We start from the raw sequence: 395,127 nt of genomic DNA, 5'->3' as shown, positions 1-395,127 counted from the left end.
GTGAATTCGACCTGCTGGCCTTCGTCCAGAGTTTTATAATCGTTGCTCTGGATTGCAGAGAAATGTACGAATACATCTTTGCTGCCATCCTGAGGAGAGATAAAACCGAAACCTTTACCAGCGTCAAACCATTTTACTAAACCAGTCATTTTATTAGACATCGATATTTCCTTAATTTATGAGCCACTACGTGGCGAAGATGGCCTGTCTTTCAGAAGGTAACTTACCAGGCTTTTAGGAGGAGACTCACAAAGAAGGGGTATCTTGAGATATCGCTTGCACTGAGGACTGCTTTACTAAAACTGCTTTGATAAGGTCTGTGTTCCAAACCGATGACGCTATTAAGCCACGCTTTACCTATTTTAGCAAACATTGTTTTAATTTATTTTTAACATCCAGACGTCCGGAGCCCTTATAGTGTTCGGTCTCATTTAATCCTGTCCGTTATTATTGCTTTCATTAACTGCTTATTTAACGCACAACAAATGAAGCAGCATAAAAAATAAACATTTATTGATTAAGCCGTAATAAAACGCAAAAAACCCGCACAAGGCGGGTTTTATTAATTATCAATTTCAGGCTTATCTGCTCAGGCTGTTGCCGTCGTAGCGATTATAAGCATCATTGATAATCAGGGCTTACATAGGGACTACGTTTGCCGCTGAAGGACCTTTAGCGCCGTTTTCAATTGTGAATTCGACCTGCTGGCCTTCGTCCAGAGTTTTATAATCGTTGCTCTGGATTGCAGAGAAATGTACGAATACATCTTTGCTGCCGTCCTGAGGAGAGATAAAACCGAAACCTTTACCAGCGTCAAACCATTTTACTAAACCAGTCATTTTATTAGACATCGATATTTCCTTAATTTATGAGCCACTACGTGGCGAAGATGGCCTGTCTTTCAGAAGGTAACTTACCAGGCTTTTAGGAGGAGACTCACAAAGAAGGGGTATCTTGAGATATCGCTTACACTGAGGACTGCTTTACTAAAACTGCTTTGATAAGGTCTGTGTTCCAAACCGATGACGCTATTAAGCCAGACCTTATCGACTATAGCAAACATTATTTTAATTTACTTTTAACATCCAGACGTCCGGACCGCCTTTATTGATTTTCTTAGCCTTTTGAAATTTTCAGTCAGGCAGAATGATAATCTTCATTGAACGATCAGAGTAAAAGGCCTTGCTGACAATCAATGTTGAAAAATGATACGAGTAATAGTGTGAATAACGCGCAGCGATAAAATGTATCGCTGCGCCCTCTTCTCTTTATATCAGGCCAGTTGTGTCTGCTGACGGGCAGCATGTCTCGCTGTCATGACAAACACCATAAGACCGGCAACACCCAGCGCAACGCCCACCCAGGCGGTAGAGATCCAGCCGTAGCCCAGCGACACCGTCAGACCACCGAGATACGCGCCCATAGCATTAGCAATGTTCAGCGCCGAGTGATTCATTGCGGCAGCCAGGGTTTGCGAGTCATTGGCGACATCCATCAGGCGAATCTGCAGCGACGGCAGCAACACCGAACAGGTGCCGATCAGGAAGGTCGCCAGCAGTCCGGTCGCCACATGCTGAACCAGCACCGGGAAGGCCAGCATTACCAGCACGTTCCATAACAGCGTCCAGCCAATAATATTCAGTACCGAACCATCCGCCAGACGGCCGCCGACCAGATTACCGATGATCATCCCCAGACCGAATGCCACCATCGCCCAGGGTATTAACGAGGGTGAGATGCCGGCAATATTAATTAGTGTCGGTGCGATATAACTAAAGATCGCGAACATTCCGCCAAAGCCTACCGCGCCCACCAGCAGGGTCAGCAGCACCTGTGGGTTTTTCAGCGCGCCCAGTTCCCTAAGCGGATGCGCATCTGCATCGCCTGCGACATAAGGAACATAACGACCAATCAGCAGGCAGGTCAGCAGACCAATCGCGCCCACAAAGGTGAACACCACATGCCAGCTGAAAAGTTGTCCTATCCAGGAGCCCAGCGGTACGCCGATCAGGGTCGCTACCGTCAGTCCCAGCATCAGGGACGCCAGCGCGCGGCCACGTCGCGCAATGGGTACCAGCGATGCCGCCACCAGCGAAGCCACACCGAAGTAGGCGCCGTGCGGCAAGCCTGTGAGGAAACGCGCAACAAGCAGACCGTGATAACTATCAGCCATCGCGCTGGCGACATTACCGATGCTGAACAGCGCCATCAGGATCAGCAGCAGTGATTTACGCGCCATCCGCGCCGCCAGTACCGCAATAAACGGTGCACCTACCACCACGCCCAGCGCGTAACTGGCAATGGCGTTACCTGCCTGCGGCTCAGTGATTGCCAGAGAGCGTGAAACATCCGGCAGCAGGCCCATCATGATGAACTCACCCGTCCCGATGCCAAAGCCGCCCAGCGCAAGGGCCAGTAATGCCCAGCGGACAAAACCGGCATCGTCGGTTTTATGATTTTTTCTTAACAAAATTGATTCCCAATGGCCTGAACTGAAAAAAACGGAAGTGAGCCGGAGGGAGAAAGCAGAACATGTTCCCGTCCGGATAGAGCGGTCAGACTATAAAAAGGAAGAACGTGCTTAGCAACCCATTTTGTGATCTGGATCACTAAAAGCATTCAGTGGCGTGCAATGCCTGCTTTGCAGATTGGAACCAGACCGCCGGGAACACGTTCATGATTCGAAGGTCATTCAGGCCTGGAGAGCCCATAATTGCTTTACGGGCCAGTCATTGCGTGCCTGTATTCACCCGCCGGCCAATGTCTTTCAGCTGGGAGTATTTCTCCAGCAGCTGTGGACCATCATCCAGGCTCATGGCAAACATCCACATATAGGTCATCACCGAATAGATGTGACCCGCATCAGTGCCGCCACGGCTGGACATCACTGCAATGGTGGCAGCAAACAGCAGCGCCGCCACGCTGCCAATCGCCAGATAACCGTACGCTTCCCTGTCGGAGAGGCGGATGCGCAGGCTGGCCAGCACGCCATAGTGACGGCCAAGTGACGCGGCGTTCGCATTGCTGACAAAGCTCACCTCTTTCTCCAGCCGGTTATTCAGACGACCAAACAACGCGTCGTTTTTACGGGTAAACCCCGGCAGAAAACAGGCAAAGAACAGCAGGATCGCCAGACAGCCTGCGCCGGTCCAGAACTCGATAGCCAGCAGCATCACGGCGGCACCGGTCATCGACGCCAGCGAGGTTATCAGCACTGGAAGATGTTTCTCAAAAAAGTCGACAAATTCACGTGACAACGCCACCCGCGCGGCAATCGTTGAAGCGCTCTGGTTTTCGCTGCGCTGCGCCACGATCACCGGCACGGCCAGTTCAGCGTAGATGCGGGCAAAGGTGCGGGTATCCACACTGCGTCTTGCTGCGCCAATGGCCCACATAGTAAAGACCATCGCGGCATAGAGCACTGCATGCCAGGTCCTGCCGGAGATAATCGCATTGATCGCGAAGCCTGCCAGCAGCGGATAGAGGAGATACATGACATTCTCCGCCACCACCAGTAGCAGCGTGAGGAACAGCTTGCGGCTATGGCGACGGCCGAGCATTTTTAATGTCAGAATAGCGCTGCGGGGAGCCGCAACAGGAAGGATAGTTTTTGAGGAATGCATAGTTTCTGTTTCTGATATAATTATTATTGAGCGGTCGCTCAAGTACAAAAAGCAGTCTATTTGAGCAACCGCTCAAAGTCAATGTAGCCATTATCGGGAGAATAATGAAAGAGTCAGCTGAAGCATTGAGAACCAGGATACTGGATGCGGCGATAGTCCTGTTTATTGAAAAAGGGATTGAAAAAGTGACCACCCGGGAACTCACCGAATCAGTGGGTATCTCACGCAGTCATATCTACCACTATTTCAGTAACTGGCAGACACTCTGCCTGGCGGCGCTGGAGCGCTTCATGCAGGTGGATTTTGAAACGTTTGCTGACTCCCTGAAAATGCTCACACCCCGCCAGCGGCTGGCAACGCTTATCGAAAGCCATTTGCCGAGCGCACCGGATGCAACCTGGCAACTCTATGCGTCGTTCTGGCAGACGGCTGCACATAACGAAGCCTATGCGGCGCTGGCCGATGAGATGACGGATGCCTGGCAGGGTTTGATGGAAGCGATTATTCGTGACGGCGTCACGGATGGGACATTGCAGTGCAGTAACGTGCCCCGTACCGCCAGACAGATCAGCGCCATGCTCAACGGCTATGCCGACCTGCTGACCATCAATCCTTCTGAAAAAAAAGCACGCGAAGCACTGGCAGACTTAAATCAATTTATTGATGCTGTCCTGTCATAAACCCGATTAACCGGTTTATTAGCGAGACGGCACCGACCAGATATTAATTAAATGTTAATAAAAGGTTTATTATTTTAATTAGTCGGCGGTTTATTGCTGCTATAAATGCAGCTTCCGCAGTCAAACCGACTTATACCTTTTCTGTCTGATAAGGCCTCTTTTTGATAGCGTTTTTACCCGGAAACAGCTGTTTACACAGATTATTATCATTGACTTAGCGCAACCGGAGTCAGGTAAGCTGGTGTTTTTACGCCAGTTATTGGAAAGCAGCTAACGAAGCGGCAAGAATAGATGCGCTCAGAACCCCACCAAATTATTGATTCCTATAGTAAAGAATCCGATATCTGATGATGAAATTAAACATTGAGTCGGACCTTAAAAACACCTATATTGGCCGCGCTTTTACATAGCCACCCATTTTAATTCATTTATTCAACTGTGACGCTACGCCCGTCCCGGTTGTAGGAGAGATATGATGACGGATAAAGTCCGTATTGATAGTTTGAATGCACAGAACGCAAACGCTACCAACGAAACGTATTTAGCCCGTCAGGCTGAATTTGAATCAAACGTTCGCAGTTATCCTCGTAAATTGCCATTCGCAATTGCGAAAGCTCAGGGTGTCTGGATTACAGATGTCGAGAATAATCAGTATCTCGACTGTCTTGCAGGTGCAGGAACGCTGGCGCTGGGACATAACCATCCCGATGTTTTGCAGAGCATTCAACATGTCATTACCAGCGGCTTGCCGTTACATACTCTTGATTTAACTACGCCTTTAAAAGATGAGTTCTCTGAGTACCTGCTCTCCTTATTACCGGGCCAGGGCAAAGAGTACTGCCTGCAGTTTACTGGCCCGTCCGGCGCAGATGCCGTTGAAGCGGCGCTGAAACTGGCGAAAAAGCACACCGGTCGTTCCGGCATTATCAGCTTCTCCGGTGCCTATCACGGTATGACCCACGGCGCGCTGTCGGTCACCGGCAACCTGTCTCCGAAAGAAGCCGTTGATGGCATGATGCCGGAAGTGCAGTTCATGCCTTATCCGCACCTTTACCGCTGCCCGCTGGGCATTGGTGGTGAAGCGGGCGTAAAAGCACTGACTTACTACTTCGAAAACCTGATTAATGACGTTGAGAGTGGCGTTCGCAAACCCGCTGCCGTCATTCTGGAAGCGGTTCAGGGTGAAGGCGGTGTTAACCCGGCGCCAGCGGAATGGCTGCAGCGTATCCGCAAAGTCACCAAAGAGCATGGCATTCTGCTGATCATTGACGAAGTCCAGGCGGGTATTGCCCGTACCGGTAAATTCTTCGCCTTTGAACACGCGGGTATTGAGCCAGACATCATTGTGATGTCCAAAGCGGTCGGTGGTGGTCTGCCACTGGCGGTACTCGGCATTAAGAAAGAGTTCGATGCCTGGTCACCAGGTCACCACACCGGCACCTTCCGTGGTAACCAGCTGGCAATGGCCACCGGCCTGACGACCCTGAAACTGCTGAAAGATAATAACATCGCTGACAAAGTCGCGGCACAGGGCGAATGGCTGAAAGGCAAACTGGGCGAGCTGCAGCAGCGCTATCCGGTCATCGGCAATGTGCGCGGTCTGGGTCTGATGATCGGTATTGAGCTGGTGAAACCCGATGAGCCTGCTGACCACATGGGCAGCTTCCCGGCAGACGGCGAGCTTTCTGCGCTGGTTCAGAAGAAATGCTTCGAGAACGGCCTGATTCTGGAGCGTGGCGGACGTCACGGCAGCGTATTACGTCTGCTGCCTTCCCTGCTGATCACGGATGCAGAACTTGACGTGTTCATGGATAAATTTGAAAACGCCCTGCTGTCAGCTGGCGTGAAACCAGTTTGAGTGGAGTGAATGCAATGTCCCGGTTAAACCCGATTCTGGCGGCCTCAGTACAGAGTACTGAGGCCTACCAGCAGGCGATTGCCCAGAGTAGCGCGGCTGTCGTTAAGTGGCTGGAACAACCTGAGATGTATCAGGGAAAAACCGTCGCAGAGCTGCGCGAGCGCATCACGCTGGACTTCAATCCTCAGGGCCTGGGCAACCAGGCCGCGATTGAACGCGCCATTGAGTACTTCCTCAAAGATAGCCTGTCGGTGCATCACCCGCAGTGTGTGGCGCACCTGCACTGTCCGAGCCTGGTTATCAGCCAGGCGGCGGAAGTGCTGATCAACGCCACCAACCAGAGCATGGATTCATGGGATCAGGCACCGTCTGCCACCCTGATTGAAATGAAGCTGATTGAGTGGCTGCGCACCCAGGTGGGTTATCAGCCTGGCGACGCGGGTGTCTTCACCAGCGGCGGTACACAGAGCAATCTGATGGGGCTGATGCTGGCACGTGATGCCTGGTTTGCCCGCCAGGGACATTCGGTACAGCAGGATGGCTTAACCGGCGACCTGAAGAAGATTAAAGTCTTCTGCTCAGAAAACGCACACTTCTCCGTACAGAAGAACATGGCGCTGCTGGGTCTGGGTTATCAGTCCGTCACGCAGGTAAAATGTGACCGCTTTGCCCGCATGGACATGGATGACCTGCGCCACAAGCTGGCCGCATCCAAAGCCAACGGCGAAAACATTCTGGCGATCGTTGCCACAGCCGGCACCACCGATGCGGGTGCGATCGATCCGCTGCGTGAGATCGCGGCGCTGGCGGCGGAAGAGAACATCTGGGTGCACGTCGATGCGGCCTGGGGTGGCGCACTGCTGCTCTCAGAAAAATATCGCGATTATCTGGATGGCATTGAGCTGGTCGACTCCATCACCCTGGACTTCCACAAGCAGTTCTTCCAGACCATCAGTTGTGGCGCTTTCCTGCTGAAGGAAGCACGTCATTATGAGCTGATGCGCTACCAGGCGGCCTACCTGAACTCTGAGTTCGATGAAGCGCAGGGCGTGCCGAATCTGGTGTCCAAATCGCTGCAGACCACCCGCCGTTTTGATGCACTGAAACTGTGGATGGGCTTGGAAGCGCTGGGTCAGAAGCAGTATGCCGAAATCATCGATCACGGTGTGACGCTGGCGCAGCAGGTTGCTCAGTACGTTGATGAACAACCTGCGCTGGAGCTGGTGATGAAACCGCAACTGGCCAGCGTGCTGTTCCGCTATCGTCCGGCGCATCTGGCGCACTTCAGCAGTGCGGATATCGCCCTGTTGAACCAGCGTATCGGTGATGCTCTGCTGGAGTCAGGCCGCGCTAACGTCGGCGTGACCGAGCACGATGGCGTGACCTGCCTGAAAATGACGCTGCTGAACCCGACAGTGACGCTGGATGATATCAAAGTGTTGCTGACACTGGTGAAAACCACGGCACAAAAGCTGGTGTAATTTCCCCGCAACCCGCAGTCCGTCGCATAAAACAAAACCAGCCGCCAGGCTGGTTTTTTCGTTCAGGCAGCTCTGTTTTCCAGTCCCAGCTTTTCAGCCAGCCGATGCACGGCAGAAGCCAAAAGGTACTCCTCTGCGATCTCCGAAGATTCCGACCAATGCTGGCTCAGAAACCAGGCCACGACTTCGCTTTCCTCTTGTGACAATTCCATATCGTCTCCCGTTAGAATCAGGAAAGTATGGTTGGCGATATATATCGGGACATCAAGCGCGTATTGCCGGATGAGCGACAGAATCGGGTCCCATTTGACCCAACTGATGCAGACCTGGACGATTGCCAGATGCCCTGCCCCTGGTCTGTCTCAGCGCGCGGGTGGCTCATCCAGCATCCGCAGATGGTCATCTTTATTGAGCGTCATCAGAGCCACAATACTTACCAGTGCTGTCGCCATCACATACCAGGCGGGAATATCGGGGTTACCCGTCTCCTTAATCAGTCCGGTGATGATTAATCCTGCGCAGCCGGAAAACACCGCATTGGAGAGTGAATAGGCCAGCCCAAGCCCGGTATAGCGCACCCGCGTCGGAAACATTTCGGACAGCATCGCGGGTCCTGGCCCGGCGAGCAATCCGACTACCCCGCCCGCGATAAACACCACCAGCGCTTTTAGCAGCAATCCGGCGCTCTCTGACTGCAACACGTTTAACAGCGGCAGAGAAAGTACCAGCAGCAGTACCGCCGCCGAGACCATGACTGCCCGTCGCCCAATCCTGTCGCTCAGCATTCCGGCCGGAATAATCGTGGCGGCAAAGCCGAGGTTGGATATCACCGCAATCAGCAGCGCCTGGTTAAAGCCAGTATGCAGCGATGCCTGCAGATAAGTCGGCATGATCACCAGCCAGGTATAGCCCGCCGCCGACCACACCATCAGCCGGCAGATACCCAGCAGAATCGTTTTCAGTGTGTCACCCAGGCTGGCGTCGATTTTTGCTACAGGTTGCGCCTGCTGCTGAATAAATGCCGGCGTCTCCTCCATCTGTACCCGCAGCCAGAGCGCCAGAACGCCCAGTGGCAGCGCGACAAAGAACGGAATGCGCCAGCCCCAGCTCAGCATCTGCTCCGGCGTCAGGAGCACCGAGAGCAGCGCGACAATGCCCGCACCTGCCAGCAAACCCAGCGCCACGGTAAAGGATTGCCATGCGCCATACAGACCCCGCTTACCGCGCGGCGCAAACTCGGTCATCAGTGAAACCGCACCGCCATACTCGCCACCCGCGAATAGCCCCTGCAGGATGCGCAGACCGGTCACGATCAGCGGCGCCAGAATGCCCAACCGGGCGTAGGTGGGAACCAGACCAATAGCCGCCGTCGCCAGCGTCATCATGATCAACACAAAGATCAGCACAGGTTTGCGCCCGATGCGGTCGCCCATACGGCCAAAGATGATCGCACCCAGCGGACGGAAGAAAAAAGCGATGGCGAATGAGGCATAGGTCAGCAGCAGCCCGGTCAGCGCGGATTCCCCTTCCAGCCGGAAGAAGTTCTGCGCAATAACGGTAGCCAGAAAGCCATAAAGCGCGAACTCATACCATTCAATGAAATTTCCTACCGAACCGGCAAGCAGCGCACGTTTACGGCTGGCAGAGCTGAGCAGATTTCCAACGGGTCCGGACATGAGCGACGTTCCTTTCTAGAGCATCATCAGTTGCTTATGATTAGCACAATCACTGCATGCCTGCGCGCTCTTCTGCCCGTCACGTTAACCCGAACACATAAAAGCAGCGATGATGCGCCGCGGGTGAGCTTTTTCACCTTCAGTCCTTGCACAACCGCTTTACGATTGTCAGGATGTGCGGCATTGACTGAATCAGGCGGATAGACGATGAACGCACACACCTCAAAAGATCCTCTGCATGGCGTAACGCTGGAGATGCAGATTAACAGTTTAGTCGCGCAGTATGGCTGGGAGGAGCTGGGAAAACGGATCAACATTAACTGCTTTAAAAGCGATCCCAGCGTTAAATCGAGCCTGAAGTTTTTACGTCGTACCCCCTGGGCGCGGGCTGAAGTCGAAGCGCTTTATCTCGACTCGTTAAGTGCGCAACCGGCAGCGCGTGAAGAACCGTCAGACGCGGATCAGGCCCCTGCTGAAGATCCCTGGGGCAACTGGCGCGACAAAACGCCGGAGTAATACCGATCAGGCGGCAATAAAAAAGCCCGCACAGGTTAACCTGTGCGGGCTTTTTTTACGTCAGGTCGCTGTTACAGCGCCATATCGTGTTTCGCTGAAGGCGCAGCCTTCTCAGGCTGTGCGGCCGGCGCATCTGTGGTTTTGCCTTCCATGTTGATCACGGGCGGCGTGGTCAGTTGCAGAGTCTGAGCGGTCTCATTCCAGACCTGCTGCAGCAACGGCACGTTGTCATTCAGTTTCTGACCGTAACCTGGGATCATCTTGTGGATCTTCGCCTGCCATTCCGGTGACTTGAACTCTTCCGGGAACAGTTTCTGCATCACGCTCAGGGAGATAGGCGCTGCGGTTGAGGCACCAGGAGATGCACCCAACAGTGCCGCCACGGTTTTCTGCTGATCGGTCACAATTTCTGTACCCAGTTTCAGCACGCCACCTTTATCAGCATCTTTCTTGATGATCTGCACACGCTGACCGGCCTGAATCAGTTTCCAGTCCTCTTTCTTCGCGTCCGGATAGTATTCCTGCAGTGCTTTAAAGCGATCTTCATCACTCAGCATGACCTGTCCGATCAGGTATTTCACCAGGTCGAAGTTATCCATACCCACATCGGTCATCGGCACGATGTTATGAGTCGTGGTGGTGCTCAGCAGATCAAACAGCGAACCGTTTTTCAGGAACTTGGTGGAGAAGGTCGCAAACGGTCCAAACAGCACGACGCGTTTGCCGTCCAGATAACGGGTATCCAGATGCGGAACCGACATCGGCGGTGCACCGGTTGACGCCTGACCATAGACTTTCGCCAGGTGACGATCGGCAATCGCCTTGTTTTCAGTCACCAGGAATGATCCGCCTACCGGGAAGCCCGCATAGTTATCCGCTTCCGGGATACCGGTCTTCTGCAGTAATTTCAGCGCACCACCACCCGCACCGATAAAGACATATTTCGCGTCAACAGCACGTTCGTTGCCGTTTTTAGCGTCTTTAATGGTGACGTGCCAGGAGTTGTCGCCGTTACGTTTGAAGTCGGTAACTTCAGAAGAGGTTTCAAGACGGAAGTTATCGTTCTTTTTCAGGCTGCCGATCAACTGACGGGTAATTTCACCATAGTTAACATCGGTGCCAACTGGCGTCCAGGTTGCGGCCACTTTCTGCTGTGGATCGCGACCTTCCATGACCAGTGGTGCCCACTGCTCGATCTGCTTGTGATCGGTAGAGAACTTCATGCCCTGGAACAGCGCTGTTTTCTGCAACGCCGCATAGCGTTTGGTCAGGAAGTCGACGTTGTCGCCCCAGACGAAGCTCATGTGTGGCGTTGAGTTAATGAAAGAGCGCGGATCGTGCATTACGCCCTCTTTAACCTGTGAGCTCCAGAACTGGCGAGAAATCATGAACGCTTCGTTAATTTCCAGCGCCTTAGAGACGTCGATAGAACCGTCTTTACGCTCAGGCGTATAGTTCAGTTCCATGTTGGCAGAGTGACCTGTACCGGCATTGTTCCAGCCGTTAGAGGATTCCAGTGCCACACCATCCAGCTTCTCAACCATGATCTGTTTCCAGCCAGGCTGCAGCTCTTCCAGCATGGTGCCCATTGAGGCGCTCATAATGCCGCCACCAATTAACAGGACGTCAGTTTTTTCTGGTGAGGTTTCAGCGTGAAGGGCTGAAGAAACTAACAAGGCCGCGAGGGAAAGAGTGGGAATAACTTTCTTTGAATTCATCATTTTAATCTACAGCTCAGACGGTACTGGTTAAAAAAAGTCCTCAAAGTTTAAAATAATGTTATTTGTGAGTTAATGTGAAAATAGTTATAAAATTAAAAATAGCAATTTAGCCTTATTTTAATTACAAAAGGCTTACTGAATTGCTCACATATTTTAACCACACATTAAGGGTGTCCTTTGAATTATACAATCCCCTAACACAAATATTGTTTGAGTGCGACTGCCCACGCGCAGGCCGCTAAAACTGTACTGATGCGGTGAGTTAGCGTATGTTTCCTGGCGATCTCCCATCCGTGCTGGACATTCATGAAAAGCCAAACACAGAATCGATATGCCGTGCCGAAACGACCAATGAAACTCAGTACTCTGACCACCCTGATGATGACCGCCGTTATCATCACGGTATTGGTCGCTGTCCATCTGCTCTATTTCGTTCAGATTGATAACTTTGCTCAGTCGCATCTCAAAGACAAGGCGATGGCAGTGGCTCGCACGCTGGCAGACACGCCTGAAGTTCAGCGTGGTTTGTTGTTGCCGGACGGCAGCAGCCAGATTCAGCCGCTGGCTGAAGCGGCCCGCAAGCGTAACGGTCTCCTGTTCGTGGTGGTCACGGATATGCAGGGTATTCGCTTTTCACATCCCAATGCGGCGGTGATTGGCAAACACTTTGTCGGCAATGATATCTATCCCACGCTGGACGGACGGGAAAATGTCGCCGTCAATCATGGCGTACTGGTGGAGGCACTGCGGGTATTTACGCCCGTTTATAACGCACAGCATCAGCAGATTGGTGTCGTGGCGATCGGCATCGCGCTGAATGATGTCGCGGCGCAAATTGCCAAAAGCCGCTGGAATATCGTCTGGACCGTCCTGTTTGGCGGTCTGGCAGGCCTGCTGGGTATGCTTATTCTGGTCAGGCGACTAAAAACTATCTTACTGGGGCTGGAGCCGCACGAAATTTCCAGCCTGTTTGAGCAGCGTCAGGCCATTCTGAATTCCATTAAAGAGGGTGTGATTGCAGTAGACGATCAGTCGCGCGTCAGCCTGATCAACCACGCGGCTCAGCAGTTGTTACATGAGACGACCCGCAAGATGCCGTCAAGCGGCGATTTGATTGCAGAAGAGAGTGTGATGCATCGTCATCAGCAGGATGCACTGCATGCAGGTAAAGCCTGGTACGACCAGGAGTTGACGCTGGGTAACCGGATCCTGATCAGCAACACCGTGCCTGTTCGCAGTCGCGACCGCATAATTGGCGCGGTGACCACCTTCAGGGATAAGACGGAGATCAGCCAGCTGATGCAGCGGCTGGACGGCATGGTAAACTATGTGGATGCATTACGTGAACGGTCCCATGAGTTCATGAACAAGCTGCATGTGATTCTGGGCCTGCTGCACATGAAAAATTATGCGCAGATGGAAGAGTACATCCTGAAAACGGCTAACGCCTATCAGACTGAAATCGGTTCACTGCTGCAAAAGATTAAGTCGCCGATCATTGCCGGCTTCCTGCTCAGTAAAATCAACCGGGTGACCGATGAAGGTCATCAGCTGATTATTGATGAAGCGAGTTTTCTGCCTGACTGCGGCAGCGAGGAGCAGAACGCGGTTCTGATTACCGTACTGGGCAATTTAATTGAAAACTCGCTCGAGGCGCTGGACCCGGAAACTGAAGGGGAAATTCACCTCATGCTGCACTATCAGAACGGCTGGCTGGCCTGCGAAGTGAGTGATGATGGGCCGGGCATTGACGGCAACCAGCTCAGCACCATTTTTGAGCGCGGTGTTTCATCAAAAGGCGACGATCGTGGTGTCGGATTATTTCTGGTGAAGCAGCAGACCGAAAGCCTGGGCGGCAACGTCAGTGTCGAATCGGAACCGGGTGTATTTACCCAATTCTTGGTACAACTTCCGTGGGAGAGAGGAATGATTACCCAATGATCAATGTGTTAGTTGTCGACGATGATGCGATGGTAGCCGAACTTAATCGCTGCTATATCGGGCAGATCCCAGGCTTCATGTGCTGCGGCACCGCCTCAACCTTACAGCAGGCAAAAGAGCGGCTGGCCCAGGAGGAGCCACAGGTTGATTTAATTCTGCTGGATATTTATATGCAGCAGGAAAACGGGCTCGACCTGCTCCCGGAACTGCGCAGTGCCGGACGTCCGGTCGATGTGATTATCATCTCGTCAGCCGCCGATGCCGCCACCATCAAAACCTCGCTCAACTATGGCGTAGTGGATTATCTGATCAAGCCGTTTCAGTTTGCCCGCTTTGAAGAGGCGCTGACCGGCTGGCGACAGAAAAAATCACTGATGGATAACCACCAGTTCTATCAGCAGTCAGACGTTGATCAGCTGTTGCATGGAAATCCGCCAGGCGCCAGCGAGCAGAAACGCCTGCCGAAAGGATTAACGCCGCAGACGCTGCGCACCCTCTGTCTGTGGATCGATTCGCATCCTGGCACCGAGTTCTCTACCGATGAGCTGGCAACGGAAGTGAATATCTCTCGCGTCTCCTGCCGCAAATACCTGATTTGGCTGGCGCAGATTAATATTCTGTTCACCAGTATTCACTATGGTGTCACGGGCCGTCCGGTTTACCGCTACCGCCTGCAGCCGGAGTATCACACCTTACTCAAACAGTACTGTCAGTGAACCAGCCGGTACCCGGGGTCCAGTAACTGAAACGAAAAGTGACGTTGTGACGAGCAGATGACCTGCCTGTCACGGGTCACAAAGATCGCTTCAATGCCCGGTTTATCTGCCAGGCAAACAATGCCCTTTTCGACACCTAAGCCATAGAGCAGTGTCGTGTAGATGTCACCATCCAGTGATCGATCAGAGATCACTGTGACGCTCATCAGGTCGGTATCCAGCGGATATCCGCTGTGCGGATTGAGGATGTGGTGATAACAGATGCCATCCAGCTCGAAATAGCGCTCATAGACACCCGACGTCACCACCGAGCGGTTGTTCACGCCAATCACGCCAATCAACTCATCGGCCTCACCAAAAGGTTTTTTCAGGCCAATTGCCCAGCCCGCCTCTTCGGGCGGCGCGCCCACCGTCTGCACGTTCCCGCCCAGATTAATCAGCGCATTGCTAACCTGCTGCTGGCGCAAAAACGCCTGTACTACGTCGGCGATATAGCCCTTGGCGATGGCACCCAGATCAATCTCCATTCCCGGCCGGGCCAGCATGACGCTGCGACTTGCGGCATCTAGGATGACGTCATGGGGATTCGTCAGCGCCATGCGCATCTTAAGGTCGGTTTCTGACGGGACGCTGTGTCCCTGAAAACCGATTTTCCAGCACTTCACCAGCGGCCCGATAGCAAGATTAAACAGGCTGTCCGGCAGCAGGCTGACGGCATGTGCGCAGGCGATCAAATCAAAGACTGGCTGGCTGACGACCACAGGATGCTGACCGGCCGCGTCATTAACGGCCATCACTTCAGACGCCGCACGATTTACCGTGAAAAGGTTCTCCTGCTGTTTGATCAGACGGAAAACCTGAGCGGCCAGCGTCTGGTTGTCTTCGAAGAGCTTCAGCAGAATGGGCGAACCCATTAAAACAGCGGAGTAAGCATAGACACGCGCATCAGTTAACATAGGCGACTCTGCTTTGAATAGGAAAAAACCGGCACCCGCGGGTGCGGATGCCGGAGACTGCCGTTAACGTCGGGCGTAAGCGGCGGCGTTACCACCCGCCAGAATACCGAAGATGATGATATCTGCCACGGCGTTACCGCCGATACGGTTCGCGCCGTGGATGCCGCCAACCACTTCACCGCATGCCCAGGCACCGTTGATCACCTGCTTCTGGCTGTCCAGCACCGCTGTAGTGGTGTCGATAGTGACGCCACCCATAGTGTGGTGAACACCCGGAGCAACACGAATCGCGTAGAACGGCGCTTCACTCAGCGGATGGCGCAAAGCGGTCTGACGACCGAAATCTTCATCCTTCTGCATGATGACGAAGTTGTTGTAACGGGCCAGCGTTGCTTCCAGCGTGTGATGCTCACTCATGTTGAGTTTCACCGCCAGTTCTGCCACGGTTGGCGCGCTGATCACAAAACCTTTCGCGATATATTCGTCAGCCGCTTTGTTGTTCATACGCACCTGCTCATCAAACACAATCCAGGCACTCTTTTCTGGCAGCGCGATGATTTGTGCGGAAACTTTGTCGCGGGTTTCCATTTCGTTGTAGAAACGTTCGCCCGCCTGGCTGACCAGGATGGCGCCGCCGCCGCGAATGGATTCGGAGACCAGATAAGAGGTGGTCTGCTCAACCGTTGGGTGAATCTGGATTTCGCCCATATCCACGGTGCCGGCACCAATTTTTTCCAGCATCGCAATACCGCTGCCGGTGGCGCCTTTGTGGTTGGTCGTCACGAAGCCATCAAGTTCAGGACGGTATTTCACCACCAGCTCACGGTTAGCACTGAATCCTCCGGTCGCCACAATCACGCTTTTGGCGTTCAGAATACGGCTGTCGTTGTACTCATCGACCACTTTCACGCCCGCGACTGCGCCATTTTCGTAGAGAATCTCGGCGACGGAGGTTTCCAGCAGGACTTCGATGTTGCGGCTGTTGATATTTTTTACCAGGCCGCTAATCAGGAACCCACCCACCGCTGAGCGGTCAGCCGGACGGTGCGTACGGTCGATGCTCATCCCGCCGGTAATAGTGATGTCGTTAAGCTCAATGCCTTTATCCGCCAGCCACTCAATTGCTTCAGGTGCCAGGTCAACAAACTCACGCAACAGCACCGGATTGTTTTTGAACTGACCGCCTTTCAGCGTCTCTTCATAGAACAACTCTTTGCTGTCTTCAATGCCTTTGAGTTTCTGGAAGCGGGTTTCAGCGGCGTTCATGCCTACTGACGCTTTAATCGTGTTGCCGCCAATGGTCGGCATCTTCTCGATGATCACCACGCGCGCGCCTTCATCGTGCGCCTGAATCGCCGCCGCCAGACCGGCACCGCCGCTACCCACAATCACCACATCGTAATTCTGTGGTGCGTTAGGGTTACCGCCTTCCTCGATCACGTGTTGCTTGCTGGAGGTGGTCATCGCGCGTGAAACCGCTTTTTTAAGCGCCTCACTCTGAGTGGTTGCACCGGTAATCGCATCAACGTGTGGGCTGTTCGCCACCAGAATGCGGCTACGCAGGCTTTCAAAGGTGGTGGTGAAGTCCACATCCAGCGTGTCATCCGGCACCAGCGAGATGTCGGTGATACGGTCGGTATCCAGCGTGACGTTGATTTTCAGCTTCAGCGCTTCGGCTTCAACTTTTTCCTGATAGACGCCCGCTTTGTATTTACGGCCTGATTCGCTGGTGTCGCGGATCATCGCATCGACCAGCGAGAAGCGCCACAGCGGTTCAGGGATCTGAAGCTCTTCGCGTTTGTTGCTGTCGATGTAGAGCTCAAGGTGTTCATTGTTGATGATGCGATCGGTCCAGTTCGGATAGGCGATACAGGCTTTACCAATCGCCACCAGATCGTAGCCCTTCTCCAGCGCCAGCTCCGCATCCGCTTTGTTCACCACGCCGCCGACACCAATCACCGGCACTTTTGCCAGCTCAGGTGAACGCATCGCAATGAATTTCTCAATCAGCGGCGTCGGGTCCTGAGTATCGACAATCGACGGACGCAGCAGCTGGCCGACAGAGAAGTGAACGTAATCGAGTCCACGCGCGGCCAGTTTTTCCAGCAGATAAAGCGTGTCATCAAAACGGATGCCGGGGACTTCGATCTCTTCCGGCGAGAAGCGATAGCCGATAATGAACGAGTTATGAGCGAAGCGCTCCGCCATCTTATGGGTGATTTCCAGCACTTCAAGCGGGAAACGCGCGCGGTTATCGCGGCTGCCGCCCCACTTGTCATCGCGCTGGTTAGAGTTGGGTGAATAGAACTGCTGAATCAGGTAAGTGTTGGCACCATGAATTTCGACACCGTCGAAACCGGCCTTGATGGCGCGGTTCACTGCGTCACCAAATTTGGTGATCATGGTATCAACCTCTTCAGCGCTCAGCGCGAGAGGCTGCGTTGCCCCTTCACGAGGCGCCGCGATGGCGCTGGGCGCAACCGGTGTTTTTCCGCCAATCAGTTCTGGCTCAACCATACGGCCGCCGTGATAGATCTGCAGAATGGCGGTTGAGCCTTCAGATTTAATTGCGTCCGCAATACGTTTGAGTCCGGGAATTTTATTGTCGCTGTCGATAGCAATGGCACCCGGAAATGCCGGGCCACGGTTATCAATAAAACAGCACTCTACAATCACCGTACCGATGCTGCCCGCGCGGGCGCGATAGTACTCGACCAGCTCGCTGGTGACCGTGCCGTCGTAAAAACCGGTACAGGTGGTCATCGGAGCCATGACCAGCCGGTTTTTTAAAACAGCGCCATTGGGCAGGGTAAGTGGATTTAGAATGGGAGTGAGAGATTTCATTGCGATAAACTCCAAAATTTATAAAGTCTGGAAATTTTTAGCGGACGCAAATTATCGCTTAATTAAGTGGTCCGATGTCATAACGTTAATATACTCTTTTCTTTGCTTTCTTAAGCGATAACTTTACTTTTATAACTTTTAAACGATTTTTATTTTTTATTTGCCGGGAGAGTAAAACGAAGTTATATTAATTGTTAACTATCAGTTACCAAAAATCAACCATTCATTTACACAACAAACAAGTCAATTAAAATCATAGCGTTATGGAAAAAACGCTTGCTTTACAGAGTCATTTTGTTGTTGATCAGCTTCACAGAGTCGTCAAATCCCTGACGCAGTAAAAATAAATTAATAATAAATGTTAAAAAACGGGAATAATGAATTAATTTCTTTGATCTGGATCAAAATTCTTATTTCTGGAAATCGCATTATATTTACATGGATTTAAAAGCGCTGCTCATTATCACAGCAGCAGATTAAAAAAATCAGTGCATCGCGGTTTATTCACACTATTAAGAATATAAAAGAAAGTCATCAGTGAAGGTCCGGGGCGCAAATCGCATTCTTATTAACTTGCAGATAAAAAACTATGAAAACACTCTCAGCTGTTACTGAACCCCCAAAAGCCGATCCTGTGGCGGCGGGTAAAAAGAAAGCTATCATGCTGGCGCTGCCGGTAATCGTTGCCGTACTGCTGTTGCTTGTTCCCACCCCAGCCGGACTCGAACCCTACGCCTGGCACTTTTTCGCCATTTTCGTGGGCGTGATTGTCGGGTTGATTTTTGAGCCTCTGCCAGGTGCCGTGATCGGTCTGACTGGCGTGGTGGTCATCGCGCTGTTCAGCCAGTTTCTGCTCTTCAGCCCGGCTGAACTGGCTAACCCGAAATTTAAAGTCGCCAGTGAGTCCTTTAAGTGGGCGGTCAGCGGTTTTGGCAACTCTACAGTCTGGCTCATCTTCGGTGCCTTTATGTTCGCCGCAGGTTATGACAAAACGCAGTTCGGGCGTCGCCTTGCGCTGATTCTGGTGAAATATCTGGGTCGCCGGAGCCTGACGCTGGGTTATGCCATCACCTTTGCTGACCTGTTACTGGCACCCTTTACCCCGTCAAACACCGCGCGCAGTGGCGGCACGATTTACCCGATTATTGCTAACCTGCCGCCGCTGTATGGTTCTAAGCCTAATGACCCGAGCGCCCGTAAAATCGGCTCTTACCTGATGTGGGTCGCGATTACCGCAGCCTGTATCACCAGCTCAATGTTCCTCTCTGCACTGGCTCCTAACCTGCTGGCGCTGGCGCTGGTGAAAAGCATCATCGGTTTTGATATTTCATGGGGCATGTGGTTCCTGGCCTTCCTGCCACTGGGCTTGCTGCTGATTCTGACCATGCCGCTGCTGGCTTACTGGTTCTACCCACCTGAAGTCAAAATCAACGATGAAGTACCAAAATGGGCTATCGCTGAACTGGAAAAACTGGGCCGACTGACCCGCAACGAAATCCTGCTGCTCGTGTTTGTGGTCTGTGCCCTGCTGATGTGGATTTTCGCCACCTCGTGGATTGAGCCTGCGATGGCGGCGTTACTGGTTGTCGTGCTGATGCTGTGGACCGACGTCCTGAACTGGAACGACATCACCAGTAATAAACCGGCCTGGAACACCTTTGCCTGGTTCGCGACCCTGGTTGCGCTGGCGGATGGCCTGGCCCGTGTCGGTTTCATCACCTGGTTAGGTAAAGAGGGTGGCATGCTACTGCAGGGTTATGACCCGCAGGTTTCAGCCGTGGTGCTGTTGATCGCCTTCTTCCTGCTGCACTACCTCTTTGCCAGCACCACCGCGCACACTACCGCGCTGTTACCGGCCATGCTGACCATCGCAGCATCAATCCCAGGCATCAATATGCCCGTCTTCTGCCTGATGCTGTGTACCTCTCTGGGTGTGATGGGCATCATCACGCCATACGGCACTGGCCCAAGTCCGATTTACTACGGTAGCGGCTATCTGCCTACCAAAGATTACTGGCGTCTGGGTACTATCTTCGGTGCCATCTTCTTAGGTTCGATGATGCTGATTGCTTATCCGTGGATGGTGTGGATGTTCTGACGGATACAACATGCAGATCAACGCGTTATAAGATACCATTCCAGCACTTCCTCACCGCACCCACGGTGAGGAAGCATAATAAACGATTAATTCGCCTATGATGTTGTGCCCCGCAGCCTGCACGCGGAGGTTCAGCCGGTCATTAAGTGAGAAAAAATGTCGAACAAACCTTTTGTCTATCAGAACCCTTTTCCGCTGTCCCACGAAGATACTGAATACTATTTGCTGAGTCGCGAGCATGTCTCCGTCGCCGAGTTTGAGGGTCAGGAGATCCTGAAAGTTGACCCGCAGGCACTGACGCTGCTGAGTCAGCAGGCCTTCCACGACGCTTCTTTCATGCTGCGTCCGGCCCACCAGCAGCAGGTTGCCTCCATCCTTGATGACCCGGATGCCAGCGACAATGACAAATATGTGGCTCTGCAGTTTTTAAGAAACTCTGAAATTGCTGCCAAAGGCGTGCTGCCTACCTGTCAGGATACCGGCACCGCGATCATCATGGGCAAAAAGGGCCAGCGCGTCTGGACCGGCGGTGGCGATGAAGCCGCGCTGTCACTGGGTATCTACAACACTTATATTGAAGATAACCTGCGCTATTCCCAGAATGCCGCGCTGGATATGTATAAAGAGGTGAATACCGGCACTAACCTTCCTGCGCAGATCGACCTCTACAGCGTAGATGGCGATGAGTACAAGTTTCTCTGTATCGCTAAAGGCGGCGGCTCCGCCAACAAAACTTATCTCTATCAGGAAACCAAAGCGCTGCTGAGCCCAGGCAAACTGAAAAATTACCTGGTGGACAAAATGCGTACCCTCGGCACCGCTGCCTGCCCGCCATACCATATCGCGTTTGTTATCGGCGGCACCTCGGCAGAGAGCACACTGAAAACCGTGAAGCTCGCCTCAACGCACTACTACGATGGCTTACCGACCGAGGGCAACGAGCATGGTCAGGCATTTCGTGATGTGCAGCTCGAGCAGGAACTGCTGAAAGCAGCGCAGGACCTTGGCCTTGGCGCGCAGTTTGGTGGCAAGTACTTCGCCCACGACATCCGCGTGGTGCGTCTGCCGCGTCACGGCGCGTCCTGCCCGATCGGCATGGGCGTTTCCTGCTCGGCTGACCGCAATATCAAAGCGAAGATTAACCGCGAAGGTATCTGGATTGAGAAGCTGGAATCAAATCCAGGCCGTCTGATTCCGGAAGCGCTGCGTCAGCAGGGCGAAGGTGAAGTGTTGCAGGTGAATCTTAACCGTCCAATGGAAGAGATTCTGGCCCAGCTCTCCGCGTATCCGGTTTCTACCCGCCTTTCACTGACCGGCACCATTATCGTGGCGCGTGATATCGCACATGCCAAACTCAAAGAGCGCATCGATAATGGCGAAGGATTGCCGCAGTACATCAAAGATCACCCGGTCTATTACGCTGGTCCGGCTAAAACGCCTGAAGGTTATGCGTCCGGTTCACTCGGCCCGACGACAGCCGGACGCATGGATTCCTATGTGGACTTGCTGCAAGCCCACGGCGGCAGCAAAATCATGCTGGCAAAAGGTAACCGCAGTCAGCAGGTGACGGATGCCTGCCATAAACATGGCGGCTTTTACCTGGGCAGCATCGGTGGTCCGGCCGCGGTGCTGGCGCAGCAGAGCATCAAGAGTCTGGAATGCGTGGAGTATCCTGAGCTGGGAATGGAAGCGATCTGGAAAATCGAGGTGGAGAATTTCCCTGCCTTTATCCTGGTCGATGATAAAGGTAATGACTTCTTCCAGCACATTGAGCGTGCGCACTGCGCTAAATGCGTGAAGTAATACCTGCGTCAGCTAAGCAAAAAGCCCACTGATTCGGGGCTTTTTTGTTGATTAAAGTAAGGGCTATTGGCTGTCAGAGAGTCTGCGCAGGGAGCACGGTCAGAGGAGGAAAGCATCCCTTACCAGGGACGGTGCGGACCGAGGGTGTCATGGATGACGGCTTTTGCGTCTTTCCAAACTGACCGCGTTCCCTGAGCAGGCTCGATCCAGCAACAACCCTACCTTTCTATACCCGCTGCAACCGCTGCAACGCCACATCAATCTGCACATCACCCTGGGTGAGTTCGATTATCTGATATTTAATCGCCGGATTCTCAATCAACCCGACCAGCGTCGCCGCCACATCTTCACGCGGGATTTCCCCATACGGAATAGCGAGATCAGCATGCACCCGCCCTGTCCCGGCTTCATCGGTCAGCGTACCCGGCCGCAGGATCACCCACTCCAGCTTGCTCGCCACCAGCACGGCATCCGCCAGACGTTTCACCCGCATGTAATTCTCAAAACCCTCTGATGGCGTTTTACCACGGCCTGCATCCGGAAACGCCGAGACCAGCAGGAAGCGCGAGACACCCGCCTGCTCTGCTGCAGCTACCGCCAGCTTCAACCCTTCACCGTCAATGGCATTGGTTAACTCGATCCCGGCTCCGCCCGCACCCGCGGTGAAAACAACCACTTCGTGACCCGTCATTAAACCGGACAGTGCCGTCACGCTGAGTTGCTGAATATCACCCGCAACAGGCTTCGCGCCTGCGGCCTGAAGAGTCTCAGCCTGTTCCGGTTTACGATGCAGCGCCGTGACCGCATGATTTCTGCTGCTCAGCTGACGCGTCAGCTTTTGACCAACCTTGCCCGCCGCCCCGATAATGAAACATGTTGTCATCGATCTGCTCCTCCATTCACTGATTCAGTGCCTGAGTATAGTCTCTGCCAGAAACGAAACAGGCGCCTGATGCGGCGCCTGCTGGGTTATTCCGGAATCACTTTTTCCGCTTTCAGCTTATCAAACAGCTGAGTAAAGGAGTCGAGCGTGCTGCGATAGCCGGTAAAGCCCGCTTTGCGGCTCTTACTCATATCAGTAAAAGCTTCCATCGGACGGCCCAGGTCTGCATCGGTGTGCCACCATGAAGCCAGCTTAGTCACATCTGCCTCACGCAACTGATTCTGCTCTGCAATCGCCTGCCATGCACTGGCGGCTTCCTGCATACGATTTTCCAGCGGCATCATCTGCGCCGGGTACTCCGCAGCTTCAATACCGAAATAGTCTGCCAGTTTTGGCCACATCCAGTTCCAGCGGAAAACGTCACCGTTTACGGCATTGAAATCCTCATTTGCGCCATTTGGTGAAGTGGCAGCCCAGTGCAGCTGCTCAGCCAGCAGGCCCGCATCGGTCATATCCACAATGCCGTTCCACTGCTCAGGCGAGCCTGGGAAGATAAAGGGCCAGCCCTTCTCTTTGCACAGCGTCGCGTAAACCGCCAGCGTCTGCCCCATATTCATCGCGTTACCTACGGCATGACCGATGATGGTATGCGGACGGTGAACACTCCAGCGATAGTCATACTTCTCAGCGCCCGCGAACACTTCATCTTCCTGCGCGTAATAGAAGTTATCGACTGGCTGACGACCCTGCTCTTCGCGGAACGGCGTCACCGGCACCGCCCCTTTGCCGTAAGCTTCAAACGGACCCAGATAATGCTTTAGACCGGTAACCAGTGCCACGTGTGAACCCTTCAGGCGATCGCCGAGTGCTTCAATCACATTGCGCACCATGCCGCCATTAACGCGGATGTTCTCTTTCTCATTTTCCTGACGCGCCCAGACGCTGAAGAAAAGCGCATCCGGTTTTACCTCTTTCAGTGCGTCACGAACGGCGTCAGCGTCGGTCAGATCGGCTGTCAGACTGGCTGCGCCTTCAGGAACCGCACCGCGTCCGCGTGAAAGACCGGTGACCTGCCAGCCTTCTGTTTGTAATTTCTCTGCCAGTGCGCGACCAATAACACCGCTGATGCCAACAATCAAAGCGTGCTTTTTCATTTGATTTCTCCTCGTTTTGCGTAATTCTAAGCCTAATAGAGAATTCAGTTCTTATCTCTGGCATTTATTCACAGCATTCTTAACCTGAGTTCATCAATCAATGCACGATCATCGCCTCAAAGATATTCTGCCGTTTGTTGCCAGCGTCGAGTGCGGCAGCTTTACCGCCGCGGCTGAGCGGCTGCATGTGACCGGTTCGGCAGTCAGTAAAAGCGTCAGCCGCCTGGAGACGCGACTGGGCTCGCGGCTGCTGGAACGCACCACGCGAAGCCTGCACCTCACCGACGCGGGCAGCGCCTATTATCAGACCTGCCTGCGCATCCTGGAGGATCTGGCCGAAGCCGAGGCAGTGCTGGCGGCGCAGCGCATCATTCCGTCCGGTCGTCTGCGTCTGGCGGTGCCCACGACCTATGGCCGTCTCAACGTCATGCCGCTCTTGATGCCATTTTGCCAGCAGCACCCGGAACTGGCGCTGAGCCTGAGTTTGTCCGATCGCTTTGTGGACCTGTTTGAGGAAGGCGTGGATGTGGCAGTACGGATCGGCGGTGCGCCTGACCTCCCTGCGTCCCTGGGATGGCGCAATATGGGCCGCGAGCAGATGCAGTTCTGTGCCTCTCCTGCTTATCTGGACCGTGAAGGTCGTCCGGAGAATGAGGCGGCGCTGCTGAATCATCCCGCCATCCTTTATGAGCGCGTGGATGGCTCGACCAAACCCTGGCTGTTCACCACTGAAGATGGTCAGCCACACTGGCGCGAGGTGCCGTTCAGGCTGGCAGTGGGCGACGTTGATGCGCAACTGCAGGCGGTCATCGCCGGACTGGGTGTGGCCCAGATGCCTTCATGGCTGATTCAGCGCGCCGTAGCAGCCGGCGAACTGGAGATTATCCTGCCGCAGTTACAACCTGACGGGCTGACGCTAAGCGTGGTATGGCCACGGCGTAAACAGTTTCTGCCAAAAGTAGACGCGCTGTTATCCGCATTAAATGCACTCACCATCCGCTAACCTCAACATTCCCCCTTCTTCTGGTCAGGATATTTCATCCTGACCCTGATTCATTACACTCTGCTTTCCCGAAATTATTCCCATTTCGCCCTGACAAAAACATCGCTTTTTTATTAACGTGAACAATAACCCTCTTTAATCTAACGATTTTTATTACGCCCTGATGGAATCCAATCAAAATAAAAAAGGCGCAAGGGTTGAGCTCACATAATGAAAACTAAGTTTCAAATATAATTTAACCCGAAATAAAAATATCAGTAGGGTGATGGCTTCTTCATGTTCTGACGTTTTGTCTTTGCCGTAATGACCAGGAGTATTCATGGAAAAAGAACTTTATATTTCGTCGAACCCGGCCTCCGGTCCCAATAGCGCCACCCGCACCGAGCCTTTTGTGAAGATTATTGCGTTGGTTGCCACTTTAGGTGGGTTGCTATTTGGTTATGACACCGGTGTGGTCTCGGGTGCGCTGCTATTTATGCGTAGCGATCTGCATCTCACACCGTTTACAACGGGACTGGTGACCAGCTCCCTGCTGTTTGGCGCGGCCTTCGGCGCACTGGCGGCCGGCCATCTGGCAGATGGCCTGGGCAGACGACGCATTATCATCGCACTGGCGCTGATTTTTGCTCTGGGTGCGGTGGGATCAGCCCTGGCACCGGACGTCACCTGGATGATCGCCTCGCGTCTGTTCCTGGGGTTTGCCGTGGGCGGCGCGGCAGCCACCGTGCCGGTCTACATCGCGGAAATCGCACCCGCTAACAAACGCGGCCAGCTGGTTACCCTGCAGGAGCTGATGATCGTCAGCGGTCAGTTGCTGGCTTACATCTCAAACGCCACATTTAACGACATCTGGGGCGGTGAAAACACCTGGCGCTGGATGCTGGCGTTATCGATTGTGCCCGCCGTTCTGCTCTGGATCGGCATGATATTTATGCCAGAAACCCCACGCTGGCACGTAATGAAAGGCCGCAGTCAGGCCGCCCGTGAGGTGCTGGAAAAAACCCGCGCCGCTGAAGATGTTGAGTGGGAACTGGAGGAGATTGAGGAAACCATCGAAGAGAACCGCCAGCGTGGCAAAGGCCGCCTGCGCGATCTTGCGACGCCCTGGCTGATGAAAATTTTCCTGCTGGGCGTGGGCATCGCCGCCATTCAGCAGCTGACCGGCGTCAATACCATCATGTACTACGCGCCGACCATGCTGACCGCTGCCGGACTGAGCAATGATGCGGCGCTGTTTGCCACCATCGCCAATGGCGTGATTTCGGTGGTGATGACGCTGGTCGGTATCTGGTTAATCGGCAAAGTGGGCCGTCGCCCGCTGGTGTTAATTGGCCAGATGGGCTGCACCTGCTGCCTTTTCTTTATCGGGCTGGTCTGCTGGCTGATGCCGGAATACCTCAATGGCACCGTCAATCTGCTGCGGGCGTATCTGGTGCTGGCGGGCATGCTGATGTTTCTGTGCTTTCAGCAGGGCGCGTTATCACCGGTGACCTGGTTACTGCTGTCAGAAATTTTCCCCGCTAGGATGCGCGGCATCTGTATGGGCGGCGCGGTCTTCTCACTGTGGATCGCTAATTTTGCCATCTCTATGGCCTTCCCGCTGTTATTAGCCGCGTTTGGTCTGGCTGGTGCCTTCTTCATATTCGCGGCCATCGGCATCGGCGGTTCTGTTTTTGTTGTGAAGTTTATTCCCGAAACCCGGGGAAGAAGTCTTGAGCAGGTCGAGCACTATTTCTATGCGCTTTATAACGGCAAAAAATAGTGCCTGCTGCGCAGTAAAAAATAACGGCCCGCGTCATGACGCTGACGACCCGATTGCTATTAACACCGACACCCTACGTTCAAGGAAATTGTTATGAGCCTGAATATTCCCAACGCGCGCTTTTGCATCAACCGTAAAATAGCGCCCAGCCTCACCCTTCCGCAATTTTTTAACCTCGTCAGCCAGCTGGGTATTCATAATGTCGAGCTGCGTAATGATATGCCCAGCGGACGCGTTACCGACGATCTCAGCGGTGACGACGTCAGGGCCCTGGCGCGTGAGTCAGGTATTCGTATTGTCACTATCAATGCGCTCTATCCGTTTAACCAGCTGAATGAAGAGGTACTACAGCGCGCCCACCAGTTATTAAGCGATGCGCAGGCAGTTGGCGCGGAATCGCTGGTGCTCTGTCCGCTCAATGACGGTACGCCCATCAGCGCAGCCGATACCGTCGCTGCACTGAAAACCCTGGCACCGCTGTTCGCCGACGCAGGTATTCAGGGACTGGTCGAGCCGCTGGGCTTTCCTCAGAGCTCACTACGTTCGGCAACTCAGGCGCAGACACTGATTCATGAAGCAGGCGTGCCGTTCAGATTACTGATTGATACCTTCCATCATCATCTGTTTGAGGATGCGGAACAGACTTTTGACCAGGAGATCGATATCGGTCAGATCGGGCTGGTGCACCTCTCCGGCGTCACTGACCCACGCCCGGTCAGCCAGCTCACCGACGAAGAGCGCATCATGCTCAGCGCGGACGACCGCCTGCAAAGTAAGCAACAGGTTGAGCGGCTGGAGAAGATGGGCTACAGCGGCCTTTACGCTTTTGAACCTTTCTCGTCGGTAATGAACAGCTGGCAGGAAGCGGACATCACCCGCGAAATACGCGACAGCATTCGTTTGTTAAATCACTCAGCTTAAGGGAATCATCATGACAATTAACATTGGTGTTATCGGCACCGGCGCAATCGGCCGCGAACATATCCGTCGTTGCAGCACAGTGTTACAGAATGCGCGCGTGGTGGCGCTCAACGACATCAACCGCGACAACTGCCAGCAGATTGTGAATGAGCTGACGCCGGAAGCACGCATTTATGACAATGCGTTGGATCTCATTAACGATCGGCTGGTGAATGCGGTGCTGGTCGCCTCCTGGGGTCCGACACATGAAGCCTTTGTGCTGGCCTGTATCGAAGCGGGCAAAGCGGTGTTCTGCGAAAAACCGCTGGCGGTCACCGCTCAGGGCTGTATGAATATTGTTGAAGCGGAGATTCAGGCGGGACGGCAGCTGGTGCAGGTCGGCTTTATGCGCCCTTATGATAGCGGCTACCGTGCGCTAAAAGCGGTCATCGACAGCGGTGAGATTGGTGAACCGCTGATGCTGCATTGCGCACACCGTAATCCGGAAGTGGGTGACAGTTACACCACCGACATGGCAATCACCGATACGCTTATCCACGAACTCGATGTGCTGCGCTGGCTGCTGAATGATGACTACGCCAGCGTACAGGTGATCTTCCCACGCAAAACCCGCAAGGCATCGTCACATCTGCGCGATCCACAAATCGTGCTGCTGGAGACAGCCAAAGGCGCGCGTATTGATGTCGAAATCTTTGTGAACTGTGAATATGGCTACGACATTCAGTGTGAAGTGGTGGGTGAACGCGGCGTTGCCCGCCTGCCGGAGCCCGTTTCTGTGCAGACACGCAGCGCGGCAAAACTCTCGACTACCATTTTGACCGACTGGAAAAAACGCTTTATCGATGCCTATGACGTGGAGCTACAGGCGTTTATCAACAACGTCATCAGCGGTGAGATGACGGGGCCCTCGGCGTGGGATGGTTACGCGGCGGCAGTCGCGGCCGATGCCTGTGTCGCGGCACAAACCTCTGGCGAGATTGTGCCGGTTAAGATGTCGGTTAAACCGGCGTTTTATCGCTGATAAAAACAACGCATGGCGGAGTCCGCCGTGCGTTCATCTTTTCCCATGGTCAGCGCATGGTCACGCGCAGGTAAATCCGACGACAAAGCAGGTGTTGGCCGCTGGTTTATCATGGTGCTGTGATCACAATGGCCACGCGGCGGTTTTGCGCACGCCCTTGCGCGCTGTTGTTGCTGGTAACCGGAGCACTCATCCCCAATCCACGCGTAACAATATTTCCACGGGGTATCGACGCACCTTCCGCCCACTGTGCCGCTACGGCATTCGCTCTTTTCAACGACAGCTGCTGGTTATAATCGGGTTTGCCATAATTGTCAGTGTGCCCATCGATGCGCACATGCTCAATACCGGTCGATGCCAGGTTTTTCGCCATCCCCTGAATATTACTTTTGCTTGAGGGAGTCAGTTCTGATTCGTTAACACCAAACAGGATTTTATCGGATAATCCCAACCCCCAGCCTTCACTATTTCGGGTAAATCCAGCACTTTTCATCGCGGCGATTTGTGCCTCACTAAAATGCTCTTTAGACTGACAACCCACCAAAGCCAGAGTCAGGAGCATCAGGGAAATATTCTTTTTCATATTCACGTCTCGTTCACGCCTTCATTAAACTTTATTTTTTCGCTTATTCTTATACATATTCATATCAGCACGTTCGAGGATCGATTCAACCGTATCACCCTGTTGTGACCACGCATATCCGATGGTCATTGAGGTTTTTATCGGCATACCTTCTGCAATACTGATTTCTTCGCTGATCGCAGCATGAATGTTCTGCATGAGTTGCTGCAATTGCTCATCACGGGTCCGGCTGCTCACCAGCATGGCAAATTCATCTCCGCCTAATCTGGCAACCAGATCCTGTTCAGATGCCTGTGATAAAAGGCGCGATCCTATCGCTTTCAATACCTCATCCCCGGCGGCATGTCCCCAGTTATCATTAATGCTCTTAAAACGATCGCCATCGAGAAATAACAGCGCAAAGCGCTCATTGGCAGATTGCAGAGCGAGGAGTTGTGTCAGTCGGGCGGAAAATGCAGTGCGGTTGGCAAGGCCGGTCAGCGGGTCTTCCAGCGCTTTAGCAGCCAGCGAGCGATTATCACGCATAAGCGAAGCCTTCAGCGATTGCATTTCCTTAAGCAGTGAATTCAGATCGTCTGAAAAGAGCTGAAACTCTTTAATTGGGCCACCCTGGATTCGCAGTGAAAAATCACCAGAATGAATCACATAGTGAATTGAGCTGGTAATGGTGCGCAGTGTTGCAACCATACCCCGATGCAGAAATTCACTCAGCAGAAGCGAGATAACCAGCACACAAAGCATGCCGCTGCTAAGAATCATAAATGAGTAACGAAGGAAGTTTAACGCGCCGGTCACCGTGCCTTCCAGCGTCAACGTCCCGACGACAGCATCAGCATGAATGATATTGACGTTAAGAGGTTTGATATAAATCCACTCGCGCAGTAAGCGTGAATACCAACCCGACGGTTCCTGTTGTGCATTCCACTGAACCAGAACAATGTGATCACGGGTAACCAGCTTCGCGGAAGCGAACATGCCTTCATTGCCAAGCCGTTCGATTTTATTACGTGCGTCGTAGCTGTCGGCAAAAACGGTAGCCGCAGTTAGCGTAGTACTTAGCGTCGAACCGATTAATTCGAGATTTCGTTTCTCATATTTTTTAATAAACAGCAGCGACGTTGATGAGAGCAATAACCAGCACAGCAGGAGTATCACTGCAGCGTTGATGGTGCTTATCTTCCGCAGTTTATTGCGGATGGACGATTTATCATGTCTTAATTTATCAAATTTCATCTTATTCGCCTCCCTCGCGGGAGAGCAAAAGCACATCAGGACTCACCCTGACACCGCTTCTGGCAAGGGAATCGAGGTTAACGGAAAAATGCGTATGATTAGGCTGAAAAATCATGCAAAACGCGGCACCCACCGTACACTCCGCATTATTCTCCGCGAGGCTAAGAACGGCCCTTCCCGTAAAATGCTGCAGAGAGTCAACCTGCTGCTGGGGCGTCTGATCGCCGAAATAAACAGCATCGCATCGGTGCATACTGAAGTCGTTAACAGAAGCAAGATACACAACAGTAAATGTCGCGGTTGAAGACGCAGGATTTTCCGGTAAAGAGAGATGTCGCGCTGAAGATAAAACACATAATTCTGGTCGTTTCACACCCGGCCAGTGGGTGAAACTGATAATACCACTGACAATGCGATTAGCTTTGCCATCCTGTATTTCGGCCCAGGCTAAATGAGGAATGACGATGAGCAGAAGAAACGTCAGGGCGATTGTGCAGATGTGTCGTAGCAGAAGCAGTAAAGCGACATGGTGATGGGTTTGATATTTATCTATCATACTGCGTTCCAGTAATACTACACACGGCAGGAAACCTGAATAAACGTCGAAATGTTAGCACAGCAGCAGTTACAAATGTTAACAAACTTCAATCACTATAATTTATAGCGGCCCTGATATTTATCTCAGCTTACACGCTCATTTGCGATTTTATCATCAGATTAAGCAAACCATCAGAAAAAGCGCAGCGTGACCTGCACGATTAAGCTTTTCCTTTGCCTCGTCTCTTCGTATCTGGCGTAAATATCGCGCATGTAATCAGTCAAAATAGGGTTTTAAAATGTCTTCTGTCCAGTGCATAAAAGCCCTGATACGCCGCGACAGATTGCGGCGGTGCGCGACCACAAATACGCGCTAAGCGGCTCGGGACGCAGATCGGGAAGCACTTCAACCAGTTCACCACAGCACACTCCCGCTCTGCTTTACTCTTCCAGACCTTGTCAGGCGTCTTTAACCGGCGTCGGTTTCCTGTGCGGGTTTTACATCAGAACAGCCTTCTGCCTGGGCAATTTTCAACAATCGATGAATAATCGCCCGCTATTCTCAGACATAGCCCATCATTTTTAACAGCGCCTGCACCTGATCCATTGCCTCGCTGCGATGAGAGACGCCCAGTTTTTGGTAGAGATTACGGATATGCGTTTTGATGGTGGTGGATGCCACCGCCAGTTCCCCGGCGATTTGATCGTTGCTGTATCCTGAATAGATCAGGCCCAGCACCTGCCACTCACGCTGCGTCAGTGGACTGGTACGGATCAGTTCCGGCACGTCAGGATGGTTGAGCAACCGGCTGACAAAACCTTCATCGAAATGGGCAAACTTATGTCGATGATATTTATTAATTTCAAGCAGGATGCGGCGGGCGCGGTGACTGTCCAGCTCATTCAGGGTATTTAGCTGAATCAGCTGCCGCAGTTGTTGCGCCATCATCTCGCCTTCAATGACAAAATGGCTGATAAATCCGGTGCTGCGTGCCAGTTTCAGCGCCTCAATCAGCACACGCTGCGCCTCCGCTTTGCGGTCAGTCTGCCAGTAGATCTGATTCAACAGCAGCAGATTACGGTTTAAATCGCTCATCAGGCGCAGGGCACGGGCGTTCTCATTCAGTTCCTCAAGCACCACTTCTGCCTGGCTGACATCACCCAGCAGGATCTGTGCACGGGCAATGTTACGCCACTGTCCCTGCAGGAAATGATTGTTAGCGAAAGCGGGTTTGGGTGTCTGCCGCATCCAGTCGCGTGCGTTCTGGCTGTCGCCGGTCATCTGCCAGTAGATCACCCGAACCTTATCGGCATTGGCGATCCAGTCACTGTGCCAGTTGCCGTTGTTCAGCAGGTTTTCCAGACGGTTCAGGTAGCTGCGGGCGTTATCAATGTTGCCGCGCGCCAGTGAGCACTGTACCAGCAGTCCCAGACACTGAATCTGCTGTTGCGGCTGGTAACCGTTCAGCACGTTGATCCCTTCGCGCGCCGCCTGCTCTGCCTCTTCCAGTCGGCCCCAGGCCCATAACAGCTGAGCGCGAATGCGCAGCAGAAACTCATGCAGCGGGAACTGCGCCAGATGCTGCTCTTCCACCAGCACAAAGGCGCGGCTCTGGATCTCATAGGCGGCCTGCAAAAAGCCCTGAGCAAACAGAATCTCGCTCTGTTGAATCATGCTCCAGAGCGCGTAGTGCCAAACCTCATCGCGACGTGCCATCTGTTCGGTCTGACGCATCAGCTTGAGTGAATCATCTAACTCACCTTTGCAGTGCATCACTTCGCCATGTACTGAGGTCGCCACAATACGGCTGTAGTGACGGCTGGCTGGCAGGGTGTCGAGCGCCACTTTCGCCAGCCGCTCCGCTTCGTCGGTATTGCCATCGTTGATCGCCACCTGGGCGCGCAACGCATTAAATTCACCGCGCAGAGCGGCATCAATCTCGCAGCGGCTGGCCTGTTCAAAACGTGCCAGCAGACTATCGACTTCAGAAAAGCGATGCTGGGTCTGCATCAGCCACGCCTGCAGCAGCACCAGCATAGGATTCTCCAGCATCATCTCCCACGGCAGCGCTTTCAGGGAGTTCTCCAGTAACGGCAGTTCGCTCTGATTAAACAGCGTCCAGGCGTGCTTCAGCAGCACATCCCGCAGCATGCTCGCGTCACCGGAGGCGAGCGAGTGGTGAATCGCCTCGCCAGGAAACCCCTGCGCCATCCAGCTTTCAGCCGCAGCCCGATGCAGCGCAGGCAGCTCTGCGGCCAGCTCCCACTGACAGCGCTGACGCAGAAAGTTCCCAAACAGCGGATGGTAGCTGAACCAGCAGCCGGAATCGTCCATGCGCTGCAGAAATAACCCCTGACGTTCAATCTCCTCCAGCCGCATCTGGCCGTTATCTTCGTGGGTTACGCAGGCTATCAGCTCATCGTTCATTGAACGCAGCAGCGCAGTTTTGAGTAAGAAATGGCGGGTGGAGAGATCGACATTATCCAGTACCTCTTCCACCAGGTAGTCAGAGAGATGGCTGGCATTAATACCAGAAAGCCGCCGGGCTGAATGCTGCGCAGAGCTGGCACCCTGTCGTGCCGACAGCACGATCAGTTGCAGTGCCGTCGCCCAGCCTGCGACATCATCACAAAGGCGGCTGCTCTCGTCGCTTTCCAGCGGCGCCGACAGACGGCAGTCAAAGAACTGGCGCGCTTCCTGATGTGTAAATGCGAGCTGCTGGCTGCCCAGTTCAATCAGTTGCTCACGCACCCGCAGGTTAGCGATACCCAGCTGCGGCAGGTTACGCGACATCAGAATAAGCGTCAGATTCTCCGGCTGATGACGCAGGAAAAAGCGCATCGCGTCATGAATGACCGGATTGGTGATGAGATGGTAGTCATCAACAATCAGCCACAACGGCTGCTGCCACTCCACCAGTTCGATAAAAAGCTGAGAAAACAGTGCATTGAGATTCACATATTGCCGCTTCTGCGCCAGCAGCTCAGTGCGGGGACAGCCGCCATGTGTGGCCTGTTGCAGTGCAGCTATCAGGTAATCGACAAAGCGTTCCGCCTGATTGTCGCCCTCGTCCAGAGATACCCAGCCCAGATCGCGCTTTCCCGCCGCCCACTGAGATACCAGTGTGGTTTTGCCGTAACCTGCCGGACTGGTGACCAGTACCAGCCGATAGTTACCGACAGCGGTGAGCTTTTGCAGCAATCTTTCACGGATGACGGTGCCTTCAAGACGGACCGGGCGGCTGAGTTTGGCGGGTATTAACATGGGCGCGCGTTTCTCCATTCGTCGAGCGCATCATTATTTTACGCTTCGTAATTATTCCTTACACAGGTTCAGCATTTCGTCTGATGAATGCAAGCAAACCCATTAACTAAACTTTACAAAAGCGTGCGCAATCACACTCCTGCGTCGATTTAGGAATAGCCTCATTCTCTCCACCCTCCCTATCCTCCTGCCCTAATCCTTTTCGGGAGGATGAGTGATGATTTCCGCCCGGGCACACTGTGACCACATTGACCCACTTTCTTTTTTTCAGGACATCAATCATGACACAGCCCGATTTTAACCCGACTCAGTTTACTGCTGCCCTGACCCGTCAGTGGCAGCGTTTTGGCCTGCACGACGCGCAGGAGATGAACCCGTCGCAGTGGTGGCAGGCCCTCAGCGGTGCACTGGCCGATATGCTGGCGGCGCAGCCAGGTCGCCCGGCTACAACTGAACTGCGCCATGTTAACTATCTGTCGATGGAGTTTTTGATAGGTCGCCTGACCGGCAACAATCTGCTGAATCTGGGCTGGTATGACGCGGTGAATAATGCGCTGGCCGCCTGGAATGTCTCACTCACCGACGTGCTGGAAAACGAAACCGATCCGGCGCTGGGCAATGGCGGTCTGGGTCGCCTGGCGGCCTGTTTTCTGGATTCTATGGCAAATGTGGGTCAGCCTGCCACGGGCTATGGTCTGAACTATCAATATGGTCTTTTCCGCCAGCGTTTCGAACAGGGCGCGCAGATTGAAGGGCCGGATGACTGGCAGCGCGATCGCTATCCGTGGTTTAACCATAACGCTGCGCTGAACGTGCGCGTCGGTCTGGGCGGTAAAGTGATCACTGTCGAAGGTGAGCCGCAGTGGCAACCGGCAGTTGAACTGGTCGGGGAAGCCTGGGATCTACCGGTAGTAGGTTATGAGAATGGCATCAGCCAGCCACTGCGTTTATGGCAGGCGAAACATGTTCAGCCGTTCAACCTCAGCCGCTTTAACGACGGCGATTTTTTGCGTGCGGAGCAACAGGGCATTGATGCAGAAAAACTCACCAAAGTGCTCTATCCCAATGACAATCATCAGAACGGTAAAAAACTGCGTCTGATGCAGCAATATTTCCAGTGCGCCTGTGCGCTGGCTGACATTCTGCGTCGTCACCATCTGGCCGGACGCAACATCGAAACCCTGGCTGACCATGAAGTGATCCAGCTTAACGACACCCATCCGACGCTGGCGATCCCGGAGCTGATGCGTCTGCTGCTGGATGAGCATCAGCTTAGCTGGGATCGCGCCTGGCAGATCACCCAACACACCTTTGCCTACACCAACCATACGCTGATGCCGGAAGCGCTGGAATGCTGGGATGTGCGACTGGTGCGCAGCCTGCTACCGCGCCATATGATGATCATTAATACCCTGAACGCGCAGCTGAAAACGGCAGTCACCGCACGCTGGCCGGATGATGACGCAAAGTGGGCAAAACTGGCACTGGTGCACAATAACCAGCTCCGCATGGCCAACCTTTGCGTCACCAGCGGCTTCGCGGTCAATGGTGTGGCGGCACTGCACTCAAAACTGGTAGTGCAGGATCTCTTCCCGGAATATCACCAGATGTGGCCGGAAAAATTCCATAACGTGACCAATGGCATTACACCGCGCCGCTGGATTAATCAGTGCAACCCGGCGCTGAGTGCGTTGATTAGCCGAACGCTGCAAAAGCCCTGGTTGAACGATCTTGATGCCCTGCAGGGACTGGAAGCTTTTGCGGATGACGCCACGTTCCGCGCGGAATATCGCGCCATCAAACAGCAGAATAAGCAGGCACTGGTCGGGTGGATCAAAAACCGGACGGGTATTGAGATCAACCCCACCGCGCTGTTTGATGTACAGATTAAGCGCCTGCATGAGTACAAACGTCAGCATCTGAGCCTGCTGCACATCATTGCACTGTGGCAGACGCTGGTCACCGATCCGCAGGCGAACCGTGCACCGCGCGTGGTGCTGTTTGGTGCCAAAGCCGCGCCGGGCTATGCGCTGGCGAAAAACATCATCTACGCCATCAACAAAGTGGCCGAAGTGATCAATCAGGATCCGCGCATCGGCGACCGCCTGAAGGTGGTGTTTATTCCCGATTACAACGTCTCCGTCGCCGAGCGCCTGATTCCGGCCGCCGACCTTTCTGAACAAATTTCTACTGCCGGTAAAGAGGCCTCCGGCACCGGCAACATGAAGCTGGCGCTTAACGGTGCGCTGACCATCGGCACAATGGATGGGGCCAACGTCGAGATCGCCGAACAGGTCGGCAGCGAAAATATCTTTATATTCGGGCATACCGTGGAACAGGTGGTGGCGTTAAAAACGGGCGGCTATGCCCCGGATCAGTGGCGCACAAAAGATCCACAGCTCAATCAGGTGTTACAAGCGCTTGAAGATGGCACCTTCAGCCAGGGCGACCTCCACGCTTTTGACGCGATGCTGCACAGTCTCGGCCCGGAAGGCGGCGATCCTTATCTTGTTCTGGCTGACTTCCAGCCCTACCTGGACGCGCAGGCGCAGGTTGAACGGCTGTGGAGCGATCAGGAGGCCTGGACGCGTGCCACCATCCTGAATACTGCCCGCTGTGGCATGTTCAGTTCCGATCGCGCAATCCGCGATTATCAGCAACGCATCTGGCAAGCGAAACGCTAAGGAACGCCATGAAAACAGATCCGGTTATGGATGATTTTTCCCTGGCGGGCATCGCTGCTGAGTATATCAATGCGCACGGCAAGCCACAGGCGATCCCGACCCTGACCCGCCAGCGTTTGCTGGCGGTGATGCAGCCTCCGCATCCGCTGAGCACGCCGCTGCCACCCGTGGTGATTTTCCGCAGCGGCGATCTGCTGAGCCTGTCGCCACAGCTGAGTGACGATGCACACTGGCATCTCACCCACGAGTCGGGTGAGATGAGCTCGGGTCGCTGCCAGCCCGCGCAGCCACTGCATCTGCCGCCGCTGCCCGAAGGCTATCATCAGCTGACGCTGCAACAGGGCACGCAGCAGTGGTCGTGCCGGGTGATTATCGCCCCGGCCCGCTGTTATGAACCGCCAGCACTGTTGAAGGGTGAATCATTGTGGGGCGCCTGCGTGCAGCTCTACACCCTGCGTTCTGCGCAGAACTGGGGCATTGGCGACTTTGGCGACCTGCGCCGGATGCTGCCAGACGTTGCGGCACGCGGCGGCGCGTTTATCGGCCTTAACCCTATCCATGCGCTGTTTCCCTCCAGCCCGGAAAACGCCAGCCCTTACAGCCCCTCGTCCCGGCGCTGGCTCAATGTGCTTTACATCGATGTGAACGCGGTCACTGACTTCCAGTTGAGCGCGGTCGCGCAAACCTGGTGGCAACTGCCCGAAACGCAGCAGACGCTGGCGCAGGCTCGCGCAACTGAATGGGTCGATTATGCTGCGGTAGCCCGGCTGAAAATTCAGGCGCTGAGCCTGGCGTGGCCGCAGTTTATCCAGCGTGATGCCGCTGATCCTGAGGTGCAGGCGTTTAATGCGTTTATCCAGGAAGGTGGCGAAAGCCTGCAGCATCAGGCGCTGTTTGATGCGCTGCATGCCGACCAGATGGCGCAGGATAGCGGGCGCTGGGGCTGGCCGGTCTGGCCGGAGGCGCTACAGCATCCTGGCAGCCCTGCGGTGCAGACATTTTTGAAACAGCATGAGGATCAGGTGCGTTTCTGGCTGTGGCTGCAGTGGCTGGCCGCGCAGCAGTTTGAAAACTGCTGGAACAGCTGCCAGCAGCAGCAGATGCCCATCGGACTGTACCGCGATCTGGCGGTGGGCGTCGCGCAGGGTGGCGCAGAGACCTGGAGTGAGCGGGATCTTTACTGCATGGAGGCCAGCATCGGTGCACCGCCTGATATTCTCGGCCCACGCGGTCAGGATTGGGGGTTGCCGCCCATGGATCCGCAGGTGATGCATCAGCGTGCCTGGGAGCCGTGGATTGCCCTGCTGCGCGCCAATATGCGCCACTGCGGCGCACTGCGTATTGATCATGTGATGGCGCTAATGCGGCTGTGGTGGATTCCCGCTGGCGAAGGCGCGAGGCACGGGGCGTATGTGCACTACCCGATTGACGATCTGATGGCGATTCTGGCGCTGGAAAGCCAGCGTCATCGCTGCATGGTGATTGGCGAAGACCTGGGCACCGTTCCGGAAGCGATTGTCGATAAGCTGCGGGATGGCGGGGTTTACTCCTACAAGGTGCTCTGGTTTGAACAGACCTCAGAAGCCGGTTTTAGACCGCCCGCCAGTTGGCCACGGCAGGCGATGGCCGTTGCCACCACACACGATCTCCCGACACTGCGCGGCTGGTGGCAAAGTGACGATCTGACTACCGGCGCGCAACTCGGTCTTTATCCGGACAAAGTGGTGCTGGCCGGGTTGTATCAGGATCGACTTCGGGCAAAGCAGGCGCTGCTGAACAGTTTGCATCGGGTCGGCGCGCTGCCGAAACGTGCCGGACGCGATGCACGCCGCACCGGCATGAGCAAAGCATTAAACCGGGCGATGCAGCGCTATCTGGCCGACAGTCACAGCGCCCTGCTGGGACTGCAACCGGAGGACTGGCTGGATATGGCCGCGCCGGTGAACATCCCTGGTACCAGCGACGAATATCCGAACTGGCGACGCAAGCTGAGCGTGCCGCTGGAGACGCTATTCAGTAATTCGGAGACCGAAAGGTTGTTGCGCGATTTGACGGCGCGACGGAAGCGGTCAGTGCGTGGTTGAAGATTAACGCGTGACTCAGACGCGTGTCTGACGCCGCCTGATTTACATAATTTTCAGTTATTACAGCGTGCGGGCCGCCAACGGCTCGCACGCTGCTATTTTACTCAGCGCCTTTCATCAGAGATGAATTACCCCTGAGCAAGGCGTCTGAAAACACAAACAGGATCGTGGTCAGGATTTATGACACTTACGAGTTTGTATTATCCCAATCCTGAGATTGCTTTAACAGCAATGCCCAGTCGTCTGGTGGGTAGCCGTTATGCAACATTCCTGAAAATACTTTATAAGCGTCACGTTTACTGCCATAGGCACGTTTGGTCTCGGCGTCATTCATCCATGCAAGGATAATGGTTTTATGTTGTTCGCTGAATCTAAAGAACAAACGATACTGCATTAAAAACTTCGCACGGAACCAATGCTTATTTTGTTCTCCCAGCGTATCGCCCTGGCGAAACATTGCATGATGTGGATCGGCGCAAATCTCACTATTGATAACTTTAAACACCGCGGCTAAAAGCTTAGTCGTCGCTTTTCGCTGGTAACTTTCAGGATATTTAGCCCTGAGTGACTCCACTTCATTGGTCAGCGCAATCAGCTGTGATTCAAAACAGGGATGAACATAAACGTGCCATCCATTCATAACCGTGCCATCTTCCATACCTGATTACTCATCGTCCATGAGTGGAGCATCCAAATCAACGTCCATACCTTCGGTCAACGAAGTAATGCGAGTTAATAATCCTCGATCCAGCGTTTTGATATTTGAAGGCGTGTTGCACATATCAGCAGCAAGAAAACTCAGAAAGCTCGCCATCACCGGATCATCATCAGTCACCGTTTCCTGACGGGTAATAAGGACTTTGCCGCCAGGCAGAACAGCGTATTCGATATTCTCACCAGGTTGCAGATTCATCGCATCACGAACTGCGGCAGGGATAGTGGTCTGGCTGCGGGCTGTCAGTTTTGATGTAGCGCGCAGAGAGATGTTGGTATGAGTCAGCGTTCCCATTTCAGATTCTCATCAGGAAAAACAAGATAACGCAACAGTAATGCAAGTGCATTGGCAATGCAAATGCATTGATCGCGACAACCACGACTGTTTTGTTACTCAGTCACCATTAAAAGTTTCTGATTACTCTTTTCCGTATCGCCTGAAAAGTGACACCCTGTTTTACTTCCTGCCAGATATCACACTCTTCGCGGCTGATATGCACAGGAGCAGAAATACTCCGACGGGTGATAACCCCAGGTTCACCCGCCATCACGATACCCATGATTTCAGAAAGATATTTCGGGCCTGAGTTGCCATGTAACTTCGCCTGAAATGGCCAGAAAATTCATCCCTGAAACAGCTCAGGAAGCCTATATTCATCGAACGCTATTGCCCACAGCCTGACTTACGCAATGCGTAAAGCCACACAAAAAAAACTGCAATCAGGATCTCCACAACAAAAAAAGGTGCGCCGCAGCGCACCAGATGGGACAACATCAATAGCGTCGGGGCAGCTTCACCCCTTGCCTTTAACACTACTGATAAAGGTCTGCCGTGCAGAGGTGGAACCTAGCCGCTCGGCTTCATCCAGCAGTTTCAGCGCCTTGTCGATATTGCCGCTGTTCACCGCCTGGGTGATCTTCTGGTTAAAGTAACTCTCGGTGTCGCTCATGATCGGTTCCGCACGGACTTTTGGCGCGGGCGCTGCAGCCGGTGCAGGCGCTGGTGCTGCGCTGTACGCTGCCGCAGGTGCAGTATTGCCGACGGTGACGGCACTCGCGCCGGATGAACCAAACAGCGGTCCGACAAGAATCGAGGAGCCGGAACTGGTCTGCATCTTCAGCTTGATCGTGCCTTCGCGGCTGTGGCTGGCGACCGGATCGGGAATATCCGGCACGGCATGGCCAGTGCCCTCTGCGTAGGCCTTGGCTGGATCGAGCAGCGTGGTGGTCTGGGTCAGATCGCTGTCGGTGGTAAACACCAGCAGGTAGATTTTTTGCTGACCCAGCGCCGGGGTCAATTTCATCACCCCTTCCAGCCGATCTGCCGCCATTACGCCCGGCTTCTGATAAGTGAAATAGCGGCTGGGGAACCAGGCCGCAGGACGCAGGTTTTCATCCAGCACCAGCACGTTCGGTGCGAAAACCCGACCGTTTGCCACTTCACTGCTCAGCGTCAGCGTCAGTTCGCCGATATTTGCCGGCAGACTGTAAGCCGCGACCGGCCCGGCAATGTGAGGTGCATTCAGCGTCTGTCCACTGTTGGCGAGTTTTGTAGTCTGCGTCTGAGAGGCCGCCAGCGGCTGCCAGCTCAGGCGTTGCAATGTTTCAGGTGCCACGACGGGTGCAGAAGAGAGATCCTGCGGCACCAGATTGACCTCCGCCAGGGCGGGAAGCGCATGTCCTGTCAGTAACGCCGCACTCAGGCAGAGTGCAGCCAGCTTTTTCATTTTCATTATGCGTACCTTATTGCAGGTCGCGGCGTGAACCAGGCAATGGCACACCGCGACCAAAGTGATCCATCAGGCGCAGGGGCGCGCCCGTCAGAACAGGGATTGGTTTACCACCAGATTTCCATCTGCGCGCCGAAGGTCACTTCGTCATCTTTACCACGGCTGTTGGTCAGGATGCCGTTGCCGGTAGAGTCCGCAGAGGCGAAGGAGGTGAGATCGCCCGAGGCATCTTTGTTGTAGCCCCACTTCTCATCCCATTTGGCGTAGGTTGCGAACAGACGCAGCGCCGGACGTGACCAGATGCTGTCACCGGCCTGCCACTGCTGTGCCAGTGTCACTTTGTACTGGCCGTTGCGCTCATTAGCCTGCTGCGATTTTACGTTGTCATAGCCCAGTTCCAGCAATGTGCTCATGATCGGCGTCCATTTGTACATCGGGCGCACACCTACGGTGTACCAGTCGGTACCCCGGTTATTGTCCAGATCGATGTTCTGGTACATAGCGACATACATCAGGTCCCAGCGTTCTGCCAGCGAAATGGCACCGTGGTCAAGCACGCGGTACATCTTGCCGTTGTTATTGAGGTTGGTGCCCTGCGGCACGCCTTTGCCCTGCGAAGTCATCGCATCTGTTGCGTATTGCAGCACAAACTTGTTGTAACCTTTCAGCATGCTCTGGGTATGTTCAGCCGTGAACATCCAGCCATCTTTCGATGCGCCATCTTCGATGCGGTAGCCGTCACGGGCATTGGCACGACCATAATCGACCCCCAGTTCCAGCACGCCGTTCGGGTTGGTTTCCAGTCCGGCCAGACGCACATCAAACACATCGTTGGCGGTGCTGGTCGCGAAGTCACGGATACGGTCGCTGGAGAAGGTGTACGAGCCGCCCGCTTCAGACGAACGGGTTGCGGCGAAAGAGAGTTTACCGAAGCCGAGATCCACATCTTCCAGACCGGCGCCCGGACCCGAGATATCCCAGTAGTAGAAGTCGATCATGTGGACGTCATGACGCTGATAGAAACGCTTACCGGCCCAGATGGTCGACCCTGGCAGCGAATCAATCAGGTTTTTACCTTTGACGTTAGCCTCACGGAAAGCAGGTGATGTCGCTTCCCAGTCATTCTGCTGCGCCACGGAGTAAGCCACGTTGGTGTCGAAATAGAAGCTCTTGTCGCCCTCTTTCCACACTTCCTGGCCTAATTTCAGTTCAGCGTAGGTTTCACATTCATTGCCCAGACGGTACTTACTTTGGGCGCCAGTGGCCTGGAAACATTGCTGTTCGCCACCGCTACCCGTCCAGCCAATGCCGGAACGGGCGTAACCGGTAAAATCAACCGCCATCGTTGGGGCGGAGAGGGTGCCCACCGCGACGGCAACGGCAATGGGAAGTTTGCGCAGAGTTAACATTTTCTATCTCCTGAGGTCATTGCTTTTATTGTTTTTGGCAGGGCTATACACCCGGCTCCTGATAAAGCCTGCGGCACGCGCTCCCGTCCTCACGGAACAGGTGACAACGCTCGGGCGGCAGGCCAATACCGAGGATGGCGCCCTCTTTCACCAGCACGACGTCCTCCTGGCGGTAGACCAGGTTTTGACGGATAGCGGGAATCTCGATGTGGATCTGTGTTTCATGCCCCAGCTGTTCCACCACCTGCACTTCCCCTTCCAGGGTAACGTCGGCGATATCGCTGGAGAGCAGATGTTCCGGGCGAATACCCAGTGACATATTGCTGCCAACCTGCACGCCGGCACTGTCAACCGGCAGCCAGACCAGTTGCTGATTCGGCAGTCGTACCTGAACCTGATCGATGGCGGTGGCGGTCACTTTGACCGGCAGGAAGTTCATTTTGGGTGAGCCGATAAATCCGGCGACAAAGCGGTTAGCGGGATAGTGGTAAAGCTCAAGCGGTTTGCCGACCTGCGCAATGCGCCCGGCATCGAGCACCACGATCTTGTCAGCCAGCGTCATCGCTTCGATCTGATCGTGGGTCACATAAATCATGGTGCGTTTCAGGCGCTTATGCAGACGGGAGATCTCAATGCGCATCTGGACGCGCAGCGCGGCGTCCAGGTTTGACAGCGGTTCATCCAGCAGGAAGACGCGGGGTTCGGCCACCAGCGTACGGCCAATTGCCACGCGCTGACGCTGCCCACCGGAAAGGGCCTTAGGGCGGCGATCAAGCAGATGCGCCAGCTGAAGGATCTCTGCCACCTGATTGACGCGCTGATGGATCTCCGCTTTTTTCACTCCGGCCAGCTTCAGGCCAAAAGACATATTTTCCGCCACGGAGAGGTGTGGATAGAGCGCATAGGATTGAAACACCATGCCAATGCCGCGCTCAGCAGGTGGCACTTCATTCATTCGCTGGTCGCCGATTAACAGCTCGCCGCTGGTGATGGTTTCCAGACCGGCAATCATGCGCAGCAGTGTCGATTTTCCACAGCCTGATGGGCCGACGAATACAACAAATTCCCCTTCACGAATAGTGAGATCGATATCTTTCGACACCACAGTTTCGCCCCAGGCTTTCGTGACATTGCGTAACACAACGCTCGCCATGATCCCTTCCCTCTTAGCTGCATAATCGTGTCTGCTCAGCGGCAGACGGGTTCCGGGGCTCACTATGCGAGAGGAAACAATCGGTAACATCCTCCGCCGTAACGCAAACTGCTGGGGGAGGAGTCGGGAGGAGGAGAAACACGGGCTGACGCGTCAGCCCGCGCCTTGCCACGCTTTTTTGTGATCGCTAACGCAGACCCGAAGATTGTTTTGCCGCTTAAGCACCCGCTTAAGGCGCTTTTTGCCAGTGGGATCACAGAGGCAGGCTGAGGGGCGTAGAGCGGAGGAGGATGAGATGCCGGTGTGGATACGCACAATGATGCCGACAGAGCATTCACCACTTCCGCTAACAGGATGGATTTATGACGACGAAAACCGGAGCACGCATTCTGGCCCTTTCTGCCCTCTCTGCTGTGCTCTTTTCAGCAAGCGCGATGGCAAAAATTGAGGAAGGTAAACTGGTCATCTGGATTAACGGTGACAAGGGCTACAACGGCCTTGCCGACGTGGGTAAGAAATTTGAGCAGGAGACCGGCATTAAAGTCACGGTCGAACATCCTGACAAAATGGAAGAGAAGTATCCGCAGGTCGCGGCGACCGGCGATGGCCCGGACATTATCTTCTGGGCACATGACCGCTTTGGCGGCTACGCACAGTCGGGCCTGCTGGCGGAGGTGACGCCGGACGCCAGCTTCCGCGAGAAAATCTTCCCGTTCACGTGGGACGCGGTACGCTTCGACGGTAAGCTGATTGGCTATCCGATTTCGGTTGAGTCGCTGTCACTGATTTACAACAAAAAACTGCTACCGAACCCGCCGAAAACCTGGGAAGAGATTGCCGGACTCGACAAGCAACTGCGCGCCAAAGGCAAAAGCGCCATCATGTTTAACCTGCAGGAACCCTACTTCACCTGGCCACTGCTGGCCGCAGGCGGGGCTTACGCCTTTAAGCTCACCGATGGACATTATGACGTGAAGGATGTTGGCGTCGATAACGCCGGGGCGAAAGCGGGCATGCAGTTCCTGGTCGATCAGGTTAAAGCCAAAACCCTGAATGCCGACACCGATTACTCCATTGCTGAGGCTGCCTTTAACAAAGGCGAAACCGCCATGACCATTAATGGTCCGTGGGCGTGGGGCAACCTCGACAAGAGCGGCATCGACTACGGCGTCACTGAACTGCCAACGCTGAACGGCAAACCATCGAAAGCCTTTGTCGGCGTGCTGAGCGCCGGGATCAACGCCGCCAGTCCTAACAAAGAGCTGGCGAAAGAGTTCCTGGAGAACTATCTGCTGACCGATTCCGGACTGGAAACGGTTAACAAAGACAAGCCGCTGGGTGCCGTGGCGTTGAAATCTTACCAGCAGACGCTGGAAAAAGATCCGCGTATCGCCGCCACCATGAGCAACGCTAAACAGGGCGACATCATGCCAAACATCCCGCAGATGGCGGCCTTCTGGTACGCGATGCGCACCGCCACGCTGAATGCGCTGGGCGGTCGTCAGAGTGTTGACGCCGCGCTTAAAGATGCCCAGGCCCGCCTGAAGAAGTAATAATCCCATGCCGGGGTTATCCCCGGCTTGAGTGACCGTTAAGGAAAACCGCATCATGTCAGGAAAACCGAAAACGCACAGTCTGTTGCTGAAAGGCGTTCTCATCGGAATCGGCTGTCTGCTGGTCGGCTATCTGCTGATACTGATGTACGCGCAGGGTGAATATCTGTTTGCGTTGCTGACGCTGATCCTCAGTGCAACCGGGCTGTGGATTTTTGCTAATCGTCGCGCCTATGCGTGGCGTTATGTCTATCCCGGCGTGGCAGGAATGTCGCTGTTTGTGTTGTTCCCCCTCGCCTGCACCATCGCTATCGCTTTTACCAACTACAGTAGCACTAACCAGCTCACCTTTGAGCGGGCGCAACAGGTACTCCTTGGCCGTACTTTCCAGTCGGGCGAGGCAGTCAGTTTTTCTCTGTTCCCGGCAGGCGATCGCTGGCAACTGGTACTGAACGATGGCAAAGCAGACTTCGTCTCTCCGCCTTTTCAGTTTGGCGCTGAACAGACTCTGAAAATGATGCCTGCCACGCCACCCGCTGGCGAACGGGCGACGTTCAGGGTTATCACGACTAACCGCCAGGCACTGAGCCAGATCCGCGCTGAGTTGCCGGATGGGCGTCAGTTGCGCATGAGTTCGCTCCGCCAGTTCTCCGGCACCCAGCCGCTCTATCGGGTTGGCGCAAAAGATGAACTGATCAACCAGCAGAGCGGCACGCATTACCGCGCCAATCCGCAGACCGGCTTCTATCAGGCCGTGAACGCGGACAATAAGTGGGGCAACGAAACCTTAAGCCCCGGATTTACCGTGAATACCGGCTGGAAGAACTTCGTGCGGGTGTTTACTGATGAAGGGATTCAGAAGCCGTTCCTGGCGATATTTGGCTGGACGCTGCTTTTCTCGCTCATCACGGTGGTGCTGACCGTAGCCGTCGGGATGGTGCTGGCCTGTCTGGTGCAGTGGGAAGCGTTACGCGGCAAAGCGATCTATCGGGTGATGCTGATCCTGCCCTATGCGGTACCGGCGTTTATCTCGATTTTGATTTTCAAAGGACTGTTTAACCAGAGCTTTGGGGAGATCAACGTGATGCTCAGCGCGCTATTTGGCGTGAAGCCTGCGTGGTTCAGCGATCCCACGCTGGCACGCACCATGCTGATTATCGTCAACACCTGGCTGGGCTATCCCTACATGATGATCCTCTGCATGGGACTGCTGAAAGCGATTCCCGATGATCTCTATGAAGCCTCGGCGATGGACGGAGCAGGACCGCTGCAGAACTTCTTCCTGATTACGCTGCCGCTGTTGCTGAAGCCGTTGATGCCGCTGATGATTGCCAGCTTTGCCTTCAATTTTAATAACTTTGTGCTGGTACAGTTACTGACCAACGGCGGACCGGATCGTCTTGGCACGACCACGCCAGCCGGTTATACCGATTTGCTGGTGAACTACACCTGGCGCATCGCCTTTGAGGGCGGGGGCGGGCAGGACTTTGGTCTGGCGGCTGCCATCGCCACGCTGATCTTCCTGCTGGTGGGTGCGCTGGCAGTGATTAACCTGAAAGCCTCGCGGATGAAGTTCGACTAAGGAGTTGTTATGGCTATGGTACAACCCAAATCACAACGGCTGCGTCTGTTCACCACGCATCTGCTGCTGCTGGTATTTATTGCGGCGATACTCTTCCCGCTGCTCATGGTTATCGCAATTTCACTGCGATCCGGTAACTTCGCCACCGGCAGCCTAATCCCGGAACAGATCTCCTGGGAGCACTGGCGGCTGGCGCTGGGTTTCAGCGTTGAACATGCGGATGGAAGCGTGACACCGCCGCCCTTTCCGGTGCTGTTATGGTTATGGAACTCGATCAAGATTGCTGCAATCAGCGCGCTAGGCATCGTGGCACTTTCGACCACCTGCGCCTATGCGTTTGCGCGTATGCGCTTTGCCGGTCGTGCCAGCCTGCTGAAAGGGATGCTGATATTCCAGATGTTCCCGGCGGTTCTGTCACTGGTGGCGCTCTATGCGCTTTTTGATCGGCTCGGTCAGTATCTGCCGTTTATCGGGCTGAATACCCATGGTGGCGTAATCTTCGCCTATATGGGCGGCATCGCGCTGCATGTCTGGACGATTAAAGGGTATTTCGAAACCATCGACGGATCACTGGAAGAGGCCGCCGCGCTGGATGGCGCAACACCATGGCAGGCGTTCCGGCTGGTGCTGCTGCCGCTGTCAGTGCCGATTCTGGCGGTGGTGTTTATTCTGGCGTTTATCGCAGCGGTCACTGAAGTGCCGGTTGCTTCGCTGCTGCTGCGCGACGTCAACAGCTACACCCTTGCGGTCGGGATGCAACAGTATCTCAATCCGCAGAACTATTTGTGGGGAGACTTTGCCGCCGCGGCGGTGCTCTCCGCGATTCCGATCACCCTGGTGTTCCTGCTGGCGCAGCGCTGGCTGGTAAGCGGTTTAACCGCAGGCGGGGTGAAAGGCTAAACGATCATCATTGTACGTTGCCACTGCTTACACAACGCCTGTTGTGGTTGAATGATTCGGCGGCCTGCGGGCCGCCTTTTTTATCCTACGCTGACTCCGATGCACGGCTGCCAGTTACCAGCGCGACGACCATGGCCGTTATTGCCTGCTCGCCTTCCGGCTTAGCGACATCGCCACGTGTCACGGCGGCGGCGATAGCATCCGCGCCCCCCAGCAAGCCCCACATTCCTGCTTCTGGTATCCCGCTGCTGCCAGCGAAGGGCGCAAACCAGCGCTGACAGCGGGCGATAAAATCGAGCTGATAGTGGCGTTTGACGGCGGCCAGTTCCGGTGAGGTGCTGAGTGCTGACAGCAACTCTGGAATCTCACGTCCTTCAGTCATCACACAATCCACATAACAGGCGGCCAGCACTTCCGCTTTTTTCTGCATCACCATCGGCGCAGCATTCATCGCCGCGTCCATTCGCTCGGTCTGGCGACGATCAAAATCGTCATACAACGCTGCCAGCAATCCATGACGGGTGGTGAAATGATCGTAAACCACCGGTTTACTGACGCCCGCCGCTTCGCCGACCCGTGCCAGCGTCAGCGCTTCGCTGCCTTCGGTTTGCAAAATCTGCCACGCGACATCCGACAACTGCCTGCGTCGGGCCTCACGTGACAGTCGTTTCCGCGGTACTTTCTCAACGGTCATGTTTTTCCTGGTGGGGGAACAGACGCTGGCCCAACGCCTGCGCCAGCTGATAGTGTGACTCAGGATAACCCTCATCGCCGCTTAGCAACAGTTCACTGGTCACCACCGGCGCGCCACAGTAGTCAAAAATGCCGTGATCAATCTGATTTCGCATGCTGCCGAAATAGCCGCGCCGCAGAAAAGTTCGCGTATCCGCGCCCCCGATTGCAATCAGATGCACAGGAAGATGATTGAGGCGCTTCACTATCCGACCCTCCTGTTCATCAAAGGCCCATCCGGCAATGAAAACCCGATCTATCCAGCCTTTGAGCTGGGCAGGAAATGACCACCAGTAAACTGGATAGACCAGCACCAGCGCATCAGCGCGATTTAACCGCTGCTGTTCAGCCAGCACATCCGGCGATGCCTCCGCCTGGCCGTTGAAATGCCGGTGGTCGGTGAGCGTGAAACGCGGATCAAATCTTTCAGCTGCCAGATCGGCTTTTTCAGCCGTGTGCTGGCCGGTCGAGATAATGCCCTGCGCCAGCTGGTCCGCCACGCGGTGGGTATGCGCATCCTGATTGGGATGAGAAGTCACTATTAATGCATGCATCGTCGTCACCTTACCTGTTCAGCCATTAAGCTACTAAAGGTAAGTTACTATTGGTAGGTTATCAAGCGTCGCTGTTAACTCTTTTTGCAGACCGCATCTCAGGTTAAACGCACCTGATGCCGGAAGGGTCCGCACAACATGGTCTGAACACAGGCGGAATAAAAATGCTTCCTTCCTGTTCACCGTTAAAAACAATCTGCAGAGCTCTGTGCCAGCGTCAGATATAAAACCTACCGACGATAAGCCAGTGAGCGCACCAGCCGGTCGCCGAGTTTCTGAATCAGCATTACCAGCGCCAGCAGCACCACAATGGTGGCCGCCATGATCTGGTTGTCGAAGCGCTGATAACCGTAACGAATCGCCAGATCACCCAGTCCGCCGCCACCGACCACGCCCGCCATCGCCGAGAAGCCAATGAGCATCACAATCGTCAGGGTAACGCCCGCCACCAGTGCGGGTAGCGCTTCCGGCAGCAGCACACGGCTGACGATATGCCACAGCGTGCCGCCCATTGATACCACCGCTTCAATGCGACCGCGATCAACCTCATCCAGCGCGTTCTCCACAATACGGGCAAAGAAAGGAAACGCGCCCAGCGTAATCGGCACAATGGCGGCAGTGCTGCCCAGCGTGGTGCCGACCAGCAGACGGGTAAAGGGGATCAGCGCAATCAGCAGCACCACAAACGGCAACGCGCGTCCGGTATTGACCAGCGTATTCAGCAGCAGTGAAATCCCACGATTGGGCAGAATGCCTTTTGGCCGGGTCAGAAACAGCATCACACCCACCGGCAGCCCTATCGCGACCGTGAAAAGTGCCGCCAGCAGCACCATGTACAGTGTTTCGCCAGTGGCATTCAGCAGCAGTTCCTGAAACCGCTCACTACTCATGCTACGCATCGGGTTAATGCCTCATGCTGATATTTTTTGATAAACGCCCGGTCTGCTTCGCCATCCCTCAGCAGCATTTTGCGCAGGCGTCCCTCTTCACGTCCCATGATCTGGCTCAGGCTGCCGCTTTCAACCAGCTGGCCATTCTCCAGCAGTGCCGCGCCGTCACAAATCCGCTTCACCACCGCCATTTCATGGGTGATCAACACAATGGTGATGTTGAGCTGCTGCTGAATGTCGGCAAGCAAATCGAGAATCGAGGTGGTAGTTTCGGGATCCAGCGCGCTGGTGGCCTCATCACACAGCAGATAACGGGGTCGGGCGGCCAGCGCACGGGCGATGCCGACACGCTGTTTCTGCCCACCTGAGAGTTGTGACGGCCAGGCTTTGCCAGACGATTCCAGCCCCACCAGCTTCAGCAACGAGGCCACACGCTGGCGCCGCTCCGCCGCTCGCAACCCGGCAATCTCCAGCGCCAGATCGACGTTGTCCTGTACATTGCGCGAATGCAGCAGATTGAAGTGCTGGAAGATCATCCCCATCTGCTGTCGCTGCTGACGCAGTTGCGCCAGGCACATCGCGGCGAGATCCTGTCCGTCAATCTCAATCTGACCGCTGGAAGGGCTTTCCAGCCGGTTCAGGCAGCGTAGCAGCGTGCTTTTACCCGCCCCGCTTCGTCCGAGGATGCCAAAGATGGTGCCCTCTTCGATGGTGAGTGAGATGTCGTCCAGAGCTGGCGCAGGTGCGCCAGCGTAATGTTTACTGAGATGGCTGATTTTAATCATGCTGCTCGTCCGCAACCGGAATCACAGAGCCCTGATAATTTTTACGGATAAATTCCGCCACCTGCGGCGAGCGCAGATCTTTTGCCAGCTGTAACACGCGCGGATCTTTAGCCCGTTCAGGCGTGGTCACCAGCAGGTTGGCGTAAGGGTTATGGGCCGCGGACTCCAGACCCAGCGCATCTTTCGCGGGCGTCAGCCCGGCTTCCAGCGCGTAGTTGCCATTAATCACGGCGGCATCCACATCATCCAGCGAGCGCGGCAGCTGTGGCGACTCAATCTCAACGATTTTAATATTCTTCGGGTTTTCACTGATATCTTTCGGCGTCACCAGCGTCGAACCCGCCTCGCCCTTCGCGCTTAGCTTGATCACGCCTTTGTCCTGCAACAGCCACAGTGCACGGCTCAGGTTGGTGCTGTTATTCGGCACAGCAATGCTGGCACCCTCTGGCAGCGCCGCCAGTGATTTCACCTTGCGCGAGTAAATTCCCAGCGGCTCAATATGCACGCTGGCAACGACGGCAAAGGTTTTACCCAGCGCTTTCTCCTGATCTTTCAGATAAGGCAGATGCTGGAAGTAGTTGGCATCCACATCTCCGGCGGCCAGCAGTTCATTGGCATTCACGCCGCCGCTCAGCTCGACAATTTTGATATCCAGTTTAGGATCCAGAGTTTTGACATACTCCAGGATTTCCGCGTGCGGCAGGGGATCAGCCGCCACGCGCAGCGGTGCAGCCTGTAAGCTTTGAGCAATCAGCAGTGAAAGACCGGCCAGGGCCAGAAAGCGCTTTTTAATCATCATTTATCTCTTATCGTTATCAGTGAGTGTTATGTTCGGGATAGAAACGCCGCGCGACGTCCGGATGCGAACGCAGCCGGCCCTTGAGGTAGTTCCAGCCCACTTCGCGCAGCAGTGGGTTAAGCGGATCGCTGCCCGGTCCCTGCGCCAGCCGAGCCAGCTGAGGAGGCAGTTGATAGACTGGCACCACCGCATCCAGCTGGGCACCCAGGAAGAAGGCGATGGATAAGCGCTCGCTGCTTTGAGGTGGCGAGACCACGCGATGCACCGTCGCGCGCAGGTAGCCGTTGGTCGCCAGCTCCAGCAGTTCGCCAATGTTCACCACAAAGGTACCCGGCAGCGGCGACGCATCGATCCAGTTGTCCGGTGTCACTTCAACCTGCAGGCCCGGCTGGTCATCCTGCAACAGCATGGTCAGGAAGCCGGAATCTTTATGCGCGCCAACACCCTGGCGTGATTCGCCCTCGGTGCGGCCCGGGTAACGAATCAGTTTGATATGTTCGTTGGGATAGTCGCCGTAGAGGTTGTCGAAAGCGTTGCGCGGCAGATTAAGTGCCTGGGCAAAGGCGCGCAGTAACGCCAGCGCTACCTCTGTCATCTGCTGCTGCCAACGGGTGACCACGGTTTGCAGTTCAGGTAAGCCTTCAGGCCACTGATTCGGCCCCTGCATCCGTTGCCAGGTGGGGGAATCGGCAGTAACGGGCAGCGCTTCCCGTTCCGCACCAATATCGAACTGCTCACGATAGTCGGGCTGGCTGCGGGTTATTTCCACGCCCGCCAGGTTATAACCACGAAAATGAGGCGAGTTAGCCATCGCTACTGCGGATTTTTCCGCCTGTGGCAGGGCAAAAAATTTCCGCGCGACGTCCTGAACCTCATCTGATAATTCACGGTCGATGCCGTGATTGATTAAATAGAAGAAACCGACATCACGCGCGGCCTGGCTTAACTTTTCCAGCACCTGTTGCTGCTGCTGTTGATTACCTGACAATAATGCGAAATCGATGACCGGCAATTCTGCTGTTGTTAACGCGCTCATGAGAGAGACTCTGTTGGCATGGAATAGCCTTACACTGCCATTCCCTTTATGCGTTAACTACCAACTAATCCTGCTATGGATATGCGGTGGATGGAAATATACCACCACCCCTTAGCCATCCCTGCCGAAGATTACTCTGCACGCGAGATCCTCTTTTTCGGCAGTCATTGTGGCGAAAACAGCCATAAACAGATCCACACATAAAAAGAGCTATTAACAGGCAATATTTCCAAATATTTATGGCCGTAAGCACTCAGGAGTCAGAGCGCCGTGCTGAATTATCTTTCAAAGTTAGTTTTTTCGGCTGAAAACTTGCAAAACCTTACAATCGTGGTCTATGGTTAACCGGCTGCGGCTTTTGCCGCTTCACTTAAAATTTTTCGGCTTCTTATAGCTTTCATTTCCACGGTTTCTTCTGAACATTGTTTGCGGCTGCGAAAGCTATAAGACTCCTTCATTGATGCACCTGAGGAGAATATGGACACCAGAAACTCATCGTCTGAACACCCAAAGAAACATTTCTGGAACAGGAAGCCTAAAGAGCTGACTGTCGACGACATTACCGTGATCGATAACGACATGCTGAAGCGTGCGGTTGGCGCAGCGGCATTAGGTAATGCGATGGAATGGTTCGACTTCGGGGTATACAGCTATCTCGCCGTGATCATCGGCAAAGTCTTTTTCCCTGATGCCAACAACGCGGTTCAGTTGATTGCCACCTTTGGTACGTTCGCAGCGGCCTTCCTGGTGCGTCCGATTGGTGGCCTGGTATTCGGGCCGCTGGGTGACCGTATCGGCCGACAGAAAGTACTGGCGATGACAATGATCATGATGTCGATCGGGACATTCTGTATTGGTCTGATCCCGGCATACTCTTCAATCGGCATCATGGCACCCATTCTGCTGCTGGTGGCCCGCCTGATTCAGGGCTTCTCGACCGGGGGTGAATATGGCGGTGCCGCGACCTTTATCGCCGAGTACTCCACCGATAAACGCCGTGGCTTTATGGGCAGCTTCCTGGAATTCGGGACCATTGGCGGCTATCTGATGGGTGCCAGCCTGGTGACGGTCATGACGACCGTGATGTCCAATGAGGCCATGATGTCCTGGGGCTGGCGCGTGCCGTTCTTTATCGCCGCGCCGCTGGGCCTGTTTGGTCTCTATGTGCGACTGAAGCTGGAAGAGACGCCAGCATTCCAGCAGCATATGGAAAAACAGGAAGCGCTGGAGCAGAGCAAACCGCGTCTGACACTGATGCAGATGCTGAGCAAATACCGTGCGCCGATGATGAAGTGTATTGGTCTGGTGCTGCTGTTTAACGTTTCTAACTATATGCTGACGTCGTACATGCCGAGCTACCTGACCGGGATACTGGGTCTGCCAGAGTTAAGTGGCCTGCTTCTGGTGATGGTGGCGATGTTTGTGATGATGCCGCTGACGCTGCTTTGGGGTCGCTGGACTGACCGTATTGGTCGTCGTCCGGTAATTGCCTTTGGTGCGGTGGGCCTGATTCTCCTCGCTATCCCGAGCTTTATGCTGATCGGGTCCGGGAATATGTGGGCGGTATTTGGCGGACTCATGATTCTGGGTGTGTTGCATACCTGCTTCAGCGGCACCATGCCTTCGACGCTGCCAGCCCTGTTCACCACCGATATCCGTTACAGTGCGCTGGCCATTGGCTTTAACCTGTCAGTTTCCCTGTTTGGTGGTACCACACCGCTGATTACCGCATGGCTGGTGGATACCACTAAAAACACGATGATGCCGGCCTACTACATGATGGGCGCGGGTATCATTGGCCTGCTGACTATTCTGACCGTTCGCGAGACGGCCCGTCAGCCGCTGACCGGTTCTTCCCCTGCGGTGGCGACTAAGGCAGAAGCACATCGATTAATCGACAAGCTGCGCAAACGAAATAAACCCGCCGCGACAGCGGGTAAATAAGTGTTCTGACACCCTGCTCTGCAGGGTGTTTTTTTATCTGCGACCGGACGCTCCGCCCACCTTATTTAACCGCCCTTACGCGTGCCACAAGCGTTTCTTTATTCCGGGTGCAGATTATTCATTACTGAAGCGGCCCACTGTGCTGGCCGCCCCCAGCGCATGGCCTTTCAGTTGCGTGACCAGTTCTGCCTGGGTTAATCCCGCCTTCAACTGACCTGCCGGTAAATCGGTGGCGATCAGCACAAAGTTATAGTGATGCAGACCACTGCCTGCTGGCGGGCAAGGCCCGTAATAATGCAGCGTGCCTGGCGTATTTTTTCCACCGGTATAATCCTTGCCCTTTGTCAGCGCCCCCTGCGCAAAAGACGTGCGGCTGGCAGGAATGTTATAGGCCACCATGTGCGTGACCCCCAGCCCTTTGGCCCCGACCGGATCGGTCATCAGCAGCGCAAAACTGCGGGTTCCCGCAGGCGCAGCAGACCAGTTGAGTTGAGGAGAAATATTCTCACCGGTACAGGAAGGATTACTTTTATTGGCACCGGCAAACTTTTTATCCAGTAGCGCATTATCGCTGAAGTCCTCAGATTGCAGCGTAAACACCGACGCCGCCAGCGTGGTCATGGGCAACACGGCAAGCACCGTTGCGCAGAGTAATTTTTTCACCAGCCACTCCTTATCGAATTAACCCGAAAATTTTCCAGACGCATTACATCACTGCCTGCTTACTATAACGGCTTTCGCACAATTGACCCGGCAGCCTGCCTGTTTCGTGGCAGCGGAACGGCAAATCTATGATCTCCGTCGCGCAGACGCCGGCAGCTGACGCGTTGCCCTGTCACCCATTACCCGATATAAGTTAACGTCTGCGGCTGAAATATCGCCTGAATCCCTATGACTGTCACCAATAAGTGGACACTATGCAGATTGAAGACCTCCGGATTTATGTCGCCGTGATGCATGCTGGCAACTTTACTGCAGCGGCTGAGCAATTGATGTTATCGAAACAGTATGTCAGCCGCCGTATGGCTGCGCTGGAGGCGTCATTAGGGGTTCGCCTGCTGATCCGCAATACGCGCAAACTGTCAGTAACGGATGCGGGGCTGCTGTTTGCGCAGCATGCTCAGCGTATCCTGGATGAGATTCAGGAAGCAGAACTGGCAGTGTCTGAGCAGCAGCAGGCGCTGCGTGGCACCTTCCGCATTAATATGCCGATGTCCTTTGGTATGAGCCACCTGTCGCCGCTGATCGCCGAGTTCCTCAGCCACCACCCGGCATTGCAGTTTCAGATTGAGCTGGCGGATCGCTATGCGGATGTCATTGGCGAAGGCGTGGACATGGCGATACGCATCGGCACCCTGGCGGACTCAACGCTGATTGCCCGTCCGCTCGGCGAGCTGAAGCGGGTTATCTGCTGCAGCCCCCGCTATCTGGAACGTGCAGGCACACCGCAGCAGCCAGAAGCCCTGCTGCAACACGCCTGTCTGCGCTACGGACGTGAAGGTCAGAATGGCTGGGAATTGCAGGTGAATGGTAAACCGAAGTGGCTGGCGGTGCAGGGGCCGATGATGAGTAACAATGGTGAGGTCCTGCGTGATGCCGCACTGGCAGGCTTAGGACTGGTATTGTTACCCGCCTTTATCGTTGAGACTGCCCTGCAACGCGGTGAACTGGTGACCGTGCTGGACGACTATCTGCCGTCCCCGCTCTCCCTGAATGCGGTTTACCCGCAGCACCGTCAGCGCAGCGAAGTAAACCGCCAGTTACTGGCCTTTCTTCAGAGGCGTTTAGCGTCGTCACAGCACTAAAGTTTTTTTAATGCCGCAAAGACTCTGGCGACCGCGACGGCACCCGGATCAGACACGCCGTTGAGGTTAGCACTGTTAAGATAAGATGATCGGCCCGCTTTTGCTTTCCCCATGCTGGCGGTTGCATCACTGCCCTGCTGTGCCGCATCAGCAGCCTCTGCCAGCGATTTACCCGCCACCAGTGCCTCGATAGCCGGTTGCAGCGCATCAATCAGCGTGCGATCCCCGGGTCGTGCCCCGCCATACTGTTTCATCTTGTCCAGACCCTGCAGCAAGGCTGCGGGCAGTGCACCACCTTCCGCCAGCTGCTGCGCGGCAGCGGTGAAAAAGATCGCCATCAGCACGCCGCTGGAGCCACCCATCACCGTCGCCAGTCGTTCACCCGTCACCGCGAGCAGATCCGGTAAGGCATTTAACGGCAGCTTGTTATCCGCACATTCACGCTGGATCTGACGCGCACCTGCAGCAAAGGTCGAGCCGGTATCGCCATCGCCCACCTGGGCATCCAGTTTATTCAGCTCGCTTTCGCTGGCGATCAGGGTTGAACAGATGCTGTCAACGAAAGCCGCCACCGTCGGGTTATCAGAGGGTTGGGCCGTCTGTGCTGTTGCCTCTCTGGGGGCAATAACAGGCTGCAGAGGCGCAATTTTAACAGCCGGAACCCAGCCGCTGACCTCTACCGGCGCGCAGATTGCCTCCTCGAACAGCGGTGTCAACGTCATGGAGGTGACGGAAAAGCCTTTCATGTCCAGCGCGGTCATCAGCGGAGCCGGGCCAATCAGATAATCACTGCCCCGGCTGAGCGGCGACTCAATCAGGTCCCGCGTTACCAGACTCATCTCCAGCGCGGACATGCCACCAAGATTATTGACTAACAGCGCGCGTGGCTGATCGTTGTCCGGCACCACTTTCTCCAGCAGATGCTGCACAATCTGCTGACTGTTTTGCGTCTGCATTACGTCAACACCCGGTTCGCCGTGAATCCCCAGCCCCATTTCAACGCTGCCGTCTGGCACCCGCTGGCCGGTCTGCTCATCCGGCAGATGGCAGCTTGAGAGCGCAACGCCCATAGTGGCGATAGCACGACTGGCTGCCTCTGCTGCCTCGGTCACCGCCGCCAAGTCATCCCCCCTTTCTGCGACGAAGCCCGCCACTTTATGCACCAGCAACGTGCCCGCTACGCCGCGTGGCTGAGGGTTATCGGGCAACGCAACATCATCACCGACAATCACCATAGTGACGCTGAATCCCGCTTTACGCGCTTTTTCTGCTGCCAGACCGAAGTTGAGTCGATCCCCGGTGTAGTTTTTCACAATCAGCAGACATCCTGCCTCACCGGTAATATTGATGATGGCGTTGTAAACCGCGTCCACGCTGGGAGAAGCAAACACATCGCCACAGACGGCCGCCGTCAGCATCCCTTTGCCGATAAAACCGACATGCGCCGGTTCATGGCCTGAACCGCCACCGGAAATCAGCGCGACCTGCTGTTTTTGCCAGTCATTACGCATCACGATGCGAATGCGCGGATCGACCTGCAACCGGACCAGATTGCGCCACGGGCTGGCGTAAATCATGCCATCTAACGCGCTGTCGACGAGATCATCCTTTTTATTCATTACGAATCGGGTCATGTATTCTTTCCTCATAGGCATGCGGGTTTGCTGATGAAGCAGTGTTACATACCACTGACGACTGTGAGAAATCCATCAACAGGTCTATAGCCTGATTTCAGACATACCGCACGAAAACCAGCGGGCACAGGCGCAGCGATTTTTACTAATTGATTGATTTTTATCAAATGTCTTTACCTGAAAGTGAGAGAGTCTGCGCAGAACATCCACCGGAGATCACGGATGTTAAAAATTCATTTGTTAACAGAGGATGTTTTAATGACCCAACGTATAATTCTCAATGAAACCGCCTGGTTTGGTGCTGGTGCTTTGCGCCATTTGCCGGAAGAGGTACAACGTCGCGGGATGCGAAAAGCACTGATCGTTACTGACAAAGCGCTGGTCGCGGCGGGTGCGCTGAAACGGGTGACTGATCTGCTGGCGCACCATCAGCTTGACTGGGCGGTGTATGATGAGGTGGTGCCGAATCCTACCATTCGGGTTGTGCAGAAGGGTGTTGCGGTGTTCAGAGAGTCAGGTGCCGACTACCTGATAGCCATCGGTGGCGGCTCACCACAGGATACCAGCAAGGCGATCGGCATTATTATTAATAACCCTGAGTTTGAAGATGTCCGCAGTCTGGAAGGCGCCAGCCCCACCCGCCATCCGTGTGTGCCAATCATCGCCATCCCGACCACGGCAGGCACAGCCGCAGAAGTGACGATTAATTACGTCATTACTGATGAAGAGAAGCGCCGTAAGTTTGTCTGTGTCGATCCTCATGACATTCCGAAAGTGGCGATCATTGATGCGGAGATGATGGCGAGCATGCCAGCTTCGCTGAAGGCTGCGACGGGTATTGATGCCTTAACCCATGCCATTGAAGGCTACATCACACGCGGCGCCTGGCCCCTGACCGATATGCTGCACCTCAAAGCCATTGAGATTATCAGCCAGTCACTGCGCAAATCGGTGGCAGGAAATATTGAGGCGGTTGAGCAGATGGCGCTGGGACAATATGTGGCCGGTATGGGTTTCTCCAATGTCGGCCTTGGTCTGGTGCATGGCATGGCACACCCGCTTGGCGCGTTTTATAACGTCCCGCACGGTGTAGCGAACGCTATTCTGCTGCCGCAGGTGATGGCGTGGAATGCCTCCTGCACAGGCGAAAAATATCGCGATGTTGCCCGCGCAATGGGTGTAAAACAGGTCGAGTCATTATCGCTGGATCAGGCGCGGGAAGCGGCGGTCGCCGCGGTTCGTCAGCTCTGTCGCGATGTGGGTATTCCCCGCTCGCTGCGTGAAGTGGGCTTAAAAGAAGTGGATATCCCAGCACTGGCACAGGCGGCGCTGGATGATGTCTGCACTGGCGGCAACCCACGGACTCCGGACCTGGAGGAAGTGATGGCGTTATATCACCAGAGTTAAGTCACACCCCTTGGCGCTGTAATATATTGCCCGCACTCGCTGGCGGGCTTTTTACATCCTGCAAACGAATAACAGAGAAGTATTCGCCAGCGGTTGTAGGAATGCATTTGCGGCGGCAGCAAAGGTTTTAGCGGCATTTTTCGGCCGGGTTTCAGCCTGAAATCGCCTGATGTGATAGTGCAGTTCAGAGTCCGAATTGCGCGCTTAATCCATGATTTCTTTAGATCCTAAACCGCGCACCTCTTGATCTGGATCACAAAAATCCGCATCATGCGCAGCGAAAACCTTAATGACGCTGCGGAGATTACGATGACACTGTACCAGGGAATGCTCATTTTCTATGCTGTTGTTGCACTGGTCGCTACGCTGATCACGTTCTTCATCGCAAAAGATAAGCTGAGTATCAAACTGCTGAGCGCCTTTTTAGTCGGTGCGACCTGGCCGATGAGTTTTCCTGTCGCCCTGATGTTTGCGCTGTTTTAATTGACAGAATCTGCTTAGCGACCACACTCAGGTAAGACGTCCCTGACCTGCAAACCGGCGATCACCGACGTAACTTTGTTCGTGACGGTTAATAAGGAGCGGCTATGCGCGTTGTCAGTGTGATGATTCTGGTTTCACTTCTTAGTGCATGTAGCGCCAGCGCCCCATGGCACGCTGAAAAACAGGTTCCCGCAGCCGAAACCCGTCAGCAGACCTGCCAGCCCGGCACCAATCCCAGCCAGAATGACTGCGGTCACTTCCCTGAACCTGAATTTCACTGATCGGTAAAACGGCCAACAGTGCTGCGAGATCGCATTTGCGCTATCTCATAGCATTACAAGGCTTTACACGCCGCTAACCGGTCAGTAGAGTAGCGCCCAGACATCAATTCTGATGCGTAAGCGTTAACGTCAAGCAACGCCCCCGCAGCACTGCTGCCTGTGATGATCCCTGCCATGATGCCTGTACAACACGCCGCTAAATCTCCTACTGCGTTTTCAAGCGCTACGTTTTTTTTGTTCGTCCTGCTGCTTACTGCCGCGAACCTTCGCGCACCTATTACTGTCGCTGGCCCGGTATTGCAGGATATTCGTCAGACGTTTGGACTCACTGCCGGTGAAGCGGGCCTGTTTAATTTTATTCCACTTATTCTCTTTGCCCTGCTCGCCCCACCCGCCGCCTGGCTGGGAAATCAGCTTGGGCTGGAGCGGAGTTTGTGGGGTGCGCTGTGTCTGATCACGGCCGGTTCACTATTGCGCTGGCACCCCGCCGAAGCAGCACTGTGGGGGGGAACGCTGCTGCTTAGCGCAGGCATTGCCGCCGCCAACGTCTTGTTGCCACCACTGATTAAACGCGATTTCACCGCCCACACCGCTAAATATATTGGTCTCTATGCTGCAACGATGTCGATCACTGCCAGCCTGGCTTCAGGCATTGCCGTGCCGCTGAGCCAGCTTTCATCGGCCGGCTGGCGACTCTCGCTGGTCGTCTGGGCACTGCCCGGGCTGGTGGCGCTGATTGTCTGGCTGCCGCTGTTGCGTCAGCGGCAGTCAACAGTCGCGGCAACCGATGCGCCCGTCGCGTATCGTCATCCCTGGAAATCAGCCGGGGGCTGGCAGATCGCGCTGTTTATGGCGCTGCAGTCGCTGGCATTTTATACCCTGATCGACTGGTTTGCTGTCTTTGCTCAGGACAATGGCTTCAGTCAGAACCGTGCGGGCTGGCTGCTATTCTGGTATCAGGCGATTGCGATCATTGCCAATCTGGGCTGTATGGTGGTTCTGAAGCGGGTTAAAGACGCCCGGCTCACTGCATTTATTGCCTCATCGGGTATTTTCCTTGGCATGCTGGGTTTGCTGCTTAATCCGCATTGGGCCGCCATCTGGCTGACACTGGCTGGACTGGGCGCGGGCGCATCGCTGGTGCTTTGCCTCTCGCTGTTTAATCTGCGAGCCACTCATCACCGCCAGGCCTCGCAACTGTCGGGCATGGCGCAGTGTGTGGGTTATGCACTGGCGGCATTTGGCCCTTTGTTTTTCGGCGTGCTCCATGAGCAGAGCGGTAACTGGACGCTGCCTTTCGGTGTACTGGCCCTGCTGAGCCTGCTACAGATGCTGCTGGCTCCGCTGGCAGCGCAGTCAAAACCTATTAGCTGAGATTGCGGCGAGCCGCTATCAATTAATGATTCGCTGGTCGCGGATGCGGACAGCAAGAATCGACGGGAGAAGGTAAGTGTCTGAACTGAATAATGCTCTGCTGCAGGCGATCCTGGACCAGGTACGTCCACTGGTGCATCAGGGAAAAGTGGCTGACTATATCCCTGCGCTGGCCGATGTGGCCGCCGATAATCTGGCGATTGCGGTTTGCCTGCGTGACGGCACCCTCTTTCAGGCAGGTGATGCTGAGACGCGCTTTTCGATTCAGTCGATCTCAAAGGCGCTCTCACTCACTGTGGCACTGACGCGCTATGACGACAGCGAAATCTGGCAGCGGGTCGGCAAAGAGCCCTCAGGTCAGCCTTTTAATTCGCTGGTGCAGCTTGAGCTGGAACAGGGTAAGCCGCGTAATCCTTTCATCAATGCCGGTGCACTGGTGATTTGCGATCTGCTGGAAACCCGTCTGACCGCACCACGGCAGCGAATGCTGGAAATTGTGCGTCAGCTCAGTCAGCAGCCCGATATTAATTATGATCGCCATGTTGCCCGTTCTGAATTTGAACACTCGGCCCGTAATGCAGCCATCGCCTGGTTAATGAAGTCGTTTGGTAATTTTGATAATGATGTCACCAGCGTGATGCAGACCTATTTCCACTATTGCTCACTTTCAATGAACTGCATTGAGCTGGCCCGCACCTTTATCTACCTGGCGAATCAGGGAAAAACGCTGGATGGCAGTCAGATGATCACGCCACGTCAGGCCCGACAGATAAACGCACTGATGATCACCAGCGGAATGTACGATGGCGCAGGCGAGTTCGCATGGCGCGTCGGAATGCCAGCTAAGTCAGGTGTGGGGGGTGGAATTATTGCTATCATTCCCGGCGAGATGAGCATCGCCGTCTGGTCACCTGGGCTGGACAGCGCGGGTAATTCACTCGCGGGAACCGCTGTGCTGGAATTGCTGACTGATAAGCTGGGACGTTCGATATTTTGATGCTGAGCGTGAATATTTAGCTCGCCGTCATAAAACACGGCGTAATTTCAGGATGTTGGGAAAGCCGTCTGATTTGAAGGGTGCCGCGCACTGGCGATGTGAGGCACCAGTAATTATCAGAGTGCAAAAAATATCTTAGTGTGAAATTTGTGTCAGATCGTCTTCATTCAGACCGGTCATCTGCATAACCGTGTTGCGATCCATACCATTCATCAGCAGGTTACGCGCAATTCTCAGGCTCGCGCCACGAACACCTTCTTTTCGTCCCTGTTCGATGCCCTGTTCAATACCCTGTTCGATCCCTTTCTCAAGACCTATCTGCTCAAGCTGTTGTGCAATAGTCATAAGTGCGTTCTCGTGTTGGGGCACACGCCGTGCCAGCTCCCGTACAAAGGCTTTGGCGTCTGATGTTTCGCCCGCCTGTACCATGTAGTGTACCAGCGATATCACCTGTGATGAAGAGTGATCGCCTGCCATCAAAATGGATACCAGCCTGTCCATCAGATCTGTCAGATCTCGCTGCCGGATGTGCTTTTGCAACAGGGTCAGAGCCGCCATGTTGCGGTGTTGCATGATCTCATCGTCAGGAATCACCGTGACATCGATCAGCGGAAAACTGTGGCTGTAAAGCCTGTCCGCCAGCACCGGGTCATCAAACTCATCCAGCCACCGGGTCGAATAGGGATAGGGCGTGCGTCTGCCGGTGTAAAACAGGATGGGTATCACCAGCGGCAATGTCTTATGCCCGGCTTCCAGATGGCGCTGCATAGCTGCCACTGCATAGCGCATCAGCCGAAATGCCATGTGTTTGTCAGGTGCTGACTGATGCTCAATAAGTACATGGATATATCCATCGCCAGCGGTTGTTTTAAGACTGTAAAGCACGTCGCTGAAGTACTGCCGAAGGTCATCCTCCACAAACGACCCCGACTCCAGCTTCAGGGTGCTGAGATCACAGCGTATGCGCAGCTCCGGCGGCAGGTGCAGCGCCATAAAATCCCGGGCAATATCCGGCTGAGTCAGAAATTGCCGGAATGTCGCATCATGAGGTGTGGGCGTGCTGTTCTTATTTTTCACTGGCCAGAATCCTTTCTGTTCCTGAAGCGCTTACAACGGCTGAGTCAGCCAGTAAAAGGCGCTAATTCCTGTCACGCACGAACGTTTAGTCACTGATGGAGATAACGAAACTAATAGCCTGATTAATAACCACTGTAAAACGTGTCACCTGAATTCTACGAGGTTGCTCTGAATATCAACGCATGTCAGAGATTAAAACTATTTCCGCAAGGCCCGACTCACCACATTAACCGGCTCGCCCTGCATAAAGGCCCCGATATTGGCCATCACGCCCGTCACCAGATTCTCCACACCGCTGCGACTCGCCCAGGCAATGTGCGGCGTCAGCAGCAGAGTTGGCAGATCCGCCAGCAGCGGATTGTCGGGCGCGGGCGGCTCGCTGCTCAGCACATCCAGCGCCGCGCCCCCAATGACACCCTGTTTTAACGCCTTAGCGAGGTCGGCTTCGTTAATCAGTCCGCCGCGCGCGGTATTGATTAGCAGCGTATGCGGTTTCATTTTCTCCAGCGCCTGACGATCGATCATCTGACGAGTGCTGTCACTCAACGGGCAGTGAAGCGAAATAATATCGCTTGTCGCGAGCATCTGTTCGAAGCTGACATAACCCTCACGCACCCTGTCACTGCCTTTACGCTCGGCGTACTGCACCTGCATACCCAGCGCCTTAGCCAGCCTGCCGACTGCCTGGCCAATGTCGCCCTTGCCCACGATACCCAGCATTGCGCCGCCAATATCCCCTATCGGCTGACGATGCAGACAGAAGTGCTGAGCCTGCGGCCAGTCGATGCGGGTATTGCTGGCGTAAGCCATCATCTGACGGCGCAGGGCAAAAATCGCGGCGATAACCGCCTCTGAAACGCTTTGGGTGGAGTAACCAGGAACATTACTGACCACAATGCCGCGTGTACGACAGGCATCGAGATCAATACAGTCATATCCGGTCGCCGCGACACAAATAAAGCGCAGATCGGGTAAGAGTTTTAAGGTGTCGGCACGCAACGGCACTTTATTGGTGATCGCGACTGTGGCGCCCGTAAGCGCCGACACGATTTCACTGACCGAAGTCTGTGCACGAATTTCCCAGTCAGCATTCTGCTTTCCGGTCGGCAGTGAAACAGGCAGCGTGTCGCCATCCAGCATGACAATTTTCATTCTTAGTCCTTTATGGGTTCGGTTTAACTGCAGCCGAAACATTAATGTTATTTGTATGTGTTCTGGTGGTAACAACTACGTTAAATGATGCTGAAATTAAAGTGAATATGTTCAAAGAGTGCGAATTTTCTCGCTACAGAAGCCACTTTATTTAACCCTTTTATCCCCTTCGCGTTACACTGCCGCCCTGAATTCTGACCCCAAATGCCTGTTAAAATCATGCAGAGATCTGACATCCGACAGCGACTCACAGCCGGTATTGCGATACTGGCCGTGCTGCTGTTGTTTGTTGCCCCGATGATCTCTAAAAATCTGGCTGAACATCGCGCCATGATGCAGGATGCCTCTGCCATGAGCGCAGAGATGCCCATGATGGATCATCACAGCGAGATGGCGATGGCGGATCACGGGATGATGATGGGTTCGGGCTTTGCCTGTGGTTACTGCGATTTGCTGGTTCATGTGCCGCTGATGCTATGGGTCTTTATCCCGTTCATCTGGTGGATGTGCCTGATAAGCCGCGCCCCGCCTCCTTCTGCCATTAATCCGCCGCAATGGCGACGATTACTGCGCCTTCACCGACCGCGTGCGCCACCCTGTTTTGCGTCACACCGACTGCTAACTGATTCGATTGCGTGACAACGTCACCAGATCGCCTTTGTCTTTTGAAAAGTGTGGAATGCTATGTCCTCTAATCGGGAAATGTCCCCTGCACCACGTGGCACTGTTTTTAACCTGTTTCGCCGCCTGCATTTTTATATTGGCCTGTTTATTGCGCCGTTTATTTTCGTCGCCGCTCTCACCGGTACGCTCTACGTTCTTACGCCGCAGCTGGAACAGGCGATTTACCACGATGCCCTGACCACTGACGCGCAGGGTGTCGCACAACCGCTGTCAGCTCAGATTGCCGCTGCCCGTGCCCGTGCCGGTGAGTCCGCGCGCATTTACGCCGTGCGTCCCGCACCAGGCCCGCTGGATACAACCCGGGTGCAGTTTGCTGAGCCTCAGTTGGGTCCATCTGAGTCGCGCTCGCTGTTTATCGATCCCTACACCCTGCAGGTGAAAGGCGATATGACGGTGTATGGCACCAGCGGTGTGTTGCCGCTGCGAATGTGGCTGGATCAGCTGCATCGCGGCCTGTTGCTGGGAGATTTTGGTCGCAATTACAGTGAACTGGCGGCTTCGTGGCTGTGGGTCGCCGCGCTGGGTGGACTCGTTTTATGGGCCGGCACGCGGCCACCACGACACCGTAAAAAAGCGCTGAGTGGCTTTGCAGCAACGCGTCACTGGCACGTCACGCTGGGTCTGATTCTGGCCATCGGCCTGGTGTTCTTTTCAGTCACGGGGCTGACCTGGTCACAGTGGGCGGGCAACAACATTGATAAGATGCGCAGCGACTTCGGCTGGACAACGCCGCAGGTTAACACCGCGCTGAATGGTAACGTTCCTGCCGAAGCCGCCGATCCCCATGCTGACCATCGCGGTGCGATGGAAGGAATGACGATGTCCGGGATGACCATGCCAGCGAAAACCGCGCCGCCGGTGATCCTGAATCAGCCGAATGCCAGCTGGGATCAGGCCCTGGCGGCTGCACGTCAGGCCGGACTTCACGCCACGAAACTGGAACTGCGCCAGCCTAAGAACGCTGAACAGGCATGGACAGTGTCAGAGATTGATCGCAGCTGGCCGAGCCAGGTCGATGCAGTTTCCATCAATCCGGTTAATTTCAGCGTGGTCGATCGCGTTGAGTTCGCCAGCTTCCCGCTGGTGGCGAAACTGACCCGCTGGGGCGTGGATGCCCATATGGGCGTGCTGTTTGGCCTGCCCAACCAGCTGATTCTGGCGCTGTTTGGCTTTGGTCTCTGCACAATGATTGTGCTGGGCTACCGCATGTGGTGGATACGTCGCCCGGCTGTTCCTCAGCTCAGCCCATCGCAGACGCTGTTGTCCGCCTGGCTATCACTGCCGCGCTACGCACAGGGTACCAGTCTGATTGTCATGCTGGCCCTGGGCTATGCCCTGCCCGTTATGGGTGTCAGCCTGATAGTGCTGATTCTGCTGGATATTCAGCGCTGGCGCAGTGCGCAGCGAGCCGCTATCGTTCAGGTGGAAATCGCCCCGGATAAGCAGTCGCCGCTGGCTATCGTTCAGTCGCGCTTCGCCGGTAAACGTAAAGAGATGCGTTATTTTCTGCGCAGCGTCACGGTGCTGGCGCTGATTGTCATCTCGGTAATGGCAAATGCGATGATTGGTGGCGTGATTGATCAGTATCAGATCCCTTTCAGCCACTGGTCACTGACTATGTATATCACTCAGGCGATGATGATCCTGCTCTACTCCACCGTCTTTACCGGGCTGTTGTCGATTCCACTCTGGTATTTCTTTCTGGGTGAAAGTGACGAACAGGGCAAGTAGGCTGCCAGCACGGCAAATTGTCTATTATTCAAAATAACTGACGAAGCCGGGCAAGTCCCCCGGCTTCTCATTTTACGTCTGAGGTCTATGATCGTTGTTATTGGTCACTTTATTTAAGAGCTAATCATGAACATTGTGCGAGCAAATCCTGAGCAACTTTTTGAGTACGGTCCTTTCACCGTTCGTCGCCAGCGGCCCGGCGCTGCCCTGAGCCCGCTGATCAGTGTTGACCTGATGTCGTTAAAACTGGATGCCCGGATTCCGATGCAGCAGCATCAGAATGAAGAAGTGTTCACTTACCTTTGGCGCGGTTCGATGCAACATCAGGACAGCAACGGCGAGCGCACACAGCTCTCTGCAAAGAAAGTGATGGTGGTCAATGCGGGTGAAGGTGTTCAGTACGAAGAGTCGGTGCCGCTGTATGAAGCGGAGCTGTTGCAGGCCGTGATTCGGCCTTCACAGCCGGGCGGGGAAGCGATGACTCAGGTGCTGGAACGCGATCAGGGCATTATGACCAACGGCTGGACCGAACTGGCCGGGCCAGAAACGTCTGACGCGCCACTGGAACTGCGCCAGGAGGTCTATATCTACGACACGCTGCTGGCGCGCAACCATACGCTCAATGTGCCTTCAATGCCGGGATTTGTCGCTTATCTCACCGTGCTTGAAGGCATTATCCGCGTGGGCGATCACCGTCTGGGTCGTGGAGACGCAGTCAGCGGGCTGGATGACACCATTGAAATCGTGGGCGACCGTGAGGCTAATCTGGTCTGTTTCCTGGTGAAGCCCGATAATTTTGCATAAGAAAGCGCGGGACTATCCCCGCGCTGATTAAAGCGTTTTACGTTGCTGCCTCGCCTGAACCCGTTTATAGGCATGATCAAACTGACAGACATCGTCGCGCAGCCAGTGACGCTGCGTCAGCGGGGCATCATCCAGCGCCTGTGGCAGCGGCACGCCTCCCAGCGATCCCCGACAGCAAAAGGCGCGCGCCAGCGTTGGGGTTGCGATGCCAATATAACGGGCAAATTCAGGTAGCGTCATCAGTGTTGTACTCATTTCACACCTCCAGTAATCAGATCTTCCCCGCTATTTTGACTCCAGTTATTAAATGCCTTTATTGATCTGAAACATAGATGTGATACTAATCTTCTGCCTGCTGATGAGATAGCTGGCCTACGTAAACCAAAAAGAAGTGAGGACCCTGTGCGCCATTATGGATTGATGATAGCCCTTCTTTTTTCGGGTTTCGCCACTGCCCACACCCTGAAAACGGGTTTTCCTGTCCCCACCGTCTATGTCGCCGACAAAGGCGAAATGGTGCTGAAACAGGGCGACATTCATTATCAGCGCTGGAATAGTCAGACTCTGACCGGAAAAGTGCGTCTTGTGATTCATGTGGCGGGTCGTCTCTCTGCGAAAGATCAGAGCGAGCCTTTAATCAATGCCATTCAGCAGGCCCGACTGCCGCGAGACCGTTTCCAGACCACCACCATCGTCAATACTGACGATGCTCTGCCCGGCAGTGCCATTTTTGTAGTGCGCAGCATTGCGTCCAGTAAAAAGGCTGACCCATGGCAGCAATTCATTATCGACAGCAGTGGCGTTACCGCTCACAGCTGGCATCTTCTGCCGGAAAACGCGTCAGTGGTCGTCATTGATCCGAAGGGAATTGTGCGTTTCGCCAAAGATGGCGCATTATCTGACGAGGATGTCGCCAGCGTGATAAAAACGCTGCGCGCATTACTGGGTTGATTCAGGCAGAATGCCCCGTTAATTATCGACGTTAAACACGGAATGCTGCTGAATTTACCGACATTTTTATCTCTGTGAACTACGCTTAGTTGTAATGGAATTACCCGCCGTTCTTTGAAAACCTGCCCACTATGCAAGGGCAGTCGGGGACGATTATTGAAGATGGCATCGAAGAATTTCGACCTGCTGTGACTTCCTCTGTAGATAAGGACAGCCATGATGACGGTCTGTGCAGAACAACACGTCAATTTCAACCGCAGTGAGGCTGCGAGCCTGTTGAACGAGATTGAGCAACGGCTCGACCAGCTTTTACCGGTTGAAAGTGAACGTGACCTGGTCGGCGCTGCAATGCGCGACGGTGCGCTGGCACCGGGAAAGCGTATTCGTCCGCTGCTGCTGCTGCTGGCCGCGCGCGATCTCGGTTGCGACGTCACGCCCGCCGGTTTGCTTGATCTCGCCTGTGCAGTGGAGATGGTCCATGCCGCCTCCCTGATTCTGGATGACATGCCCTGCATGGATGATGCGCAGTTGCGTCGTGGACGGCCGACCATTCACTGTCAGTATGGCGAACATGTGGCGATTCTGGCCGCGGTTGCACTGCTGAGTAAGGCATTTGGCGTGGTCGCCATGGCAGAAGGCTTAACAGCGGCCGCCAGAGCAGACGCCGTCGCGGAGTTATCCCATGCGGTCGGTATGCAGGGACTGGTGCAGGGTCAATTCAAAGATCTCTCAGAGGGTGACAAACCACGCAGTGCTGATGCCATTCTGATGACCAATCACTATAAAACCAGCACGCTGTTCTGCGCCTCAATGCAGATGGCCTCCATTGTGGCAGAAGCATCTGCAGAGACCCGCGAAGAGCTGCACCGTTTTTCACTGAATCTCGGTCAGGCTTTCCAGTTGCTGGACGATCTTACCGACGGCATGGCCGATACCGGCAAAGATACCCATCAGGATGAGGGTAAATCGACGCTGGTGAATCTGCTTGGGCCTCAGGCAGTGGAAACGCGACTGCGAGACCATCTGCGTTGCGCCAGCGAGCATCTGCTCTCGGCCTGTCAGGACGGTTATTCCACACATCATTTTGTTCAGGCCTGGTTTGAGAAAAAACTCGCTGCCGTCAGTTAAGGATGCTGCATGAGCCACTACGCGGTCATCGCACCGCCCTTTTATAGCCATGTGCAGGCGCTTCAGCATCTTAGCCAGGCTTTAATCGCGCGCGGACACCAGATTACCTTTATCCAGCAGACGGACGTCAGCGCGCTTCTCACTGACCGGCGAATTGGCTTTTTCCCGCTGGGCTTAGCCTCGCATCCCGCGGGCAGTCTGGCGCATACCCTGCAGCTGGCGGCGCATCCTCTTGGCCCGTCGATGCTGAAACTGATCAATGAGATGGCGCGCAGCACCGATATGCTCTGTCGCGAATTGCCGGTGGTGCTGAACACGCTGGCGATCGATGGCGTCATCGTCGATCAGATGGAACCTGCCGGTGCATTAGCAGCAGAGTTTCTGAATCTGCCTTTCGTTTCGGTTGCCTGTGCGCTGCCGCTAAACCGTGAGGCAGATTTTCCGCTGGCCGTGATGCCATTTGACTATGCAGGGACAGATCAGGCGCGCGAACGCTATCGCACCAGTGAAAAAATCTACGACTGGCTGATGCGGCGTCACGATCGGGTGATCGCCCGCAATGCTCATGCAATGGGATTAGCATCGCGCGAAAAACTGCATCACTGTTTTTCACCGCTGGCACAGATCAGCCAGCTTATCCCGGCACTCGATTTTCCCCGCCAGACCCTGCCCGACCATTTCCACGCGGTTGGACCTCTGCGCGCTGCGGAATCGTCATCGGCTGCGTCGAAGACACGCTATTTCACGCAGGACGACAAACCGAAGGTTTTTGCTTCACTCGGCACCCTGCAGGGTCATCGCTACGGCCTGTTTAAAACCATCGTCCGTGCCTGTCAGGAGATTGACGCGCAGTTATTGCTGGCGCATTGCGGTCGCCTGTCACCGTTTCAGGCGGAGAAACTCGCGCAGGCCAGCCATGTTCAGGTGGTCGATTTTGCCGATCAGGCAGCGGCTCTGGCGCAGGCCGATCTGGCCATCACCCACGGCGGGATGAACACGGTGCTGGATGCAGTTAACCACCTGACGCCGCTTCTGGCGATCCCCCTGGCCTTTGATCAGCCAGGCGTTGCGGCCAGAGTGGTCTGGCACGGTATCGGACGTCGCGCATCACGCTTTACCACCAGCCACTCAATGGCCCGCCAGCTCCAGACCTTGCTGGCAGATGAGAGTTACGTTGAGCAGATGAAAACGCTGCGCACCGCCCTTCGTCAGGCGGGCGGGACAACACTGGCAGCGGACATTGTCGAACAGGCGATGCTGACCCGTAAACCGGTGCTTAAGAGGAGAGATTATGCCGCGGTATGATCTTATTCTGGTGGGTGCGGGACTGGCAAACGGCCTGATTGCTTTGCGCCTGCATCAGCAGCGGCCGTCCCTGCGCATTCTCTTAATTGATGCCGAAAGTGAGCCAGGCGCGCATCACACCTGGTCATTTCATGCGGAAGATCTGACTGAAACACAGCATCACTGGATTGCGCCACTGGTCGTTCATCACTGGCCCGGTTATGAAGTGCGCTTTCCTCAACGACATCGTTCCCTGAACAGTGGCTATTTTTGCGTGACCGCAGAGCGTTTTGCGCAGGTCATTCGTGACAGATTTGCGTCGGAACTGCTGCTGAACACCAGAGTGGCGAACATCGCTTCACGCTCGGTCACGCTGGAGGATGGCCGCGTACTGGACACTGACGCGGTGATCGATGGTCGTGGCTATCAGTCCGATACCGCGTTGCGTATGGGCTTCCAGTCGTTCGTGGGGCAGGAGTGGCAGCTCAGTGAACCACACGGACTGACTGAACCGATCATCATGGATGCGACGGTGGATCAGCAGGCAGGCTATCGTTTTGTCTACAGCCTGCCGTTTTCTGCCGATACACTGCTGATTGAAGATACCCATTATATTGATCACGCCACGCTGGAAGGCGATCGCGCCCGTCAGAATATCCGTGACTATGCCGCGCAGCAGGGCTGGAAACTGAACCAGCTACTGCGAGAAGAGCAAGGCGCGTTACCGATTACACTGACCGGCGACGTGGCTGCCTTCTGGCAGAAACGCGATTTACCCTGCAGTGGTCTGCGTGCCGGGTTATTTCATCCTACCACTGGCTACTCTCTGCCACTGGCGGTTTCACTGGCTGACCGGCTGGCTCAGATGCAGACGTTTACCTCTGAAACCCTGCACGCCACCATTGCGCATTTCGCCAGTCAGGCCTGGCAGCAGCAGCGCTTCTTCCGCATGCTAAACCGGATGCTGTTTCTCGCGGGTCCGGCTGACCGGCGCTGGCAGGTTATGCAACGTTTTTATGGACTTCCCGAAGATCTGATCGCCCGTTTTTATGCGGGAAAACTCACTTTGTCTGATCGGCTGCGTATCCTAAGCGGCAAGCCACCGGTTCCCGTACTGGCGGCATTACAGGCTATTATGACTCCTCACCGTCAACAGGCGATGCAATGAATAGAACGACAGTAATTGGCGCAGGCTTTGGTGGTCTGGCTCTGGCCATTCGCCTTCAGGCGTCCGGTATTCCCACCCGACTGCTGGAACAGCGTGACAAGCCTGGCGGCCGGGCTTATGTCTATGAGGATCAGGGCTACACCTTTGATGCCGGTCCAACGGTAATCACCGATCCGAGCGCCATTGAAGAGCTGTTCACGCTGGCGGGCAAAAGGCTCTCTGACTATGTCGAGCTGATGCCAGTCAAGCCGTTTTATCGCCTCTGCTGGGAGTCTGGCAAGGTATTCAGTTATGACAACGATCAGCCAGCGCTGGAAGCACAGATTGCCGCGTTTAACCCGCGTGATGTTGAAGGCTACCGGCGCTTTCTTGACTATTCCCGTGCGGTGTTTGCAGAAGGCTATCTGAAACTCGGCACTGTGCCGTTTCTCTCTTTCCGCGACATGTTGCGTGCTGCACCTCAGCTGGCAAAATTACAGGCGTGGCGCAGTGTTTACAGCAAAGTGGCAAGCTACATTGAAGATGAACATCTTCGTCAGGCATTCTCTTTTCACTCGCTACTGGTGGGCGGAAATCCCTTTGCCACGTCGTCAATTTACACCCTGATTCATGCACTGGAACGTGAATGGGGCGTCTGGTTCCCACGCGGCGGCACTGGCGCGCTGGTTCAGGGCATGGTGAAGCTGTTTGAGGATCTGGGTGGGGAAGTAGAGCTGAATGCCAGCGTTGCCCGTCTGGAGACGCTGGAAAATAAAATTACCGCCGTGCATCTGGATGACGGGCGGGTATTCCCGACCCGTGCGGTCGCCTCTAACGCGGATGTGGTTCACACGTATAGCGAATTACTGAGCCAGCATCCGGCATCGGTGGCGCAGGGGAAAACCCTGCAGAATAAGCGCATGAGTAACTCGCTGTTTGTCATCTATTTTGGCCTGAATCATCATCATGATCAGCTGGCGCACCATACCGTTTGCTTTGGTCCGCGCTACCGCGAATTAATTGATGAGATCTTCAACAAAGACGCGCTGGCAGAGGACTTCTCACTCTATCTGCATGCGCCCTGCGTGACCGATCCGTCACTGGCACCTGAAGGCTGCGGCAGCTATTACGTGCTGGCGCCCGTGCCGCATCTCGGCACCGCCGATATCGACTGGAGTGTTGAGGGTCCGCGCCTGCGCGATCGTATCTTCGACTATCTGGAGCAGCACTATATGCCGGGCCTGCGCAGTCAGCTCGTGACGCACCGCATCTTCACGCCGTTTGATTTTCGCGATGAGTTGAATGCCTATCAGGGCTCGGCGTTCTCGGTGGAGCCGATCCTGACGCAGAGCGCCTGGTTCCGGCCGCACAACCGCGATAAGACGATCAAAAATCTCTATCTGGTCGGTGCAGGCACCCATCCGGGCGCGGGTATTCCGGGCGTCATTGGTTCGGCCAAAGCCACTGCAGGATTAATGCTGGAGGATTTGGCTTGAACAGTCCGTCACTGCTCGACCATGCCGTAGAAACCATGGAAGTGGGTTCAAAAAGCTTCGCCACGGCATCGAAGCTTTTTGATGCCAAAACACGACGCAGTGTGCTGATGCTCTACGCCTGGTGTCGGCACTGTGACGACGTGATTGACGATCAGGTGCTGGGCTTCAGTAACAATACGCCGTCGCTGCAATCTGCGGAACAGCGCCTGGCACAGCTGGAGATGAAAACGCGTCAGGCCTATGCCGGATCACAGATGCATGAACCTGCCTTTGCGGCCTTTCAGGAGGTGGCGATGGCGCATGACATTCTGCCTGCTTATGCCTTTGATCATCTTGCAGGTTTTGCGATGGATGTTCGCGAGACACGCTATCAGACGCTGGATGATACGCTGCGCTACTGTTATCACGTCGCGGGCGTGGTGGGTCTGATGATGGCGCAGATTATGGGCGTGCGAGACAATGCCACGCTGGATCGTGCCTGTGATCTCGGGCTGGCATTTCAGCTGACCAATATTGCGCGCGATATCGTTGAAGATGCTGAAGCGGGACGCTGCTATTTGCCCGCCGAGTGGCTGACTGAAGCGGGTCTGACACGAGAGACGCTGGCTGACCCGCATAATCGCCAGGCACTGAGTCGCGTTGCCCGTCGGCTGGTAGAGACGGCCGAGCCCTATTACCAGTCGTCGTTAGCCGGACTGCCCGGTTTGCCGCTGCGCTCAGCGTGGGCGATTGCCACCGCGAAACAGGTGTATCGTAAAATCGGGATGAAAGTGGTTCAGGCGGGTCCACAGGCGTGGGATCAACGCCAGTCCACCAGCACACCCGAGAAACTGGCTATGCTGGTGGCGGCATCAGGTCAGGCGGTTACTTCCCGGATGGCGCGTCCTGCTCCACGTCCCGCTTACCTCTGGCAGCGCCCCGTTTGACACCGTGACGTTCCCGCAGCGTCGCCTGCAGTTTTGACAACGGCGGCGCATAGAGGAAACCAAACGAGACGCAGTCCTCTTTGCCACGTACAGCATGATGCATGCGGTGCGCCATATAAAGTCTGCGCAGATAACCCCGGCGCGGAACATAGCGGAACGGCCAGCGTTGATGAACCAGGCCATCATGCACAATAAAATAGAGCAAACCGTAAAGCGTCATCCCCGCACCAATCCACTGCAACGGCCAGACACCTGTGCTGCCCAGATAAATGAGCAAAATCGACAGGCAGGCGAATACCACTGCATAAAGGTCGTTAACCTCAAACCAGCCTTTATGGGGTTCATGATGTGACAAATGCCAGCCCCAACCCCAGCCATGCATAATATATTTGTGCGCCAGTGCAGCCGTTATCTCCATACCGATAACGGTGACCAGAACAATCAGGGCATTCCAAATCCACAACATAGTTTCTCCCGAGCATGCATCCTGCAAAGTGGCGCAGAGGTTCAATTTTAACAGAAGTTGGGGAAAACCGCGTTCAGGAGATAAACAGAGGATAACGGGAACGGGGCGGGCACCTTCGTGCGTGAAATATCTTTCAGGTTAAATCGTGATCCATTGGTGTGCGAAACGCGTGACGTGCAGCAACCATTAACTGACTGGCGGTTACCGTGGCGGGCAATCGCATTAAAATTTTACTCGCCTGCCAGTAACATAAGACCATGATCTCATCCTCCTCTTTTTCTGCCAGTTCATGCAATCGGGCGCGGAGTGACAACACATTAATACTCTGCTGCTCGTCCAGCATGTCTGAGATCGTCTGGTTAATGACGCGATGCAGAGTTTTCCAGGTGAGATCGGTATGCAAAATTAACCTCTTTTAACGCTTATCGGCTCGGGGCAGGCGATCAGCAGGAAAGTCGCAGAGATGGCTTCATCATGCAGATAGCAAACTCTGCGGGTAACTATAGCGCTCTTCAGTTCAGCTGACGATAAAGAGTCAGATAATGAGAATGCTAATGCCTTTAATTCTAGCGATCAATGGACCTGCCTGTCTCCTGTTACGCGCCAGTCAGTGATTGATTGCTGATTTTTGTAACAATTGCGGCTGATTCTCAACTGGCTGAAATAAAGAGGATTTGCCAGAGTAAATTTCTTACCTTCCTGTTTATCTTTTAGGAGTGACCGATGTATCAGCATGCTGATGTCCTGGTGTGGGGCCATGGCCCCGAAGTGTTTGAAGTTTTCCTGGAACCTACCTGTCCTTTTTCGGTGCGTGCATTCAATAAATTAGACGCATTACTGGCGCACGCAGGTGAAGATAAAATCACCGTGAAGATCCGGCTGCAATCTCAGCCATGGCATCTTTATTCCGGGCTGATTGTCCGCTATATCCTTGCCGCCGCCTGCGAAAGTAAAGACGCAGCGAAGAAGGTGATGCAGGCGGTGGCCGATCATCGTGAAGAGTTCGAATTCACCGACCACTGCACCGGCCCGAATCGCGATACCACGCCAAATCAGATTCTGGACCGTCTTAAAGCGTACAGTGGCGTAGATGCCAGCGCCGCGTTTGATCAGCCTGACCTGCAGAACGCGATTAAATGGCACTGCAAGTATGCTCGTCAGAATGGTATCCACGTTTCCCCGACCTTTATGGTCAATGGTCTGGTACAACCTGAAATCAGCAGTGGTGACGACATCGAACATTGGTCGAGCTTTCTGATGCGTTAGTTTTACGTGCGCGGCCGCCGTTGCCGCGCCAGGCTTTAAACCACCGCTAAGAGAGCCAGTACGCCATCTCTTTCAATGTCCTGATAATTATGCCTGTTTTCCCGTAAGCAGGCCGGGTAAGCTGTACGGCTATTAGCAGCGTTTGAGCCGTTGCTACATCCTCTAAACGGCGCCGCTGGCCTGCAGTTATGCTGGTCAGGCGCTTATTTCACTAAGGATTTGCAGATGACAATGACGCTTGAACAGATACAGGACAAATATCCGGGTGCATTTACAGATGCATTTGGTGATTCTCCGGAATTAGCCAGCGAGCTTGCAACGCTGATTATTGCCGGAAAGAAGGTGGCTACCTGCGGTTCATTGCGGAGCTGGCAGGAGCAGGATGCCTTGCCTCAGCCGGGCGGTTACAGCATTGTTCTGAACGGCGAAAAGCAGCCGGTGTGTGTTATCCGCACCACCGGACTGTTCCTGACGCGCTTTGACCGCGTGACGCCAGAGATGGCGATGCTGGAGGGTGAAGGCGATCTCAGCCTCGACTACTGGCGACAGGAACATCAGCGCTATTTCGAACGTGAAGGCTATTTCCACAGCGAAATGGAGCTGATCTTCGAGACGTTCCAGCTGGTCGAGGTGATTTAAACCCGCCTCCTACAGCGTATTCGCTGCCATCAGCGCCAGCCGCGTAACGCCCCGCGCGGCAAGGTTATCCGCCGCCTGGGCGGCGCGCATGCCACTGGCGCACACCAGCACCACGCGCTGATCGGATGGCGGCTGCCAGGCTGCTATCTGCTGCGGCAGAATCCGTAACACCCTATCAGCCACACTTTCAGACGCCTCCTCCAGACTACGCAACTCCACAACGCAGTCATCATCCCTGAGCATCAGACGATCGATAAAAGGCGTGCCAGGCGTGTCCGGCTCAGGTGCATCATCGAAGCGAAACTGCCTGATGTGCCAGTCCACAAAGTCACACTGGATCATGCAGCCAAGCGGCGATGGCATCAGCCTGAGTAATACACTCAGTGCCATCTGTGCCTGCATTGCACCCAGCGTCGCCACCGCAGGTCCCATTACGCCAGCGGTATTGCAGTTACCCGAGGCTGTGGGCAACTGCGGGAACACTGCGCGATAGCCGGGCGCACCGCCGCAGAATCCGCCGACATACCCTTTACGCCCCAGCACCGAGGCGCAGATCAGCGGCAGGTCGCGCGGATAGCAGGCGTCAGAAAGCTGATAAGTAATGGCGAAGTTATCCGCCGCATCCACCACCAGATCGATTCCCTCCAGCGCCTGCGGTAGCTGACTGGCGCTCAGCAGGTGTGAATGCGCCTCGACAAGGCAGTCAGGATTTCGCTGCGCCAGCGCACGCTGCGCACAGTGTGCTTTAGGCTCGCCCACATCGCCGACACCAAACAACGTCTGCCGGTGAAGATTGTGCAGTTCAACACGATCGCCATCGTAAAGACGAATAAATCCCACGCCCGCACCTGCCAGTAACGGCAGCAGGGTGGCGCTGAGGCCGCCCGCGCCCACCACCAGCACGCTTGCCCTGGCCAGCCGCTGCTGCCCCGCTTCGCCAATTTCAGGCAACATGGTCTGTCGCTGATAACGCGCCATTGTCTCTCCTCAGAACTCTGCCAGACCAAAAATGGGCGTAGAGGCAGAGGCCATATCACGCTGCTCCATCAGGCCCGCCTGGAATCCCTGATGTCCACCATAAATCGCAGCAGCAAACGCACCGGCCATCCGCACCGGATCGCCTGCTTTTGCCACCGCTGTGTTGAGCAGCACACCGTCGAAACCCATCTCCATAGCCTGCGCCGCCTGACCGGGTGAGCCGATACCTGCGTCGATAATCAGCGGCACATCTTTAAACCACGCACGCATCGTGCGCAGCCCTTCGATATTGCGCAGCCCCTGACCGGAGCCAATTGGCGCGCCCCAGGGCATCAGCACTTCGCAACCCGCTTCCAGCAATTTTTCACCGACAATCAGATCTTCGGTGGTATAGGGAAAAACCTGGAAACCGTCAGCACAGAGGATGCGGGCGGCTTCAACCAGTGCAAAAGGATCGGGTTGCAGCGTGTCAGCATGGCCGATCACTTCCAGTTTGATCCATGGCGTGTCGAACAGTTCACGCGCCATTTGCGCCGTTGTCACGGCTTCTTTTACCGTGTGGCAACCGGCTGTATTCGGCAGAATGCGCTTGTTGAGCTGTTGCAGTAGCGTGCGGAAGGCACCCCCTTCGCTGCCCTCCCGTCGAAGGCTGACAGTAATGATTTCTGCACCTGAGGCGTCGATCGCCTGCTGCAGAATGTCGGGAGACGGATAGCCAGCAGTACCCAGAAGAAAGCGGGATTGCGGCGCAAATTGATAGAACATCATTAACCTCCCTGCATCGGTGACAGGATTTCCAGCTGATTACCCGCCTCAAGTTGCTGGCTGGCATACCGGCTTCGCGGCACAAACTCACCGTTCAGCGCGGCGGCGACGGAGCGCGGGTCGATCTGCTGCTCCTGCAGCAGTTCCGCCAGCGTGCCTGCATCGGTTTCAATCGTGCGTCCATTAAGTTGAACTCGCATGAGTCATCTCCTGAGTCAGTTGCAGCATGAGGTTTTCAGCCATGATCGGCGCCAGCAAAAAGCCATGGCGATACAGCCCATTGAGCGAAAAACGGCCATTCTCAAAACGAACCTCCGGCAGGTTCTGTTGATAGGCAGGGCGCAGGCCGGTGCCGCTCTCCACAATCCGCGCTTCAGCCAGCGCCGGATGCAGACTGTAAGCGGCGCTTAGCAACTCCATCATGGCTCTGGCGCTAATCGGACTGCTGTCGTGACTTTCGACCATGGTGGCACCCAGCATGAAGTGCCCTTCTGCTCGGGGCACCAGATAGCAGGGAAAGCGAGGATGCAGCAGCCGGACAGGACGGGAGAGCTGAACGTCATGCGTCTGGAGGATCAGCATTTCACCCCGTACGGCGCGCAGCGCGGGCTGCTGATCCGCGGCGTGAATGCCACGGCAGTCAATGATGGTGCCGGTGGGTTCACCACTGTGTAAGGGCACGCCAGCCTGTTGTAATTTGTCACGCAGTTGCTGCAACGCCAGGCGGGGATCGAGATGCGCCTCCGCCGCAAAATACAGACCACGGGCAAAGCGATTTTCCAGCGCCGGTTCGATATCACCCGGTACGACCCACTCATGTTTTTCCGTCATGCTGGCGAAGCGCGTCAGTTCGCGGCTATCACGCGGCGGCGCAACCACCAGCGTACCCTGCTGTTCCACGCCATCAACACGTTGCGACCACCAGCCTGCAGCGTGCTGGCCCCAATCGATCACCTGCTGAGGCGCGCTTTCCGCTTCGCACCAGGGCGCGAGCATGCCACCCGCCCAGTGTGAGGCGGCACGACAGTCAGGCTGCGTAATGATTTCGACGGTTTCGCCCCGCTCCATCAGCAGTGTGGCGACGCACAGCCCGGCCACGCCACTGCCAAGCACCGACCAGCGGCTCATGATGTCCACCGGCGAGGAAGAGAGAGATTCTGGATGAGATATTTCACTTTGGCCTCGTTATACGTTAACGAAGACCCGTGATACGGAGGGAAAAGGCAGAGGCGTCGTGCATGCGCCCCTGCGGCAAGTATCTGATGCGATACCCGTCTTCCTACGCCAGTATCAACTGGGTCAGGTTCTAAGGGTCGCTAAGCCGCGCGATGCGCTATTAGCCTCTCAGTCTCTCTGGCGAGACTCCCCTGACGGGTTTAGTTGTAAGTGAAGCGGGCAGCTTCGTCAAGCGCGCACAGGATGGCTGCTAAGAATTTTAGGGGACAGGCAAGGTTTTGCGCCAGAGTCAAATGCAATGCGTTAGCAGTAGGCAATGAGAGGGTGTTTAAACTGCAGTCGCCTTACAGCGCCTGCAGTGATTGTGTCAGCACGTCGGTGATTTCACGAATACGCGGTTCAGCACGACGATAATAGGTCCATTTGCCCACTTTGCTGGCTTCGACCAGCCCGGCACTGTGAAGTGCTTTCAGGCATAACGACGTGGCGGGCTGTGATAAGCCCGCCTTGTCCTGTATGAGGCTGGCACAGACGCCATACTGATCGAAGGGATAGAGCTGGGTATAGCCCGCAAACGCTTCTTCAGGATGCTTAAGCCACTTCAGCACTGCCACTCGGGTTGGATTGGACAGTAACTTCAGGGCATTTTCGGGGGACATGCCGCCTCACAGAGTATCAGGATTGAAAAACAGGATAGTCAGTATAACCCTTCTCCGTGCCGCCATACAGAGAAGCGTGGTCGACCTCATTCAGCGGATGACCTGATTTAATGCGTGCAGGCAAATCAGGATTAGCGATAAATGAACGACCAAAACCAAACAGATCGCCCCAGCCTTTTTCCAGTACATGCTGCGCTTTTTCAGCCGTGTAACGACCGGAATAGATGATCGGAGAGCGGAATGTTTCCCGCAGCGCAACGCGGAAACTTTCAGGCATGTCCGGGCTATTATCCCAGTCCGCTTCGGCAATGGAGAGATAACCGACTTCAAGTTCATTCAACAGTTTAGCGGCACGGATGTAGGTGGCATGGGGATCGCTTTCAACCAGACCGAGATAAACGCGCTCTTCGTCAGTACTCGAAAACAGAGGGGCAAACCGAACGCCCACGCGATGGCTGCCAAAGACCGAGCTGACGGCCTCAACGACTTCACGCAGGAAGCGCAGACGATTCTCCGCTGAGCCACCATATTCATCCGTACGCAGATTAGTATGCTCTGAAATAAACTGGTTAATCAGATAGCCGTTAGCGGAATGCAGTTCCACGCCGTCGAAACCGGCTGCTTTGGCGTTCTCCGCTGCCTGTCGGTAAAGCGCAACGATCTCTTTAACTTCCTCTGTGGTCAGTGCCCGTGGCTCGCTGGGTGCGGTCAGTATCCCCGCGCCTGGCCCGGTTTCAATAAATACCCGGACGTTATCGGCTGCGATGGCTGAAGGCGCTACCGGTGGCTGTTTACCTGGCTGAAGTTCATTGTGTGACACGCGGCCAACATGCCAGAGCTGGCAGAAAATGGTGGCACCTTCCTGATGTACCGCCTCTGTAACCTTTTTCCAGCCCGCGATTTGCGCGTCGCTATGGATCCCCGGCGTCCATGCATAGCCCTGCCCGCGAGGCTCAATCTGGGTGCCTTCAGTGACCATCAGTCCCGCACCGGCACGCTGACGGTAGTATTCCACCATCATCTCGCCGGGAATATTGCCCGGCTGTTCACTGCGGCAACGCGTCAGCGGCGGCAGGACAATGCGGTTTCGAAGTTTGAGATCGCCCAGGTTCAGGGGGGTAAAAAGTGACGGCATAACAAAAAGTCCTCTGATGTGTGAAGAGGCGCCATTATATTTACACATTTAAATTTGTAAATGTGTGATCTGTGCTTTTTGTTCCCGGACCTTTACCGTTGGTGGCGTTTTTACACGCTTTTTACCCGTTAAATCTCATCATTGCGGTATGCGGATGGCTATCAGAGCTGTACTCATTTATCTTTTTCCTGACAGAATAATCCCGGAAAATATTGTGACCACATTACTTTCTTTAGACGCGCTCGGACCGCGCATTTGTATTATGGGCCCGTCGAACAGCGGAAAATCGACTTTAGCGGACGCTATTTCCCACAAAACAGCATTACCTGCCATTCATCTGGATCAACTTCACCATCTTCCGGGAAGCCAATGGATTCCCAGAGCACCGGCTGAATTTCTCCGCTTGCACGCTGCCGCGGTGAGTCAGGAAAAATGGGTAATGGATGGGAATTACACAAAATGTATTGAAGAACGTCTCGCGCGCGCCACCGGATTCATTCTTCTGGATGTAAAAGTGCCAGTCGCGCTGTTTCGGTATATTCGCAGATGCTACTCATTCACGCCGCGAGTTGGCGGTCTCGGAATACGCAAAGAGCATATAACCCTGGATATGCTGAAATATATTATCCTTACTGCCCCAAAGAACAGAAAGCGCCATAAGAAACTTTATGACGATGTCAGGCTCCCTAAACTTCTGCTGCATTCTTCAACTGATGTGAATGCCTGTCTGGAATTTTGGGGTTTAACGGTTACGAATAACTGACCATGGCTGCTGTTATTAATCCAGTAACGTTAAGCTCGCCAATAGCGCATTCAGCGACTCAACAGGCCCGGCATGATTTGTCTCTGAACAGGTTGTGTCCCAGGGCATCGCGTCATCGGTACAGTAATCTCCGATGCACTGCATATCGGCAGGTTCATTGAGTAAACCCACCGGGATCCAGATATAGGGCCTGTCACGCAGCGCGTTAGGTACGGTCGAACCACAGCTGGAACAAAAATCGTTGCGATAACCGGTCGGTTTACGCCAGGAAGCGAGCTGGCTTTCACCGGATAGCCAGCTAAAGTCTGTCTCATTCACCAGCGTTGCAAGATTGTAGCCGGTTCCGCTTTGCTTTCTGCAGAGTGAACAGTGGCACCGATAAAAGTGCCTGGGTGTAATCGATAGTTCAAAAGTCACGGTTCCGCAGAGACATGCGCCTTGCATTTTTTTGCCTTGTAAGTGGGGATTCTGAAATTACCCGATCATTTCAGGTTTTAAGCCAGAAGCAAAATTCTATCACTCATCATTAAAGGTCACGAGTTGCGGCTGAATATCAGTTTTAACCCTGCCAGACCAAAGCAGCAGGCTAACAGCGCATCGAGTCCTCGACGAATCCGACGGTAAAAGGCGCTCATGACGGCAGTTGAGAACAGCAGAGCATATCCGCCGAAGACAAACATGCAAATGGCCGCACAGCCGCAGATAATGATCGGTAGCGTTGACGCCATCCCTTCCGGCTTCAGTGCAAATGACATGATGGCTACCCAGGTGAGAATCGCTTTAGGATTGCCGATATGCATCAGTATTCCCTGCCGGAAAAGTCTGCCATAAGCTACACGATCATCGCTGGCGGTAAAGTCACTGGCTTCCGTGCGACGTAATGCTGATTTGCCCGCTTTAAAGGCCAGCCAGAGCAGATACAAGCCACCGCCGATTTTTAACGCAATCAGTAACTGGGCGAAGGTTGCCAGCACGGTCAGCACACCGCAGGCGGCAAGCAGCGCCCAGATCATTGAACCACTCACGACACCCGCCGCCAGCGCCAGTGCGGCACCTCTGCCCTTTTTCATTGCCGTGCCCATTATGGCCATATTGCTCGGCCCGGGACTGGCCGTGGCGACAAGATAGGTGGTGAATATCAGGACTAACTCGTGTGAAAGCGCCATCATTGCCTCGGTGATGCGTGGTTATCCGTCTGTTATATCGGCTGGTGTATGAATTTACAATTCATTCACACGATGTCGTTCAGCCTCCAAAGGATGTCCGCCATCACATGCGCGCGTTAACTTTCAGGCAGTGATAGTCATGGATGTTTGCGGTCATCCAGACGCAACTGCATAAATGTCAGATCCAGCCAGCGCCCGAATTTATTGCCGACTTCTTTCATGGTGCCCGCCTCCGTGAAGCCCAGCTTTTTATGCAGTGTGATTGACGCTACATTTTCCGATTCAATGCCCGCCACCATCACGTGCTTTTTGCTCTTACAGGCAAGCTGAATTAACGTCCGCATCAGGGCATCACCTATGCCTTGTCCCCGCGCGTGATTATGAACATAAACAGAGTGTTCAACGGTGTGGCGATATCCATCCCAGGGCCGCCAGTCACCGAATGAGGCATATCCCAGCACGCTTTCATCGTTGTCCGTTGCCACTATCACAGGAAAACCCGCCTGCTGACGACTGTGTATCCATGCGATGCGGTTCGCGACATCTACCCTGCTTTCATTCCAGATAGCCGTGGTGTTAAGCACCGCATCGTTATAAATCTCAGCAATCACATCAGCATCACTTTCAATAGCCGCACGAATAATCATGGTAGACACCCCTTTGCCCATTCACTAAAGTAGATGAATTGTACACAATGATAGTTATCCATTATGTTAGATGAAATGTCCAGTAAAGAAGATAGCCTGAATATCCGGATCGGATTAAAGGTTAAAGATGAAAGAGAAAGACGCGGCTGGTCACTGACTGACCTTGCAGGTCACTCCGGTGTATCGCGGGCGATGATCCACAAAATTGAGCGTGGAGAGAGCAGCCCGACGGCAGTGCTGTTAGCGCGGCTTTCGGGCTCTTTTGACATGAGCATCTCGCAGCTTCTGGCCCAGACCGAAGTTCAGACAGGAACGCTGGTCAGGCACGAAAATCAGCCGGTATGGCAGGATCCTGAAACCGGCTATTTGCGTCGGCACGTTTCACCGGGTGAGATGCCGGTCGATCTGGTCAGTGTCGAACTGCCCGCCAATACCGCTGTGCCGATGCCCGCTATCTCGTATATTTCGAGACGTCAGCTGATATGGGTACTGGAAGGGTCATTGACCTTCGAAGCGGGCTCCAGCACGTATGAAATGGCGGCTGGCGACTGTCTGGAACTGGGCGATCCGGCTGATTGTGTCTTCAGAAATAACACCAGCAAGGCGTGTCGATACGCTGTGATCGTCCTGCGGCCAGTCTGATCCGTTTATTGGCAGACATCCATGCTTGATGATGTATTTACACCGCGCTGTATCTGAACGGATTATCGCTGTTCAGCCGTGGTTATTTAACGATTATTCCCGGCATAGATATCAGGCCGCGTAATCGTCCAGATATAGTTCTCCCGGTTAGCCTTTTGGTCTGATTTTTTCTTGTCGGTACTGATCAGATAATGGTTATGGCGCCACTCAAATATTGTATTCATCTTCGATCCTTTTACCTGATGATTGACTGACAATATCAGCTTTAACAACAGATATAACATGACGATATGAGTAAGGGATCAGGGCAGAAGATATTTTAACGATGAGGCTGGCGGGAAAAGAGAAGGTGCAGAAGATAGGTAGTAGCGTAATTTTAATGCTGACACGTATCCCTGTGCAAACCCACTCCCAGCACAGGGAATACTACTCAGTCCGGCTTTTGGTTTCTCACTAGCGAATCGCCAGCCGGACTGAGCCTGCTCAGGAAAAGTTTATTTTCCCAGAATCTCTCTGCGGACAATCTCTGCGCCGGCACTCAACGCATGCAGTTTGCCATTGGCCACCTGACGCGGCAGCGGGATCATGCCGCAGTTGGTAGAAGGATAGAGATTTTCAGCATCCACAAACTGCAGCGCTTTGCGCAGCGTGTTTGCCACTGCTTCAGGTGTCTCAATTTCATGGGTTGCCACGTCGATAGCACCGACCATGACTTTTTTACCGCGAATCAGCTCGATCAGGTCCATCGGAACGCGCGAGTTCTGACACTCCAGTGAAACGATATCGATAGCCGAACGCTGAAGTTTTGGGAATACCTCTTCATACTGACGCCACTCTGTACCCAGCGTTTTCTTCCAGTCGGTATTCGCCTTAATGCCGTAGCCATAACAGATATGAACGGCGGTTTCGCATTTCAGACCTTCGATGGCACGCTCTAACGCAGCAATACCCCAGTCATTCACCTCATCGAAGAAGACGTTAAACGCAGGCTCATCAAACTGAATGATATCCACGCCTGCTGCTTCTAACTCTTTGGCTTCCTGATTCAGGATTTTTGCGAATTCCCAGGCCAGCTTTTCACGACTTTTGTAGTGATTGTCATACAGGGTATCGATCATCGTCATCGGCCCCGGCAACGCCCACTTAATAGGACGATCGGTCAGTTTGCGCAGGATTTTCGCATCTTCAACAAACACAGGCTTCTGACGTGAGACTTCACCCACCACGGTCGGGACGCTCGCGTCGTAACGATTACGGATGCGGACCACTTCGCGCTTTTCAAAATCCACACCGCTGAGGTGCTCAATAAACGTCGTCACGAAGTGCTGACGGGTTTGCTCGCCATCACTGACGATATCAATACCGGCACGAACCTGATCGTCCAGACACAGACGCAGCGCATCTCTTTTGCCGTCAACTAACTCATCATCCTGCAATTTCCAGGGTGACCAGAGCACCTCTGGCTGCGCAATCCATGAAGGTTTAGGCAGGCTGCCCGCGGTGGATGTCGGTAATAAGGTTTTCATAGCAGGTGACCTTCTGGTTTTAATTAATCAAAGAACGAATTCAGCAGACCATTGTGCAAGAAGTGTCTGATTAGGCTTGATGAAATGCGCCTCAGTAAACCTGCCCTGCTCGACGGCCAGTCGGCTGCGCTCTTCGCGATCGTAAACAATGCGGGTTAATGAATAATCCTGATGCTGCAGCGTGGGCTGATAGCACTGTCCGGCTGCAGAATTGGCGTTATAAATTTCCGGGCGATAGATTTTCTGGAACGTTTCCATCGTACTGATGGTGCTGATCAGCTCAAGATTGGTGTAATCGCTAAGCAGGTCACCATGGAAGTAGAAGGCCAGCGGCGCAACACTGCCCTGCGGCATGAAGAAGCGCACTTTCAGACCCATTTTTCCGAAGTAAACGTCAGTCAGGGAAGGCGCATCCTGCTGATATTCGATGCCCAGTACCGGATGATGGTTACCGGTGCGCACGTAGGTGTTTTTGCTCGACACGCTCAGGCAGATAACCGGCGATTTACTGAAGCTCTCTTTATAGGCCGCTGAGTTGACAAAGCTTTTAAAAATATTGCCGTGCAGCTGACCAAAATCATCTGGCAGACTGAACTCTGACTGGCCTTTATTGTGCTCTGCAAGCACGACACTGAAATCATAATCACGCACATAGGATGAGAAGTTGTTGCCGACAATCCCTTCAATGCGCTGACCGGTTTGATGATCCACGATGTGCGTTTTAAGAATTTCAATCGCCGGGAACAGCTCGTCGGAACTTTCCGGGCGAAGATTCAGCTCAGCAGAAATAATCTCAAGTTCAACAGAATAGCGATCGCTTTTAGGATTGTCCCAGTGCGCCAGCGCGTTGAAACGATTGTCGATCATCGCCAGGGCGTTGTGCAGATTTTCCTGACGTTTTTCGCCGCGCGCTAAATTAGCGAAGTTAGTCGTCGCCCGCGTATTTTTCGAAGGATTATAGTTTTCGTCGAAACGAATGCGCTTGAGGGTAAAGGCTAAATTGTTCATCGCTATCGGGTATCCTGGTCGCTGAGATGAATGGTTGTTTTAAGGGTTTTTCCAGCGTTACTATCCCTTTACAAGCATTCATATGACTCAAAGTTATTAACAATTCTTACTTTATGCCTCAACGCCGGGTTGAAAAAAAGTGATTAAATTTCAACGAACATGAAGGAAATTCATGTTGAGGTCGGGAAGTGGGGATTTTTTCATGACAAGAGCGAGGTTTTAAACGCCGGCGGGTTAAATCCGTGCATAAAAGCCTCGCTGCAGGCGGGTTAAGCTGACCGCTAAATTTTATAAAAATTATCGCACATCACTTTGTGCGCGCCTGATTTAATCGAAAGCCTGCTGGCCACCTCTTTCATCAGTTTACCCAACCCACCGTCACACGTTGTCTGCGTCAGGCGTGATGCGGGCCCGGTCAGTGCCAGCGCCGCAATCAGTTTGTCACCTTCGCCAAACACCGGTACTGAGAACGCCGCGATATGCGGATCGCGTATACCTGACGTGAACAGGGGAAGCATAGGCGCAGTGTCAAACAGAGGTTCATTCAGACCCCAGTAGCGAAGCACCTGTCCGATAGCAGAATTATCCAGCGGCAGAAAGGTGCCCGGCAGGCGCGTTTCGCGTAAACCTTCCGACGGCTCGGCTCTGAAAAGGCAGAGTCGTTGCTCATTTTCCATCACATACCATGAGGCACTTTCGCCCGTCGCGGTCGCCAGTGCATGCAGTTCAGGCTGAACAATACTCGCCAGATGGAAGGACTGCTCATAGAGCTTGCCCAGATAAAGCAGTCTGGGCCCCAGAGTGTAAACGCCATTGTCGCGGCGAATCACATAGTTCATGCGCTCAAGTGAGTTCATCAGGCGATAAACCGTCGTTTTATGGTAGCCCGACAGCTGCGCCAGGGCGGTAAGCGTCAGCGACTCCTCGCCAGGTTTGAAACAATCCAGCAGCGCCAGCGCTTTTTCTACGGCAATTACGCCTTCATTCCCCATCGGTACGTCCTCCTGTGTGCGACGGCAGGCAGTTTACCGCGCAATTTGTGATTCACATCGTATTTACATCACAAATGAACGCTTAACACTGGTGCGATCGGAATTAACATAGATATAGTTGTTTTATATTGTACAACCTTATTGTACCTGGTAAAACAAACGAGGAATGATTTATGCCTAATGCAGAGAATACCTTTATCAATCGCGATATTGTCCGTGTCGCGCCAGAGCTCGTAAAACAGGCTGCGCAGTATCAGGCAGCGATACTCGCTGATGTTGCCGGACGACGTGGAACGCTGCATGGTCGCGTTAAACCTGTCTCCCCGACGATGAAAGTCGCCGGACCGGCAATTACCGTTGAAGTCAGGCCAGGCGATAACCTCGCCATTCACGCCGCACTGGCAATTGCTCAGCCAGGTGATGTGATTGTTGTCGATGGCAAAGGCGATATCAGCTGTGCCTTAATCGGGGAAATTATGTCCACTCAGGCTGAAGCGTCTGGTATCGCCGGAATCATTATTGATGGTGCGGTGCGTGATGCCGATTCACTGAGCGCAAACGGATTCCCGGTTTTCTCTGCAGGCTTGAATCCCTGCGGCCCGACTAAATCTGTTGCGGGACGCGTTAACTTCCCTGTTTCTGTGGCGGGCGCAGCCATTCAGCCAGGCGATCTTGTCATTGGTGATATTGATGGCGTGGTGGTTCTGCCGCGTGAAGCCGTTCCGGTGCTGCTCGAACTGGCACAGAAAAAACTGGATTTTGAGACCGGCCGCATTGCAGCCATTCGTGATGGCGACCTGCGCGCACCCTGGTTAGAGAAATCGCTTCAAATCGCAGGCATGCTGCACGAGGGGGAGACACTGTGATGACAACATCATCTTCCGTCATTCTGGTGACCGGCAACGATCTGGCACCGCAGGCGCTGAATCTGCTGACTGAATTCCGCATCGTTTATGCTGGCAACCAACCTGACGAAGACACGCTATTCCAGCTCTGCCAGCAGCACAACCCGGTGGGGATTATCGTCCGCTACGGTAAAATCAACGCCCGCATCATGGACGCCGCACCTGCCCTGCGGGTGGTTTCCAAACATGGCAGCGGTATTGACGTTATTGATCAAAAAGCAGCGGCAGAACGCCATATCAGTGTCCAGTCCGCGCCGGGTGCCAACGCAGCGGCCGTGGCCGAGCATACCTGGGCGCTGATTCTGGCCTGCGCCAAATCGGTGATAACGCTGGATCAGCGTATGCGTCAGGGATACTGGGATAAATCCACCCATAAGTCCATTGAGCTGGAAGGCAGAACACTGGGACTGGTGGGGCTGGGCGCAATTGGTGGTCGCGTTGCCCGCATTGGCCGGGCTTTTGGCATGAAGGTTCTCGCCTATGATCCTTTTGCCAAAACCTTCCCTGATGAGTGTGAGTCCTCCTCACTTGACGATTTGCTGCAACAGTCTGACGTCATTTCGCTGCACTGCCCGCTCACCGAACAGACGCGCCAGATGATTAACGCCGAGAAACTGGCGTTGTTTAAAAAAGGCGCCATTCTGGTGAACACCGCACGCGGCGGACTCATTGATGATGACGCGCTGAGCGCGGCGCTGAAGAATGACACCGTGGCCTGGGCAGCACTGGACAGTTTCCACTCAGAACCCCTCACGGCACCACATATCTGGCAGAATGTTGAGAACGTAATTCTGTCGCCACACATCGGCGGCGTCAGTGATAACTCTTACGTGAAGATGGGCACTGTTGCAGCACGTAACGTTCTGGATGTTCTGGCGGTAACGCTTAAGGAAGGAAGTCCAGCAGCGTAATTCTGAGTGTCAAAGATTAGACATGACTCACTCAGTGCTGTATCTCATCCTGAAGGCGCTCATTAGATTCAGGCTAAAAGGATGAGAAGGATGATTTCTAAGGAAAACGCAGAGCACTATGTATGGGGTGAAGAATGCGACGGCTGGTATCTGTTAAATCGCCAGGACATGCTGGTCATTCATGAAAAGATGCCACCAGGCACGTCTGAAAAACGCCACTGGCACGCCGTCTCAAGACAATTTTTCTTTGTACTCAGTGGTGTTCTTACCATGGAGTCAGAGGGTGAGAAACATGACATCAAGGCTCAGCAAGGACTCGAAATCCCGCCGGGAGCAAAGCATCAGGCCAGAAATGACACCAGGTTTCCGGTGGAATTTATTGTGATTTCGCATCCATCAACCCGTGGCGATCGTGCTGACCTCCCTGAAAACGGCTGACAACTCATGAAAGCGTGCTATCGATTATCTTCTCTTCAGGTCAGCGTTGTGAGGATCTGATTAACCTTCAGTAGCCAGTGTTCTCAGGGAGTCACCCTGCAGAGAATAACTCACGATACTGTCGTTGATCTTTCCGCCGAGTGACTGATAAAAACGGTTTGCACGATGGTTGGATTTTTCTGCGTTCCAGCTCAGGCTGAGACACGCCTGCTTAAGGGCAAGTTGCGCCATAAACTGCATGAGTAATTTACCAATCCCTTTGCCTCTCTCATGTTGAGAGACGAAAAGTTCTTTGATGTGAAACTCACCGCTATACCGGGGAGAAGGATAAAGAATAGTGCAGCAGGCCAGCCCAACGATGTGGGTACCACAGCGCGCCCTGATGACCTGTGTGCCAGAGAGTGTGCTGAACAGTTGAGTATGAAGATAGTTTTTCAACAGTGACTCATGAATAATTCCTTTACCGTAATAGTATTCTTCCATTTCAGTAAAAATGTTCACCATTGATTCCCATTCCTCTGGAGGACACAGTTCTGCAATTACTTCCACATCTATTCCTTTTTTGCCTATTAAACATCCCGGTCATGGGAAGGTGTCTTTATTAAGCCGTACACCCTTCCTGTAAACCTGATCAATGAGAATACATCCGCAATATGCAGAGACGTTCATTCCACCCGAGGAATCACGTTACTGACCCATTTAATTTTATCACGGCATGAGGGTGTTATTGACAGCATAAATCCTGCACTTCACATTCGCGGTATGCTCATACATCTGACAGTTGCTAAGCGCCCTCGCAGCAGCATCTTTCGTTGTGCGCGCCCGGTAAGACACTCCCCAAACACCTCTGACATCGGTAGCAAATGCTTTTTCATAAAGCTGTGCAGATTCATATTTTCTGAATGCTAAGGTTCCTGAGGCGCTATTGAGAGTCTGCGGCAGAGGCAGTCTTTCAATGCGTGTCGCCACTATCGACTTGTATGCCAACCGCTGTTTCTGAAGAAATTCAGCGACAGGATGCCACCAGAACTCTTCAGGTGCGGATTCTATAAAAGTATGACCGTTAGTATCATAAGGTGGCATCACGATAAAGCTGGCGAGACCACCTGCTGAAGTATAAGAATGGAAAAAAGAGATGCCGGTGAAAGGCGGGAATAATGTGTCGTTTTGCGAATAGAGCCAAAGCGAAGGAATGCGCGAAGTGGCGCCCATGGAAGCAAAGCTTTTAAGTAACCCGGCTCTGTCACACAACGACCCACCCTTTCCGGCACCCCGCCCGCCGTCAAAGTTGATGATTGCCTGAACCCCTTTTGGCTGGCGGGCCCCCGTAGCCAGGACGCCAAAACCACCCGCTGACATCCCGGCGAGAATGGCTGAATGATGGGATGCCCAGGGCTCATGCCTGATAGCGTTGAGCGCTCCCAGCAGGTCTTCAGCATCCCGTTTTCCGGCAAGATCATGCCGCGGCTCAACACAGGTACTGCCGGTATATTCAGCACCGCCGCTTGAATACCCGTAACCTTCACGCATAACGACCACCGCCGCATAGCCGTGCCGGGCGAATGCCAGTGCCATTCCTGACATCCAGTTCGGGTTCATTTCCAGCCGATCGAACTCAGCCGTCTCCGCCGTGCCGTGGGTGATAAGGGCAACAGGCCAGCGTTTATCTCCGGCGGGTCGCGTCACGAAAGCTTCCAGGAGTGCTGGCTTACCCTCTGGTAAAGTCACAGGTAGCATGAGTGGCTCTCTGACAAGACCGTTAATCTGCTGGTTTTCTTCAGCGTTAACCGCGTTCGCATTGGGTATGGAAACTGCCAGCCCTAACGTCAATATAACTATAAGCTCGCATGCTGAATGATTCAGAGAGGATGTAAACACGTTTAGCGGCTCCGTATATCCATTTTAATTGGATAAACTAGCCTGAGATTGTTTAAGTCAGTAGTGATGAGGAAAGGAATTTTCTTGTCAGATTGTTACTGATCTCTTTCTGGACGAGGATGAGTGTCAGATCGTTTTGTAGTCGTTTCAGCGCAGGTTCATGTGCACTTCTCTCAGACTTTTTAAAACCCGCCAGAAGGATGTGCAGCAGTATTGTGTTGCTGGTTTCATCATGCACTTTAGCGTTGAGGCTATCAGGCAGTTCTCACTGGTTGAGGTGCCTGCAGCAAGCGGCGCGTTAGTTACGGGGATAAAAAGCCGGGCGGTGTGACCAGCAGACATTTTGATTAATGTCTGCTGGCCTGGTGAGATTATTTGCCGACTGGCGAAGCGTTATTCTCAACGTTAATCGCCGACTCTTTTTTACGGCCCATGACCAGCACAGCGATACCTCCAGCACCGCAGAGGATAGCCAGTGGCACCATGGCAAGAGTATGACTGCCGGTCGCCTGATTAATAATGCCGTAAACGTTAACCATCAGTCCTCCCCCAATCAGATTGGCCACCGCGCCGATTGCAGCAAGGCCCGCAGCAGCGGTAGTGGATGACATCCACCCCGATGCCAGTGCCCAGAAAGGCCCTTTCATCGAATACGCCCCGATCAGAACCAGCGACAGGATGACAACGCTGCCGGTCAGACTATTGGTGATGAAGGCGGACAGCAAACCACCCGCAATCAGAAACAGCGTTAACGCGGTGTGCCAGCGACGCTCGCCGCTGCGGTCAGAACTTCTGCCCCAGACAATCATAAGAACCGATGCCAGACCATATGGAATTGCATTGACCAAACCGGTGGTCAGGTTATCCAGACCAAACGATTTAAGCAGTTGCGGAGACCAGACGCTTAGCGTTGAGCCCGCCGCAGACGCACCTGCATAGATCAGCGCCATTACCCAGATATGTTTGTGACGCAGCAATTGCCAGAGAGAGATGTGACCAATGGCTTTCTTCTTCGCATTTTCAGCTTCAAGGGTGCTGTTCAGCCACGCTTTTTGTTCCTCATTTAACCAGCTGGCACTGGTGGGACGATTGCTTAATACGAAGAAGGCCGCAATCCCCAGAATCACCGCAGGAATGCCTTCCAGGATGAATAGCCAGTGCCAGCCACGCATGCCCAGCCAGCCATCCAGTGACAGAATCAGACCAGAAATTGGCGATCCAACAAAATTCGCTGCAGGAATAGCCACCATGAAAGTCGCAATCACGCGGGCACGGTACTTACCGGGGATCCAGTATGTCAGATACAGAATCACGCCCGGGAAAAATCCTGCCTCCGCGGCCCCCAGTAGAAAGCGCAGTACATAGAGGGTATTGGCGCTCTCTACAAAGGCGGTACAAACCGAGATGATGCCCCACGACACCATGATGCGGGAGATCCAGATTTTTGCGCCTATTTTCTGCATGGCGAGGTTGCTGGGAACCTCGAACAGGAAGTAACCGACGAAAAACAGACTGCTCGCAAAACCAAATACCGCTTTCGACAGTCCTAAATCTTCGTTCATCTGTAACGAAGCCATACCAATGTTGCCGCGATCGATAATGGCAATCAGATAACAAATAATCAGGAAGGGCAAAATGCGCCAGACCACCTTCTTAACGGTCTGCTGCTCAATATCGGCAGAGAAAGTCGTGATGTGCTGTTTTTCAGACATGATGATCCTCACAATTTTTTCATCACTTAACGCGCTAAGCGCAAAGTGCCTTGTTGTACTCAGTACAACATCAATGTACTCAGTAAAACTATTATCACGATAAAAAATCATCTCCGCCGGAAGATGTAATCAGGTTGTGTTATTTGTCACAGAAAAGTATGAGGCAGTTTTAGTTTATGTGACGGGCATGCCGTAAATGAGCAGGCAGCGGGGAATCTCTGGCGCTGATTAACGGTAATCGTCAGGAGGGACGCTGATCGTTGCGAAAGGGAAGCAGAGGTTAAGTAACGCAGGCCTGCGGAGGACGGTTAACTTCCATGAGGGTGAGTCGGTGAACTGCTGCGGGGCTTATCACCCTCCAGCTGCTGCGCTGGCAGCGGCCAGAGAAACCGTGCAGCGTTAACTATGTGTTATCCCGCAGCCGCAAGCTGCTGTCCGTTTCCCGCAGCATTCAGGCTGTGCAGCCTAGCCCCCCTGCAGCCTGACGGCCACCGGCGTGGCGTTAAGCGATCAAGCTGATATCAAGGCGACAGGTCAGCCGCACGTCTTACCGCCCCTGCCGCTGACCGTCGGGTTCGCAACTGCCGCCAATCCCGGACAGACGTGCCAGTCCGCCCCTGCCGGCAGGCGGAGCCACCGGATTTTACAGCGTCTTAATGACCATGCCTGCCGCGGCCAGCATCATAATGAAACCGGCCGATCGGAAAAGGCGTCGTTGCGCTTTTTCGCTGGTGAGGAGGTGGCGTATTCTGAGCGCCGCCAGAATGAAAACTGCGCCAATACAGAGCAGGACAAATACGGTTAGTGGCACCAGCATTCCCCCCCACATCTGCAACGAGACATTATCCAGCGAGATCACCAGAGGTAATATCGCCATATAGAAAGCGATGGTCTTCGGATTGCCCAGCGTAATCGTCAGCCCGGAAAACCACGCCGATGCCAGTTCCCGTTTTGTCGCTTTCTGATTGATGTTTATCGCCTGCGGCTGGTGGCACCAGAACTGCCATGCCAGCACGCATAAATAGAGTGAAGCAGCCCAGTTAATCAGCGTAAAAATGGAGGTGTAGTTGTGCGCGATTACCGCCAGACCAAAGACGGCAATCGATAAATAGATCAAATCCCCAAGAATGAGGCCAGCCAGCATCGTAAAGCCGGTCATCAGACCGCCACTGACGCTACGGGCGACTAATGCGGTCATCCCCGGCCCCGGAATGGCGGCCGCGAGTCCCAATGCAGCCATGTAAGAGAGTATCTGAGCAGTTCCTGACATAGTGATTCCTGTCGAAAGAGAGGGCGAAAAGTTATTTCAGCGTATTGTTCATAGCGGACCGGCTTCCGGCGACGATAGCCCGGGCAAAAACCAGATCCTGCACGGCAAGCCCCACGGACTTAAACAGCGTTCTCTGTGACACAGGGAGGTCAGGACGATCGCCTGAGGTCAGCAGGGTGCCTATTTCCGTGCCTGAAGCGTCCTGAAGTAATAATCCTTGCTGTTTTGCCTTAAGTAGGCAGGAGGAGGCGTTCCAGACGGCCTCTCTGGAATCCAAATACAGATTGACCGCCGTGTAGATATCTGGCGCCACTTCCTGAAAGCCGGGGGCAGACGCCCCCACGGCATTGATATGACAGCGCGCAGGCAGATCGCTGGCGCGAAGAAACGGTGCTTTTGCCGCTGTCACCGTACAAATGATATCCGCCTGAGCGATGGCCTGAGCAGGCGTTTCCGCAACCGTAACGGGCAGCCCGGAATAGTGCTGACACCACGCTGCAAACTGCGCCGCGCCAGCCCGGCTTCTTCCCCAGACTGAGATATACGTGATTGCACGAACGGCCATGATCATCTGAACATGTTTTCGCGCCTGAACCCCTGTTCCCAGGATTGCCAGATGGCTTGCGTTCTGGTGAGCAAGCAGGTCCGTAGCCAGTGCAGATGCGGCGGCTGTGCGTAATTCTGTCACAGACGCGGCATCAACCAGCACGATATCGCCCTCATCAGTGGCATCGTAAAGCAGGATACACCCCTCATGGGACGTAGACTGATTGTGATGATTGAAATCGACTCTGACTGTTTTGAGCCCGAATCCCGCATAGGGGCCATCCTCAATGTAAGCGGGCATGGTGCCCATCAGGGAACCTTGCTCAGAAGCGATAACACTCCGCAAAGTCTGTTTAACTTTGCCCCTGCTCATCAGGGTAAACGCCTCCCGGCTCAACTGCAGGCATGTCGCAGACGATAAAATCTGCTCAACCTGCTCACGATGGATAAATTGCATGGTGAATGTCCGTGGTTATCGCGACGAAAAGGTCTGAAAATGCGGTTCGATTTGGGTATCTGCCATGCTGTTAAGCAGCGTTGACATGGTTTTCTGGGCGACCCCAAGCACCACATCCAGCGCATTTTGCTGGCTGTACCCTGCAGCCAGAAGCGCCTTAACCGCGTTGTGCGATATCTGACCCTGAGCCAGAGCAACGTCGCGGGTAAAGTGGTATAACGCAGCCAGCTTCGCCGGCAGGGCTTCAGGTTGCTCAGTCAGCCTGCTCAGGATGTCGGCCGATACACCTTTATGCTGCGCAATCCAGCTATGCGCCTGAACCGTATAGGCGCACTGATTGAGCAGCCCTGTGGTGATCCAGACAACGGCCCGCTCCTCTTCTGTCAGCGAGCACTGAGAGAAGGCGTCATGGGCGAACTGGTAAGAAGCGAGCAGTGCGGGCGACTCTGCCATGAACGCACTTTGCCAGGGAATCCAGCCGAAACCGTCAATGGAGCTTTGCAGCAAAGGGCGGCTGGCAGCGGGTGCACTTTCAAGTGTGTGCATTTTAAACATTGTCATTTTTTATCCTTTACGAATCGTTGAGGCGAAAACAGACCAGAGCATATGTATCGGGCGGGTGCGCGAAATAAAATTAAGGTTATGCAGTCTGGCGGCAATTTCTGTTGTTAACGCAATATCCACTTCACCGCAGGCCACCGCCTGTGCTGCCGCGCTGGTAGAAGACATCTCAACAATCTTTGCAATACGTAATCCGGCCGGGAGTAATTCGGCAATCAATGGAACAGGCGCCGGATGAGAGGCAACCGTCAAAGGCCTGTCCGGTAAAACCCTGTTAGCAACCAGCCCATAAAGAGGCGTGTCATAAAGGAATGTTGCTAAGAGTTTCAGACGGGTGTCCATATAAAAATCGTTAATTTTAGGGTACGCATTGGCGACAATTAATAACCCGTTCTCTTCATCAATATTTTTTCTTGCCAGTTCATAGGAGTCATCAAGATGAATCGTATGAGAGCTGTCAGAATAATGATCACCCATCCAGCGATGGAAAAATTTTGAGGCATATTCGCTGCTTGTTCCTGAAGGGCCTAAAGTATGAATGGGATAATTCACAACATGCGTTAAGCCCATATCCATAAAATGATGGCGCATCTTTTCACCTAAATTAATGAATTAACAGAAAGGAGTCAGCCAGTGATTAAAGTCAGTTAACTGACCGCGGACTAACTTTTCATACAGACCTTTAACAGACAGGGAAATACTTTTCTCATCCATGCTATTCAGCTTGCGATGGTCGATCTGAATGACAGGCGATATTTCGACGCCCGTGCCTGTTAAAAAACATTCGTCCGCCGTCAGGAGTTCTGAAGGCAATATATCCCGTTGCTCAACACGCAGATCAAGGCAGGTTGTAGCCAGTTCAATGACGGTGCTGCGGGTAATACCCTCCAGAATATGAGCGGTAACCGGCGGAGTAATGAGCGTCCTGTTTTTCACAATAAACACGTTGGATGTGGTCGCTTCGGCAACGTAACCGTGGTGGTTAAGCATTATGGCGTCATCATATCCGCCACGATGAGCCGCCTCCATTGCCAGAGCCGAATTGACGTAGCTGCCGGTAATTTTAGCCCGCGCGGGAATAGAATTATCGGCAATGCGACGCCAGCCTGAAACCGTACACTTCACCCCCCCCTGCTTTATATAGGCGCGCATATTCAGACTATTAACCGAAAGCCCGCTACTGACGCCGGAGAGCTTTACGCCAAATCCGGTGCCAGGTAAAAGATGACGTTTATATGCTATCGGTCGGATATAGCAGTCGTCTTCGACATCATTTTTTTTCAGAAGCGCCAGCGTTAACGCCTTTAACGCCTGAGGTTCGGGTAGATCATCAATCAGCAGTAATAAGGCTGACTGAATCAGCCGGTTAATATGATCGTCCAGACGGAACACATTAACGGTGTTATCAGCATGATGCGCGTAACCACGAATACCTTCGAACACAGCGGTGCCATAATTGAAGGCTTGGGTGGTAACCGGTAACAGCGCGCTATCGGCGGTAATAAACTCGCCGTTGAGGTAGCTCCATAGATGGTGAGGCGACCGGGTTTCATCACGTTTATCAGCGTCACTGATTGTCATCATTCAAATCCCCGATTAATCAGCGCAAGTGCCGCGTCACGATCGCTGTTATCTGCCGCCGGACGCAGGTCATGAATACGTGCCGCTTTCCAGCTCACCATTGCAGAGGTGCCGGTTACGCGACTGGTTTCGCCATCAATCAGGTGAATGCTGACACCGGCAATGTTCTGTTCAATATGCCGTTTGACGTTGCTGAGTAACGAAGAAACATCGGCTTGCCGGTTAAACATCTCCACCGTGATGTTGAGCACATCTCTCCCTTCGCGGTTGTCAATCTGGATAGCGTAATCCAGACAGCCTTCCAGTTTTTCAAGAAGCGCGGCTTCAAGGTCCCAGGCACAGTAAGCCTGCCCGTTGAGCGTCAGGACATCGCGAACACGACCAATCGGCACAATTTTCTGGCTGCCATCCGGCATCAAGGTTGACCGTACCATGTCACCGGTACGGTAACGGATTAGCGGTTTCTGGCCCTTATAGAGATGCGTGATGACTAACTCACCTACCCCCTGTCCCGTGGTGATGTCACAGGCTGCGCCACTGAAAGGGTTGATAATCTCGTAGTAGTTGTTCAGCGGGACGGTGTAGAGGTGACTATCCTGTGCGCACACGGCAAGAATAGAAGACTCCTGTGAGGCATACATACAGCTATAGACTTTTGCCCCCCAGATCTCACCTATGTTTCTTAACAGAGGTGGCGTGGTCAATTCACCCACGGTAAGAATCAGCTTCACGCTGGTTGCCGATGGGTCCCCGCCCGAATCTTTAATGAAACGCGCTACAGCAATCGCCACGGCGGGCGTACAGACCAGTGCGGTTATCTGCAGTTCATTAATTAATGCCATTACCCGCTTCATTCCCACGACGGGCGAACGCGGCCACATTTTGACGACGCTGTAACCCAGACTGCGGAATACATCCTCGAAGGTATCCCCGGTCGAATGAAGTTCTGTTGGCCCCATGACGCCCACCACATGATGGGGCGCAATTTGCTCAAAGATATTACGGTAATGAATAATCAGAGGCGTATTATTATGCACCGAATCGGTTTCATTACGCGGGCACGGCGTCGGCTTCCCCGTTGTGCCTGTCGTTTCGTAATAAATCCAGCTCTGATGAAGGGGGGCAGATGCCAGCGCTGCGCCTTGCATTCTCAGATCATCTTTAGTCGTGAACGGAAGAGACGTGAGACCAGCGGTAGTTAATGATTCAATATCGGAAGACGTTAAACCTTTAAAATGCTCGCGATAAAAGGGTGAATGCTCTGCAACATATTTCACCACTTCTCGCAGTTTATTATTCTGATGAAGACCAAGCTCATTCAGGCTGATATTACCCGCATGGAAGGCGCTATGCAGATAATAAACCTCCTTCGCCTGCGCGATGACTCGTTCTTTAAAAATAGCGTACATCTTCTCTTCCTTAGTCAGGATAAATTAAAATAAAAACAGGCAGGCATGCAGGGTGAGATCGCTATGCGATCGGCTGCTTAACGCGCTTTAAGATGATTTATTTGTAGAGCGGCAGATTCCCTGTCATTCGGGTCAGCTTCTTTTTAGGCCCGATAATGCCAATGGCGACCAGCTCAATATTCTCGCTTTTCACAGACGAAATTCTTTCGCCATACTCTTCATAGGTTTTACACGACTGTGCCAGTGCGCTGAATGGCATGACATACATCTCATCATCACTTTCAGCACTGGCCTGTAATTCATGCAGATAATCACCTGAAGCCAGCAGTACCGGGAGAGGCGCGTAAATAACACCGGGGTAATTGACTTCATCGAGGCTTTGCATATCAGGTCCAACGAGATTATCGACCGTGCGTCCAAAACTGATTCCGATAACGCTTGCTGCGTTCATGGCAAGACCGGCCGGGAGATCTTTATCAATAATAATCGTACAGCGATGCTGACTGGCGTCGAACTTCATCGTAATTCCTCACTTCTCTGGAATGGATCTTAATGTGCGTGCGAAAGCGTATTCAGTACAGAGAGCAAACCACGGTTTAATGTAAAGTCGCCGGGAAATTCAATATCAACCACCTTCCAGTCCGCAATATATTTCCATTTGGCGACGCCTTTCTGATGGTCAGGGTGGATAATATAGGCGTTCAAATCTTCGCGGTTCTCAAACAGGCCAATTACGACAAAATCCGCTGCGATGTCGCGTCGGGTGATATTCCTGCCACAGCTCCAACCTTTTATTTCATTAATATGATCCGGGTGAGCACGCGTGGCTCTCTCTGCATCAATAGTCTCCAGGGATGACCAACTCCACGGACTTTTCAGCGTAAACATGACGATGTGCATTAACATAGGATCCGTTCATTCCTTGTTCCGTTGATAATATTCATTAGAAAGATGAATGTATTATGCCGTAGCGGGGCAGAAAATTGTTACCTATATCATTTACCCGATGCGGATGATTAGGTAAAAATAACCCTCTAAAGCCTCTCTGTAGAAAGGAGTTTTCCCGCATGGCCCTTAGCCCGACAGATATGAAAATACTTGAAATCCTGCAGGATGATGCGCGCGTGACGAACCAGGTGCTGGCAGAGAAAATAAGCCTTTCAGCCTCGCCGTGCTGGCGCAAAGTCCGCAAGCTGGAAGAAGATGAAGTCATTCAGGGCTACCGTGCTGTACTTGACCGCAAAAAAATTGGTCTGGGCGTGATGGTTTTCATCCGGGTCGTCATTGACAGTCACAGCGAAGCCGAGGCCCGAAAATTTGAAGAGGAAGTGACTGCGCTGGAGGATGTGGTGGCCTGCTACAGTATCGGTGGCGATGCTGACTTCCTCCTGCAGGTGGTGGCGTCAGATCTCGACTCCTACGCCGATTTTGCCATGTCCGTGGTACGCCGGTTACCCGGCATCAAAGAGATGCAGAGCATGTTTGTGCTGAAGGAGATCAAACCACTCGTGACTTATCCTATTAAGAAAATGCCTGAATAGATGATGACACCGGCCTCGCTGAGGATGGCGGTTTCAGGCCGGGCCCTTTTGCCGGTCGGCCATCGCCGGTTAAGCGGGCGTCCGCTGTCTGCGGCATCAGGGCATTGCCTCCCGGTTACTCAGCTGAGCATCGGGCAGTCAATTGACCTGCCCGCCAGAAAACCTGCCAGGGTGAATCCACATTTCCTGCCCGCAGGCACTGCTCCTGCAAAGCCTGTGCAACGAAGATCCCGTCAGTCAAGCCCGTCATCGCTGCTAATCCTAAATTTCGCATCTATAATTCAGTGACTCAGGCCCAGGCATCGCATCCGGCTGACCCGCTAAGCCGCGTTTGAGTGCCTGAACGTCAACGTGTCAGCGAACAAACGCCATTCCATCCTGCACGATGCCTGCCGGGTTAACGATGCCCATTACTGACTGAATTAAGGAAGCCTCATGATCTTTTCTCTCAAAAATCAGGTTGCGCTGGTCACCGGCGCCAGCTCAGGTCTCGGCTATGCCTGTGCTGAAGCTCTCGCCAGAGAAGGTGCCTGTGTGGTGGTTAACTACCACAGTCAGGCGGAACCGGCAGAGAAACTGGTTGAAAACATCCGTGCAGACGGTGGACGTGCCATCGCAGTTAAAGGAGATGTATCGAAAGAAGCGGAGGTACAGAACCTATTCGACCAGACGATTGCTGAATTTGGCAGACTGGATATCCTGGTCGCAAACTCAGGGCTTCAGAAGGATGCGCCCTCCATTGAGATGACGCTTGAGGACTGGAACACCGTTATTAACGTCAACCTCACCGGCCAGTTCCTGTGCGCGCGCGCTGCGTTGCGACAGTTCCGCAGCCAGGAGCACCGCCCTCACCTCAGCCGCGCGGTGGGAAAAATTATTCATATGAGTTCGGTTCATCAGCTTATTCCCTGGGCCGGACACGTCAACTATGCCGCGTCAAAAGGCGGGGTTGATTTGCTGATGAAAAGCCTGGCACAGGAAGTGGGTGAAGATCGCATCCGCGTTAACTCCGTGGCCCCCGGCGCTATTGCCACGGCCATCAACGAGGAAGCGACGCAGGGCGAGGCAGGCAAAGAGTTATTGAAACTCATTCCTTACGGGCGCATCGGTGCAGCTGAAGACGTGGCGAATGCCGTCGTCTGGCTTGCCAGCGATTTATCTGACTACGTTCATGGGACAACGCTATTTATCGATGGCGGAATGAGCCTGTATCCTGGATTTCGCGACAACGGCTGACCGTGAGTCGCTGGTTCAGGAGATGGACGGCAGGTTTATATCCATCAGCCAGTACGAAATCCGGAACAGGAGGTCCTGATTTCGCACGCCTGCTGCTATAAATTACACGCCAGCAAGCTGAACACTCCCGTCAGTGCGTCGTGGCTTCATACCAGTGGAGCGGAAAAATAGGGACTCAATGTTCATCTTCATCCGGCGTAAGCAAACGCGTCCGGCAGACGTCCAGAATTTCGTCAGCGAGCCCGGAGTTGTCCGGACAGGCCCGCGAAAGCATTATCGCACCCACAAGATGCGCAAGGGTATTGATCAGTTCTGCGCGCGTTGCTTTTTCTGATTCCAGAATAGCCAGTTGCCGTTCAAGCCCGGCCGCAAATGTCTCCTGAATGGATTCAGACTGACGGGCTGCATCAGTCCCCAGAGCCGACATGACACATCCCTTTCCTCTATCATCGCGATGCTGTCTGGAAAGATAGTATTCGATAAACGTTTCGCGACTCACACCCTGGGTTTTTTCTGCGGATTGCGCAAAACCGCAGCGCATCGCTTCGGCTAACAGATCAGCTTTAGACCCGAAATGCTTATAAAACCCGCCATGTGTTAATCCTGCGGCTGACATCAGTTCTGCAACGCCTACTCCATCATAACCACGCTCGCGAAAAAGCGCTGACGCGGTTTCAACGACCCGCAACCGGTTTTCACGAACCTGCTCTTTGGACACTTTCATATTTTACCTCCTGACACAGAGCCTGATTATACATTGATTATGATCATAATCAAACCAGTTGACATTAATGATTACGATCATCATCATTAAAGAATTACTTTTGCCCGTTACTTCACCGAGGAATGATCATGACCAATGACGCGCTATTTCAAACTTATGAACTGGGGTCCATCACGCTGGCAAATCGCATAGTGATGGCTCCGCTGACCCGTAACCGGGCCGAAGCAGGACTGGTGCCGGGCGAACTGGCAGCGACTTACTACGCGCAACGTGCCACGGCAGGATTACTGATAACCGAAGCCACGCAGATTTCTGAGCAGGCGCAGGGCTATCAGGATACGCCTGGCATCTACACCCAGGCGCAGATTGACGGCTGGCGGAAAGTGACTGACGCAGTGCATGCGAAAGGTGGGCGCATATTTGTACAGCTATGGCACGTGGGTAGGATTTCACACGTCGATTTACAGCCCGGCGGCGCTGCACCAGTCGCACCCTCGGCCATCCGCGCTGAAACTAAAACCTTTGTGAACAACGGATTCGCTGACGTCTCTGAACCCCGCTCCCTTGAACTGCATGAAATAAACGAGATTGTCGCTGACTTCAAAAAGGCGTCGGCTAATGCCATTGCCGCCGGTTTTGATGGCGTAGAAATACATGGCGCGAATGGCTACCTGCTGGAACAGTTTCTGAAGGATGGTGCCAACCAGCGGACCGATGAATATGGCGGTTCTGTAGAGAATCGTGCGCGCCTGCTGCTGGAAGTCGTGCAGGCCGTCAAAGATGAGATCGGCGCAGAGCGTACGGGCGTTCGCATCTCACCTGTCTCTCCCGCCAATGCGATTTCATGCAGCGATCCACAGCCACAATATGACTATGTGGCAGACCAGCTTAATGCTTCAGGTATCGCCTATCTGCACGTCGTCGAAGGGGTAACGGGCGGTCCCCGTGATGCAACGGCGTTCGATTACACGTCGCTGCGTCGCCGCTTCAGAAACACCTATATCGCTAATAATGGCTATGACCTGGCACTGGCATCTGAGCATCTTGCACAGGATAAAGCCGATTTATTCGCGTTCGGCCGCCCCTTCATTTCTAACCCTGATTTAGTCGAAAGACTAAAAACGGGCGCGCCTCTGGCCCCTCTCAATCCTGAAACACTGTATGGCGGTGGAGCACAAGGCTATACCGATTATCCGTCACTAAACGATACCAGCGAATAAATTCCTGGGTGTGCTTAACATACTTCGCCGACGGCGATTCTGACCCACTAACAAAGAAGATAAAATGATGAAAAAACCTTCAGTTCTTATCACCGGGGCATCCGCAGGAATTGGTGCGGTCTATGCAGAACGGTTTGCCCGCCGTGGACATGACCTTGTTCTGGTTGCTCGCGACAAAACAAAACTGGAAACCCTTGCGAAACGACTGCAACAGGAACACACCATTTCCGTGGATGTTCTGCCTGCCGATCTGACACAAGCGGGTGATTTAACCACAGTGGAAGCGCGCCTGCGTGAAGATGCGGGGATAGGTATTCTTATCAATAACGCAGGCATCGCTCAGTCCGGCAGTTTTACCGAGCAAACACCGGATTCCATGGAAAAGCTTATCGCCTTAAACGTAACCGCCCTGACGCGACTTGCCAGTGTTGCGGCTACCCGTTTTGCCGACGCCGGAGAAGGTTCAATCGTCAATATCAGTTCAATCGTTGGACTCGCCCCGGAATTTGCTATGACGGTCTACGGCGCAACCAAAGCCTTTGTTCTGTTCCTGTCTCAGGGAATGAACGTAGAGCTGTCATCAAAAGGGATTTATATCCAGGCGGTACTTCCGGCGGGGACTTACACCGAAATATGGAATCGCGCCGGTATCGACATCACTAACGCGCCGAAAATGATGGAAGTCGGCGAACTGGTTGACGCCGCTCTGGCAGGCTTTGACCGCCGCGAGCTCGTGACGATTCCGCCTTTGCATCATGCTGAGCGCTGGGATGTGCTGGATACCGCCCGTCAGGGGCTGCTGTCAGACATCAGACAGGATGAAGCAGCAGATCGCTACAAAACGTTGTAATAAAAGTCATTTCAGCGGAACCCTCCATCGGGGTTCTGCTGAGAGTGAAGCCAATGATTAATCTGCGGCTGCGTCTCTTTTCCTGCAGAAAAATCCAAACGCAAACTTAAGGTCATACTCATCATGACACCAATACGTGTAGCACTTGTGACTGGCGCATCTTCAGGAATTGGCGAAGCCTCTGCTAATAAACTTCTTGCGGCGGGTTATCGGGTCTATGGCACAAGCCGGCGTGGTCCGGCGGCAGGTGAACACGCTTTTCCCTTACTGCCACTGGATGTGACGGATGACGCGTCGGTTAAGGCTACCATTGAGGCGTTAATCCAGCGGGAGGGCCGAATCGACCTTCTCGTGAACAACGCGGGCTTCGGGGTTTCTCCGGCAGCCGCAGAAGAGAGTTCTATTGAGCAGGCGCGGCAGATCTTCGACACCAATTTTATGGGTATTGTAAGAGTGACACGGGCCGTGCTGCCCCACATGCGCCATCAGGGCAGTGGGCGCATTATTAACATCGGTTCGATTCTCGGCATCGTGCCATTGCCCTATGTCGCCCTGTATGCCGCCAGTAAACATGCCGTAGAGGGTTACTCGGGCGCACTCGATCATGAACTGCGCACACAGGGTATCAGGGTCTCCGTCATCGAACCGGCATACATAAAAACGCAGTTTGAAGCTCACAATATAGAACCAGACGCAAAGCTTGAAGCGTACGAACTCATTCGGGCTAAGTTAACGAAGGTGGTCAGTAAGGCAATGGCTACAGCAGAAAGCGCTGAGGTGGTGGCAGAGGTCGTGGTTAACGCGGCGCAGAGCGCACGGCCAAAAGTACGCTATACAGCAGGAACGCTGGCTGCAAAACTCAATTTTATCCGCCGTTTTGCGCCCGCTTCCTTGCTCGACAAAGTTGTGCGAAACAGCCTTCAGCTTGATGCGAGAAATGAATGATGAAAACCCGAACGATGAAAGCTTTTACGTTTAAACGCTACGGAAAATCACCTGAAATGGGGTTTGAAGAGAGCGATTATCCTTCTCACGGCGCTGAAGACATTCTGGTGAAGGTGTATGCCGTAGGTCTGAATCCCATCGATAACATGATCCCTGCGGGAACGTTCAAGCCGGTTTTGCATTTTAAGCTGCCCGCTACGCTCGGCAGCGATCTGGCGGGTGTGGTTGTCGCAACCGGGAGTCGCGTGACGCGCTTTAAGCCGGGTGATGAGGTTTACGCCAGCATTTTCGATACCGGTACGGGTTCTCTGGCCGAGTATGCGCGGGTTCATGAAAGTCACGCCGCAATAAAGCCAAAGAATCTGGATTTCGTTCAGGCGGCTTCGCTTCCGATGGTGAGTCTGACGTCATGGCAGGCATTCACAGAGAGAACCTCTCTGCAGGCGGGACAGAAGGTCTTCATTCCGGCAGGTTCAGGAGGCATCGGCAGCTTTGCGATCCAACTGGCGAAACATCTTGGCGCAAAGACAGGAACGACGACCAGTACGGCTAATGTGGAATGGGTCAGTCGGCTGGGTGCAGATGAAGTGGTTGACTATAAAAAACAGGAATTCGAACAGGTGCTGAGGGATTATGATGTTGTTCTCGGTACGCTCCGTGGGGATGCCATTGAGAAATCCACGCAGATCCTAAAACCCGGTGGGAAAATAGTCTCTCTGATTGGACCTTTAAACGCTGATTTCGCGCGAGCCAGACACCTGAACATCGTTCTGCGGTTAATATTGAGCCTGATGAGCCGTAAGATTGTGCGGCTTACAAAAAAACGTGGCCTGCATTATTCCTTTCATTTTGTGCGTCCCGATGGCAATCAGCTCAGCCATATAGCCAGCCTGATTGAAGCGGAACACATTAAGCCGGTGATCGACAGAGTTTTCCCTTTCACCAAAACTCAGGAGGCGCTTGACTGGCTTCAACAAGGGCGTGCAAAAGGTAAAGTTGTGGTTAAGGTCCAGCAGGAATAGCCCCCGACTCTCATCGGGAGCGAAAGATCATTCTGTACGCTGGCGGCAGAGATTGGCATCAGGATTACGGGTCTGTGAGCGCACTCTCTGCCGGGCACCATCTCCCTCCGCTGTTCGTGCTGTGCTACTGTTGACGCATACCGGGTTTTGCTCAGAGGAGGGTGACATGTCTCCCTTTTATCAATTTAAGGCCGCCAGCCTCAATGGTGAGCTTATCTCAATGAACGACTTCGCAGGCAACGTGGTTCTGGTGGTGAATACCGCCAGCCATTGTGGATTCACGCCCCAATACGCAGGTCTTGAAGACCTCTACAAAAAGTATGCTGCTCAGGGACTGGTGGTGCTGGGATTCCCCTGCAATCAGTTCGGTAAACAGGAGCCCGGCGGAGCCGACGAGATCGCGCAGACATGCCACATCAACTATGGTGCGAGTTTCCCGATGTTCGGCAAGGTAGAGGTTAATGGCGCCGCAGCCCATCCGATTTTTCGGTACCTGAAAGAGGAATTGCCCGGCGTGCTGGGTGGGCGTATTAAATGGAACTTTACTAAGTTCCTTATCGGGCGCGACGGCAAACCGATCAAACGATTTGCCCCAACCACCACGCCCGGGAAAATGGAAGCCGCCATTATTGCTGCCCTTTAAGGGGCTGCATTAAAGGCATGCAGCCCTGAGTGAGCAAAGCGTTTATTGCAGCGGCTCTGCCAGCGTAATAATCCACAACTCGCTGTCCGATTCAGGTTTCTCTAAGGGTTTCAGGCCAATGGTCGTTGCCACGGGCTTATCATCAATCGTGAGCGTCCCCTGCCCGGTCACCTGATAATCTTTACGCTTCTTACCTTTAACCGGATTTTGCATGACCGCTTTCACGCCGAAGTCATTGTCATTGGCGATCGCGAGCGTTTTCCTGTCGATAAGCGCCAGTCCTTCAGCCTTCTCCTGCTGCCAGCCGAGTTGACGTAAATCGGCCACCAGGGTTTTATCGGCCAGCTTAATACCGCGCTGCGCCAGCGCTTTCTCGTCATTAAATTCCGGATAGTCGCCCGGCTTATCAAAGGCTGTAAGATCGGTAGCCGGGCTGAGATCGACCTTGTAGATAAGGTTGCGCATTGTGTCGTTTTTGTCGCTGCCTTGCTCAATCAACAGGATATGCTGATTGTCTATCGCCACAATATCGCCAATTTTTGCGTCACTGTTTTTACTGTAAACCCCACTGTCGATGGGGTAGCCATACATCGCGGTTTTCCCGGTCGCCGGATCAAAGCTCACCAGACGCGTAAATCGCGCCTGCTTTTTACTTTTACCGTCAATATCCAGCGTGCTTTGTACTGCGGCGATGATGCGCCCATCCGGCATGCGGGTGATCCCTTCAAAGCCGCGATTTGGCTGACGCCATTTGAGAATATTCGGCAGACCACCCGCCAGAGCTTTCTCTCCCTCTGCGGCCTGCGGTCCGTGAATGGCCAGAATAGTGCCACGCTCATCAACGTTAATCAGGAACGGGCCATATTCATCACAGAGCCAATACCCGCCCTTTCCATCGGGCGTAATGCTTTCTGTATCCAGACCGCGATTATCGCCATGCAGCACTTTCAACGTATCGCTTAGCGCGATTTCATTAGTTGACCCGATGACGTCATTCTGTAACGGCAATCCATTAATACTGCCTTTATTGTCATGCAACGGTCGGGCATCCGTGGCCTGAGCTTTGCCGTTCTGAACCCGAATTCTCATCAGCAGTGGCGCGAAGTCTGGCGTGACAAAGATTTTTGACTCTTTCTTACCCACATCAGGCGAATCAGCATTCGGTCCGCGATCGGTGACCGTTTCAAATGTCAGCGCATCCCCTTCCTTGCCTGTAAATAACAAACCGGAGCCAATGCCCACTGGCAACCCCTGAGGAAATGCACTGGCGAACGCGCCGTTGTAACTGACACGCGTTCCTTCCGGAAAACTGACGATGTAGCGTTCCACCTGCGGCTGCGCCGCGAATGTGGATAAAGAGAGCACACAACTGGTAACCAGAGATATCGCTTTTATTTTCATATTTCTAAAATCCATGAAGGAAAACGCACAGCGTGAAGAATGAAAATGACAGGAAAATGAAATAACCTGGAAACATTCACGGCTAAAAGCTTGATTATTACACCATTGAGAAGAGTGGCTGGAAAAGGAGGAGTGTATAGCTTCAATGAAAGCCGTTCACGGCAGCATACCCGTGAGGCGAATCCGGCAGGCAGATTCGATGGCACACGACGGGCATGATATCGATCTGGCCTTCTCCCGGATAACAGGAGAGAACGGGCATAGTGTCTGACAGGAATGAGGTTAATCAGCCAGGCTTGACGGCGTTATGACCGCTGTGATGACACTGTAAGATGATTGTTCGCCGGAGCAGGAGAAATAGAGTATTCAGAGAGCGTTCCCCGCCAGCTTGCTGATTGGCTAAGGCGCTGCTGACTCAAAAAACTGGTAAGAACCATCACGCCGTGCTTTGGCCTGATACATCGCCTTATCCGCATTTTCGAATAACATTTTGGCCGATACCGTGCCGAAGCGGGCAAGACTGATACCGATCGCTGCGCCGATGCGCACATCCATATTATTAATAGCAAATGGCGCCTGCAGACTGTCAATAATACGCTGAGCAATAGCAGATGCGGTTTCGCGATTATGACACTTCGCTGCCACGACAAACTCATCGCCGCCCAGTCGCGCTACGGAATCTCCGGGACGCATGCAGCGTTGCAGCCGTTGACTCACCTGTTGCAATAGCGCATCGCCCGTCGCGTGCCCCATCAGATCATTTACCGCCTTAAAGCCGTTAAGATCAATAAACATCACTGTGGTGTAGGCCTGATCCTCCACCTGAGACAGCATGCCGCCCACTTTCTCAATGATCCAGGCGCGGTTATGCAGGCCGGTCAGCGTGTCCAGGGTCGCCAGCTTCTCAAGATCACGCATCCGCTCTTTGTCTCGCGTGATGTCGCGCGACACCAGTACGGCACCAATGTTTTTTCCCGTATTAGGATTAGTGACGCCACAGGCTTTGGTGCCCAGATTGATGTAGTGACCGTCACGATGCAGTTTGCGCACTTCCACCACATCCGGCCATACTCCCCCGCTAAAGATGCATGAGAGTGTTTCAGTGGCAGCGTCATGATCGTCGGGATGCAGGAAATCCAGCACTAACCTGCCCACCACCTCTTCGGCGGTCCAGCCAATCATTTCGCTATAAGAAGGTGAGATCGACACGTAGCGGCCTTCCGCATCGCAATGGGCAATAAGATCGGTGCTGTTTTCAATTAACAGACGATATTCTGCCGCCGTGCGCAGCGCATCCTCCAGCGCTTTACGCTGTCCGGTGACATCAAGAATGAAGCCGTTATATTGCAGATGAGATCGCCCAGGGAGGGAATCCGGCAGGCCAGACAAAAGGACACGGCGCGTCTTACCGTCCAGACAATGAATAGGCACTTCGATATGAAAAGGCGTGAGTTCTTCCAGCGCTGCAGTCAGTTTCTGCGCAACTTTCGCATCATCGTCAGCCTGCGCCAGCCTCAGCCATGAACTCAGCGTCACGCCTTTCAGTTCAGGCATCATACCCGCCGGGCTTGCCTGACTGGTGATGCAGATACCCTGGGCGTCAGTAGACCAAACAGCGGTAAAAGAGGGTTTGATCATTATGTTCATGGTGGCCGACTCCGATGTTGCTGACGATATTAACTGTGCGCAATACTCGTCGCTACACACCTGATTATAACCGTAAGTCCCCGCCTGCATCTAAAACAGGCCTGTGAACAGGTTTATCATTGCAAAAATACCCGCCATAAACACTGGCTTAAACCGGCGCCACTGCGGCTACCGTTTTTGAGTCACCCTTTCCCTATGAGTCTGCGAAAACGTCCATGACAGTATGCAGTGTCAGAAGTATCAGCCTGAGTATATCGGCGCATCGGGACAGAATCTTTAGTCACATCCCTGATATATCAGGGACTGAAACGCTGGAGGTCAGCTTATCTGAAAACCTTTACGCCGCCAGCACCGTTCCTTTCCTCCTGTAACAGGGATTAGTCACTCTGGCTGGCCCTTACGGCATTCACAACAGGAGATTGACGGTAATCTGAGACACTGTGCTGGCGCGCTGTGATTCTTTAATTTTATTGCTTATAGATGGATGTTTGTCAGAGAGTTTTATTTGCGCCTGTCTGACTACCCGCATCCAGTCACGAAAACCAGCTTTCCGTCCGGATAAAAAATAACATGTGATTACATTGTGATGTGGGCACTTCATCTGAAATTCAGGTCTCATTTCAAAACGCCCTTCCCGATTCACGCCACGTTAAAAATCCTGTTAGGGAAATCTTTTTCATTCCTTCAGCTTAACATTTTCTTAAGATTAATCTCATAGAATCGCTGCGATATTAGCCCATGTTGGGCTTTTCCGGAGCACGACCTCATGCAAAATAACAACACAGCCTCTCACTCCCTAAGCAAAGTTCCGGCCGTCACCGCGGCTTTCTGGTTAATCAAAATTGCAGCGACAACCCTGGGTGAAACCGGTGGTGATGCAGTGACCATGTCGATGAATCTGGGTTATCTGACCGGGACACTGATATTTGCCATCATCTTCCTGGTCGCGGTGGTGGTGCAGATTAACCGTCACAACTTCAATAAATGGATTTACTGGTTCACCGTGGTCGCCACAACCACAGTTGGCACGACGATGGCAGACTTTGCCGATCGCTCGCTTAACATTGGCTATCCAGGGGGCACGCTGCTACTGAGCACACTACTGGTTCTCTCTCTGTTCCTGTGGAAAATCACCTGCGGCACAGTCGCAGTAAGCTCAGTCAACAATGGGGTCACGGAGTGTTTTTACTGGGTCACCATTATGTTCTCACAAACACTGGGCACAGCATTGGGTGACTGGACGGCAGACACCGAAGGGTTGGGTTACGATGGCGGGATCCTGCTGTTTGTTGGGGCACTTGCTATTATCTGGGCTGCCAGTCGCTTTACGTCACTTTCCCGCACAGCGCTTTTCTGGGCAGCCTTTATTCTGACCCGACCTTTAGGTGCCGTTGTTGGCGACTTTCTGGATAAACCCCTTGCCGCAGGTGGACTGGCGCTGAGTCGATACGGTGCCTCGCTGACACTGGCACTGATCATTATCACCTGCATGGTCGTACTGCCACAGCGACCGGCGATAAAGACGGCAACCGAAAATTAAAAAGCGCGACCCTTAGATTTACAGGTCACGCTTTTACAGATGTCATCAGGGCCGCCAGCAATGGCGGCTTTTATATTTCTGGTGCGTCATGGTTCGCAGACAGCGAAATCAGACTGAGCGCTCAAAAGAGATGTTATGACCCTCGGGCGCGGCGGAGAGCACCGGCAGACTTTCTGCTGACTCCTGCATCTTTACCCGAAATGCGGTGTTACTGGCATCAAGAAAAACGGTTCTCAGATGACGATTACAGATAAACCATATTTCATCGCGGTCATTTGAAAGAATGTAGTAAGCATCTGAAGTTTCAGAGGGGTTAAAACAGCCCAGCGCCCGATAAGCCGTCTGGGGCGTAAAACCACTCGAAAGCGGCAGCGGCCTGGGGCCATGCGCTAACTCCTCAATCCGAAGGTAAAGTCCCTGTTCGAGCCACAACATAATGTCACTCCCTGAAGCCAATGAAATCGGGCTGAATGTATCGGAGTGCCTTAGCGCGAATCAGAATGCACGTCACGACAGCATCAGATAATCGGGCAATCTGTCCGACATTCAGAATAATTATCCTGATCTGAGCATAGCAGCGGTGCGTTCTTGTGCTTTTTTATCTTCAGTAATTGTCGGGTTACTCAAGCCGGCTGGCGATCAGCCGCAACTGTTCGGCAATCTGCTTTAAATCCCGCTGCTGCTGCCCGGCGCTACCGGTTGAACTGCGCACCACCAGTTTTGCTGGCAGAATGGAAGAGGAACGCTGATCATCCTCTTCACTGGCTAACAACAGACGCGACACCGCTTCTTTACCCTGTAAATCCAGATCCAGCGATACCGTGGTTAACGCCGGATGGAAGAAGGCGCTTTCATAGGTGTCGTCGTAGCCAATCACCGAAATTTGCCCCGGCACCGCCACGCCGCGCTGATGCAGTGCGCTCAGCACACCCAGCGCCATCTGGTCATTGCCCACGAGCAGCGCGCTGAATTCCGGCGCTTCCCGCAACAGTTGCAATACACCGTTATAACCACTCTGCGCATCCCAATTGCCGTGGCTGACACTGACCGGCTTCAGACGATAACTTTCCAGCGTATCCAGCCAGCTCTTCAACCGCAGATTGGCAGAGACCGACTGCTCAGGCCCGGCCAGCAGCGCGAATTCGCGATGCCCCTGCTCATACAAATATTTGACGCTGGCGCGAGTACCGTCAGCCGGGTTAAACGAAACGTTAAACACCGAACTGTAGGGATCAACATCCAGGAACAGACAGAGTATGTCCTGATTCTCCTCCACGACCTGTTCTGCGTCAGCACTCTCCAGCGGGACGTTGATAATGACTTTATCCACCCGCTGAGACTTCAGTTCATTGATACAGTCCTGCAGGCTTTGGTTGACGTTCTCATCAATCATCGCAATCAGTACCTGATAGTCCGCAGCATTTGCATAACGTTTAACGGCGGCGGCCACCTGAGAAGGCGCATGCAGGGCGAGCGATGTTGTCACCAGACCAAGCGTGGTGCTCTGCTTACCCACCAGCTGCTGCGCCAGTCTGTTAGGCACGTAACGCAGGGTCTCAATGGAGTGCTCCACCTTGCGCCGCGTTGATTCCGAGACATTTGCCGACTTATTCAAAACCCGTGAAACCGTCTGATACGACACGCCAGCATGACGGGCGACATCCTCTAAGGTGGCATTTTTTGATTTCATAATTCGCATCCCTGATGACCGAAGTCGGCATGGTATCACAGCCGCAGTGACAGCCAGGCTGCCGCAGTCACATTGCGGGAATAAAAAGTAAAAGTAATACCTTCACATAGTAAAATTTGGTGATCCAATTCACTAATCGTTACAAATAGCGCCGCTTTATTTGCAGTACGTCACACATTATCGCGATTTTATTTGTCACTCATCTGACAAAAGACGTTTACTGCCGCTGTCATGTGAACGTATTACAAATAATAATTGAGGATAACATGGAAACAAGGTTACGTACTGCTGCTGTGGCGCTTGCTGCGGCCCTGACCTCCCCGACACTCTATGCCGCTATCGACAACATTGATTTCCATGGCTATCTGCGTGGTGGCGTGGGCGTATCGCAGGATGGCGGTATTGATGAGTATCAAAAAAACAAGGTTGGCCGTCTTGGCAACGAAGCCGACACCTATGGCGAGGTTGAGCTGGGCAGCGAGGTCTACAAAAAGGACGACGTGAGTTTCTATGTCGACACCATGGTCAGCATGTTCTCCGACGGCTCAAACGATAACGAAACCACCTTCGGCGATGATGCGCAGTTTGGTTTGCGTCAGCTGAACCTGCAGATAAAAGGACTGGTGCCGGGAGACAAAGATGCCGTGATCTGGGGCGGCAAACGCTACTACCAGCGTCACGATCTGCACATCATTGATACCAAATACTGGAATATTTCTGGTTCAGGTGCCGGTATCGAAAACTACACCCTGGGTCCGGGCGCTATCTCGTTTGCGTGGATTCGTGGCGACGCCAATGATGTGGATTACCGCGTGGATGGCGATAACGACGTCAACATTAACTACCTCGACCTTCGCTATGCCGGCTGGAAACCCTGGAGCGGTGCCTGGACCGAGTTTGGTGTTGACTACGCCATGCCGAACACCACGAACAAACAGAAAGAATATGGTGGCCTGTATGACGCGGATAACGGCGTTATGCTCACCAGTGAGATCAGTCAGGATATGTGGGGTGGCTATCAGAAACTGGTGTTCCAGTATGCCAACAAAGGCCTGGCACAAAACATGATCTCGCAGGGCGGCGGCTGGTATGACATGTGGAACGATACCAGCAATGCCACCGGCTATCGCGTGATCAATACCGGCCTGCTGCCGATAACCGATAAATTCTCCCTGAATCAGGTCTTCACCTGGGGCTCAGCCGATGATATCACCGCGCAGACCAGCAAAAGTACGCTGCTGTCGCTGGTGGGGCGTGGACAGTATCAGTTCACACAGTATGTCCGTGGTATCGGCGAAGTCGGCAGTTTCTGGCAGAAAGATGAGAATAAAGTGGGCAGCGACTATAAAGCGGCGGGACAGAAATATACGCTGGCGCTGGGTCTGGCAGCCGGTCCCGAATTTATGTCTCGTCCGGAGCTACGTCTGTTTGCTTCTTACCTGAATGATTCAGAAGACGGACACAGCTTCAAAGACAACACCAGTAACAACACCTGGAACTTCGGCGTACAGGTCGAAGCCTGGTGGTAACAGAGCAGTCTCCTCATTGTGATCATTGTTAAGCTCTTATGCAGGGGCTTATTTGGATAACCGGCGACGGTTATCCATTTTTTTGCATCATATTTTTACAGCGGTTTATTGCTCTGGCTTAAAGAAACGTTCTTCCAGCAACTGACGCAACTGGTCAGACTGCTTACCAAAGATTGCATGTACCTCATGCCCCAGGATCACCACGCCAATCGCCCCCGCTTTCTGTAATCCCGCCGTATCAACTGCCTTCAGCGACGTTACTTTTACCCGTAGCCGGGTTAAACAGGCGTCAACCTGCTGAATATTCTCACGCCCGCCAAAACAGTTCACCAGACGCTCCAGTAGTGCGCTGTCTACCTCAAGCTCTTCCACCGTCAGCGGCTGCCGACTGAAATATTGCTTAAACGATTTCAGACTCAACATGTTGTTCTCCTTCAGATAATAAAAAAGGCGGGCAATGGCCCGCCACTCACGACTGATTAATGAAAACGCGGGGGACATGCCTGGGAACGCTCACTGAATATACACGCTTCCTGCATCTATCCTGTTAGCAGCCTCTAAAAAACCGGCTCCCTATTAACAGTTAAATTCAGACCTTAGTACAGGCAAGGCCAAAACCATAAGCGATGGGAGCCAGTGCCTGTAGCAAAGCATCACGGGCCATGGAGAATAACGCCGGGAGCGTTTCTGAACAACGCAACGCGTTGGAGCGGTAACGGACGCACCTCAGGGATGAGGTGCGTAATAGCCTGTGTTGAGCGGACAGGGGCGGCATCTTTTGTGTCTTTGCCCAGGGCGCTGGTCCTCTGCGCCTGTGCTCAAACGGCCTGCCACCGCCACTAAATTTGCCCCTGACCGCTTACTGCCTCCGGTTATACCGCTCCCTGCGCCATAGGTCCGCTCAACACTCTGCACCCCCACGGCCCCAGCGTCAGCGATCCCCCAACACTCATGCCATCCACCAAATCACTCAGCCCGGCGGGCAACGACAGCTGCTGCGTCTGAGCGGTAAAGTTCTGCACAAACAGAAACGCCTGCTCACCGTCAGTTCGGCGCTGAACCACCACGCCCGGCGGCAACTCGCCCGCCAGTGCACGCGGTAAACCCAGTTGCTTAATCAATGCGCCATAAAAATCCCGATGGAATGACAGATCGTTACGCGATGCGATATACCAGGCTTTACCCTGACCGACCCGATTCATCGTCACCGCCGGGGTGCCGGCATAAAAATCACTATCGTAACTGGCCAGCGCAGTCGCACCCTCCAGATGAATATGTTCACAAAGCTCTCTGGCCTGATAAGGTCCGCTCAACCCCAGCTCATTGCCGCGCACACCGCGCACGCCGTTAAACTCCTCGTCGGTCAGGCTGTCGATCTCTTCTGACCAGATACCGAGCAGCGGCCGCAATGGACCCGGGAAACCGCCTGGATAACAAAGGTCACTCTCATTGACGATGCCACTCCAGTAACTGGCCACGAAATGCCCGCCCCGATCAACATGCTGCTCTGCACGCGCCGCGAAACCATCGCGCACCATATAGAGCATTGGTGCAATCACCAGATCGTAACCACTGAAATCGCTGTCGCCATTAATCACATCTACCGCAACACCCTGCTCCCAGAACGCCCGATAATGCTCGTTTACCGTGCGCTCGTAATGCAGACCCAGATTGCGCGGCCCCTGCGCGTTGTCCATTGCCCAGCGACTTTCCCAGTCGAAAATAATGGCAACACGCGCCTCGACCCGGCTCCCCATTACAGGCGTCATAGCGGCCAGCATCCGGCCCAGTTCACTCACTTCACGACCGGTGCGCGTATCCAGATGACCGACATGATCGATAACTGCGCCATGAAACTTCTCGACCGAACCCCGGCTCTTGCGCCACTGGAAATATTGCACCGCGTCCGCACCGTGGGCGACCGCCTGCAGTGAAGAGAGAATATGCATACCCGGCTTCTTTAGCTTGCTGGTCGGCTGCCAGTTGGTCGCACCCGGTGTCGACTCCATCAGCACAAACGGCTTGCCCTGCTTGAGGGTGCGCATCAAATCGTGATACATCGCGGTATAGCAGGCGAGGGTGGTCTCATCTTTCTCGTTGTGCCACATCGGGTAGCTATCCCAGGAGATAAAATCGAGCGCCGGTGCCAGCTTCCAGTAATCGTAGTCGTAGAAATATTCCATAAAATTGGTGGTCGCAGGCAGATCGGGATTGGCCTGCTTCAGCGGTTTAATCTCCTCACGACAGAAGTCAGTCACCTGATCGGTCATAAACCGCCGCCAGTCCAGATTCAGGCCATGAATCGACATCTCACCCTGTGGCGCAGGCGACACAATCTGTGACCAGTCGCTGTACGTGTGACTCCAGAAGTCGCTCCACCAGGCCAGATTCAGCGCCTCCAGCGTCTCATAACGGCGCTGCAGCCAGCCGCGAAAGGCCTCCTGACAACGATCGCAGTGACATTCACCACCATATTCATTGGAAATGTGCCAGCCGATCACCGCCGGATGGTGCGCATAACGCGCCGCCAGCCTGCTGTTCATCGCCTGCACTTTCTGACGATAAACCGGCGAGGTCATGCAATGGTTATGGCGGCCGCCATGCAACGCCGGAACGCGATCGCGCCCTGTGCGCAGTACCTCAGGATAGGCCTGCGACATCCAGGCCGGACGTGCCCCGCTGGGTGTTGCAAGAAATACCGAAATGCCTTGCAGCCACAGCGTGTCGATGACCTCATCCAGCCAGCCAAATTCATAGCGGCCTTCTTCCGGCTCCAGCTTCGCCCAACTGAAAATACCCACCGACATGACGTTACAGTTCGCCTGCTTCATCATTTCAACGTCGTCATTAATGATACCCGGCTGATGCGCCCACTGTTCCGGATTGTAGTCAGCACCATGCAGCAGCCGGTTAACCCGGGCGCTGAGCGGGGGAAATTTATTCATACCTGTTCCTCAGAGGAAGACATTAGCGTTAGCGCTAAGCGTTAATGAAAAACCTGCAGCGAAGGCAGTGCCTTGCCGTGACAGTCAAACAGCGCCTGGTTTTCGCGGGCGTTTCCCTGTTTCCATTCGTCGTGGATATATTTCATGCCAGCAGGTGTAGCCCAGGTATTGCCTGGTGCGGGGATCCACGCGGGCTCCCAATAGACCACGCCCTTGCCGCGATGGTCCGGCACCGCCAGCACCGCCTTAATCAGGTCATGCAGGTATGCCGCCTGACCCGCGACGCTGCCGGGGTAGCCACCTGCTTTCTCCTCTTTGGCCTGGAAGCTGTTTTCAGCATTGTCACAGTTTTCCAGCGTGTAGCCGTAGGCGGCCTCCACCACCATGACATCCTTGTTGTAGCGCCGGGAGATATCATCCATGTTGGCTTTCAGAGCGCTGACAGGACCGTTCCAGTAGGTGTACATCGACAGACCAATCACATCGAACGGGACATCACGCTTAACGATTTCATCGAACCACCAGCGGAAAGTGTCATTTTTCGTGCCCTCGGCCAGATGCAGCATGATCTTCACCTGATGCGGATCGCTGAGGTTCTCGCGCAAACCGCTGATACCGGCCTTTAGCAGACCCGCCAGCCGATCAAACTCGCCGCCGTTCTGGCCCCAGCTCTTACCTTCTGGCCAGAGCATGCCGCCGTTAAGTTCGTTACCAATCTGCACGATATCCGGCATTACACCTTCCGCTTTAAAGCGGGCGATGGTGTCGCGTGTGTAGTCATGCACCTGGGTTTCCAGCTGCGGAAAGGTCAGCGACTGCCAGGCTTTGGGCTTGAACTGCTTGCCGGGATCGGTCCAGAAATCACTGTAGTGAATATCGAGCAGCAGCTTCAGTCCCGCCGCTTTGACCCGCTTCGCCAGCGCCAGCGTGGTCGCCAGATCGTTGCCGCCACCGCCGTAGGTATGACCGCTGCCGTCAGTGGGATCGACCCACAGTCGCAACCGGATGGTGTTGATACCACTGGCTTTCAGGATGGCGATGGCATCCTGCTGCTGGTTGTCTGCGTTGTAGAATTTCGCACCCTGCTTCTCCAGTTCAGCCAGCGAAGAGATATCTGCGCCCTTGATAAAATCAGCTGGCCATGGCCCGGCGGAAGCGATGACAGGCTGATCGGCGGCGAGCAGCGGTGTCGCCCAGGCCAGTGCCAGGGCGAGAATCAATGTTTTTGGCGTCATGATTTATCCTTTAGTACTGCCTGAGGCGAGGCCGGAAACGAAGTATTTCTGCAGGGCCAGATAGAACACCGCGACCGGCACGGCGATCAGCACCGCGCCAGCTGCATAAGTGGTGTAACTGGCACCCATTTTTTGTGACACCAGGTTATAGAGGCCAATGGGCAGCGTGAACTGCTCCGGCGTACGCAGAATGGTGCTGGAGAGAATAAAATCACCCAGCGGCCCGGTGAAAGAGAACAGCGCCACCACCGCCAGAATCGGCTTCGACAGTGGCATGATGATCTCCACGAAGATGCGGAAGTTGCCCGCCCCGTCCATGCGCGCCGACTCATCCAGATCTTTGGGAATCGAGTCGAGATAGCCCTTCATCAGATAGGTGTTCATCGGGATCATCCCGCCGACATAGATCAACACCAGCGCCAGATGGCTGTTGATTAATCCCAGCAGCTGCGACAAGACGAAAATGGCGATCAGCGCCGAAAACTGCGGGATCATCTGCAGCAGCAGAAACAGCATCAGGCCGTTCTGCCGCCCCTTAAACCGAAAACGGGAAAAGGCGTAGGCGGTACAGCTGACGCTGATCAACGTCAGCACCATGGTCAGAAAACTGATTTTCATCGAGTTCCAGTACCACGTCATATACGGCACCGTGCCATTGAACAGGTCGCGGTAGTGCTGCAGCGACGCATTCTCCGGAATGATTGAACTGCTGAGCAGGCTGTTACCTGCATTCAGTGATGCGCCTACCGTCCAGACCAGCGGATAAATAATGATGGTCGAGACGGCCAGCACCACCAGCCAGGTCAGCGACAGGCGTATCCACCTTTCGCGTTTAATACTGCCGGACTTCGCCATACTTGCTTCCTTACGCCATCTCATCTTGTTTGAATGACCGGGTCGCGCGGAACTGCCACAGCGCCAGACCTACCACGAAAATCGACAGCAAAATGGTGATAGTGGCGGCAATCGCATATTGCGACGACGACATGGTGAGCTTGTAAATCCATGACACCAGGATATCGGTTCCGCCGGCATTCGACCCCGCCACGGCCGGACCGCCGTTGTTAAACAGATAGATGATGTTGAAATTATTAAAGTTGAAGGTGTATTGCGTGATGATGATCGGCGCAATGGCGTAGAGTACCAGCGGCAGCGTGATAGTTTTCAGCCGCGTCCAGGCACTGGCGCCGTCCATGATGGCGGCCTCATAAAGGTCATCCGGGATCGCCTGCAGGACGCCGGTTGTCATCGCAAACACAAACGGGAAGCCCAGCCAGGTCTGCATCATGATCAGCGCCGTTTTGGTCCAGAACGGATCGGTCATCCAGGCTTTAGGGGCGATGCCAAAGAAGTCGAGAATGGCGTTGTTGATCACCCCAAAGCTGTCGTTGAACATCCCTGCGAAAACCAGAATGGTGACAAAGCCCGGCACCGCCCACGGCAGGATAAAGATGGTGCGGATCAGCGGTTTAAAGCGCAGGTCTTTCTGATTGACCAGAATCGCCAGCATCACGCCCACGGTGCACTGCAGCGTCGTCGCCAGCAATGTCCAGACCACCGTCCATTGCAGCACGTCAAAGAACGTGGAGCGCCAGATCGACAGCGTGAAAATGTTGATGAAGTTTTTGAACCCCACCCAGTCCACCAGCTTCGCCGGGGGCGTGTGATAGAGGTTGTAGTTGGTGAAGGCGATGGCGAAACCAAACAGAATCGGAAACACCACCACGAATACCAGCAGAATAAAGCCCGGCGAAATCATCAGATACGGGAAGCCGTCGCGCAGCAGTAACTGATACTGCTGTCGCACGCTGTTAAGCTGCTGGCCCCTGTCGCGCCTGGCGCCATTGACCCACGCATCGCGCACAGACACGCCCCATACCGCGACGCCGAAAGCGGCAATCAGCACGCTGATAATCCCCTCAGCCAGCAGGAAAATGGAGTTATCGCGCGGAACTGATTCACCCAGCGTATACAGCCCCCAGAATCCTTCACGCAGAAAATCGTGGAAGACGCCGGTAAAGCTGCTGAGCAGAATCAGAAAGCACAACCCTTTCGCCCACTGGCGGTGGTAAAACTGGCCAAAGCCAGGCAGCAGTGCCAGCAGCGCACCGGTGGTCGCATGACGACGCGGCGGCTTAGCCGTCACCAGATGTTCATCGGAAGATATAGCCACACTCTGATCCTTATCCTGTACGGTTATCCCGCGAACCCGCATTACTGGTTGCTGGCCTGCATCGCTTCAATCTGCATGGTGATCTGCTTCACCGCGTTATCCAGCGCCGCTTTTGGCTCCTGCTTGCCTGAAACGCTCAGCTCCAGCGCCGCATTGGCCGGCCCCCACACTTCCTGCATCTCTGGTACGCCTGGCATGGCTGACGCACGTGCCGCCTGCACTGCGACCGCATTGGCCTTCTCATCATTTTTAATAATCGGATCGTTCATCAATGCTGTAACGGGCGGGATCTCCTGCGTTTTCTGATAGCGCTCTTTCACATACTGCGGCTGGTTAATAAAGGTGAGGAATTTCTGCGCCAGCGCCTGATCTTTACTCCAGGTGGACACCACATAGCCTTTTACACCCAGGAAGGAGCTCATTGGCTTGCCGTTGGGCAGTAATGGCAGCGGTGCCACGCCATAGTTGATACCGGCAGCCTGATAGGGCTGGAACGCCCATGGCCCGTTAATCACCGCCGCCGCTTTCTTCTCGGTAAACAGGGAGTCGATAGCGTTCAGGCCGTTGTCGCCCATGATGCCGCCTGGCAGTAATCCTTCGCTGAAGAAGCGCTTGAGGTAAGTCACCGCCTCCACGCTGCCTGGCGTGTTCAGCCCGATATCTTTAGTGTTAACCGCGCCTTTAGCGTCTTTGCCAAAGATGTAAGACCCCATTGGCGCCATCACGCCCCAGCTGTAGTAAATCTGGTCAAACTTCGCGAGCAGGCCATACTGTTTTGCCTCGCGCTGCTTCTGCGAGAACACACGATACTCATCCAGGGTTTTCAGCGGCGCAGGCAAAAGATCTTTGTTGTAGATCAGCACCAGCGTTTCAACCGCCTTGGGGACACCATAGACCACGTTGTTCTGAGTAAAAGCCGCCATCGCTGACGGGGTGTAGGCGCTCTGTTCTGCCATGTCGATTTTCAGTGGTGCCAGCAGGCCCTGCACGACTGCGCTGCCAAGCTGGTCGTTGGGGATCACCAGCACATCGGGTCCGATGCCTGCCGGACCATCCAGGCGCAGCTTTTCGATCTGCTGTGCAAACGGCATCTCCTGTACTTTCACTTCAACGCCAAACTGTTTCTGAAAATCGGCGATCGCCGTTTTAATGCCGTCTGACTTTTTAATGTCTTCCCAGACGGTAAGTTGCTGAGCGGCCCAGACGGATTGATTAAGCATCAATGCTGACAGGAGTAGCGTAACGCTGATTTTAATTTTCATTGCTGGCCTCGTGTGAAGGTATGACATTTTTAGCTGTCATTTGCTGTTGTTCTTTTTTCAGACACACGCTGAATAAGGATTTATCATGCATGTGAAGAGTGAATAACGTATCGCATTTGAGCCATAAGCTACGCGGAACAGGTGCTGCGCTCCAGCCCGTTTGCACCAATGTGTGATCGGTATTACAGAAATCAAAAACAGCGATAGGGTGCACTCTGGCTGAACGTTATAGTCAACACAGGCACCATCAGGGCTAACGTGAAAAATGATCAACTGTTATACGTCATACATTTTAGCCGCCAGACATCTTGTTGTGAGGATTAGCATGTCCAGTATCAGATTGAGAAACGTCACCAAACGCTTTGGTAAAACAGAAACGCTGAAAAATATTGCGCTCGATATTGAGGCCGGTGAATTTGCCGTCTTTGTCGGTCCATCAGGCTGCGGTAAATCCACGCTGCTGAGGCTGATTGCCGGTCTGGAAGAGATCAGTGAAGGCGAGATTTTGATTGGGGATGAGGTGATGAATGATGTCGCACCCTCGCACCGCGGCGTGGCGATGGTGTTTCAGAGTTACGCGCTCTATCCCCATATGACGGTGGCGGAGAATATCGGCTACGGTCTGAAAGTGAACGGTCTGCCAAAGGCGCAGATTCAGCATCAGGTGGAGATGGTGGCGAAGACGCTGCAGCTGGCGCATCTGCTGGATCGTAAACCTAAACAACTTTCTGGCGGGCAGCGTCAGCGTGTTGCGATTGGCCGCGCGATTGTGCGTAATCCTCGGGTGTTTATGTTTGATGAGCCCTTGTCGAACCTGGATGCGGAACTGCGTGTCGATATGCGGCTGCACATTGCTAAGCTGCATCAGGAGCTGAAAACCACCATGGTCTATGTGACACATGATCAGACGGAGGCGATGACGCTGGCCGATAAGATTGTGGTGATGAATTACGGCAAGGTGGAACAGGTCGGTTCGCCCATGGAACTCTACTACAACCCGATTAACCGCTTTGTCGCGGGCTTTATCGGATCACCTAAGATGAATTTCCTGCCCGCGCGCGTGGAGCAGTGTGGCCCCTCCGGGCTGGTCGCCCTGATAAATGACGGCGAACACCGGCTGCAACTCCCCTCACCAATCCGTCAGCTGCAGCCCGGTGATGAGATCACGCTGGGTATCCGGCCGGAACAGTTACAGATCAACGGCGATGCGCCACTGAACATCGACTTCCACTGTGAGGTGGTTGAGCGACTCGGCAACAACACCTATCTGTTTGGTCAGAGCCACGGCCACGACGGCTTCAAAATGCTGCTGCCGGGTGATGTGCATTTCCGCCCTTACCAGACGCTGCGTCCGTCTTTCCATCCGCATCACTGCATGGTATTTGATGCCGAGGGCGCACGCATCAGTAGGGATATTGAAATGCCTCAGGTGCGTGCGGCCTGAAGTGAGTATCTGGGGGAGATAACGAGAGGCCGGAAACGGCCTTTTATGTTTTAAGACCTGGAAAAACCGGGGACAGAGAAGGCATTACCGGCTGAGTAAACGCATGACTCACCCGTAATCCCTTCTCTTACTGACCCGCTGTCCCGGCTTATTTACCAAGAATGTTATTAACCGCTTTCAGGTGGCCAGCTTTATCTTTGTGATTTGAAACCACCTGAATAACGGAGAATTTCTTGTTGGCAACCGCCAGCAGCGTCGCCTGTTGAACATCATTACCCCCCATTTTGTCAGTGGCTTCAACGTGATAAACGGGCAGACCATTGTCATTCTCAGTTTTCTCACTGATCACCGTATAAGAAGGTGACGCCTGCTTCTGCTTGTCTTTGATAGACTTCCCGCCTTCAAGAAAATCAGCGTCACTGCCACCGCGCGCAATCAGCGGGATCTCTTCTTCGCCAATGATCAAGACGCGTTTTTCCTGCTTGTTTACATACATGGTTCCAGGTCCACCGCCCGGAACAGGCTGCTTTTCATAACCCTGCAGGTTGAAAGTCTGTTTGCCATCCAGCAACGAGATCGTCTGATTCTGCGTGTTTGCAGCCTGTGCTGTTTTCGCTTCGGCTGCTGATGCGATCATCGGGGTGCTGCCAAGTGCAGCCGTCAGGCAGAGCGCACCCATAATGTTTAATGATTGACGTAATTTCACCGTGAACTCCTTCGTGTAGTGGCTATTTCCATTTCACTGACACCGAATCGGGTGTCGGCGAGGCAGAGGCGTTATCGGGTCAGGTCGTAAATACAGATCCCTGAACCGAGCAATAACAAAATTATCGGCCAGTAAAGAACGGGGATAAAAAAGAAGTTGTGGGTTTTTTCGGGGGCCATCATCGGCTCACTTTTGGTCGCCGTTGCGATGGAGTCCAGCCATTTTTCCTGCCGGAGCGCCCAGACGAAGAGCGCACAAAAGAGGGCAGCAACGATGAGCGTTGCGCCTGTCGCCCATAAATGCGCGACAAAAAAACCATCGTAGTAATAAAAATCCAGCACCCATTTACACAGCAGATAAGCAGCACAAATTAATAGTGCGACAAAAAACCCGACTCCGCTCCAGGCGATCATATTTATATCCTATAGATGGGTGAGGAACGAGAAATTATTTTCTTGAAATTAACATATTTTTATCATTGTAGCGATATTTTCTTTGGTGCTAATATTCTCCCTGCCCCGTTCAGGGCATATCAGCCCGATTCGTTATAAAACGCCTGATGCCGCCAGGATTATTTCCTGAGGTTGTTGCTTATCCCGGATCCAGTGTGCCATTAATATTGCTCGCCGGATGCGGCACTGCTGTTTGTTGCACTGCGCTATTATTTTAGTTTGAATGAGTCGCGGCTGTGATATCGCTGTTTTTAACATTTGCATCGGCTGTTTAGGTGGGAGACATTTATGCCGCTGTCATCCGGATGAAACAGTATGGTGATCGTCAGATTTCGTGTAAAGCATGGAGGTTGATATGGAACAACTCACTGAAAATAATGGTAAAGAGAACAGATCTAAAGAATACAGTGCGAGGTGGCAGGCCCGCTTTGATTTTTTCGACCGTTATGGTGCTCCCAGTTCACCCGGCTTCAGACAGGCACTGAAGCAACTGCCTTTCAGGCAAAAATTCAGAGTGAACATGAATTTAATTGCCTTCATTTTTGGCCCGATTTATCTGTTTGTACTCGGCCTGTGGAAAAAGAACATCATGCTGATTTTAATTATGATGGCTGTTTATGTTATTTTGATCATCGCTTTAGCGATAGCGGGCATGGAGTTCCCACGGTATCTTCAGGGCGGCCTGGCCTATGGCTTTAATGCACTGTACGGCATGAGTACGAATTACAATTATTACCTGAAAGAGCGAAAAGGCGATAACGGCTGGAACCCCTTTAAAGGGATGCGCTGGTAATTTTTTTCAGCGCAACTGGCAAAACATAAAATCTGGTATAGCGTCAGCAGGAAGGCAGCTTTTTAAACTTCATGGCGGAGGCTGACCAAAATAAATAATAAACTTTAACTCAAATTATCGGTGTTATGCCTGAGCAACGTGAGCCGCCCGAAGAATAGCGAACGGGCAATGAAAAACATCCAGAAATATTTTCCGGGCTTTTCAAAATGAGTTCAGACTGGATTATAATCTCATTGCACTCATTACACTCTCTCTGAAGCGCTTACGTGCCCCGCACGGCATAGTCGGGGCCAGGATATTCTTGTTGAGAACTTCCTGATGTCAGCAGCTTCTCCCTTTCACTGACATATAGGATGTTATTATTTTGAAATCATTAACGGAATTGAAAAAGGGTTATCTGAAGGTATTTCTCTGGCTGCTGTTCACACTGTTTCTGGTACCTGTTATTACTCTGGTTTTTGCTGAATACGGCAATGCGCAACTCGATCAGCAGTACACCCAGTTCTTTATGAACGATGCGCAGGAGCAACATCAGGATACCGGCAAACTGCAGACATTTTTGCAGCAGAACCCGCCGTCCAGCGTCTGCGGCCCGGTCGATGAAAATCTGCAGGATTACAAAAACGCCGTCTGCGCACCGCAATCCGAGTTGTGGCAGTTCTACATGATGGATAAAGTGGCTTTCTGGACGCTGATCGGCAGCGGCGTTGTCCTGCTAATGGTGCTATTGTTCAGTGCGCTGGCTTTTAAAAGCCGCAAGGGACAAGTGATCAGTCTGGCGCTGGCCCGCAAATTCCTGATGCTGGCCTGTTCACTGGAAGTTATGGTTCAGGGCGGCATGCTGGTCTGGCTCTCATTCTGGGGTACCGCTTTCTTCACGCAAACCTACTATCCAAAGCTGGTGATGGCCGTAGGCCTGCTGGTGCTGGCCGGCATGTATTACATGATTAAAGGCATCTTCAAAAAACTCCCGCCGGAAGAGAGTATTGAAGGTGAAGTCGTGACCCGCGAAGCCGCTCCGGCACTCTGGTCACAGATTGATATGCTGGCCGCCAGAGTCGGCACCACGCCCCCCGATCATATCGTTGCGGGCATCGATACCAACTTTTACGTGACCGAAGCCCCACTCAGCGTAAACGGACACCCGCTTACCGGTCGTAAACTCTATGTCAGCATTCCGCTGCTGCGTCAGCTCACCGTTGCGCAGGCTGATGGCGTGATGGTCCATGAGCTGACACACCTGCATGAAGGTGACACCGCTTCCGGCGCACTGCTGGGACCGAAGCTGCATCGCTTTGACCTCTACATGCAATTGATGGGTCAGAATCTGGCAACACTGATCGTGTACTATCCGCTCTACCTCTATCGCATGCTGTTTGAACTGGCATGGCAGCGCAACAGCCGTGAACGTGAGTTTGTGGCGGATCGCAATGCCTCAACGCTGGTCTCCCCCGCCGCGATTATCGAATCGCTGATCAAAGTATCCGCCTATGCCAGTTACCGCAGTGAAGTTGAGCGAAACTTCTTTAATAACCGGACGCTGCATGAAAATGAACTGGGGATCAGTAAAGCTATCGCTGCCGGTCTGCCTGAGCATGTCGCGTCTCCGGACTTTATCAGCGTTGTCCGCGAACAGAATGTGCCGCACCCCTTTGACTCACACCCGCCGCTGGCAGAAAGGATGCGCAACGTCGGATACAACATTGACGAAGCCGACTATGCAGCGGTCGCCGCCGATTTCCCGGCCAAGAGCTGGGTTGATTTGATGCCGGTTGCCAACGAGATCGAGCAGCAGTTGTGGCAGAAATATGAACGCGACTTCTCTTCAGTGCATGAGGAAAGCCTGGCCTGGCGTTATCAGCCTGAGGGTGAGATGGAAACCGCGCTGGTGCTGAAGCATTTCCCCAATGTGCCTTACACGCTTAAAGATGGCTCGCAGATTGTCATCACCTGGCAGGGCATCGTGTCACCGAAAACCGACGAACTGCTGGAGTGGGATAACGTAAAAAACATCAATGTCATTCGTAATTTCGGCCGGGATAAGCTCTACCTACAGCATGAGCAGCCGAACGCTAAAGGTAAAAAGCGCAGTGAGATCCCCTTACCCGGTCTGAAGAAAGAGATTGAAGCCTTTAAAAATACTCTCGGCCTTTACTGGCATCGCCATCAGACGGTCAGGGCATTAATGAAAGAAGAATCGGCCGAAGCGTCGCAAAGCGCATAAGCCGTTTGTCATCGGCTCCCTCATCGCAGCTGATAAGGGAGCCAATGCGAATATCCATTTCCAGTCTGTATTTCTGACCACATAAAGAAAGGACCGATCGTGTTTAAAAGCGCAAGCAGTGCCAGCATGCCCGCGATGACGGTGACTGCCCTTGTGCTGCCTGGCTATCCTGTTTACCTCTCCCCATCCCGACGTGGCCGGAATGACAAAAGCGATTGATGCTTACAGTACACTGCTGAATGAGGCAGAAAAGGCAACGGCCAGCGAAGCGGGCAAGCCATTAACCTGCTCCATCTTCCAGGAGAGTGCTGAAACCTTCCTGAAAGACTGCAAAGATCGCATGCGTCGGGTCCGCGATAAAACACCTTACAGTACGGGGGATCACATAGCGCTTAAAGCAAGCAGACGCTGGGCGAGCAAGGCGCTTTACTTGTGAATCAGCCCTAGCTTTACCCGCTTTTCGACCCGTTACGCGAATTCTGAGCGATGACAATTGTTCCGCCTGATCAGCATGCCGCCTGGTGTCCCTGCCCTTTTCGCACGCCTTTCAGGAGTATCTGCGTGGCATCAGAAGCTTTTCCTGCGCGTGAACAGACCAGCCCGAACTCACGGTGTACCGCAGGGATTACCGGCAGCACGGTCAGGCCGCGCAGCTCCGCTGGCAGGGCAGATTCCGGCACCAGTGCAACCCCCATCCCTTCTCGCACCAGCAGGCAGGCACTGATCCAGTCGCGGACTTTTACCCGCACGTCGGTAAGCTGATGGCCCGCCTGTTCGATCAGGCTTCTCCCATTCACCACGCAGCCGCCTGTCGCAAGCACAAAGGGCTGGTCTGCCAGTTCCTGCAGGGTGATGCCGTTCGCGCTAGCCTGCGAAGAGCTGGCAGGCATCACCGCAACCCAGGCGTCCTGTCCTAATATCACGTCAGCACGTCCGGGCGCGGGGTTCATCACCACCCCAAGCTCAACGGTGTCTGCTGCCAGCCACGCCTCCACTTCCTCATCAGTCCCTTCAAGCACCACCACATCCATGTCCGGATGCAGACGCTTAAAGCTCCGCAGCAAGCCAGGCAAAAGTGTAGAGGTGACCGAGGGGAAGCTGGCAAGCCGGATACGTTCCCCTTTTAAACCCCTGTGCGCATCAGCCAGTTCGCGAATAGCATTGAGCTGCGCCACCATCGTTCGGGCATGTTCAATCACCTGCTCACCCAGGGCGGTTATACCGATCTGACGACGCTCCCGCACGAACAACGGGAACCCCAGCGAGGACTCTAACTGGGCAATCGCCTGACTGGCAGCAGATTGGGTCATGCCCGTCACTTCAGCGCCGCGCGAGATGTTACTGGCATCAGCCACCGCCACCAGCAGGCGCCAGTGTTGAAGATTCATCATAGTCATCAGTAGCCAGGCTTATAGTTAATTTATTAAACATTAATTTTACAGCAAGAGTGAGACTGAGCACAGTGTATTCAGGCACAACACACGCTACCCGCTTTTAATGTTATCGGAGAAAAGATGAAACTTTACTACGCCGCGGATACCTGTTCGCTTTCGCCCCACATCGTGTTGCGTGAACTGGCAATAGCGTTTGAGCTGGTTAAAGTGGATAACAGGAGCAAGCTCACCGCTGACGGGCATGACTTTCGCTCAATCAATCCCAAAGGCTATGTCGCTGCGCTGGAACTGGATGACGGGCAGATACTGACGGAAGGGCCAGCGATTGTGCAGTATCTCGCTGACCTGAAACCAGAAAGCAAGCTGGCACCGCCAGCAGGAAGCTGGGAGAGGGTTCGTCTGCAGGAGTGGCTTAACTTTATTACCAGTGAAATTCATGCGGGGTCTGCGCTGCTGTTTAACACGTCCCTGCCCGACAATGTTCTGACGATTTTTCGCGAGAAGCTGTTCCGGCGGTTCGACTATCTGCAGACTTCGCTGACCGATAAAGCCTTTCTGATGGGGACGTCGTTCGGCGTTGCTGATGCCTATCTGTACACCGTGCTGGGCTGGTGCAAATTCTTCAACATTGAACTGGCGCGCTGGCCAGCGCTGGTGGCTTATCGGACGAGGATCAGCGCGCGCCCTGCTGTGCAGGCGGCATTACTGTCAGAGGCGTCGCAGTAAGCGCAGCAAAACTGCAAGGCCGGGTTCCGGAGTGGGCAAAAACTATCGTTTCACACGCGATGGGTTAGTATCACGGGACTCATGTTTCAGCAGGGAGTCGGCTTTATGATTTACAGCGAGAAGGTGGAAACCGCTGTCATCCGGCATGCCGGTAAGGATTTCGAGGTCACGCTATTAAGGGCGAAAGAGGCCAGGCAATGCATCCTTTTCGCAGCCGGTGCTGGAGGAAGTCCATTTCGTCATCTGGCGCTCTTGCAGACCTTTAACCGGAATGGTATTGCGGTGGTCGCACCGCATTTTGATCGGTTGACCTCACCCACACCCTCAAAGATTGACCTGCTGGATCGTAGCCAGAGGCTTGCCCTCGCTCTGGATAATTTTGGTCATGATTATGAATCGATTGCCGGTGTCGGGCACTCCCTCGGCGCCGTGATTCTGTTGATGCAAGTCGGCGCGGAGGCGTGGACCCGAGCCGGAGAGAAGGTGACGTTTGCAGGCAGTCAGGTTTTAAATCAACTGTTCCTGTTAGCGCCTGCGGCGGACTTTTTTAAAGCCCCCTCGGCACTCGCATCCCTCAATGTACCGGTGAAGATCTGGACAGGCGAAAAGGACACTCTGACACCGCCGTCGCAAGCGCTGTTTATGCAATCAGAATCAGAAACGGTAATTGATGTTTGCGTGGTTAAGGATGCGGGCCATTTTACTTTTATGAACACGCTGCCGCCGCACATAATAGATACCCACCCTTCACGCGAATCATTTCTGCTCAGTCTGGGAGAGGAGATATCCTGTTTCGTCACGGATTATCAGGCCTGACCCGATAAAGAAACACTCTGATTAAACCGAGCCCTCTTTTTCAATAACCAGCACGCGTGCGACGCCCTGTGGGCGCGCGATATGCTCGGTTCCTTCACTGGCGTAAAAGATATCACCGGCGTTGAGAACACGGCTTTTAACTTCGCCCTGTTCCTTATATTGCATTTCAACGCATCCATCCATGACAGCAAAAACTTCCTGCCCATCGTTGATGTGCCACTTGTAAGGCTGATCGGTCCAGTGAAGTTTCACACTGACATTATCAAAGCTGGCAATATTCAGTGAGTCCCATGCTCTTGAGCCAGTAAATTCTTTACTGCTAAAAAAATTCATCTTTTCTCCCTCAACAGACGTGCTTTAGCGTCATCAATATCAGAGAGACTGGATGGATTCTATGCGTCCGCTTTATGTTGTCCTGATCTGTCCCCTCGTTGTCTGTTTAAGGGCAGGTGAACACTAAATAATTAATTAAATAGCGTAAAATACCGGGCAGAAATAGCAGGGTAAAAGCCTGTATTCATTCTTATTCCAAAAGGTCTGTCATCGATGAGTCTGCAAAACCTCTATCGTTCAACAAACGAAAACACCACCGCCATCTGGGCGAAAAATGCAGGAGTTGGGGATATTAAACAGGGAAACTATTACGATCCCGTCAGGCTGGCTCTTGCCTCGGGTATACAGCCCCCTGTTTCTCTGGATGCCTCGCGTCTTATTGGTGAATTGCAGCAGCTCACAAAAGATGACCCTCTTGCTGATGTTCTTCCCCCGGAGGTTTTCCATTTTACCTTCCTGCCCCTGACTCTGCCGTTCATGAACGAAAACGAGCCACTGCCAGAAAAAGTGGCAGAATTGACGAAGATCTGGACTGGATTTGATGCAAAACGAATCGTTATACGAGACCTTCGGTTGGTTGCGTTGCCCAGCCAGTTGTTGCTGGCGGGAATCCCTGACAGTACTGCAATCGCTATGCGCCAGTCCTTCTGCGAAAGCGTTTTGAATTCTCAATGGAAGAATGAATTGCAGCTGCGTCACAGTGGCAGCCCATTACCCGCCCCTTTCTGGCACAGCACCCTTCTGCGCTACGGCGCCGATTTTCTACCCACTTCTCTGCGTCAGTATATTTTTGAACGCCAGGCCGTTAATTTTGGCGATGTTACCGGGGATTTAAAATTGGCGAGGGTCAACTATAACTGGACGATATGTTACCCATTGACGATTTAATCAGGGTTATTTCTCGCTTCCACCAGCCTGATGACGTTCAGCCAATGCCGCCTCATTGTCATCATGTCACTTTTTACCTGAGGAAAAATTCCTGGGAAATTTAAAAATCTGCCGAGAGCTGCCGATAACCTCAGGTATCGACACTCTGTACGCAGGAAACAACATCCATGTCACCATCCGACATTCATAGTAAGCATCAGGAAATTGGCGAAATTACGGCGCGTGCTGGCCACATCCTGCGGCAGCTTCGCGACAGTCTGCAACAGCTGGGGCTTGATAAAACCATTGCCGATGTGGCGGGAAGCATTCCGAACGCCCGTGAAAGGCTGGGTTATGTCGTCACAATGACCCGCGAAGCAGCAGAGGGCGTAATCAACAGCGTGGAAATCACGCAGCCTCTGCAAACTGAGCTGGGAGAAAAAGCGGAGAAACTCACACAACGCTGGGATGCCACTTCCGGGACGCTGTCAGACAAAGAACAGACCCAGGCATTAGCTACAGATACCGTTGCCTTGCTGAATGACGTCCCTCGTGTCACGGGTCTGACCCAACAGCAACTGCACGCGATAATGATGTCGCAGGGGTTCCAGGATCTCACAGGACAAATTGTGCAGGCGATGATGGCCGTGCTGAACCAGGCGGAGCAGCAACTGATACAGGTCATCCGTGATAACGCAGGCTCACATAGCAGCGCCGAACGTAATGCGCCTTCTAAACCCGCTTCCGCATCAGAAACGCCTGCCAGTCAGGATGATGTGGATGACCTGCTGGCCAGTCTGGGAATGTAGGTCGACAGAAAGAGGCCAGGCGAACTCTCACGCCTGATAAGAAAAGGGTTTTCGCCAGGACAAATCGCCGGTCCTGATGTGAGCCCGTATTGTGCCAGAAGCGGACATTGCAAAGATCAATGTTTCAAATAAGCCGATAACGGGCTATGCCAGGTGGACTTCATTGACCGTGCTCCATCAACTCCAGCGTCTGTCCATCGGGGCTTTGTAAATAAATTACTCTGGTTCCCTGCATGGGACCTGATAAGACTGTCTGAGGTTTACCTGGTGTTTTCCAGCCATACTCCGATACTTTGCGCAAGAGCGTATCCAGATCCTCAACTATAAACGCAAGGTGAGCATAGCCGGGGATGTAGGGTGCTGAGGGTTCTGCTGGCTGTTTAATGTTATCGTATTGGAGTAATTCAATTTTGATGCCAGCCAGCTCAAGCAACGCCATTCGTACATCAGCCCCCCTTGCGCCTGTAACTTCATCAATGATGGGCCCAGACATTTTCCCTTCGCGTAATAACTCCCCTCCGAGAATATGAGTCCAGAAGAATAATGACTCATCAATGTTTTTAACTGAAAAACCAACGTGATCCACTCTTCTTATCATGAAGTTACCTGCTGAGTTTAAAAATTAAGCACCAAACTATCTGAAATCTCTGCTTTAGTACTTCACGATAAGTGCGGAGTTAGTTTACTCATTAAAACATATAGTTAAGGCTGACCTGACTGAAATATTTCTTATTATCCAGCGTGAGAGCTATGCATATTTATTAATCCCTGAGGAAAATTATGGGACTGCGTTGCAAGTTTTTATCAATCAGAGAGGTCCTGCGATCTTTCGTTTTTTGCTCATAGCGGACCTTGCAGTACGTAGGTCTGCTTTGTGCCATAAGCAGATGTTGTCGCCTTACTCGAATTAGATAGTTATGCTTAAAAATTTTTATGGCACATGCAAAAGGCTCGTAGAATAAAACTCACCAGGAAAAGGGATGACAATCATGCTGGCCTGCTCCAAAAAAACTGACTGGCGGCGTTATGTCCTTATTGTCAGGATGCCCGTCGCAGGTCGTCATGAGGATGCTGTGCCTGAAGCCTGTTTTGCAGTCAAACCTCGTGCCGAAAATTTTAGCGGGTACGGTGCATCAATAAAGCTGCTCAGACAAAGAGAGAGTTATGGCGAACATTATTGACGATAACTGGATTAGGATATCTGTGATATCAGCAACATTTAGTAGTCTCGTGGGTTCATTACTGGTTTTAATCTATCTTTCCCTGGGGAAAGACAGTGCACCGGTAATGGGCCTCATATTTATTTATTTTTTCATCGTTACGATGAGTATTATTGGGACCACGATGGGAACAATGATAATCGGCATGCCATTAGCGATGATTTCGAAGCGATTTTATCCTGATGCCGCCCTGAAGGGGAGCTTTTGTATTGTGTACTCTGTGCTCTTCATGTGGCTGTTTATACTGGCATGGCCTGTTATCAGGATATGTGAGGCGTCTTATTCGGATATTTTGCTTTTAAGCCCCTATGCTTTCTGTTCAGCTGCTGCACTTGCTTACCTGGTTTACTGGGAATGATGCGTATACATCAGATAGTGCAGACCGAAGGTAAACGGCGAACGCGCCGCCTGGCATGAACGCTGTTCAGCATATTTAATGTTGTTCCGGGCTCATGCATTCTATAGCAAAGCCCGCATTTAATTTTATATCTGCCTGCATAGCACTGTTTGTCTGGGGTAAGGAGCGTAAATGGCCAATGTCATCATTTTACCTGTTCACCTGAAGTAGAGGTCAGGCCTGGGTTGTTTACCATCCTATCGACTTGCACCGGCTGAATTCAGTCTGTGGAACAATGAGCGCCATATGATTTTCTGCCATGCACTGTTTAAAAACCTCCTTTTTGTAATCCCCTGCCTGTAAACCCAGCAGGGTGCTGGTCCGTTCGGCTGCGTTTGTTTCAATGTAATAGCCACAATTTTCTTTGAAATACTTAGCGTTATCGCTCCCAGAAATCGACCGTCTCAGCTGGGCTTCAACTGTATTAACGGACTTATCCTGTGGTACGGCTTTTGCTGATTTCAAGCCAGAATAGAGTGGATTGACCAGTAATTTCTGTGCAAATCGTTGATTTTCGGCGGTTAACTGGCCGGTTTTACACAACTGCAGATAGACCTGCGAAAGGCGTTGCTCCTCAGCGTCGGCAGCATGAGTGCATTCTTCCTGGACTTGTTCATCAGACTTAGCCGGATGTTTTTCAGTGGATCTCCAGTAACTATTTTTAAAGTCCGGAACCGTGCCTTCAAAGCTGCCAAAAGGGCATAATGCACTGGCACAACCCAGTAAAAACATGGGTACGCACGTCAGCATCAGAATACGTAACAGGTGAAAGGTTTTAAGACTGCTTTTATTCATATTATTCTCATTTTATTTAGCTTCGGAGAGAAGGTACGGACAATGTAATTATTTTGACAGACTGCGTTCAGATGAGGCCCGGTCTTCTGCACAGAGTAACATAATCGGGGCAGACCTCGCTTTTTAGGGCAAGTTCGCATATCGATCTAAGTAAAGAAGGGGGCGTGATATTTTATCAATTCTCACTCTCACACCGGCTGCGTGCTATTCTGTTTCCTGCCTGCACCTTTGCTGCGTGTCGTCAGAGTGTGGCCTCATTCATTAATTTCAGATAACGGTAACCCGATATATTTCTGCCGCTAACCACGCAGACGACCTTACGTCCACTCAGTTCTTTTGCATAACGAAGGACTGCCGCAATTGCAGGTGCTCCCGAAGGTTCAATAACATGGCTGTGCTGATTCAGCATTAACAGCATCGCTGCTTTGATCCCGGCTTCTGAAACAATAAGAACACGATCAACGCGGTCGCGTACAAGGGGCCAGGTTATTGCTTCAGGCTCAATATAGCCACTGATGCCTTCGGCGATTGACGGGGATAATTCAACCGGGATCGTTCGGCCAGCCTCTTTCCAGTGTGCAAAAGTCGGGCTGGCTTCACTTTGAATTGCCCACACTTCGGCTGCAGGGTTGATAGCTTTGACGGCCGTCGCAATACCTGACGCCAGCCCGCCGCCGCCAATATTTACGAGAATGACGTCAGCGTCTGCCCAGTCTTCCATTATTTCCAGACCGACGGTGCCGGCTCCGGCTATCATCTGCTCATTATCGTAGGCGGAGACAAACGTCGCGCCGGACTCCTGCGCAGCCACAATCGCGGCCTGTCTCGCCTCTTCAATATTTTCAAAGAACGTAACCTGAGCACCATAGCTTTTCATTGCTGAGACCTTAATCGGGTCTGCTGAATAGGGCAGAAATATGGACACCGGTACACCTGCTGCGTGACCCGCGCAGGCAAGCCCCAGTCCATGATTTCCCGCCGTCGGGGCAATGACGCCGGCAATGCGCTGGTCTGCATTAAGACTGGCAATGACGTTTGCAGCCCCCCTCAGTTTAAAGCTACCCGTATGCTGAAGACTCTCCATCTTGAGCCTGACCTCTGCTCCTGCAAGAGAAGACAGCGCCTGCGAAAGCTGCAGCGGGGTTCTGCAAACCGTTGTTTTGATGCGCGCGGAAGCAGCATAAATCGCCTTCAGCGTGACACTGTCCATTGGTCTTTGGGTGTGGTTTGTCATAATATGACCTCAGAGTTTATATTGGAAAATAACTATATAGGAGGTTGGCTATATGAACAATCCTGAAACATCAATGGCAGACCTTTTCCGCGCTCTCGGCAATGAGCACCGGCTCGTGGTGGTGGAGTGGCTTTCCGATCCCAGGTCATATTTTCCGGAACAGCAGGATGGCGATCTGGTCGAGGATGGGGTGTGTGTCGGGTTTATCACCGAAAAGATTGGTCTCAGTCAGCCTACCGTGACAGGCCATCTTCAGATCCTGGCCAAGGCCGGAATAGTGACCTCGAAACGTATCAAGAACTGGGTGTTCTATAAACTCGACCGTCAGCGGATGGATGAAGCAACCGTAATGCTGTCAGGATATGGGAAGCTTAAGACGGGTCCAAATTAACAGCCACAATCGGGCAGAATGTCCATAACGAAGCGAGCAAAACCGGTAAGTAGGTATACTTCGTTTATAGTACTCCTGCCTTTCAGAGGGACATATCGAATCATCGTTATCTGCCGTCATCTTATGTGTAGTTTAAACTTCAGAAACTACACTGGCTGATAACCATCCTGCAGGTCAGGGTGCGCTTTTCGCTCTTAGCTGACGTTCATCTGATTCCGTCCACCTCGTGTCAGAAGCGGACTTCTGGGCAGGTTTTACAACGTCAGAAATCTTCATTTTACTTTTCCCTCAAGAGTCCGGATTGCAGGCTTATCTATAAACGCTCGGCAAGACAGGCGTAACATCCTTGTTTTGCGTTATGAATATGGATATAGCTCACTGACGGGTCGTCGAAAAAAAGCTTCAGCAGCATTTCCGTATCCGCACCTTCACAGATATCTGCCTGTAACATCAGATGGTTTTCACCGAAGGCCCTTAATGAAAGGAGCCTGGCAACTATCGATTCTGGTATTTTATTGATGTATATACCTTGATCATTACATCCCTCCCACAGGTAAATTGCATGGGAGCCGTGGTAAGGAGTGTAGGCTGGCTGATAAGTATGATTGAGCAAAATCGCTGTTTCACCGACAGGAATATCTCGCAGTGAAATTCTGTCAGGATAACCGGGATGGCTGTCTACCTTTATTCTTAAAGCGCCGTGACGTTTTAAGTAGTCTTCGTCCTGCTTAAAAAGATGAATAAAGGGTTCAGCATTAAGCCCTGAAATTTTAAAACCCATATCTGCCTCCCGTTGTTGTCAGAAAGACATTACCTCTTTATTTTCATTTGCTGCTCGCTGTTTTCGGACAGGGAAATAGCTGATGTAGGCGGGCCACGGGTTGGTCTCAGGTTACTGAGACCTGTGCTTTTCATGAAGCCTCTACACGACATTAAGTTAACCGCGAATCATTTCAAGGCACAGGAAGTCCGCTCTGTGCCAGAAGCGGACGTTATTATTTTGGACTTATCAATGCAACTAGTAGCGTTCGGCTGTGTTAAAAAGTTGTTTCAAGACAGCTGTGTCTGAAACCTGATGGAGCAGAAATGAGAACGCAAAAAAGATGCATGGGTTATGTGGCCATCGTGGTCGACGACTATGACCGCGCGATTGAGTACTACACCGACAAGCTGGGCTTTACGCTGGTAGAAGACACGCCGCAGCCGGGTAAGCGCTGGGTCGTTGTGACGCCGAATCCGGAAAGCGACTGTAATCTTCTCCTGGCCCGTGCTTCAAACGAACGGCAGGAAGGCTTTATCGGCAACCAATGCGGCGGACGGGTATTCCTGTTCCTGCAGACTGACGACTTCTGGCGCGACTATAACGCTATGAAGGCGAAAGGCGTCCATTTCTGCCAGGAGCCGCGAGAGGAGGAGTACGGGATGGTCGTTGTGTTTGAAGACATCTACGGCAACAGCTGGGATCTTTACCAGAACAAGCAAAGTTAACTCTTCTGGAGTCCGGTTACTAATGCGTAATCGGCCTCAATCCCAGGTCCGCTTTTCGCTCTTAGCGGACCCTGAACTGCCGACAGCAATCGCGAAATTGCATTGCACCCTTACACCTGTATGTATCAGACCTTACCAGTCTTGGTATTCGCCCTACCCTCTGGACTCATCCTATTCCCTGCCTTCAGCGATGCACGCGGTGAGATATCGTATCAACCGGAAAGACACACAAAACGATTTACCTAACAAATGTTAGATAGGTATTGACGTACATCAGGTTGCCCGCTAAGGTTTGTTTACCTAACGTTAGTTAGTTATCCCAGCCACTCACTTAAAGGATTGACCATGACTGCTAAACTTCACCTTTTCACCTCGCCTTCAGCTTTTCCGAACCCTCAGCGTCTACGCCTGTTCCTGCACGAAAAGGGCATCGCTGACCAATTTAATGAGACCATCTATGACATGTCTTCTGTAGGAGAACAGCGTGGCTGGCGTCACCTGAATATGAACCCGTGGGGCGAAACGCCCACCCTTCAACTGACAGATGGTAGTTACATTTCCGAAACGGCTGCCATCGTCCGTTATCTGGACCAGGTTTATCCTGGTCGCAGGATCATGGGGGAGACAGCACTGGAACAGGGTCTGGATAACATGTGGGATAACCGGGTGTGGGTGCATATTCTGTATCGCATCGTTACTGCGTTTCACGTGTTGCACACCGGTCTCGGCTTTAAGCTGGAACTGACCAAAAATGAGGCGTGGGGCGAACACTGCCGTAAGGAAGCTTTGGCTCACGCCGCACTGGTCAATCGCCACCTTTCAGACGGCCGCGAATGGCTGCTTGGCGGCAATGAACCGACCTTTTCGGACATAACGCTGGCAACCGCGATCGCCTTCTCGAAATTCCCGGTCAATGCCACTCCACTGGACGAGCGTTTTGAGTTCTTAGATGCGTACTGGCAGCGCTGGACAAAACGTCCCGCTTTCCAGGCGGCCTACTCTGATCGCAACAGCGGCATTCCTGAGCTGGATTCGCCAGCCCAGTAAGCGCTTCTCAATCAACACTCCGGTACGCCGGGATCGCCATTCCCTGACTTTCCCGGTCACCGCCTTGTGCCTGATAGCGTCATTTGTCGATGCCGCTTGCCCGATTATGATGGAACGACATCTGCATGAACCCTCTGGAAGGAGTGAACTCATTGCGCTAACTGATAATCTACCTGTCAACCGTTAGGGGTTTGCTATAAAATAAGCTTACCAGTTTAAAAGATCCTACCAGGTCGGGAGGCACCAGGATGAGCACGAACTCAAAGGAAGCCATTTTGTTGGCGGCCAGGAAAATTGCCCAATCTCAGGGCTACAATGGTTTGAATTTCCGCGACCTCGCGCAAGAGGTTGGTATCAAAGCGGCGAGTATTTACTACCATTTCCCAAGCAAAGCCGAGCTGGGTGTTGCCGTTGCCAGACGATATTGGGAGGATGGCGCGCTTGCACTTGAAATGATCGAATCAGAAAGTCCCTCTCCGCTTGACGCTCTGCATCGCTTTCCTGAAATCTTCCGAAGATCGCTTGAGGCCGACAATCGTCTCTGTCTGGGCAGTTTCATGGGCGCTGAAAAAGATAATTTACCTGTTGAATTGACCAAAGAAATCCAGACCTTTGCTGATGTCAATATTGCGTGGCTAAACAAGCTTCTGCTGGCTGCGGAGGTGTGCGAATCAAGTGAGAGTGAATCCAGAGCACGCGCAATTTTCGCAGCTATTGTTGGTGCCCAGCTTTTTGCCAGAAGTCGCTCAGATATCTCGCTTTTCGATGCACTGGTCGACTCATACCGCGCGTTCGGACCTCTGCCGGCTTAGCAACTGCCAGCAATGCGGTTCCATGAACGGGCAGCTTTGCCGCATGCGCCCTCAATGCGAAGCGGCGCCCGATCGTGCATGTGCTTTTACACTCAGGAATGCATCACTTTTGCCAACGGTTCGTAACGATGAGCCCACTATCTATGCCATCTATGCTGATACGCAATGTGGGCTCTTCAGAAGAACGCTTACGTATTATCTGACCCCGCGCCTGTTAAGCTAAACCGGAAAACGATCCACCTGGCACAGGGAGTCAATTTGCGTTCTTCGTTTCATAGCGACATCCAAACTTCTTTAAGAATAGCGTTTGTGACCCATTAAGTTCCAGTCTCACAGCAGACAGAGTGCTAGCGCGCATGTCCGCTTTGTGCCAAAAGCGGAAGTAGAATCTTTCTTGGAAAACACCGTCATAACGAGAGATGTGCTTTATTTATTATTTCAGTAATAATAAAGTAAACGAAATAATTGCTCTATGAAACAGCACTCTGTTCTTACGTATGTTTTACCCCTTTCCGTTTTTTGCGTCATCGGATTTCTGCTTAATCAATAAGGAACGCATCATGGGTGGTATGAAAGATTTACTGATAGATGAAGAAACAGGCGCTAAATATTTTGAAGATGTACCTGAACATAAGCCTCTTTCTATACGTGAGAACTCCTTGTTACCACTCATTCAGCCTTCGGAGGTTATCTTTCGCGAAAAAGGCGTGGGCCTAAAAGAGTTAATGGGCAACCGCTTCCCTCATGAAAAAAAGGCTTCGGATTCTTTGCCTAAACAGATCACAGTCATTACCTACACCGTCGTGAATGCTTTTTCAGCAGACGTTACTGAACTCATAAAATGCGCATCAAAAAATGTCTCACTGCGCATAGCATTCTGTTATCAGGGCAAAAACATATCCGGCATTATCTGCGCATTCAACAAACTGTTTGAAAGCAGGCAAGGCCTGACTATTCAGGTCATAGTCAATCCTCACACTCATATCAAGATGCTGCAGGTTGATGACACACTGTACATGGGGTCGATGAATTACAGTTCTACCGCGGATTCTGCGGAAAATGACAGGCTAGCCGACGAGAAAGAAAGCTTCTTTAGTCATGAAGTACTTTTTTACTTTAACAGCGGAGGTAAAAACTTCTCCGAGCATCTAATTGATAAAATCAAAGGTTTAGGTGATTCTGTTCACTTCGAAATCAATAGCTCCGACTACCAAAATAAGATAAAGCAGCATCTTCAACAATGCAGAAGAACAACAATCGGCATAACCCGTAAAATGAAAAGGCTCCAGCAGCATGCGCTTGATGAGAAAAATACAAAATCACTAATGCATCTGTTGCCAGCACTCATACGTTCGCAGGTTTCTTCATCCATCAGGCATATTTTGGACATTAATGCCCACTACCGACTAGAAAATGACGTTTTTTCCGACGACGAGGTTGAAAAAACGGTTCATTATTTTAAGGAAAATGATGGTGAGGCTTTTATTGCTGAATTTCTTGCCTTAAATTGCCCCGGTTTTATTAAATTCTCCTCCAGCACTAGTGAGAAGGATGACGACGATGAGGAGGATTTTAACCAAGAGATGACTAAAGAATTTCTTTCGGAGATGACGGATACGTGCGCCGGACATCTGGCCGATTTGGTGGTTAATGACGATGAACTCAGAGAGGAAGTCAGCGCCGAACGATACGATCCTGATGATGGGGAAGATGACTTACCTTGGGGAACCATTTCACAGGAAAAATATGAAGAGAGGATCGAGGAGAACAAACGAGAGGTTACCCTTGCTCTCAATTCTCTCATTACTGAACTGACGCAGCTTATCATTGATGAAGAATGTTTTGACATGAGCTTCTTTATTAATAAGTCGGCCGGGCAGCTCAAAGGTGTATCTGCGGCAACTCGTCATCCGTCAGGCTGATAATTTGCCTGACGATATTACTCGGTCAAAGCCACTCTGCAGCATGGTTCGCGCGGCTTTCAGAGTCGCTTCACTCCCGTCCGTGTAAAACGTGCTGAGGAGGGCCGTTGGGATGTCATGTGTAATGTGGCATAACATCCCTATCGCAATGATTTTGGCGTCCGCTTTTCGCTCATAGCGGACATTGGCCTGCACAACGTCCGTTCAGTACCAGAAGCAGACCTAGATACGAGGTGGGTCAATCTCAGGATGAATCTGGTCGCCTTGCCTCGATGGTTGGGAAACAAAGAAATTTATGTTTCAACTTCTCAATCAGCATGACTGGAATAGCGATGTTCATAAAAGTTAAAGGAGATATTAATGACACTATCTGATTCCTCAGTGAAGATAATTAGCGCTCTATGTGTAGCTTTACTGAGCTATTTTTTTAAATGCCTGCCTAAACCTCAGCTTTTCACCATCTTTAGTCGGCTGTCTACTGCCGACAAGGTTCGGCTATTTTCTCTGCTACATAAGACAACCGGCGGATTTCTCGATGAATATGTGATTCAGAGTCAGATGTTGGCGTACGGAGTCAGATATAGTTCGCAGTTTATGAAAAATCTTTTTTACTATACGCATAAAAATAAAATTCGCGCCGACAACAAGGATCTCTCCGCTTTTCTGTCGTTGCCGGGTCTTTTTATTTGTAAAGAGAATGGCGAAGTCAGATTGCAGAAAGGCGCACGACTAATTAGTTTTATCTTGTTTTTTGTAAGCATCGCTATGATTATATTTGTTGCCAGTCTGCTCCCTGAGTCGATCAGTAGCCTACCTTTTTATTTCACTCAACATAACTATATAGCACTGGCGCTACAGGCTGCATCCGTTCTGGTCAGCATTCTTGGTTTAATTATGTCTTTGGTGATGCTTTATATCCTTTTGTTCATATCTATCCCTGCTTTCAGGTTTGCCAGAGGCTACCGGATAGCGTGGAAGCGTAGAGACTTGTTTGAAGCAGGTGAACAGAATTTGTACTGTGGTAATAAGGTGGGATAGTGAACAGGAAGAAACATACCCGCTGTAAGATTCCGGCATTGCTGTGTGTGTAGTTTGCCAATGAAGCAGTGGATGGCTGGCTCCTCGTTAATTAATATCCGGCGACTGGAGTAATACCTTCATCAATACAGAGGACAACTTCAATGTCCGCTTTTCGCTCACAGCGGACATCTGCCCGACGTTCGTCCGCTTTGTGCCAGAAGCGGACACTCGAATTTTGCTGCTTTAAATTCAATTTAATACCTGAACAGCCTGCCTGGTTATAAATCACCCGACAAATCAGTCCAGTTATGTGATCTCTTTAATGCTTTTTTTATTTAATCATTGATTAACCGTGATCAAGGTCAAGTATCAACTGTAAGTCACTTGTATGGTAGTAGCCGCGATAGCTATGTTATCAAGGTGTTTAAATTTTGATCTATTGTTTCCTTAAACATAACAATAATAACTACAAATAGGGGCTGGGCTCGCCAGCGGCATCAGTAGGGCTGCTGACAATAAATATTTTTCTAAGGCACCAGATATGACAACTTCCACATCTGAACAGACGAAAAAGTCGCCAAAAGAGACCTGGACTGACGGTGAACACGCTCCGCGCACCGGGCTATATCGTTTTCTCCCTAAAGCGCATCCTCTCTCCTGGTGGATGCTGGTCATTACGACTCTTGCGATCCTGATGAACTCAATTGACAGGATTATTCTTCCTACTCTGCTTCCGGCAATAATGCAGTCATTTAACCTGACCGAAGTTCAGGCAGGTTGGCTCAACTCACTTAGCTTTGTTGGAACCTTAGCTGGCGCTGTGGTTTTCGGTTTGTTCTCAGACTGGTTAGGTGCCGGGCATAAGCGCTGTTACAGCTGGTGCGTAACGGTGCTTGTGGAAATTATCTCAGGTGTTGCGACTGCCTTTTGTAAGACGCTGGGAGCGTTTCAGGTGCTGCGTGTCACAATGGGCATGGGAACGGGGGGGTCGGAACCGATAAACGTTGCTCTGCTCGGGGAGTGGTGGCAGAAAGAGAACCGTGGATTTGCTATTGGAGTACATCATACCGGATTTCCGCTAGGACAATTTATTGGTCCTATCCTGATCGCAGCCATTCTGGCTTTTGCGACCTGGCGTGAAGCATTTCTGTTTATTCCACTGATTGGCTTAGTTATTTTAGTGGCACAGTTAATCGTTGGTACACGTAAAAATCATCAGAGGGTTAATGACTGGATTGTTGATAACAAGCTGACCCCGCCCGTTACGGAATCATTGCAGAACACCATTGAAAAGAGTTCGGTATGGGCTAATGCCGCATCTTGCCTGAAAAACCGCAACTGCCAATTGAGTATTCTGCTGATTTTTGGTTTTACATGGGCAGAGATGGGGATAGCTAACTTTCTGACGCTGCAACTGACGCGTGAAGTTGGACTCGACCTCTCGACCGCAGCAATCATCTCTGGTGCATCCGGATTGACTGGCTGGATTGGGCAGATTTTGTGGGGCAGCTTCTCGGATTTGAAAGGGCGTAAACGCTCTCTGGGCATCATTATTACGGGCTGGATTCTGGCAGCGGCGCTTTGCATGTTCATCCATTCCGCAACACTTGGCTGGGCCATTCTTATCTTTTGGGGCCTGTTCCGCAACTCACCTTACCCTGTGGCTTATGCTTTACTTATCGACTCATCTCCTCGTGCTGCAGCGTCCAGCATGGGATTGATGATCGGCCTCGCAGTTGGCATCGCTGGTATTCTGGTCGCACCCATTAGTGGTTGGATTATTCACAACTACGGTTTCACCGTGCACTATTTGGTTATTGTCGCGGTATTACTTATCTCATGTGTTCCACTTTGGTTCATTAAAGAAACAGTAACGTTGAAAAAGGCCTGATATGACCAGCGATCTGATCACTTTATTACGTCACCATAAACTCATTGAGTTAAACCATCTCTATGAAGAGTTCATGCCAGTCTGGCCAACCCATGGAAAATTCTTCTGCAGCCGTGCCGAAGACTACATTGCTGGTGATGGCAATTATAACTGTCAACTTAGCCTCGGCGATCATTGCGGTACTCATGTGGATGCGCCTGTTCATTTCATTGAAGGTGGAAAAACTATAGAGCAGATTGACGTGCGCCAGCTCACCGGACGGGGTCGCTGCCTGGATATGTCGCATCTGGCAGAGAACAGTGACATCACTGTAGAAATGATCCAGTCCTGGGAAGCTGATAAAGGAAGAATCATTGCAGAAGATATTGTGATATTTCGAACGGGTTATGATGAGAAGTGGAGCTGTCGTCCAAACCATGCGCCATTTTTACAAAACTGGCCAGGCTTATCAGGCGAAGGAGCAGATTATCTGATTGAAAAAGGCGTTACTGTTTTCGGTACAGATGCCATGTCGCTGGACAGATATAATAATGAAGCATACCCGGCTCACCTTGCCGTTCTCGGCTCTGATTGCCTGATCATTGAGAATTTGGCTAATCTTCAAGCCTTGCCTTCCGAATTTATTTTCATGGCATTTCCGCTCAGGATTAAAGGTGCATCGGCTTCGCCAATCCGGGCAGTGGCGCTAGTAGAGTAAATGACGCGGGTGTTTGCCTGAACAGGACGCAATTTTAACGAGACTCAGGATTAATTAACGGGGAGCAGGCGATGTTTAACCTGCTCCCCGCTGATTCATACAGAACGCTGTTAGCAATGTCCGCTCCTCGCTTATAGCTGACCTGCCCTCGAATAATCTTCGACTCATACCCACGTATAAGACAGTTGCTTGCAGCTGGCGTAGCGGGTTTTCCAGGCGGCCCCTATAAGGCCGTCCCGGCACGTATCAAATACATGTCCGGGAGGGCCCACTTCTGGTTTCACTATGAATGTTGACACCTGCAACATCCTGCTCACAAGAATGTGAAAATCATGCCTGAAACCGATTAAGCTTCACAAGTTGTCGCAGCATCTCGATATGAATCGGTTTATCATTAAGCGCCGGTATGTAAGTAAACGATTTACCACCCGCATGCATAAAAATCTCCCTGTTCTGCTCATCAAGCTCCTCAAGCGTTTCTAAACAGTCTGATGCGAACCCCGGGCTGATTACATGCAGGCTTTTTATTCCTTCATTCGGAAGATTTTTAATTGTCTCATCAGTATAAGGCGTTAACCATGGCTCTCTGCCGAATCTTGACTGGAACGTCATCAATATTTTCAATGACGGCATATTGATTGCTTCAATGAGTAACTTTGTCGTTAACTCACATCTTTCCTGGTATTGATCCCCCTCTTTGACAAACCTTACCGGTATACCATGATATGAAATCAACAATGCATCTGGAATGCCGTTAGCTTCGAAAGATGCCAGAACGGATGCTTTTAACGCTTCAATGTAGGCAGGAAGATCGGCATAGTCATTGATGAAATTTATGGAGGGTGTATAGCGGTTCTTCATTGTCTGCAGGTGACGGCTCACGCTATCCCAAACAGAAGAAACGGTCGAAGATGAAAACTGGGGATACAAAGGAATGACGATAATTTTATCGACGCCTTTTTCCAGTAGCCTGTCAATTGCACCACCTATACCCGGCTCGCCATAACTCATCCCCAGCTCGACGGGCAAACCTGTCACTTCTTCAAGCGCACGGGCTTGCCTGACGCTGTAAACCATGAGAGGGGAACCTTCCTCCATCCAAATCGAAGAATATAATTTCGCCACTCGCTTCGCACGTAATGGGATAATCACGCCATGTAGAATGGGGCACCAAATGATTCTCGGTAAGTCGACCACTCTGTAGTCATGCAGAAATTTAGATAAAAATTTCTTAACCGCAGCAGGCGTTGGTTCATTTGGTGTTCCAAGGTTAACAATCAAAACACCCTGTTTATTCGTCATTAAGTGGGGCCCTCAAAGCCATTGTCACTAATTCACTCATGCCAGTCACTCCGTAGCTGCTTGTCTTCAGGCCTCAATTTGACCTCATTTTGTAGAAATATTTGCAATGCAGCTTTACGGTTTCACGGCTTATGATTCTATGCAACTGATTGCAGCCATCGCTTTGACTGAACGATCATGATTTTAGGGCATATCATCAGTAAAAACATTACTTTCTCTATCGTCAGATTTAACCGGTGCGGGGCTACGCGACGTCATTATCGAAGTCGGCGTGTGGGGGTTAGTTGGCTGGAGGAGGTGAGAAAAACCGCATCTGGATGCTCGCGCAGATGCATGCCTCAGGCTTTATCTTTTTATGCGTAAAAGTGATGTAGGCGACTGACCTGCTCCCTGTTAATTCATACAGAACGCTTTTAGCAACGTCCGCGACTTGCTGAAAAGCGGACCTTGCCTAAGACGCACTTCTGCTTTGTGCCAGAAGCGGACATACGTATTTGTGCTGAAGGATCGCGCCGAATGCCTATGACGGGATGCGGCAAATAGTCTTATGATAAATAATGCTGTCTGGCTCGCAGAAGATCACTGGCTGTCAAGCGCCCGCCTGCCCGTTAACTTCTCTATGAATGAATGGTAGCATTGCCCGGTTCACTGGCATGCCTTATAACCTGCAGGGAGCGTTTAATGCAGTTAAAGAGAATGACCTACGACGATCTAACAAAGGGCGGCGGCGAAGCAAAGCTACACGTTTACGGCGTGGGTACCTTCCCGGTATTTTCCGGCCAAAAGCCTTATACCAATGATCCAAACTGTACTTACAAGCCTAACAGTGCCATTCCGGTCGGGCGCTACTGGATTGTTCCGCGTCCTGAAGGCAGTATCGCTAACCGGATCAGAGGATAGGCCGTCGACACCTGGAACAACTCAAATCATTCTGAATGGTTTGCGCTCTTTAATTCGGAAACGATGAGTGTTTCCATCTTCATCAATGGCGTTGCCCGCGGCGGTTTCCGCCTGCATCCTCTTCGGCCAGACGGCTCCGGAGAAAGTGAAGGGTGTATCACCTTCGTGCGGCGCACTGATTTCTATACGGTAAGACAGGCGCTGCTCCGGAGAAAAACAATTCGCGAGCCGGGTTCGCGAAACAGCTTGATGGCATACGGCTACGTTGACGTTCAGGGAGAAAGTAATTTTGCAAACAGCAAAATTCGCTAGAAAAGCAGCGGGTTTTTCGTCTGCTTTATTGCGGCCTTTATGGTATCGCGTTACGGGATGCCACTCTATCCGCTGACGGCGTGGCTCGTTGAACATTCTCATCAAATTTTCGGCAGTTATCAGGATGACGTATACGAAGCCGGTACGGATCCGGTTACGTTCTTTTCCCTTGTGACCGTTATCGCTTTTTACGCTTTAGCCATGTATTGGTTAGTAAAAATGGCAATTAAAAAAGTAAAACGTGGATAGGCTGGTTGCATTAAAAACCTGGGGTTTATATTGCCCTGCACTTCTGTCTGAAAAATCAACACCAACAAGGGTTCGCGAGCGTATCGTTATATTTGATATAGCAGAACGTCCCTATCGATACTATTTCACGTCCGCTTATCGCTCAAAGCGAACCCTGACCTTCGGAGCAGCACACTTTCTCTAAACAAGTATTAAACCTGTTAAACTCCCCCTGCCCGCCTCTGAACCCCACAGATTTTGCATAATCTATGCCTGAAATCAGCGCTCAGTCCCGCCGTGAAACCTGTTGCTTAGGTGCTCTTTGTCGCTGATTTCCCCGGGAGCGGGTAGTTATAAGCAGCGGCGGAAGTATCGCATCGGTAGCTGCCGGTATGTGCGCATTTTCGCAGGGAAGTTATTCAGCCGGGGTATTGTTCCTATATCCCTCACCAAAGATACCCCTGGATTTGTTGCCCCGACAGTCAGCAACTTGTCGCTACCCGACGCAGCAGTGATGGGTGAACCCGCTGTTATCCCTCATCTGCCTGCATGATCAGGGCTACCGGCTGAGTCTATCCGACTCTGTGGTGTGAAGTGCCACGAATCGGTAATGCCGGTCTACCTGATATTTCCAATAAACTTATTCGTAACACCGACATTGCCAGCAGCACAGGTGTGCCCAGCATAAAATGCCGGTTACTGGCCGGGGACATTTGTCAGTAGGATTATCGTCAGATGGGTTGCCGAAAGAAGATCGTCAGTTAATTAGCCATGCCCTGGCTATAGAGGCTATCCTTCAGCGCTAAATTTTCACTTCAGGAACCCCTATGTCAGATATTGCAATTTCAAGGCGTTCTCCTTCGGTATTTTGGGGAGCGACCATCATTTGCGGCACCGTGGTGGGTGCAGGCATGTTCGTCCTGCCGGTCGTGATGGCCGGGGCATGGTTTGGATGGGCGTTACTGATACTGACGTTTAGCTGGGTCTGTATGTTAATCAGTGGTCTGATGTTTCACCGTGTGAGCCAGCATTACCCTCTGGAAACCGGCTATGACAAAATCGTCCGTGATGTATTAGGCCGTAACTGGGCTGAAGTAAATGGCCTGAGCCTGGTTTTCGTGCTGGGCATTCTGACATACGCCTATATTTCAGCGGTCGGGCCTGTTTATGATCACTCACTGAGCAGACTGACCGGCAAAACGGTTTCATCATCCGAAGCCAAAGTTATGTTAAGCCTGACCGTGGCTGCCATCGTCTGGTTAGGCACCAGCAGCATTGGCAGGATAATGTCTGTTTTGCTCATCACTAAAATTGTTCTGTTACTTATCCTGTTTGGTGGATTACTTACCACCGTGAATGTCGACTACCTGCTGGACAGTCAGAATCCGGCAGCATCCTACTGGCCCTATATGTTAGGCATCGTGCCATTCTGCCTTGCTTCATTCGGTTATCATGGAAACATTTCTGGTCTGATTAGCTATTACAATGGCGATCATCGACGTGTGAAAATATGCCTGTACACAGGCACCGCCGTGGCGCTGGTTATCTATCTTTTCTGGATAATCTGCACGATGGGTAACCTTCCGCGCTCAGCCTTTCCGGAAATTGCCAGCCAGGGCGGCGACATTGCCGCGCTAATGCACGCGTTTAGTCTGCGCGGTTATACGGCCGGAATGTCGCTGTTGTTCTCGATATTTTCGCATTTTGCCGTTATCTGTTCGTTCGTTGGGGTGACAGCGGGCCTTGTGGATTACATCAGTGACCGCCTGACTCTTCCCAGGACCAGAACGGGACGCCTCAAAGCCACAGCGATCACGTTCCTGCCGCCATTGAGTTTATCTCTGCTTTTTCCGGATGGGTTTGTTAGGGCGATTGGTTATGCCGGGCTAATCGCAACAATTTGGGCAGTGATTGTTCCGGGATTACTTCATCTGAAAATGCGATCCCGTCATGACTCAGGCTATCAGCGCAGCCAGTGGGACGGGCTTCAGTTGTGCATGATTATGGTATTCGCCGCCCTGAACATCCTTTCATGGGCGCTGAGCGAGTTTGATCTGTTGCCGGTATTTTAACGTCATCAGAAAGGTTTGATGACATAATAATTTCCTGCAAAACAGCCTGTAATTTAATGATTAAGCCGGTCAGGAAGTGCGTCATTTGCATACTTTCTGGCCGATTGGTTAACAACACACCGTACGGCCATGAACATCGCAGGCAAAATCCCGTGCTTAACTATCTACCCCGCCACCAGCTTTGTATTAGCTGATAAAGGTCAAATTAGCAGTTCTGATTTACATCCCTTATCCTTAAACCAGAAAAGCTTTTGTAATATAACCTCCTGCATAAACAGGCTGACCTGCCCTCCGCTGATTAACACAGGCGATGTAAGTGATGTCCTCATCAGCCACCTGCGTACACCCCTACCAGGAAGCTTTTTCCGACGAACAGATCATCAGTATCCTCCGCTCAGATGAGGCTGTTTTTTCTTCCGGTGAATTCTGCCGTAAAAAGCTATTTCCGACGTCATCTTTTTCACCTGGCGCAAGAAGTTTAGCGGCTTGAAGGTTCCTGAAGTGAAGCAGCTCAAGTCGCTTGAAGAGGAGAATACACGCCTCAGGAAGCCGCTCGCTGAAGCCATACTTGCCAGGGAGGCACTTCAGATGACTCTGATCCGTAAGTTCTGACAATTAATCAAAAATATGAAGTCTTGTAAGTCAAGTGTGAGGTTTCAGGTCTTTAGCACTGTCGTACCTGCGGGCTGACAAGTTTGTCCCCAATATTCGGTTCAACGCCCAGCACTTCGCTGGCCTGCTGATAGTTCTGGTTGATCCGAAACTCCACAGGACACAATGCTGCAAGCCGGCGAATAATCATGCTGATCGTCTCTATCAGTCAGACTGAATAGGTGGCAGGAATTTTTCCGCAAAGATGTCTGGTTCATACCCTGCTGCCGCAAAAAGGTGCTCACGTGATTCGTCAATCGCTGCGCGAAGGCGCTCGCTGTCCACACCCAGCACTTTGCCGTTCTGCTTGACGATGCGACCGCCGATCATCACGGTATCGATGTTGCTGCGTTCAGCAGCATGCACCACCCTGCCAAACGCATTCCCGTTTGGATAGAGGTTGAGGTCAGTCGCGTTAATCAGGATCAGGTCAGCCTGTTTGCCTGGCGTCAGGCTCCCGATTTTGTCCTGCAGTCCGGCACAAAACGCGCCATCAACGGTTGCCGATTTCAGCAACTTAGCAGCCGGAAGCGTTGTCAGCGAATGCTCTGAATCACAGCAGTGCTGCTTATGCATACCCATCACACGCTGCAGATAGAACGCCACGCGCATTTCTGTAAACATATCGGTGCTGTAAGACGTTTCATTGTCCACGCTAAGTCCAGGATTGATGCCATGACGCTGCGCGGCTTCAATGGCGAACATCCCGCTTTCGATCCCATAGTGCGAATCTGAGCGCGGGCAGACGTTGACCCGGACACCGGCGTCGCGCAGGATTTCCCATCCCTCATCAGGCAGGGCTGTGCAGTGGTTAAAGATATTGTCCGGGCCAAGAAGACCCTGCTGATGCAGTGATTCGAGCTCGGAGGCCATTTCAGCACCAAAGAACTCGGTGACAATCGGCAGCCCCAGTCTGCGGGCCTCAGCCCACAATTCCGGCTCCAGCTGAGCCATGACGCCCAGCGTCACAAGACTCTCTGGATTATCCCTGAAATATTTTTCCTGCAGACGCTGCCAGTTGCAAGGCCAGTGCGCCTTGTTCCATTCACCCGCAACCGGTGCGCCGGAAGCATGGATAGCGCGAATACCGCTATCAAGCAGGGCCTCGACTGCGGCATCGGCGTGTTCTGCGGTGCGGCTGTTATGCGAATTATCAATCATCGTGGTAATGCCCGCGTCAATCGCACCCAGCGCCGTCAGCAGGTTACCGACATAGATATCTTCAGGGCGGTAATATTTAGCGAACGAGAAGTGCGTGGCGTTGCTGTAGTCGTCCAGACAGATGGCGTTAGGGTTAATTCGGCGCAGCTGACCTTCCCAGGCGTGACGATGAGAATCAACCATCCCCGGCATGACAATCATATTTTTGGCATCAATGACGTGAGCACCCGGCGCGTCAAGGTCCTGACCCACAACGTTAATCGTTGAACCGTTGATGAGAATATCACCGCGCTCAATGTTACCGACACTCTCGTCCATGCTCAGTATCGTGGCACCACGAATCAACATAGCCTGTGAAGTGAGATTCTGATTGTTAACAATATTTCTGATATAGCCGGTCATTAACTTGCCTCTTTCCTGATCAATGTGGAAACGATACGCCACGCCATTACCCTGAAAAAGGTGCTTAAACCGTTTTCATAATTCATAATTTGCGAATAATCAGACTCAATTTTTACCCATGGGAAGGATGATGGATCGGATTCAGGCTATGCAGATTTTCATACGGGTTGCTGAGGCCGGGAGCTTTGTACGCGCGGCAGAAACGCTGTCACTGCCTTCTTCCACTGTTACCAGTACTATTAAAAACCTGGAGAAATACCTGCAGGTACGTCTGCTGAACCGCACAACAAGACGGGTCAGCCTTACGCCTGAAGGCCTGCAGTATCTGGCGCAATGCCGGGAAATTCTGGCTTTAATTGAACATACTGAAGCCAGTCTGGCTAATTCGAACAGGCGCCCCCGTGGGCGCCTGCGGGTTGATATGCCCGGTGGGATCGCGCATTTCATCGTCCTGCCCAACCTGAAAGACTTTTACCGACTTTATCCGGATATTTACCTGATGATTGGTGTGAGCGACCGGCAGGTCGATCTTGTGCAGGAAGGTGTAGATTGCGTCATAAGAACCGGTGAATTAACTGACTCCACACTGGTTGCACGTCCGCTTGGCCGGTTTCGCTGGTTGACCTGCGCCTCGCCGGACTATCTCAGGGAATACGGTATTCCTGAGACGCCGGAGGCGTTATCGCAGCATAGGGCGATTCATTACTTTTTCGGTTCGGGAAGACGCACTAATGAGCTACGTTTTATACGAGGCGCTGAGGCCTTCTCTGTTCCGGTGGAGGGGGTTACAGCCGTCAACGAAACGGGACTTTACATCAGACTGTGTCTTGAGGGTTTTGGGCTGGCGCAGCTTGCTGAGAATGTGATTTCAAAGAATCTGCAGCAAGGCAAACTGGTCGAGGTTCTTGCGGACTGGCAGCCACCCTCCGTGCCGGTGACGATGCTCTATCCGCATCAGCGTTTTCTCTCTCCCGCCGTGCGTGCTTTTGCTGACTGGGTCGCCGGGCTTTTCAACGAAGGCGCAGGTGAAAAGCAGTTTTCCCCATAGAAAACGGCTCAGGCAGCGCGTTTATTACAATGTTCAGAAAAACATAGGGTAAATAACCGACGCAATATTTTTCGACTACAGACTAATGCAAAAAGATACAAACCAAATTTTTAAAAAATAACGTTAGCGTCAGCTCCTCGCCTAAAGCGGACGTTGGCCATGCATCAGTCCGCTTTGTGCCAGAAGCGGACATTAAAACCTTGATCCAATACAAAGGCCCTCCCTAACTAAGTTAGGGCCATCACTTTACGTTCTGGCCTTTTTAGCATACGTGGGCCAATCGTCTTGTCAGCAAAACTGCCAGGAAATTTTTTTCGGTGAAATATAGAGCAATATATTAACGACATCGGTATCAGACTTTGGCATGCACCGCGTAATGTTGTGCTTTTGTCAGTACCGGACTGCTACATTCCATGCTGTTTTGCAAGCCACTGACGGGCCGTTGTAGTTGCAATCCCCTGACGTTGATTGTAAGTATCGCTCTTATTCCAGGCTACTCCGTCAGGCCGTGCGAAAGCAAGTCGGTAATTTGCCCCGACATCCTGCGGATTATGTTGCACATCATCCTGGAGCTTTTGCCTGTCCAGTAATTTTCTGTTTACTTCAGCACCCCAGTGGTCACGCATTAAATCAGCAAGTTCACTATAAGTAAGCGTATCACCTGCAATATAGATAATCTCGTTTTGGAAAGTGGGCTGATGGAAGAAAATGTCCGCTGTCAGTTGGCCGATATCTTCAGGTGTGGTCAGCGTTACGGCGTGCTGCCAGTCTCCCAGAGCACAGACAGTTTTACTTTTTGCGTCAATCACACCAAAATCATGCTCAAACAGATAGCTGGTAAAAATACCTGTAGATACAATGACCCATCCTGTCACATTCTGCTGGCGGAGAAGGTGGCGAACTTCAAGCTGTTCATCCCAGACTTGTTGCCCGCTGCCTTTACCCACAACGTCATAATCAACGCCAAACTGCCATGGAAAGTAGCGAGCTACAGCCGCTTTCAATACCGCCTGCGTAATTTTTATCTGCGTTCCCGGGCCGCCAACAAAACCACTGCAGTTGATGACGGCGTCGAAAGAAGCAAATAGCTCACTCAGTTCATCAATACTGTTTTCCTGCAGATCGCCCTCCACCACAGCGATCCCAAGCTTCATCAGTTCATCCAGCCGTGCCCTGCGTGAACCAGAAACAGCATGAGCGGCTTCGCTTCTGAGTAACACACTAATTTTTACATGAGTATGCGCCTGCGCTTTATTGCTCATCGCTCTCAGTACCTGAATACCAAGCTCTCCAGCACCCAGTATAAGAACAGTGTTTATAGGTTTTATGTCGAAATTCATTCTTGCTTCCTGTTGTATTAAAACGTCATCCTGACAGCTGACATAGCCTGGTTCAATTAGGCACACACATGATACCGGAGGTGATATGGAGTCTGAACGGGAAGCACTGTTGCAATTTGCAAAGGAGTTTTGTGAAGAATTAAGCAACGATGATGAAGGACTGAAACGTGAGATCCTGGCGCATGCAGGTAATCGCTGGTCGCTGGGCGTGCTGCATATTCTTGGTACCAGCGGACCTCTTCGCTATGGTGAGTTACGCCGCTACCTTACGGATGTCACTCAAAGAATGCTGACGCGAACATTACGCCATCTGGAGCGGGACGGGCTTATATCCCGCTGTGATTACGAGGAAAAATTGCCCCGGGTGGTTTATGCGATTACCCATATGGGAAAAGAAATGCTTATGCGGATATTACCTTTATGGTCCTGGATTATCACCTCCTCCAGCTATTTTCGGGTAGCAAGAGAACAGTACGACGGTGATTGAATGTTCAGGTGACAAACTGGTTGGCAGAGAACAGAGGACTTTATGAATGTTGAAACTCTAATCAAAGCAGACGGTTCAACATACTCTCTTTCAGAAAAAATGCCGATTGGCTAATCGCTATGAATATTGTCTTCATTAACATGATGCAGGATGCAGGATACCTCACTGCACAATAAATCAGCATAATGGTATTGCAGCCTACATTCTTAGCCTACAGGTCCGCTCTTCGCTCAAAGCTGCCAGTCAGTTCATTTGATATCCTGAAGATTTTCCAGTCGCCGTTCTGCAAACCTGCTCAGAAACGCAGTGTGTCCAGGCGGCATGGATTTAATGTAATGTCTCTGATTTACGGTTTGATTACGCCAGGACTATACCCTGGCCGGCATTCCTGTAAAAAAGGTTCACTGGACAGAATATGTGGTCAATCCACAAGATGACTGTATTAACGCGCTGGGTCTCTGAGGCAGAGATGGTGGGTGACTTTTTCTATGCCAGTTAAAGCAACAAAGCCAGCTCGTTCATAAAAAATGAATGCCAATGGAGGAGCGTTTGTGTTGATAAAATCAAACCAGCGGTCAGAATCCTTAATTATCTCACTGAGCAGGGTACTGCCGATCTGCCTTTTTCTCCATCCTGAGTCTACATAGAGATGTCGCAGACGTCCGATGCCAGTTTCTGAGGTAAATGGATCGATGTTAAGTCCACAAACGCCAACCATTAATCCATCTATAGATGCCCCAATTAGTTTTTCTCCTGGTCTATCAAAGCGATTCTGTCCGCTAAGCCAGTTATCTTGCAGTCGGCGTAACATGTTAAATCCTTCAGCCATGCTCTGCGATCTTAACTCAGCAAATCCTGGGCTGTCCGGGGTAACGCTTGTGAGTTGGGTGTCCATAATTCTTCCTGTGATTTCAATTTGCATGGTCTGGACAGAATTATAATTGTGTCCAGTATGACAATTGCACCCTCTCATGGCTAATGCCATCAATGTTCGCTTTGTGCCAGAAGCAGACGTTACTCCCAACCTGTATTTCTGTTCCCGATGACGACTACGCCAGTCAAGACACTGCACTGAACTTCAGTTACCTGAAACATCAGTTTTTTTCTAATTAAGTTCATCTTTATGCCGATAGATGTGCTGAATATTTTCAAATAGCCAGCCTAGATCATTAACCACTTAAAATAGCAGGAATAAAGATGACAATTACACAGCGATTATTGCTCACCTTTTCACTTCTCTCTACCGCGCTGGTCGCGATGGTTATTGTGGCCGTCTTCGTTGCTAGCGGATTTCAGTCCCGCTTTCAGTATGTGCAGGAAAACACGGTTCCATCGCTTCTGGATCTGGGCAAACTGATTGACGACAGTAATACGCTAATTATCTGGCTGTACCGCCACCAGAGTGCAACAGAACCCCGGCGCCAGGCTGAAGTTGAAAAAAAAATTGATGAAACTATCAGCAATATCAAATCCATGAATCAGTTTTACCTCAGCAACGACATTTCCAATGAGGAAGACCGGCAGTTAACTGAGGATGCATTCTCTACCATAAAAAAATTGACGCCTCACTTCCGGAGTTTCTTGCTGGCTCACGCGCACAGAATGACGCTGTTGCGCTAGGCGCGCTTCAAAGTAATGACGGCCTTGGCGAATGGGCACGCCAGTTGATTGCAGGTTACAAGAAACAGCTTCAGCTTAATGTGGACATCAGTAAAGCCCTGAGAAAAGAGAACGACCGGAGTTATCAGGTGACACTCTGGAGCCTGATGGGTGGCTCCGCGCTGGCTATCACTATTCTTGCATTCTTTGCGTTGAAAACTATTTTCGCCATCCGTAGTCAGCTGAATGGTATGCGGAAGACCATGGAAACAGCCAGCGAGAAGCTTGACCTTACCCTCAGGGTGGACGAGTCACGCCGGGATGAAATCGGCATGACCGCGAAGGCCTTCAATCAGCTCATCGGCAATGTCTCAGCCTCGCTTTCAAAAGTAGAAGCTTCTGCTCAGTCGGTCAGCTCAGCCTCGGCGCAGATATCTGCCGGTAACGAAGATCTCTCATCCCGTACTGAGGAGCAGGCTGCCTCACTGGAGCAAACGGCTGCCAGTATGTCTGAGTTGAGTGAGACCGTCCGTCAGACCGCAGAAAACACGCGTCTTGCCAGCCAGCTGGCAAAAAATGCGCATGAAATCTCAGAAGACAGTGCAGGTCGTGTGCACACTCTGCTGTCAACAATGAGCGATATCCGGGGAAGCTCATCGAAAATCACCGATATCATTTCACTGATCGAGGGGATCGCTTTTCAGACCAATATTCTGGCCCTCAACGCCGCTGTAGAAGCTGCCCGTGCTGGTGAGCAGGGCCGTGGCTTTGCCGTCGTGGCCGGTGAAGTCCGCAATCTTGCGCAGCGTTCATCGTCTTCAGCGCGTGAAATCAAGGCGCTTATCGAATCGTCTATGGGCTTTGTTCAGGCTGGCTCAGCACAGGCAGAAGGTGTGGGCGAAAATATTGCCAGAATGAACGATGCCGTTCGTCAGGTTACTCATCTGGTCGATGAAATATCCGTGGCGGCCAGTGAGCAGTCTCAGGGAATCGGACAGGTTCATCAAGCCGTGGATCAGATGGACGATGTAACACAGCAAAACGCCGCGCTGGTTGAAGAGGCTTCTGCAGCCTCACGTTCGCTGATGGAGCAGGCAGCGTCACTTAACCAGCTGGTCAATACTTTCACGCTCGCTTCATTGTCTGTCCCTGCGTCGCCATCACACAGCAATGTAAACCGCCCGGTACCGGCCGCACCCGTTTTGCGCACGGGTCCTGCCGTCGCGGCAGCAGGTGATCAGAACTGGCAAAGCTTTTGATGAGTCAGCGCTTTAATCTGTTTTATTATTAATTCGTCTTGCAGAATTTGCGTTTTCTTCCAGGCTGAAATGTGCCACTTCACTGCTGGAGCTGGCGTCTGCAATAGAATTTGAACGACTTAACTGTTCAACCCGCTGAAGATGGCGGGTTTTTTATCATTAGCTGAGAACCTTTCACAATCAAATTGAGAGTAACCAGCCGTTTTACGGTCAGGTTACCTTCGCGCTTTTATCCGCTGCGGATAACATCGCTCTCTGCGGCCCTGCCGTATCCGCCCTCTTGCATGCCCACAAGGTGTTCTCAGGTCTGCCGGAAGCGTAACCGAAGATGCCCACATTGACGTTATCAGACGCGTTGATGTTTCACTGATTACTCCCACCCTCTTCTTTGGTAAACGGTCCCTGCTGCGGGTCCGGCAGAATCTCCAGAACCCCCTCCGACGGACGACAAAGTTTTGTGCCGAGCGGCGTCACCACCACCGGACGATTAATGAGGACAGGATGAGCCAGCATGGCATCAAGCAGTTCATCATCGCTGAACTTGTCCTCTGCCAGCCCCAGTTGCTCATACGGTTCCGTGTTTTTGCGCAGTAATTCGCGCACGCTTATTCCCATATCTGCAATCAGTTTTTGCAGCTCGTCGCGGGTCGGCGGCGTCTCCAGATACAGAATCACTAAAGGCTCTACACCACTGTTGCGGATAAACGCCAGGGTGTTACGAGACGTCCCACAGGCCGGGTTGTGATAAATAGTTATGTCAGTCATTAGCGATGTTCCTTTAAGACGGTGCGTGCACGCAGCGCCAGATTAAGGTTAAACAGAGAGACGCAGGGCCAGCGCGGCCAGCGTCACAAAAAGCACCGGCAGGGTCATGATAATGCCCACGCGAAAGTAATAGCCCCAGCTGACGCTGATGTTTTTCTGTGCCAGAACGTGCAGCCACAGCAGGGTTGCCAGGCTGCCAATCGGAGTGATTTTCGGGCCGAGGTCGCAGCCAATGATGTTGGCATATATCATCGCCTCCTTCACCACACCCTGAGCGGTGCTGCCGTCAATGGAGAGCGCTCCGACTAAGACCGTTGGCATGTTGTTCATCACTGATGACAAAAAGGCTGTGAGAAAACCGGTACCCATCGTCGCACCCCAGACGCCGTGCTCCGCAAACCGGTTCAGTGCAGCCGATAGGTAATCCGTGAGTCCGGCATTGCGCAGGCCATACACGACGAGGTACATGCCCAGCGAAAAGATGACTATCTGCCAGGGCGCACCTTTCAGCACTTTACCGGTATCAATAACCGCCCCTTTTCGGGCAACCAGCCAGAGGATAAATGCCGCCACCGCCGCAACCAGACTAACCGGCACGCCGAGCGGCTCCAGACCAAAAAAGCCGGCCAGCAGCAGGAGCAGAACCAGCCAGCCGGCTTTAAAGGTTCGCCTGTCACGAATAGCTTCCCGTGGAAGCTTCAGTCTGGTCAGGTCATAGGTGACCGGAATCTCTTTGCGGAAAAACAGATGCAGCATTCCCAGCGTGGCGGCAACAGAGGCGATATTCACCGGTACCATGACGGACGCATACTCACTAAAGCCCAGCTTAAAGAAATCCGCCGTCACGATGTTGACCAGGTTCGACACGATAAGCGGCAGGCTGGACGTGTCCGCGATAAAGCCGGCCGCTATGACAAACGCCAGCGTGGCAGCCGGGCTGAAACCCAGCGCAAGCAGCATAGCGATGACGATGGGCGTCAGGATAAGTGCAGCACCGTCATTGGCAAACAGCGCCGCCACCGCCGCGCCCAGCAAAATAATGCAGGTGAACAGCAGTCTGCCTCTGCCGCCTCCCCAGCGGGAAACATGCAGAGCCGCCCACTCAAAAAAGCCAGACTCATCTAACAGCAGGCTGATGATGATGACCGCAATAAACGTGGCCGTGGCATTCCAGACAATCTGCCAGACAACCGGAATATCATCGATATGCACCACGCCGGTGAGCAGTGCCAGCGCAGCACCAATAACGGCGCTCCAGCCAATACTGAGCCCTTTCGGCTGCCAGATAACCAGTACCAGTGTCAGGATAAAAACTGCACCCGCCAGAAACATACACTCTCCTTTAATACTGCGCCTGTCATAACGGGCACAGCAATTCAAAATACATATGAAAAAACATATGTGTATGTATAAAATTTTTAAATGCAGACAGATTTGCCGTTAGTGGTCACGTTGTCCCGTTCAGCCTGCTTGCTGAGATCCAAAATGTCATCCCGCTGACAAAGATAAGCCTGTTCAATCACCGCTGCCGCCCAGGCGGGCATGTGAGGTGACAACCGGTAATGAATCCATTTGCCCTCTCGCCTGTCAATCAGCAGGCCTGTATCTCTGAGTAAAGCGAGATGCCGCGATATCTTGGGCTGGCTTTCTTTCAGTATAAGCGTCAGCTCGCACACACAGAGTTCGCCTTTTTCGCGTAAAAGCAGGACAAGGTTTAAACGCGTTTCGTCCGACAGCCCTTTGAAGAGCTGAAGAGGAGAAAGCTGGGGCATGATAGAGCTCCCGATAACAGGGGTAAAAAAACAGTGTGACTTTCTATCTCTGTGCCGTCAACACACATGCATCATTCCACATATATTGTTCAGCTGGTTTCACATATTACTGTGCTATGCCCCGGATGGCGCGTACCTGCATGCCCGTTTCTGCGGCTGTCACCGACACCCTTCTGCGCGCTCAAATGTTGACCTCACATCCCTTTCGTTTATAGTTGATTGCCTGTCCGGATAAGAACGGACATCACCGTCAGCGCAGCCTCCACCGTCTCTGCTGGCTAAATTCAGTCCTGCAGGCACCTTTTTGCCTTAAAGGAGAACTCAAAAATCATGCGTCTTACGCCACCCTGAGTCTTCACCCTCCCCTGTCGCACTGAGTAATCTCAGTCGCACACTCGAAAACATCCTGTCTGCGGATGTGCTTTTTTGTACCTGAAACTTTTTGCCCTCCCGGGCTGACTGTATTCAAAATCTGAGAAATTACTATGCTGCTGTCCTCGACGCGTAAGGACTGGCTGGGCAACGTCCGTGGTGACGTCCTTGCTGGTATTGTTGTCGCGCTCGCACTCATTCCAGAAGCGATCGCCTTTTCTATTATCGCTGGCGTAGATCCGCAGGTTGGACTCTACTCCGCATTCTGTATCCCCATCGTCATGGCTTTCTTTGGCGGCCGTCCGGCGATGATCTCTTCTTCAACCGGCGCAATGGCGCTGCTGATGGTCACGCTGGTTAAGGACCACGGGCTGCAGTATCTGCTTGCTGCCTCGGTAATGACCGGCATATTGCAGCTGCTCGCCGGCTACCTGAAACTCGGCAGCCTGATGCGCTTCGTATCCCGTTCGGTCGTGACCGGCTTCGTCAATGCGCTGGCGATACTGATCTTTATGGCACAACTGCCAGAGCTCACAAACGTCACCTGGCACGTCTATGCGCTCACCGCCGCAGGCCTGGCAATCATCTACCTCTTTCCCTACCTCAATAAAACCCTTCCCTCCCCGCTGGTCTGCATCGTGGTGCTGACCGCCATCTCCATGTGGCTGCATTTAGATGTGCGCACCGTAGGCGACATGGGCAAGCTACCGGATAGCCTGCCGGTGTTCCTTATCCCGGACATTCCTCTGAACATGGATACGTTGCTGATAATCCTGCCTTACTCCGCCGGCCTTGCCGTTGTAGGGCTGCTGGAATCCATGATGACCGCCACTATTGTGGACGATATGACCGACACCCCGAGCGATAAAAACCGCGAGTGCAAGGCGCAGGGTATTGCCAACGTCTGTACGGCATTTATTGGCGGCATGGCGGGCTGCGCCATGATTGGTCAGTCAGTGATTAACGTGAAGTCGGGTGGACGGGGGCGGCTTTCCACTCTCACGGCCGGCGTGGTGCTACTGTTGATGGTGATCTTCCTGCGCGATTGGGTGTCTCAGATACCCATGGCGGCGCTGGTTGCGGTGATGATTATGGTTTCCATCGGCACCTTCTCATGGCGATCAATTACGAACCTGCGGACCCATCCGGTTTCAACCAGCATCGTAATGCTGGCGACCGTTGTCGTGGTGGTGGCAACCCACAATCTTGCGTTTGGTGTGCTGACCGGCGTGCTGATTGCGTCACTGAACTTTGCCACAAAAGTGGCCCATTTTATGACAGTCAGGTCGTCACTGGAGGGTGATACCCGAACCTACACAGTGACAGGCCAGGTCTTTTTTGCCTCAGCAGATCGTTTTACCCGCCACTTTGATTTTCAGGAAACTCAGGAAAGAGTGGTGATTGACGTAACGTTCGCGCATTTCTGGGACATTACGTCGATCAACGCGCTGGACCGCATCGTGATTAAATTCCGCCGCGAGGGTGCCAAAGTGGAAATCCGGGGCATGAACGACGCAACCCGCACGCTCATTGACCGTTTTGGTGTGCATGACAAACCTGAAGAGGTTGAACGGATAATGGGTGGCCATTAATACACATGAGATCACTGGCGTGCCAATCCGCACGCCCTATTCCGCGAAACTGAGAAAGCTTAATGCGATGAAATGAATACCGACGCTGGCTGCGGAGGCGGGACAACAAAATGACGCTGCATACGTTTTATCTCCTCTGCTGGCGGCAAGCCAAACAGGCGTTTGAACTCGCGATTAAATTGCGACGGGCTTTCATAACCAACGGCATAACTCGCGGCGGCCGCGGTGATCTGCTGGCGTACCATCAGCATGCGCGCCTGATGCAGGCGTATCGATTTAACATACTGCATCGGCGGCATCCGGGTTATCGCTTTAAAATGATGATGGAACGTCGGTACGCTCATTCCCGTCTCCATCGCCAGTTGTGTCAGCGTTAACGGCTCCGCGTAAGTGGCATGGATGCGCTGTAACGCTTTGCCGATTTTGCCAAACTGGCCCTGTAAGGCCAGCGCGGCACGCATTGCGTTGCCCTGTACGCCTGTCAGCACGCGAAAATAGAGTTCACGAAGGCGTGCAGGACCCAGGATCTCCGCCTCAAGCGGATCATTCAGGACTTCGAGCAAGCGCAGCACAGCCGTTTTTACCCTGTCATCCATCATGCTCGACATCATGCTTTGCGGCACTGCCGAGGGATGCGGGGTGCCATGCTTCTCAATCTGCAGCATCAGTTCAGCGGCAAGCTGAAAGTCCAGATGCAGATACATCGCCAGTAACGGATGTTCTGCCGACGCGTCGGTTTCCATCACAAAGGGTACGGGCACTGAAACCGCCAGATAGTGCTGCTCATCATATAGATAAGTCTGCTGACCGAAATAACCGCATTTACTGCCCTGGCAGACGATCACAATGCCCGGATCGTAAAGGACAGGCGTTCTCCTAAGCGGTCGGTCGGAGCGCAAAATGCGCACATCGGGTAAGGCAGTGAGGTTGTATCCCTCCTGCACCGCAAGTGTTTTCACCAGAGAAATGATTCCTGACATCCCGCCACCTCATAAAATCAGGCAAGAAAAAGAGAAGATACGGCCTAAGAATGCGGCGATACTGAGAATACCATGCAACCTTCACACTGTATGGGAGTTCTTTTTTATGACATCTGCAAAAACCATTTTAATCACCGGCGTCAGCTGTGGCTTTGGTCTCGCGCTGGCACGGGAAGCACTTGCCGCAGGCCATCAAGTCATCGGTACTGTGCGCAACCGCGAAGCCCAAAAGGCTTTTGAGGCGCTCGATGCACAGCGCGCTTTTGGACGACTGCTTGATGTCACGGACGTTGAGCGTATTGATAAGGTAGTCAATGAGATTGAGTCCGACGTCGGGCCCATTGAGGTCCTGGTAAATAATGCCGGTTATGGCCATGAGGGCATTCTGGAAGAATCCTCGCTCGCTGAGATGCGACGGCAGTTTGACGTGAATGTGTTTGGCGCAGTCGCGATGATCAAAGCTGTCCTGCCGGGAATGCGCCATCGGCGCCGTGGACACATCATTAATATCACCTCAATGGGCAGTTTCATTACGCTGCCCGGCATAAGCTATTACTGTGGCAGCAAATTTGCACTGGCAGGAATATCGGAGACATTAAGCAAAGAGCTGGCACCCTTTAATATACATGTGACTGCCGTGGCGCCCGGCTCGTTTCGCACGGATTGGGCCGGGCGTTCAATGGTGCGCAGCGACCGCAGTATCCCGGACTATGACGCTTTATTCGACCCCATTCGTCAGGCACGTCAGGAAAAAAGTGGTAAGCAACCCGGTGATCCCGTCAAGGCTGCTCACGCCATCCTGACATTAATTAACAGTCAGAACCCACCCAGGCATTTGTTATTAGGCAGTGATGCATTAACGTTAGTACGGCAGGATCTCGCCGCATTAGGTCGGGAAATAGATCAATGGGAAAACCTCACACGCTCAACGGATGGGTAAACCGTTACTGATACAAAGCGTTCCCTGAATAATGATGGCCGCTCGCACCAGCGGCCATTTCACTCCGGCGCTTTACTGATCTTTATGCTGCCCTTTATTCAAGATGTCATGCGCCTGCACGTCCTGCATTTGGGCACAGCGATGTCTTAATTATCCGTTGCATAACATCATTTCTCCTGTCGAAATAAAACACTGCTGGCTGCATTAACTGATTACGACTGTGGTGATGAGCATAGTTTTCATATACGCCTTCTCCTGACGCGCAATTCCGCGTCGATACCCGTACTCTCTGACCGCTTTGGGCTGAAAGACAGAAGAACGGGGAAAACAGTTGGGCGCTCACCTTCCGACAGGAGGTTTAGTGACCAATAATCGTTGTGTGGATTGCGTGAATAGTTCCCTTTACCGGGTTCAGGAAAAATAATCCGCAAAATTACGTCAGTGCGCCATATTTAATGACTGATCGAATTCAAAAAGGATTTACCGGTATGATGCACTCTCAACCTTCCCGCCTGGGCGGCTTACTCATGCTACTCGCCGCCGTGATTGGCTTCGCGGTCGCTTTGTATGCGTGGCTCACACCACTGACCGGCGTGACTGGCACCATCGGAGCGCTGGGTGTGGCTATTGCCAGCGTAGTACTGGCGTTGCTGACGTTTCTTTTGCGTGGCGCATCCAGGCGTGGTGCGCGCATTACGTTAATGGTGCTGACTTTACTCCTGTTGATCGGTATCGGTTTTGCTGCTGCGCTGCTGCATCAGTACATCATTACCGCAGCGATGGTGATCGGCCTGATTGGCCTGATTACACTTAACAATCACTCCGCCCGCCATCGCGTCAACGCCTGAGGAACCCCCTGTGCAAAACAATCACTATTCTCCACTCATGAAAGTCAGTATGACGGCACTGGCGCTGCTGCTTGCGCCGCTCACTCTCCATGCGCAGGATAAAGCCGCAGAAGCCTCAATGGGCGCGCGCGAAAAAGTCGATGCTGAGGCGGCCAATCAACAGTCGCCAGGCACGACAAAAACGACTGATGAAGCATCAAGCGGTACGCATAGTGCAGAAAATGTCGTCTCTGCGGATAATCCCGCCACCCCATTGGTTCCCGCCTCTGCCACCTGGGATAGCTTTCATGGTCAGCTGAATGCGCAGAAATACAGTCCTCTTAAACAGATTACCGCTGACAACGTCAGCAAACTGAAGAAAGTCTGGGAGTTTCATACCGGCGATGTCTCCGATGGTAAAGGCGATACACCCGCTACCGTCTGGTCAGCAACACCCATTTTTGCCAATCAGACACTCTATATCGGTACACCGTTTGATCGCCTGATCGCGCTTGACCCAGGCACAGGTAAAGAGAAGTGGCACTATGACACTAAATCATCCCGTAAAGCGCTGACTCAGCCGGTTCTGAAAAACCGTGGCGTATCCTACTGGCAGGCTAAAAATCCGGTTGCCGGCCAGGCCTGTCAGAAGATCGTCTACATGGGAACCGTGGATGGCAAACTTTTTGCGCTGGATGCGGATTCCGGTAAGCCGTGCAGCGATTTTGCGGAAAATGGCATATTAGATCTTAATCAGTGGAACACTGTGAATGCCAAATACCCGCTGTCGGTGCTACAGCCACCCACGGTTGTCGGTAACCATCTTCTGATTGGCTGGGCAGGTAAAGACTGGGCCTATGCTGAAGCCCCTCCAGGCACCGTTTTTGCCGTCAACGCGCAGACCGGCAAACGTGAATGGACATTTGAAGCCATTCCGGCGGAGGTTCGCAAACGCACCGGTACGGCTAACGTCTGGACCCATATGTCTGCCGATGAAGCGCACGGTCTGGTCTATCTGCCTGTCTCGTCGCCGTCTCCTAACTACTGGGGCGGTAACCGTACCGCGCCTATTCCACTAGGCACCTCAACCACGGCACTGGATATTAATACCGGTAAGGTCGTCTGGTCCCGCCAGTGGGTACATCACGATGTGTGGGATTACGACATCAACTCTGCGCCAACGCTGATGGATATCACCGTCAACGGTAAACAGATCCCGGCACTGATTCAGGCCACAAAGCAGGGCTTTTTGTTTGTGGTTAACCGTCTGACCGGCGAGGATGTCTGGCCGATTGAAGAGCGACCGGTGCCTCAGGGTGATGGATCCGTAGAGGGTGAAGTGCTCTCGCCAACCCAGCCATTCCCAACCAAACCTGCGCCGCTGCTCGATCAGTCGAAAAAACCGGCAATCTGGAAACTGGCGGATGTGGTGGGTGCCGGTCAGTGTTCACGACTGTGGGATAAGCTGACCTATGAGGGTATGTATACGCCGCCAACGACCAAAGGCGAAGGTGCACTGACCTACCCGGACAGTGCCGGTGGCGTACAGTGGGGCGGCGTGGCGTTCGATCCACAAAAACAGATTGCTATCGTTAACACCTCTCACATTGTGCAGTATGTGAAACTTTACAGCCGCAAAGATTATGAAAAAGCGGATAACGGTTCCGGCAATGAAAGCGGTTTTGCCCCTCAGGAAGGCGCGCCCTACGGCCTGCGCCTGATGGTTGCAAACAACTGGCTGGGTATGCCGTGCTGGCAGCCGCCATTTGGTGAAATCGTCGCAATTGATATGCACACCGGTGACGTTAAATGGCGTCGTCCTGTTGGCGCATCACAGCAATATGGCTTCTTTATGCCAGAAAGCTGGGGCTCCCCGACGATTGGCGGCCCGGCTGTAACGGCAGGTGGCGTCATTTTCATCGGTGCTTCAATGGATGCAAAAGTTCGCGCCTACTCTGTTGAGAGCGGCGAAGAATTATGGTCCGATCAGGCAGAAGCCCCTGCGGTAGCTAACCCATCGGTCTACGAGTTCAAAGGCCGTCAGTATGTGGCGTTTGTCGCGGGTGGTAATACCATCCTGAAAGATCAGGTGGGTGATCAGGTGGTGGTTTACGCCCTGCCTGAATAACAGACGCCGAAGAAACGCTAAGTAGCATGGGGCCTCAGGGCCCCATTTTTTTTCGTCCAGGCATCACGTGCCTGTTAAAACCAGACCATTTTACTGCGTTTTGGCCGTAATCCTGTGAAATTTTTACAAGCCTTGTTGACTGATGAGGTGCAGTTCATTTGACCGATTAAAGCACCCCGTTAGCTTTGTTACTGCGCCAGCTTAACCAACCCCGCTTTAGCATGCTTTTTAACCAGCTCTGTAATGGACGATGACGCAATGTTGTCGATCAGGGCGCTGAAATGCACCATTACTCCTGGCCTCGCGGCGCAATTCCTTCCATAAGTGTGTGATGCCTGTCAGTAAGGTTGATATCAGTGATGGCGCATCTGCTGCTCACTTAATGCGAACTGGGTCTGTTGCCCTGTCTGCTTGATCGATGACTGCTGAAATAGTGGCCACTCTTCTGTCGTTCCGGACTGAAGAAGCGATCAGATTCCCATGCATAGGCTGTGCACCACTTAAGTGAAAACAGAGAGTCTATCTGCTGGCCGCTGCAACGCAGCCAGCTGAGCCTGCTAGTTACCGTTGGGATACGCGGGCCGGGCTCGCGGAGCGATCCGAGCCGGATAAGCCGGGTACACAGTGCTGCCCCGATAGTCAGGCAGGCGACCATTATGAGAAGCGAAATGAGAAAGGCATGGGTAATGGCTGAGCCGCTGTGACGGCTCTGTCGCATTAGCGTAGACAAGTCAGCAAAAGTGGCATTGCCGATTTATTAAACAGCCAACAGATAAAATTGCTCTGCCGGTGACAATTCACTGTTGGCTGAATGATGAAATTGCCCCTTGCGTATCATGTGCATTAACTCAATGCCAGCCAGTATCGTCTGCGCTCGCCGAAATGATTTGAATCCCAGCATGGGCCGTATCCGCCGCTTGATATTTCGGTGATCCTGTTCCACCAGTTGTTCAGGTGCTTACTCTGTCTGACCCTGATGCTTCCATCTGCTGATTTACCGGCGTTGAGTATGGTCAACGCTGCCGTATTGGCGCCACTTTTATCAATGGTCACAACCTCCGGTTCACCGTGGTGGCGCATGGCCTTGCGGAAAAAACGTAGTGCTGCCGCTGCATCCCGTTTAGCCGTCAGCAGAAAGTCGATGGTCTGACCATCAGTGTCAACTGCCCGGTACAGGTATTTCCACTCACCTTTAACTTTTATGGAGGTTTCATCCATCCACCATCGACAACCCACTGTGCGTTTACATCTGCGAAACGCCCTGTCCAGCCGGGGTACCATGCGGATGACCCAGCGGTGAAGTGTGGAGTGATCAACAATAATACCCCGCTCAGCCATCATCTCTTCGAGGTTGCGCAGGCTGAGTGAGTACGCCAGATACCAGCGGACACACTGCGCGATAATATCAACGGGATAATGGAGGCGTCGGAAAGATTTTTGGATCAAGGACATATTCGGCAACATTACAAAAAAAACAGCATGTTACCTGACGGCTCCTTAATGCGACAGAGCCTCCAGCCGGACCTGCAGGCGGCTAATGTTTTCGGTTATCTCAGCGGTTCTGTCCGCCAGTTCGCGAATTTCACTGGCAATAACGGAAAAGCCCCGCCCCTGTACCCCTGCTCTTGCGGCCTCAATGCTGGCGTTCAATGAGATGAGTTTGATCTGAGCAGCGATATTTGCATTTTCGGAGACCAAATCAGCAATTTCACTGACAGACGCTGCAGCCTCATGTCTTCGCTGACGTTCATGCTCAGCCTGGGCTTCCCGGTCTTTTAGTGTCTGGATATCAATCAGGGCCCCGACCGCCCGCAAAGGTACGCCGTCTTTGTCGCGTCGGGTCTGACCGCGGGCCCGGAACCATCGGTAATTGCCGTTTTTGAGTTTGACGCGGTAGTCAACGTCATAACCTGTTGCGCCTGAATGATCGTTAAGGTGTTTTATAAAGGCATCCAGCGTGTGATGGCTGTCGTCCGGGTGTAGACGCGAAGCCCAGCTGTCTATCACGTCAGGAAACTCTTCAACAGTTTCGAATCCGAGCAGTTTCCTGAACTGTGGAGACCACCAGAACACATTTTTCGGATGTAAAGGGTCACCATTAATAATCTGAAGATCCCAGAGGCCGTCATTCAGCATTTCACGTGACAGGTTGAAACGGGTCATGGCAATGTCGTATTCACTTTCGTGCGCAACATCATCGTTAATGTTCAGCAACATTCCAGTCAGTCTTTGACTCTGGCTGTCCGGACTGCGCTCACGTTTTATAGCCACCTGAAACCACTCATAACTTCCGCCCGCTGTCTTGAAACGGCATCTTTGCTTTACGTCGGGAGAAACAGGGGCCTGCGGGTTTCGTAAAAGATGCCTGAAATGGCTTTTATCTTCTTCATGAACAAGGGAACAGAGCGCTGAGAGCGTCGTGGTATTACTGCTTCCGCGTGACAAACCTAACGACGCTGCCGATGAAATCCATAGCGGCGTGCTGTCGTTAATGTCTTTACCCTCACATATCCATAACACTTCTGGCAGCAGGGCCAAAAAGCTGTCCAGACGTTCGGGTAGCTGACTACGTGGCTGAAACTCTTCAATTAACACTTCAGGCACTGTGGATGAAATGACCTCTGCTGCGGAGGGTGATTTTCTGAATAATTTACCTAACATAACGGCTCCCGGTGAGAAAAAATAAATGGCAGTCATGTTATCGGCCCGATCACAGCTTATATAAGCGAGGTAAATCTTTAAATTTTCTATTGTTTAATGTAGCGGCATTTTGTGCAGATGATTTCATGAAAGGCCTGCCCCTTCTCCCGGTTTTGAGGTGCCCGTCTCTTTTAGAGCAGAAAACAGAAGCATTACAGGGCTACATGACATGATGTGATGTGATGACAAAGAACAGAACGGAATGCCTGTTTAATAAGTGGCTGACAAGAGGCAGGGTGGCTTGCTTAAACAGAGCAAAATAATGACGGGATACGCAATGGTATCCCGTCGGCACTTCAGCATTTCTACGATTTTTCCTTACCGGCCAACCTATGTTATGGCTTCAGGATAACCTTCGTCCATCCTTCATCGCGGTCGTCAAAGTGCTTATATCCCGCAGGCGCTTCTTCAAGCGAAAGACGGTGTGAGATTATATCTCCCGGGCTGGCTTTACCTTGATGAATCAGGCGTGACAACTGACGATTATAGGCTTTGACATTAGCCTGACCGGTGCGGATTGCCTGTCCTTTAAACCAGAAACTCCCGAAATCAAAGGGCATCTTACCTTCTTTAGCAAGGTCCGAAGAAGCTCCCGGATCCTGAGGAACAAATACGCCAACAACACCGATTCCCCCGGTTGCTTTCGTTGACGCAACGAGACTGTTCATGGTGACTGAATTGTCTTCATGGCCATGTTTGTTACAGCACTGATAACCCACACATTCACAGCCACAGTCGGTGCCACGCCCGTCCGTCAGGTCGAGAATTTTCTGCACGGCCTCTTCACCAACAGCATTGATGGCCGTTGCCCCCAGTTTTTCTGCCAGCGCTAAACGGTCTTTATGTGTATCCACAACGAATACCTGTGAAGCACCTTTTATGATGGCTGAGTGTGCAGCCATCAAACCCACCGGCCCCGCGCCATAAATGGCAACGCTTTCGCCGGGCTTTAATCCGGCAAGTTCTGTTGCATGCCAGCCGGTAGGGAAAATGTCCGAGAGCATCACATAGTCATCTTCTTTTTCTGCTGCGTCAGGCGGAAGCACGAGGCAGTTAAAATCTGCAAAAGGAACCCGAAGCAGTTCCGCCTGACCGCCTTCCCAGGAGCCCATTTCGGCAAACCCATAGGCCGCTCCCGCGGTACCCGGATTGGCGGTAAGGCAATATCCCGTCAGACCTTTTTCACAATTCTCGCAAAAACCGCATCCGATATTGAATGGCAGACAGACATAGTCACCGACCTTGATACGCTCAACGCCCGAGCCAATTTCAACCACCTCACCCATGTTTTCGTGCCCCAGAATACGTCCCTGCTCAAAGCTGGTCCGGCCCTCATACATGTGCAGGTCAGACCCACAGATGTTAGTGGTGGTAATGCGGACAAGGACATCTGTAGGACGAACAATTTTCGCATCAGGTACGTCTTTAACTTTTACATCATAGGGACCGTTGTAAATTACTGCTTTCATGATCTTCTCCTGCTTGCGTCCGGATGTGGACTCTCTTCCGGCCGGGTGATTGTCAACTAAGCTTAGCTGCCATGGCTGATAACGCGATCGGTAGCACAGTAATCGGGATATTTCCTGGCTGGCTGTGTTGAAGCATGCTGATGCAGGGATGACGGACAAAGGCAGTCTGAGAAAGATGACGCTTCTGAATCCTGGTGGAGTTGGTGATCACCGGGAGCAAGAACAGTGTGAGTGCAGGTAAAAAAAGGTGAAATGAAATAATTCAGTTCACCTTTTCGTAATGATTTCATTTTTAGTCAGATCTTATAAGCGCTGACCACCCTTTTACTGCGAATGGGAACACCAGTTTCTTAAGGGATTAATACCGCCATCAGGTGATGTAAATCCAGAGCAACCTAAAATGCTGTCAAATAGCTTTTCATGAAATACCGGTGTTTTTTTGTCCTGCAGTTGTCTTAATTTTTCAAAAGAGGCGTTGTTATCTTTATCCTCAAGGAATTTGTCAGAAGCCCAGACCATCACAGGAATAGTGCGCTGGGCTAAGGGTGCGTGATCGCGTGGTGTACCATGAAAATGCATATTCTCAGAAATCGACTCACCGTGGTCTGATGCGTAGAAAACGATAGCATTTTTATCTCTCAGGGTATCGAGTGTCTGTTTAATAAAGTAGTCCATATATAGCAGACTATTATCATAAGAATTCACCATCTCCCGTGTACTGCAGGCATCATCGATCCCCTGACATTCAGGTTTAAAACGTGCAAATTCGCGCGGATAACGCTCTGTATACATGTAATGTGAGCCTTTCGTATGCAGAATGACGATATGTTTTCCTTTGGGATGCTGCTGTATTGAATCCTTTAATTCACTCACCAGAGCCATATCATCCACCGGCTGACCGGTGTGACGTTTCTCGGCCTGAATAGATTCCCTGAGCGAGTAACTGTCCGCCATGACCTTGTTATAAAACCATGCCTCACTTTGCATAGAGTATAAGTCTTCAGTAAAACCTTGCTTTTTCATTACCGTAAATACGTTCATCTCTTTTAAGGTGCGCTGTGGTGCTTCGGATGCGCCTCCCATTCTGACAAACATGCAGCGGAGCGAGAGCTTGGTCGAGGTATCGCATGAGTAACCCTGCAGGTGAACCAGATTTTTTTCACGATCGAGATAAGGCGTATTATCGCGGGCATAACCGTATAACCCCATATGGTCACGCCGTGCGCTCTCACCAATAATGAACACAATATATAAATCATCTGATTTTTTGGGTGCAACATATCGGAAATGTTCGGAAGGATCGAAAAGATTATGATTATCTTCAGCCTGACTGAGCGAACTGTATGCCAGCAATCCGATGCCTGACAACCAGTTAGATGGAGAATAAGTACCTGCAACAATGCCGCCATAACTCGCCATCATTCGATTGGTTTTTTTATCCTGTTCGTTCTGAAGTTTCCCCATGACATTTAAGGGCAGCCAGCAACATAAAGCGACGATGAAAAATACTGCACTTCTGCAATACCAGTCGCGCTTTTTTGTATTTTTTGAAGCAGGAAGCGTACGCGATCCGCGCCAGACTGCCCAAAGGGGCAGGATGCTAACAAAGATTAACCAGATAATAAAATGCCATCCAACAGACTCTTTTGAAAGATCTAAGGAGTCTGTTGCTAAAACGGCAGCAATAATGCCATATCCAATATCGACGTTATAAAATATCATGTAGTAACTGGCAGCACTTGAAAAAATAACAAGTAACGTCAGGAGGACGCGTGTCAGAATTTTTCCTGTCAGGGAAATCAGCAGCGTTAATGACATGACAAAAAAGAAGGCGGCTATAACTTCGAAAGTTAACGCCAGTTTATTATCAAAATGCAGTTGATTATAACGGCGGATAAAAACAGGCGTGTTTAATAAAACACCAATATAAAATGAAATGAATGCTGGCATGTAAAATTGCTTTAGCCACTGCCTTTGAAACATTATGATGCACCTCGTCCTTAAATTCTTAAAATCACTCAGTTAGCCACTGGTCCTGAGACGACAGATTAAAGAAAGGGTTCAAATATGCGACACTTTTAGTTACGTTATAATGTAACAATAAATAATAGCCATCACGATTACTGTTCAACTCAATGAAAAACAAAGTTATTTCCCGAAAGGCAATTGCAGGCATTACCCTTTTGAAAACTTCTGAACGAATGTCGTTTTCAAAATTTTTCATCTTCATACGCTGATAAGCGGGGTGTACAGGCGGATACATAACGAAGGAAGCATCATTAACAGGAGAAATTGAGATGACTAAATGCACTATCAGCAGACGACCACTTTTCTGATGCCATCAGGTTCACAGATGGCCGTAGTGCGCTCGCAATTGCAAGTTACTCTGTTTCGGCCAGGCGCACAGAACTCACCCATGAAGATTAACGCCGCAAAGCATCAGAGAAACATTTGAATGGTAAGAAATGACTAGCGGACTGCCACACCTTGTGACAAAACGGCCGGGAAATATCTGTCGGTGTTAAAATCGGGCTATTACATCCGGCTCTTTTACAGCAGGTGATGCAATTAAGGAACACAGCCCGGGTTAGGGATATCGTTTATTTAAGCGGTTCCGCCAGTGTTACGATCCACAACTCGCTATCCACCTCAGGTTTCTTCAGCGGCTTCAGGCCGATTGTCGTGGCCACCGGCTTATCATCTACCGTCAGTGTCCCCTGATCCGTCACCCGATAATCTTTGCGCTTCTTGCCTTCAACCGGATTTTGCATGACTGCTTTCACACCGAAGTCGTTATCATTCGTGACGCCAGCATTCTATTATCGATCAATGCCAGTCCTTCGGCCTTTTCCTGCTGCCAACCGAGTTGACGTAAATCGACCACCAGCGATTTCGCTGCGAGCTTAATACCGCGCTGCGCCAGCGTTTTCTCGTCGTCGAACTCCGGATAGTCGCCAGGCTTATCAAATGCTGAAAGCTCGGTAGCCGGACGCAAATCTACCTTGTAGACAAGGTTACGCATCGCGTCATTTTTGTTAGTGCCTTGCTCTATCAGCAGAAGATGCTGATTGTCGATCGCCACGATATCGCCAATTTTTGCATCACTGTTTTTACTGTAAGCCTCGCCGTCGATAGGGTAACCATACATCGCGGTTTTTCCGGTCGCCGGATCGAAGCTAACCAGCCGTGTAAAGCGCGCCTGCTTTTTACTTTTACCGTCGATATCCAGCGTGCTCTGCACCGCAGCGATGATTCGCCCATCTGGCATGCGGGTGATTCCCTCAAAACCACGATTAGGCTGACGCCATTTGAGTATGTTCGGCAGTCCGCCCGCGATGGATTTTTCACCGTCTGCTGCCTGAGGGCCATGCATCGCCAGAATTTTACCGTGCTCATCAACGTTAATCAGGAACGGGCCATACTCATCGCACAGCCAGTATCCGCCCTTCCCATCCGGCGCAATGCCTTCTGTATCCAGACCGCGGTTATCTCCCTGCAGCACTTTCAGCGTATCGCTTAATGCGATTTCATTGGTTGCTCCGATGACGCCATCCTGCAACGGCAATCCGTTTACGTTGCCCTTATCGTCATGCAACGGTCGGGCATCCGTGGCTTCGGCTTTGCCGTTCTGTACACGAATATTTATCAGCAATGGGGCGAAATCTGGCGTGACAAAAATTTTTGACTCTTTCTTACCCCTATCAGGCGAGTCGGCATTCGGTCCGCGATCGGTGATGGTCGCAAAGGTCAGCGCATCCCCTGCCTGCCGGTAAAAAGCAAACCTGAGCCGATACCCACCGGCAAACCCTGGGGAAACGCGCTGGCGAAGGCACCGTTGTAGCTGAAATTGCGGCGGGTGAGTTAGGGGCGGATTATGCTACAGCTTACAAAGTAGGGGTAACCGTTGATCTTGCCGTACCCTTTATTTTCGCCTCAGCCGCGGGTGCTGCAAGAGTTGCTTCGGTGTATTCTGGCCGTATCAGGCTGACTGAGCATGAGGGCGGAGTGCTGGGACATACGATTGCGCGTTACGTAGTAAGGACACCGGAACAACTGATTGCCCGTTTTTCATAACCCCGCGCGCCCATGTATCTAGTAGCTTCAAAAATCTCAGGCAGGCAGAGCTGGTCATATCTGAAGTGCTATCTGTTAAAAGAACACAGATTGAGTATGCTTTGAAGTATTCACATGCACGCACCACACTTGTTTATGCGCACAAGTTCAATTTTCCGATCGGTACATACATTGAGCGGGGGGCGACAGAGGTTAAGAAAGCCTATGGTGTCCGAATAGTCATCAGGCCCACGACTTTCAATGGTAAGCAATATTATCTTGTTACTGCGTTTCCTACGCCATAAGGAGTTATATGGATACTGATATGACTAAATCTTGCGAGATGGATAATCTCGTTGTGGCGTATTATGGTCAGGATTGTGATATTTTCGACCCTGATTGTGATTTTGATAACCTGCTAAATGAATATCTTGCCACTTCCAACCCTTTCAATCTGAGAATGCTACTGGCTAATATTCAGGATTTTGAACAGGAATCTGATGGCCTAAAGGTTTTTTCCGACCGGTACAGGTATGACTTTGCACCGGACAGATGGGATATGACAGCAACGCAATGGCTCAGTATCGTTAAGGAAAGAGTGATCGAACACCTTCACGCTAACGGCCATTCCTCAGAGTTGTCGAAGTTTTGAGTGATCTCAGCGCGCTTTAGCCATGTGCATGTCTATGCTGCATGAATCCGCATGATCCCACAAAGATCGTTTACCCTCCAGCCCGACAGTACTGGCGGGCTTTTGTTTGTGTCATGCAGGTGCATGAAAACCACTCCATAAAGCGGGCAGGCGTGGCGGGGCTACGAGCGGATGCGGTTACTGCGTTTGCTCATCAGTAAATTTCCACAATGTTCTGCATTCTGCGTGTGTGCCGCCTGTCCCTGCAGCGGCTCGTTTGCCAGCGCGTGCATGGTCGCCCAGGCTAAATCGCCGTGGCTGACTCCTTCGCTGCGGCTGGCGTCAAACTCCAGCCGCCCGCTGGCGATGGTGTCGTAACCCTTCAGCACCAGGGTGTTCTTAACATTTGGGTTATAGACAAACTCCTTCACCTGCGGGAAAAATGCTTTGACGTTCTCATATACACCCAGCCCAACGCCGGTGAAGTCTATGCCGATATAGATACCCCGATGAGAAAGCAGGATGAATCTGTATGTTCAGACACAATGGTCCGGATTTTTACATCAGTAAATGTAGATGTTTCTGGTCTGCGATACTCATGATCATAAGCATGCGGCGGATCGCGCAGAGTTCACGCCTCGCCTTTGATTTACACTGTTATATCCCGGAAAAGATGTTTACATTTGTTCTGCAAAATTATCTGCCGCTCAGCAGAGCTGATACATGGATTGATCACAGGGAAAAGCAGTGGTTAACGTCATCATTAAAGTCACACCGCAAACAGAGGCAGGGAAAGTATGAGGGAGATTGCACCTGATGGCATAACCGGGATGCCGTCACGGACGGCAGCGTATCTGTGCCGTCAGATCGCTGGGCTGGTAAAAGGCGGGAGCCTGACGCCGGAGACCTGCCTGCGTATCTATGCTTTTTGTGGTATCAGGCCATCAGATACTCAGTGGCGACAGTTTCTTATCCCGGTGCTTTGCTTTCTGGGCTTACTGTCACTGGTTGCTGGCGCGGTGTTCTTTGTTGCCTGGAACTGGGCCTGGCTGCCGAAGATGGCGAAATTTGCACTGGCTGAACTGCTGATCGTTGCGCTCTCGGTATTGGTCTGGTGGCGATGGTATAGCACGCTGGCTCGCAGCGCATTGCTGGCGGCAGGTTTAGGGTTCGGCGCCCTGTTTGCACTCTACGGGCAGATTTACCAGACCGGAGCTGACAGCTGGGAGCTATTCCGGGCCTGGTTATGCGTTCTTTTGCCGCTGGCGCTGATTGCCCGGCAGAACAGCCTGTGGTTTTGCAGCTGGCTGGTCGCTAACCTGGGGTTTCAGCTCTATTACACCACGTTACCCACGTCACTGCTGGATCTCGCTGTCTTTGACAACGTTATTCGGATCCCGACGGCTGTGCTTTACAGCTATCTGGCGCTGCTGGCAGCCTGCCTGATTGTCCGGGAAGCGCTGGCCTGGCGGGCGATTACGCATCATCCAGAGAGCTGGCTGGCAAGCCGCTGGTTATCACGCGTTATGGCAGGATTTTTACTGTTGCTGCTGACCACCATCGTGGCCGGAAATCTTTCTGACTGGGAAGGGGCTAACCACGTTACGTCTGTCACGATAGGCTGGATGATCACCCTGCTGGCAGGCTATTACCTGTACCGTTATCGCTACGTGGACCTTTGCATGCTGACACTGGGCATCGCCAGTCTGACCGTTGTGGGCTGCGCGCTGATCATGCAGCTATTTCTTCTGGCTTATGATACGGGTGACCTGTTTCTGACCGGTGCACTGATGATTTTCTGGGTATTGGTAAATGGTTCTATCCTGCTGAACTGGCAACGCAAACTGGCTGAAAAGGGGCCAATTGATCTGGTTCCTGCCAGGCTGACCTTACTGACAAGCACCTTGCGTCAGCAGGGTTTGCTGAGCGCCTCGCAGATTGAGGAAATTAAGCAACGCGGTCACGCATCGGATCTGCCCTGGTATCTGAGGCTCGCGCTGAGTGTCGGAGGCTGGATCGCAGCCATCATCATTCTGTTACTGATGGCGCTGGTGCTGTATGCCGCTGACTTACTCGACGATCCGAATTCTGCCACCCTTATTCTGCCTTCACTGCTGCTCGCCATTATTGCGCGCGGCCTGTTACGCAATGAGCGTGACGGTAAATATCACCTCGGGCTGGCCTGGGCTATTGCAGCAACGTGCGGGCTGATCTTCGGCGTTCTGCTACAAATCCAGAGCAGTGATATCAGCTTTATGATGCTGGGTTCATTGTGTGCCTTGCCAATTCTTGCCGTGATGGCCGTGTCGATGCCTGATCGCACCTACCGGTTTATGGCCATCACGGCCATGACCTTTTTTCTGGTGCTGGCGGGCTATTCACTGGCCCGGCTGACTCTGTCGCCGATGGCGGGTCACCTTGCTGTTTCCATACTGGTGGCGGCGGTCATGTTTTTGTGGCTGTGGATTGTCAGCGATCAGCTGAGGTTACAGGCAGGACCGTATGCTGACGCGATACCTCCTCTGCTGTATGGCATTCCGGCTGGTCTGATGTTGCTGAGTTTCCTCGTGATAAATGCGGCGTTTATGACGGATATGTTCTGGTCCGCTGCGCAGTTTGCTACGCTTCAGTCTGCTATGGGCACAGGGATCGCGGCAGGTTTAATGCTGAGTGTGCTCAGTCAGAGAAGGAACGGCCAGCCGCTGTTTTCGATCATTACACTGCCCGCAGCCCTGATCTGCGGGGCTGCGGCCCTTTATGCACCAGGTATCGGCCTGGGCTTGTGGTTGATTCTGATGGCGCGTTATCAGGGAAGTCTGGGAATGCTGGTGGTCAGTGGCGGTTTCATGGTGCTGTATGTCATTGGCTGGTATGCCTTCCTGGAAGTGACGCTGTTGCAAAAATCCCTGCTGCTGCTGGCGGGCGGTCTGGTTTTACTGGGGCTGGCATGGGGAGTCAAAAAAGTGTTGCCTGCACAGATTGGAGGTGCCAGTGAGAATGCGTAAACAGAGCCGATGGCTGGCAGGCGCAGTAATAGCGCTGGCGCTGGTGGCCGTCAATGTCAGCATCTGGCAAAAAGAGCAGTTGCTGAAACAGGGTGCGGTCATGATTCTACCCCTTGCGCCGGTTGACCCTCGATCCCTGATGCAGGGCGACTACATGGCACTGAATTATGCCCTTACCCGACCGCTGGAGGTGATGTTGTATCAACAGGCTGAGGCCTGCGGTGCGACACTGTCAGCGCCATGCCTGCCCACCAGCGGAACCCTGATTGTTGATCTCGATGCACAGCGTCATGCGACTCAGGCCCGATTTGATCAGGGTGAACCTCTGCAACCAAATCAGCTGCGGGTGAAATACCATCAACATTATGGTTCGCTGACCGTCGGCACTAACGCTTATTTCTTTCAGGAAGGCCATGGCGAGCGTTTTGCGCAAGCCCGTTTCGGAGCCTTCCGGGTGGGGAGCGATGGCACGGCACTCCTGACGGATCTGCTTGATGAGCAGGGTAAGTTGATTCAGCCTTAAGGGTACGGGATGCTTACGGGTCTGACTGAATTTTAGCTCTTTTCCGCGCGCGGCATTTAAAACCCTGTACGTCGCTGGCAATTCATTAACCAGAAGTACAAACACCCGGCTCTCTTCTCTGCGACCTGAATACCAGAATGACTGGCGTGCCATCCGGTTTTTCCCCAATGCTGAATTGATATATGCTCACCCGCCTTGAGTTCGACTTTACCCTCACCCGCTTCCCGTACGGAAATACCAGGGACGTAAAGCGTTGACGCCAAAAGTATCCGTTAAAATCCAGGTTGTTCTGCTGGATGATCGGCCGCCAGTTTTAAAGCGGTCTCCAGTTTGGTTTACTTTTCGTCAGACATCAAAGCCACCTTTCGCAGGATTAGAATAGAAGCAATTTAACGAGGCGCTATGAGCATAATCGTGACGCGTATTGCTCACCAGACTCCAGCCTGTGCTGGAGGTTTCCTTTAACACCTCGTTATTGCAAATGAAGGCGTGAATTTGAATAGATAAAATAGAGACAGGCACTCGCGGGATTTTTTCCGTTTCATTGACGCTTCCCTTAAACTACACCGTACTGATCTCAACCCATGCGCTTATACGGCCCCCAGCGAACGACGTAAGCTCAGCTTTATCAGGTAAAAAACATGCTTTTGGCAAGTACCCGCTATATAAACTCCCCGACTCCCATGTCATTGGGATCATGAATCGTCAGCTGTTTGTGACTCTGGATGGGCCCAAGGGAACCGGTAAAACCACCCTGCTGGAGTCCATTACGCAATTGCTAAGAGCAGATAACAGGAAGGTGGTCCGGCTTAGCGAGCAAAAAAGCGATCCCTTCAGGGCGGAATCCATGGCGCTGGTTAACCGGCTCGCCAGAAATCCCTCCCTCGATCTGGAACGGGAGATCTGTGACCGCTTTGCTTTAAGCCGTGCCTGGATTTCACAGAACGTACTCACTAAGCAGCCCGGGAACTGCATTATTCTGATGGATCGCTGGTATCCGTCGGATGCCGCATTTCGACGAATGGTGCCTTTCGCAGAGATATTGCAGCTTAACATTGAGTACAACGTGCGTGTGCCAGATCTGCATGTCGGGGTGGTCACCGCACCAGAGGTATCATGGGAAAGAGCCGCAGCGCGTTCGCGGGGTCTGGGAAGTACGGTGATTCACCGCCTGGAAGAACATATCGCCTGTACCCGTGCTTTTGAGCTTGAGGTTGCCAGGCACGGCTGGTTTTTATGCCGCAATGAAGGAAGCATTGAAGAGGCCACAATGCAGGTAGTCGCTGAAATTAACAGAGTGCTTTGACGCCCTACAGGCATCTTTGCGATGCTCTCCCCCTCTTTACCTGTTGAGTAATAATCATCCACTGGAATTTTACTTGTCTGAAATCAACAATAGTCAGATTACCGCTGGCACAGTTATCCCACTTTCCCTTATAAAAATTGCTTTATTTTTCAAATAAGGCACAGGGAATTGCGCTATTCATCAATACCATTCAATCATAATCATTCAGGCTGACCTGCGGGTGAGTCATGTTTCCCCTCGCAACCTATGTTGCGAGGGGATATCACCGCCGACTGGGTCATTGTCGGCGCGGGATTTGCCGGTGTCGCCTTTGCCCGCCGCCTGGCTGAAATTAATCCCACCCTGAAAATTATCATCGTTGAGGCGCACTGCACGCGGGAAAGCGCATCGGCACGGAATTCTGGTTTCGTTATCGGCCTGCCTCATAACATTGGCAGCTCTACCGCTGAATTAAAAAAGGCTAACGCCTACCGGAATTTGCTACAGGAAGGCATTCGTCAGCTGGAGCAGATTATTTCACAGCATGATCTTCAGTGCGACTGGGAACAGGTCGGTAAATATCACTGTCAGGCCGCGAATAGCAACGATCGTGTTTAGAAAGAGTACGCCAGCCATCTCGATTTAATGAATGAGTCGTGGCAGATGTTAAGCAGCGAAGAACTGTACCCTAAACTCGGCACGCGCTTTTACAGCAAAGGAATATTCACGCCAGGTTGCGTGTTGGTTAATCCGGCGCAGCTGATTGCTGGCCTGAACCATTATTTACCTGAAAATGTTCAACGTTACGATAATACACCAGTACTGGATATTCGTTATGGCATCGTGGCTGAAGTGCTGACGCCATTTGGCGTGATCAAAACACCAAAAGTGATGCTGGCTACCAATGCACTCTCGCCAGAGCTGCGTCCGGGACTCTCGCGTCAGGCCGCTATGGCCACGTTTGCCAGCATTACCGATCCACTGACAGATGAACAACTCGCGACCCTTCCTCCTATGCAGAGTTGGGGGCTGACGCCCGTCAATGCCATTGCCGGAGCAACCTTCCGTTTCACAACAGATCGCCGCTTCCTGATTCGCCAGTATGTAATACCCGCGCTTAAAGGTCAGGTGAGTACCGCCAGGACTTACCAGGCAACTCAACTGCATCAGCGTTTATTTAATAAAGTCTATCCGACCCTGAGCAGTGTGAAGCTATCTCATACGTGGTCCGGTACCATCAGTGTTACGCGGAACGGGGCGCCTGAATGGGGCATGCTGAACAAATTTGTTTGCACAGCGGGTGGCTGTAACGGTGCTGGCGTTTCTAAACAGACCGTAGCGGGCAGTCTGCTGGCAGATTTCATTATGAAGCAGGATAACCCGCATATTGCGGATATGCTGTCGCTGGGAAAAGCCAGTTTTATGCCACCCTCACCGGCGCTGGATATCGGCATTGCGTTTTCTCTGATGAAAGAGCGTTTTTCTGGACGAAAAGAGGTGTAACTGTTCCTGGTAAAAACGGACGGGGAAACCCGTTCGCTTTCTATCCGGATTGAGCCTTTTCTGATGAAGCCGATTGCGTATGAGACGCAGGGCTAATATTACAGAGGATAGACTGAACGGGCGCTGACTCTTTTTATTTTATAGATTCCTGTCAGATACCAGACGTTCAGCGTCTCTCAAATTGTTCTGTAATCCCCCAGCCACACTAATCAATTTCAGGACCTCAGTTTAATTAATGAGATACAGATCACAAAAACCCAAGATATACCGCACAAACTGTAGCAATAAGTTCATTTTAGCTTCACATTAGCTAATGTGAATATGCAAACTTTCAGGCGCCAGCCATGCTCAAATTTTCATTAAGCGAATGTTTTTCTTTGGCTATTTCAGTATTTACTGTGCTGAGCTTCATCTATCTGTGGTATACGGCACATAGTTTTTATTAATTTTTAATAATCAATTTTAAAAACAATCTTTTTGGATCCACTTCTTCAAGGTTACGGAATACCTTTATGGCACGCTTCAGAATGAGTCAGCCTGTATTGCCCCGCATTACATTCATCCTGTTATTCTCACTCTATATTTCTGTTTTTCTCAATTTCGCCTTTTACCGCCAGGCTTACTCGCTTATAGAGATGAACGAGCTTAGCAAATATCTTTTTTTCCTCTCCATGCCAATCGTCGCTTTCTGCGTCATTAATATTGTGCTGACGCTTGCCTCATTTTTGTGGCTGGACAGGATAACCATTGCACTGTTTGTCATTGTCTCCGCTGCGGCTCAGTACTTTATTCAGCACTATGGCATCGTCCTTGATCGCTCGATGATCACCAATATGGTGGATACCACGCCAGCAGAAAGTATGGCGCTGCTGACACCAAAGATGATTGCGGTGATATTTTTTACCGGTATTTTTATGGCTGCTCTGGCCTTCTGGCCTGCGTTTAAAAAGTCGGTTCCGGTATGGAAAGGCGTGATTCAGCGCGCGGTGAGTCTGGTGATTTCTGTTGCACTGATAGCCATCATAGCCATGTTGTTTTATAAGGATTACGCCTCACTGTTTCGTAACAATCATGAGCTGGTGAAATCCCTGAGTCCGTCTAATTTCATTGCTGCCTCGCTCTCCTACTATAATCACCGCGAGCGGGCCAATCTTCCGCTGGTGAAAATAGGTGAAGATGCCCATCAACTTCCGGTCATGCTGGATGGCCCTAAAAAGAACCTGACGATTCTGGTGGTGGGTGAAACGTCTCGTGCCGCCAATTTTTCTCTGGGCGGTTATCAACGACCGACCAACCCCTTACTGGCGAAAGAGGACGTTGTCTATTTTCATGACTTCTCCTCCTGTGGCACCTCCACGGCGGTCTCCGTTCCCTGCATGTTCTCGAACATGCCACGCAGGCATTACGATGATGCCCTGGCCAGTCATCAGGAAGGATTGCTGGATGTGATTCAGCGTTCAGGTCTGAGTGTTCTATGGCATGAGAACGATGCGGGATGCAAAGGGGCGTGCGATCGCGTGCCTAATCAGGATATGACCGCGCTGAATCTTCCGGGAATGTGCATCAAAGGCGAGTGCTATGATGAGATTCTTTTCCATGGCCTGGAGGAGTATATCAACCAGCTTCAGGGCAGTGGCGTGATCGTGCTGCACACTATCAGCAGTCATGGCCCGACCTACAATCACCGTTATCCTCCGGAATTCGGCAAATTTAAACCCACCTGTGAAACTAATCAGATTCAGGAGTGTTCGCAGGAACAGTTGGTTAATACCTATGACAACACCATCCTGTATGCGGACTATATCGTCGATAAAGCGATTGAATTACTGAAAGCCCATCAGGAGAAGTTTACGACCAGTCTGGTTTACCTGTCTGATCACGGTGAGTCACTGGGTGAAAAAGGTGTTTATCTGCATGGCCTGCCCTATGCTATCGCGCCTGAAGTCCAGACCCGCGTGCCGCTGCTTATCTGGCTGTCGCCCGATTACCAGCAGCGTTATGCCGTGGACTACACATGTTTGAGCCATCAGGGTTCGACGCAAAAATACTCTCAGGACAATCTGTTTTCTACCATGCTGGGTATTACCGGCGTTCAGACTCGGGAGTATGTTGCGACGGACGATATACTGGCGACATGCAGGAATAAGCCTGGTGGAAAATAAAAATCATTAAGCCTCGTTTCGGGGCTTTATTCAGGCTGGATGTTAGCAGCGGAACCGGGCTAACCGGCCAGTTTATGGCGCGGTTGTTTTCGATAATATCCTGAGGAGAAGGTGCACTACCCAGCTTTGCGAAGCTGGCGTAAAGCAGTGGCAACCGGGCCTGACCTTCTCCCTCGTTGGTTACTACCTGAGTACGCAGCATAACGGATGCTTTCCCGGTCACAGCAGTAACAAGGCTGCTGACGCCATGATTCCGCGATCGGCACTGAGTACACGGGTTCAAAGCCGGTATCGTTGACCGGAGACATAGCAGTTTGCACCGCGTCATAATAATCTCCGGCTACTGAGTGCTGGCAGCGGAATGGCGTGAATGACGGCTTCCACGTCAGTGTCTGAGCGCATGCCACTTCATCATCCAGAGGTCACCTGAACGAGTCATATCCACTGCACGCCACAAAAATCGCTCTTCATGCGTGCTGTCGAAATCGGGATCCACGTAGATGTGAATCCGCTTAATTGATCCCGTAACAGCGCTGGCGGATAATTCGGAAACCGGGCAGCCCCGTTACATCGACATGTGCTGGGCGGACGTCAGATGCTGTTCTACAACAGGGGTGTGTGCATCGGCCAGCGCCTTCACATCGGGATCCTTTATCTTCGTCGCGTCACTTTTCAACGTCGCCAGCACCTTCTTATGGTCCATTACACCGGCATTTTCCATATACATTTTGTCAAAATTACCACCGCTCTGCTTTTCCAGTTTGTCGGCCATGGCCTTATGTTTAGCATCTGGTGCAGTAGGTAATGCCACCTCTTTTTGCTTAGCAACCGCCTGAACTTTTTTCAAGGCACTGCCATGATCTTCAACCATCTTCTGCGCAAAGGTTTTAACTTCTGCGCTTTGTGTCGTGTTCAGCGCAATTTTGGCGGCGGCAATTTCATTGATATTGGCCTGAGCCATATCCTTCAGTGCTTTTTCGTCACCAGGACTGAGCTTGTCATTCTTAATGGTCTGCGGTGTATTCCCACCCTGCGGGGCGCTTGTCTGCGTCTCAGCCTGCACGCTGGCAGTGCTGAAGAGAGCGACAACGGCTGATACAGCCAGCCATCCTTTATAGCTTTTATTAATTTTCATTTTGAACTCCTGAATATTATGGGGAGACCGGTATCAGAAAACTCAGCTCAGCCTGATAGTGAAATAAGTCAGGTATCAGTTCGCGCGTGAACTCGCGTATTGCTAAAGCCGTTCAGATTTTTAATACAGGAAATGGTAGCTGGCAATCACGGTAGAAAGAGATGAAACTTGCAGGTGCGAAGTGTCGGCCAGAGCCGCCTTTGCTTTCCGCTTCTTCAGTCCGCTGCGGGTTTTCCAGGAAATTACCTGATCCGCTTCGATGAATCGTCATCTTTTCTACCTCGCTTAAGGTGCCATATATTGCAGAGTTATTAAGCGTCGTAGTAATTTCAGGTAATCGCAAATATATACAGTGAATTGCAGCATTATAAAAATAATGAAAAGGCATTCCGCCTCGCTTAAAGCCGGATTTTTATCTATTACAAGCAAAGGCTTCAGCATGAAATTCATACAAAATATCAAAAAACGGTACAGCTTTTTAGGATTTTTTTTGAGACAATTCTTAAGATTGCTATGCGCTTGTCGACCGTTTAATGCTGGGTAATAATGAACAGGTGGAATAATAATGTGATGAGGTTGAACTCATGTCACCTCCTTACATCGCTTTTTAATGTCCTGGTTCAGAATATTGAATAATATTAAGGAAAGATAACATGATCAAATCTCGCGCTTTAAAAGCCGCATTTGCGGTGGTTATATCCTGTACCGTGCTTGCTGCACCAGTTTCTGCAAATCCGGGCAACGGCAACGGTGGTGGCGGTCAGGGTAATGGTAATAGCGGAACCCAGGGTAATAACGGCAAAAGCGGAGAGCACGGAAACAAGGGGCATGGTAATGCGGGTGCGAAAGACAAACATGGAAATCGTAAGAACCCTGGACGACCCGATCACGTCGGGTCAGATATCAACTACTCTCTTGCACGTAACCTTGCCGTCAATTATGGCCTTGTCGGCTATCAGTCTTTGCCGCCGGGAATAGCTAAAAAAGTTGCGCGGGGTAAACCTTTGCCGCCGGGTATCGCCAAAAAAACGTTGCCTCCATCAATGATAAATGAACTGCCCTATTATCCTGGCTACGAGTGGAGAGCCGTAGGAGATGACCTGGTGCTTATTGCTCTGAGCACCGCTATCGTAACCGCCGTCATCAATGGTGTCTTCGACTAACCACATTTTAGTGATTCAGTGTAATTAAGCCTGAACCTGACTGAATTTCCTGTTACTGTTATTTAGCTGCCATGGGTAGTCACGACTACGACTCTGTTATTTACCGGGATTCCCTGGCGCATTCAGTTGCGCAGAAATTATAAATCACTCGACATTTAATGGGGGTTAGTCCATGAGGCGTCGTTATTGAGCGTAAATGAATAGCGCAGCTAAAAGTAAGCAACAGGCTTTCTCTGAAACCGTTACGGGCGGATCACCGTCAGCTTAAAGGGACCGCTATTTTCAGCGGCATGCGTGATGGCGCGATTAATATCACTCAGTGCAAATTCCGTTACCGCGTAATGGCTGAGATCCAGTAATCCTGCCCGGATCAGCCCCACGAGCGTGTACACAGCCTGAGGTTCATACATCCACTGTCCTTTAATGGTGATGAGATTGCGCATGATCCACGGATAAGGCAGCGCCAGATCATCCCCACCCAGCATGCCGACGCCCCCCATCAGCACCGCGCGACCATAGGGCCTCACCGACATAATGGCATTGCGCGCCGCGGATGCCGGAGCTGAAGGCGGGAGCAAGTCCAGCACCGCATCAATGGGACCCTCCGCAGCACTTTTCATTGCAGAAATATCTTCATCAGCGACACCGCTGAGCGTGACGGTTTCAATCCGCGAGCCAAACCGTTTCCTGAGCTCCTGCAAAACCCGCGGGTTGCGTCCGGGCGCGATGACTTTACTGACTCCCATGGCGAGGGCAGCCAGCACGGCTGAACTGCCAAAATTACCGGTGGCCCCACTAACCAGTAAGTTCTCACCGGCTTTAAGTTCCATCGCCAGTAAACCACCATAGGCCACCAGTAACGTATTGATGGCGCACCATGCAGCGGCTTCAGCAGGATCGATATCACCCATTGCCACAGCATTTTCAGTGGGCACACGAATCTGTTCAGCGAAGCTGCCATTCAGATGGTATTGCTGGATTTTTTGTCCGCCTTCCCCCCGTGCACTCCAGCCCTGTAACACGATTTCAGGCGACTGCGCGTTATCTCTTGATCGGACGGTGGGATCGCAAAAAATCCAGTCACCCGGTTTAAGCCATGCAGCATCGGGCCCTGTTTCGCGCACCCGGCCAATGGCCCCACACCCAGGAATAACCGGTGGAGGTAAAAGATATCTTCTGGCGCCACTGAATACTTCGCTGGCGTAGGAAAGAACGGGAGCGGATACAACATCCACGATCACCTCCCCTGTTCCGAGGATCGGCGGCGGGACATCCTGAATGCTGAGTGGATTACCGAATGATTCGAGTACAGCTGCTTTCATAGTGTTACCTCTCCTCTGCTGTAGAGAACACGACTATAAAAGGGCTTAACGGTGGCGAAAATAGACTAGTTTTATAGGGGTATAAATCACGACCAGGTTAACTCATGCAGCCAAAAAGTGAATTAAGTCATTTCCTGCGTTCGCGCCGCGCCAGGATCAAGCCTGACAGCAGGGATTTAAGAACCCGTGAAAGGCGTCGCACGCCGGGATTACGGCGCGAAGAGGTCGCAGCAAGAATTGGCATCAGTACAGAATGGTATACAAAAATCGAACAGGGCCGGGTAGACACGCTCTCAGACCGGATCGTCAGCGCGCTGGGCCGGGCACTGGAGCTTGATAAGGTCGAGGTGCTGCATCTGCAGTCGCTTACTCGCCGGAAAACAGAGACTGAGAACGACGGCGTTATTCCGGAGGGCGTAATCAAACTGATTCGGAGCTTAGCCGAGCCCGCCTACGTCACTAACGCACACTGGGATGTGCTGATATGGAACAGCGCTGCTGCAGAGCTGATCACCGACTTCGGCCAGTTATCGGTCAAAGACAGGAACATCCTGATTTTCATGCTGACCACAGCTGAGGCCCGTGCCCTGTTCGGAGACACCTGGCATAAAGAAGCCCAAAGAATGCTGGGCCTGTTTCATGCTGACTACGATCGAAATGCGCACATCCCCGCATTTCCATCACTCATTAGCCGGCTTGAGCGCGAGTGTCAGGAATTCAGCGAATGGTGGAACGAGCATGTGATAGCTGCTCCCGTCTCCGGGACAAAATGCCTGACAGGCAAGGATGGCGTGAAGCGAAATTTCAGTTATTCCAGCTTCATGTCGAATGATGCGCCCTCGCTGAAGATGTCGATTTATGTGCCTGAAGGATAATGTTCATCGCGACAGCGGAATCAGGCCGGTCTCCTGATAGGTCATAATCAGGCTATCGAAAAGGTTAATATCCTGACGCGTGCGGGCAATTAATTGCGCACCGGCCACTGCGGTGTAGATCGCCAGTCCGCGCTGAGCATTTTTCCCGGTATTATCAGGTTCCTTTTCATTAAGGACCTGCGTCAGCCACTCAACGTTCGCCTCAACGAAACACTGCACCTCGCGCTTCACTTCCTCCGGCAGATCGTCATATTCCGCTGCCATAAAGCTGGAGAGACAGAGCCGGTTGGCATCTTCCAGCGACATACGGAAAATCTGCGGATAACGCTGCAGCGCCTCATCCGGTGACGCACTTTGTTCGCGGATGGTTTTTAAATTCTGCGCCGTGTCCTGACAGTATCGGTTAGCGACGGCGGCCCCCAGGTTGGCTTTGCTGGCGAAATGATAATAGATACTGGCATTCTTAATCCCCACCTCATCAGCGATGCTGCGAAAATTAATCCCGTTATAGCCATGATGCTGAGCAGCACTCTTTGCGGCTGCCAGAATAGCTTCACGTGCGTTGAGACTCATAATCCTGTTTTCCTTAAAGATGTGGAGTCCCATTGTAAAGAAAAAAACCTTACCTGCCAACTGGTAGACAGGGGTTGACAGAATAACCATTCACCGCCACAATCAATCTACCAATTGACAGGTAGGTAACTTAACCATGACTGATATCAACAATGCATCTGAAGCTTCTTCTCTCCCCTCGATGAAAATCTATGACTGGTATAATGGCCCTTATCCTGCACGGGTCAGAATTGCCCTGGCGGAAAAGGGATTACTTTCTCAGGTGGAATTTATCCCGATCAATCTGTGGAAAGGTGAGCATAAAAAGCCCGAATTTTTAGCCATAAACTACTCAGGAACCCTGCCAGTATTAGCGCTGAAAGATGGAACGCTGATCGCAGAGTGCACCGCGATTACGCAATATCTGGACGTGCTGGATGAAAACCCTGTTCTGACGGGCGTCACGCCGGTAGAAAAAGGCGTTATCCATATGATGACCAAACGGGCTGAAATCGAATTTCTTGATGCGGTCAGCGTCTATTTCCACCATGCCACCGCAGGATTAGGGCCAGAGGTTGAGCTCTATCAGAATGCGGAATGGGGTGAGAAGATGCGTGAAAAGGCCATCCGTGGCATGCACTATTTCGATGCCGTTTTACGCTCACAGCCTTATGTCGCGGGCAATACGTTTACAATGGCCGACATCGCCGTAACCGGCGGCATGATCTTCGCGGCTCTGGTGAACCTTGCTGTGCCAGACGAATGTACTGCTCTGAAAGCGTGGTATTCAAACATCCAGCACCGTCCCAGCTATCAGCAGTGGCAGGCACTGGTTGAAGCGGGCCGCCCTGTTTTCAATCCTTAATTTCAGGATATTGCGTTTACAGGCTCATCTGAATCACCCAGCCTGGCTGAAAAAAACCCCGGAAATGCTTCCGGGGTTTTCTGATTTTAAGACACGCGGCTTAGCGGTAATACGTTCCCCTGCTGCTCTAGCCTGCATTACGCTCAAAGTGGCTGTTCACGAAGGTTCGGCAGCGTGGCGAGATGGGGTCAAGGAACACCTGCTCCGGCGAACCGGACTCCTCAATCATGCCCTGATGCAGAAACACCGCTTTGTTCGAAACGTCACGCGCAAAACCCATTTCATGCGTCACGATAATCATGGTGCGTCCCTCTTCGGCCAGGCTGCGGATCACCCGTAACACCTCGCCCACCAGCTCCGGATCCAGCGCGGAGGTTGGTTCATCAAACAGGATTGCTTTTGGCTGCTGCGCCAGCGCCCGGGCAATTGCCACGCGCTGCTGCTGGCCGCCGGATAACTGGGACGGCCAGGCATCACGTTTTGCATAAAGTCCCACTTTATGCAGCAACGCTTCCGCCTCTTCAATCGCCTCTTTATGACTGCGCTTCTGCACATGAACCGGCGCTTCGATGATATTTTGCATCACGGTTTTATGCGGCCACAGGTTGAAGCTCTGAAACACAAAGCCGAGCTGCATCCGCATCAGCTTGATACGGCGGCGCTGCTCGCGACTTAGTTTTTCATCGGCGTTATCCAGCGTAACGTTTACCTCCCCGACCGCGATTTCGCCCGCCTGTGGCACTTCAAGAAACGGTATACAGCGCAACAGTGTACTTTTGCCCGACCCGCTCGCACCAATCAGCGAAATCACATCGCCATCCTGCGCGGTCAGGCTGATATCATGCAGCACTTCGTGTCCCGCATAACTCTTTCTGAGATGACTCAGCATGATGGTAGGTGCGGTCATGATCGTGCTCCAAAATAGTAAGGTGATAAGCGTCGTTCCAGCATCGAGACGCCTTTACTCACCAGCATAGTGAGTATCAGGTAGATCACCGCTGCGCTCAGGAATACTTCGAGGGCCCGGAAAGTGGAAGAGACGATGGAGTCGGCAATGCCGGTCATCTCCATCAGGCTGATGGTGCTGACCAGTGACGTTGCTTTGATCATCGAGATGATTTCATTGCTGTAAGCCGGTAGCGCCTGTCGAATCGCAATCGGTAAGGTGATGCGGGTAAAGATCTTATAGGACGACATGCCCGAGACTTTGGCAGCCTCCAGGGATTGCTGACTGACCGCGCGCAGCCCGCCACGCAGGATCTCCGAGGTGTACGCCGCATCGTTGAGGATCAGCGCCAGCAAACCACACCAGTAAGGATCGCGCAGCAGCGGCCAGAACAGGCTTTCACGCACCGCCGGTAAACTGCCGAGGCCGTAATAGACCATAAAAATCTGGATCAGCAGCGGCGTACCGCGAAATAGCCAGACGTAGAAACGACAGAAAAAACTGCCGACGCGCGTCATGCGCAGCAGATTAAGCAGCAGCGCCAGCACGCCCCCGCCCAGTAGCGAGAGCAGCGCCAGGTTGATAGTCAGCGGTAATCCTTTCAGCAACGCCACCAGCGTCTGCTGTAAAAACATCATATCCACGTGGACTCCTTACCCCTTCACGCGCTGTTGACCGCGCATCGCAAACTTTTCCACGTAGCGGAAAACCATATCGGAACAGGTGGTGATAATCAGGTAGATCACCGCACCCACGCTGTAGAAGAAAAAGGACATTTGGGTGGAGTTGGCTGCCGTGGAAACCTGATTCATGGTTTCGACCAGTCCGGTGACAGAGACCAGCGCCGACTCTTTGATAACAGATTGCCACTGGTTGCCCATGCCCGGCAGCGCAGTGCGTAACGCCTGCGGCACGATAATGCGTCGAAACATCATCAGCCGCCCCATGCCGGTTACCGTCGCGGCTTCCAGCGTACCGCCCGGAATGGCGTAGAACGCGCCGCGAAACACACCACTTTGATAGGCGCCGGAGATCAGCCCGATGGCGATCGCACCCGCGACAAAACCGTTCACATCGAACGGTCCCTGGAATCCCAGCGCGGTGCCCACGGTGGAAACGACCTGCCGTCCACCGAAGTAGAACAGATAGATCACCAGCAGTTCCGGCACGCCGCGAAACAGTGTGATGTAGCCTGCCGCCAGTCTCTGCTGCCAGCGCGAACCGGCGATCTGCATCCAGCAGAGCACGCTGCCCAGCACCGCACCCAGCAGCCAGGCGCAGAGCGATACGCTGACAGTGACGGCGGCGGCGCTAAGCAGCACGCCACCCCAGCCCTCATCCCCGAAACCCAGTATCTGCCAGTCAATATTCATCAGCATCAGTGGTTACGCTTTTGGCGCGACATCTTCGCCAAACCATTTCATCGACAGTTTGCTCAGCGTTCCGTCTTTGATCATCGAGTCCAGCGCCTGATTCAGCGCCTGCTGCAGTTCGCTGTTGCCTTTACGCAGACCAATGGCCGATCCCGCACCCAGCACGCCACCGGAGAAGCCATAGCCGCTGCTACTAATTGCATCAGCGTGTTTTTTCACAAAGGCGTTGAGGTTTGTACGTGAAGCCATGACGGCATCGACGCGGCCATTCATCAGGTCGGCGAAGGTTTCAGGACCGGCCTGATACGTGCGAATGGTGGCGACATCGCCCAGATATTTTTGCAGGAAGTCCGCCTGAATGGTGGCAACCTGTACCGCGATCGTTTTTCCTTTAAAGGTGGTTTTCAGATCGTCGATCGCTTTTTTCATGCCAGCGGCATCATCCGCCGTCACAACCGTGCCACTGCCTGGCAGCGTGGCCAGTGGGCTTTTTTTGGCGGTCACAAAACTTGAGACGCTGACGGTGTACTGATGGGTGAAATCGATCGCTTCAGCACGCTTTGGCGTCACAGTCACGGCGTCGACCACTGCATCATATTTACCGTCGATCAGGCCAGGAATCATGCCCGACCATTTCTGCGCGATGATTTCATATTTAAAGCCTGCACGCTTTGCCAGTTCCGCCACCATATCCGGTTCATAGCCCACGATTTTACCGCTCGGCGTAGTCTGGTTAAACGGAGGATAGGCCGCTTCGGTAGCAAACTTCAGTGTGCCGAAATCTTTCGCCTGGCTGAATGCGGAAGTGGCGAGCAGTGCCACGGTCAGAGAAGCCGTGAACAGACGGTTGCGCATCATCATAGAAACCTCATTTATTTATTATTAAGAGAGCAAATCAATTGCAAGGCGGGTCAGCGCCTGCGTCCCGGCGGTAATGCTTCGTTCATCAGGCTGATAATCGGAATTATGCAGATGATCGTCCCGGCCTGGCGTGGCCGAACCAATATGGATCTGGCAACCCGGAACCCGTTCGGTGAACAGTGAAAAATCTTCGGCGCCAAAGCTGGCGCTGGGCTGCGCGATGATCGCTTTATCAAACTGATGCGACAGAATCTCTTCCAGTGAATCAATCAGGCGATCGTCATTCATTAATGGCGGTACACCACGCTGGAAGTTAACCTCCACGCGCACGTTCTGTGCCAGCGCCACCCCTTCGCACATCCGCTTAAATGAGGCTTCCATGGCAGCACGCACTTCTGGCGATTTGGTGCGGATGGTGCCCTGGAACAGACAGCTGTCAGGAATAATATTGTGGGTAGTCCCACCCTGAATGTGCCCAATAGTCAGGACGGCAGAGTGTGCAGGATCGCGTTCACGAGAAATGATGGTCTGCAACTGGGTGATAAGATGCACGGTGGCGAGTATTGGATCGGTGCCCATGTGCGGACGTGCCGCGTGTGTGGATACGCCGTGTACCGTGACATCGAATTCGTCGCTGGAGGCGGTGCTGGCACCGCGTGTCAGGGCAACTTCCCCCGCCGCCAGTTCAGGCTTGTTATGCAAAGTGACAGCCCAGTCGATGCCCTCCGCTACGCCGTCCGCGATCATCGCTTCAGCACCACTTTCGGGTGTTTCTTCTGCAGGCTGGAAAATCAGCCGGACGCGCCCTTTAAGCTGCTGACGATAGCGTGGTAATAACGTTGCCACACCCAGCATCGTCGCAGTGTGAATATCGTGACCGCAGGCGTGCATTTTACCAGGATAGCGGCTGGCAAAAGGTAAACCGGTCTGTTCCTGGATTGGCAGCGCGTCCATGTCGGCGCGCAACAGCAATGTTTTGCCCGGCTCTGCACCGTCGATATCCACCACCACACCGCTGCGACCTACACCGGTGCGGGGATGAAGTCCCAGCGCCTGCAGATAGTCGGTGACCAGACTGGCTGTGCGCAGCGTATCAAAGCCTAATTCAGGATGCGCATGGATATCACGTCGAATCGCCACTAATTGCGATTCCAGTTCATAAACTCCGGCTTTAATTTCTCCGGCCAGTCGTGCCTTTTCCTGATTCATCGCAGCCCCGGCAATATGCTATCGGCAGTCTGCTGCCGACGGTTTTATTTAACTCATCCTGAAGGTGGATGATAATGACGGTTTATTTATTCACAGCACGACTCAGAAAGCAACGCGGAATAACCCACAGTTAGTGATTTAAAATCAATAAGATAGACATATTTACTGGAAAGGCGTATGAGATAGCAGCGGATCAGCAAGAATATTAATAATCCGCTGCACACTATTACTTTCCCTTATTTACAGAGGCGTTAATTCGCATTTATTCGTGGTGTGAGTAAAAAAGTTTGCCAGTATTTCCGCTAATTTCATCGGTTGTTCGTCAGGAATAAAATGACCACAGTTAAGGATAATTTGACTGCTAACCTGGTGCGCAACGGCGCGTAACGGTGTCGCCATATCAGGAATCGATCCCTGATCGGCGGTAATTGCCAGCAGTGGTACAGCCAGTTTACCTTTTCGCGCACGCTGGCGATTCGGCTCTGCCGACTGCGCAAAGGCCCGGTAAAAAGCCAACCCAGCCCGCAATGCGCCGGGTTGCTGAAAAACACGCAGATATTCATGACGGGCCGCCGCATCGATGCGATGTGGATTGGCTGACTTACGGTTAAAAAACCAGTCGGGATAGATCGCTTCTCTGCCGGTAATCAGTGCTTCCTGTAAATCATCCACGCAGTGAAAACCGAAATGCCAGGTTTTCCAGGCGCTTATGGTGCAGCTTATCTTTACTGAAGAAACCGGGTGATGGGACAGTGCTGATTAACTTGCAGACCGCCGCGATCCACATCCCGACGCCGGGCGATAAATTACGGGTTATCGCCCTGACATTGCTCCTTTCGATGTCACTCTTACTGCTGCTATTGCGTATTCCCGGCATCCGGGAGCTGATCAGCCTGTAGTCGCTGTGCGGCAAGCCTGGTTGCGGCCCGGCGCGTAGCAATAAACGCCGCCATCTTCGCCTTTGCCTGCTCGACTTCCTGTGGCGGTGCGGTCTTAGGGGAACCGCTGGTGAATGGCGGTTGTGGATCATATTCCATCTGTAGCTGAACCGCTTTCGCCACTGCGTCACCTGCGATTTCTGCCACCAGCGTCAGGGCAAAATCGATGCCCGAGGTCACACCTGCCCCGCTGATGCGATTACGGTCACGCACCACCCGCTGACTGACCGGATCCGCACCCAGCAAGGCCAGCTGATCGATGGAACTCCAGTGCGAGGTCGCGCGATATCCTTTAAGCAATCCGGCAGCTCCCAGCACCAGCGACCCGGTACAGACCGATGTAATCCACTGTGCCTGAGTGGCCTGCTTTTGAAGGAACTTCAGCGTAACGTCATCTGACATCAGGGCGATTTGACCCGGTCCGTCGGGCACACAGATCACATCCAGTTGCGGGCATGTATCAAACGTCATGGTGGGCAATACAGACAGGCCTCGATCGGAACGCACTGGCTGTAGATCTTTCCAGACCAGATGACAACTGGTGTCGGGCGTGCGCGCAAACACCTCCCAGGGACCGGTTAGATCGAGTTGTGTGACATCAGGAAAGAGTAAAAGGCCAATCTGTAACGGACGATTCATAGGTGAACTCCGATCAGGTGATAAACCCTCATCATGCCGTTATGCCCATGCAGATAGCAATCCTGGACGGGACGCAGTTAAGCAGCCACAGGACAAATCAGCATCAGGATACGCCAAGGAAACGTAACAGCGCCGTCATCACCGCCGCCCCCAGAATAATCACAATCAGCGGAGCCCGACGCCACGCCAGTAATAGCGCAAAGCCTACGCCAGCCACACGAGCCACACCGGCAAAATGGTGCCCCTCAAACAACGTGGTGGTCGCAGCTACCGCCAGCAGCAAGACAGTGGCAGCGTCAGAGAGTATCTGCTGGGTGCGCTCGCTGACAGGCAGACGGTTTCCCAGCCTGACGCCTGCGAAACGCATCAGATACGTCCCTGCGGCCAGCATAGCAATGCCGGCAATGATCATTCCCTGATGCGTCATTTGCGCGATCTCCATGTCAGCAGGCCCAGCAGTGAGAACAACACCGGCATGCCCGCCGGAACCAGTGGCGTCGCCAGCAGCGAGAGTAACGCCCCGACAGTGGCAGGGATCCGGGTTCGTCGCTGTCGCAGCGCGGGAAAAATGAGGGCAATCAGAATGGCCGGGAATACCGCATCCAGCCCAATCACCGAGACATCAGGAATAAACTGCCCTATCGCCGCGCCGGTCATCACGCTGACAGGCCAGATAAAGCCGATGCCGATGCCGCACAGCCAGTAAGCGCTACGACGCTGAGCCAGTTGAGGCTGAGAGATTCCGAATACCACGCTTTCATCGTTCATGATGTGACAGCCAAACCAACCCCGCGGGCCCGTTCCTACCAGATCTTTTACCGCAATACCAAACGGCAGATGACGCGCGTTCACCAGTAAGCCCGCAGCGGCGGCGGTAAAGGGGCTGCCGCCACCGGCCACAATGCCAATAAACAGAAACTCTGACGCCCCCGCCAGCACCAGCGTTGAGAGCGCCAGTGGCACCCAGAGCGGAAATCCGTCGGCGGAGGCCAGCGAGCCATAAGATAAACCGACGATCCCATCAGCCAGGCAGACCAGGAAAATCGCTTTAATTACCCCTTTGTCCAGCAACTGCATTTGCGGAAAACGCATCACTCTGTCTCATAATGAACGTATAATCCGATATAATGAACATCGCCACGGCGATTTACAAGATGAACGTTATGTTCGATATAAAAAACACTTTGAGTTTCGGGAGTGCATTTGAATACCCCTATCAGCATTATTGCTAACGCTTTAGTGCGTGAACGTCAGCGAGCAGGTCTGTCACTGGCTGAAGTAGCACGCCGCGCAGGGATCGCCAAATCTACGCTGTCACAACTGGAAGCGGGAAATGGTAATCCGGGCATTGAGACGCTGTGGTCGTTGTGCGTGACGCTGAATATTCCCTTTTCTCGTCTGCTGGAACCTGATGCACGTCGCCTGCAGGTGATACGACGTGGAGAAGGTCTGTCGGTTACCGCCGATCTGGCCGATTATCAGGCCGTTTTGCTGGCATCCTGCCCACCCGGCGTGCGGCGTGATATTTATCTGCTGGAGGTCCAGCCGGGGAGCGAACGCATTTCACAGCCTCACATCCCCAATACCATTGAGCATATTATTATTGCCAAAGGGCGTGCGCTGGTTGGTCCGGTAGAGAGTGCTGTGGAGCTTGATGTGGGTGATTACATTACCTATCCGGGCGATGAGCTCCATATCTTCCGGGCACTGGAAGCCGATACGCTGGCACTGCTGGTCATTGAGCACAGTTAATTAGCGTTCGGCGAGCTTTACCTGAGTTTCGGCGGGCGTGAGGTGTGTGATCAGCTGCACCTCACTGCTCAGACTGATCTCTGGATAGTGTTCGCGCATCCCCGCCAGCAGCACCGCATCCGGCCATTCAGCCTCCTTCCCCAGCCGTGCGGCGATGTGATTCAGGCGCATCGTTTCGATCCTCGTCACCCATACAATTACCGTGTCGGTTGCATCCTCCTGATTGACCAGTTTCAGTGGACCGGTGACGACATCACCTTCCTGCCAGCGTATCGTTGAGGTTTTCACGCCGCTTCTGACGTCCGGTACAAGACGCGGCACCAGAGTGAGTGTTTGCATCACTTCTCCTTCTTTTTAACTATTTTCATTATCAAACAGGGGAACAGAAATCGCGATTGAAAAGAGGCTGATTAATGTTATGTTATAACATATATATTAATCACTACTGACAGGTAACACTATGCCACTCTCCCTCCTGACATCCGAGGATCCCCGACTGCCGGTTACCGTTCTCTCTGGCTTTCTCGGTGCCGGTAAAACCACCCTGCTCAACCATATTCTTAATAACCGCGAAGGACGGCGGATTGCGGTCATCGTCAATGATATGTCTGAAATTAATATCGACGCTGCGCTGGTGCGCGACGGCGGCGCACAGCTGTCACGTACCGATGAAAAGCTGGTTGAAATGAGTAACGGCTGCATCTGCTGCACGCTGCGAGAAGACCTGCTGCTGGAGGTGAAACGTCTGGCGCAGGCCGGTCGCTTCGATCATCTGGTAATTGAGTCTACCGGGATCTCTGAACCGCTGCCGGTTGCTGAAACCTTTACGTTTGAAGATGAAGAAGGTGAAAGTCTGTCGGCTTATGCGCGTCTGGATAGCATGGTTACCGTGGTAGATGGCTTCAATTTTCTGCGAGATTATCGTTCAGTCGATGATCTTCAGTCCCGCGGCGAGTCACTGGGCGAGGAGGATACGCGTTCTGTGGTTGATTTACTGGTAGATCAGATTGAGTTCTGTGATTTGCTGGTACTGAACAAAACGGATCTGCTCAGCCAGACGCAATTGCATGAACTGCAGGGCATGCTGCGTGCGCTCAATCCAGATGCCCTTATTGTGAACAGTGAGTTTGGCCAGGTTCCGCTCGATTGCCTGCTCAATACCCGTCGCTTTAATTTTGATCGTGCAGCACAGGCACCAGGCTGGTTGCAGACTCTGCGCGGTGAGCATCAACCGGAATCGGAGGAGTATGGCATTCGCAGTTTTGTCTATCGCGCCCGCCGTCCGTTCCATCCGCTGCGTTTCTGGGAAGTTGTTAATCACCAGCTTGACGGTGTTATCCGTTCTAAGGGCTACTTCTGGCTCGCCAGCCGGCCTGACTATGCTGCGATGTGGTCGCAGGCGGGCGCTGTGGCTCGTCAGGGTTATGCCGGGCGCTGGTGGGTAAGTGTGCCGCGGATGGACTGGCCACAGGATGCGGATACTCTCAATTTCATCGCTGAACACTGGCAGGAAGGTACTGGCGATGCGCGCCAGGAGCTGGTTTTTATCGGCATTGAAATGGATGAAAAGCGCATTCTTTCCGCGCTCGACCACGCACTGCTGACACCCTATGAGATGGCTGCGGGCCCTGAGCAGTGGATCAATCTGCCCGATCCTGTGCCTGACTGGTTTGATGAAGCCACTATCTGAAGCTGCGGTTGACGTCCTTTGTCGACTTCGCAATAGTGAAACGACCCGGCGGGAAGCAGTTTTCCACTCATCCCTGTTCAGGAGAGACCAGATATGCCACAACGTATTGCCGTAATCGGTGCAGGCGTGCTGGGTTTAGCCGTCGCGCAATCATTGTCGCGACGGGGCGCGCAGGTCACCGTCTTCGATAAAAACTATCCTGGCAGCGGAACCAGTCAAATCAGCTATGCCTGGGTTAATGCCAACGGCAAGGAACCCACCAGCTACCATGATCTGAATGCCCATGCGATAGAAGAGCACAAGCGCTGGCAGGCCAGTCATCCTGCATCACCCCAATGGCTGCTGGAAACCGGCACGCTGGAGTGGGCAGCCGATCAATCGTCCCTGTGCCAGCTGGCGCGACGCGCAGCAAAGCTCACAACGCTTGATTATCCCGTTGAAAAACGTAGCCGCGCCGCACTTCTGGATGCTCTGCCCGCGTTGCGGCTCGATCCCCGCATTCAGCACGCATGGTTTTTCCCGTCGGAGTGCCTGCTCTATCCGAGCTTGTTTATCGCCTCTCTGCTGGCGGACCTGCGCGCCAGTGGCGGACAGCTGGTCTGCAACAATGAAGTGACAACGCTGACTGAAACAAATCGGGATGTGCATCTGACACTGGCCAGTGGTGATGAATGGCGTGGCGATCAGCTGGTACTGGCGACTGGCCGCTGGGCACCGGAACTCATGAGTCAATGTGGGCTTGAACTGGCGATGACCGATGCAAATCGCGCCGATCCTGTTGCCTGTAGTTTTCTGGCGCAGACGCAGCCTCTGCCGATCCCACTTAAATGCAATTTGATAACCCCGGAACTGAATGTACGGCCGGATGGCGGCGGCCGCCTGATGCTGCAGGCGCTGGATCTGGATCAGCATGCCGATCCGGCACGGCCGGTCTCGCCGGATGGACTGATCGGTAAAGAGATGCTGCGCCGATTACGTCGGCTGTTTAGAAACGCGGAAGGTGCGAGAATTGAGCGGATTGAAACAGGACAGCGGTCGCGTCCGGCTGATGGCTTACCGGCAACAGGCTACATCAGCGCGTCAGCACGCGTTTATCTGATGGTCAGCCATAGCGGAATGACCCTTGCCCCGTTGCTGGGCAGGCTGGTGGCTGAGGAGATGCTGAGCGGCACAGCGTCACCGATGCTGAGTGCGTTTGCACCGGATCGGTTGCTGCGTCCGCTCAGTGCGGTCGCTAAAGCAGCGCCCGCTTATCTTCCATCGGCGCAGTAAGAACTAGCGGCGGTTTTTCCACACGGTCTGCACGTTACAGAATTCGTGCACACCAAAGTGCGACAGCTCACGGCCGTAGCCGCTTTTCTTCACGCCACCGATGGTAACGCGCGGATCGGACGCGCCGTTGCCATTGATAAACACCGCACCAACCTCCAGCTGCCGCGCCAGTTGATCGGCAATCTCTTCGTTACCGCTCCAGACGGTTGCACTGAGGCCAAACTCACTGTCATTGGCGATCTCCAGTGCATGTTGAGGATCCCGTGCCACAGCAATGGCTGCAACCGGGCCAAACAGCTCCTGTCTGAATGCGGTCATGTTACTGGTGACATCTGCGAGAATGGTCGGCGCATAGTAGTTACCCTGCCCTGCTACTTTTTCACCACCCAGCACCAGACGTGCGCCTTCGCTCAGTGTCGCTTTAACCTGTCCATCCAGTTCGTCACGCAGATCGGCGCGAGCCATTGGGCCCAGGAAGGTGTTTTCATCCAGAGGATCGCCCATGGTGAGCGCCTGAACCGCGGCCGTGAAACGCTTTTCAAACTCTTCTGCAATTGGCGCTTCAATAATAAAGCGTTTAGCGGCCATGCAGACCTGCCCGGTATTCTGGAAACGCCCAATGACAGCAGATTTAACCGCTTCATCAAGATCGGCATCTGCCAGCACGATAAAGGGATCGGATCCGCCCAATTCCAGCACGGTTTTCTTCAATGCTGCACCTGCCTGTGCGGCGATGGCTGCGCCAGCCCGTACGCTGCCGGTTACGGCGACGGCAGCAATACGATCATCTTTGATGGCGACTGAGACACAGTCGTTGTCGACGTTGACCAGGTTGAAGCCACCCGCTGGCAGATCGGTTGCGCTGAACAGCTCAGCCATCAGTGTGGCGCTGCCCATGACGTTAGGCGCGTGTTTCAGCAGATAGGTGTTACCTGCCAGCAACATGCTCACTGCGCCTCGCAGAACCTGCCACAGTGGGAAATTCCATGGCATCACCGCCAGGATCACCCCGATGGGACGGAATCGTTGCCATGCATCAGCAATCTGGGTGGGCTGGTCGGCCAGCATTGCAGGGCCATGCTCAGCATACCAGTCGCATAAGTTGGCGCATTTAAGGACTTCAGCGCGTGCCTGCGAAATGGGTTTTCCCATCTCCGTTGTGATCATACGGGAAAGATCAGGCTCTCGCAGACGCAGTTGCTCACCAAGCTGGCGTAATACGCGAACCCGATCGGTCATGCTGCTGTGTTTCCATGTGGCAAAAGCTGATGCGCTGGTTTCAAGCGTCTGCTCCAGCTCTGCCGGGTTTTGCAGTGGATAGCGTGCCAGAATTTCACCAGTTGCGGGGTTACGTGATAGGGCATGTTCAGTCATGGTGCCGTTTTCCTCATTCTGTCAGTGATGGAGAGACGATACGCGCTGTAGTTGATGATGAAAAATGAATAATAGTGAGGAAGTTGTTTATTATATGAGAATCTGGAATTTGTGGTGCGAAGATTCAGTCAAGTAATCTGCTAATTGCTAACAATCATTTGCTGATAAATAACATGTACGAAGATTACGTTTTGAAGCAGTTTTCCACTTATACAGTGACCAGATCCTAAAAGACGATCCTTAATAGATCATAGAGAGATCCTAAGAGATCCCCGATCGTCGCAGGCCGCGCCCACCAAGGGCTAAAAGGGTGATCGTGTTCACTATAATCAGTAAAGTGTTCACTGTAATCAGTACTTTATTCACTGTACCAGGTAGAATGTTCACTGTAAACAGTGCTAATGTTCACTGTAGTCAGAAAACGATCCCTTTCATCCACAGAATGAAGATCTTACGCCATGGCAGATAAAGACAACGAAAACAAAGCGTTACTAGAACCTTTTCTGTCTGTGACAAAAAACAGTGGTGAAGTTATCCAGCTTCATCCCAACAAGAATAATACCGTTCAGCCCGTCGCATTAATGCGTCTCGGGCTCTTTGTGCCAACGCTGAAATCGACCGCTCGCGGGAAATCCGGGGCGATGGCCTCAACAGATGCGACGAAAGAGCTAAAGAACCTGACGCTGGTGAAAGCGGAGGGTTACGAAAAGATTACCATTACCGGCGCGCGGCTGGATATGGATAACGATTTCAAAACCTGGGCAGGTATTATTCAGTCATTCTCGCGTTATCCGACCAAAGGCGACACGGTCACCCTGCCGTTTATTGATTTTGTGAAGATGTGCGGCATTCCCTCTGCTAACTCTTCTGCTGCGCTACGAAAACGCCTTGATGCCTCGCTACGACGTATTGCGACCAATACCCTCTCCTTTGAAGGCAATGGCAAGGCGTATCATACCCACCTGGTGCAGTCTGCTTATTACGACCGTGAAAAAGATATCGTCCGCATTCAGGCTGATCCTAAGCTGTTCGAACTTTATAATTTCGACCACAAAGTACTGCTTCAGCTCCGGGCCATCTCCCGCCTCAAGCGTAAAGAGTCTGCGCAGGCGCTCTACACCTTCCTGGAGAGTCTGCCGACCAATCCGGCACCCATCTCCCTTGCACGTTTGCGTATGCGTCTTAACCTCGGTTCAAAGACCACTACGCAGAACCACGTGGTAAGGCGCGCGATGGAGCAGCTAAAAGAGATCGGTTATCTGGATTATTCAGAAGTGAAGCGCGGCCGCTCTGTGTTTTTCATTATTCACAGTCGCACGCCTAAGCTTGATGGTATCGGTAATCTGGAGAGCATTGATTCGCTGGATGAGATCGAGTTTGAAGATTAACGCCTGACGTTCACTGTAATCAGCATGCCTGCGTGGCAGTGTCACTTCCTCTGAGCAGGATGACATTGCTTCCCTCACTTCACCCTTCACTGTAATCAGTACTCCTCAGGCATTCACTGTAATCAGTATTGTTCACTGTAATCAGTAAAGGCTATGTGATGACCCGTGCCCCGATGTTAGCCTGCAACTCTCTACTCGTTTATTTATAAGGCCTTTAGAATAAGTGTGTACTTACATACTTTATTGCTAGTATCTGTCTTTGACCTGTTTACTGATTACAGTGAATGTATGGATTCAGGCTAAGGGCACGTCTCTCTTTTACCGATTACAGTAAACGCTACTGATTACAGTGAATGTTAGTACTCTGTTGTGCCACTCAGGCTCATCGCGGGATCGTGCCTCCCAGTCAGTGATGATGGACAGGCCAGGCTGTTGATCAACGTGACACTGTTACTGATTACAGTGAATATATGCAGGCTGGCATCGTCCTCTTTCCTGCGCATTGCTGCCATCCCGTTTGCCATCTGGTCTACTGATTACAGTGAACGTTTATACCTGAAGCCCCATTCAGGGCAGTCCAGGTTGCTATGATTGAGCAGCGACGTCCTGCTGATTACAGTGAACGTTCTACTGAATACAGTGAATCTTTGTTGAGAGAATAGACGAGTTGTTGCGTCGGCTACTGATAACAGTGAATGTTACGTCACAAGAGTCATGCCCTTATTGATGTACAAAAGCAGAGGACCGCCTGCTCCAGGCTTGTCAGTCATAGCGTACACGTTGAAAGTCATAGTTTGTTTGTCACGGCTGGGCACCGGTTGGCGCTGTAAGAACGCGCACTCTCGACTGACTACAGTGAATGTTTGTGAAGTCCTTCCTGTGTCTACTGACTATAGTGAATGTCGTTCGCTTCAGTCAGGATTTACTGATTACAGTGAACGCAGACGAACCCTTATCCTCTTCACCACCGACCTACTCTGGCCTGGAATTTGGCGATGTCTGGCCTTTCATTTGGTCCCAATGCTTTATGACCCACTCACATTTAAATAGCCGGATATTGCTGACTACAGTGAACGTTTATGTCGCCCTACTCTTTCACGCTGACACCTGACAGACGCACCTACTGATTACAGTGAACGTTTTCTTTGGTAAGACTCACACCGGGGCAATGCTACTGATTACAGTGAACGTTTATACAGACAACGTTAAAACTCAGCATAGTGGGTGGCGCAACTGGCTACGTACCCACTAATCTCTTTAAAATACAGCTCATGACTGACTCACAAATCATCTGATATGACGTGGATTTGCTGATTACAGTGAACGCTTAGTGAGTATTGAGAGATACCCTGAACTCGTCTGCTCTCGTTTTGCATCAGGTTTTCGTATTCCACTCCCTGTTTATCTGCTCACTACAGTGAATGATCTGCTGATTACAGTGAATGCTCTGCAAATTTTATCTGCAAAGGCTATTCATACAGAATCAATAATGTGATGAAGCTCACCAAAATCCGTGTACTCACATAAAAACGCATATCATGTTGAGATGATAATTTATTGCCTCACGTGCAGGATTTCTGTATAAAGTCATAAATCCTACATGTTTGGAGCAACCATGGCTAACGATGACAAACAGGTGATGAAAGTTGCACAGCGTTCAGAACGCATGCTTCTTAGCCTTACAGACCAGATTCAGGCGCAGAAGCAGGAACTGCATGAAAATACGTACTATCAGGTCTATGCCAAAGCGGCGTTAGCAAAGTTGCCCAAACTGACCCGTGCCAGCGTCGATTACGCGGTGAATGAAATGGAAGAGAGCGGTTATCAGTTTGATAAACGGGCTGCCGGTTCTTCTGTTAAATATGCCATGTCGATTCAGAATATTATCGATATCTACCATCATCGTGGCGTGCCGAAATACCGGGATCGTCATAGTGATGCTTTCACTATTTTTGTGGGTAATCTCAAGGGCGGCGTTTCCAAAACCGTCTCTACGGTTTCACTGGCCCATGCGCTTCGTGCCCATCCTCATCTCTTATATGAAGATTTACGCATTCTGGTTATTGACCTCGACCCGCAGTCATCGGCAACCATGTTTTTGAATCACGAGCGTTCCGTTGGGCTGGTAGAAGCCACTGCCGCACAGGCGATGTTGCAAAACGTCTCCCGTGATGAACTGGTTAATGAATTTATTGTTCCGTCGATCATCCCTGGCGTGGATGTGCTGCCCGCGTCAATTGATGATGCTTTCATCGCCTCAAGCTGGGACCAGCTTTGTGCTGAGCATCTGCCAGAACAGAACGTCCATGCCGTGCTGTACGACAATGTGATTGCCAAACTTAAAAAAGATTATGACTTCATCTTTATCGACAGCGGCCCACATCTTGATGCTTTCCTGAAAAATGCGATTGCCGCTTCAGATCTCCTGATGACGCCGGTGCCACCCGCTCAGGTTGACTTCCATTCAACATTAAAATACCTGACACGTTTGCCGGAACTGATTGCGATTATCGAAGACTCCGGCGCCACCTGTCGCCTGCAGGGCAACATTGGCTTTATGTCAAAGCTCTCTAATAAAGCTGACCACAAACTCTGCCATAGCCTGGCAAAAGAGATTTTTGGCGGGGATATGCTTGATGCCGCCCTACCCCGCCTAGATGGGTTCGAACGTTGCGGTGAATCGTTTGATACGGTTATCTCAGCCAATCCGTCAACCTATGTCGGTAGCAGCGAAGCGTTGAAGAATGCACGTTCCGCGGCAGAGGATTTTGCAAAAGCCGTCTTCGACCGTATCGAATTTATTCGCCTGAACTGAGGTTTGTATGAGCGCAAAAAGAATTACGATTGGCAGAACCTTCAGCCAGACTCCACTGGAAAATGACACGAATGACAGCCAGCATAACCAGACATTTGTACTGGCAACGGGCAAGCGCGCCCAGTTTCGTTTTGAACGTATTGCGGCAAGTGATGTTGAAAGTAAGACATTCGTCACGATGGAAACGAATGGCCGCGATCAAACAGGACTGACACCTGACTCACTGCGCGACATTATTCGTACCATCAAGCTGCAGCAGTTTTTCCCGGCTATTGGCGTAATGCGTGATGAGCGCATAGAAATCCTTGATGGCTCTCGCAGACGTGCAGCCGCGCTTATCTGTAAAACCGGGCTGGACGTGCTGGTTACTGATGCTGCAATTACGCCGGATGAAGCACGCAGACTGGCACAGGATATTCAGAGTGCTCGCGAACACAATTTGCGTGAAGTGGGAATGCGACTGTTAACGCTTAAAGATGGCGGTCTGTCGCAGAAAGAAATCGCTGAAAACCAGGGCTTATCACAAGCGAAAGTCACACGTGCGCTTCAGGCCGCCAGTGTGCCGTCAGATTTAATTGCACTCTTTCCTAATCAGGCTGAGCTTACCTATCCCGACTACAAAGCACTGCTTCAGGCTGCTGACAAATTGAGTGAGTCCGGACAAAGCACAGATGCCCTGATTAAATCGATCTCGCGAGAAATTGATGTCGTCTGCGCCCGTGACGGGCTGGCTGAGGATGAGCTTAAAAATCACATTCTGCGTTTGATTCGACAGGGAAGTCAGACGCTGATGAAAGAACCGGAAAAAGACAAAACGCAGGCGACTGCGCTATGGTCATTTGCTGATAAAGATCGCTTTGCCCGTAAAAAGGTACGCGGTCGTATGTTTAGTTATGAATTTAACCGGCAATCAAAAGAGTTGCAGGAAGAGCTTGATAAAGTCATCGCTGAAACGCTCAAGAAATACCTTAACCGTTGAATCAACCTCACACCAATCAGCCAGCGCTTAACGCTGGCTTTTTTATTGGGCCTGAGAGCAATTAAAGGGGATGCAGAATCATGAATTTCAGGCTGAAATCGCCAGCCCGGAGCAAGGTGGTTCTTGTTTAAGCTTATGATTATTATTGGTTTTATAGAGTTTTCCCAGTCTTGCTGGCGCCTGAAATCGCCATATTATGTTGTCATGTAGTCAGAGCTGAAAATTATGAGTTAGCCGGCTGGAATACAATGAATGACAAAAGCGAATTTAATCTGATACAACAATAATCAACTTGCATCGATGTCAGCCTTCACTGAAAAAATAGTGTTAATGCAAGCACGTATTTTTCTGCTGGTTCATTAGTAACCAGTAACCTGAGATTTAACTTCTCCATAACTCGCTCCCTGAGGATAATGCGTAGCTCCCTCTGCGAAACTTTTGTCTGCAAAAGCCTCCGCCAGTATAATGTTCTATTAAATCATTGTTTTTAAATGTAAATTGCAGTTAATTTCAGCCTGAAATCGCCACTTGGTTAATGGCTATTCTTTGTTGAAACTGCACATGCCTGGAAAAATGAGAGCCTCTATGAATCTCACATTACGGTCAGAGAGGTCATGGATAGTGCATGAAAAAAGATACTCATAAAATATCCCTCACTTATCCACAGAAAAAGTGGATAACTTTTTTCTCGTAACAAACTTATTTTCTGAGCAATAGCATGTTCACGGTGTGGATCTCAGCGTAAAGGTATCAGGAATGGGGTTAGAGTAACGAAAGTGTCAGTGTTGAATCACAACCTGAAACCCGTTAAGCATCAGATTCACTATGTTGTGTAGACTCACTGAGCGTCGCCAGCTAAACCCTATGCAGATGTCATTAAGCAGCATGAAGACAAAAACTATAAACAATCGCTGTTTACAGTGAATCTGGCATTACGCCGTTCTCAACGTAACCATCCCCTTTATCAGTGCCAGTTTACCCGCACTATCAGAATCAGGCGGCAGATAAACCCGCTGACCACTGCAATCAGTAAACAGAGTGTTATGCAGCGTTGCACCACAGCGCTTTTTATCATCCTGTGATATTTCATAAAGCAGGCTTTGAAGTGGCGAATAGATCTTAATGCCCGGCATCTCAAAAACATCTGACGTCCATATCCCACCAATATGTCTATTCCTTTACCCGCTTTGAGCTCACCTCGCGACCTTATCCCAGTCAGCAAGCAGTAATCAGCAATCAGCAATCAGCAATCAGGATTGTTGATTTGATTCGCTTGTCGCTAGGGACTTCACCACTGATTAAGCAGCGAACCAGACAACCGTCACGTCTTCAGTAGTGGATGGTTGCCTGAGAATGAGCTGCGCACCGGCACTCAGCAAACAAGAAACGGTATGGTTAGCGCGTTTAATAGAGCTGTGAACACAGACCTGTACTGCTTCACAGCATGGCGAGTCTGTGGCGCATTCCAGTCGGTACGTCAGGGATTCGAAGTCAGAAAAGACGTTCAGGTGGTCACGGTTACTCCAGTCTCTTTCTTTAATTATTTATCTCCCCCTGAAAGGCGTATTGCTAAAGCTAACTTTCAAATACCGTCTACACTTCGTTGCCCAATCGGTAAATATGTTCCATTTCTATTCCGTATGAAATGTAATCAAACGGATGTTTAACTTATTAATGGCAGGAATATTATGAGTACGAATACACCAGACTCTGGTGAAGCAGGCGATCATGCGCCTGCGGATACGGTACGCCAGCGCATTTTTCTCGTGGTGCTGGTCGCCACTATGGGCGCGCTGGCTTTTGGCTATGACACCGGGATTATTTCGGGTGCGTTACCTTATATGAGCTCACCACCCGGTCAGGGCGGCCTGGGACTGAATTCATTCACTGAAGGCCTGGTAGCTTCTTCGCTTGTGTTCGGCGCGGCCATCGGTTCTTTCCTGAGTGGTTTCTTTTCTGATCGTTTTGGCCGCCGTATTACGTTACGCAGCCTTGCAGTCATTTTTGTTCTGGGTTCACTGGGAACGGCGCTGGCGCCCTCGGTGAATATTATGGTGGCGATGCGCTTCCTGCTGGGGATTGCTGTCGGCGGTGGCTCTTCAACTGTACCGGTGTTTATTGCCGAGATTGCCGGACCGCGCCTGCGTGCACCTCTGGTAAGCCGCAATGAGCTGATGATCGTGACCGGACAGCTTATTGCCTATGTCGCCAGTACGCTTCTGAGTTATCTGCTGCATGATGAACATCTGTGGCGTTACATGCTGGCGATTGCGATGGTACCGGGATTCCTGCTGTTCATCGGCACGTTCTTCGTTCCTGCGTCCCCACACTGGCTGGTGGCGGAAGGGCGCTTAAAAGAGGCGAAAAAGATTCTGAAGTATCTGCGTGAAACGCCGCGCGAAGTGCGTCATGAGATGGCGCAGATGAAGAAGCAGGCGAGGGCGGCAGAACGCGGGCCGGATGCGAAAACACTGATCCGTGAGAAGTGGGTTATCCGTCTGATGATTATTGGTGTCGGACTGGGCTTTGTCGCGCAGTTTACTGGCGTCAACGGCTTCATGTACTACACACCGATCATTCTGAAGTCGACTGGTCTGGGGACCAGTGCCTCAATCGCCGCCACCATCGGTAATGGCGTGGTTTCTGTTCTGGCCACGTTTGTCGGTATCTGGGCCATTAGTCGCTTCCCGCGTCGCACCATGCTGATTACGGGTTTATGTCTGGTCATCACGGCACAGATCATGCTGGGCAGCGTGCTGACCTTTATGAGCTCCAGTGTGATGCAGAGCTATCTCGCCCTGGCATGCATTCTGATGTTCCTGTTCTGTATGCAGATGTGCATCTCGCCGGTTTACTGGCTGATGATGTCGGAGCTGTTCCCGATGCAACTGCGTGGCGTATTAACCGGTGGTGCCGTCTCACTACAGTGGATATTTAATGCTGTGGTGGCATTTGGTTTCCCACCTGTTATGGAATATGCAGGCAGCACAACCTTCTTTATCTTTGCTGCAATTAATGTCGGGTCGCTATTCTTTGTGATGGCGATGGTTCCCGAGACGCGCGGCAAGAGCCTTGAAGAGATTGAGTCCCACATGAAAGAGAAGTTCGGTGAAAAGCGCAGAGAGGCTGAAGCGTTATAAGCCCTCAACGGATTCGGCCTGACGGTCGGATCCGGTTTTACGCCGTTACCATTCCCCGCTAATTCATCCCTAATCGCTTCCCTTCATCTCCAGGCCGCCAAAGCATTCACTGTAATCAGCAAATATTCTGTTCTATTTTTATACAGCCCTGGCGATTTCAGGCTGAAATCGCCAGCGTCTCTCTCTGCATTTTTCCGCTAAGTCTTTCTGTAAATCCGGATTAAGCTAGCATGACTACTGACAATGATCGCATCCCACTCTCCGCTATAATCGCAGCTTTTTATTCGCGTGGTGTCATTATGTGTTTTAATTTTTCAGGAAAGGACGTATGAACCGGAAGTGGAAAACGGCTAAACGCAGACTCTGGCGGCTGGGGATAGTGACGGGGCTGGTATTACTGCTACTTCTGATTATCCGCATTTATGAAGCCGAGCGCGGACCGGAGTTAAAGCGCTGGCACACCTGGATTCCCCATGAGCTGACCGCGAGCCAGCTGGATAACGCAACTTATGCTGATTATCTCAATGCCGAAGACCATCTTTTTAATGAGATGAAGCAGCAGGTCAGCAACAAACTTGAAGCTGAAGACAAAACGCCACTTAATCGATATTACGTCGGCAGCATGATCTATCCTGGCCGTTTCGTGCAGGACTGGAATCGTTCTTATATCCTGCGACCAACAGGCACCCCGCGTGGTGCCGTTGTCCTGTTACATGGTCTGACCGACAGTCCCTATAGCCTGCGTCATGTGGCAGACGTTTATTATCAACAGGGTTATGCGGTCGTCGCGATAAGGTTACCGGGTCACGGTACGGTGCCTGCCGGTTTGACGGATGTAGACTGGCAGGACTGGATGGCCGCCACACGTCTCGCAGTGAGAGAAGCGACCCGTCTGGCAGGCACGCAGACGCCGCTGCATCTGGTCGGTTTCTCTAACGGTGGGGCGCTGGCGGTAAAATACGCGCTCGACAGCCTGGATGATCACACACTGCGTCGTCCGCAACAGCTCATACTGTTATCGCCGATGATTGGTGTAACGCGTTTTGCCCGCTTTGCCGGTATTGCCGGGCTGCCCGCTGTATTTCCGGCGTTTTCAAAAACCGCGTGGCTGAACATCGTGCCGGAGTTTAATCCCTTTAAATATAACTCTTTCCCGGTTCACGCTGCCCGTCAGACCTATTTGCTGACGCAGGCGCTGCAGAAAGAGATCCAGCATTACGCACGGAATAAACAGCTGTCTGCCTTCCCGCCGGTACTCACTTTCCAGTCGGTTATGGATTCTACTGTCAGCACATCCTCGGTGATCCGCTCGTTGTACAATTTCCTGCCGGAGAATGGCAGTGAGCTGGTGCTATTCGATATCAATCAGGCGGTCAGCGTCAGTCCGCTATTTCGTCACTCCTCATACACCGCGGTAAATCAGCTTTTGCCCGCTGCCCGTCGCCGTTATGCCTCAACAGTTATCACTAATGCCTCAGCGACGTCGCTGGAAATGGTAACGAAAAGCGTGCCTGCCGGTGAGATTCAGGAACAGATTAAACCGCTGGCAATTGATTATCCGGCAGGTCTCTACTCGCTGTCACATGTTGCCATTCCATTCCCTGCTGAGGATGGTTTATATGGCAGTGCACCCGCTAAGAAGAATGAGTTTGGTATTAGTTTTGGGACGCTGTCACTACGCGGAGAGAGTGCCGTGCTGATTGTCGGGCTGGACTCGATCATGCGTGCTACCTCCAACCCGTTTTACCCTTACATGATTGAACAAATTGATCACCACATCAGTTGCAGCGACAAGCCGCCACTGGCAGCCTGCCTGAGCCATTTCTGAACCACCAGAGAATCAGGCCCGCAAATTGCGGGCCAGACGTTATATCGCGTTCAGCTTTTCCATCACCTCATCTGACAGTTGCAGACTGGCACTGGCGAGGTTTTCTTTAAGGTGTTCCGGCGATGACGTACCCGGAATCAGCAGAATATTGGGCGAGCGCCGCAGTAGCCACGCGAGTGCGACCTGCATCGGCGTAGCCTTCAGGGATACTGCGACCTCATTAAGCCGATCCGATTGCAGCGGGGAGAAACCGCCCAGTGGAAAAAACGGCACGTAAGCGATGCCCTGTTGCGCCAGCTGATCCACCAGTTCATCATCCTGTCGATGCGCGAGGTTATACATATTCTGCACGCAGACAATCGGTGTGATGGCCTGCGCTTCTGCAATTTGTGTGGCAGTGACGTTGCTCAGGCCAATGTGCCGAATCAGTCCCCGAGCCTGTAACGCCAGCAACGCCTCCAGCTGTGGCATCAGGGAGCCCTCTTTAGGTTTAGCCGGATGCAACATACTGCGCAGGTTCACGACCTCAATCACGTCCAGCCCAAGGTTGCGCAGGTTATCTTCCACTGCCTGCGTCAGCGCCTCGGGTTCCATCGCCGCCTGCCAGCCACCTTTCGCATCGCGACGGGCGCCTACTTTGGTGACAATGCAGAGATCCTGAGGATAAGGATAGAGCGCCTTTTTGATTAACTGATTGGTTTCATGCGGCCCGTAAAAGTCGCTGGTGTCGATATGATTGACACCAGCCGCGATAGCGTCGCGCAGAACCTGTATTGCCCTGGCTTCATCTTTCACTGGGCCGAAGACACCTGGCCCGGCTAATTGCATCGCGCCGTAACCAAGACGGTTGACTTCACGATCGCCTAACGGATAAGTCATGGTGGTATTTGACATGAAAACCTCCTGCGTGAATGTAGATCAATTGTAACGGTGATTTAGCTGTGCAACTATCGGGTGAAATCAGGACGGACTGTACGGGGTGGTGCACAATGGCGATCGATATGGCGCTGCTTGATGCTGTAGTCGCGGTAGCAAAAGCAGGAGGATTTCGGGAAGCGGCGCGCGTGACCGGAAGCAATGCCTCACGGCTCAGCGATGCGGTGCGCCGGGCAGAACAGCAACTGGGTATCCGACTGTTTCACCGCACCACCCGCACCGTCGTGTTAACCGAAGCGGGCAGGGCGCTGATGGAACGTCTGCTGCCTGCAATGAACGAAGTTAATGCTGCACTGGATGCGGTCAATCGCTACCGTAATACGCCTGGTGGGACGCTGCGTCTGAATGTCCCGGTTAGTGCCACCCGGCTGATACTGCCCGCGCTGGTACCGGAATTTCTGCAGCGTTATCCTGATATCCGGCTGGAAATCGTTGCGGAAAGCAATGTACAGGATGTTTTTCGTGACGGCTGTGACGCCGGGATTCGCTACGATGAGCGGCTGGAGCAGGATACGGTGGTGATACCCATAGGCCCGCGTCTGCAGCGTTTCGCGCTGGCAGCCTCACCGGCCTATCTTGCTGAATATGGCCGCCCGGAACATCCACGCGATCTTATCCATCATCGCTGTCTGCGGGGTCGCTACGCCAGCGGCATCATGGCGGAGTGGACCTTCAGCCGCGAGGGTGAGGAAATCAGTGTTGAAACCAGCGGGCCGCTGGTGGTCACCGTCGGGGGTGCTATGGATCTGGCGGTAGACGCGGCCATTGCCGGAAGCGGCATAATTTATCTGTTTGATGAGTGGCTCCGTCCAACCCTGGACAGCGGCAAACTGGAACCGCTGCTGCAGTCCTGGTGGCTGACCTTTTCCGGCCCGTGGCTCTACTACAGCGATCGGCGTCTGATTCCGGCGCCGCTTAAGGCTTTCATCGACTTTGTACGCGAAACAAACGAGCGCGAAAAAACTCAGCTATACCAGCTGAAGCCTTGCGGCACGCGTGAAAATCCGGCGTGACGCAGTGCGTTAAGCAGCGATGACTGCATCACCGGTTCCCCATCTACCGTTTCCAGGGTAAAACTCGCCGACTTATCCCGTTTCAGCGCCATGCCCAGCACCGCCACCGCCGTCTGAAGCCGCGCGGGCTCTTCACTGAACGTCAGTAACTCTTTACCTGCTGGGGTCAGATAAAGTATCAGCGCACCGCCTGCGATCACAACCCGGCCACCCTGACGACGGGTCGGGCGAATACCGCTGGCATGGACCGGCCAGCTCAGCATTGCCCCAAACGGATTAGCCGGGTCGAGTGCGCTGAGTGCTACAGCCTCTGTCAGCGTTTCCGGGTTATCTGCCAGCACCCGAAGCCGCTCAATGGTCGGTTGGTCGGCAAACTGCGCACCGCCTGCCCCGGCGACAAACTGACCGCGCAGCAGCCGACCGGCATCTTCCATGCCACGTAAAACCGGCTGCAAAGCCGGAAATCCCCCGGGGATCTGTTCCGATACCGCGCAGCCACGGGTGATCACCCCGTAACGGTCGAGCAGGTTTTCTGCCAGTGACAGGCCAAGCCGGGCAGGCGTAATTTCCTGTCTGCGAATCCGCGACCATCGACCCGCCAGCCTATTAACCGCAGGCCGGCGGGTGGGAAGCGCGCCTGGAGATAAGCGCTGTCCAAATCGGGTGCGCAGAGAACGCGTTGGGCGCGAACGGGTCATGACTGGTGTGGTCAGTAATCCACGTACCGCAATCCAGCTGTCGGAACTGACGTAGCCCTGCCACACCAGCTGCCACAGGGCATCATTGATTTCAGTGGGATGGGTCTCCTCATTTTCCATCTGCGCCATGATCTCATGAACAAACCACGAGCCACCGCGACTTAATGCGTCAATAGTTGCTTGTTGTATCGATGTGAGAGGCTGGGTTGTGTCAATGACCGGCAGCGTTTCATCAGCAAATTCAGTCAGGTGAAACGAGATCAGACCATCACTCTGGCCCAGCGCTTTATGTCCGCACCAGATTACTTCGCCATTGGCTAACAGTTCGTCGAGCATCGCAGGCTGATAGTCGACTATCCGGGCGCGCAAAATTTGTGACTCCCACAACGAGGCAGGCAACGGCACACCCGCCAGTTGCTCGATCACCCGTAATAGCCCGTTGGTGCCCGATAGCTCTTCACGCTGCGCGCTAAGCAAGCCGTGACGCTCCAGCAGCAGACTGCCCCAGGCGGTGGGTGAAACAGGTCGGGTTGCTTCGCGTGCTGACTGCAGTGAACGTAAGCGCAGCCGTTTGAAGATGTCTGAGGAGACCCACTCTGTTTCCGATTTGTCCGCTACTGTGCCCATATTCAGCAGGCTGCCCTGCTGAAGCAGGGTAAACAGCACCTCATTCACTACGGCCACTCCCAGTCCAAAATGTGTAGCCAGCTGTTGAGCGTTAAAGAGCGTATGGGTCCGTGCGTAGCGGTTAATCAGATCGGGTAGTGGAGCAGCTTGTGGCACCAGAAATGTCGCGGGCAGGTCATCAGGCAATACCACGGAAAGCGCATCACGCAGGCGAGCCGCATCTTCAATCACCGCCCAGCGCAGTTCACCCGCGAGGATAACCGGAATGATTCGCCGGGCCGCAGAAAACTGCGCCAGTGCTTCTTTGATCTGCGTATCGTTGCCGCTAAAACGTGCCGCGATATCAGCAAGGGAGAGAGGACCGAGGTCGCGGAGCAGGTCGATGAGGCTTTCGGCATGCTGCGCGTGATAGCGGGTGTCAAGACGCTGCAATTCCTTTTCAACCTGTTCAACAACGTCTGGTGCCAGTAAATCACGCTTGCTGGTCTGGCCAAGCAGTTCACCCAGTAGATTACTGTCCAGCGCCAGCAATGACGCGCGCCGTTCTGCCTGAGGTGCATCGCTGGCATAGATAAACTCGGCGACATAGCCGAAAAGCAGTGGCGCAGCGAAAGGGGAGGGGTGTTCGGTCGTCACCTCTACCATTTTTATCTGGTCCAGAGCCAGCTTTTCCATGAGCTGGTGCAATGCAGGCAGATCGTAGACATCCTGCAGGCATTCGCGGGCGGTTTCGATCAGGATCGGGAAGTCGTCAAACTGACGGGCGACTTCCAGCAACTGACCTGCACGCAACCGCTGCTGCCAGAGCGGCGAACGCTTGCCCGGATTACGCCTCGGCAGCAACAGCGCGCGTGAGGCACATTCCCGGAAGCGGGCGGCAAACAGCGCCGACTGGCCGACACTCTGAGTGACCTCCTGAGTAAGCGAGTCGGCATCGAACCGGAACAGGTCAGCGGCGGGTAAATGCCCCTCACTGGCAGGAAAGCGGGCTACAATGCCGTCATCGCTGGCCGCAACAGAGGCATCGATACCCATACGTTGCTGGATACGAGCAGCAATCGCCAGCGCCCAGGGCGCATTAACCCGTTTTCCCCACGGCGAATGCAGGATGACCCGCCAGTCGCCGATTTCATCACGGCAGCGTTCTATCAGCAACGTGCGATCATCCGGTAAGACACCGGTAGCCGCGCGCTGTTCAGCCAGTAAAGTCAGCAGATTCGTTACTGCACGGGCATCGAGTCCCAGCGCGTGAAGCTGTTGCTGTGCATCGTCCGGTGATGCCGCGTTTAGCTGACGCAAAAACATTCCCAGACTTGCCCCCGAATCCGCCGAGCGACCCACGCCTTCTCCTCTCCAGAAGGGCAGACGAGCGGGACGACCAGGTGCGGGCACTACCTGCACCTGATCATGGGTAATCTTCTGGATTCGCCATGACGTCGCGCCCAGGGTAATGATGTCGTTGACCCGCGACTCATAAACCATCTCTTCATCCAGTTCGCCAACCCGGCGGGATCCCGCCTGTTCTTCACCTTCTGGCAGAATGACGCTGAACATCCCGCGATCGGGAATGGTGCCGCCGCTGGTTACGGCCAGATGCTGCGCGCCAGGTCGTGCCGTGAGCATTCCACTCAGGCGATCCCATACCAGTTGCGGGCGCAGCTGAGCAAAGGCATCTGATGGAAATTTGCCCGCCAGCATATCGAGAGTGGCATCAAAGAGACGTCGTGACAGCGTGCGGAACGGATCAGCACGGCAGACCTGCGCATACCATTCGTCGGCCTGCAGGGGATCCATAGCGACAGCGGCCAGCGTCTGCTGCGCCAGGATATCGAGCGGGTTACGCGGCGGCGCCAGCGCATCAAGCTGACCCGCCCGCATCGACTCTATTATGACGGCGGAATCCAGCAGATCGCGTCGTGTGCGCGGAAACAGAATGCCGGTTGATACGCCGCCTACCTGATGTCCGGCGCGACCCACACGCTGCAGTGCACTGGCCACTGACAAAGGTGAGCCCACCTGGACTACCAGATCCACCGGCCCCATATCGATGCCAAGTTCCAGGCTAGACGTCGCCACCACGCAGCGCAGTCTGCCCTGTTTCAGCGCGGCTTCAATCTCGCCTCGCTGTTCTTTGGAGACAGAACCATGGTGCGAGCGGGCAATTAGATCGTTGTCATTTGTGCGCTCTGCATCCTGAACCTCAGCAGTTGCCTGCTGCGCCAGATAGCGCGCATTGAGCCGTGCAGTCAGTTTCTCTGCCAGCCCTCGCGAATTCACGAATACCAGCGTAGCGCGATGGGCCATGACCTGCTGCAGAATGCGCGCTTCAATGTGCGGCCAGATCGATCCGCTGGCAGAGGTGACGTCATCTGTCAGGTTATCAGCGCTGGCAATGTCAGTCATATCCTCAACCGGCACCTCAATCGTCAGATGCAGCGTGCGATTGGCCGCTGGGTTTACCACCTGCACTGGCTGACAGCCGCCCAGGAAGGCCGCGACCCGTTCCACCGGCCGCACGGTGGCGGACAGGCCAACGCGCTGGGCGGGCTTCGGCAACAGCGCATCCAGCCGTTCAAGGCTCAGTGCCAGCTGAGAACCGCGCTTTGATCCCGCGACTGCATGCACCTCATCGACTATTACCGTGGTCACGCCCTTCAGTGTCGTGCGCGCTTTTGACGTCAGCATCAGAAACAGCGATTCAGGTGTGGTGATCAGGATATCAGGCGGGCGACGCAATAATCTGGCGCGCTCAGCGCTGGGCGTATCGCCCGACCGCATGCCAATATTCAGTGTGATCTCGGGCTCATTCAGTGCCTGCCGCTCGGCGTAAACGCCTGCCAGCGGCAGATTCAGATTGCGCTGCACGTCGGCGGCCAGCGCTTTAACCGGAGAGATATAGAGTATGCGGGTAGTGGTTTCACGCGTGGGTGCTGGCTGGCTGGTTCTGACCTGAAACAGCGTGTCGATGGCGGTGAGGAAAGCCGCCAGTGTTTTTCCTGAGCCGGTAGGCGCGATGACCAGTGCATGTTCACCACGGGCAATCGCCTGCCAGGCCGCCTGCTGTACCGGTGTCGGCGCAGCAAACGCCCCTGAAAACCAGCGTCGGGTGGCGGGAGAAAACCTGGCTAAAACGGTATCTGATTGGGATTTCGACATCATACTCACGGTATTACGCAACCACTGCGCCTGAAATTTATCCGTTGAGTGTAAGTGAAAATCACGGTTTCAGGACGACAAGGCAGACATCTTACCGCCGCGGGCGTCAGGAACTGGCCGCGCCGGCCGGATCGCGACCTCTGACAGCCAGCAGCGACACCAGCGCCAGCACAATAATCGTCATGCCATAGCACCATGCGGTCTGATTCAAGCCGATATGGGGTGCAGCAATGCCTGCGGCAATAGCAGGCAGGGCAAAGGCAAGATAGCTTTTTATTAAAAAGGCGGCGAACAGCCCGGCACGCTCATGGCTTTCGGCTAACGGCATAATGATCTTCAGCACACTGGCGAAAATCGATCCAAAACCCTGACCCGCAATGGCGGTGCCCGCATAAAGCCAGACCACGCTATGCAGAGAAAGGCCCGTCAGGGTTACGCTGACACCCGCCATCAGCATCACTGTACCAATGACTAAAGCTCGTGCGGCGGGTAAAAGACGAAAAATGAACACCGCAGCCGTCGCGCTCAGCATCAATGTCGCCACAATCGAGCCACCAATAAACGGCGATGTCAGGCCTGTTGCGTTCGCGACCATCGTGGGCATCAGTGACAGATAAAATCCGCCCAGCATCCAGGTCGCAATGTTAACCGGCGTCACTTTTAGCAACGGCCCCAGCGCGCGTCGCGGAATGCTGACCTGAGGGCGCAGTGCGGCCAGGACGCCAGGCTGGGGTGCAATCGTTTCAGGTATCAGCGGTAACAGTGCAATTGCGGCCAGCATCAGTAATAGCAGCAGCGCATAGAGCGTCACGGTAGGATAGGGCGCAAAAGTGACCAGGATTCCCCCTGCAAGCGTGCCCAGCGTCATTCCCAGAAAGGCGGTAATTGAGTTCAGAAGTGGACCGCGGGTTTTACTGGCGTCAATCAGGCTGGCTCCAAAGGTCGGCAAGGCGATACCGGTAGCAAAGCCCTGCACCAGCCGGGCAGCAATTAAGGTTGTGGCAGAGCTGGCAGTCATGAAGATCACTAGCGCAACCGCATTGATCCCCAGCGCCATCAGCATTAGCGGACGGCGGCCGGTAAAGTCTGACACTTTACCCACCGTCAGTAGCGCTGCCAGCAACGCGAAAGCATAAGCGCCAAATATCAGCGTCAGCATGGTCGGCGTGAGGTCAAACAGGCTGCGATAAAGCGGGTAAAGTGGCGTTGGCGCACTGCTGGTGGCTGAAATCAATGCCGCACCGGTAAAACTAAAAAGCGTGGTCCGGGTTGCGGCCTGAGGTGTCAATGCAGGATTCATGGAAATCACCTTAATGCAAAATATTAGCTTTTGCTAAGGTATACGACTACCCGCGTCTTAATGCAATATCTTTGCTTTAACGATTCCTGCGATCGTTACCAGGGTGTGCGTGTGTGCTTTTGAGGAAGAGGACGTGTTGAGAGCGCACATTGTATTGCCAGCAGCAATATAGAGTCGAAAAATCCAGTTTCATGACGCTCATCAATGAGTCATTTTTTGTTTTGCGAGTTGTTTTACAACAACATTTAGTCGAGTCTTTCTGCGAATAATAATCAGGGAGTCAGAGTAATGAAAATAGCTGAGATCGACCATATTCATCTTTACGTTGAAAATATTGAGCAGGCAGAGACGTGGTATAACAAGATCCTGGGCTTTTCCCGCGACAATGCACTTTATTTCTGGTTCGAACAGGGTGGACCGCTGGTTATAAGGAATAACCGGGCATCACTCTCTCTTTTTCTCAGAAGCACTCAGCTACCCGGTCACACCGTGGCCTTTGGCGTGGCAGCATCCTCATTTAGCGAACTCATCCCTGTTCTCAGAGACAATAAGATCCCATTCACCGTCAGTGACCACGCTGTGTCGATGTCCGTCTATTTTAGCGATCCCAGTGATAATAAAATTGAAATCACCTCATACGACTACGTTGATGCAAAGCAGATCCTTGAGGACCTGGTATGACGCCATCGCTGCCTGGCTTACTGACAGGATCTACTGATCCTGAACAGCATTCAATAAAGTGTGTTCTTCAGGCGTTCAGGCAGTGCTTTGTCGTAGGCATCGCCATCAATTTCTGCAATCTGTTTAAGGATTGAGCCGGTGCTGGGCAGTGACTGGCGGGATATTTGCGTTTCGGCATCCCATAATCCGGAGCGGATAATCGCCCGGCTACACTGAAAGAAAACACTCTGCACGCTAATGCGTAACACCGTTTTGGGGCGCTGGTTGTTGACGGCGAAGCGCTCAAGTAGCGCCGGATCGGTGCTGATCACCGCCGTGCCGTTAATACGTAATGTCTCACCAATACCAGGAATCAGAAAAAGCAACGCGACCCGATTGTCATGCAGAATATTACGCAGGCTGTCGATGCGGTTGTTGCCGCGCCTGTCGGGTAACAGCAGGGTTTTTTCATCGTCGATTTCAATAAATCCTGCCGGATCGCCGCGGGGAGAAACATCCAGACCCTCCGGCCCGGACGTTGCCAGCGCGACAAAAGGCGAGGCAGCAATAAAAGGCCGATAGGCGGGGTGAATATGATCGGTCACCTTAGCAATTGAGGGCCTGGCAACCGACCCATAAAGATGCTCAAGTTCAGTCAGTTCAGTGATGATGTTGTGCTGCTCAGCCATTTTCATCGTCCTTTCATTGATAAATTTCCAGAATACTCACGACGATACGACACAGATCTTAAGCATGAAGCTAACGTCTGAAACGCGTCACAGAGTCCGGTTATCGCCGAGGAATAATAAACCGATACGTGCCGTAGTGTCAGCGACGAAATAATTTAATACTGGTCGTGTCTACATGTTTTCCCTTCTCTGCCGATACCAGGAATACATTACAACCTTATTACAACCGTTCATGAGACTCGCCAGTGAAAATTTCAACTCGACTGTATACCGGCTTTGGCCTGCTCATTTTGCTGTTTATTCTTTGCAGCGGAATTGCGTTACATGCCCTCAGCAGTGCCCGTAATGGCATGAATGATGTGGTCAATGTAAAGATGAAACGCTATCAGATGGTACTCGACATGCGCGGCAGCTTGCGTGACATGGGCATTGCGGTGCGCAACATGGCGCTACTGAACGATACCAAAGCAATGGAGCCGGAATGGAAACGGTTACTGGCCCAAAAGGCAATTTATATCACTAACCGTGAGAAGCTGGCCCGCATGATGGATGATGCGACTCCCGCTGCGCGCCAGGCTTTCGATAAAAGTCTCTCTGCCGAAAAAGCGACACTCGACTCACTTGAGCAGGCTGGCCGGTTGGGGCTGGAGAATAAGTCGCAGGAAGCTACTGCCTATCTTCTGACGGTGACACGCCCCGCACAGCGTACTCTGCTTGATGCACTTAATACCCTTTCAACGATCCAGAGTGATGAGGGGCAGAAAGCGGTGGTAATGAGCAGCGACTCCTCGGCGCGTACCGGCTTCACGCTGATGGTTCTGGCGGGCATTTCCATCCTGCTGGCTCTGGCGACCTGTCTGTTCACTGTCCGCACGCTCATGCGTCAACTGGGCGGTGAACCCGCTCAGGCTCAGGTGCTTGCTGCCGCTATCGCCTCTGGCGATCTTACGACGACGGTGGCATTGCGTCGCGGTGATACCCAAAGCCTGCTGGCTTCACTGGATAGTATGCAGACCAATCTGCGTGAACTGGTCTCCCGCATCAAAGAATCTGCAGGCTCTGTTGCGCTGGCGGCGGATGAGATTTCCCGTGGCAATAGCGAGTTGTCTTCGCGCACTGAAGAGCAGGCGGCGGCATTGCAGGAAACGGCTGCCAGCATGGAGCAGCTTACCGCCACGGTGAAGAGTAATACGCTGGGTGCACAGCAGACAGCAGGCTCGGCCCGTGAAACCGCATCACTGGCACGCAGCGGTGAAAATGATGTTCATCAGATGTCCGAGACCATGAATGGTATCTCACTCAGTGCTGCAAAAATTCGCGATATCACCAGCGTAATCGAAGGTATCGCTTTCCAGACTAACATCCTGGCACTGAACGCGGCCGTTGAAGCCGCAAGGGCGGGAGAAGATGGACGTGGATTTGCGGTTGTGGCGGGTGAAGTCCGTTCCCTTGCGCAGCGAAGCGCGACCGCAGCACGGGATATCAAATCACTGATTGAGCAGACTGTTGGTCAGGTAGAGCAGGGCGTCTCGGTGGCAGCCGGAACCGGCCAGAGCATTCTGAAGATTGTCGGCATGGTAAGTGAACTGGCTGAAGCGATGGATAATATTTCCCTCTCCTCATCTGAGCAAATGCAGGGCATTTCTCAGGTCAGCATCGCCGTGAGTCAGATGGATGGCGTGACGCAAAATAACGCCGCGCTGGTGGAAGAGTCTTCGTCAGCGTCTCAATCGCTCTCTGAACAGGCCCATGCGCTGCGTGGCATGGTCGATTCGTTTCGTGTTCACAGTGCAGCTTAATTGTCAGGCGTAACAAATAAACGGACGCGAGCAACAGGCGCGTCCTTTTTTTTATCGCAGATTAACGGCCTCGATCCAGCGTGCTCGCCTCAGTCGGGCCACAACTCAGCGTGTTTATCGGGCACAGAAGCGTCGTAAAAGTTGGTCTCAGAAAGGGCTGATGCTATAAAAGGGTATCTGATCAGTACCTAAAAGGAGCGCAGGATGGTCTGGGAATCAGAGCGATTACTTTACAGATTTACCCTACGTGAGGATCTTGACGACCTCTTCAGAATCTATGGTGACCCTGAAACGCATAGGTTTAATCCACGAGGTCCCTGGCCTGACAGGGAATATGCTGTGCAGACTATGGAGCGTATACAGGAGAGTTATCGGGACCAGGGTTTTGGCGACTGGACGATATTCGAAAAAGCGCATCCGGAAAAAATCATTGGTTTTGGTGGGGTATTCCGAAGCCAGTTCGATGGCCGTCAGACCAATAATCTCGGATACCGGTTTGAGCCCGCGGCCTGGGGAAAAGGGTATGCCACAGAGCTTTCCCGCAGAGCTATTCGTTATGGCTTCGAGGAAGCCGGACTCAGCATTATCACCGGTGTAACGCGCGAAAACCACCTGGCTTCACAGCGGGTGTTGGAGAAAGCGGGCTTAACCTTTTTGAAAAGAGTCGAGGATGCAGAGGGCTTGCCTGCCAGCCTGATGTATACCCTCAGCCGATCCGACTGGATTGCGGCGGGCAACACTGTCGCCAAACCTATCTGATTCTTCTTTATATCACCGGGCGTGGTCAAATCTGCGCCATCTTTTCGTATCTGGCGTCTTTAAAGCACCGCTAATCCCGCGATTGACTCTCCGCAGCATGAATTATTTTATTCACCTTATTCCGGGGAGGATTTATGGATATTCGAACAATTTTTATTTCAGCGGTAATGGCAGTCGGTCTTTTATGGATAGGAGCATCGGATAATTCATCGTCCCATCTCAATACAGAACCGGTCAGTTCAGTCCTGAGTAAAATTCAGCCCTGATAAGACCTCGCCTGATAGCACACTTTAACGCCTGTTCAGCCTGAGATGCGGTACACTGTCAATTTCCGTTAACGCAATTTTGTTGCTTTAACTGTGACGTTATCACTGACAAAAGCGGGAGAAAGATGGCACGGGAAATGATTCGTCAGGGTGGGCGCAGCGCACGTATTCAGGCAGAGGTGCATAACACCGTCAATCGATTGCTGGAAACCGTTGACCGTTCGGCTATTACCGTTCCGATGATCGCCGAACAGGCAGGCGTAACGCCCTCTACAATTTATCGACGCTGGGGTGATCTGGCCCAGTTGCTGGCAGATGTCGCAGTAGCGCGGATGCGGCCAATCGCCGAACCGGAAGATACAGGATCGATGATCAGCGACCTTACTTTGTTCCTCCAGCAATACGCTGAAGAGATGTCGTCTAAAGTCGGTCGTGAACTGCTAGCCGATGTGATCGGCAGTCATGCTGAAGAAGCCAGCCAGAAGTGCTGTGGATTCACCTATCAGCATCTGGAAACTTTGAACATCCGCGCACGTGAACGTGGCGAACCCGGCTTTGATGTTGATCGCATGGTTGATGTGGCCGTGGCTCCCGTTATGTTCCACATTCTGTTCGGTGATCGCGATATTTCATCAGCCTACTGTTCTTCGCTGATTCAGCGGGCATTTAGTCAGGCCTCTGGCGCTGAACAAAGGGCAGGGCAGCTTCCGTGATGAGATGCTCCAGCAGCATACGCGCCGAATCGTTGCCCTGATCTGAGCGGGCCAGCGCGATTCCCAGATAGCCGGGTTGTGGCAACCGGTCTGACTCCGTCACCAGCTTTTCTGGCATACCTGCACGGGTGCGCAGGGTTATACCCAGCCCGGCCTGAACTGCCGCCCAGATCCCGCTAAGACTGTGACTGGTGAACACGATCCGCCAAGGAATGCCTGCCTTATCCAGTGCCTGGGTGGCGCGCGTTCGCATCACACAGGGCGCATCAAATGCCACCAGCGGCAGCGCTTCGCCGCGCCACAGAAACCCTGCCAGATCAAATGCCGGATGCTGAATCCAGGCTAACGGACATTGACCAATCAACTGTGTGCCAGTCTGCTGCTCCGCCTGCCAGAGCAGCGCCAAATCCAGCTCATGACGCGCCAGCGCCGTGTGTAGCGGCTGATTTCTGTCGACGCGAGCGGTCAGCCTCACTTCCGGATGCTGGCGATTAAATGCGCCGAGAATGGCAGGCATCAACGCCTCGCCAAAATCCTCCTGCATGCCAATACGTATTTCACCCTGTAACGCCTCGCCCTTCACCGCCCGCAATGCCTCATCGTTCAGTGACAGCAGCCGTCTGGCGTAACTCATAAGCTGTTCACCACTTCGTGTCAGTTGGAGATGCCGCCCTTTTTTCAGCACCAGTGCCGTGCCGCATTGCTGCTCCAGTTTCTTGAGTTGCGCACTGACAGCCGACGTTGATCGACAGAGATGCTGTGCTGCCAGCGCGAAGCTGCCAGCATCTATTCCAGCAACGAAACTGCGCAGCGCATCCATATCCAGTGACTCTGGTAGTTTATTCATTATCGTCCTGTAAACGCGGATGGTAAATGCTGATTAATTTGATTTTCAGGATTGAGACTATGAATAACACTCTCTCTGACCACTGAGGAGTGTGCAATGAAAAATTCACTGGATCGGGAAACACTGGCGCAACGCGCGCCAAAACTGGCCGAACTGACACAGCAGCTGCTGTTTGGTGATATCTGGCAACGTCATCTGTTGTCACCACGTGAGCGCAGCCTGCTGACGCTGGCAACGTTAACCGCGATGGGGCGCGTTCAGCAGCTGCCGTGGCATATCGATTTTGCCCGTCAGAACGGGCTGACACAGGATGAGCTGGTGGAGAGCTTTACACATCTGGCGTTTTACGCTGGCTGGCCCGCCGCCGTCACCGCGCTGGGCTATCTGGAGGATAACTGCTGATGCCATTCACCCGAATCACGTTGCGTCAGGGCTACAGCGATGCGGCACTGAATACGATTTCAACATTACTCCAGAAAGCACTGGTGACGGAGTTTGACGTGCCTGAGCATGATTGCTTTCAGGTGATTGAGATGTTGCCAGCCTGTCAGCGGGTATTTGATATTCACTATCTCAGTGGCGGGCGCAGCGACAATTTCGTGCTGTTTCAGGTGACAGCAGGCCGACCGCGATCCCGGGATCAGAAGCAACGGTTTTATCATGCCCTTTGTGCGGCGCTGCAGGTGGAAATGGCGATCGATCCCGATGATGTCATGATCATTATTCAGTTCAACAGCACCGAAGAGTGGAGCTTCAGCGGTGGCCGGATGCTGGCACAGGAGGCGTTATGATCATCATGCACTACCGTTTTACCCTGCCTGCGGACTACGATATGGGCATCATTGAACAGCGCATCAGGCTAAACGGTGCCCGGCTGGATGGCTTTCCGGGGCTGGTGGCGAAGGCGTATCTCTGGGCCTGCCGTGATGATGGCGGACTGAATGAAAACCGTTATGCCCCCATCTATTTCTGGCGGGAGGCGAGTGGTATGCAGCGTTTCCTGCAAAGTCCTGGCTTCGCGACGCTGGTCAGAGATTTTGGCTGGCCGATCATCGAAAGCTGGCTGGCACTGGAAGGACAGAACCATCTTCCGAATCTGGCCGACGCCCGGTTTATGACGCTGAATCGCTGGACGATCCCCCGGCATTCGGACCTGATTACACTTCCACTGACGGCAGGATTAAGTGCCTGGGATGTGACCCGCTGGCAGGGATTAAGCATTGACGCGTCACAGCAGCGTTCCGCAGACCCACAGGAGGTCTACCGCATCGGTTACCTGGCGCGGGGTTCCGCTGCTGCTGATCTTCAGCTGTAAAACTCGGGTGCCTGATGCCTGTTACTCAGAGGGCAAAAATGGCCTCGATCTCAATGCGCAGGTCAGCGGAGAAAAGGCCGCTGACCTGAACCAGCGAACTGGCAGGCAGATGTCCACCATAATTACGATAAAGTACTTCCCTCAGCGCGGTGATCTCAGTGAAAGAAGTGATAAATATTGTGACCTTGAGCAATGCGGCAAGCGAGGTATGCTCTGCGGCGGTAATATGCCTGAGCTGATCAAAAATAGCTTCTGCCTGTTCAGCCATATCGCCCTGCTGAGCGGGTGTGCCAGCCGCAGTCAGCCCTGAAACATAAAGCGTGTTGCCATGCTTAACGGCATGCACATAAGGTGCTTTTACTTCGCCCAGTTCTGCGTAATTTTTGCGTTCTGGCTGGGTCATATTTCCTCCTTCACTATTTTCACAAACAGATAATAACGCCCGCTATTGCTCAGTGCGTCAGCAATTGCTAGCAGGGTCGACAATCGAATAATAACCCCTTTCATCTTTTCTCTGGGTGATTGTTTAGGTCAGCTTCAGTCCGGCAATGTTTTTTATCTGCGGGGACCACGCAGTGGTGGCGCGAAAAACGATAAGCTCTGCCGTCAGGCTTATAACTATCGTCCTGGCGGCAACGGTCGCCGGTGCTGCAGGTGGTGGCGGGCTGGGAGAAGTTCTGGGCAGCATGTCATGGGCACCCCACCACGAAACCGGCCATCTGGTCACCGGTTCATCGAATGTGTTCATTAATGGAAGGCCGGCGGTGATGTCGCATATGTCTGTGGGTGACTGTGATGAACACGGTCCGGCCCTGCAGCGCGTGGCAGAAGGGTCTTCACGCGTGTACATCAACGGACTGCCTGCTGCCCGGACGGGAGATCGCCTGGCATGCAGCGGTATGATCAGCGACGGTTCACCCAACGTCTTTATTGGTGGCAGTAAAGAGCAGACTGACGCAATCAGTCCGGAAATTCCGGACTGGGTTGACAGAGTGCTGCTGGGCGTGGGCCCTGCTGCCACAGCTGTCCTGGCTGGGCCGGCGATAGCCCTGCTTGGTTTTGCGGGAGGACTGGGTGGAGGCTATGGTGGTGCTTATATAGGCGGGAAACTATGGGGAGATGGCTCTGACGGTCAGAAGTGGCTTGCGCTGGGCGGTGCGTTTGCAGGCGGCCTTGCCGGCGCAAAAGGAGGCGCAGCCTTTAATACCTGGCGAAACACGCCTAAGAGCCTCATCAACCTGAAAGAAATAGAACCTCAGCTGGCGACCGATCCGGACAGTGCCTTTTTCTGGTCAGGGCGCACTGAAGGTGTCGGCGGCCCTGATGTGGCAGAGGGCATAGCCAAGTCCCGGGGCGGAGTTACGCTCGAATCCACAATCAAAGATAAAAATATTAAAATGCCTGAATGGGATTTCGATAACCCCCAGAGCATCAAGGCCTGGGAGGACGTCTCCGCGTCTTATGCTAAACAGGTATCAGGAGAAGTCAGGGCCGTAGTGGGACAGTCGCTGCGTGAAGGTAATATATGGGAAAACGTTGAGTTACCGCGCCTGATGGGCAATGATAACGTCACGAAAATCACTACAATCGATCCGGTATCGCAGACGGAAAAAGTCATTTTTGTAAGGGATAACTGATATGAAAATTACAGGCACCAGTTCATATGTGATGCTCGATATAGACGGAAAAAAAATCAGGGCAGAAGGTGAAATGGTCGTGGGTGGTTTCGTGGCTGAAACAAGCACTATGAAACAATTTGAACCCCCCTACGAAAGTGAACCCGTAACTGATGCCGTTCGTCAGCAATATATCGATGAAGCAGTCAAAAAAACTCAGGGGTCTCATATGGTCCTGAGGTTTGTTTAAATCTTCTCAGTGAAGGTGACCTGCTAATCACCTTCACTTCTCACTCCCGCCAGAACTTTCAGACAGCCGGGAATAGTGGCATTTCCATTCTGCCTGCTGCCTCCCAGTACCACCAATGGCCCTGACCGTATTCCACATCATAATAAGCAGTTTTTTCCTGTTTACGTTGCAGATATTCGGGGGTATTCATTCCGAAAACTTCCATCGGCAGCGCATCCACGCCTTTCACGTCCTTCAGAACGAAGTCCGGGAATACGTCTTCCTCTCCGTCGTAGCGCAGAGGCTTGATGAAGGCACGTTTTTCCTTCCACAGTTTGTCTTCGACAGCCGCCTCATAGCCTGAATCGAGCGGAATGAAGCGTGGACTGACCGTCATCAGCGCCACATCGAGCACGGTACTGCAGCTTGACGGTCGGTTACGCCCGTCTACTTTTCTGAACGACGTTTCAGGCGGCTCCGTTTCAGCGATAACCACGACTTTCATTCCCCGGCGCCAGTCACCCAGCTCGCGGCTGAAGCTCCGCTCCAGGCGGTGACGAACGGCTTCAGGCAGAACCAGATCAGGAAAGCCAGAAAACAGCCCCAGCGGCAGCATAGTCTTCAGCCGTGCTTCACCGGCTTCACTCCAGCCAGCCAGCACAGAAATGACGATTAGTCACCTTATGTTCTTTTCAGCTTCCCTCAGGTGTTCCCGGTTAACGCTAACCTGAGGCGTATCTTTCATGGCCATGAGCAGCAGGGATTCATCCAGTGGCACGCGACCAATACGAATACGGGCAGCCGTCTGCTGCAGGCGCCAGCTCACCCAGCCAGGAGTGCGTTTCTTTTTATCGAAAGCAGGGTGCCAGACATTGATACCAGACTGTTCCCACAACAGGTGCAGAAGCCCCAGCAGGCTCATCGATGGCCGCCGTGTGCGTTTTACAGGCTCATTACCTGAAACGTTTTCAGCCGGTTTTACTTCAGAAGGGGCCTTTTTCTGGAGGCCCGTGGGCAGTCTGACGACAATCGTGCAAATTCATTCTCATATTGCTTATTCATGAATAAGTTACCTCTGATAATCAGCGCACTCCGGCATTAGTTTTTTTGCTGAAGAGGTGTAGTGAAAAGAACTCGTCTGGACAGTGTTATCGTCAACCCCCATGAATTTATTGTGCACGATGGCGTTAAGGCTACTCAGTCGTAGAATGACAATTACCCGCTTAGTTACACCGCGATTTTTCGCGCCTACTAGCGCGGCCACAACCGGTTTATGGGTGAAACTGTATGCCGCCATATTGATACGGTTTTCAGCGCCATCGATATCGTTTAACACGATTTTTTAATGTAATCTTGCCAACAACCGTAGATAAAAGATCTGCGGTGATCTCTGGTGTTGAAGGATATGCCAGGACGGGCGCGGCCATAATAATGGCCCGCGCGAAATAATTTGCCTCATCAGATAAACACCTCCGCCGGAAATCAGCGTGTCAGCAGTTGCTGGCAGGCTGCATTATCCTGGGCGGCGCGCTGTTGATCATCCGTCGTCAGTTGCTGCCAGCGGCCAATCACACGGTCGCCCAGCGCTGACTTGTAAGTTATTTTTTGCAACGCATAGTCAGAATTGCCGCCTTCTATCACGTTGCGCATCTGCGTATCAAGCGGCTGCGCACTGTGATGATCGATCGCGCAGAATACCGCGACGTAATACGCTTTATCCTCCTCACTGTCGTGCGGGATCAACCACCAGCCAGCCAGAGCCAGGATCAGCAGCAGCGGGAGACTATATTTTACTTTAGCCATTAGAGTCACCGGTTGTATGCAGTTCAGTCAGCCGGGTATGGCCAGACGCAGGGCGCGTATCCTGCCACAGATTCTGGCCAACGTTAACCCTGCATCACCGGTGTTGGGGCAATGTTCAGATGGCTGGCGCGTCGATCAGCGTTGCACTGACCTGTGCCCCTGGCATCATCTGCTCTAATCCCGAGATCAGATCGTCACTGGCCTGTTGCAGCGCAATGAGCGGCATAGCCGGAAGACTTTCCAGGATAAACCACATCTGGCGTGCACTGGCATCCAGTCTGGTCCGCACACCCTGACGCCAGTTCCAGCGGCGGCAGGTTACGCCCTGATCGTCTCGCCAGATCACTTCGCCGGGTTCTGGTGACTCATCAACCACCTCGCCCTCTTTGACGGTATCGAACCGTTCACTGCCGTCAGCAATCACCAGACGTGGCGCACCAATATAAGCCGCAATATTTTCGCCTCCAACTGGCAGGGCGTAGCGAATGCTGATGGCATTGTAGAGATCGACAACCGGATCGATAGCAGGCAATGCGCCATCCCGCAGCACGCGCTTGCGCAATGCTTCAGCAGAACAGGGTGTGCGTTTCGCTTTAGCACCAAAGGCTTTGAAAACCTCGGCCCAGGCTGCCAGATGCGCATCTGCCCAGGCCACATCCTCCTGCAACACCTGCTGGCAGGCACTCTTCAATGCTTCGCTGGCGACCTCAGGTCGTGTTATCGGCGTAGCGTCTACCACAATGCTCATGGCACGAAAGCCGGGGGCGAGCGCGAGAACCGCGGGATCGATTGACGGATGAACAGATAACATCGGATACTCTCTCATTGACTAATTTATTCCATAGTAATGACCGATGACCAAAAAAGTCAATATAACGACCGATGCGGGCGCTGATGTTGCCAGTGTTAATCAGGCTGTCTCAGAGAGCATCAAAAGATGGCGTAAAAGCCAGAAACTCTCACTGGATGCGTTATCCCATCGTGCAGGGATCAGTAAAGGGATGCTGGTTGAAATTGAAAAAGGCGCCGCCAATCCCAGCATTGCCATCCTCTGCAAAGTGGCTGCCGCACTGGGTGTCTCGGTGGCGGATATCGTCAATGTCTCGCATGCACCTGACGCATGGCTGATTGAGAACAGCGAAATGCCCGTGCTGTGGCAGGGTGAGCAGGGCGGAACTGCGCAGCTGCTGGCGGGGACACGCGGACCTGATATGATCGAGCTATGGCGCTGGAAAATGTTTGCGGGCGAGGTTTTCAGCTCCACGGGTCACTCGTCGGGCACGCTTGAACTGCTGCACGTTGAACAGGGCAAACTGGCATTAACCGTGGGTGAGCAGACAATGGTCGTGCAACAGGGGTGTGCGGCGGTGGCGCGTACAGATATGCCGCATTCTTATGCCAGTGCCGATCAGCAGCCGGTTATTTTCACCATGACGGTGGCCGAACTGCAGCGCTAAAAACGCTCGTCTGTAGTGATAGCTTCGCCGGGAAACGCCAGCAGCAGCGTTTTCAGCAGCCTCTCCAGTTCGGCACGCTCTGATGCGTCCAGCGGCGCCAGCACCGCCGCCTGCGTGGCGGTGTGGACACGAAGTGCATCCTCAATCTGCTGCTGCCCGTGCGGGGTCAGCCCAACCAGCATGCTGCGCTTATCATCCGGTGCAGCCACACGTTCAATCAGATGCTGCTGTTCCAGCCGGTTCAGCCGATTTGTCATCGCGCCGGAGGTTACCAGCAGCGCCTGATAAAGTTGCGTGGGCGACAGGCGATAAGGCGAGCCCGCCCGCCGCAGCGTTGCCAGTACATCAAACTCCCCCTCCTGAAAACTAAACGGCTCCAGTGCCTGACTGCGCGCTTTCGCCAGATGTTTCATCAGACGCAACACTCTGCCGAAGATGCGCATGGAAGAAGCATCAAGATCAGGCATCGCGTTGTCCCATTGGCTGACAACGAAATCAATATGGTCATGCATAAATCACCTGTAAATGCTGGGGTTATGTTGTCGGGTTGTGCTGCACCTCTTAACAAGGCGGGATATTTATCTTAACGTTAAGATAAATGGTGGCAGCCCAATGCTGTCATCGTCAATCCTCTGTCAGAGTGTCAACGATGAAAAATAATCTCTTCCCCATTCTGTTTGCTGTGATCGTCTTTCTTATCGGGCTGAACCTGCGTCCGATGCTGGCTATTATCGGCCCGCTGTTTCCGGTGTTGCAACAGCAGGCTGGACTGTCAGCTACCTCGTTCAGTCTTCTGACCACGTTGCCGGTGGCGATGATGGGTCTGGCGGCACTTTCCGGGCCGTGGCTGATCGTCCGTATTGGGCCGGTGATGTGCATCGCCTCGGGTTTGCTTCTTCTGACGGCGGCCTGTCTGTGGCGCGGGGTTAACCTGACCTCTGCTCAGCTGATGCTCACTGCGCTGGCGGGTGGCGCAGGAATTGGTGTCATTCAGGCGCTGATGCCTGCCCTGATTCGGCAACGCTTTACAGCAGCCGCGGCGACGCTGATGGCGCTGTTCAGCACAGGCATTATGGCGGGTGCGGCACTGACTGCGGCGAGTGCTGAGCCGCTTTTTACCCTGCTGGGCCTGCAACCCGCGCTGGCACTCTCCGGAGGATTAGCGCTGGTGACGCTGCTGATGTGGCTGTCCTCGGTCAGGCGGTCGTCGCCGGTGAGTGTAGCGGTTGATGAAGCGATACTGCCTGTGCGGCGCACACTGCTACTGATGCTCTTTTTTGGCATTGGCACCGGGGCCTACACGCTGGTACTGGCCTGGCTGCCGCCATTCTATATACAGCTGGGCTGGAGTGCGCGTCATAGCGGATATCTGCTCGCCGCGCTGACCTTAACCGAAGTGGTGGCAGGATTTATTGTCTCAGCGACGTTACATCGCTTTTCCGACCGCCGTCCTTTGCTGCTTGGCGTGCTGACATTGTTACTGGCGGGGCTGCTGAGTCTGGTGTTCTACCCGAACACGATGCCGGTACTCTCTGTGTTGCTGCTGGGTACAGGAATCGGCGCACTCTTTCCGCTGTCACTGATTGTCACACTGGATCATGCGCGCAACGCCAGAGAGGCAGGCATTCTGCTGTCACGCGTTCAGGGTGGCGGATACCTGATTGCAGCACTGATGCCGCTGGTGGCCGGCTGGGTGCGCGACATTGGTGCATCACTGACGCAGGCCTGGGTGATCATGAGTGCTGGCGTGGTGGTGTTAATGCTGATTGCCCGGCGATTCAGGCCGCAGAACAGCTCAGCCTGATTAAATCCGTTGCCGAACAATGGCAATCTGGCATGCTGAGAGTAAAACGTTGAATCAGGAGTGCAGCATGAAAGTTATTGGTTTGTTAGGCGGTATGTCATGGGAGTCAACTGCACTCTATTACCGCATACTCAATCAGCAGGTTAAACAGCGGCTGGGCGGTCTGCACTCGGCGGAGCTGGTACTTTATAGTGTTGATTTCCAGCATATCGAGCAACTTCAGGCTGCGGGCGAGTGGCAGCAGGCGGGCGAGATACTGGCTGATGCAGCACGTAATCTGGAAAGGGCGGGTGCGCAATTCATCGTACTCTGTACCAACACCATGCATAAAGTGGCCGCGCAAATCAGCGCCGCCACAGACATCCCGCTACTGCATATTGCTGACGCCACCGGACGGCGTATTCAGCAGGCTGGCGTGCATAAGGTCGGGTTACTGGCAACGCGATTCACCATGGAACAGGATTTCTATCGCGGGCGACTGCATGAGCAGTTCGGTCTTGAAGTGATCACGCCTGATGAAGCGGATCGCCTGTTTGTGCACGAGGTGATTTACCATGAGCTTTGCCTGGGTGAAATCAATCCCGCCTCGCGTCGTCGTTACAGGGAGATCATGCAGCAGCTGGTGGCACAAGGGGCCGAGGCCATTATTCTGGGCTGCACCGAAATTACCTTGCTGGTTGACGCTACCGATGCCAGCGTGCCGCTATTTGATACCACGCTCATCCATGCCGAAGAGGCCGTTTTCCAGGCTCTCTCTTAACGCTCATCTTCAACGCAGTCTCAGGGACATCGCATGAAAATAGATAATTTGCCGTTTGGGCTGACGGAATGGGATCAGGTTGAAGAGACGGTTCATCCCGGCGACCAGGGAGAGGCGAGATGGCGAACTGTGACGTTTAACGATATCCGGGTTCGCATGGTCGATTATTCGCCGGGCTATGTGGCCGATCACTGGTGCACCAAGGGCCATATTTTACTCTGTATGGCGGGCGAGCTTCACACAGAACTGTCCGATGGACGCCGTTTCGTACTGACACCGGGCGTCAGTTATCAGGTAGCAGATGATGCTGAACCGCATCGTTCGTTTACCTCCACCGGCGCGAAGCTCTTTATCGTTGACTGAGTTTGCTATCTGCCTCTTTTGTGGTCATCAACTGGTGAATCATCGCGTCGTTGACACTTTTAAAAGTAAACTGAATCTGCTTTATAAAAATCAGCAAAATTAATGGCTTATTTCTTCAGAGTTATCTGGTTCTGACGGGAATAATTTTTATCAGGTTGTATGCTTGAAACCGTATTAGAACGTTTTTTGCATTCACCTGATGTGGGGAAGCCTGTGCTGATAAAAAAGAAGAAAGTTCGTTCGCATACCGAAGACCGCTTACTGGCGCTGGTGCTGGCCACCACTGCCGGTATCCTTAATGCCATGGCGCTGGGCGCCTTTGGATTTTTCCCGTCACATATGACTGGCAACACCTCGCAGATCTCCCAGGAGGTAACGACCAGCGACCTGCACACCATGCTATTTTTAATGGCACTGATTGTGGCCTTTGTGCTGGGCTGTACCGTCGCCCGGCTGGCAGTGGTGGTAGGTATCAGACATAAGTTACGCACCATTTTCTGTTTGATTATTCTGGCGGAAGGGGCAGCACTGACAGCGGCATCGTTCTTTGAGATCGTGTTCTACCGGCCAAGTTTTAACGGGGAAGTGCTGGTGATGCTGGGCTTTTTAATGGGGATTCATAATGCCACCTCGACGCAGCTTTCCAATGGCCGCGTCAGATCGACTCACATTACCGGCACGCTGACTGATGCCGGTATTGCACTGGGTTCCTGGATTTTTGCTCATACGTCACACGCGGTGCATCTCGAAACCGACGACCGTCGATTCTTCCAGAAGGTGCTGCATACCCATCTGACGACGGTGTTCTCCTTCCTGAGCGGTTGTATCGCCGGTCTGCTGCTGTTCAAAGCTTATGGCTTTAATGCAATGGTGGGTCTGGGGATCTTTCTGATGCTGGTGGCCTTAACGGCGATCGCCGTTACTGTCCAGCGTACCCGTCGAAGCCTTTACTGATAATACGGCCCGATGCACTCAGCGCATCGGGCCAATGGCTTAATGCTGGGTTCGGGTTGGCCGCACCACAATTTCATTCACATCTACCTCTTCAGGCTGCTCAATGGCATAGCGCACGGCGCGACCAATGGCGTCCGGCTGCAACGCGATAGCGCGATAGTGTCGCATCGCCTCAGCGGCTTCTGGATCGGTAATCGTTGATGCCAGCTCACTCTCGACCACGCCGGGATGAACACAGGTCACCCGCAGCTGGCTGTTCTCCTGCCGTAAACCATCGGAAATCGCCCGTACCGCAAACTTAGTGGCGCAGTAGACCGCCGCAGTGGGTGACACCGCCAGAGCACCAATTGAAGCAATATTGATGATGTGACCCCACTGTTGGGTCAACATGGTCGGCAGCACCGCCGCGATGCCATACAGCACCCCTTTGATGTTCACATCGATCATCTGATCCCACTCTTCCACCTTCAGCGCCGCAATCGGTGAGAGAGGCATAATACCGGCGTTATTGATCATCACATCAATGCGGCCCCATTTCTCCAGTGCATAATCAACAAACTGCGTAACGTCTTCACGGCGTGTCACATCAAGCGCTTTGATCGCCACCTCAGCACCATTGAACCTTAGCTCTTCAGCCAGCGCGGCCAGACGGTTTTCACGTCGTGCACCCAGCAACAGAATCGCATTCGTTTTCGCCAGTTCTCGTGCGATGCCGGCACCGATACCGCTTGAAGCGCCGGTAATTAAAATCACTTTCTGAGTCATCGTATTTCTCCAGTAAGGTTGTCACTGGCGATCATACGGTGGCTGGATTATAAAGATAATCCACCAAACACTTCACACTCTGGTAACGCAATCTAACCTATGAATGCCGATAAAAATGCTCTCGAAGTCTTTGTGATTGTGGCGCAGACCCGAAATTTTCGACTCGCAGCAGAAAAGTTTGGCGTCACGCGTCCGGCAATCAGTCAGAGTCTGCGACGGCTGGAAGACAGGCTTAATATCACGCTGATGCAACGCACCACGCGTTCGGTTCAGCTGACCGAAGCTGGCCAACGGCTCTATGCCGAGGTGGCTCCGGCGATCAACCAGCTTAACCGTGCCGTCACTGATCTCACCGAACTGGCCACGGAGCCGCGCGGTCAGCTTCGGCTGGCGATCTCATCAATTGCGGAGCGGATGCTGGGAGGAGAGCTGCTGGCGAGCTTTATCACCGCTTACCCGCAGGTTGAGCTGGATATCACCGTTACTGATGAGGAGTTCGATATTGTCGGGCAGGGCTATGACGCGGGTGTACGACTGGGGGAGGTGATTGCTCAGGATATGATTGCCGTGCCTGTCTCCACCGCACAACGTCAGGTTGCGGTGGCATCACCCACTTATCTCGCGCGTGAAGGCACACCACAACACCCCGAGGAACTGGTCAATCATCGCTGCATAGGCTGGCGAAAAGGCCCAGGATTAGCCCCTTATCGTTGGGAGTTCGCTGAGCAGGGGCGTAATTTTGATGTTGCCGTCAATCCGCAGCTCACCACCAACGACATGGGGGTGATGATTCGCACCGCCTGCGCCGGAGGCGGCATCAGCTTTGGCATGGAAGAGACTTTCCAGCCTTACATCGCGCGTGGCGAACTCATTACTATCCTGGATGAATGGTTGCCCGGTTTTGCCGGGTTCTATCTTTATTTCCCCAGCCGCAAAAATCTGGCCCCCAAGATGAGGGCGCTAATCGATCACGTCAGGCTCTGAACAGGGTGAGCGGCTATGTTTAGTCGCGCTGGTATTGCTGGTCGCTGACCTGCTCCAGCCAGTCAACCGGCGAGCCATTCAGTGACTCGGCGATAGCAATATGCGTCATGGCATTGACCGGCGTTGCGCCATGCCAGTGCTTCACATATTCCGGGATCCAGACGATATCTCCGGCGTTCATCACCTGAATATCTTCACCTTCACACTGAATCCAGCCTTGTCCATGCGTGATAATCAGGGTCTGCCCCAGTGGATGAGTATGCCATGCAGTGCGGGCGCCCGGCTCAAAGGTCACCGTCGCACCGCCCACACGGGCCGGTTCGGTTGCCTGGAAAGGGGCATCAATACGAACGCTGCCGGTAAAATATTCTGCAGGTCCTTTCCGTGAAGGCTGCGATCCGTTGGCAATAATTTTCATAACTGACTCCTGCTATTAAGGGAAAGCTTAAGTGTAACCGCCTGGCCGGTGCCTGATTACCCTGTTCAGCACGTATGTGGCTATAAGCAGACGTTATTAATAGCCAGAGCAGATGTCAGGTTGTCATGTTATATCGGGTGATAATATTGATTTTTGAGTAGGGTGCAGGCGGTTCGGTTTCGGGTATAAAGCCATGAAAGGCCAGCAGGGTTCGGAAGGCGTGCAGCGCATCGAGCTGTAAATTATGCTCAATCAGCGCATCAATTTTACCTGCCTGAAGCAGGTCGCAATTTTCCTGATCGAGATCGTGACCGATAAACGCATTTACAGGGCGCTTCTGTTCTTCAAACGCGCGCAGTATGCCGGGATTGCCGCCGCCCACGGTGTAAACGGCATCCGCGTCCGCATGGCTCCGCAAAAACGCCGTTACTGACTGATGCATCCTGTCATCAATACCATACCCGCCAGCCAGCACGCTCACCTGATGCTGAGGCGCAAACTGTTGCATCGCTCGCTGAAAACCCAGAATTCTTTCCTGTTCACCAATGAAATCGTGACTGCCGGTCACTGCCACGATATGCGAGCGACTGACTCGCAACCATTTTGACATCAGAAAAGCTGCCACCTTGCCAGCATCAAAGTTGTCCATGCCGATGTAACGCAGACGCGCGCTGTCGGGTAAGTCACTCATCATGGTGACTACCGGAATACGCTGCTTCAGCATCAATTCAATAGTGGGATTAAGCTCGCCAGAGCAGGCCGCTTTCAGAATGACACCGTGGCTGTAAAGCGCTTTTTTATTCAGCAGCGCGTTAATCGCTTGTGCCGTAAGATTCGCACCAAAGTGGAAGCGCAGCTGAATTTTAAAGGCAGCAAAGCTGGCGATCTGACTGCTGAGCGCTTCTCGTATCAGTGGCTGAAAGCGATCAGGCGTATGCATGATCACGTCGAAAAAGAGTGTTCTGCCTTTTGCCAGCCCCGCCTTTTGCATCAACTCCAGGTCCGCTATTGCCTGTTGAATTCGGTGCAGCGTTCGGGCATGAACGTTACCGCGCTGATGGAGAGCACGGTCAAGGGTTGCGAGGCTAAGTCCCGACTGGGCAGCAATCTGTTTCAGGGTAAATTTAGCCATGTGCTACTCGGGATGCCGGCGAATGAAAGTAGTTTTATCACACTGCGGGCTGTTTTCGGATGGTGATTTGACAATCGCAGTTCAGGATATTCCAGACCCTCAAGCCTGCGGCGATTCGAGAGAACATTTTTTATAATCAGATTCTGCCGGGCTTCTGTTTTCGGGATAGGGCGCTTTGGTTAAGGTCAGTCACAGTGAAATTAGATTACGGCGATGATAACCCCATTTTAGCAATTTATAAGTTAAGGGTTACAGCGGGCAAATATAAAGCAAGATAATATCCCGTGAGTGTATAAATAGTAACCTCTTTGCCGCTTCGCTTATATTTTTACAAAAACCACTTTTTTGTTTTTTACCTCCTGCTAGTGATAGACTGTATATGCATACACTGTCGGGAGGTCGTGTGAAGTACGACAACGATAATGAAATCCGTGCGCTGGTTGGCGCGGTAGTTAGTGATTTGATCAAGGCGGGAGAGCCAGTTCATTTTCACGATATTACGGACGCTCTGTTCAGACTGAGCGAAGAAACCCGTGACAGCAGGCTTAAATCACTGTGTCAGGAAGCGATAGCCTTTTTCACCCGCAAGATGCATTGAGGTTGATGGCGCCGGTTTTTGGCGCCATCCCTGACGCCTGTCCTGTTCATTCACCGGCATCGATTCACTTCAGCGAGAATAAGGTGCCCGAAATCCGTTTTCTGATGATTATGGCTGCCCCTGGTTTTGATCTTCAGGATCATATAAAACGCTTTCTCACCTTCTGAAAAATATAAATCAAAAAGGCTATTGAGATTGCTGGCCAGAGAAAATGGCAAGGGTTTAATTACTGAAGCGGTAATCTGCTCTGTTATCGTTATTATTTTCGGAAAGCTTATTTTCTTCAGGAAATAGGTTTAACGGTAATCATTAATATGAAGTTCCTGCAACATCACTGGACGCACTCTTTTTACAGGTCGATTATGGGAAATAAAATCGTGAGAAGGGAGAAGGAGAATGACGCAGGGAAATGAATGAGAATTAGCGGTTCGACAAGCAGTTAACCTGACCTGCGTTACCGCAGGTCAGAGAATCAGAAGCCGGTATCGTCAGGTGTTCGGCCAACAACGATTTCCAGCGTTTTACGCAGCACATCCATTCTGACCACATCGGAGGTGCATTCAAGTTCAGCAATCAAATAAAGGATAATCGCTTTATTCGTTACGCGCCCCTGGTCGGCCACAATGTCACGAATGACACCGCCCAGCAGTTCTGTTTCGGGAGCAAGTAAATCGCCTTCGCTACGAAAATAATCAATGATGGTTGAATCTGATGAAGAGTGTTGCATGATTTTTCATTCTCTGAAGAAAATTAGTCAGAAGCAATGTGAATTGTCAAAACGAGTGTAGACGCTGTTTTCGTTTTGCCCAACCAGCCGTAAAACATTTCTTTTTCAGGCTGCCGCTTCGGTTAAACTAGCCGCGTAATTCAGGTATCTAACCCTTCAATCAGTGTTTTTTCGAACCATCGGGCGGGCCATCGCTGTTCATGCGATGTGACTTATTATCACGCTCAGCGCTGTCACCCTTAACGCGTTTGCGCGCAGCAACCATGCCATTACGGACTTCAGTGATGGCTTTACGAATAACGGTTACTTTTTCACTGTCATCAGCATCCGCAGCCATGAGTTCAAGCTGTTCTATCAGGGCATTACTGGATACCGATTTGTCTGACTTGAGCAATGTCAGGACGGCTTCACCTATCATGACATCTGTCAGTTTCTCATCTTCACTTCTGTACATACTGGCTTCTCTGATTGCGAATCAATGGCCATGCTGCGGGTCCGTATCTCTCTGCAGGTGCGAAGAGATGCACCTGATACGGGAAAGCAGTACTGGGCTTTTTAACTAGGGTAAACCATCCTGGCGGCGTGACTAAATCGGGCATCCTGAAAAACTGTAATGACTATCACTGGCGACTATCAATCCGTGTTTGCATTAGCTTTCACGACGGAAAAGCAATGCAATGAGCTCGTGCAGATGACGCTCTTCTTCAGGTGTTGCGGCAAGTTCAAGGCGTCGCAACAGTTTACTGCAAATCGCTTTACGACTCAGGCTATGCCCTGCACGCAGAATTTCCACAACAACTGAGCCCAGCGTCTCCTGTTGCGAAGGGGAGTTAGCCTGATTGAAGTAATGGGCAATATCGCTAATTGCTTCAGGGGCTTGTCCGTTCTGGCGCATGTGGGTGTCCTCAGGTGGTTAAAATGTATCGCACACAGGTTGTGCAAGTTATACATCTTTAGAATTCTTGTACAGAATTTTGGGTTTTTGAGGTGAGTTTTTTTGTGCAAAAAGTGCTTATTTATTTAAATCAATTAGTTAAGAGAGTGTGTGGTGAGGGGAAAATTGTACCAAATACCTGTACGGTTTTCACTGCTAAAGTGCTCCGACCTGTACAGGCAGGTCGGTAAACAGGCGTGGGTAAGGTTAATGCTTCAGGAAAATGTCATCCGCGGAGAGCGGGTCAGCAGGTTCTTTACCAAATGTTGTTGATAACCAGTTCGCGGGGCTGGTGCTGCGGGAACCGATAGTTTTGAACCCCATCAGCCATTGACGCGCATGCTGTATCTGCTCAAGACGATTATCATTAACTTCAGATCCAGCCATCACTTTTAGCTCATTAATCAAAAGTTCAACGTTCACTTCCTGACCGGCATTAAACAGGTTCATTGCAGCTTCGCCAATGATGACATTCGCTTTTTCGTCGCTGGAAAAATACAAAATATCCTCCTGTGTGATTGCGGTAAGTAACATTAACTGTAGCAAAAAAATTCACGAAACTTAATCAATTCTACCTATCAATAATATTATTTTAATCGTTGAGGGTTGCATGTGTCATGCCTGTGCAATTCGCTAATACACCTGCCTCTGTTAAATGCGCAGGGTGATTGCTTTTATCCTGACACGTTAATCGCTTCTGCATTTATTTTTGCTGGCGTGAAAAAGCAGAGAGTCGCCAGATAAATTCGCTGTGCACGCGTTCATGAAATAAAAAAATTATTGTATATCAATAAAATAAAGCAACTTCTTACAGAAATTGACATTCAGGCTTCACAACTGAAGAAACTTCACATCCACGCGCTACATCAACGGTATAGCCTGTGCTATAAAGAATAGCCTATGCTAATTATGCTCTTTTCTTAATCAACTCTGGAGACCGCTCTGATGACGACAATAAAACCAATAGCCACCTTGTTACTGAGTGCTTTGCTGACTCTGGTGACGGCTGCCAGTTGTAATGCAGCAGAAAAATTTAAGGTTGTGACAACGTTTACGGTCATTGCTGACATGGCGAAAAACGTGGCGGGCGAGGCGGCTGAAGTCACTTCCATTACTAAACCGGGTGCTGAGATACATGAATATCAGCCTACGCCCGGCGATATTAAGCGTGCCCAGGGTGCGCAGCTCATCATGGCAAATGGGCTGAATCTCGAACGCTGGTTTCAGCGCTTCTACCAGCATCTGGATGGTGTTCCGGAAGTCGTGGTCTCTGCTGGTGTAAAACCAATGGGAATTAGCGAGGGGCCCTACAACGGAAAACCAAATCCTCACGCGTGGATGTCCCCGGACAATGCACTGATCTATGTCGATAACATTCGCGACGCACTGATGAAATATGACCCCGCTAATGGGGATATCTATCGTCAGAACGCAGCAGCCTATAAGCAAAAAATCACCGCAGCGCTGGATCCATTACGGCAACAGATTGCCGGGATTCCAGCGGATAAGCGCTGGATGGTCACCAGCGAAGGCGCTTTTTCCTATCTGGCACGTGATCTGGGTATGAAAGAACTCTATCTCTGGCCTGTTAATGCTGACCAGCAAGGCACGCCGCAACAGGTAAGAAACGTCATTGATCAGGTGAAAAAAAATGCAATTCCGGCGGTGTTCAGCGAAAGCACGGTATCGGATAAGCCCGCCCGACAGGTCGCCAGGGAAACCGGTGCGTATTACGGTGGCGTGCTCTACGTTGACTCACTGAGCACCGCTCAGGGACCGGTGCCGACTTATCTTGATCTGCTTAGCGTCACCACAGAGACACTGGTCAAGGGCATTAAAGCGGGGGAGAGAGCAAAATGACCGATACCATCGTGGTTTCTGATGTCACCGTGACCTATCGTAACGGTCACACCGCATTGCATGGCGCCAGTTTCCGCGTACCCGGCGGATCGATTGCGGCATTGGTAGGCGTGAATGGCTCAGGTAAGTCAACGTTGTTTAAAGCGCTGATGGGTTTTGTCCGGCTTGCCAGCGGCAGCATCTCGGTGCTGGGTATGCCGACGCGCCAGGCACTGCGCAAAAGTCTTGTAGCCTATGTGCCACAGTCGGAAGACGTGGATTGGTCTTTTCCGGTGCTGGTTGAGGATGTCGTCATGATGGGGCGCTACGGTCATATGGGCCTGCTACGCCGGCCTAAACCGCACGACCAGCAGATTGTCAGCGAGGCGCTGGCGCGGGTCGATATGCTTGACTACCGCCATCGTCAGATCGGTGAGCTTTCTGGCGGGCAAAAGAAAAGGGTATTCCTGGCACGCGCCATTGCCCAGCAGGGCAGCGTTATCCTGCTGGATGAGCCGTTTACCGGCGTGGACGTTCAGACAGAGGCCAGAATCATCAGTCTGCTGGGTGAGTTGCGCGATGAAGGCAAGACCATGCTGGTTTCCACACATAATCTGGGGTCCGTTACCGAGTTCTGCGATTACACCGTCATGGTTAAAGGCACTGTTCTGGCCAGCGGCCCGACCCGGACCACCTTTACTGCCGCAAACCTTGAGCGCGCATTCAGCGGCGTACTGCGTCATGTCATGGTGAAAGGGCTGGACGATCAGATCATCACTGATGACGAACGGCCTTTTATTGCGCCTCGCACGACACGTGAAGATGGGAACTGACCATGGAACTGCTACTGGAGCCTTTTGGCTATCACTACATGCTCAACGCGATGTGGGTCTCCGCTATGGTTGGCGGACTCTGCGCATTTCTCTCCTGCTACCTCATGCTGAAAGGCTGGTCGCTGATTGGTGATGCCCTTTCTCACTCTATCGTGCCGGGTGTTGCAGGCGCTTACATGCTGGGGCTGCCGTTTGCGCTGGGGGCATTTCTCTCAGGTGGTCTGGCGGCGGGCAGCATGCTGCTGCTTAATCAGCGCACCCGATTAAAAGAAGATGCGATCATCGGTCTCATCTTCTCTTCATTCTTTGGTCTCGGGCTGTTTATGGTGTCGCTCAATCCGACAGCCGTGAACATTCAGACAATTGTGCTGGGCAATATTCTGGCGATTGCGCCCGCGGATATCCTTCAGCTGGCGCTGATTGGCGGACTGTCGATCATCATACTGCTGTTTAAGTGGAAAGACCTGATGGTCACCTTTTTTGATGAAAATCACGCACGCGCCATCGGATTACGGCCTGAACGCCTGAAAGTTCTGTTTTTTACGCTGCTGGCAGTCTCAACCGTGGCGGCGCTGCAAACGGTCGGCGCGTTCCTGGTGATCTGTCTGGTGGTAACACCGGGCGCAACGGCGTGGCTGCTCACCGATCGCTTTCCGCGTCTGCTGATGATTGCCGTCGCGATTGGCAGCATCACCAGTTTCCTCGGTGCCTGGGTGAGTTACTACTTAGATGGCGCAACGGGCGGCATCATTGTGGTGGCGCAGACGTTGCTGTTCCTGCTGGCGTTTGTGTTTGCGCCGAAACATGGCTTGCTGGCTAACCGGCGTCGCAGCTGCCAGCAACCTGATGAGGAGCCTGGCTGATGTGGATTTTAGAACCTTTCCAGTTCGCTTTTATGAACAGTGCGTTACTCATCGCGCTGGTGGTAGCCATCCCCTGTTCGTTGCTGTCAGTATTTCTGGTGCTGAAAGGCTGGGCGTTGATGGGCGATGCCATGAGCCATGCGGTGTTTCCCGGCATTGTGCTCGCCTGGATGGTGGGGCTGCCGCTGGGGGTGGGCGCGTTCGTCGCGGGTCTCTTCTGCGCTGTCGCCAGCGGTTTTTTGCAGGACAACAGCCGTATCAAACAGGATACGGTGCTGGGCATCGTCTTCTCTGGCATGTTCGCTGTGGGGCTAATCCTGTATATCGCCGTGAAACCTGAAGTGCATCTCGATCACATTCTGTTTGGGGACATGCTGGGCATTACTGGCGCGGATATTTTTCAGACATTTGTTATCGCAGCGGTCATCGTAATGGTGATTGCGGTGAAGTGGCGTGACTTCATGTTGTTCAGCTTCGATCCGCAGCAGGCTCAGGTCTCTGGCTTACCGGCGCGCTGGCTGCATTACGGGCTGCTCTGCATGGTTTCATTGACCATAGTGGCGACGCTGAAAGCGGTGGGGATTATCCTGTCAATTTCTCTGCTGATAGCACCTGGCGCTATTGCGGTGCTTCTCACCCGTCGTTTTTCGCATGCGTTACTGGTGGCGGTCGTGGTTTCGGTGTTGGTGTCGCTGAGTGGGGTTTACCTCTCGTTCTTTATCGACAGCGCCCCAGCGCCAACCATCGTTGTGTTGTTTGCGCTGGTGTTTGTTGTGGCGATGGTGGTAGCGGGGCGAAAATCCCGGCAGCTGGCACGTCTTACACTTCGCGAAGGCGGCCGGGCTGGGTAAGATGCTGACCACGAAGAAAGGAGTAAGGCACTGATTTGAGTGCAGGCTTCCCGTTCTCATCAGGCTAAAATCTATCTGAAGTGACTTTATGTGAATAAGGTCACTTTTTATTTTGGAGAAACTTTTGGGGGCGACCTACCCTGTGCCAGAAGCGGACATTGATGATATTGAACGGTCTCAAACATGGGTGTGCTCCTCAGGCATATCTGCTTATTCATCGGAATAGAAGATGCGGTATGTACTCCCATCCCTGTGAACACGGGCAAATCCTGCCTGATTTAAATGCATGCCTGCAATGAGCAGTTTCTCGCTGACCGCTTGTTCCATTATTTTTTTACGTGTCTCCCCGGCCTGAGCAGGATCGACGTCGAATAAAATTGAAACAGCCGGTTGTGCTGACTGAATATGCGGGTAGTGGACAATATCACCCCATATTAATAATCTCTCATTCCCGGAATCGATGCGAAAACCGGTATGCCCAGGCGTGTGGCCTGGTAAAAATACTGGAAGAATCTCTTCGGCTATTTTCCCACCGTTGAAAAAGCGGATGTTTGGGGCATAAACATTTAAGGTTTGCCGTACCAGCAAAAAATTACGCTGCCCGCGCTCATTCGCCATTTCGCGTTTTTTATCATCCCGCCAGTACTGCGCTTCGAGAGGGTGCAGAATAATTTCAGCGCATTTAAAAACCGGCTCTTTTTCAGCATCGAGCAGGCCTCCAATATGATCCGGATGGCAGTGCGTTAATAAAACGGTATCCACGTCATCAGGGCGGACGCCCAATGCAGCAAGATTTGCCATAAGGTGTCCCGGCGCGCCGGGGCCAGCATCAACCAGCATCACCCGTCCACGGCCGCGAATAAGGTAACAGTTAATATGGATATCACCGGGTTTATCGATTCCGGCACGGTACTGAATAGCGTCCGCATCAGCGTTTTCAATACCTGATAGCAGCTCCAGACTGGCATTTATCGTGCCGTCACTTAGCGCGGTTATCTGAAAATCGCCAACCTGGCGGAACGGAAAAGGATTGATCATCACGACCTCGGGGTCAGTTGCGGGCGAAAAGGTGTTCTGCTTGTGAGCCAAAGCAGCGTATTCGGGCCGTCAGACCAGAGGTGTGTTGGGTGACAACATCCAGTTCTCGCATAAAATTCTCCATCACTTCAGGGGTTCTCAATGTTGTCAGCCGATAAAAGAGCTCGGCGTACACCGGCTGCCCACAGCCCGGTTTTACAACAATAAAAATGATATGCACATTTTCGCGGTCTGCGCCGAGGATGTCACAGCAGAGGGCGCTGCATGCGTCGGTAAAATCGCAGAGATTTTTGAACCGGTCAGCGTGGTTTTCAGAAAAATAAAAAGTCAGATTAGGCATGATGTTATCGCATCCCTTTTTCAGTGCTCTGCAATTGCGGAATAAGGGACTCGTAGAGGTACACTCCGGGCATATCCATGAAGGGCGAAGCAATTTCATAAGGCAGGGCATAGATAACGCGATGTAAAGGTGATTTATCCAGCGCCACCGCATCCATTTCAAGTCCGTGATAGCCCAGCTCGGTCTCCAGGACGTCAATTGTCTTAGTGCTGATAAGCAGAATCTCATCGGCAGAGAGCCCTGGGATCAGGCCTTCGCCGGCATACAGGTTACGATGCCAGTCAGTAATGAAGGCCTGCCAGCGGGAGAAATTACCGCCTCCTTTTAAACGGTACTCCTCACTGCTGAGCACCTCCGCATCATTGACGGTGTGAATAGCAAGATAAGCAGGGCAGCCAGATTTGAGAGCACGAAAACGTTGAGAGGTAGTAAAGCCAGTAACAGAGATTAATGCGGGTAACTTTTGTTGGCTGTAAAACGCATTCCAGTCAGCCTCGCTTTCAGCATCGTTATATGAACACTCTACGGTATAGAACATCAGCCCATCTCCACATGAGTTATCAACGCAAGCAAACAGGTTTGCTCAATGATTTTTCATCATGCTACAAGCTGGTTTAATCGCTTAAAATCGATAATATGTCATGTGTCAGTGATATTTAGTCACTAAAGGCAAGAGCAAAGAGCTTTTATATGCGCAGAAAAATACCCAGTAGTGCGTCGCTTCAGGCTTTTGATGCTGCAGCGCGACACGGAAACTTTGCCCGGGCGTCAGAAGAGTTATCCTTAACAGAAGGGGCGATTAGCCGTCAGATTGCGCGCCTGGAAGCGTTGCTGAACTGTAAACTGTTTGACCGTGTGGGAAGCCGGGTAAAACTTAATCCGGTCGGCGCGCGCTACGCGCATCACGTGCGTGAAATCCTTGAGCGCCTTGAAAGAGATACGCAATACATATTGGGCCTGCCACAAGGCAGTCAAAGCCTTGATATCGCCGTCCTGCCGACCTTTGCCAGCCGCTGGCTTATTCCCCGTTTGAACAGCTTCAACGCATTGTTTCCGGCAATAACGTTAAATATTGCCGCCAGAACGGATCCTTTTATTTTGCCTGGAAGTGGTTATGATGCGGTGATTCATTTTGAGCATTCCGCGTGGGCAGGTATGCGTGTGCAATTTCTTTTTCAGGAAAATCTGCTGCCTGTCTGCCATCCTGCTTTGTTAACTGATGATGACGTCAATCAGCAATTAAATAAACTTCCGCGCATTCATCGGCGGCAGAATCCTGATGCATGGCATCGCTATGCGCAGGAGAGTGGAATAGAGCTTGATAACCCGGCGCAGGGGGCGCGGTACGATCTGCATGAAATGGCCATCGCGGCCGTAATGGCGGGGCAGGGAGTCGCATTAGTTCCTCGTATGTATATTGAGAATGAATTAAGTTGCGGCACACTTGTTTCACCGTGGCCTGCATCAGATAGCCTGAGCAAAAGATTCTGTTTAATAAAACCCACGGACACGCATATAAGTGAGCCAGCTCTAAACAGTTTTGAGCGCTGGTTGCTGGCTGAAATGAATACGCACACAAGTAACACAAAAATTTGGTGATGTCCGCTTCCCGCTCAGTTTGGATCTCCGGTCTCAGCGAAGACGTTATGTGAGTACCAGATCAACGATCTAATAATCAACATTTGCTGTGGGACGGCGATTCGCACAGGCAGTGTGGGTATAAAGTCTGTGCTGTTGAACAGATTGTATGCTGGCAATTCCGCCATAATGTTGAGAAAACTCTAAGCATTGTTTCTAACGTCTTTACCCAAAAATTATTGTTATTAAGGCTGGCTTCCTGCCAAAGCGGCCATCGAAATCGCCAGATCGTTAAAGAGCTGAAGAAAATATCTGTCAGTGATTATGATCTCTCAGGAAAACTGTCAGCACATCTTTTGGCGGAGTACCCTTGCACTCAGAAATTAACCAGCCCACCGCCCCGCGATGGTAAGAACCATGAAAGAGCATGTGATTTATCATATCTGCAGCAGTCATTTCTCCTTCACTACCATCGACAAAGCTGAACTTAATTGTTTCTTTTAAATCGGCAGGAGACATCGAACTTACGCGCTGGATATACCAGTTTATACAGTCGTTCATTTTAACTTCAAGTTCATCTGCTGAGGGTGTTTCAGGGGTGTTGAGGGCAGTGTAGCCATGCTTATGCCCCGAAATATTTGCTCTAAAGATCATATCAACCACATAAATATGGTTCATCAGTCTAAGCATCAGATGACGCTTTTCTGCATAGGCAGATTCACTGATGCCTTTAATCACCTTTAGCGTTTCAGCATCAATCCAGCGTTTAAATTTTAAGAGTGTAACCAGCGAAGTGTTGTCCATGAGTTTTTCCGTGATTTGCCTGTTCCGATAGCATATCAATTATGCACGTAATGTAGCCGAGCCTCTGATTCTAAGGCATACGTATAAACAATGCTCGCTCCTCGCAGACGTCAGCCTGACGTCAGTCCGCAGAAATGCTCCATGAGGCTCAGTAGGGGAGCGTCAAAGAACGCTTATGATAAAAGCTTTCCCTCACATACAGTACAATGTGCATGCTTGATGTTAGAACTTCACAGGCAGTGAATCTTGTTAATAAGGAATTCAAACGTGATTGATTTCGCCCGTTTTATTGAGCGCTTTGAACAGCTCAATGCTCAGTTACTTCCTCCTGCTAAAGTCATCGAAAGGCAACTCAATGGATTATATATAAGGGAATATGAGCCAAAAACGATCGTGGATGAGGTTCTCATCGTATATCACGGTGGTGGTGTAAACTCTGATGCTGGTTACGACATTCTTGCAAGACAGTTGAGCTCCGCTCTATCCGTCTATGTTTATCTCATTGATCTCCGTGGGCACGGTCGCTCAACTGGGATCCGAGGGGATGCTTCAAGCCCTGAGCAAATCTGGCAGGATGTTGATGAAGTCATCGATTATGCTCGCGTTTCTTTTAATGATGCCAGGGTTCATTTGCTTGGTCATTCCAGTGGCGGTGGCATGCTGATCAACTACTTTACGCAATATTCTCTATCGCGGAAAGTTGAAAGCCTGATTTTGCTAGCCCCAGCGTTAGGCCCTTTTTCACCCCCGAATCTGAACCGGGATTCTTCCATTACCTTTGCATCGATAAACCGTTGGAGCTTCATAATCAATGCAATGAGTGGAGGTTTTCTTTGTGGTCATTCTACGGGAGTAAGGCTTAAATTTCCCTGTGAGGTGCTCAATTCGAGGCCGGACTTCGTTCAGACTTATAGCGTTAATATGGCTAATGCCCTTACCCCTCGTAATCCAGCAAGGCAACTCAAAGCGATTTCGATTCCACTAACAATCATGCTTGCTGAGCATGACGAACTGTTTGATGTAAGCAGAATGGATGAGTTTTTCAGGAGCTGCGGCAATCCGCATTTAACCAGGCGAATTGTTGAGGGCAGCACACATCTCGAGTGTATTTTTGAGTTAACAGATATCCTGAGAGAACACTTCAGACGGCTGTCTTCAATGACGGATTACAAACATGAGTAGTTATCTTTTAAAGGGCAGAATTGCCTGATCGTCATGAGGCTAACTCATGTTTTTCCTCGTCTCGGATAACTATAATCGTCTCTCCTGACTCCTTGAAATTTTTACATGACAATCTCCTGACGTGCTTCTCATTCTCATCTGACCAGCCCCCATCCAGGGTGACTTTATGTACAGAGGGGCATTTTTATTACAAACCTCATTATGCATCAGCAGTTATGTGCCAGAAATGGACGCTTCACACATCCAGTTTCAAAGATGATCAATATCTGCATGCCTGAAAAATTAATTTAAGAAATCATTCATAAAGACGAAACTTTATTTATTCAATATTAGTAGTTTGGCGTGCTCGATTCATTTTAAACGGAGTCTTAATGCGTCTTTTTCATTTCAGTGATAATTCTGATATTACTATATTTAAACCTCGCCAGTTAAGGGTTCATGTTGATCGACCTGCCGGGCAGGAGTGGTTAAACGGCTCACTGATATGGGCTACGGATGAAGCGCATGAATTACTTTATCTTTTCCCTCGTGAGTGCCCACGTATCATTTACTGGCCACGACCTGACACAAACAGAGTGGACATTGAAAAATGGATGGGCAGTGACTCCCAGGCCACGGCGATTGCTTGTATTGAACATGCATGGCTATCACGTTTTCAAAGCGGGAAAATTTACAGATATGAATTGCCAGTAGATGGCTTTGAACCAACAGGAGAGGTCGGTATGTGGGTATCTCAAAATAATGTTATCTCAACTGACTTGAAAGCGTTTTCCAACCTTGATACTGAACTTGCATTGCGCAATATAACGCTTCGGGTAATGGAAAGGCTAACGCCACTCAAAAGCGTATGGCTGACATCACTTCACGCCAGTGGGATAAGATTGAGAAACGCACAAGACTGGGGCAAGCGTGGCTGGACGCATTCCAGGCCGGGTCGCCAGATTTTTGTATAAACGTGTTACCGACAGGTAAGGCCCTTACATCGGTGATGCCTGATCATCGTTAATAGCAGACCTTAGCCTGACGTCAGTCCGCTTGATACCGTAAGCGGACCGGTAAAATGCTTTGTATCTGAGCCACGCCTTAAGGGCTGGTTGGTGGCTGCGTATTAATTTAAATGACTGAGACCGGAACACTCGTGCTGGTTCAGAACGTTACGAAGTCAGAAAAGCGATTCTTTAATGCTGATTTCATCCACGCGAAGGATTGAAGACATATCAAAGCCGTCCATGTCAGACATGAACTCCTTGCTGGTCATATATTTCTGATTTAAGGCTTCTATTTCGGCCCCTTCCTGATACGTCACTGTTGCAATGACCTGACATTCTTTCCCCAGATAAACATGATTGACATATATACCAAAGGCCGGAAGAGAGACCATGTGTCGGGGCCAGTGTCTGTGAAAATAAATTTCTGCTGACTGTCTGTCTTTGAGTGTATAGATTCTGACCTGCTTCATGATATCCGTCCCGCTGTGAGAGTTTCATTTAGAGGAAAGCCAAAGCATACCAACTCTGTTACTGAGTAATTAGCAAAAGACTGCATTTAGCCCTTAACCGACATTGTTCCCGCACGTGATGCAAACGCCATTCTTCGTTACATATCGAATGTCACTACTTACTTTCTAACAGACCCAGGCCATAAGACCCGAAACGCCGCTTCTGGCGGTTCGGCGAAGTTAAGCTGTCTGCCAGTTAGCGTAATCAGGCCAACGTCCCGGTATGCCGGAGAGCTTAAGGTGGCGGGAGATCTATTCTGACCGCCGCGGTGTGCCGGAAGAGGCCACCGGTGGCTTAAGCTGCAGGGATATTGTCTGGAGCAAACCAGCCGCCGCTGCCAGACAACTTTATCCGGAAATACTTAGCTGATTTCATCTTTTGCAAAACCAGCCTGTAGTCTTTTCAGTATGACACTCATGCCCCTGCTGACAATCCGATCCTCTCGCATTACTGTCCCCAGAGTTCGATGAAGCGAGGGCGTCACAGAGTAAAGACTCAGACCCTGCCTTTCATCAATATTTGCAACAGACATACGGGGAACGATGCTGTAGCCCAGACCGGAACGTACCATCTTTTTAATGGCCTCAATACTGCCAAGCTCCATCATGGGGCTGACAGTTAGCCCGGCATTATGAAACCATTCGTCGATCAAGGCGCGTGTCCCGCTCCCAGGTTCAAAAACAATCAGCGGCAGTGACAAAAGGGCATCGGGAGACAGCGGTTTCACGCTCTGATCTGGTGCATCCTTTTCCATGATCACAACAAACTCATCAGTGCCCAGCGGGCTTACTCTCAGGCATTTGCCGTTAGCTGGAAGTGTTACAAGCCCAATACCTATACGATTCTCCTCCACGCTCCGGACAATATCGGAAGTATTGCCCGTGCGGACGTCTACTTTTAGCAGAGGATGTGCCTGTCGCAGCTGCTGCAGTACGGGAGGCAGAAGATGAATACAGGCCGTTGCCCCCATGCCGACAGTAACGGTGCCGGTTATGTCGTCTGAGTGCAGAGACACTGACTCAATGGCTGTATTGATTACTGAATCAATTTTTATACAGTGCTCAGAAAAAGTCAGCCCCGCTGGAGTGGGTCTTATTCCCCGGCTGGTTCGCTCAATCAGGCGGACCTGGAGTGTCTGCTCCAGCTGTCTTATCTGCAGGCTGACAGCAGGTTGTGAGAGTCCGAGAGCGTCTGCTGCGCCAGAGAAACTGCCCCGGCTGATGACCATCCTGAAAGTCGTAAGGTGATCCAGGTTCAGGTTTGCCATGTCAAAGTTTTCCTTATACCGCTGATAAGTCCCGCAGTCTGACTGAAATTATTTACCCGGGTTAGTCTTTGTTTCTCAGAAGAAAAAGAGCCTTACCGATGGAAATAACAGAAGCAGATAAAAAACATATTCCTGCTATCCAGCAGATTTATGCTTACCACGTATTACAGGGCACCGCTACTTTTGAAACCGAACCGCCGGATGCAGCTGAAATAGCAGCCCGACTGGAAAAGGTGCGTTCAGCAGGACTGCCCTGGTTTGTGGCGGTTGAGGACGGACAGGTCCGGGGGTATTGCTACCTCTCCTTTTACAGGGAACGTCGCGCCTACCGTTTTACCCTGGAAGATTCCGTCTATATGGATGTCAATTATCAGGGACGAGGCACCGGTAAAATGTTGTTATCCCATGCGATAGCCTGGGCAGAAGCCCGTGGCTTTCGCCAGCTCGTAGCCGTGGTGGGAAATAGCGAAAACAGGGGCTCTCTTGCTCTGCATAGTGCCGCAGGCTTCAGCATCACCGGCACACTCCGGTCGGTAGGATTTAAGCATGGGCGCTGGCTCGATACGGTCATTCTGCAGCGCACGCTCGGACAGGGCGACGCCACGCCTGCGGAGAGCAATTGATGACAGACGGACATCTGACCGGGCGCAATATTTTCTGCGTTGGTATGGCACAGCTTATCAACTGGGGAATTACGTTCTACATGCCCGGCGTTTTCGGAACCGCCATCATGGCAGAGACGGGCTGGTCTCCGGTGGTGACTTTCTCTGGCCTTACCGTTGCCATGCTGGTCATGGGGCTGGTTTCGCCGCTGACAGGTTATGTCATGGCTCGGACCGGCGGACGATTAATGATGATGGCAGGGACCGTTGCTGAAAGTTTCTGATGCAGCCTGCGGAAATTGATGTTCTGGAGGTATCTGCGTCAATTAAAGTCTGACTTGCGAGGGCTGCAACTGCAGCCTTATTTCAGGAGCGGACATTACTTATGTATAAAATCCAACATAACAGAGCATTTTTATGTTACAGGGACATATCAGCGATATTTGCCAAAGACTAATCGATAACTGGAGAAAAGAAACAGGAGTGCTTTTTACAAGGAAATCTTTCACACAGTAATGATGAGATAAGAACATCTGATTGCATCATGTTATTAGCCATTTAAAGCCGGAATGATTGATGAAGCGCTTTTGAAAGCAGATCTACAGCTTCGTCCCCATATGATTGGGCGCTTCGTATGAACACGATATTATGGTCAGGAATAGTAGGCATATTCTCAAGAATAACCATGTGGCCTGATACCTTTCCCCGATCCATTAAACTTACGGCCAGTCCTGCTTCGACACATGCCTGGACCGCCTTACTTGAATGGCTCTCCAGCACGATGCGCGAACGTCGACCTGAAGCTTTGAGCGAGGCGGTAATAGCCTTACGATAAATACATGGCGCTGCGTAGACAGCCAGAGGCAAGGGGGTTTCAAGCGCCACAGTATTGTTCAGAGGACCTACCCAGACGGGCGTGGTTGACATTAACAACTGCGCATTGGGACTGGTTTTTTCTTTAGGCTGGACGACCACTGCCGCATCCAGTTTTCCTCGATCTATCCACTCTTCAAGCTCGTTACTGGGCCCCATTTTCAACTCCATTACAACGTTCGGCCACGCCGCACTAAATGGAGGAAGTATCTCCCGGATAACCTGAGCAGCATACTCATCAGGCATGCCAAGGATGATTCGCCCGGTGAGATTCGCCCCATGAAGGTCAGCCAGTATCTGATCGTGCGAGCGCAGGAGCTCTGCTGTTGAGCGCAGAAGCTTTTTCCCTAGTGCAGTCAGCATTACGGACTGATTATCGCGTTGTAGTAACTGCCCACCTGCAACGACCTCCAGACGCTGAATGTGAATGCTCACTGCCGCAGGACTCTTATGGAGGAGTTTAGCTGCAGCGCTGAATTTTCCTGTTCGTACGACAGCATGAAAAGTGCGAAGTAGCTCGATAGAAAGCGTTGTGGTCAATGTTTACCTTCTTTAAACCAGTTGTACATATCATTTTGATTTACCAGATTACACCCATCTATTACCTTTTTGGAATGAGCAAAATAAATCAATTTCAAAGAAAAAAGTCGTTAAGCCTTAACTGGCTTTATACCATTCCTTTGCCCCTGCTTGAGGTTGCCTTACTGTTTTCCTGGAGTTCAGGTTTTATCGGCGCACGCTTTTCAATTAATTATGCCCCGGCATTACTGGTCGTGTTCTGGCGCTATGTTTTGTTAACGCTGCTCCTCTTACCCTTCGTGTACCGACCCCTGTTAAAAACACCTCCCAGAGTGCTAATGATAAATGCCGGAATTGGCCTGCTGGCCATGGTCGGATATATGATCGGTGTGACCCAGGGGATTGCATTGGGTGTCCCGGCGGGACTCGCAGCCCTGTGTGCTGATCTGCTTCCGTTGGGAATGACGCTGGTGGCGACAGCATTTTTGGGGGAACGGTTAGCCACCCAGGTCTGGCTTGGGCTGCTCATAGGACTGCTCGGCGTGATATGGGTGACCCATAATGTGCTCAATTTTGGCAACGCCCCACTCTGGGCTTATGGTTTGCCGGTGGCGGGTATGCTGTCGCTTGCAGTGGCAACGCTTTGGCAGAAACGCAGTAATGATTCACAGTCAATGGATCTCTTGCCCAATCTCTGGCTCCAGTGTTTCGTCGCGGTAATTGCCTTTGCTGTAATTGGAGGCATTAACGGTGGCCTGGCGCCTATCCCCACATTGGGATTCACGCTCAGCGTCTTATGGACGGCGACTCTGCCAACTTTTGGTGGCTACGGTCTCTACTGGATTTGTCTACGCCGGAGCTCAGCAACCCGTGTTACCACCGTGCTTTACCTCAGTCCACCTGTCACTATGATTTGGGCATGGGCTATGTTCAATGAGCCCCTTTCCTGGCAGATGGCTTTCGGTATGGCGGTTTCTTCTGTCGGGATCTGGATGGTCATACGTGGTGAGGCAGCAGATAAAAACCCTCCCTCATAAGCACCCATTTTAATACAATTTGCTAATTATCCGGGAGTAACGCTTTGTGGGGTCATGAGAACATGGATCTGTGACCTGCTTTCCAAAGATTTATACATCGCGATATCTGCAATGTCCGATTCTCGCTCATAGCGGACCTCAGCTCAGTTAGCTTGTCCGCTTTGTGCCAGATGCGTATATCTATCAACGGGGAGCAGGTCAATCTTGCTGTTAAAATCAGCAATCACCTCATCCCTATCGATTGCCATTCTCTCCATTGAATATTATCTGGTTTCAGACACGCACCCTATGCCTGTCAGGCATCCCTTTACTGCTGTTCTTCAGCCTGGTGGCGAAAGCGGTTAGCGTTTCCCCATTCGCAAAGAGGTTGTAACGCCTGCGCCAGCGAACGACCAAACTCAGTGATGCTGTATTCAACCTTAGGCGGCACCTCCTGGAAATCATGTCTTACCAGAATGCCGTCCTCTGTTAAATTTTTGAGTTGCTGGATCAGCACTTTTTCACTGATACCTTCAACGAGTCGTTTGAGTTCTCCAAAACGACGCGGACCAAACTGAAGATGGAATAACATAACGGGTTTCCATTTACCGCCAATATAACGAAAGGCCACATCAAGGCCGCAGATCGGCTCCATAACTTTTTCCTTATACATACCTTTAGGTAGGTACTGTTACATAAGAAGGTATAGCGTTACTATCTTTTTTTACTTCGCAATTGGGACAAAAACATGGGCAAACTGACAGGAAAAGTTGTGGTTATTACTGGCGCTAACAGTGGCATCGGACTGGCATCGGCGAAGCGTTTTGCCGCGGAGGGCGCGCAGCTCTTTATGACGGGACGTCGTGCAGCCGAACTCGAACAAGCTGTTCTGGAAGTGGGCCATAATGCGGTGGGGATACCCAGCGACATCTCTAAAATGCAGGATCTTGAGGCATTTTTTCAGGAAGTTCAGCGGCAGGCCGGGCATATTGACGTACTTTTCGCCAACGCTGGCGGCGGAGATTTCGCCGCTTTGGCGGATGTTACTGAAGCGCATTATTACCGAATTTTTGACACCAATGTTAAAGGCACACTTTTTACCGTACAGAAAGCGCTGCCTTTACTGAAAGAGGGAGCTTCAGTCATACTGACCGGTTCTACCAGTGCCACGACCGGCGTGCCGGCATTTAGCGTTTACAGCGCCAGCAAAGCTGCCGTGCGCAATTTTGCACGGGCATGGATCCTTGAGCTGGCACCGAAAAAGATTCGGGTTAATATTCTGGTGCCAGGCGCAACCTCGACTCCAGGCTGGCATGGTCTTTCACCTGACGAGACATTCAACAGTGAAATGATCCGTGCGGTTGAATCCACCACGCCGCTGGGCCGGCTGGCTGACCCCGCAGAAGTGGCCGCTGCGGCACTGTTCCTGGCATCGGATGACAGCAGTTTCGTTAACGGAAGCGAACTGTTTGTTGACGGTGGCTCAGCGCAAATCTAGTGATTATCTACGCTTAATAAGGCTTTACAGAGGTTCGGTTTCTCCGGGCTTCTGTATCTAAAAGAATATCAGACCCTCTGTGGTGCTCAGCTTCTGATACACCTTCTTTTAGCAAGGTCCGTTCTTCGCTCTTAGCAGACGTTCATCTGACTCAGTCCGCTTTGTGCCAGAAGCGGTCGTACAAGCATCAATCCAGTCGTTCCCATGGTTGCGTGATGAAACAGATGACGAATAGTATTTTTTTTTTACGTAAGGTAAATGCTGATTCTGCAGCCAGGTAACGGAAGTAAACATGGGAAGATTTCAGGGTAAACGTATACTGATCACGGGCGGCACCAGTGGCATGGGGCTGGCAGGCGCTCAGCGTATTGTTACTGAAGGTGGCCACGTAGCCATTACGGGGCTTAATGACGAAAGGCTGGAATGTGCACGCAGCTTGCTTCCTGTGACATCGCTTATTCTGAAAAGCGATGCTGCAAGCGAAACTGACATCAACGGACTGGGGGAAGCTATCAGCGGCTGGGGTTCACTTGATGGATTATGGCTTAATGCCGGCTATGCAGAGGTAGGCTCTCCGGAATCTGTAACGGCAGATTCTTTCAATCGTATGATGAACGCTAATGTGCGCGGTCCGATGCTACAGCTGGCAGCTCTCTCCAAATCACTTAATTCAGGTGCATCCGTTCTGGTGACATCATCCTCATCTGTATATTAAGGAGCGGCGATGACAAGCCTGTATGCAGCGACGAAAGCCGCAATTATCGCTATGTTCAAAAGCTGGGCATCTGCGTTTGCTGAACGCGGTATCCGCGCCAACACGTTGGTACCAGGTCCGATTGAAACTAACTTCAGGCACTTTATGCCAGAAGAGTCTCGTCAGCAGTTTGAAGATTTTGTGGTAAGCCAGGTTCCTTTGGGTCGTGCAGGAACAGCAGAAGAGGCCGCTGCAGTTGCACTTTTCCTCCTGTCCGATGACGCATCTTATGTTACCGGCAGCCAGTATGCTGTAAATGGCGGACTGGTTCATTACTGAAGTTTTTTAAGGAGAGTAAATTCATATGCGCATTCCGGATTACCCTTCACAAGATTCTGATAAATGGGCTCAGGTAGATGCCTGGTTTTCTGAAAAGCTAGCCTCTGAAGATTCAGATTTAAAATACACTCTCGCTAATAACTCAGATCGAGGTTTGCCTACGCATGACGTATCCTCTTTGCAGGGAAAAATGCTGGCTATTTTCATGCAAATGTCACGTGCTGTTCGGGTTCTTGAAATAGGAACGCTTGGGGGGTATAGCACCATATGGATGGCCAAAGCTCTCCCACCACATGGAAGCATCACGACAATTGAATTCAACGAGCATCATGCAGAAGTGGCCAGCCAGAACATTAATAAAGCGGGGCTGGCTGAGCGCGTCACGTTGCACAGGGGAGCTGCGCTTGAGGTCTTACCCACGCTTGATGCTCCTTTTGACCTGATTTTTATCGATGCCGATAAAGTGAATAACCCCCACTACCTTGAATGGGCTATCAGACTGTCGAAACCAGGCACTGTTATCGTAGGAGATAACACAGTGCGCGGTGGCAATGTCATTGACTCCACGAGTGAGGATCCTAACGTTTTGGGCCTGCGAAAATTTGTCGGGATGATTTCTGAGGATGAACGCCTTGAAGCGACGGCAGTTCAGACTGTTGGTGAAAAAGGATGGGATGGTTTCGTTATAGCTATCGTTAAAACCCTATGATGGTATTCAGGAAAACGCACTGACCTCAAATGTTCATTCACTGTTTCTGAACGATAAATAAAAACTGTACTGTTTATGGTGTCTAAAAGTTATATACAAAACGTTCGCTTTTCTCTCATAACGAACATTGTTTGTTGCACATGTCCGCTTTGTGTCAAAAGCGGACGTTAATGAGCAGAAGGAGGGTCATACTCCCATTCAGATGGGTTGCTGTAAATACTACCATCTTCATCCATTACCTTGGCATTCAGGCAACCTGCGATCTCTAACATCTTTCTGTATAACTGAGTATCTGGCCATTTCGTATATAAATTACCGTCACTCCATTCAAGCCATGCTTCATCATACGATGAAGCACCTGACCACAAAGCATGATAGTCACCATTTTTAAGATCCCTCGTTAATTCATTGTCGCTATCAATGAGGGAAAGCCACTCCTCAGGAGTTATTTGCGCTTCTTCATTTTCAGCCCAAAAGTCAGCTCGTGTTATATAGAACTCTACGCCCATGATCTCTCCATTAACGAATCAAACACGTTTTTGCTTAACCGCTTAGCTTACAAATTTACACAGGCACTATTTCAATCGAGTCACAACTTAGCATTTGCACACGATTATGTCCGCTTTTCGCTCATAGCGGACCTTGCCACTCGTGCATGTCCGCTTTGTGCCAGAAGCGGACGTTTACACAACCTCAATAAGCTCAAACTCTTCAAAAATGAGTTTCAATTCTCAGGAAAAGTGAAAAATATAATTTTTTATGCTCTGATGACTGTTGGCTACAGCCATTAAAAAAGGAGATCAGCATGCCTGTTTTTGTCTTTTTCAAAAGGAATTATCATATACATGTGCTTGAAAAAAATGATAACGAAGGCGCATCGTCCTTAATTGAGAAAGGATTTGAAAAGCAATTTGAAGAAATCCAGTCACCTAACCAAGAAAAGGCTTTGAAACGCTTCTTGGATATTCGAAAAGATGAAACCGCTCTTGAATATGCTTTTTATTACGGTTCTGTGCTGGAAGGATTAGGTATACCGGGTGATTTCCCTAAAACTCATTGACGCTAAATTGGCCTGATGTCCATTAATTACTATGCGACTATGTTAACAGGCCTTCTTCTGTTGCACAGCAACTGCGAGTGTCCGCTTTTCTCTCATAGCGGACATTGATCTCTGCATCAGTCCGCTTTGTGCCAAAAGCGGACGTTAAGGTTGCCAGCTCATACCTTAGCGCCACAGGTGCGTATATGGTTAGTTTCAATTATCAGCATCAGCATCAACATTGGACGGATGAGCAGTCAGGCATCATCCGCTGGTCTTTGTCTCTTGCGGGGGCATGCCCGGAATTGATCAAAGTTGAAATTCCTGCGATGGGTGAGCTGACGATACCCGCTTCTGCAAATGAGCATCTTTCCGGGCAAACGTTTGGATGCTGAATGGCTACCTTGATTTTCATGTCAATCATCAGACACATCATCTACATGCCGGTGACTGTATAGCCCCTACCTTTGCAAGCGAGTACCGAATGAGCAATCCGGATAATGAGCAGAGCTGCTCTTACATCGTGGCTTTTAGCCAAAAAAATCAATAATAGTTTCTGTGTCACAATTGTTACATCTTATTAGCCATTCTTAAACGCAAAAGGGGGTATGGCCTTCCCTGATTATCCCGCTCGGAACGCCCTGATACCTGAAACCCCATATGTTGATAAAATCCGACGGCCTGCTGGTTTTGTTCATTTACATCGATGCTTAACTCTGGATGCAGCGCCAGAGCATGTAAGATCAACCTTTTTCCGACGCCAAGTCCGCGAGCAGAGGCAGCTACAAAAAGTGCCTCCAAATGGCCCTCATGCAAAAACATAAATCCAAATAGTTGGTCATCATGATTTGTTGCAACCCATACAGGAGTTTCTGAGAAAAAACCGACAACTTCTTTTTCGATTTCTTGTCTGTCATGAGCTGTCAGAAAGTCGTGGGTAGCATCCACCGAACTCTTCCAGATTTGTATGATTTCTGACGCTTCAGATGGTCGTGACATTCTGATATCCAACATTTTTCAACCATAAAGTGAGCTTTATTTTGAGTAATAACCTACGAAACTAGCTCACTTAAATTTACTAAGGTGAAATAAAATTCACAATAGTAGTTTAATTTCTATGACTTATCATCGTGATGAGAAGTGCTAATACGCTGGTTAGTACGATTCCCTTTATCATCATCAACGACAATGCTCCTAAGCTTTTTCACATCGAACTTCCGCTTCTCGCTCTTAGCGGACCTGGCAGCATGTATGTCCGCTTTGTGCCAGAAGCGAGCGTTGCTAATCCCCTGACACACGCCAAACAGTTTGCAGTGCAGCTTATTTCTGTTCCTCATGTAAAAGAGCATTAACTGAAAGATGTCAATTAACTTCCTCATGTATATCTACATCCACACATAGTCATCAGGAAAAGGGATGAATGAAGATGCTGAGAGGTAAAAGAGCTGTTATTACCGGTGGTGGCGGGGGATTTGGCCAGGCGTTGTGCGTGTGGCTGGCACGAGAGGGCGTCGAGGTGGATTTTTGTGCACGGCGGGCTGAAGATATTCAAAAAACCTGCAGCATCATCACTGCTGAAAGCGGCATTGCAAAAGGATATATCTGTGATTTAACCCGGCCTGAATCCCTTTCTCAGTTTTCTTCACAGCTGTTAATTTCAGACAAGCCTATAGACATTTTAATCCTGAATGCAGCTCAGTGGTTGTCAGGGAGATTAGACGATCAGCCCGACACAGAAATTATCAATACCGTTAGTTCAGGTCTGACAGGTTCGATTCTACTGACTCAGGCTCTGCTGCCCGGGTTAAGACGTTCAGACAATGCTGATATCGTCTCAATTATATCTTCATGTGGGATCCCGAATTTTACGGATTCAATTGCGCATCCTGCTTTTTTCGCCAGCAAACATGGGCTTAGCGGGTTTATCACCAAACTGTCACAACAGTTGTCCGAAGAAAACATACGTGTGACCGGGTTGTATCCACCGGATTTCGAACTTACAGGATTAGATACGCTTGTCGACAGTGAATTCAGAATGGGGGAACGTCTGATGAATGGGCGCTCAGTCTGGGAAACAATACGTTTTGTGCTGACTCAGCCACGTAGTTGTCATATAAGCAGTATCTACTTTCAAGGTCCAACTCGCGAAGACCTGGGATAAGAGTGGCTAAAAGCCAATAGAGTTAAACAAACATTCATACTTCCGCTCTTCGCTCATAGCGGACCTCACTATGCTGACATATCTGCGCTATGCCTGATGAGGCACTTAAAGAGAGCCGTATAAGGTCAACTACCACGTTGTTTCTCTAATCGAATATAAGCGCCATCTAACGTTGTCATATTACCCCAGCCAAGGTGCAGGTAGAATTTAGCCGCACGGCTGTTTTTATCGGTTTCCAGCCAGGCAACTTCGTGATGTTTGAACAACGCCTGTTCCGCAATCTCTGTAAGTCTGCGACCAATGCCTCTGCCTTCATAATCAGGAAGGACAAAGAGACCAAAAAGAGAGCCTTTTTCCCTTAAAATCATCGAAAAGCCCACTGCTTTATCATTATCTGTCGCAACCCATGCGCAACGACTCTCTTCGATCATATTGCTCACGGTACTTTCGGTTATGCCCATCTCCTGCATCTCTTCACGGCTCAGGTGATTTTCGACAACAGACGTTCTGATAGTAAAAATACTTTCAACATCAGATAATTGAGCTGGTCTTATATTGATATTCATTAGTCTTATTCCACATATAAAATCGATAAATTTTGAGAGTGATATAATCCTGTCCTTTACAGAAGCATAGAACCTTGGGCGAGCTCAATACCGCACGTCATGTCCGCTTCTCGCTCATAGCGGACTTTACATCAAGTTAGTCCGCTTTATGCCAAAAGCGGACGTTGCCTGCATCATGGCATGTTAGTTTTCGGGGAGCAGGTCACTTTCTTTCTTCACTGCTTATGTGCAGTAACGTTTCTGCCGGTTGATTGAGTTCCGTATCGCTCGGGGAACTGTCATCTGCACGTAATAGGCGCATGCCATTTATGCACAAATTGACAGGCGATAAGGCGAGGCATCATTTGCCAGCAGAAGACATGTTACTGGAGAGGGGGATCGGGGTTGTTATGAAAAAGAATGTACAGGGTTCAGGGCCTGCAATAGCTGAGTGCATCCGCGATAGCAGCTCCCTTCGGACGCTTTTATGAATGCCACTTGATGAAACTGAGTTGGTGGTCCGTATTATTGTGCGCATAACCAGCCTGTTTTCAACCGGGATACAGCCAGTCGTTACCCGGCATTTTTTCTTAGCAGCAATCCTGAATATTCTGCGTCTCGGGGTGCAGCCTGTCCTCCGCGGTGGTATGGGATAACGGCTTGTGTTTCCTGAATGGAGCTCATTTTCCTGGTACAGCTGACCCGCCGGCCGGATATACGGCCTGATACTGGAGGTATAAGGCGCAACAGCAGGACTAATCTGCGCAGCATCAGTGCTACGCCGTTCACATGGTGTCTGCAGGATAAATCATTTTCCTGACACAAAAGAAAAGCGAGAGACATTACCATGCATAAGAAAACAGGCCTGCTGACGGCCATCATCATATTTGTGAGCTTTCCGGCAGCCTCCGCCGTCCGTGACGCTCTTCGCATCGGGGCCGACCTGACTAATCCCCCGTTTCAGTACAGGGACAAGAACGGGGAGCCGGGGGGGTTTGAAATTGACGTCACGAAGGCTGTATGTAAATCCGTTAACGTCAGATGCATCTATGTCGTCAATACTTTCGATGCACAAATTCCGGCGCTGCTGGCCAGAAAAGTGGATGTGATACTGCCACTCGGCGTCACCAGGAAAAGACAGGACGCTATCGACTTCAGCCGTTACGTATTTCATTTACCAACCCGTCTGGTAGCCAGAAAGGAAATTCATCTTCTGCCTGAGACGCAAAGCCTTAGGGGAAAAAATATTGCCGTACAGCAGGGCAGCATTCAGGAAGCGTATGCCGATAAATACTGGCGGCCTGCAGGTGTGTTTGTAAAAAACTATCCTGACCTTGAGGCTATATACGAGGACCTTTATGCCGGCCGGGTGGAGGGGGCCCTGGTACCTTCCGTTGCGCTGACATATGGCTTTCTTCGGACGCCCCAGGGCATTGATTTTGAACTGAAAGGGCCGGAAGTGACGGATGCGGATCTGTTCAGCAGGGGATCTGCTTACGGCATCCGTCAGGGTGACAGCAGCACGAAGCGGCTGCTCAATAAGGGTCTCGAAAACATTATCCGCAACGGCACCTATTCCGTCCTGCAGAAACGCTATTTCGACAATCAGGATTTGAGTGTAAAAAATCCATAGAAGCTGCTCCCTGAAAATATGCCGCTGCCGTAAAGCAAAAATAACCTGTGGCCGCGCAGGATAAGTACCTGATACTCCTGTGCGTACAAAGCCATAACTGCTTTGAACTGAACCCGCCCGGCTAATGACCACTTCTCAGATTGTTTTTATGAGCATTGCTACCGCCTCATTGCCCGGCATATGAAACTGCTCCCGGTGCCGGGCCACCAAGTCGAGCGCAAACACCTTTGTATAGACCTCGGTGGACTTCATGCTCTTATGAACCATCAGATTCTGCAGCGCTTTCAGCGGAATGCCCGCAAAGAGCATGTGCAAGGCGTAGCTGTGGCGGAAAGTATGCGGCGTCAGCGGCACGGAAAACGTGACTCCGTCACCAGCGGCTGCGCTGGCGGCCTGTACGGAGTCCTTTAACAGCGACATGAACGATAGCAGATCGCCCGGCCTGGTAACGGATCTGCCTGGCTTTCGGTTTCATGCTGGTCTCCGCGCCCGCCTTTCGCAGGACTATGCGTATATCAAGCGTCGCTGTATGACGACAAAGAACATCTCACCACGCCGGTCACAGTTTGCGTGCCAGCAGTCACACTGTAGGAAAATGCACAGCACATCAGATACCATATGAGCGCATAAAACGATACTCTTCTGAATAAAATGCAGGGATGTCAGGTTATCCTGAATGAGATTTACTTTTGACTAAAACGGAATTCGCTATGCCTAAACGTATCAAGAACAGCCGCTGGTCCGGTTACGATCCCCGCTACATCTATTCGCTCGTTGTGCGGCGTTATTTCGTGGAAATGAAAACGAAAACAGAAATTGCTGAGGAGCTGGAGATTTCGCGGTTCAAGGCTGCCCGTCTGATTGATGAGGCGATTCAGCAGGAGTATGTGAAGTTTCTGTTTCCGAAGCAGCAGATGCTGGATGAGGAAATTGCGCACAGTCTCTGCCAGAAATACGGCCTGCAGAACGCGGTTGTGCTTTCGGTATCTGAATCCTGGGCAAGTCAGGAGCAGCTCAATGAGAAGCTGGGTGGCATTACGGCCAGTTATCTCAGCAACTACCTCACCGCAGGAATGACGGTCGGCATTGCCTGGGGACGGGTATTATCCAGCACTGTGAACCAACTGACCAGCCTGCCGGCGCTGGATGTTGTGCAGCTGTCAGGTGTGCATCCCGGTATAGAATTCAGCCAGGGACCGATTGATCTCATCCACAGGCTGTCGACCATCTCGCAGGGAAAGGCGCATCCTATGTATGTTCCAATGTGGGTGGATGATGAAAGCCTGGCAGAAAAGCTGGCCAGCGATCCGGCCGTGATGGACACCCAGCAGTATTATTCCCGGCTGGATGTCGTGATCACGGGCATTGGTGCCTGGAAAACGGGATCGTCAAGCCTGTGTGATATTTTTCCGGAAGAATGGCAGGCGCCACTTTTCCGGGATGATATTGCGGCTGACGTCTGCATAACGCTCGTTAACAGCAAAGGAGAGATCCTTGACAGTCCGATGAGCCGGCTGGGGTTCGGGATTTCAACAGAGCAGCTGCGTAATACCAAAACCGTGATTGGCGTAGCAGGAGGAGAGCAGAAATATGAAGGCATCGTGGCGTCGCTAAAATCTGGCCTGCTTGATGTGCTGATCACGGATTTTGATACGGCAGTGAAGCTCGCTAACGCCTCATGATTACGACTTAACCGGCTTTCATTGAGGGCGCCGCAGGCGCCCTGGTCATGCTTTTCCATTACGCCGCGTCATTTCCCCCTTTATCCTCATCATCCGGGCGCTTCCTGCAACGCCAACTTTTTTGCCCTGCCGTTTGCCCGATGACCTCACGGATTCATTTTCATTCTGACGGCCCGCGGTATGCCACGCGTGCTGAACGGCGTGACGGCCTGTTCTATCTGCAGTAATTGCACTACCGGAGTGCAGACCTCTACTTCTGACACACATTATATTTAACTATCTGTTTTTAAATAAATAAGAATAATTTTTAAGGCAATCTTATAACTTTATTTTGCTCATATGAGATTTTTTTATTTTGCTCTTTTGTGGTTTATTGTGATCGGCCTTTGAATTTTGCGCTCTGCACGTTTTTGCGTGACGGCGTTGTGCTATAAATTGCTCATATGATTTAAATTTATCGCTCATGTGAGCAATGGCGTGATGCGGGGAGGTATAATGACGACAGTAGCGGTAGACGTGGCAGACGGCGCGGCGTTCAGAAATTACGACGAGGTGCTGCAGCATATTCATCAGCGCCAGCATGCAGAAGGGACAGTAAAAGCGTCGTATCTGGACGCGCTGCGTGAGCGTGAGGCCATGTATCCGACAGGTATTCTGCTGGAAGGTTATTCAGTGGCAATCCCGCACTGTGACAGCAGTCATGCCCGCAGGCCGTCCATTTACATTATCCGCCTGCCTGAATCTGTTGAGGTTCATCAGGCTGATGGCGATGACAGACTGCCTGTCAGACTGGTTATCAATCTGGTCGTGACCGAACCTGCGGATCAGCTGCAGCTGCTCAGGGCCCTGTTTAATAATCTGCAGGATGGGGAGTTTTACCAGCAGTTGCTGGAGCTGCCGTCCGGAAAGGCGAAAGCGTTATTTATTTCAAAAATTATGCAATAACAACCCCGGAGAAAAATGATGATTAATATTCTTGTAGCCTGCGGAAGTGGGGTGGCCACGTCAACCCTGGCGGCCGACGAGGTTAAATCTGTGTGTGCTGAATATGGTATTTCTCAGTACAAAATTAACAAATGCAGCATGTCAGAGCTCCCCTCTGAATTACAGCATGCCGATATTGTTTTAACCACAAATAATTATAAAGGCGAAATCGGTAAGCCCCACATGAGCGTGGCAGGTTTTATCACCGGAATTAATGAAAGTACCTTACGCAAAAAACTGGGTGAATTGTTAACTGAGCTTGCAGGGAAATAATAACAGCATACCGAGGGTGTCAGGATGGAAACGTTAAAACATATAATGCTGACAATAACAGGCATGGGCGCAACCGCTATCCTGCCGCTTGTCATCTTTATTCTGGGCCTGGTTTTCCGGATGAAAGTGGGTGCCGCCATTAAATCAGGTATAACCGTAGGTATCGGTTTTATAGGTTTAGGCTTAGTCGTCAATCTTCTGAGCACCTCCCTGCAGCCGGCTATTGCGTATTATTCGAAAATCGGAAGCGGTTTTACCGTGGCTGACATCGGCTGGCCTGCCGTGGGCGCGGCGGCCTGGGTGGCACCGTTTGCTGCGCTGGTCGTGCCGGTCGGTATCATTCTGAACCTGCTTCTGGTCCGGCTTAAGCTGACCCGGACCCTGAACGTCGATATCTGGAACTACATGCATTTCCTGGTTCCGGGCGCGCTGGCGTACTTTGTATTCGACAGTTTCATGATCGGTTTTGGCGTGGCAGTGGCACTCAGCGTTATGGCACTGTTCATCGGCGATCTGATTGCCCCCCGCTGGCAGAAATATTATGGCCTGGAAGGCACAACCTGTACCACCGTGATCCATACAGGCTGGACGCTGCCCTTTGCGCTTATAGTCAATAAAATCATCGACCTTATTCCGGGCCTGAACAGAATAGATCTGGATCTGGAGGGCGTGCAGAAACGACTGGGCGTTTTCGGTGAACCCGCGATTATTGGCGTCATTGTCGGCTGTCTGCTGGGGCTTCTCACGAAACAGCCGGTGACTACCGTAGTGCCTATGGCGATGGGCGTGGCCGCCGTAATGGTCCTGCTGCCCAAGGTGGTTGGCGTCCTGATGGAAGGCCTGTCGCCGATTGGCAAAAGCGCCAAAGAAATCATGCAGCGACAGATGGGGAAGGATGCTGAGCTGAACATCGGTATGGACTGTGCATTGGCACTAGGCGATCCGGCAACCGTCACCGTTACCGTCATTACCATCCCGCTGACCATGCTCTGTGCACTGGTTCTGCCGGGGATCATGATTTTCCCCATCGGTGTTCTGATGTCAATTATCTATATGACGACCATGACTGTTATGGCCTGCAAAGGGAACGTCGTGCGTTCAGTTATCACAACCCTGCTCTTCACTATCGTCGTGATGTATCTCGGCGGGTATGTGGCGCCGGGCGCGACCCGGTTCCTTCATGGGGCAGGTGTGGGCTTACAGGGTCAGGGAACCGACTTTGTATTAACCGGCCCCTGGGAAGTCCTGACGTACTGGCTGAGCACGGTATTCCATTGATCCCAAGAGATGAGGTTCGCTTACCATGGCACAGATTTTACCTTCAATTTTCGGTGCAAACATCCTACGCCTGGAGGATGAGATCCGGTTTTTAGAAGAAGAAAATACAGAAATACTGCACGTTGATTTAATGGACGGCACATACGTAAGTAATATCGCGTTCGGGCCTAACCAGATCACGGCGATGAAAAAAGCCAGCAGGATGAAGTTTGACGTCCATATGATGCTGGCCGATCCGGAAAAGCATATTGATGCCGTGATCGGTACCGGCGCGGAAATGATTTCCGTGCATTATGAATCAACGCCACACGTACATTATATTCTGCAGAAGATCCGTAAAGCCGGTCGAAAAGCGGGAGTGGTCATTAATCCAGGCACACCTGAAGGTGTGCTGAGCTATCTGCTGGACGACATTGATTACATCCTTATTATGACGATTAATCCGGGCCAGCCGGGGCAGACTTTTATCGAAAAAAGCCTGGAGAAAATCAGTAACACCCGAAAAATGATTGCGCAACGGAATATTCAGATTGAGGTCGATGGCGGCATTAATCTGACCCTTGCGAGTAAAGTTAAGGAAGCCGGGGCTGATTTAATCGTGGTTGGCGGGGCGTTATTTAACGAGGACCCTGCATCAAGCTACCGGGAATTAAAAACTGCCATGCTCTGAAAGCGAAGTTTCTGTTAACAGGGCACCGACATATTAATTAACAGCATTCATATTATCCGGGCTGGGTGAGCGTCTTCTCCCGCCCAGGCGAGGTTTCAGGAGAAAAGACTGATGAGTAATTTTAAAGGGAAAGTCGTGCTAATCACGGGTGGCGCACACGGGATCGGTAAAGGCATCGCAAAACAGTTTGCCGCGCGCGGAGCGCATACGGTCATCGCCGACTACAACGACATTAACGGCCGTCAGACTGCCGAAGAACTGACATCGGAAAACGTGACGTCGCTGTTCATCAAAACGGATGTAGCCGATCCTCAGGCGATGGTGGATGCGCGTAATACCGTTTTCGCCACGTTTGGCCGTATCGATATTCTGGTCCTGAATGCAGGCGTCGCATTTGCCAATAAAGTCAGCGATATTACATTCGAGGAGTGGAATAAAACGCTTTCCATTAACCTGAGCGGTTTATTTAATACGGTTAAAGCGTTTTATAATGACTTTCTGACTAACCAGGGTGCCATTGTCTATATCTCATCGGGATCAGCATTGTCCGGAACCGGCGGCGGCGTGAGTTATCCGGCAAGTAAAGCCGGCGGTGAAGGCCTTATACGCGGCCTGGCGAAAGAACTTGGCCCCCGAGGCGTTAACGTTAATGCCATTGCGCCACGCCTGATCGACACTGGCGAAATGATGCGTGTTAACTACCCTAAGCAGGCCGATCTGGACGCCGTGCTGGAGAAAATTCCGGTCCGTCGCCTGGGTACCGTTGATGACGTGGCGAATCTGGCCGTTTTTCTGGCAGATAAGTCGAACTCTTACATTCAGGGTCAGACCATCCTTATGGATGGCGGCCGTACGGTAGCCTGACGGGAGGATAGGGCATGGGCGTTCAGGAAAACACGATCAGCATTCTCAGGGAGCTGGAGCGCAATGCACAGGATATCGATAACGGGCAGGCGTTGCAGCTCATTGACCGGATCCGCAGCGCAAACCACATTTTTCTGCAGGGAGCCGGACGCAGCGGAATAGCCATACGGGCATTCGCTAATCGTCTGATGCACCTGGGGTTATCGGTAAGCGTTGTGGGGGAAATTTCCGCTCCGCATTCACGCCCGGGTGACCTGTTGATCATTGGTTCCGGCAGCGGTGAAACGGTAAGTCTTAGAAGTCTTGCGCAGACGGCCACAGAAAGAGGCGTTGAGGTTGCGCTGGTTACCCTGAAAAAAGAGTCGACGATTGGTCAGTTGGCCGGATGCGTACTGGTCTTGCCAGGTACCGTGAAAACGGGACATGCCAATCAGGCGGGGCAGTTTTCACAGCCGATGGGGTCGGCCTTTGAACAGCTCTGCTTCATCACTTATGACGCCATCGTACTTGAGCTGATGAAGCAGAGGGGAGAAACCAGCGAAACGATGTTTGAACGGCACGCTGATTTTGAGTAATAGCCCAGAGCGCTTCCCCGGAAGCGCTCATTTGTTTATGACATCCCTGAAAAAGAGATAATCTGCCAGAAGTATCGCTCCTGGAGGGTATCTGGAACCGTTGTCAGGCAGGGAGTATCAGTAACATGAACGGATGTGATACTGCCCAAAAGCCCACTTACTGCCGTCAGTGCTTTGAGGCAGGCCCCTGCCTGGGTTATGTGGCAGGGGCCTGGTGTAACGCTAAGAAAGGTGTGTTGAACGCCAGGCTGGCAGCCGTTTACCGTAGCAGGTTAAGCAGCCGTTTCTGACTGTTCCCAGGCGGCTTTACGCAGGTCCGCAGGTTTAAGATCACGCGCGGGCACGATCACACCATCGCACCTGCCGTGGCGGAACACCGTAATGTTATCGGCCACGTCCAGTAGCTCCTCTTCCTCGCTTGAGACCACAATGACGCAGCAACCTCTGTCCGCCAGCTGATGGATAATGCGGTAGATATCGGCTTTGGCTCCGATATCAACCCCCTTGGTCGGCTCATCCAGCAGTACCAGGTTAGCATTCTGGGCAATCACCCGGGCGAGCAGCACCTTCTGCTGATTTCCACCGGAGAGGGACTTAATCGGCCCATCCAGCGAACCTAGCGTATTCATTTTACTCAGCAGCGCCGCCGCCGCCTGGCGGGCGGCGCCGTGGCTGACGAAGCCACCGGCACGAAATTTTTTCAGGACAGGCAGAGTGGCATTGGCATAGCTCGACATCTGAGGAATAAAGCCGTCTTTTTTACGTTCCTCGGTGAGGTAGGCAATCCCCTGTGCAATGGCCCTGGCGGGGGAGGTGGGGTGATAAACTTTATGCCCCAGACGTATTTCACCGCCGGTTACGGTTTCAAGCCCAAACAGCGTCTGGCACAGGCGCGTCCGGCCGGCACCGGCCAGTCCGTAAATCCCCAGGATCTCGCCGCGATAGGCCTCAAGATTTACCCCCTTAAGGCGGTCGGTCTGCAGATTACTTACGGTAAGCCAGGGTTTGCCCAGCGCCCCCCGGATCAGGCCGCGGCTGTTAGCCGCCGCCTGATAGGCATTCGCGTCGCCGACAATAGCGTCGATAATGGCGCTTTTGCTCAGCGTTGCTTTACCTTCGTTATAGATCACGCGGCCACCGCACATTACGGTTGCTTCATCACAGACGCCAAGCACCTCGTCTAACTTGTGAGAAACCAGCACGACTCCAATCTGCTTTTCACGCGCGATGCGCTGTACCGCCTGCAGTAACGCCTCTGCCTGCGCACCTTCCAGTGCGGTCGTGGGTTCATCGAGAAACAGAAACCGCGCCTCACGATCGAGGTTAGACACCACTTCCAGCATCTGCTTGTCAGGATGTGACAGGTTTCTCACCAGCTCAGTCGCGCTGAAGCTCAGGTGATACTCTCTCAGCACGCTTTCGGTATGCGCGATCATGCTGTCGTCATCAATAAAACCGTTTCCTTTCCGCCGCTCACGCCCGAGGAAAAGGTTCTGCCAGACACTCATGCCGGGAATGAGCCGGAGTTCCTGATAGACACAGGCGATACCACTGTTCAGTGCATCGCGGGGTGAGGCCAGATGAACCGGTTCATCCCCGATAGTCAGCTCCCCGCTGTCCGGCGAGTTCACACCGGCCAGTATTTTGAGCAACGTAGACTTACCTGCGCCATTATGGCCAAAAAGGCCATGGATCTCGCCAGGTCTGACGCTGAAATCCACGCCGTGAAGGACCTGAACCCCCGAAAACCCTATTTTTACCTGCTTCGCCACATAATTCATTTTTCTTCACCTTTTACCGGATCAGTACGCTGAGCCCATCACGGAAGCCGCATTATCTTTGGTGACCAGCAGTGGCGGATTATTGATCATGGCAGGAACCTGCTCACCGCTCAGGCTTTTCCGGGCATTTTCGACCAGCAGTTGAGCCAGTTTAACTGGCTCCTGAATTGCACCGGCTTTCAGGATGCTGTTGTCCTGAACGGCTTTAACACCCTCCTTATCCACAAACGCATACAGCTTCACCCTGTTACTGACCCCCAGCTGCTGAATAGCCGCCAGCGATCCCAGAGCGGAAGGTTCAGTATCTGAGTACACCACATCAATTTCCGGCCTCCCCTGAAGCATCTCGGTCGTCACCTTAAGGGAGGTTGTTTCTTCGACCTTGCCATTAACCAGGGCAACAAACTTAATATTTTTGTTGGAGGCTACGGCTTCTTTGAAGCCTTCGTCGCGCGCGTTCGCGGCAATGGAGGTAGGTTCTCCCACAATACCCACCGTGGCCGGGCTGTTTTCACCGATATCTTTCAGCAACTGCTGACCTATCAGCCTGCCGCCTTCCCGCTGATCGGTCTGCACTCCCTGAACCAGGACCACGCCCTGTTGCTTCAGCCCTGCGGGGTCGGGAAGGATATTCACGGCAAACGCCGGTATTTTTGCCTGATTAAGCTGGCTGATGATGGAAACGCAGGGTCCGGAGGAGACACAATTCACCGCCACCGCATCCACTTTCTGTTCAATGAAGTTCTGAACCTGCGACAGTTGTTTAGCGTCGTCGTTATCCGCAATCGAAATTTTTACGTTCATACCCTGGGCAGCCGCACTGTCTTCAAAGCTTTTTTTCATGGCCACGTAATAAGGATTGGTAAGATTAGGCAGCGTCACGCCCAGCGTTTTTTTGCCGGGGCCGGCTGTTGATTCTGCATCATCGCGGTTACAGCCTGACAGCAGGCAGGACAGGGCAACGACCGCTGCGCAGGCGGATAAGGTGGTACGGATTTTCATGGTCATCTCCGGAAAAGGTGTAGGGCAGAGAGCATTATTGTTGTGTCTTTCGGGGTTTCCTGACCTTTAGCCAGGGGATAGCAATTTTTTTCGAGGTCCGTAGCGTGTCAAAGGTGACGCCGAACAGGATGATCAGCCCGATAACCAGCGGCTGCCAGTAGGCGCTGACGTTCAGCACGTTCATCAGGTTCGATATGGCGGCAATCAGCATGGCGCCAATCATCGCGCCGATGATACTCCCTGTGCCGCCAAACAGGCTGACACCCCCGACGACGGCCCCCGCAATGGAGAAGAACAGTTCATCGCCGCGGCCTGCTGTCGGATATCCGGTCATCAGACGCGATCCGTATATCAGCCCGCCACAGGCGGCGCAGAGTCCGGAAATTGCATAAACCAGCAGTGTGATGCGCGGAATGCTGATGCCGGATAAACGTGCTGCATCCGCATTGCCGCCAACTGCATAGATATGGGTGCCGGTGATGGTTCGCCGTAGAAAAATGACGCCAATCACGATGGCCAGCAGCAGCGCAATGACCGGGAACGGTATCCCGGCACGGTCACGGTGGACTACCAGTGAGGAAAACCTGAAGTTGTTATGCCGGGCGCAGCTCATCCGGTTGTTTGGAGAGAAAGCCGGGGAGCCCGTTGCTGAATACTTAAAGGACTGGGCAGATGACCCCTTTACCGCCACGGAAAAAGATTTACTCATTCAGGCCGGACATACGGTTCCAGCTGCTTACCCTGACCACGGAGCGTGGGCGGACTGCCTGCGCGGAATAGGCAGTGAATGGTCAGCGCAGTTTCCGGGATACCTTGCAGGTGCAGTTGAGGCCTCTCTGGAGGGCGTCAGGCAGGTGCAGCAGAAACTCGTAAGAAAGAACTGAATATCTACGGCCGGGGGCGTGAATCAGCACGCGCCGGCTTCCCGTTTCTGAAGGCTGGCTGGAGAATATCTATGACCCGACATTTTGATTACATTGCAATTGGCGGCGGCAGCGCCGGAATCGCCTCCGTTAATCGCGCGGCTGCGCATGGAAAAAAATGTGCCCTTATTGAGAAGGGGCCCATCGGCGGAACCTGCGTAAACGTGGGATGTGTGCCAAAAAAAGTGATGTGGTATGCCGCACAGGTGGCAGAAACCATCCGCACTTACAGTTCCGGCTATGGCTTCAGCGTGTCGGGGTGTGAATTTGACTGGGCTACGCTGGTGAAAAACCGCAGTGAGTACATTGAGCGCATTCACGGTTCCTATGATGCGGTGCTCAGCAGGAACGCGGTTGAAGTCATTCAGGGAACAGCCCGCTTTATCGGCCCCCGCAGTATTGAGGTCAATGGCGAAACGCTGACGGCCGATCATATTCTTATCGCCACCGGCGGGCACCCCGTTCGTCCTTCTGTATCCGGCGCAGAGCTGGGAATTGATTCGGATGGTTTCTTTGAACTGAGCGCACAGCCCCGTAGGGCAGCCGTCATCGGCGCGGGTTATATTGCCGTTGAGCTCGCGGGCGTGCTGCATTCTCTCGGTACGGAAACACATCTTCTGGTTCGCGGTGATAAACCTCTGCGCCATTTTGATCCTCTGCTCGGGGATACCCTGGCTGCCATGATGGATGAATCAGGGCTTCGCCTCCACCGTCAGGCCATTACCACGTCTCTGTCAGAAGAGCCGGATGGTTCTGTGGCGGTGGTCACGGCTTCAGGGGAAAAAATTGTAGTGGATGTCGTGATCTGGGCAACCGGCCGTAAACCCAATACATCCGGCTTAAACATTCAGGCAGCAGGGGTGGCGCTCAGTGATGAAGGTTACGTCACTGTGGATAAATATCAGAACACCTCTGCGGAAGGCATCTATGCCGTTGGTGATATTACCGGTCAGCTTGAACTCACGCCGGTTGCCGTTGCCGCCGGTCGTCGCCTGGCTGAGCGCCTGTTCAACAACAGGCCGGATGAGCATCTGGATTACCAGAATGTCCCCACTGTCGTATTCAGCCACCCACCTGTCGGCACTGTCGGTCTTACTGAACCCCAGGCCCGTGAAAAATTCGGCGACCAGAACGTTAAAATTTACAGTGCGTCATTTACCGCGATGTTCACTGCAGTAACGTCCCACCGTCAGGCGACAAAGATGAAACTGGTGTGCGCCGGGCCCGATGAGAAGGTTGTGGGTATTCACGGCATCGGAGAAGGTATGGACGAAATCCTTCAGGGCTTTGCTGTGGCACTCAAAATGGGCGCGACCAAACGAGATCTGGACAATACCGTGGCAATTCATCCCACCGCTGCCGAAGAGTTCGTCACGATGAAAGGCTGAAAAGCCTGAGCGGAAGAACCGGCCGGCATTATCAGACTTAAGGAGCGATAGGCCCGGCGCATGGGCACAGCGAGCGATATTGCCTCTGCCCAAATCTGAAATCAGATTCCCGCGTACCGGCAGCACCACTGCAAAAATGCTGCTCGTCCGACAGCCCTTAAATACTTTTTTATATCAAACAGTGGGATGAAAAATGAATACATTCAAGGCAATGCAGATTACCGAGCCAGGCAGAATGGAACTGGTAGAGCGCCCAGTGCCGGTGCCTGGTTATGGCGAGGTTCTTCTGAAGGTCGAAGCCTGTGGCATCTGCGGGGCGGATTCCGGCGCAGTTGAGGGGCTTGAAAAGAATACGACTTATCCGCGCATTCCAGGCCATGAAGTGGTGGGGCGCATACTCTCTCTGGGGCAGGGCGTTCCCTCGTACCTTTCTGTAGGGCAGCGGGTCGGTGTAGGGCGCCTGGGGGGATACTGCGGCGAATGCGAGCAGTGCCGGCAGGGTCAGTTTGTGCTTTGCACTGATCAGCCTGTCACCGGCAGCTCCTGCGATGGCGGCTATGCGGAAATAATGCTGGCGCGTGCCACGGGGCTGGTTCTCATTCCCGACGATCTGCTCTCTGCAGAGGCGGCTCCGCTGCTCTGTGCAGGGATTGCCACTTTCAACGCGCTGACCAAATCAGGCGCCCGGCCGGGTGATACAGTCGTTATTCAGGGTATCGGTGGTCTGGGGCATCTGGCCATACAGTATGCACAAAAAATGGGCTACAAAGTTATCGCGGTAGGACGCGGAAGTGATATCAGGCAGGATGCCCTTAACCTGGGGGCTCATCAGTACATTGATACGCTACAGTCAGACCCCGTTGCAGAAATTAAAAAGGCTGGCGGCGCGCAGGTTATCCTGACGACTATTACTAACAGCGAGGCCGCTTCCGGGCTGGTGAAAGCACTCGCACCACAGGGTAAATTTATGGTTGTGGGTGCCGGCAGCTCCCCGCTTTTGATCATGCCCGGAGCAATGGTCGGAAACGAGTTAAGGCTGGAGGGCTCTCTTACCGGCACACCTTACGAAACAGAACGTGCCCTTAAATTCAGTCTGCTGACCAGCGTACGTGCACAGATTGAAACGGCACCGCTGGCTGAGGCTGAAAGTGCTTATCAGCGCATGCGTTCGGGGGACGTGAAGTTTCGCATGGTGCTGAGAATGGATCTTTAACGTTTACGAAGACTGTCTCAGTCTGGCCGAACCAGCCCGGGCAGGCAACAGGGCTGGGCGGCTCAGTGCCCGCGTGATGAGTCAGGGGGCCGGCAGGTTCTTCCGCCCGGTTTTCCGTCATGCCAGCGGTCCGCTATCTGACTGCCAGCTGAAAGGAGCAGCCTGCACCTCATTCAGACAGACGTCCGCGTGCCCTGTATCCGCTTTATCAGCTGCCCCTCAGATAAACAGTGGGCATTCATGATGACCGCAAACGGATTACGCTGGAAATGAAGAAAAAAGATCGACCAGTCTGAAAACAGCCCCCTTCATCGAAGCCGTGAAATATAGCAAACATATTTCTCATAATACCGTAACTGACTGAATGGTTACAGCCACAGTAATCATCAATATTAATGGTCACAGTTAGCGGGAACTGACGCGTGAAATTGTCATAAAAACAGCATTGTCAGGCCACATGGCCTGATATAAATTGTGTCCATCCTGATCAAGAAATATGACATATATGCATCTATATGAAACGATTGCGGATGACATCGCGCGCTCAATCCTGCGCGGACAACTGACGCCCGGTACACGTATTCCGTCCGTCAGACATTATGCGGGACAATATGAGGTCAGTGTTAACTCGGTCAAAACCGCTTACCGGCTTCTGGAGGATCGCGGGCTGATCTCCGCACGACCTCAATCCGGCTATTATGTCCGCGACAGCCTGCCTGAACTCTGCCACCTGCAGGAAAGTTCGGTGAACAGCAGAGAAAGCGCGGTGCCTTTATCCGGTCTGAACCGGCTGCTATCCGTTATTCTGGAAAATCAGCTGCGCGGGGATTGTATTGATCTTGCGCTTGCGTGCCCGTCTGGCGATAGGTTTTATCCTGCCGGCCGGCTGAAAAAAATCACAGCCCAGCTGCTGCGCTCAGCATCCGGGTTCAGCACAACTTACGCCATGCCGCCCGGCTCCCCCCGCCTGCGCTCACAGATTGCCCGACGCGGTCTGCACACCGGCATGATCCTCTCTCCCGATGACGTAATCATCACTCACGGCACCATGGAGGCCATTAGCCTGGCCGTCCGGGCGTCAACCCTTCCCGGTGATACCGTTGCCGTTGAATCACCTACTTTTTACAACCTGTACCCTATGCTGGAGGATCTTGGCCGTCGTATTGTGAATCTGCCTACCCATCCTCAGAGCGGAATGTGCCTGGATACCCTTGAATCTCTTGCAGAGCAGCGAAAAATCTCCGCGGTGATTACGATACCCAGTGGCCACAATCCACTTGGCTTTGTCATGCCTTCAGAAAATCGTCAGCGCCTGGCCCGCATGGCTGAAACCCGGCAGTTCGCCGTAATAGAGGATGTCATGTATGCCGAACTGCAGTTTGGCGATACCTGCATACCCAACATTCGTGCCTTTGATCGTGATGGCTGGGTGATGGTGTGTGCAAGCTATACCAAAACGGTTGCGCCAGACTTTCGCATTGGCTGGCTGGACGCCGGACGCTTTCGCGATGTCGCCAGGCAGATGAAGTTTACCTCCACTGTCGCTGAGTCCGGATTATTGAGTGAAAGCCTGGGGATATTCCTTGAGAACGGCGGATATGACCTGCACCTGCGCCACCTCAGGCGATTATATGAACGACAGATTGATGCTGTAAGAGCCTGTATTGCAGATTATTTTCCAGCAGGCACTCGTGTCAGCCGCCCGCAGGCAGGCTTTATTTTATGGATTGAGCTGCCGGAAGGTGCCGACACGCTGGCTCTATTTCATGCCGCCCTGGATGAAAAAATACTATGTATGCCAGGCCTTCTGTGCTCCGGAAGCCGGGCATTCAATCACTGTTTCCGTATGGCGGCGTGTTTTGAACTGACGGACAGGCACCGCATGGCCATATCGCGGTTGGGTGCCCTGGCCGCTCATCAGCTGAACGAAATGAAGTAAACAGAAAACCAGAAGGCCCGCCGGTATCAGGCTTTTCAGATTGCCTGGCCCGCATGGCTCAACTAATCCATTACGGAAAAATAATATGAACAGCATAACGAGAAGCGATTCCTTCCTGCAGGGTGTTAAGGATGCGTCTCCTTTGCTCATGGCAATTGCGCCTTACGCAATTATTCTGGGGGCTCAGGCTTCCCGATCGGGCCTGACCCTGCCCGAAACAGGCTTCATGACGGCGCTGAATTTTGCTGGAGGATCGGAATTTGCCGCTATACAGCTCTGGCACGAGCCCTTGCCGGTACTGACCATTATTCTGCTGACGTTCCTGATTAACAGTCGCCACATCATAATGGGGGCAGCCCTGACGCCCTATATCAAGCATCTTCCCCGTCGTCAGATATTACCTGCCTTATTTTTTATGGCCGATGAGGGCTGGGCGGTCACCTATGCGAAAATGCTAAAAAACGCTGCCACTTTACCGCCTGAGCAGTCGTTTACCATGGCTTATTACCTGGGGGCCAGCTTTCCGTTTTATCCCGTCTGGGTTGGATTTTCAGTCACGGGTTTTCTTGCGGGCCCCGTGCTTGGAAACATTGAGCAGTACGGTTTTGCTATTGCTTTTCCTGCCACCTTTATCGTCCTCCTGCGTAGCATGTGGAAAGGCCTGGACGCAGCCATCCCCTGGCTTATCAGCCTGACGGTGGCCGCAGTCTGTTATCGTCTGGTACCTGGCCATACCTATGTGCTGGCAGGGACGTTCAGCGGCATATTTTCAGCATGGGTACGGGGAGTGAAAGTAAAATGACACTGGCTGCATGCATGACAATTCTGGGTATGGCAGTGGTCACCTATCTGACGCGCATCCTGGGTTATCTTATATTGAGGAACCGTAGCCTGAGTCCCGGCACGCGCAGCGTGCTGGAAAGTGCGCCGGGATGCGTGATGATTTCTGCTATTGCTCCTTATTTTGCTTCCGGAAATCCGGCACAAATCATTGCATTGATCGTTGCGGCAGGCTGTGCCATCAGGCTGTCGATGTTACCAACACTGATTATTTCCGTCGCGACGCTGGGCATTCTTCAGCTAATAATATCCTGAATTTCATGGCCCTCTCACTACCGGTTTCAAATGATGAATCTGCGGACTATTCTACGCCGCGGGCGGTGGAAATCAGCGTTGGCGTGACGAAGATCCTGAAGGAAGCGGAGCGACTGATGATGTCTGAAGTGACCTTCGTACAGGCAAAAAGTACGCAGTCATTCTCGGGCCGTATGGCAGATTTGCTGGGCCTGATGCTGCTACCTGATTTGTTGTCTATCGTGACAGGTCAGCCCCGGGTATTAAATTAATATTGAGCACACACCTGTCGATAAAACAATTCCTGCCCTGGAAGACGTCGACCTGGATTGTATAGTCAGCTCTCAACTCCGTCACACGTCTGGAATTGTCAGCGACCCCGTTATCACCGACAGGATCAACTGTATAATGCGCCAGAACCATCCGCTATCTGATGCACCGCTGACACTGTCTGAGTTTCTTAGCGCCAGTCATCTGCACGTTGCAACGAGTTCTGCGGATGTTCGCTTTGTGGACAATATACTGTCAGGTCAGCGTTTCAGCCGAAAGATTGCCGTCACGACACCGCACTGGCTGACGCTGCCTTTTGTATTAGTGAAAACCGACCTCATCTCGGTAGTGTCAGAAAAGATGGCATCCACACCTCTTTTTTCCGGGCTTCAGAGGATAGAACTACGCTTTGAAGCCCAGCCTGTTAGCTGGAACCTCTACTGGCATAAGCGTGACGAGAACAATGCGGCACACCTGTGGCTGAGGGAGCAGATATACAGGGTTTGCAGGGTAATCTGACTTTTTAAGGTAATTACAGGCCATTAAGGCTAATCCAGTTTGAAATCATCTGAGCCAGTTCCCTGGGTTTCTCAAGCGGTATCATGTGCCCGCTGCCTTCAATGATTTCTGCCGGACACCGGAAAAGCTCAGAAATTTCAGCCGCCTCACTGAGGCTTCTGAGCCTGTCTTCTCCGGCTGCAATAATCAGCACCGGACAGGTCAGTTCCCTGACGGTTATTCCTCCGCGTTTCAGCAGGGACTGGGCTCTGAATACTTCCGGGCCAAGGCGTTTTCCCATTTCGCGAATACGCCCCAGCAGAGCTGTATCATCATGAAATTTCGGATGAAGCGAATGCCTGATAGCGGCAGGACTTATCCCCCTGAACTCACCCGAAAGCACAGCAGCATCCAGCCGTTCTCGTTGCCGGTATGAGTCTTCACGCAGTGAAGTGGCAATAAGGATCAGGCCAGCAACTTTTTCCGGAGCCGTTTCGGCTATAGCGCGGGCAACATATCCTCCCAGCGAGAACCCTGCCAGTACAAAACGCTCAGGAAGCGACGCGACGATTACTGCAGCCATCCCGGCAATACTTTCTTCCTGACCAAGGCTGACGCGGCAGAACGTCTGACCGGGCGGATAAACGTCGATGAAGTCATCCCACAAAGTTTCATCAAGCATGAACCCGGGGATCAGTACGAGAGGTGTCATATCCTGAACCATTCCTCATTTTTTATGTCCGGAATGCCATCCTGCTGATGGCATAAGGTTTCGTCAAGGTTGGCAGCCCGGGATACTCAGCATTATTCAGCAACTGAATAAGCGCCTATAAATTATCGATTTGAACTCTCTTTCTGATTCTTACACAGTCGTTTTTTTGATGCTCTGCAGAATAATACATGAACCTTTCTGGCACGCTGAAGCCCATACCTGCTGAGCAGGAGAAACTGGATCCCCGGCAGCGCCTGATTTCCGGATTTTCTGAGATAATGCATATTGTGTGCATCCGCTTGCAGAAAACGATCGCATGATAGCGAGTATTTATGATGACTGCGTGCGTCATGGGAATCCTGACCGTGTACTGATTTATGCCTCAACATCAAAAATGACTCTCCCTGGTGCCGGCGTTGCATTTATAGGGGCGTCTGGCACCAATAAGACATGGTGGCTCAGGCATGCATCCGTCTGGAGTGTCGGTCCTGATAAGGTCAACCAGCTTCGGCAGGCCCGTTTTCTTAAGAGCCCAGGGAATATACGGGCTCTGATGGAACAGCATCGTCAGGTTCTCAGGCCCAGGTTTGAACTTGTTGATGCCATTTTTTCTTCGGTTTTAGGCTGCCAGCAGCACGTATCATGGTCCCGTCCTGAAGGGGAATATTTTGTCAGCCTGCATGTACTTCCCGGCACTGCCAGTCGCATCGTCCAGCTAGCCGCTGTGGCAGGTGTGCGATTTGCCAGACCGGGCTCGTGTTATCCCTATGGGCGTGACGATTACGATGCCCAGCTCCGGCTAGCCCCCTCCTGGCCCGAAAAAGAGACGCTCAGACTCGCACTTACGGTAATTGCCATCTGCATTGCTAAAGCGACTGCAGAGAAGTTTTTATGACACAGGTTGACGACCTCCTTTAAAAATAAAAGTTACTCATAAGAACGTCCTGAATTTCCTTATTCTCGTTATTTGAATCTCAACTGTTTCTATAGTCACTTTTATGAGAGCAAAATTGCCAGTGTCCGCCTTTCGCTATTAGCGGACATTGGCTTGGCGTTAGTTCGGTTTAAACCAGGAATGGACGTTGCTAACATCGGGATGTACTAATCTGTAGGTATCAGGTCACGAACCTATTTCGACATGCGGGGACGACGACGTACCGACGTGCCTCAGCGATTCTCAACCGGCTCCACACCCATAAAGGAGTAGCATTTATGGCTGCGTAGCACGACAAGCATATGCATTCCCAGCTGAGGACCGACAGACTTAATTGATGTCATAAGAATTTTAAAGATCAGACTTCCTGGCTCCCTCCTTAATCTTTCCGTTGCAAGGGCGTCGTCCTGACAAGAAATCGGGCAAATTTTAAATTGTAGTTACTTGAGTACAGGTTGCATATTGCTCTTTAACTGATGGGAGTTAATAACATGCATTCAATCAATTTTACCGATGCCCGTAAACATTTCGCAGATACGATGAAGCGGGTCACCGACGACGCTGAGCCTGTGCGCATTTTGCGCCGCGAGGCACCTGATGTTGTGATAGTTGATGCGGAAGAGTATGAAGCACTGATAGAAACGGTGTATCTCTTTAGCAACCCGGCGAACGCTGCGCATATTAATGAGTCAATGAAACAGGCGGAGCGCGGCGAGTTTGTTAAAGTGTAATATTAAGTTCACTACAGATTGCGCCGACGATCTCAATGACTGTCGCGATACGAAGAAGCCCCAAATCGGCAGTAGCCGGACGCTGAACAGAATCGCCACAAACGCATAATTTTTTATTTTTTTGATTCCAGAGCAATTCTCACTGCCAATCCTGCAAGCACAGTACCCATTATCCAGCGTTGCGCTTTAAGCCATGCAGGTCGGCTTGAAAGAAATTTGGCTAAAGTTCCTGCCATCATCACAATAGTAGCATTGACTACCATGCTGATAGAAATCTGTATGCTTCCGAGTTCCAGAGACTGAGTCAGTACACTCCCGTGCGCTGGCTGGATAAATTGTGGCAATAAAGATAAATACATAATGGCAACTTTAGGATTTAATACATTAGTAATGAAACCCATGATAAAGAGTTTCTTTGAGGAATCTATGGGTAAATTTGTAACAGCGAAAGTAGACCTGCCTCCAGGTTTAACTGATTGCCAGGCCAGATATAAAAGATAAGCAACTCCGGAAAAACGAAGTAGATCATATGCATAAGGAATGGCAAACAGGAAAGCTGTTATTCCTAATGCCGCACAGAGTATGTATAAAACAAACGCAAAAGCGATACCACCTAAAGATATCAGCCCGGCTTGTCTTCCCTGGCATACAGACCGAGAGATCAGATAAATCATGTTTGGGCCAGGAGTTAACACCATTGCAAGTGCAATCAAACCAAAAGCTATAAAATGAGTATGATCAGGCATGTTTCATCTCCAAGTGTGGAAAATCATTTAACTAAATAGTCATCATTACAGGCTGCTGATACAATAGGATTTATATAATACAGGCACAGCGGTATGCCATGATTAAACATTTAAAAAATAAATTTTTTCACTTATTAACGCTGGCTTTAAGTGATTTTAGAGAAGTGGCTAATGATTGTTTTTATCACGATTAACTATGCAGGTAAAGTACATTTTCATTATAACAGGAGATGTAATACCAACTCCCCGAGAAAGTGATAGTAGTTAATTTTGCTAATCATTAGTCTTAGTTAACGAGCGGGATTATTATTCTTCACAAACCTCATTAAAACATAAAATACATATTGAAAACCATCCTGATTGAATGTAAGCATTATTTGGAAAATTATTCTCAAGCGCCCGGTTGTTTTTTTACAAGGGTAAAAGTTCTTAAAAATAAATCCCACGATATTTTTTTGCATTCATTTAATTTTTGTTTATTTTAAATTAAAGTCAGAATTATGCTTTTATAATGAATTTTTCGTGACAGTTAAAAACTAAAGTGGATATATATAAGAAAGTGAAAAGATTCATTGTTGATCTGCTCCCCGTTGATTTATATACACCGATTTTAGTAACGTCTTCATAAGTGACTCTGACCCCGTATATGATCCATTCATAATCGGGAATAACCGGCTTCATTATGGCTGCATATTCTGGCAACCAGCAGATTTTTGGGCAAATTTGGAGGGGGCATCCAGCCCACTGCAGAATGGGGACGTCTCTTGTTAAAGAGTATGCGGCAGGACTCGATCTTGTGCAGTGCATCCTCCAGAGACATGAGCCAGTTATCATTCAGGCATTCCTGACGCAACCAGCCGTTGAAGGACTCGACTGTAGCGTTGTCCGAGGGTGCTCCCGGGCGTGAAAGTCGATCCTTCTCCCACTTTCGGACACCCATCTGCCCAGCATTTTTCCTGAAATTCAGAACCACTATCGGTTTTTAGCTACTGCGGCAAAGAACGCCTGAGCGTTATGCTGTTCAGCATTTCTGCCACTTCTGTTGAACGCAGATTCTGCCCGACGCAGATCCCAGGCATTCGTCGGTGTAAAGGTCGATAACCTTTAGCAGGCGCAGTCGTCGCCTGTCAAACAGCACGTCCGAGACAAATTCCATGCCCCAGACGTGATTCGAATACAGCCCCTGAGGCTGAGGCTGAGGCTGTGGCTGTGGCTGCCGGCGCTGCGCGGATTTATTGCGCCGTGGACGTTTGAGGCGCAGTAACAGCGCCTGCTCGCTGAAAAGCCGGTAGATCCGTTTGTGGTTATTGCGACAGCCTTCCCGCCTGAGCATCACGTATACCCGGCGATATCCATGGTGAATTCGCGTTTCGGTTATCTCATTCTGATGTAAGACAGCTAGCCACTGACATTCAGACGGCCAAAGAGCATACGCTGCGTGAACCCGGTTAACGATTAAAGCTGATGCATCCTGCGGATATGAATCAGTCAAATTTTGCTGCTGTAGAAGGGCTGTCTGCGGCCAGGGTTACCTGTGCGTTTCAGGCGTCCTCAACGCCTGAGGAGGTCACCTCAGTCTTTCCATCAGTAAGCGAACTCTCTATCAGCGATCACAACGCTCTGCCTGATGTCACTGAGAGAGCCCCGGCAAGAGGTATCAACGCAGAGAAATTAGCAGGTAAGTTTCGTGAGCGCATTAAAAGTGAGGCATATGGCGACAGGACGGACCCCGCCTTTAAGACAAAAATAATCAGTTATTTTTGCGCTGAAAGCGCAGCGCCCAAAAAAGATCGTTTAGCAAAAAAGTCTTAACTGAATAACATCTTTCCTTACTGCCTGCAATTTTCGTGATTTGGGGCGGGTCAAAGCAACTCTCATCGGATGCGAAGCACGTCATGCATCCTGGACGAAGGGGCTTTTTAGTCAGATTAATGCGACGGCACGCGGTGAAGCGGAGTAAAGCTTGCAGCTGGCATGGATCGCCGTATGCATGAAAACCTGACCAGATAAAATTAAGAATAGCCGGTGTTAACAAAGTCGAAGATGATCTGAGACCACCGGCTGGTTAGCGTTTATCATAAATGCTGTAACCGTTTACCTACGATAGGTAGACAGAAAATCCCTTATTCGTGTGGCCGCCTCCACACACTCTGCAACAGGTGCAACTAATGCCATTCGAATCCAGCCTGCGCCCGGATTGATGCCGTCAACCTCCCGGGAAAGATATGAGCCTGGGATGACTGTAACATTTGTATGACTATAGAGTTGCCGGCAAAAGTCGGTATCGTCACCAGGGACTTCGGCCCAAAGATAAAAGCCTCCGTCAGGCTTCTTCACCTTAAGAACAGGGGTCAGAATTTCAAGAACCGCATCAAACTTTTCCCGATAAAGAGAACGGTTGTCGCGAACATGTGCCTCATCCCGCCAGGCCGTGGCGCTTGCGAGCTGGCTATGCACCGGCATTGCGCAGCCATGATATGTGCGATAGAGCAAAAATGATTTGAGAATCTCTGCATCACCAGCCACAAATCCAGACCGAAGGCCTGGCAGGTTCGATCGTTTTGAAAGACTGTGGAAAACAACACAGCGCTTAAAATCGATACGGCCCATCTCTGCGCATGCGGTCAGTAAACCCGGAGGGGGCGACAACTCGTCAAAGTACAATTCGCTGTAACATTCATCGGCTGCAATAATAAAATCGTATTTATCCGCAAGGCTAATGAGTGATTTTAGCGTTTCAAGAGGGATAAGTGCACCGGTAGGATTGCCTGGGGAACACAGGAATACAATTTGACAACGTGTCCAGATATCCGCTGAAACAGCCTCAAAGTCAGGAATGAAACCGTTACTCTCAAGGCATGGCAGGTAATGCGGAGCCGCCCCCGCCAGGATCGCAGCACCTTCATATATCTGATAGAAAGGGTTTGGGCTGACCACCAAACCTTCGACATTAGGTTCAACAACTGCCTGGGTAAAGGCAAATAATGCTTCTCGTGTTCCGTTTACCGGTAGAACATGACGACTGGCATCAAGCCATCCCTTTGGGACGCCAAACCTCCTTTCACACCAGTTTATGATTGCCTCGCGCAATTCAGGGATACCCAGAGTTGCGGGATACACCGACATTTTATCGAGACTGGAAATAAGCATTTGTTTGACCATTTCCGGGGCCGAATGTTTAGGCTCTCCGATCGACAGTGATATAGGCGTTAGATTTTTATCAGGTTGAATTCCAGCAAGTAAGGCTCGAAGTTTTTCAAACGGGTAGGGGTGAAGTTGTTTCAGCGCAGGGTTCATATCGGTCAACACTCCAGCATTTCTGAGTTGAGAGAAATATCGTGACGCAAGCCGCAAATCCTTATCAAAGACCACTCTGTATCATGATCGTTCTACTTATCTGATTTGTCTGAATGGGTCTTGATAATTATGAAGTCTCTTCTTTTGCTTGAGCGCGGCACGGTATAAATTTTGCTCAGATCTTATAAACTGAATATAAACAGAATAGATTTAGAGTGTCTTAATGCTTTATAAATTGATATATGTTCTTGTAATATAATAATATATATTTTTTGCAATACTTTTCTATTCAGGCATGTAAACTGAAAATCCGTCCTTAATCGTGGTGTTTTTTCGGCGATTCTCTACTCAACAACCCAAAATCGAGCATTATGCTATTTACATTCTGCAATCAAATATTCTGCTCTGCCTCCAGTATTAGATAGTGTAAGTATCCCGCATAATCGTGCCATTCACATTTAAAGACCTTCCGGCATACTCATTTCGCCAGCGAAGGAGATCGCTATGCGTAAAGCCCGTTTTACTGAGCATCAGATCATCACGGTAATGAAGTCGGTTGAAGCCGCACGAACAGTGAAAGACGTCTGCCGGGAGGCCGGGATCTCTGAAGCGACATACTATAACTGGAAGTCTAAATAGGGTGGCATGGAAGCATCTGATATTAAAAGATAAAAGATCCTGAGGACGAGAACCGACGGCTTAAGCAGCTGTTTGCCGACCTCAGTCTTGAAAATCGGGCACAGAAAGACGTTATCGAAAAAAAGCTCTGAAGCCAGCCTTTAAGCGTGAGCGGGTGATGCATCTGATAACGACATTCGGACGGAGTACCCGTCAGGCCTGCAGGACTCTGAACCTGAGCAGAACGGTTTACTACTACCGTCCTGACAGCACGCTGACGATCCCGTTATTTCGCGTTGCAGACGGCGGCTGAAAGATATCCACGATACGGCTTCCCGAAGCTTTTTCAGGTTCTGAAGCGGCAGGGATATCAGTGGAACCATAAGCGGATCCACCGCATTTACTGCCTGCTGAAACTGAATTTTCGTCGCAAAGGCAAAAATCGTCTGCCGGTACGTAGCCCATCGCCGCTGACCACACCTGAAGCGCTGAACCAGAGCTGGTCTGTTGACTGCCGCAACAATAAAAAAGCCAGATCCCCATGGAGACCTGGCTGACAGCAGCAAAGAGAGGATTAACGCACCTGAATCTGCACAGGCTTACCGTGCTGATCGGCGGTGCCTTTTACAATCACCAGATAACGTCGTTCATCTGCATGATGGCTATTCACCACCTGACGAATCGGACCGACGGCATTAACGATCGCTGCACCGGCCGGGTTGGTCATAAATTGTGCCAGTGGCTCCAGCTCACCTTTTCCTTCAGCATCAGACGACAGCGCCAGCAGATAGGCCTGCTTTGGTTCCAGCCCGGTTGCAGACGCCTGCAACACCTGGGTCAACCCCTGATCGAACAGGGTCAGCGTGGTTGCAGGCTGCGCCCCTTGCGCAGCATTTACCTCTTTCAGTGTCAGGTGTGCTGTCTTACCTGCCAGGCCCAACGGCACCAGGTTCTGCTTACCATCGCCCTGCGGCACGGCATTGGGCACATAGACCACCGCCTGCGGTGCCTGACCAATTGGAATGGTCGCGATCACTTTATTGCTCAGGGTATCAATCGCCGTCAGGGCGTCAGCGTTTTCCAGACCGACATAAACACGACTTCCGTCACCCGATGGCCAGACGCCGTGTGGCAGATTGCCTACCGGAATGGTTGCGACCTGATGGAAATCATCGGTACGGTAAACGTTTACTTTGTTCAGGCCACCAATAGTGACGTAAGCAAAGGTGCCTTTAGCGTTATGCACGATATTGACGTGGTTAGTAATCGGACCGCTGTCGATGGTTTTCAGCAGTGTAAACGGTGGGCGCGCATCGAACACCTGCACTTTACCGACATCTTTGAGCGTGAACCAGACCTGCCGGCCATCAGGCGTGGCGGCTATATTGGGACAGAACGGACTGACCTGTTTAATGCTGCCGATAATTTTATGCGCTTTTGCGTCCACCACCACGGTTTCGGGGTTGAAGGAGGAGCAAACGTAACCGTATTGACCGTCCGGTGAGAAAATCTGCATGCCCGGACCGCCAGGCACGGTAATACGCGTTTTCTCTTCCCCGCTGTTGCCATCCAGTACCGCAATATAATTTTCACCGCGTACGGTGACCCAGATTTCTTTGCCATCGGGAGTAAAGAACGCTTCATGCGGTGCTCGACCCACATAAGTCACATGCTTCACTGCGTTGGTCGCGGTATCAATCAGGCTGACAGAGTTGGAACCAATTGAAACAACAGCAAGGGTTTTGCCATCTGGCGAAAAACCTAGTCCATGTACCAGCACCTGGCCTTTATAGAGTGGACTAAGGTTGGCCGGTTGCGCATCACCCAGTTTAATCACCCCGAGCAGGGTATTGCTGGCGGGGTCGGTAACAGAAACGGTGTTGGAGAACTGCTCTGCTGCGTAAACGCGGTCATGATAACTCACGCTGATGTCCGCTGCAGAGGCAGCATAAGGCGCTTGTCCCGCCCAGGCGAACGACGACGCCAGCGCCACTGTTGCCGCAAGGATTGAGCATACAAATGGTCTTGTCATGGTGTATCCCTTTTTACTGTCGGTTGTTTCAAAGGCCACAGGGTGTGGCTTAGTTTCCCTGCGGAGCCGCAGGCGCAGAATCTGGCTGGACTTGATCGGGAGCGGGGGCGGCCGGAGGCAGAGGTTTACCCAGCGCCTGATACATCGCGACGATCTCCTGTTGCTGGGTCACAATGATCTCCTGCGCAATACGCCTGAGCTGCTCGTTTTTGCCGTATCGCAACTCAGCCACGGCCATATCCATGGCGCCCTGATGGTGCGGTGTCATCACGGCAACAAAGTCTTCATCAACATTGCCGGTAGGTTCGATAGCCATGCGAGACATCATGGTGTCCATAGCCTGTTCATTTTCTTTCCAGAAGCCTTGCTCCTGGAGAACGGCAGTTGCATTGGCACTGGGGTGATCATGTGCGCCTGCACTCTGGCTCAAAATCAGCAGGCTATTAGCAATCAGGAAACAGCGAAGAGTACGGTTCATAGCAAGCCCTTTACCGGATAGCAAAGGCCGGACTGGCCTTTCATTGGCCTATAAAAGCAAAGCCCTGTATCGGTACTGTTTCCCGGAGAAAGAGATTTGTATTTTTATGTAGCAGGATGACGGAATGTTTCTGGCCAAATGCCGCGCCCGTCATGATGGTGACGCAGGATCGATGAGGAAGGGAGATACACTCCGGTACAAAGCCGGCAACGCTAACGATATAACTGCGATAAGCTGACAGCGGTTTGCACACCCTCTGAAAATAAGGATTGCGCTGTGGAACATGTCGATCACATTTTGATCGTGGATGACGATCGTGAAATTCGTAGCCTGATTGCGGAATACCTGAAAAAGAACGGTCTGCGTACGACAGAGGTCGCCGACGGGCGGCAAATGCGTAGCTTTCTCGATAGCATGCCGGTTGATTTGATTGTGCTGGATGTGATGATGCCGGGCGATGACGGCCTTACCCTTTGTCGTGAACTGCGCAGTGGAAAACATAAAGGCACGCCAGTGCTGATGTTAACAGCGCGAAGCGAAGAGACTGACCGCATCATCGGGCTCGAAATGGGCGCCGATGATTATCTGGTCAAACCGTTCGTCCCGCGTGAACTGCTTGCCAGAATAAAAGCCGTCTTACGCCGTACGCGCATGATGCCGCCCAATCTTGTTATTTCAGAAGCGGCGCGAATTGTGGCATTTGGCGAATGGGTGCTGGATACCACGTCGCGTAACCTGGTGGACAAAGAGGGCGTGATGGTGGCACTCAGCGGCGCGGAGTATCGCCTGCTGCGGGTATTTGTTGATCATCCAAAACGTGTACTTAATCGCGATCAGTTGCTGAATCTGACGCAGGGCCGAGACGCCGAGTTATTCGAGCGCTCCATTGATTTGCTGGTCAGCCGTTTGCGTCAACGCTTAAACGATGATGCCCGCGAACCTTTTTATATCAAAACGGTGCGCAGCGAGGGCTATGTATTTGCGATGCCGGTGGAACTGCGTGAGGCCAACGCGTGAAACGTTTGATGCAATGGTGGCCTAAACGCCTGGCCTCGCGGCTGATGCTGATTCTGCTGCTTGGGTTACTGCTGGCGAATGGATTAACTCTGGGACTGCTGCTGCTGGAGCGGGCGCAAAGTGCCAAAGCCATGATGATGGGCAATCTGGAATATGACGTGGCCACCAGCGTTGCGATTCTCGATCGCCTTCCTGCCAGTGAACGCGCTGCATGGGCAACACATCTCGATCGCAGTAATCATCACTATCTGTTGCACGCTACGCCATTGGGCCAGCCGCCAAAGACAAAACGCCTGCAGGACACGGCCAGCGCATTGACGCGGGCGCTTGGCCCGCGCTATCCCCTGAGCTTCAGCGTTAATCCTGATAACAGTGCTCAGATGATGGCGCATCTGCGTTTACGTGATGGCAGCCCGCTCAGCATTGATCTGGCCCCGCGTAATATGCCGTTTGCCCGCTGGCTGCCGATTGTACTCGTGGCGCAGTTTGTGCTGCTGTTTGGCTCCGCCTGGTTTGCGGTGCGCAGCGCGGTCAGGCCTCTGGCAGATCTGACACGGGCTGCAGAACAGTTGCATCCCGATTCAAATAAAACGGTGCGCCTGTCGGAAGAGGGGCCGGTTGAAGTGCGCAATGCGGCACGGGCTTTTAATGCCATGCAGCAGCGAATGAGTGCCTATCTCAAAGAGCGCATGCAAATTCTTGCGGCGATCTCCCACGATCTGCAAACGCCGATAACCCGTATCCGTCTACGTTCAGAAATGATGAGTGAGACAGACGTCAGGAGCAAACTGCTGCAGGATCTTGAGGAGATGACCCGGCTGATTCGCGAAGGCGTGGCCTATGCGCGCACCAGTGAAAGCAGCGATGAAAAACCGTGCCGCATACAGCCGCATGCTTTTATAGACAGCCTGGTCTGCGATTATCAGGACACGGGGCAGCAGGTAACGCTGCAGGGAACACTCCACGGTTCGATTAGTACCAGACCGCACGCGCTGCGCAGAACGCTCAGTAATCTGATCGATAATGCGCTGAAGTTCGCGGGCAGCGCGGAAGTGGTGGTGGAACAGGATGCAGGTCAGATCACTATAGCGGTGCTGGATCGCGGCCCCGGCATCCCATCGGAAGAGATGTATGCGGTGATGCAGCCTTTTTATCGGATCGAGCACTCGCGTAACCGGGCCACCGGTGGAACCGGGCTGGGTTTAGCCATTGCCCAGCAGCTGGTGGCGTCCTTAAGCGGTGAGCTGACACTGACGAACCGCCGACAGGGCGGTTTGCGGGTGAGGGTGACATTGCCGGATAACCTTCACTGATTTGTATCGCAGTGTGTAATAACGGCAAAAGCGAAGTTCTGGTACACTTTCCACCCCTGGTCGATATGTTACCGATACATTGCGATGGTGTAATTCTCACATCGGGCAGCAACAGTTTACCGTTTGCTTCCCCTGGCGAATTCCACTTTCTGAGGTGACATATGAAAAACGTAAAAATGATTCTGGCCGCTGTAATTCTGGGCTCTGTTTCTGTATCCAGCTTTGCCGCAATGGAAACCACCATGCCACAAGGTAAGACCCTTATCGGTAGCGTCTCTGACAGCAGCGGCTCAACTACGCTTTCTGAATTAAAAGACAATCTGGCAGCAAAAGCGCAGGCGGCGGGAGCCAGCAGCTACCGTATCGTGGCGGCGGGAGGCAATAACGTCCTGTTTGGCACCGCTCATATTTACAAATAAACATGTTGATGCGCAGTAACGCAATTCAGTGGATATCAGCGCCGCGTTGCGCTTACTGCGCGAATCGTTTAATGCTATCCGCAATATGAGTTTTGAATCCCGCCCAGGCTATTTTTGGCCACCCTGTTTTTCATTTCTTCTCCACATTTAAACGCTTAAAGCCAGCCAACGCGCTCACCAGAACGGCTTCGGTAACGGGTAACCTTCATTACCAGCAGTAATGTCCGCATTTAATTCCCTGCATTACTTTTTTCCTTACATTGCTCTCCGAACAGGAGCCTTTACCCTATAAGCTGGGGAAATAAACAATCAGTTAACATTTGGATTGCGTGTCCTGGAGAATAATCTTATTAATATTAAGGCTTTATGCACACTGCGTTGCGTAGCACTTACAGAAACAAAATAAGGATATTTTATGACGACCAGACCTGCGGCTGAGGAATGTACGGAAACAGGATTATTCCGGACGCTGAAATCTTTTCCGGCGACAGTTCATGCGCTTCTCTTTTTTACGCTGGTTATACGCTTTAGCTATTTCATGGCATGGCCGTTTATCGCCGTCATCATGACGCAGAATTATCATATGTCGCCGATCGCCATTGGTGTGGCAATGACCAGCAGTGCACTGTTCTCGGTGGTGCTCGGCATGTACGGTGGGCAGATTTCAGACAGGCTGGGGCGACGCGTTATTCTGCTGCTGGGCTGCGGGTTTTCAGCGCTGGGGTATAGTCTTCTGGCGCAGGCCGCCGGGATGGGGCTGTTTATTATTGGCCTGATGATTATCGGCGTCTCCTTTGCGTGGGTTGATCCGCCGCTGCGCGCACTGATGAGTGATTTGCTGGTGGATCGTCGTCGTCGTGCGCTTGCCCTGCAAATGCGCTATTACCTTATCAACGTCGCAGCGGTATTCGGCCCGCTGGTCGGAATTGCATTTGGCCTGACATCGCAAAAGGGCACCTTTTTAATAACCGGGCTTACCTATATTCCTTTTTTCGTTTATGTGCTGCTGTTTATCCCCGCAGGAAAACTTGTGAAGGAGCAGGATGGAGACGGGGTAACGGTTAAACTGCATCAGGTTATCGGTATCATCGCGAGGGATAACATTTATATTGCGGGGCTGCTGTGCAGCATTTTATGCAGTGTTGTTTTTATCCATTACGAAGCCATTCTGCCGCAGTATCTCCTGTTACTGAATGGCGACGCCGCCATTACGCTGATTACCCTGATACTGGTGACAAATGCCTGCACCGTTCTGGTCTTCCAGACGTTCATCATGCGGTTTCTGGCTACCGTTTCCCTGCCGAAGCGCATTCTTCTAGGTGGGTTTATTTTCGCGCTATCTCAGATCTGCTTTTTTAGTACACGCTCAACGGAGATATGGCTTTGGCTTACTGTGACCAGTGTCTTTAGTGTGGGCGAAGCGATTCTGATGCCAAATCTGAACATTTTACTTGATCAGCTGGCACCACCAGAGCATCGCGGTGCATATCTTGGCGCCTCAATGTTGTCGACGCTAGGGATCGCTGTCGGACCCTTGATCGGTGGGATAATGCTGGCGATGACCGGGGCGGGCGTTTTTATCTGTACTGCGTTGCTCAGCCTTTTACTCTGCGCAATCATCTACGCTTACAGAAACCGCATGCTCGCGCGCCTTAAGGATGCCTGATAGAAGGCGAGCAGGGCGCCGGGAATACGTGGCTTTCAGAGGCTACTGCAATTTAATAGTCTGCCGTAAGAGAAGCATGGAAACAGGGAATCCTAATTGCGCTTTATATCAAGATTCGCTCTTCAGCAGTGTCCCAACCTGAACGGTAATGCTGAGAATCAAGCCGCCTGGCCGATCATTAATCACTCTTTTGGCGGGAGGTCAGGAGATAGCATTGTGAATGACATCTTTCGGCATGAACGCCTGAGGAACCTGGCTTCCGCAGCTTGGCCATAACCCAGGCCGCCATAAAAGTGGGAATGGCAAAAATAATTAATGTTTCCTGATGACATGCCGATTAAGGAATTTGCCTTAACTGTTCAAACCTGCGATGGACAATGTGAGTTGTTAACAAATCTCCGACTTCACATGCACCATCGCGCAGGATTTCGTTTTTTCGGGGCTTCAGCCCCACAGGTGAGTATAGAAGTGCAGCTGCCATTGAATGAGAAGAATGGCGCTGCTGTACAAGGATTACCTTCAAGGAGATGGGATTAAAATGAAAAAAAGTACCGTTGCAGTGATGATGATGGCGACGCTGTCAGGGGGAGCCTGCGCAGATTCAGATCGGTTTTCACCGAATTTTTCTCCGGAAAGTTTTACTGTCTCGACGTCAGCCGGGATGCTGAGTGGCAAATCTCATGAGTTGGTTTACGACACAGAAACAGGCCGCAAAGTCAGCAAACTGGACTGGAAAATAAAGAATGTGGCTATTCTGAAAGGCGAACTATCCTGGGATGCATACTCATTTCTGACGCTGAATGCGCGAGGCTGGACTTCCCTGGCGTCCGGTTCCGGTCATATGGATGACTATGACTGGCTTGATGACAATCAGTCAGCCTGGACAGACCATTCATCTCATCCCCGCACGGATGTTAATTACGCCAACGAATACGATCTCAATGTTAAGGGCTGGGTGTTGCAAGGCGATAACTACAAGGCCGGGCTGACGGCTGGTTATCAGGAAACCCGCTTCAGCTGGACCGCCTTTGGTGGCTCATACAATTACGATAATGGCGCATCGACGGGTGATTTCCCGAGAGGTGAACGTGGCATTGGGTATAGCCAGCGTTTTTCAATGCCTTACGTTGGTCTTGCGGGACAGTATCGTATTAACGACTTCGAATTTAACGCATTGTTTAAATTCAGTGACTGGGTCCGTGCACACGATAACGACGAGCACTACATGCGCGATCTCACCTTTCGCGAGAAAGCGACTAATTCCCGGTACTACGGCGCATCAGTCGACGCAGGATATTATGTGACACCTGATGCCAAAATTTTTGCCGAATTTACTTACAGCAAATATGAAGAAGGCAAAGGCAGCACAGAGATCATTGACCGATTCTCCGGTGATTCAGCATCAATTGGTGGAGATGCCGCGGGTATCTCGAATAAAAACTACACGATCACCGCGGGTCTGCAATACCGATTCTGATTCGTCTCTGCACGCCATAAAGCGATTAAAAAGCTCTTTCGGGCTTTTTAATCGTCCTGATAATAAGGCCATCAGATAGAGAGTGCCTGCATGGCTTTTATGGCTAAAAATAGCTGGCTGAGTGAAATTTAAACTCACTTGGTCTGCGATTACGTTTAATTGCGCGATAAATAGAATTTTTTATAAATACCTTTAGTTTTTTATTCGCGGCAGGCGTCCAGAATCTGAATATCAGGAAGATAAAATAAATGCATGCCATCAAGAAATTTAAGAGAATAGTGTTAATATGCCCTGCTATTATCCTGGTGGGTTGTTCTACGCTTCTTCCCCTCGATTATAAAAATTACGAAGGTAAAGATGCAGCGACCGTAGTGGCCATAAATCCAAAAGGATTTGTGGGCACATTTTATCTTTCTGTCTATGAGAAGAAAGGCAGTTGTTATGACAGAACTGAGCGCTATCAACTTGAGTCAAATTTAATACCCTCTGCAGGTCACGTTATGACTGGCAAGGTAAAACCGGGCAGGCTTATGGCTCTTCAGCAACTCAATACGATTAAAAGCGATTATGACGAAAAAGGAAAAAAAACTAAGCATCAGGAAACGTATTTACTCTCTCAATGGGTGCCATTTATTCCGCAGCCAGGAAAACACTACTTTATTGATACTGAATATGGTGTCCGGGAAATTTCGGCTGATTATGTCATCACGGTTAATTCAGATCGTGCCAAAATTGCTTCTGATTTTATAAAAAATCCTCAATATAACTGGGACGCCAGAAATCGTTGTCAACATCTCATCGGTGGAAGTTAATCAGAAAAAAGTCTGTGATTCTTTCACGTCAACGAAATGGTGAGTAATCAGCCCATAATATTACTATCCGGAAGGGTAGAGCATTTCTGCACGCTTAACAGATAATATGGATAACCTTGAGATGACGCGTGTACATTTCGTTTTTCATACTGGTAATGACCCATTTTATCCCACCACAAATACTCTAAGCCACCAGGGGGCCAGAAGAGGAGCCTGATGTGTGTGCCAGGCGTTCAGGCACCTCATTGCCTCACTGAACCGAGAAAATGGCCATCTCGTAGCAGACTCAACGTTGCATATTCCGTCAGCGGATTCTGGCTTAAACAGGATTGTGGATTCAGGCAATTCCTGAGTGTTTAACTTTTTGGGAAAGTTAACAAGGCAGTTCCAGAAGTCTTCTGAACGACACATAGCAGCAAGTTAGACTTTAAAGCCCATAAAATCATAGAGATGAAATCGTTATGTTTTAACTTTTATAACGCTTTGATCTTCTTTTCACCTCAGATAACGCTGTCTTTTACCCTGATCTTCCCCGAATCGCCAAAAAGCTGCTAAACCTAAAAGCAGAGATACGCGTGTAAAGATTAGGGTTATCACCATTTCCCCGATTTCACTCCCGTCATAAAAATACCAATAAAAACCATCTTTTAGCCCACAACAATGGGAAGCAGACAATGTCGGAACAAATATCGCTAACAATGCAGGTCAATGGCCAGTCGCAGCAGATGCAGGTCGATCCGCGAGTCACCCTGCTCGATGCACTGCGCGAGCATCTGAACCTGACCGGCACTAAAAAAGGGTGCGACCAGGGACAATGCGGTGCCTGCACGGTGCTGATTAATGGTCAGCGGGTGCTGAGTTGCCTGACGCTGGCGGTGCAGGCAAATGGCGCTGAAGTCACCAGCATTGAAGGCCTGGCCTCCACCGAAGGTGAATTGCATCCGGTTCAGCGCTGCTTTATGGAAAATGATGCCTTCCAGTGTGGCTACTGCACGCCGGGCCAGATTATGTCCGCTGTCGCCTGTATCAAAGAGGGCCACGCCGGTTCAGATGATGAGATCCGTGAATATATGAGCGGCAATCTCTGCCGTTGCGGGGCTTATCCGCACATCGTCGATGCGATTAAACAGGCCGCTGCTGAGATGGCGAAGGAGTCCGCATGAATGAATTCAGCTGGAAAATCGCGCAGACGCCTCAGGACGCCGCATCCCTTAAACAGCAGTCAGGCAGTCAGTTGCTGGCGGGCGGCACCACGCAGCTCGATCTGATGAAGTGTGGCGTCTTCACGCCACCCCAGTTAATTGGTATCAGCGGATTAAGCGAGCTTAAAAATCTGCAGTTTGACGACGATAAAATTACGGCCGGTGCGCTGGTCACGATGAGTCAGTTGGCCGATCATCACGACTGCGAGCAGAATGCACCGGCAATCTACGGCAGCCTGTGGCAGGCTGCGTCTCCTCAGATTCGTAATATGGCGACGCTGGGCGGCAATTTACGTCAGCGTACCCGTTGCGCCTATTACCGCGATCCGGCGACCTTTACTGCCTGTAACAAACGCAATCCGGGTTCTGGCTGTGCCGCACTGGATGGCGTTAACAGCAATCATGCCATTCTGGGTGCCAGCGACAGTTGCATTGCGGTTTATCCCGGCGATCTGGCGGTCGCACTGGTGGCATTTGACGCCATTGTGGTCCTGCAGAATCAGCAGGGCGAAACCCGCCGCATCGCAATGGATGATTTCTTCCTGCTGCCAGGTGACACGCCTGATCGTGAGCACGATCTGCGTGATGACGAAATTATTGTGGCGATTGAAGTGCCGCAAACCGACTCTCTCCGGCACTCTCACTACCTTAAAGTCCGCGACCGCAGCTCCTATGAGTTTGCTGCAGCCAGTGCCGCCGCAGGCTTTACGCTGGAGAACGGCGTGATGCGTCAGGTGCATATCGCCCTTGGCGGCGTAGCAACCAAACCCTGGCGCGTCAGGTCCGTGGAGCAGGCACTGGAAGGCCAGCCGTTTAATGAAGAGACAGTGTTCCGGGCCGCAGAACTGATTACCCAGGAAGCGCAGGCGCTGGCACACAACGCCTATAAAGCAAAACTGGCGCCGCGTGTCATTGCACGCGCGCTGATGGCAGCAGGAGAAATCGCATGAGTGACGTAAACGACCACGCGCCTCAGGATGCAGTGAAGGCGAACTCAGCTGCAGACAACCCGATTGAAGGGCTGGGCGCCGCTCGCACGCGGGGCGACGGCAAAGTGAAAGTCACTGGTGAAGCGCGTTATGCGGTTGAACATCAGCCGGAAAATCCGCTTTATGGCGTGGTGATCCAGTCTACCGTTGCCAGCGGTCGTATCAGCCGCATGTCAACCGACAAGGCGCAGCAGGCGTCGGGTGTGGTGGCGGTTTATACCCATCTGAACAGCCTGAAGATCAACAAACCTACTGCCATTGCAGATGGGGGCGCGGCGCAGTCAACCTACACCCCGATTCAGGACGATGTGATTATTCACAACGGGCAGAATATCGGTCTGGTGGTGGCAGAGACCTTCGAGCAGGCGACCTATGCCGCCTCGCTGGTTGAAATTGAGTATGAAACCTCACCCGCGCTGATTTTTGCAACTGATGAGGGCGTTGAGCCGAAACCGGTATCGAAGCAGGATATCAACATGGGCGATGCGCAGGCAGCGATGCAACAGGCTGAGGTGCGTCTGAGTCAGCGCTACACCACGCCGCGCGAATACAATATGCCAATGGAACCGCACGCCTGTGTGGCGCAGTGGCAGGATGGACGCATCACTGTCTGGGAGCCAAGCCAGTGGGTCGCGGGCGCACAGGTGGAGATCGCCGAGTGGCTGGGCATTGAGGTTGAAGACGTGCGCATCATCTCGCCTTATGTCGGCGGCGGATTTGGTTCAAAGCCAGTGCCCTATACCCACGTCGCGCTGGCGAGTGTGGCATCGCGGGCGCTTAACCGCCCGATCAAGGTGTCGCTGACCCGTCCGCAGACCTTTACGGGTCTCGGCGGACGTGCTGCTACCTCTCAGCAGCTGGAGCTGGGTGCCTCGCGTGACGGCAAAATCCAGGCGATTATCCAGCGCAGCTTCAGTGAAACGTCACTGATCGACGAATTTGCCGAGAACTGCAGCAAAGTTACAGCGCGTATGTATGCGGTGGAGAACGTCTCCACTCAACATCAGATCAGGCCGATCAACACCGTTACACCGGGATGGATGCGCGCGCCAGGCGAAAACCCCAGCGCCTTTGGACTGGAAGTGGCGATGGATGAGATGGCTTATGCCCTGAACATCGATCCGCTGGAACTGCGTCTGCGCAACTGGGCAGACAAAGATTATCAGCTCGATCTGCCGTGGAGTTCACGCCGACTGAAAGAAGCCTATCAGAAAGGGGCTGAAGCCTTTGGCTGGGACCAGCGGATTATGACGCCGCGCTCAATGCGTGAGGGGCGTGAGCTGATTGGCTGGGGTATGGCCTCCGGCACCTATCCGGTCAATAAGCTGCCCGCAGAAGCGAAAATCATCCTGACGCCGCAGGGCAAATTTGTGGTGCAGTGCGGTGGTGCGGATATCGGCACCGGAACCTATACCATTCTGGCGCAGACTGCTGCCGACATTCTGGGCGTGGCCTCCGGCACCATTGAGGTGCAACTGGGAGATACCGAGTTGCCGCGTACAGGCGTAGCGGGCGGTTCGCAGCTGGCCGGCAACGTGACTGCCGCAGTGGACGACACCGCTAAACGCATGCGCGACCAGTTACTGAAGCTGGCAAGCGAGCTGGCTCAGTCGCCGCTGAAAGGTACACCGGCTTCTCAGCTCACCCTGAAAGGCGACGGCGTGCAGCATACTCAGCACAGCAACCTGGCCGTCTCATTCGCGCAGCTGGCGAGCCTGGCACCGTCGGAGAGTCTCACGGTGAAAGGCGGGACCTTCCCGGATGATATGTCAGAAAGTGAGCGCGATAAGATGGTCCGCAACCTCAATGATGGTACCCGTCCTGAAAAATTCTCTGCTCACAGCTGGAGCGCGCATTTTGTTGAAGTGCGGGTTGATGAAGACTTTGGCACGATTCGGGTAAAACGGATGGTCGCGGCACTCGACAGCGGCCGTCTCTACAACCCTAAACTGGCGCGCAGTCAGTGGATTGGCGGCATGATCATGGGTGTCGGCCAGGCACTGATGGAAGAGGGCATCATCGATCCGCGTAATGGCCGGGTAATCAATAACAACCTGGCGGATTATCTGGTGCCGGTTAACGGCGATATTCCTGACATTACCACCATCAACGTGGGCGAGCCCGATTTCGAGGCGACTACGATGGGCGGTAAACCCGTGGGTGAACTGGGAATCGTCGGCGTGGCAGCAGCGATCAGCAATGCGGTGTTCCATGCTACGGGTAAGCGTGTTCGCGACCTGCCGATTACGCTCGACAAAATTATCTGAGCCTGTTCCTGACCGGCTGACAGCCGGTCGAATTGTCGTTTACGGGCGTGGGCTGGAGCCTGCGCCCGTTTTGCACGCTGAGCGGAGAAAGAGAGTGAGGATAGCGCTTGTCGTACTGGCCGCCGGGCTGAGTCGCCGTTTTCGCCAGCAGGCAGGCGAGCATAAGCTTCTGGCTGATCTGGAAGGCAAACCGGTGTTGCAACATACACTGGAGCAGGCCGCTGCCAGCGGGCTTGACCTGTTCGTCGTCACGCGCCCCGACGCATCGGCAATACACACGCTCTGCAGGCAGGCAACTTTAGTGCTGTGTAACAGCGGCGGACTGGGCGAATCGATCGCTGCCGGTGTTCACGCCAGCCGCGACTACGACGGCTGGCTGATTGCGCTGGGTGATATGCCATTTGTCACGGCGGAAAGCTATCGCGCCGTCAGCGCCGCGCTGGGGGATGCGATGATCGTCAGGCCGTGGATTGAGGGCAGGCCAGGCCATCCGGTCGGTTTTCAGCAGCAATGCTATCCCATGCTGAGCGTGTTGCAGGGCGATGCCGGTCCGCAGGCGATGGTGAAGTCACAGGCGGTCAGGCTGCCACTTCAGGATCGCGGTTGCCTGTGCGATATCGATCTCCCCGCTGATCTGCAGTTAATAAAGGAATTTTCATGATAACGCTGGATCAACGCGTGATTAATGCGGCATTGAGTAGTTGCCAGGCAGGTCAGAATGTCTGGCTCTGTACGGTGCTGCGTACCTATGGCTCTTCGCCGCGCGCGCCGGGCACGCTGATGACAGTCAATGAAGCCGGAGCGTACTGCGGCTCACTGTCGGGCGGCTGCATTGAAGAGGATTTTCTGGCGCAACTGGCGGCGGGTGCTTACCGAGCCAGCAGTCAGCGTGTGCGTTATGGTGAGGGCGGAATTCGGCCTGACGTTAATTTGCCGTGCGGCGGTAGTCTGGAGATCGCCATTGAATATTTGCCGCCTGATGACGCGACGCTGGCATTGCTGAAGGCAATGCAACGCGCATTGAGCGGGCAACAGCCGATGGTGAAAATGATACGGCCTGGTGAACGCGCACAATGGGAAGTTATCGCCAGCGATCGTGTGCTGCCTGAGCTGGATGCCAGCGAGGCGCAGATGTTGCTGCCTGTTGGCGCGATACCGGAATTGCTGATCGCGGGCTACTCAACCGTAGCCTATGAGTGCATCCGGCTTGGGCAGATCCTGGGTTTTCATGTGCGGGTCTGTGAGCACCGCCCGGAGATGCTCTCAGAGCTGGAGAGCCACTTCAGCGGCGCGGACAACGTGACGCTGGTGTCACAGCATCCGGCGCGCTGGCTGGAGCTGAACGGGGCGCACGCTGCGGTGGCGATTGTGGCACTGACCCACGATCCGCGCATTGATGACCTGACGATGATGGAAGCGATTGCCACACCCGCGTTCTATATCGGTATTATGGGCTCGGTGAAAAACAGCGAGAAACGGCGCGCGCGACTCCAGCAGATCGCCGGTCTGGATCGGACGGAACTGGACCGCATCCATGCGCCCATTGGTCTGCCCATCGGCAGCAAAACGCCGGCGGAAATTGCGTTGTCGGTGATGGCAGATATCGTTCGGGTAAAAAATCGCGGACTGTCAGCGGCCTGATTCCGGTTTCACTTCGGGTGCCAGTCTGTAGAGGTAGCTGCCCGAATAGGGGATTGGCAGGAAATCACGGAACAGCTGCCGTAGTGTCTGTTCAGGATCGACGTCATGAAACAGCTGCGGGTAGAGCGTGGTCGCAAAGAATTCGGTTGCTACTACGTGCCAGGGACTGAGGTAAAAGTTGTGCCAGATAGCACCGGCATGACCGTCGCGCAGTGCGGTGAGCTGCTTCAGGGCATTCTGCTTACCTGTCAGTGCCAGCAGGCTCTGTCGGGTCTGCGCTGCGGTGACAGCGGGGCCAAGTTTTAACGCACCCACTTCATCTGCGCTGCCAGTGCCGGTAGCAAAGTAGTAATCCGGCTGAGCAGCGATCACACTTTCCTCACTCAGCCGCCCGAACACACCTTTGATCTGCTCACTGGCTATATTTTTGCCACCCGCAAACGTCAGAAGCTCACCCAGATTGCCGTTTACCGAGGTGACACAACATTCACTGCGCCGTCCCAGGTGCAACTGCAACAGCACGGATGGCTTCGGGCCGTGATAACCCGCCAGACGACTCGCAATGCGCTGCATGTGGCTGCGGTAGAAGCGATTAAAGTCAGCCGCACGCTGGGGTTGATTCAGTACTTCGCCCAGTAGCATGATGCTGCGCTCAGTATTTTTTAGCAAATCAACCCGCAGATCGATCTTCACCACCGGGATATTCGCCGCCGCGAGCATTTTCTCCAGTACCAGGCCGCTTTCACTGCCGCGTGCCAGCTGTGGCAGGATGACCACGTCAGGCTTTAGCGCGATAACCTGTTCGGGATTCATGTCATTAACGCCATCCAGGCCCAGTACCGGAATAGCGTCCATCTGCGGGAACTGGCGGGCAAAAATCTGCCACGTCTGAGGATCATACTTTTTCAGATCCTGCGGCCAGCCAGCGATATTTTGCAGAGGATTGCCGGGTGTCAGCAGCGCAACGCTGTAGAGCATCCGGCTTTCACCCAGCACAATACGCTGCGGATGGTCAGGAATGGTAACCTGGCGACCGGTAATATCGGTCAGCGTGCGGGCGTGTACGCCCGCGCTGACCAGCATCACGCCGAGCATCAGCAATGCAGAACGAAGTGATTTAAAATTCAACACGGGCCTGTACCATCAGATTGCGGGTTTCGCCTTCACGGACGCGCAGATTGCCGCCGCTTGAGGTGTAATAGTGCTGGTTAAACAGGTTATTAATGTTCAGACGCAGCTCCGTTTTTTCGCCGAACAGGCGGTTTTTCCATGCGACGAAGCTGTCAGCCACTACGTAGTCGGGCAGGGTGAAGCTGTTGTCGGGATCGCCTGCACGACTGCCGACATATCGCGCACCGCCACCGAGTCGCAGCGAGCCGGGCAGGCCGCTGACCTGCATTTCATGACTCAGGTAAAGCGCACCGGCATGACGCGGGGCATTCTGCAGACGGTTACCGTTGTTATCCGGATTAACCCGGTCACTGACAATTTCTGCCTGATCATAGCTGTAGTTCGCACTCAAATCCCAGCCAGGCGCAATTTCGCCATTCAGCTCAAACTCAGCACCGGTCGAACGGGCTTTATCAATGGCTCGCGTGCTGCCATTAATATTCAGCGACATCGACCTTTCATCGATACGGTAGAGCGCCACGGTGGCGAGGAGTTTCGGCGACAGCTGCCATTTGCTGCCCACTTCCCAGCTGGTTCCCTGCTCAGGTTTGCCGACGTTACCCTCATCATCCACATCCGTTGAAGGCGTGAAAGATTTGCTGACGCTGGTGTAGAAAGAGAGGTCAGGCGTAAGTTTGTAGATGACTCCCGCCTGCGGCAGAAACTTATTGCCCTCATCGTTCAGGGTTTCAATCTGCGGATTGAAGCCACGAGAGGCACGCTGCTCATAATGCTGATAACGACCACCCAGTACCACAATCCAGTCCTGTGTCAGTGAAATGCTGTCTTTAGCGTAGAGCGACCGGCTATGGATACGGTTCAGGTTATTAGCCGCAGCGGTGTTCTCTGTGCTGGCGTCTGTGACCGGCGACAGCATGTCATAGTCGGGATTGAAGTAATTGAACTGGCGATTGACCTTGCCCTGATACTGATGAGCACGATAAGTCTGGTTCATCTCATAGTCGGTGCCCGCCACCAGCGCGTGCTGCATCCCCAGAATTTCAGGGTTGCCCATCAGATCCCAGCTTACATATTTGGTTTTGTGGTTAAACCCGCGATTAGCATCGGCCCGACGTGTCACCACGCCGCTGGTGGCATTCACCGCCGTTACGCGCACTTCATTATTATCATATTGCCGCTGGTTCCAGCCAAGCGTTAACCGGGTGCGCCACTCATCATTAAACTGCCAGTCATAATGGGCATTCAGGGTTCTGTTATGGCCCCAGGCATGGTTAGCTTTATCATCCAGACGATCTTTGTAGCCAATATCAATCGGCTTGCCGTCGATAAACGCGGTGCCACGATCGTAGGGAATATCATAGCGATAGTCCGCATAGCTGATCAGAAAGCTGGCCTGCTCGCCGAACCACTGCAGCGATGGCGCAAGTAGTGTGTGCTCTTCATTGCCAAAGTTGCGCCAGTAATCCTGATTCTGCTTTTCGGCGATTAGCCGGAAGGCAAAACCGTTGCCCAACGGACCGGTGACATCCACCGTGCCAGCACCGCCACCCTCACTGGCATACCGTCCGGTGACGCTGGAGTGCCAGTTATACTGCGGCTTTTTACTGACCACATTGATAACGCCACCCGGATTCTGAATGCCATACAGCAGGGAAGAGGAACCTTTCAGCACCTCAACCCTTTCAGTCGTCGCATCAAAATTGAGACCCTGGCTGCTGCGGATACCATCCCGGTAAATCGACCCATCGGCGTTGCTGCCAAAACCGCGCCGTACAAAGCCATCTTCGGTGCCTGCCAGCGTGTTCGCCTCCGAGACGCCACTGACAAAGCGCATCGCATCTGCCAGTGAGCTGGCCTGAAAATCCTCCAGTTGCTGCTGCGTGACCACGCTGACCGACTGCACCTCATCGAGTCGCGCGGTGGGCATTTTGCTGGCAACGCTGGTCTCGCTGGCGCTGTAATTTCCCTCTGGACTGGCATCCGCGGTCACGGTCATATCCGGTGCGCTGTCGGTTGCTGCACTGACCTGTGGCAGCATAATGCTGCCGAAAATCGCCATGACCAGAGCAGGGTGTCGGGCCGGATATCGTGTGTCTTTGTTTTTCATTTTTTTTCGTGTCTGTTACTGGCAGTTTCTGAAGCTAATACGCCCTGATGGCTGTCGGTCATGCAGGGCTTCCCTGGAGGTGGTCTGCAATATGCAGCGCTTTAAGCAGAGGAGAAGCACATCAGCGTTCAGACATCATGACGTTGCCCGGACGACAACACTTCTCATCTGTAATTGAGAATCATTCAAACATCAGGTAATGTAGTAGTAAACAAAATTTGAAGAGTTTTTACTACATTTTTATCGCGTCACTTTTTATAAAAAAACAGTTCAGATATGATTTTATATTATTGATAATAATGATTATTTATTTGTTATGGGATGTGAAAATAGCGTTTAATCCCTGGCTTTTTCAGGTGAAATCTAAAGCGGAATGAGGCTTCCACTACATTTTTGAGGCCTGAAATTGTCACGCCTGGATCAGACCGGGAGTGAGCATTACAGATTTGTAAGGTCAGCAGCAGGAGCAGCATGAAACAGAACAGACCCGTTAAAAACAGAGTGGATGTGGTCGCTGAACGCCTTCGTGCCCGCGAAAAACAGCTTTCTCCGCGTCTGCTGGCCGTAGCGCGCTATATCGATCAACAGCGGGAAACGGTACTGGAGAGCACCGCGCTTGAGATCGCCGTAGCGAATCACACCTCTGATGCCACTGTGATCCGCGCTATTCAGGCTCTGGGTTTTAGCGGTCTGCGCGACCTCAAACAGACGCTTAAGGCCTGGTTTGGTCCCTCGCTGACTTCAGAAGATAAGATGATCACCACCGTCAGTGAGGTGACCAGCGATGTGAACAGCGCCATCGACTTTGTGCTGGATGGTCATCGTTATGCCTGTGAGGTGCTGTCGCAACCGCATAATCGGTTGGCGGTAGCGGATGCCGTCGCGCTGCTGGGCGAAGCGCGGGAAGTCGCTATCTTTGGCATTAATGCCTCGGGGATTCTTGCGGACTACAGCGTGCGGCTGCTAAACCGTATTGGTCTCCCCGCCTTCTCCCTGAATCGCGCCGGTATTGCACTGGCAGAACAAATGCTGGCGCTTCAGCGCGGCGATGTGCTGGTGATGATGGCCCAGCAGTCTGCACACCGCGAAGGCACGGCCGTAGTGCGAGAAGCAAAGCGGCTCGACATCCCGGTTATTCTGCTGACTAATGCCACCGACTCCTTTTTTGCGAGAGAAGCGGATGTGGTGATCAATGTGCCCCGTGGCGGTGAGAAGGGACGCATTCCCCTGCACGGCACGATTATGGTTTGCCTGGAGATGCTAATCCTGTCGGTGGCTTCCACGCTGCCGCAGCGCACGGTGAAAACTATGAAGCGTTTACAGGATCTCAATCGCGGGTTGAAACCCGTCAGCAAAAAGTAGTCATCATTACTGAGCCGAAGCGGTATGCCTTTCAGGTTAACCGGATTTTCCGGCTCATCTTTAAGCCAAATTTTTCGGCTTTGCGACCGCGATCGCGTCTTTTCTGCCGCCCATTTTCTGAGACGACTACGCTTACAGCTTGCTGCGCCAGTGGGTGCGGTTACGACGCTTTTTTTCTCAAAATTTTGATTTGTGCGGAGCTGCTGATGAAACCCCTTCACGCGCAATACCTTTTCTGCTGTGCGACCCTGAGCCTGTTGTCCCCGTTACCTGCTGCGGCATGGAGCGATCTCACCGTGTTTGGCGATAGCCTGAGTGATGGCGGCAACGTAGGCCGCTTTACCTACGATGGCGCGACTCATCCGCTTTATGACGAGATTCTGGCGCAGTCGCTGGGCGATACCCTGCGTCCCTCATCCCTGGGTGGTAACAACTATGCCGAGGGTGGCGCGGTTGCAGTGCCGGCGATCAATCCGCTGTTTAATACTCAGGATCAACTTGATAGCTATCTTGCGGCGCGTGGGGGACGGGCTGACCCGAACGGTCTCTACATTCACTGGATTGGTGGTAATGATCTGGCGGCGGCAGCCCTGGCGCCGCTGGCTGCACAGCAGATCGTGGATAACAGTGCCAGTGCAGCGGCCTCACAGGTCAGCCGGTTGCTGAATGCCGGGGCCGGAACGGTGATTGTGCCGACGGTGCCGAATGTGGGAGCAACGCCTGCTTTGTTGCAGGCGATATTGCAGGTACTTGGCCCGGCTGCGCAACCCGCGACGGCGGCGCTGTTTCAGTCGCTGAGCACCACCACCACGCCTGACCGGGCCGCAAGAGAGCAGGCGATTGAAACCGCGCTAAACGAGGCGGCAGGACAGGTCTCTTCGATTCCACTTATCCGGGATGCTCTTGCGCAACAGCTGATTGCTGCCTGGCAATTACTGAGTCAGGAGGCTGCGGCACTGACCGATCGTTACAATCAGGCTGAAGAGCAGGGTCTGCTGACAGCACGCGGGAACATCGCGCGGGTGGATATCAATGGCCTGTTTAATGAGGTGATTGATAATCCGCGTCTGTATGGACTCAGCAATACGGCGGGCATGGCTTGCCCGCCAGGTGTCTCATCAATGGACTGCACCTCCTCGACGCCTGGATTTTCTCAGTCACAGCAATATCTGTTCGCCGACCGGCTGCATCCCAGCCCGGCAGTGCATGCGCTGATCGCCGATTATATTGAGTCGGTGCTGAATGCGCCGCTGCAGGTGGCGGCGCTAGCTCAGGCACCGTCGATGCTGGTGGGCGATGCGCATAACACGCTCGACGGTCATCTGCAGCAGCAGCGTCAGCAGCCCGCCAGCGCTGGCGAGTTTACTGTGTTCGGTGGTTATGCCGGGCAACAGCGAGATTTTCGCGGTGACAGCCTGCCTGATGGCGATGCCACCAGCGCCACTGGCACCGTAGGTGTGGGCTATCAGCTGACCGATCACTGGCAGGCCGGCGCGATGCTTTCCGCCACCTCGCAACGCCAGGATCCTTCGTCGCGCTTTGATTACCGTTTACGCGGCAATCTGGTGGCGCTCTGGAGTCAGTTCAATTATCTCGATGGCGGATGGATTAATGCGGATGCCCATTATGCCGATCTCAACTTTGATGATATTGAGCGTCAGATCAGGCTGGGACCCGCGACACGTACTGAAAAGGGCAGCAGTGATGGCAAAGTGCTGGGAATGCGGGTACAGACCGGCTGGGATTTGCCGCTGGGTCGCTATGTCTCCACCGGCCCGATGGCAAGCTATGCGCTGGATTACACCCAGGTCGATGGGTATAAAGAAGAGGGGAACAGCAGTACTTCTATGCGCTTTGGCGACCAGACACTGCATTCCCAAATCGGCTCCGTCGGCTGGCGTATCGACAGTAAGGATTTGTTAATCAATCCCTGGGCGCAGGTCAGCTATAACCACCAGTTTGGTGATACCGACTCTGCCGTCACCGCCGGACTGAAATCGACACGCACCGCCTTTACCCGCAACAGCGGCTCGCGTGACGATAACTGGATCGATATGGCGGTCGGGGCGAGTGTGCCGATTGGCGCATCGGTCAATGCCTTTGCGGGCGTCTCAGCAGTGGCAGGCAACAGCGACACGCATCAGGTGACATGGAACGTCGGACTTAACGCCCGCTTTTAACTGCTCTGCTTTAAACTCTGTCGTCTGTCATTACGCAAAGAGGTAATGGCTGACGACATCTGAACCTGTCAGGGATTGGAGATCCCCGCATCGCGGTGTGCTAACGTAACGGCTCTGTTCAGGAGCCGGAGGGCATCATGATTGTCAGACAGGCATCGCCCGAAGAGGCGCACACGTTATGGAATATCCGTAATCTGGCTATTCGCCACGGCTGCCAGCACATTTATCCTCCCGATGTCCTTGCCGCCTGGACGCCGGACCGCATGCCCGCCAGCTTTCCTGCGATGATTCGCGTGAATCCCTTCTTCGTGATTGATGGCCCGGACGGCGTGCCGGTGGCGACAGGATCGCTTGATCTCGCTGCCGCCAGTGTCGAAGCCATTTTTACGCTGCCAGGCTTTGCCGGACAGGGAATGGCGGGCCGGATCATTGACACTATCAAAGCGGAGGCGCTGCAGCGTGGATATCGCCGCTTAACGCTTGAGTCGACGCCAAACGCCGTGAGCTTTTATGAGCAGCATGGTTTCCGGCCGCTGGGAGAAAGTCTTTATCCGTCAAAGCTGGCGGGCTGCGCGTTGCGTTGTATGGAGATGTCGATTGACCTGTAAATGCGGACCACGGCCAGGCGGGCAAAAAGTGGCAAAAGTTTCCCGTACAAAGGCTTCGCAAGCCCCCGCCGGTAAGGTATAGTCCGCGTTTTTTGGAGGAATCATGCTGACTGACTCATCAACTCGTCTCAATAAATACATCAGCGAGAGCGGCATCTGCTCTCGTCGTGACGCCGATCGTTATATCGAGCAGGGCAACGTTTTCATTAACGGCAAACGCGCCTCTGTGGGCGCGCAGGTATTTGCAGGCGATGTGGTGAAAGTGAATGGTCAGCTGATCGAGCCGCGCGACGAAGACGATTTGGTGCTGATTGCCCTGAACAAGCCCGTCGGGATCATCACCACGATGGAAGAAGGCGAGCGCGATAACATCAGCGACTTCGTCAATCACAGCAAGCGCGTCTTCCCGATTGGCCGACTCGATAAAGATTCTCAGGGCCTGATTTTCCTCACCAATCATGGCGATCTGGTCAACAAGATACTGCGGGCCGGTAACAATCACGAAAAAGAGTATGTCGTGACTGTCGACAAGCCGATCACCGATGAATTTATTGCCGGGATGAGCGCAGGCGTGCCGATGCTGGGCACGGTGACCAAAAAATGCAAAGTGAAAAAGGAAGCCCCGTTTGTCTTCCGCATTACCCTGGTTCAGGGGCTGAATCGCCAGATCCGTCGTATGTGTAAGCATTTCGGCTTTGAAGTGACGAAGCTTGAGCGTACCCGCATCATGAACGTCAATCTCAAAGGGTTACCGCTGGGTGAATGGCGCGATCTCACCGACGACGAACTCGTAGAGCTGTTTAAACTGCTGGAGAACTCCTCGTCAGAAGACAAACCGGCGAAGAAAGCCAAAGCCCCGGCGAAAGCTGCCGCCGCGAGTAAGCCACAGAAGCGTGCCGCTAAACCGGCTGAAAAAGCCGATGCGAATGGTGCTTCACGCAAGCGCTTTGTGCAGCCGGGACGTAAGAAGAAAGGGCGCTAAAATCTTCCTGAGGCAGAGAGCGATATTCCCGCTCTCTGCGCTTTACCGTTTTATCACGGAATCATTCGCGATGACCGGAAGTGGGCAAACAGATCGCAGAACATCTCATCCGTTGCACGATAACCGTTAAAACCTGCCCGACGCAGCTTGCTGCCGTCGCCAAACATGTCGTAATTCCAGCCAAAGACAAAATCAGCGAAAGTCCCGTCACTCAGCGCCAGAATATCGGCCTCGACGAGTGTGTTATCTGCAGCGATGTCTCGCCACAGCGTACGATAGTCCCTGAACATCTGGCGGAAAGAGAGTGAAACGGGCGGCGCGATATCCAGCGCAAACCATTCTGCAATGACAGGCCACAGCTCGCTCCAGCGCCAGAGATCGCCGTTGTTAATATTAAACGCCTGATTGCGTGCGTCAGCGTTGCGCGCTGCCCAGATCGTGGCGTCAGCCAGCAATGCCGCATCGGTAAAATCCACCATACTGTTCCAGGTTTCCAGCGAACCCGGGAAGCGTAAAGGCAGCTGAGCTGCACGACAGATTGAAGCATAGATTGCCAGACTCAGCGCCAGATTCATGACGTTGCCTGACCGGTCACTGCCGACCACGCCGGGCCGTGGTGCGCTCCAGTGCCAGGCTTTACCCTGCTGTTGTGCGCTCAGCCAGTTCAACTGAGCGGCGTTGAATTCGGCACCGGGCACGCCGGGATCGCTTTCCCGCGCCGGCGTCTTAAATCGTCCGAGATGGGCGCCATACACTTTGTATCCCTGCATCAGGCTGACATGCTCAAGCGGAGCGATATTTTCAAGGGTTTGCACCAGATTTTGCAGCATGGCGAGATTTGGACCGACCATCGACTCCCAGTCGGCGGCATTCAGCCATGCGCTGTAAAAGATATGGGTCACATCAGTCAGTGAGGCCAGCCGTTCATGGCTCTGCTGCACGTCGCGCAAATCCACCGCGATAACCTCGGTTCCGCTTATCGCCAGGTCTGACTGATGCGTCAGCGCGGTCACCTGCCATTGATCGGCCACCAGCGCCTGGCTGAGTTGCTGGCCGATAATCCCGCTGGCCCCTGCTACCAGCGCAACCTTTTTATCCTGCGTCATTTTCATGATCATTACCCTGTTAAGAGAGAAGCCGCATTCTCACCTGCGCGTTATTCTGATTAAATCCCCTGAACCAGATATCACTTATCAGGAAAATCAATAAATGCAGAACAAACTGACTGCGATCCAGACCTTCGTCCGTGTAGCCGAAGCGGGATCCTTCTCAGCGGCGGCACGGCAAAATGGCATGAAGCAGTCGGCGGTGAGCCAGCAGATCGCTGCACTTGAGGAGGCCTTGGGCGTAGTGCTGCTACATCGAACGACGAGAAAAATGGCGCTCACGGAGCAGGGTCAGCACTATCTGCAGCAGGTCAGGCAACTGCTCAGTGCGATGGAGGAACTTGAACAGCAATTGCGGCCTGGCACGCAGCCGCTTCACGGCAAACTGCATATTCAGCTGCCGAGCGGCATAGGGCATCGGTTGATGCCGCATCTGATCGCTTTCCAGCAGGCGCATCCTGCGCTGCATCTGAATATCGCGCTTGAGGATCGTCTTTCAGATCTCATTGCGGAGGGCGTTGATGTGGCGATCCGCCTTAGCGAGTCACCGCCCGCCACGCTGGCGGCCCGTTCGCTGATCACGGTTGAAACCGTACTGGTGGCTTCCCCTGAGTGGATAGCGCAAAACGGTATGCCGGAAACGCCCGATGACTTACAGCGGCATCCTCACATACGTTTTAGCGGTATTTCGCCTGATGCGCCGCTGCAGCTGGTGTCCGGGATGACAGGTGTGTCTGTTCCCGTGAAAACCGTGTTTCGTTCTAACAACAGTGAGGCGTTAATGCAGGCCCTTGAGGCGGGGCTGGGGATTGGCGGGTTACAGCTGCTGATTGGCGCAGACGCGCTGGCCTCCGGCAGGCTGGTACGGGTATTACCGGACTGGCGGCTTCCCGACCGCTATCTTTATGCCGTTTTCCCGGACGCCCGTTTTATCCCTGATAAGGTTCGTAAGCTGGTGGCGGAAGTGAGTGAGTTGATACGTACAGCAGGCCAGAGCATCAGTTAACAGCATTAAGAAAAGAGAATAAGTTCTGCCCTCAACCTAAGGATAGCCTGTCACCTGAGTGGGATGGTGATAGACATGAACGCATTATTCGTTGAGCCTTCCGGCTACCAGAAGCACCGGGCTCCCTATCATAGTGACGATCAGTTCAGACTGTTTCAGAACAACGACACTTTTCACCCTGATCAGGGCGTGGCAGGATAAGCGCAATCTATCAAGGAGTGTGCCTGATGTTACTGAAGGGTATGAACGATCCGCTGCTGAAAGCGTATCAGCACCCAAAATCGCGGATGATGATCAGCCGTTTCAGGGGACTGGCGGGAGATCGAAAACTCAGTGACTGGCAGGCATTCTGTATTCTGGTCACCGGCTTCACCAATTACTGGTTTGTACAGGCGGGTCACTTCACCATCAATGTTACTCTGACCAAAACCCGCCAGTTCGATTTCCTGCAGGATTTTCTGCATTTCACTGTCACGCTGGATGGATTGATTGGGGATGAACATTTTCGCACGCCTGACTTTGTGCTGCCGCATTACGATGTGCCGTATGAATTCTGTCGCTGGCGCAATAAGCGTGGCTATGACGCGTTAACTACCTATATCAGTAAACAGGGCGTGAAATCCCATAAAGGCATGTTTGTTGCCTCAGAAGGGATATCTCCGGATGAGAAGGTGATGAAATGGGAAGGGGTGGTGAACGTCTATGACAAAACCTTTTTCAGTATCGCTAACTTCAATACTACCCAGGCGTTCCTGATTAAGGACATCAGCCGGGCTATTCAGGAAGGATTACTGAAGCATCTGAGTTTTTACCGCGATCTGTTTCACTATATCTTCCCGACTCCGGCGGAAGCGCGGTTGCAGGCGCGCGATGACAGGCGCTATCTCACAAAGAAATAGCGCCTGGACCTCTCTGCTTCATTCCAGGCGTTAACCGCTAAACGGCTGTGACCGCTGCGGTTAACTGACCTGTCACAGATTTACCACTTCATTTCGCCAGTATTCACTTTGGCGCTGAGTTCCAGTGATGCCGGTTCAGCCAGTTTCGGCCAGGCCGAGTTCATGGCGGCAATCACGCCGGCTGAGGTTTTGTGCTGTGACAATGCCGTTTCAAAACTCTTCAGGTAATTCAGTGTGAAATCCACAGCCTGGGAACCCTCAGGACGTGCCCCGAGGTAGTGACCAGGAATGACATTCGTTGCGTTCAGCGTCTTCATTTCTGTCAGGATATGACGCCATTCTGCACGGCTCTTAACGTTCTGGGTGTCAGCGGTCCAGACATGAATACCGGAAGCAAGGCCCGTACCGCCCAGAATGGTGCGCACAGAAGGGATCCATACGTAGGCAGCGTACTGCTCAGGATGACGCAGTTCCAGCACCTCGCCGTCGACGCTAAAGCGTGTCTGGTGAGTCACTTCAGGAACAAACACTTTATCCGGCGCGCCCTGCTTCATCTGAGGACCCCAGTATTTCAGTTTGGCATCATGCGTCTGCTGGATATGCTTCACGACCGCAGGCGCGGCAACCACTTTCACATCCGGCCAGGCCTTAACAATCGGTTCCAGACCAAAGTAAAAATCAGGATCGCCAGAGGTGATCACCACTTCCTTCAGCTTTTTACCGCTCTTTTTAATCATCTCCACCAGTTTCTCACCGTCCTGGGTGCTGAACTGTGCATCAAAAAGAATTGCTTCGGTTGGCCCGGAAACCAGTGTGGAAGAGACAGGGAAAATGCCTTTCTCCTGCGGATTATAGGTTTCCAGTTGCAGAGTGGCGGCGCTAGCGGAAGCCGAAGCCAGAATTAACATCACAGGTAACAGTGTGGTTTTCATTGTGAATCCTCAGAAGTAAAGGCCCGCTTCAGGCATCTGCATCGGGCGTTGTTCAGTGTCGATGGCGCTATTCTACGCCTCTCGCCATCTGATAGAATTCCCGCAATCAGAGATGCTGAGTTTCATAATCCGGACAGGTGAACGAGATGGACAGAGTGACGGCAGCCGCTGTTTTCAACCGAATCTGTGAACTGGGTAGCCTGAGTGCCGCCTCACGTGCGCTAGGGATCTCTCGTCCGATGGTCAGCCGATATCTGGAGGAGATGGAAAGGTGGGCGGGAACACGTCTGCTGCATCGCTCTTCGCGTCGGCTGACCCTGACGCCTGCCGGTGAGGCGACCCTGCAAAAGACCCGTCAGCTGGCCCTGCTCTCAGAAGCGATCCAGCAGGAGACCACGCAGGGCGTGCCGGCGGGAACGCTTCGCATCGCCTGCGCCCACTTCACGGCGCTGCATCTTGTCGGGCCGGTGATCCCTGACTTTCTGGCACGCTATCCTGCACTGCGCATTGAGCTGGACATTAATAATCAGCCCGTGAGTCTGATCAGTGAGCGTATCGATCTCGCGATTCGTATTACGGATGCGCCAGAGCCGGGTGCTATCGCGCGCCGCCTCGGGGAATGTCGCTCTGTGCTCTGCGCCTCACCGGAATATCTGCAGAAGCATGGCATACCGCAAACCCCGTATGATCTGACACAGCACAACTGTCTTTACTACAGCCAGTTCGCCGGACAAAGCTGGCATTTCACGGCGGCGGATGGAGAGAAAATCACGGCTGCTGTTAAGGGAAACTTCAGTGCTGGCATCTCACTACTGTTGTGTGATGCAGCCATTGCACATTGTGGGATAGCAATGGTACCTGAGCAGGAAGCCCGGCGCGCACTGGAAGCGGGTAAGCTGGTGAGCTTACTGCCCGATTATGAGCCCCGGCGCATTGGCATCTGGGGACTGTATCTGTCGCGCGAGCATCAGTCTGCCGCCCTGCGGCTGATGCTGGATGAACTGCAAAGAAGTATTGGCGGTGAGAATGAACAGCGATCGTAACAGACAAAAACGGATGCCTTTATGAGTGATAACAACAATATGTACTGGAATCGCATGGTGCCAGAACTCACCGTCACTGACTTCGCCGCTTCGATGAACTTTTACACTGTGGTGCTGGGCTTTGAGGTAAGGATTCAGCGTCAGCAGCCTGACTTCGCATACCTTTGCTATGGAGAAGCACAATTGATGATTGAGCAGTTCCATCCGCAGGGCTGGAACACCGCCGGGCTGCACTGGCCGCTTGGCCGGGGCATTAATTTCCAGATCGAGGTGGACGACATTGACGCTGTATTAACGCGTTTGCAGCAGCATGCCGTGCCACTCTTTCGTGAGATGCGGGATAACCATTATGACACTGGCGAGACGATTGCCTGTCAGAGGGAGTTTTTGGTACAGGATCCGGATGGGTATCTGCTGCGCTTCAGCCAGTATCTGGAATAAGCTTTCAAATTTTATTCTGCATATAAAAGCAGAAATGCCCACCTTTGCTGTGAAAGGTGGGCATCATTTACTGTTAAAGAATTACCAGAGATTATGAGGGGTCGGACGAGCGCTGAGTAAAGTATTTCGTTCGCTGGCGAACCTCTTTTTTACGACGCAGAACCAGGCTGGTGGCGATAATCACCAGCGTTAACCCGCCGGTTGCCAGAAGCTCAGACTGATGTTTCGGATCACACAACATAATAATCAGCACTGTCACAATAAAGAGAATAGTGACCCAGGTCAGGCCCGGGAATAGCCACATGCGGTAGCTCAGGACTTCTCCCGCTTTCTCACGCTTTTTGCGTAACACCAGATGTGACGCAGCAATCACCAGATAGACCAGCAGTGCAATCGCGCCTGATGTCGCCAGCAAAAATTCAAACACGGCGCTGGGCGCCAGATAATTCGCGATGACCGCCAGAAACGCAGCCGCCGTAGAGAGCAGTACGGCAACCCAGGGTGTGCCACTGCGATTGGTGCGTGAAGCAGCGGCAGGCGCATCTTTACGGCGTGACAGCGAGTAAAGCATACGTGAAGAGGTATAGAGTGCGGAGTTGAGACAGCTGCACACCGCCATCAGCACCACCAGATCGACAATCAATCGTGCGTGCGGAATGTTCATCGCCTGTAATGCCGTCTGCCATGAACCCTGTTCAACCAGTCCTGGCGTGTTCCACGGTACCAGCGCCACCACAAAGAAAATGGAGAGCAGGTAGAACAGCGCGATACGCCAGATAACCGAATTGGTTGCCTGGGTGATCTGCTTGCCAGGATTCTTCGACTCGGCAGCCGCTATCGTGACAATTTCTGTGCCCATAAATGAGAACATGGTGGTCAGAATGGCCGCGACAACGGCGCCGATACCATTCGGCATAAAACCATGTGTGTCATAAAGATGCGACAGGCCACTGGTGTTACTGTCCGGCAGCAGACCAAATACTGCCGCACCCGCCACGCCCAGGAACAGGATGATGGCAACGACCTTGATCAGGGCAAACCAGAATTCGAACTCGCCATAATTTTTCACGCTGAGCAGGTTGGTGATGGTTAGCAGTAATGTAATGGCGAAAGTGAACTGCCAGATGGCGATATCGGGGAACCAGGCATGCAGAATGGTGCCTGCCGCATTGGCCTCCAGCGGAATCACCAGCACCCAGAACCACCAGTAAAGCCAGCCGATGGTAAAACCGGCCCAGCGTCCGAGAGCTTTATCCGCATAGGTTGAGAACGAGCCGGAGTCGGGCGAGGCAACAGCCATCTCAGCCAGCATTCGCATGATCAATACGACCAGGGCACCCGCCGCTGCGTAAGAGATCAGGACCGCCGGGCCCGCTTCAGAAATTGCGTGGCCGGAGCCAACAAACAGTCCTGCGCCAATCACACCAGCAATTGAGAGCATACGCACGTGGCGCGGTTTCAGGTTTTGGGCGAGCGAATCTTCATTCGCATTCTGAGTCATCGTCATGTAAACGTCTCCAGACGGCGTCCGGCCTGTGAGACCGGACGAACGGGGATAAACTTGCGTTAACGCGCCAGCGAAATCAGGCTGGGACGACGGGATGTCCGGCAGATGCGACACAGTGATTGATCACCGTGGAGAGAATGGTCAGCGCCTGGCTGAACTGGGCATCCGGAATGGTGAGCGGGTAAAGGAAGCGGATGACATTGCCTTTGGCTCCACAGGTCAGCAGCAGCAGGCCCTGTTCCATTGCCATCTTCTGAACGGCCTGCGCGGTGCTGGCCTGATAAAACTCCATGGCTACCATCGAACCCAGCGCACGCACGTCAGCAATATCCGGATGCTTGCGCTGGTGCTCCTGCAGCTCAGCTTCAAGCCGGGCACCGAGTTCAACGGCACGCTGACAGAGCTGCTCCTCTTCAATCACATCCAGAACCGCGTGCGCTGAAGCGATAGCCAGCGGGTTTCCGGCATAGGTTCCGCCCAGCCCACCAGGCGCAGGCGCATCCATGACTTCTGCACGACCTGCGATGGCAGAGAGCGGCATCCCGCCAGCCAGGCTTTTGGCCATCGTGATGATATCGGCCTTCACCGGATAGTGTTCCATGGCAAATAGCTTGCCGGTGCGGGCAAATCCGCTCTGCACTTCATCTGCAATCAGCAGAATGCCGTGACGGTCAGCCAGTTCGCGCAGCTGCACCATAAACTCTGCCGGTGCCGCATGGAAACCACCTTCGCCCTGTACCGGCTCCAGCACGATTGCGGCGACGTCATGCGGTGCAATGTCCTGAGTGAAAATTTCGTCGAGGCTGGTCAGCGCGGCCTCAATGCTGATTCCCTGAACCGCGCTGGGATAGCGTGCATGAAACACCGACGGCGGCATCGGGCCGAAATCGCGTTTATAAGGCGCCACTTTCCCGGTCATCGCCATGGTCATAAAGGTACGGCCATGGAACGCGTTACCAAAGGTGATGATGCCGTGACGGCGGGTAAAGGCACGCGCCACTTTCACCGCATTTTCTACGGCTTCCGCGCCGGTTGTGAAGAAGGCGGTTTTCGCCGGCCCAGCGATTGGCACCCGCTGATTAATGCGCTCGGCCAGTGCGACATAACTTTCATAAGGCGTGATCTGGAAGGCCGTATGAGTAAACTTTGTTAACTGTTCGGCAATCGCCTGTTCAATGCGTGGATGGCGGTGGCCGGTGTTCAGCACTGCGATGCCGCCCGCAAAGTCGATCCAGCTGTTACCGTCCTGATCCCATAAGGTGGCGTTCTCTGCCCGGGCAACGTACCAGTCGCATAGCGTACCGATACCTTTGGGAAGAGCCTGTGCTTTGCGCTGCTGCATCAGGTTATTTTTTTCGCTCATTTATTCCACCTCGTTAATATGCGTGTTTACAATTCCCGACAAACACGTTTATTTATGCCTGAGGCGCGGTGAGTTGCCAGAGCCAATTGTGAGAGGAAAGGTGGAGCCAATTGCGACTGTTGTACGCAGATCATCTATTAGCACGGTTACAGTTTCTAAGAACGGGCTCATTACATCAGCGACTGCTGAATTGTATGCAGGCCGCGATCATTGAAGAGGTATTCCCGCGCGGAAGCCGTTTGCCCCCAACACGCGATCTGGCGCGGGAACTGGGCGTGTCGCGGAATACCGTTATGCATGTCTATGAGAGCCTGATGGCGCAGGGTTATGTCACGGCGCGAACCGGCAGCGGCACCTGGATTGCCGAGACGCTGCCGGAAAACTGTCTGCAGAGCGATGCGATTGCCGATCTTCAGGCTGTGAAGGCGCAACGACCGGCGACGCTGTCAAAGCGGGGCGCCACGCTACTCGGTCATGCAACCGCATCACCTTATCAATGGGGCGCATTTGTTCCTGGCGCACCGGATGTCACTGAATTCCCCCATAAGCTATTCAGTCAGATTCAGGCGCGACTGAACCGCGAACCTGACGTTCACCGTCTGGTTTACAGCAGCGGCGGTGGCTGTCCCGATTTGCGCCATGCGCTGGTGGATTATCTGAGGGTTGCACGATCAGTGCGAGCCGATGCTGATCAGATTCTGATTACGGAAGGCGTTCATCAGGCGGTTGATCTGGTGACGCGGGTGCTCTGCGATCCGGGCGATCGGGTCTGGATGGAGGAGCCGGGCTACTGGGGAACACGGAATCTGTTGCGTATGAATGGCCTGAAAATTCGCGCGATGCCCGTGGACGAGCAGGGCCTGGTGCCGGACAGCGGGCCGCCACCCAAAATGGTGTTTGTGACCCCGTCGCACCAGTATCCACTGGGCGTTCATCTCAGTCTGGCCCGTCGTCAGGCATTGCTCTCTCTGGCACGCCGTCATCAGAGCTGGATTGTTGAAGATGATTACGACAGTGAATTTCGATTTTCGGGACAGCCACACCCTTCACTGCAGGGTCTGGAAGCAGATGCACCGGTTATTTACATGGGTACGTTCAGCAAAACGCTCTATCCCGCGCTGCGTATCGGCTATCTGGTGGTGCCGAAACCGCTGGCGCAGCCATTGCGCATTGCGGCGGCGGAGCTCTATCGCGGTGGGCATCTGTTGATTCAGCGGGCGCTGGCGGAGTTTATCCGGCTGGGTCATTACATGGAGCATATCCGCCGCATGCGGCTGCTTTATCGTCAGCGCCGACAGTTCCTCTGCCGGCTTATCGAGCGCTATCTGGGGCCTGCTTTTTTACCGGCATTCAACCATGAAGCAGGTTTGCATCTGGTGATGCCGCTGCCAGCCGGTGCTGATGACGTGGCGATAGCCGCAGAGGCACTTAAGCGCGGGGTCAAGGTGAGGCCGCTTTCGCAATATTATATGCACCCACAGGAGGAGCGTGGATTACTGCTGGGCTACGCCTGTGTTAATGAGCGGCAGTGTCAGGATGCGTTTGGCACCCTTAAAGCCTGTCTGGCGTCTGCCGGTATTGAATTCACTCCACAGCGCTAGCGGGTTCAGGGCCTGATTTTAATGGCGGCGATTTTACCGTTGCCGCTGTGCTAACGCATTGACATTTAATCAGACTCACCGAGAATACATCTCTTTGCGTCCCGACCAGACAATACTGGAGTTCATCATCGTCTTTAATCTCTTTTCTGCACAGGCCAGAACCGCTGTTAAGCGAGGCGCCGCGCTCGCTGCGGCGTTGTTGCTGGTCAGTTGCGCATCTGAGCCGCCGAAATCGCTGGTGACGCCTTTTCCGCCCGTAACAAAACAGCCGCTACCTGCAGGCAAGCCAGACCGTCCTGAGGTGCATGAACCGGTACGGGGCGTCTGGTTAGCCACGGTATCGCGTCTTGACTGGCCACCGGTAGCGTCGGTGAATGGCAGCCGTCCGGCGGCAGAGCGTATTCGCCTGCAGCAGCAATCACTGACCGACAAGCTGGATAAGCTGAAAAGCCTGGGGATTAACACGGTCTTTTTCCAGGTCAAGCCCGATGCTACCGCGCTCTGGCCCTCAAAAATCCTGCCCTGGTCCGATATGCTGACCGGCAAAATCGGTGACGATCCTGGCTATGATCCGCTGCAGTTTATGCTGGATGAGGCACATAAGCGCGGTATCAAAGTCCATGCCTGGTTCAACCCTTACCGGGTATCGGTGAACACTAAACCCTCTACCGTGAGCGAACTGAACCGCACACTGTCACTTAATCCGGCCAGTGTTTTTGTATTGCATCGCGACTGGATCCGCACCGCTGGCGACCGCTATGTGCTCGATCCGGGTATTCCTGAGGTGCGTGACTGGATTACCAGCATTGTGGCCGAGGTTGTCGCGCGCTATCCCATCGACGGTGTGCAGTTCGATGACTACTTCTATTCCGAATCTGCGGGTTCGCTGCTCAATGATAATCAGACCTTCAGCCGTTATGGCCAGGGTTTTGCCAGCAAAGCAGACTGGCGGCGTCACAATACGCAGCAGCTGATTGAGCAGGTATCTCGCACCATTAAGCAGCTGAAGCCGGAGGTTGAGTTTGGTGTCAGCCCGGCGGGCGTCTGGCGCAATCTTTCACACGATCCCGCCGGTTCCGATACCCGCGGCGCGGCGGCTTATGACGAAGCCTTTGCGGATACCCGCCGCTGGGTTCAGCAGGGTTTGCTGGATTACATTGCGCCCCAGCTGTACTGGCCATTTTCCCGTCAGGCTGCCCGTTACGACGTGCTGGCAAACTGGTGGGCAGAGGTGGTTAAACCCACTAAAACCCGGCTCTATATTGGTCTGGCGCTCTACAAAGTGGGGGAACCTTCAAAAATTGAGCCTGACTGGACGCTTCAGGGTGGTGTGCCAGAGCTGAAAAAACAGCTCAATCTCAATGAATCGAACCCAAATATCAACGGCACCATTCTGTTCAGAGAGAACTATCTGAATCAGCCACAGACTCAGCAGGCGGTGAGCTATCTTAAAAGCCGCTGGGGAGGCTGAAAAAGGCCATACCATCATGACCAGTGCGGTTAAGTTTTTCCCTGTGACTTACTGCTATTCCTGCGCTATATAACAGTTTCTATTCCATCTGTTTTCTTTCGATTCCCGGCTATTCCGTATATTCACGTGATAGCTGGCGAATCGCATAAAAAACAGGTAATTGATGAGTTTTTGTATTCCGCAGTATTCCAGGTGTTTCTCTTCACTTACTCTTTTTACGTGTACATAATGATGTACATAATTCCCAACCTCCAAAGAATCTATAGCACTCTCAGATGCTGCCCTGAGTTCAATGCCGGGCAAGGAATATGAAAAAGTTCAGGTGAAAACGGATCGCGACGGATTATCTGTCCGGATATCACGTAAAGGCCGAATGATGATTCAATACCGTTATCGCTGGAATGGGCAGGATGAACGTGTCGATATCGGCACCTATGCCCATCGAATACGTGATCAGTTCGTGGCGGGAAAATAGGTCGTCGAAAACAAGAGTGATTATCAGCAGGCATTGCGATCATTTGAACTGCACCTTTTTCCACAACCATGCTGTGTTCCCCATGAGAATGCGCCAGTCAGTATGTGGTCAGACGTACTGGAACTTAAATGATCTGCGCCGCACTGACTTGTTATGGTGGATACGAGTTACGGTGAGGGTGACTCTCGATGCGGGCGCAATCTTCGTGATAGTGCAGGATGTCGCATGTGCGAAACGTCAGACGGCTGCGGCGTACCGGTACCGGGAATATCTGAACCCGTCTTCAGATAATAAAAAACCCCGCAGGGCGGGATTCATTGTTTATCTTTATCGCGATTATCCTGCTCCTGCTTCCATTCAAGGCCGCACTTTCTGCAGGACCATTTCCGATCCGGCTCTTTTTGGGGGCCCGGATAGTTGCAGAAAGGACATGTTCTCGGTTTGTAGGCTATTTTCATTACTCCTTCTGTTATACAGAGTCTGGTTTTCCAGGGAAGTTCATCTTCTGATAACCCCGAAAATTTAGCCGCGCAGACGTTAAAAAGTGTCTCAGTGAGCAGCCTTTGATGATTTACCTGTTTCGTAATTTCGTCTTTTTCCAATCATCCTAATGTAGAAGTCATAAAGCTCTTTGCGCATGTGCTGCTTCATTTCATCAGGTAATGGCTCCTGCGACTTCTTCCACTCATCCAGTTCTGGCTTACAGGTAACATAGGCCTCATCAACGATTTCTTTTGGCGGAACTTCCGACTTAATGAATGGGATAGTGTGTTCATTCAGGCATTTTACTTCTGGCGTTTCGAACGACCGGTCATCCGCTATTACCATCATGGAAAGTAACATTCCGGATAAGAAAAGCCATCTCACTGTTTTTCTCCTTTGATAGATTGTGCAAGTGCCACCCGGATACTACAGCCCAACACTCGTGTAATACTTACTACACGTCTGAATCTAAGTTAATCCTGTCGCGTTCGTCTATACTTCATTCCCCTACATTTCCACTAATTACGCTTAACCCCATAGTCATAAAGAAGCTGCATCAGAACTATGCGCGGCATCTCTTTACTGGATATTCTGAAAGTATTCCTGAGTACAGAGACAATAGTAGCGCTGGAAAGCAGATTGCCTTTGTAATAAATAGACAACTTCTTACCAATGTTCTGCTTTGTGTTGACAAAGAGTTTTTTTCCACACTCATTTCTTAGTGTGAAATCAACATTTTCAGAATCAACCTCATCATTCGGCACGTAACTTATTGATTTTATACATCCTGGTGAGTATGTTTCCTTTGTACCATTTACTTCAAATATAAAACTACCGGGCCCGGCAACAGAGGCAAAAGGAGAGAGCAGGGCAGCGAGAAAAAGCGCGGATTTAAGCATGCAATATCCCCATTCGTAGCATTAAAAAATCATTATAAAACCATGAAGCTTAATGTGCACCTGCCATGCATTCTGGCTGATATCAGGTAGCAAAAAGTCCGGCTCATCTGTCAGCTGAATCAGTCATAACCGGTCTTATTCCGACCGCGTCCTTGCCTGTTAAAAATGTCCATCATTTCCGCCACCATGAGTGTGACCAGTATCAGTCCTGATGTCGTTTAAATACCTGTGCGTGCCCGCGATTAAAAAGCTGCTGCAGGTCTTACGCTCAGGCCACCACAGGCTCCGAGTTGTGCGATTTTGCCAGCCAGAATTTAACCAGAAAAGGAGTTCGGACGGGGGCAGCAAACGTTTTTCTTTCTTATGAGACTAAGCAGTTTACATTGGTATGAACGATTGGTCCGGTACCATTGAGGACATAATGGTACCGGCAGAGGATTTATTAAGAAACAAATGCTGATGCATCTATACTTAGTGTGTAAATATCAGCAGGTATGACCTGCTCCCCGTTGATTGAAGACGTCTGCATGGCCTCAGACAAAGATGACCTGTATAAATCAAGAAGATCTTGAGTTAGGGTTGATTTAGCTTTGAGATCTTCCTCATTAAACATAGATAAGTAGCCAAGGCATTTACCTGAAGCACCAACTTTATCAGTGCTTTTTTCTGCACCAATAACAGTCAAAGAAGTAATCATCATTGAAATAAAAGTTAAAGCTGGCGTTAATCTTTTCATTACTTAAAATCCATTTAGATTAATTGGTGCTTCTATCATGCGCGTGGAAGACTTGGCCACTTCTTGTAAGCGAAAACGTAGAGCATGATGAAATGGATACCTGGGAAGGAAAGCAACAGCGCCATCTTCCATCCGAAACCAGCTTTCTGAGCCATGCGGAAGCATGGGATAAACATCAGAAACCAGATGATCAATGATAGGGCTGCGAGAGGGTTTGGTTGTTCCATTGAGCGTTCTCCTTGAGTTACATACTTATGGTATCGACTGCCGGCCTAATCATTCACTGGGAATGAACACCGCTTATTGCTTGCGCATCAAATCAATCTGAGCAAGCAGGCGCTGTAATGTGTGAATGTTTTTGTGAAGCAGGTATTGCATTTCAACATCCCAGTCAGGGCATGTAGCAAGATAGGCATTGCACAGTTTTATGACAAAGTGAATTGCAGCTATTTCGTCCCGGCGGCAGTTTTCAGCTATTAAACGGAGTTGAGCATCACTAAGTGTTCCATGTGGCGTTTCAGCCCAGGCTTTTTTAAAGTGCCGGTAAATAGTATCAACTGACATGATCATCATTCACAAGAGTCACTCAGGCATGTTATTGATTATCGGCATACTGGCTGCAAACTTTAACTTTTCTTTTGCATATTCACTCTTTCAGCATAATCAAAAAAGCCCAGCGGAGTGGGCTTTGAGTACGGATTCCATACTATTAATCAGTGTCGCTTCTCATAATGGTTGCCGGTACGAGCATTTATATACTTACCATATTTATGAGAAGAGCCATGTCCGCCTGCATAATGACCACCGCGTGCAAAACTGACAGATGGTGCCAGGAGAGCCAGAGAGATTAGAGCCACGATTGTTTTTTTCATTTATGATTTTTAAACCTTGCCATATGGGAATACCCCATTGGCAATATACGCTTAAGTTTTGGAATAGGAATCCTGATAAAAAAACAGGTCTTTTCGCAGTGACTGGAATTTGTGAATGCTCAAATGATGAGCCGGAATCGATGGTGTAAAGTGTCTGGTTCTGGCAGATAAAACGGAAATGCAGAGCCGAAAAATGCGTATGATAATTAAACGCAGATAGCTGGCTGGTTCAATTAAAGACTTAGTTATAAAAGGAATTATTTGGCATGGATTACGGCTATTGGTTCACTGTAATTGCAATTTTTGTCACTGGGCTTGTAATGGTTATGCAAGCAATCAGTTATTACCGAACTGGTGTCTACACCAAGACTTTCAAAGGCACGTCCAGATGCGAGCTTATCAAGAGGGCTGACCGGCCTCACGCATACTGGTTCAATCTTAGCTTGCATATGCTCGCTGGTGTTGGAGGGGTTTACTTCAGTCTATGGTTTTTGCAATTCGATCCAACAGTGAAGGAGTGGTATGAGGCTCTTATAGAGTCCCTGTCGCACCGAATTTTGATGTTATTTTCTTAAAACCCGACCCGCTCCGGCAGGTTTTTTATGCCCGTAAATTGAGGTTCCTATGGATGTTAAGGCTTACCGTGTAGCCGTGCGGCTGGCGCTGGATGACCAGATTACGCGCAACCTGCTGCAGGTGAGCCGTGATGCGATTGAACTGAACAAGAAGTTCCTCACCATCACCAGGAACATTAAAGCACTGACCAGTGCGGCACGCGAGGCGACATCTGCGCTGCGGGCACTCAATCGCTCCCTCAATAATATGTTCTCTGGTGCGTCACGCGGCGCGCGTGAGTATGCCGGTGCCATCCGCGAGATTGCCTACCAGACACAGCGCATCAACCGGGCCTCCCGTAATGTGCCACTGCTGGCGGGCAGCTACGGTGCAGCCATAACGTTGCCCGTTCGGGCTGCTGCTGGTGCCGCGGCTGCAGGGGGCAGCAGTGGATATGGGAACCATGGCGGAGGACCTGCGCTGCCTCCTCCTGCAGGAAACAGTCGCTGGTGGCATGGCTGGAATAACGGCGTCCCTCCTGGTGGATGGGGTGGCTCTGGCCACGGCGGTGGTAATGGCCGGCCACCAGGTGGAGGCTCATATTCAGCCGGTATGACCAACCTGGCCACCGGCTATCTGGGCTTCAGCATGCTGAAGGGTTTTGTTGACGAGGCTGCCCGGTTCCAGACCATGACTGAGAAGTTCAGACAGTTCGGCATGAGTCAGGCGACCACAGAGGAAGCAATGCATTTTGCCGAAACCACGTGGGTCCGTGGCTCATCGGCTACTGACATGCTGAAGTATCTGGTGGAGGCGCAGGGCGTATTCAGCGAATCCGGCATGAAGTCTGTGGAGGAGCAGCTGCGCGCGGCGAAACTGGCTGCCCCCGTGCTGGCGCGTATCACATTCGCCTCACGCGTTCTGGATGAGCACCAGCGCGAAGCCACGGTTGCGAAGCAGATGGATATGCTGCGCTTTACTGAGACCGCGGGCGGCCTGAAAAGCCCTGAGCGGATTAACCGACTCATTGACGCTGCCTTCCGCGCAATCCAGTCCTCCGGGGGCAATGTCGATTTCACCCAGTGTCAGTTTATGGCCAAAGCCGGCACTGCTGCGTTCGGTCTGAGCAATAAAGCGTTGTTTGCCGAGCTTGAGCCGATTATCGGCGAGCTTAAGGGCAGCTCAGCGGGTGATGCGCTGATGACCGCTTACAACCGGTTAAACGGCATTATCAAATTACCTAATCAGGTCACGCATGACCTCATGAAAATGGGTATATGGGATGCCAGCAAAATTGAGCTCAACGGCCTGGAAGGCATAAAGCGCTTCCGTGGCAACCCGCTTATCAATGCTCAGCTCTTCAGCCAGTCGCCGGTTGAATACTATGAAAACGTCATCCTGCCCATCTATCGCCGTAATCATTGCACAGAAGAACAGAAGCAGCGTGAGAATGCCCTGATATTTGGGCGGACTGGCGGCAAGATGTTTAACCTTATTGACAAACAGCTTGAGACTATCCATCACCGTACCGACGCCTATGGCATCGTACGGGGACTGAATGACGCTTATGGTGTGGTCGGCGGCACCTATAACGGTAAGAAAATCGACTTTCAGAAAAAGTGGGAGAACCTGCAACTGGTGATGGGCAGGGATGGCGGCATGCTGGACACCTTCACACAGGGGCTGGATAACGATGCTGATTATCTGGTTTTCCATGTATTGTTATAAGCCAGAACTTGACTAAGAAGGAGTAAGACTTGTCACGCGATATCGGTATTTACATAGCTAAAAAAAACTTCCCTCTTACTTCTCTTCTTAGGGATTCAATCATTCATGCAGGGTTTCCCTGCGTACTGGATGATGAATTTGATCCTTTAACGTTCAGCGGCTTCTTACCTTGCCCTGTTAATGGTTCAATTTCAGGTTTCGAGTATTATGTACATGTAGTGGATAATGATGGTGAACTTAATGAGTTAAATGCTACCTTCGTTCCGGATTTAGCAATTGTTTTATCAACAGGCAGATATGAACTTGAGTGGGTCTCTGCCTTAGCGACGGCATCCTGTATTGCAAGTCTTGCAGGAGGGCTTGTAGTTGATTATTTAACCGGTAATCAATACTTTGCTGATGATGCGGTTAAATGGGCTAAAGCTGAGGTATCGAAAATACAATAGTAGACTGTTAGGGTTCAGTCTTTCGTAACCTGCTACCAATGGCACTGTCAGTTCACGCTGTTATCGCTGGAATCTACGCCGAGATTGCTACTGTTTCCACCATTGTTAGCAGAGCCGCTGTTCTGGCAACCTACATACCCTCCAATAGCACCTGGAACTCCGCCATAAACAGCCCCTTCAGCAGCCCCGGCACCCGCGCCTGCTACTACCCCTCCAGGGCCGCCAGCGAGGCCCGTGACACCGCCACGGATAGCACCGGCCACAGCACCACCCGTTGCACCGTTAACACCCCCTTTAATCGCGGCGTTGGTGCATTTTGTCCCTTCGTAACCTGAGTTAGCATTACCGCCAGAGACGATATTACTTTCATTTTCGGTCAGTTCTCTAAGCATGTCATTTATCCTCTTTTTGAAACTAATTTTGTTACCATCACGTTTGAGATAATTACTGCTACAGCAACTATTAATGAAATGGATAAAGAAGGATGTGAAACGTAAAAAGCACTTTTCGAAATGAACTTAACAATTACAGCTGTAATCGCAACGCAAAAAATTAAAGTAAGTATCTTCTCTTGGATAACTGATTTCATAGTCAAGTCCTCATATTCGCGTAAATAGTATTAACAAAAAGATTACATATAAAGAGTAATTAGTTGACAATATGGCGACGTTTTGAAAGAAATGCATACAAAATGTTAACGGTATTTTTTGGAAAGCTTAGTGAAAAATCTTTTACACCGTTGATTTTTATGGTTATTTATTAAATTTAATTCCAGGCTGGCCCCGTCTTTCTGGAAAGTGTCGCAATATTTTTTGTAATCATGATGACGGGAGATTATCAAATGCGGTTCATATTAACTGAATCTTTCAGGAACTATGAATGTCCGCTCTAAATCAAAAGCGAGCGTTTCCGAAGTGAAGTTTTGTTGCTCTTACAGACTGCAATCATGCGCTTTCAAAAGACTTATGTCATACATGGCTAATTGAAACGATTATACCAAAGCCGATCAACAGCAGGCTGAATGAATACTTTTGGATTCGTTGCAAATGACGGCTTTTCCAAAAAGCGGCCATACAAAACGATTACTCCCGCCGAATCACCTCTAATGATTTTGTAAATGCGCAGAGAAAAAATTTATGGGTAAGGTAAATTGTCCGCTTCTCGCTCTTTGCAGACTAAAGCAGTAGTAAAATTTGCGACGGAATAAATAACCTGCAAGCCATCTATTTATTCTGCGGGGTCGGTTTTGCGTTGGTAAGCCATCATTGGAGCGGCAATTTAACGGAAGGCATAAAAAAACCCGCGTTACACGGGCGTAAAGTTGTTCAATTGGGGCAAACCATCTATCAGCCCTGGCTGATAACACGGAGGATACACATAACGCCATTATTAGGAAATAGACGTTCAACAATTTATTTCGATTGACTCAGGTTGCAAAGTCAGCTTCGGATATCATGCCTTTAGGATGGCCTCATAACGACCGTCAGATAAAAATTCAGCGCCATCAGACCCTTTACAAATCTGTTGTAAGCTTCGCCTTGATCAAACCTGCCAACTGCAATTACTGTTTATCCATACAGTATTAATCAAAGGGGGAATTATCATGCCACGCGACTACGAAATCATGATGGCTTTCAGGCAGGCGATTAAGCGCGATGCTGAAGGCCGATTCACCATCAGCACACTCGACTTTGTAAAAGAGCCTGGCCAGATGAACTGGCATTACACACTTAACTCTGCGAATAAGTGGATAGAGACACACACGACACCGGCATATGAAAGCGGGCGTGATGTTTGGTGACTTCTTCAGCCAGGGGGTGGCTCAGCTAAGTCTGTTTGACGAATATCAGCCGCAGGCGAATAGCGAAGCTCTGATGCGGGTGATTGATGGGCTCAACCAGAGCGGCAAGGCCAGTCTTTTTTTTGCAGGGCAGGGTATCCAGAAATCCTGGTCAATGAAGCGGGATATGCTTTCACCGGCATATATCACAAGGGTTTCGGACCTGCCGGTGGTGTGATGATTATTTCGCATTTTCACGTGTAGTGGCATGGAGATACGCAATAGTTTATTACTGCCAAAACAGGGTGGCTCAATCTGTTTGTGGCTTTCGCCCTCTGTCATGCCTGGTTCACTGGTCCAATTATCGCGCATCATGAGACAGTCGACGGACCGGGGCGTAAGGGGATCATTTTGCCGGGAAACGTTACTGCCACGATTGAAACGGCAAATGATCCGTAAGGTTTACAATCTAAATCTGGTGACTTCGCCATAGATTTCAAAAGTGTACATAGACATGTACATGATAAAAAGCAGTTACAAAAGCCCGCCCAAAAACCCTCGAATTACCAAGCATGTATGCGCTGTGCTGTTATAGTTGCGCTTTATATGGGAGGAACCATGAGCGAACTGATTGATATTTTTACAAGTCATAAAAGTGAACGCAGTTTCACTGAGCAACCTGTCGATGAAGCGGTACTGGATCGTATAATTAGTACCGCTTACCGCGCACCAACATCAGTAAACTCGCAGCAGGTTTCTGTTGTCATTACCCGTGATGCCGGACGTCGTGCCGAGATCGCTGCCATCGCGGGCGGTCAGCCGTGGATCGCCAAAGCACCCGTGTTTATCACCTTTGTGCTGGATATGCATAAATCAGCGGTCGGCATGGCCGCTGTCGATCAGCAGCAGATCGCTCATCAGAGTATTGAGAGTATCGTATCGGGTTCAACCGATATCGGCATTGCGCTGGGGTCAGTGATGGCCGCGGCACGTGCAGAAGGTCTGGGCATTGTGCCGATTGGTGGTATCCGTCGCGATCCGCAGGCAATGATCTCACTGCTCAATCTTCCACCGATGACCTTCCCGGTTGCCGGCGTGGTAATCGGTCACGTTGACCAGCCAGCTCACCAGAAACCACGTCTGCCGCTGGCCACTTTCCGCCACGATGAGACCTACCAGACTCAGGGTCTGGAGCAGCAGATTGCGGCTTATAATGAAGAAATGGTTCAGCACTGGAAAAACATCGGACGTGATGACGGTGAGAGCTGGAGCGAGAGCGTCAGCGGTTATTACAAGAACATCTATTTCCCGGCTGTACTGCCCGCACTGCTGAAGCAGGGTTTCGGCACAGATAAATAATTAACTCTTTGTTGAGTGAAACGCAGGGCCACTCGCACACCGTTGCGGGTGGCCTTTTTCATTTTGTTACTATAACGAAATGTGACTTTCCAGGTTGTAACACATAATTTCCCTGTTAACCGAAGCGCAACTGCCTTTAACACTTACTTTCCAGGGAAATTACATGTCTCAGCGTTCACTTTATGCGCTCTGTTTAATGAGCTTTTTTCTGGCCGATGTCCGCGATGGTCTGGGGCCCTTTCTGGGGATATTTTTAACGGAACGACACTGGCGACCAGACGAAATTGGTCTGGTGATGACCTGTGGCGGAATAGCCGGATTACTTGCCACCCTGCCTGCGGGCATCGCTGCCGATGCAACCCGCCATAAAAAAATGATTGTGCTGCTGGGCTGCCTTGTCATCACCGTTGCCACGCTGCTGCTGTGGTACAGCAATCAGACATGGACGGCGATGGTCTCACAAATCGTGGCAGGTATTGCGGCGGCCTTCATCGGCCCGACCGTTGCGGGAATTACCCTGGGTCTGACCGGTCAGCGTGGTTTTAACCATCAGATGGGACGCAACGAAGCCTTTAACCATGGCGGTAATACCATTGCTGCACTGCTGGCGGGTTTCTCAGCGTGGTACTGGGGAATGGGGGCGGTCTTTATTCTGATGACCGTGATGGCGGTTTTCGCAGCCTTCGCAACGCTGGCGATTCGCGGTGACGAAATCGATAACGATGTGGCGCGTGGGTATGAAAAACAGGAAGAGCGACAGCCTGCGCTCAACTTATCGATGCTGATACGTAAACCCGCGCTCATGATAGCTGGCGTGACGTTACTGCTGTTTCATCTTGCCAATGCCGCGTTGCTGCCGATGCTGAGCATGCGCGTTGCTTCGGCTGGGGGCCAGGCGGCAGTAAGTCCGGGGCTGTATGCGGCGGCAACGGTGGTGATTTCACAACTGGTAATGATCCCGGTTGCGCTGTGGGTGTCAAAGCGCGTTGAAACGCAGGGTTATCGTCTTTTCATTATGGTTGCGCTGATGATTTTACCGCTGCGCGCGGTGATTGCGGCAGGTTTTGCCGAGCCGATTTTTGTTATTCCGGTTCAGGTGCTGGATGGTATTGCGGCTGGAATTCTCGGTGTGGCGGTGCCTGGCTACATTGTTACGTTGATGCGCGGCACGGGGCATGTTAACGCCGGACAGAGCGTCATTATGCTGATGCAGGGTGTAGGTGCTGCGTTGAGTCCTGCCATGACCGGCATGATCGCCGCACGTTATTCCTATAGCACGGCGTTTGCGGTACTCGGAGCGATAGCGCTGGCCGCGCTGATTTTATGGTGGCGTACCGGCAGTTCACACGCCACCCGTCTTGCCTGATCGGGCACAAAAAAGGCTGCCCGTTGGGCAGCCTCTCCTGGCAAATCCGTTTGCGACCATCCGTTATTTATACAGTTCTGCGGTCATGTGAACACGGTTATTGGTGTTCGCTTCCGTAATTTTGTACTGCGCGCCCTGTTCCTGAGCCTGAGCAGCGATTTTAGATTCTGCGCCATCCAGTGTGGATGAGGTCACAGAAACAGTCTCAGCAAAGCTACCAAACGAGATCATTGAGAGTGCAGCGATAGCGGCGATAGAGAGTGCTTTTACGTTTTTCATGGTCATATTCCTGAGTGATGAATGGGGAGGGTGTCTGCCTCCGATGGGAATAATACTAACTCAGGTTATCATATCGTTATTAACTATTAGTGCGGCAATGGTGATCATGCTAATTGTTTGTCTGTGAGTCAGAAAGCTCCCGTGCCGTTTCCATGATTAACGTCCTGAACCAGCGATGGGCTGGATCGCTGCGATAACGTGTATGCCAGCCCATTTCCACAGGAAACGTGCCGAGATCGACAGGTGCGGGAACAATTTTGAGTCGCGGATCCCGGGAAAGGTGCTGACAGATCAGACGTGGCAGGGTGGCGCAATAGTCTGTGACTGCAATCATTTCTGGCACGGCGAGAAAATGTGTCACGGATACGGCAACCTGACGACGCAGACCGCGCTGTTCAAGCGCCTGATACAATCCTGCACGCATACGGCCAGGTGGCAGAACATTGACGTGTTTAAGCTGCTCATACTGTTCGGCACTGAAGCTATCGCCTGCAAACGGATGATCTGCGCGTAATACACAGGCCAGACTCTCATTCATCAGGTGCTGCACCACCAGATTATCGGGAGGATCAACGATTCGACCCAGCACCATATCGGTGTTGCCGGAAATTACGCCGGTTTCGGTGACGTCATTGCCAAAAGGGGTGAGGCGAAGCCTGACATTAGGTGCTGAAGTCCGCAGGCGAGCCACAATGGCAGGCATCATGATGAATTCAACGTAGCTATTCGGTGCGAGAGTAAATAGCCGTGTGGCATGAAGGGGATCAAAATCCTGCTGGCCCAGAATCACTTTATCAATGGATGACAACGCCGATCCAACCACCTGAGCCAGCTGTTCGGCTTTTGGTGTCGGGCGCATCCCATAACGTTCACGAATGAATAGCGGATCGTTGAGTGTCTCACGAAGCCGGTTCAGTGCATTAGATAGCGCCGGCTGGGTGATACCCAGTCGTTCTGCTGCGCGAGTAACGTTACGCTCTTCCATCATGACCAGCAAAACTGGCAGTAAATTCAAATCGTATTTCATTGAGCTATAATGCTATGTGAATAGCTGAAATTGAAGAGATAAATTTCATAAATATTCTTAAGCCCGCCATGATTAATGGGTCAACGCCGTGACTGGCGGCTTACACGCAGATTTTGAATATTCTTACACCTGAAACCGACTGACTGTTATATGGAGCGTAAATGAAAATTTTAATGGTTTTGACCTCGCATGATGAGTTGGGTACCACTGGCAAGAAGACCGGTTTCTGGCTGGAAGAACTTGCCGCGCCTTACTATGCCTTTCTTGATGCGGGTGCTGACATTACGCTGGCGTCGCCAAAAGGCGGACAGCCGCCACTTGATCCAAAAAGTGATGAGCCCGATTCTCAGACCGATGAGACCCGTCGCTTCCATGCTGATTCTGCTGCTCAGGCTGCGCTGGCTTCGACTGTCAGACTTGATACGGTGAACCAGGATGCATTTGATGCCGTCTTCTATCCTGGCGGTCATGGACCGTTGTGGGATCTGGCAAATGACAAACACTCCATTTCATTGATCGAACAAACGCTGCAGGCTGGCAAACCGGTTGCACTGGTTTGTCATGCTCCCGGTGTCCTGCGTGATGTGAAAAATGCGGATGGCACGCCTCTGGTTAAAGGCAAAAAAGTTACTGGCTTCACAAACAGTGAAGAAGAGGGCGTTGGCCTGACGGACGTAGTACCGTTCCTGGTAGAAGATGCATTAAAACAGAATGGCGGTATCTACTCACGTGGCGATGACTGGCAGTCCTACACGGTTCAGGATGGCCTGCTGATTACTGGTCAGAATCCGGGTTCATCGGCTGAGACCGCAAAAGTGTTGCTGGCAAACCTGAAAAAATAAAGCAGGTTTTGGCATACACTGATTGAGGGGCGCCTGCGGGCGCCTTTTTTATTACCGCCGTGCGTGGAAAATAAATAGTGACCTGCTGAATTATTTATATCGAATAGATTAGGCTTCAATTATTCTTAACCTTTAGAGGAAATCTGCGGGCTTGTGCAGAGATTAAATAATTGGTAAACCCTTCTACTGCAGATATAAACATGTCTTTAATAACAGTGTTGACATCGTTTTTTATATGCGTAAAGTAGAACTCATCAGCGGCATGAAGCAGCCCTGATACACCAGAAACCTGTGGTGTTAAGCGTAAAAGGTGTCGACGAATATTGGTTCAACATCGTCGGCGGTTCTGTTAAACATTGTTCTTTGAAACTAAACATTAGTTAATGATAACCCTGTTAAATGGAGTCGAAGTAAGTTTTAAGGTGTTGTAATATGTAGTTTGCAGTATCGCGTCGCGATGATGTAAGGCCTCGTAGTTCTGAACGTTACGTTGCGACAGGATACGATTGCGGTTTAAACGTCGTAATGAAAGTAAGGCAACGCATCAAAGAGTATATATCGCGATGGGGGTGTACAGATTTATACGGGCCTGACCTGTCTTTGTCTCCTGAAAGACTATCAGGTGGTGAAAACCGCTAATGGTAATGACATTTTTCTTTCGTGATCATTATTATCCGCAGGATCTGTTCATAAATAGTAGTATCGAAGCAGTACCTTTCAATTAAGTTAGTTAATGGTAAACGTTAAATCTGTCGTACCTTAAAAGCCCTGGCTATTTCAGTCAGGGCTTTTATCATTTAGTGCCTCTGATATCAGCCCCCGATTTTAAGACTCAGATGTATACAGTCTTTCAGACTAATGACGACGACCCGTCAATTCATTTATCTTCAACAATGTATGACCGGTTTGAGAGGCTCTGCTTTATGTCTGGATGAATTCAATTCACTTGCGGTTTTATCAAATAAATAAAAAACGGTCCCCGATTTTTTATTTATCAGAAATATTTCTGGCAGCATATGGCAAAAAAAAGAATCTGCGCCATAGTCTAAATTCACTGACCTATTGTGCTAAAGCCTGTTTTTGACATTCATCCGTGCATTTCAAATGCGCTTTTTTAACAGAGGTTAACATGTCAGGAGAATCTCCAGAGAATATCGCCAGCGATCTGTCTGAGTTCATTGGCACGCATTTTGTTTATACCTATGATAATGGCTGGAAATATGAGTGGTATGCTCGCAATGAAACTACCTGTGACTACCGTATCCATCAGGGATTGGTAGGTGGTCGGTGGGTAACCAACCAGAAAATGCACGCGGTGCAATTTGCGCCAGGCATCTACAAAGTTGACTGGCATGAACCTACCGGCACCTGCGTCAGTCTGTTGTTTGATTTGAATCGCACTCTGCTTCATGGAACGATCTTCTTCCCACAATGGATTGCGGGGGAAGGCCAGCATCCGGAGAAAACCATCTGCTATCAGAATGACTTTATCGATGATATGCACCGCTTCCGCGATGAAGGTCCGGCCTATCCGTACGTAATTATTCCTGAGTTTGCGAAAGTGACTTACATGAAAAACGAAGGGCCTGATAACGATAGCGTAATCAATCAGGCACCTGGACAGATGCCGTCTGATTATTTTGATAATAAGTAACTAAGCCGTCTACCCGCTCACTGCGAGCGGGTAGCGTCTGCCTGACGCGCCAGCGTGCGGGCCAGAATAGATGAGTAGAGTGGTTTTCCTCCCAGGAACTGTGCCAGTAGCGTAGCGCCCAGACAGGTAATGATCATCGGCAATATCAGCTGATAGTTATCTGTCATTTCCAGTACCAGCACAATGCCGGTGAGTGGTGCTCTTACCGAAGCCGCGAACAGTGCGCCCATCCCTGCGATAGCAAAAGTACCCGCATCAAGATGGTAAAACGGAAACAGATCCGACATTGCCACCCCAAATGCTGTACCGAGTAGTGTCCCTAATGCCAGCATCGGGGCAAAGATACCGCCGGGTGCACCTGACCCAAAACAGAGCAGAGTCGTTATCAGCCTGACCAGGAAGATAACCAACAGCAGGGTGAACGGGAAGAGACCATGAACCGCCTGGGGAATCAGTTCAGAACCGCCGCCTGCGCCTGGAGCGAACAGAAGAGCCAGAATGCCGCAACCCCCGCCCAGCAATGCGCCTGCCAGTACCACACGTGCCGTTTTACCCGCGTAAAAGCGGGCAAAAAGATCCTGCGTGATGAATATCAGACGGTTAAATAAGACGCCGACCATACCGATAACCATACCCAGTATCAGATAGAGCCACAGCGTCTGCACTGGCGCATCAGCCAGCTTGCCAACGGAGATGACTGCCTGTTCGCCGTTGAAATAGCGAAACACGATGCTCGCCATAATGACGCCGGTAAACACAGCTTTAATCGAAATCAGGTTATAACGAAACTGCGGGCGCATCTCCTCGATGATAAACAGGATGCCCGCCAGCGGTGCATTAAAAGCAGCAGCCAGACCGGCGGCCGCACCGGTAGCCAGCAGCGTATGTCGGGCTTCATTACTGCGCATTCCCAGAATATCAATGACCATGCGTCCTATGTTCCCGCCCAGCTGTACCGTTGGGCCTTCCCGGCCCAGCACCATTCCGGCACCCAGCGTGCCCATGCCGCCAAAGAATTTCACGGGAATGACCCGCCACCACCGCACAGGTCTTAGCTCTTCAAGCGCCCCTTCAATTTCAGGAATGCCCGAGCCACCCGCTTCGGGAGCATAACGTCTGACGAGAAAATAGCCGACCATCGCCAGCAGAGCCGAGATGGCAAAGGCAGTGGCGTAGAGTATCCAGCCTTGTAACTGCCCTGAAGTCAGCGTGTCGGCACGCCACTGCTGGATGGTTTCAACGGCGCGTGCAAATGCCACGCCTGCCAGGCCAACCAGCGAACCGACCAGCGCAGCACAAAACAGCATCGCCAGCGGCGTTTTATCACGATAGAGAAGGGCGCGGAACATCCGGCTACGCGCTGCAATGGAGCGAGGAACATAAACCGGCTGCGGTGATTCTTCGTTCATTAAGACATTCTTGTTTAAACAAACCAGCGTGCCAGTTTACTGAGTGGTAAAGTGAAAACAAACGCCAGGATCAATTTCGCCTGAGGAAAAGTGTTACTCGGTTTGTGGTGGACAAACCACTTGTGCCACGCGTTCGCGATAGGCTGGATTGTCATGATTTTTCAGGGCCTGCACCGCTGCTTTTAATGTTGCCTGATTCTGTTCCATGTTCTGTTTATCATTGATAAACGTCTGCCGCAATTTTTCATCAGTTACGGCGGGCAATATCTGACACTTCTGGCGCAGATCATCCGTTATTTGCTGCTGCCGCAGAGCAAACTTCAGGGTGTCATACGGCGCGGCGACCACAACCAGTGGGCTTAACAGCGGCAAAATAAAAAGCGTATTGCGGATCACGTTCATGATGATCTCCTCACTGCTGAATCAATAATGGCCGTTCAGCAGCTTCGATTGGAATAAATCGCATTGAGTGATTAGTCTGAGCACAGCACCATCAACCGGTGGCGGTCATATCGCCACGGCTGACGCAATAATCATAGCAATACTGGCGCAACAGGGAGCTGATATGCAGCCACATTCCACTGAAATTCTCACCACTGACTGCTGTATTGTGGGTGGTGGTCCTGCGGGATTAATGCTGGGCTATCTTTTTGCCCGCGCGGGACTGCGTGTCATAGTGATCGAAAAGCACGCCGATTTTCTGCACGATTTTCGTGGTGATACCATCCACCCCTCGACGCTGGAAATTATGCATCAGCTCGAACTCCTGGACGCTTTCCTGAGGCTACCGCATCAGCGTGCTGAAAAGCTGGAGGCGGAGATAGCAGGAGAGAGCATTACAATGGCTGATTTCTCACGTTTGCCGGTTCAGTGTCGCTTTATTGCCTTTATGCCTCAGTGGGATTTCCTGAACTACATGGCAGAACAGAGCATCCGCTATCCCGGCTTCAGTCTGCTGCAATCAACGTCGTTTGAGTCGCTGAAATATGAGAATGGCACGGTCAGTGGCGTGACGGCTTCTCGTGGGAATCAGCAGCTGCATATCACATGTAAACTGGTGGTCGGTGCCGATGGCCGCCATTCCCGTGTGCGCGAAGCGGCCGGGCTGACGGGACAGGAATTTGGCGCAGCGCGCGATGTTATATGGTTCCGCTTAAGTAAGCAGCCACAGGATCCCGACATTGGGATGGGACATAAAGGACCCCGTCAGAACTTTATCGTTATCGATCGCGGTGATTACTGGCAGTGCGGGCTGACTATTCCGAAAGGAGAGTTTGAAGCGAAACAGGCTGCCGGACTCGACGCGTTTAAAGCAGAGGTTGTGGCACTATCACCTTTTGAAGCGACGCGCATGGCAGAAATCGAGAGCTGGGAGGCGTTTAAGCTGCTGTCGATACGTATTGACCGGCTGGATAAGTGGGCCAGACCCGGCGTGCTCTGTATTGGTGATGCGGCTCATGCCATGTCGCCAATTGGCGGGGTGGGTGTAAATCTGGCGATTCAGGATGCAGTTGCGACGGCCAACCTCCTGACGGAATCCCTGAAGCGGGGTGAACTGCAACTGCGCGATCTGGAAAATGTGCAGAAACGACGTCAGTTCCCTACCGTCGCCACGCAGTTTCTTCAGATTAAAATGAGTCGCAACAAAGCAAATAGAAAACCCTCGGGCAGTAGCAAGATTCCTGCGATTATCCGTCGCCTGCCATTCTTGCGTTTCGTGCTGGGACGCCTTATTGGTCTTGGCTTCAGGCCGGAGTCGCCACAGGTTGCGCGCGTGAAAGAAGAGCGTTAAATGGTTTCGACAGCGATCATATATCGTGCGACACTGTTTCGCTGTGAAAGTACTGTCAGATTGAGCCGTTATTTATCTGATAATTGGGCGTTAATTGAGCATTTGTAAGCTAAATTATTTCGATTTTTGCGCCTGCATAAGAGAGGTTTCAGTGCATAACGAGCAAAACGGCAGCGACTTAAAACGTCTCAGTGCAATTAAGGCACTTTTGTCACCAGATGAAGCACGGGACAAAGTGCTGGAGAGATTTGTTAATCTCGCCAGCCAGGTGCTGGGTATTTCAGGCAGTTTTATTTCGATTGTTGACGACCACAATCAGTATATTAAAGCCTCACGTAACTTTGATCTTAAGCAATCGACCCGTGATGAGTCTCTCTGCCGCCATGTTATTGATGGTGAAGGGCACCTGGTCGTGTATGACACCTTACTGGATGAGCGCTTTGTTACTCACCCGTTTGTTAAAGGCGACCCGCATATTCGCTTTTATGCCGGCGTTTCGCTGCAGAACCTCGACGGTGCCGTGCTGGGCACACTCTGTGTAACTGATACGCAGCCACATCCCTTTGCGGATGACAAACTCGTCACGCTGCGCTCACTGGCTACGCTGGTTTCCTCTTTTCTGGATGCCTGGAATAACGCGGGTTTTGCCGACGTTATTACGCATCTGCCGAATCGTCCCCGCCTGATTCGTGATATTCATCAACTGACCCTGACCGCGCCTCATAGCCGTTTTCGCCTGATTCTTATCGACTGTCTCGATATCATTCGCGCTTATGAACTTACGCGCGCGGTAGGCGTTGCGCCGATGGAAAAACTCCTGAAGCAGATGGCGCAGGATGTCGCACACCGGCTCAATCTGCCGGAGAATGAAACACTCTATTCGTTTGCACCTGGCCGTTTCGCCATCGTTCAGCCCTATTCGGATCGGTTTACAGCACACAATATGCCCGACCTGTTTAAAGGCATGAAGGCCGACCTGGCGGAAAACATTACGCTCGATCTGAATGTCTTTACTGGCGAAACAGAGTTTGTTCCGGGCCAGATGAATGCGAATGAAACGATACGTCAGGCCGTGAGCGCGCTGCATGAGGCCATTGATGAAAACATCAATGCAATGTCGTTTGACGAGAGTTACGACTCGCGGCGCACCGATGATTTTATGATCATGAACGATCTGGCTCAGGCGCTGAATAAAGATGAAGAGCTCTATCTGGCCTGGCAGCCTAAAGTGTGCCTCAGAACTGGTAAGACGGTCGGGCTGGAGGCGCTGATTCGCTGGAATCATCCTGAGCGAGGTGAGCTCTTTCCATCCGAATTTATTCCGTTAGCGGGTAAAACCAACCTGATTTCCGATCTGACCAACTGGGTTATCGATCACACCGTTGAACAACTGGCGCGCTGGAATCGCGAATATGATCTGATTCCGGTCTCAATCAACGTCAGTGAGCGCGATTTCGCCAGGCCCGATTTTGCCGATGAGCTGGTGGCTAAACTCGCGGCCGCTCAGTTGCCTAACGCTATCCTGGGCATTGAGTGTCTGGAGAATGAACTGATCACCAAAAGTGATGTGGCGATAAAAGGGCTGGAAGCGCTGAAATCTCACGGTTTTGTGATCTCACTGGATGATTTCGGCACCGGTTACAGCAACATTAGCTATTTGCAGGATATCCCGCTGGATGTGATTAAAATTGACCGGTCACTGATCTCGCGTATGGGTGAGGATGACGCATCGAAAATCATCGTCAGATGCATTATCCAGATGCTGAAAGAGCTGAATTATACCGTGCTGGCTGAAGGCGTCGAAACGGAAGCGACGCTGGGATTACTGAAAACCTACGGTTGCGATCAGATTCAGGGTTACTTCTTCTCAAAACCTCTGCCCGCCAGTGACATTGAACACTGGTTGTTTCAGAAGTCTCATTAATAACCTGCCCGCAGCGCTCGCTGCGGGCGCTTATCACTCACTGCCGATAGCGTAGCGCTGAACCGGCGTGATGCCTTTAATCAGCTTGTTATCAAACAGAAATTGCTCATAAGCCTGATAGCGTGCACGATCCAGTTTTGCCGGATCGGCGGCGAACAGCGGCAGCGTGGCACGCCATGCCTGATGGTTTAGCGGTGTATTCAGCTCAGGATGCTCGCGGGCAAAGATCAGCCAGTTCTCCTCAGGATGCGCCTGCAGCTCCGCATTTCCCTTCTTCAATGCCCGCAGAAACTTCTGAATCTTCTCCGAGTGCGCCTCGTCACGGTTGGCGACGATAATCAGCTCGTCATAAGCGGGAACACCATAATCCTCGACGTTAAGCACCACGGGTTCTTTGCCGGCAAGTTTCAACTCCAGCGCTTCAATATTGCGATAGCCGCCGATAACCGCATCTACCTGGCCGGTCATCAGGGCGCTGGTGAGCTGAAAATTAACGTTAATCAATTTGACCTGATCGGCTTTGACGCCGTCATGGGCCAGCATGGTCGCCAGCGTCGCCTGCTCAATGCCACTCACTGAATAGCCGATGCGTTTACCTTTTAAATCCGCCGGTTTTTTCACCGTTTTGTCTAACGTCATCAGTGTGTTCAATGGCGTGTCAATCAACGTGCCCACCCGCATCAGTGGCAATCCCTGATCGGCGAAGAAATGCAGCTGAGGCTGATAGGTAATGGCTAAGTCCGCCTGCTTTGCCGCGACCAGACGTGGCGGCAGGGCCGGATCGGAAGGCGGCACGATATTTACCTCCAGTCCTTCAGCGGCAAACGCGCCGGTCTGCTGCGCCACCATAATGGGCGCGTGATCGGGATTGATATACCAGTCGAGTACCAGCGTCAGTTTTTCCATCGCCTGAACCTGAGTGGTTAAGGTGGCGCTGAAGAGCAGGGTTAACAGGGGCAGTTTAGTCATGGGATTTCTCATTTTAAGGGTCATCAAATTGTCTCAGGAGCCCAGCTAATCAGGCGGCGCAGCAGGCGATCGATAGTCAGCCACAGGGCGAGGGTCATCAGCACCAGAATGAACAGGGCAGCGAAACAGAGGTCGCTCTGCATCCGGGCATTGGCATTCAGCATCACGAAACCCAGCCCTTCCGCTGAGCCGACCCATTCGCCGATAATTGCCCCTATCGGCGCGACGGCCGCCGCCATCCGTAACCCTGAACCCAGCGCAGGCAGCGCCGCTGGCAGCCTGACATGGCGCAGTTGTGCTGAAGGGGAAGCGCCCATAGTGCGAGCCAGGTCAAGGTAGCCGGGCGTAACGCGGCGCAGGCCATCAAAAAAGCTGGAGGTTACCGGGAAGAAGATCACCAGCACGGCCATCGCGACTTTGGCGCTCATGCCAAAGCCAAACCAGAGAACCAGCAGCGGAGCCAGCGCAAATACCGGAATCGCCTGGCTGGTGATCACCAGCGGCATCATCCAGCGCTGTAACCACGGTGAATAGGTCATGCCCAGCGCCAGCACACCACCCAGCAGCACGCCGAGCGCCATGCCGCTGAGGATCTCGGTCAGGGTAATCAGAGTGTGATAGCTGAGATAGTCAGCGTTCTGCCACAGCGCAATAGCGACTGCAACGGGCGAGGGCAGCAGAAAGGCGGGAATGCAGGTCAGCGTGGCCAGCCACCATGCTGCAATCAGACCGGCAAACAGCGTAATTCCACGACGCAAACGGACGAAACGTGTGCTCATCTGGCTATTCCGCTTAGCTGTTTCAACAGTGCGGCCTGACTTCGTATTAAGCCGGCGTCATCGGCTGCCCTTGGCGGCAGGCCCTGTAGTGGTGGAGAGGCTTCGATTCCCGCCGCACCGATCACCAGCAGGTGATGACTGAGACGACAGGCTTCGGCGGCATCGTGGGTGATCAGCAGCACCGTGTGACCGACCAGCACCTCCGCCGCCAGCATCTGAATCTCATGACGGGTCAATGCATCCAGCGCGGAGAATGGCTCATCCATTAACACAACAGGCTGACGCGTGTAGAGAGTGCGGGCCAGCGCAGCGCGCTGACGCATCCCGCCGGAGAGTGTAGCGGGGCGCGCGCGGGCGCTCTGGCTCAGCCCAACCCTTGCCAGCAGATACTGCGCCCAGTCGCGATCGGCTTTCTCGCCTTTCAGCCGACTGGCCAGGCAGACATTTTGCTCAATCGTCAGCCACGGATAGAGCAAATCCTGTTGCCCCATCCAGGCGATGCGTCCGGTCAGCGGAAGGCCATCGCTGCCGCTAATCTGTCCCGAACTGGGTGGCGTAAGACCGGCAATGACACGCATCAGGCTGCTTTTGCCTGCACCGCTGGCACCCAGTAACGCCGTAAATTTACCCCCGGCGATCTCCAGATCAAGCTGACTGAAAAGTTGTTGCTGACCCAGCGTAAGGCTGAGCTGGCGAACTGAAATACCTGGCGGTGTGGCATTGCACAGCTGGCTCATGGTCTGACCCGAAGATCGGCAGCGTGATCTATCCCCATTTGCCAGAATGCCGCTTCCAGCCGGGTCGCAGTGGTGAAAATCTCCGCCAGCCGATCAAAACGTTGTTCTCCGGCGCGCTGCTGAGCCAGCGTTTCAAAAAGTATCAGTGACGAGCCTACCCCGGCCAGATAGGCTTCATCGCCGTAATTTTCAATCCATTCGGCGTAAGGGTTGCCCTCAATGCGCGTCGCAGGATCATCCAGCAAAGTCAGGCCGATTTCAGCGTAACCGGCAACACAGGGCATCAGCGCCGTTATGAGCTCCAGTGCATCGCCGGTGTGACCGGCATCCAGCACATAACGGGTGTAATTGAGCGTTTCCGCTGCTTCGGGTTCGCGTGCCATTGTTGCCTCGCTGATGCCCCATTGCTGGCAGTAAGCGAGGTGCAGCGGCAGTTCACCGATAATCGCGTTAAGTGATGCCGTAGCGCGTCGTAGAGCGTCAGGCTCAGAGAGTTTGCTGATCAGCAGACCCCAGGCACGGGCGAAGTGGAGCAGGAACAGATAATCCTGGGTGAGATAGTGACGGAAGGCGGCAGGAGGCAGCGTACCCTGACCGAGTTGCTGCACAAAATCGTGCCTTACATAGGCGTGCCATTGCGTGCCCGCCTGCTGGCGCAGACGACCATAGAAACCGGTCTCGAAAAGCGGATGTGACATGGGATCTCCATTAAAAGGGAGATCCGGGCATACGGTCTGGAACAGGGGATAGTGCAGGAAATGAGACAGAAAATCTGCCGACCCGTCCCTTCGCTGGCATGACCCAGATCAGGTTCAAAGGGTTCGGCTTTCGCCATCTCAGCCCATGACAGGACACCCCTCGGAGACATTCGTTATACGATAATTAGTGCCTGAGTACAACGCATGCGTCAGTGTTATGCTCAGGCACGTCTGCTAAGTAACAGTACATTCAGATATGCTTTTTAAGTGACAGTGTCACTCAAGATCTGCGCCATTACTGGCAATCACTTTCTTATACCACCAGAATGATTTTTTACGCGTACGCGCCAGCGTGCCGTTACCCAGATCGTCGCGGTCTACGTAGACGAAACCGTAGCGCTTGCTCATTTCGCCGGTCGAGGCGGCAACCAGATCGATACAGCCCCAGCTGGTATAACCCATCACCGGTACACCATCTTCAATGGCGTCGCCCATCGCGCGGATATGTTCACGCAGATAGCTGATACGGTAATCGTCATTAATCTCGCCACTGGCGTCGACTTCATCGCGCGCGCCCAGGCCATTCTCCACCAGGAAGAGAGGCTTCTGATAGCGGTCATACATCATGTTCATCGTGATACGTAACCCCAGCGGATCGATGCCCCAGCCCCAGTCACTGCGTGGCACATGGGGATTGGTCAGGGATTTCACCACGTTGGCGGCGCTACTGTTCTGCTCGTTCATCTCTGCCGACGCGCAGCGTGAGGCGTAGTAACTGAATGAGACAAAATCGACGCTGTTTTTCAGAATGTCGGCATCACCGTCAGCGATCTCCAGCGTCACCCCTTTTTCATGGAACACGCGGGCAGCGTAAGACGGATAGGCACCGCGCGCCTGCACATCTATAAAAAAGAGGTTTTCGCGGTCTTTCTCCAGTGCAGCCCAGACATCTTCCGGTTTGCTCGACCAGGGATAGAAATTGCCGCCGGCCAGCATGCAGCCGACCTGATTGACCGGATTCACTTCATGCGCGATTCGCGTAACCAGCGCGCTGGCAACCAGTTCATGATGTGCCGCCTGATATTTTACCTGGTCTCTATTCTCGCCGGGTTCAAAGACCAGGCCAGCCCCGGAAAACGGACTGTGCAGCAGGATATTGATCTCGTTGAAGGTCAGCCAGTATTTCACCAGTCCATCAAACGCCTCGAAACAGCTTCGTGCGTAACGGGCAAAAAAATCGACCATTTTGCGATTGCGCCATGAGCCATATTCCGTGACCAGATGCATCGGGACATCAAAATGGCAAAGCGTGACCAGCGGTTCGATATTGTATTTCCGGCACTCTTCGAAGACCGCACGATAAAACGCAATGCCTTCCGGATTAGGCGTCAGTTCGTCACCGTTAGGATAGAGCCGGCTCCAGGCAATTGAGGTGCGGAACACGCTGAACCCCATTTCGGCCATCAGCGCAATATCTTCCGGATAGCGGTGATAGAAATCGATAGCGTCATGACTGGGGTAGAACTCGTCGTCACGCAGGGCAAAACGTTTTTCCAGACCCAGTTTAACCGGCATCCGGTTTGGGCCATGCGGGATCATATCGACGGTGGTTAAGCCCTTTCCGCCCTCACGAAAACCACCTTCACTCTGGTTAGCGGCCAGCGCGCCGCCCCATAAAAACCCTTGCGGGAACCTTGAATCAGACATGCAATCCTCTTTTTTGGGTCAGCCTGACCCTTTTCCTAATGGCTATTGATCGCGTTAGCGCGTTCGGTATCAGGCGCAGGTTGCGCAGCGCTTTCGGGTTCTGTCTCAGGAATATCCTCGAAGCCTAACAGTAGCGTCAGCACGAATGACAACACCACCGAGAGCACCATGACCGCGCCGACCCAGACAATACTCATGGGATTGGTGGGATCGAAGAACTGTACGCTGGTAAAGAGGCCGGGTGAGGCCATCGAGTGGCTGGCCAGCCCGCCAATGCCCGCAACCGCGCCACAGATAAAACCACTGATCAGACAGGCGATCAGTGGGCGTTTCAGGCGCACTGCAACGCCATACAGCGCCGGTTCTGAAATCCCTGCGATAATGGCTGATGCCGCTGCCGCCAGTGCGGTCTGGCGCAGTTCACGGTTTTTAGTGCGGAACGCCACCGCCAGCGACGATCCGCCCAGCGACAGGTTGGCGCCGATCTCTGACGGCATCACCATGCCTTCTTTGCCGGTTTCGGCAATGGTCTGGATAATGGTTGGTGTGAAAACCCGGTGCATACCGGTCATCACCAGCAGCGGCCAGAGAGCGCCCATAATCGCAACCGAAAGCCAGCCAAGGTAGCCATGGACGGTGTAGACCAGCGCGGAGATGCCGCTGCCGATCCAGATACCAATCGGGCCAATCAGCACAATCGCAATGGGTGCTGCAATCAGCACAATCAGCATCGGTTTCAGGAAGTTTTTAGTGACCGCAGGGGTGATGCGATCCACGCCTCGTTCAATGTGTGACAGGATCCACGTCATCACCAGCGCCGGGATCACCGTATAGGTATATTTCACCGCGGTGACCGGAATGAAAGCGAACTCGACCGGCTGGCCCTGCGCCGCTTTTGCCATCAGCTCAACAAAATTGGGATGGACCAGAACGCCGGCAATGGCAATCGCCAGCGACATATTAGTTTTGAACTTCAGCGCCGCTGAGGCGGCAACCATGATCGGCAGGAAGAAGAATGCCCCGTCGCCAATGACGTTGAGGATCACCAGCGTTGATGAACCTTTTTCAAACACGCCCGCCATATCAAGAATCATCGCCAGCAGTTTCACCATGGACCCACCAATAATGGCTGGGATCAATGGCGACATGGTGCCCACCAGCGCATCCAGAATGCCTGCGCCAATACTTCTCAGGGTAATTTTGCGTTTCACCAGCACAGTCGAAGCTGCGCCGGGCGATCCCAGTTCCAGCACCGCCTGGTAAGCCTGCGATACGTTATTCCCGATGATCACCTGGCACTGGGTATCGTTTTGTACCACGCCCATGACACCTGTGATGGCTTTAAGACGTGGATAGTCGACCTGTGTTTGATCCTTCAGGACAAAACGCAGGCGGGTCATGCAGTGAGTGACGGCTTCGATATTGGTGAGGCCGCCAAGCGCATCGACAATGGCGCGTGACACCTCGGCATAGTTCATGGGCATGATCGCTCTTCTCTGTAGGGTAAATCGGTCAAAATTTTTATGTTTTTAATGCCTGCAAGCAGACAAATAGGAAACCGGTTTCACAAAATCATGAAGGTCTTTACGTTCGGCGACAAGAGTATAAATCGGGCAGATTTCTATTTTGTGAAGTGCATCACCTGCTAAATTTGATGATGTGCGTATACATACCGGGTAAATATTTCCAATATTGAGAGGCTTAGGTAGACTGCAGGACGACGTAGCAAAGGAGCATCACAATGACAACGATTCAGGAAGTAGCAATTAAGGCGGGCGTTTCAAAAGCGACAGTGTCACGTGTGCTCTCCGGTAATGGCTACGTCGGACAGGAAAAACGTGAAAGGGTGTTGAAGGCGATTGCAGAAACCGGGTATCGGCCTAATTTGCTGGCCCGCAATCTGGCGACAAAAACGTCTCAGACAATCGGACTGGTCATCACCAACACGCTTTACAGCGGCAGCTACTTTACTGAGTTAATGGCCCACTCCGCACGCATGATGGAGCAGCAGGGCCGTCAGCTGATTCTGGCGGACGGCAAGCACACCGCCAGGCAGGAAGAGGCGGCCATTCAGTTTCTGCTCGATCTGCGCTGTGACGGCATCATCATCTATCCGCGCTTCCTCAGCATTGACGCGCTGGATGCGATTATCTCCAGCCACAAACAGCCCATTCTGGTTATTAACCGGCGGCTCCGCGTCAACCACAGCTACTGCATTTACAGCGATCAGCACGCCAGCAGTGCCACGGCCGTGGGCTATCTGCTGAACCAGGGACACCGCGATATCGCATTTATTACCGGTTCGCAGGATTCCCCGACCGGCGTTGAGCGCCTTAACGGTTATCGTGCTGCGCTGGCGGCAAAGGGCCTTAACGCTGACGACCGCCATATTGTGGCGGGTAAATGGACGGCGCAGAGCGGTATGGCAGCCGTCGACACGCTCCTTGAGCGCAACGTGTCATTTACTGCGCTGGTGGCCAGTAATGATGAGATGGCGATTGGTGCAATCAAACGCCTGACCGAGTGCAACATTGCAGTACCCGATCAGGTCTCGGTAATAGGCTTTGATGATATCCCGCTGGCACCCTATATCACGCCGTCATTATCGAGTATGAAGCTACCGGTCACAGAAATGATCGACGAGACGATCAACCGGCTGGTAACCATGCTGGACGGGGGGGACTGGCAGACTCAGGCGCCTTTCACGGCCAGCCTGATGATGCGGGACTCCGTGACTAAAGGCCCCTGGTCGGCTTAACCTGTCGCGATCTGTATCACCTCGATCCCCTGTTCGCTGAGTTGCACGACCGTCGCGGAATCCAGTGTCTCATCAGTAATTACATGCCCGACCTGAAAGCCGGATGAGAGCGGATAGGGGTGAATCTGACCAAATTTAGACGCGTCAGTCAGCGCATAGCTTTCAGCGCCTTTCGCCAGCACTGCATCTACCACATCACAGCGCAGCATATTGCGGCCGGTGAAACCCGTCTCCGGATGCCAGCCATCCACACCAACAAACGCTTTGTGAAAATGGACCTGCTGAATGGAATAACGCGTCAGCGGACCCACAACGGATTCACTGCTTTTCTGCAATAATCCGCCAAGCACAATCACTTCACAGGCAGCCTCCCGCAGAAGCTGGGCAATGTAGTGGCTGACGGTAATCAGCGTAAGGTCCGCACGGTCGGCCAGCGCCCGCGCCAGCAGCGCATTGGTACTGCCCCCTTCGATGAAAACCGACTCACCCGCCTGCACCAGGCTGGCCGCATGTCGTGCCAGCGCCTGCTTGGTAGAATAACGGGTATTCATGCGGGTGCCGACGTTATCGCTATCCAGTGCCAGCGCAGAGCCATGAACCCGGCGAAGCAGCCGATCACGTTCCAGCAGTGTCAGATCCTGGCGCACCGTCACTTCCGAAACTCCGGTATGCTGCGCCAGTTCACTGACAGTTACGCTGCCCCTGTCATTAACTAATTGAATGATCTGATGATGTCGCGGGTTCATAATCGCGCTTCGCCGTTAAATAAAAGAGGCAGTGTAACAGGGATTATCCCGCGCCGGTGCGCGACGCGGGGTTGCGTCAGGCTAAATTCAGAGACCGTCGGCCATTGAGGTTGAGATCTTCCGGCATGAAACGTTGCTCCCATTCTGCTTCATAGTCTTCAGGCGGGAAATCGGCCGGTGAACGTCCCTGCTCCAGCGCCTCTGCAACACGACGGGCATAAGCGCGGTTTTTCTCACACATCGGTGCTGCGGGGATATACATCACGTTGCCCCAGCCTTGTTGGTTCTCAACCGGTGCAACAGCGTGAATCACATCACAGTGCCACCACACGGAATCACCCGCCTCAAGAGCCGGTATTGAACAGAGCCCGGCAATCAGGTGCGGATGCCACTGTTCATTCACGGGCAATACCCGACCCGGCGTCACACCGCACAACTCATCTTCAGGCACATCCGAAAGCAGCGGACGCAGCAAAACGTAAGCCATCGCCTGCGGCACCGGCACCACATGCAACAGGCCCTGGCCGGGGATCATATCGGAGAGCGCGGTCCAGCCCTGAAAGGTGCGAAACACAGAACATTTGGTGGTGCCTGGCAGATCATATTCGTTAACTTCGGTACGGTGAGCCGCGTCCCAGGGATCGTATGCGGCAAATTCACCGTGGAACAGCTTACTGAAAACCTGCTGATAAGCGGGCAGCAACCAGCGTTCAAGTGCTCCTGAATCGGTGTGGGCACCCAGGCCTTTAGAGGTTGTACCCGGCAAGCGACGACGGATGCGGTCGGGATAGATAACGCTGACATCCGGATCAAACCACTGCTTGCCCTGGGAATTAAACGTCCATAGCCGGTTAAGAAAAGATTGTGCCTCTGCCATTGCCGGGCTCTGCCGCGCCTGCATTTGCGCCTGCGACCAGTAGACGGGATAGATTTCAGGACGGGAGGCAGCCAGGGTGCCAAAAAAGTCATCACCGGGCCCACGATACTGTTCATCAAAATGATTGTGATCCAGATAGTCGAGCATCGACTTATCCCAGGCCAGAGCCTGATTTCGTGCAAAATGCTGCTTAATCACCACACAACCGCGACGTTTAATCAGCAACCGGGTTTCATCTGAAACCTTTCCTTCAGTAATGTCCTGCATTGGCACGACCGGCCAGGCCGTGCCGGTTTGCGCTTCCTCTGTTTTTGCCTGCGCAATGGCAGTGGTGATGTTGTCGCAGACCTGTTTGAACAGAGCATCAACATCGCCGATTTGTTGACGTAACTGCTGTTTCATTTTGCGGATAGCGGTTTTGACGTCGTCAGGTAATGGGGTAGCCAGGGTTTCATCACGGATCATATTCTGCTCCTTTATCGTCATGGTTGAGTTTCGAATGTAATTTAAATAATCTTCATTCGTAATTTGTCGTTGAGCTTAACATTCTTTTAACGACATAAACCGTGCGCGCTAACACAACTGATGAACCGGAACGCTCTGAAATCCGTTAGCAATGTCACTATTTGCATTCTCATTAATCCACACAGCGAGTAAGCTTTATGAATCAAATCAATCAGCCGAAAGGACAGAACGGCGAACGTAAAGGGGCAGGCGAAATGGCGGTTAAGATGATTGCGGTGGATATGGACGGCACCTTTCTGGACGATGATAAGCAGTACAACGTCCAGCGGTTTTCACGTCAGTATGCGCTGCTGAAGCAGAAGGGCATTCGTTTTGTGGTGGCGAGCGGGAATCAGTACTACCAGCTCCAGCGCTATTTTCCCGACATTAAAGATGAAATCGCGTTTGTGGCAGAAAATGGTGCGTGGGTTTCGGACTGCAATGAAGAGATTTTCTGCGGCGAGTTAGCGCAGGAGAAAGTGCATAAGATCCTCGATATCCTGGCGCATGAACCCGACATCGCGGTTGTGGTCTGCGGACGTAATGGTGCGTATGTGCATGCATCCGCTTCAGACGAGATGATGGCGCAACTGGCAAACCATTATCACCGACTCGAAAAGCGTGATGACCTTTATGCCATCGACGACACCATTTTCAAGTTCTCGCTGAAGCTGGAGCACGAAGGCGTAAATGCACTGCTGCAAAGACTGCACGCCACACTTGGCGAGCTGGAAAACATTATGCATCCGGTCTCCAGCGGCTTTGGCTTTATCGATCTCATCATTCCCGGTTGCCATAAAGCACACGGCATTGCGCTACTACAGGAAAAGTGGGGCATCAGTGACTGTGAAGTGCTGGCGATTGGTGACAGCGCCAATGACATTGAGATGCTGCGTCAGGCCTGCTATAGCTTCTCGATGGCAAATGCTGCTGAGGCTGTCGCCGCCGTGGCGCACTATCAGACACAGAGCAACAACGACGAAGGCGCGCTAAATGTGATTGCGCGCGTGCTGGCGCGCGAATTCCCGTTCGATTAATCCGTAACGTGCATCACTGGCGGTCATCTCCGCCACTCTCCTGATGGCTGCGCGCATGATTTTCCATTTCATCCAGCGCAGCCTGATTCTCCAGACCCCATTCATACATCTGCTCAATCGGTTCTGCAAAGGTATGGCCGAGTGGTGTAAGGCTGTACTCCACTTTCGGCGGGACAACCTGCCAGACATGACGCGACACCAGCCCGCGCTGCTCAAGCTCGCGCAGCGTCTGAATCAGCATCTTCTTTGAAATTCCCTGCAGGCTGCGCTCCAGTTCCCCTGTGCGCGCCCGATTTTCCGGCAAGTGATAAAGCGCATGCAGCACCATCGTGCTCCATTTCACGGAAAAGAGCTCAAGCAGGCGACGTGGTGGTGAGTCCGCATAAAAATAAAGTTTTCCTTCAACCCAGACCGGCACAGTCTCTCCTCACATTCATGGTAACCAAAAGGTAACTACTACCAAACAGGTTCCTGCATGTCTATAGTGGGCCGCTTTCTTTACGACCATCAGATGAGAAGAGGCAACAGATGAAAATTAACGCGCTGGTAGCCACCCAGTCAGATCAACCGTTAAAGGCGGGTCAGATTGAGTTACGTGACGTGCAGGCTGACGATGTCAAAATCGAAATCCTGTATTGTGGCGTCTGTCATTCTGACCTTCATATGGCACGGAATGAATGGGGCGTGAGCCGCTATCCACTGGTTCCCGGTCATGAGATTGTGGGACGCGTGGTGGATAAAGGTGACAATGTCACACGCTTTTCTGTCGGAGATACGGTGGGTGTGGGTGTTATGGTCGATTCATGCCGTGAATGCCATTTTTGCCAGCAGGAAGAGCAATATTGCGAGGCGGGCTTCACGCCAACCTATAACGGCACCGACAAATATACTGGCAATACCACCTTTGGCGGGTATGCGCAGCATGTCATTGCCGACCAGCATTTTGTGGTGACGGTACCCAACAATCTGGCGCTGAGCGCTGTGGCACCGCTGTTGTGTGCAGGTGTGACTGTCTGGTCACCGTTGCAGCATTTTAATGTTAAAGCAGGCGACCGCGTAGGTGTTATCGGCCTTGGCGGACTGGGACACATGGCGGTTAAGCTCGCCAGCGCATTGGGTGCAGAAGTCACTCTGTTTACCACTTCTCCTGCAAAAGGGGCGGATGCGCGCCGTCTGGGTGCTAAAAACGTGGTCATCTCGCGAGACGCGGCACAAATGGCAGCGTGTCAGGCCTCCCTGGATATCATTCTGGACTGTGTGGCTGCGGCTCATGATCTCGATCCTTACCTCAATGCGCTGAAAACCAATGGTCAGCTGGTGCTGGTCGGCATCCCCGATCAACCGCATAAGTCACCGAATGTCACCCCAATGGTGTTTCGCCGCCTGAGTATTAGCGGCACCTCAATTGGCAGCATTAAGGAGACGCAGCAGATGCTCGACTTCTGCGGTCAGCACAACATCACGGCTGACGTTGAGATGATCACCGGTGACGACGTTGAAAAAGCCTTTGAACGTATGCTGATTGGTGACGTGAAATACCGTTTCGTTATCGATATGCAGAAAACTCACTGGTAATGACGGCAGGCCCGCTATCAAAGCGGGCTTTCTGGCGGAGATTTGTCAGCGCTAAGTGGGGTATAATAAGGCCGTCATATAGTTACAACATACAATTATTGTGTTCGTTTCGCGTTTCATTGAATTCGCTGCAAAAATGGGCCTGCCAGTAACAATGGCCAGATTGTGACAAAAAAATACCCGGCTCACTGTGGCCGGGTATCCTGATACCGCCGATGATCCTGGTTAATCCTGTTCTTTATCCGCGTCACCCTTTTCTGATTCATCTTTATCCATCACATGGATGAAAGGCTTAAGCAACTGAATATCCAGAATCACATACACCATGGTGCTGATGAACAGCGAAATCACACTACCGAATACACCGCTGGTGGTGAATGTAAGATAGTTATAAATCACCAGCCAGGTTACACAGATAAACATCGCCAGCGAAATGGAGAGGTTAGGCACGGAGTAATTGCTGGTTCCGCCATCCTGGGTGTGTGTCACCTTGAACAGGTTTCCGATGGCGTATTTCTCCAGCACCAGAATCGTCTTTTCCCAATTACGCTGTTTACGCGCACTGGCGCGAGTCAGGAAAAGATAGAGAATAGAGATGAAGAAACCGGAGAAGGCGATGAGTACCGGAATCGCTTCCAGCGCATAGGCAATACTTTTATGGCCCGTGCCCGGGGCGCTGAGATCAAGCGTCAGTGAAGCACCCAGCGCAGCATACAGAAAGAGAAACAGCAGCAGAAACGTCAGGCTACGCTTCCAGTCGCCATCGGCCTCTGCACCTTTTTGCTGAATGGCCAGCTGAAGAGATTGCTGAATTTTTTGAGCCTGCGGCGATTCTGTTTCGAGAGTGTGGCAGGGTGCATCAAAGAAGTTTTGCATAAACAGCTCATCTTCTTTGTGAATGGTGATTTTCATCAGAAACCTGTGTTCGGGGAGTTTGCTTTATTCTAATCAGCACCGGTTGAATTAACACTAAATTTGGCGTTGAACCGGATGAACACTCTCCGGCTTACCGGGTAGACAGACGCAACAGGCTGCTTTCCATTGATTTCGTTGCAAACGATTGTGCGGCATTCATTTTCAAGCCGCATCGGCTGATCGTGCAGCAGGGCTGCAATGGCGTTATCGGGTGCTGCACGCCATATACCTTCTTACAGACCCTCGAAACTTCGAGCATCCTGATTATCCTGCACCACAACGCAGACGGTTCTGACGGCGTTATCCCTCTGAAACAGGTCATGAATCAGGCGGGATTATTTCTCATCAGGGTTATCCAGCGCTTTAAACTGCTTAATGGCTTCGTTGATATTGTTAGTTTCTACAGTCGCAATCCAGCGGTCACCATTGAAAACATCATAGCGGGCGTTGTGCAACTGAAACAGCAGATCTCTGCCTCTGAAGTGTATGCGTTTCTGTTTAATGCCAATCCCATGCCGCCGTAATAATGCCTGTGACAGGCGATCGGTCTCTCTTATCATTGGTTCTGCTCTCTGGCGGTACGTGGTCACTACCATTAAACCTGATGAACATTAGTTTAATATTAAGAAAGAAACCTGATTGAGTCAGGCTTACAAATAGGATCAGGCGTATTTGTCCTGCCGGAAGGCTCATGAAACTATCACGTCGACGGATTAATGCCATTCCCTGCATTCACGAACGGCAAATGCGGTACACTTGCCTGAATAACTCGCCACAGGACATGCCGCTATGAACGATAAGAAGATGATTTCCATTGATCAGTTCAACGCTGATGAACGTCTGGCCGTCGAGCAAACCTACAACGGACTGGCAGAGAAGTACCGTCAACGAACCGGTAAAGAGCCTGATAGTAAGAAAGAAAAAGAATTTAATAGTGAAGCACGTCAGATCGTCATGACCAGTAAACTGGAGAAGGAAAAAGCGCTGGCGCTAAAAGCGCAGAAAAAGCCGCTTCGTAAAAAGAAGCCCTCTTCATTGACCGCCAGTGAAGTCAGCGATTTCAACTGGTCTGCCTCAATCGTTAAAGGCCGCAGATAATCTGCATCAGAGATGCCGCGCGTTATTCACGACGCGTGGCAATCTCTCACCGCTGTTTCCAGTCCCGTAAGTTAATTACACCTTTTAATTAACTCGCGTACAAGCAATAAGAATAATCTGCAAATAATTCACAATTTTTCTTCATTTACCGATAAACTTACCTGACCTGTAACTGCTTCAGTGCGCGTATGAATTATTACACCCCCGATGATGTACAACTGAAGCGACGTTCGACGCGATTTGTCCGGCGAATGTTTATGATGCGCCAGCTTGGTACCTTTCTCTGTTTTCTGCCCATTCTTTCTGTCCTGATGGAGATGGGAATGTGCCCGCAACTCTGCGCCTTGTTGTTTACTAATGCGTTTGTCTGGCCTTATGCAGCGTACCGACTGGCGTTGCGATCCCGCGACCCCACTGGATTTGAACGCAAAAGTTTAACGCTGGATGCCGCCTTTGGCGGATTCTGGGTTGCAAACATGGCGCTAAGCCCGTTGCCCTCAATTATTATCATGGCGGTGCTGATCTCCGATCGCTATTCGGCTGGGGGCTGGGTTCAGCTGAAATCCGCAATAAAGGCTTTTCTGTTTACCTTCATGCTGGCCTGGCTGGTGGAAAAGGCGCCCATTCTGCTTAATTTCAGTACCCGTACCGTCTGGCTGACCTTGCCGCTGGCCAGCGGATATCTGCTGGCACTCAGCGTGGTGTCACATAATCTGACCCTGAGTCTGCGCAAAAAGAACCGCGAGCTGGAACGTATTGCACTGATGGATCCCGGGCTGAAAATCCCAAATCGACGTCTGTTTGAGCAGCGTCTGGAAAGTGAGTTTTTGCGCACCCAGCGAGGTGAGGGTAAAGCCTGGCTAATGCTGCTGGACGTTGATCATTTCAAGCAGGTGAATGACACCTTTGGGCATGAGGCTGGTGACTTTCTACTGGCAGAAATCTCGGCACTGCTTCGTAATAGCGTCGGACTGAAAGATATTCCTGCCCGTTTCGGGGGTGATGAGTTATGCGTCATTGTGCGGGATGCAGACGAAGCCAGCATTACGCTGCTGGCAGAGCAGATTAAACAGGGCATTGCGCTGCTGCGGCTGCCAGCGTCTCCCACTTTTCAGTGCTCGGTGAGTATTGGAATTGCACCGGCAAGTGATGCGGAATCAATCCATCAATGGCTGAGATGCGCTGATGAAGCGCTTTATCAGGTTAAGCGCGCCGGTCGCAATAACATACAGGTCTGGCATTCGGGCACGCTGGAAACGCTGGATGAAGTCAGAAGCAGATAGAGAACACTGCCTGAGACAGTGTCTCAGGCAGGGGGATTAAATTGCGGGATAGTCGCCGGTGCCTTCAGGCCACGGCGTCAGCAGATCAAAACCTTCTTCAGTCACTGCGACGGTGTGTTCCCATTGCGCGGAAAGCGAGCGATCTTTCGTGACCACCGTCCATCCATCTGACAGCACGCTGGTGCCTGCTTTACCGGCGTTGATCATCGGTTCAATGGTGAAAATCATGCCAGCTTTCAATGGCATCCCTTCACCGGGTGTGCCGTAGTGCAACACCTGCGGATCGGTGTGGTAAATCTCCCCGACGCCGTGACCGCAATATTCACGCACCACCGAGAAACCTGCGGCTTCCGCAACACGCTGAATTGCTGCACCCACATCACCTAGCGTCGCGCCAGGACGAACTGTTTTAATACCCGCAACCATCGACTGATAGGTGATCTCAACCAGACGTTTGGCCCGGACTGATGGGGTGCCGACAAAGTACATGCGGCTGGTATCGCCGTACCAGCCATCTTTGATGACCGCCACATCGATATTCACAATATCGCCATCCTTAAGCGTCTTACTGGCCGGAATACCGTGGCATACCACATGATTAACCGATGTGCAGGTGGTGCGGGTATAGCCGTGATAGCCAATGTTCGCGGGTGTGACCTTAAGTTCATTCACAATGAAGTCGTGGCAGATATCATCCAGTTCTTCCGTGGTGATACCGGGACGCACATGAGGCGTGATCATCGCCAGTACCTGAGCAGCAGCCTGTCCGGCTGCGCGCGCCATTTCAATTTCCGCTGCGGTATGTATTTTAACGGTGTTCATGACACGTCTCCTTGTGGGATGAGGCTCTCTTTTGGGAGCATACTGCGAATATCAGCGCTGCCTTCCAGTTCAAGCCGGATCAGCATTTGCGCCAGTTGGTGTTGAGTCTGCTGCGGATAGAGTTCAGCCAGCATGCCAAGCTTAAGCCAGTGTTCTGCCTGGGCATTGATCGAGCGGCTCATCGCCTGGCTGGCGATGCGGAGATTCTCATGCATCAGGTCGGAAATTTTTACGATACCCATACAAGCCTTATATGAAGTGTATACGTTTCGTATAGAGTAACGGTAGCGGATGTGATTTGCAAAGAGGGCGTGAATGGCTGTATGAATTTCCGTACAAGTTTTATAGACTTTGTCGGGTTGCCGGTGTGGAGATCGTGGTATTTGCTTTGAAGAGAGTCTATTGGCGGTGGCTACTCAATTGCACTATTCATGCTACAAATCAGGAAAATCGACAGGGAAGCCATGATGAAAAAAATTGTTGTTTTAACATTCGCACTGGTCCTTTCCGGATGCAATACACGGACAAACCCTATCAATCATAAGGGAATTAAGTCTCCAGACGCATCAGAGATTAAATCACAGTGTGAAGCTCAGACACCTCAGCAAACGCAACAACGCGAGGCGATGCTTTGGATATGCCAGGCCTCAACATCAATACAGCATCGCTTCTTCGATGCAGATACTTATCGCGGTAAAACATGTGACGTAAGAATTAAGCTGGCGCAACGTGATCATTCGGTAAAGATAAATGTTGTGGGCGGCGATCCGGATCTGTGCGTTGCGGCTACTGAAGCCATTAATCAGGCAGTAGATAACAATACTTTCCCCGTGGGCCGCCCATTCCAGAAGGACAGTATGACAATCCATTTTGCTCCGCAGTAAAGGATGAGAGCTATCCGGAGTGTAACGCACTGGATTCAATGCTGATCTGTTTACGTGTTACGCTTCTGAAACCCAGACTACGCTCTCACATGCTGTATCAGGAATAATGTCACTTACCGATATAAATATTATCAAAGCCGGAAGCTGGGCTTCGATTAAGTACGACAGTGAATGTTGTGGTTGTCGGATTAGCAAATTTCAGGTTGAAACGGCAGAGGGCCGTTTTAAGTGGAATGACTACGCGTTGCCATTTTGAGGTGTAGCAGAACATGACGTTCTGAAATGAATAACCCTGTTCCTGTGTAAAGCGCTGAATAGATTCTATCATCTCTGCAGTAATGAGATGCGATTCAAATATCACGCTGTGATAATTTTTATTTTCAAGATCCTGTAAACACTTTTTAAGTGAAATAATAACGTCGCTAAGATCGGACGTGTCTCCTGGTGTGCCAAAAACTGACAGGCGTAATGAGACATCTTTTTTTCTTTTATCAAAATAGATAAATCGTCCTGAAAAGCTGCGTGTAATTTTCAGGTAATATATCCAGAAGGCAATAAGAAACAGCATAGCTAATTTGATGGAATCTGAGTCTGTCATCATGCCTCCGCAGCGAATAATATACAGGACAGGTTTCGCCAGAGTGCAGAGAATATCACAAGGGTATGTCGGATGAGCCTGATCTTTTAAGGACGACTACAACGTTATACCCTCTCAGCTTGCAGCCCATCTGATGAATCAGACGCGAAAGTCGCCTTGTGTTCAACACTCAGTTTACGACTGATCAGCCAGACCGCTGCACGGGAAAGCCTTTGCGAGGTGGGTGAAACCCAAAGCAACCTGAAAGCCTGGCGGTCGAGGCCCAGGTCCGCCTCGGACGGATGCGTCATTCTGTTGAACAATTACGCTATGCGGCCGGAGACCGACTGCTAAAAACGGTAAACAGATGTCGAACTGCGATGCAGTTACACGTTGCCAGCAGCAGGCAACAGATTCTCACGCCGATAGGAGCACCATTGTGACCAGCAATGCTCAGGATTGATATCAAAATAGCCCCGGCATTCGGCCATCGTGAAAGCAACATCACGCGGCACTTCGATAAACGTGGCGTTATCCCGGACGTGGCGGACTTCATCCTCTGTCAGTGGGCTTCCTTTCTCATTCTCTTTTTTCATCAGTAAGGGAATGAGGGCAGGTATATAAACGATGCTCATTTTTCATTTCCCGCAGTAGTGAAAACAGACGCCGTCGGGACGTCACGTCTTTGTGGGCTCTTCATCATGTTACAGGTCACGTTCCGGACGTCTCTGCTTCCTGAAATATATCGGTTCATCGTTGTTCCAGTGCTGCCAGACTACTTAAAGTGCATTGCTCTGGGAAACAGGCAGGAGCGTTAAGCCCGGCTGGCTTGCCAGAGAGCGTGATGAACATGCAGGAGCAATATCTTCTATTACTCCTCCCTTTATGTTTTTATTTTCTCATTATGTTTTCGACAAAAATCACGATATCTTCAGCCCGATTAGTCATATTTTTTAGATTGAGTTAAGTCATTAATCGCCGGCGATCTTAAAACAAGTCCGGATGGTAAAAAGAGGATTAATAGTGAACAGTAGCGGCGTCTGTTAATTTGACTTACCGGGACGTAAGCACGATGAAATAACGGCTATCACGTTATCACAACGTTGTTCAGGTGACGTATTGACTGGGTGACCGGCACCTTTTACTGTGTTTATTATCAGTTGTGCCCGTTTCTTTACCGAACACAGGAGGTTCTTTTGCAGCCAGACGTCATGCGGTTAGCCCTTCGTCCAGTCAGCGAAGCAGATGCAGGCGACCTTTTCAGGATTTATGGTGACCCTGCGACGAACGTGTTTAATCCAGCCGGTCCTTACCCGAATATTGAACATGCACGGGATGTCTTGTCTCGCTCAATAAGCCACTGGGAAACACAGGGTTTCGGCAATTGGGCTATTTCGCTTCGGGATGATCCTGACAGAATCATAGGCTTCGGAGGGCTGAGCATCCGAAACTTCGCCGATATCACGATCAATAATCTGGGGTATCGATTCTCGACGGAATCCTGGGGGAAAGGGCTGGCGACAGAGTTTGCCCGATATGCAGTCAGATATGGGTTTAGTGAGTTAAAACTCACGGAAATCTCTGCAGTGGTGAGAGCAAACCATCTGGCGTCACAAAAGGTTTTGATTAACGCCGGACTTCGGCATATTCGCGATGTCTATGATGTGCCAGATGCGGCGGCAAGCATGCTTTTTACCCTGAGCCGGGATGACTGGAATTTTACACGCCCCTGAAAAGATTCAGCCATGATGACACTCCACTGAATCCTGAACTTAACGAGTGTGGTCAATCAGCGCGAGTTGCAGATGATGCTCAATAAACCCGGCTTTGAGCGCGCTATATCGTTGCGCATTATTATTGCAGAGCAATACGGCAGTAGACTTAATCTCCGCATAGGCTTTAGCAATGTCACTGTTTTTTCTGAGATAATCCCGAAAAGCCAGGTGACGACGTATTTGCTCATCCCCGGTTGAAAATGCATGCACCTGATGGCTACGCAGATGGACACCTTTAGTGAAATATCGGCGTCCCGGAATGCCGTTTTCACCTCTGGCACTGTACCCGATGCTGCTCATGGCAGAGGTACACTCATCCAGCTGGTTAATATCAGAGACTTCCAGCAGTATGTCGATCACGGGCTTTGCTGCCAGACCCGAAACAGAAGTGCTGCCAATGTGATGAATATTCACTGCAACTTCCCCTAATAAGGCCTGTATCACCAGACGCTCAGCCTCGAATGCTCCCGGCCATTTTTCATCATAAGGCACCACTGAAATGGTCCGCGTCAATCCCGGCCTCCTTTGACCTGAAATTTCTTTCTGGCGGTTAAAGTACTTACCTGAAACTGGCGGGAAGGAACAACGTCAGTTCAGGAATGAACCGTAAGGCTACAGTTTTGTTGAACGTGAAGTCAGTGTCTGGTGGAAAAAATGTTCAACGGCAAGATTAGAGGCGGATACAGCCAGGGACATCCCTTTATGCTGTATTGCAGTGCAGTAGGGTGAAATGAGGTGATGAGTGCTGTCTGATTCGTAATTCTGACAGCAATCTATTTTGCTTCATTGCCGTGACGACCCGTTAGTTTGACACCGAAAACGCAGAAGCCTAACAGGTCCTTTGCTTCATCTTCAACACGCGTAACCATGACAAGATCGGATGAACCGTCGGGCAGTACGACTTCATATGGCGGGTAGGGTAGCCCTTTTATTCGGAATTCCTGCAGCCAGAGCAACTTGTCCGCCTGAGAGGGTATCACCTCATAAATGTATTTGTGAATAACATCCTGTGGGGCCCAGCCAAGCCTTTCAGCAAAGGTGTCGCTTGCATCAACAATCATCAACTCCGGGTTAAGAAAGCAGATGGAGGTACCAGGAACTGCGTACATTGATGATATCTGATGCGCCCGCTGGTCAAGAGAAAGACGCACAACCCGGCGAAGAAAACCTTTTTCGGGCGCCCTGGCGAGCATCAGGTGGCTTTCTGCCGCGGTCACCGGCTTGCCGAACAGATAGCCCTGCGCATACAGGCATCCAATTCCACGTAACATTTCAGCCTGTTCATCCGTTTCAACCCCTTCGGCGATCACATCCATATCAAGGCTTTGGCCTAGCCCAACTACGCTGGAGATAATTTTTCGGCTATCCTTTTTTTCCAGCATGGAGCGAATAAAGCTGCTATCAATTTTAAGAGTATTGACGGGTAATTGAATTAACCAGGAAAGACTGGAATAGCCTGTCCCAAAGTCATCCATCGCAATCGTACAGCCCATATCAGACAAGGCCTCAACCTCTGCACGGGCTGTTATGATGTCATCTAACAGGGCAGTTTCGGTTATCTCAATCTTTAATCTTGTCAGATCAAACTGAAATCGATTAGCAGTTTGACTGATCATTTCAGCCAGGTCTCTGCCATTGAGCTGAGAGGGTGACACATTCATCGACAGAAATTGCTGTTCCGGCCATGCAGCTGCCGTTTTGAAACCTTGCGCTATCAGGCTGAGCATCAGCTCGTCCAGCAGACCGTTTTGTTCCATAGCAGGAATGAAGTCTGCTGGTGGCGTAACGGTTCCTTGCGGGGAAATGTGGCGTGCGAGCATTTCAAAACCCATCACGCGCAGGTCTTCCAGTGAGACGATAGGCTGAAAAAACGGGTGAAACTCACCGCTGTTAATACGCCGTAGCAAAACTTCACGCGGCTCGTCATTTTTCACAACAGGTTTCATTTTATTCCTGTAAATCCATAATTTTCAGCCGGTTAAAAAACTATATACATTCTAAACAATGAAAATTGAACAAAAATGAGAGCATCCATTTCAATTTTTGAATTATCAGTCTGACCACATTAAATAATGTATGTTTAATAAGAGTGGTATGTTCAATCCTGCTTAACATTATTAACGGGTTGATATTCTGATGTTATCATTTTCAAATTATAACTGACGACGTAAGTTCACGTTCCAGATGTCTGTCATTATCGGCTAAGCCTCACTTTTCATTACCTTCTGATTGTAAGATGTTGACACAATCCCTCCTTTACATCCTGTAATGACTTCGCTTCCATTGACGGAATCTCGTCTCCACATGCAATAAGCCCTGGACACAACATTGAACCCTCGCGGATTCGAAAAGCGAGTGTTCTGAAATGTTCCTGAGAGGGTATGCGGGAAGCCCCGCGATGAGGGTAAACGGATCTGCTTGCCTGCAGAAATAACTCACATATCATGTAATTAAATATCCGCTATGGCACAAAGTCTGGAAGCCGTTAGTATGACATAACGTTATTTGATTAAAGTTAATGCACTTCGAAAATACTCCACAAATAGGATGATTGATGGCCATTCATATAGTGATTCCAGACGATTATCAGCTCGCTACTCAGCAGTGTGACTTTCTTCAGCAAAACGACAAATACCTCTGCTCGGCTCTGGGAGACCTTACTAAAGATTCAATGGCTGATCACCATCTCTCTGCAGCAGAGGCATTGATACTCATCAGGGAAAGAACAGTGGTTGATGCAGCCTTTCTGCGACGCACACCGCGTCTTAAATTAATCAGCCAGACGGGTAAGCTGGCGAGGAATGTCGATGTTGAGGCCTGTACAAGGGCGGGTGTGGCAATTGTAGAAGGGACCGGTTCCCCGGTCGCGCCTGCAGAATTAACCTGGCTGCTGATCATGGCATCACGCAGAAAATTAGTCTCTTCGGTGAATGCAATGGCCGAAGGACGATGGCAAACAGAAATAGGCTCTGCAGTCAATAATCAGCTCATCGGCATTCTTGGCTATGGGAAAATAGGAAAACGTCTCGCTTCCTTTGCAGCCGTTTTTGGGATGAGAGTGCAGGTATGGGGAAGTCTTCGCGCACAGGAAGAAGCCCGTACTGACGGATGGATAGTGCCGGAGAGTCGGGCGCAGTTTTTCGCCACCAGCGATGTGGTAACCGTACATCAAAGGCTGGTCGCGTCGACGGAAGGTAATATCACGGCGGCCGATCTTGCACTGATGAAAACGGATGCGTTATTTGTGAATACCAGCCGTGCTGAACTCGTTTCGAAAGGCGCATTGTTAAACGCCCTGAAACTGGGGCGCCCCGGATTTGCGGCACTGGATGTTTACGACGATGAACCGTTGTACGACGCGCAACATCCTTACCTGCAGATGCCAAATGTGCTGTGCACGCCACATCTGGGCTATGTCGAGAAGGCCAGCTATGCGCTCTACTTCAAAACGGCCTTTGATAATGTCGTACGTTACTTTAGTGGTGATAGATCACATGTGATTAATGCTGGGGTATCAGAACGATAAATTTGTCCGTGATCTGGCGGTAAAGGCTTTTTCTGACCGTGCATTTCTGATGCCGGACGATTCAGTTGCAGGCTGTGTGCTTACCGTCAGGCCTCTTCAACAGTCATCGGCAAAATTAGTCATTGCATCCCGCCTGCTTGTATTTTAGTATTTACTTAATTTAGAGAATCCTAAAATAGTAAACATGAAAAACAGTCAGCTTGTTCGGTTGCAGGAAAGCGCTTCGCTGGCGACAACGTTGCTGAAGTCGATGAGTAACAGCAATCGCCTTTTAATCCTCTGCATCCTTATTGAAAAACCCGGCACCTCGTCAGGGGAGTTGGCCCAGCAAAGTGGGCTGACACCTTCTGCCACCTCTCAGCACCTGGCGAAAATGAAAGAAGATGGTCTGATTGAGTCTTCAAAGGTGGCTCAGCGGGTGAACTATTTCATAAAAGACGATGCGGTTAAAAAAGTTGTCTCCACACTAAAAGATATCTATTGCCCGGAGGATTTAAAATGAAGTCTGAATCGATATCGCCGTTGCAAGCCAGTGAGCTGATTGCGCAAGGAGCCGTGCTGATTGATATCCGCGAACGTGCAGATTATCTCAGAGAACACATTCCGGAGGCGGTCTCACTGCCACTTTCCGACATCACCGCGGGTAAATGCGTCGATAACGCAGGCTCCCTTCCTGTGATTTTTCACTGTCAGGCAGGGATGAGAACCACCAGTAACGCTGATGTACTTATAAAAGCGGCAACCTCTGAAAACGTCTTCCTGATGTCCGGAGGCATTAATGCGTGGAAAAGTGCCACGTTCCCGACCGTCGAAGATAAAAAACAACCGTTGCCTGTCATAAGACAGGTTCATATTACGGCGGGTTCACTGGTTCTGCTGGGTGTTGTATCTGGATATACCCTCGATAGCCGATTATTTTTGCTCTCAGGAGTGATAGGTGCCGGTTTAATTTTCTCTGGCGTGACGGGTTTTTGCGGGATGGCAACGTTGTTGCAAAAAATGCCCTGGAACAGAACGGCGAAATAGATTCCAGGACGCATCTTTATTCTCAGCTTTCATCAATGGGAGGAAGATGCGCACTGTTTTCATCGTATAAAACCACAGCGATACTTTATGTCATTAAGACCACTCTTTATGTATCGATTCCAGCATAGAGACTGTATCTATTGTAATGTCAGCACGCATGACCGGACTGGTCAGCCTGTTACTGTCCAGGCACGCATGTATATGCTGAACTTCATAAACAAGCTCAAAATCGCAGGGAAAATGCAGCTCTTCTGTTTCGCCGATGGAATAATGCACGGTCGCCCGTCTGGCTTTCCAGTAGTCGGGTATTTCAATGTAGCCTTTTTCACCATAGATAAATGCTTTGTTAATAGCATTAACCTGCTGGGAGATTTTACTGACGATGAGAATGCCAGCCTGCGTGGTCAGATTAATAACACACTGTGCATCGGTGCCTGACAATGAACGAATTGCTGTACTCGCGCGATATTCCGGCATTTCATCAAACAGAAAAGGTCGCCGGTGAAGTCAGGACGCTGGCGCAGCGCAGCGCGACGGCTGCCCGGGATATTAAACATCTGATTGAAGAGGCTGTGGCGCAGGTTGAAAGTGGTGTTGTCGTTGCAACCGGAACCGGCAAGAGTATTCTGGATATCAACGCTATGGTCGGAAAACTGGCTGTGGCAATGGATAACATCTCGCTCGCCTCGGCTGAACAGATGCAGGGTATTTCTCAGGTCAGCATTGCGGTAAACCAGATGGATGGTGTGACGCAGAATAATGCGGCGCTGGTGGAAGAATCCTCTTCTGCATCGCAGTCTCTCTCAGTTCAGGCGCACTCTTTACGTGAAGCCGTTAACGCCTTCCGCATCTGAGCAGACAGGTAACTACTCAGGTCCGAATGGACTTATGACAAACAGTGAGTGACATCTGTTCAGGCCCCGGCAGCGGGGCCTGAACAGGCAGCTCAAAAAAAGTAAAATTTTTTGCATCCGTTTCCCTCCCTCATTCGTATTAACAGATAAGGGCACTTCGGCCCTGTCCGCAAACTGAATGAGGGAAGTGAAAATGAAGCCATTCCTGCCAACTCTGCTTTTATCTGCATTAGTCTTCAGCGGCGCCACTTTCGCGGCGAGTATGGACAGCGACACGGTGATGGTCGGTGGAGCGGCCATGTACCCGTCAAAAAATATTGTTGAGAACGCAATTAACTCCAAAGATCACACCACGCTGGTGGCCGCCGTCAAAGCCGCCGGGCTGGTTCCGACGCTTGAAGGCAAGGGGCCTTTTACCGTATTTGCACCCACTAATGCGGCGTTTGAAAAATTGCCGAAGGGTACCGTCGACTCCCTGCTGAAGCCCGAAAATAAACAAAAACTGACCAGCGTGCTGACCTATCACGTGGTCGCAGGAAAAATGGACATGAAAGCGCTGGAGAAAAAAATCAAAGCTGGTGGCGGTAAAGCCGAGCTGAAAACAGTTAATGGCGAATCACTCTGGGTGATGTCCAACGGCCCACATAACATTCAGCTTAAAGATGCTCAGGGCAATATTGCTAATATCACCACCTATGATGTGAACCAGAGTAACGGTGTCATCGACGTTATCGATACTGTACTGATGCCATAAAGCGTTACCTATACTGTGTGTGGCCACTGATTGCGTGGCCACACCTTTTACAGGGAAGCCGATGACAAAAAATGTGCCCCACATTCAGGCCGACTTAATGAACCAGATAGCCGGCGGTGATAAAGCTGCTCTTGAGCAGCTTTACCGCGTCCTGTCGCCCCGACTTTATGGGATCATCCTGCGGATGGTCAGGCGCCGGGACTGGGCAGAAGAGATCCTGCACGACACGTTTATCCACATCTGGCAGTCGGCAAACTATTACGATGATGCGCGCAGTGAGCCGCACATCTGGCTTAGCCACATAGCCAGAAATCGGGCGATTGATTTCCTGCGAAAACATGAGAACCGATGCTGTTCACTGGAAGAAATCAGCGAAGCGGAAGCGGGTTTTCAGGCGTTACTTCCCGCGGATGACAGTCCTGCAGAGGCGCGTCGTCTTCAACATTGTATGGCGCACTTACCTTCAGAACAGCGACAAAGTATTTCGCTCGCTTATTATCGTGGCCTGTCGCAGAGTGAGATTGCGCTCTCCATGAGTCAGCCTGAGGGTACGGTTAAAAGCTGGATCCGTCGCGCGTTAATCCATCTTCGGGAGTGCATAGGCCTATGACTGCTCAGGAACACAATGATCTCACTGCGGCGGAATATGTGCTGGGTCTTACCGACGATGTGACACGCCATCGGCTTGATAAACGTCTCAATGACGATTCACTCTTTGCTGCAGAAGTGCTGCGCTGGCAGAAAGCGTTTAGCGGCATCGATTTGCTCACCCACGACGTTATTCCTCCCGCTACGGTCTGGCCGCTGATCAGGCAGGACCTTAACCGGAACGCTGACGCCTCTGGCACGATATCAGTCCGCAGGCAACCTGGCTTCTGGCTCGGCTGGAGTCTGGCGGCGGCAATGGCGGGCCTCCTCCTTTACACCCAGGTGATTAAGCCGGATACCCCGCATTCCCTGCAGCCCATTGCGGTACTCAGTGGCGCGCAGCCCAACGCACAGTTTGTGGTGAGTCTGGATAAGTCAGCGTCACGCATTCAGGTCTCGGCGCTAAACATCACGCTGCCAGAGAATAAAGCCCTGCAACTTTGGCTGATCAGGGGCAGTGCTGCGCCGCGATCGTTGGGACTGATCAATCACACCGACAGTAACGCTTTCCGATTAGCACCAGGCGAGTTAAACAATCAGACGGTGCTGGCGGTGAGTCTGGAGCCTGTGGGGGGTTCTAAACTCAGCGGGCCATCCGGGCCGGTGATTTTCCAGGGCAAAGTGACGTTGCTCTGATAGTCAATGGCGCAGGTTCAGCCGGAATTCAGGAGACAGGGTGAGTGGGTGGCAATCCGAATGGCAAACCGCCATTTCTTTACATTCACAACATCAGGGGGAGGACAAAAGAATGGAAATCAGAGCGGCCATTGAGTCTGATGCGACAGGCATCAATGAGCTGATACACAGTGTGTCGATAAAGTGTAACTTTTCAGAGGCAGAGCCCTGTCCGCACTGGTTTATCGAGAGCATAAAACCCGATGTGCTTAAACCGTTGATCGTTGCAGATGACTATCTCTGGCTGATTGCCGTGGAAAGAGGTGAGGTAACAGGCGTACTCACCCTTTTCGAAGGCAATCTAGTGAAATACTTTTTTGTGCATCCAAAGTTTCACCGTCAAGGGGTGGCAAGGGCACTCTGGCAGCAGGTAGCGCCCATGCTGCGATCAGAAATCAGTGTACGGTCCTCACTCTTCGCCGTTCCCTTCTATGAAAAACTGGGATTTAAGAGAGTGGGAGAGGTTAAGTTTTTCAACGGCGTATCATTCCAGACAATGATGGCTCGGTTCTGATTTAAAAGAGATTTTTTAATTTCTTCATTTCTGCAGTAAATATGGCCCTGCCACGCGTTTAGTAAACCCGCTTTGGGAGCGAGTGGACCCGGGCAGGCCACTCTTCTTGACTTATCACTGCGTACATTCTCTGTATTCAACTCGCTGACTTATTGCACCTTCCCCGTCCGGCGATGCCAGGGCGGCGGATGTTTTGCAGCGTTTTTACGTTTCATCTGCCTCTTTTTACGCCTTTTTTACAGGCCGATCGGTTTAATTAACGGCACCGGGCGCTGATGCGCCTATGTTCAAGGAAGCCGTGGATGAAATGCATTAACAAACCCTGGTCCATACCAGGGTGCAGCGATGCTGCAGTCACTGAACTTGCTGAGCAACAGCGCCTTCGCCTTGTTTCGCCCCGCAAATGGTTCAGAGATGCCATCGAGGCCAGTACCGATCCGGCACTGCTGAACTATCGCCTGATCTCTCAGTGGCTGGGTGAATCGATACCGGACACCCGCTCTCTGACTCTGGCGCTGAACAATAGCCTCTGTTTTGGACTTTACCGCAATGGCCGACAAATCGGTTTTGCCCGCGTCGTGACCGATATGGCGGAGACCTGGGTAATCCGGAACCTGTTCATCTCGCCGGAATATCGTTTTATCGGGCTCGGCTCATGGCTGCTGCACTGCTGTCTGTCTCATCCTGGCGCCAGGGGCTGCCGGAGCATCATTGCAATGGGTGAGCCTGTACCGGATTTCTTCGAGCGTAACGGATTTATCTCTTTTCCCTCGCTGCCCGGTGTCTACGTGAAGACGCTGCACGAAGGGGGATACGACCCGATTTGCGCCAAAAGCGCCAGCAGGCACTAAGCCCGGGCGCACGCAAATGAGCGGTTTTCTCCAGTTTATTATCCGACCTCCGATTAATAGCGGCTCACTGCCAGGCAATGTTGCCTTCTCGCAGCGGGTTCTTAAGGAACACACCATGTCAGGCCTTATCCTTGTTTCTCATAATCAATGTCAACGTTCGACGCTTACTGCCGTTTATGAAGGCATACTTTCCCGTCAGGGCGGGCTGTGGATTAGCTGGGATGGTGAGAGCAAAATGATACCCAGCGACGCGTCAAGACCCTACTTAGTGCAGCAGGCTGGCCAGTATGAAACCGTGACCTTCTCCTATACGCCGGGCGAGCTGAATGAGGGTTACCACAACTATATTCACAAAGGACTCTGGCCTGTTTTTCACCAGCGCCCTGACATGGCCCGATTTTCTACCAGTGGCTATCAGGAATATAAAAATATTAATAAAGCCTATGCGCGCGCCATTTGCGAAAATGCCACACCCGACGATGTTATCTGGATTCAGGATTATCATCTGCTTGGCTGTGCTTCCTATATTCGTGAAGAAGGGCTGACCAACTCAGTGGGTATTTTTCTGCATCAGCCTTTCCCGGCTGGCAGGATGTTTGAAACGATTCCCGAATGGCGCTGGTTCACTGACTCATTACTCTGTTGTGACCTGATTGGCTTCCAGACGGTACAGGATATGAATAACTTCCTGGTCTGGCTGGAGAGCGAATTCAGACTGGAGCGACTGGAGGCACAACGTTTTCGGATTAATGGCCGGATAATAAGAGTGGGTGTATTTCCGGTCGGGATTGATCTTGATGATGTGCAATGTCTGCGCGAGAGCAACAGCTGTGCTTACATGGAAATGCAGTGCCGCGAAAGTCTGCCAGAAAATACCGTGCTTAGCGGCGGCCATCTTGATGAGAGTTCGGGGCTGCCTTACCGCATCAGTACCCTGGAGGTACTGTTAATAAGACATGATTGCTATCAGAAAAATATCACGCTATTGCAGCTGGCACCTCCGGCAGCCGGACACGCGCATGATGCATCTGAACTCGGTCATGCGCTGGAAGCACTGTGCGGTGAGCTGAATGGCGTACATGGCACAATGAACTGGTATCCGGTGAACTATCTCACTCATGCTTATAGCCGGGAAGAGCAGGCTGGTATCTATCGAGCCTCACGCGTTGCGCTGGTAACGCCATTAATGGCGGGTATGAGTCTGATGGCGAAAATGTATGTCGCCCTGCAGGACCCGAAAAATCCTGGCGTGCTTATCCTCTCGCAGTTTGCCGGTGCAGCCGAGCAGATGGAGGGAGCCATCATCGTCAATCCTTATGATCCTGACGCCATGGCCAGTGCGGTGCATCGCGCCCTGCAGATGCCGTTACACGAACGGCGAAGTCTGCATGCACGTCTGATGAAAGGCCTGCATATGCACAACAATCATCACTGGGCCGGGGCGTTCTTAAGCATGCTGAACGCTGAGCCGGCGGCGCCTCAGGCTCTGCCGCCACCGGCATTTTTTCCGCGATTAAGCAGTAGCCGGGCGAGATACTGAGATTCAGAACGTAAACGGTGCTTTATAAAGTGAAGGTGTGGAAGTTAACGGGTTCACGCTGATAGAGAGCAGAGCAGATAACGTTTTATCTACCTGCTCATCAATGTTTTATTTGGATCAGTGCTTAATGATGTGATGTTACGGTCTGCATTAAACGGGAGCATCACTATTTCATGACTTTTTGGTATTTTTCCAGATCCTTGCCATACCTTCACTTACAGGGCTGACGCGCGTAAAACCAAATTTTTCGTACAGCGCCGGAACATCTGCCATCAATGTGACATAAGCACATCACAGGCATTTTGATCGAGCCACTTTGTCAGCGTTTCCATTATCATGCGGCCCAGACCTTTTCCCTGATGCGTAGATCTACAGCGACATCGACAATATCCATATTCAGCGCGGCGTCGCCTACGATACGTCCCATTCCGATGACGGTTTCCCTATAAAGGATATGAACACCATAACAGCTGTCAGGACGTCCCTGGCGGGCAGCTTCGGCGGGACGTGGCGTCAGTCCTGAGATAATACGTAAGCGGCAAAAATTCTCTACAGACCGAACAGTTCCAGCAAGCTGGTAGTCAGACAAATTTTTATCCTCTTCTCAGCATCCATTTTCTGCAAAGTCTGGTTTTTGACGTTGTTCAGGGCGGTTGAACTGCAAAGCAGGTTTTAGCATCCCATAAGAGCAGCTACTCAGATTCGCTCTGTCATCACACTACGCAGTTCCTCCCTGAGCCAGCTCAGCGGCATATCGTTATCACAGCGTTTATGCCAGAGCAGCGAAAGAGCGATTTCGGGAGTCGCCACCGGTACAGGGCTGGAGCATAAACCGTAATGGGTTATCCAGTCATCCGCTAGCCCGGCGGGGACGGTAGCTAACGCGGGCATGCGCACCAGTAGCGGCGGCAGAGAGGAAAAATGCGGCGTCACGTAGCGAATCGAACGTGCCTTTCCCAGGGTCGCAAGCTGGTCATCAATGGCGCTCCAGGTTGATCCACGATAGGAAACCAGCAGATGATCATGCGCCACGTAATCCTCCAGCGTCAGCGGCGCAGATAACGAAAGCTGCTCCGGATGCCACAACGTACAAAAGCTTTGTGAAACGATCTTCTCGCGCTGCAGCGTGGCGGGCGTGTTATCGCCCACCGATATGGCAAGATCGATCTCGCCACGTGCGACCAGTTCCACATCCCTGAAGGGATCGCTGGCCGTGACCTGAAGCGTCACGCCCGGCGCGGTGCGCGTGATGCGCGCATACAGTGCCGGCATGATTGAGCGCTCAACCCAGTCGCTCATCCCCAGCCGAAAAACATGCGTCGCCTCAGAAGGCGTGAAGGATGCTGGCTGAAAAAGGACATTCTGCATCTGCGCCATCAGAGGCCCCAGCTCAGCGATCAGCGCCTCGGCTCGCGGGGTAGGCTCCATTCCTGTTGCTGTACGCACAAAGAGCGGATCGCTGAACATCACCCGCAACCGGGCCAGTGCATTACTGACCGCAGGCTGGCCCAGATGCAGCTTTTCTGCTGCACGAGAGACGCTGCCTTCCCGCTTCAGAACTAACAGCACCGTCAGTAAATTCAGGTCGATACGATGAAAATCATTTTCTCTGATAGTGAGCATCAGTTTAATCAATTTGAGTGATATGGATTGTCTGAGGATACTGCCCACCACGTTGTGATGAAACATTCTGGAGAATAATTGATGAAAATTTTACTGATGCTGGTGGCGTCACTTATGGCATTCAGTCCGGCCTATGCAGCCGAACAGCCGTCTGCACGGGATCAACAGGCTCCGGGTTATTACCGGATGATGTTAGGTAAATTGCGCATTACCGCCGTTTCCGACGGCACGGTGACCATTCCCCTTAATAGACTACTGACAAACATTTCACCGGATACACTCAGCAAGGGAATGGCCAGAGAGGCGATGACGCCGCAGGCTGAAACGTCGATTAACGCGTTTGTTATCGATGATGGCAAAAAGCGCATCTTAGTCGATACTGGCGCCGGTGAGCTTTTTGGCCACGATGGCGGACATCTGCTGACCAACCTGGCCGCTGCTGGCTATCCGGCTGAATCGATCGATGCTGTGCTTCTGACTCATGTTCATGCCGATCATTCAGGCGGTGTCTCGCGTGCAGGCAAGCCGGCTTTTCCTGAAGCTGAAGTGTATGTGGATAAACGGGATGTCGATTTCTGGCTTAATCCGGCCAACGCCAGCAAAGTGGAAGCCAGTCAGGCTCACACCTTTGCGGATTCTGAACGAACGCTTCGCCCGGTCATGAATGCTGGCCTGCTTAAAACATTTATGGCACCCGCTACATTACCGGGAGGAATCCGTGCTGAGTCGACCGCTGGCCATACGCCGGGCAGCGTACTTTATCGCGTGGAAAGCCAGGGGCAGACGCTGGTGTTATGGGGAGACATCATCCATGCCAAAGCGGTGCAAATGCCAGACCCCGAAGTGGCCATCCATTTTGATGTCGATCAGAAACAGGCTATTAATACACGTGAAAGGGTACTGAAACAGGCTGCCGATCAGGGCTACTGGGTGGCTGCGGCGCATATCGCTTTCCCGGGTCTGGGTCATGTTCAGCACGAGGGTAATGCTTATCGCTGGGTGCCCGCTAATTACACCACCCAGCTCGGGCAGTCAGTTTCTGACGAGGCCAACAATTAACACATAATGGGTTTGGCAAAACGCGTTCAGACAGATTTACCGGTCACAAGCTCAAAGCAAAGCAGATTGGATATTTATCGGGCGTCCATTGCGGACGCCTTTCAACATCACTATTTCACTGGGCCTCCTCTGGCACCCGGCCTGAAAGCATGCTTTTTCGCCCGCCAGGCGATGATCAACGCAACCGCCATAAAGGTGAGTAGCGCCCAGGGAAAAGAGACCGCACCGGCATTATTGAGAAGCAGTCCTCCAGTAACGCCGCCGCTGGCGATAGCCAGATTCCATGCGGTTGTCACCATCGCCTGAACAACGTCGACATGATTGCCAGCCGAATCAGCGGCGGCCGTTTGCATCTGGGTTGATGCACCACCAAACGACCAACCCCATACGATGACAGCCACATAGACCACAATCTGTTCCCGCATGCCTGCGACCAGCACCACAGAAACCGCCGCCAGTGCTGCAAGGCTGAGCAGAACCAGATGTCGCAAATGACGATCTACCAACATTCCGGTGATCCAGATGCCGACCAATGCCGCGATGCCAAAAATCAGCAGGATAAGTCCGACGTTTCCGGTCAGTCCCGACAACTGCAGGAATGGTCCGATGAACGTATAAAGAATGTTGTGAGCCGTCATCCACAGAAAGATAACCGCCAGAACGGGCCTGACGCCGGGCATACGGAAAACCTGCCATATCGGCAGTCGACGGTCAGCCTGCTGGCCCGGCAGGTCAGGAACCGCCACCCATGTCCAGATAAAGAGAATAATGGCCAGTGCTGCCATGATCCCAAAGGGGACTCTCCATCCCATCATACTGCCCAGCCATGCGCCTGCCGGGGTTCCTAGCGACAGGGCAACCGGTATTCCAACCATCGCAATAGCCAGCGCGCGGCCCTGTAATTCAGCAGGAACGAGGCGGCGCGCATAGCCCGCCAGGATTCCCCATGCAAGTCCGGCAGCCACACCGGACATGAAGCGAGCCCCCATCGTCAGCCAGTAGCTGGATGAAAGGGTGGTAACGGTGTTGAAAATCAGGAAAGTCCCGACGGCAAGCAGCAGCACTTTTTTACGTCGCCATCCACTGGTCAGAACCGTTAAAGGAATCGCCGCCAGCAGCGATCCCAGCGCATAGATACTGACCAGCTGGCCTGCCATTACCTGAGAAACACCCAGACCTTTTCCGATCTCCGGAAGCAGACCCGCCGGAAGGGTCTCGGTCAGAATGGCGATAAAGCCAGTCATGGCAAATGCCAGCAGGGAAGCCAGAGGCAGGCCTCGTTGTGTTGTGGTTTCACTGAATGCGGTATTGACGTGCACGTTGAGTCCTTTTTTAAGTTTGTAACGCTTAAATATTGCGAAAACCCGCGTGATAACAGGCTGGCTGATATAAATATCGATCGGTATATATATTCGAAACTATAAGCCCCCGCGCAACTTGTCAAGAATATATGTATCGATTAGTATTTATGTCTGGCAAGTCAAAAAGGAACGGATATGGCTCAGATGGGACGTCCACGAACATTTGACCGTGACGAAGCAATTCGTCAGGCGATGACACTTTTCTGGCAACACGGTTACGAGTCCACTTCGCTTGCCATGCTCAAGTCGAATCTCGGTAACGGTATCACTGCCCCCAGTTTTTACGCCGCATTTGGTTCTAAAGAGGCGCTGTTCGAAGAGGTTGTCGAATGCTATATGACGACTTATGGTCAGGTGAACGATTGTCTATGGGACGACTCGCTTGAACCCCGACAGGCTATCGAACTCGCCTTGCGTCGCTCCGCAAAGATGCAGACAGATCAGGGACATCCCAGCGGTTGCCTGATCGCGCTGTCCGTTAATACCTGCTCACCTGCAAACGCGCACATTCGTGAGCTTCTGGCAGCGCAACGCGATCGAACCAGAGCGGGATTTTTGCGATGTGTCACCAGAGCGAAAGAGGCGGGGCTTCTGGTTTCCGGTACAGATGTGCAGGCACTGGCCAGGTTTTTTCACAGTTTTGAAATCGGCCTGTCGACCGAAGCCCGCGATGGCGCAACCGGTAAAGAACTTGATGCGGCGGTATCAACTGCCATGAAGACCTGGGATGCCGATTGTCGTAGTGTTGATTGACTGAAATGGCGCCCGGACTCAACACGGAGCGTGAGTCTTTGTGAGGAGCGTTGTACGAAAGCGGAATAACCGTTGTCCTCAATAAGGAAAAGACGTTTCGTGAAAAGTAAGCTTATGACTGACATCAAAACGTGGGCACGAAACATCAAACGGGATGTGCATGCGGTATGGCTCGCCGCCCGCGATCCCCGTACACCGTTAGTGGCTAAAGTGCTGGCGATGATTGTCGCGGCCTATGCGGTTTCACCCATCGATCTGATCCCCGACTTCATTCCCGTTATCGGCTATCTCGACGACCTGATCATTGTACCGCTGGGGATCATGCTGGTGGTACGTCTTATTCCCCCCGAGGTGATGCGCGAACATCGTGAAACTGCAGCGCAAGCCAGTACACATCCGGTCAGTCGCGTAACGGCAGGAATCGTTATCGCGATATGGATTGTTGGTGCCACTGTGCTGTTCAGCCAAATCGTCGCAGCGTTCAGGCATCATTTTTCCTGAAAGCACGGTAGTCGATTTTCCATGCATTGAGCTTGTTATATAACGCCGTTCGTGAGATCCCCAGCAGTTGCGCCGACTGACGCAGATTCCCCTGTTGTTCACTGACAACTTGTAAAATATGCATCCGCTCCAGATTTTGCAGTGAGGGTTGAATCTCTCCGGGCGCATCACTGGCTGAGACTTGCTGCAGGGATTCGGGCAAATCGGCGCGGGTTATTTCTAACCCTTCACTCAGGTTGACGACACGCTCAATCACATTTTCCAGTTCACGTACGTTTCCCGGCCAATCCCAGGCTTGCAGACAGGTCATTGCGTCCGGCGCGACCACAGGCGGAATACGCTTCAGACGTGTGCAGAGCGCCTGAATGAAAATATTCACCAACTCCGGTATGTCTTCACGACGGTCACGCAGCGGAGGAATTTCTAATGAAATTACATTCAGACGGTAATAGAGATCGCGCCGAAAGGCATTTTTCTCCACGGCATCCAGCAGGTTGCAGTGCGTTGCCACGATAATGCGGACATTCACTTTCACGGGCTGAGCCGCGCCGATACGCAGCACTTCACTCTCCTGCAGCACGCGTAGCAAGCTGGTTTGCGCTTCGAGCGGCATCTCACCAATCTCATCCAGGAAAAGGGTTCCGCCGTCAGCCAGTTCAAACTTGCCCGCCGAACCGCCACGCCGTGAACCGGTGAAGGCGCCATCCGCATAGCCAAACAGCTCGCTTTGCACCAGATCGCGTGGCAGTGCGCCGCAGTTAAGAGCGATAAACGCTTCCTGCTGACGTGGGCTGGCATTATGAATGGCCTGCGCAAACAACTCTTTGCCGGTGCCACTTTCACCGCTGAGCAGCACTGTGCTGTCGGTTCGGCTGCTGACCCGGGCCTTATGAATTGCCTGCTGCAGACGCGACGAGCGGCCGCGAATCATGTCAAAGGTGTAACTGGCATTCACGCCCATGACACGTCGTGTAATGGCACGGATACGCTGATTTTCACGCAGCGACAGCACGCGTCCGCCATCCGGCGCGGGCATCAATGATATCAGGCAGGAGAGGGGGGCCAGGCCGGCTGGCCTGAACTGCAACTCGATGTCATTACAAAAAGGCATGGTCAGCAGCGATCCGCCTTGTGGCTGTAGCAGTTCATCAATCGGGATATTGCCTGGATTCAGCCCGCTGAAAATCTGGCGCGCATAGCGGTTAAGGGTTTTAATGCGTCCCTGTTTATCACAGACAATCACACCTTCATTCAGCGTCTCAAGAATGGACTGCTGTTCAGCCAGCAGGCGTCGTAGCATCAGTTGCTGTCCGACTGCTTCTGCCGCCGCCTGGACCGTGCCAAGTGTGTGGACGTTGAAATTATCAGGCGTGGCGGTCAGTGTGAGCACACCTATCAATTGTCCGTTTTCATTACGTACGGGGGCCGCAGCGCACTGCCGGCGGCGTTTTCGCAAATCAAACTTCCAGTTTTCACCGCTCAACACATAGACCAGTCGCTGTTCAATCAGGCAGCGCGCGGTACAGTTAGTACCCAATACCTCTTCACGCAGAATACTGCCGATCGGTGTCAGGTCGGCACCGCAAAAATGGAGCGTTACACCCTGCGCATCGGTGAGGTTAATGTGCCCGTCCGGATTATAGGCGAGCAAATTTTCCATAATGCTGCGTGCAACAAGAATGAGTTCTGCATTGTTTTCAAGAATCGCAGTCAGTTCGCTGGCTGGGGGCGCGGTATAGATAAATCGATCTGGATCGATAGCGTACTGCTGCGAGCGTTGCCAGGAGTGCAGAATAGTTTCACGAAGCGCTGGCGGCGGTTCGCCCTGGGTAAAGCTCTCCCAGCTTCGCCATAACAGCGCGTCCCAACTGTCGGCGGCCTCCCTGTCGGGCAGGCTGAAGATCGCCTCGCTCTCATCTCGTAATAACAATTGCTGATTCACACGCCACTCCAGTGGGATTAAATGTCCATTTTATGGACATGTTAAGTTGACATGTAAACTTTGTTGCCAGTTTGAGGTGTGACGTTGTGTCAGCGCTCACAAAATTTCCCGGATTTTGGTTGGCACCCCCTTTGCAAAGGTTGATGCAATCACCTGAATCAATCATGCGAAGGGAAATAAGTTGTTATGCGCAAACACAATTTACGGCTGATTCTGTTTATCTGTGCCATTGCTTCACTAAGTGGCGTGATTCTCGGTTATGACGCTTCTGTAATCTCTGGCGTTATCGACCCGCTGACAGAACATCTGAATTTAACGCCATGGGAAAGTGGCTGGGCGGTGTCCAACGTCATTCTCGGCTGCATCGGCGGCGCATGGAGTGTTGGCTTCATTTCTGATCGTATCGGTCGCAAAACGACCCTAATCGTTACCGCTCTACTCTTTTTGCTCTCCGCAGTGGGCGCTACGCTGGCGGGATCGCTGACCGATTTCGTTATCTGGCGACTGACTGGCGGGCTGGCGGTCGGGATGGCCTCTGCGATTACGCCGCTTTACATCGCTGAAGTTTCACCCAAAGACTGGCGCGGACGGATGCTCGGCCTGCAGCAGATGCTGATGGTGGGCGGACAGGTTACCGTCTATATCGTGAATTACCTGATTGCACGCGGCATGCCGCATCAGTGGATTGTCAGTGAAGGCTGGCGCTGGATGCTTGCTTCGGGCGTGGTGCCTTGCGTGCTATTTCTGCTGCTGGTGCCGTTTATGCCAGAGTCACCGCGCTGGCTGGCGCTGAACGGCAAAAAAGAGCGGGCCCTTGAGGTGCTGACGCGTCTTTCAAATGCCCAACACGCCGAGCGACTGTTACAGGAAATCCTGACGTCAAATCGGGATGACCACATCCAGACCCGTCAGCGCGGCATCCTGCGGGATGCGCGGGCACGCTATATCCTGCTGGTGGGTTGTGCCATTGCTATTTTGCAGCAGATCTCCGGTATCAACATCCTGCTCTATTACGCGCCGTCACTCTTACAAAACATCACCGGCAGTACCCAGTCTTCCCTGTTTCACAGCATTTTCATTGGTCTTGCGCTGCTGACTGGCGTGGCCGTTTGTCTGAGTACCATTGATCGTCTGGGCAGGACAGTGCTGCTGCGCTGGGGGGCACTGGGATGCGCGCTCTCTATGATCTTCACCGCCCTGGCATTTATCGCCGATGCAGGTGGCCTGCTGCCGGTGATTGGACTGCTGGCCTTCGTGCTGATATTTGGCCTCTCATGGAGCCTGGGTGCCTGGCTGCTGATCTCAGAAATCTTTCCTAATCGGATTCGCGCCGTGGCGATGGGCTTTGCGTTCGCCTCGATGTACGTCGCTAATTTTATCGTTACCCAAAGCTTCCCGATGATGAACCGCAGCCAGGTGCTGATGGAACACTTTCATGGTGCCTTCCCACTGATGTTATGCGCGGTGGGATCGCTCATCGCGTTCTGGTTTGTCCGTCGTTTTTTACCGGAAACCCGGGGCGTGTCGCTGGAGCACATTGAACCGCTGATGCTCTCCAAATCCCGTCGTTTCGCTGCTGAGGTGAAGCGATCTGAACAACACCCTTCATCGCCCGCCTGGGCAAAAGCAAAATAATAAGGAGTTTTTATGAACCATCAAACAGTGCGCGTGGGTTTAATCGGCGCAGGCCGCATGGGCAGCTTCCATGCGGAAAATCTGGCCTGGCGTGTGCCTGGTGCCACCCTTGCGGCAGTGGCGGATCCGTTCCCTGGCGCAGCAGAGAAGCTCGCCAGCCGGCTTGGGGTGAGCAAATCGTATAGCGAGCTGCATGCGCTGCTTCAGGATGATGAAATCGACGCCGTTGCGATTGCCGCGCCAGCACGGACGCATGCGGAGTGGGTGATTGCCGCGGCCAGAGCCGGCAAACATGTGTTTTGCGAAAAGCCTATGGCTGTCACGCTGGATGAGGCCGATCGCGCCATCGCGGCGGCAAAAGAGGCAGGCGTCGTGTTACAGGTGGGCTTTAATCGCCGCTTTGATTCCGGTTTTGCGGCAGCAATTGCAGCGGTAAAAAACGGTGAGAATGGCACGACACAGCTTAGTCGCTCTGTGACCCGTGACCCAGGCCTGAACGATCCAGCGCCGATTCCGCAATGGACCATCTTCCTTGAAACGCTGATTCACGATTTTGACACGCTACTGCACTTCAATCATGGCGCAAAGCCGGTAGAAGTCTATGCGCTGGCCGATGCGCTGGTGCGGCCAGATTTTAAGGATAAAGGGCTGCTGGATACCTCGGTTGTGACTATTCGCTTCGACAACGGCGCTATTGCTATAGCTGAGGCAAACTTTCAGGCGGTCTATGGCTATGACGTGCGCGGTGAGGTTTTTGGCAGTAAAGGCATGCTGCAGGCGGGCCACATCAATGCCAACCACTGCGTGCGTTACACCGCCAGCGGAATAGCCGTCGATACGTCGCGACTGGATTCAGATCTGCTGCGAGAGGCCTATGTGGCAGAAATGACCGAGTTTGCCCGCTGTATCCGAAGTGGTGAAACGCCTCGCGCCACGGGCGAAGATGCGCGCAACGCGCTGGAAATTGCGCTGGCCTGTATCGAATCTGTACAGAGCAACCTGCCGGTTAAGCTGGGGGCGCGCTGATGGCTGATTATCAACTTTCCGTCTGCGCTGAAATGGTATTTCTGGAGCTGCCATTTACAGAGCGCGTAAAACGCATTCATGAGCTGGGTTTCGGCGTCGAAATCTGGGGATGGGCCAACAAGGATATTGATGCGCTGATGGCGACCGGTGCGCGCTTTACCTCTATGACCGGTTATCTGAGCGGTAATCTTACCGATGAAACAGAGATAGCGCAGTTACTGCAGAGTGCTGAAGCCTCACTGGCTGTGGCCGAACGTCTCAGTTGTCCTGTACTGAATCTGCATGGCACCGGACTTGACGACCGCGGACTGCCGGTAAAACCCGTGACAACGGTAACGGGCGCTATGTGGCTCAAGGCCGCCGATACGCTGCGCCAGGTTGCACAACTTGGTGAACGAGCCGGACGCGTTTTCACCCTCGAAAACCTTAATCTGCCGATCGATCATCCGGGCACACCCTTCGCCCTGGCCTCTGAAACGCTGGCGCTGGTCGAAGCGGTCAACAGCCCGGCGCTGAAGATGAATCTGGATCTCTACCATGCACAAATTGGCGAGGGCAATCTGATTGAACTGGTACGGCGCTGCGGTTCTGCGATAGGGGAAATCCAGGTTGCCGATGTACCAGGCCGCCAGCAGCCGGGCACCGGCGAGATCAATTACCGGGCTATTGCCCGGACGCTGCAGGAGATAGGTTACAGCGGCACCGTCGCCATGGAGGGCTGGGCCAGCGGTGATAGCACGGCGGCTGTCCAGCAGTTCCGCGATCACTTTACGTTGTAAGCAGCATGTGTCGGGTATTTGCCTGTTACCCGACGCACAATAACGTTAATGAAAACAATAACAACCTCAACCTACAGGAATTGACTATGAACACCAGAAATCTTCTGCTTTGTCTTTGCTCCCTGCTGTTTAGTGCAGGAATCAGTGCCAAAACGTTTACCGTTGGCGTCGCGCTGGCTAACTTCGACCTTAACTTTGTCTCCATCCTTCGCACTCAGATGCAGAAAGAGCTTAACGCCAGTGAACTCAAGAGCCAGTTTGTTGATGCCAAAGGCGATGTCGCGCTGCAGGTGCAGCAGGTTGATGACTTTATCAACCAGGGCGTTGACGCCATTATTCTCAATCCGGTTGATACTCAGGGTGTTTTACCGATGATCACGGCCGCCAAAAATGCCGGTATTCCGCTGGTTTTCGTAAATCGTAAACCGGAAGTGAAACTGCCAGCAGATATGGCATATGTTGGCTCTGATTCGGCGCTGGGTGGCGAAATGCAGATGGAGGCGCTGGCAAAGAAAATGAACTACAAAGGTAATGTAGCGATACTGATGGGCGCGCTGTCGAATGAAGAGGCCCGTGAGCGTACCCGTGCTGTGGAAGCGGTTATCAGTAAATATAAAGACATGAAAGTTATTGAGAAGCAGACAGCGAAATGGCAACGCAATGAAGCGGTTGATGTGGTTTCTGGCTGGCTGCTAAATCAGCGTCCCATTGACGCCATTGCTGCAAACAACGATGAGATGGCGATTGGCGCGATTATGGCTTTAAACCAGGCGAAGAACGATAAAATCCTTGTGGCGGGAATTGACGGAACACCAGATGGTCAGCAGTTCATTAAAAACGGCAGGATGGTGCTCACTATTTTTCAGGATGCAAAAGGACAGGCTACCGGCGCAGTTCAGGTGACCAAAGCCCTGCTGAACAAACAAAAGGTTGAGACGCTTAACTGGGTGCCTTACAAGCTGATTACACCTGAAAATTATCTGAACTTTGTTGCTGAGAATTCAAAGTAGTCTCACGTTCAGGGTTATTTACGAACATCTCTTCCAGGTGAAAATGATCAACCGGGGTACCTGAACAATGATGAACATGCGCGCGTATTCTGGACCGTGAACGGTGAAAGGGGGAATTGAACACGCGCGCAAATTGCCAGTGAATGATTTTCAACCGTCTCTTACAAACCGACCAGCGTAATCTGTTTCTTGATGGTCAGCGCTTTATAGAGTGCTTTAGCCAGGCTGCCAGGCTCAACGTCAGGCCTGACGCCCTCCGGATCAGTCCAGAACGATTTAATCCGCAAAATGGTGTTGATGCTGGTCACGCGCTCCAGTTCCAGAACGGCCAGTACAGGGTGACGCATTTCGCCGAGTTCTTCTATTGTATCGGCTTCAATGACCGCGGCACGGGATGCCTGACTATCAAAGATCACGTGGCAGCGTGCCCCCTTGAGGTTAAGAATGTCGATGACTTCATAAAGGCATTCAACAGCCTCTGCACTGTAGGTTGCGGACACATTAAACATAGCAAATCCCTCTGACGTAAAACGTAGTAAGCAGCCAGCATAGGCGAACTACAATCAGAGTAGAAGTTACTGTTTTTGAATGAAAAATATAGAGTCAAAAGGTGACGATAACGTGTGTCATTTTAACTCTTATTTAGACTGGCACTAATAATAAGCGAGACGTTAACAGATTCTGGCGATGGGAGGCGGATTTGACTTAAAGAAGGACTCACATCGGGCATGCTAATCGTTCCAGTGAGCAGTGTATTTACAGATGTAAGTAGCGCATTCAGCTACAGGTTTTCGCTATTTTACACAATGAACCTCAGGTTAAGTTTAAGATTTATCGCTCTCTTAAATCTCAAATTCCCCAGGCTGACTGGAGTAATGACTTAACCTGGCTCAACACTCAGTCTGATTTGTTTCTGCGGTTCAGCGGGATATTCTGGTGGGTCAACATCCTGATGGGGTTTCGCAACTCAGGTGAGTAGTACGGCGTGAAGCGGATTTGGCGGCGGATAAGACGTCCCGGAATTATGCAGGTTTGTTCACATATGCGGGCGACACGCTGGCGGTTACTGCCTGATCAACCAAATTTCAAAATACGAAAGCGAGAAAAGCCACCACAGAGGATGGCTTTGCCTGCACGATAATCTGCGTGTGGCGTGAGAGAATGGCTACCTGAAACCTGAGTTAATCAGGTTCATCACGCCGTGGCGTAAGTTATTTCTTTGTGATTGCTCAATCCCTGAACATTCTCTGACGGGGCGTCCTCAGTCCTGAATGCGCTTACCGTACGCATCATGATAACGGCCTGATCATTCAGCATGGCGGAAGCAGCAAGCGATTCCTCTACAAGAGCGGCGTTCTGCTGGGTGGTGGTGTCGATCTGCGTAATGGCAATATTAATCTGAGCAATACCGTCCGCCTGTTCGACGGCAGCCTGATCGATTTGGCTCAGGATTGTTTTCATCTCAGAAACGTTGCTGATCATGCCGCCCATCAACTGGTTTGCGTCCGTTGCCATTCTTTGTCCGTCTCGTGTCTGGGATGAAGACTTTTCAATCAACGCTTTTATCTCGCTGGATGAAGTGGCCGTCTTCTGTGACAGGGAACGAACCTCCTGCGCCACTACCGCAAATCCCCGGCCATGCTCACCGGCACGCGCTGCTTCAACCGCCGCATTGAGCGCCAGAATATTGGTCTGGAACGCAATCGAGTCAATCAAGGTCAGTATTTCCGCCATCTGACGTGAGGAGGCTTCGATTTCATTCATCTTAACCGTCACGGCCTGCATCATTTCACCGTTTTGACTGACGGCATTCTCAGCCTGCGCTGAGAGCGTGGAGGCAAAGCGCGTATTGCTGCGGGTGTGGGCAATGGTGGCGGTAAACTGCTCAACAGAGGCAGCCGTTTCCTCTACCGAGCTGGCCTGCTCTTCCGTTCGTTCCGATAAATTACGGGTGCCGGCGAGTATCTGATGGGCCCCGGTAGCGATATTTTCTGCACCTTCGCGTATCTGACGGACCATCACACTGAGATTAGTTTGCATGGCGCCAATGGCGTTCATGAGAAGTCCTGTCTCATCCCGACGTTGCGTGCTGATACTGTTAGTGAGGTGCCCTTCAGCGACTCGCTGTACCCGGGCGATAACGTCATAAAGCGGGGCAGTAATCGATCGGGTAATAAACAGTGCCAGCGTAATGGCTGTCAGGATGCTGAACAGAGAGATGAAAATAATCTCCTTGCGTACGCTGTTATATCGCGTAGTGAAACTTTCATAGGAGCTTTTCATCTGGGCTTCCTGTAACCCGATGAAATTCGATACTTGCTTAACATACGCATCCTGTAGTTTCACTGTTGAGTTGAGATAAAACGAGTTTGCCTCCGCTTTATTTACGGCCAGGCGCGACAGGAAATCCTGGCGCGAACTCAGAAATTCGCGGCGTTTGACCTCAATATCATCAAGGATCCTCTGTGAGTCACTGTCGTCTGCAAGACGCCGCAGTTCGCCAAACGTGGTGCTGATATTCTTTGTTTTTTCCAGCATCTCACGCTCAATGGTCACTTTGGAAACGGGATCTTCGGCATTTATCAGCATCAGCTGTAGCTGGACACCCTGATTTATATTCTGAATAAGGTCATTGCCTAAAGATATCGTTGGATAGTCGTCGTTAATCATACCGGTGATACTTGTTCTGGCCATTCCCAGCGCGTTGAGTCCGATAAGGACGCTGACAAGCAGAAAAGAAATCAGTGCGAAATAAGAAATTCCAAGCTTTGATCTGATCTTTAGATTTTCAAAAACCTGCTTAACTCTGTTCATTATTAACGTTCCTGGTGAGTGTGTGGTGAAAATGAAAAGGGGGGTAATGCCGCAATGGTTACCCTAAGCATTAATGTGTTCATTCATGCATTATGATTTATGAAATAACCAAATTGTTGTGGGCAGAGTGGGCGCGACCACAGATATCCCTGTATCAGAACTTCATTTTTCAGATCCATTCGGCTGATAAGTTCTAACTGCTGTTGTGTTTCAATTCCCTCTACGACAATGACTTTACCCAGTTTCTGGGCCAGTTGAATACTGGACTCCATTACTGTGCAGGCAAGTGGGTTAGAAATGGCTTCTTCAGTCAGGCTTTTATCAATTTTTATGCACCTGAAGTTGCTGTTGTAAAGATAGCGAAGCCCTGAACTGCCGGTTCCGAAATCATCCACGGCCATCTCAACACCCGCTGCGATTAAAACGCTGAGAGTTGTCTTTACGCTCATCTGCTGCGCCAGTTCCTGGCGTTCAGTTAATTCCAGCACCAGTTTTATTTTGCAGGCTGCCGTGGCATTCAGAAAGTACTGACAGGCAATGATAAGAGATTCCTGTTCAAAGTGAGAGGAATGAACATTAAAGTTAAGCCTGAACGAAGGCGGAAGTATCAGACTTCCTGCTAAGATTCTGTCAGCAATATCGGTTAAAAGAAACTCTGCCAGTTTGTTCACGATATTATGTTTTTCAGCAACAGGAATAAAAAGGTGGGGCGATATCATTATGGACGGGCTCACTCTCCAGCGTATCAAAACCTCGCCTCCCATAAGGCGTTTTTCGTTCAGGCTGAATACCGGTTGTATGTCAAAAGAGAAAGCCTTGTCTCTAAGGGCGTTAATGATGTAACGCTTTCTGGAGTAGAATCGGTTGAGTGTCCAGCGTGAGGTAAGGAAAAATGCCAGAAACAGGGAAGAAAAAAAACCAGCAGAGATTATAGTATGGTCAATGCCATCGGTATTTTCTGATGAGGTCTCTATTATTTTGTACGGAAACAGGGTGGATTTTTTTAAATAACCATTTTCTTCCACCGAAGAAGATGCTGTTAAACCATGCCAGGAGAGTCGCATTCCATCTGCTTCAAGTGTATAAATTTTGTTGCTTACCAGATGGATTGTGCTGAGTGGTGTCGTAAAATATCCGGCATCTATTGCAAGTGTCATTATGCCATTATTGAAAGGTATTAAAATCACCATTGCATTTTTATCTGGCACGCGATTGGAGCCGGATATGAGTTTTATTGAAATTCCTTTTTCATTTTTTTCGATGCGTTTTCTGATATCGTGCCTGATGTTCAGGTTAACCCTTTCGTTTGGAATGAAGGTCTGACCTGTCGATGAGGAGCAGTAAATATTCCCGGAGGCATCAAACAGAGTCAGCGATCGAATATAGCCGTTTGTCTGAACGGTTTTTTTTATTGACTGCAGTTGCTGGCTTGTGCAGTCTGTCCCCGTTTTTATTAGTGCGGTGGCACTTTCGATCGCGTCCGCCAGAATTCCGTCGATTTTTATTACCAGGTTCTCCAGTGTCCGGGTTCTTTGTTTGTCGTCAGAGGATGAATTAATGCAGTAAAAAAAGATCGCTGACAAAGCGACCAGAATTGATGAAATGATCAATGACGCCCATAATTTCTTTTTATCCGCACGCTCAGGGTGTTGAAAGGCTTCTGAAATTATAGTTGCGTGCCTTGCCTTCATCATTTCTCCCCTGGTGTTATGTGGTTTAAAAGAAATTAATTTTTCCCAAAAAACACTGGGTCAATGGCTAAATTTTTGTCTGAAGGATTTCGGTCAATCATATAAATAATGAATGACGTAATATCACCTTTTTTTCTAAAATAGATTGTGTAGCGCAACAGCTAATACACTGTAATCTAATCATCAATTTTATGTCAAGATGATCGGGTTAGCGTAAATTATCAGTGTGACGCCAGGTAATAACGGTAAACGTTAATACTCGGAAAAATAAACATGTCGTTATATCGGCAATGTAACAGGAAAATATAGTTCAAATAAAGTGAACGAGTGCAGGAGCCGTAATCAGTTTAACTGATTACGGCCTGCAGAAAGGGGGCTTTAATCCAGAGTTTATATTGATAACGCTAAGTGATCATCACCTCATAATAACCTGCTGCCAGTTCATCCAGTATCCCATCTGTAAATGCCGGTATGTTTTAGCCTTGTGGTGAGGCTTTGTCGGCAAGCCATTGGCGGTAACGTGCTGGCGCCATTCCCATTATCTGTGTGAATGCTTTTCTGAAGGCTGTCTCTTCTGAATAGCCACACTCTGTCACCACCTGACGTATGCTGATCGTAGGATTCGCGAGCATGACACAGGCAGATTCTATTCTTATGCGGGTGATGAATTCTTTAGGCTTTTCCTGCGTGAGCGCTTTAAGTTTTCGTTGCAGCGTGCGTTCAGTGGTATTGAGTGCTTCAGCCAGTTTTGCCGCGCTGATAGAGGGGTTTTTAAACCGTATGATGTCCTGAGCACGTAATAAAAGCGGGTGGCCATTATCTGCCAGCCCGGGAGGGACATAAAGGTGCTGGCATAAAGAGTCGTTGTCCGTTAGCGACATGCCTGCGGCAAGTTTTGCCACATCGGCTCCAGCGCCTTTCTGAATAATATGCAGAACCAGCGAAATCCATGAGAAACATCCGCCGGTGGTCAATACCCGTCCATCTTCCTCAAGCACCTTACCCCATTGAGACTGGGCAAGTGGGTAGCGTTCCCGCATGGTGTGATAAAACCACCACGTTGTTGAAAAAGACTTTCCGTCAAGCAAACCTGCTTCGCCCAGTATGAACCCACCTGTACCTGTTGAGGCGACGATAGAACCGGCGTCATATTGCTTCCTTAACCAGACGGCGGCCTCTTTTACGCCCAGCATATTCACGGGCTCCCGGTTGTTTCCCAGCACCATGCCGGGGGCAATAATGACATCAGGTTGACCAACTGACTGAAAGGAGCTGTCAATGTGAATGAGACGGCCCTGAACGTCCCATACGGGGCCACCATCCGGACTGACGATAACGGTCTGGAAAGGGTCGTTTTCAAACCGGGCTGCATGTTGTGGACTGGAAGCAACGGCATAATTCGCTATCCAGAACATGTCTGCTATTCCTGAAATGGCTGAGAGAACGCTGCCCTCAATAGCCAGTATCGCAATTCGCATTGCCTGAACCCCATGGTGTTAAATTGTCGTAAATTGCGTGAAAATTGTTACTTACTGCGTAACACAATCAAAGCAGCTGTTTAACCTGTTAAGCGTGTATAGAGCCACAACGCGCTACCGTCATGCAAACTGAACCTGAGATGCAACACATCTGGGCAGTAAATGAATGTAATCAGATTGTTAAATAGAGGGTTTTTTCAGCCACAAATGCGTCTGAGAAGGTGAAGGGGATGCATTACAGCGTGAAACTAACGAAGCGTGCAATCAGGCCATAGCCAGATGCTGTGAAGCATCGGATGGCTGCTTTGCAGCTGAGTTATTAAGCTTTAAAATCACAGGTAAATTGCTAATAAACATCTAATTATTTGCTGGTATAGTGACATATAAAAATAGTCACTGGAGTTTATCGATGTTGAGCAAATACAAAGGTTCGCAAATTCTTTTTCACTGGCTTACGGTTCTGTTGATCACCGTGGCTTACGCTACGATTGAGCTGCGCTGGATGGCAGACAAGGGCACCTGGCAGCGAAATGTGGTTATGATTACTCACTTTTCAGCAGGTTTCTGCATATTGCTCCTGATGATAGCCCGTCTTTTTTTGCGCACCCGCACGAAAACCCCGCCGATCACGCCACCTGTTGCGCCATGGCAGACGGGTATTTCGCATCTGGTGCACACCTTGCTGTATGCACTTTTTGTTGTATTACCGATCCTGGGGCTGAGTTCACGTTACCTGCGCGGAAAAGAGTGGTCCCTGTTTGGGCTTAACATGCCTGTCGCGACGATTCCGGACCCTGCCTCTGCCA

Annotated in this window: 377 protein-coding genes, 16 pseudogenes and 2 riboswitches (1 of these 395 cut by a window edge); of the genes and pseudogenes, 205 read left to right on the top strand and 188 right to left on the bottom strand. The window is 52.2% G+C overall.

The features are described 5' to 3' along the window. The 4 genes from Q7C21_RS04855 to Q7C21_RS04840 all read right to left on the bottom strand — a co-directional run. Positions 1-161 (bottom strand): cold shock domain-containing protein (locus Q7C21_RS04855; protein WP_033762515.1); only part of this gene is annotated, 161 nt, incomplete at its 3' end. Positions 162-638: 477 nt separating this feature from the next. Continuing rightward, positions 639-851, bottom strand: a complete 213-nt coding sequence (cspA, locus tag Q7C21_RS04850; protein ID WP_003855207.1) for an RNA chaperone/antiterminator CspA — start codon at positions 849-851, stop codon at positions 639-641. A 422-nt stretch (positions 852-1,273) separates the two neighbouring features. After that, positions 1,274-2,470 carry an MFS transporter gene (locus Q7C21_RS04845; RefSeq protein ID WP_105099715.1) on the bottom strand — a complete coding sequence of 399 codons (1,197 nt, stop codon included), beginning with the start codon at positions 2,468-2,470 and terminating at the stop codon, positions 1,274-1,276. Between the two features lie 259 nt (positions 2,471-2,729). Next, positions 2,730-3,623 carry an ABC transporter six-transmembrane domain-containing protein gene (locus Q7C21_RS04840; RefSeq protein ID WP_140033867.1) on the bottom strand — a complete coding sequence of 298 codons (894 nt, stop codon included), beginning with the start codon at positions 3,621-3,623 and terminating at the stop codon, positions 2,730-2,732. A gap of 104 nt (positions 3,624-3,727) precedes the next feature. Between Q7C21_RS04840 and Q7C21_RS04835 the strand changes: the two genes are divergently transcribed. The 3 genes from Q7C21_RS04835 (at position 3,728) to Q7C21_RS04825 (ending at position 7,642) form a co-directional block, all read left to right on the top strand. Beyond that, positions 3,728-4,303 (top strand): TetR/AcrR family transcriptional regulator, encoded by a 576-nt coding sequence (locus Q7C21_RS04835; protein WP_313045031.1) that lies wholly within the window; start codon positions 3,728-3,730, stop codon positions 4,301-4,303. 472 nt (positions 4,304-4,775) lie between these two features. Then, positions 4,776-6,161, top strand: coding sequence for a diaminobutyrate--2-oxoglutarate transaminase (locus Q7C21_RS04830; protein WP_003851454.1), 1,386 nt, complete (start codon positions 4,776-4,778; stop codon positions 6,159-6,161). A 14-nt stretch (positions 6,162-6,175) separates the two neighbouring features. Beyond that, positions 6,176-7,642 carry a pyridoxal phosphate-dependent decarboxylase family protein gene (locus Q7C21_RS04825; RefSeq protein ID WP_375150467.1) on the top strand — a complete coding sequence of 489 codons (1,467 nt, stop codon included), beginning with the start codon at positions 6,176-6,178 and terminating at the stop codon, positions 7,640-7,642. A 62-nt stretch (positions 7,643-7,704) separates the two neighbouring features. Here Q7C21_RS04825 and Q7C21_RS04820 read toward each other — a convergent pair whose 3' ends face one another. Both Q7C21_RS04820 and Q7C21_RS04815 read right to left on the bottom strand, forming a co-directional pair. Further along, positions 7,705-7,854 (bottom strand): hypothetical protein, encoded by a 150-nt coding sequence (locus tag Q7C21_RS04820; RefSeq protein WP_375150466.1) that lies wholly within the window; start codon positions 7,852-7,854, stop codon positions 7,705-7,707. A gap of 150 nt (positions 7,855-8,004) precedes the next feature. Further along, positions 8,005-9,318, bottom strand: coding sequence for an MFS transporter (locus Q7C21_RS04815; protein WP_375150465.1), 1,314 nt, complete (start codon positions 9,316-9,318; stop codon positions 8,005-8,007). Between the two features lie 207 nt (positions 9,319-9,525). Between Q7C21_RS04815 and Q7C21_RS04810 the strand changes: the two genes are divergently transcribed. After that, entirely contained in the window at positions 9,526-9,834 is a 309-nt protein-coding gene (locus Q7C21_RS04810; protein ID WP_003851462.1) for a VF530 family DNA-binding protein, read from the top strand. Between the two features lie 71 nt (positions 9,835-9,905). Here Q7C21_RS04810 and mqo read toward each other — a convergent pair whose 3' ends face one another. Next, positions 9,906-11,555, bottom strand: coding sequence for a malate dehydrogenase (quinone) (gene mqo / locus Q7C21_RS04805; RefSeq protein WP_008924706.1), 1,650 nt, complete (start codon positions 11,553-11,555; stop codon positions 9,906-9,908). 351 nt (positions 11,556-11,906) lie between these two features. Here mqo and dcuS point away from each other — a divergent pair, with 351 nt between their 5' ends. Together dcuS and dcuR are read left to right on the top strand one after the other, a co-directional pair. Then, complete coding sequence (dcuS, locus tag Q7C21_RS04800; RefSeq protein WP_219994989.1) at positions 11,907-13,496, top strand: DcuS/MalK family sensor histidine kinase; 1,590 nt, start codon at positions 11,907-11,909, stop codon at positions 13,494-13,496. Further along, on the top strand, positions 13,493-14,212 hold the full coding sequence (gene dcuR / locus Q7C21_RS04795; protein WP_003851470.1) for a two-component system response regulator DcuR: 720 nt from the start codon (positions 13,493-13,495) through the stop codon (positions 14,210-14,212). The genes dcuS and dcuR overlap by 4 nt, the downstream gene beginning before the upstream one ends. Here dcuR and Q7C21_RS04790 read toward each other — a convergent pair. Beyond that, positions 14,206-15,168 (bottom strand): FAD:protein FMN transferase, encoded by a 963-nt coding sequence (locus Q7C21_RS04790; RefSeq protein ID WP_375150464.1) that lies wholly within the window; start codon positions 15,166-15,168, stop codon positions 14,206-14,208. The genes dcuR and Q7C21_RS04790 overlap by 7 nt on opposite strands. Positions 15,169-15,231: 63 nt before the next feature. Beyond that, the gene (locus tag Q7C21_RS04785; RefSeq protein ID WP_375150463.1) at positions 15,232-18,012 is read right to left on the bottom strand and encodes a flavocytochrome c; all 2,781 of its coding nucleotides are present in this window, start codon (positions 18,010-18,012) and stop codon (positions 15,232-15,234) included. Positions 18,013-18,601: 589 nt separating this feature from the next. On the opposite strand from Q7C21_RS04785, the gene Q7C21_RS04780 reads away from it, so the two are divergent. Then, entirely contained in the window at positions 18,602-20,110 is a 1,509-nt protein-coding gene (locus tag Q7C21_RS04780; protein WP_375150462.1) for a DASS family sodium-coupled anion symporter, read from the top strand. Positions 20,111-20,266: 156 nt separating this feature from the next. Beyond that, complete coding sequence (gene fumA / locus Q7C21_RS04775) at positions 20,267-21,913, top strand: class I fumarate hydratase FumA (protein WP_110411798.1); 1,647 nt, start codon at positions 20,267-20,269, stop codon at positions 21,911-21,913. Between the two features lie 226 nt (positions 21,914-22,139). Here the strand turns inward: fumA and Q7C21_RS04770 are convergent, their stop codons facing one another. Both Q7C21_RS04770 and Q7C21_RS04765 read right to left on the bottom strand, forming a co-directional pair. Then, positions 22,140-22,796: an SDR family oxidoreductase gene (locus tag Q7C21_RS04770; protein ID WP_192378033.1), complete on the bottom strand. Its 657-nt coding sequence runs from the start codon at positions 22,794-22,796 to the stop codon at positions 22,140-22,142. Positions 22,797-22,882: 86 nt separating this feature from the next. Next, the gene (locus Q7C21_RS04765) at positions 22,883-23,950 is read right to left on the bottom strand and encodes an SDR family oxidoreductase (RefSeq protein WP_275767356.1); all 1,068 of its coding nucleotides are present in this window, start codon (positions 23,948-23,950) and stop codon (positions 22,883-22,885) included. 100 nt (positions 23,951-24,050) lie between these two features. Between Q7C21_RS04765 and Q7C21_RS04760 the strand changes: the two genes are divergently transcribed. The 4 genes from Q7C21_RS04760 (at position 24,051) to Q7C21_RS04745 (ending at position 28,657) form a co-directional block, all read left to right on the top strand. Then, positions 24,051-24,953: a LysR family transcriptional regulator gene (locus Q7C21_RS04760; protein WP_008924712.1), complete on the top strand. Its 903-nt coding sequence runs from the start codon at positions 24,051-24,053 to the stop codon at positions 24,951-24,953. A gap of 319 nt (positions 24,954-25,272) precedes the next feature. Beyond that, positions 25,273-26,715 carry a sugar porter family MFS transporter gene (locus Q7C21_RS04755; protein WP_375150461.1) on the top strand — a complete coding sequence of 481 codons (1,443 nt, stop codon included), beginning with the start codon at positions 25,273-25,275 and terminating at the stop codon, positions 26,713-26,715. A 93-nt stretch (positions 26,716-26,808) separates the two neighbouring features. Continuing rightward, on the top strand, positions 26,809-27,636 hold the full coding sequence (locus tag Q7C21_RS04750) for a TIM barrel protein (RefSeq protein ID WP_375150460.1): 828 nt from the start codon (positions 26,809-26,811) through the stop codon (positions 27,634-27,636). A gap of 10 nt (positions 27,637-27,646) precedes the next feature. Beyond that, positions 27,647-28,657: a Gfo/Idh/MocA family protein gene (locus Q7C21_RS04745; RefSeq protein ID WP_375150459.1), complete on the top strand. Its 1,011-nt coding sequence runs from the start codon at positions 27,647-27,649 to the stop codon at positions 28,655-28,657. A gap of 109 nt (positions 28,658-28,766) precedes the next feature. Here the strand turns inward: Q7C21_RS04745 and Q7C21_RS04740 are convergent, their stop codons facing one another. From Q7C21_RS04740 to malT, 5 genes and pseudogenes are all read right to left on the bottom strand, one after another. Next, positions 28,767-29,240 carry an OmpA family protein gene (locus Q7C21_RS04740; RefSeq protein ID WP_008924716.1) on the bottom strand — a complete coding sequence of 158 codons (474 nt, stop codon included), beginning with the start codon at positions 29,238-29,240 and terminating at the stop codon, positions 28,767-28,769. A 24-nt stretch (positions 29,241-29,264) separates the two neighbouring features. Then, the gene (locus tag Q7C21_RS04735; protein ID WP_192378032.1) at positions 29,265-30,473 is read right to left on the bottom strand and encodes a diguanylate cyclase domain-containing protein; all 1,209 of its coding nucleotides are present in this window, start codon (positions 30,471-30,473) and stop codon (positions 29,265-29,267) included. A 1-nt stretch (position 30,474) separates the two neighbouring features. Next, positions 30,475-31,029 carry a YfiR family protein gene (locus Q7C21_RS04730; RefSeq protein WP_105099704.1) on the bottom strand — a complete coding sequence of 185 codons (555 nt, stop codon included), beginning with the start codon at positions 31,027-31,029 and terminating at the stop codon, positions 30,475-30,477. A 258-nt stretch (positions 31,030-31,287) separates the two neighbouring features. Beyond that, positions 31,288-31,430, bottom strand: a pseudogene (locus Q7C21_RS04725) (transcriptional regulator); the annotation flags it as partial. A 142-nt stretch (positions 31,431-31,572) separates the two neighbouring features. After that, entirely contained in the window at positions 31,573-34,275 is a 2,703-nt protein-coding gene (gene malT, locus Q7C21_RS04720; protein WP_375150458.1) for an HTH-type transcriptional regulator MalT, read from the bottom strand. Between the two features lie 281 nt (positions 34,276-34,556). Between malT and malP the strand changes: the two genes are divergently transcribed. Both malP and malQ read left to right on the top strand, forming a co-directional pair. Beyond that, complete coding sequence (gene malP / locus Q7C21_RS04715) at positions 34,557-36,959, top strand: maltodextrin phosphorylase (RefSeq protein WP_375150457.1); 2,403 nt, start codon at positions 34,557-34,559, stop codon at positions 36,957-36,959. Between the two features lie 8 nt (positions 36,960-36,967). Next, positions 36,968-39,043 carry a 4-alpha-glucanotransferase gene (gene malQ, locus Q7C21_RS04710; RefSeq protein WP_375150456.1) on the top strand — a complete coding sequence of 692 codons (2,076 nt, stop codon included), beginning with the start codon at positions 36,968-36,970 and terminating at the stop codon, positions 39,041-39,043. A gap of 187 nt (positions 39,044-39,230) precedes the next feature. On the opposite strand, the gene Q7C21_RS04705 is transcribed toward malQ, so the two are convergent. The 5 genes from Q7C21_RS04705 to malK form a co-directional block, all read right to left on the bottom strand. Continuing rightward, entirely contained in the window at positions 39,231-39,701 is a 471-nt protein-coding gene (locus Q7C21_RS04705; protein WP_375150455.1) for a type II toxin-antitoxin system YhaV family toxin, read from the bottom strand. A gap of 6 nt (positions 39,702-39,707) precedes the next feature. Beyond that, positions 39,708-40,052: a type II toxin-antitoxin system PrlF family antitoxin gene (locus Q7C21_RS04700; protein ID WP_003851503.1), complete on the bottom strand. Its 345-nt coding sequence runs from the start codon at positions 40,050-40,052 to the stop codon at positions 39,708-39,710. Positions 40,053-40,551: 499 nt separating this feature from the next. Then, on the bottom strand, positions 40,552-41,490 hold the full coding sequence (gene malM, locus Q7C21_RS04695; protein ID WP_375150454.1) for a maltose operon protein MalM: 939 nt from the start codon (positions 41,488-41,490) through the stop codon (positions 40,552-40,554). 104 nt (positions 41,491-41,594) lie between these two features. Continuing rightward, positions 41,595-42,896 carry a maltoporin gene (locus tag Q7C21_RS04690; protein ID WP_105099698.1) on the bottom strand — a complete coding sequence of 434 codons (1,302 nt, stop codon included), beginning with the start codon at positions 42,894-42,896 and terminating at the stop codon, positions 41,595-41,597. A 43-nt stretch (positions 42,897-42,939) separates the two neighbouring features. Continuing rightward, the gene (gene malK, locus Q7C21_RS04685) at positions 42,940-44,049 is read right to left on the bottom strand and encodes a maltose/maltodextrin ABC transporter ATP-binding protein MalK (protein ID WP_003851511.1); all 1,110 of its coding nucleotides are present in this window, start codon (positions 44,047-44,049) and stop codon (positions 42,940-42,942) included. 362 nt (positions 44,050-44,411) lie between these two features. On the opposite strand from malK, the gene malE reads away from it, so the two are divergent. From malE to malG, 3 genes are read left to right on the top strand one after another with little or no spacing between them, the layout of a single operon-like run. Next, the gene (malE, locus tag Q7C21_RS04680) at positions 44,412-45,602 is read left to right on the top strand and encodes a maltose/maltodextrin ABC transporter substrate-binding protein MalE (protein WP_283543582.1); all 1,191 of its coding nucleotides are present in this window, start codon (positions 44,412-44,414) and stop codon (positions 45,600-45,602) included. A 55-nt stretch (positions 45,603-45,657) separates the two neighbouring features. Beyond that, positions 45,658-47,184: a maltose ABC transporter permease MalF gene (malF, locus tag Q7C21_RS04675; protein WP_003851515.1), complete on the top strand. Its 1,527-nt coding sequence runs from the start codon at positions 45,658-45,660 to the stop codon at positions 47,182-47,184. A gap of 9 nt (positions 47,185-47,193) precedes the next feature. After that, the gene (gene malG, locus Q7C21_RS04670) at positions 47,194-48,084 is read left to right on the top strand and encodes a maltose ABC transporter permease MalG (RefSeq protein WP_003851518.1); all 891 of its coding nucleotides are present in this window, start codon (positions 47,194-47,196) and stop codon (positions 48,082-48,084) included. Between the two features lie 85 nt (positions 48,085-48,169). Here malG and Q7C21_RS04665 read toward each other — a convergent pair whose 3' ends face one another. The 6 genes from Q7C21_RS04665 to Q7C21_RS04640 all read right to left on the bottom strand — a co-directional run bounded on the left by Q7C21_RS04665 (position 48,170) and on the right by Q7C21_RS04640 (position 52,880). After that, the gene (locus Q7C21_RS04665; protein ID WP_003851519.1) at positions 48,170-48,778 is read right to left on the bottom strand and encodes a TetR/AcrR family transcriptional regulator; all 609 of its coding nucleotides are present in this window, start codon (positions 48,776-48,778) and stop codon (positions 48,170-48,172) included. Then, complete coding sequence (locus Q7C21_RS04660) at positions 48,768-49,370, bottom strand: NAD(P)H-dependent oxidoreductase (protein ID WP_003851520.1); 603 nt, start codon at positions 49,368-49,370, stop codon at positions 48,768-48,770. The genes Q7C21_RS04665 and Q7C21_RS04660 overlap by 11 nt, the downstream gene beginning before the upstream one ends. 230 nt (positions 49,371-49,600) lie before the next feature. Next, positions 49,601-50,269, bottom strand: a complete 669-nt coding sequence (locus Q7C21_RS04655) for a methionine ABC transporter permease (protein WP_008924728.1) — start codon at positions 50,267-50,269, stop codon at positions 49,601-49,603. Further along, positions 50,257-51,045, bottom strand: coding sequence for a methionine ABC transporter ATP-binding protein (locus Q7C21_RS04650; RefSeq protein WP_105099693.1), 789 nt, complete (start codon positions 51,043-51,045; stop codon positions 50,257-50,259). The genes Q7C21_RS04655 and Q7C21_RS04650 overlap by 13 nt, the downstream gene beginning before the upstream one ends. Further along, positions 51,038-51,841, bottom strand: a complete 804-nt coding sequence (locus tag Q7C21_RS04645; protein ID WP_375150479.1) for a MetQ/NlpA family ABC transporter substrate-binding protein — start codon at positions 51,839-51,841, stop codon at positions 51,038-51,040. Before Q7C21_RS04645 ends, Q7C21_RS04650 begins: the two co-directional genes overlap by 8 nt. 19 nt (positions 51,842-51,860) lie before the next feature. Beyond that, positions 51,861-52,880: an isopenicillin N synthase family oxygenase gene (locus Q7C21_RS04640; RefSeq protein WP_105099691.1), complete on the bottom strand. Its 1,020-nt coding sequence runs from the start codon at positions 52,878-52,880 to the stop codon at positions 51,861-51,863. A gap of 477 nt (positions 52,881-53,357) precedes the next feature. Here Q7C21_RS04640 and proP point away from each other — a divergent pair, with 477 nt between their 5' ends. Continuing rightward, on the top strand, positions 53,358-54,824 hold the full coding sequence (gene proP / locus Q7C21_RS04635; RefSeq protein ID WP_039661383.1) for a glycine betaine/L-proline transporter ProP: 1,467 nt from the start codon (positions 53,358-53,360) through the stop codon (positions 54,822-54,824). A gap of 114 nt (positions 54,825-54,938) precedes the next feature. On the opposite strand, the gene Q7C21_RS04630 is transcribed toward proP, so the two are convergent. After that, positions 54,939-55,487 (bottom strand): YbhB/YbcL family Raf kinase inhibitor-like protein, encoded by a 549-nt coding sequence (locus Q7C21_RS04630; protein WP_275767403.1) that lies wholly within the window; start codon positions 55,485-55,487, stop codon positions 54,939-54,941. Between the two features lie 254 nt (positions 55,488-55,741). Between Q7C21_RS04630 and Q7C21_RS04625 the strand changes: the two genes are divergently transcribed. Continuing rightward, positions 55,742-56,629 carry a LysR family transcriptional regulator gene (locus tag Q7C21_RS04625; protein WP_375150453.1) on the top strand — a complete coding sequence of 296 codons (888 nt, stop codon included), beginning with the start codon at positions 55,742-55,744 and terminating at the stop codon, positions 56,627-56,629. On the opposite strand, the gene Q7C21_RS04620 is transcribed toward Q7C21_RS04625, so the two are convergent. Continuing rightward, the gene (locus Q7C21_RS04620; protein WP_337028544.1) at positions 56,626-58,263 is read right to left on the bottom strand and encodes a dihydroxyacetone kinase subunit DhaK; all 1,638 of its coding nucleotides are present in this window, start codon (positions 58,261-58,263) and stop codon (positions 56,626-56,628) included. The genes Q7C21_RS04625 and Q7C21_RS04620 overlap by 4 nt on opposite strands. 258 nt (positions 58,264-58,521) lie before the next feature. On the opposite strand from Q7C21_RS04620, the gene fucO reads away from it, so the two are divergent. The 5 genes from fucO (at position 58,522) to glsB (ending at position 62,805) form a co-directional block, all read left to right on the top strand. Then, a complete protein-coding gene (gene fucO / locus Q7C21_RS04615) occupies positions 58,522-59,670 on the top strand; it encodes a lactaldehyde reductase (RefSeq protein WP_375150452.1) in 1,149 nt (382 codons plus the stop codon). A gap of 309 nt (positions 59,671-59,979) precedes the next feature. Next, positions 59,980-60,153, top strand: a complete 174-nt coding sequence (locus tag Q7C21_RS04610) for a GhoT/OrtT family toxin (RefSeq protein ID WP_008924737.1) — start codon at positions 59,980-59,982, stop codon at positions 60,151-60,153. A 104-nt stretch (positions 60,154-60,257) separates the two neighbouring features. Beyond that, a complete protein-coding gene (locus Q7C21_RS04605) occupies positions 60,258-60,434 on the top strand; it encodes a hypothetical protein (RefSeq protein WP_008924738.1) in 177 nt (58 codons plus the stop codon). Positions 60,435-60,608: 174 nt separating this feature from the next. Then, a complete protein-coding gene (locus Q7C21_RS04600) occupies positions 60,609-61,808 on the top strand; it encodes a CynX/NimT family MFS transporter (protein ID WP_375150451.1) in 1,200 nt (399 codons plus the stop codon). Positions 61,809-61,884: 76 nt separating this feature from the next. Further along, the gene (gene glsB / locus Q7C21_RS04595; protein ID WP_008924740.1) at positions 61,885-62,805 is read left to right on the top strand and encodes a glutaminase B; all 921 of its coding nucleotides are present in this window, start codon (positions 61,885-61,887) and stop codon (positions 62,803-62,805) included. Positions 62,806-62,940: 135 nt separating this feature from the next. Here the strand turns inward: glsB and Q7C21_RS04590 are convergent, their stop codons facing one another. Further along, on the bottom strand, positions 62,941-63,882 hold the full coding sequence (locus tag Q7C21_RS04590; protein ID WP_375150450.1) for an Rpn family recombination-promoting nuclease/putative transposase: 942 nt from the start codon (positions 63,880-63,882) through the stop codon (positions 62,941-62,943). A 198-nt stretch (positions 63,883-64,080) separates the two neighbouring features. Next, positions 64,081-65,034, bottom strand: coding sequence for a D-2-hydroxyacid dehydrogenase (locus Q7C21_RS04585; protein ID WP_375150449.1), 954 nt, complete (start codon positions 65,032-65,034; stop codon positions 64,081-64,083). A gap of 219 nt (positions 65,035-65,253) precedes the next feature. Between Q7C21_RS04585 and Q7C21_RS04580 the strand changes: the two genes are divergently transcribed. The 3 genes from Q7C21_RS04580 to Q7C21_RS04570 all read left to right on the top strand — a co-directional run bounded on the left by Q7C21_RS04580 (position 65,254) and on the right by Q7C21_RS04570 (position 68,253). Then, the gene (locus Q7C21_RS04580; protein ID WP_008924742.1) at positions 65,254-65,673 is read left to right on the top strand and encodes a DUF2946 domain-containing protein; all 420 of its coding nucleotides are present in this window, start codon (positions 65,254-65,256) and stop codon (positions 65,671-65,673) included. A gap of 45 nt (positions 65,674-65,718) precedes the next feature. Then, positions 65,719-67,449 (top strand): DUF2534 family protein, encoded by a 1,731-nt coding sequence (locus Q7C21_RS04575; protein WP_039661378.1) that lies wholly within the window; start codon positions 65,719-65,721, stop codon positions 67,447-67,449. A gap of 126 nt (positions 67,450-67,575) precedes the next feature. Further along, a complete protein-coding gene (locus tag Q7C21_RS04570) occupies positions 67,576-68,253 on the top strand; it encodes a pirin family protein (RefSeq protein WP_008924744.1) in 678 nt (225 codons plus the stop codon). A gap of 27 nt (positions 68,254-68,280) precedes the next feature. Here the strand turns inward: Q7C21_RS04570 and Q7C21_RS04565 are convergent, their stop codons facing one another. Continuing rightward, the gene (locus Q7C21_RS04565; RefSeq protein WP_003851555.1) at positions 68,281-68,508 is read right to left on the bottom strand and encodes a hypothetical protein; all 228 of its coding nucleotides are present in this window, start codon (positions 68,506-68,508) and stop codon (positions 68,281-68,283) included. A gap of 165 nt (positions 68,509-68,673) precedes the next feature. Between Q7C21_RS04565 and Q7C21_RS04560 the strand changes: the two genes are divergently transcribed. From Q7C21_RS04560 to crtB, 6 genes are all read left to right on the top strand, one after another. Continuing rightward, complete coding sequence (locus tag Q7C21_RS04560; RefSeq protein WP_033742868.1) at positions 68,674-69,204, top strand: YtfJ family protein; 531 nt, start codon at positions 68,674-68,676, stop codon at positions 69,202-69,204. A gap of 219 nt (positions 69,205-69,423) precedes the next feature. Further along, positions 69,424-70,332 carry a polyprenyl synthetase family protein gene (locus Q7C21_RS04555; protein WP_033762527.1) on the top strand — a complete coding sequence of 303 codons (909 nt, stop codon included), beginning with the start codon at positions 69,424-69,426 and terminating at the stop codon, positions 70,330-70,332. 9 nt (positions 70,333-70,341) lie between these two features. Next, entirely contained in the window at positions 70,342-71,637 is a 1,296-nt protein-coding gene (locus Q7C21_RS04550; protein ID WP_140915944.1) for a glycosyltransferase, read from the top strand. Continuing rightward, a complete protein-coding gene (crtY, locus tag Q7C21_RS04545; protein WP_313045071.1) occupies positions 71,624-72,784 on the top strand; it encodes a lycopene beta-cyclase CrtY in 1,161 nt (386 codons plus the stop codon). Before Q7C21_RS04550 ends, crtY begins: the two co-directional genes overlap by 14 nt. Beyond that, positions 72,781-74,259, top strand: coding sequence for a phytoene desaturase (locus Q7C21_RS04540; RefSeq protein WP_140033836.1), 1,479 nt, complete (start codon positions 72,781-72,783; stop codon positions 74,257-74,259). Before crtY ends, Q7C21_RS04540 begins: the two co-directional genes overlap by 4 nt. Then, positions 74,256-75,185 (top strand): 15-cis-phytoene synthase CrtB, encoded by a 930-nt coding sequence (gene crtB / locus Q7C21_RS04535; protein ID WP_192378015.1) that lies wholly within the window; start codon positions 74,256-74,258, stop codon positions 75,183-75,185. Before Q7C21_RS04540 ends, crtB begins: the two co-directional genes overlap by 4 nt. Here crtB and Q7C21_RS04530 read toward each other — a convergent pair. Beyond that, entirely contained in the window at positions 75,124-75,651 is a 528-nt protein-coding gene (locus Q7C21_RS04530) for a sterol desaturase family protein (protein WP_033762477.1), read from the bottom strand. The genes crtB and Q7C21_RS04530 overlap by 62 nt on opposite strands. Positions 75,652-75,784: 133 nt before the next feature. After that, complete coding sequence (locus Q7C21_RS04525; RefSeq protein WP_154927009.1) at positions 75,785-76,054, bottom strand: hypothetical protein; 270 nt, start codon at positions 76,052-76,054, stop codon at positions 75,785-75,787. A 320-nt stretch (positions 76,055-76,374) separates the two neighbouring features. On the opposite strand from Q7C21_RS04525, the gene Q7C21_RS04520 reads away from it, so the two are divergent. Both Q7C21_RS04520 and Q7C21_RS04515 read left to right on the top strand, forming a co-directional pair. Next, on the top strand, positions 76,375-76,917 hold the full coding sequence (locus Q7C21_RS04520) for a thioredoxin domain-containing protein (protein ID WP_008924751.1): 543 nt from the start codon (positions 76,375-76,377) through the stop codon (positions 76,915-76,917). 225 nt (positions 76,918-77,142) lie between these two features. After that, complete coding sequence (locus Q7C21_RS04515; RefSeq protein ID WP_003851573.1) at positions 77,143-77,556, top strand: ASCH domain-containing protein; 414 nt, start codon at positions 77,143-77,145, stop codon at positions 77,554-77,556. Positions 77,557-77,565: 9 nt separating this feature from the next. Here the strand turns inward: Q7C21_RS04515 and Q7C21_RS04510 are convergent, their stop codons facing one another. The 6 genes from Q7C21_RS04510 to Q7C21_RS04485 form a co-directional block, all read right to left on the bottom strand. Continuing rightward, the gene (locus Q7C21_RS04510) at positions 77,566-78,534 is read right to left on the bottom strand and encodes a HesA/MoeB/ThiF family protein (RefSeq protein ID WP_110411828.1); all 969 of its coding nucleotides are present in this window, start codon (positions 78,532-78,534) and stop codon (positions 77,566-77,568) included. A gap of 9 nt (positions 78,535-78,543) precedes the next feature. After that, positions 78,544-79,299 (bottom strand): thiazole synthase, encoded by a 756-nt coding sequence (locus Q7C21_RS04505; RefSeq protein WP_003851577.1) that lies wholly within the window; start codon positions 79,297-79,299, stop codon positions 78,544-78,546. A 2-nt stretch (positions 79,300-79,301) separates the two neighbouring features. Continuing rightward, on the bottom strand, positions 79,302-79,499 hold the full coding sequence (thiS, locus tag Q7C21_RS04500; RefSeq protein WP_003851578.1) for a sulfur carrier protein ThiS: 198 nt from the start codon (positions 79,497-79,499) through the stop codon (positions 79,302-79,304). Then, positions 79,483-80,427 carry an FAD-dependent oxidoreductase gene (locus tag Q7C21_RS04495; protein ID WP_008924753.1) on the bottom strand — a complete coding sequence of 315 codons (945 nt, stop codon included), beginning with the start codon at positions 80,425-80,427 and terminating at the stop codon, positions 79,483-79,485. Before Q7C21_RS04495 ends, thiS begins: the two co-directional genes overlap by 17 nt. A 131-nt stretch (positions 80,428-80,558) precedes the next feature. Next, positions 80,559-80,678: riboswitch (TPP riboswitch) on the bottom strand. A gap of 141 nt (positions 80,679-80,819) precedes the next feature. Beyond that, positions 80,820-81,134 (bottom strand): helix-turn-helix transcriptional regulator, encoded by a 315-nt coding sequence (locus Q7C21_RS04490; RefSeq protein WP_008924754.1) that lies wholly within the window; start codon positions 81,132-81,134, stop codon positions 80,820-80,822. A gap of 16 nt (positions 81,135-81,150) precedes the next feature. After that, complete coding sequence (locus Q7C21_RS04485; RefSeq protein WP_187513049.1) at positions 81,151-82,269, bottom strand: alkene reductase; 1,119 nt, start codon at positions 82,267-82,269, stop codon at positions 81,151-81,153. Positions 82,270-82,483: 214 nt separating this feature from the next. On the opposite strand from Q7C21_RS04485, the gene Q7C21_RS04480 reads away from it, so the two are divergent. Further along, positions 82,484-83,032 carry an AAA family ATPase gene (locus Q7C21_RS04480; RefSeq protein WP_375150448.1) on the top strand — a complete coding sequence of 183 codons (549 nt, stop codon included), beginning with the start codon at positions 82,484-82,486 and terminating at the stop codon, positions 83,030-83,032. A 15-nt stretch (positions 83,033-83,047) separates the two neighbouring features. Here Q7C21_RS04480 and Q7C21_RS04475 read toward each other — a convergent pair whose 3' ends face one another. The 3 genes from Q7C21_RS04475 to Q7C21_RS04465 form a co-directional block, all read right to left on the bottom strand. Then, positions 83,048-83,476, bottom strand: a complete 429-nt coding sequence (locus Q7C21_RS04475) for a GFA family protein (RefSeq protein WP_033762485.1) — start codon at positions 83,474-83,476, stop codon at positions 83,048-83,050. Between the two features lie 89 nt (positions 83,477-83,565). After that, entirely contained in the window at positions 83,566-84,198 is a 633-nt protein-coding gene (locus Q7C21_RS04470; RefSeq protein ID WP_008924757.1) for a LysE family translocator, read from the bottom strand. Positions 84,199-84,335: 137 nt separating this feature from the next. Beyond that, on the bottom strand, positions 84,336-84,845 hold the full coding sequence (locus Q7C21_RS04465; RefSeq protein ID WP_008924758.1) for a GNAT family N-acetyltransferase: 510 nt from the start codon (positions 84,843-84,845) through the stop codon (positions 84,336-84,338). Between the two features lie 63 nt (positions 84,846-84,908). On the opposite strand from Q7C21_RS04465, the gene Q7C21_RS04460 reads away from it, so the two are divergent. Further along, positions 84,909-85,487, top strand: coding sequence for an XRE family transcriptional regulator (locus tag Q7C21_RS04460; protein ID WP_008924759.1), 579 nt, complete (start codon positions 84,909-84,911; stop codon positions 85,485-85,487). A gap of 86 nt (positions 85,488-85,573) precedes the next feature. Here Q7C21_RS04460 and Q7C21_RS04455 read toward each other — a convergent pair whose 3' ends face one another. From Q7C21_RS04455 to Q7C21_RS04440, 4 genes are all read right to left on the bottom strand, one after another. After that, the gene (locus Q7C21_RS04455; RefSeq protein WP_197066375.1) at positions 85,574-85,711 is read right to left on the bottom strand and encodes a hypothetical protein; all 138 of its coding nucleotides are present in this window, start codon (positions 85,709-85,711) and stop codon (positions 85,574-85,576) included. 270 nt (positions 85,712-85,981) lie between these two features. Then, on the bottom strand, positions 85,982-87,013 hold the full coding sequence (locus tag Q7C21_RS04450; protein WP_003851594.1) for a methionine synthase: 1,032 nt from the start codon (positions 87,011-87,013) through the stop codon (positions 85,982-85,984). Positions 87,014-87,040: 27 nt separating this feature from the next. Then, positions 87,041-88,021, bottom strand: coding sequence for a DUF1852 domain-containing protein (locus Q7C21_RS04445; RefSeq protein ID WP_003851596.1), 981 nt, complete (start codon positions 88,019-88,021; stop codon positions 87,041-87,043). A 281-nt stretch (positions 88,022-88,302) separates the two neighbouring features. After that, positions 88,303-89,013 carry an IclR family transcriptional regulator gene (locus Q7C21_RS04440; RefSeq protein WP_008924761.1) on the bottom strand — a complete coding sequence of 237 codons (711 nt, stop codon included), beginning with the start codon at positions 89,011-89,013 and terminating at the stop codon, positions 88,303-88,305. Between the two features lie 173 nt (positions 89,014-89,186). Between Q7C21_RS04440 and Q7C21_RS04435 the strand changes: the two genes are divergently transcribed. The 3 genes from Q7C21_RS04435 to Q7C21_RS04425 all read left to right on the top strand — a co-directional run bounded on the left by Q7C21_RS04435 (position 89,187) and on the right by Q7C21_RS04425 (position 91,267). Continuing rightward, on the top strand, positions 89,187-89,879 hold the full coding sequence (locus Q7C21_RS04435) for an RraA family protein (protein ID WP_375150447.1): 693 nt from the start codon (positions 89,187-89,189) through the stop codon (positions 89,877-89,879). Beyond that, on the top strand, positions 89,879-90,829 hold the full coding sequence (locus Q7C21_RS04430; RefSeq protein ID WP_375150446.1) for a hydroxyacid dehydrogenase: 951 nt from the start codon (positions 89,879-89,881) through the stop codon (positions 90,827-90,829). Before Q7C21_RS04435 ends, Q7C21_RS04430 begins: the two co-directional genes overlap by 1 nt. A 90-nt stretch (positions 90,830-90,919) precedes the next feature. Then, a complete protein-coding gene (locus Q7C21_RS04425) occupies positions 90,920-91,267 on the top strand; it encodes a cupin domain-containing protein (protein ID WP_375150445.1) in 348 nt (115 codons plus the stop codon). 60 nt (positions 91,268-91,327) lie between these two features. Here the strand turns inward: Q7C21_RS04425 and Q7C21_RS04420 are convergent, their stop codons facing one another. The 11 genes from Q7C21_RS04420 to Q7C21_RS04370 all read right to left on the bottom strand — a co-directional run bounded on the left by Q7C21_RS04420 (position 91,328) and on the right by Q7C21_RS04370 (position 101,587). Beyond that, positions 91,328-91,816 carry a GNAT family N-acetyltransferase gene (locus Q7C21_RS04420; protein ID WP_375150444.1) on the bottom strand — a complete coding sequence of 163 codons (489 nt, stop codon included), beginning with the start codon at positions 91,814-91,816 and terminating at the stop codon, positions 91,328-91,330. A 159-nt stretch (positions 91,817-91,975) separates the two neighbouring features. Continuing rightward, on the bottom strand, positions 91,976-93,145 hold the full coding sequence (locus tag Q7C21_RS04415; RefSeq protein ID WP_375150443.1) for an alpha/beta hydrolase family protein: 1,170 nt from the start codon (positions 93,143-93,145) through the stop codon (positions 91,976-91,978). 371 nt (positions 93,146-93,516) lie between these two features. After that, on the bottom strand, positions 93,517-94,857 hold the full coding sequence (locus Q7C21_RS04410) for an MFS transporter (protein ID WP_140033829.1): 1,341 nt from the start codon (positions 94,855-94,857) through the stop codon (positions 93,517-93,519). A 643-nt stretch (positions 94,858-95,500) separates the two neighbouring features. After that, positions 95,501-96,127 carry a LysE family translocator gene (locus Q7C21_RS04405; protein WP_003851614.1) on the bottom strand — a complete coding sequence of 209 codons (627 nt, stop codon included), beginning with the start codon at positions 96,125-96,127 and terminating at the stop codon, positions 95,501-95,503. A 31-nt stretch (positions 96,128-96,158) separates the two neighbouring features. Beyond that, complete coding sequence (locus Q7C21_RS04400; protein ID WP_003851617.1) at positions 96,159-97,130, bottom strand: ornithine cyclodeaminase family protein; 972 nt, start codon at positions 97,128-97,130, stop codon at positions 96,159-96,161. 15 nt (positions 97,131-97,145) lie between these two features. Beyond that, a complete protein-coding gene (locus Q7C21_RS04395) occupies positions 97,146-97,691 on the bottom strand; it encodes a carboxymuconolactone decarboxylase family protein (RefSeq protein ID WP_003851618.1) in 546 nt (181 codons plus the stop codon). A gap of 3 nt (positions 97,692-97,694) precedes the next feature. Next, complete coding sequence (locus Q7C21_RS04390) at positions 97,695-98,282, bottom strand: bacilysin biosynthesis protein BacA (protein WP_375150442.1); 588 nt, start codon at positions 98,280-98,282, stop codon at positions 97,695-97,697. Positions 98,283-98,303: 21 nt separating this feature from the next. Continuing rightward, complete coding sequence (locus Q7C21_RS04385) at positions 98,304-99,275, bottom strand: branched-chain amino acid transaminase (RefSeq protein WP_375150441.1); 972 nt, start codon at positions 99,273-99,275, stop codon at positions 98,304-98,306. Then, positions 99,272-100,681: a phenylacetate--CoA ligase family protein gene (locus tag Q7C21_RS04380; RefSeq protein WP_003851624.1), complete on the bottom strand. Its 1,410-nt coding sequence runs from the start codon at positions 100,679-100,681 to the stop codon at positions 99,272-99,274. The genes Q7C21_RS04385 and Q7C21_RS04380 overlap by 4 nt, the downstream gene beginning before the upstream one ends. A 97-nt stretch (positions 100,682-100,778) precedes the next feature. Next, on the bottom strand, positions 100,779-101,201 hold the full coding sequence (locus Q7C21_RS04375; RefSeq protein WP_003851626.1) for a DUF2000 domain-containing protein: 423 nt from the start codon (positions 101,199-101,201) through the stop codon (positions 100,779-100,781). A gap of 29 nt (positions 101,202-101,230) precedes the next feature. Next, the gene (locus tag Q7C21_RS04370) at positions 101,231-101,587 is read right to left on the bottom strand and encodes a Dabb family protein (RefSeq protein ID WP_003851627.1); all 357 of its coding nucleotides are present in this window, start codon (positions 101,585-101,587) and stop codon (positions 101,231-101,233) included. Positions 101,588-101,748: 161 nt separating this feature from the next. Here Q7C21_RS04370 and Q7C21_RS04365 point away from each other — a divergent pair, with 161 nt between their 5' ends. Continuing rightward, positions 101,749-102,222 carry an Lrp/AsnC family transcriptional regulator gene (locus Q7C21_RS04365; protein WP_003851630.1) on the top strand — a complete coding sequence of 158 codons (474 nt, stop codon included), beginning with the start codon at positions 101,749-101,751 and terminating at the stop codon, positions 102,220-102,222. Between the two features lie 435 nt (positions 102,223-102,657). Further along, complete coding sequence (locus Q7C21_RS04360) at positions 102,658-103,458, top strand: SDR family oxidoreductase (RefSeq protein WP_008924768.1); 801 nt, start codon at positions 102,658-102,660, stop codon at positions 103,456-103,458. Between the two features lie 175 nt (positions 103,459-103,633). On the opposite strand, the gene Q7C21_RS04355 is transcribed toward Q7C21_RS04360, so the two are convergent. Beyond that, positions 103,634-104,182 carry a TetR/AcrR family transcriptional regulator gene (locus Q7C21_RS04355; protein WP_003851633.1) on the bottom strand — a complete coding sequence of 183 codons (549 nt, stop codon included), beginning with the start codon at positions 104,180-104,182 and terminating at the stop codon, positions 103,634-103,636. A 128-nt stretch (positions 104,183-104,310) separates the two neighbouring features. Here Q7C21_RS04355 and Q7C21_RS04350 point away from each other — a divergent pair, with 128 nt between their 5' ends. From Q7C21_RS04350 to Q7C21_RS04330, 5 genes are all read left to right on the top strand, one after another. Next, the gene (locus Q7C21_RS04350) at positions 104,311-105,402 is read left to right on the top strand and encodes an alkene reductase (protein ID WP_312544816.1); all 1,092 of its coding nucleotides are present in this window, start codon (positions 104,311-104,313) and stop codon (positions 105,400-105,402) included. 67 nt (positions 105,403-105,469) lie between these two features. Continuing rightward, entirely contained in the window at positions 105,470-106,252 is a 783-nt protein-coding gene (locus tag Q7C21_RS04345) for an SDR family oxidoreductase (protein ID WP_033742925.1), read from the top strand. A gap of 123 nt (positions 106,253-106,375) precedes the next feature. Continuing rightward, entirely contained in the window at positions 106,376-107,197 is an 822-nt protein-coding gene (locus tag Q7C21_RS04340; protein WP_008924772.1) for an oxidoreductase, read from the top strand. After that, positions 107,197-108,219 (top strand): NADP-dependent oxidoreductase, encoded by a 1,023-nt coding sequence (locus tag Q7C21_RS04335; protein WP_008924773.1) that lies wholly within the window; start codon positions 107,197-107,199, stop codon positions 108,217-108,219. Before Q7C21_RS04340 ends, Q7C21_RS04335 begins: the two co-directional genes overlap by 1 nt. Positions 108,220-108,385: 166 nt before the next feature. After that, positions 108,386-108,862: a glutathione peroxidase gene (locus Q7C21_RS04330; protein WP_008924774.1), complete on the top strand. Its 477-nt coding sequence runs from the start codon at positions 108,386-108,388 to the stop codon at positions 108,860-108,862. A 42-nt stretch (positions 108,863-108,904) separates the two neighbouring features. Here the strand turns inward: Q7C21_RS04330 and Q7C21_RS04325 are convergent, their stop codons facing one another. Together Q7C21_RS04325 and Q7C21_RS04320 are read right to left on the bottom strand one after the other, a co-directional pair. Beyond that, on the bottom strand, positions 108,905-110,263 hold the full coding sequence (locus tag Q7C21_RS04325; protein WP_008924775.1) for an esterase-like activity of phytase family protein: 1,359 nt from the start codon (positions 110,261-110,263) through the stop codon (positions 108,905-108,907). A 399-nt stretch (positions 110,264-110,662) separates the two neighbouring features. Beyond that, entirely contained in the window at positions 110,663-111,910 is a 1,248-nt protein-coding gene (locus Q7C21_RS04320) for a diguanylate cyclase domain-containing protein (RefSeq protein WP_375150440.1), read from the bottom strand. Positions 111,911-112,676: 766 nt separating this feature from the next. Between Q7C21_RS04320 and Q7C21_RS04315 the strand changes: the two genes are divergently transcribed. After that, complete coding sequence (locus tag Q7C21_RS04315) at positions 112,677-113,450, top strand: membrane protein (protein ID WP_003851656.1); 774 nt, start codon at positions 112,677-112,679, stop codon at positions 113,448-113,450. A gap of 108 nt (positions 113,451-113,558) precedes the next feature. Here Q7C21_RS04315 and Q7C21_RS04310 read toward each other — a convergent pair whose 3' ends face one another. Both Q7C21_RS04310 and Q7C21_RS04305 read right to left on the bottom strand, forming a co-directional pair. Beyond that, a complete protein-coding gene (locus tag Q7C21_RS04310) occupies positions 113,559-113,885 on the bottom strand; it encodes a hypothetical protein (RefSeq protein ID WP_110411843.1) in 327 nt (108 codons plus the stop codon). Between the two features lie 184 nt (positions 113,886-114,069). Beyond that, a complete protein-coding gene (locus Q7C21_RS04305) occupies positions 114,070-115,140 on the bottom strand; it encodes a LacI family DNA-binding transcriptional regulator (protein ID WP_003851659.1) in 1,071 nt (356 codons plus the stop codon). Between the two features lie 266 nt (positions 115,141-115,406). Between Q7C21_RS04305 and Q7C21_RS04300 the strand changes: the two genes are divergently transcribed. Next, a complete protein-coding gene (locus Q7C21_RS04300; protein WP_375150439.1) occupies positions 115,407-116,669 on the top strand; it encodes a maltoporin in 1,263 nt (420 codons plus the stop codon). Between the two features lie 105 nt (positions 116,670-116,774). Here Q7C21_RS04300 and Q7C21_RS04295 read toward each other — a convergent pair whose 3' ends face one another. The 6 genes from Q7C21_RS04295 to Q7C21_RS04270 form a co-directional block, all read right to left on the bottom strand. Then, positions 116,775-117,092, bottom strand: a complete 318-nt coding sequence (locus Q7C21_RS04295; protein WP_003851663.1) for a glucose PTS transporter subunit EIIB — start codon at positions 117,090-117,092, stop codon at positions 116,775-116,777. 449 nt (positions 117,093-117,541) lie between these two features. Then, positions 117,542-119,614, bottom strand: a complete 2,073-nt coding sequence (locus Q7C21_RS04290) for a beta-galactosidase (protein WP_105099662.1) — start codon at positions 119,612-119,614, stop codon at positions 117,542-117,544. Between the two features lie 41 nt (positions 119,615-119,655). Further along, positions 119,656-120,849 carry a glycosyl hydrolase 53 family protein gene (locus Q7C21_RS04285; protein ID WP_105099661.1) on the bottom strand — a complete coding sequence of 398 codons (1,194 nt, stop codon included), beginning with the start codon at positions 120,847-120,849 and terminating at the stop codon, positions 119,656-119,658. A gap of 3 nt (positions 120,850-120,852) precedes the next feature. After that, the gene (locus Q7C21_RS04280; RefSeq protein ID WP_003851665.1) at positions 120,853-121,704 is read right to left on the bottom strand and encodes a sugar ABC transporter permease; all 852 of its coding nucleotides are present in this window, start codon (positions 121,702-121,704) and stop codon (positions 120,853-120,855) included. Between the two features lie 10 nt (positions 121,705-121,714). Beyond that, entirely contained in the window at positions 121,715-123,064 is a 1,350-nt protein-coding gene (locus Q7C21_RS04275; protein ID WP_373681462.1) for a carbohydrate ABC transporter permease, read from the bottom strand. Next, positions 123,064-124,284: an extracellular solute-binding protein gene (locus Q7C21_RS04270; protein WP_140915959.1), complete on the bottom strand. Its 1,221-nt coding sequence runs from the start codon at positions 124,282-124,284 to the stop codon at positions 123,064-123,066. Before Q7C21_RS04270 ends, Q7C21_RS04275 begins: the two co-directional genes overlap by 1 nt. Before the next feature lie 265 nt (positions 124,285-124,549). On the opposite strand from Q7C21_RS04270, the gene Q7C21_RS04265 reads away from it, so the two are divergent. Then, the gene (locus Q7C21_RS04265) at positions 124,550-125,728 is read left to right on the top strand and encodes an ABC transporter ATP-binding protein (protein ID WP_375150438.1); all 1,179 of its coding nucleotides are present in this window, start codon (positions 124,550-124,552) and stop codon (positions 125,726-125,728) included. A gap of 148 nt (positions 125,729-125,876) precedes the next feature. On the opposite strand, the gene Q7C21_RS04260 is transcribed toward Q7C21_RS04265, so the two are convergent. Together Q7C21_RS04260 and Q7C21_RS04255 are read right to left on the bottom strand one after the other, a co-directional pair. Beyond that, positions 125,877-126,434 carry a hypothetical protein gene (locus Q7C21_RS04260; RefSeq protein WP_140033817.1) on the bottom strand — a complete coding sequence of 186 codons (558 nt, stop codon included), beginning with the start codon at positions 126,432-126,434 and terminating at the stop codon, positions 125,877-125,879. Positions 126,435-126,505: 71 nt separating this feature from the next. Continuing rightward, positions 126,506-126,847, bottom strand: a complete 342-nt coding sequence (locus tag Q7C21_RS04255; protein WP_003851674.1) for a hypothetical protein — start codon at positions 126,845-126,847, stop codon at positions 126,506-126,508. A 394-nt stretch (positions 126,848-127,241) separates the two neighbouring features. Here Q7C21_RS04255 and Q7C21_RS04250 point away from each other — a divergent pair, with 394 nt between their 5' ends. From Q7C21_RS04250 to Q7C21_RS04240, 3 genes are all read left to right on the top strand, one after another. Next, positions 127,242-127,679 (top strand): DUF2628 domain-containing protein, encoded by a 438-nt coding sequence (locus Q7C21_RS04250; protein WP_033762506.1) that lies wholly within the window; start codon positions 127,242-127,244, stop codon positions 127,677-127,679. 364 nt (positions 127,680-128,043) lie between these two features. Next, positions 128,044-129,903, top strand: coding sequence for a M48 family metallopeptidase (locus tag Q7C21_RS04245; RefSeq protein WP_375150437.1), 1,860 nt, complete (start codon positions 128,044-128,046; stop codon positions 129,901-129,903). A 193-nt stretch (positions 129,904-130,096) separates the two neighbouring features. Further along, the gene (locus Q7C21_RS04240) at positions 130,097-130,339 is read left to right on the top strand and encodes a YiiG family protein (protein WP_258317756.1); all 243 of its coding nucleotides are present in this window, start codon (positions 130,097-130,099) and stop codon (positions 130,337-130,339) included. 70 nt (positions 130,340-130,409) lie between these two features. Here the strand turns inward: Q7C21_RS04240 and Q7C21_RS04235 are convergent, their stop codons facing one another. Then, a complete protein-coding gene (locus Q7C21_RS04235) occupies positions 130,410-131,294 on the bottom strand; it encodes a LysR family transcriptional regulator (protein WP_181405308.1) in 885 nt (294 codons plus the stop codon). A gap of 123 nt (positions 131,295-131,417) precedes the next feature. Here Q7C21_RS04235 and gstA point away from each other — a divergent pair, with 123 nt between their 5' ends. Further along, positions 131,418-132,023, top strand: a complete 606-nt coding sequence (gene gstA / locus Q7C21_RS04230; RefSeq protein WP_140915962.1) for a glutathione transferase GstA — start codon at positions 131,418-131,420, stop codon at positions 132,021-132,023. A gap of 105 nt (positions 132,024-132,128) precedes the next feature. Continuing rightward, positions 132,129-132,839 (top strand): alpha/beta hydrolase, encoded by a 711-nt coding sequence (locus Q7C21_RS04225; protein ID WP_375150436.1) that lies wholly within the window; start codon positions 132,129-132,131, stop codon positions 132,837-132,839. 21 nt (positions 132,840-132,860) lie between these two features. On the opposite strand, the gene Q7C21_RS04220 is transcribed toward Q7C21_RS04225, so the two are convergent. After that, entirely contained in the window at positions 132,861-133,172 is a 312-nt protein-coding gene (locus Q7C21_RS04220; protein WP_375150435.1) for a cupin, read from the bottom strand. Positions 133,173-133,385: 213 nt separating this feature from the next. On the opposite strand from Q7C21_RS04220, the gene Q7C21_RS04215 reads away from it, so the two are divergent. Next, positions 133,386-134,060, top strand: coding sequence for a hypothetical protein (locus tag Q7C21_RS04215; protein WP_375150434.1), 675 nt, complete (start codon positions 133,386-133,388; stop codon positions 134,058-134,060). Positions 134,061-134,227: 167 nt separating this feature from the next. Beyond that, positions 134,228-134,848, top strand: a complete 621-nt coding sequence (locus Q7C21_RS04210) for a protein phosphatase CheZ (RefSeq protein WP_003851694.1) — start codon at positions 134,228-134,230, stop codon at positions 134,846-134,848. A 160-nt stretch (positions 134,849-135,008) separates the two neighbouring features. Here Q7C21_RS04210 and Q7C21_RS04205 read toward each other — a convergent pair whose 3' ends face one another. Continuing rightward, on the bottom strand, positions 135,009-135,446 hold the full coding sequence (locus Q7C21_RS04205) for a VOC family protein (RefSeq protein WP_008924790.1): 438 nt from the start codon (positions 135,444-135,446) through the stop codon (positions 135,009-135,011). Between the two features lie 382 nt (positions 135,447-135,828). Here Q7C21_RS04205 and Q7C21_RS04200 point away from each other — a divergent pair, with 382 nt between their 5' ends. Together Q7C21_RS04200 and Q7C21_RS04195 are read left to right on the top strand one after the other, a co-directional pair. Then, positions 135,829-136,029, top strand: coding sequence for a hypothetical protein (locus Q7C21_RS04200; RefSeq protein ID WP_008924791.1), 201 nt, complete (start codon positions 135,829-135,831; stop codon positions 136,027-136,029). Further along, on the top strand, positions 136,013-136,426 hold the full coding sequence (locus tag Q7C21_RS04195; RefSeq protein ID WP_008924792.1) for a hypothetical protein: 414 nt from the start codon (positions 136,013-136,015) through the stop codon (positions 136,424-136,426). Before Q7C21_RS04200 ends, Q7C21_RS04195 begins: the two co-directional genes overlap by 17 nt. A 228-nt stretch (positions 136,427-136,654) precedes the next feature. Here Q7C21_RS04195 and Q7C21_RS04190 read toward each other — a convergent pair whose 3' ends face one another. Next, positions 136,655-137,260 carry a hypothetical protein gene (locus tag Q7C21_RS04190; protein WP_375150433.1) on the bottom strand — a complete coding sequence of 202 codons (606 nt, stop codon included), beginning with the start codon at positions 137,258-137,260 and terminating at the stop codon, positions 136,655-136,657. A gap of 241 nt (positions 137,261-137,501) precedes the next feature. After that, on the bottom strand, positions 137,502-138,494 hold the full coding sequence (locus Q7C21_RS04185; RefSeq protein WP_008924793.1) for a threonine/serine dehydratase: 993 nt from the start codon (positions 138,492-138,494) through the stop codon (positions 137,502-137,504). A 52-nt stretch (positions 138,495-138,546) separates the two neighbouring features. On the opposite strand from Q7C21_RS04185, the gene Q7C21_RS04180 reads away from it, so the two are divergent. Then, complete coding sequence (locus Q7C21_RS04180; RefSeq protein ID WP_003851702.1) at positions 138,547-138,885, top strand: helix-turn-helix transcriptional regulator; 339 nt, start codon at positions 138,547-138,549, stop codon at positions 138,883-138,885. A gap of 313 nt (positions 138,886-139,198) precedes the next feature. Here Q7C21_RS04180 and Q7C21_RS04175 read toward each other — a convergent pair whose 3' ends face one another. Then, entirely contained in the window at positions 139,199-139,666 is a 468-nt protein-coding gene (locus Q7C21_RS04175; protein WP_008924794.1) for a DUF1203 domain-containing protein, read from the bottom strand. A gap of 305 nt (positions 139,667-139,971) precedes the next feature. Between Q7C21_RS04175 and Q7C21_RS04170 the strand changes: the two genes are divergently transcribed. The 7 genes from Q7C21_RS04170 (at position 139,972) to Q7C21_RS04140 (ending at position 147,762) form a co-directional block, all read left to right on the top strand. Then, complete coding sequence (locus tag Q7C21_RS04170) at positions 139,972-140,373, top strand: VOC family protein (protein WP_039661348.1); 402 nt, start codon at positions 139,972-139,974, stop codon at positions 140,371-140,373. Positions 140,374-140,718: 345 nt separating this feature from the next. Then, positions 140,719-141,420, top strand: coding sequence for a glutathione S-transferase family protein (locus Q7C21_RS04165; protein WP_003851707.1), 702 nt, complete (start codon positions 140,719-140,721; stop codon positions 141,418-141,420). Positions 141,421-141,668: 248 nt separating this feature from the next. Continuing rightward, positions 141,669-142,232: a TetR/AcrR family transcriptional regulator gene (locus Q7C21_RS04160; RefSeq protein WP_008924796.1), complete on the top strand. Its 564-nt coding sequence runs from the start codon at positions 141,669-141,671 to the stop codon at positions 142,230-142,232. Between the two features lie 560 nt (positions 142,233-142,792). Next, positions 142,793-144,154, top strand: a complete 1,362-nt coding sequence (locus Q7C21_RS04155) for a hypothetical protein (protein ID WP_110411855.1) — start codon at positions 142,793-142,795, stop codon at positions 144,152-144,154. Positions 144,155-144,514: 360 nt separating this feature from the next. Continuing rightward, positions 144,515-145,192 carry a hypothetical protein gene (locus tag Q7C21_RS04150; RefSeq protein ID WP_033762513.1) on the top strand — a complete coding sequence of 226 codons (678 nt, stop codon included), beginning with the start codon at positions 144,515-144,517 and terminating at the stop codon, positions 145,190-145,192. A 523-nt stretch (positions 145,193-145,715) separates the two neighbouring features. Continuing rightward, on the top strand, positions 145,716-147,065 hold the full coding sequence (locus tag Q7C21_RS04145) for an MFS transporter (RefSeq protein ID WP_039661342.1): 1,350 nt from the start codon (positions 145,716-145,718) through the stop codon (positions 147,063-147,065). Position 147,066: 1 nt separating this feature from the next. After that, positions 147,067-147,762, top strand: coding sequence for a cyclase family protein (locus Q7C21_RS04140; protein ID WP_039661341.1), 696 nt, complete (start codon positions 147,067-147,069; stop codon positions 147,760-147,762). 330 nt (positions 147,763-148,092) lie between these two features. Here Q7C21_RS04140 and hemH read toward each other — a convergent pair whose 3' ends face one another. Further along, the gene (gene hemH / locus Q7C21_RS04135) at positions 148,093-149,064 is read right to left on the bottom strand and encodes a ferrochelatase (RefSeq protein WP_039661340.1); all 972 of its coding nucleotides are present in this window, start codon (positions 149,062-149,064) and stop codon (positions 148,093-148,095) included. Positions 149,065-149,691: 627 nt separating this feature from the next. On the opposite strand from hemH, the pseudogene Q7C21_RS04130 reads away from it, so the two are divergent. The 3 genes and pseudogenes from Q7C21_RS04130 to Q7C21_RS04120 form a co-directional block, all read left to right on the top strand. After that, a pseudogene (locus Q7C21_RS04130) lies at positions 149,692-150,276 on the top strand (DUF2778 domain-containing protein). A gap of 1,055 nt (positions 150,277-151,331) precedes the next feature. Next, on the top strand, positions 151,332-152,576 hold the full coding sequence (locus Q7C21_RS04125) for an aromatic amino acid transporter (protein WP_187513398.1): 1,245 nt from the start codon (positions 151,332-151,334) through the stop codon (positions 152,574-152,576). A 319-nt stretch (positions 152,577-152,895) separates the two neighbouring features. Further along, positions 152,896-153,214, top strand: a pseudogene (locus Q7C21_RS04120) (transposase); the annotation flags it as partial. A 178-nt stretch (positions 153,215-153,392) separates the two neighbouring features. Here the strand turns inward: Q7C21_RS04120 and Q7C21_RS04115 are convergent. Continuing rightward, entirely contained in the window at positions 153,393-154,790 is a 1,398-nt protein-coding gene (locus tag Q7C21_RS04115; protein ID WP_375150432.1) for an amidohydrolase family protein, read from the bottom strand. 130 nt (positions 154,791-154,920) lie between these two features. Between Q7C21_RS04115 and Q7C21_RS04110 the strand changes: the two genes are divergently transcribed. Beyond that, positions 154,921-155,838, top strand: coding sequence for a LysR family transcriptional regulator (locus Q7C21_RS04110; protein ID WP_375150478.1), 918 nt, complete (start codon positions 154,921-154,923; stop codon positions 155,836-155,838). 404 nt (positions 155,839-156,242) lie between these two features. Here the strand turns inward: Q7C21_RS04110 and Q7C21_RS04105 are convergent, their stop codons facing one another. Beyond that, positions 156,243-157,178: an aromatic alcohol reductase gene (locus Q7C21_RS04105; RefSeq protein ID WP_312543609.1), complete on the bottom strand. Its 936-nt coding sequence runs from the start codon at positions 157,176-157,178 to the stop codon at positions 156,243-156,245. 85 nt (positions 157,179-157,263) lie between these two features. Between Q7C21_RS04105 and Q7C21_RS04100 the strand changes: the two genes are divergently transcribed. After that, positions 157,264-157,665, top strand: a complete 402-nt coding sequence (locus tag Q7C21_RS04100; protein ID WP_375150431.1) for a winged helix-turn-helix transcriptional regulator — start codon at positions 157,264-157,266, stop codon at positions 157,663-157,665. A gap of 442 nt (positions 157,666-158,107) precedes the next feature. On the opposite strand, the gene Q7C21_RS04095 is transcribed toward Q7C21_RS04100, so the two are convergent. After that, positions 158,108-158,560 (bottom strand): GNAT family N-acetyltransferase, encoded by a 453-nt coding sequence (locus tag Q7C21_RS04095; protein ID WP_375150430.1) that lies wholly within the window; start codon positions 158,558-158,560, stop codon positions 158,108-158,110. 302 nt (positions 158,561-158,862) lie between these two features. Here Q7C21_RS04095 and Q7C21_RS04090 point away from each other — a divergent pair. Continuing rightward, positions 158,863-160,523, top strand: a pseudogene (locus tag Q7C21_RS04090) (methyl-accepting chemotaxis protein). A gap of 363 nt (positions 160,524-160,886) precedes the next feature. On the opposite strand, the gene arsC reads toward Q7C21_RS04090, so the two are convergent. The 3 genes from arsC to Q7C21_RS04075 all read right to left on the bottom strand — a co-directional run bounded on the left by arsC (position 160,887) and on the right by Q7C21_RS04075 (position 163,060). Further along, entirely contained in the window at positions 160,887-161,288 is a 402-nt protein-coding gene (gene arsC, locus Q7C21_RS04085) for an arsenate reductase (glutaredoxin) (protein WP_039661333.1), read from the bottom strand. A 48-nt stretch (positions 161,289-161,336) separates the two neighbouring features. Next, positions 161,337-162,620: an arsenic transporter gene (locus Q7C21_RS04080; protein WP_008924814.1), complete on the bottom strand. Its 1,284-nt coding sequence runs from the start codon at positions 162,618-162,620 to the stop codon at positions 161,337-161,339. 86 nt (positions 162,621-162,706) lie between these two features. Continuing rightward, positions 162,707-163,060, bottom strand: coding sequence for a metalloregulator ArsR/SmtB family transcription factor (locus Q7C21_RS04075; protein ID WP_008924815.1), 354 nt, complete (start codon positions 163,058-163,060; stop codon positions 162,707-162,709). 485 nt (positions 163,061-163,545) lie between these two features. Between Q7C21_RS04075 and Q7C21_RS04070 the strand changes: the two genes are divergently transcribed. Continuing rightward, positions 163,546-165,024 carry a SulP family inorganic anion transporter gene (locus Q7C21_RS04070; RefSeq protein WP_105099632.1) on the top strand — a complete coding sequence of 493 codons (1,479 nt, stop codon included), beginning with the start codon at positions 163,546-163,548 and terminating at the stop codon, positions 165,022-165,024. Positions 165,025-165,083: 59 nt separating this feature from the next. On the opposite strand, the gene Q7C21_RS04065 is transcribed toward Q7C21_RS04070, so the two are convergent. Beyond that, positions 165,084-166,004: an AraC family transcriptional regulator gene (locus Q7C21_RS04065; RefSeq protein WP_312543598.1), complete on the bottom strand. Its 921-nt coding sequence runs from the start codon at positions 166,002-166,004 to the stop codon at positions 165,084-165,086. A 106-nt stretch (positions 166,005-166,110) separates the two neighbouring features. Between Q7C21_RS04065 and Q7C21_RS04060 the strand changes: the two genes are divergently transcribed. From Q7C21_RS04060 to Q7C21_RS04050, 3 genes are all read left to right on the top strand, one after another. Continuing rightward, entirely contained in the window at positions 166,111-166,944 is an 834-nt protein-coding gene (locus Q7C21_RS04060; RefSeq protein ID WP_375150477.1) for an oxidoreductase, read from the top strand. A 488-nt stretch (positions 166,945-167,432) separates the two neighbouring features. Next, positions 167,433-167,792, top strand: a complete 360-nt coding sequence (locus Q7C21_RS04055; RefSeq protein WP_008924819.1) for a hypothetical protein — start codon at positions 167,433-167,435, stop codon at positions 167,790-167,792. Positions 167,793-167,841: 49 nt separating this feature from the next. Continuing rightward, positions 167,842-169,899, top strand: coding sequence for a pyrroloquinoline quinone-dependent dehydrogenase (locus tag Q7C21_RS04050; RefSeq protein WP_370580753.1), 2,058 nt, complete (start codon positions 167,842-167,844; stop codon positions 169,897-169,899). Between the two features lie 757 nt (positions 169,900-170,656). Here Q7C21_RS04050 and Q7C21_RS04045 read toward each other — a convergent pair. The 5 genes and pseudogenes from Q7C21_RS04045 to Q7C21_RS04025 all read right to left on the bottom strand — a co-directional run. Continuing rightward, positions 170,657-171,351 (bottom strand): IS6 family transposase gene (locus Q7C21_RS04045; RefSeq protein WP_375150429.1). Its coding sequence is split into 2 segments (ribosomal slippage): positions 170,657-170,844 and positions 170,844-171,351, totalling 696 coding nucleotides; the frame shifts between segments, so codons are not numbered across the junction. A gap of 45 nt (positions 171,352-171,396) precedes the next feature. Beyond that, a complete protein-coding gene (locus tag Q7C21_RS04040; protein ID WP_375150428.1) occupies positions 171,397-172,560 on the bottom strand; it encodes a PAS domain-containing protein in 1,164 nt (387 codons plus the stop codon). Between the two features lie 374 nt (positions 172,561-172,934). Further along, on the bottom strand, positions 172,935-174,068 hold the full coding sequence (locus Q7C21_RS04035) for a glutathione-independent formaldehyde dehydrogenase (RefSeq protein WP_312546043.1): 1,134 nt from the start codon (positions 174,066-174,068) through the stop codon (positions 172,935-172,937). A 324-nt stretch (positions 174,069-174,392) separates the two neighbouring features. Next, a complete protein-coding gene (gene eptB / locus Q7C21_RS04030) occupies positions 174,393-176,051 on the bottom strand; it encodes a kdo(2)-lipid A phosphoethanolamine 7''-transferase (protein WP_375150427.1) in 1,659 nt (552 codons plus the stop codon). Between the two features lie 617 nt (positions 176,052-176,668). Next, positions 176,669-177,911, bottom strand: a pseudogene (locus tag Q7C21_RS04025) (esterase-like activity of phytase family protein); the annotation flags it as partial. Between the two features lie 227 nt (positions 177,912-178,138). Here Q7C21_RS04025 and Q7C21_RS04020 point away from each other — a divergent pair. Together Q7C21_RS04020 and Q7C21_RS04015 are read left to right on the top strand one after the other, a co-directional pair. Next, on the top strand, positions 178,139-178,426 hold the full coding sequence (locus Q7C21_RS04020; protein WP_375150476.1) for an RNase A-like domain-containing protein: 288 nt from the start codon (positions 178,139-178,141) through the stop codon (positions 178,424-178,426). Between the two features lie 8 nt (positions 178,427-178,434). After that, on the top strand, positions 178,435-178,773 hold the full coding sequence (locus Q7C21_RS04015; protein WP_039661792.1) for a contact-dependent growth inhibition system immunity protein: 339 nt from the start codon (positions 178,435-178,437) through the stop codon (positions 178,771-178,773). Between the two features lie 161 nt (positions 178,774-178,934). Here the strand turns inward: Q7C21_RS04015 and Q7C21_RS04010 are convergent. After that, positions 178,935-179,252, bottom strand: a pseudogene (locus Q7C21_RS04010) (hypothetical protein); the annotation flags it as partial. 297 nt (positions 179,253-179,549) lie between these two features. Between Q7C21_RS04010 and Q7C21_RS04005 the strand changes: the two are divergent. The 5 genes and pseudogenes from Q7C21_RS04005 (at position 179,550) to eptA (ending at position 187,230) form a co-directional block, all read left to right on the top strand. Continuing rightward, complete coding sequence (locus Q7C21_RS04005) at positions 179,550-181,757, top strand: DUF4401 domain-containing protein (RefSeq protein WP_375150426.1); 2,208 nt, start codon at positions 179,550-179,552, stop codon at positions 181,755-181,757. Next, positions 181,750-182,280, top strand: a complete 531-nt coding sequence (locus Q7C21_RS04000) for a GDYXXLXY domain-containing protein (protein ID WP_375150425.1) — start codon at positions 181,750-181,752, stop codon at positions 182,278-182,280. The genes Q7C21_RS04005 and Q7C21_RS04000 overlap by 8 nt, the downstream gene beginning before the upstream one ends. Before the next feature lie 697 nt (positions 182,281-182,977). Continuing rightward, on the top strand, positions 182,978-183,586 hold the full coding sequence (locus Q7C21_RS03995) for a dTMP kinase (RefSeq protein ID WP_375150424.1): 609 nt from the start codon (positions 182,978-182,980) through the stop codon (positions 183,584-183,586). A 168-nt stretch (positions 183,587-183,754) separates the two neighbouring features. Continuing rightward, positions 183,755-185,068 (top strand): annotated as a pseudogene (locus Q7C21_RS03990) (NAD(P)/FAD-dependent oxidoreductase). A gap of 512 nt (positions 185,069-185,580) precedes the next feature. Beyond that, positions 185,581-187,230 (top strand): phosphoethanolamine transferase EptA, encoded by a 1,650-nt coding sequence (gene eptA / locus Q7C21_RS03985; RefSeq protein ID WP_375150423.1) that lies wholly within the window; start codon positions 185,581-185,583, stop codon positions 187,228-187,230. Positions 187,231-187,795: 565 nt separating this feature from the next. Here eptA and Q7C21_RS03980 read toward each other — a convergent pair. Next, a complete protein-coding gene (locus Q7C21_RS03980; RefSeq protein ID WP_008924444.1) occupies positions 187,796-188,365 on the bottom strand; it encodes a DUF4142 domain-containing protein in 570 nt (189 codons plus the stop codon). A gap of 112 nt (positions 188,366-188,477) precedes the next feature. Beyond that, positions 188,478-188,636 (bottom strand): general stress protein, encoded by a 159-nt coding sequence (locus Q7C21_RS03975; RefSeq protein WP_375150422.1) that lies wholly within the window; start codon positions 188,634-188,636, stop codon positions 188,478-188,480. Between the two features lie 382 nt (positions 188,637-189,018). On the opposite strand from Q7C21_RS03975, the gene Q7C21_RS03970 reads away from it, so the two are divergent. After that, positions 189,019-189,528, top strand: coding sequence for an anti-virulence regulator CigR family protein (locus Q7C21_RS03970; protein ID WP_039661775.1), 510 nt, complete (start codon positions 189,019-189,021; stop codon positions 189,526-189,528). 242 nt (positions 189,529-189,770) lie between these two features. Here the strand turns inward: Q7C21_RS03970 and Q7C21_RS03965 are convergent, their stop codons facing one another. After that, positions 189,771-190,850: a zinc-binding dehydrogenase gene (locus Q7C21_RS03965; RefSeq protein ID WP_375150421.1), complete on the bottom strand. Its 1,080-nt coding sequence runs from the start codon at positions 190,848-190,850 to the stop codon at positions 189,771-189,773. Positions 190,851-190,954: 104 nt separating this feature from the next. Between Q7C21_RS03965 and Q7C21_RS03960 the strand changes: the two genes are divergently transcribed. Next, positions 190,955-191,725: a helix-turn-helix transcriptional regulator gene (locus Q7C21_RS03960; protein WP_375150420.1), complete on the top strand. Its 771-nt coding sequence runs from the start codon at positions 190,955-190,957 to the stop codon at positions 191,723-191,725. A gap of 3 nt (positions 191,726-191,728) precedes the next feature. Here Q7C21_RS03960 and Q7C21_RS03955 read toward each other — a convergent pair whose 3' ends face one another. Next, positions 191,729-192,298 (bottom strand): TetR/AcrR family transcriptional regulator, encoded by a 570-nt coding sequence (locus tag Q7C21_RS03955; RefSeq protein WP_375150419.1) that lies wholly within the window; start codon positions 192,296-192,298, stop codon positions 191,729-191,731. A gap of 136 nt (positions 192,299-192,434) precedes the next feature. Between Q7C21_RS03955 and Q7C21_RS03950 the strand changes: the two genes are divergently transcribed. Then, positions 192,435-193,142, top strand: coding sequence for a glutathione S-transferase (locus tag Q7C21_RS03950; protein ID WP_312041126.1), 708 nt, complete (start codon positions 192,435-192,437; stop codon positions 193,140-193,142). Between the two features lie 127 nt (positions 193,143-193,269). Here the strand turns inward: Q7C21_RS03950 and Q7C21_RS03945 are convergent, their stop codons facing one another. The 9 genes from Q7C21_RS03945 to Q7C21_RS03905 all read right to left on the bottom strand — a co-directional run bounded on the left by Q7C21_RS03945 (position 193,270) and on the right by Q7C21_RS03905 (position 200,200). Continuing rightward, complete coding sequence (locus Q7C21_RS03945; protein WP_192377977.1) at positions 193,270-194,049, bottom strand: ABC transporter ATP-binding protein; 780 nt, start codon at positions 194,047-194,049, stop codon at positions 193,270-193,272. Continuing rightward, positions 194,046-194,732, bottom strand: a complete 687-nt coding sequence (locus Q7C21_RS03940; RefSeq protein WP_039661765.1) for an ABC transporter permease — start codon at positions 194,730-194,732, stop codon at positions 194,046-194,048. The genes Q7C21_RS03945 and Q7C21_RS03940 overlap by 4 nt, the downstream gene beginning before the upstream one ends. 9 nt (positions 194,733-194,741) lie before the next feature. Beyond that, positions 194,742-195,467, bottom strand: a complete 726-nt coding sequence (locus tag Q7C21_RS03935; protein ID WP_312545038.1) for an ABC transporter permease subunit — start codon at positions 195,465-195,467, stop codon at positions 194,742-194,744. A gap of 6 nt (positions 195,468-195,473) precedes the next feature. After that, positions 195,474-196,322: a transporter substrate-binding domain-containing protein gene (locus Q7C21_RS03930; protein WP_375150418.1), complete on the bottom strand. Its 849-nt coding sequence runs from the start codon at positions 196,320-196,322 to the stop codon at positions 195,474-195,476. A gap of 21 nt (positions 196,323-196,343) precedes the next feature. Continuing rightward, positions 196,344-197,531, bottom strand: a complete 1,188-nt coding sequence (locus Q7C21_RS03925; protein WP_375150417.1) for a M20 family metallopeptidase — start codon at positions 197,529-197,531, stop codon at positions 196,344-196,346. Between the two features lie 240 nt (positions 197,532-197,771). Continuing rightward, complete coding sequence (locus tag Q7C21_RS03920) at positions 197,772-198,203, bottom strand: alpha/beta fold hydrolase (RefSeq protein ID WP_375150416.1); 432 nt, start codon at positions 198,201-198,203, stop codon at positions 197,772-197,774. Between the two features lie 185 nt (positions 198,204-198,388). Next, positions 198,389-199,108, bottom strand: a complete 720-nt coding sequence (locus Q7C21_RS03915) for a DJ-1/PfpI family protein (protein WP_375150415.1) — start codon at positions 199,106-199,108, stop codon at positions 198,389-198,391. Between the two features lie 103 nt (positions 199,109-199,211). Continuing rightward, positions 199,212-199,535 (bottom strand): AzlD domain-containing protein, encoded by a 324-nt coding sequence (locus tag Q7C21_RS03910; RefSeq protein WP_003855852.1) that lies wholly within the window; start codon positions 199,533-199,535, stop codon positions 199,212-199,214. Beyond that, the gene (locus tag Q7C21_RS03905; RefSeq protein ID WP_003855851.1) at positions 199,532-200,200 is read right to left on the bottom strand and encodes an AzlC family ABC transporter permease; all 669 of its coding nucleotides are present in this window, start codon (positions 200,198-200,200) and stop codon (positions 199,532-199,534) included. The genes Q7C21_RS03910 and Q7C21_RS03905 overlap by 4 nt, the downstream gene beginning before the upstream one ends. Positions 200,201-200,311: 111 nt before the next feature. On the opposite strand from Q7C21_RS03905, the gene Q7C21_RS03900 reads away from it, so the two are divergent. Then, a complete protein-coding gene (locus tag Q7C21_RS03900; protein WP_003855850.1) occupies positions 200,312-200,860 on the top strand; it encodes a helix-turn-helix domain-containing protein in 549 nt (182 codons plus the stop codon). Here the strand turns inward: Q7C21_RS03900 and Q7C21_RS03895 are convergent, their stop codons facing one another. Beyond that, positions 200,861-201,199, bottom strand: coding sequence for an ASCH domain-containing protein (locus Q7C21_RS03895; RefSeq protein WP_008924456.1), 339 nt, complete (start codon positions 201,197-201,199; stop codon positions 200,861-200,863). Positions 201,200-201,320: 121 nt separating this feature from the next. Between Q7C21_RS03895 and zigA the strand changes: the two genes are divergently transcribed. Both zigA and Q7C21_RS03885 read left to right on the top strand, forming a co-directional pair. After that, positions 201,321-202,550 carry a zinc metallochaperone GTPase ZigA gene (zigA, locus tag Q7C21_RS03890; RefSeq protein WP_039661758.1) on the top strand — a complete coding sequence of 410 codons (1,230 nt, stop codon included), beginning with the start codon at positions 201,321-201,323 and terminating at the stop codon, positions 202,548-202,550. A 93-nt stretch (positions 202,551-202,643) separates the two neighbouring features. Then, on the top strand, positions 202,644-203,822 hold the full coding sequence (locus tag Q7C21_RS03885) for an FAD-binding oxidoreductase (protein WP_008924458.1): 1,179 nt from the start codon (positions 202,644-202,646) through the stop codon (positions 203,820-203,822). 3 nt (positions 203,823-203,825) lie between these two features. Here the strand turns inward: Q7C21_RS03885 and Q7C21_RS03880 are convergent, their stop codons facing one another. Continuing rightward, on the bottom strand, positions 203,826-205,196 hold the full coding sequence (locus tag Q7C21_RS03880; RefSeq protein WP_375150414.1) for an aldehyde dehydrogenase family protein: 1,371 nt from the start codon (positions 205,194-205,196) through the stop codon (positions 203,826-203,828). 458 nt (positions 205,197-205,654) lie between these two features. On the opposite strand from Q7C21_RS03880, the gene Q7C21_RS03875 reads away from it, so the two are divergent. The 5 genes from Q7C21_RS03875 (at position 205,655) to Q7C21_RS03855 (ending at position 215,346) form a co-directional block, all read left to right on the top strand. Continuing rightward, a complete protein-coding gene (locus tag Q7C21_RS03875) occupies positions 205,655-206,584 on the top strand; it encodes a RepB family plasmid replication initiator protein (RefSeq protein ID WP_003855845.1) in 930 nt (309 codons plus the stop codon). Positions 206,585-208,199: 1,615 nt separating this feature from the next. After that, a complete protein-coding gene (locus tag Q7C21_RS03870) occupies positions 208,200-209,399 on the top strand; it encodes an AAA family ATPase (protein ID WP_003855844.1) in 1,200 nt (399 codons plus the stop codon). Positions 209,400-209,406: 7 nt separating this feature from the next. After that, complete coding sequence (locus Q7C21_RS03865; protein WP_375150413.1) at positions 209,407-210,378, top strand: ParB family protein; 972 nt, start codon at positions 209,407-209,409, stop codon at positions 210,376-210,378. Positions 210,379-212,066: 1,688 nt separating this feature from the next. Then, a complete protein-coding gene (locus Q7C21_RS03860; protein ID WP_003848221.1) occupies positions 212,067-213,518 on the top strand; it encodes a sugar porter family MFS transporter in 1,452 nt (483 codons plus the stop codon). Positions 213,519-213,846: 328 nt separating this feature from the next. Next, the gene (locus Q7C21_RS03855) at positions 213,847-215,346 is read left to right on the top strand and encodes an alpha/beta hydrolase (RefSeq protein ID WP_375150412.1); all 1,500 of its coding nucleotides are present in this window, start codon (positions 213,847-213,849) and stop codon (positions 215,344-215,346) included. A gap of 39 nt (positions 215,347-215,385) precedes the next feature. Here Q7C21_RS03855 and Q7C21_RS03850 read toward each other — a convergent pair whose 3' ends face one another. Beyond that, positions 215,386-216,240: an aldo/keto reductase family oxidoreductase gene (locus tag Q7C21_RS03850; protein WP_008924462.1), complete on the bottom strand. Its 855-nt coding sequence runs from the start codon at positions 216,238-216,240 to the stop codon at positions 215,386-215,388. 95 nt (positions 216,241-216,335) lie between these two features. On the opposite strand from Q7C21_RS03850, the gene Q7C21_RS03845 reads away from it, so the two are divergent. Beyond that, positions 216,336-217,295 (top strand): LysR family transcriptional regulator, encoded by a 960-nt coding sequence (locus Q7C21_RS03845; RefSeq protein ID WP_003848227.1) that lies wholly within the window; start codon positions 216,336-216,338, stop codon positions 217,293-217,295. Here the strand turns inward: Q7C21_RS03845 and Q7C21_RS03840 are convergent. Both Q7C21_RS03840 and Q7C21_RS03835 read right to left on the bottom strand, forming a co-directional pair. After that, the gene (locus Q7C21_RS03840; protein ID WP_375150475.1) at positions 217,247-221,779 is read right to left on the bottom strand and encodes an ATP-dependent helicase; all 4,533 of its coding nucleotides are present in this window, start codon (positions 221,777-221,779) and stop codon (positions 217,247-217,249) included. The two genes, Q7C21_RS03845 and Q7C21_RS03840, sit on opposite strands and share 49 nt — an antisense overlap. Positions 221,780-221,882: 103 nt before the next feature. Continuing rightward, on the bottom strand, positions 221,883-223,076 hold the full coding sequence (locus tag Q7C21_RS03835; protein WP_003848230.1) for an MFS transporter: 1,194 nt from the start codon (positions 223,074-223,076) through the stop codon (positions 221,883-221,885). A 288-nt stretch (positions 223,077-223,364) separates the two neighbouring features. On the opposite strand from Q7C21_RS03835, the gene Q7C21_RS03830 reads away from it, so the two are divergent. Continuing rightward, positions 223,365-223,757: a VOC family protein gene (locus Q7C21_RS03830; protein ID WP_003848232.1), complete on the top strand. Its 393-nt coding sequence runs from the start codon at positions 223,365-223,367 to the stop codon at positions 223,755-223,757. Between the two features lie 50 nt (positions 223,758-223,807). Here Q7C21_RS03830 and Q7C21_RS03825 read toward each other — a convergent pair whose 3' ends face one another. Continuing rightward, positions 223,808-224,425 carry a pyridoxamine 5'-phosphate oxidase family protein gene (locus Q7C21_RS03825; RefSeq protein WP_110411983.1) on the bottom strand — a complete coding sequence of 206 codons (618 nt, stop codon included), beginning with the start codon at positions 224,423-224,425 and terminating at the stop codon, positions 223,808-223,810. A gap of 245 nt (positions 224,426-224,670) precedes the next feature. Between Q7C21_RS03825 and Q7C21_RS03820 the strand changes: the two genes are divergently transcribed. From Q7C21_RS03820 to Q7C21_RS03810, 3 genes are all read left to right on the top strand, one after another. After that, on the top strand, positions 224,671-226,224 hold the full coding sequence (locus Q7C21_RS03820; RefSeq protein WP_140034261.1) for a methyl-accepting chemotaxis protein: 1,554 nt from the start codon (positions 224,671-224,673) through the stop codon (positions 226,222-226,224). Positions 226,225-226,428: 204 nt separating this feature from the next. Then, complete coding sequence (locus Q7C21_RS03815; protein WP_375150411.1) at positions 226,429-226,983, top strand: GNAT family N-acetyltransferase; 555 nt, start codon at positions 226,429-226,431, stop codon at positions 226,981-226,983. A 391-nt stretch (positions 226,984-227,374) separates the two neighbouring features. Further along, a complete protein-coding gene (locus Q7C21_RS03810) occupies positions 227,375-227,962 on the top strand; it encodes a TetR/AcrR family transcriptional regulator (RefSeq protein WP_187513378.1) in 588 nt (195 codons plus the stop codon). Here the strand turns inward: Q7C21_RS03810 and Q7C21_RS03805 are convergent. Next, complete coding sequence (locus Q7C21_RS03805; RefSeq protein WP_312544429.1) at positions 227,916-228,809, bottom strand: LysR substrate-binding domain-containing protein; 894 nt, start codon at positions 228,807-228,809, stop codon at positions 227,916-227,918. The genes Q7C21_RS03810 and Q7C21_RS03805 overlap by 47 nt on opposite strands. A gap of 96 nt (positions 228,810-228,905) precedes the next feature. Here Q7C21_RS03805 and Q7C21_RS03800 point away from each other — a divergent pair, with 96 nt between their 5' ends. The 3 genes from Q7C21_RS03800 to Q7C21_RS03790 are packed head-to-tail and all read left to right on the top strand — an operon-like array spanning position 228,906 to position 230,124. Further along, complete coding sequence (locus Q7C21_RS03800) at positions 228,906-229,211, top strand: carboxymuconolactone decarboxylase family protein (RefSeq protein WP_039661740.1); 306 nt, start codon at positions 228,906-228,908, stop codon at positions 229,209-229,211. Beyond that, positions 229,211-229,600: a tautomerase family protein gene (locus Q7C21_RS03795; protein ID WP_003848242.1), complete on the top strand. Its 390-nt coding sequence runs from the start codon at positions 229,211-229,213 to the stop codon at positions 229,598-229,600. The genes Q7C21_RS03800 and Q7C21_RS03795 overlap by 1 nt, the downstream gene beginning before the upstream one ends. After that, entirely contained in the window at positions 229,597-230,124 is a 528-nt protein-coding gene (locus tag Q7C21_RS03790; protein ID WP_312544430.1) for a DUF4865 family protein, read from the top strand. Before Q7C21_RS03795 ends, Q7C21_RS03790 begins: the two co-directional genes overlap by 4 nt. Positions 230,125-230,149: 25 nt before the next feature. On the opposite strand, the gene Q7C21_RS03785 is transcribed toward Q7C21_RS03790, so the two are convergent. Then, the gene (locus tag Q7C21_RS03785; protein WP_192377964.1) at positions 230,150-230,527 is read right to left on the bottom strand and encodes a RidA family protein; all 378 of its coding nucleotides are present in this window, start codon (positions 230,525-230,527) and stop codon (positions 230,150-230,152) included. A gap of 145 nt (positions 230,528-230,672) precedes the next feature. On the opposite strand from Q7C21_RS03785, the pseudogene Q7C21_RS03780 reads away from it, so the two are divergent. From Q7C21_RS03780 to Q7C21_RS03770, 3 genes and pseudogenes are all read left to right on the top strand, one after another. Next, positions 230,673-230,969, top strand: a pseudogene (locus Q7C21_RS03780) (hypothetical protein); the annotation flags it as partial. Between the two features lie 54 nt (positions 230,970-231,023). Next, entirely contained in the window at positions 231,024-231,761 is a 738-nt protein-coding gene (locus tag Q7C21_RS03775; RefSeq protein WP_375150480.1) for a hypothetical protein, read from the top strand. A 1-nt stretch (position 231,762) separates the two neighbouring features. Then, complete coding sequence (locus Q7C21_RS03770; protein ID WP_312544435.1) at positions 231,763-231,990, top strand: Imm74 family immunity protein; 228 nt, start codon at positions 231,763-231,765, stop codon at positions 231,988-231,990. A 58-nt stretch (positions 231,991-232,048) separates the two neighbouring features. Here the strand turns inward: Q7C21_RS03770 and Q7C21_RS03765 are convergent, their stop codons facing one another. The 4 genes from Q7C21_RS03765 to Q7C21_RS03750 form a co-directional block, all read right to left on the bottom strand. After that, positions 232,049-232,585: a DUF1173 family protein gene (locus Q7C21_RS03765; protein WP_375150410.1), complete on the bottom strand. Its 537-nt coding sequence runs from the start codon at positions 232,583-232,585 to the stop codon at positions 232,049-232,051. Between the two features lie 60 nt (positions 232,586-232,645). Next, the gene (locus Q7C21_RS03760; RefSeq protein WP_375150474.1) at positions 232,646-232,987 is read right to left on the bottom strand and encodes a DUF1173 family protein; all 342 of its coding nucleotides are present in this window, start codon (positions 232,985-232,987) and stop codon (positions 232,646-232,648) included. A gap of 464 nt (positions 232,988-233,451) precedes the next feature. Further along, positions 233,452-233,772 (bottom strand): hypothetical protein, encoded by a 321-nt coding sequence (locus tag Q7C21_RS03755; RefSeq protein WP_312041121.1) that lies wholly within the window; start codon positions 233,770-233,772, stop codon positions 233,452-233,454. Between the two features lie 115 nt (positions 233,773-233,887). Then, positions 233,888-234,583: a B3/4 domain-containing protein gene (locus tag Q7C21_RS03750; RefSeq protein ID WP_033761316.1), complete on the bottom strand. Its 696-nt coding sequence runs from the start codon at positions 234,581-234,583 to the stop codon at positions 233,888-233,890. 43 nt (positions 234,584-234,626) lie between these two features. On the opposite strand from Q7C21_RS03750, the gene Q7C21_RS03745 reads away from it, so the two are divergent. Further along, positions 234,627-235,229, top strand: coding sequence for an XRE family transcriptional regulator (locus Q7C21_RS03745; RefSeq protein ID WP_033761318.1), 603 nt, complete (start codon positions 234,627-234,629; stop codon positions 235,227-235,229). On the opposite strand, the gene Q7C21_RS03740 is transcribed toward Q7C21_RS03745, so the two are convergent. Next, positions 235,226-235,741: a MarR family winged helix-turn-helix transcriptional regulator gene (locus tag Q7C21_RS03740; protein WP_033761321.1), complete on the bottom strand. Its 516-nt coding sequence runs from the start codon at positions 235,739-235,741 to the stop codon at positions 235,226-235,228. The genes Q7C21_RS03745 and Q7C21_RS03740 overlap by 4 nt on opposite strands. Before the next feature lie 137 nt (positions 235,742-235,878). Here Q7C21_RS03740 and Q7C21_RS03735 point away from each other — a divergent pair, with 137 nt between their 5' ends. From Q7C21_RS03735 to Q7C21_RS03720, 4 genes are all read left to right on the top strand, one after another. Continuing rightward, the gene (locus Q7C21_RS03735) at positions 235,879-237,033 is read left to right on the top strand and encodes an MFS transporter (RefSeq protein ID WP_375150409.1); all 1,155 of its coding nucleotides are present in this window, start codon (positions 235,879-235,881) and stop codon (positions 237,031-237,033) included. Positions 237,034-237,100: 67 nt separating this feature from the next. Then, positions 237,101-237,793, top strand: a complete 693-nt coding sequence (locus Q7C21_RS03730) for an aspartate/glutamate racemase family protein (RefSeq protein ID WP_375150408.1) — start codon at positions 237,101-237,103, stop codon at positions 237,791-237,793. Positions 237,794-237,826: 33 nt separating this feature from the next. Beyond that, complete coding sequence (locus Q7C21_RS03725; RefSeq protein ID WP_105099602.1) at positions 237,827-238,156, top strand: DHCW motif cupin fold protein; 330 nt, start codon at positions 237,827-237,829, stop codon at positions 238,154-238,156. A gap of 159 nt (positions 238,157-238,315) precedes the next feature. Beyond that, entirely contained in the window at positions 238,316-239,110 is a 795-nt protein-coding gene (locus Q7C21_RS03720; RefSeq protein ID WP_008924487.1) for a YoaK family protein, read from the top strand. Positions 239,111-239,149: 39 nt separating this feature from the next. On the opposite strand, the gene Q7C21_RS03715 is transcribed toward Q7C21_RS03720, so the two are convergent. Further along, complete coding sequence (locus Q7C21_RS03715) at positions 239,150-239,875, bottom strand: SDR family oxidoreductase (RefSeq protein ID WP_375150407.1); 726 nt, start codon at positions 239,873-239,875, stop codon at positions 239,150-239,152. Between the two features lie 99 nt (positions 239,876-239,974). Here Q7C21_RS03715 and Q7C21_RS03710 point away from each other — a divergent pair, with 99 nt between their 5' ends. After that, positions 239,975-240,859 (top strand): LysR family transcriptional regulator, encoded by an 885-nt coding sequence (locus Q7C21_RS03710; RefSeq protein ID WP_375150406.1) that lies wholly within the window; start codon positions 239,975-239,977, stop codon positions 240,857-240,859. A gap of 19 nt (positions 240,860-240,878) precedes the next feature. On the opposite strand, the gene Q7C21_RS03705 is transcribed toward Q7C21_RS03710, so the two are convergent. Both Q7C21_RS03705 and Q7C21_RS03700 read right to left on the bottom strand, forming a co-directional pair. Further along, positions 240,879-241,277: a cupin domain-containing protein gene (locus Q7C21_RS03705; RefSeq protein WP_312545669.1), complete on the bottom strand. Its 399-nt coding sequence runs from the start codon at positions 241,275-241,277 to the stop codon at positions 240,879-240,881. Between the two features lie 115 nt (positions 241,278-241,392). Continuing rightward, the gene (locus tag Q7C21_RS03700; RefSeq protein ID WP_008924491.1) at positions 241,393-242,409 is read right to left on the bottom strand and encodes a LacI family DNA-binding transcriptional regulator; all 1,017 of its coding nucleotides are present in this window, start codon (positions 242,407-242,409) and stop codon (positions 241,393-241,395) included. Positions 242,410-242,964: 555 nt separating this feature from the next. Between Q7C21_RS03700 and Q7C21_RS03695 the strand changes: the two genes are divergently transcribed. Beyond that, positions 242,965-243,174, top strand: coding sequence for a hypothetical protein (locus tag Q7C21_RS03695; RefSeq protein ID WP_167518482.1), 210 nt, complete (start codon positions 242,965-242,967; stop codon positions 243,172-243,174). Positions 243,175-243,479: 305 nt separating this feature from the next. Here the strand turns inward: Q7C21_RS03695 and Q7C21_RS03690 are convergent, their stop codons facing one another. From Q7C21_RS03690 to Q7C21_RS03675, 4 genes are all read right to left on the bottom strand, one after another. Further along, positions 243,480-243,734: a biofilm/acid-resistance regulator YmgB/AriR gene (locus Q7C21_RS03690; RefSeq protein WP_003848273.1), complete on the bottom strand. Its 255-nt coding sequence runs from the start codon at positions 243,732-243,734 to the stop codon at positions 243,480-243,482. A 160-nt stretch (positions 243,735-243,894) separates the two neighbouring features. Continuing rightward, positions 243,895-244,188 (bottom strand): hypothetical protein, encoded by a 294-nt coding sequence (locus Q7C21_RS03685; RefSeq protein WP_039661719.1) that lies wholly within the window; start codon positions 244,186-244,188, stop codon positions 243,895-243,897. A 195-nt stretch (positions 244,189-244,383) separates the two neighbouring features. Next, a complete protein-coding gene (ycgZ, locus tag Q7C21_RS03680) occupies positions 244,384-244,629 on the bottom strand; it encodes a regulatory protein YcgZ (protein WP_003848277.1) in 246 nt (81 codons plus the stop codon). A gap of 246 nt (positions 244,630-244,875) precedes the next feature. Beyond that, positions 244,876-245,214, bottom strand: coding sequence for a hypothetical protein (locus tag Q7C21_RS03675; protein ID WP_231001642.1), 339 nt, complete (start codon positions 245,212-245,214; stop codon positions 244,876-244,878). A 399-nt stretch (positions 245,215-245,613) separates the two neighbouring features. On the opposite strand from Q7C21_RS03675, the gene Q7C21_RS03670 reads away from it, so the two are divergent. From Q7C21_RS03670 to Q7C21_RS03655, 4 genes are read left to right on the top strand one after another with little or no spacing between them, the layout of a single operon-like run. After that, entirely contained in the window at positions 245,614-246,528 is a 915-nt protein-coding gene (locus tag Q7C21_RS03670) for a metal ABC transporter substrate-binding protein (protein WP_008924493.1), read from the top strand. Continuing rightward, the gene (locus tag Q7C21_RS03665; RefSeq protein ID WP_008924494.1) at positions 246,525-247,340 is read left to right on the top strand and encodes a manganese/iron ABC transporter ATP-binding protein; all 816 of its coding nucleotides are present in this window, start codon (positions 246,525-246,527) and stop codon (positions 247,338-247,340) included. The genes Q7C21_RS03670 and Q7C21_RS03665 overlap by 4 nt, the downstream gene beginning before the upstream one ends. A 2-nt stretch (positions 247,341-247,342) precedes the next feature. Then, positions 247,343-248,203: an iron/manganese ABC transporter permease subunit SitC gene (gene sitC, locus Q7C21_RS03660; protein WP_008924495.1), complete on the top strand. Its 861-nt coding sequence runs from the start codon at positions 247,343-247,345 to the stop codon at positions 248,201-248,203. After that, positions 248,203-249,054: a metal ABC transporter permease gene (locus tag Q7C21_RS03655; RefSeq protein ID WP_003854336.1), complete on the top strand. Its 852-nt coding sequence runs from the start codon at positions 248,203-248,205 to the stop codon at positions 249,052-249,054. The genes sitC and Q7C21_RS03655 overlap by 1 nt, the downstream gene beginning before the upstream one ends. Before the next feature lie 210 nt (positions 249,055-249,264). Here Q7C21_RS03655 and Q7C21_RS03650 read toward each other — a convergent pair whose 3' ends face one another. From Q7C21_RS03650 to Q7C21_RS03640, 3 genes are read right to left on the bottom strand one after another with little or no spacing between them, the layout of a single operon-like run. After that, positions 249,265-250,092, bottom strand: coding sequence for an MBL fold metallo-hydrolase (locus Q7C21_RS03650; RefSeq protein ID WP_039661714.1), 828 nt, complete (start codon positions 250,090-250,092; stop codon positions 249,265-249,267). Positions 250,093-250,105: 13 nt separating this feature from the next. After that, the gene (locus Q7C21_RS03645) at positions 250,106-250,432 is read right to left on the bottom strand and encodes a hypothetical protein (RefSeq protein ID WP_039661712.1); all 327 of its coding nucleotides are present in this window, start codon (positions 250,430-250,432) and stop codon (positions 250,106-250,108) included. Positions 250,433-250,436: 4 nt separating this feature from the next. After that, positions 250,437-250,970, bottom strand: coding sequence for a hypothetical protein (locus Q7C21_RS03640; protein WP_003854331.1), 534 nt, complete (start codon positions 250,968-250,970; stop codon positions 250,437-250,439). 152 nt (positions 250,971-251,122) lie between these two features. On the opposite strand from Q7C21_RS03640, the gene Q7C21_RS03635 reads away from it, so the two are divergent. Next, positions 251,123-252,031 (top strand): LysR substrate-binding domain-containing protein, encoded by a 909-nt coding sequence (locus Q7C21_RS03635; RefSeq protein WP_003854328.1) that lies wholly within the window; start codon positions 251,123-251,125, stop codon positions 252,029-252,031. A gap of 294 nt (positions 252,032-252,325) precedes the next feature. On the opposite strand, the gene Q7C21_RS03630 is transcribed toward Q7C21_RS03635, so the two are convergent. Continuing rightward, positions 252,326-252,814, bottom strand: a complete 489-nt coding sequence (locus Q7C21_RS03630) for a DinB family protein (protein WP_003854327.1) — start codon at positions 252,812-252,814, stop codon at positions 252,326-252,328. Positions 252,815-253,081: 267 nt separating this feature from the next. On the opposite strand from Q7C21_RS03630, the gene Q7C21_RS03625 reads away from it, so the two are divergent. Together Q7C21_RS03625 and Q7C21_RS03620 are read left to right on the top strand one after the other, a co-directional pair. Continuing rightward, positions 253,082-253,996 carry an alpha/beta hydrolase gene (locus Q7C21_RS03625; protein WP_375150405.1) on the top strand — a complete coding sequence of 305 codons (915 nt, stop codon included), beginning with the start codon at positions 253,082-253,084 and terminating at the stop codon, positions 253,994-253,996. A 371-nt stretch (positions 253,997-254,367) separates the two neighbouring features. Next, positions 254,368-254,949 carry a DUF6886 family protein gene (locus Q7C21_RS03620; protein WP_375150404.1) on the top strand — a complete coding sequence of 194 codons (582 nt, stop codon included), beginning with the start codon at positions 254,368-254,370 and terminating at the stop codon, positions 254,947-254,949. 209 nt (positions 254,950-255,158) lie between these two features. Here Q7C21_RS03620 and Q7C21_RS03615 read toward each other — a convergent pair whose 3' ends face one another. Together Q7C21_RS03615 and Q7C21_RS03610 are read right to left on the bottom strand one after the other, a co-directional pair. Then, the gene (locus Q7C21_RS03615; RefSeq protein WP_008924502.1) at positions 255,159-255,455 is read right to left on the bottom strand and encodes a hypothetical protein; all 297 of its coding nucleotides are present in this window, start codon (positions 255,453-255,455) and stop codon (positions 255,159-255,161) included. A gap of 401 nt (positions 255,456-255,856) precedes the next feature. Beyond that, a complete protein-coding gene (locus tag Q7C21_RS03610) occupies positions 255,857-256,762 on the bottom strand; it encodes a LysR family transcriptional regulator (protein WP_375150403.1) in 906 nt (301 codons plus the stop codon). Between the two features lie 98 nt (positions 256,763-256,860). On the opposite strand from Q7C21_RS03610, the gene Q7C21_RS03605 reads away from it, so the two are divergent. Further along, positions 256,861-257,385: a GNAT family N-acetyltransferase gene (locus Q7C21_RS03605; protein ID WP_110411883.1), complete on the top strand. Its 525-nt coding sequence runs from the start codon at positions 256,861-256,863 to the stop codon at positions 257,383-257,385. Then, entirely contained in the window at positions 257,385-257,648 is a 264-nt protein-coding gene (locus tag Q7C21_RS03600; protein ID WP_008924505.1) for a hypothetical protein, read from the top strand. The genes Q7C21_RS03605 and Q7C21_RS03600 overlap by 1 nt, the downstream gene beginning before the upstream one ends. A 274-nt stretch (positions 257,649-257,922) precedes the next feature. Here Q7C21_RS03600 and Q7C21_RS03595 read toward each other — a convergent pair whose 3' ends face one another. Next, a complete protein-coding gene (locus Q7C21_RS03595) occupies positions 257,923-258,777 on the bottom strand; it encodes a LysR family transcriptional regulator (RefSeq protein WP_003854313.1) in 855 nt (284 codons plus the stop codon). Here Q7C21_RS03595 and Q7C21_RS03590 point away from each other — a divergent pair. Then, positions 258,777-259,793, top strand: a complete 1,017-nt coding sequence (locus tag Q7C21_RS03590) for a DMT family transporter (protein WP_375150402.1) — start codon at positions 258,777-258,779, stop codon at positions 259,791-259,793. The genes Q7C21_RS03595 and Q7C21_RS03590 overlap by 1 nt on opposite strands. Positions 259,794-260,100: 307 nt before the next feature. Here the strand turns inward: Q7C21_RS03590 and Q7C21_RS03585 are convergent, their stop codons facing one another. Beyond that, positions 260,101-260,427 carry a helix-turn-helix domain-containing protein gene (locus Q7C21_RS03585; RefSeq protein ID WP_003854309.1) on the bottom strand — a complete coding sequence of 109 codons (327 nt, stop codon included), beginning with the start codon at positions 260,425-260,427 and terminating at the stop codon, positions 260,101-260,103. Between the two features lie 93 nt (positions 260,428-260,520). On the opposite strand from Q7C21_RS03585, the gene Q7C21_RS03580 reads away from it, so the two are divergent. The 3 genes and pseudogenes from Q7C21_RS03580 (at position 260,521) to Q7C21_RS03570 (ending at position 263,012) form a co-directional block, all read left to right on the top strand. Continuing rightward, entirely contained in the window at positions 260,521-261,270 is a 750-nt protein-coding gene (locus Q7C21_RS03580) for an SDR family NAD(P)-dependent oxidoreductase (protein ID WP_008924508.1), read from the top strand. A 292-nt stretch (positions 261,271-261,562) separates the two neighbouring features. Further along, positions 261,563-262,303: pseudogene (locus Q7C21_RS03575) on the top strand (SDR family oxidoreductase). A gap of 25 nt (positions 262,304-262,328) precedes the next feature. Continuing rightward, positions 262,329-263,012: an O-methyltransferase gene (locus Q7C21_RS03570; RefSeq protein WP_375150401.1), complete on the top strand. Its 684-nt coding sequence runs from the start codon at positions 262,329-262,331 to the stop codon at positions 263,010-263,012. A 167-nt stretch (positions 263,013-263,179) separates the two neighbouring features. Here Q7C21_RS03570 and Q7C21_RS03565 read toward each other — a convergent pair whose 3' ends face one another. Continuing rightward, positions 263,180-263,521, bottom strand: coding sequence for a hypothetical protein (locus Q7C21_RS03565; protein WP_041456464.1), 342 nt, complete (start codon positions 263,519-263,521; stop codon positions 263,180-263,182). A 296-nt stretch (positions 263,522-263,817) separates the two neighbouring features. Here Q7C21_RS03565 and Q7C21_RS03560 point away from each other — a divergent pair, with 296 nt between their 5' ends. Further along, positions 263,818-264,072: a hypothetical protein gene (locus Q7C21_RS03560; RefSeq protein WP_375150400.1), complete on the top strand. Its 255-nt coding sequence runs from the start codon at positions 263,818-263,820 to the stop codon at positions 264,070-264,072. 209 nt (positions 264,073-264,281) lie between these two features. Continuing rightward, positions 264,282-264,601, top strand: a pseudogene (locus Q7C21_RS03555) (cupin domain-containing protein); the annotation flags it as partial. A 20-nt stretch (positions 264,602-264,621) separates the two neighbouring features. Here the strand turns inward: Q7C21_RS03555 and Q7C21_RS03550 are convergent. After that, the gene (locus Q7C21_RS03550) at positions 264,622-265,065 is read right to left on the bottom strand and encodes an acetyltransferase (protein WP_008924519.1); all 444 of its coding nucleotides are present in this window, start codon (positions 265,063-265,065) and stop codon (positions 264,622-264,624) included. A gap of 116 nt (positions 265,066-265,181) precedes the next feature. Here Q7C21_RS03550 and Q7C21_RS03545 point away from each other — a divergent pair, with 116 nt between their 5' ends. Both Q7C21_RS03545 and Q7C21_RS03540 read left to right on the top strand, forming a co-directional pair. Then, the gene (locus Q7C21_RS03545; RefSeq protein WP_375150399.1) at positions 265,182-265,403 is read left to right on the top strand and encodes a hypothetical protein; all 222 of its coding nucleotides are present in this window, start codon (positions 265,182-265,184) and stop codon (positions 265,401-265,403) included. 74 nt (positions 265,404-265,477) lie between these two features. Then, positions 265,478-266,212 (top strand): SDR family oxidoreductase, encoded by a 735-nt coding sequence (locus tag Q7C21_RS03540; RefSeq protein ID WP_110411984.1) that lies wholly within the window; start codon positions 265,478-265,480, stop codon positions 266,210-266,212. A 125-nt stretch (positions 266,213-266,337) separates the two neighbouring features. Here the strand turns inward: Q7C21_RS03540 and Q7C21_RS03535 are convergent, their stop codons facing one another. Further along, a complete protein-coding gene (locus tag Q7C21_RS03535) occupies positions 266,338-266,778 on the bottom strand; it encodes a GNAT family N-acetyltransferase (RefSeq protein ID WP_008924520.1) in 441 nt (146 codons plus the stop codon). An 826-nt stretch (positions 266,779-267,604) separates the two neighbouring features. On the opposite strand from Q7C21_RS03535, the gene Q7C21_RS03530 reads away from it, so the two are divergent. Then, complete coding sequence (locus Q7C21_RS03530) at positions 267,605-268,390, top strand: transporter substrate-binding domain-containing protein (protein ID WP_039661687.1); 786 nt, start codon at positions 267,605-267,607, stop codon at positions 268,388-268,390. A 135-nt stretch (positions 268,391-268,525) separates the two neighbouring features. Here the strand turns inward: Q7C21_RS03530 and Q7C21_RS03525 are convergent. After that, positions 268,526-268,786: pseudogene (locus tag Q7C21_RS03525) on the bottom strand (tyrosine-type recombinase/integrase); the annotation flags it as partial. 314 nt (positions 268,787-269,100) lie between these two features. Here Q7C21_RS03525 and Q7C21_RS03520 point away from each other — a divergent pair. From Q7C21_RS03520 to hxlB, 7 genes are all read left to right on the top strand, one after another. Next, a complete protein-coding gene (locus tag Q7C21_RS03520; RefSeq protein WP_008924523.1) occupies positions 269,101-270,072 on the top strand; it encodes a sugar-binding transcriptional regulator in 972 nt (323 codons plus the stop codon). 495 nt (positions 270,073-270,567) lie between these two features. After that, a complete protein-coding gene (gene gatA / locus Q7C21_RS03515) occupies positions 270,568-271,017 on the top strand; it encodes a PTS galactitol transporter subunit IIA (protein WP_110411889.1) in 450 nt (149 codons plus the stop codon). A gap of 18 nt (positions 271,018-271,035) precedes the next feature. After that, positions 271,036-271,329: a PTS sugar transporter subunit IIB gene (locus Q7C21_RS03510; protein ID WP_008924525.1), complete on the top strand. Its 294-nt coding sequence runs from the start codon at positions 271,036-271,038 to the stop codon at positions 271,327-271,329. 24 nt (positions 271,330-271,353) lie between these two features. After that, complete coding sequence (locus Q7C21_RS03505; RefSeq protein WP_140034035.1) at positions 271,354-272,607, top strand: PTS transporter subunit IIC; 1,254 nt, start codon at positions 271,354-271,356, stop codon at positions 272,605-272,607. A gap of 25 nt (positions 272,608-272,632) precedes the next feature. Next, on the top strand, positions 272,633-273,277 hold the full coding sequence (gene rpe / locus Q7C21_RS03500; RefSeq protein ID WP_039661679.1) for a ribulose-phosphate 3-epimerase: 645 nt from the start codon (positions 272,633-272,635) through the stop codon (positions 273,275-273,277). A 111-nt stretch (positions 273,278-273,388) separates the two neighbouring features. Next, positions 273,389-274,141 carry an SDR family NAD(P)-dependent oxidoreductase gene (locus Q7C21_RS03495; protein WP_375150398.1) on the top strand — a complete coding sequence of 251 codons (753 nt, stop codon included), beginning with the start codon at positions 273,389-273,391 and terminating at the stop codon, positions 274,139-274,141. A gap of 14 nt (positions 274,142-274,155) precedes the next feature. Continuing rightward, positions 274,156-274,716, top strand: a complete 561-nt coding sequence (gene hxlB / locus Q7C21_RS03490; RefSeq protein WP_140034033.1) for a 6-phospho-3-hexuloisomerase — start codon at positions 274,156-274,158, stop codon at positions 274,714-274,716. A 272-nt stretch (positions 274,717-274,988) separates the two neighbouring features. On the opposite strand, the gene Q7C21_RS03485 is transcribed toward hxlB, so the two are convergent. From Q7C21_RS03485 to Q7C21_RS03475, 3 genes are read right to left on the bottom strand one after another with little or no spacing between them, the layout of a single operon-like run. Next, positions 274,989-276,497, bottom strand: coding sequence for a sugar ABC transporter ATP-binding protein (locus tag Q7C21_RS03485; RefSeq protein ID WP_140034032.1), 1,509 nt, complete (start codon positions 276,495-276,497; stop codon positions 274,989-274,991). A gap of 21 nt (positions 276,498-276,518) precedes the next feature. Continuing rightward, on the bottom strand, positions 276,519-277,499 hold the full coding sequence (locus tag Q7C21_RS03480) for a substrate-binding domain-containing protein (RefSeq protein WP_110411892.1): 981 nt from the start codon (positions 277,497-277,499) through the stop codon (positions 276,519-276,521). Positions 277,500-277,533: 34 nt separating this feature from the next. Next, the gene (locus tag Q7C21_RS03475) at positions 277,534-278,112 is read right to left on the bottom strand and encodes an ABC transporter permease (RefSeq protein ID WP_375150397.1); all 579 of its coding nucleotides are present in this window, start codon (positions 278,110-278,112) and stop codon (positions 277,534-277,536) included. A 342-nt stretch (positions 278,113-278,454) separates the two neighbouring features. Between Q7C21_RS03475 and gorA the strand changes: the two genes are divergently transcribed. From gorA to Q7C21_RS03440, 7 genes are all read left to right on the top strand, one after another. Beyond that, positions 278,455-279,810 carry a glutathione-disulfide reductase gene (gorA, locus tag Q7C21_RS03470; RefSeq protein ID WP_039661642.1) on the top strand — a complete coding sequence of 452 codons (1,356 nt, stop codon included), beginning with the start codon at positions 278,455-278,457 and terminating at the stop codon, positions 279,808-279,810. A 193-nt stretch (positions 279,811-280,003) separates the two neighbouring features. Continuing rightward, entirely contained in the window at positions 280,004-281,023 is a 1,020-nt protein-coding gene (locus tag Q7C21_RS03465) for an alcohol dehydrogenase (protein ID WP_192377938.1), read from the top strand. A 505-nt stretch (positions 281,024-281,528) separates the two neighbouring features. Then, complete coding sequence (locus Q7C21_RS03460; RefSeq protein WP_140034027.1) at positions 281,529-282,962, top strand: PLP-dependent aminotransferase family protein; 1,434 nt, start codon at positions 281,529-281,531, stop codon at positions 282,960-282,962. Between the two features lie 85 nt (positions 282,963-283,047). Next, a complete protein-coding gene (locus tag Q7C21_RS03455; protein ID WP_008924539.1) occupies positions 283,048-283,764 on the top strand; it encodes an AzlC family ABC transporter permease in 717 nt (238 codons plus the stop codon). 14 nt (positions 283,765-283,778) lie between these two features. Further along, a complete protein-coding gene (locus Q7C21_RS03450; protein WP_283543977.1) occupies positions 283,779-284,057 on the top strand; it encodes an AzlD family protein in 279 nt (92 codons plus the stop codon). Between the two features lie 5 nt (positions 284,058-284,062). Then, entirely contained in the window at positions 284,063-284,308 is a 246-nt protein-coding gene (locus Q7C21_RS03445) for a hypothetical protein (RefSeq protein WP_375150396.1), read from the top strand. After that, positions 284,304-284,825: a LysR substrate-binding domain-containing protein gene (locus Q7C21_RS03440; RefSeq protein ID WP_140034026.1), complete on the top strand. Its 522-nt coding sequence runs from the start codon at positions 284,304-284,306 to the stop codon at positions 284,823-284,825. The genes Q7C21_RS03445 and Q7C21_RS03440 overlap by 5 nt, the downstream gene beginning before the upstream one ends. Positions 284,826-284,838: 13 nt before the next feature. Here Q7C21_RS03440 and Q7C21_RS03435 read toward each other — a convergent pair whose 3' ends face one another. Further along, a complete protein-coding gene (locus tag Q7C21_RS03435; protein WP_140034051.1) occupies positions 284,839-285,516 on the bottom strand; it encodes an alpha/beta fold hydrolase in 678 nt (225 codons plus the stop codon). A 286-nt stretch (positions 285,517-285,802) separates the two neighbouring features. On the opposite strand from Q7C21_RS03435, the pseudogene Q7C21_RS03430 reads away from it, so the two are divergent. Next, a pseudogene (locus Q7C21_RS03430) lies at positions 285,803-286,411 on the top strand (aminotransferase); the annotation flags it as partial. A gap of 530 nt (positions 286,412-286,941) precedes the next feature. Continuing rightward, positions 286,942-287,181, top strand: a complete 240-nt coding sequence (locus tag Q7C21_RS03425; protein ID WP_140034024.1) for a type II toxin-antitoxin system Phd/YefM family antitoxin — start codon at positions 286,942-286,944, stop codon at positions 287,179-287,181. 113 nt (positions 287,182-287,294) lie between these two features. Here Q7C21_RS03425 and Q7C21_RS03420 read toward each other — a convergent pair whose 3' ends face one another. From Q7C21_RS03420 to Q7C21_RS03410, 3 genes are all read right to left on the bottom strand, one after another. Beyond that, complete coding sequence (locus Q7C21_RS03420; protein WP_008924546.1) at positions 287,295-287,927, bottom strand: LysE family translocator; 633 nt, start codon at positions 287,925-287,927, stop codon at positions 287,295-287,297. 655 nt (positions 287,928-288,582) lie between these two features. Then, positions 288,583-288,867 (bottom strand): transposase, encoded by a 285-nt coding sequence (locus Q7C21_RS03415; RefSeq protein ID WP_375150395.1) that lies wholly within the window; start codon positions 288,865-288,867, stop codon positions 288,583-288,585. A gap of 81 nt (positions 288,868-288,948) precedes the next feature. Then, a complete protein-coding gene (locus Q7C21_RS03410; RefSeq protein ID WP_375150394.1) occupies positions 288,949-289,419 on the bottom strand; it encodes an IS3 family transposase in 471 nt (156 codons plus the stop codon). Between Q7C21_RS03410 and Q7C21_RS03405 the strand changes: the two genes are divergently transcribed. Then, the gene (locus tag Q7C21_RS03405; protein ID WP_052250691.1) at positions 289,392-289,739 is read left to right on the top strand and encodes a hypothetical protein; all 348 of its coding nucleotides are present in this window, start codon (positions 289,392-289,394) and stop codon (positions 289,737-289,739) included. The genes Q7C21_RS03410 and Q7C21_RS03405 overlap by 28 nt on opposite strands. A gap of 282 nt (positions 289,740-290,021) precedes the next feature. Here Q7C21_RS03405 and dapC read toward each other — a convergent pair whose 3' ends face one another. Then, positions 290,022-291,224, bottom strand: a complete 1,203-nt coding sequence (gene dapC, locus Q7C21_RS03400; protein WP_375150393.1) for a succinyldiaminopimelate transaminase — start codon at positions 291,222-291,224, stop codon at positions 290,022-290,024. Positions 291,225-291,728: 504 nt separating this feature from the next. On the opposite strand from dapC, the pseudogene Q7C21_RS03395 reads away from it, so the two are divergent. Continuing rightward, positions 291,729-292,354 (top strand): annotated as a pseudogene (locus tag Q7C21_RS03395) (transposase); the annotation flags it as partial. 62 nt (positions 292,355-292,416) lie between these two features. Here Q7C21_RS03395 and Q7C21_RS03390 read toward each other — a convergent pair. Both Q7C21_RS03390 and Q7C21_RS03385 read right to left on the bottom strand, forming a co-directional pair. Further along, a complete protein-coding gene (locus tag Q7C21_RS03390) occupies positions 292,417-293,874 on the bottom strand; it encodes a YncE family protein (protein ID WP_375150392.1) in 1,458 nt (485 codons plus the stop codon). A gap of 49 nt (positions 293,875-293,923) precedes the next feature. After that, a complete protein-coding gene (locus Q7C21_RS03385; RefSeq protein ID WP_312543800.1) occupies positions 293,924-294,352 on the bottom strand; it encodes a DUF305 domain-containing protein in 429 nt (142 codons plus the stop codon). A gap of 276 nt (positions 294,353-294,628) precedes the next feature. On the opposite strand from Q7C21_RS03385, the gene Q7C21_RS03380 reads away from it, so the two are divergent. The 11 genes from Q7C21_RS03380 (at position 294,629) to Q7C21_RS03330 (ending at position 307,155) form a co-directional block, all read left to right on the top strand. Next, entirely contained in the window at positions 294,629-295,369 is a 741-nt protein-coding gene (locus tag Q7C21_RS03380; protein ID WP_375150391.1) for a response regulator, read from the top strand. After that, positions 295,366-296,682, top strand: coding sequence for an ATP-binding protein (locus Q7C21_RS03375; protein WP_375150390.1), 1,317 nt, complete (start codon positions 295,366-295,368; stop codon positions 296,680-296,682). The genes Q7C21_RS03380 and Q7C21_RS03375 overlap by 4 nt, the downstream gene beginning before the upstream one ends. Before the next feature lie 161 nt (positions 296,683-296,843). Further along, positions 296,844-297,101, top strand: coding sequence for a YdgH/BhsA/McbA-like domain containing protein (locus Q7C21_RS03370; protein WP_375150389.1), 258 nt, complete (start codon positions 296,844-296,846; stop codon positions 297,099-297,101). Positions 297,102-297,516: 415 nt separating this feature from the next. Then, positions 297,517-298,767, top strand: coding sequence for an MFS transporter (locus Q7C21_RS03365; protein WP_375150388.1), 1,251 nt, complete (start codon positions 297,517-297,519; stop codon positions 298,765-298,767). A gap of 538 nt (positions 298,768-299,305) precedes the next feature. Beyond that, positions 299,306-300,244 (top strand): omptin family outer membrane protease, encoded by a 939-nt coding sequence (locus Q7C21_RS03360; protein WP_110411986.1) that lies wholly within the window; start codon positions 299,306-299,308, stop codon positions 300,242-300,244. Between the two features lie 248 nt (positions 300,245-300,492). Beyond that, positions 300,493-301,056: a hypothetical protein gene (locus tag Q7C21_RS03355; RefSeq protein ID WP_008924557.1), complete on the top strand. Its 564-nt coding sequence runs from the start codon at positions 300,493-300,495 to the stop codon at positions 301,054-301,056. 674 nt (positions 301,057-301,730) lie between these two features. Then, positions 301,731-302,219 (top strand): (2Fe-2S)-binding protein, encoded by a 489-nt coding sequence (locus tag Q7C21_RS03350; protein WP_008924558.1) that lies wholly within the window; start codon positions 301,731-301,733, stop codon positions 302,217-302,219. Next, positions 302,216-303,208, top strand: a complete 993-nt coding sequence (locus tag Q7C21_RS03345) for a xanthine dehydrogenase family protein subunit M (protein ID WP_003848134.1) — start codon at positions 302,216-302,218, stop codon at positions 303,206-303,208. Before Q7C21_RS03350 ends, Q7C21_RS03345 begins: the two co-directional genes overlap by 4 nt. Beyond that, positions 303,205-305,514, top strand: coding sequence for a xanthine dehydrogenase family protein molybdopterin-binding subunit (locus Q7C21_RS03340; RefSeq protein ID WP_140915626.1), 2,310 nt, complete (start codon positions 303,205-303,207; stop codon positions 305,512-305,514). Before Q7C21_RS03345 ends, Q7C21_RS03340 begins: the two co-directional genes overlap by 4 nt. Before the next feature lie 94 nt (positions 305,515-305,608). Further along, positions 305,609-306,175, top strand: a complete 567-nt coding sequence (locus Q7C21_RS03335; protein WP_375150387.1) for an NTP transferase domain-containing protein — start codon at positions 305,609-305,611, stop codon at positions 306,173-306,175. Then, positions 306,172-307,155, top strand: a complete 984-nt coding sequence (locus Q7C21_RS03330; protein WP_375150386.1) for an XdhC family protein — start codon at positions 306,172-306,174, stop codon at positions 307,153-307,155. The genes Q7C21_RS03335 and Q7C21_RS03330 overlap by 4 nt, the downstream gene beginning before the upstream one ends. Here Q7C21_RS03330 and Q7C21_RS03325 read toward each other — a convergent pair. Together Q7C21_RS03325 and Q7C21_RS03320 are read right to left on the bottom strand one after the other, a co-directional pair. Continuing rightward, positions 307,144-308,238, bottom strand: coding sequence for an ABC transporter substrate-binding protein (locus tag Q7C21_RS03325; RefSeq protein ID WP_143756056.1), 1,095 nt, complete (start codon positions 308,236-308,238; stop codon positions 307,144-307,146). The genes Q7C21_RS03330 and Q7C21_RS03325 overlap by 12 nt on opposite strands. A gap of 34 nt (positions 308,239-308,272) precedes the next feature. Continuing rightward, complete coding sequence (locus tag Q7C21_RS03320; RefSeq protein ID WP_375150385.1) at positions 308,273-310,393, bottom strand: TonB-dependent siderophore receptor; 2,121 nt, start codon at positions 310,391-310,393, stop codon at positions 308,273-308,275. Between the two features lie 471 nt (positions 310,394-310,864). On the opposite strand from Q7C21_RS03320, the gene Q7C21_RS03315 reads away from it, so the two are divergent. The 4 genes from Q7C21_RS03315 to rluF all read left to right on the top strand — a co-directional run bounded on the left by Q7C21_RS03315 (position 310,865) and on the right by rluF (position 315,525). Continuing rightward, positions 310,865-311,755: a MurR/RpiR family transcriptional regulator gene (locus Q7C21_RS03315; RefSeq protein ID WP_375150384.1), complete on the top strand. Its 891-nt coding sequence runs from the start codon at positions 310,865-310,867 to the stop codon at positions 311,753-311,755. Positions 311,756-311,961: 206 nt separating this feature from the next. Continuing rightward, positions 311,962-313,935, top strand: a complete 1,974-nt coding sequence (locus Q7C21_RS03310; protein ID WP_375150383.1) for an autotransporter outer membrane beta-barrel domain-containing protein — start codon at positions 311,962-311,964, stop codon at positions 313,933-313,935. A 137-nt stretch (positions 313,936-314,072) separates the two neighbouring features. After that, entirely contained in the window at positions 314,073-314,543 is a 471-nt protein-coding gene (locus Q7C21_RS03305; protein ID WP_375150382.1) for a GNAT family N-acetyltransferase, read from the top strand. Between the two features lie 103 nt (positions 314,544-314,646). Beyond that, on the top strand, positions 314,647-315,525 hold the full coding sequence (gene rluF, locus Q7C21_RS03300) for a 23S rRNA pseudouridine(2604) synthase RluF (RefSeq protein ID WP_003848152.1): 879 nt from the start codon (positions 314,647-314,649) through the stop codon (positions 315,523-315,525). Between the two features lie 53 nt (positions 315,526-315,578). Here rluF and Q7C21_RS03295 read toward each other — a convergent pair whose 3' ends face one another. Then, positions 315,579-316,637: an SDR family oxidoreductase gene (locus Q7C21_RS03295; RefSeq protein WP_003848155.1), complete on the bottom strand. Its 1,059-nt coding sequence runs from the start codon at positions 316,635-316,637 to the stop codon at positions 315,579-315,581. Between the two features lie 97 nt (positions 316,638-316,734). Here Q7C21_RS03295 and Q7C21_RS03290 point away from each other — a divergent pair, with 97 nt between their 5' ends. Beyond that, the gene (locus Q7C21_RS03290; RefSeq protein ID WP_192377925.1) at positions 316,735-317,637 is read left to right on the top strand and encodes a LysR family transcriptional regulator; all 903 of its coding nucleotides are present in this window, start codon (positions 316,735-316,737) and stop codon (positions 317,635-317,637) included. A gap of 227 nt (positions 317,638-317,864) precedes the next feature. After that, a complete protein-coding gene (locus Q7C21_RS03285; RefSeq protein WP_140915634.1) occupies positions 317,865-318,536 on the top strand; it encodes a hypothetical protein in 672 nt (223 codons plus the stop codon). 80 nt (positions 318,537-318,616) lie between these two features. Here Q7C21_RS03285 and Q7C21_RS03280 read toward each other — a convergent pair whose 3' ends face one another. Then, positions 318,617-319,468 carry a Vmh family MBL fold metallo-hydrolase gene (locus Q7C21_RS03280; protein WP_283544227.1) on the bottom strand — a complete coding sequence of 284 codons (852 nt, stop codon included), beginning with the start codon at positions 319,466-319,468 and terminating at the stop codon, positions 318,617-318,619. 146 nt (positions 319,469-319,614) lie between these two features. On the opposite strand from Q7C21_RS03280, the gene Q7C21_RS03275 reads away from it, so the two are divergent. Beyond that, positions 319,615-320,511, top strand: a complete 897-nt coding sequence (locus Q7C21_RS03275; RefSeq protein WP_337028626.1) for a LysR family transcriptional regulator — start codon at positions 319,615-319,617, stop codon at positions 320,509-320,511. A 21-nt stretch (positions 320,512-320,532) separates the two neighbouring features. Beyond that, a complete protein-coding gene (locus tag Q7C21_RS03270; protein ID WP_192377923.1) occupies positions 320,533-320,952 on the top strand; it encodes a VOC family protein in 420 nt (139 codons plus the stop codon). Between the two features lie 91 nt (positions 320,953-321,043). Here Q7C21_RS03270 and gabP read toward each other — a convergent pair whose 3' ends face one another. Both gabP and gabT read right to left on the bottom strand, forming a co-directional pair. Then, complete coding sequence (gabP, locus tag Q7C21_RS03265) at positions 321,044-322,459, bottom strand: GABA permease (protein WP_003848167.1); 1,416 nt, start codon at positions 322,457-322,459, stop codon at positions 321,044-321,046. 76 nt (positions 322,460-322,535) lie between these two features. Then, positions 322,536-323,822, bottom strand: coding sequence for a 4-aminobutyrate--2-oxoglutarate transaminase (gene gabT / locus Q7C21_RS03260; protein ID WP_003848168.1), 1,287 nt, complete (start codon positions 323,820-323,822; stop codon positions 322,536-322,538). Positions 323,823-323,932: 110 nt separating this feature from the next. On the opposite strand from gabT, the gene Q7C21_RS03255 reads away from it, so the two are divergent. Both Q7C21_RS03255 and Q7C21_RS03250 read left to right on the top strand, forming a co-directional pair. Next, positions 323,933-325,423 (top strand): PLP-dependent aminotransferase family protein, encoded by a 1,491-nt coding sequence (locus tag Q7C21_RS03255; protein ID WP_181162234.1) that lies wholly within the window; start codon positions 323,933-323,935, stop codon positions 325,421-325,423. 94 nt (positions 325,424-325,517) lie between these two features. Beyond that, positions 325,518-326,894 carry a glycoside hydrolase family 10 protein gene (locus Q7C21_RS03250; protein ID WP_008924572.1) on the top strand — a complete coding sequence of 459 codons (1,377 nt, stop codon included), beginning with the start codon at positions 325,518-325,520 and terminating at the stop codon, positions 326,892-326,894. Between the two features lie 1,024 nt (positions 326,895-327,918). Here Q7C21_RS03250 and Q7C21_RS03245 read toward each other — a convergent pair. The 5 genes from Q7C21_RS03245 to Q7C21_RS03225 form a co-directional block, all read right to left on the bottom strand. Beyond that, positions 327,919-328,236, bottom strand: a complete 318-nt coding sequence (locus tag Q7C21_RS03245) for a hypothetical protein (protein ID WP_008924574.1) — start codon at positions 328,234-328,236, stop codon at positions 327,919-327,921. Positions 328,237-328,370: 134 nt separating this feature from the next. Beyond that, positions 328,371-328,751, bottom strand: coding sequence for a hypothetical protein (locus tag Q7C21_RS03240; RefSeq protein ID WP_008924575.1), 381 nt, complete (start codon positions 328,749-328,751; stop codon positions 328,371-328,373). 442 nt (positions 328,752-329,193) lie between these two features. Continuing rightward, positions 329,194-329,487, bottom strand: a complete 294-nt coding sequence (locus tag Q7C21_RS03235; RefSeq protein WP_337028624.1) for a hypothetical protein — start codon at positions 329,485-329,487, stop codon at positions 329,194-329,196. Between the two features lie 35 nt (positions 329,488-329,522). Continuing rightward, complete coding sequence (locus Q7C21_RS03230; protein WP_033761272.1) at positions 329,523-329,714, bottom strand: hypothetical protein; 192 nt, start codon at positions 329,712-329,714, stop codon at positions 329,523-329,525. Positions 329,715-329,787: 73 nt separating this feature from the next. After that, positions 329,788-330,051 carry a hypothetical protein gene (locus Q7C21_RS03225; protein WP_375150381.1) on the bottom strand — a complete coding sequence of 88 codons (264 nt, stop codon included), beginning with the start codon at positions 330,049-330,051 and terminating at the stop codon, positions 329,788-329,790. A 932-nt stretch (positions 330,052-330,983) separates the two neighbouring features. Between Q7C21_RS03225 and Q7C21_RS03220 the strand changes: the two genes are divergently transcribed. Together Q7C21_RS03220 and Q7C21_RS03215 are read left to right on the top strand one after the other, a co-directional pair. Beyond that, positions 330,984-332,642: a hypothetical protein gene (locus Q7C21_RS03220; RefSeq protein ID WP_375150380.1), complete on the top strand. Its 1,659-nt coding sequence runs from the start codon at positions 330,984-330,986 to the stop codon at positions 332,640-332,642. 29 nt (positions 332,643-332,671) lie between these two features. Continuing rightward, a complete protein-coding gene (locus tag Q7C21_RS03215; protein WP_375150379.1) occupies positions 332,672-333,088 on the top strand; it encodes a hypothetical protein in 417 nt (138 codons plus the stop codon). A 47-nt stretch (positions 333,089-333,135) separates the two neighbouring features. Here the strand turns inward: Q7C21_RS03215 and Q7C21_RS03210 are convergent, their stop codons facing one another. After that, positions 333,136-333,480, bottom strand: coding sequence for a hypothetical protein (locus Q7C21_RS03210; protein ID WP_313044942.1), 345 nt, complete (start codon positions 333,478-333,480; stop codon positions 333,136-333,138). A gap of 1,211 nt (positions 333,481-334,691) precedes the next feature. On the opposite strand from Q7C21_RS03210, the gene Q7C21_RS03205 reads away from it, so the two are divergent. From Q7C21_RS03205 to Q7C21_RS03190, 4 genes and pseudogenes are all read left to right on the top strand, one after another. Beyond that, positions 334,692-334,889 (top strand): hypothetical protein, encoded by a 198-nt coding sequence (locus tag Q7C21_RS03205; RefSeq protein WP_110411919.1) that lies wholly within the window; start codon positions 334,692-334,694, stop codon positions 334,887-334,889. Continuing rightward, a pseudogene (locus tag Q7C21_RS03200) lies at positions 334,855-335,106 on the top strand (DUF4113 domain-containing protein); the annotation flags it as partial. The gene Q7C21_RS03205 and the pseudogene Q7C21_RS03200, both read left to right, overlap by 35 nt. A gap of 380 nt (positions 335,107-335,486) precedes the next feature. Continuing rightward, positions 335,487-336,227, top strand: coding sequence for a nitroreductase family protein (locus tag Q7C21_RS03195; RefSeq protein WP_008924582.1), 741 nt, complete (start codon positions 335,487-335,489; stop codon positions 336,225-336,227). Between the two features lie 163 nt (positions 336,228-336,390). Then, positions 336,391-337,593: an MFS transporter gene (locus Q7C21_RS03190; protein WP_008924583.1), complete on the top strand. Its 1,203-nt coding sequence runs from the start codon at positions 336,391-336,393 to the stop codon at positions 337,591-337,593. A gap of 63 nt (positions 337,594-337,656) precedes the next feature. Here Q7C21_RS03190 and Q7C21_RS03185 read toward each other — a convergent pair whose 3' ends face one another. Both Q7C21_RS03185 and Q7C21_RS03180 read right to left on the bottom strand, forming a co-directional pair. Further along, positions 337,657-337,872, bottom strand: a complete 216-nt coding sequence (locus tag Q7C21_RS03185) for a YdgH/BhsA/McbA-like domain containing protein (RefSeq protein ID WP_003848189.1) — start codon at positions 337,870-337,872, stop codon at positions 337,657-337,659. Between the two features lie 109 nt (positions 337,873-337,981). After that, entirely contained in the window at positions 337,982-338,899 is a 918-nt protein-coding gene (locus Q7C21_RS03180) for a LysR substrate-binding domain-containing protein (RefSeq protein ID WP_003848191.1), read from the bottom strand. A gap of 161 nt (positions 338,900-339,060) precedes the next feature. Between Q7C21_RS03180 and Q7C21_RS03175 the strand changes: the two genes are divergently transcribed. Together Q7C21_RS03175 and Q7C21_RS03170 are read left to right on the top strand one after the other, a co-directional pair. Then, positions 339,061-339,741 (top strand): type 1 glutamine amidotransferase domain-containing protein, encoded by a 681-nt coding sequence (locus Q7C21_RS03175; RefSeq protein ID WP_008924585.1) that lies wholly within the window; start codon positions 339,061-339,063, stop codon positions 339,739-339,741. Between the two features lie 1,129 nt (positions 339,742-340,870). Further along, on the top strand, positions 340,871-341,395 hold the full coding sequence (locus Q7C21_RS03170; RefSeq protein WP_003854933.1) for a phenolic acid decarboxylase: 525 nt from the start codon (positions 340,871-340,873) through the stop codon (positions 341,393-341,395). A 17-nt stretch (positions 341,396-341,412) separates the two neighbouring features. Here the strand turns inward: Q7C21_RS03170 and clcA are convergent, their stop codons facing one another. Beyond that, positions 341,413-342,804, bottom strand: a complete 1,392-nt coding sequence (clcA, locus tag Q7C21_RS03165) for a H(+)/Cl(-) exchange transporter ClcA (RefSeq protein ID WP_375150378.1) — start codon at positions 342,802-342,804, stop codon at positions 341,413-341,415. A gap of 93 nt (positions 342,805-342,897) precedes the next feature. Then, complete coding sequence (locus Q7C21_RS03160) at positions 342,898-343,206, bottom strand: YicS family protein (protein WP_375150377.1); 309 nt, start codon at positions 343,204-343,206, stop codon at positions 342,898-342,900. A 163-nt stretch (positions 343,207-343,369) separates the two neighbouring features. On the opposite strand from Q7C21_RS03160, the gene Q7C21_RS03155 reads away from it, so the two are divergent. After that, positions 343,370-344,596, top strand: a complete 1,227-nt coding sequence (locus tag Q7C21_RS03155) for an FAD-dependent oxidoreductase (protein WP_008924587.1) — start codon at positions 343,370-343,372, stop codon at positions 344,594-344,596. A 151-nt stretch (positions 344,597-344,747) separates the two neighbouring features. Beyond that, positions 344,748-346,520, top strand: a complete 1,773-nt coding sequence (locus tag Q7C21_RS03150) for an EAL domain-containing protein (RefSeq protein WP_375150376.1) — start codon at positions 344,748-344,750, stop codon at positions 346,518-346,520. Between the two features lie 33 nt (positions 346,521-346,553). Here the strand turns inward: Q7C21_RS03150 and Q7C21_RS03145 are convergent, their stop codons facing one another. From Q7C21_RS03145 to ascF, 6 genes are all read right to left on the bottom strand, one after another. After that, positions 346,554-347,489 carry an ABC transporter substrate-binding protein gene (locus Q7C21_RS03145; protein ID WP_003854946.1) on the bottom strand — a complete coding sequence of 312 codons (936 nt, stop codon included), beginning with the start codon at positions 347,487-347,489 and terminating at the stop codon, positions 346,554-346,556. Positions 347,490-347,512: 23 nt separating this feature from the next. Beyond that, positions 347,513-348,268, bottom strand: coding sequence for an ABC transporter permease (locus Q7C21_RS03140; protein WP_375150375.1), 756 nt, complete (start codon positions 348,266-348,268; stop codon positions 347,513-347,515). Continuing rightward, entirely contained in the window at positions 348,265-349,005 is a 741-nt protein-coding gene (locus tag Q7C21_RS03135) for an ABC transporter ATP-binding protein (protein WP_003854950.1), read from the bottom strand. The genes Q7C21_RS03140 and Q7C21_RS03135 overlap by 4 nt, the downstream gene beginning before the upstream one ends. After that, the gene (gene tenA, locus Q7C21_RS03130; RefSeq protein ID WP_003854952.1) at positions 349,002-349,703 is read right to left on the bottom strand and encodes a thiaminase II; all 702 of its coding nucleotides are present in this window, start codon (positions 349,701-349,703) and stop codon (positions 349,002-349,004) included. The genes Q7C21_RS03135 and tenA overlap by 4 nt, the downstream gene beginning before the upstream one ends. A gap of 68 nt (positions 349,704-349,771) precedes the next feature. Beyond that, positions 349,772-349,874: riboswitch (TPP riboswitch) on the bottom strand. A gap of 105 nt (positions 349,875-349,979) precedes the next feature. After that, the gene (locus Q7C21_RS03125; protein ID WP_375150374.1) at positions 349,980-351,410 is read right to left on the bottom strand and encodes a 6-phospho-beta-glucosidase; all 1,431 of its coding nucleotides are present in this window, start codon (positions 351,408-351,410) and stop codon (positions 349,980-349,982) included. A gap of 35 nt (positions 351,411-351,445) precedes the next feature. Further along, positions 351,446-352,894, bottom strand: a complete 1,449-nt coding sequence (gene ascF / locus Q7C21_RS03120) for a PTS cellobiose/arbutin/salicin transporter subunit IIBC (protein ID WP_375150373.1) — start codon at positions 352,892-352,894, stop codon at positions 351,446-351,448. Positions 352,895-353,151: 257 nt separating this feature from the next. Between ascF and Q7C21_RS03115 the strand changes: the two genes are divergently transcribed. Continuing rightward, complete coding sequence (locus tag Q7C21_RS03115) at positions 353,152-354,168, top strand: LacI family DNA-binding transcriptional regulator (protein ID WP_003854958.1); 1,017 nt, start codon at positions 353,152-353,154, stop codon at positions 354,166-354,168. On the opposite strand, the gene Q7C21_RS03110 is transcribed toward Q7C21_RS03115, so the two are convergent. Together Q7C21_RS03110 and Q7C21_RS03105 are read right to left on the bottom strand one after the other, a co-directional pair. Next, positions 354,165-354,914 (bottom strand): DNA-binding transcriptional regulator YciT, encoded by a 750-nt coding sequence (locus Q7C21_RS03110; protein ID WP_008924592.1) that lies wholly within the window; start codon positions 354,912-354,914, stop codon positions 354,165-354,167. The two genes, Q7C21_RS03115 and Q7C21_RS03110, sit on opposite strands and share 4 nt — an antisense overlap. Before the next feature lie 76 nt (positions 354,915-354,990). Further along, positions 354,991-356,256: a DUF1479 domain-containing protein gene (locus Q7C21_RS03105; protein WP_375150372.1), complete on the bottom strand. Its 1,266-nt coding sequence runs from the start codon at positions 356,254-356,256 to the stop codon at positions 354,991-354,993. Between the two features lie 254 nt (positions 356,257-356,510). On the opposite strand from Q7C21_RS03105, the gene Q7C21_RS03100 reads away from it, so the two are divergent. Beyond that, on the top strand, positions 356,511-357,332 hold the full coding sequence (locus tag Q7C21_RS03100) for a Cof-type HAD-IIB family hydrolase (RefSeq protein WP_375150473.1): 822 nt from the start codon (positions 356,511-356,513) through the stop codon (positions 357,330-357,332). Between the two features lie 13 nt (positions 357,333-357,345). Here Q7C21_RS03100 and Q7C21_RS03095 read toward each other — a convergent pair whose 3' ends face one another. Then, on the bottom strand, positions 357,346-357,750 hold the full coding sequence (locus Q7C21_RS03095) for a winged helix-turn-helix transcriptional regulator (RefSeq protein WP_375150371.1): 405 nt from the start codon (positions 357,748-357,750) through the stop codon (positions 357,346-357,348). A gap of 110 nt (positions 357,751-357,860) precedes the next feature. Here Q7C21_RS03095 and Q7C21_RS03090 point away from each other — a divergent pair, with 110 nt between their 5' ends. After that, the gene (locus tag Q7C21_RS03090) at positions 357,861-358,907 is read left to right on the top strand and encodes an NAD(P)-dependent alcohol dehydrogenase (protein ID WP_375150370.1); all 1,047 of its coding nucleotides are present in this window, start codon (positions 357,861-357,863) and stop codon (positions 358,905-358,907) included. 225 nt (positions 358,908-359,132) lie between these two features. Here the strand turns inward: Q7C21_RS03090 and Q7C21_RS03085 are convergent, their stop codons facing one another. Together Q7C21_RS03085 and Q7C21_RS03080 are read right to left on the bottom strand one after the other, a co-directional pair. Further along, positions 359,133-359,819 (bottom strand): hypothetical protein, encoded by a 687-nt coding sequence (locus tag Q7C21_RS03085; protein WP_375150369.1) that lies wholly within the window; start codon positions 359,817-359,819, stop codon positions 359,133-359,135. Positions 359,820-360,157: 338 nt separating this feature from the next. Next, positions 360,158-360,382, bottom strand: coding sequence for a hypothetical protein (locus Q7C21_RS03080; protein WP_283543453.1), 225 nt, complete (start codon positions 360,380-360,382; stop codon positions 360,158-360,160). A 229-nt stretch (positions 360,383-360,611) separates the two neighbouring features. Here Q7C21_RS03080 and Q7C21_RS03075 point away from each other — a divergent pair, with 229 nt between their 5' ends. Together Q7C21_RS03075 and Q7C21_RS03070 are read left to right on the top strand one after the other, a co-directional pair. Further along, positions 360,612-360,920: a hypothetical protein gene (locus Q7C21_RS03075; protein WP_003854970.1), complete on the top strand. Its 309-nt coding sequence runs from the start codon at positions 360,612-360,614 to the stop codon at positions 360,918-360,920. A gap of 188 nt (positions 360,921-361,108) precedes the next feature. Further along, positions 361,109-362,203: a diguanylate cyclase gene (locus Q7C21_RS03070; protein WP_008924597.1), complete on the top strand. Its 1,095-nt coding sequence runs from the start codon at positions 361,109-361,111 to the stop codon at positions 362,201-362,203. Between the two features lie 36 nt (positions 362,204-362,239). On the opposite strand, the gene map is transcribed toward Q7C21_RS03070, so the two are convergent. Next, positions 362,240-363,025, bottom strand: coding sequence for a type I methionyl aminopeptidase (map, locus tag Q7C21_RS03065; protein WP_003854972.1), 786 nt, complete (start codon positions 363,023-363,025; stop codon positions 362,240-362,242). After that, on the bottom strand, positions 363,022-363,267 hold the full coding sequence (locus Q7C21_RS03060) for a ParD-like family protein (RefSeq protein ID WP_003854973.1): 246 nt from the start codon (positions 363,265-363,267) through the stop codon (positions 363,022-363,024). Before Q7C21_RS03060 ends, map begins: the two co-directional genes overlap by 4 nt. Positions 363,268-363,489: 222 nt before the next feature. On the opposite strand from Q7C21_RS03060, the gene Q7C21_RS03055 reads away from it, so the two are divergent. After that, positions 363,490-363,909, top strand: a complete 420-nt coding sequence (locus tag Q7C21_RS03055; protein WP_316250744.1) for a cell envelope integrity TolA C-terminal domain-containing protein — start codon at positions 363,490-363,492, stop codon at positions 363,907-363,909. A gap of 109 nt (positions 363,910-364,018) precedes the next feature. On the opposite strand, the gene Q7C21_RS03050 is transcribed toward Q7C21_RS03055, so the two are convergent. Both Q7C21_RS03050 and Q7C21_RS03045 read right to left on the bottom strand, forming a co-directional pair. After that, positions 364,019-364,510, bottom strand: a complete 492-nt coding sequence (locus tag Q7C21_RS03050; RefSeq protein WP_375150368.1) for a hypothetical protein — start codon at positions 364,508-364,510, stop codon at positions 364,019-364,021. 362 nt (positions 364,511-364,872) lie between these two features. Then, positions 364,873-365,121 carry a hypothetical protein gene (locus Q7C21_RS03045; RefSeq protein WP_003854978.1) on the bottom strand — a complete coding sequence of 83 codons (249 nt, stop codon included), beginning with the start codon at positions 365,119-365,121 and terminating at the stop codon, positions 364,873-364,875. Positions 365,122-365,697: 576 nt separating this feature from the next. Between Q7C21_RS03045 and Q7C21_RS03040 the strand changes: the two genes are divergently transcribed. Further along, positions 365,698-366,219 carry a GNAT family N-acetyltransferase gene (locus Q7C21_RS03040; RefSeq protein ID WP_375150472.1) on the top strand — a complete coding sequence of 174 codons (522 nt, stop codon included), beginning with the start codon at positions 365,698-365,700 and terminating at the stop codon, positions 366,217-366,219. 39 nt (positions 366,220-366,258) lie between these two features. Here the strand turns inward: Q7C21_RS03040 and Q7C21_RS03035 are convergent, their stop codons facing one another. Both Q7C21_RS03035 and Q7C21_RS03030 read right to left on the bottom strand, forming a co-directional pair. Then, positions 366,259-366,774: a GrpB family protein gene (locus tag Q7C21_RS03035; protein WP_375150367.1), complete on the bottom strand. Its 516-nt coding sequence runs from the start codon at positions 366,772-366,774 to the stop codon at positions 366,259-366,261. A gap of 260 nt (positions 366,775-367,034) precedes the next feature. After that, on the bottom strand, positions 367,035-368,207 hold the full coding sequence (locus tag Q7C21_RS03030; RefSeq protein ID WP_003854980.1) for an EAL domain-containing protein: 1,173 nt from the start codon (positions 368,205-368,207) through the stop codon (positions 367,035-367,037). A gap of 608 nt (positions 368,208-368,815) precedes the next feature. Between Q7C21_RS03030 and Q7C21_RS03025 the strand changes: the two genes are divergently transcribed. The 3 genes from Q7C21_RS03025 to Q7C21_RS03015 all read left to right on the top strand — a co-directional run bounded on the left by Q7C21_RS03025 (position 368,816) and on the right by Q7C21_RS03015 (position 370,813). Further along, on the top strand, positions 368,816-369,787 hold the full coding sequence (locus Q7C21_RS03025; protein WP_110411932.1) for a D-2-hydroxyacid dehydrogenase family protein: 972 nt from the start codon (positions 368,816-368,818) through the stop codon (positions 369,785-369,787). Positions 369,788-369,971: 184 nt separating this feature from the next. Then, on the top strand, positions 369,972-370,289 hold the full coding sequence (locus Q7C21_RS03020) for a helix-turn-helix transcriptional regulator (protein WP_003854984.1): 318 nt from the start codon (positions 369,972-369,974) through the stop codon (positions 370,287-370,289). After that, positions 370,286-370,813: a rhodanese family protein gene (locus tag Q7C21_RS03015; RefSeq protein ID WP_375150366.1), complete on the top strand. Its 528-nt coding sequence runs from the start codon at positions 370,286-370,288 to the stop codon at positions 370,811-370,813. Before Q7C21_RS03020 ends, Q7C21_RS03015 begins: the two co-directional genes overlap by 4 nt. Positions 370,814-370,906: 93 nt before the next feature. Here Q7C21_RS03015 and Q7C21_RS03010 read toward each other — a convergent pair whose 3' ends face one another. After that, positions 370,907-371,254: a hypothetical protein gene (locus Q7C21_RS03010; RefSeq protein ID WP_033742849.1), complete on the bottom strand. Its 348-nt coding sequence runs from the start codon at positions 371,252-371,254 to the stop codon at positions 370,907-370,909. A gap of 53 nt (positions 371,255-371,307) precedes the next feature. On the opposite strand from Q7C21_RS03010, the pseudogene Q7C21_RS03005 reads away from it, so the two are divergent. From Q7C21_RS03005 to Q7C21_RS02975, 7 genes and pseudogenes are all read left to right on the top strand, one after another. Beyond that, a pseudogene (locus Q7C21_RS03005) lies at positions 371,308-371,667 on the top strand (methyl-accepting chemotaxis protein); the annotation flags it as partial. Between the two features lie 193 nt (positions 371,668-371,860). Next, complete coding sequence (locus tag Q7C21_RS03000) at positions 371,861-372,421, top strand: fasciclin domain-containing protein (protein ID WP_003854991.1); 561 nt, start codon at positions 371,861-371,863, stop codon at positions 372,419-372,421. A 61-nt stretch (positions 372,422-372,482) separates the two neighbouring features. Then, positions 372,483-373,031 (top strand): sigma-70 family RNA polymerase sigma factor, encoded by a 549-nt coding sequence (locus tag Q7C21_RS02995; protein ID WP_039661468.1) that lies wholly within the window; start codon positions 372,483-372,485, stop codon positions 373,029-373,031. Continuing rightward, a complete protein-coding gene (locus tag Q7C21_RS02990; RefSeq protein WP_375150365.1) occupies positions 373,028-373,705 on the top strand; it encodes an anti-sigma factor domain-containing protein in 678 nt (225 codons plus the stop codon). The genes Q7C21_RS02995 and Q7C21_RS02990 overlap by 4 nt, the downstream gene beginning before the upstream one ends. A gap of 40 nt (positions 373,706-373,745) precedes the next feature. After that, a complete protein-coding gene (locus Q7C21_RS02985) occupies positions 373,746-374,258 on the top strand; it encodes a GNAT family N-acetyltransferase (protein ID WP_375150364.1) in 513 nt (170 codons plus the stop codon). A 302-nt stretch (positions 374,259-374,560) separates the two neighbouring features. Beyond that, entirely contained in the window at positions 374,561-375,109 is a 549-nt protein-coding gene (locus tag Q7C21_RS02980; RefSeq protein WP_337028605.1) for a GNAT family N-acetyltransferase, read from the top strand. Positions 375,110-375,224: 115 nt separating this feature from the next. Then, positions 375,225-376,649, top strand: coding sequence for a trehalose-6-phosphate synthase (locus Q7C21_RS02975; protein WP_375150363.1), 1,425 nt, complete (start codon positions 375,225-375,227; stop codon positions 376,647-376,649). A 171-nt stretch (positions 376,650-376,820) separates the two neighbouring features. On the opposite strand, the pseudogene Q7C21_RS02970 reads toward Q7C21_RS02975, so the two are convergent. Together Q7C21_RS02970 and Q7C21_RS02965 are read right to left on the bottom strand one after the other, a co-directional pair. Beyond that, positions 376,821-377,238, bottom strand: a pseudogene (locus Q7C21_RS02970) (GNAT family N-acetyltransferase). A 107-nt stretch (positions 377,239-377,345) separates the two neighbouring features. Then, positions 377,346-378,272 carry a LysR family transcriptional regulator gene (locus Q7C21_RS02965; protein WP_187513106.1) on the bottom strand — a complete coding sequence of 309 codons (927 nt, stop codon included), beginning with the start codon at positions 378,270-378,272 and terminating at the stop codon, positions 377,346-377,348. Positions 378,273-378,353: 81 nt separating this feature from the next. Here Q7C21_RS02965 and Q7C21_RS02960 point away from each other — a divergent pair, with 81 nt between their 5' ends. After that, entirely contained in the window at positions 378,354-379,331 is a 978-nt protein-coding gene (locus Q7C21_RS02960; protein WP_375150362.1) for an MBL fold metallo-hydrolase, read from the top strand. Positions 379,332-379,441: 110 nt separating this feature from the next. Here the strand turns inward: Q7C21_RS02960 and Q7C21_RS02955 are convergent, their stop codons facing one another. Beyond that, positions 379,442-380,650 carry an MFS transporter gene (locus tag Q7C21_RS02955; RefSeq protein WP_187513104.1) on the bottom strand — a complete coding sequence of 403 codons (1,209 nt, stop codon included), beginning with the start codon at positions 380,648-380,650 and terminating at the stop codon, positions 379,442-379,444. Positions 380,651-380,827: 177 nt separating this feature from the next. Here Q7C21_RS02955 and Q7C21_RS02950 point away from each other — a divergent pair, with 177 nt between their 5' ends. Together Q7C21_RS02950 and Q7C21_RS02945 are read left to right on the top strand one after the other, a co-directional pair. After that, positions 380,828-381,445 (top strand): TetR/AcrR family transcriptional regulator, encoded by a 618-nt coding sequence (locus tag Q7C21_RS02950; RefSeq protein WP_003855012.1) that lies wholly within the window; start codon positions 380,828-380,830, stop codon positions 381,443-381,445. 114 nt (positions 381,446-381,559) lie between these two features. Then, complete coding sequence (locus Q7C21_RS02945) at positions 381,560-381,946, top strand: YkvA family protein (protein ID WP_140915522.1); 387 nt, start codon at positions 381,560-381,562, stop codon at positions 381,944-381,946. On the opposite strand, the gene Q7C21_RS02940 is transcribed toward Q7C21_RS02945, so the two are convergent. Next, positions 381,927-383,888: a sigma-54-dependent Fis family transcriptional regulator gene (locus Q7C21_RS02940; protein WP_140033898.1), complete on the bottom strand. Its 1,962-nt coding sequence runs from the start codon at positions 383,886-383,888 to the stop codon at positions 381,927-381,929. The two genes, Q7C21_RS02945 and Q7C21_RS02940, sit on opposite strands and share 20 nt — an antisense overlap. Positions 383,889-384,074: 186 nt before the next feature. Between Q7C21_RS02940 and Q7C21_RS02935 the strand changes: the two genes are divergently transcribed. The 4 genes from Q7C21_RS02935 (at position 384,075) to Q7C21_RS02920 (ending at position 388,338) form a co-directional block, all read left to right on the top strand. Further along, complete coding sequence (locus Q7C21_RS02935; protein ID WP_375150361.1) at positions 384,075-385,523, top strand: sugar porter family MFS transporter; 1,449 nt, start codon at positions 384,075-384,077, stop codon at positions 385,521-385,523. Positions 385,524-385,535: 12 nt separating this feature from the next. Continuing rightward, on the top strand, positions 385,536-386,549 hold the full coding sequence (locus Q7C21_RS02930; RefSeq protein ID WP_375150360.1) for a Gfo/Idh/MocA family oxidoreductase: 1,014 nt from the start codon (positions 385,536-385,538) through the stop codon (positions 386,547-386,549). After that, the gene (locus Q7C21_RS02925) at positions 386,549-387,328 is read left to right on the top strand and encodes a TIM barrel protein (RefSeq protein WP_375150359.1); all 780 of its coding nucleotides are present in this window, start codon (positions 386,549-386,551) and stop codon (positions 387,326-387,328) included. The genes Q7C21_RS02930 and Q7C21_RS02925 overlap by 1 nt, the downstream gene beginning before the upstream one ends. Positions 387,329-387,414: 86 nt before the next feature. Further along, on the top strand, positions 387,415-388,338 hold the full coding sequence (locus Q7C21_RS02920; protein ID WP_375150358.1) for a substrate-binding domain-containing protein: 924 nt from the start codon (positions 387,415-387,417) through the stop codon (positions 388,336-388,338). A gap of 161 nt (positions 388,339-388,499) precedes the next feature. Here the strand turns inward: Q7C21_RS02920 and Q7C21_RS02915 are convergent, their stop codons facing one another. From Q7C21_RS02915 to Q7C21_RS02900, 4 genes are all read right to left on the bottom strand, one after another. Further along, positions 388,500-388,847 (bottom strand): hypothetical protein, encoded by a 348-nt coding sequence (locus Q7C21_RS02915; RefSeq protein WP_003855026.1) that lies wholly within the window; start codon positions 388,845-388,847, stop codon positions 388,500-388,502. A 685-nt stretch (positions 388,848-389,532) separates the two neighbouring features. Next, positions 389,533-391,152 (bottom strand): methyl-accepting chemotaxis protein, encoded by a 1,620-nt coding sequence (locus tag Q7C21_RS02910; protein WP_008924621.1) that lies wholly within the window; start codon positions 391,150-391,152, stop codon positions 389,533-389,535. An 83-nt stretch (positions 391,153-391,235) separates the two neighbouring features. Next, complete coding sequence (locus Q7C21_RS02905) at positions 391,236-392,846, bottom strand: EAL domain-containing protein (RefSeq protein WP_039661458.1); 1,611 nt, start codon at positions 392,844-392,846, stop codon at positions 391,236-391,238. 473 nt (positions 392,847-393,319) lie between these two features. Then, positions 393,320-394,321 (bottom strand): GlxA family transcriptional regulator, encoded by a 1,002-nt coding sequence (locus Q7C21_RS02900; protein ID WP_375150357.1) that lies wholly within the window; start codon positions 394,319-394,321, stop codon positions 393,320-393,322. A 409-nt stretch (positions 394,322-394,730) separates the two neighbouring features. Between Q7C21_RS02900 and cybB the strand changes: the two genes are divergently transcribed. Further along, positions 394,731-395,127: the 5' portion of a cytochrome b561 gene (gene cybB / locus Q7C21_RS02895; protein WP_375150356.1), read on the top strand. Its footprint extends 128 nt past the window's final position; only the first 397 of its 525 coding nucleotides appear in the window; it begins with the start codon at positions 394,731-394,733; its stop codon lies beyond the right edge, outside the window.

This window comes from Pantoea sp. ANP04 (assembly GCF_041982285.1).
GTDB classification, from domain to species: Bacteria; Pseudomonadota; Gammaproteobacteria; order Enterobacterales; family Enterobacteriaceae; genus Pantoea; species Pantoea eucalypti.
This window is presented reverse-complemented; position numbering and strand designations above follow the sequence as displayed.

Bases quoted from the DNA above. Each gene is read 5' to 3' on its own strand.
- cspA (WP_003855207.1), bottom strand. From the start codon at position 851: ATGTCTAATAAAATGACTGGTTTAGTAAAATGGTTTGACGCTGGTAAA.
- Q7C21_RS04840 (WP_140033867.1), bottom strand. From the start codon at position 3,623: ATGCATTCCTCAAAAACTATCCTTCCTGTTGCGGCTCCCCGCAGCGCT.
- Q7C21_RS04835 (WP_313045031.1), top strand. From the start codon at position 3,728: ATGAAAGAGTCAGCTGAAGCATTGAGAACCAGGATACTGGATGCGGCG.
- Q7C21_RS04830 (WP_003851454.1), top strand. From the start codon at position 4,776: ATGATGACGGATAAAGTCCGTATTGATAGTTTGAATGCACAGAACGCA.
- Q7C21_RS04825 (WP_375150467.1), top strand. From the start codon at position 6,176: ATGTCCCGGTTAAACCCGATTCTGGCGGCCTCAGTACAGAGTACTGAG.
- Q7C21_RS04820 (WP_375150466.1), bottom strand. From the start codon at position 7,854: ATGGAATTGTCACAAGAGGAAAGCGAAGTCGTGGCCTGGTTTCTGAGC.
- Q7C21_RS04815 (WP_375150465.1), bottom strand. From the start codon at position 9,318: ATGTCCGGACCCGTTGGAAATCTGCTCAGCTCTGCCAGCCGTAAACGT.
- Q7C21_RS04810 (WP_003851462.1), top strand. From the start codon at position 9,526: ATGAACGCACACACCTCAAAAGATCCTCTGCATGGCGTAACGCTGGAG.
- mqo (WP_008924706.1), bottom strand. From the start codon at position 11,555: ATGATGAATTCAAAGAAAGTTATTCCCACTCTTTCCCTCGCGGCCTTG.
- dcuS (WP_219994989.1), top strand. From the start codon at position 11,907: ATGAAACTCAGTACTCTGACCACCCTGATGATGACCGCCGTTATCATC.
- dcuR (WP_003851470.1), top strand. From the start codon at position 13,493: ATGATCAATGTGTTAGTTGTCGACGATGATGCGATGGTAGCCGAACTT.
- Q7C21_RS04790 (WP_375150464.1), bottom strand. From the start codon at position 15,168: ATGTTAACTGATGCGCGTGTCTATGCTTACTCCGCTGTTTTAATGGGT.
- Q7C21_RS04785 (WP_375150463.1), bottom strand. From the start codon at position 18,012: ATGAAATCTCTCACTCCCATTCTAAATCCACTTACCCTGCCCAATGGC.
- Q7C21_RS04780 (WP_375150462.1), top strand. From the start codon at position 18,602: ATGAAAACACTCTCAGCTGTTACTGAACCCCCAAAAGCCGATCCTGTG.
- fumA (WP_110411798.1), top strand. From the start codon at position 20,267: ATGTCGAACAAACCTTTTGTCTATCAGAACCCTTTTCCGCTGTCCCAC.
- Q7C21_RS04770 (WP_192378033.1), bottom strand. From the start codon at position 22,796: ATGACAACATGTTTCATTATCGGGGCGGCGGGCAAGGTTGGTCAAAAG.
- Q7C21_RS04765 (WP_275767356.1), bottom strand. From the start codon at position 23,950: ATGAAAAAGCACGCTTTGATTGTTGGCATCAGCGGTGTTATTGGTCGC.
- Q7C21_RS04760 (WP_008924712.1), top strand. From the start codon at position 24,051: ATGCACGATCATCGCCTCAAAGATATTCTGCCGTTTGTTGCCAGCGTC.
- Q7C21_RS04755 (WP_375150461.1), top strand. From the start codon at position 25,273: ATGGAAAAAGAACTTTATATTTCGTCGAACCCGGCCTCCGGTCCCAAT.
- Q7C21_RS04750 (WP_375150460.1), top strand. From the start codon at position 26,809: ATGAGCCTGAATATTCCCAACGCGCGCTTTTGCATCAACCGTAAAATA.
- Q7C21_RS04745 (WP_375150459.1), top strand. From the start codon at position 27,647: ATGACAATTAACATTGGTGTTATCGGCACCGGCGCAATCGGCCGCGAA.
- Q7C21_RS04740 (WP_008924716.1), bottom strand. From the start codon at position 29,240: ATGAAAAAGAATATTTCCCTGATGCTCCTGACTCTGGCTTTGGTGGGT.
- Q7C21_RS04735 (WP_192378032.1), bottom strand. From the start codon at position 30,473: ATGAAATTTGATAAATTAAGACATGATAAATCGTCCATCCGCAATAAA.
- Q7C21_RS04730 (WP_105099704.1), bottom strand. From the start codon at position 31,029: ATGATAGATAAATATCAAACCCATCACCATGTCGCTTTACTGCTTCTG.
- malT (WP_375150458.1), bottom strand. From the start codon at position 34,275: ATGTTAATACCCGCCAAACTCAGCCGCCCGGTCCGTCTTGAAGGCACC.
- malP (WP_375150457.1), top strand. From the start codon at position 34,557: ATGACACAGCCCGATTTTAACCCGACTCAGTTTACTGCTGCCCTGACC.
- malQ (WP_375150456.1), top strand. From the start codon at position 36,968: ATGAAAACAGATCCGGTTATGGATGATTTTTCCCTGGCGGGCATCGCT.
- Q7C21_RS04705 (WP_375150455.1), bottom strand. From the start codon at position 39,701: ATGGAAGATGGCACGGTTATGAATGGATGGCACGTTTATGTTCATCCC.
- Q7C21_RS04700 (WP_003851503.1), bottom strand. From the start codon at position 40,052: ATGGGAACGCTGACTCATACCAACATCTCTCTGCGCGCTACATCAAAA.
- malM (WP_375150454.1), bottom strand. From the start codon at position 41,490: ATGAAAATGAAAAAGCTGGCTGCACTCTGCCTGAGTGCGGCGTTACTG.
- Q7C21_RS04690 (WP_105099698.1), bottom strand. From the start codon at position 42,896: ATGTTAACTCTGCGCAAACTTCCCATTGCCGTTGCCGTCGCGGTGGGC.
- malK (WP_003851511.1), bottom strand. From the start codon at position 44,049: ATGGCGAGCGTTGTGTTACGCAATGTCACGAAAGCCTGGGGCGAAACT.
- malE (WP_283543582.1), top strand. From the start codon at position 44,412: ATGACGACGAAAACCGGAGCACGCATTCTGGCCCTTTCTGCCCTCTCT.
- malF (WP_003851515.1), top strand. From the start codon at position 45,658: ATGTCAGGAAAACCGAAAACGCACAGTCTGTTGCTGAAAGGCGTTCTC.
- malG (WP_003851518.1), top strand. From the start codon at position 47,194: ATGGCTATGGTACAACCCAAATCACAACGGCTGCGTCTGTTCACCACG.
- Q7C21_RS04665 (WP_003851519.1), bottom strand. From the start codon at position 48,778: ATGACCGTTGAGAAAGTACCGCGGAAACGACTGTCACGTGAGGCCCGA.
- Q7C21_RS04660 (WP_003851520.1), bottom strand. From the start codon at position 49,370: ATGCATGCATTAATAGTGACTTCTCATCCCAATCAGGATGCGCATACC.
- Q7C21_RS04655 (WP_008924728.1), bottom strand. From the start codon at position 50,269: ATGCGTAGCATGAGTAGTGAGCGGTTTCAGGAACTGCTGCTGAATGCC.
- Q7C21_RS04650 (WP_105099693.1), bottom strand. From the start codon at position 51,045: ATGATTAAAATCAGCCATCTCAGTAAACATTACGCTGGCGCACCTGCG.
- Q7C21_RS04645 (WP_375150479.1), bottom strand. From the start codon at position 51,841: ATGATTAAAAAGCGCTTTCTGGCCCTGGCCGGTCTTTCACTGCTGATT.
- Q7C21_RS04640 (WP_105099691.1), bottom strand. From the start codon at position 52,880: ATGAGCGCGTTAACAACAGCAGAATTGCCGGTCATCGATTTCGCATTA.
- proP (WP_039661383.1), top strand. From the start codon at position 53,358: ATGGACACCAGAAACTCATCGTCTGAACACCCAAAGAAACATTTCTGG.
- Q7C21_RS04625 (WP_375150453.1), top strand. From the start codon at position 55,742: ATGCAGATTGAAGACCTCCGGATTTATGTCGCCGTGATGCATGCTGGC.
- Q7C21_RS04620 (WP_337028544.1), bottom strand. From the start codon at position 58,263: ATGACCCGATTCGTAATGAATAAAAAGGATGATCTCGTCGACAGCGCG.
- fucO (WP_375150452.1), top strand. From the start codon at position 58,522: ATGACCCAACGTATAATTCTCAATGAAACCGCCTGGTTTGGTGCTGGT.
- Q7C21_RS04610 (WP_008924737.1), top strand. From the start codon at position 59,980: ATGACACTGTACCAGGGAATGCTCATTTTCTATGCTGTTGTTGCACTG.
- Q7C21_RS04605 (WP_008924738.1), top strand. From the start codon at position 60,258: ATGCGCGTTGTCAGTGTGATGATTCTGGTTTCACTTCTTAGTGCATGT.
- Q7C21_RS04600 (WP_375150451.1), top strand. From the start codon at position 60,609: ATGATGCCTGTACAACACGCCGCTAAATCTCCTACTGCGTTTTCAAGC.
- Q7C21_RS04585 (WP_375150449.1), bottom strand. From the start codon at position 65,034: ATGAAAATTGTCATGCTGGATGGCGACACGCTGCCTGTTTCACTGCCG.
- Q7C21_RS04580 (WP_008924742.1), top strand. From the start codon at position 65,254: ATGCAGAGATCTGACATCCGACAGCGACTCACAGCCGGTATTGCGATA.
- Q7C21_RS04575 (WP_039661378.1), top strand. From the start codon at position 65,719: ATGTCCTCTAATCGGGAAATGTCCCCTGCACCACGTGGCACTGTTTTT.
- Q7C21_RS04570 (WP_008924744.1), top strand. From the start codon at position 67,576: ATGAACATTGTGCGAGCAAATCCTGAGCAACTTTTTGAGTACGGTCCT.
- Q7C21_RS04565 (WP_003851555.1), bottom strand. From the start codon at position 68,508: ATGAGTACAACACTGATGACGCTACCTGAATTTGCCCGTTATATTGGC.
- Q7C21_RS04560 (WP_033742868.1), top strand. From the start codon at position 68,674: ATGATAGCCCTTCTTTTTTCGGGTTTCGCCACTGCCCACACCCTGAAA.
- Q7C21_RS04555 (WP_033762527.1), top strand. From the start codon at position 69,424: ATGACGGTCTGTGCAGAACAACACGTCAATTTCAACCGCAGTGAGGCT.
- Q7C21_RS04550 (WP_140915944.1), top strand. From the start codon at position 70,342: ATGAGCCACTACGCGGTCATCGCACCGCCCTTTTATAGCCATGTGCAG.
- crtY (WP_313045071.1), top strand. From the start codon at position 71,624: ATGCCGCGGTATGATCTTATTCTGGTGGGTGCGGGACTGGCAAACGGC.
- Q7C21_RS04540 (WP_140033836.1), top strand. From the start codon at position 72,781: ATGAATAGAACGACAGTAATTGGCGCAGGCTTTGGTGGTCTGGCTCTG.
- Q7C21_RS04530 (WP_033762477.1), bottom strand. From the start codon at position 75,651: ATGTTGTGGATTTGGAATGCCCTGATTGTTCTGGTCACCGTTATCGGT.
- Q7C21_RS04520 (WP_008924751.1), top strand. From the start codon at position 76,375: ATGTATCAGCATGCTGATGTCCTGGTGTGGGGCCATGGCCCCGAAGTG.
- Q7C21_RS04515 (WP_003851573.1), top strand. From the start codon at position 77,143: ATGACAATGACGCTTGAACAGATACAGGACAAATATCCGGGTGCATTT.
- Q7C21_RS04510 (WP_110411828.1), bottom strand. From the start codon at position 78,534: ATGGCGCGTTATCAGCGACAGACCATGTTGCCTGAAATTGGCGAAGCG.
- Q7C21_RS04505 (WP_003851577.1), bottom strand. From the start codon at position 79,299: ATGTTCTATCAATTTGCGCCGCAATCCCGCTTTCTTCTGGGTACTGCT.
- thiS (WP_003851578.1), bottom strand. From the start codon at position 79,499: ATGCGAGTTCAACTTAATGGACGCACGATTGAAACCGATGCAGGCACG.
- Q7C21_RS04495 (WP_008924753.1), bottom strand. From the start codon at position 80,427: ATGAGCCGCTGGTCGGTGCTTGGCAGTGGCGTGGCCGGGCTGTGCGTC.
- Q7C21_RS04490 (WP_008924754.1), bottom strand. From the start codon at position 81,134: ATGTCCCCCGAAAATGCCCTGAAGTTACTGTCCAATCCAACCCGAGTG.
- Q7C21_RS04485 (WP_187513049.1), bottom strand. From the start codon at position 82,269: ATGCCGTCACTTTTTACCCCCCTGAACCTGGGCGATCTCAAACTTCGA.
- Q7C21_RS04475 (WP_033762485.1), bottom strand. From the start codon at position 83,476: ATGCAAGGCGCATGTCTCTGCGGAACCGTGACTTTTGAACTATCGATT.
- Q7C21_RS04470 (WP_008924757.1), bottom strand. From the start codon at position 84,198: ATGGCGCTTTCACACGAGTTAGTCCTGATATTCACCACCTATCTTGTC.
- Q7C21_RS04465 (WP_008924758.1), bottom strand. From the start codon at position 84,845: ATGATTATTCGTGCGGCTATTGAAAGTGATGCTGATGTGATTGCTGAG.
- Q7C21_RS04460 (WP_008924759.1), top strand. From the start codon at position 84,909: ATGTTAGATGAAATGTCCAGTAAAGAAGATAGCCTGAATATCCGGATC.
- Q7C21_RS04455 (WP_197066375.1), bottom strand. From the start codon at position 85,711: ATGAATACAATATTTGAGTGGCGCCATAACCATTATCTGATCAGTACC.
- Q7C21_RS04450 (WP_003851594.1), bottom strand. From the start codon at position 87,013: ATGAAAACCTTATTACCGACATCCACCGCGGGCAGCCTGCCTAAACCT.
- Q7C21_RS04445 (WP_003851596.1), bottom strand. From the start codon at position 88,021: ATGAACAATTTAGCCTTTACCCTCAAGCGCATTCGTTTCGACGAAAAC.
- Q7C21_RS04440 (WP_008924761.1), bottom strand. From the start codon at position 89,013: ATGGGGAATGAAGGCGTAATTGCCGTAGAAAAAGCGCTGGCGCTGCTG.
- Q7C21_RS04435 (WP_375150447.1), top strand. From the start codon at position 89,187: ATGCCTAATGCAGAGAATACCTTTATCAATCGCGATATTGTCCGTGTC.
- Q7C21_RS04430 (WP_375150446.1), top strand. From the start codon at position 89,879: ATGACAACATCATCTTCCGTCATTCTGGTGACCGGCAACGATCTGGCA.
- Q7C21_RS04425 (WP_375150445.1), top strand. From the start codon at position 90,920: ATGATTTCTAAGGAAAACGCAGAGCACTATGTATGGGGTGAAGAATGC.
- Q7C21_RS04410 (WP_140033829.1), bottom strand. From the start codon at position 94,857: ATGTCTGAAAAACAGCACATCACGACTTTCTCTGCCGATATTGAGCAG.
- Q7C21_RS04405 (WP_003851614.1), bottom strand. From the start codon at position 96,127: ATGTCAGGAACTGCTCAGATACTCTCTTACATGGCTGCATTGGGACTC.
- Q7C21_RS04400 (WP_003851617.1), bottom strand. From the start codon at position 97,130: ATGCAATTTATCCATCGTGAGCAGGTTGAGCAGATTTTATCGTCTGCG.
- Q7C21_RS04395 (WP_003851618.1), bottom strand. From the start codon at position 97,691: ATGACAATGTTTAAAATGCACACACTTGAAAGTGCACCCGCTGCCAGC.
- Q7C21_RS04390 (WP_375150442.1), bottom strand. From the start codon at position 98,282: ATGCGCCATCATTTTATGGATATGGGCTTAACGCATGTTGTGAATTAT.
- Q7C21_RS04385 (WP_375150441.1), bottom strand. From the start codon at position 99,275: ATGATGACAATCAGTGACGCTGATAAACGTGATGAAACCCGGTCGCCT.
- Q7C21_RS04380 (WP_003851624.1), bottom strand. From the start codon at position 100,681: ATGTACGCTATTTTTAAAGAACGAGTCATCGCGCAGGCGAAGGAGGTT.
- Q7C21_RS04375 (WP_003851626.1), bottom strand. From the start codon at position 101,201: ATGAAGTTCGACGCCAGTCAGCATCGCTGTACGATTATTATTGATAAA.
- Q7C21_RS04370 (WP_003851627.1), bottom strand. From the start codon at position 101,587: ATGTTAATGCACATCGTCATGTTTACGCTGAAAAGTCCGTGGAGTTGG.
- Q7C21_RS04365 (WP_003851630.1), top strand. From the start codon at position 101,749: ATGGCCCTTAGCCCGACAGATATGAAAATACTTGAAATCCTGCAGGAT.
- Q7C21_RS04360 (WP_008924768.1), top strand. From the start codon at position 102,658: ATGATCTTTTCTCTCAAAAATCAGGTTGCGCTGGTCACCGGCGCCAGC.
- Q7C21_RS04355 (WP_003851633.1), bottom strand. From the start codon at position 104,182: ATGAAAGTGTCCAAAGAGCAGGTTCGTGAAAACCGGTTGCGGGTCGTT.
- Q7C21_RS04350 (WP_312544816.1), top strand. From the start codon at position 104,311: ATGACCAATGACGCGCTATTTCAAACTTATGAACTGGGGTCCATCACG.
- Q7C21_RS04345 (WP_033742925.1), top strand. From the start codon at position 105,470: ATGAAAAAACCTTCAGTTCTTATCACCGGGGCATCCGCAGGAATTGGT.
- Q7C21_RS04340 (WP_008924772.1), top strand. From the start codon at position 106,376: ATGACACCAATACGTGTAGCACTTGTGACTGGCGCATCTTCAGGAATT.
- Q7C21_RS04335 (WP_008924773.1), top strand. From the start codon at position 107,197: ATGAAAACCCGAACGATGAAAGCTTTTACGTTTAAACGCTACGGAAAA.
- Q7C21_RS04330 (WP_008924774.1), top strand. From the start codon at position 108,386: ATGTCTCCCTTTTATCAATTTAAGGCCGCCAGCCTCAATGGTGAGCTT.
- Q7C21_RS04325 (WP_008924775.1), bottom strand. From the start codon at position 110,263: ATGAAAATAAAAGCGATATCTCTGGTTACCAGTTGTGTGCTCTCTTTA.
- Q7C21_RS04320 (WP_375150440.1), bottom strand. From the start codon at position 111,910: ATGAACATAATGATCAAACCCTCTTTTACCGCTGTTTGGTCTACTGAC.
- Q7C21_RS04315 (WP_003851656.1), top strand. From the start codon at position 112,677: ATGCAAAATAACAACACAGCCTCTCACTCCCTAAGCAAAGTTCCGGCC.
- Q7C21_RS04310 (WP_110411843.1), bottom strand. From the start codon at position 113,885: ATGTTGTGGCTCGAACAGGGACTTTACCTTCGGATTGAGGAGTTAGCG.
- Q7C21_RS04305 (WP_003851659.1), bottom strand. From the start codon at position 115,140: ATGAAATCAAAAAATGCCACCTTAGAGGATGTCGCCCGTCATGCTGGC.
- Q7C21_RS04300 (WP_375150439.1), top strand. From the start codon at position 115,407: ATGGAAACAAGGTTACGTACTGCTGCTGTGGCGCTTGCTGCGGCCCTG.
- Q7C21_RS04295 (WP_003851663.1), bottom strand. From the start codon at position 117,092: ATGTTGAGTCTGAAATCGTTTAAGCAATATTTCAGTCGGCAGCCGCTG.
- Q7C21_RS04290 (WP_105099662.1), bottom strand. From the start codon at position 119,614: ATGAATAAATTTCCCCCGCTCAGCGCCCGGGTTAACCGGCTGCTGCAT.
- Q7C21_RS04285 (WP_105099661.1), bottom strand. From the start codon at position 120,849: ATGACGCCAAAAACATTGATTCTCGCCCTGGCACTGGCCTGGGCGACA.
- Q7C21_RS04280 (WP_003851665.1), bottom strand. From the start codon at position 121,704: ATGGCGAAGTCCGGCAGTATTAAACGCGAAAGGTGGATACGCCTGTCG.
- Q7C21_RS04275 (WP_373681462.1), bottom strand. From the start codon at position 123,064: ATGCGGGTTCGCGGGATAACCGTACAGGATAAGGATCAGAGTGTGGCT.
- Q7C21_RS04270 (WP_140915959.1), bottom strand. From the start codon at position 124,284: ATGAAAATTAAAATCAGCGTTACGCTACTCCTGTCAGCATTGATGCTT.
- Q7C21_RS04265 (WP_375150438.1), top strand. From the start codon at position 124,550: ATGATCAACTGTTATACGTCATACATTTTAGCCGCCAGACATCTTGTT.
- Q7C21_RS04255 (WP_003851674.1), bottom strand. From the start codon at position 126,847: ATGATCGCCTGGAGCGGAGTCGGGTTTTTTGTCGCACTATTAATTTGT.
- Q7C21_RS04250 (WP_033762506.1), top strand. From the start codon at position 127,242: ATGGAACAACTCACTGAAAATAATGGTAAAGAGAACAGATCTAAAGAA.
- Q7C21_RS04235 (WP_181405308.1), bottom strand. From the start codon at position 131,294: ATGATGAATCTTCAACACTGGCGCCTGCTGGTGGCGGTGGCTGATGCC.
- gstA (WP_140915962.1), top strand. From the start codon at position 131,418: ATGAAACTTTACTACGCCGCGGATACCTGTTCGCTTTCGCCCCACATC.
- Q7C21_RS04225 (WP_375150436.1), top strand. From the start codon at position 132,129: ATGATTTACAGCGAGAAGGTGGAAACCGCTGTCATCCGGCATGCCGGT.
- Q7C21_RS04220 (WP_375150435.1), bottom strand. From the start codon at position 133,172: ATGAATTTTTTTAGCAGTAAAGAATTTACTGGCTCAAGAGCATGGGAC.
- Q7C21_RS04215 (WP_375150434.1), top strand. From the start codon at position 133,386: ATGAGTCTGCAAAACCTCTATCGTTCAACAAACGAAAACACCACCGCC.
- Q7C21_RS04210 (WP_003851694.1), top strand. From the start codon at position 134,228: ATGTCACCATCCGACATTCATAGTAAGCATCAGGAAATTGGCGAAATT.
- Q7C21_RS04205 (WP_008924790.1), bottom strand. From the start codon at position 135,446: ATGATAAGAAGAGTGGATCACGTTGGTTTTTCAGTTAAAAACATTGAT.
- Q7C21_RS04200 (WP_008924791.1), top strand. From the start codon at position 135,829: ATGACAATCATGCTGGCCTGCTCCAAAAAAACTGACTGGCGGCGTTAT.
- Q7C21_RS04195 (WP_008924792.1), top strand. From the start codon at position 136,013: ATGGCGAACATTATTGACGATAACTGGATTAGGATATCTGTGATATCA.
- Q7C21_RS04190 (WP_375150433.1), bottom strand. From the start codon at position 137,260: ATGAATAAAAGCAGTCTTAAAACCTTTCACCTGTTACGTATTCTGATG.
- Q7C21_RS04185 (WP_008924793.1), bottom strand. From the start codon at position 138,494: ATGACAAACCACACCCAAAGACCAATGGACAGTGTCACGCTGAAGGCG.
- Q7C21_RS04180 (WP_003851702.1), top strand. From the start codon at position 138,547: ATGAACAATCCTGAAACATCAATGGCAGACCTTTTCCGCGCTCTCGGC.
- Q7C21_RS04175 (WP_008924794.1), bottom strand. From the start codon at position 139,666: ATGGGTTTTAAAATTTCAGGGCTTAATGCTGAACCCTTTATTCATCTT.
- Q7C21_RS04170 (WP_039661348.1), top strand. From the start codon at position 139,972: ATGAGAACGCAAAAAAGATGCATGGGTTATGTGGCCATCGTGGTCGAC.
- Q7C21_RS04165 (WP_003851707.1), top strand. From the start codon at position 140,719: ATGACTGCTAAACTTCACCTTTTCACCTCGCCTTCAGCTTTTCCGAAC.
- Q7C21_RS04160 (WP_008924796.1), top strand. From the start codon at position 141,669: ATGAGCACGAACTCAAAGGAAGCCATTTTGTTGGCGGCCAGGAAAATT.
- Q7C21_RS04155 (WP_110411855.1), top strand. From the start codon at position 142,793: ATGGGTGGTATGAAAGATTTACTGATAGATGAAGAAACAGGCGCTAAA.
- Q7C21_RS04150 (WP_033762513.1), top strand. From the start codon at position 144,515: ATGACACTATCTGATTCCTCAGTGAAGATAATTAGCGCTCTATGTGTA.
- Q7C21_RS04145 (WP_039661342.1), top strand. From the start codon at position 145,716: ATGACAACTTCCACATCTGAACAGACGAAAAAGTCGCCAAAAGAGACC.
- Q7C21_RS04140 (WP_039661341.1), top strand. From the start codon at position 147,067: ATGACCAGCGATCTGATCACTTTATTACGTCACCATAAACTCATTGAG.
- hemH (WP_039661340.1), bottom strand. From the start codon at position 149,064: ATGACGAATAAACAGGGTGTTTTGATTGTTAACCTTGGAACACCAAAT.
- Q7C21_RS04125 (WP_187513398.1), top strand. From the start codon at position 151,332: ATGTCAGATATTGCAATTTCAAGGCGTTCTCCTTCGGTATTTTGGGGA.
- Q7C21_RS04115 (WP_375150432.1), bottom strand. From the start codon at position 154,790: ATGACCGGCTATATCAGAAATATTGTTAACAATCAGAATCTCACTTCA.
- Q7C21_RS04110 (WP_375150478.1), top strand. From the start codon at position 154,921: ATGGATCGGATTCAGGCTATGCAGATTTTCATACGGGTTGCTGAGGCC.
- Q7C21_RS04105 (WP_312543609.1), bottom strand. From the start codon at position 157,178: ATGAATTTCGACATAAAACCTATAAACACTGTTCTTATACTGGGTGCT.
- Q7C21_RS04100 (WP_375150431.1), top strand. From the start codon at position 157,264: ATGGAGTCTGAACGGGAAGCACTGTTGCAATTTGCAAAGGAGTTTTGT.
- Q7C21_RS04095 (WP_375150430.1), bottom strand. From the start codon at position 158,560: ATGGACACCCAACTCACAAGCGTTACCCCGGACAGCCCAGGATTTGCT.
- arsC (WP_039661333.1), bottom strand. From the start codon at position 161,288: ATGACTGACATAACTATTTATCACAACCCGGCCTGTGGGACGTCTCGT.
- Q7C21_RS04080 (WP_008924814.1), bottom strand. From the start codon at position 162,620: ATGTTTCTGGCGGGTGCAGTTTTTATCCTGACACTGGTACTGGTTATC.
- Q7C21_RS04075 (WP_008924815.1), bottom strand. From the start codon at position 163,060: ATGCCCCAGCTTTCTCCTCTTCAGCTCTTCAAAGGGCTGTCGGACGAA.
- Q7C21_RS04070 (WP_105099632.1), top strand. From the start codon at position 163,546: ATGCTGCTGTCCTCGACGCGTAAGGACTGGCTGGGCAACGTCCGTGGT.
- Q7C21_RS04065 (WP_312543598.1), bottom strand. From the start codon at position 166,004: ATGTCAGGAATCATTTCTCTGGTGAAAACACTTGCGGTGCAGGAGGGA.
- Q7C21_RS04060 (WP_375150477.1), top strand. From the start codon at position 166,111: ATGACATCTGCAAAAACCATTTTAATCACCGGCGTCAGCTGTGGCTTT.
- Q7C21_RS04055 (WP_008924819.1), top strand. From the start codon at position 167,433: ATGATGCACTCTCAACCTTCCCGCCTGGGCGGCTTACTCATGCTACTC.
- Q7C21_RS04050 (WP_370580753.1), top strand. From the start codon at position 167,842: ATGACGGCACTGGCGCTGCTGCTTGCGCCGCTCACTCTCCATGCGCAG.
- Q7C21_RS04040 (WP_375150428.1), bottom strand. From the start codon at position 172,560: ATGTTAGGTAAATTATTCAGAAAATCACCCTCCGCAGCAGAGGTCATT.
- Q7C21_RS04035 (WP_312546043.1), bottom strand. From the start codon at position 174,068: ATGAAAGCAGTAATTTACAACGGTCCCTATGATGTAAAAGTTAAAGAC.
- eptB (WP_375150427.1), bottom strand. From the start codon at position 176,051: ATGTTTCAAAGGCAGTGGCTAAAGCAATTTTACATGCCAGCATTCATT.
- Q7C21_RS04015 (WP_039661792.1), top strand. From the start codon at position 178,435: ATGGATACTGATATGACTAAATCTTGCGAGATGGATAATCTCGTTGTG.
- Q7C21_RS04005 (WP_375150426.1), top strand. From the start codon at position 179,550: ATGAGGGAGATTGCACCTGATGGCATAACCGGGATGCCGTCACGGACG.
- Q7C21_RS04000 (WP_375150425.1), top strand. From the start codon at position 181,750: ATGCGTAAACAGAGCCGATGGCTGGCAGGCGCAGTAATAGCGCTGGCG.
- Q7C21_RS03995 (WP_375150424.1), top strand. From the start codon at position 182,978: ATGAATCGTCAGCTGTTTGTGACTCTGGATGGGCCCAAGGGAACCGGT.
- eptA (WP_375150423.1), top strand. From the start codon at position 185,581: ATGGCACGCTTCAGAATGAGTCAGCCTGTATTGCCCCGCATTACATTC.
- Q7C21_RS03980 (WP_008924444.1), bottom strand. From the start codon at position 188,365: ATGAAAATTAATAAAAGCTATAAAGGATGGCTGGCTGTATCAGCCGTT.
- Q7C21_RS03975 (WP_375150422.1), bottom strand. From the start codon at position 188,636: ATGACGATTCATCGAAGCGGATCAGGTAATTTCCTGGAAAACCCGCAG.
- Q7C21_RS03970 (WP_039661775.1), top strand. From the start codon at position 189,019: ATGATCAAATCTCGCGCTTTAAAAGCCGCATTTGCGGTGGTTATATCC.
- Q7C21_RS03965 (WP_375150421.1), bottom strand. From the start codon at position 190,850: ATGAAAGCAGCTGTACTCGAATCATTCGGTAATCCACTCAGCATTCAG.
- Q7C21_RS03960 (WP_375150420.1), top strand. From the start codon at position 190,955: ATGCAGCCAAAAAGTGAATTAAGTCATTTCCTGCGTTCGCGCCGCGCC.
- Q7C21_RS03955 (WP_375150419.1), bottom strand. From the start codon at position 192,298: ATGAGTCTCAACGCACGTGAAGCTATTCTGGCAGCCGCAAAGAGTGCT.
- Q7C21_RS03950 (WP_312041126.1), top strand. From the start codon at position 192,435: ATGACTGATATCAACAATGCATCTGAAGCTTCTTCTCTCCCCTCGATG.
- Q7C21_RS03945 (WP_192377977.1), bottom strand. From the start codon at position 194,049: ATGACCGCACCTACCATCATGCTGAGTCATCTCAGAAAGAGTTATGCG.
- Q7C21_RS03935 (WP_312545038.1), bottom strand. From the start codon at position 195,467: ATGCTGATGAATATTGACTGGCAGATACTGGGTTTCGGGGATGAGGGC.
- Q7C21_RS03930 (WP_375150418.1), bottom strand. From the start codon at position 196,322: ATGATGATGCGCAACCGTCTGTTCACGGCTTCTCTGACCGTGGCACTG.
- Q7C21_RS03925 (WP_375150417.1), bottom strand. From the start codon at position 197,531: ATGAATCAGGAAAAGGCACGACTGGCCGGAGAAATTAAAGCCGGAGTT.
- Q7C21_RS03915 (WP_375150415.1), bottom strand. From the start codon at position 199,108: ATGAATCGTCCGTTACAGATTGGCCTTTTACTCTTTCCTGATGTCACA.
- Q7C21_RS03910 (WP_003855852.1), bottom strand. From the start codon at position 199,535: ATGACGCATCAGGGAATGATCATTGCCGGCATTGCTATGCTGGCCGCA.
- Q7C21_RS03905 (WP_003855851.1), bottom strand. From the start codon at position 200,200: ATGCGTTTTCCGCAAATGCAGTTGCTGGACAAAGGGGTAATTAAAGCG.
- Q7C21_RS03895 (WP_008924456.1), bottom strand. From the start codon at position 201,199: ATGCAAACACTCACTCTGGTGCCGCGTCTTGTACCGGACGTCAGAAGC.
- zigA (WP_039661758.1), top strand. From the start codon at position 201,321: ATGCCACTCTCCCTCCTGACATCCGAGGATCCCCGACTGCCGGTTACC.
- Q7C21_RS03885 (WP_008924458.1), top strand. From the start codon at position 202,644: ATGCCACAACGTATTGCCGTAATCGGTGCAGGCGTGCTGGGTTTAGCC.
- Q7C21_RS03880 (WP_375150414.1), bottom strand. From the start codon at position 205,196: ATGACTGAACATGCCCTATCACGTAACCCCGCAACTGGTGAAATTCTG.
- Q7C21_RS03875 (WP_003855845.1), top strand. From the start codon at position 205,655: ATGGCAGATAAAGACAACGAAAACAAAGCGTTACTAGAACCTTTTCTG.
- Q7C21_RS03870 (WP_003855844.1), top strand. From the start codon at position 208,200: ATGGCTAACGATGACAAACAGGTGATGAAAGTTGCACAGCGTTCAGAA.
- Q7C21_RS03865 (WP_375150413.1), top strand. From the start codon at position 209,407: ATGAGCGCAAAAAGAATTACGATTGGCAGAACCTTCAGCCAGACTCCA.
- Q7C21_RS03860 (WP_003848221.1), top strand. From the start codon at position 212,067: ATGAGTACGAATACACCAGACTCTGGTGAAGCAGGCGATCATGCGCCT.
- Q7C21_RS03855 (WP_375150412.1), top strand. From the start codon at position 213,847: ATGAACCGGAAGTGGAAAACGGCTAAACGCAGACTCTGGCGGCTGGGG.
- Q7C21_RS03850 (WP_008924462.1), bottom strand. From the start codon at position 216,240: ATGTCAAATACCACCATGACTTATCCGTTAGGCGATCGTGAAGTCAAC.
- Q7C21_RS03845 (WP_003848227.1), top strand. From the start codon at position 216,336: ATGGCGATCGATATGGCGCTGCTTGATGCTGTAGTCGCGGTAGCAAAA.
- Q7C21_RS03840 (WP_375150475.1), bottom strand. From the start codon at position 221,779: ATGATGTCGAAATCCCAATCAGATACCGTTTTAGCCAGGTTTTCTCCC.
- Q7C21_RS03835 (WP_003848230.1), bottom strand. From the start codon at position 223,076: ATGAATCCTGCATTGACACCTCAGGCCGCAACCCGGACCACGCTTTTT.
- Q7C21_RS03830 (WP_003848232.1), top strand. From the start codon at position 223,365: ATGAAAATAGCTGAGATCGACCATATTCATCTTTACGTTGAAAATATT.
- Q7C21_RS03825 (WP_110411983.1), bottom strand. From the start codon at position 224,425: ATGGCTGAGCAGCACAACATCATCACTGAACTGACTGAACTTGAGCAT.
- Q7C21_RS03815 (WP_375150411.1), top strand. From the start codon at position 226,429: ATGGTCTGGGAATCAGAGCGATTACTTTACAGATTTACCCTACGTGAG.
- Q7C21_RS03810 (WP_187513378.1), top strand. From the start codon at position 227,375: ATGGCACGGGAAATGATTCGTCAGGGTGGGCGCAGCGCACGTATTCAG.
- Q7C21_RS03805 (WP_312544429.1), bottom strand. From the start codon at position 228,809: ATGAATAAACTACCAGAGTCACTGGATATGGATGCGCTGCGCAGTTTC.
- Q7C21_RS03800 (WP_039661740.1), top strand. From the start codon at position 228,906: ATGAAAAATTCACTGGATCGGGAAACACTGGCGCAACGCGCGCCAAAA.
- Q7C21_RS03795 (WP_003848242.1), top strand. From the start codon at position 229,211: ATGCCATTCACCCGAATCACGTTGCGTCAGGGCTACAGCGATGCGGCA.
- Q7C21_RS03790 (WP_312544430.1), top strand. From the start codon at position 229,597: ATGATCATCATGCACTACCGTTTTACCCTGCCTGCGGACTACGATATG.
- Q7C21_RS03785 (WP_192377964.1), bottom strand. From the start codon at position 230,527: ATGACCCAGCCAGAACGCAAAAATTACGCAGAACTGGGCGAAGTAAAA.
- Q7C21_RS03775 (WP_375150480.1), top strand. From the start codon at position 231,024: ATGATCAGCGACGGTTCACCCAACGTCTTTATTGGTGGCAGTAAAGAG.
- Q7C21_RS03770 (WP_312544435.1), top strand. From the start codon at position 231,763: ATGAAAATTACAGGCACCAGTTCATATGTGATGCTCGATATAGACGGA.
- Q7C21_RS03765 (WP_375150410.1), bottom strand. From the start codon at position 232,585: ATGCTGCCGCTGGGGCTGTTTTCTGGCTTTCCTGATCTGGTTCTGCCT.
- Q7C21_RS03755 (WP_312041121.1), bottom strand. From the start codon at position 233,772: ATGGCTAAAGTAAAATATAGTCTCCCGCTGCTGCTGATCCTGGCTCTG.
- Q7C21_RS03750 (WP_033761316.1), bottom strand. From the start codon at position 234,583: ATGTTATCTGTTCATCCGTCAATCGATCCCGCGGTTCTCGCGCTCGCC.
- Q7C21_RS03745 (WP_033761318.1), top strand. From the start codon at position 234,627: ATGACCAAAAAAGTCAATATAACGACCGATGCGGGCGCTGATGTTGCC.
- Q7C21_RS03740 (WP_033761321.1), bottom strand. From the start codon at position 235,741: ATGCATGACCATATTGATTTCGTTGTCAGCCAATGGGACAACGCGATG.
- Q7C21_RS03735 (WP_375150409.1), top strand. From the start codon at position 235,879: ATGAAAAATAATCTCTTCCCCATTCTGTTTGCTGTGATCGTCTTTCTT.
- Q7C21_RS03730 (WP_375150408.1), top strand. From the start codon at position 237,101: ATGAAAGTTATTGGTTTGTTAGGCGGTATGTCATGGGAGTCAACTGCA.
- Q7C21_RS03725 (WP_105099602.1), top strand. From the start codon at position 237,827: ATGAAAATAGATAATTTGCCGTTTGGGCTGACGGAATGGGATCAGGTT.
- Q7C21_RS03720 (WP_008924487.1), top strand. From the start codon at position 238,316: ATGCTTGAAACCGTATTAGAACGTTTTTTGCATTCACCTGATGTGGGG.
- Q7C21_RS03715 (WP_375150407.1), bottom strand. From the start codon at position 239,875: ATGACTCAGAAAGTGATTTTAATTACCGGCGCTTCAAGCGGTATCGGT.
- Q7C21_RS03710 (WP_375150406.1), top strand. From the start codon at position 239,975: ATGAATGCCGATAAAAATGCTCTCGAAGTCTTTGTGATTGTGGCGCAG.
- Q7C21_RS03705 (WP_312545669.1), bottom strand. From the start codon at position 241,277: ATGAAAATTATTGCCAACGGATCGCAGCCTTCACGGAAAGGACCTGCA.
- Q7C21_RS03700 (WP_008924491.1), bottom strand. From the start codon at position 242,409: ATGGCTAAATTTACCCTGAAACAGATTGCTGCCCAGTCGGGACTTAGC.
- Q7C21_RS03690 (WP_003848273.1), bottom strand. From the start codon at position 243,734: ATGCAACACTCTTCATCAGATTCAACCATCATTGATTATTTTCGTAGC.
- Q7C21_RS03685 (WP_039661719.1), bottom strand. From the start codon at position 244,188: ATGTACAGAAGTGAAGATGAGAAACTGACAGATGTCATGATAGGTGAA.
- ycgZ (WP_003848277.1), bottom strand. From the start codon at position 244,629: ATGCGCCAGAACGGACAAGCCCCTGAAGCAATTAGCGATATTGCCCAT.
- Q7C21_RS03670 (WP_008924493.1), top strand. From the start codon at position 245,614: ATGACGACAATAAAACCAATAGCCACCTTGTTACTGAGTGCTTTGCTG.
- Q7C21_RS03665 (WP_008924494.1), top strand. From the start codon at position 246,525: ATGACCGATACCATCGTGGTTTCTGATGTCACCGTGACCTATCGTAAC.
- sitC (WP_008924495.1), top strand. From the start codon at position 247,343: ATGGAACTGCTACTGGAGCCTTTTGGCTATCACTACATGCTCAACGCG.
- Q7C21_RS03655 (WP_003854336.1), top strand. From the start codon at position 248,203: ATGTGGATTTTAGAACCTTTCCAGTTCGCTTTTATGAACAGTGCGTTA.
- Q7C21_RS03650 (WP_039661714.1), bottom strand. From the start codon at position 250,092: ATGATCAATCCTTTTCCGTTCCGCCAGGTTGGCGATTTTCAGATAACC.
- Q7C21_RS03645 (WP_039661712.1), bottom strand. From the start codon at position 250,432: ATGCCTAATCTGACTTTTTATTTTTCTGAAAACCACGCTGACCGGTTC.
- Q7C21_RS03640 (WP_003854331.1), bottom strand. From the start codon at position 250,970: ATGTTCTATACCGTAGAGTGTTCATATAACGATGCTGAAAGCGAGGCT.
- Q7C21_RS03635 (WP_003854328.1), top strand. From the start codon at position 251,123: ATGCGCAGAAAAATACCCAGTAGTGCGTCGCTTCAGGCTTTTGATGCT.
- Q7C21_RS03630 (WP_003854327.1), bottom strand. From the start codon at position 252,814: ATGGACAACACTTCGCTGGTTACACTCTTAAAATTTAAACGCTGGATT.
- Q7C21_RS03620 (WP_375150404.1), top strand. From the start codon at position 254,368: ATGCGTCTTTTTCATTTCAGTGATAATTCTGATATTACTATATTTAAA.
- Q7C21_RS03615 (WP_008924502.1), bottom strand. From the start codon at position 255,455: ATGAAGCAGGTCAGAATCTATACACTCAAAGACAGACAGTCAGCAGAA.
- Q7C21_RS03610 (WP_375150403.1), bottom strand. From the start codon at position 256,762: ATGGCAAACCTGAACCTGGATCACCTTACGACTTTCAGGATGGTCATC.
- Q7C21_RS03605 (WP_110411883.1), top strand. From the start codon at position 256,861: ATGGAAATAACAGAAGCAGATAAAAAACATATTCCTGCTATCCAGCAG.
- Q7C21_RS03600 (WP_008924505.1), top strand. From the start codon at position 257,385: ATGACAGACGGACATCTGACCGGGCGCAATATTTTCTGCGTTGGTATG.
- Q7C21_RS03590 (WP_375150402.1), top strand. From the start codon at position 258,777: ATGTTTACCTTCTTTAAACCAGTTGTACATATCATTTTGATTTACCAG.
- Q7C21_RS03585 (WP_003854309.1), bottom strand. From the start codon at position 260,427: ATGGAGCCGATCTGCGGCCTTGATGTGGCCTTTCGTTATATTGGCGGT.
- Q7C21_RS03580 (WP_008924508.1), top strand. From the start codon at position 260,521: ATGGGCAAACTGACAGGAAAAGTTGTGGTTATTACTGGCGCTAACAGT.
- Q7C21_RS03570 (WP_375150401.1), top strand. From the start codon at position 262,329: ATGCGCATTCCGGATTACCCTTCACAAGATTCTGATAAATGGGCTCAG.
- Q7C21_RS03565 (WP_041456464.1), bottom strand. From the start codon at position 263,521: ATGGGCGTAGAGTTCTATATAACACGAGCTGACTTTTGGGCTGAAAAT.
- Q7C21_RS03560 (WP_375150400.1), top strand. From the start codon at position 263,818: ATGCCTGTTTTTGTCTTTTTCAAAAGGAATTATCATATACATGTGCTT.
- Q7C21_RS03550 (WP_008924519.1), bottom strand. From the start codon at position 265,065: ATGTTGGATATCAGAATGTCACGACCATCTGAAGCGTCAGAAATCATA.
- Q7C21_RS03540 (WP_110411984.1), top strand. From the start codon at position 265,478: ATGCTGAGAGGTAAAAGAGCTGTTATTACCGGTGGTGGCGGGGGATTT.
- Q7C21_RS03535 (WP_008924520.1), bottom strand. From the start codon at position 266,778: ATGAATATCAATATAAGACCAGCTCAATTATCTGATGTTGAAAGTATT.
- Q7C21_RS03530 (WP_039661687.1), top strand. From the start codon at position 267,605: ATGCATAAGAAAACAGGCCTGCTGACGGCCATCATCATATTTGTGAGC.
- Q7C21_RS03520 (WP_008924523.1), top strand. From the start codon at position 269,101: ATGCCTAAACGTATCAAGAACAGCCGCTGGTCCGGTTACGATCCCCGC.
- gatA (WP_110411889.1), top strand. From the start codon at position 270,568: ATGACGACAGTAGCGGTAGACGTGGCAGACGGCGCGGCGTTCAGAAAT.
- Q7C21_RS03510 (WP_008924525.1), top strand. From the start codon at position 271,036: ATGATTAATATTCTTGTAGCCTGCGGAAGTGGGGTGGCCACGTCAACC.
- Q7C21_RS03505 (WP_140034035.1), top strand. From the start codon at position 271,354: ATGGAAACGTTAAAACATATAATGCTGACAATAACAGGCATGGGCGCA.
- rpe (WP_039661679.1), top strand. From the start codon at position 272,633: ATGGCACAGATTTTACCTTCAATTTTCGGTGCAAACATCCTACGCCTG.
- Q7C21_RS03495 (WP_375150398.1), top strand. From the start codon at position 273,389: ATGAGTAATTTTAAAGGGAAAGTCGTGCTAATCACGGGTGGCGCACAC.
- hxlB (WP_140034033.1), top strand. From the start codon at position 274,156: ATGGGCGTTCAGGAAAACACGATCAGCATTCTCAGGGAGCTGGAGCGC.
- Q7C21_RS03485 (WP_140034032.1), bottom strand. From the start codon at position 276,497: ATGAATTATGTGGCGAAGCAGGTAAAAATAGGGTTTTCGGGGGTTCAG.
- Q7C21_RS03480 (WP_110411892.1), bottom strand. From the start codon at position 277,499: ATGAAAATCCGTACCACCTTATCCGCCTGCGCAGCGGTCGTTGCCCTG.
- Q7C21_RS03475 (WP_375150397.1), bottom strand. From the start codon at position 278,112: ATGAGCTGCGCCCGGCATAACAACTTCAGGTTTTCCTCACTGGTAGTC.
- gorA (WP_039661642.1), top strand. From the start codon at position 278,455: ATGACCCGACATTTTGATTACATTGCAATTGGCGGCGGCAGCGCCGGA.
- Q7C21_RS03465 (WP_192377938.1), top strand. From the start codon at position 280,004: ATGAATACATTCAAGGCAATGCAGATTACCGAGCCAGGCAGAATGGAA.
- Q7C21_RS03460 (WP_140034027.1), top strand. From the start codon at position 281,529: ATGCATCTATATGAAACGATTGCGGATGACATCGCGCGCTCAATCCTG.
- Q7C21_RS03455 (WP_008924539.1), top strand. From the start codon at position 283,048: ATGAACAGCATAACGAGAAGCGATTCCTTCCTGCAGGGTGTTAAGGAT.
- Q7C21_RS03450 (WP_283543977.1), top strand. From the start codon at position 283,779: ATGACAATTCTGGGTATGGCAGTGGTCACCTATCTGACGCGCATCCTG.
- Q7C21_RS03445 (WP_375150396.1), top strand. From the start codon at position 284,063: ATGGCCCTCTCACTACCGGTTTCAAATGATGAATCTGCGGACTATTCT.
- Q7C21_RS03435 (WP_140034051.1), bottom strand. From the start codon at position 285,516: ATGACACCTCTCGTACTGATCCCCGGGTTCATGCTTGATGAAACTTTG.
- Q7C21_RS03425 (WP_140034024.1), top strand. From the start codon at position 286,942: ATGCATTCAATCAATTTTACCGATGCCCGTAAACATTTCGCAGATACG.
- Q7C21_RS03420 (WP_008924546.1), bottom strand. From the start codon at position 287,927: ATGCCTGATCATACTCATTTTATAGCTTTTGGTTTGATTGCACTTGCA.
- Q7C21_RS03415 (WP_375150395.1), bottom strand. From the start codon at position 288,867: ATGGGTGTCCGAAAGTGGGAGAAGGATCGACTTTCACGCCCGGGAGCA.
- Q7C21_RS03405 (WP_052250691.1), top strand. From the start codon at position 289,392: ATGCATCCTGCGGATATGAATCAGTCAAATTTTGCTGCTGTAGAAGGG.
- dapC (WP_375150393.1), bottom strand. From the start codon at position 291,224: ATGAACCCTGCGCTGAAACAACTTCACCCCTACCCGTTTGAAAAACTT.
- Q7C21_RS03390 (WP_375150392.1), bottom strand. From the start codon at position 293,874: ATGACAAGACCATTTGTATGCTCAATCCTTGCGGCAACAGTGGCGCTG.
- Q7C21_RS03385 (WP_312543800.1), bottom strand. From the start codon at position 294,352: ATGAACCGTACTCTTCGCTGTTTCCTGATTGCTAATAGCCTGCTGATT.
- Q7C21_RS03370 (WP_375150389.1), top strand. From the start codon at position 296,844: ATGAAAAACGTAAAAATGATTCTGGCCGCTGTAATTCTGGGCTCTGTT.
- Q7C21_RS03365 (WP_375150388.1), top strand. From the start codon at position 297,517: ATGACGACCAGACCTGCGGCTGAGGAATGTACGGAAACAGGATTATTC.
- Q7C21_RS03360 (WP_110411986.1), top strand. From the start codon at position 299,306: ATGAAAAAAAGTACCGTTGCAGTGATGATGATGGCGACGCTGTCAGGG.
- Q7C21_RS03355 (WP_008924557.1), top strand. From the start codon at position 300,493: ATGCATGCCATCAAGAAATTTAAGAGAATAGTGTTAATATGCCCTGCT.
- Q7C21_RS03350 (WP_008924558.1), top strand. From the start codon at position 301,731: ATGTCGGAACAAATATCGCTAACAATGCAGGTCAATGGCCAGTCGCAG.
- Q7C21_RS03345 (WP_003848134.1), top strand. From the start codon at position 302,216: ATGAATGAATTCAGCTGGAAAATCGCGCAGACGCCTCAGGACGCCGCA.
- Q7C21_RS03340 (WP_140915626.1), top strand. From the start codon at position 303,205: ATGAGTGACGTAAACGACCACGCGCCTCAGGATGCAGTGAAGGCGAAC.
- Q7C21_RS03330 (WP_375150386.1), top strand. From the start codon at position 306,172: ATGATAACGCTGGATCAACGCGTGATTAATGCGGCATTGAGTAGTTGC.
- Q7C21_RS03325 (WP_143756056.1), bottom strand. From the start codon at position 308,238: ATGCTGGTCAGCGCGGGCGTACACGCCCGCACGCTGACCGATATTACC.
- Q7C21_RS03320 (WP_375150385.1), bottom strand. From the start codon at position 310,393: ATGAAAAACAAAGACACACGATATCCGGCCCGACACCCTGCTCTGGTC.
- Q7C21_RS03315 (WP_375150384.1), top strand. From the start codon at position 310,865: ATGAAACAGAACAGACCCGTTAAAAACAGAGTGGATGTGGTCGCTGAA.
- Q7C21_RS03310 (WP_375150383.1), top strand. From the start codon at position 311,962: ATGAAACCCCTTCACGCGCAATACCTTTTCTGCTGTGCGACCCTGAGC.
- Q7C21_RS03305 (WP_375150382.1), top strand. From the start codon at position 314,073: ATGATTGTCAGACAGGCATCGCCCGAAGAGGCGCACACGTTATGGAAT.
- rluF (WP_003848152.1), top strand. From the start codon at position 314,647: ATGCTGACTGACTCATCAACTCGTCTCAATAAATACATCAGCGAGAGC.
- Q7C21_RS03295 (WP_003848155.1), bottom strand. From the start codon at position 316,637: ATGAAAATGACGCAGGATAAAAAGGTTGCGCTGGTAGCAGGGGCCAGC.
- Q7C21_RS03290 (WP_192377925.1), top strand. From the start codon at position 316,735: ATGCAGAACAAACTGACTGCGATCCAGACCTTCGTCCGTGTAGCCGAA.
- Q7C21_RS03285 (WP_140915634.1), top strand. From the start codon at position 317,865: ATGTTACTGAAGGGTATGAACGATCCGCTGCTGAAAGCGTATCAGCAC.
- Q7C21_RS03280 (WP_283544227.1), bottom strand. From the start codon at position 319,468: ATGAAAACCACACTGTTACCTGTGATGTTAATTCTGGCTTCGGCTTCC.
- Q7C21_RS03275 (WP_337028626.1), top strand. From the start codon at position 319,615: ATGGACAGAGTGACGGCAGCCGCTGTTTTCAACCGAATCTGTGAACTG.
- Q7C21_RS03270 (WP_192377923.1), top strand. From the start codon at position 320,533: ATGAGTGATAACAACAATATGTACTGGAATCGCATGGTGCCAGAACTC.
- gabP (WP_003848167.1), bottom strand. From the start codon at position 322,459: ATGACGATGACTCAGAATGCGAATGAAGATTCGCTCGCCCAAAACCTG.
- gabT (WP_003848168.1), bottom strand. From the start codon at position 323,822: ATGAGCGAAAAAAATAACCTGATGCAGCAGCGCAAAGCACAGGCTCTT.
- Q7C21_RS03240 (WP_008924575.1), bottom strand. From the start codon at position 328,751: ATGCTTAAATCCGCGCTTTTTCTCGCTGCCCTGCTCTCTCCTTTTGCC.
- Q7C21_RS03235 (WP_337028624.1), bottom strand. From the start codon at position 329,487: ATGAAAAGATTAACGCCAGCTTTAACTTTTATTTCAATGATGATTACT.
- Q7C21_RS03230 (WP_033761272.1), bottom strand. From the start codon at position 329,714: ATGGAACAACCAAACCCTCTCGCAGCCCTATCATTGATCATCTGGTTT.
- Q7C21_RS03225 (WP_375150381.1), bottom strand. From the start codon at position 330,051: ATGTCAGTTGATACTATTTACCGGCACTTTAAAAAAGCCTGGGCTGAA.
- Q7C21_RS03220 (WP_375150380.1), top strand. From the start codon at position 330,984: ATGGATGTTAAGGCTTACCGTGTAGCCGTGCGGCTGGCGCTGGATGAC.
- Q7C21_RS03210 (WP_313044942.1), bottom strand. From the start codon at position 333,480: ATGCTTAGAGAACTGACCGAAAATGAAAGTAATATCGTCTCTGGCGGT.
- Q7C21_RS03205 (WP_110411919.1), top strand. From the start codon at position 334,692: ATGCCACGCGACTACGAAATCATGATGGCTTTCAGGCAGGCGATTAAG.
- Q7C21_RS03195 (WP_008924582.1), top strand. From the start codon at position 335,487: ATGAGCGAACTGATTGATATTTTTACAAGTCATAAAAGTGAACGCAGT.
- Q7C21_RS03190 (WP_008924583.1), top strand. From the start codon at position 336,391: ATGTCTCAGCGTTCACTTTATGCGCTCTGTTTAATGAGCTTTTTTCTG.
- Q7C21_RS03185 (WP_003848189.1), bottom strand. From the start codon at position 337,872: ATGAAAAACGTAAAAGCACTCTCTATCGCCGCTATCGCTGCACTCTCA.
- Q7C21_RS03180 (WP_003848191.1), bottom strand. From the start codon at position 338,899: ATGAAATACGATTTGAATTTACTGCCAGTTTTGCTGGTCATGATGGAA.
- Q7C21_RS03175 (WP_008924585.1), top strand. From the start codon at position 339,061: ATGAAAATTTTAATGGTTTTGACCTCGCATGATGAGTTGGGTACCACT.
- Q7C21_RS03170 (WP_003854933.1), top strand. From the start codon at position 340,871: ATGTCAGGAGAATCTCCAGAGAATATCGCCAGCGATCTGTCTGAGTTC.
- clcA (WP_375150378.1), bottom strand. From the start codon at position 342,804: ATGAACGAAGAATCACCGCAGCCGGTTTATGTTCCTCGCTCCATTGCA.
- Q7C21_RS03160 (WP_375150377.1), bottom strand. From the start codon at position 343,206: ATGAACGTGATCCGCAATACGCTTTTTATTTTGCCGCTGTTAAGCCCA.
- Q7C21_RS03155 (WP_008924587.1), top strand. From the start codon at position 343,370: ATGCAGCCACATTCCACTGAAATTCTCACCACTGACTGCTGTATTGTG.
- Q7C21_RS03145 (WP_003854946.1), bottom strand. From the start codon at position 347,489: ATGACTAAACTGCCCCTGTTAACCCTGCTCTTCAGCGCCACCTTAACC.
- Q7C21_RS03140 (WP_375150375.1), bottom strand. From the start codon at position 348,268: ATGAGCACACGTTTCGTCCGTTTGCGTCGTGGAATTACGCTGTTTGCC.
- Q7C21_RS03135 (WP_003854950.1), bottom strand. From the start codon at position 349,005: ATGAGCCAGCTGTGCAATGCCACACCGCCAGGTATTTCAGTTCGCCAG.
- tenA (WP_003854952.1), bottom strand. From the start codon at position 349,703: ATGTCACATCCGCTTTTCGAGACCGGTTTCTATGGTCGTCTGCGCCAG.
- Q7C21_RS03125 (WP_375150374.1), bottom strand. From the start codon at position 351,410: ATGTCTGATTCAAGGTTCCCGCAAGGGTTTTTATGGGGCGGCGCGCTG.
- ascF (WP_375150373.1), bottom strand. From the start codon at position 352,894: ATGCCCATGAACTATGCCGAGGTGTCACGCGCCATTGTCGATGCGCTT.
- Q7C21_RS03115 (WP_003854958.1), top strand. From the start codon at position 353,152: ATGACAACGATTCAGGAAGTAGCAATTAAGGCGGGCGTTTCAAAAGCG.
- Q7C21_RS03110 (WP_008924592.1), bottom strand. From the start codon at position 354,914: ATGAACCCGCGACATCATCAGATCATTCAATTAGTTAATGACAGGGGC.
- Q7C21_RS03105 (WP_375150372.1), bottom strand. From the start codon at position 356,256: ATGATCCGTGATGAAACCCTGGCTACCCCATTACCTGACGACGTCAAA.
- Q7C21_RS03100 (WP_375150473.1), top strand. From the start codon at position 356,511: ATGGCGGTTAAGATGATTGCGGTGGATATGGACGGCACCTTTCTGGAC.
- Q7C21_RS03090 (WP_375150370.1), top strand. From the start codon at position 357,861: ATGAAAATTAACGCGCTGGTAGCCACCCAGTCAGATCAACCGTTAAAG.
- Q7C21_RS03085 (WP_375150369.1), bottom strand. From the start codon at position 359,819: ATGAAAATCACCATTCACAAAGAAGATGAGCTGTTTATGCAAAACTTC.
- Q7C21_RS03080 (WP_283543453.1), bottom strand. From the start codon at position 360,382: ATGATAAGAGAGACCGATCGCCTGTCACAGGCATTATTACGGCGGCAT.
- Q7C21_RS03075 (WP_003854970.1), top strand. From the start codon at position 360,612: ATGAACGATAAGAAGATGATTTCCATTGATCAGTTCAACGCTGATGAA.
- Q7C21_RS03070 (WP_008924597.1), top strand. From the start codon at position 361,109: ATGAATTATTACACCCCCGATGATGTACAACTGAAGCGACGTTCGACG.
- map (WP_003854972.1), bottom strand. From the start codon at position 363,025: ATGAACACCGTTAAAATACATACCGCAGCGGAAATTGAAATGGCGCGC.
- Q7C21_RS03060 (WP_003854973.1), bottom strand. From the start codon at position 363,267: ATGGGTATCGTAAAAATTTCCGACCTGATGCATGAGAATCTCCGCATC.
- Q7C21_RS03055 (WP_316250744.1), top strand. From the start codon at position 363,490: ATGATGAAAAAAATTGTTGTTTTAACATTCGCACTGGTCCTTTCCGGA.
- Q7C21_RS03050 (WP_375150368.1), bottom strand. From the start codon at position 364,510: ATGATGACAGACTCAGATTCCATCAAATTAGCTATGCTGTTTCTTATT.
- Q7C21_RS03045 (WP_003854978.1), bottom strand. From the start codon at position 365,121: ATGAGCATCGTTTATATACCTGCCCTCATTCCCTTACTGATGAAAAAA.
- Q7C21_RS03040 (WP_375150472.1), top strand. From the start codon at position 365,698: ATGCGGTTAGCCCTTCGTCCAGTCAGCGAAGCAGATGCAGGCGACCTT.
- Q7C21_RS03030 (WP_003854980.1), bottom strand. From the start codon at position 368,207: ATGAAACCTGTTGTGAAAAATGACGAGCCGCGTGAAGTTTTGCTACGG.
- Q7C21_RS03025 (WP_110411932.1), top strand. From the start codon at position 368,816: ATGGCCATTCATATAGTGATTCCAGACGATTATCAGCTCGCTACTCAG.
- Q7C21_RS03020 (WP_003854984.1), top strand. From the start codon at position 369,972: ATGAAAAACAGTCAGCTTGTTCGGTTGCAGGAAAGCGCTTCGCTGGCG.
- Q7C21_RS03015 (WP_375150366.1), top strand. From the start codon at position 370,286: ATGAAGTCTGAATCGATATCGCCGTTGCAAGCCAGTGAGCTGATTGCG.
- Q7C21_RS03000 (WP_003854991.1), top strand. From the start codon at position 371,861: ATGAAGCCATTCCTGCCAACTCTGCTTTTATCTGCATTAGTCTTCAGC.
- Q7C21_RS02995 (WP_039661468.1), top strand. From the start codon at position 372,483: ATGACAAAAAATGTGCCCCACATTCAGGCCGACTTAATGAACCAGATA.
- Q7C21_RS02990 (WP_375150365.1), top strand. From the start codon at position 373,028: ATGACTGCTCAGGAACACAATGATCTCACTGCGGCGGAATATGTGCTG.
- Q7C21_RS02980 (WP_337028605.1), top strand. From the start codon at position 374,561: ATGAAATGCATTAACAAACCCTGGTCCATACCAGGGTGCAGCGATGCT.
- Q7C21_RS02975 (WP_375150363.1), top strand. From the start codon at position 375,225: ATGTCAGGCCTTATCCTTGTTTCTCATAATCAATGTCAACGTTCGACG.
- Q7C21_RS02965 (WP_187513106.1), bottom strand. From the start codon at position 378,272: ATGCTCACTATCAGAGAAAATGATTTTCATCGTATCGACCTGAATTTA.
- Q7C21_RS02960 (WP_375150362.1), top strand. From the start codon at position 378,354: ATGAAAATTTTACTGATGCTGGTGGCGTCACTTATGGCATTCAGTCCG.
- Q7C21_RS02950 (WP_003855012.1), top strand. From the start codon at position 380,828: ATGGCTCAGATGGGACGTCCACGAACATTTGACCGTGACGAAGCAATT.
- Q7C21_RS02945 (WP_140915522.1), top strand. From the start codon at position 381,560: ATGACTGACATCAAAACGTGGGCACGAAACATCAAACGGGATGTGCAT.
- Q7C21_RS02935 (WP_375150361.1), top strand. From the start codon at position 384,075: ATGCGCAAACACAATTTACGGCTGATTCTGTTTATCTGTGCCATTGCT.
- Q7C21_RS02930 (WP_375150360.1), top strand. From the start codon at position 385,536: ATGAACCATCAAACAGTGCGCGTGGGTTTAATCGGCGCAGGCCGCATG.
- Q7C21_RS02925 (WP_375150359.1), top strand. From the start codon at position 386,549: ATGGCTGATTATCAACTTTCCGTCTGCGCTGAAATGGTATTTCTGGAG.
- Q7C21_RS02920 (WP_375150358.1), top strand. From the start codon at position 387,415: ATGAACACCAGAAATCTTCTGCTTTGTCTTTGCTCCCTGCTGTTTAGT.
- Q7C21_RS02915 (WP_003855026.1), bottom strand. From the start codon at position 388,847: ATGTTTAATGTGTCCGCAACCTACAGTGCAGAGGCTGTTGAATGCCTT.
- Q7C21_RS02910 (WP_008924621.1), bottom strand. From the start codon at position 391,152: ATGAACAGAGTTAAGCAGGTTTTTGAAAATCTAAAGATCAGATCAAAG.
- Q7C21_RS02905 (WP_039661458.1), bottom strand. From the start codon at position 392,846: ATGATGAAGGCAAGGCACGCAACTATAATTTCAGAAGCCTTTCAACAC.
- Q7C21_RS02900 (WP_375150357.1), bottom strand. From the start codon at position 394,321: ATGCGAATTGCGATACTGGCTATTGAGGGCAGCGTTCTCTCAGCCATT.